This window comes from Pseudomonas asiatica, from assembly GCF_009932335.1.
Taxonomy (GTDB): domain Bacteria; phylum Pseudomonadota; class Gammaproteobacteria; order Pseudomonadales; family Pseudomonadaceae; genus Aquipseudomonas; species Aquipseudomonas asiatica.
This window is the reverse complement of sequence record NZ_BLJF01000001.1, coordinates 169,792-628,980: the sequence shown is the minus strand read 5'-3', so window position 1 is coordinate 628,980 and position 459,189 is coordinate 169,792. Positions and strand designations below refer to the sequence as shown.

The window sequence follows — 459,189 nt, the reverse complement described above, 5'->3', positions numbered from 1 at the left end:
GCGATTATAGCGACCCTCGGGGCCGAGCGCTCGGGTATACTCCGGCGCAATTTTGCGAAGTTTCAGAGGACTGTTCTAATGAGCAACGTCGACCGCGCCGAAATCGCCAAGTTCGAAGCGCTGGCCCACCGCTGGTGGGACCGCGAAAGCGAGTTCAAGCCGCTGCACGAAATCAACCCGCTGCGCGTCAACTGGATCGACGAGCGCGTCAGCCTCGCCGGCAAGAAGGTGCTGGACGTGGGTTGCGGCGGCGGCATCCTCAGCGAGGCGATGGCCCTGCGCGGCGCCACGGTCACCGGCATCGACATGGGCGAGGCGCCACTGGCGGTGGCCCAGCTGCACCAGCTGGAGTCGGGCGTGCAGGTGGAATACCGGCAGATCACCGCCGAAGCCCTGGCCGAGGAAATGCCCGAACAGTTCGACGTGGTCACCTGCCTGGAAATGCTCGAGCACGTGCCCGACCCGTCTTCGGTCATCCGCGCCTGCTACCGCATGGTCAAGCCTGGCGGCCAGGTGTTCTTCTCCACCATCAACCGCAACCCCAAGGCCTACCTGCTGGCCATCGTCGGCGCCGAGTACATCCTGAAGATGCTGCCGCGCGGCACCCACGACTTCAAGAAGTTCATCCGCCCGTCCGAGCTGGGCGCCTGGAGCCGCGTTGCCGGCCTGCAGGTGAAAGACATCATCGGCCTGACCTACAACCCACTGACCAAGCACTACAAGCTCAGCAGCGACGTCGACGTCAACTACATGGTCCAGACCCTGCGCGAGGAATAAACATGAGTTTGCGAGCAGTACTCTTCGACATGGACGGCACCTTGCTCGACACGGCGCCGGACTTCATCGCCATCTGCCAGGCCATGCTCGCCGAGCGCGGCCTGCCGGCCGTCGATGACAAGCTGATCCGCGACGTGATCTCCGGCGGCGCCCGGGCGATGGTCGCCGCAACCTTCGCCATCAGCCCGGAGGCCGAGGGCTTCGAAGCCCTGCGCCTTGAGTTCCTCGAGCGCTACCAGCGTGACTGCGCGGTGCACAGCAAGCTGTTCGACGGCATGGCCGAGCTGTTGGCCGACATCGAGAAAGGCAACCTGCTGTGGGGTGTGGTCACCAACAAGCCGGTGCGCTTCGCCGAGCCGATCATGCAGCAACTGGGCCTGGCCGAGCGTTCGGCGCTGCTCATCTGCCCGGACCACGTCAAGAACAGCAAGCCCGACCCCGAGCCGCTGATCCTCGCCTGCAAGACCCTCGGCCTGGACCCGGCCAGCGTACTGTTCGTCGGCGACGACCTGCGCGACATCGAGTCTGGCCGCGACGCCGGCACTCGCACGGCAGCGGTGCGCTACGGCTATATTCATCCAGAGGACAACCCCAACAACTGGGGCGCCGATGTGGTGGTGGACCACCCGCTGGAACTGCGCAAGGTGATCGACAGCGCGCTGTGCGGCTGCTGAACCCCGTCTAGACCGCGGCACAGCCCCTGTGGGAGCGGGTTCACCCGCTCCCACAGGGGCTGTGCCGCGCCAACGAACTCGAAGGACCTACCATGTTCGACTACACCGCCCGCCCCGACCTGCTGCAAGGCCGGGTCATCCTGGTTACCGGTGCCGGCCGCGGCATCGGCGCCGCTGCCGCCAAGGCCTACGCGGCGCTGGGCGCTACCGTGCTGCTGCTGGGCAAGACCGAGGCCAACCTCAACGAGGTCTACGACCAGATCGAAGCCGCCGGGCACCCGCAACCGGTGGTGATCCCGTTCAATCTGGAAACCGCCCTGCCCCACCAGTACGACGAACTGGCGGTAATGATCGAAGACCAGTTCGGCCGCCTCGACGGCCTGCTGAACAACGCTTCGATCATCGGCCCGCGTACGCCGCTGGAGCAGCTGTCGGGTGACAACTTCATGCGCGTGATGCACATCAACGTCAATGCCACCTTCATGCTCACCAGCACCCTGCTGCCGCTGCTGAAGCTGTCGGAAGACGCTTCGGTGGTGTTCACCAGCAGCAGCGTCGGGCGCAAGGGCCGGGCCTACTGGGGCGCCTATGGCGTGTCCAAGTTCGCCACCGAGGGCCTGATGCAAACCCTGGCCGATGAACTGGAAGGCGTGGCACCAGTGCGCTCCAACAGCATCAACCCCGGTGCCACGCGCACGGCGATGCGGGCACAGGCCTACCCTAGCGAAAACCCGCAGAACAACCCGCTGCCGGAAGAGATCATGCCGGTATACCTGTACCTGATGGGGCCGGACAGCAAAGGGGTGAATGGGCAGGCGTTCAACGCCCAGTAAGGCTTGGAATTGCCGGGGCTGCTTTGCAGCCCATCGCGGCACAAGGCCGCTCCTACATGGGTATGCGATCCCCTGTAGGAGCGGCCTTGTGTCGCGATGGGCCGCATGGCGGCCCCCGGGCCTACCCCGCTGCCAACACCGGGCGCATGCGCCCTTGCTGGCGCCCTTCCAGCTGCATGCACCGTTCCAGGAACAGGTACATGCAGTCGTAGCTCTTGCAAATCGCCTTGCGCAGTTCATTGCGCAGCCCCAGGGTCGGGTTCTCGCCAGCCAGCGTACAGATGATCTCCAGCGCCTCCCACGGGTGCGCGTCGTCATACTGGGCATGCATCTTCAGCCACTTCATCGCCCGCTTGCGCTGGTCCTCCGGGAAGCCCAGCGCATAGGTGTCGGTGGAGCACACCACCGCCGACCATTCACCGGTCGCACCTTCGATGGCGTAGTTGGTCGCCGCCATGGAAATGGCCAGGTTCTCGGTGGCGCACACGCGCCAGCACCAGTCGTTCAGGCCGTTCAGTTCAGGCGGCACTTCCTGGGCCTGCAGCTCGTGCAGGTGCACGCCATGCGCCTGGCACCAGTTCACCCAATAGTCGGCGTGGTTGAGCTCGACACGGATGTTGCGCATCAGCCAGCGCCGCGCCATGTCTTCGCCCTGGTGCCGGCCATAGCGGGTCTTGGTCAGGTTGTGGGCCATGTACAGCGAGAACTGCTCCACCACCGGCCAGCCACCGATCAGGTACTGGCGAATGGTCGATTGCTTCAACTGGCCATCGCGCAGGCGCGCGTAGAACTCATGCTCGACTACCCGGCGCTTGCTCTCGCGGCAGTCTTCAATCAGTTGCTGGGCCCATTGGGGGTAGCTGGCGGGATCCATCAAAGGCCCGATACGAACGAATGCGTCAATCACTTTCAGCTCCTTGATCCTTGTGATTTCTAGCTAGCGAAACGTGCCAGGTGCCCGCTGCAACAGAGGCCGGGCGGCGATCCGTTGGCGCTGCAGACTGTCACAGGTGAACACCTGAGGGCGTTCGATGAGGTAGCCCTGGGCATAATCCACGCCAATTTCCTGCAAGGCCTGCTCGATCAAGGGTGTTTCGACGAATTCGGCAATGGTGCGCTTGCCCATTACGTGACCGATGTGGTTGATGACCTCGACCATGGCCCGGTTGACCGGGTCGTCGAGCATGTCCTTGACGAAACTCCCGTCGATCTTCAGGTAATCCACGGGCAAATGCTTGAGATAGGCGAACGACGACATGCCGGCGCAGAAATCGTCGAGCGAGAAGCGACAACCCAGCCCCTTCAACTCGTTGATGAAACGGATGGCGCTGCCAAGGTTGGCTATGGCGCTGGTTTCGGTGATTTCGAAACAGATCATCCGTGGCGGAATGGCGTATTCGACGAACAGGCGTTGCAAGTATTCGAGGAACTTGTCATCGCCAATGCTCGACCCCGACAGGTTGATCGCGCAGATCGACAGCGGCCCCTCGCGCCCTTCGTCCAGGCACTGGCGGATGACCAGAAACACATTGCGCACCACCCAGCGGTCCAGCGCGGTCATCAGGCCGTAGCGCTCGGCCGCCGGGATGAAACTGCTGGGCAGGATGGTACGCCCGCTTTCGTCGTGCAGGCGCAGCAGGATCTCGATATGGCCGGGGCCTTCGAAGGTTTTCAGCGGGGCGATTTCCTGGGCGTACAGGCAGAAGCGGTTTTCTTCCAGGGCCACGTGCAAGCGCTGGATCCAGGCCATTTCACCAAAGCGCATGGACAGCTCGCTGTCGTCGGCATGGTACACCTGCACGCGGTTGCGGCCCTTTTCCTTGGCCATGTAGCAAGCCATGTCGGCGGCGCGCAGCGGGGTTTCGAGGGTGCCGGGGGACTGGGCCATGTGCACAAGGCCGACACTGACGGTGGTGACGAACGGCCGCCCTTTCCACACGAAATGCAGGCTCTGCACCAGCTGGCGCAGCTGCTCGGCAATGCGCTCGGCCTGGTCGGGCGGGCAGTTTTCCAGCAGCACGCCGAATTCGTCACCACCCAGCCGGGCCAGGGTATCGCCCTCGCGCAGGCCGGACTGCAGCACGGCGCAGATGTGCCGCAGAAGCTCGTCGCCGGCGGCATGCCCGCAGGTATCGTTGACCAGCTTGAACTGGTCGAGGTCCAGGAACATCAGCGAATGCCGCCCGGCCTGGCGCGCCAGGTCATTGAGCGCCTGCTCCAGGCGGTATTCGAACTCGCGGCGGTTGGCCAGGCCGGTCAGGGCGTCATGGGTCGCCTGCCAGGACAGGTTGGCGATGTACTGGCGCTCCTGGGTCATGTCGTGCAGCACCAGCACGATACCGCTGACCTGGCCGTCATTGACGATCGGCGAGCCGACCAGGTTGACCGACACAGTACTGCCGTCCAGGCGCTGGATCAGCCGGGCATGCTCGGCGCCACCCTTGAGGCTGCCGCTGAGCACCTGCTCGACCAGGCTGCGGCCGTCTTCCTCGGCCTGCTCGTCCACCAGGCTGAACAGCGCCGACAACGGCAGGCCCTGGGCTTGGCCGGCCTGCCAGTGGGTCAGTTGTTCGGCGGCCGGGTTCATGTAGCCGATACTGCCCTCCACATCAGTGGTAATCACCGCATCACCAATGGCCTGCAGGGTAATCTGCGCCCGCTCCTTTTCTTCTTGCAGGGCGCTGGCAAAGGCCTGACGCTGGGCCAGCAGCTTGCTGGAGCGGCGCCAGGCAATGGCAATCAGGAACATCGCGGTCAGCAGGTTGGTGATAAGCAGCACCCGCAGCAGCATGCGCGAGCCTTCGCCCAAGGCATCGCTGAACGCCTTGGCGGCCGGGGTTACCCCTTCGTTGATGGTGACGATGCGCGCCTTCCAGTCGCTTATTGTGCGGGCGTCGACCGAGCCAGCGGCGAAGCTGCTGCGCATTTCCACGGCCAGCATATCCAGCTTGCCCAGGTAGTCGTCGCCGATGTCCCAGTAGTCGATGGCCGTCTGCATGTAGCTTACGTTACGAAAGTTACGGTAGAACCAGATGATCCGCTCGACATCGTCGGGGTGGTTACCGCCTTGCAGCACGGCCTGGCGTGCGGCATCCAGGTCGGGGCTGGGCTGGTCCATCACTTCGCGCAGTTGGTGGTCGCCCTGGGGCACGGTGATGGCCTGGCGATAGCGCTGATAGGTGCTGTCGTCGCGGGTTTCGGCGTACAGGTTGAGGTAGTAGATGGCGTCTTTCTGCGCCTTGGACCACAGGCTTTCGCCCGCGACGTAGGCACGCACGGCCGAGAGCGTATAAAGGCTCAGGCTGCCCAAGGCTACCTGGAAGACCACAACGGCGATGAAGGGCCAGGTGATGCCGAGCAACTTTGGCGCTTCTAGAGTGCGATGTCCCTTCATGGAGTCCCTGTCACAGAGCAGATAAGGCGCAAATCAACCCAGACAAAGCACAGCGTAGGCCATTTGCCATCCTCGCGGTTGGGTTTTTTATGACAGGAAACCCGGGGGTTTTCGCACGGCCTTCCCGGCCCTATCGCCGGCAAGCCAGCTCCCACAGGTACCCCACAACGCTCAGGCCTGTGGTAATCCTGTGGGAGCTGGCTTGCCGGCGATAGGGCCCGCACAGGCAGCCACAAATTCAGCTCTGCTGCAGGTGCCCGTAAAGCTTGGCATACAACCCACCCTCGGCAATCAGCTGCTGGTGGTCGCCATCCTCGGCCACATGCCCGCCGTCGAACACCAGCACCCGGTCGGCCTGTTTCACCGCCGACAGGCGGTGGGCGATGATCAGTGTGGTGCGGCCGCTGAGGAAGCGCGCCAGGGCCTGGTGCAGGTTGTATTCGGTGGCGGCATCCAGGGCCGAGGTGGCTTCGTCGAGGATCACCACCTTGGGTTCGGCCAGCACCATGCGGGCAATGGCCAGGCGCTGGCGCTGGCCACCGGACAAGCGCACGCCGGAGCGCCCCACCACACTGTCCAGGCCCTGCGGCAAGGCGGCGATGGTGGCGTCCAGCTGGGCGATGCGCAGTGCCTGCCAGCAGGCCTCGTCGCTGCAGTCACGGCCCATGGTCAGGTTGGCGCGCACGGTGTCGTTGAACAGCGAAGGGTGCTGCAACACCACCGCGACGTTTTCACGCAGGGTTTCCAGGCCGATTTCCTGCAGGCTGGCACCGCCAAAGCGGATGGTGCCGGCCTGGGCGCTGTAAAGCCCCAGCAACAGCTGCACCAGGGTGCTCTTGCCGCCACCGCTGGCGCCGACTATCGCCACCTTCTCGCCCGGGGCGATGGACAGGTCGAGGTGCTCGAGCACCGGCTCGTCGGCATAGGCAAAGCGCAGGTCGCGTACTTCGATACCTACCGTCTCGCGGCCGGCGAACGGGTTGCTGGCCGCCGGGTACTGCGGCTCGTCGGCACGTGCCAGCAGCTCGTTGAGGCGGCTCAATGCGCCGCCGGCGGCGTAGTAGGCGTATTGCAGGTTGAGCAGTTGCTCCACCGGGCCGATCATGAACCACAGGTAGCTGAATACCGCCAGCATCTGGCCGATCGACAGGTCGGAGAACAGCACGGTGAGCATGGCCGCGGCGCGGAAGATATCGATGCCGAACTGGAACAGCAGGCCACTGGCGCGGCCGCTGGCATCGCTTTTCCACTGCGAGTCCACGGCGTAGTCCCGCACTTCGCGGGCGCGCAGGCCAAGGCGACCGAGGAAGTAGCCCTGGCGGTTACCGGCGCGGATTTCCTGAATGGCGTCGAGGGTTTCCGCCAGCGCCTGGGTAAAGCGTGCGGTGCTGTCGTTCTCGAGCTTTTTCAGGTGCTTGACGCGCTTGCCCAACTGCACGGTGAAATAGATCACCAGCGGGTTGAACAGCAATATCAGCATGGCCAGCTGCCAGTGCATCCAGATCAGGATGGCCGCCGTGCCGGTAAGGGTCAGCATGGCAACCAGGAAGCGGCTCAGGGTTTCGCCGACGAACTTGTCGAGGGTGTCCAGGTCGGTGACCAGGTGGGTGGTCACCGTGCCGCTGCCCAGGCTTTCGTACTCCTTCAGCGAGATGCGCTTGAGCCGCTCGATCAGGCGAATGCGTAGGCGGTAGACGATGTCCTTGGCCAGGCCGGCGAACAGCTTGGCCTGGATCACGTTGAACGCCAGGGCGGCCAGGCGCAGGCACAGGGTCAGCAGCAACATCAGGCCGATGTAGCCCGCCGCCACCTGCCAGCTGGACGGCAGCAGGTGGTTCATCCACTTCAACGCGGCATCGCCATGGCCCAGCAGCACTTCATCCACCAGCAGCGGCAACAGCAGCGGGATAGGCACGCTGCAGCAGGCCGCCAATACGGCGATTAGGTTGGCGGACCAGAGGTTTTTCTTGTGATGCAGGGCCAGGCGGCGGATTTCCGCCCAGCTCAATCTATCGGCCACAGTGTGAGGTTTGCCCGGTACCGGGTCGGGTGACCCAGGCACATCAAGCACAGGCGGCCTGCTGCAGCCAGCGGCCGAGCAAGGGTTGCAGGCGCTCCAGCGGCTGATAGCCGTTGGTCAGCAGGGCCAGTTGGCCATTGCGTTCGGCCAGCAAGGTCGGGAAACCGGCGATGCCCAGGTCCTGGGCCCAGCTGAAATCGGCTGCAGTGGCGGCGCGGGTGTCGGCACAGGCGAAGGCCTCGGCGAACACGGTGCGGTCGAAGCCTGCCTGTTCGGCCAGGTCGACCAGATGCGGTGCAATGGTGACGTCCACTCCCTGCTCGTAGAACGAACGCTGGATCAGCGCCAGCAGCGGCCAGACGCGTTCGGCGTCCAGCTCGCGGGCGGTGACCAGGGCACGGCAGGCCGGCTCGGTGTCGTAGACGAAGCCGTCGGGCATGGCCCCCTCGAAGCGGAACGGCTGGCCGGTGGCGTCGGCCACCGCCTGCCAGTGTTCAAGGATGTACTTGCGGGTAGAGCTGTCCAGGGCACTGCCGCCGGTACGCAGCCCGCCTGGCACCAGGCGGGTGGGCACGCCTGCGTCACGCGCCTGGGCGATCAGGGCCGCGGCCACGGGTGCGAAACCCCAGCACCAGGAGCACATCGGGTCCATCACATAGATCAGGCGTGCAGACATGCATCAAGCCTCGGCTTTGTAGTTGTAACCGATCGGGTGCGGCAGGTTGCGGGCCTTGGCCAGCTCGATCTGCTTCTGCCGGTCGATGGCGCTACGCCGGGTCTTCTCGCTCAGGGTGTCCCAGCAGTGCGGGCAGCTGACCCCTGGCGAATAGTGCTCGGACGCGCGCTCCTCTGCGTTGATCGGGTGACGGCAGGCGTGGCACTGGTCGTACTCACCTTCGCTCAGGTCATGGCGCACCGTGACGCGGTTGTCGAAAACGAAGCAGTCGCCGTCCCACAGGCTTTCTTCCTGAGGCACTTCCTCGAAGTATTTCAGGATGCCGCCCTTAAGATGATAGACCTCCTCGAAGCCTTCACCGAGCATGTAGCTGGAGGCTTTTTCGCAACGGATACCGCCGGTACAGAACATGGCAACCTTCTTGTGCTTGCTGGGGTCGAAGTTGGCCTTGATGTAGTCGGGGAACTCGCGGAAGGTTTCGGTCTTCGGGTCGATGGCGCCCTTGAAGGTGCCGATGGCCACTTCGTAGTCGTTGCGGGTGTCGATCAGCAGCACTTCCGGGTCGCTGATCAGCGCGTTCCAGTCCTTGGGCTCGACGTAGGTGCCGACCGCCTGGTTCGGGTCCACGCCCGGTACGCCGAGGGTTACGATCTCTTTCTTGAGCTTGACCTTGGTGCGGTAGAACGGCTGTTCGTCGCAGTACGATTCCTTGTGATCGACATCGGCCAGGCGTGGGTCGTTGCGCAGCCAGGCCAGCAGGCCGTCGATGCCTTCGCGAGTGGCAGAAACGGTGCCGTTGATGCCCTCGTGGGCCAGCAGCAGGGTGCCCTTGACGTTGTTGTCGAGCATGGTCTTGAGCAGCGGCTCGCGTAGCTCGACGTAGTCTTCCAGGGTGACGAACTTGTACAGCGCCGCGACGACGATGGGTTGGGACATGAAGCAGGATCTCCAGTGGTTGCCCTCGTAAGGGGCGGACCGGGTTTGACAGTGTGACAAAAAAGCGGGGGCGCTTTGCGCCCCATTCGCGGCACAAGGCCGCTCCTACTGGGGAATGCACCAGCCGACGGGCTGCGCTATCCCTGTAGGAGCGGCCTTGTGCCGCGAATGGGCCGCAAAGCGGCCCCCGGATTTTGCAGGATTCTACCAGAACAACAGCAAGGTTTCAGTGCCCGCCGCCCGCGCACACCGGCGAGGCCGGTGCAACGCCGACCTTGGCCCACTCTTCGGCGGTGTAGGTGTGGATGGCCAGGGCATGGATCTCGCCCATCAGCTCACCCATGGTGGCGTACACCTTCTGGTGGCGCTTGACGCTGTTCAACCCGGCAAACTGCTCGCTGACGATCACTGCCTTGTAGTGGGTCTCCTGACCACGACTGTGCATGTGGCTTTCATTGAGCACTTGCAGGTGTTGCGGCGCCAGGGCGGCCAACTGCTGTTCGATACGCTGTTGCATGGTCATCGCGGCGTACTCACTTCTTCGCCGGGGCGGCGGCCTTGCCAGCGTTCGGGTCCAGTTCCTTGGTCATGTCGTCCAGCAGCTTGTTCACCACCGGTACCGCTGGCTCCAGGCTCTGCTGGGTCAGCTGGGCCGACTGCTGGGTGACCTTGGGCATTTCACGCAGCACTTTCTTGCCCAGCGGCGATTCGTAGAACTTGACCAGGTCCTTGAGCTCCTGCTCGGTGAAGGTCTGGGTGTACAGGTCGACCATCTTCGGCTTCAGCTTGTTCCAGCCGATGGCGTTGTCCAGCGCGGCGTTGGCCTTGGCCTGGTAGCTTTCCAGCACTGGCTGCTTGGTGGCCGGGGCCTTGGTCTGGGCGAAACGCTGGGCGAACATCTGCTGGACCTGCATGTACACCGGGGTGCCCAGCTTGTCGGCGTTGGCCAGGGTCAGGAATTTCTCGGCAGCAGCGTTGTGGCTGGCGGTGGCAGCGAGTACCTGGCCGCTGGCGCAAGCCAGGGCAACGGCGGCACAAAGGACACGGAGACGGGTCATTGCATTTCCTTCAGAAGAGAGGGAGGCGGGTACCTCAGAGTAGAGCATTCTGCGCCGTGGTGGCGATGTGCTCAAGTGGCACGACGAGCGACTGAACCGCTCGGTCGAATCAGGGCCTAAACTGCGATTTCGAACTACAAGGGAGTGAGTACAGAATGAGCCGTATCGAGACAGACAGCCTGGGCCCGGTCGAAGTTCCTGAGGACGCCTACTGGGGTGCGCAGACCCAGCGTTCGCTGATCAACTTCGCCATTGGCAAGGAACGCATGCCCATCGCGGTGCTGCATGCCCTGGCGCTGATCAAGAAGGCCGCGGCACGCGTCAACGACCGTAACGGCGACTTGCCGGCCGACATCGCCCGGCTGATCGAACAGGCCGCTGACGAAGTGCTGGACGGCGAGCATGACGACCAGTTCCCGCTGGTGGTCTGGCAGACCGGCAGCGGCACCCAGAGCAACATGAACGTGAACGAAGTGATCGCCGGGCGGGCCAATGAGCTGGCCGGCAACGGCCGTGGCGGCAAGGCGCCCGTACACCCCAACGACCACGTCAACCGCTCGCAGAGCTCCAACGACTGCTTCCCCACCGCCATGCATATCGCTGCGGCGCAGGCGGTGCACGACAAGCTGCTGCCGGCCATCGCAGAGCTGTCCTCGGGGCTGGCCGAGCTGTCGGCACGCCACCACAAGCTGGTAAAGACCGGTCGCACGCACATGATGGACGCCACGCCGATCACCTTCGGCCAGGAGGTCTCGGCCTTCGTCGCCCAACTCGACTACGCCCAGCGTGCCATCCGCGCCACCCTGCCGGCAGTGTGCGAGCTGGCTCAGGGCGGCACTGCCGTGGGCACCGGGCTCAACGCCCCGCACGGTTTTGCCGAAGCCATCGCCGCCGAGCTGGCGGCGCTGTCCGGCTTGCCGTTCGTCACTGCGCCGAACAAGTTCGCTGCCCTCGCCGGCCACGAGCCGCTGACCAGCCTGGCCGGCGCCCTGAAGACCCTGGCCGTGGCCCTGATGAAAATCGCCAATGACCTGCGCCTGCTGGGTTCCGGCCCGCGCGCCGGGTTGGCCGAGGTACGCCTGCCGGCCAACGAGCCGGGCAGCTCAATCATGCCAGGCAAGGTCAACCCTACCCAGTGCGAGGCGCTGTCGATGCTGGCCTGTCAGGTGCTGGGCAACGACGCGGCGATCGGCTTTGCCGCCAGCCAGGGGCATTTGCAACTGAACGTGTTCAAGCCGGTGATCATCCACAACTTGCTGCAGTCGATCGAATTGCTGGCTGACGGCTGCCGCAACTTCCAGCAGCACTGCGTGGCGGGCATCGAGCCGGATGCCGAGCAGATGGCGGCGCACCTGGAACGGGGGCTGATGCTGGTGACGGCGTTGAACCCGCATATTGGCTATGACAAGGCAGCGGAAATTGCCAAGAAGGCCTATGGCGAAGGCAAGACCTTGCGCGAGGCGGCACTGGAGTTGAAGTACCTGACCAATGAGCAGTTCGACCAGTGGGTGAGGCCGGAGAACATGCTGGCTCCGGGGGGCAAAGGCTGACAGCTCAGAGACCGCGCTCCCCTGTAGGAGCGGCCTTGTGTCGCGATGGGCTGCGCAGCAGCCCCAGAAATCTCGGCAGCAACATAGATTTCTGGGGCTGCTGCGCAGCCCATCGCGACACAAGGCCGCTCCTACACAGAGCGCGCAACCCTCTTGAACTTGCGGGCGCGCCACCCGGCCACCAGCGAAGGCCCCAGTGCCACCAGCGCCGAGCCCAGCACCACGGTCACCGCCCCCACATAGCCCAGGGCATTGATGTCCTCGGCGTGCACATAATCAGGCCAGACCAACGCCGCCAGTGCCACCGCGACAAAGGTCACCAGCGGGGTCAGCGCCAGCGTGGCACTCACCCGCGACGCCTCCCAGTGCGCCAGCGCCTCGGCGAACGCGCCATAGGCCACCAGGGTGTTCAGGCAACAGGCCAGCAACAGCCAGCCTTGCACCGGGGTCAGCTGCAACGCCTCCAACGGGTGGGCCCAGGGTGTCAGCAGCGCGGCGCAACTGAGGTAGATCACCATCATTACCTGCTGCGAATGCCACACCGTCAGCAACTGCTTCTGGCTGAGCGCATAGAACACCCAGACGCTGGTGGCCAACAGGATGGTCAGCACGCCGGTGGTATAGGTGCCGAGCGAGGTCAGCAGCTCTTCCAGGCGCTGGTTGAAAAACAGCCCGAACCCCGCCAGCAGGATCAGCAGACCCACGCCCTGCCCCAGGCTGAAGCGCTCGCGGAACACGAACACGCTGGCCACCAGCAACAGCACCGGGCCGATCTGCACGACCAGTTGCGCGGTGCCCGGGCTGAGCAGGTTCAGGCCGATCAGGTACAGCACGTAGTTGCCCATCAGGCCAAGCACGGCCACTACCACCAGGCCTTTGCCCTTGGGCGTCAGCTTGCTGAAGGAAGGCAGCCTGCGCTTGGCGGCCAGCCAGGCGCACAGCAGGCCGCCGGAGACCAGCAGGCGGTACCAGGTGACGGTGACCGGGTCGACCACTTGCAGCACCTGCTTGAGCTTGATCGGCAGGATGCCCCAGAGCAACGCCGTCAAAAGTGCCAGGAAAAGGCCATAGCCCCAGCGGCCGGTAATGGTGTGCATAAAATCCTCGATCGAGCCCGTGGTGGGGGTGGTTGAATTCTACGGGCTTGGAGGGCGGGGACGGTGGTGGGTGCCGGGAAAAGAATTCATCAGGTCATTCTTCTGCGGCATGGCTTGGCAGGTGTGCTGCCTGTTCTGGCCCTTTCGCGGGCACGCCCGCTCCCACTGGGACCCCACAAGATTCAGAGTGTGTGCAAATCCTGTGGGAGCGGGCGTGCCCGCGAAGAGGCCAGAACAGGCAACCAACAAGCCTGGCTATTTCTTGTCCCTGGCAAACGCCGCCTCAAGCGCCTGGTTGATGGTGCGCAACACCTTCACCCGCGCCCAGCGCTTGTCGTTGGCCTCCACCAGCGTCCACGGCGCAATCTCGGTGCTGGTGCGGTCGACCATGTCGCCCACCGCCTGGACATAGTCGTCCCACTTGTCGCGGTTGCGCCAGTCATCCTCGGTGATCTTGTAACGCTTGAACGGGATCTGCTCGCGCTCTTCGAAACGCTCCAGCTGGGTCTGCTGGTCGATCGCCAGCCAGAACTTGACCACCACCGTGCCGGCATTCACCAGCTGTTCCTCGAAATCGTTGATCTCGCTGTAGGCACGCATCCAGTCGGCCGGGCTGCAGAAGCCTTCCACACGTTCCACCAGCACCCGGCCATACCAGGAACGGTCGAAGATGGTGAACTTGCCACGCGCCGGAATGTGCCGCCAGAACCGCCACAGGTATGGCTGCGCGCGCTCTTCTTCAGTGGGCGCGGCAATGGGCACGATGCGGTACTGGCGCGGGTCCAGCGCTGCCGCCACGCGGCGGATGGCGCCCCCTTTGCCGGCAGCGTCGTTGCCTTCGAACACCGCCACCAAGGCATGCCGACGCATGTGCTTGTGGCGCAGCAGGCCGGCCAGGCGGGCCTGCTCGGTGACCAGTTGCTCCTGGTAGTCGGACTTGTCCAAGCGCAGGGTCATGTCCAGCGCGCCGAGCAGGCTGCGCTGGTCGATGCTGCGGCCCAGCGGGGCGACGTTGCCCTGGTGCTTGCCTTTGGGATTGTTGTCCAGTGCCGCCTGCAGGCTTTCCAGCAGGATGCGCCCTACCGCCAGGCTGCGGTAGTTCGGATCGACGCCCTCAATGACATGCCATGGCGCGTAGTCGCGGCTGGTGCGGCGCAGCACGCGCTCACCAAAGCGCACGAAACGGTCGTAGGTTTCCGACTGCTGCCAGTCCAGCGGGCTGATCTTCCAGCTGTGCAGCGGGTCGTCCTTGAGCGATTTCAGCCGCGCCTTCATCTGCTTCTTGGACAGGTGGAACCAGAACTTGATGATCAACGCACCTTCGTCGCACAGCATCTCTTCCAGGCGTTCGGCGCCGGTGATGGCCTGGTCGAGCACGGCATCCTTGAACACCCCGTGCACCCGCCCCTGCAGCATCTGGCTGTACCAGTTGCCGAAGAACACGCCCATCCGCCCCTTGGGTGGCAGGGCCCGCCAGTAGCGCCAGGCCGGCGGGCGGGCCAGCTCTTCGTCGGTCTGCTGGTCGAAGGTGAGCACATCGATCATGCGCGGGTCCATCCACTCGTTCAGCAGTTTGACCGTCTCGCCCTTGCCGGCGCCTTCGATACCGTTGATCAGCACGATCACCGGGAAGCGCGCCTGCTGCTTGAGTTCGTACTGGGCTTCGAGCAGGGCCTCGCGCAAAGCGGGTACCTCGGCGTCGTAAGCCTCCTTGTCGATGCTGTGGCCGATTTCTGCGGATTCGAACATGCACTGGCTCCTTCAATGGATAAGCAAGACTAGCGGATTTGAAGGCTTGTGCAGTACTTGTGGGAGCTGGCTTGCCGGCGATAGGGCCGGCACAGCCAGCGCAAAATCCTCAGATGGCATAAAATCCGCCCATCCGCTGCAACCGAGCCAACCATGTCCACCCTCCTCCAGCACGCCCAGATCGACTGGGACGACCAGGGCCGCCCCCATTCGCGGCAATACGACGACGTCTATTTCGCAGTCAACGAAGGCATCGAAGAAACCAGGCACGTGTTTCTCGGGCAAACCCGTCTGGCCGAGCGCTTTGCCAACCTCGCCCCGCACGCCTGCGTGGTGATCGGCGAAACCGGGTTCGGCACCGGCATGAATTTCTACTGCGCCTGGCAACTGTTCGAGCAGCACGCCCATGCCGAGGCCCGCCTGCATTTCGTCAGCGTCGAAAAATACCCCCTCGGCCGCGACGATCTGGCCCGCGCCATACGCCTGTGGCCGGAACTGGCGGCCTACAGCCAGCCCCTGCTGGAGCAGTACGTTGCGGTGCACCCTGGCTTCCAGCAGTTCACCTTCGACAACGGCCGGGTCACCCTCACCCTGCTGATAGGCGACGTACTGGAGCAGCTGCCGCAACTCGATGCGCAGATCGATGTGTGGTTCCTCGACGGCTTCGCGCCGGCCAAGAACCCCGACATGTGGACCCCGGAGCTGTTCGCGCAACTGGCACGGCTGTCACACCCGGGCACGGTGCTAGGCACCTTCACCACCACCGGCTGGGTACGCCGCAGCCTGGTCGATGCCGGCTTCGCCATGAAGAAGGTGCCGGGCATCGGCAAGAAATGGGAAGTGATGAGCGGCGCCTATGTCGGCCCTGTGCCCAGCCCCGGTGCGCCATGGTATGCGCGCCCGGCTGCCGTTGCGGGGCCGCGTGAAGCGCTGGTGATAGGCGCCGGGCTCGCCGGCAGCACCACCGCCGCCAGCCTGGCACGGCGTGGCTGGCAGGTTACCGTGCTGGAACGCCACGACACGCCGGCTCGGGAAGCTTCGGGTAACCCGCAAGGGGTGCTGTACCTCAAGCTGTCCGCCCATGGCACGGCGTTGTCGCAGATGATCCTCGCCGGTTTCGGCTATACCCGGCGCCAGCTGCAGCGCCTGCAACGTGGCCACGACTGGGATGCCTGCGGCGTGCTGCAACTGGCCTTCGACAGCAAGGAAGCCGAACGCCAGGGCAAACTGGCTGGGGCCTTCGAACATGGCCTGCTGCACTCGCTGGAACGTGCAGAAGCCGAAGCCATCGCAGGTGTGGCCTTGCCGGCTGGCGGGCTGTTCTATCCCGAAGGTGGCTGGGTGCACCCGCCGGCGCTGTGCCAGCAGCAGTTGCAGCACCCGGGTATTCGCCTACTGACGCACCAGGAGGTGCTCGAGCTGCGCAAGGTCGACGGGCAGTGGCAAGCCTGGGCTGGCGAACGTTTGCTGGCCAGCGCGCCGGTGGTGGTGCTGGCCGGTGCCGCCGACATACTGCGCTTCGAACCATGCGCGCAGCTGCCGCTCAAGCGCATCCGCGGGCAGATCACCCGCCTGCCGGCCACCCCCAGCAGCCGCGCGCTGCGCACCGTGGTGTGTGCGGAAGGCTATGTAGCGCCGCCGCGCGGCGATGAACACACCTTGGGCGCGAGCTTCGACTTCCACAGCACAGACCTGGCGCCGACGGTAGCCGAGCACCAGGGCAACCTGGCATTGCTGGACGAGATTTCGGTCGACCTTGCCCAGCGCCTGGGCGCCGCCGAACTGGACCCCGGGCAGTTGGAAGGCCGTGCAGCGTTCCGTTGCACCAGCCCGGATTACCTGCCGATCGTCGGGCCGGTGGCGGATGCGCAGGCGTTCGCCCAGGCATATGCAGTGCTGGGCCGGGATGCGCGGCAGGTGCCGGATGTGGCCTGCCCCTGGCTGGATGGGTTGTATGTGAACAGCGGGCACGGCTCGCGCGGGTTGATCACGGCGCCGTTGAGCGGCGAACTGGTGGCGGCGTGGGTATGCGGGGAACCGCTGCCGTTGCCACGGGCGGTGGCGGAGGCGTGCCACCCGAATCGGTTTGCCTTGCGCAGGTTGATTCGTGGGAAGTGATCGGGCCGGGGGCTGCTGCGCAGCCCAATCGCCGGCAAGCCAGCTCCCACAGGGACCGCGTAAGGCCCCAGGCCTGTGGTGAACCTGTGCGGGCGAGCCCGCGAAGGGCTGCGCAGCAGCCCCATATAACAGATCGATCTAAAACTCTCGCAAACCACATGGGTCAGTTCCTTAAGGTGCCCTAATCCGGGGCACCCCCTCCCCAACGGAAAAACCGGTAAGGACCTATGTGCGGATTAGCAGGAGAGTTGCGTTTTACACCCATCGACCAAGCCCCTCGCCCAGCCGACCTGGCTGCGGTAGAGCGCATAACCCACCACCTGGCGCCCCGCGGCCCGGATGCCTGGGGCTTCCATAGCCAAGGCCCGATCGCCCTCGGCCACCGGCGCCTGAAAATCATGGACCTGTCCGACGGCTCTGCCCAGCCGATGGTGGACAACACCCTGGGCCTGTCGCTGGCCTTCAACGGCGCCATCTACAACTTCCCCGAACTGCGCCAGGAGCTGCAAGCCCTGGGCTACAGCTTCTGGTCCGACGGCGACACCGAGGTGTTGCTGAAGGGCTACCACGCCTGGGGCGCGGCCCTGCTGCCCAAGCTCAATGGCATGTTCGCCCTGGCCATCTGGGAACGCGACAACCAGCGCCTGTTCCTCGCCCGCGACCGCCTGGGCGTAAAGCCCTTGTACCTGTCGCGCAACGGCGAGCGCCTGCGCTTCGCCTCGACCCTGCCAGCGCTGCTCAAGGGTGGTGACATCGACCCGATGCTCGACCCGGTGGCACTCAACCACTACCTGAATTTCCACGCCGTGGTGCCGGCGCCACGCACCCTGCTGGCCAACGTGCAAAAGCTGGAACCCGGCACCTGGATGCGCATCGATCGTCATGGCGAAGTGGAACGCCAGACCTGGTGGCAGCTGCACTACGGCGCCAACCCCGATGAACGTGAGCTGGACCTGGAAGGCTGGACCACCCGCGTGCTCGACGCCACCCGCGACGCCGTGGCCATTCGCCAACGGGCAGCAGTGGACGTAGGTGTACTGCTGTCTGGCGGGGTCGATTCCAGCCTGCTGGTCGGCCTGCTGCGCGAAGTGGGCGTGGATGACCTGTCGACCTTCTCCATCGGTTTCGAGGATGCCGGTGGCGAACGCGGCGACGAGTTCCAGTACTCCGACCTGATCGCCAGGCACTACGGCACCCGTCACCACCAGCTGCGCATTGCCGAGCACGAAATCATCGACCAGTTGCCAGCCGCCTTCCGCGCCATGAGCGAACCCATGGTCAGCCATGACTGCATCGCCTTCTACCTGCTGTCGCGGGAAGTGGCCAGGCACTGCAAGGGCGTGCAAAGCGGCCAGGGCGCCGACGAGCTGTTCGCCGGCTACCACTGGTACCCGCAGGTGGACGGCGCAGAGGATGCCTTTACCGCCTACCGCGAAGCCTTCTTCGATCGCAGCCACGCCGAGTACCGCGACACCGTGCAGGCACCCTGGCTGCTGGAAAGCGACGCAGCGGGCGACTTTGTCCGTGAACACTTCGCCCGCCCTGGCGCCCCCGATGCGGTAGACAAGGCGCTACGCCTGGACAGCACGGTGATGCTGGTCGACGACCCGGTCAAACGGGTCGACAACATGACCATGGCCTGGGGCCTGGAGGCGCGCACGCCATTCCTCGACTACCGGCTGGTGGAGCTTTCGGCACGCATTCCGGCACGCTTCAAGCTGCCCGACGGCGGCAAGCAGGTGCTCAAGCAGGCGGCGCGGCGGGTGATCCCGCACGAGGTGATCGACCGCAAGAAGGGCTACTTCCCGGTGCCGGGCCTGAAGCATCTGGAAGGCGCCACCCTCGGCTGGGTACGTGAACTGCTGACCGACCCCAGCCAGGACCGCGGGCTGTTCAACCCGGCCATGCTCGACCGCCTGCTGAGCAACCCGCACGGCCAGCTGACACCGCTACGCGGCTCCAAGCTGTGGCAGCTGGCGGCGCTGAACCTGTGGCTGAGCGAACAAGGAATCTGACCGATGAAAGCCCATGAAATCGCTTACGGTCAGCGCCTGCTGCGCGGCCAGGCGCCGTCCTACGAGCGCCTGCAGGCGCGCCTGGCCGGCGACGGCGGCCAGCCCCACGACCAGCCGCGCGCCGTACATTGCGGCTGGGGCCGGCTGCTGATCGGCCACACCTACCCCAACCCGGCCGACCTGGCCGCCGACCTGCTGGAAGAACGCCCCGGCGAGCGCGATATCGCCCTGTACGTGGCCGCGCCGCAGCAGCTGCTGGCCCAGGCCCCGCAGCAACTGTTCCTCGACCCGTCCGACACCCTGCGCCTGTGGTTCACCGACTACCGCCCGGCGCAGCGGGTGTTCCGCGGCTTTCGCGTGCGCCGGGCGCAGAACCCGGGCGACTGGCAGGCGATCAACACCCTGTACCAGGCGCGCGGCATGTTGCCGGTGGACGCCGAGCTGCTTACGCCTCTGCACTTGGGCGGCCCGGCGTACTGGCTGGCCGAGGACGAAGACAGCGGCGCGGTGATCGGCAGTGTCATGGGCCTGAACCACGCCAAGGCGTTCGACGACCCCGAGCACGGCAGCAGCCTCTGGTGCCTGGCGGTAGACCCGCACTGCACCCGCCCCGGCGTGGGCGAGGTGCTGGTGCGCCATCTGATCGAACACTTCATGAGCCGCGGCCTGGCCTACCTGGACCTGTCGGTACTGCACGACAACCGCCAGGCCAAGCGCCTTTACCAGAAGCTGGGTTTTCGCAACCTGCCGACCTTCGCGGTCAAGCGCAAGAACGGCATCAACGAACAGCTGTTTCTGGGGCCGGGGCCTCAAGCCGACCTCAACCCCTACGCACGCATCATCGTCGACGAAGCGCTGCGTCGAGGCATTGAGGTACAAGTGGACGATGCCGCTGGCGGCCTGTTCACCCTCAGCCTGGGCGGGCGCCGCATTCGCTGCCGTGAGTCGCTCAGCGACCTGACCAGCGCCGTGACCATGACCCTGTGTCAGGACAAGCGCCTTACCCAACATGCCTTGCACAATGCCGGGCTGCAGGTGCCGGCGCAGCAGCTGGCCGGCAATGCCGACGACAACCTGGCGTTTCTCGAAGAGCATGGCGCGGTGGTGGTCAAGCCGGTCGACGGCGAGCAAGGCCAGGGCGTGGCGGTGAACCTCACCTGCATCGACGACATCACCCAAGCCGTGGCGCATGCCCGCCAGTTCGACAGCCGCGTGTTGCTGGAGAGCTTCCATGCCGGGCATGACCTGCGCATCGTGGTGATCGGCTACGAAGTGGTGGCGGCAGCCATCCGTCACCCAGCGCAAGTGCTGGGCGATGGCAAGCACAGCATCCGCGAGCTGATCGATGCCCAGAGCCGTCGGCGCCAGGCCGCAACCGGTGGCGAAAGCCGCATTCCACTGGACGACGAAACCGAGCGCACCCTGCGCGCGGCGGGCTTTGGCTACGACGACGTGTTGCCCGCCGGCCAGCGCCTGGCCGTGCGACGCACCGCCAACCTGCACACCGGCGGCACCCTGGAAGACGTGACCGAACGCCTGCACCCGGTGCTGGCCGAAGCCGCCGTGCGCGCTGCACGGGCGCTGGAGATCCCGGTGGTGGGGCTGGACTTCATGGTGCGTGATGCCGGGCAACCGGAGTACGTGATCATCGAGGCCAACGAGCGTGCAGGGTTGGCCAACCATGAACCGCAACCGACCGCCGAGCGTTTTATCGATCTGCTGTTTCCGCATAGCCGGCCTTTGGCGTAAAGGCTGATGGCCTCTTCGCGGGCTCGCCCGCTCCCACAGGTCCAGCACAGCCCACGAGACTTGTGGGGTTCCTGTAGGAGCGGGCGTGCCCGCGAGGAGGCCGGCACAGGAGTAAAGGAGCCCCCCAACCATGTCCGACCGACATCCCGAACCCGATCTCGACTATCTCAAGCGCGTGCTGCTGGAGATGCTCGCCATCCCCAGCCCCACCGGTTTCACCGACACCATCGTGCGCTACGTGGCCGAGCGCCTGGACGAACTGGGCATCCCTTTCGAGCTGACCCGCCGCGGCACCATCCGCGCCACCCTGAAGGGCCGCCAGACCTCGCCCGACCGCGCCGTGTCCGCTCACCTGGACACCATCGGCGCCAGCGTGCGCCAGTTGCAGGACAACGGCCGCCTGGCCCTGGCGCCAGTCGGTTGCTGGTCCAGCCGCTTCGCCGAAGGCAGCCGGGTCAGCGTATTCACCGACACCGGCGTATACCGGGGCAGCGTGCTGCCGCTGATGGCCAGCGGGCATGCTTTCAACACCGCCATCGACCAGATGCCGGTCAGCTGGGAGCACGTTGAGGTACGCCTGGACGCCTACTGCGCCACCCGCGCCGACTGCGAGGCGCTGGGTGTAAGCATCGGTGATTTCGTTGCCTTCGACCCGCTGCCCGAATTCACCGAAAGCGGCCACATCAGCGCCCGCCACCTGGACGACAAGGCCGGCGTGGCAGCGCTGCTGGCGGCGCTGAAAGCCGTGGTGGAAAGCGGCCGCCAACCGTTGATCGACTGCCACCCGCTGTTCACCATCACCGAAGAGACCGGCTCGGGAGCGGCTGGCGCCCTGCCCTGGGACGTCAGCGAGTTTGTCGGCATCGACATCGCCCCGGTGGCGCCCGGGCAGGCCTCCAGCGAACATGCAGTGAGCGTGGCCATGCAGGACTCGTCGGGGCCTTACGACTACCACCTGTCCCGGCACCTGCTGAAACTGGCCGGCGACCACGACCTGCCGGTGCGGCGCGATCTGTTCCGCTACTACTTCAGCGATGCCCATTCGGCAGTGACGGCGGGGCACGATATTCGTACCGCGCTGGTAGCCTTTGGTTGCGATGCCACCCATGGCTACGAGCGAACACACATCGACAGCCTGGCGGCGTTGAGCCGCTTGTTGTCGGCGTACCTGCTGAGCCCGCCGGTGTTTGCCAGTGATTCGCAGCCGGCCAATGCGTCGTTGGAGCGCTTCAGCCACCAGCTGGAACATGATGCACAGATGGAGAGCGATACGCGGGTGCCGGCGGTGGATAGCCTGGTTGGCAACAAAGGCTGAGGGCCCTGGGGGCTGCTTTGCAGCCCAATCGCCGGCAAGCCAGCTCCCACAGGATAACCACAGGCCCAGGCTTTGTGCTGTCCCTGTGGGAGCTGGCTTGCCGGCGATTGGGCCGCAACGCGGCCCCAAAATCCCGAATGTTTCGCGTAGCATGCCCCCACCAAGACCCTAGGCAACGCCACCATGCTGATCCCCTACGACCAACTGCAAGCCGAAACCCTGACCCGACTGATCGAGGACTTCGTCACCCGCGACGGTACCGACAACGGCGACGACACCCCGCTGGAAACCCGCGTGCTGCGGGTGCGCCAGGCATTGGCCAAGGGCCAGGCGTTCATCCTTTTCGACCCGGAAAGCCAGCAGTGCCAGTTGCTGGCCAAGCATGATGTGCCCCGCGAGCTGCTCGACCAACAGATCTGACCTCTTCGCGGGCGTGCCCGCGAAGAGGCCGGCACAGGCAACATCAAACCCTGCGGGCCTTGGCCTGCTGCCCTTCCTTGATGCGCTTGTACACCTCGGCCCGATGCACCGGCACTTGCCGCGGTGCATCCACGCCAAAGCGCACCATCCCGTCCCGCGTTTCCACGACCATGATCCGAATGTCATCACCAATCACGATGATCTCTCCCACTTCGCGCCCTATTACCAGCATGCTCCGTTCCTCCAGCGAAAGGGAAAACCGGAGCCTGCCTTGACGGCATAGGGCTACTCAATAGTTCTACCGTGATTCAGAAGCACCCTACATCTGCCGGTAACTTTCCTTACAGACGAATCATCGCGACTGAGCCTTGGCCCGCATTTTCACCGCCATCTCAGCCATCTCGTCATACAGCCGCTCAGGTGCCTGACGCTTCAGTTGCCAGGCCTGGCGCCCGGCCTCATGGGGCAGGATCAGGAACTCACCAGCGGCAACCTGCCGGTGGATGTATTCGGCGATGTCCGCCGCATTGATCGGCGAGCCTTCAAGCAGCTTACCAACCTGGGCTTTCATCGCCGGGTTCGGCCCGCGGAACGAGTCCAGCAGGTTGGTCTGGAAGAAAGACGGGCACACCACGTGCACCGCCACTTCCAGTTCGCGTAGCTCGACCAGCAGGCTTTCCGACAGGGCCAGTACGCCGGCCTTGGCCACGTTGTAGTTGCTCATGCCCGGCCCCTGCATCAGCGCAGCCATCGAGGCGATGTTGATGATTCGCCCCTTGCTGCGCTCCAGCAGCGGCAGAAAGGCCTTGCAGCCCTTGACCACACCCATCAGGTTGACCGCGATCTGCCAGTCCCAGTCCTCCAGCGACAGTTCGGCGAAGAACCCGCCCGAAGCGACGCCGGCGTTGTTGACGATCACATCGATACCACCGAACTGCTCGGTGCAGGCCTGGGCCAGGGCGGTGAGCTGGCTGTAGTCGCGCACGTCGCAACGCTGGGCAAAGCCTTCGCCGCCAGCTGCGCGGGCCAGCTCCAGGGTTTTGCGCAGGCCGGCTTCGTTGACATCGGCCAGCGCCAGGCGCCAGCCCTCACGCGCCCAGCGCAGGGCGATCTCGCGACCGAGGCCGGACCCGGCGCCGGTAATCATGATGCGGTTTTGCATGGTGACTGGCCTTGTTCTGATGGGTTGTGCAACCAGTCTAATCAAGGCCTGGTGGGCAGGCAGGGTTCATCAGGGTAGTGAATGGACGGGCATGACTGTGTGGTTAGCCTGCACCGGCTGCTCCTGCAGGGACCGCACACACCTGTAGGAGCAGCCTTGTGCTGCGAAGAGGCCGGTACAAGCCCTACACAAATGGAATCTTTGACACTCACCACCAGTCCTTATTTACAAGAGGCCAGCAGTCCGAGGCCCTTGACCCTCAACCACGCAAGGACTCCGTCATGACAACGATTCTCATCATCATCCTGATCCTTCTGCTGATTGGTGGCTTACCGGTCTTCCCGCACTCGCGCAGCTGGGGCTATGGCCCGTCCGGCATCATCGGCGTGGTGCTGGTAGTTCTGCTGGTTTTGTTGCTGCTAGGCATGATCTAGCGGCGAAAACACAAAAAAACCGCGCCGAAGCGCGGTTTTTCATTGCCGGAAGGATCAGTGCGAAACAGCACCCGAAGCGCCCAGGCCAGTCTGCGAACGCACGAACTGCGGGAAGAACAGCGCACGTTCGTCTTCGGCAGCCTTGGACTTGTCGGTGACCGAGAAGAACCAGATACCGACGAAGGCGATCAGCATCGAGAACAGCGCCGGGTACTCGTACGGGTAGATCGGCTTCTCGTGGCCGAGGATCTGCACCCAGATGGTCGGGCCGAGGATCATCAGCGTCACCGCGCTCACCAGGCCCAGCCAGCCGCCGATCATCGCACCGCGGGTGGTCAGCTTCTTCCAGTACATCGAGAGCAGCAGTACCGGGAAGTTGCAGCTGGCCGCGATGGAGAACGCCAGGCCGACCATGAAGGCGATGTTCTGCTTCTCGAACAGGATACCCAGGCCGATCGCCAGTACGCCCAGGGCGACGGTGGTGATCTTCGACACGCGGATCTCGTCCTTGTCGTTGGCCTTGCCCTTGCGCCATACACTGGCGTACAGGTCGTGGGACACCGCCGAGGCACCGGCCAGGGTCAGGCCGGCGACCACCGCCAGGATGGTGGCGAAGGCAACAGCCGAGATGAAGCCGAGGAACACGCTGCCACCCACGGCGTTGGCCAGGTGCACCGCTGCCATGTTGTTGCCACCCAGCAGGGCGCCAGCGGCGTCCTTGAAGTCCGGGTTGGTGCTGACCAGCAGGATGGCGCCAAAGCCGATAATGAAGGTGAGGATGTAGAAGTAGCCGATGAAGCCGGTGGCGTACAGCACGCTCTTGCGCGCTTCCTTGGCGTCACTGACGGTGAAGAAGCGCATCAGGATGTGCGGCAGGCCGGCGGTACCGAACATCAACGCCAGGCCCAGCGAGAATGCCGAGATCGGGTCCTTGACCAGGCCGCCCGGGCTCATGATCGCCTCGCCCTTGGCGTGCACCTTGATTGCCTCGGAGAACAGGGTGTTGAAGTCGAAGCCAACGTGCTTCATCACCATCAGCGCCATGAAGCTGGCACCGGACAGCAGCAACACGGCCTTGATGATCTGTACCCAGGTAGTGGCCAGCATGCCGCCGAACAGTACATACAGGCACATCAGGATACCCACCAGGATCACCGCCACGTGGTAGTCCAGGCCGAACAGCAGCTCGATCAGCTTGCCGGCACCGACCATCTGCGCGATCAGGTAGAACGCCACCACCACCAGCGAACCGGAGGCCGACAGGGTGCGGATCTCCTTCTGCCCGAGGCGGTACGAGGCCACGTCGGCGAAGGTGTACTTGCCCAGGTTGCGCAGGCGTTCGGCGATCAGGAAGAGGATGATCGGCCAGCCGACCAGGAAGCCGATCGAATAGATCAAGCCATCGTAGCCAGAGGTGAACACAAGTGCAGAAATACCCAGGAACGAGGCGGCCGACATGTAGTCACCGGCAATCGCCAGGCCGTTCTGGAAGCCGGTGATCTTGCCCCCTGCGGCGTAGTAGTCCGACGCCGACTTGTTGCGCTTGGAGGCCCAGTAGGTGATGCCGAGGGTGAAGGCGACGAAGGCCACGAACATGGCGATCGCGGAGACGTTCAGCGGTTGCTTCTGCACCTCGCCGGTCAGGGCATCGGCGGCCCACACGGCGGGTGCGAAGGCTCCGCAGGCCAGTACGGCCAGGGCTTTGGCGTGGCGAATCATTGTTGCGCCTCCTTCAGGATGGCCTTGTTCAGCTCATCGAATTCGCCGTTGGCGCGGCGTACGTAGATGGCGGTCAGGACGAATGCCGAGACGATCAGGCCGACGCCCAGGGGGATGCCCCAGGTAATCGACGACTCAGGGCTGAGCTTGGTGCCCAGGATCTGAGGACCGTAGGCGATCAGGAGGATGAAGGCGCAGTACAGGCCGAGCATGATCGCCGAGAGAATCCAGGCGAACCGTTCGCGTTTGGTGACCAGCTCCTTGAAGCGGGGGCTGTTTTGTATCGAGAGGTAAATGCTGTCGTTCATTGTTTTTGTCCTAGCAGCACAGATAGGGGTGGAACCCACGACCCTTACTTTATGCGGCTATCGGACGCCAACCAGACGACCTTAGTCTTAGATGCAACGGTGTTTTACGGATCACGCAACAAAACAGCTTGCACATATCCCTGTAGGAGCAGCCTTGTGCTGCGAAGAGGCCGGTACAGGCTGCCCGAATCTTCGCAGCTTGCACCGGCCTCTTCGCAGCACAAGGCTGCTCCTACAACGGAACGGGTTGTTACTTGCCAGTCCACTCCTTCACGCGATCAGGGTGCTTGGCCACCCAGTCCTTGGCCGCCGCTTCAGGCTTGGCGCCTTCCTGGATAGCCAGCATCACTTCGCCGATCTCGTCCTTCGACTGCCAGTTGAACTTCTTCAGGAACTCCGCCACTTCCGGGGCCTTGGTGGCCAGTTCCTTGCTGCCGATGCTGTTCACGGTTTCCGCGGCGCCATACACGCCTTTCGGGTCTTCGAGGAACTTCAGCTTCCACTTGGCGAACATCCAGTGCGGTACCCAGCCGGTCACCGCAATCGACTGCTGCTTGGCATAGGCACGGCCCAGTTCTGCTGTCATCGCCGCGCCGGAACTGGCCTGCAGCTTGTAACCGGTCAGGTCGTAGTCCTTGATTGCCTGGTCGGTCTTGAGCATTACGCCGGAGCCGGCGTCGATGCCGACGATCTTCTGCTTGAAGGTGTCATCGGTCTTGAGGTCGGCGATGCTCACCGCCTTGACGTACTCAGGGACGATCAGGCCAATCTTGGCGTCCTTGAAGTTCGGGCCGTAGTCGACCACGTTGTCCTTGTTCTTGGCCCAGTACTCGCCATGGGTCACCGGCAACCAGGCCGACAACATGGCATCGAGCTTGCCGGTGGCCACGCCCTGCCACATGATCCCGGTGGCCACGGCCTGCAACTTCACGTCGTAGCCGAGCTTCTGCTTGATCACTTCGGCAGCCACGTTGGTGGTCGCCACGCTGTCAGCCCAACCATCCACGTAACCAATGCTGACTTCTTTGGCCATTGCCTGTGCCGCACTCATGGCCAGTACCATGGCGGTGCCCACACCCAGGAAACGTCGCATTTTTGTATTAGCAGCCATCAAAGCATCCCCTCGTCAGGTCTCGGAATTTGCATCATCGTCCTGCAACAATAGTCGACCTGCTCCAGCTACGACCTATATCCGCCCCATATGCGACAGCACTATGCCATTAGCGCCATCGGCCTATGCCGCCCTGCGCGATCCTTGCATGCCAAAAGTTTGGCGCCGGGCTACTATCTACCCTTTTGCGCCTGACGATGGACCGCCCGATGCCCAGTTCTACCCGCCTGCTGCTGCCGTTGTACCTGCTTGCCTGCCTGCTCGCCCTGCTCGGGCTCGGAGGGCTCTGGTACGGGCTTGGCAAGCCGGTGCAACTGCCGGATGCGGCCAGCCCGACGCACAAGCTGCAATGCGCCTCGTATACCCCGTTCGACAAGGACCAGTCGCCCTACGACCAGCCGTTGCGCCTGCGCCCGGCCCGCATGGATGCCGACCTGGCGTTGCTGGCCGAGCGTTTCCAGTGCATCCGCACCTATTCCCAGACCGGTCTTGAAGCAATCCCGGCGCTGGCACGCAAGCATGGCCTGAAGGTGATGCTGGGTGCCTGGGTCAACGCCCACCCGGCCGACACCGAGAAAGAAATCGAGCTACTGATCGCCGCCGCCAATGCCAACCCCGACGTGGTCAGCGCGGTGATCGTCGGCAACGAGACGCTGCTACGCAAGGAGGTGACCGGCGCACACCTGGCCACGCTGATCGCCCGGGTGAAAAGCCAGGTCAAGGTGCCGGTAACCTACGCCGATGTGTGGGAATTCTGGTTGCAGCACCCGCAGGTAGCGCCTGCGGTGGACTTCCTGACTATCCACTTGCTGCCTTACTGGGAAGACGACCCGCGGGGCATCGACGAAGCCCTGGCCCACGTCGCCGATGTGCGCCGGGTGTTCGGCACGCGCTTCGCGCCGAAGGACATTCTGATCGGTGAAACCGGCTGGCCCAGCGAAGGCCGCCAGCGCGAAACCGCACAGCCCAGCCGGGTCAACGAGGCGCGCTTCATTCGCGGGTTCGTGGCCATGGCCGAAAGCAACGGCTGGCACTACAACCTGATCGAGGCGTTCGACCAGCCATGGAAGCGCGCCAATGAGGGGGCGGTCGGTGGTTACTGGGGGCTTTACGATGCCGACCGGCAGGACAAGGGCATACTCGAAGGACCGGTGAGCAACCTGCCTTACTGGCCGCAGTGGTTGCTGGCCAGTGCTGTGCTAATGGTGCTGATGCTGATGCTTGCCGGGCGCCCGGCCACCCCGGCGGCGGCCATGCTGCTGCCGTTGCTGGCAGCGTTTGGGGCAGGCTGCCTGGGGCTTTGGGGCGAGCTGATGCGCACCCATGCGCGCTTTGCCGGGGAGTGGCTGTGGGCGGTGCTTCTGGCAGGGCTGAACCTGCTGGTGCTGGCCCATGCCGTGCTGGCCCTGGCACGGCGCGCGGGCTGGCGCGAGCGCCTGTACGCCTGGTTGCAGGCGCGGGCCGGCTGGCTATTGCTGGCGGCGGGTTTTGCCGCGGCGGTGAGCATGCTGGCGATGGTGTTCGACCCACGCTACCGCAGCTTCCCCAGCGCAGCGTTGGCGTTGCCGGCGCTGGTGTTTGCAGTGTGGCCGGTGCGGGCGCGGCGTGCGGAGGTGGCGTTACTGGCGTTCATCGTCGGTGCCGGGGTGGCGCCGCAGTTGTTTGTGGAAGGGTTGGAGAACCAACAGGCCTGGGGATGGGCAGTGGTCAGTGTGCTGATGACCGCGGCCTTGTGGCGGAGCTTGCGGCTGCGCCCGGCCTGATATCCTTGGGACCGCTTCGCGCTCCATCGCAGGCAAGTCAGCTCCCACAGGAGTTATGCTACCTATGGAATCGGCGCGGTCCCTGTGGGAGCTGGCTTGCCTGCGATGGGCCGCAAAGCGGCCCCTTTCAGCCTTGATCCGGCAACCTGACCAACCGCAACCCCGCCAACACCAGCGCGAACACGGCAATGCTGGCGGTATACAGCACCAGTGCCGGCACCGCGAACACCAACGCCACCACCGCCAGCCACCAGCCGCCACGGCCGGCAACGACCTGCGCCAGCAGCGCCAGCCCCAGCCCGCTCCAGGCCATCACCTGATGATGAATGCCCAACCCCAGCAAAGACCGCACCTCACACTGCCAGTACGCCGCCGGCGCCGTGCACAGCCCCACCCACTGCCCGTCCTCCATCATCCCATAGCGCACGCCATAACTGGCAGCAAGCCAGAGCCCCAGAAACAGCACAAGCAGCGCAGCCGGCAGCGAACGAGACATCCAGCTCTCCAATAGCGGTAATCGAAAGCATCCATGATCGCTTATGCCCAGTTGTAAGGCAAAATCACCTCCCTGCAGCTATGTTGCAGATAACAAGCACACCAAAGACCACCGCACCTGGCAACTTTGCCCGGCCCGTTGTGGTCCTAGCCTGCACACTGCTCGACCTTGCGTTCTTTTGGGGGATTACATGCTTCGATCTTTGCGCCTCGCTGCCTTGCTCGGTGGCCTGCTCATGGCTGTGGCCGCTTCGGCGCGGGATATCGACGCCGCGAGCTATGGTTTCCCCTTGACCAACCCGTTCGAGGCAACCATCGCCACCACGCCACCGGACCAGCGCCCCACCCTGCCCGAAGATGATGAAATCAACCAGTCCGACTACAGCCTCAACCTGCGCCCGGACCGTGAATTCACTCTGCCGGACAATTTCTGGGCGGTGAAAAAGCTCAAGTACCGTCTGGCCCGCCAGGACCGCGAGGCGCCGCTGATCTTCATCATCGCCGGCACCGGTGCGCCCTACACCAGCAGCATCAACGAATACCTGAAGAAGCTGTTCTACCAGGCCGGCTTCCACGTGGTGCAGCTGTCGTCGCCAACCAGTTACGACTTCATGAGCGCCGCCTCGCGCTTCGCCACCCCAGGCGTCAGCCAGGAGGATGCCGAAGACATGTACCGGGTGATGCAGGCCGTGCGCGCCCAGCACCCGCGCCTGCCAATCAGCGAGTTCTACCTCACCGGCTACAGCCTGGGCGCACTCGACGCTGCCTTTGTCAGCCACCTGGACGAAACCCGCCGCAGCTTCAACTTCAAGCGCGTACTGCTGCTGAACCCGCCGGTCAACCTGTACACCTCGATCAACAACCTGGACAAGCTGGTGCAGACCCAGGTCAAGGGCATCGACCGCAGCACCACCTTCTACGAGCTGATGTTGGCCAAGCTGACCCGCTACTTCCAGGAAAAGGGCTACATCGACCTCAATGAGGCCTTGCTGTACGACTTCCAGCAGTCGCGCCAGCACCTGTCCAACGAGCAGATGGCCATGCTGATCGGCACCTCGTTCCGCTTCTCGGCGGCCGACATTGCCTTTACCTCCGACCTGATCAACCGCCGCGGCCTGATCATTCCGCCGAAGTTCCCGATCACCGAGGGCAGCAGCCTCACGCCATTCTTCAAGCGTGCCCTGCAGTGCGACTTCGACTGCTACATGACCGAGCAGGTCATCCCCATGTGGCGCGCCCGTACCGACGGCAACAGCATCCTGCAACTGGTCAACCAGGTCAGCCTGTATGCACTTGAAGATTACCTGAGCAGCAGCGACAAGATCGCCGTGATGCACAACGCCGACGACGTCATCCTCGGCCCTGGCGACATCGGCTTCCTGCGCAAGGTGTTCGGTGAGCGTCTGACCCTTTACCCCCATGGCGGCCATTGCGGCAACCTCAATTACCGCGTCAACAGTGACGCCATGCTGGAGTTCTTCCGTGGTTAACAAACTCCTCTTCGCCACTGCCCTGTTCGCCGCCGGCCACGCCCTGGCTGCCGAAACCGCCCCCCGGGCCAGCGTGGTCGAGGCCGACCCGCAAGTCACCGAAGCGCCACTGGCGCCCGAGACCGATGGTTTCCTCGACCCGCTGCGTGAGCTGAAATTCAACCCGGGGCTGGACCAGCGCGAGTTCGAGCGCTCCACCCTGCAAGCGCTGAACGTGTACGACCCGCTGGAGTCGATCAACCGGCGCGTCTATCACTTCAACTACCGTCTGGACCAATGGGTGCTGCTGCCGATGGTAAGCGGCTACCAATACGTCACCCCGCGCTTCGTGCGCACCGGGGTGACCAACTTCTTCAACAACCTGGGCGACGTGCCGAACCTGTTCAACAGCGTGTTGCAGCTCAAGGCCAAGCGCTCGGCCGAGATCACCGCGCGGCTCATGTTCAACACCATCATCGGCGTGGGTGGGCTTTGGGACCCGGCCACCAAGATGGGCCTGCCGCGGCAAAGTGAAGACTTTGGCCAGACCTTGGGCTTCTATGGCGTACCGGACGGGCCGTACCTGATGCTGCCGGTGCTGGGGCCTTCGAACCTGCGCGATACCACCGGGCTGGTGGTGGACTATGCAGGCGAACAGGCGATCAACTACCTGAACGTGGCCGAAGCCAGCAGCGACCACCCGGAAATCTCCGTGCTACGCGTGGTGGACAAGCGCTACAGCACCAAATTCCGCTATGGCCAGCTCAACTCGCCGTTCGAGTACGAGAAGGTGCGGTACGTTTATACCCAGGCGCGCAAGTTGCAGATAGCCGAGTAGGCCGGCCAGGCCTCTTCGCAGCACAAGGCTGCTCCTACAAGGCGACGCGCTACCCTGTAGGAGCAGCCTTGTGCTGCGAAGAGGCCGACACAAGCAATATCAGATCCCGAGGAACTGACAAAGCTCCCGTTTCTTGGCCAAGGCATCCTTTCGCCCCAGCTCTATCAGCTCGCTGCAGTAACTGGCCTCGAACAGCAAATAGCTCAACACCCCCGCCCCGCTCGTACGCGTCGCCCCCGGCCCACGCAGGAACATGCGCAACGCCGCCGGCAACTCGCGCCGATGTCGCGCGGCAATCTCGTCCAGCGGCTGGCTGGGCGCCACCACCAGCACATCGATCGGCGCCAGGCCCAGGCGCCGGGCGTCCAGGTGCGCCGGCAACAGGTGGCTCAGGTGGTTGAGGCGCTGCAGCAGCTCGATGTCGTCTTCCAGGCTGTCAATGAACGTACTGTTGAGCATATGCCCGCCGATCTGCGCCAGGCTCGGCTGCTGCCCGCTGAACACCCGCTGGGTCGGCAGCGGTGGCGCCGGCCGCTGCGGGTTACCGCTGACACCAACCACCAGTACCCGGCTGGCGCCCAGGTGCAGGGCCGGGCTGATCGGTGCCGACTGGCGCACCGCACCATCGCCGAAATATTCATCACCCAGCCGCACCGGGGCGAACAGCAACGGGATGGCCGCGCTGGCCAGCAGATGATCGATGGTCAATGGCGTGGGCATGCCGATACGGCGATGGCGCAACCAGGCTTCGATGGTGCCGCGGCCCTGGTAGAAGGTCACCGCCTGGCCGGACTCGTAGCCAAACGCGGTCACCGCGACGGCGCGCAGTTGCTCGGCGGCCAGGGAGTGGGCGATGCCGTCCAGGTTCAGGTGCGCCTGCAGCAAGCCGCGCAATGGGCTGCTGTCCAGGAGCGCCACTGGCGCCGGGCCACCCACGCCCAGCAGGTTGTGGGCGACGAAGCGGCTGGCCTGGCGGACCACACCGGGCCAGTCGCTGCGGATGACCAGGTGGCTGCGGAAGTTCTGCCAGAAGGCGGTGAGCCGTTGTACGGCGTCGCTGAAATGGGTGGCGCCGCTGGCCAGGGTGACGGCATTGATGGCCCCGGCGGAGGTGCCCACGATGACCGGGAACGGGTTGTGCGCGCCGGCTGGCAGCAACTCGGCAATGCCGGCCAGCACGCCCACCTGGTAAGCGGCGCGGGCGCCGCCGCCAGAAAGGATAAGACCGGTTACCGGGGGTGGGGGCATAGGAGTCCTTCCTGGGGTTGATGTGCTGTCAGTGCCGGCCCTTTCGCGGGTGAACCCGCTCCCACAGGTTCTTCACCGGCCTTGAAGGCTGTGCAATACCTGTGGGAGCGGGTTCACCCGCGAAAGGGCCGGCACAGGCAAAACAAAATTCAGCGCTTCTTCTTGTCATACAGCCGCGGCTCCCCTTCGGGCCGCGACTTGAAACGGCGATGCGCCCACAGGTACTGCTCGGGGCATTCGCGCAACACGCTTTCCACCCACTGGTTGATTCGCAGGCAGTCAGCCTCTTCGCTCTCCCCGGGGAAATCCGCCAGCGGCGGGTGGATCACCAGGCGATAGCCGCTGCCATCCTCCAGGCGCTTCTGGGTGAACGGTATCACTTGCGCCTTGCCCAACCGGGCAAACTTGGTGGTAGCGGTCACCGTCGCCGCCGGGATGCCGAACAGCGGCACGAACAGGCTCTGCTTGGCGCCGTAGTCCTGGTCGGGTGCGTACCAGATCGCCCGGCCCGAACGCAGCAGCTTGAGCATGCCGCGTACGTCCTCGCGCTCCACCGCCAGCGAGTCGAGGTTATGCCGCTCGCGGCCGCTGCGCTGGATGAAGTCGAACAGCGGGTTGCCGTGCTCGCGGTACATGCCATCGATGGTGTGATGCTGGCCCAGCAGTGCGGCGCCGATCTCCAGGGTGGTGAAGTGCACCGCCATCAGAATGGCCCCCTGCCCCGCCTGCTGGGCGGCCTGCAGGTGCTCCAGCCCCTCGACATGGGCCAGGCGCGCCAGCCGGGCCTTGGGCCACCACCAGCTCATGGCCATTTCGAAGAAGGCGATACCGGTGGAGGCGAAGTTGGCCTTGAGCAGGCGCTGCCGTTCGTCGACCGACAGCTCCGGGAAGCACAGCTCCAGGTTGCGCGCGGCAATGCGCCGCCGCTCACCGGCAAAGCGGTACATCACCGCTCCCAGCACGGCACCGACTTTCAACAGGACCCGGTACGGCAACTGGACCAGCAGCCACAGCAGGCCCAGGCCCAGCCACAGGCCCCAGAAACGTGGGTGAAGGAAATAGGGACGAAAACGCGGGCGTTCCATTGAAGCTTCCGGAAAGACAAAGGCCGCGCATTCTACAACGGATCAGCGCATGTTGCGGGCAACCGGTCTTATCGTTATAAGTCAGGGCACTTTTTTCGCAACAAGCCGTCTATGCAGACCATGAGCCCAAACCACACACCCGACACCGCCTCCGTGTTCCAGCTCAAGGGCAGCATGCTCGCCATTACAGTGCTGGAGCTGGCGCGCAATGACCTTGAAGCCCTCGACCGCCAACTGGCGGCCAAAGTCGCCCAGGCACCGAACTTCTTCAGCAACACGCCACTGGTGCTGGCGCTGGACAAGCTGCCGGCCGACGAGGGGGCAATCGACCTGCCCGGCTTGATGCGGATCTGCCGCCACCACGGCCTGCGTACCCTGGCCATCCGTGCCAACCGCATCGAGGACATCGCCGCCGCCATTGCCATCGACCTGCCGGTGCTACCGCCATCCGGCGCGCGCGAGCGGCCGCTGGAGCCCGAACCCGAGGTGAAGAAGCCAGAGCCAGCCCCTGTCCCGCCACCAATCCTCGAACCCGAGGTGCGCCCGACCCGCATCATCACTGCGCCAGTACGTGGCGGCCAGCAGATCTACGCCCAGGGCGGTGACCTGGTGGTGACCGCTTCGGTCAGCCCGGGGGCGGAACTTCTGGCCGATGGCAACATCCATGTGTACGGCGCCATGCGCGGCCGCGCCCTGGCCGGCATCAAAGGCAATACCAAGGCACGTATCTTCTGTCAGCAGATGACCGCCGAAATGGTCTCCATCGCCGGCCAGTACAAGGTCTGCGAGGACCTGCGCCGCGACCCGCTGTGGGGTACCGGCGTGCAAGTCAGCCTGTCTGGCGACGTGTTGAACATCACCCGTCTTTAACGGATACTTGCCAGCATTTTTAGTGCAACTTTTCTTACCGTTGCCATTTATTTGTATTTTTGCAGGGACGTGTGTCCCGATTATTTTAGGGGTGAAACACCTTGGCCAAGATTATCGTGGTTACTTCCGGCAAGGGGGGTGTGGGCAAGACCACTACCAGCGCCGCCATTGGTACCGGCCTCGCACTGCGTGGCCACAAGACCGTCATCGTCGACTTCGACGTGGGCCTGCGTAACCTCGACCTGATCATGGGCTGCGAACGCCGCGTGGTGTACGACTTCGTCAACGTGGTCAACGGCGAAGCCAACCTGCAACAGGCCCTGATCAAGGACAAGCGCCTCGAGAACCTGTACGTGCTGGCCGCCAGCCAGACCCGTGACAAGGACGCGCTGACCCAGGAAGGCGTGGAAAAGGTCCTGATGGAGCTGAAGAAAGACTTCGACTTCGTCATCTGCGACTCGCCGGCCGGTATCGAGAAAGGCGCCCACCTGGCCATGTACTTTGCCGACGAAGCCGTCGTGGTCACCAACCCCGAGGTATCCTCGGTACGAGACTCCGACCGCATGCTGGGCATCCTGTCGAGCAAGTCGCGCCGCTCCGAGAACGGCGAAGAGCCGATCAAGGAACACCTGCTGATCACCCGCTACCACCCGGAGCGCGTGGAAAAGGGCGAAATGCTGAGCATCGCCGACGTCGAAGAGATCCTGGCGATCAAGCTCAAGGGTGTGATCCCCGAGAGCCAGGCAGTGCTCAAGGCTTCCAACCAGGGTATCCCGGTCATCCTCGACGACCAGAGCGATGCCGGCCAGGCCTATAGCGATACCGTCGACCGTCTGCTGGGCAAAGAAAAGCCCCTGCGGTTCATCGAAGTGCCGAAGCAAGGATTCTTCGCGCGCCTGTTTGGAGGCAAGTAAACCATGAACCTTTTTGACTTCTTTCGTGGCAGACAGAAACAGACCAGCGCGTCGGTAGCGAAAGAGCGTCTACAGATCATCGTGGCGCACGAGCGCGGCCAACGCAGCGAACCGGACTACCTGCCAGCGCTGCAGAAAGAACTGCTGGAAGTGATCCGCAAATATGTGAACATCGGCAACGATGATGTGCATATCGAGCTGGAAAACCAGGGTAGCTGCTCGATTCTGGAGCTGAACATCACCTTGCCGGATCGCTGATTTCGCGACCAGGCCTGGATCATTGGGGCTGCTTTGCAGCCCATCGCCGGCAAGCCAGCTCCCACAGGGTTCGCGCTGTACCTGTGGGAGCTGGTTTGCCGGCGATGGGCCGCAAAGCGGCCCCAGTGTTTTCCCCGATATAACCGAGACCAAGCAATGCCGCTGTCCAACATCCAGATCCTGCACGAAGACGCCGCCATCCTGGTGATCAACAAACCGACCCTGCTGCTGTCGGTACCCGGCCGCGCCGAGGACAACAAGGACTGCCTGATCACTCGCCTGCAGGAAAACGGCTACCCCGACGCGCTGATCGTGCACCGCCTGGACTGGGAAACTTCCGGCATCATCCTGCTGGCCCGGGATGCCGACAGCCATCGTGAGCTGTCGCGCCAGTTCCACGACCGCGAAACCGAAAAGGCCTACACCGCGCTGTGCTGGGGCCAGCCGGCGCTGGACAGCGGCAGCATCGACCTGCCGCTGCGCTACGACCCGCCGACCAAGCCACGGCATGTGGTGGACCACGAGCAGGGCAAGCATGCGCTGACCTTCTGGCGCATCGTCGAGCGCTGCGGTGATTACTGCCGGGTAGAGCTGACACCGATTACCGGGCGTTCGCACCAGTTGCGCGTGCACATGCTGTCGATCGGGCACCCGCTGCTGGGCGACCGGCTGTATGCCAACCCCGAAGCACTGGCTGCCCATGAGCGGTTGTGCCTGCATGCCTCGATGCTGAGCTTTACCCACCCGGTGTCCGGGGAGCGGTTGAAGTTCGAGTGCCCTGCGCCTTTCTGATTTGTGAGTGGCTGTACCGGCCTCTTCGCGGCTGAAGCCGCTCCCACAGGGACCGCACAGCTGTCAAGTTTTTTGCGATCCCTGTGGGAGCGGGCGAGCCCGCGAAGAGGCAGACACAATTTGTCGACCTAATACGCTAAACTCGCGCCACTGCTGTCTGGAGTGAGCTATGCGCGACGCACTGAATTCTGGCCTTATCGACTTCCTCAAGGCCTCCCCCACGCCCTTCCATGCCACCGCCAGCCTGGCCCAGCGCCTGGAAGCTGCCGGCTACCAGCGCCTGGACGAGCGCGACAGCTGGGCCACGGTACCTGGCGGCCGCTACTACGTCACCCGTAACGACTCGTCGATCATCGCCATCAAGCTGGGCAAGCAGGCACCGTTGCTGAACGGTATCCGCATGGTCGGCGCCCACACCGACAGCCCGTGCCTGCGGGTCAAGCCGCAGCCCGAGCTGCAGCGCCAGGGCTTCCTGCAGCTGGGCGTCGAAGTGTATGGCGGCGCCCTGCTGGCGCCATGGTTCGACCGCGACCTGTCGCTGGCCGGCCGGGTCACATATCGCCGTGACGGCAAGGTCGAAAGCCAGCTGATCGACTTCAAGCTGCCGATCGCAGTCATCCCCAACCTGGCAATCCATCTCAACCGCACCGCCAACGAAGGCTGGACCATCAACGCGCAGAACGAGCTGCCGCCGATCCTGGCCCAGGTGGCGGGTGACGAGCGCATCGACTTCCGCGCCCTGCTCACCGAGCAACTGGCCCGCGAGCACGAGCTGATCGCCGACGTGGTGCTGGATTACGAGCTGAGCTTCTACGACACCCAAAACGCCGCGCTGGTCGGCCTGAACGGCGACTTCATCGCCGGCGCGCGCCTGGACAACCTGTTGTCGTGCTATGCCGGCCTGCAGGCACTGCTGGCCGCCGACAGCGACGAGACCTGCGTACTGGTGTGCAACGACCATGAAGAAGTCGGCAGCTGCTCGGCCTGTGGCGCCGACGGGCCGATGCTGGAGCAGACCCTGCAACGCCTGCTGCCGGATGGCGACGCCTACGTGCGCACCATCCAGCGCTCGCTGATGGTGTCGGCCGACAACGCCCACGGCGTGCACCCCAACTACGCCGACAAGCACGACGGCAACCACGGGCCCAAGCTCAACGCCGGGCCGGTAATCAAGGTGAACAACAACCAGCGCTACGCTACCAACAGCGAAACCGCCGGGTTCTTCCGTCACCTGTGCATGGCCGAGGAAGTGCCGGTGCAGAGCTTCGTGGTACGCAGCGACATGGGCTGTGGTTCGACCATCGGGCCGATTGCCGCCAGCCACCTGGGCGTGCGTACGGTGGATATCGGCTTGCCGACCTTTGCCATGCATTCGATTCGCGAACTGTGCGGCAGCCATGACCTGGCGCACCTGGTGAAGGTGCTGAGCGCGTTCTACCGTTGCCGCGAGTTGCCTTGATGCTTTGATGTAGCCAGGCCCGGCCTCTTCGCGGGCTCGCCCGCTCCCACAGGATCATCACAGCATTCAAGGACTGTGCAGTACCTGTGGGAGCGGGCATGCCCGCGAAGAGGCCGGGCCTGCTCAAGGTCAATCCCGCTTCGTCTACCACCCGCTATGCTTGTTACATGGCCCCACTGCAAAAGGATTGCTGTCCATGTCCCCGTTCCTGTCCCTGTTCGTGCCGGTGTTTCTGTTCCTGTTGCTGCTGACCATCGGTTTCAGCCTGCGCGAGCGCAATATCGGCGTTGTGATGATGTGGGTCGGCACACTGGGTATCTTCGGCCTCACCTGCTGGAAAATCCTGGAGCAACTGCCGTCGTGAACCTCTACACTCGGTCAATCGTTTGACCTGAGGTAGTTTTGCCAGTGCCTGCTCTCCTGCGTTGCCTGTTCCTGCTGCTGTTCCTGTTTGTCACCCCGTTACAGGCTGCGGGCCTGCCAGGCCTGCTGGGTGGCAGCGCGCCCGCGCAGCCAGAAGCCAGCGAACCGCTGGGCAAGTCGCTGGACGAGGTGATCAAGAACCTGGAAAACGACCAGCAGCGGGCCAAACTCCTGGCCGACCTGAAAAAGCTGCGCGACGCCACCAGGCAATCGCAACCCACCGTCGAACAGGGCGTGCTCGGCCTGATCGGCGGCGCCCTGCATGACTTCGAAAAGCAGTTCAGCGGCGATGCCAGCCCGTTCCATCGCTGGGCCGCGGAAATCGAACAGGCCCAGGCCGAACTGACCGAGTTGATGGTGCCGGTGCACCAGTGGCCGGCCATTCTGTTTGGCTTTGCCGCCGTCATCGCCGTCTGGAGCGTGCTGGCCTACGCCTTCAACTGGGTCGGGCATCGGGTACGCCTGCGTTTTGGCCTGAGCGAGGAACTGCCGCAGCACCCGCGCACCTGGGACCTGGTGCGCTTTGCCCTGCGCAAGCTGGGCCCGTGGCTGGTGGCGCTGGTGTTCACCGTTTACCTGAGCTTCGTGCTGCCGCCGTCGCTGGGCAAGTCACTGGCCATGGTGCTGGCCTACGCACTGGTGGTCGGCACCTGTTTCTCGGCCATCTGCGTGATTGCCTTCTCGCTGCTCGACGGCCCCCACCGCCACCGCGCCCTGTACATCCTGCGCCACCAGGCCTTCCGCCCGCTGTGGCTGATCGGCAGTTTCGCCGCGTTTGGCGAAGCGATGAGCGACCCGCGCCTGATGGTCGCCCTCGGTACCCACCTGGCCCACGCCCTGGCCACCCTGGCCAACGTGATCGCGGCGCTGTGCACCGGGCTGTTCATCCTGCGCTTCCGTCGCCCGATCGCCCACCTGATCCGCAACCAGCCGCTGTCACGGCGCCTGACCCGGCGCACCCTCAGTGACACCATCGAGATCCTCGGCAGCTTCTGGTTCGTGCCGGCACTGATCCTGGTGGCGATTTCGCTGTTCGCTACCTTTATCTCGGCCGGCGACACCAGCACCGCCCTGCGCCAGTCGCTGATGTGCACGGTGCTGGTGGTGGTGTGCATGGTGCTCAACGGCCTGGTGCGCCGCCACGCCGCCAACCCCAAGCGCGCCAGCAAGCGCCAGGCGGTGTACGCCGAACGCCTGCGCAACTTCGGCTACCTGCTGGTGCACCTGTTCATCTGGCTGGTGTTCATCGAACTGGGGCTGCGTGTGTGGGGCCTGTCGATGATCAGCTTCGCCGAAGGCGACGGTCACGACATAAGCGTGCGCCTGCTGGGCCTGGCCGGCACGCTGATCGTCGCCTGGCTGGTGTGGATCCTTGCCGACACCGCCGTGCACCACGCCCTGGTGCGTTCGCGCAGGGGCCTGGCCAACGCCCGTGCGCAAACCATGATGCCGTTGATCCGCAATGTGATGTTCGTGGTCATCTTCATCATCGCGGTGATTGTCGCCCTGGCCAACATGGGCATGAACGTCACCCCGCTGCTGGCTGGTGCCGGTGTGATCGGCCTGGCCATCGGCTTTGGTGCCCAGTCGCTGGTGGCCGACCTGATCACCGGGTTGTTCATCATCATCGAGGACTCGCTGGCCATCGACGACTACGTGGATGTGGGCGGCCACCTGGGCACGGTGGAGGGGCTGACCATCCGTACCGTGCGCCTGCGTGACATCGACGGCATCGTGCATACCATCCCGTTCAGCGAGATCAAGAGCATCAAGAACTACTCGCGCGAGTTCGGCTACGCGATCTTCCGCGTGGCGATCCCGCACAGCATGAACATCGACCAGGCCATCACGCTGATTCGCGAAGTGGGGCAGAAGCTGCGCAACGACCCGCTGATGCGCCGCAACATCTGGTCGCCGCTGGAGCTGCAGGGGGTGGAGAGCTTCGAGTCGGGGTCGGCGATCTTGCGGGCGCGGTTCAAGACTGCGCCTATCAAGCAGTGGGAGGTTTCGCGGGCGTTCAACCTGGCGTTGAAGCGGCAGTTGGATGAGGCGGGGCTGGACCTGGCGACGCCGCGATTGTCGGTGCAGGTGGTCACGGCGGCTGGTGGCACGATGGCAGATGGCAACGCCGTATCGAACTAGGGCCGCTTCGCGCCCCATCGCGACACAAGGCCGCTCCTACAGGAGTACGCGTTTCCCTGTAGGAGCGGCCTTGTGTCGCGATGGGCTGCAAAGCAGCCCCAAAAAACCATGGTCAACCCGCCTGGGCGCGGATGCGGATGGCATCATGCCGCCAATACTCCAGGTCGCAGTCGATCAGGTGCCCATGCTGGTCACTGTTGACCCGGGTGATATGCAACCCGGGGCTTCCCGCCGACACCTTCAAGGCACTGGCCGCCTCCACCGGCAACGCCGTCGGCAAGATCTCGAAGCACACCTGCCCATACTGGATACCGTACACCCGCCCATAAATCTCGGTCAGCGACTGGGCCAGGTCCTGTTCGAGAATCTCCGGGAAGTACCGGGGGTTGAGGTAGTGCTCGGCATACAGCACCGCCCGCCCATCGATCCGCCGCAACCGGCAGATACGTACCACGCTGGACAACGCCGGCAGTTGCATGCGCGCACAGATGGCCGCCGACGCCGGCTGCAGCCGAGCCGACAAGAGTTCGGTACTGGGCACCCGCCCCTGGTCGCGGACCATGGCATGGAAGTGGCTGCGCTCGATCAGGTCGTAGGTCAGCCGCTCGGGCGCGACGAACCAGCCGCGACGCTCTTCGCGGTAGATCAGCCCCTGGGCTTCCAGCTGCACCAGCGCCTCACGCAGGGTAATGCGCGTGGTATCGAACACCTCGCTGAGCTTGCGCTCGGCCGGCAGCTTGCCGCCCGGCGCCAGCAGGCCGTGCTCTATCTGTTCCTGCAGGGCGTGACAGATGGCTGTTACCGCACGCGGTGGCATCGGCTGCATCAAAGGTTACCTATCTGGACTAGTCCAGCCCCAGAACAGGGCACTTGGAGAATAGTGCAAGCCTAGGCAGGGCTGATGAACATCCTGTGACAAGGCTTTGGCCAAACACTGCCAGAAACGCGCCAAGCCAGCAGAACCGGGGCGGTTCCGTGGTCTACGCTGTAGCTTCAGGGCCTTCACCGGCCCTTCCCTACATCAAACTGTCACGCAAGCAGCCTACCTTGGCTCAAGGTTTGCTGACCTAGACCAACGGTCACCAGACAACGGCTTCACTCATAACAACCATCGCTAAAGGCACCCACCAAGGAGCTTCGGATGAAAAAGTTGTTCATGGCGTCACTGCTCGGTTCGGCCATCGCCCTGTGTACCACGGCCATGGCCGCCGATACCGACCTCAAGGCCCTGGAAGACGCCGCCCGCAAGGAAGGCAACGTCAACAGCGTGGGCATGCCCGATGCCTGGGCCAACTGGAAAGGCACCTGGGAAGACCTGGCCAGCAAGTACGGCCTGAAGCACAGCGACACCGACATGAGCTCGGCCCAGGAAATCGCCAAGTTCGAAGCCGAGAAGGACAACGCCAGCGCCGACATCGGCGACGTGGGTGCCGCCTTCGGCCCGATCGCCGTGAGCAAGGGCGTGAGCCAACCGTACAAGCCGAGCACCTGGGACCAGGTGCCGACGTGGGCCAAGGACAAGGACGGCCACTGGGCGCTGGCCTATACCGGCACCATCGCCTTCATCATCAACAAGGACCTGGTCAAGGAAGGCGAGCGGCCAACGACCTGGCACGACCTGGAAAAAGGCAAGTACAAGGTTGCCATCGGTGACGTCGGCACCGCAGCCCAGGCCGCCAACGGCGTGCTGGCAGCGGCTATCGCCTACAAGGGTGACGAGACCAACCTGGCACCGGGCCTGCAACTGTTCACCAAACTGGCCCAGCAGAAGCGCCTGTCGCTGGCCAACCCGACCATCCAGACCCTGGAGAAGGGCGAGGTGGAAGTGGGCGTGGTGTGGGACTTCAACGGCCTGAGCTACCGTGAACAGATCGACCCCAAGCGTTTCGAAGTGCTGATCCCGTCGGATGGCTCGGTGATCTCCGGCTATACCACCATCATCAACAAGTACGCCAAGCACCCGAATGCGGCCAAGCTGACACGTGAATACATCTTCAGCGATGCCGGGCAGATCAACCTGGCCAAAGGGCATGCGCGGCCGATCCGTGCCGAGCACCTGAAGCTGCCGGACGATGTGCAGGCCAAGTTGCTGCCCAACGAACAGTACAGGGCTGCGCAGCCGATCAAGAATGCCGAGGCCTGGGAAGCGAGCTCGAAGAAACTGCCGCAGATGTGGCAGGAGCAGGTGATCATCGAGATGGAATAAGGGGCTATCTTCTGTAGCGCCTGGACTGGCCTCATCGCCGGCAAGCCAGCTCCCACAGGTACCCCACTGGGTTTGAATCCTGTGGTAGACCTGTGGGAGCTGGCTTGCCGGCGATGAAGGCAACGCGGTTTATGACTGGAGCCACCATGCAACACAACGTCATCCTGGTCCTGCTCGACGGCCTCAACTACCAGGTCGCGCATCACGCCATGGGCCACCTGCACGCCTACGTCGAGGCCGACCGTGCCGCGCTGTACCGCGTGGAATGCGAACTGCCGTCGCTGTCGCGGCCGCTGTACGAGTGCATCCTCACCGGTGTACCGCCGATCGACAGCGGCATCGTGCACAACAACGTCAACCGTCTGTCCAACCAGCGCAGCGTGTTCCACTACGCCCGCGAGGCCAACCTGGGCACTGCGGCTGCGGCCTATCACTGGATGAGCGAGCTGTACAACCGCTCGCCATTCGACCCGCAGCGCGACCGCCATACCCACGCACCGAAGCTGCCGATCCAGCACGGGCTGTTCTACTGGGACGACCGTTACCCCGATTCGCACCTGCTGGCCGATGGCGAATACCTGCGCCGCCGCCACGCCCCCAATTTCCTGCTGGTGCACCCGATGAGCATCGACGATGTCGGCCACCACCACGGTCTGGACAGCAGCCAGTACCGCAACGCCGCACGCAGCGCCGACATCCTGCTGGCAGACTACCTGCCAGGCTGGCTCGAAGAGGGCTACCAGGTACTGGTTACCGCCGACCACGGCATGAACAACGACCGCTCGCACAATGGCCTGCTGACCGAGGAGCGCGAAGTGCCGCTGTTCGTCTTCGGCGATGCCTTCAGCCTCGATCCTGCGGCCAAACCGCTGCAGACCGAGTTGTGCGGGACCATCTGCGAGCTGCTCGGCGCGCCGCATGACAAGACCGTCTGCCGGGAGCTGCTGAAGTGACCACACCCAAGAGCAGCAACACCCGTGGCCGCTACCTGGCCCTGCTCTGCCTGCTACCGTTCGCCGTGTTCTTCGTCATCTTTCAGATCGCCCCGCTGGCCTGGGTGGCGATCAACAGCCTGCAATCGGAAGCGGGTTGGGGCGTGGACAACTTCAGCAAGGTATTCGCCTCGAAGTTCTACCTGCAGGCCCTGCAACGCAGCCTGGAAATCAGCTTCTGGTCAAGCCTGTTCGGCATCGTCATCGCCACCCTGGGCGCCTACTCGCTGCGCCATGTGGACTCGAAGCTGCGCGACTTCGTCAGCGCCTTCGCCAACATGACCAGCAACTTCGCCGGGGTGCCGCTGGCCTTCGCCTTCATCATCCTGCTCGGTTTCAACGGCGCGCTGACCCTGCTGCTGAAGCAGGTCGGCCTGCTGGAGGACTTCAGCATCTATTCCAAGAGCGGGCTGATCCTGGTGTACACCTACTTCCAGATCCCGCTTGGCGTGTTGCTGCTGTACCCCGCGTTCGACGCACTGCGCGAAGACTGGCGCGAGTCGGCCGCACTGCTGGGTGCCAGCCACTGGCAATTCTGGCGGCACATCGGCCTGCCGGTGCTGACCCCGGCACTGCTGGGCACTTTCGTCATCCTGTTGGCCAACGCCCTCGGTGCCTACGCCACCGTGTACGCGCTGACAACCGGCAACTTCAACGTACTGCCGATCCGCATCGCCGGCCTGGTGGCAGGTGACATCAGCCTCGATCCCAACCTGGCCAGCGCCCTGGCGATGGTACTGGTGGGGCTGATGACGCTGGTCACGGTGGTGCACCAATGGCTGCTGAAAAGGAGCTACCATGCGCGCTGACGCCCGTTCCGGCGGCTGGTACCACCGCGCCGTGGTCTACCTGCTGTTCCTCATCCTGCTGCTGCCGCTGGCCGGCACCCTGCTCTACTCGCTGGCCACCAGCTGGTCGGCCAGCCTGCTGCCCAGCGGCCTGACCTTCAAGTGGTACATCGCGCTGTGGAGTGAGCCGCGCTTCCTGGCCGCCTTCGGCCAGTCGCTGCTGGTGTGCGTGGGCGCGCTGCTGCTGTCGGTGGTACTGATCCTGCCGCTGCTGTTCGTGGTGCACTACCACTTCCCGAGGCTCGATGCGCTGATGAACATCCTCATCCTGCTGCCGTTCGCGGTGCCGCCGGTGGTGTCGTCGGTGGGGCTGTTGCAGCTGTATGGCAGCGGGCCCATGGCCATGGTCGGTACACCGTGGATTCTGATCGGCTGCTATTTCACCATCGCCTTGCCGTTCATGTACCGGGCCATTACCAACAACCTGCAGGCGATCAACCTGCGCGACCTGATGGACGCCGCCCAGCTGCTGGGCGCCAGCACCTGGCAGGCGGCGCTGCTGGTGGTGCTGCCGAACCTGCGCAAGGGCCTGATGGTGGCACTGCTACTGTCGTTCTCGTTCCTGTTCGGCGAGTTCGTGTTCGCCAACCTGCTGGTCGGTACCCGCTACGAGACCCTGCAGGTGTACCTGAACAACATGCGCAACAGCAGCGGCCACTTCAACAGCGCGCTGGTGATCTCGTACTTCGCCTTCGTGCTGGTACTGACCTGGGTCGCCAACCGCCTGAACAAGGACAAGACCTGACATGAGCTTCGTCAGCGTACAGAAACTGCAAAAAAGCTACGCCGGCAGCCCGGTGTTCGAGAACATCGACTGCCATATCGAACGCGGTGAGTTCGTCACCCTGCTTGGCCCGTCCGGTTGCGGCAAGTCCACGCTGCTGCGCTGCATCGCCGGGCTGACCCCGGTGGACAGCGGGCAGATCCTGCTCGACGGCCATGACATCGTACCGCTGAGCCCGCAAAAGCGTGGCATCGGCATGGTGTTTCAAAGCTATGCGCTATTCCCCAACATGACCGTGGAGCAGAACGTCGCCTTCGGCCTGCGCATGCAGAAGGTCAAGGCCGACGAAAGCCAGGCCCGGGTGCGCGAGGCGCTGGAACTGGTGGAACTGGGCAACTTCGCCGGGCGCTACCCGCACCAGTTGTCCGGCGGCCAGTGCCAGCGCGTTGCCCTGGCCCGCTCGCTGGTCACCCGCCCGCGCCTGCTGCTGCTCGACGAACCGTTGTCAGCGCTGGATGCGCGCATCCGCAAGCACCTGCGCGAGCAGATCCGCGCCATCCAGCGCGAGCTGGGGCTGACCACCATCTTCGTCACCCACGACCAGGAAGAGGCGCTGACCATGTCCGACCGCATCTTCCTGATGAACCAGGGGCGCATCGTCCAGAGCGGCGATGCCGAAACCCTGTACACCGCGCCGGTGGACCTGTTTGCCGCCGGCTTCATCGGCAACTACAACCTGCTCGACGCCGACAGCGCCAGCCGCCTGCTGCAGCGCCCGGTGACCAGCCGCCTGGCGATTCGCCCCGAGTCGATCACCCTGGGCAACAACGGTGAACTGGACGCCGAAGTGCGCAGCCACAGCCTGCTGGGCAACGTGATCCGCTACCGGGTGCGGGTGCGCGAGGTGGAACTGGTGGTCGACGTACTCAACCGCTCACCGTCCGACCTGCACGCGGACGGGCAACGGGTAAGCTTGTCGATCGACCCCACGGCGCTACGGGAAGTGGCCTAAGGAGAATCAACACCATGGCACTGGCAATTTTCGATCTGGACGAAACCCTGATCCACGGCGACTGCGCCTCACTGTGGAGCGAGCAGATGGCCCGGCTGGGCTGGGTCGACGGCAAAGCCTTCCTGCGCCGCGACCATGAGTTGATGGAAGCCTATGGCAAGGGCCACCTGCGGATGGAGGACTACATGGCCTTCAGCCTGGAGCCGATTGCCGGGCGCACCCTGGAAGAGGTCGAGCACCTTGTAGCACCGTGGGTCGAAGAGGTGATCGAGCCAATCATCTACGGCGACGCCTGCCGCTGCATTGCCGAGCACCGCAAGCGCGGGGATCGCATCCTGATCATTTCGGCGTCGGGTACGCACCTGGTCGGGCCGATTGCGGCGCGGCTGGGGGTGGACGAATACCTGGCGATCGAACTGGAGGCGGTGAACGGGGTTTATACCGGCAAGACCCACGGGGTGCTGACCTATCGCGAAGGGAAGATCACGCGGTTGCTGGAATGGCTGGACCAGGAGCAGGAGAACCTGGAAGGGGCGACTTTCTATTCCGACTCGCGCAACGATTTGCCGCTGTTGCTGAAGGTGGATCATCCGCATGTGGTGAACCCGGATGCGGTGTTGCGGGAGCATGCCGAGATCAATGGCTGGCCGATTCTGAGCTGGACTTGAGGGCCATGGGGGCGCTTTGCGCCCCTTTCGCGACACAAGGCCGCTCCTACAGGAAATCGCTTTCCCTTGTAGGAGCGGCCTTGTGTCGCGATGGGCTGCAAAGCAGCCCCGGCAATCTCAAGCCAGGCCTGGGTCAATCACCATCACCAGCTTGCCCGACACCTGGTTGGTCTCAAGCTCGGCATACGCCGCCTGGGCAAACTCCACCGGGTAGGTGTCCACCAACTGCGGCGACAGGCGCCCTTCGGCAAACAGCGGCCACACCTGCTGCTGCAACTCGCGCAGCAGTTCGGCCTTGAAGCCGTCATCGCGGTTACGCAGCGTGGAACCGGTAATCTCCAGGCGCTTGCCCAGTACCTGTGCCAGGTCCAGCTCGAACTTGCGCCCGCCCATCAGGCCGATGATCACCCAGCGCCCGTCACGCGCCAGCAACTTGAGGTTGAGCTCGCCGTAGCTGGCGCCCACCGGGTCGAGAATCACGTCGAACGGGCCGAAACCTTCCAGTGCTTCCAGGTTTTCGTTACGTACCACACCACCGGCGGCGCCCAGCGCCTCGCAGTAGGCCAGGCGGTCCTGGGAACCGACGCTGACCCATACCGGGCTGCCGAACGCCTTGCACAGCTGGATGGCGGCCGAGCCAACGCCACTGGCGCCAGCGTGCACCAGCACCTTCTCGCCAGCTTTCACGCCACCCAGCTGGAAGATGTTCAGCCAAGCAGTGGCATATACCTCCGGCAACGCCGCCGCTTCGTGCAGGCTCAGGCCTTCGGGCACCGGTAGCACGTGGCGGGCATCCACCACCACTTCCTCGGCCATGGCGCCGCTGGCCAGCAGCGCACACACCCGGTCACCCACCCGCCAGTCGGCACCGGCCCCCACTTCCTCGATCACCCCGGCGCACTCCAGGCCCATGTACGGGCTGGCGCCTGGCGGTGGTGGGTACAAACCTTTCATCTGCAGCAGATCGGCGCGGTTCAGCCCCGCAGCAGCCACGCGAATGCGCACTTGACCCGCGTCGCAGGCCGGGCGCTCGGCCTCGACCCAAGCCACATGTCCGTCAACGCCTTGCAATGCCTTCACAGTGCCTCCATAGTTGAATCATATGACCGAGCCTGGGAACGCCAAGTCCCCAGGCTTTTTGCAGTATGCATCCGGTTTTTTGCAACCGGTGAACAGAAAAGACGGCCTACTATGCGTGATCAATTGTCTCCACGTCGAATCAGCATGAAGCATTTCCTCCCAAGCACCGCCCTGGCGCTGATGATCGGCCTGGGCAGCCTCACGCTCGGCGGCAATGCGGCGGCCGCCAACAAATGGGACAGCCTGCAGCCGGACCGCGACGAGATCGTCGCCAGCCTCAACGTGGTGGAATTGCTCAAGCGCCACCACTACAGCAAGCCGCCGCTGGACGACGCCCGTTCGGTCATCATCTATGACAGCTACATCAAGCTGCTGGACCCGGCGCGCAGCTACTTCACCGCTGCCGACATCGCCGAATTCGACAAATGGAAAACGCAATTCGACGATTTCCTCAAGAGCGGCAATCTGGACCCGGGCTTCACCATCTACAAACGCTATCTGGACCGCGTCAAGCAACGTCTGGACTTCGCCCTGGCCGAGCTGAACAAGGGCGTGGACAAGATCGACTTCAACGCCAAGGAAACCTTGCTGATCGACCGCAAGGACGCCCCGTGGATGAAGGACCAGGCCGAGCTCGACGATTTGTGGCGCAAACGCGTCAAGGACGAAGTGCTACGCCAGAAGATCGCCGGCAAGGAACCCAAGCAGATCCAGGAAACCCTGACCAAGCGCTACAAGAACCAACTGTCGCGCCTGGACCAGACCCGTGCCGAGGACATCTTCCAGGCCTACATCAATACTTTCGCCCAGTCCTACGACCCGCACACCAACTACCTGTCGCCGGACAACGCAGAAAACTTCGACATCAACATGAGCCTGTCGCTGGAAGGCATCGGCGCAGTGCTGCAAAGCGACAACGACCAGGTCAAGATCGTGCGCCTGGTGCCGGCAGGCCCGGCGGCCAAGACCAAGCAGGTGGCACCGGCCGACAAGATCATCGGTGTGGCCCAAGGCAACAAGGAGATGGTCGACGTGGTCGGCTGGCGCCTGGACGAAGTGGTCAAGCTGATCCGCGGCCCGAAAGGCTCGGTGGTGCGCCTGGAGATCATCCCCGCCAGTAACGCGCCTAGCGACCAGACCAGCAAGATCGTGTCGATCACCCGCGAGGCGGTAAAGCTCGAGGAGCAGGCAGCGAAGAAGTCGGTGCTCAAGCTCAAGCAGGACGGGCGTGACTACAAGCTGGGCATCATCGAGATCCCGGCCTTCTACCTCGACTTCAAGGCCTATCGCGCCGGTGACCCGGAGTACAAGAGCACCACGCGTGACGTGAAGAAGCTGCTGACCGAGCTGCAGAAAGAAAAAGTCGACGGCGTGGTCATCGACCTGCGCAACAACGGCGGCGGCTCGCTGCAGGAAGCCACCGAGCTGACCAGCCTGTTCATCGAGAAAGGCCCGACCGTGCTGGTGCGCAACAGCGACGGCCGTGTCGACGTGCTGGAAGACGAAAACCCCGGCGCCTTCTACAAGGGCCCATTGGCACTACTGGTCAACCGCCTGTCGGCCTCGGCTTCGGAGATCTTCGCCGGTGCCATGCAGGACTACCACCGTGCGCTGATCATCGGCGGCCAGACCTTCGGCAAAGGCACCGTGCAGACCATCCAGCCACTCAACCATGGCGAGCTGAAGCTTACCCTGGCCAAGTTCTACCGGGTTTCCGGGCAGAGCACCCAGCATCAGGGCGTGCTGCCGGACATCGACTACCCGTCGATCATCGATACCAAAGAGATCGGCGAGAGCGCCCTGCCCGAGGCCATGCCGTGGGACACCATTCGCCCGGTGGTCAAGCCGGCGGCCGACCCGTTCAAGCCGTTCCTGGCCCAACTCAAGGCACAGCATGAAGCGCGCAGCGACAAGGATGCAGAGTTCACCTACATCCGCGACCGCCTGGCCCTGACCCAGAAGCTGATGAACGAAAAGACCGTCAGCCTCAACGAGCAGGACCGTCGTGCACGCCACGATGCAATCGAGGCCAAGCAGCTGGCACTGGAGAACATCCGCCGCAAGGCCAAGGGTGAAGAGCCGCTGAAGGAGCTGAAGAAAGAGGACGAGGACGCGCTGCCGACCGAGGATGAAAACACCAAGCCGGAAGACGATGCCTACCTGTCGGAAACCGGCCGCATCCTTATCGACTACCTGAGTGCAAGCACCAAGGTGGCCAAGAAGTAAGACTGTGGCAATGATGGCAAATTAGCTTTACCTGTCATCAAACAGTCATCGCGCTGTCGTGAAATAGAGGGGCCGGGCGTGGAATCGCCCGGCCCTTTCATTTTCAGGAATACGCCATGACCGTCGCCGAACAGCTCAGTGCCTTGAGTGCCATCCTGGCTCAACGCAGCATCCACAGTCTGTTCCAGCCGATCATGTGCCTGAGCGAGCAACGGGTTTTCGGCCATGAGGCGTTGAGCCGCGGGCCGTCCAACAGCCCGCTGCACGCACCGCTGAACCTGTTTACCATCGCCCGCCAGGCTGGCCGCCTGACCGAACTGGAGGCTGCCTGCCGGGAAAGCGCCTGCCGGCGTTTCAGCGAACAGCAGTTGCAGGGCAAACTGTTTCTCAACATCTCGCCAGAATCGCTGCTCGAGCCGCACTACCCGTCCGGGCAGACCCTGAAACTGCTCGGACAGGTCGGCCTGCCGCCTAGCCGGGTGGTAATCGAGCTGACCGAACACACCCCGACCGACGACTTCCAGCTGCTGTCCAACGCCCTGCACCACTACCGGGACATGGGCTTCTCGATTGCCATCGACGATCTGGGAGCGGGTTATTCGAGCCTGCGCCTGTGGTCGGAGCTGCGCCCCGAATATGTGAAAATCGATCGCCACTTCATCGACGGCATCCACCGCGACCCGCTCAAGCGTGAATTTGTCGGTTCGATATTGCAGATTGCCCGAGCGTCGAAGGCGCAGGTAATTGCCGAAGGCATCGAGATGGCGGAGGAGCTGGCGGTGCTGGTGGAGATGGGGGTGGACCTGGTGCAGGGCTATCTGCTGGGGCGGCCGCAGGAGCTGGGGGTGCGCGAAAGCCGGCCGCTACCGGCGCTGATGAACGTTCCGCAGGCCGAACAGCCGACGGTGCGGCTCAATGCCACGATTGGGCAGTTGCTGGAGTTGTTTGGCCGACACCGGCACCTGGAGGTATTGGAGGTGGTGGATGCCGATGGCAGGGCTTGCGGATTGATTCACAGGGATGCACTGCCTGTTCCGGCCCTATCGCCGGCAAGCCGGCTCCCACAGGCTCACCACACATCTTGAACCTTGTGCAGTACCTTGTAGGAGCGGGTTTACCCGCGAAGAGGCCGGGACAGGCAACGAATCAGGCCGTTTCGGGATAGCTGTACTCGAACACCCTGACCACCTCGGAGGCATGCCATGAGGCTGCTTCCATGCCGTCGACCGGCCCGGAAAATCGGCCCAACCGTTCAACGCACTCAAAAAATCCGGTACGCGGCAAACGGCTGGCACCCTGACTGATCACCAGAGAGCTGCGCAATGGCTGCTCGGCGCGGGCATCCAGCACCGCCAGATACTCCAGCGCGGCCGTCAGCGTCTGCATGGCCGGGCTGGGCAACTGCAAGCGCTCGATCAGCGCTCGATAGGTCAGCAAGTGACGTTGACGACGGGCCAGGTCAAGCTCGCCCAGCAGGTTATCCCAGTGCTGACGGCTGATCCTGACCTGGCTCATGATGGTTCGCTCCAGCCAGCCACCCCCAGATGCCAGGCCAGAGCACGGCGGATAGCAGCATCCGGCTGGCGTTCACCTGATTCGATCATGGCCAGGTATGCCGGGCTTACCCCGACATTGCGCGCCAACTGCTCAGGGGCAATGCCCTTTGCCTGGCGAATCTGTGCCACTTCGCTGAAGGCCGGCAATGGCGCACTGGCTACATCGCCCTGCGCTTCACTGGCAACTACCTCGGCTGGTGCCTGCCCAGCGGCCTTGAGCAGTGCCTGGTACTGTTCCCAGGGAACGACGGCGTACTCGGGTTGACCGTCCCGGCTGATGACCTGAATACCCATTACAAACCCCTTTAAAAAGGATTACAGCATGTAATCCGTAGGCATAACCCTTATGCCAATTATATTACCAACTCTGGGGTCTGTGCAGTTGCGCTGCGGTTGCGGCCAGTTTCACTGCGTGTTGCGTTCCAACCGCAGCGCTTCGGGGGTGGCCGGCAGCCGCTCGACCACGCGCAGCCGTTCGGGCGCCTGGCTGTCGCGCCAGGCCTTGAAGCGCGCCAGTTCGTCAGCCACGGTCTTCAGTACCCAGCCCAGCACCGCGATGTCATCAAGGAAACCCACGCCCAGCAGCCAGTCGGGGATGGCGTCGATGGGGCTGACGAAATACAGCAGCCCGGCGACGATGGTGACCAGCGCCTTGGGGCTGATGGCACGGTACTCGCCGCGCCACCAGGCCAGGCACAGCGACTGCAGCAGCTTCACGTCTTCACGCAGCTGGCCGATGCGCGGACCTTTGCGAGCTACCGCGAACAGCAAGGCGGGCAACCGGCCGCGGCTGAGCAGGCGCTCGGCCAACGGCAGGAAACGGGCAAAATTCCAGGGTGCGCTCATGGAGCCTCCAGAGGAAAAGGTTATCCACATTTATTGTGGATAACCTTGTGAACAGGGCGATGTTTCTGACCCCAGGTGCCTGCCAGGCAAGGGCCTCGGTCAGATCGGGCGTTTTTTACACAGTCGTTTCACACCGTGGGTGCGTACGCCGCAAACGATTTGCGTCAGAAGCATACTGCTTCTTCACGCTGCATTTCCTCGGACAGTATCAGCAGTTGCAGGTTCGTCCAACTACCCGGCACAAACGAAAACGCCCCGTCAGGACGGGGCGTTTTGCGTGAGCCAGCCAGTGTTACTTGGCAGGCGCTTCGGCCGGGGCTTCAGCAGGAGCTTCCGCTTCCGGCTCGGCGCCCTGCAACTGGGCCGGATCCTTGATGGCGATCAGTTCCAGGTCGAACACCAGAACCGAGTTGGCCGGAATCAGCGGGCTTGGGCTTTGTGCGCCGTAAGCCAGTTCAGCCGGGATGAACAGCTTGTACTTCTCGCCGACGTGCATCAGCTGCAGGCCTTCGACCCAACCCGGGATCACGCCGCTGACCGGCAGGTCGATCGGGCTGCCGCGCTCGACGGAGCTGTCGAACACCTTGCCATCGATCAGCTTGCCTTCGTAGTGGACGGTGACCACATCAGTCGCCTTGGGCTGCGGGCCATCGGCCTTCTTGACCACTTCGTACTGCAGGCCCGAGGCAGTGGTGACCACGCCTGGCTTCTTGGCGTTTTCCTCGAGGAATTTCTTGCCGGCGGAGGCGGCTTCTTCGCTGGCCTTGGCCAGGCGCTCTTCGGCACGCTTCTGCAGCGCAGTGAAGGCTTCTACCAGCTCTTCGTCCTTGATGCGCTGTTCCTTCTTGCCAACGGCGTCTTCGATGCCGAGGGCTACTGCTTTCGAATCAAGGTCTTCCATGCCTTCCTGAGCCAGGCTCTTGCCCATGTTCAGGCCGATACCGTAGGAGGCTTTCTGTGCCGGAGTCTTCAGCTCGGGGCTGCTGGTCTGTTGATCACAGCCAGCCAGTACCAGGCCTACCAGGGCAACCGCAGCCGCCAAACGATGCTGTTTCATGCTATTTCCTTGTTCATGCGCCAAAAGGGCAATCAGGGTAAAGCCGCGAGCTTAGCAGGCGGCCATGACCAATGGCTACCGGCATAGGAGCGGGTTTTGGTAAGGAAGTTCAGTAGTTAAACGCTTATTCATCAAAGGATGTGCAGCCACTGGCCAGTATTGACCTGAAAGCAGGTTTTTTCCTCCGTTACGTGCACGAGCCGCTTGAAGTACCTGTCATTTCTGCCAGTGGTGCCTCTCCACTGCACGGAGCCTAATCGAACCCCGGGCGAGATATGCCCATACGTCAAAACCAGTGAGGTTCGATGGACATGAACAGTGAACTCAAAACCAGAATGCCAATGCCAATGCCAATGCCACCTTCAGCAGCACGTATCACCGATGCATTGCAGCCGGCGCCTGTGGATGTGAGTTACGGAGAAGGCGGCTACAGCCACGTAGAGAGCCATGACCCCCTGCACGGTTCGGTTTGCGCCGACATTTGCGCGAGCCATATCAATTCGCGGCTTTACTATGCTGCCACATATAGATACCGGGCGGCTGACGACTACAATGGCAGCTTTATCCGGCAGCTGGACGAAAAAGGAATAGCCGAGTCCCCCTTCGCCAGCTTCAACGACTACCTCTCCAACCAGACTTTCACGCCAACGCAATTGGTCGAGGATCCAGACAACAAAAAGCTTCTTTGCCTTGGCAGGCTGTCCACCGGTAATAGCTTCACCATGCGCCTGTGGCGATTCGATGCTGATGGTAGCCTGGATCAGGGTTTTGCGAGCAAGGGCTACATTGACAGCGAAGAGTTGATGCTCGGTGCTGGCGCTATCTTGCAGTTGACCTCGCATGCGCACGGATACAAGTTGATTGCCACGAAGGACGGCAGGCCTTTCCTCATCGCGCTCGATGATAAGGGGGAGTTGAAACGTGGTTTTGGTAGCGACGGCTTTGTCGATCTCGACGCAGCGTTGAAGTATCCGCTTTCCACGGGAGCCGGATTCGCACTGGCCGCATTTGGCCAAAACGTCCTTGTAACCATAGTCGCGGTCGATTCTGAACACGACTTTTCCCTGCTGGCCAGCTTCAACGATGTCGGGGTACTCGACACCGGGTTCGCAGATCAAGGCGTCTTCAAAGCCCAGGACGGGACGTATCACTACGGTCTGTCCATCCATGAGCCGGCGATGGTAATCACCCTGCCCGGTGGCCATAGCGATGATTACGTAACAATGTACCCCGAGCTTCTGCGCCTGAGTGCCGATGGCAAGCCGCTGGCAGAATTCAACGGCGGCAAACCTGTACGGTTCGACACGCCGGGTGGCTGGCATTACATGCACGAGGTCAACGGTCGTCTCATGGGATACGGTAGTTTCTACAGCCACAACCGAGCGGTGTGCTACGCCCTTGAAGGTAACCTGGACACCCGATTCGTCTTTCCGGATGGCTTTGGAGAGCTGGGTGTAACCCCCTACATGGATGGTTTCCGCCCGACTATCGAGGCCTCTGTTGCATTCGTGCCCGATAGCCAACGGTTGTTGGTCGCCGGACGAATATTCCGAGACAACCAGAAAGGTGCCAACGCTGTGATAGCAGCTATTTCCTACCAAGCCGGTCTTGGTGAACGCCCTCAGGGATAACTCCCCTGCCGATACTGCTCCGCCATCTCACGCAACACCTCGCATACCCACTGACCGGGCAGGCTCTGCGGCAAGGCAGCATTGCGACAGATGCCGACCGAGCCGCCCGGCTCGCGCACACCCAGGTCGAGCTCGACCAGCTCGCCCCGGCGCAGGTCGAGCAGCACCGCATCGCGCGGCGCCACCCACACTGCATCGCTGCCCAACAGGTAGCGCCGGCTCAGCGCCAGCGACAGGGTTTCCAGGCGCTGGGCGGGCATCTGGATGCCACATTGCACGAACAGGCTGTCGGCATGCTGGCGGATGGTGGTGCCGGCTGGCGGCAGCACCAGCGGGTAATGTCCAACCTCCCCGCGCTCTAATGGCTTGCTGGCCAGCAGCGGGTGGCCTGGCCGCACCACCAGGCTCATCGACTCGCTGTACAGGTGCTCGAACGACAGGCCCTGAATCTGCGGGCTGTCGGTCATGCGCCCGACCACCAGTTCCAGTTCGCCGAGGCGCAACTGGCCGAGCAGCTGCGCGCTGACCCCGGTGACCACACTGATCACCAGCGCCTCATGCCGCTGGTGCAGGCGGCACAGCACTTCGGGCATGAGCAGGCCTTCGACCGTGGACAGCACACCGATGCGCACCTGCGACGGCGCCCGCGCCTCGCCACGCAGGCTGCTGACGCCATCGCGCAGGGCCTGCACGCTGGGCCCGGCGTAGCGCATGAAACGCGTGCCGGCCGGGGTCAGCTCGACGCCCTGGCGGCTGCGCGCGAACAGGCGCGTTTCCAGCAGGTCTTCGAGTTCCTTAAGGGTCTTGGAGATGGCTGGCTGGCTGATTGCCAGGATGTCGGCAGCCCTGGCCAGGCTGCCCTGCCGGGCAATCTCCAGGAAGCACAGCAGGTGGCGGTACTTGATGCGGGTGTCGAGGTTCATGGGCTCAAGCTTACCGCATGCAGATAGCCTGTACCGGCCCTTTCGCGGGTGAACCCGCTCCCACAGGGATCTCCACAGTTCTCCAGACCAGTGCAGTACCTGTAGGAGCGGGCGTGCCCGCGAAGAGGCCGGTGCAGGCGGCAGATGACTATCAGGCCACAGCCAACTCCACCGCCTCCCCGTTCAACCGCACCGGCCACACCCGCAGGCGCTGCCCGCTATCCTCCAGGCACTCCCCGCTCTCCAGGCTGAAGTGCTGCTTGTACAACGGCGCCGCCACCACCAGCTCGCCCTGCACACTGCCCACCAGGCCGCGACCGATGATGTTGGCGCCGGACCTCGGGTCGCGGTTGTCCACCGCGTACAGCGGCTGCACCTGCCCCGGCAGGTAGAACAGCGCCACCTGGGCCCCGTCGAGCCAAACCACCACCCCGGAATCAGCCACCAGGTCATCCGCCTGGCACACCGCCTGCCAGTTCTCGTGGGTTTTCACAGCAGCATTGGACAAGTTCATCAGACAGCCTCCTCGACGGTTGGGATCAGGTGCAGTGGCGCAGCAGGCCGGCGCTGTTCGCGTTCGCGCACGAAGTGCACGTCCGGGTCGGCGCGGCGGTCGTTGACGAAAGTACGGAAGCGCTTGAGCTTCTCGGGGTCGTTGAGGGCGTTGGCCCATTCGCATTCATACTGGTCGACCACATGCTGCATCTGCGCCTCCAGCTCGCTGGCCAGGCCCAGGCTGTCGTCGATGATCACCTGCTTCAGGTAGTCCAGCCCACCTTCCAGGTTCTCGCGCCACACCGAGGTGCGCTGCAGTTTGTCAGCGGTGCGGATGTAGAACATCAGCACGCGGTCGATCAGGCGCACCAGGGTTTCGTCGTCGAGGTCGGTGGCGAACAGTTCGGCGTGCCGCGGGCGCATGCCGCCGTTGCCGCATACGTACAGGTTCCAGCCCTTGTCGGTAGCGATCACGCCGATGTCCTTGCTCTGTGCTTCGGCGCATTCGCGGGTGCAGCCGGACACCGCGAACTTGAGCTTGTGCGGGCTGCGCAGGCCTTTGTAGCGGTCTTCCAGGCGCAGGGCCATGCCGACGCTATCCTGCACGCCATAACGGCACCAGGTGCTGCCGACGCACGACTTTACCGTGCGGGTCGACTTGCCGTAGGCGTGGCCGGTTTCGAAGCCGGCCTCGATCAGCTCGCCCCAGATCAGCGGCAGCTCGTGCAACTGGGCGCCGAACAGGTCGATGCGCTGGCCGCCGGTGATCTTGGTGTACAGGTCGTACTTTTTCGCCACCTGGCCGATCACGATGAGCTTGTCGGGGGTGATTTCACCACCGGGGATGCGCGGCACCACCGAGTAGGTGCCATTCTTCTGCATGTTGGCCATGAAGGTGTCGTTGGTGTCCTGCAGCGGCACCAGCGCCGGGTCCATGATCGGCTGGTTCCAGCACGAGGCAAGGATGCTGCCCACCGCCGGCTTGCAGATATCGCAGCCGACATGGCCCTTGCCGTGGCGTTCGAGCAGTTCGTTGAAGGTGCGGATACCCTCTACCCGCACCAGCCCGTACAGCTCCTGACGGGTGTAGGCGAAGTGCTCGCACAGGCTCTTGTCCACCGCCACGCCACGGGCGGTCAGCTCGTGCTCGAACACCTGCTTGAGCAGTGCCGCGCAACCACCACAACCGGTGGCGGCCTTGGTGCAGCCCTTGACTGCGGCAAGGTCGCCGCAGCCGCTGTCTATGGCGGCGCAGACCGCGCCCTTGCTGACGTTGTGGCACGAGCAGATGGTCGCGCTATCGGGCAGCGCATCGGCGCCCAGGGCCGGTGCGCCGCCGCCTTGCGGCAGGATCAGTGCCGCGGGGTCGGCTGGCAGGGCGATGCCGTTCTGGGCGTATTGCAGAAGGGTGTCGTAGTAGCTGTTGTCGCCCACCAGCACCGCACCGAGCACGTGCTTGCCGCTGGCATCCACCACCAGCCGGCGGTAGGCGCTGTTGGCTTCGTCGATGAAGCGGTAGCTGCGTGCGCCCGGGGTGGCGCCATGGGCATCGCCGATGGAGCCGACATCCACGCCCAGCAACTTGAGCTTGGTCGACATGTCGGCACCGGTGAATTCGCCAGCGGCCTCACCCATCAGCAAAGCCGCCAGGTTGCGCGCCATGCTGTAGCCAGGGGCGACCAGGCCGAACACGCTGCCGTTCCACGAGGCGCACTCGCCGATGGCGAAGATGCGTGGGTCGCTGCTGCGGCAATGGTTGTCGATCACCACGCCGCCACGCGCGGCGATGTCCAGGCCACAGGCACGGCCCAGGGCATCCTGCGGGCGGATACCTGCGGAGAACACGATCAGGTCGGTTTCCAGGTGCTCGCCGCCATCGAAGTTCATGCGGTAGCGGTAGTCTTCACCCGCACTGATCGACTGGGTGGCCCGCGACAGATGCACGCCAACACCCAGCGCTTCGATCTGTGCCTTGAGCGCGGCACCGCCCTCGCCGTCCAGCTGCACCGGCATCAGCCGTGGGGCGAACTCCACCACGTGGGCTTCCAGGCCCAGCGACTTGAGGGCGTTGGCTGCTTCCAGGCCAAGCAGGCCACCGCCCACTACCACGCCACGTCGGGCACTGGCTGCGGCAGCGCGGATGGCGTCGAGGTCGTCGAGGGTGCGGTAGACCAGGCGGGCATTGCCGCTGGAACCTTCGATCGGTGGCACGAAGGGATAGGAACCCGTGGCCAGCACCAACTGGTCGTAGCCGTAGCGGCCCTCGGCGGTAACCACTTCGGCGTGCTCACGGTCGATTTCCAGCACCCCTTCACCGAGGTGCAGGTGCACACCGTTGGCGCCGTAGAAGTCCTGCCCGCACAGGGCCAGGGTTTCGGCACAGCTGCCGCCGAAGTACTCGGACAGGTGCACGCGGTCGTAGGCACGCTGGCGCTCTTCGCCGAACACATGCACTTCGAAGCGCTGCAAGCCGCCGCGGCTGACCAGTTGTTCGACGCAATGGTGGCCGACCATGCCGTTGCCGACGATGACCAGTCGCTCTCGTTGCCCGCTGCTCGCTGTTGCCTTCATAAGCCGATCCTCGATCAAAAAAAAAAGCGCCTGGAGCCGAAGCTCCAGGCGCCTTTGCCTGTATTCATCACGGTAGGGGGCCCGGGTTGATCGCCGTTGATCAGTGGGCTTTGTTGTAACTGGGATAAAGCAGGGAGTGTGCCAACCCTGTTTCCTGTACCGGCCTCTTCGCGGGCACGCCCGCTCCTACAGGGTTCTCCACGTTTATTCAGACCTGTGCAGTACCTGTAGGAGCGGGCGTGCCCGCGAAGAGGCAAGTACAGCAAATGCACATTCCAAGTGCATCACTCCCCATCTTGGAGCACATCAATACACATCCCGCCGATACCGCTTGGCCCTGCCCAGCGCTTCGACATAAGCCGCAGCCGCCGCTGCATCCATGCTGCCATGCTCGGCGACGATGACCCGCAACGCCGCATCCACATCCTTGGCCATGCGCTGCGCATCGCCACACACATAGAAGTACGCGCCCGCCTCCAGCCACTGCCACAACTGCGCGCCGTGCTCGAGCATGCGCTGCTGCACGTAGACCTTCTCGGCCTGGTCGCGCGAGAACGCTGTGTCCAGGCGCAAGTGCCCTGCAGCCTGCCAGGCCTGTAGCTGCTCCTGGTAATAGAAATCGGTGGCCGCGTACTGCTCGCCAAAGAACAGCCAGTTAGCCCCTTTCGCCCCACGTGCCTCTCGTTCTTCGAGAAAGGCCCTGAACGGCGCAATGCCGGTGCCGGGGCCGACCATGATCACCGGCACGCTGTCGTCCTCGGGCAGGCGAAAGTGCTTCGACACCTGCGGGAAGATGGCAACCTTCAGCGCCTGCGCACGGTCGGCAAGGAAGCTTGAACACACCCCTTTGCGCGCGCCATAGCGCACCGTGGACACGGTCAGGTGCACCTGCTGCGGGTGCGCCAGCGGGCTGGAGCTGATCGAGTACAGGCGCGGCTGCAAGGGCTTGAGCAGCTCCAGCCAGCTGGCCAGCGGCAGTTGCTGGGGGAAGGCGCGCAGCACATCGACCAGTTGCCGCCCCCACAACCAGTCCTGCAGCTCGGCCTTGCACTCGGGCTGCAGCAGGCGATGCAGGTCCGGGGCATTGCCGGCGAAGGCCTGCAGCTGCTGCGTGGTGACCTTGGCGATTTCCAGGTGCGCTTGCAGGGCTTCGGTCAGCGGCATGGCGGGCTGGCCTTTCAGTTCGACCATGGTCTGGCCATCGAGCTGTATCAGCGCCAGCAGCTCGTCGACCAGGGCGGGACAGTTACGCGGCCACACGCCCAGGGCATCACCGGCGGCATAGGTGAAGCCGCTGCCGCTGAGGTCGAACACCAGTTGACGGGTTTCCTTGGTAGCACCCGGGCCGTTCAGCAGGCGGTTTTCCAGCAAGGTGGCAGCCCAGGGTTGCTGCTTGCCATAGGCCGCCACGGGCGCAGGCTCGGTGACCGGTTGCGGTGCAGCAGCGCTGCTTAGCGTGGGCAGCAGCGCATCCAGCCAGGCGGCGAAGGCGTCGTCGAAGTCCGGCTCGCAGTCCACCCGCTGCAGCAGGCGCCGCCCGCCCAGCTCGGCCAGGCGTTGGTCGAGTTTGCGGCCAAAGCCGCAGAACTGGTCGTAACTGGAGTCGCCCAGGGCCAGCACGGCAAAAGGCAGTTCGGCGCAGTGGGCGCCCTCCTCGCCCTGCAAGGCTTGCCAGAATGCCGCTGCGCTGTCGGGCGCGTCACCATCGCCAAAGGTGCTGGCGATCAGCACCACGCTGGCGGCGCCCTGCAGCTGGCGCGGGCTGACCGCTTCCATGCAGCTGAGCTGCACGTCGAGGCCGGCACCGCGCAGGCGCTCGGCACAGCGTTCGGCCAACAGCTCGCCGTTGCCGGTTTGCGAAGCCCACAGCACCTGGTGCCGTGGTGCCATCAACGCCGCATCGGGCAGCACCGCCGGCTGGGCGAACAGCCCGGCCAGCAAGCCATCGACGAACAACCGGCGGTTGGCGGCCAGCGGCGCACTGGCCGGCAGACAGGGCACGCCCTCGGCGCGAGCCTGGTCCAGGCCCAGCAGAAAGCCTTGCAGGTAATGGCGCTCTTCCTCGGCCAGCACCGGAGCTGGCAGGGTGTCCAGGCCAAGCAGACGGGACAGGGTGGCGGTCGGCATGCGGGCAGGCTCCGGATTGGCAGTGTTCAGATCAAGGGCTTCGATGCGCTCACCGGCAACCCGCTCCAGGGTCACGGCACAATGCTTGAACGCCGGCTGTAGCGACAGCGGGTCGACCGCATCGCAGGTCACGGCATTGATCGCCAGTTGCTCGCCGATCAGGTCGTTCCAGTGGAACGGGGCAAAGCAGTTGCCAGGCATGACCCGGTCGCTGATTCGCGCGGGCAGCACGGCCTGCCCGCGGCGCGAGCGAATGGCCACCTGGTCCTTTTCGGCAATGCCCAGCCGGGCAGCATCGTCGCGGTGGATTTCCACGAAGGGGCCGGGCTCCAGCTTGTTCAGCGCCGCTACCTTGCCGGTCTTGGTCAGGGTGTGCCACTGGTGCTGCACGCGGCCGGTATTCAGCACCATGGGGTAATCGGCATCCGGCAGCTCCGCCGCCGGCAACCAGGGCCGGGCGAAGAAGCGGGCCTTGCCGCTGGCGGTCGGGAAGGCCAACACCGGGCACTCGCCCTGGGCATCGCGCAACAGCGTCTGGCTGCTGCCGTCGTTGCGATAGCGCAGCGGGCTGCGCGGGTTGTCGCGGCCCGGGGCGCAGGGCCACTGGTGCGGCTGCTCGCGCAGTTCGGCATAGCCGATGCCCCGCAGGTCGTAGCCGGTGGTTGGGTTGTGAAAGCGGCGGATCTCCTCGTACACCGCCTCGGCATCGGGGTAGTCAAAGGCGTCGGCATAGCCCATGGCGCAGGCGACCCGGGCGATGATCTGCCAGTCTGGCAGGCTCTGCCCGGGCGGTTCGACGGCACGTGGCATTAGGGTGAGGTTACGCTCGCTGTTGATCATCACGCCCTCGCCTTCGGCCCAAAGTGCAGCCGGTAGCAGGATGTCGGCGTAGCGGTTGGTCTCGGTGTCGAGGAAGGCATCCTGGGTAATTACCAGTTCGGCCTGGCGCAGGCCGTCGATCACCTGCTGGCGGTTGGCGACACTGGCCACCGGGTTGCTGCAGATGACCCAGCAGGCCTTTACCGCGCCGCTTTTCATCTGCTCGAACAGCGCCACCGTGCCCTCGCCGCCTTCGTTGCGCAGGCTGCCCGGGGCCAGTTGCCACTGCTGCTCGACGAAGGCTCGGTCTTGCGCTAGCAGCGCCGAACGCTGACCTGGCAGGCCGGGGCCCATGTAGCCCATCTCGCGGCCGCCCATGGCATTGGGTTGGCCGGTCAGCGAGAACGGACCGCTGCCCGGGCGGCAGATCGCGCCCGTGGCCAGGTGCAGGTTGCAGATCGCATTGGTGTGCCAGGTGCCGTGGATGCTCTGGTTCAGGCCCATGGTCCAGCAGCTCATCCAGTTGCTGGCGCTGCCGATCCATTCGGCGGCCTTGATGATGTCGGCCTCGGCCAGCCCCGTGACGGCTGCCACCCGGTCAGGGGTGTAGTCATCGAGAAAGGCCGGCAGTTCGTCCCAGCCTTCGGTGTGGCGGGCGATGAAGTCGGGGTCGGTGTGGCCGTTACGCAGCAGCAGGTGCAGCAGGCCGTTGAGCAAGGCCATGTCGCTGCCGGGACGCACCTGCAGGAACAGGTCGGCCTTGTCGGCGGTGGCGCTGCGCCGCGGATCGACGACGATCAGCTTGGCCCCCGCCTTGACCCGATCGAGCAGGCGCAGGAACAGGATCGGGTGACAATCGGCCATGTTGGCGCCGATCACCAGGAATACGTCGGCGTGCTCGAAGTCCTGGTAGCTGCCGGGCGGGCCATCGGCACCGAGCGACAGCTTGTAGCCGCTGCCGGCACTGGCCATGCACAGGCGCGAGTTGGACTCGATGTGGCGGGTGCGGATAAAGCCCTTGGCCAGCTTGTTGGCCAGGTACTGCGCCTCCAGCGACATCTGCCCGGACACGTACAGCGCCACGGCGTCGGGGCCGTGCTGGTCGATGATGCCGCGCAGGCGCGCAGCGGCGGCGGCGATGGCCTGGTCGATACCGGTACGCGCTGGCTGCTGGCTGCGCTGCTGGCGCACATAGGCATCCTCCATGCGCCCGGCGGCGGTCAGCGGCAGGTGTGCGGTGAGGCCTTTGGTGCACAGGCGGCCGAAGTTGCTGGGGTGCTGCTTGTCGCCGCTGATCTTGCCGACCTTGCCATCGGCGACGCTCATGACGATGCCGCAACCGACGCCGCAGTAGGGGCAGACGCTGCGCACTTCGCTGTTGGCCATGGGCGGGCTCCTGTAGGGAACGCAAAAAGGCGCCGGCTGCCCCTGCTTGCTGGGCAAGCGGGGCAACACGGCGCCTTTGTCGTGAAGTTTTGTGGGCTGTCGACGTTGATAGCCCTGGATGGAGGTGAAACAGCAATTTATGGGCCAGCTGTGCCGCCCCTTTCGCGGGCATGCCCGCTCCCACAGGGATATCGCAAGGCCTGAGGGCGGTGCTGCACCTGTGGGAGCGGGCGTGCCCGCGAAGAGGCCGGTACAGGCTGTGCACCATGCGATGGCAACCCCGCACCCCATGGCGCTATGCTGGGGCACATTCCAGCATGAGCCACTGCCCTCCCCCCATGTCCCAGGTGATTATCAAGACCCCCGCCCAACTCGACCTGATGCGCCGCGCCGGCCAGCTGCTGGCCCAGGTGTTCGCCGACCTCGACAGCTTCATCCGCCCCGGCGTAACCACCATGCAGATCAACGACCGCGCCGAGGCGTTCATCGTCGGCACGCTCAAGGCCCGCCCGGCGAGCAAGGGCCAGTATGGTTTCCCCTATGCGCTCAACACCTCGGTGGACCATGTGGTGTGCCATGGCATGCCCAAGGTCGATGAAGTGCTGAAAGAAGGCTCGATCATCAACGTCGACATCACCCTGGAACAAGGCGGCTATATCGCCGACTCGTCGAAGATGTACAGCATCGGGCCGATCAGCGATGAGGCGCAGCGCCTGGTCGACACCACCTATGACGCGCTATGGAAAGGCATCGAACAGGTACGCCCCGGGGCTACGCTGGGTGATATCGGCCATGCCATCCAGACCCATGCCGAAGCGGCGGGCTACAGCGTCGTACGTGAGTATTGCGGGCATGGCATTGGCCAGCAGATGCATGAAGGGCCCGAGGTGCTGCACATTGGCCAGCGCGGGATGGGCCTGAAGTTGAAGCCGGGGATGGTGTTTACCATCGAACCGATGATCAACCAGGGCGGACGCGGGACGCGCACGCTGAAGGATGGCTGGACGGTGATTACCCGCGACCACAGCTTGTCAGCGCAGTGGGAGCATACCGTGGCGGTGAACGAGGATGGGGTCGAGGTGCTGACCTTACGGGAAGAAGAGCGTCGCCGCTGAGATTGCCGGGGCTGCTTTGCAGCCCATTCGCCGGCAAGCCAGCTCCCACAGGGATAGCGTATGGCTTGAGATCAATGCGGTCGAGGTGGGAGCTGGCTTGCCGGCGATGAGGCCCTGACAGGCAATACAAGATAGTTTTTTGCTCAATGCAGAAACAAAAAAAGCGACCCTAAGGTCGCTTTCTCTGTTACTTCCGGGTGTTCAGTAGGCCCTGGAAGTGGAATATGGCGCAGCGGACGGGACTCGAACCCGCGACCCCCGGCGTGACAGGCCGGTATTCTAACCGACTGAACTACCGCTGCGCTAAACATCGAGTGGTGGGTGATGACGGGATCGAACCGCCGACCCTCTGCTTGTAAGGCAGATGCTCTCCCGGCTGAGCTAATCACCCATGTCTCTCGGTGTGGCGCGCATTCTACGGGCGACTTGGCGCTCTGGCAAGCACTTATCAAACTTTTTGCAGATTTCGCGAAAACACCAAATCGCAGGCACAAAAAAAGCGACCCTGAGGTCGCTTTCTCTGTTACTTCAGGGTGTTCAGTAGGCCCTGGAAGTGAAATATGGCGCAGCGGACGGGACTCGAACCCGCGACCCCCGGCGTGACAGGCCGGTATTCTAACCGACTGAACTACCGCTGCGCTAAACATCGAGTGGTGGGTGATGACGGGATCGAACCGCCGACCCTCTGCTTGTAAGGCAGATGCTCTCCCGGCTGAGCTAATCACCCTTCGTCTCGGTGTGGCGCGCATTCTACGGACGACCCCGTACCCTGGCAAGCACTTTTTTAACTTTTTTCAAAAAAAACCTCAGGCCTTTCAAAGACCTAGCGTTGCCACGTGCATCTTTACATTCAGCTACAGCTACTGGCACTCCGACAGGGTTGGCCTGAGAGCACCGCTCGGAGAATAATGCCCGCCTTATGCATTAAGAAGAGATTGCCCCTCATGTGGTTCAAGAACCTGCTGACCTACCGTCTGACCCAGGAAGTCCCGTTCGAGCCTGAAGCGCTGGAAGCGGCCCTGGCCAGCAAGCCGGCCCGCCCCTGCGCCAGCCAGGAGCTGACCACCTATGGTTTCGTCGCGCCATTCGGCAAGGGCGAAGACGCTCCCCTGGTGCATGTCAGCGGCGAGTACCTGCTGATTGCCGCGCGCAAGGAGGAACGCATCCTGCCCAGCAGCGTGGTCAACGACGCGGTGAAGGAAAAGGTCGAAGAGATCGAGACCGAGCAGATGCGCAAGGTCTATAAAAAGGAACGCGACCAGATCAAGGACGAGATAATCCAGGCCTTCCTGCCGCGCGCGTTCATCCGCCGCTCGATGATCTTCGCCGCCATCGCCCCGCGCCTGGGCGTGATCCTGGTCAACTCGGCCAGCGCCAAGCGTGCCGAAGACCTGCTGTCGACCTTGCGTGAAGTGATGGGCTCGCTGCCGGTGCGCCCGGCCACCGTGAAAATCGCCCCGGTTGCCACCATGACCGAGTGGGTCAAGTCGCAGGAAGCTGCCGAAGGCTTCTATGTGCTGGACGAGTGCGAACTGCGCGACACTGCCGAAGACGGCGGCATCGTGCGCTGCAAGCGCCAGGACCTGACCGGCGAGGAAATTCAGCTGCACCTGAGCACTGGCAAGGTGGTCACCCAGCTGGCCCTGGCCTGGCAGGACAAGCTGTCGTTCATTCTGGATGACAAGATGGTGATCAAGCGCCTGAAGTTCGAAGAGCTGCTGCAGGAGCAGGCCGAACAGGATGGTGGCGATGAGGCTGCGCAACAGTTCGATGCCAGCTTCCAGTTGATGATGATGACCTTTGCCGAATTCCTGCCGGTGCTGTTCGAGGCGCTGGGTGGAGAAGAGATTCCGCAAGGGGTCTGACTGGTTTTGAAATGCCGGTGCTGGCCTGGGAGATATCCTCAGACCGTACTGGCCCTTTCGCGGGCTTGCCCGCTCCCACAGGTACACCACAGCTTCTGAGTACTGTGGTGTACCTGTGGGAGCGGGCAAGCCCGCGAAGAGGCCAGTGAAATTCTTGAAGCGATAAAACAAAAAGGAATTGCCCCCCATGCGTGCCCTCGCCACCCTCAGCCGCTTCGTCGGCAATACCTTCGCCCTGTGGGTGCTGGTGTTCGCCGTAATGGCCTTCCTGCAACCGCAATGGTTCATCGCCCTGAAGGTGGCCATCGTGCCGCTGCTGGGCCTGGTGATGTTCGGCATGGGCCTCACCCTCAAGCTCGATGACTTCGCCGCCCTCGCCCGCCAGCCCTGGCGGGTGATGCTGGGGGTGGTCGCGCACTTCGTGATCATGCCGGGCATGGCCTGGCTGCTGTGCCAGCTGTTCCACCTGCCACCAGAAATCGCCGTGGGCGTGATCCTGGTTGGCTGCTGCCCGAGCGGCACGGCATCGAACGTGATGGTCTGGCTGTCACGCGGCGACCTGGCGCTGGCGGTGGCCATCGCTGCGGTCACCACCCTGCTCGCCCCGCTGCTGACCCCGGCGCTGATCTGGTTCCTGGCCTCGGCCTGGCTGCCTGTGTCCTTCATGGACATGTTCTGGTCGATCCTGCAGTTGGTGATGCTGCCGATCGTGCTCGGCGTACTGGCCCAGCGGCTGCTTGGCGCGCGGGTGCAGGCGGCGGTGCAGGTACTGCCGCTGGTGTCGGTGGTGAGTATCGTGATGATCGTGTGCGCGGTGGTGGCGGCCAGCCAGGCGAAGATCGCCGAATCAGGGCTGCTGATCATGGCGGTGGTGATATTGCACAACAGCTTCGGCTACTTGCTGGGGTACCTGACCGGCAGGCTGTGCAAGCTGCCACTGGCACAGCGCAAGTCGCTGGCGCTGGAGGTGGGCATGCAGAACTCCGGGCTGGGCGCAGCACTGGCAGCGGCGCATTTTTCGCCGCTGGCTGCGGTGCCGAGTGCGTTGTTCAGCGTTTGGCACAATATTTCCGGGGCGCTGCTGTCTACCTGGTTCCGGCGTATGGGGGACCCTGTGGCAGAAGCCGAAGGTGGGGAGCTGGCCAGGCATTGAAGTTGCCTGAACTGGCCCCTTCGCGGGTAAACCGCTCCCACAGGTACTGCACAGGTCTGAAAATTGTGGAGATCCCTGTAGGAGCGGGTTTACCCGCGAAGAGGCCGGTACAGGCTTGCCCCTAGGGCTGCAGGTGTGCACCATGTATCCACTGTGAGGACGACCTCACGACGCACAGCGTGACCATTCCGGGGACGGCCCCATCATTCACAACGATGGAGACGCACCATGTCCTGGATCATCCTGTTCTTCGCCGGCCTGTTCGAGGTCGGCTGGGCCGTCGGCCTGAAATACACCGACGGCTTCAGCAAACCACTGCCCACCGTCCTCACCGTCGCCGCCATGGCCATCAGCCTAGGCCTGCTGGGCCTGGCCATGAAAGAGTTGCCGCTGGGTACCGCCTATGCCATATGGACCGGCGTCGGCGCCGTCGGCACGGTGATCGCCGGCATCATCCTGTTCGGCGAGTCCATGGCCCTGGTACGCCTGGTCAGCGTGGCGCTGATCATTACCGGCCTGGTCGGCCTGAAAGTCAGCGCCAGCTGACGCCCTCCCCTAGCGCAGGTTGCCGCGCAGGCGGCTGACCTGCTCACGCAAGGCTTCTGGCTGCGCCGCCTCCACCGGGATGGCGGCGCCTGCCACGATGGTCACCCGCGACCACAGGCGCTTGAAAAAGCCCTTGGCCGGGTCACGACTGAAGAAGCTGCCCCACAGCCCCTGCAAGGCCAACGGAATGACCGGCACCGGGGTTTCTTCGAGGATGCGGTTGACGCCGCCCTTGAACACGTCGATTTCGCCATCCCCGGTCAGCTTGCCTTCAGGGAAGATGCATACCAGCTCGCCATCGGCCAGGTACTCGGCAATGCGCGCGAAAGCACGTTCGTAGATGGCCAGGTCTTCGTTGCGCCCGGCAATCGGGATGGCGCCTGCGGTGCGGAACACGAAGTTGAGTACCGGCAGGTTGTAGATCTTGTAGTACATGACGAAGCGGATCGGCCGGCGAATCGCCCCTCCCAGCAGCAGCGCATCGACGAACGACACGTGGTTGCAAACCAGCAGCGCCGCGCCTTCGTCGGGGATGCGTTCGAGGTCGCGGTGCTGCACGCGGTACATCGAATGGCTGAGCAGCCAGATCAGGAAGCGCATGGTGAACTCGGGCACGATCCTGAAGATATAGGCGTTGACCGCGATATTGAGCAGCGACACCACCAGGAACAGTTGCGGGATGGTCAGCTCGGCCAGGCCCAGCAGGATGATGGTGAGCACTGCCGACACCACCATGAACAGGGCATTGAGGATGTTGTTGGCCGCGATCACCCGGGCGCGCTGGTCTTCGGCGGTGCGGGCCTGGATCAGTGCATACAGCGGTACGATATAGAAGCCGCCGAACACCCCAAGGCCGACGATAGACAGCAGGATCCACCAGGCCTGGCCCATGCCCAACAGCGCCAGCCAGTCGTGCGGTGCCGCCGCAGCCGGCACATCGCCGGAGTGCCACCACCAAAGCAGGCCGAACAGGCTCAGCCCGAACGAGCCGAACGGCACCAGGCCGATTTCCACCTTGCGCCCGCTGAGCCGCTCGCACAGCAGCGAACCCAAGGCAATCCCCACCGAGAACAGGGTCAGCACCAGTGTCACCACCGTGCCGTCACCGTGCAGCCAGTCCTTGGCGTAGGCCGGGATCTGCGTGAGGTAGATGGCACCGACGAACCAGAACCACGAGTTGCCGACGATCGAGCGCGACACCGCCGGCGGCTGCCCCAGGCCCATGCGCAGGATCGCCCACGACTGCCTGAAGATGTTCCAGTCCAGCGGCATTTGCGGCGAAGCGGCAGCGGCCCGCGGGATCCAGCGGCTGGCCAGGTAACCGAGCACGGCGGTGCCGACCACGCCACCAGCCACCACGGTGGCATAGCTGTCAGCCGACATCATCACCCCAGCGCCGATGGTGCCGGCGAGGATGGCCAGGAAAGTACCGGTTTCCACCAGCCCGTTGCCGCCGACCAGTTCTTCCTCGCGCAGGGCCTGCGGCAGGATCGAGTACTTCACCGGGCCGAACAGAGCCGAGTGGGTTCCCATGCCGAACAGCGCCACCAGCATCAGTGCCAGGTGGTTGGTGATGAAACCGAGCGCGCCTACCGCCATGATCGCGATCTCGGCCAGCTTGATGGCCCGGATCAGCGCATCCTTGGCGAACTTCTCGCCAAACTGCCCGCCCAGCGCAGAGAACAGGAAGAACGGCAGGATGAACAGCAGGGCGCACAGGTTGACCCAGATCGAACGGTCGCCGTCGCCCAGGCTGAGCTTGAACAGGATCGCCAGGATCAGCGACTGCTTGAACAGGTTGTCGTTGAAGGCACCCAGCGACTGGGTGATGAAAAACGGCAGGAAACGCCGCTTGCCGAGCAAGGTGAATTGCGAGGAGTGACTCATCGTCCTTGGTCCTGAGGGCTTTTCAATTGGAGGCGCGCAGGGCGCGACAAGCCACAAATCTGCATGGGAAATGCACTGACTGGCAAGCGCGGTGATTCTGTAGCAAGCCTGTTCCGGCCTCATCGCCGGCAAGCCGGCTCCCACAGGTACCGCACATGGCTTGAGATCAATGCGGTCGAGGTGGGAGCTGGTTTGCCGGCGATGGGCTGCAGAGCAGCCCCCATTTGTCATATGCTCCGATTCGGCTATTCCACAACAAGGACGTGGCAATGCTCGCCGCCATCAAACGCTACCCGCACACCGTGCGCCTGCTGCTCGGCACTACCTTCACCCTCACCGTCGCCCGTGCCCTTACCCTGCCCTACCTGGTGGTGTACCTGGCTGACAACTTCCAGCTGCCGATCAGCCAGATCGGCCTGCTGATCGGTGGTGCGCTGATCATCGCCTCGCTGCTGAGCCTGTATGGCGGCCACCTTGTGGATACCTTGCGCAACCACACCCTGGTCAGCGCCAGCACCCTGCTGTTTGCCCTGGCTTTCGTCGGCGCGGTCGCCAGCAACTCGGCGCTGCTGTTCTTTATCTGCCTGGTGCTGATCAACCTGGCCCTGGCAGTGGTCGACATCGCTGCCAAGGCGGGCTTCTGCGCATTGCTACCGGTGGAGGCACGGGCCGAAGTGTTCGCCATCAAGTACACCCTCAGCAACGTCGGCTACGCCGCCGGCCCGCTGCTGGGCGTGGCCATGCTGGAGCTGAACGACCATATGCCGTTCATTGCCTCCGCCCTGCTCGGCCTGGGTATGTGCCTGACCTACTGGCGCCTGGGGGACCGCGGCCTGCAGGCCAGTGTGCCGGACAAACCCGGGGTCGGCTTTGGCCAGGTGGCGCTGGGTCTGGCCCGTGACCGACGGCTGATATGCTTCACCCTGGGCGGGGTGCTGAGCGCGGTAGTATTCGGCCAGTTCACTGCCTACCTGTCGCAATACCTGGTGGTAACCAGCAGCCCGGCCGAGGCGGCGCGCCTGATCGGTTACCTGGTGACCACCAACGCGGTGACGGTGATTGCCCTGCAGTACCTGATCGGCCGCCGCATCAGCCGCCAGCGCCTGATGCCCTGGCTGCTGGCCGGCATGGGCCTGTTCATCGCCGGGCTGCTGGGCTTCGCCCTGGCCGGTTCGGCGCTGGCGTGGTGCCTGGCGATGCTGGTGTTCACCCTGGGCGAGATCATCGTGATCCCGGCCGAGTACATGTTCATCGACCTGATCGCGCCGGAGCACTTGCGTGGGGTGTATTACGGCGCGCAGAACCTGTCCAACCTCGGTGCGGCGCTGGGGCCGGTGATGGTGGGGTTTGCCCTGGTACATCTGTGGCCGGGGGCGATCTTCTACCTGCTGGTGTTGTCGGTGATACTGGCGGGGGTGTTTTATTGGCTGGGTACCCGCAGTAACTGATGTTGGCTGTATCGGCCTCTTCGCGAGCAAGCTCGCTCCTACAACCATCGTCTGCGCTGACGAAGCGGCACCTGCGTGCCAGACTGATTGATCGGGACCGCGTTATCTTTTTGCTTCGGAGTCTTCATGTCGTTGTCCAGCGGGCTGATCGCCGTGGTCGCCCTGGCCTATATGGCCATCATGTTCGCCATCGCCTTCTACGGCGACCGCCGCAGCACGCCGTTGCCGCCGAAGCTGCGTGCCTGGGTGTACAGCCTGTCGCTGGCCGTGTACTGCACCAGCTGGACCTTCTTCGGCGCGGTCGGCCAGGCCGCCGAACAGCTCTGGGCATTCCTGCCGATTTACCTGGGCCCGGTGCTGCTGCTGATCTTCGCGCCCTGGGTGCTGCAGAAGATGGTGCTGATCAGCAAGCAACAGAACATCACCTCGATTGCCGACTTCATCGCCGCGCGCTATGGCAAGTCGCAGTCCCTGGCGGTGGTCGTGGCGCTCATCTGCCTGGTCGGCGTGCTGCCGTACATCGCCTTGCAACTCAAGGGCATCGTGCTGGGGGTGAACCTGCTGATCGGCGCCAACGCCGACGCCACCGGCACCCGCGTACAGGACACCGCACTGGTTGTATCCCTGGTGCTGGCACTGTTCGCCATCGTCTTCGGTACCCGCAGCCTGGACGTGACCGAACACCACCGTGGCATGGTCCTGGCGATTGCCTTCGAATCACTGATCAAGCTGCTGGCCTTCCTCGCCGTGGGCATCTTTGTCGTCTTCAACCTGTATGACGGCTTCGACGACCTGTTCAGCCAGGCCCGCCAGTCGATCCACCTTCAGGACTATTGGCAGGAGACCATCAATTGGCCGTCGATGGTGGTGCAGACCGCCGTGGCGATGATGGCGATCATCTGCCTGCCACGGCAATTCCACGTCACCGTGGTGGAGAACATCGAACCCCAGGACATGCGCCTGGCGCGCTGGGTATTCCCGATGTACCTGGCGCTCGCCGCATTGTTTGTGGTGCCGATCGCCCTGGCCGGGCAGATGCTGCTGCCGGGCACGGTGATCTCCGATTCGTTCGTCATCAGCCTTCCTCTGGCCGAGGCACACCCGAGCCTGGCCCTGCTGGCATTCATCGGTGGTGCATCGGCGGCCACGGGCATGGTCATCGTCGAGGCCGTGGCGCTGTCGACCATGGTCTCCAACGACATGCTGCTGCCCTGGCTGCTGCGCCGTACCAACGCCGAGCGGCCGTTCGAGGCATTCCGCCACTGGATGCTCTCTGTACGCCGGGTGACCATCGTGGTGATCCTGCTGCTGGCGTATGTCAGCTACCGCCTGCTGGGCTCCACCGCCAGCCTGGCGACCATCGGCCAGATCGCCTTCGCTGCCGTGACCCAACTGACACCGGCCATGCTTGGTGCGCTGTACTGGAAACAGGCCAACCGCCGCGGTGTGTTCGCCGGCCTGGCCGCAGGTATTTTCCTGTGGTTCTACACCCTGGTGCTGCCGATTGCCGCGCATAGCGTGGGCTGGTCGCTGCAGCTGTTCCCAGGGTTGGCGTGGCTGCACGGCAACCCGCTTGACCTGCCGATCAGCCCACTGACCCAGGGTGTCGTGCTGTCGCTGGCGGGCAACTTCACTCTGTTCGCCTGGGTCTCGGTGCTTTCGCGCACGCGGGTTTCCGAGCATTGGCAGGCCGGCCGCTTCATCGGCCAGCAGACCAGCGCCAGGCCCAGCAGCAAGCCGCTGCTGGCGGTGCAGATCGACGACCTGCTGACCCTGGCCTCGCGCTTCGTTGGTGAAGAACGCGCCCGGCAGAGCTTCATCCGCTTCGCCTACCGCCAGGGCAAGGGCTTCAACCCCAACCAGAACGCCGACGGCGACTGGATCGAACATACCGAACGCCTGCTGGCCGGCGTACTCGGCACCTCGTCGACCCGCGCCGTGGTCAAGGCCGCCATCGAAGGCCGCGACATGCAGCTGGAAGACGTGGTGCGTATCGCCGACGAAGCCAGCGAGGTGCTGCAGTTCAACCGCGCCCTGCTGCAAGGGGCAATCGAGAACATCAACCAGGGCATCAGCGTGGTCGACCAGAACCTGCACCTGGTGGCCTGGAACCGCCGTTACCTGGAACTGTTCAACTACCCCGACGGGCTGATCAGCGTGGGCCGGCCGATCGCCGACATCATCCGCTACAACGCCGAGCGTGGCCTGTGCGGACCGGGCGAGGCGCAGGTGCACGTGGCGCGTCGCCTGCACTGGATGCGTCAGGGCCGTGCGCACTCCTCCGAGCGCTTGTTCCCCAATGGCCGGGTGATCGAGCTGATCGGCAACCCGATGCCGGGCGGCGGTTTCGTCATGAGCTTCACCGACATCACCCCGTTCCGTGAGGCCGAGCAGGCCCTGCGCGATGCCAACGAACGCCTGGAGCAACGGGTGGCGGAACGCACCCAGGAGCTGTCGCAACTGAACCAGGCGTTGTCCGAAGCCAAGAGCCGTGCCGAAGCGGTGAGCCAGTCCAAGACCCGTTTCCTGGCTGCGGTCAGCCATGACCTGATGCAGCCGCTGAACGCGGCCCGGCTGTTCTCCGCCGCCTTGTCGCAACAGGCCGAGGGCATGAATGAAGAGGCCCGGCAGCTGGTGCAGCACATGGACAGTTCGCTGCGCTCGGCCGAAGAGCTGATCAGCGACCTGCTGGACATCTCACGCCTTGAAAACGGCAAGATTACCCCGGATGCCAAACCCTTTGCCCTCAACGAGCTGTTCGACACCCTGGGTGCCGAATTCAAGGTGCTGGCCGCCGAGAAGGGCCTGGAATTTCGCCTGCGCGGCAGCCGCCTGCGGGTGGACAGTGACATGAAGCTGCTGCGCCGGGTGCTGCAGAACTTCCTGACCAACGCCCTGCGCTACGGCAAGAGCCCGATCCTGCTGGGCGCACGGCGCCAGGGTGAACAGTTGTGGCTTGAAGTGTGGGACCGCGGCCCCGGCATCGCCGACGACAAGCTGCAGGTGATCTTCCAGGAGTTCAAGCGCCTGGACAGCCACCAGACCCGCGCCGAGAAGGGCCTGGGCCTGGGCCTGGCGATCGCCGACGGCCTGTGCCGGGTGCTGGGGCACAAGCTGGAAGTGCGCTCGTGGCCGGGCAAGGGCACGGTGTTCCGCGTCAGCGTACCAATTGCCCACCAGGCCGCGCCGGCGCCCGCCGCCCCGGTGGAACAGGGCGGCCAGCCACTGGCCGGGCTGCAGGTACTGTGCGTGGACAACGAAGACAGCATCCTGATTGGCATGAACAGCCTGCTCAGCCGCTGGGGTTGCCAGGTGTGGACCGCGCGCAACCGCGCCGAATGCGAAGCTCTGCTGGCCAAGGGCATGCGCCCGCACCTGGCGCTGGTCGACTACCACCTGGACGACGGCGAAACTGGTACCGGGCTGATGGGCTGGCTACGCGCGCGCCTTGGCGAGCCGGTGCCGGGCGTGGTGATCAGCGCTGACGGCAGCAAGGAAACCATCGCCATGGTGCATGCCTCTGGCCTGGACTACCTGGCCAAGCCGGTCAAGCCGGCGGCCCTGCGTGCCATGCTCAATCGCCATCTGAACCTGGTTCAGTAAGCGCTTCGTCCGGCAACGCCTCATCGGACAGCGCCCGCTCCAGCAGGTCGGCCGGCAGGCTCTTGCTGGCGCGGGCGCCCAGCAGCTTCAGCTGTTCGCTGCGGCTGACCAGGTTGCCGCGCCCTTCACACAGCTTGTTGCGCGCCGCGGCATAGGCCTTGTCCACCTGCTGCAGGCGGCTGCCCAACTCGTCCAGGTCCTGGATGAACAGCACGAACTTGTCGTACAGCCAGCCGGCGCGTTCGGCGATCTCGCGGGCGTTCTGGCCCTGGCGTTCCTGCTTCCACAGGCTGTCGATCACCCGCAAGGTGGCCAGCAAGGTGGTCGGGCTGACGATCACGATCTGCCGGTCGAAGGCTTCCTGGAACAGGTTCGGCTCGGCCTGCAGGGCTGCCGAGAAGGCGGCCTCGATCGGCACGAACAGCAGCACGAAATCCAGGCTGTGCAGGCCTTCGAGGCGGTTGTAGTCCTTGCTCGACAGGCCTTTGACGTGACTGCGCAGCGACTGCACATGCTGCTTGAGCGCAGCCTCGTCGTTGCCGGCGACGAACTGCTGGTAGGCGGTGAGGCTGACCTTGGCATCCACCACTACCTGCTTGTCGCCGGGCAGCATGATCAGAACGTCAGGCTGGAAGCGCTCGCCATCGGCGCTCTTCAAGCTGACCTGGGTCTGGTATTCGCGGCCCTTTTCCAGGCCGGCATGCTCCAACACCCGTTCGAGGATCAACTCACCCCAGTTGCCCTGGGTTTTCTGGCCCTTCAGCGCCTGGGTCAGGTTGGTGGCTTCGTCGGACAGGCGCAGGTTGAGTTGCTGCAGGCGCTCCAGCTCCTTGCCCAGCGAGAAGCGCTCGCGGGCTTCCTGCTGGTAGCTCTCTTCCACGCGTTTTTCGAAAGCCTGGATGCGCTCCTTGAGCGGGTCGAGCAACTGGCCGAGATGCTGCTGGCTGGTCTGGGCGAAGCGCTGCTCGCGCTCGTCGAAGATCTTGGTAGCCATGTCGGCGAACTGGGCGCGCAGGGTGTCGCGGGCTTCCTGCAGGTCTTCCAGGCGCTGCTGGTGGCTTTCCTGCTGCTCGCGCAGTTCGGCGTCCAGGCGTGCGGTCTGGGCCTCCAGGCGACGCAGTTCGGCTTCGCGGTTGGCACGTTCGAGGTTCCAGGCGTGAGCGGCATCACGGGCATTGTCACGGTCGATCTGCAGCAGTTCCAGCTCACGGCCCTGGGCGGCCAGCTGGGTCTGCTTGACGGTGTTGGCTTCGCTGAGATCGCTGATTTCATCGCGGCTGGCGTCCAGTTGCGCCTGCAAGCCGGCCAGGGCCAGCTGGGCAGCATTGAGGCGCTCTTCGAGCAAAGCCTGTTCGCCTTGCCGCGTGCCCTGGCGACGCTGCACCTGCATGACCCAACCCAGGCAAGGTAATGCACCTGCCACCAAGCCCAGCAGAATGCTGGCCAGATCCACTGTCATGCTTACCCCGAATGATCCTGGATGAATGCATCGCAGCTTATCAGCCTGAGCGGTGTGTTGCCTGTTCCGGCCTCTTCGCGGGTAAACCCGCGAAAAGGCCAGTGCTGGCAATACACCTCAGGCATGGAACCACTGCCGCAAAAGCCGCCGTGCTTCCTGCGACCCTTGCCCTGCCGCCAGCTCCAGCCAGTACCGCGCCTGCTCCGGCTCGTTGTGCTGGCACAGCCGTGCATACTCCAGTTGCGCGCGCCGATCACCGGCGCGGGCCGCCTGGCGCAGCAGTTCATGGCCAATACGCCGGTCACGGGCATTGCCGCAATCACGGCACAACATCTGTCCCAGGCGGCTTTGCGCCACTACCACACCCTGACGCGCCGGCTGTTTCAACAGGCGCCCGGCCAAGTGCTTGACCTGCGGCTTGTCACCCAGGCGCGGGTTGTCGAGCAGCCACAAGGCCACTTTGAGGGAGAAACGTTTGGGGGGAGGCGCAGGCGTCGATGCAGCAGGGCTGGCGAGGTGTTTACCGCGAAACTTCATGAGCAACAGGATTGGCAACTCGAAAGGCGCGCCACTCTACCCTTTTTTTTGCGACATGGCCTTCCGATTTCTGCAGGATTGAAAAAATTTTCAATGATCTTTTCTTGACGTTTTCAAGTGGATGACCAACTGGCCTCCTGAAGCATGTAGATTGTCGGACAGTTCACTGTATTGCTGGCACGCCCGTCCTAGAGCAAGCGCCAGGGACAATCCACAGTTCCTGTGGATAACTCGGTGGACAACCCCCTGGCATCCCCCGCAAACCCCTATGAATTGGGGCTTTCGCTCAAACTGACGATTTTTTCACCAGCTAAAAATAGTGTTTTTTTTCATTGACTTAACCGGCCAGTCAAGGCATTGGCGAGGCTGTCATCGCATGCTGCAAGGCAGTTGCAAGCGCTGCTCCAAATGTGAACAAGTGCACCAAAAACCTTCAATTGAATGCACGAAATCGGTACATCAGGCCGGATACGGGGCTTTTGCAGCCCCTTCCCATCAGGGAAAATACGCGCCATACTGCGCGGCTAACCTGTATTAACACAAAGTCCTTGCCAAGCACCTGTATTTTCGCTAAGGTGCGCATCGTTAGTACCAAGCTGAAAGTCAATTCTGGCCTTAAGCGTCCTTGCAGACACACTCCTCCCAAGGGTGACGCTGCTGAAACCAGGACCGGCCCATTCGATGATTCACTCGCCAGCCCTGCGCTGTTCAAGCACGAATCACGTGACAGATTGATCAGGATCCCACCCCGACGGCCTAGAACCTTGGCCCCGGCGTGCTGCCTGTCCTCTGAAGTACCTACCAGTCAGCCCACGCGCCCACCTTTGATTGCGCTCCCTCTGGCTGCCCTGTTCCAGTCAGGTTCGTTCGTCCCTTAATAAAGGCGTCACTGGAACGTTTCTATCATGCACGGATCATAACCCCCGTGTTTAAAGCAGGAACCTCCAACAATATGCAAACTCATCATCAGATTCAGGCTGCCATTGGCACCCTCTCCCAGGCCTTCTCGCCGTTGAAGTGCCTTATCGTTGCCCCTCGCAAAGGCAGCTTCAGCTTCACCCTGGTAGACGAACACGGCGTCGCCTGCCACACCGAACGCCTGTACCCTGAACAGTACAGCCGCAGTGAACCGCTGCAGGCGGTCATCGCTCGAACCCGCCAGTCGCTCACCGCGTGAGCGGCGAATGCTGCGGTATTCAAGCGCTGAATCATCCCATCGCAAGCCTGCCTGAACGTTCGTGGCGTAATTGCCTTAAGGCATATAGCCAAGTACGTCAGGCAGCAATCGATTTAAAAACAGCCCTTTACACCACGATTATCACACTACACTTCAACTCGAGCGGTGCTTGCCGCTTCCGGCGGGCCTGATCACTCACCAGCTGCCAAGCTCCAGCGCCCGTCCGGCCCTTAACTGCTCGAGGGCATCATGGGTATCGCGGCGAATGAATTGTGTCAGTATGTGATCCGACCCACCCTGGTCTACCTGAACCGTCACTGCGCCAGCGCCGAAGCCTTGTTGCTTGGCATCGCCGCCAGCCAGTCGGCCCTGGGGTCGGCCTTGCACGACCGTCGTGGGCACGGTCTGTACCGTATTGGCGAACACCGTCACCAGGCTATCTGGGACGACTATCTTGCCCGTGACCCCGACCTGGCCAGCCTGGTCCGCGGCCTGGCCAGCCAGCACGCCTTCCTCGGCGGCCCGCACCTGGAACTCACCGTCAACCTGCGTTATTCAACCGCGATTGCCTGGATGCTCATCGAAGAGCAGGCCACGCCACTGCCGGCCGCCGATGACCTTCTCGCACTTGCGCGAATCTGGCGACAGATTTTCAACCCCCAAGGTCGCCTGCGCGACTTCACACACGCCTGGCATACCTGCATAGATCAGAGATTGCCGCAGGCATCTTAAGACGCGTCCTACAACGCACCCGGAAAAAAGGGAATTTTGGTCGGATTGTCCTACAAAACCGCTCTATCTCCTGCGATTGAGGCTATAGCGCGGCGCGTGATTTGTTGGTAGCTTTTCGCCCCGGAGATCCCAAGGAGTTTTCTAATAATGAAAAAAGTAATGCTCAAAGCCTCCCTCGGCGTAGCCGTTGCACTTGCTTCCAGCCAACTGCTCGCCGCAGGTTTCGCGCTGAACGAACAAAGCATCAGCGGCATGGGAACCGGGTTTGCGGGACGTTCGTCTTCTGCCGAAGATGCCAGCACGGTGTATGGCAACCCTGCGGGCATGTCTCGCCTCAAGCGCGAACAGGTCACCGTGGGTGGCGCGGCTGTCATTGCCAAAACTGATATTTCGGGTCGTGGTAGCAATTTCGGGGGGGAAACCGATGGCGACATGGTCCCGGTCGTGGGTGTACCCATGGGCTATTACGTCAAACCGATCGATGATCACTGGAGCGTCGGTTTCGGCGTTTACGTGCCATACGGCCTGATCACGGACTACGGCAGCGACGACGCGGCACGCTACTGGGGCAAGAAGAGCAAGGTCGAGGTCGTCACCTTCCAGCCAACCATCAGCTATGCCTTCAACGACAAGGTGTCGATCGGTTTCGGTCCGACCATCAACCGTATCAAGGGTGAACTGGGCTCGAATCTGTCCAGCAAGGCGCTGCTGGGCCCGAACGGGCCGGATGGCGAAATCAAGATCAAGGGCGACGACACCGCGATCGGTTACAACATTGGCGTCCTCGTACAAGCTACAGACCGTACCCGCCTGGGCCTGACCTATCACTCGATGGTCGACTACAAGCTTGAAGGCGACACGCGAGTGTCGTACCCGATTGCAGCCCTCGGCCTGAACGGCAAATTCGACGCCAGCCTGAAAATAAAGACGCCAGAATCGGTGGACTTCTCGATCACCCATGAACTGGATGACCAGTGGACACTCTATGCGGGTAGCACCTGGACTCGCTGGAGCCGCCTGGAGAGCATCGTTGTCAAGAACGAAGCACCGGCGGGCTACCCACTGCAGACCATCACCGAAGAGCAAAACTGGCATGACACCTGGGCACACGCCATTGGTGCTGCCTACAAGGTGAACAAGGAGTGGACCCTGCGTGCAGGCTTCTCCGTCGACCAGTCGCCCACCAACAACCATGATCGCTCGCCACGCATTCCTACCGGCGACCGCAAGGCTGTCAGCTTTGGTGCCGGTTGGAGCCCGAACGACGACATGACCATCGATGTTGCCTACTCGTATCTGTGGGAAGAGGATACCAAGGTGAACAATGTGTCCGGCTCGCCGACACAACAGGCGCTGAAAGGCACCTATCAGGCCAAGTATGAGAACAGTGCTCACGGTATTGGTGCATCCCTTACCTACCGCTTCTGATTCATACGCGTGACATGAAAACCGCCCTCGTGGCGGTTTTTTTACACCTTCACCAGCCAGTCATCGCCCAGGCATTCGCGCAGGTAGTCCATGAACACCTGTACTTTTGCGGTCATGGCAAAGCGGTCGGCCAGGCACAGATAGATATCCATCGGTTCGGTCTGGGCATAGGCCTGGCCGCTATCGCTGTATTCGAACAACGGCACCAGCGCCCCGTTATCCAGATGCGGCCTTACGATGAACTCGGCAAGGCGGGTGATGCCGCCATCGTGCAGCGCCATCTGGGTCAGGGCATCGATGTCGTCGCTGATCAGGACACTACCGAACTCTGCCTCGAACCGCAGCCCGTCGCGCATGAACCCCCAACGCAGGAAGCGCCCATCCACCGGGTAGCGGAACACCAGGCAGCGGTGGTCACGCAAGGCCTCGGGCGTGGCCGGCACGCCGGCGCTTTGCAGGTAACCGGGCGAGGCACAGCATATGAACGGTATACGGGCGATATGCCGGGCCAGCAACTGGTCTTCGAGTTGCGGGGCAATGCGCAGGCTCACGTCCACATCCTCCCGCGCGTGGTTGACCCGGCGATCAGTCGTTACCAACTCTATCGAAAGCAGTGGGTAGCGGGCGCTGAACGCAGGTATCAATGGCGCCAGCACGTGGCGACCGAAGGCGGACGTCGAGGCAATGCACAGCCGCCCTTGGGGCTCACTGTCGGGGGTGGTGACGGCCTGTTCGGCCAAGGCCAGGTCGCGCTCGATGTGCCTGACGCGTTCGTAATACTGGGTACCGGCGGGTGTCAGCGCCATGCTGCGGGTGGTGCGGCTGAGAAGGCGAACCTGTAAGTGACCTTCCAGGCGTGCCAGGTTCTGGCTGACCGCAGCCGGGCTCAGGCCCAGGTTGCGGGCACCGGCGGCGATACTGCCGGCCTCGACAACCTTGATGAAGCTGCGAATGGCGTTGAGCAGGTCCATGCTGAGCCCTTTGATTCGTAAGAATCTCTTTATAAAGAACTCAATACGACTGGTCTACAACTGTTGCCAGGTGCGTTGCTAACCTGCGTCTCTACTTACTTTTCAGGAGTTCGCATGAGCAACTTGTCCCAGGCACGCAGCCGACGCAAATTGCATCCCGCCGCCACGCCTTACGTTTTTGCCTTTTACATGTCGTCGATCATGGCGCTATTGATGTGTTTCGTGATCACGGCAGCGAATGCGGGGGTCAACCCTGAGTACCTTAGCAACGTGCTGAAGGCTTACCAATTGGCAATGCCTGTGGCGTTCGTTTGTGTATTGATGGTCAGGCCGGTGGTGGTGCGGTTGGTGGCGATTACTGTGCATGCAAAGTGAAGTAACCCCAAAGCCCAGGCAAGCCCCCTGCTCTTGCTCTTGCTCTTGCTCTTGCTCTTGCTCTTGCTCTTGCTCTTGCTCTTGCTCTTGCTCTTGCTCTTGCTCTTGCTCTTGCTCTTGCTCTTGCTCTTGCTCTTGCTCTTGCTCTGCTCTTGCTCTTGCTCTTGCTCTTGCTCTTGCTCTTGCTCTTGCTCTTGCTCTTGTCTTGATCTTGATCTTGATCTTGATCTTGATCTTGATCTTGATCTTGATCTTGATCTTGATCTTGATCTTGATCTTGATCTTGATCTTGATCTTGATCTTGATCTTGATCTTGATCTTGATCTTCGCGACTTCAGGAGGCCGAGCAGAGGTCTTGCGGAGGGAGGTGACGGGCATGGATGCCCGTCAAGCGCTGAGGCCCCATGGATGGGGCCTGCAGCGCGTACTCCCGGGAGCAAGACCGGCGCGAGGGAACCCCGGAGCGCAGCGCAGGGGCCGGATGATGGGAGCGCAGCGTTTTTTGGTTACTTTTTGCCGCGTTTGGCAAAAAGTGACTCGCCGTAAGGGCGAAAAGGTGAGTAAGCGTCGCCATCGTAAATGGACTATACGCGAGATCAATACCAGTACTTTTCCGCTCTTCGCTCTTCGCTCTTCGCTTTCAAGCGTGGGCATCAACAACAAGGTCAACATTCATTTTCGAAGGTGGCGCTTAATCACCTTTCCGCCCTTACGGCGGGTCACTTTTTGTCAAACGCGACAAAAAGTAACCAAAAAACGCTGGCTCCCATCATCCGGCCCCTACGCTGCGCTCCGGGGTCCCCTCGCTACGGGCCTGCTCCCGGGAGTACGCGCTGCAGGCCCCATCCATGGGGCCTCAGCGCTTGACGGGCATCCATGCCCGTCACCTCCCTCCGCAGTCCCTTCGCTCGGCCTCCTGAAGTCGCAATCTGCAGCGCCTGCACTATCGCGCACTTAGAAGCAAAAGCCAAAGCAAGAGCAAGAGCAAGAGCAAGAGCTGCTAGGTTATGGCTGGGAGGCAATGGCCTTTTCGATGGCTGCCCGGAATGCTGGATCATCCGGCTTGGTCAGGCTGGAAAAGTTATCAATCACCTTGCCCTTTCGGTCCACCACGTACTTGTAGAAATTCCACTTCGGCGCACTGCTCTGGCTTGCCAGCTCCGCGAACAGCGGTATCGCATCCGCCCCCCGCACCGACTGTGTCTTGGTCATGGTAAAGGTAACGCCATAGTTGGCATAACATACCTTGGCTGTCTTCTCGCTGTCGGCGTCCTCCTGCTTGAAGTCATTGGACGGCACGCCAAGCATTTCCAAGCCTTGCCCGTGATATTCCTTGTAGGTCGCTTCAAGCCCCTCGAACTGCGGCGCGAAACCGCAGTAACTGGCCGTATTCACCACCACCAGGGGCTTGCCGGCAAAGCGCTCGCACAGGTCCACCTGCCCCTTGCCCCGCAACTCTGGCAGGCTGCCCTGCAACAACGCCGGGCAATCAGCAGCCCAGCTCGATGCGCTGGCAAGCAGGGCCAGCACCGGCACCGTCAACCAATGTGCACGCATGACTCTTTTCTCCCGCAAGACAATCCTCGAACTTGCAGGGTAGCGCCTAACAAACACTCATGCCCAGTTGCATCAACGCCATCCCGCCCTTGTGCCAGCCCCACCACACCAGCGCCAGCAACGACAGGGCGGCGAGGGCCAGTAGCCCTCGAGCCAGGTAGCGGTTCATGCGGCCTGGGCCTGCAGGCGGGCAACCGGGCGTTCGCGCACGGGCCAATTGAGGGCGGCAGCCAGCAGGCTGAGCAGGATGGAAATCTGCCAGACCAGGTCGTAGCTGCCGGTGCGGTCATACACCACCCCGCCCAACCAACCGCCCAGGAAGGCACCCAGCTGGTGGAACAGGAAGACGATACCGCCAAGCATGGACAAGTTGCGCACGCCGAATACGGTGGCAACGGTACCGTTGGTCAACGGCACCGTGGACAACCACAGCAGGCCCATGGCGATGCCGAACAGATAAGCACTGAATTCGGTCACCGGCGCCCAGAGGAACAGCACGATCACTACCGCACGCAGCAGGTACAACCCGGTCAGCAGGCGCGGCTTGGACATGCGCCCACCCAGCCAGCCGGCAGTGAAGGTACCGACGATATTGAAAAGGCCTACCAGCGCCAGCACCGTGGTGCCGGTAGTCGCGGCCAGATGCTGGTCGACCAGGTAGGCCGGCAGATGCACGCCAATGAACACCACCTGGAAACCACAAACGAAAAAGCCCAGCGCCAGCAACCAGAAGCCTGAGTGCGAGCAAGCCTCGCGCAAAGCCTGGCTCAGGGTCTGTTCGGCTCCATGAGTGGGCAGAGGCCGGTCGCGCAGCAGGCCGACGAAGGGCACGATCAGCGCCACCATCAGGCCCAGTACCAGCAACGCTGCGGACCAGCCCAGCCACTGGATAAGGCCGAGAGTGCCCGGCAACATTGCGAACTGGCCGAAAGAACCGGCAGCGCTGGCAATGCCCATGGCCATGCTGCGCTTTTCCGCAGGCACGGCACGCCCGACCACGCCGAGGATGACCGAGAACGAGGTGCCGGACAGACCGATACCGATCAGCAAGCCGGCACTCAGCGACAACGACCAGGCCGAGTCGGCCATGCCCATCAACACCAACCCGGCAGCGTAGAGAATACCGCCAATGATCACCACCCGCGCCGCACCCATGCGGTCGGCCAGGGCGCCGGCGAACGGTTGCGCCAGCCCCCAGATCAGGTTCTGCAAGGCAATGGCGAAGGCAAACACCTCACGCCCCCAGCCGAAGTCCGCGCTCATAGGCGCCAGGAACAGGCCGAAGCCGTGCCGCACACCCAGGGATAGCGCCAGGATCAGCGCTGCCCCCACCAATACCCACCCGCTGGTTCGCCACACCGAAGTCATTGTCGTTATCTCCAGCACATCGCAAGGTTTTACGGGTATATACCCGCTTATAGTCGTATCAATTTCAAGCCAGCTGGTTCAGCAAACGGACCAGTTCATCCCGCTGCCCTGCCCCCAGCCGCTCCACCAACTCTGCCTGTGCCTGTTCCCAGGCCGGATGGGCCGCGTGCAGCAACTGGGTACCGGCCTCGGTCAGCAGCACCACGCGGTTGCGTTGGTCGTCACCATCGGCCAAGGCCACCAGCCCTTCAGCCTCCAGCACCCGTAGGTTGCGGCCCAGGGTACTGCGCTCCAGGCCCATGGCCTCCGCCAGGGTGGTGATACTGGGACGATCGAGCCGCTGCAGATGACGCAACAGGGAAAACTGGGCGACATTGACCCCAAAGCTGGCAAGGGCCTCGTCGTAATGCCGGCTCACCCCACGGGCGGCGCGACGCAGATGGGTGCAGATGCATTCACTGGTCAACATGGATACGTGTATATACCCGCATCATGTGTGTTGCAAGAGTTTTCACGACTGTCAGACACCTCAGCCTGGGTTCAGGCGCTTGCGAATCGGCTCGAACTCCACCGTGGCCTTGCGCGCCAGCGGGTCTGGAGCGCCCTGCTCGATTGCCTGCCAATAGCGCCACGGTACCCTGGTCGAGCCCAATTCGTAGTCCATGCCGTCCCAGTTATCTTCACGGAAGCTGTAGAAGGCCCAGTGCAACCGGTGGCGATCCAGCACGCTGAGCACGTCTTCCAGGTATTGCCGGCAGCCCGGCAGCCTGCGCATGCAGCCGAACTCACCCACCACCAGCCGCGAGCGGGGCACGTTCATGGCCGCGGCCCAATCCAGCGGCTGGCGCAGGTATTGCGCCACACGCTGGCCATCCCACTGCTGCGTCTGCCCCGCAAACGGTGCCGGGCCGGGATAGGCGATGGGTTGCTTGCGCGTCATGTTCGGTGCACTGGTCACCAGATAGGGCTCGTACATGTGCACGCTGTACAGCACCCGCTGGTCTTCCAGGGGAGCCGGCCAGTAACCGAAGGCATCAGCGGCGGCGAACCAGCCGGCATCGAGCATGACCGGCGTGTCCGCGTCCTCCTCGCGAATGGCCGCTATCAACTGCCGATACAGAGCCGGCAGATCACGCGCACTGCCCTGCTGCCCTGCATACCACTGCTGCATTTGCCCAGGGTCGGCATGCTCGGCCAGGCCACCGTGCTTCTCCGGGGCGGGCTCGTTGACCAGGTTGTAGGCGGCGATGGCCGGGTGACCTTTCAGCTCATGGGCCAGATCCCGCCAGAAGGCCGCAGCCTGCAACCAGTAGCGTTTGTCCTGCCAGAGGCGGTCGTCGAACTGGCCATGGTTGTTTTGCGACCAGCGCATGCCGGGTAGCGAGAGCGGTGCGATGACCACCTTGAGGCCGGCTTGGTGGGCGCGGTCGAGGGTGGCTCGCAGCGTTGCCAGGTCGGCGGCAGGCAGGCCTTGGTAGGCATCGGCATCGCCGAGGAGGAAATCGCGTTCCGCCGGCTGCCATTTGTCGTAAGACAGCCGCACCCACGTCGCGCCATAACCGCTCAAGGCGTCGAAGTAGGCTTGGTCAGGTGGCAGCCGGTTGAAGCTGTTGCCACCGTGGCGGGGGTAGTTCCAGAAATCCATGAGATCGGCTGCCACGGCGGCAGGCCCCATGGCCAGCAAAAACGCAGCAAGAATGACATGACGCATGGTGCCGACACTCCTCGACAGTTTGCGGGAGGGGCAAGCATACGCCAGTGAAAAGATGCCGGTTCTTGCCGATTTTTTTCACGATTTTACCAGCACGTTAGGCTCAGAAACGCCCTACAGAAACATCCTGCTTGCGCGGTCACTTGTAGGAGCGGCCTTGTGTCGCGAAAGGGCTGCAAAGCAGCCCCATGACTTCAGCGTTAGTGCATAAATTGCCGGGGCTGCTTTGCAGCCCATTCGCGACACAAGGCCGCTCCTACAGGGCCCAGAGCAAGGCTCAGAGGCCCAACGCCAACCCCAGCACCACGGCCAGTTCGAGCAACTCCAGCATTGCACCAGCGGTATCGCCGGTAGTCCCGCCCAGGCGCCGGCACATCAGGTGCCGCAACCAGGCAAACACCGCCAACGCCAGCACCACGATCCACCCGCCCAGGACCAGACAGAAAAGCACACAGCCCAGCAGCACCCAGCCGGCCGCATGCCGGGGCAGGTGCTCGGCCAGCGCCTGCCCCAAACCGCCCTGCCGTACATATGGCGTACTCAGGAACAGCCCGAGCATCGCCGCCCGCCCGATCAACGGTGCCAGTAGCAACTGTGCGCCAATGCCCTGCTCGACCAGCACCCACAAAGCGCAGAACTTCAGCAACAGCACCAGCACCAGGGTGACCACGGCAATCGGCCCGCTACGTGGGTCCTTCATGATCAGCAAGGTGCGTTCGCGGTCACCGAAACCGCCAAGCCAAGCGTCGGCGCTGTCCGCCAGGCCATCCAGGTGCAAGGCGCCACTGAGCAACACCCACAACGTGAGCAGCAGGGCCGCGTGCAGCGACGCAGGCGTGCCCTGCAGCAGGTAGCTGGCCAGCCACAGCAACAGGCCGAACAGCAACCCGACCAGCGGGTAGCAGAGCAGCGAGCGCCCCACCTCGCGCGGCGCCGGCATGCCCGGCAGACTCACCGGCAGGCTGCTGAGAAACTGCAAGGCAATCCACAACGGCAACATGTCAGCGCCCCTCGACCCACTGGCCGTCGTCACCCGGCACCAGTCGCATCAGCGCAGCGTGGCCGACTTCGACCTGCAGCAACTGCGCCCTTGGCAAACCACGGGCACGTGCCAGCAGCAGCCGCATCACACCGCCATGGGTGACCAGCAGCACGCGCTTGCCAGCATGCTGGCGCCCCAGGCGCTCGACAGCAGCCAGCACTCGCTCGGCGAACGCCTCGACTGGCTCGCCATTAGGTGGCGTAAACGCGTAAGGGTCCGCCCAGAAGCGCCCCAGCGCGTCCGCCTGGTCTTCCATGATCTGCGCGGCACTACGGCCCTCCCAGTCGCCAAAATGCAGCTCCTGCAATGCCGCTTCGCGCTGCACAGGCAGGTTCAGCCGCTCGCCCAGTTCCTCGGCAAAACGCGCACAGCGCTGCAGCGGCGAACTGACCAGCACCTCCCACGGGCCGGCTTCGGCCACGGCTTCACGCATCTGCGCCCAGCCCTTGTCGGTCAAGGCATCATCAAGGCTGCCACGCAGGCCGCCCTGTTCCGTTTCGCCATGGCGCAGCAGGTCGAGGATCATGCCGGGCGGTCCGCCACCGCAGCCTCGGCAAAGGTCGCCATCTGCCCGTGCAACGCACAGGCCAGGCGCAACAGCGGCACGGCCAGGGCAGCCCCACTGCCCTCGCCCAGGCGCAGGCCCAGGGCCAGCAACGGCTCGGCCTGCAAGGCGTCGAGCAAGGCTTTGTGCCCAGGCTCTGCGCCTTGGTGGGCAAACACCAGCCAGGCCCGACACTGCGGGTTGAGACGCACCGCCAGCAGCGCGGCGACACTGCAGATGAAGCCGTCCACCAGTACCGCGATACCCGCCTGCGCGCAGCCAATGTAGGCACCGGCCAAGGCCGCGATCTCGAAACCACCGACACAGCCCAGTGCCTGCAATGGATCGTTGGCGCTAAGGCCATGCAGGCTCAACGCACGCTCGATGACCTCGGCCTTGTGCCGCACCCCGGCGTGGTCCAGGCCGGTACCCGGGCCACTCAATTCAGCCGGCGGGCAGCCGAGCAACACGCTGGCCAGGGCAGCGGCAGCCGTGGTGTTGCCAATACCCATCTCGCCCCCGATGAACAGCTGCGCGCCCTGTTCGGCGGCGCGCAGGGCACTATCGCGACCGGCCTGCAGGGCGGCCTGCAGCTGGCCCTCGGTCATCGCCGGCTGGCGGGCGAAGTTGGCGGTACCGGCGCCAAGGCGCAGGTGGCGCACGCCAGGCAGTTCCAGGTGGGGGTCGATGGTGCCCAGGTCGACCACTTCCAGACTCGCCTGCAGCTGGCGCGCCAGCACGCTGATTGCCGCGCCACCACCGACGAAGTTGCGCAGCATCTGCCCGGTCACCGCTTGCGGGTAGGCCGAGATGCCTTCCTCGACCACGCCGTGGTCACCGGCAAAAATGCTGATTGCGGCGTTATCCAAGGTCGGCCGTTCACACCCCTGCAGACCGGCCAGCTGAATGGCCAATCCTTCCAGTTGGCCTAGCGAACCGGCAGGTTTGGTCAGCTGTTGCTGACGGGCGCGGGCCTGGTCCATGGCGGCGTTGTCGAGAGGTTGGCAGGCGTCACGCCACCAGGCTTGGGTCATAGTGCAGGTCCTTTGAGCATTAGGGGCAGGCCGGCCACAGTCAGCACCACGCGCTGACAGCGTTCGGCCACGGCCTGGTGCAGCCAGCCGGCCAGGTCGACATAGCGACGAGTCAGCTCGCCCATGGGCACGACGCCCAGGCCGGTTTCGTTACTGACCAGGATGACCGTGCCCGGCAACTGTTCCAGGCAGGCCAGCAGCGCATCACGCTCCTCGGCCAGGCGCTGGTCGTCTTCGAGCATCAGCAGGTTGGTCAGCCACAGGGTCAGACAATCCACCAGCAGGCAGCGCCCTTCGGCCGCTTCGGCGCGCAGTACCGCGGCCAGGGCCAGGGGTTCCTCGATCAACCCCCAGTCATCAGGGCGACGCTGGCGATGCAGCTGCACGCGTTCGTTCATTTCACCATCCAGCGGCTGGCTGGTGGCGATGTAGGTCACCGGCAGGCCACTGGCGCTGGCCAGCTGTTCGGCCAGGCGGCTCTTGCCCGAGCGGGCGCCGCCGAGGATCAGGTTGAGCATGTCAGGCCACCCCACAGAGCTGGCGCAGGCGCGCGGTGTCCAGGTGCTTTTCCACCAGGTCGGCCAGGCGCTCTATATCGCGTTCGCGCAGGGCCTGGTAATCGACGGCCTGCACATCATCCAGCCCAGCCCAGCGCAGCAGCGCCGCGCACGACTGGCTGCCTTCAAACAGGCCGTGCAGGTAGGTGGCAAGTATCTGGCCATCAGCGCTGACAGCACCATCGCAACGGCCATCGGCAAGTTGCACGGCTGGCTGCTCCAGAGCAGGCCCCGTGGTGACGCCGGCATGAATTTCATAACCGGCAACCGGGACTGCTTCGAGGTTCAGTGTGCCGGCAACGTTGCGCAGTTGCTTCTCGGCTTCGAGCACCGTCGCATAATCGAGCAGGCCAAGCCCCGGGCTGGAGCCGGCGGCCCCTTCGAGACCAAGCGGGTCATGCACTTCGCGGCCCAGCATCTGCAGGCCACCGCAGATCCCGATCAGCTTGCCGCCATAGCGCAGGTGCCGGTCGATGGCCTTGTCCCAACCGCGCTCACGCAGTTGCGCCAGGTCGCCGCGCACACTCTTGGAACCCGGCAGGATGATCAGGTCGGCGGCCGGGATCGGCTGGCCCGCGCCGATGAACTGCAGGTCCACCTGGGGGTGCAGGCGCAGCGGGTCAAAGTCGGTGTGGTTACTGATACGCGGCAGTGCCGGGACGATCACCTTGAGCACGCGCTCGGCCTTTGCCCCCTGGCGTGCGTCGATGCCGTCTTCGGCTTCCAGATGCAGATCGGTGACATACGGCAGCACGCCCAGCACCGGCTTGCCGGTGCGCTGCTCCAGCCAATCCAGCCCCGGCTGCAGCAAGGCGATGTCGCCGCGGAAGCGGTTGATGACAAAGCCCTTTACCCGCGCCTTCTCACTGGGCGACAGCAGTTCCAGCGTGCCGACCAGATGGGCGAACACACCACCACGATTGATGTCGGCAACCAGGATCACCGGGCAGTCCACCGCTTCGGCAAAGCCCATGTTGGCAATGTCACCGGCACGCAGGTTGATCTCCGCCGGCGAGCCCGCGCCTTCGACCATGACCACCGGCCAAGCAGCACTCAGACGCAGGTGCGAAGCCAGCACCGCCTGCATGGCGATGGCCTTGTAGTCGTGGTAGGCCACCGCGTTCATGCTGGTGACGGCACGGCCATGGATGATCACCTGGGCGCCGGTGTCGCTGTTGGGCTTGAGCAGCACCGGGTTCATGTCGGTGTGTGGTTGCAGCCGGCAGGCCTGGGCCTGCACCGCCTGGGCCCGGCCGATTTCACCGCCATCGGCGGTCACCGCGCTGTTCAGCGCCATGTTCTGCGGCTTGAACGGCACCACGCCGACGCCCTGGCGCAACAGCCAGCGGCACAGTGCGGTCACCAGCGTGCTCTTGCCGGCGTCGGAGGTGGTGCCTTGCACCATGAGGGTGGTCATGCCGTTTCCTTCTGATAGGCCGCCAGGGCCTGGGCCAGGCGCTGTTCGTCCGCCGCATGGGCAGGCAGCCCAAGGCGTACCGCCGACGGCTGCTCGAACAGCCGCACCAGGATGCCGCGGCGGGCAAGAAAGTCATGCAGTTGCGCAGCGTGCTCGCTGCGCACGTACTGGAACAGGTCGCAACCGCCGCTGGGCGCCAGGCCGGCGCTGCGCAACAGCATAGCCAGCCGCTGGCTGGCGGCAGCGCAGCGTTCGACCTGCACACGCTGGGCGGCGTGGTCGGCCAGGCTGGCCTGGGCCAGCACCCGGGTCGGGCCATTGACGGTCCACGGCCCAAGCAACTCGGCCAGGCGCAGCAGCAGGCTGCGTTCGGCGGCAACGAACCCCAGGCGCACGCCGGCCAGGCCGAAGAACTTGCCGAACGAGCGCAGCACAATCAGCCCCGGGCGCTCGGCACAATCGACCACGCTTTGCGCAGGGGTGTTGTCCATGAACGCTTCATCGACCAGCAGCCAACCACCGCGGGCGGCCAGGCGCGCATGCCAATCCAGCAGGCGTTCACGCGGCACCCGGCGGCCGGTGGGGTTGTTGGGGTTGACCAGCACCAGTACGTCGAGGCTGTCGAGCGTCGCCTCTACCTGCGCTTCGTCCAGCTCCAGCAACTGGTGCCCCGCCCGTTGCCAGGCGTATGGGTGCTCGGCATAGCAAGGCGTCAACACCCCCACCCGGCCGGCTGCGCGCAACAGCGGCAAGGCCTGGATCGCGGCCTGGGAACCGGCCACCGCCAGCAATTGGCGGGCGCCGTAATACGCACGCGCGGCGTCCTCCAGGCCGTCCTCGGTCTCCGGCAGGCGGGCCCAGGCCTCCATGGGGATCTGTGGAATCGGGAAAGGCCATGGCGCAATGCCGCTGGACAGGTCGAGCCACTGCTCGCGGGCGATGCCGTATTGCCGTACCGCCCGCAGCAGGCGGCCTCCGTGTTCAAGCATTGATATAGGCCCCCAGGCAGATCACCAGCAGCCATAGCCATACGCCGCGCTGGACCAGGCCCCAGCCGCGCTCGATGGCGTCGGCGTCGGCCATTGGCCCGTCACCCAGGCGTGGCCGCTCATGCAGCTCGCCGTGGTACACCGCCGGGCCACCGAGTTCCACCCCTAACGCACCAGCACCGGCGGCCATCACCGGCCCGGCATTGGGGCTGTCCCACAGCGGGCCCTGCTTGCGCCAGCAGGCCAGGGCCAGGCGGGTCTTGCCCAGCAGCGCGTAGGTCAACGCCACCAGCCTGGCGGGAATATAGTTGAGCACATCATCGACACGCGCCGCACACCAGCCGAAGCGTTCGAAGCGCTCGTTGCGGTAGCCCCACATGGCATCCAAGGTGTTGCTCAGGCGGTACAGCACCACGCCAGGCGCGCCGGCGACCACGAACCAGAACAGCGCGGCGAATACCGCATCGCTGCCATTTTCCAGCACCGATTCGGTGGCCGCCCGGGCCACCGCAGGCTCGTCAAGTTCGCGGGTTTCGCGGCTGACCAGGTAGCCCACACGGCGCCGCGCTTCTTGCAGGTCACCCTGGCGCAAGGCACTGGCCACTGGTAACACGTGTTCACCCAGGCTGCGCAGCCCGACGGCGCAGTAGAGCGCCAGCACGTCGACCAGCCAGCCGATGTACGGCAGCCAGGACAGAATCAGTGCCACCAGGGTAAGCGGCACCACAGCCAGGAACCATGCGCTCACCCCGTGACTGCGCCAGCCGCGCCCACCGGCATTGAGGCGGCGCTCCAGGTTACTGGCCATGTTGCCAAAGGCCACCAGCGGGTGGCGCCGCTGCGGCTCGCCTAGCAAGGCATCCAGGGCCACCCCGGCCACGGTCAGCAAGGCCACGCTCATTGGCGCTCTCCCCATTGGTTCTCAAAGAGCATTTCACTCAAGGGCCGTTCCTCGGCCCAGTTTTCCAGCACCAGCATTGGTGCCGGATAGAACTCGGTCACCGGCCCCAGGCACAGCACCGCGACCGGCTTGGCCCCACTCGGCATACCCAGCAGCGCCGCCAGCGCCTGCGGGTCGAACAGCGACACCCAACCCATGCCAAGGCCTTCGCCACGGGCTGCCAGCCAAAGGTTCTGGATGGCGCAGGCCAGCGAGGCCAGGTCCATTTCCGGCAGGGTGCGGCGGCCGAAGATGTGCGGCTCGCGGTTGTCCATCAGGGCGGCCACCAGCAGCTCGGCGCAGTCATTGATGCCTTCCACCTTCAGTTTCATGAAGGCATCGGAGCGTTCGCCCAAGGCTTCGGCGGTACGCACCCGCTCTGCTTCCACCAACGCCTGGATGCGCGCACGCAAATCGCGCCGGGTGATGCGGATGAAACGCCAGGGCTGCATCAGCCCGACGCTCGGCGCCTGATGCGCGGCGGCCAACAGGCGCCCCAGCAGTTCCGGGGCTACCTCGCCTCCGGCGAAATGGCGCATGTCACGGCGTTCACCGATGGCCCGATAGATCGCGGCGCGCTCGGCGTCGCTGTAGGCGTATTCGCTCATGGTCGCAACAGCGCCGCCGCCGCATCAGGGTTGGAGGGAAAGTAGAAGTGCACGTAGGAAGCCGTCAGCCGACCCAGACGGTACACCGCTTCGTTGCCGCGCCCGCCGTTGGGGCTCAGGCCACGTGCGATCGGCTCCAGTACGGTACTGGTCAACGAATGGTGATAGGTGTGACCGCGCAGGGTGCCTTCCGGCAGTTCCACCGCCTGCAGGGCCAAGGCAGCCAGGCGCTTCTGCATGGTCGCTTCGCCCGGCAGCAGGCCGAGCAGCTCGGCACGCTCGCCGGCCACGTCGGTCAGGGCATCGAGCAGGTACAGCATGCCGCCGCACTCTGCCAGCAACGGTTTGCCCTGGGCGTGATGGGCACGGATCGCCTCGCTCATTGGCGCGTTGGCAGCCAGGGCGTGGTGGTGCAGTTCGGGATAACCGCCCGGCAGATACAGGCTGTCCACTGCTGGTAGTTCGCGGTCATGCAGCGGCGAGAAAAACTCCAGCTGCGCGCCCAGGTTGCGCAGCAGGTCGAGGTTGGCGCCATAGGTGAAGGCAAAGGCCTCGTCCCGCGCCACGCCAATGCGCACACCGGTCAACGAGGCGACACTGGCTTGCGGCTCGGGTTCGGCAAAGGTCACTGGCGGCGGCAAGGCGGCATCGCAACTGGCGCCAAGCGCTTCGGCAGCGGCATCCAGACGAGCGTCCAGGTCGTTCAGCTCGCTGGCCTGGACCAGCCCCAGGTGGCGGCTGGGCAGCTCTATACCGCGCTCGCGGGACAAGCCGCCATACCAGCGCAGGCCTTCGGTCAGGCTACCTTCCAGCAGTTGCGCGTGGCGCAGGCTGCCCACCCGGTTGGCCAACACACCGGCAAACGGCAGGTCCGCCTGGTAGCGTGCCAGGCCCAGGGCCAAGGCGCCAAAGGTCTGGGCCATGGCCGTGCCGTCGATCACTGCCAGTACCGGCACGCCGAAGTGACGCGCCAGGTCGGCGCTGGACGGCGTGCCGTCGAACAGCCCCATCACCCCTTCGATCAGGATCAGGTCGGCCTCCCCGGCTGCCTCCCACAGAAGGCGGCGGCTTTCCTCGGCGCCGATCATCCACAGGTCGAGCTGGTACACCGGCGCGCCGCTGGCCCGCTCAAGGATCATCGGGTCGAGAAAGTCGGGGCCGCACTTGAACACCCGCACCTTGCGCCCAAGGTTGCGGTGCAGGCGGGCCAGGGCGGCGGTGACGGTGGTCTTGCCCTGACCAGAGGCCGGTGCCGCGATCAGTACCGCAGGGCAATGGCGCGACTGGCTCACAGTTCCACGCCCTTCTGTGCACGGATACCGGCCTGGAACGCGTGCTTGAGCATGCCCATTTCGGTCACGGTGTCGGCCAGCTCGATCATCTCGGGTTTCGCGGCACGGCCAGTGACGATCACATGCTGCATCGGTGGGCGAGCCTGGATGTCGGACAGCACCTGGTCAAGGTCGAGGTAGCCGTGCTTGAGGGCGATGTTCAGTTCATCGAGCACCACGAACTGCACGCTAGGGTCTTGCAGCAACTGGCGCGACACAGCCCAGGCCGCTTCGGCGGCGGCAATGTCGCGCTGGCGGTCCTGGGTTTCCCAGGTAAAGCCCTCGCCCATCACGTGGTAGCGCACCTGCTCGGGGAAGCGGCGGAAGAACAGCTCTTCGCCGGTGCTGTTGCGGCCCTTGATGAACTGCACCACACCGCACTGCATGCCATGGCCCAGGGCGCGCGCGAGCATACCGAAGGCCGAGCTGCTCTTGCCTTTGCCATTGCCGGTCAGCACCAGCAGCAGGCCGCATTCGTTGGGGGAATTGGCGATGCGTTCGTCGATGATCGCCTTCTTGCGCTGCATGCGCGCCAGGTGGCGTTCGTCGCGTTCGGTGGATTCGCTCATCAGGGTTCTCCGCTGGCTGGCGCCACGGCAACGCGCGGCGACAGGTAAAAGGCGGGCAGACGGAGAACGCGCAGGGGCCGTGGCCGTACGCCACGGTGCACCGCGCATCACCCTCCGTGATGCCGTTGGCAGTATCAGGCCGGTCTCCGGGCTTGTGAGCGGGCCTTGGCCCAGGCCTGCGCGCCTTCCCGGGTGCTGGCACCCAGTGGCCCTGCGCGGCCGCGACTCACCTACCGTTGCGGGGGCAGCGCCGGAATCGCGCCATGCTGGCACCCACCGGCTTCCCAGTTTCACCCTGCCCAGTCGGGGCTGGCAGGGCACCTGAAACACGCGCGAAGGTTAGAGGGTTGGACCGGGAGCGTCAATCGAAGCGGGCCGCTTTGCAACCGAACAGGCACCGCCCGGGTAATGGCCAATTCACCTGGTTGTGCCACACTGAATACAGTGATATCACATAGCCATCACTTTCAGCTGAACGCGATCACAACGATAACAGGAGAGCGCAGCATGCGAGGCCAGATCATCAACAACCCGCGCCTGGAGTTTCTTGCTCCGGTGCTGGAGCGCTGGGGCGACTGTATTGACCGCTTCAACCAGTTTGCTGGCGATGCCGAAGCACCTTACTGGCATGGCGCCGCCGCCAATACGGGGCTGCTTGCCGCAGCGGCCTGGCAAGCCGAACTGGCGGCGCTGCAGCAGTTTGCCGGCAAGAAGCAACGCGACGAAGGTGAACACGAAGGGCGCTGCGACCTGTCGATCAGCAGTGCCGATGAAGCGCTGTACCTCAGTGTCAGTCAGCGCTGGCCAAGAATCGCTCGGCTGGACATGGCCGACGCCCTGCAGCAGACCACTGCCCTGGCGCGCCAGGTGGCCTACCCCAGCCAGTTGAAAGCTGGTGCGCTGTTCATCAGCCCGTGGAAGGCTGGCCAGCATGCCAGCCCCGAGGAACTGCAGGACCTGGTCGACGATCTGCAGAAACATACCGCCTGTGCCATCGCCTGGTACTTCCCGTATGCCTACCGCAAGTTGCACAACGAGCTGGGGCAGTATTTCCCGGGGGTGGCGTTGCTGCTCAAGCAGGCTTGAAGCAACTTCGGCTCGGGCCGGGGCCGGAACTCGTTTCGCAAGCGCGACGTCGCTTCTGTGGGAGCGGGCGTGCCCGCGAAGAATCCAACGCGGTGGCTGGCACCGGCTGCGCCGGTGTTCGCGGGCGCGCCCGCTCCCACAGAGCCCTATTTAAGTCTCCTGTCGTAGTGAAGCGAGCCACCGCAGGTGCCCCACGCCCAGCCTTCATGAGGAGCCAGTTCCGATTACTGGTATTACACGACTGCGGTTTCTGACGATTTTTGCTCTTGCTCTTGCTCTTGCTCTTGCTCTTGCTCTTGCTCTTGCTCTTGCTCTTGCTCTTGCTCTTGCTCTTGCTCTTGCTCTTGATCTTGATCTTGATCTTCGCGACTTCAGGAGGCCGAGCAGAGGGCTTGCGGAGGGAGGTGACGGGCATGGATGCCCGTCAAGCGCTGAGGCCCCATGGATGGGGCCTGCAGCGCGTACTCCCGGGAGCAAGACCGGCGCGAGGGAACCCCGTAGCGTAGCGGAGGGGCCGGATGATGGGAGCGCAGCGTTTTTTGGTTACTTTTTGTCGCGTTTGACAAAAAGTGACTCGCCGTAAGGGCGAAAAGGTGAGTCAGCGTCGCCATCGTAAATGGACTATCCGCGAGATCAAGACCGGTACTTTTCCGCTCTTCGCTCTTCGCTCTTCGCTCTTCGCTCTTCGCTCTTCGCTTTCAAGCGTGGGCATCAACAACAAGGTCAACATTCATTTTCGAAGGTGGCGCTTAATCACCTTTCCGCCCTTACGGCGGGTCACTTTTTGTCAAACGCGACAAAAAGTAACCAAAAAACGCTGGCTCCCATCATCCGGCCCCTACGCTCCGCTCCGGGGTCCCCTCGCTACGGGCCTGCTCCCGGGAGTACGCGCTGCAGGCCCCATCCATGGGGCCTCAGCGCTTGACGGGCATCCATGCCCGTCACCTCCCTCCGCAGTCCCTCCGCTCGGCCTCCTGAAGTCGCAATCGGCGGCGCCTGAACTATTGCGCGCTTAAAAGCAAAAGCAAAAGCAAAAGCAACGGCAACGGCAACGGCAACGGCAACGGCAACGGCAACGGCAACGGCAACGGCAACGGCAACGGCAGTTGGATGGTTCCGGGAACCTGGCGAATGTCACCGACCTCTCAATTCATAGGCCCTGTTAGGAGGACGCCGCCCCATGAAACACCTGACGCCTTGGTTATTGGCCGCCAGCCTGACTGCCTGCGGCGAAACCGCCCTGCTGAATGTACTCGACGGCAGTGGCCCAACCCCCCAGCTGCCTGCTCCGGTCAAGACCACCCTCCCCACCGTGAATATCGCCCCGGCAGTGGGCTGGCCCAAGGACGCCAAGCCCGAAGCAGCACCAGGCACTCAGGTGAAAGCGTTCGCCACCGGGCTCGACCACCCTCGCTGGCTATACCTGCTGCCCAACGGCGACGTGCTGGTAGCTGAAACCAATGCCCCGCCCAAACCCGAAGATGGCAAGGGCCTGCGCGGTTGGGTCATGAAGAAGGTGATGAAGCGGGCAGGTGCAGGCGTGCCCAGCGCCAACCGCATTACCCTGCTACGGGATGCCGACCACGACGGCGTGGCTGAAATCCGCACGACCTTCATCGAAGAGCTCAACTCACCGTTCGGCATGGCCCTGGTCGGCAAGGACCTCTACGTCGCCAACACCGACAGGCTGCTGCGCTTTCACTACGAGCCCGGTGCCATGCAAATTCGCAATGAAGGCCAGCCAGTGGTCGAGTTGCCAGGCGGGCCGCTCAACCACCACTGGACCAAGAACGTAATCGCCAGCCCTGATGGCAAGAAGCTTTTCGTGACGGTCGGCTCCAACAGCAACGTAGGCGAAAACGGCATGGACAAGGAACAGGGGCGCGCCGCGATCTGGGAAGTGGACCCCACCAGCGGCCAGCACCGCCTGTTCGCCACCGGCCTGCGCAACCCTAACGGCCTGGCCTGGGAGCCACACAGCGGTACGTTGTGGACGGCAGTCAACGAGCGTGACGAGATCGGTAGCGATCTGGTACCGGACTACATCACTTCCGTGAAGGACGGCGGTTTCTATGGCTGGCCCTACAGCTACTACGGCCACCACGTGGACGAGCGCGTGCAACCGCCAGCGCCTGAAAAAGTAGCCCAGGCGCTGGTGCCCGACTACGCCGTAGGCCCACACACGGCATCGCTGGGGCTGGCATTCGCCGAACCGAACGGGCTACCACCGCCCTTCGAACAAGGGGCATTCGTGGGCCAGCACGGGTCGTGGAACCGCAAGCCACACAGTGGCTACAAGGTGATTTTCGTGCCGTTCGGCCCATCAGGAAAGCCCTCGGGCAAGCCCGTAGACCTGCTTACCGGTTTTCTGGATGAGCATGGCAAGGCCCAAGGGCGCCCGGTCGGCGTAATCACCGACGGGCGTGGCGGCGTGCTGGTAGCCGATGATGTCGGCAACGTGGTCTGGCGGGTAAGCAAAGCCCCGCCTGTCCTCAGGGGTTCTGCGCCAGATGCCCTTGCGGAATGACGCGCTTGGCCTGCAGGTAAGCCTTGGCCCAGTAGCTGTTGGACAGGTAGTCCAAGCGCACCGTGCCGCCGCTGGAGGGTGCATGCACGAAGCGCCCTTCCCCCACATAAATGCCGGCATGGCTGACCTGCGAGCCGCCACTGGTGGCGAAGAACACCAAGTCGCCGGACTGCAGCGACTTGGCATCCACGGTTGGCGCGCGCATTACGATCATCTCACGCGTCGAACGCGGCAGGCTTATGCCGGCAGCATCACGATAGACGTACTTGATCAGGCCACTGCAATCGAAACCGGAGTCCGGCGTATTGCCACCCCAGCGATAAGGCGTGCCCACCAGGCCGATGGCACGCATCAGCACGTCATCGGCAATCGGCGACGGACTGGGCTGGCTATAGGTTACCTGCGGCTGTACCACAGGGGCCGGCGCAGGCGCACGGCTGGAGCAGGCAGCCAGCAAGGCTGCCAAGGAGAGAAATGCGAAGCGCGCCATCTTTACCATGGCCAGAACATCCTGTCTGAGTCCGCTGGGCCGCAGCCGAAAAGAGTTGAGAAATTAGATTAGACGCTTTCTATAAATGCGCACGGCGGCGAGCTTTTTTCAAAGCATCGCCGCCGCGGCAGGGTACATCATTTTGCTATCAGTTGCGCGCGATATTGGTGGTCGGCGCCATGGCCAAGGCACGCTTGGCTTCGATGAAGGTCTTGCTCCAGTAGCGGTCACCGAGGCTGTCGATGCGCACACCACCGCTGCGGCGGCTGCTGGAGTGAATGAACTGGTTGTCACCCAGGTAGATGCCAGCATGGCTGACGCGGCCGCGACCATTGGTGCTGAAGAACAGCAGGTCACCTGGCTTGAGTTTGTTGCGGGCCACTTTCGGGGCATCGACGTTGATCATTTCACGCGTGGAACGCGGCAGGGTCACACCCGCCTCTTCGCGGAACAGATAGCCGATGAAACCACTGCAGTCGAAGCCGGACTTCTCCGAGGTACCGCCGAAGCGATAGCGAGTGCCGATCAGCGACATGCCGCGCTCGAGAATGCTGTCAGCCAGAGCTGGCAACTGGTAAGGCTTGCTGCTGGAGAAGGTCTCCAGGTCATCTTCGGTAGCCAGCTCTTCCGGCTCGCCGAATACCGACGAGGAGGAGGCTTTGGCCTTGAAGGCCGATTGTGCGGCGATCGGGGAGTGATCCTGGGACTGCAGCTCTGAATGAGAAGCTGGGCCTTGGGCCGCGCAGCCAAAAAGCAGGGTCACGAGTGCGAGTGGCACGAGGGGTGCGAAGCGCTTCAGCATGGGCACGACCGTGTCTGTAATCCTTTAGAAGGGTGAAACTATGCCCTCTATCATGGCCATTTGCAAATTTTATCGAAAAAGATGTGACTTTTTCGTTTTGCCGCTCTGGCCCAGCGTTTTAGGGGTTACCAGCCCAGGGTTTCCTTGAGGAAAGGGATGGTGAGCTTGCGCTGTGCCTGCAACGAGGCCTGATCGAGGCGTTCCAGCAGGTCGAACAACGCGCTCATGCTGCGTGCGCCGCGGGTGAGGATGAAGTGGCCGACTTCGTCGGTAAGGTGCAGGCCACGGCGCGAAGCACGCAGTTGCAGGGCGCGCAGCTTGTCTTCGTCGGACAGGCCGCGCATCTGGAACACCAGGGCCAGGGTCAGCCGCGACTTCAGGTCCGGCAGCTTGATCGGCAGTTCGCGCGGCGACGCCGAGGCAGCCAGCAGCAGGCGCCGGCCGCTGTCACGCAGGCGGTTGAACAGGTGGAACATGGCCTCTTCCCAGTCAGCCTTGCCGGCGATCACGTGCAGGTCGTCGATGCACACCAGTTCGTACTGGGCCAGGTAGTCAAGCAGTTCTACGCCACGATCGAGCAATTGCGCCAGCGGCAGGTAGACGGCTGGTTCGCCGCGTTGCTGAAAGCGGTGGGTGGCGGCCTGTAGCAGGTGGGTCCGGCCAACACCCTGCTTGCCCCACAGGTAGATAAGGCTCTCGGTCCAGCCGGCGTCGGCTTCGCATAGCCGCTCGACGTAGCCCAATGCCGCAGCATTGGCGCCCGGATAGTAGTTGATGAAGGTGGCGTCATCGCGCAGGCGCACACCCAGGGGCAACTGGATCGGTGGTTTCATGCTCGCGGGCGGTCGACAGGACCGCAGGGGGCCTTTGGTGAACAATGTGCAAAGTCTATACCCGCAGCGCGGGGCGCACAATCACGGCAGCGGATAGCACAAGTAAAATCAATGAGTTGCGCTTTTTTTGGCTATTTTGGGGCTGCTTTGCAACCCTTCACGGGCTTGTCCGCTCCCACAGGGGGCGCGTAAATCATGGGCTCAGCGACACATCTGTGGGAGCGGGCAAGCCCGCGAAGGGCCGCAACGCGGCCCCAATTTTCTTAACTGGCCGGCATTAAGGCGGCCCTGGGATCACAACTCCGGGTCGATATCCCCGGCATACATGTCCGATTCCTTGTACAAGTCATGCACATGCCGCAGCAGCACCATGATCACCGCCGCCACCGGCAGCGCCAGCAACACCCCGGTAAAGCCGAACAGCTCACCGCCGGCCAGGATCGCGAAAATCACCGCAACCGGGTGCAGGCCAATGCGGTCACCGACCAGCAGCGGAGTCAGCACCATGCCTTCCAGCGCCTGGCCGACCATGAACACTGCGACGATACCCAGCATCGGGTACAGGTCGCCGCCAAACTGGAACAGGCCAGCCACCAAGGCCGCGCCGATGCCGATGATGAAACCCATGTACGGCACGATGGCAGCCAACCCGGCGAGCATGCCGATCAATAACCCCAGTTCCAGCCCCACCAGCATCAGCCCGGCCGAATAGATGATGCCCAGGGCCACCATCACCATCAATTGCCCGCGCACGAACGCCCCCAGCACCTCATGGCATTCGCCTGCAAGGCCCATCACTTGCGGCTCACGCTGGCGCGGCAGCAGGCCGCGCAGCTTGGCCATCATCAGGTCCCAGTCGCGCAGCAGATAGAAACCCACCACCGGGATCAGCACCATGTTGGCCAGCCAGGCCATCAGCGCCAGGCTCGAGGCAGTGGCATGGGACAGCAGCACACCGACGATATCGGTGGTCTGGCCCATGTGCGTGCCGATGGCGGCCTTGATCTTGTCGAACTTCCAGAAGCCGTCAGCCAGGCCCAGCCGGCTCTGCACCCAGGGCAGCGCCACGTGCTCGAGCCAGTCGAGCATCTGCGGCGCCAGTTCGTACAGGCGCACCAGCTGCTTGGCCAGCAGCGGCACCAGAACCAGCAGCAAGGCCAGCAACAGCAAGGTGAACAGGCCGAACACCACCACCACGCCCCAGGTGCGCGACAGCCCCAGGCGCTCCAGGCGGTCGACCAGCGGGTCGGCCAGATAGGCCAGCAGCACGCCGACCAGGAACGGGGTAAGAATGTTGTGCAGGCTGTAAAGCAGCACGGCGACCAGCAGGGCAACGCCCAGCCAGATCCAACGACGTACGTCGGTCACGGTGTGCTCCCCTTACCAGCGAAAACGCAAACCGTCGAACGGCTTGGGTGCTGGCTGGGCCGGCACTGGTTGCCCGGCCCCGGCAGCGTCTGCCGGAGCTGGAGGGGGCTGCACAGCGGGCGCCTGCTCTACCGGTACTTCCTGCAGCTTGGCCAGGCCAAGCTGGGCACGCAACTGTTCGCGGTTGGCAGTCACGCCGTAGGTCAGGGTGCTGCCTTCGGCCATTTGCAGCCGCGGGCCGTAGGGTTCGAGCACGCGGGCCAGTTCGGCGTAGCGCTGCAGGTTCATCCCCTGCACTTGCACCTGCAACTGGCTGCTGGCCCCCGGGCGGGTGACGTAGCGCGGCGCCAGGCGGCTGCTGAGCGCCAGCATCACGGCGTCGGCCAGCGCTGCCGGGTCGGCACCTTCGGCAGTGCCTTGTTCACGCTGGTCGCCCAGCCAAAGCTGCCATTTGCCCTGCCATTTGCCATCGGCTTCCCGGGCATGCACCGCCAGCAAGGCATCGGCACCGTAGCGCCCTGAGGCTTCGCGCAGCGCCGCAGGGTCACTGCCTTCGATCTGCTCGGCATTGGCCACCAGTTGCTCCTGCAGGTCGGCCAGCGGCAGGCGCAACGGCAGGCCACGGTGCTGGGCGGCACGACGCAGGGGTTGGGCGCTGGCCTGGCCGTCACCTACCAGGTTGCTGCCTTCGACACTGTCGTTCAGCCACCATCCGAGGATCGAGGGGCGGTTGCTGCCCCACAAGGCCAGGCCGGCCTTGCGCAAGGCCCGCTCGGTACTGCCAGGGTCGAACTCGACCAGCACCGATTCGGGTGGCCCGGCTTCGCTGGCGACCTGGTTGATGATTTGCTGCGGGTCCTTGCGCAAAGCGGCCAATGCCGGGCTTTGCGCCGCCTTGGGGTCGCCGGTCAGGCGCGTTACCAGGGTATCGAGAGCCTGGATGGTAGCCGCGGCACGGGCTTCGGCGCCCTGCCCTGTGACCGGCTCGCGCACCTGGTAAAGGCCGGTGACATTTTCAGCCTGGGCACTGGCCGAGATCAGGGCCAGACAACCGGCTGCCAGAATATTGAAGAGACGCATGGAGGATTCCTGTCCATTTACCGCAATGCCTATACCTTATACACGGGGGCGAAAGGTAACCAGTCGCGAGGATGAAAGATTGGTTGCGGAGATTGCCTGGGAAATGTGATGGGTCTGACAGGTGCTCGCCGCAACAGGTTCAGCGCCTGCGCGTGCATGGCGCGGCCCTTGTGGCGCCTGCGAGATCGAGCGCCGCCCGCGCGGCGCTTCGCGGGACAAGCCCGCTCCCACATCTGTTTCGGGCCAGTAACGCCTGTGCCATTGCACACGACCGCCTTGTTTGCCCGACGCAATATCGAGGTGGACGCCAAGGGGCCGCGCGCCTCTGCCTCAGAAATAATTGGCCCGAAACAAATGTGGGAGCGGGCTTGTCCCGCGAAGCGCCGCGCGGGCGGCGCTCGATCTCACAGGCTCCACACCTCTCGTGTCGTACACCCCCAACTTTTTACCTATTTTCATGCCCTGCCCGTCGGCCTGAGGATGGCCGCTGCCCGGCAACCCTGATAAAATCGCGCGCCTTCACAGACCACTGACGTTTCAGGCAGCCGCCGCTTACCAGCCGGCCTTGGCCGTCATGGTCGTTTTTAAGAATCCCTCCCTCCTAAAGGCCTGGATCAATGAGCAAGCAACCCTCCCTGAGCTACAAGGACGCCGGTGTAGACATCGACGCCGGCGAAGCACTGGTCGAACGCATCAAGGGCGTGGCAAAACGCACCGCACGCCCTGAAGTCATGGGTGGCCTGGGCGGCTTCGGCGCCCTCTGCGAGATCCCGGCCGGCTACAAGCAGCCGGTGCTGGTCTCCGGCACCGACGGCGTCGGCACCAAGCTGCGCCTGGCACTGAACCTGAACAAGCACGACAGCATCGGCCAGGACCTGGTCGCCATGTGCGTCAACGACCTGGTCGTGTGCGGCGCCGAGCCGCTGTTCTTCCTCGACTACTATGCCACCGGCAAACTGAACGTCGACGTGGCCGCCACCGTGGTCACCGGCATCGGTGCCGGTTGCGAACTGGCCGGCTGCTCGCTGGTCGGTGGTGAAACCGCCGAAATGCCTGGCATGTACGAAGGCGAAGACTACGACCTGGCCGGCTTCTGCGTCGGCGTGGTGGAAAAGGCCGAGATCATCGACGGCTCCAAGGTTGCCACCGGCGACGCACTGATCGCCCTGCCGTCCTCGGGCCCGCACTCCAACGGCTACTCGCTGATCCGCAAGATCCTCGAAGTGTCCGCCACCGACATCGAGAACACCCAGCTGGACGGCAAGCCGCTGACCGACCTGCTGATGGCGCCGACCCGCATCTACGTCAAGCCGCTGCTGCAACTGATCAAGAACACCGGCGCGGTCAAGGCCATGGCCCACATCACCGGTGGCGGCCTGCTGGACAACATCCCGCGCGTACTGCCGGCCAACGCCCAGGCGGTCATCGACGTGGCCAGCTGGCAGCGCCCGGCGGTGTTCGACTTCCTGCAGGAAAAAGGCAACGTCGACGAGCATGAAATGCACCGCGTGCTGAACTGCGGCGTCGGCATGGTCATCTGCGTGGCCCAGGACCAGGTAGAAGCAGCCCTGAACGAACTGCGCGCCGCTGGCGAGCAGCCATGGGTGATCGGCCACATCGCCGAAGCCGCCGAAGGCGCTGCCCAGGTCGAGCTGCAAAACCTCAAGGCACACTGATGCCAAGCAAGACCTGCAATGTAGTGGTACTGCTGTCGGGCTCCGGCAGCAACCTGCAAGCCCTGATCGACAGCTGCCAAGGCCAGGACAGCCCGGTGCGCATCCGTGCGGTGGTTTCCAACCGCGCCGATGCCTACGGCCTGCAACGCGCCGCGGCGGCCGGCATCGACAGCGTCGTGCTCGAGCACACCCAGTTCGACGGCCGTGAAGCCTTCGATGCCGCGCTCATGGCGCGCATCGACGGTTTCGCCCCGGACCTGGTGGTGCTGGCCGGTTTCATGCGCATCCTCAGTGGCGACTTCGTGCGCCACTACCAGGGCCGCCTGCTCAACATCCACCCGTCGCTGCTGCCCAAATACAAGGGCCTTCATACCCACCGTCGGGCGCTGGAGGCAGGCGACGCCGAGCACGGCTGCAGCGTACACTTCGTGACTGAGGAACTCGATGGCGGCCCACTGGTCGTACAGGCTGTGGTACCGGTGGCGCCTGACGACACCGTCGAAAGCCTGGCCCAGCGGGTACACCGCCAGGAACACCTGATTTACCCGCTGGCGGTGCGCTGGTTCGCCGAAGGGCGCTTGCGCCTTGGCGAACAGGGTGCATTACTGGATGGCCAGCCCCTGGCGGCCAGCGGTCACTTGATTCGATCCTAGGAGAATTTATGCGTCGCGCCCTGCTCTTGGCTCTCGCCGTGCTCGCCCTGCCCCTCCAGGCAGCTGATCTGAAGCCTTTCTCGGCCAGCTATACCGCAGACTGGAAGCAACTGCCCATGAGCGGCACCGCCGAGCGCAGCCTGGTCAAGAATGCCAACGGTACCTGGGACCTTAATTTCAAGGCTTCCATGATGATCGCCAGCCTGACCGAGCAAAGCACCCTCCGCATGGACAACGACACCCTGCTGCCACAGAAGTACCACTTCGAGCGTGGTGGCCTGGGCAAGGCCAAGAAGGTTGACCTGACTTTCGACTGGAACAGCAAAAAGGTCACCGGCAGCGACCGTGGCGATGCCATCAACCTGCCGCTGAACCGTGGCGTGCTGGACAAGTCGTCCTATCAGCTGGCCCTGCAACATGACGTGGCCGCCGGCAAGAAGAGCATGACCTATCAGGTGGTTGACGGTGACGAGATCGACACCTACGACTTCCGCGTGCTGGGCACCGAAAAGGTCACTACCAAGACTGGCCAGGTCGATGCGGTGAAGGTCGAGCGCGTGCGCGACCCAAGCCAGAGCAAGCGCATCACCGAGCTGTGGTTCGCAAAGAACTGGGACTACCTGCTGGTGCAACTGCGCCAGGTCGAGACCGATGGCAAGGAATACGTGATCGTGCTGCAGGACGGCACGGTCGATGGCAAGCCGGTGAAGGGCAACTGAGCCAGCGCTGCCAGCAGCACCCGAAGCCCCGCCTTGTGCGGGGCTTTTTTCTGCCTGCCTTGCAGCGACGCCTGTAGGAGCGGCCTTGTGTCGCTCCTACAAAAGCGCACCTGCCGACCCAAACGCTGATCATGAAACTTGTTTCATGCCGGTTTTATTTACTTAGCCTGCTAACAAACTCTATAAAGAGGCTGTGCGACACAGTGTCGCAGCCAACTGAAGCAGTGGAGTTTAACGATGACAGTCCAAGTAACCGAACGCGACGAATCGAAAATATCCCACGAAGGCCTGGCCGCTGGTGTGCGGATCTGGGATGTGCACCAACAGGGCCAACTGGTGGGGATGTTCCACAACGAACACGAAGCACACCAGTACCGCGCAGAGCTGGAAACTTTGGAGAACCAGCGCGCCACGCAATGACCCATCTTCAAATGAAAAACCCCGCCAAGGCGGGGTTTTTCGTGGTTACCACATCAGATCATCAGGGATCTTGTAGGCCGCGTACGGGTCGTCCTCGTCCGCTTCCTCGACATGGGTGTTCAGCAGCAGGACACGGCCAGGATCGCGTTCCTGGATCTTCAATGCCGCCTCACGAGGGATCACCTCGTAGCCGCCGGCAAACGACACCACGGCCAGCGCACCATTGCTCAGCTTGGTCCGCATCAGGGCATTGACGGCAATGCGCTTGACCTTCTTGTCGTCGACGAAATTGTAGTAGTCCTCGGTGCTCAGCTTCGGCAGGCGAGTCGCTTCGATCAACTGCTTGATCTGCGCGGCGCGGGCCTTCTGCTCGGCTTTTTCCTGCTGCTGGCGGTTCAGTTCCTGGTCACGCTTGGCTTTCTCGGCCATGGCTTCCTTGGCCATGCGCTGCTGGCTGTCGTCCACCTCGACCTGGCCTTTGTGCTCCAGGCGTTTCTGTTTCTTCTCGGCTTTGTTGGCCTGGGAAACCTGTTTCTGGTTGACCAGACCGGCTTTGAGCAGTTGGTCGCGAAGGGAAAGGCTCATGAATGTTCACTCACTTATGCAACAGCTCAGCCGCAGCTGGGCAGGTTCTTTTCCTGACGTTTGGCTTCACCCCAAAGGGCATCCAGTTCATCAAGGTTACAATCTTCGATGGGGCGGCCACTGTCGCGCAATGCCTGTTCGATGAAGCGGAAACGCCGCTCGAACTTGCGATTGGCACGGCGCAGGGCGTGTTCCGGATCATGCTTGAGGTGGCGGGCCAGGTTGACGGCGGCAAACAACAGGTCGCCGATTTCATCCTCGAGCGCATCGGCATCGCCGTCGGCCATGGCCTGCAGTACTTCGTCCAGCTCTTCGCGCACCTTGTCCAGCACCGGCAATGCCGCAGGCCAGTCGAAACCGACCGTGGCCGCGCGCTTTTGCAGTTTGGCTGCCCGCGACAACGCCGGCAATGCCGCTGGTACGTCGTCGAGCAACGACAGCTGTTCGGGCTGGCTCTTTTCCGCGCGCTCTTCAGCCTTGATTTCTTCCCAGCGTGACTTGACCTGGGCCTCGTCCAGGCTGGGGGTGTCCACCGGCGCATACAGCTCGCCGGTGGGGAATACATGCGGGTGACGGCGAATGAGCTTGCGGGTGATGCTGTCGACCACGCCGTCGAACTCGAAACGCCCCTCCTCGCGGGCCAGCTGGCTGTAGTAGACCACCTGGAACAGCAAGTCGCCCAGCTCACCTTGCAGGTGCTCGAAGTCGCCGCGCTCGATGGTGTCGGCAACCTCGTAGGCCTCTTCGATGGTGTGCGGGACGATGCTCGCGTAGTTCTGCTTCAGGTCCCATGGGCAGCCGTACTGCGGGTCGCGCAGGCGGGCCATGAGGTGCAGCAGGTCTTCGAGGGTGTAGGTCATGGTCAGCTATTCCTCGGCGGGGGCTTTGCCCCCGATCGACGGCAAGCAAGCTCCCACCGGTATTGCACAGGACTTGAGGCCTGCGGAGTACCGGTGGGAGCTGGCTTGCCGGCGATGGGCCGCACAGCGGCCCCAATCCAGATTATCAAGGTGTACGATTACGCCGCGTCTCGATGATGTTGGGCAACTGCGAGATCCGCCCCAGCAGGCGCCCCAGCGCATCCAGGCCTGGAATCTCGATGGTCAGCGACATCAGCGCGGTGTTGTCTTCCTTGTTCGAGCGGGTGTTCACCGCCAGCACGTTGATCTTTTCGTTCAGCAGCACTTGCGACACATCGCGCAGCAAGCCCGGGCGGTCGTAGGCACGGATGACGATGTCGACCGGGTAGGTCTGCACCGGGATCGGCCCCCAGCTTACCTGGATCATGCGCTCCGGTTCCTTGCCCGCCAACTGCAGCACCGAAGCGCAGTCCTGGCGGTGGATGCTCACACCGCGGCCCTGAGTGATGTAGCCGACGATGGCGTCGCCCGGCAGCGGCTGGCAGCAGCCGGCCATCTGCGTCAGCAGGTTGCCGACACCCTGGATCTGGATGTCGCCACGCTTGCCGGTACGCGGCCCGGTAGGCTTGCGCGGTACCAGTTCGATCTGCTCGATGCGCTCGGGCTCAAGCAGCTGCTGGGCGGCGTTGACCAGGTGCGCCAGGCGCAGGTCGCCGGCACCGAGCGAGGCGAACATGTCCTCGGCGGTCTTGACGTTGGTCTTCTCGGCCAGGCGCTCGAAATCCACCTGCGGCAGGCCCAGGCGGCTGAGCTCGCGTTCGAGCAAGGTCTTGCCGGCAGCGACGTTCTGGTCGCGTGCCTGCAGCTTGAACCAGTGCACGATCTTGGCCCGCGCCCGCGAGGTAGTGACGTAGCCCAGGTTGGAGTTCAACCAGTCACGGCTAGGATTGCCGTGCTTGCTGGTAATGATCTCGACCTGCTCGCCGGTCTGCAGGCTGTAGTTGAGCGGCACGATGCGCCCGTTGATCTTGGCGCCGCGGCAGTTGTGGCCGATTTCGGTGTGCACGCGGTAGGCGAAGTCCAGCGGCGTGGCACCCTTTGGCAAGTCGATGGCGTGGCCGTCCGGGGTAAACACATAGACCCGGTCCGGCTCGATGTCGACCCGCAGCTGCTCGGCCAGGCCACCGATGTCGCCCAGCTCTTCGTGCCACTCCAGCACCTGGCGCAGCCAGGAGATCTTCTCTTCGTAATGGTTGGAACTGGACTTGACGTCGGTGCCCTTGTAGCGCCAGTGGGCACATACCCCAAGCTCGGCTTCCTCGTGCATGCCGTGGGTACGGATCTGCACTTCCAGCACCTTGCCCTCGGGGCCGATCACCGCGGTGTGCAGCGAGCGATAGCCGTTCTCCTTGGGGTTGGCGATGTAATCGTCGAACTCCTTGGGGATATGCCGCCACAGGGTATGCACGATGCCCAACGCGGTGTAGCAGTCGCGAATTTCCGGCACCAGCACGCGTACCGCGCGCACGTCGTAGATCTGGCTGAATTCCAGGCCTTTGCGCTGCATCTTGCGCCAGATCGAATAGATATGTTTCGCCCGGCCGCTGATGTCGGCCTTGACGCCAGTGGCCAGCAGCTCGTTCTGCAGCTGGTTCATAACCTCGCTGATGAACCGCTCGCGGTCCAACCGGCGCTCGTGCAGCAGCTTGGCGATCTGTTTGTACTGGTCGGGTTCGAGGTAGCGGAAGGAAAGGTCTTCCAACTCCCACTTGATGTGGCCGATACCCAGGCGGTGCGCCAGCGGCGCATAGATATCGAACACCTCGCGCGCGACACGCAGGCGTTTCTCGTCGTCGGCGGCCTTGACCGCACGGATCGCGCAGGTGCGCTCGGCCAGCTTGATGAGCGCCACGCGCACGTCGTCGACCATGGCCACGAGCATCTTGCGCAGGTTCTCGACCTGCGCCTGCGAGCCCAGCACCAGCGATTGGCGCGGGCTGAGGCTGGCGCTGATGGCGGCCATGCGCAGCACACCGTCGATCAGCTTGGACACTACCGGGCCAAAGCGCTGGCTGACCTCGGCCAGGGTCACTTTGCCCTCGCGTACCGAGCGGTAGATGACCGCCGCCACCAGGGAATCCTGGTCGAGCTTGAGGTCGGCTAGGATTTCCGCGATCTCAAGGCCCGCCTGGAAGCTGGACGTACCGTCCGCCCAGGAATGCTTGGCCGGGTTGCCCTTTTTCTCGACTTCATGGGCAAACTCGCAGGCCTCTTTCAGCGCTGCGCGATCCAGTGCCGAATCGACGCTTACCACATGGTCCAACCATGCTTCGAGATTGATACTGCCGTCGGTGTTGACCGGCTGGTGCACTCTCACCTGTACCATCTTTGTTTTACCTTTCCATACAGCACACCACACGGGTGCGCTGGCGATCACCGTGCGGCCACCATTCCATGAAAGCCGCACCAAGGGGCCAGTCAGCTAGCCCGCTTCGAATAACGCCATGGCCTCGACATGCGCCGTCTGAGGAAACATGTCGAGAATCCCGGCCCTTTTTAACCGGTACCCCTGGCCGACCAGCACCTGCGCGTCTCGCGCCAGCGTGGCCGGGTTGCACGATACATAGACCAGCCTTCTGGCCTTGAGGCGGGCGATGCCTTGCACCACCTCGAAAGCACCGTCGCGCGGTGGATCCAAGAGTACCGCAGAAAAGCCCTCGGCGGCCCATCCGGCACCCGCCAAAGGCTGCGATAAATCGGCCTGAAAAAACCGTGCGTTATGCACATTGTTGTTCCGGGCATTGGCCGCGGCCCGATCGACCATGGCCTGCACTCCTTCCACTGCCACTACCTCGCGCGCCTGCCGGGCCAGTGGCAGGGCGAAGTTGCCCAGGCCGCAGAACAGGTCCAGCACACGCTCGTCGGCCTGCGGTGCGAGCCAGGCCAGGGCCTGCTCTATCATCGCCGTGTTGACCTGGGCATTCACCTGCACGAAGTCACCTGGGCGCCAGGCCAGTTCCAGCTGCCAGGGCGCCAAGGCAAAGCCCAACTGCGCGGCCGGGTCCACTGGCGCCGGCTCCCCTTCGCCCTGCAGCCACAACTGGGCATTGGCCTGTTCGCAGAACGCCTGCAGCCTGGCCAGGTCTTCAGCGGGCAACGGCGCGACATGGCGCACCAGCAGCGCCTCGGCAGTACCGCTGAACAGTTCTACATGGCCCAGCGCCTGCGGCTTGCTCAGCGAGCGCAGCACGGTCGGTAAATGGCGCAGAATCGACTGCAAGGGCTGTACCAGCACCGCGCAATCGTCGATGGCAATGACGTCCTGGCTGGCTTCGGCGCGGAAGCCGACCTCCAGTTGCCGCGCCTTTATGTCCCAGCGCACGGCCACGCGGGCGCGACGCCGGTAGCCGAACTCCGGCCCGCTCAGCGGTGCGGCCCATTCCTCGGGCTGCACGCCGGCCACCCGCTGCAGCTGCTCTGCCAGGGTGCGCTGCTTGAGCGCCAACTGCGCTTCGTGCGGCAGGTGCTGCAGGTTGCAGCCTCCGCAACGCTCGTAATACCGGCACGGTGCCTGACGGCGTTCGGTGCTGGCCTGCAGCAGGCGCTCCAGGCGGGCCTCGACCACTTTGCCACGGGCATTGAGCACCCGCGCCTCAACGGCCTCACCGGCCAGGGCGCCGCTGACGAACCAGGTGCGCCCTTCGTGGAAGGCAATGCCCCGGCCGTCACCGGCCAGGCGCTCGATTTCCAGGCGCTGCTTCTTGCCCACCGGGACCTGGGGGCTGCGGTTGCCGCCGGCCGGCTGGAAGCGCAGGCCGCTGTTGCTTTTCTTCTTGGACATTTAGCTCGGGTCGAACAGGCCGGTGGACAGGTAACGGTCGCCGCGGTCGCAGATGATCGCGACCATCGTGGCATTCTCCACCTCGCGGGACAGGCGCAGCATGGCCGCGACTGCACCACCGGAAGACACGCCGCAGAAAATGCCCTCTTCACGGGCAAGGCGGCGGGTGGTTTCCTCTGCTTCCTGCTGCGACATGTCGACCACGCGGTCGACACGGCTGGCGTCGAAGATTTTCGGCAGGTATTCCTCGGGCCAGCGGCGGATGCCCGGAATTGCCGAGCCTTCCATTGGTTGCAGGCCGATGATCTGCACCGCCGGGTTTTGTTCCTTGAGGTACTGCGAGCAGCCCATGATGGTACCGGTGGTACCCATGGAGCTGATGAAATGAGTGATGGTGCCTTGGGTCTGCTGCCAGATCTCGGGGCCGGTGCTGTTGTAGTGGGCGATGGGGTTGTCGCCGTTGGCGAACTGGTCCAGCACCAGGCCGCGGCCTTCGGCCTGCAGCTTCTCGGCCAGGTCACGGGCGCCCTCCATGCCCTCTTCCTTGGTCACCAGGATCAGCTCGGCGCCGTAGGCGGTCATGGCGGCCTTGCGTTCGGCGGTGGAGTTGTCGGGCATGATCAGGATCATCTTGTAGCCCTTGATCGCCGCAGCCATCGCCAGGGCGATGCCGGTGTTGCCGGAGGTGGCTTCGATCAGGGTATCGCCGGGCTTGATCTGGCCGCGCAGTTCGGCGCGGGTGATCATCGACAGTGCCGGGCGGTCCTTCACCGAGCCGGCGGGATTGTTACCTTCGAGCTTGAGCAGGAGGGTGTTGCTGGTTTCGCCAGCAATACGCTGCAGGCGAACCAGGGGCGTATTGCCGACGCAATCGGCGATGGTTGGGTACTGCAAGGTCATGGCGTATTTCACAATCCGGACGGCAGGGGTGCCTATCATACCGGCAAACCCTTCCTGGCCATATCACGCAATCTGTGATGAATATAGCTACAAGCTATATATCGGCGTGTATTGCGTGTACGGCCTTTGTAGGAGCGGCCTTGTGTCGCGATGGGGCGCGCAGCGGCCCCGGCAATATATGCGGCGAAGCTGAAACCTTGGGGCCGCTGCGCGCCCCATCGCGACACAAGGCCGCTCCTACAGGGACCGCGTTAAACTCAAGCGCTGTGGTGAGGCCGGCACATGTAATGGCAAGCGCATCCACAACCGCAGCCCATACTTGCCATTCTGCGCCCACAAGGTGCCACCCTGGCGCTGGATGGCACTGCGGGCGATGCTCAGCCCCAGGCCGAAACCACCATCCCCGGGCCGCGAACCGTCCAGCCGTGAGAACGGTGCAAAGATCCGCTCCAGGTCTTCTTCAGCCACGCCACCGCCTTCGTCTTCCAGCCACAACCGCCAATACCCGCCTTCACGCTGCCCACCGAGGCGCACCACACCCTCGGCCGGCGAGTGACGAATGGCATTGCGCAACATGTTCTCCAGCGCCTGGGCCAGGTAGTTCAGGTTGCCCTGCACCCAGCAGTCCGCCGGCACTTCGCAGCGCAGCCGCGCCGGGGCCCAGCCGCTTTCGTAACTGGCATTCTCGGCCAGCAGCTCCCACAGCGCCTGCACCTCGATCGGCTCAAGGTTCATCGGCGCACGGTCGGCGTCCTGCCAGGCCAGTTGCAGGGTATCCTCGACCAGCTGCTGCATGCAGTCCACCTCCCGTGCCAGGCGTTCACGCAGGCGCTGCAGGTCGGTTTCACCATCGCAGGCCACCCGCAGCCGGCTGAGTGGCGTACGCATTTCGTGAGACAGATCACGCAGCAACTGCTGCTGCATGGCTACCGTGCCCTGCAGCCGCTCGGCCATCTGGTCGAAGGCACGGGCCAGTTCACCCAGCTCGTCATGCCGGGCGATGGTGCGTGAGTCGAGGCGAGCCGACAACTGGTCGGCGCGCCAGGCATTGGCCTGCTCGCGCAATTGGTTCAACGGCACGATCAGCATGCGATAAAGGCCAACGCACAACAGCAGGGTGAACAGACCCGGGATGATGCCGTTGGTGATGATACGCCACAGCATCCGGTACTGGCCGGGGTTGAAGCGCTGCGGCAGTTCGATCACCAACATGCCCTGCTCCGGTGCCCCCGGGAACGGTATGCGCAACCACGGCTGGTCGACACTGCGCCGGCTCATCGGCCAGTCGACACCGCGCAGGCGGGTCAACCGCTGCATGATCTGCGGGTCGAGGCTGGCGCTGTCGAGCGGCCGCAGGTTCAGGTCGAGCACGCCGACCCAGCCGCGTTCGCGCTGGTGCATCGTCGCCACCCAGCGGTCCAGCCCTGCCCGCCCACCACTGCGCCATGCCTGCTCGGCCTCGGCGGCATAGCCACGCAAAGCCTGCCGCGCCGGCTCCGAAAGGAAGGCGTTCTGGGTCTCCATGTGCCGGCCCCAGGTGTAACTGAGGCCGATCATCAGCAGGCAGAAGCCCACCAGCAGGATCGCCAGCTTCCAGAACAGCGAATGGCGGTCGAGCATGGGTTACTCCGCCTCGCTGGCGCTGAGCACGTAGCCCTTGCCCCACACGGTACGGATCTGCCGTTCGTGATAGCCGATGCCCTTGAGCTTGCGGCGTATCTGGCTGACGTGCATGTCCAGGCTGCGGTCATGCCGCGAATAGCCTCGCTGCAGTACTTGCTGGTAAAGGAATGGCTTGCTCAGCACTTCGTCGAGGTTGCGGTTGAGAATGTCGAGCAGGCGGTATTCGCTGGGTGTCAGGCCGGCCAGGCGGCCATCCAGGCGCACGTCGCACAGCGCCTCGTCGTATTGCAACTCGCCACTGCCGTCCTGCACCTGCGGAGTTTGATGGCGCCGCTCGAGGGCCACACGGCGCAGGATAGCCTCGATGCGCACCCGCAGCTCTGCCATGCTGAACGGCTTGGGCAGGTAGTCGTCGGCACCACGCTGGAAGCCGCTGATGCGGTCGGCTTCGGCACCTAGCGCCGACATCAGGATCACCGGCGTGGCGCTGCGCTTGCGCAACTGCGCCAGGGCATCCAGGCCGTTTAGCCCGGGCAGCAGGATGTCCATGAGCACCACGTCGAAAGCATGGCGCCCCGCCGTTTCCAGGCCCTCCAGGCCATTGCGGCACCAGGTCACCTGGAAGCCGCCGCGCTGCAGCTCTTCGTGCAGATAGGCACCGAGGACCGGATCATCCTCGATGGCGAGGATATTGGAGTTGTGAATAGCTACAGGATTCATTGGCAACTGCCATGCATTCTCAATTGCGTGATTATTGAGTATCCAGCGCCTGCCAGGCAACCGCCCTGCGACCAATGCCGCTGCAAGGGCACAAAACACGTACTAAAGAGGTGCAATAGCACGGCAGGCGGAGTAACTTCCCGGCTTGGCCGTCATCGCTTGACGGTGTCCAGGCACATGACAGGAGGCAAGTGTGCTCGATCGCTTGGGAATTCGCAGCCGGGTCCTGCTGCTGGCCCTGCTGCCGGCCGGCCTGATGGCATTGGTGCTGGGTAGCTACTTCACCTGGCTGCAACAGAACGACCTGCGCACCCAGCTGCTGCAACGCGGCAAGATGATCGCCGAGCAACTGGCGCCGTTGGCCGCGCCCGCCATGGCCAAGCTGGCACCGGCACAACTTGAGCGCATTGCCGCACAAACACTGGAGCAGGCCGATGTGCGCGCAGTCGCCTTCCTGGCCCCGGACCGCACGCGCCTGGCCCATGCCGGCCCGAGCATGCTAAACCAGCCGCCCAGCGGCGGCACCGGCACCCAACTGCTGCAACGCAGCGGCAATGACGCCACCCGCTATCTGATGCCAGTGTTCGGCCACCACCGCGACCTGGCCACCGATGCCGTGCCGACCGAAGCCGAACGCCTGCTGGGCTGGGTCGAGATCGAGCTGTCCCACGACGGCACCCTGCTGCGCGGCTACCGCAACCTGTTCACCAGCCTGTTGCTGATTCTCGCCTGCCTGGTGCTCAGCGGCCTGCTGGCACTGCGCATGAGCCGCACCATCAACGACCCGATCAAGCGCATCAAGCATGCGGTCAACCAGCTCAAGGACGGCCACCTCGAGGAGCGCCTGCCGGCCATGGGCAGCCACGAGCTTGACGAGCTGGCGCGCGGCATCAACCGTATGGCCGAAACCTTGCACAACGCCCACGAAGAGCTGCAGCACAGCATCGACCAGGCCACCGAGGACGTACGCCAGAACCTAGAAACCATCGAGATCCAGAACATCGAGCTGGACATGGCGCGCAAGGAAGCCTTGGAGGCCAGCCGCATCAAGTCGGAATTCCTGGCCAACATGAGCCACGAAATCCGCACCCCGCTCAACGGCATCCTCGGTTTCACCCACCTGCTGCAAAAAAGCGAGCTGACACCGCGCCAGCTCGACTACCTGAGCACCATCGAGAAGTCTGCCGACAACCTGCTCGGGATCATCAACGAGATCCTCGACTTCTCCAAGATCGAGGCCGGCAAGCTGGTGCTCGACAGCATCCCCTTCAACCTGCGCGACCTGATCCAGGACACCCTGACCATCCTCGCCCCGGCCGCCCACGCCAAGCAGCTGGAACTGCTCAGCCTGATCTACCGCGATACCCCGTCGTCGCTGATCGGCGACCCGTTGCGGCTCAAGCAGATCCTTACCAACCTGGTCAGCAACGCAATCAAGTTCACCCGCGAGGGCACCATCGTCGTACGCGCCATGCTCGAAGATGAGCACGAGGACAGTGCGCAGCTGCGCATCAGCGTGCAGGACACCGGCATCGGCTTGTCGCCGCAGGATGTGCGTACGCTGTTCCAGGCCTTCAGCCAGGCCGACAACTCGCTGGCCCGCCAGCCTGGCGGCACCGGCCTGGGGCTGGTGATTTCCAAGCGCCTGATCGAACAGATGGGCGGCGAAATCGGCGTCGACAGCACCCCGGGCGAGGGCTCGCAGTTCTGGATCAGCCTCAACCTGCCCAAGGCCCACGATGGTGTCGAGGAGCTGCCGCTGCAACCGCTGCTGGGCCGCCGCGCAGCCATCGTCGATGGCCACGAACTGGCGCGCCAGGCGTTGGAGCACCAGCTGGAAGACTGCGGCCTCAGCGTCAGCCTGTTCGCCTCCTTCGACCAACTGCTGCAGGGCGTGCAAGCCGCCAGCCAGGCCGGCCTGCCGTTCGAGTTCGCCGTGCTCGGGGCCAACCTTGGCAACCTGTCGCCCGAGCAGTTGGGCCATTACCATCAGCAGCTCGAGCGCTACCATTGCCAGTGCGTGGTGCTGTGCCCGACCACCGAGCAGGCGCTGTACCACCCGTACCTGCCCAACGGCCATGGCCAGTTGCTGTCCAAGCCGACCTGCACGCGCAAACTGCGCCGCCTGTTGCTGGAACTGGTACAACCACGCCGCCCGCAGGGCGAGGTGAACAGCATCAACGGCCAGCGTCAGCCGAAGATCCTCTGCGTCGACGACAACCCCGCCAACCTGCTGCTGGTGCAGACCCTGCTCGAAGACCTGGGCGCCGAGGTGCTGGCCGTCGACAACGGCTATGCGGCAGTACAGGCGGTACAGGACGAACCGTTCGACCTGGTGCTGATGGACGTGCAGATGCCCGGCATGGACGGCCGCGCCTGTACCGAGCAGATCCGCCTGTGGGAAAACACCCAAAGTGGCAACCCGTTGCCGATAGTCGCCCTCACCGCCCACGCCATGGCCAACGAGAAACGCGCGTTGCTGCACGGAGGCATGGACGACTACCTGACCAAGCCGATCAGCGAACGGCAGCTGGCCCAGGTGGTAATGAAATGGACCGGCCTGAGCCTGGGTGCGCCAGAGCAGGAACGCCTGGCCGAGCAACTGGCCAACGGTGATGACCTGAAGGTGCTGGACCCTGAGGAAGGCCTGCGCCTGGCCGCCGGCAAAGCGGACCTGGCGGCCGATATGCTGAGCATGCTGCTGAGCTCGCTGGAAGCCGACCGCGAAGCCATACGTGCCGCCCGCGAGGCCGACGACCGCAACCGCCTGATCGAACAGGTGCACCGCCTGAACGGCGCCTCGCGTTATTGCGGCGTACCGCAGTTGCGGGCCGCGTGCCAGCGCAGCGAAACCTTGCTCAAGCAGGAAAACCCGCTGGCACAACTGGCACTGGACGAACTGGATGCGGCGATCAACCGCCTGGCGGCGCAGGCCAGATTGAGCGCCTGACCTCACCGGCCCTATCGCCGGCAAGCCAGCTCCCACAGGAAATCACTGCTCTTGAAGGCTGTGTTGTACCTGTGGGAGCTGGCTTGCCGGCGATAGGGCCGGTCCAGGTCAACACCCCTTTCAACCCGCTGGCTACAATCCCCAGACCACTGCAAAGGAAGCCCCACCATGCGCGCCCTGTTGTTCAGCAGCCAGCACTACGACCAGGAAAGCTTCACCCGTGCCGCCAGCGGCACCACCCTGGACCTGCACTTCCAGCCCGCCCGCCTGACCCTCGACACCGCTGCCCTGGCCGATGGCTACGAGGTGGTCTGCGCCTTCATCAATGACGAGCTCGACGCCCAGGTGCTGCAGCGCCTGGCCGCAGGCGGCACGCGCCTGGTCGCCCTGCGCTCGGCCGGCTACAACCATGTCGACCTGGCCGCCGCCCAGCGCCTGGGCCTGACCGTAGTGCGAGTGCCGGCCTACTCGCCGCACGCCGTGGCCGAACACGCCGTGGCGCTGATCCTGGCCCTGAACCGGCGCCTGCACCGGGCCTACAACCGCACCCGCGAGGGTGACTTCACCCTGCACGGGCTGACCGGCTTCGACCTGCACGGCAAGACCGTCGGCGTGGTCGGTACCGGCCAGATCGGCACAGCCTTTGCTCGCATCATGGCTGGTTTCGGCTGCCAGTTACTGGCTTATGACCCCTACCCCAACCCCGAGTTGCTGGCCTTGGGCGCGCGCTACCTGCCATTGCCCGAGTTGCTGCGCGAATCCCGCGTCATCAGCCTGCACTGCCCGTTGACCGAGCACACCCGGCACCTGATCAATGCACAAAGCCTGGCCCAGTTGCAGCCCGGCACCATGTTGATCAACACCGGCCGCGGGGCGCTGGTCGACACCCCGGCGCTTATTGATGCGCTGAAGAGCGGCCAGCTCGGCTACCTCGGCCTGGACGTATACGAAGAAGAAGCCCAGCTGTTCTTCGAGGACCGCTCCGACCTGCCGCTGCAGGACGACGTGCTGGCCCGTCTGCTGACCTTCCCCAACGTGATCATCACTGCCCACCAGGCGTTCCTTACCCGCGAGGCACTGGATGCCATCGCCGCGACCACGCTGGACAACATCAACCGCTGGGCGGCAGGCAATCCACAGAATCTGGTGATGGGTTAGTGCTAGGATACGCGGCATTTCTGGAGGACCCATGGTCGAGCACGATTTCCGCTACACCCTTTTCAACCCGCAACATACCCTGATCGAGTGCCGCGCCCTGGTGCCGGGCCGCTACCAGGTCACCGGCAACGGCGGCTCGATGCACAAAGGCGACACCCTGCTGGTCACCCTCAAGGGCAGCAAGGACTTGTCCATGCGCCTGACAGTGGAGAGCGTGCGCCACCTGATCAACCCGCGCGGCCAGTGGGTTGCCGTGGCCAGCGGCCCGGTGTTCAACGAGCTGGAAATCCTCACCTGGCAGGTCGCGTGCGACAGCTGCGACGCCGTGCTGGACTTCGAGTTCGCGGTGGACGCCAAGCTGGGCAAGAAAGCCCGCCAGCCTGCCGCCAGCGCGCGCGTTGCCGAGCTGGGCTGGGCCAGCCGTGGCGAAAAACACTTGTGCCCGCGTTGCCAGGAGAGCGCCGAGTGAAAAATCTGCTGACCGGCGTGCTGATTGCCACCGGCCTGCTCGGCTGCGCCGCAGAACCTTCCAAGCTGCAGCAGGAGCGCAGCTATGTGCTGGAGTGGATTGGCGAACGGCCGCTGATCGACTACAGCCACCTGACCCTGACCTTGGCCAGCGATGGCCGTGCCTATGGCAATGGCGGCTGCAACCACTGGTTCGCGCCATACACACTGGACGGCGAGCACCTCAGCTTCGGCAAGGTCGGCAAGACCCGTAAGCTCTGTGCGCCGGCGTTGATGGAACAGGAAAAACGCTTCCTGCAGGCGCTGGAAACAGTGCAGCGCTGGGATGTGTCGCCTATCGAGCAGATGCGTTTCTGGCCGGCCGAAGGCAAGCCGCTGCGCTTCTGGCCTGAGGAAGGCTGAATATTGCCGGGGCCGCTTTGCGGCCCATCGCGGCACAAGGCCGCTCCTACATGGGATGCGATCTCCTCTAGGAGCGGCCTTGTGTCGCGATGGGCTGCAAAGCAGCCCCAAAATGCATCAGGCGCCCTTCAGCGCCTTGATCTTGGCCTGCAGCCCTTCCAGGGTCTGCTCGCCCATAAGTTGCTCCCGCACCTTGCCCTTGTCATCGATGATGTAGGTCACCGGCAATGCCTCGCTACGTGGCAGGTCATAGCGCTCGGCCGGGTCCTGCGCCAATACGGTGAAAGCGATCCCCAGGGTTTCGGCAGCCTGCTTCAGCTCCTGCCCTTGCAAGCCATCGAAGTTCACCCCCACCACCTTGATACCATCGGCCGCCCACTGCTTGGCTGCCGCGTTCAGTTCAGGGATTTCGGTACGGCACGGCCCGCACCATTCGGCCCAGTAGTTGAGCACCAGCCAGTGCCCGTCGATCTGTTCGGCCTTAACCGTATTACCGTGTTGGTCCACGCCATAATCGGCACCGCAACCACCGAGCAACAGGCTCGCGGTGATGGCCAGTACTGCTGCCAGACGCCTTGCCATGGGTCAATCCTTCTCGAGTTTTAAAGCAAATTGGTCAGTCGCTGCGGTTAGAATAGCCGCCACACCCTGCTGGATGCGACCCGACATGACCGACCTCACGCTCTATCATAACCCGCGCTGCTCGAAATCCCGCGGCGCCCTGGAACTGCTCGAAGCTCGCGGCTTGGCGCCGACCATCGTGCGCTACCTCGAGAACCCGCCCGACGCGGCCACCCTGACGGCTCTGCTCGGCAAGCTGGGCATCGCCCCGCGCCAGCTGCTTCGTACCGGCGAGGACGAGTACAAGGAGCTGAACCTGGCCGACCCGTCGCTTACCGACGCGCAACTGATCGACGCCATGGCCCGGCACCCCAAGCTGATCGAGCGGCCGATCTTCATCGCTGGCGACAAGGCCGTGGTCGGCCGACCACCCGAGAAAGTACTGGAGATCCTGCCGTGAGCGAGCCCTACATCCTGGTGCTGTATTACAGCCGCCATGGTTCGACCAGCGAGATGGCCCGGCACATCGCCCGCGGCATCGAGCTGGCCGGCATGGAAGCCCGCCTGCGCACGGTACCGGCGATTTCCACCGAGTGCGAAGCAGTGGCCCCGGACATCCCGGCCAACGGTGCGCTGTACGCCACACTGGACGACCTGCGCCACTGCGCCGGCCTGGTACTGGGCAGCCCGACCCGCTTCGGCAACATGGCGGCGCCGCTCAAGTACTTCCTGGATGGCACCAGCAGCCTGTGGCTGGGCGGTGAACTGGTCGGCAAGCCGGCAGGCGTGTTCACCTCTACCGCCAGCCTGCACGGCGGGCAGGAAACCACTCTGCTGTCGATGATGCTGCCGCTGATGCACCACGGCATGCTGGTGATGGGCCTGCCGTACAGCGAATCGGCATTGCTCGAAACCCGTGGCGGCGGCACCCCGTATGGCGCCAGCCATCATGCTGGTGCCGATGGCAAGCGCGAGCTCGACCAGCACGAGATAGCCCTGTGCCGCGCCCTTGGCCAACGCCTGGCGACCACTGCAAAGGCCCTGGAGGCTGCACGTGGCTAAGAAGCCCAAGGTATTGCCGCCGCTTGAGTGGCTGGCGCCTCGCCTGCGCCTGACGCGGGCGCTGAGCCTGGCATTCTTCTTCGGCCTGATCGCCCTGCTGGTGGCGAACAACCTGTGGTTCGCCAACCTGCACGGGGCGCGGGTCGAGGTGATCCTGGCGATCGAACTGGTGCCGTTGCTGCTGTTGCTGCCGGGCATGCTGACAGGCAGCGCCCGGGCACATGCCTGGACCTGCTTCGTGGTGAATATCTATTTCATCAAGGGCGTGCTGGCGGCGTTCGACCCGGCGCGTGCGGTATTTGGCTGGGTTGAAGTACTGGTGAGCCTGGGGCTGTTCATTGCCGGGCTGCTGTATGTGCGCTGGAAGTTCCAGCACGAGCGGCGCATGGCAGGCGAAGGCAGTTGATATCCGGGGGCCGCTTTGCGGCCCAATCGCCGGCAAGCCAGCTCCCACAGGTACAGCGCAAGGCTTGAGACCTGTGCTGTACCTGTGGGAGCTGGCTTGCCGGCGATTGGGCTGCAAAGCAGCCCCAAAATCTCAATGGTTGACGGTATGCGCCAGCATCACCGACAACTGGCACAGCGGCCGCCCACTCTCGGCATGCCACTGGTTGAACGCCTGCTGCACCAAGGCCAGGTCCCGCTGGCTGGTCGGCGGTTTGTCGATCACCTTCTGCGCAATCAACGCCGCAGCCATGTCATCGGTAGGGATGAACGTGTCCTTGCCGACCATGCGCAGGAAGCGCGGTGCCGACAACCCGCCCAGCTGGTTGCCGTGTTTGGCCAGGTATTTCCACAAACCGACGATGTCGGTCACCGGCCAGTCGGCGATGAAGGCGCCGAAACTGCCCTTCTCCTTGGCCACGTCAAGAACCATCTGCGCATTGCGCGGCACGCTCTTGAGCTTGCCCAGGTGGCGGATGATGCGCTCGTCGTGCATCAGCCGCTCGAGGTGCTCGGCGCCCATCAATACCACCTTCTCCGGGTCGAAGCCGAAGAACACCTGCTCGAACGCCGGCCACTTGGCATCCACCAGGCTGTGCTTGAGCCCGGCGCGGAACACGCGCAGGGCCAAGGTCGACAGGTAGCGGTCGTCACTGATATCACGCAGTTGTGCGGGTGTGCGCGGCTGCGGCAGGAAGGCCTCCAGGGCCTGGGCCGAGCCGAAGCGGTTCAGGCAGTACTCGTGCAACCACTGGTAATCGCGCATGGGCTCAGATGTTCAGCACGTCAAGGAAACGTGGGGTGGCGTTCTCGTCGATCTTCAGGCTGGTGAAGTCGAACAGGTTGCGGTCGGCCAACTGCGACGGTGCCACGTTCTGCAGGGCGCGGAAGATGCTCTCGGTACGCCCCGGGTGCTTGCGCTCCCACTCCACCAGCATGTCCTTGACCACCTGGCGCTGCAGGTTTTCCTGCGAACCGCACAGGTTGCACGGGATGATCGGGAATTCCTTCATGTCCGAGTAGGCCTGGATATCCTTCTCGCTGCAGTAGGCCAGCGGGCGGATCACCACGTTGCGGCCATCGTCGGCACGCAGCTTCGGCGGCATGCCCTTGAGCGCACCGTTGAAGAACATGTTGAGGAAGAAGGTTTCGACGATATCGTCGCGGTGGTGCCCCAGCGCCATCTTGGTCGCGCCGATTTCGTCGGCAAAGGTGTACAGGGTGCCACGGCGCAGGCGCGAACACAGCGAGCAGGTGGTCTTGCCCTCGGGGACAAGCTCCTTGACCACCGAATAGGTGTCCTTCTCGACAATGTGGTACTCGACGCCCACTTCCTTCAGGTAGGCCGGCAGCACATGCTCGGGGAACCCCGGCTGCTTCTGGTCCATGTTCACCGCGACGATCTCGAACTTGATCGGTGCCACCTTCTGCAGGTGCAACAGAACGTCGAGCATGGTGTAGCTGTCCTTGCCGCCGGACAGGCAGACCATGACCTTGTCGCCATCCTCGATCATGTTGTAGTCGGTGATGGCTTCGCCGGCGAGACGACGCAGGCGTTTTTGCAGTTTGTTCTGGTTGACCGAGAGGGTGCCCATAGCGCTTGGATCCGCGAGGTGTGACAAAAGCCGGCTATTTTACGCACAAACGCGGCGGCGCTGTAGGCATTCCGATAAAGACTTCATTGTAATCAACAGCGCGTCTTACAGCGCAATTTGCTCTAAAAAGCACGGTTTATGCGGGTAACGGCTTCCTATACTGCGACATAAGGCCACATTACCGCTTGCTTCGGTGTTCGGGCCTAGGGCCGCTTGCGCTCCATCTGGGGGGCGTTTGGCAACATTGAGAGGAGTGATCGGCATGATTCATCACGTTGTGGGGCTGTTTACCCATCCCGACCAGGAATGGCGGGAAATTCGTGGCGAAGAAGAAACCATCAGCCACATGTACCTGACGCACACCCTGATCCTGGCTGCGATCCCCGCCGTTTCGGCATTCATCGGTACAACCCAGGTCGGCTGGGTGATCGGCGACCGGCCAGCGGTGATGCTGACCATGGAAAGCGCCATCTGGATGAGCATCATGTCGTACCTGGCGATGCTTGCCGGGGTGGCGGTAATGGGGGCGTTCATCCACTGGATGGCCCGTACCTACGATGCCAACCCGTCCATGGCACAGTGCATCGCCTTTGCCACCTACACCGCCACACCGTTGTTCATCGGCGGCCTGGCGGCGCTGTACCCGCACCTGTGGCTGGGCATGCTGATCGGCACGGCCGCCATCTGCTACACGGTGTACCTGTTGTACGTCGGTTTGCCGACGTTCATGAACATACCGTCCGACGAAGGCTTCCTGTTCTCCAGCTCGGTGCTGGCGGTAGGCCTTGTGGTACTGGTGGCGATCATGGCCGCCACGGTGATCATCTGGGGACTGGGCGTGGGGCCCGTCTACACCAACTAGAACAGACTCGACCAACACTGGGGCATCAAACCTGGGGCCGCCGCAAGGCGGCCTCTGGCTGTGCGCTGACCGGTGGCTCGGCAGGTTGCCCGGGGTTGCGGCATAATGTCCGGTCAGGAGAACCACCCCGCCATGCCCGAGCTGCTCAGACAACGCGTCGAAACCTGTTACCAGCAAGCTGAAACCTTCTTCAAACGCCCCTTCCCACGCCCGGAAATCAGCTTCAAGCTGCGCGGGCAAAAAGCCGGCGTCGCCCACCTGCACGAGAACCTGCTGCGCTTCAACCTGCAGCTTTACCGCGAAAACCAGGAAGACTTCCTGCGCCAGACCGTGGCCCATGAGGTGGCGCACCTGGTGGCACACCATCTGTTCGGCGACCGCATCCAGGCCCATGGCGAAGAGTGGCAGCTGATCATGCGCGGGGTGTATGAACTGCCGCCCAACCGTTGCCACAACTACGAAGTGCAAAGGCGCGTGGTGACCCGCTACATCTACCGCTGCCCCTGCCCGCAGAGCGACTTCCCGTTTACCGCGCAGCGGCACAAGCTGGTGCGCCAAGGGCGGCGCTACCTGTGCAAGCGGTGTCGGGAGATATTGGTGTATAGCGGCGAGACGCGCGTGGAATAGATTGGGGTTTGCCTGCACTGGCCTCATCGCCAGCAAGCCAGCTCCCACAGGTTCGGCACAGGTTTCAAATGTTGTGGGACTCCTGTGGGAGCTGGCTTGCCGGCGATAGGGCCGGTACAGGCGATATATGAATCACAGGCACAAGAAAGGCGACCCGGGGGTCGCCTTCTTTTGCATCAGCCTGCGCCTTACTTCTCGACGAAGGCACGCTCGATCAGGTAGTCACCCGGCTCGCGCATGCGCGGGGAGATCTTCAGACCGAAGCTGTCCAGCACTTCGCTGGTTTCGTCGAGCATGCTCGGGCTGCCGCAGATCATCGCGCGGTCGTCCTGCGGGTTGATCGGTGGCAGGCCGATGTCGCTGAACAGCTTGCCGCTGCGCATCAGGTCGGTCAGGCGGCCCTGATTCTCGAACGGTTCACGGGTCACGGTCGGGTAGTAGATCAGCTTGTCGCGAACCGACTCACCGAAGAACTCGTTCTGCGGCAGGTGCTCGGTGATGAACTCGCGGTAGGCCACTTCGTTCACGTAGCGCACGCCGTGCACCAGGATCACTTTCTCGAAGCGCTCGTAGGTTTCCGGGTCCTGGATGACACTCATGAACGGTGCCAGGCCAGTGCCGGTGCTCAGCAGGTACAAGTGCTTGCCCGGGTTCAGGTCGTCGAGTACGAGGGTACCGGTAGGCTTCTTGCTGATGATGATCTCGTCGCCTTCCTTCAGGTGCTGCAGCTGCGAGGTCAGCGGACCGTCCGGCACCTTGATGCTGAAGAACTCCAGATGCTCTTCCCAGTTCGGCGAGGCGATGGAATAGGCGCGCATGAGCGGACGGCCGCTTTCTTGTTGCAGGCCGATCATCACGAACTGACCGTTCTCGAAGCGCAGGCCCGGGTCGCGGGTGCACTTGAAGCTGAACAGGGTGTCGTTCCAGTGGTGCACACTGAGGACACGTTCGTGGTTCATGTTGCTCATTTAATGGGGCTCCTGAAGAAAGACGCGGCGCGCGCAAGACGCGCAGTTGCGCGATAGTTTAGGGGCAGCGACAATATCTGTTAACTGGATTATCAAGATATGTGTTATCGGTTATATCGATATGCGATTTACACTTCGTCAACTGCAAGTCTTCGTTGCCGTGGCCCAGCACCAGAGCGTTTCGCGCGCCGCCAGTGTGCTGGCCTTGTCGCAGTCGGCCGCCAGCACCTCGATCACCGAGCTTGAGCGACAGTCCAGCTGCCAGCTGTTCGACCGCGCCGGCAAGCGCCTGAGCCTCAACGCCCTGGGCCAGCAACTGTTGCCGCAGGCAGTGGCCCTGCTCGACCAGGCCAAGGAAATCGAAGACCTGCTCAACGGCAAGTCCGGTTTCGGCTCGCTGGCAGTCGGCGCCACGCTGACCATCGGCAACTACCTGGCCACCCTGTTGATCGGCAGCTTCATGCAGGTGCACCCGGAAAGCCAGGTGAAGCTGCATGTGCAGAACACTGCGCATATCGTGCAACAGGTGGCGCATTACGAAATTGATCTGGGTCTGATCGAAGGCGATTGCAACCACCCGGACCTGGAAGTGCAGCCCTGGGTCGAGGACGAACTTGTGGTGTTCTGCGCGCCTCAGCATCCGCTGGCCAAACTGGGGCGCGCCGATGTACAGACCTTGTCCCAGGAGGCGTGGATCCTGCGCGAACAGGGCTCAGGCACACGCCTGACCTTCGACCAGGCCATGCGCCACCACCGCACCAACCTCAACATCCGCCTGGAGCTGGAACACACCGAAGCCATCAAGCGCGCGGTGGAGTCGGGCCTGGGCATCGGCTGCATCTCGCGCCTTGCCCTGCGTGACGCCTTCCGCCGCGGCAGCCTGGTAGCGGTGGAAACCCCGGAGCTGGACCTGATGCGCCAGTTCTACTTCATCTGGCACAAACAGAAGTACCAGACCTCGGCCATGCGCGAATTTCTCGAACTGTGCCGCAACTTCACCGCGGGTTTCACACGCAGTGACGAGATCGTGTTGCCACCGATCGCTTAAAGCAGGATCACACCCCACACCAGCGCCACCATGGTCAGTGCCACCAGCTGCGCGGCGCTGCCCATGTCCTTGGCGTTTTTCGACAGCGGGTGGCGCTCCAGCGAAATGCGGTCGATGGCTGCTTCCACCGCCGAATTGAACAGTTCGACGATCAAGCCCAACAGGCACACGGCGATCATGATCGCCCGCTCCGCACGGCTGACCGGCAGCCAGAAGGCGATCGGGACCAACAGCACGTTGAGCAGCACCAGCTGGCGGAACGCGGCCTCGCCCTTGAAGGCGGCGCGCAGGCCGTCCAGCGAATAGCCGGCGGCGTTGAGGATACGTTTGAGGCCGGTCTGGCCCTTGAATGGCGATGTCATGTGAGTCACTTCACAACGGAAAGGCCAGCAGACTAGACCGGCACGGGTCAAAAAAGCGTGAAGCCACGCGCACTCAGCTGCTGGCAACCGATTCAAGTTGTTGCAGCAACAACGCCGCCTGGGTGCGGGTACGCACACCCAGCTTGCGGAAGATCGCGGTCACGTGGGCCTTGATGGTCGCTTCCGACACGTTCAGCTCATAGGCGATCTGCTTGTTCAGCAAGCCTTCGCAGACCATGGTCAGCACGCGGAACTGCTGCGGCGTGAGGCTGGCAAGGCCTTCGCTGGCGGCCTTGGCCTCGGCCGAGACATCGACCTTTTCGAACGCCTGCGGCGGCCACCAGACCTCGCCGTCGAGCACCTTGCGCACCGCATCCTGGATCACTTCCAGGGTGCTGGACTTGGGAATGAAGCCACTGGCGCCAAATTCGCGGGACTTGACCACCACTGCAGCCTCTTCCTGCGCCGATACCATCACCACGGGGATCTGCGGGTATTGCCCGCGCAGCAGCACCAGCCCGGAAAAACCGTAGGCACCCGGCATGTTCAAGTCCAGCAACACCAGGTCCCAGTTGTCTTTTTCGCTCAGACGGGTTTCCAGTTCGGCAATGCTGGCAACTTCTACCAAGCGTACATCCGGGCCCAGGCCGAGGGTAACGGCCTGGCGCAAGGCGCCACGGAACAGCGGGTGGTCATCGGCAATCAGGATTTCGTAAGTGGCCATCGATCTGGGGATCCTGTTCTGTGTCGGGCACTCGGGTAAGGGTCATTATGAACCAAAGCAGGGGTTGTGCCCCTTGGACTATAGGAAGGTATGCAAACGCTGGTGGGTGTCGTCCTGCTCGTCCAGCGGCAGGCGACGCTTGCCGCTCAGGTAATGCAGGCTGAACACATCCAGGTAGGCGTCCAGCGCCTGCGAGGCCTGGGTATCGCCGGCAAGGTCCAGGCACATGGCCGCGACTTCCGCGGTACAGAAGTGATCATCGCGCTTGGAGCGGCGCAAGCGGTAGCGGGACATCTGCTCGGCCTGCAGGCTCAACACCGGGAAGCGATCAAGGTACGGGCTTTTGCGGAACATCTTGCGCGCTTCGGTCCAGGTGGCATCCAGCAGGATGAACAGCGGACGCTTGCCGGGCTCGCGCACTACCTCGCTGACCACTCGCTCCTGGGCAACGAATTCGCCGGGGAAGACGATGTAGGGCTGCCAACGCGGGTCGTCCAGCAACGCCAGCAAGCGTTCGTCGACCGAAGTGCGCAGCCAGCCGAAAGCCGAGGTGTCCTCGATCAGGTCGGCGATCAGCCAGCCGGTATTGGTAGGCTTCAGTGGCTCGGTGTCATGCATCAGCAGGCACACGCCGGACTCGGCCTGCACCCGCGGCTTCCAGGCGCACAGGCAATGAGTGGCGATGACCCGGCAATCGGGGCAGCGTTCGGCACGTGAACCACGGGCGATAAAGGGCTTGTTGCTGCGAGCCAGGCGTTCGGCGCGCAGGCGCGCTACCGCATGGCTCATGCCGGCAGGCCTCTGGACAGGTTGGGAATGGACACAAGGATGACTCGGAGAAAACTAAGGGCGCCAGTCTACCAGAACAGGGGGCAATTGCTGTGCAGGTGGCGACGCGGTCCTTATAATCGCTGCTTTACCGTACCCCAGCGTCGCGCCTGCGCGATTTTCAGGGAACGCCGTCGACCCGCGCATGTCAAAGCGCCAGTCATCGAACCAGGAGAGATTCATGCTGCGCCGTATCGTCCCCGCCCTGAGCCTGTTGCTCGCCCTGCCCCTGGCAGCCCAGGCGGCTTCCAAGCAGGAATACGACCTGAACAACATGCTGCAGAAGGTTGCCAAAGAGAGCAGTGTCGGCACCCCGCGAGCCATCAACGAGGACATCCTCGACCAGGGTTACACGGTGGAAGGCAAGGCACTGGTCAACCACCTGAGCGTGCGCCAGGACCATGCCGCGCGCATGCAGGCCAACCCCGAACAGGTCCGCAGCCAGCTGGGTGATAGCGTCTGCCGCAACAGCGGTTTCCGTAACCTGATGTCCAAAGGCGCGGTGATGGTCTACCGCTTCACGGTATACAAGACCAACCAGCCGATCATGGACCAGGCGTTCGACAATGCCAGCTGCGTGGCCGGCAACAAGAAGAAGTAAACCAGCTCGGATCGCTACGCCTTCTCGTCTTCACGGGCGCACCAGCGCCCCTCAGCGGCATCAGCGCGCATCTCTGCCAGCAGCGCCTGCAGGTAGCGCGACTGGCATTCCAGCCCCGACAGCCTGCGCCGGCACTCGTTCTCCAGGCTCAGGTGATGCATCTGGGCCGCATTCTCCAGCTGCTGGTAAAGCTGCCGGTCAACTTCGATGATCAAGCGATGCATACCGCCACCTCCTGCATCGACACGTTTCGCTTTACCCAGTTAACCAAACCCGCATCCCCCGTGGCTGCATGCCGACGGGCGGCTGTGTCGAACACCCCCGGCAGGATTGAGCGCAAGGGTCTAGATTGAGGTCAGAGGTATAGGTGCAGAAGGAGACGTTGCATGCCTTACCAATCGAGTGAACTGCTGTTCAGCCATTTCCGCGACAACAACATCGACCTGAGCAACATCGACGCACAACTGCAACTGGTGGCACCGAACAGCCCCAACCTGGCGCTGTACCGCGACATGATGCTGACCATCCTGCGCATGGCCCATGACGACACCGACCGCTGGAGCGCCAAGATCACCCTGCAGGCCCTGCGCGAACTGGACCATTCGTTCCGCACCCTGGAACGCTACAAGGACCGCCGCAAGGTGACCGTGTTCGGCTCGGCGCGCACCCCGCTGGAACACCCGATGTACGCCCTGGCCCGCGAACTGGGCGCAACCCTGGCGCGCTCCGACCTGATGGTAATAACCGGTGCCGGCGGCGGCATCATGGCAGCCGCCCACGAAGGCGCCGGCAGCGACCACAGCCTGGGATTCAACATCACCCTACCCTTCGAACAACACGCCAACCCCACGGTAGATGGCACCGACAAGCTGCTGCCGTTCCATTTCTTCTTCATCCGCAAGCTGTTCTTCGTCAAGGAGGCCGATGGCCTGGTGCTGTGCCCGGGTGGTTTCGGCACTTTGGATGAAGCATTGGAGGTGCTGACCCTGATCCAGACCGGCAAGAGCCCGCTGGTACCGGTGGTGCTGCTGGACTCACCAGGTGGCAGCTTCTGGCGCGACTGCCTGGACTTCATCAGCCGCCAACTGGAGGAAAACCGCTACATCTTGCCCAGCGACCTGAAACTGCTGCGCCTGGTGCACAGCGCTGACGAGGCAGTGGAGGAAATCAACCAGTTCTACAGCAACTACCACTCCAGCCGCTGGCTGAAGAGCCAGTTCGTGATCCGCATGCATCACCCGCTCAGCGAAGCGGCGCTGTATGACATCCAGGAAGGCTTTGCCGATTTGCGTTTGAGTGGCAAGTACCACCAGCAACCTGACAGCAGCGCCGAGCACGAAGTGGGCAACTTCAACCACCTGACCCGCTTGTCATTTGCCTTCAATGGCCGGGATCAGGGCAGGCTGCGCGAGCTGGTGGATTTCATCAACCTGCCGGAGAACTGGGCCAAGCCGCAGCCCATGCATACGACGCAGCGGGCCAGGGAGGCGTTGAAGGTCAGTTGATCGTGACACAGGTCCGCTCCCGCAAAGGACTGCAAAACGGCCCCAGCCCTCAGTAATCGTCGCGATCACGCCCACTGAGCAGCCGGCCGATCATGTCCATGGGGAAACCCCTGTAAGCCAGAAACCGGGTCTGCTGGGCACGGCCGCGGGGATCTTGCGGGCGCTGCCCGGCAAACTTGCGCTGCCATACGTCACGCATGCGCTCGCCCCAGTCCACCTCGCTCTCGCGTAGCGCCTGCTCGATATCAGCACGCGCCAAACCGCGCTGGCCTAGCTCTTCGCGAATACGCGCAGGGCCATAGCCGGAGCTTGAACGGTACCGGATGAAACTTTCGAGGTAGCGGGCTTCGCTAAGCAACCCTTCTTCGGCGAGCCGATCGAGTTCAGGCCCAATCAACTCGTCCGAAGCGCCGCGCTGACGCAACTTGCGCGTCAGCTCGACGCGACCGTGCTCACGTCGCGCAAGCAGGTCCATGGCTGTCCGCCGGATGGCGACGGGGGTGTCGAGTACGGCGGACATGTTCGGCTATCTACCGCGCAATCAATAGCCGGCGTCAGCGTCGGCCATGTCATCGGCATCGGCTTCGGCAGCAGCAGCCTTACCAGCAGCCGCAACAGCACCAGAGGTCAGCAGCTTCTCGCGAATCTGCTTCTCGATCTCGGCACCAATAGCCGGGTTCTCAGCCAAGTACTTGGCAGCGTTTGCCTTGCCTTGACCGATCTTGTTGCCCTGGTAGGCGTACCAGGCACCGGACTTCTCGACCAGGCCTTGGGAAACACCCAGGTCAATGATCTCGCCGTTACGGTAGATACCTTTGCCGTAGAGGATCTGGAACTCGGCCTGACGGAAGGGCGGCGAAACCTTGTTCTTGACGATCTTGACGCGGGTTTCGCTACCGACCACCTCGTCGCCTTCCTTGACCGCACCGGTACGGCGAATATCCAGACGCACCGAGGCGTAGAACTTCAGGGCGTTACCACCAGTGGTGGTTTCCGGGCTGCCGAACATCACACCGATCTTCATACGGATCTGGTTGATGAAGATGACCAGGCAGTTGGCGTTCTTGATGTTACCGGTGATCTTGCGCAGCGCCTGGGACATCAGGCGCGCCTGCAGACCCACGTGCATGTCACCCATTTCGCCTTCGATCTCGGCCTTCGGTACCAGGGCAGCAACGGAGTCGACGATGATCACGTCAACAGCGTTGGAACGCACCAGCATGTCGGTGATTTCCAGGGCCTGTTCGCCGGTGTCCGGCTGCGAAACCAGCAGGTCGTCGACGTTGACGCCCAGCTTGCCGGCGTACTCGGGGTCGAGGGCGTGTTCGGCGTCGACGAAGGCGCAGGTGGCGCCGTTTTTCTGGGCTTCGGCGATGACCGACAGGGTCAGCGTGGTCTTACCCGACGATTCCGGGCCGTAGATCTCGACGATACGGCCTTTTGGCAGGCCGCCGATGCCCAGGGCGATGTCCAGACCCAGCGAGCCGGTGGAGATGGCAGGGATAGCCTGGCGCTCGTGGTCGCCCATGCGCATGACGGCGCCCTTGCCGAATTGGCGTTCGATCTGACCCAGGGCCGCAGCCAAGGCGCGCTTCTTGTTGTCGTCCATTGAAATCCTCACGTGTTCGACTTGGCCCTGACGGCCGGAATACCTGTATAAGTAGCCAGTATTATTCCACAGGCAGGCGCTCGCGCAAACCCCTGTCGTCGATTTACTCGGCACCAAGCTGTAACAAGCCGTCTAATGCGGCGATCACCGTCTGTCGGCGCACCGCCTCGCGGTCGCCGTCAAACTGGCGCCGCTCGCTGAACACATGGTTGCCGTCGCCCCAGGCCAGCCACACGGTGCCCACCGGTTTGCCCGGCGAACCACCGTCCGGCCCGGCCACGCCGCTCACCGCCACGGCAAAGCGCGCGCCGCTGGCGGCCTGGGCGCCGCGGACCATCGCTTCGACCACTTCCTGGCTGACCGCGCCAACCTGGCCGAACAACGCCGCGGGCACTCCCAGCTGACGGGTTTTCTGGGTGTTGGAATAGGTCACGTACCCAGCCTCGAACCAGGCCGAGCTGCCGGGCACGCGGGTGATGGCCTCGGCGATGCCGCCACCGGTGCAGGATTCGGCGGTGGTCACCTGCGCGTTGAAGCGGCGCAGGTGTTCACCCAGGCGGGTGGAAAGCGTGGTGATCGGGTCCATGTCGGGCTCCTTGAAGGCTGCCCTCTACCCTAGCATTTTGGGGATGGGGGTGGAGGATGAGCGTCTGGCGGCGTGCTGGGCCCGAGCATGTTCGCCTCTGGATTTTTGGCGCCTGTAAGATCGAGCGCCGCCCGCGCGGCGCTCTATCTCGCAGGCGCCAAACCTCTCAAGGCATGCACGTCAAGCCCACACCAATCAGAAATTCAGCCGAAGCACGGTCCGCCAGATGTTCTTCATCGGTGAACGACGATGCTTGGTCCAGTTGCGCTCCCACCACTCGTCCTCATTGCGCACCACCTGTTCCAGGTCGCTACCGGCCACGGCGGCGGCGTGCTGGCGGAACATCATGGGGAACACGCAGTGCTGGCGGATCCGGTGTTTGACCACCACATCCACCGGGGTGCCATCGTAGGGCGTCTCTGCCAGGATCCGACAGCCCTCGCGCGACAGCACATAGGCATGCAGGGCCACCACCCGCCCGCGGGCGATGAACGGGAACCAGGTCAGCCAGGTTCGCCCCATGGAATAACCCAGGTGCAAGGCCTCGAAGGGCCGTTTCTGCATGAAGCGGTTTACCCAGCGCACCCGCGAAGGCTTGAACTCATACGCCTTGGCATCGTCTTCGAAGATCAGGATTCGATCTAGGCCATTGTCCAGCGCATGACGGGCCAGTTGCTGATGGGACTCGTAGCAACCGCGCTTGGGGTCGCTGTTTTTCTCGACGACATGAAAGTGCACTTCGTTGTCGAGCTGTCGCCCGATGGTTTCGCTGAACAGCGTGCGCCGGTCAGCGCGGGTGTCGAGGGAAATACAAAAAACCGCATCTACATCAAAACGAATTGCGCTCACTGCACTAATCAACCTGTTGCAATAACTTTTTACCGGGCCACGGGCCACCGCGAATGCGTCAGGCAAGCCATCCCTGATGGGCGAAGGCAGGCAATTCTCCATGGAGGCACCATGATGTCAACCTGCCTTCAGCGCATCCCTGTGCACTCGCCGGACTTGCAGGTACAGCCTGCCGGGTAGCCGTGTTAATCTATGCGGCTTGAAAATCCGGTGGGTCTCGGCGTCGTGCATGCAACACAGAACGCCCCAATTTGCCCCACAATATTGAGACCTACTTTCTAAGCCATTGATGAATAAAGCAATTTCCGACTTCTCCGCACACACCCCGATGATGCAGCAGTACTGGAAGCTGAAGAACCAGCACCCGGACCAGCTGATGTTCTACCGCATGGGCGACTTCTACGAGATCTTCTACGAAGATGCGAAAAAAGCCGCAAAACTGCTGGACATCACCCTGACCGCGCGCGGTCAGTCGGCCGGCCAGTCCATCCCCATGTGCGGGATTCCGTTCCATTCGCTGGAAGGCTACCTGGCCAAGCTGGTCAAGCTCGGCGAATCGGTGGTGATCTGCGAGCAGATTGGCGACCCTGCCACCAGCAAGGGCCCGGTGGAACGTCAGGTGGTGCGCATCATCACCCCGGGTACGGTCAGCGACGAGGCCCTGCTCGACGAGCGTCGCGACAACCTGATTGCCGCGCTGCTCGGGGACGAGCGCCTGTTCGGCCTGGCCGTACTGGACATCACCAGTGGCAACTTCAGCGTGCAGGAGATCAAGGGCTGGGAAAACCTGCTGGCCGAGCTCGAGCGCCTCAACCCGGTCGAGCTGTTGATCCCCGACGACTGGCCGCGCGACCTGCCTGCCGAGAAACGACCGGGCGCCCGTCGCCGTGCGCCATGGGACTTCGACCGCGACTCGGCGCGCAAGGCCCTGTGCCAGCAGTTCGCGACCAAGGACCTCAAGGGCTTTGGCTGCGACAAGCTGACCCTGGCCATCGGCGCCGCCGGTTGCCTGCTGATCTACGCCAAGGAAACCCAGCGCACCGCCCTGCCGCACCTGCGCAGCCTGCGCCACGAACGCCTGGACGATACGGTCATTCTCGACGGTGCCAGCCGCCGCAACCTGGAGCTGGACATCAACCTGGCCGGCGGCCGAGACAACACCCTGCAGTCGGTGGTCGACCGCTGCCAGACCGCCATGGCCAGCCGTTTGCTGAGCCGCTGGTTGAACCGCCCGTTGCGCGATCTCAAGGTGCTGCAGGCGCGCCAGGACTCGATCCGTTGCCTGCTCGATGGCTACCGCTTCGAGAAGCTGCAGCCGCAACTCAAGGAAATTGGCGATATCGAGCGGATTCTCGCCCGCATCGGCCTGCGCAACGCCCGCCCACGCGATCTGGCACGCCTGCGCGATGCCCTTGGGGCGCTACCCGAGTTGCAGAATGCCATGGCCGAGCTGGAGGCACCGCACCTGGCGCGCCTGGCCGCCATTACCGGCACCTATCCCGAACTGGCCAGCCTGCTGGAGCGGGCGATCATCGACAACCCGCCGGCGGTGATCCGCGATGGCGGCGTGCTCAAGGCCGGCTATGACAACGAACTGGACGAGCTGCTGGCGATCAGCGAGAACGCCGGCCAGTTCCTGATCGACCTGGAAGCCCGGGAAAAGGCCCGCACCGGCCTGGCCAACCTCAAGGTCGGCTACAACCGGGTGCATGGCTACTTCATCGAACTGCCGACCAAGCAGGCCGAGCAGGCCCCGGGGGACTACATCCGCCGTCAGACCCTAAAGGGCGCCGAGCGCTTCATCACCCCGGAGCTGAAGGCGTTCGAAGACAAGGCGCTGTCGGCCAAGAGCCGCGCCCTGGCCCGCGAAAAGATGCTCTACGATGCCCTGCTGGAAACCCTGATCAGCCACCTGGCACCGCTGCAGGACAGCGCCGCCGCCCTGGCCGAACTGGACGTGCTCAGCAACCTGGCCGAACGTGCACTGAACCTCGACCTGAACTGCCCACGCTTCGTAGACGAGCCGTGCCTGCGCATCGAGCAGGGCCGTCACCCAGTGGTGGAACAGGTACTGACCACACCGTTCGTGGCCAACGACCTGGGCCTGGACAACAGCACGCGCATGCTGATCATCACCGGCCCGAACATGGGCGGTAAGTCCACCTACATGCGCCAGACCGCCCTGATCGTGCTGCTGGCGCATATCGGCAGCTTCGTGCCTGCTGCCAGCTGCGAGCTGTCGCTGGTCGACCGCATCTTCACCCGCATTGGCTCCAGCGACGACCTGGCCGGCGGCCGCTCGACCTTCATGGTCGAGATGAGCGAAACCGCCAACATCTTGCACAATGCCACCGACCGCAGCCTGGTGCTGATGGATGAAGTGGGCCGCGGCACCAGTACTTTCGACGGCCTGTCGCTGGCCTGGGCTGCCGCAGAGCGCCTGGCCCAGCTGCGCGCCTACACGCTGTTCGCCACGCACTACTTCGAACTCACCGTGCTGCCGGAAAGCGAGCCACTGGTGGCCAACGTGCACCTGAACGCCACCGAACACAACGAACGCATCGTATTCCTGCACCACGTGCTGCCTGGTCCTGCCAGCCAGAGCTACGGCCTGGCCGTGGCGCAGCTGGCCGGCGTGCCGACGGCCGTCATCCAGCGTGCCCGTGAACACCTGGCGAGGCTGGAAACCACCAGCCTGCCGCATGAACAACCCCCGGCCCAAAAGGCCAAGGACGTGCCACAGGTCCCGCACCAGAGCGACCTGTTCGCCAGCCTGCCACACCCGGCCATCGAGAAGCTGGGCAAGCTGCAACTGGACGACATGACCCCGCGTCAAGCTATCGAAATGCTATATCAACTAAAGAACCTGTTATAACGGCGCCCACTACAAGCTGGTAGAATCCGCCGCGGTTTGCTGGTGCTGCAGGTTATTAGCCTGGCCTGCAGCCACATACCCGTAAACCGCGCGGCCCTGAGAGGAAGGGCCGCCGCCGTCGCCTGAGGAGAGAATTAGAAATGACCTTCGTCGTCACCGACAACTGCATCAAATGCAAATACACCGACTGCGTGGAAGTCTGTCCGGTGGACTGCTTCTACGAAGGCCCGAACTTCCTGGTCATCCATCCGGACGAGTGCATCGACTGCGCCTTGTGCGAGCCGGAATGCCCAGCGCAAGCCATCTTCTCGGAAGACGAAGTGCCTGCGGGCATGGAAAACTTCATCGAGCTGAACGCCGAACTGGCGGAAATCTGGCCGAACATCACCGAGCGTAAGGACGCCCTGCCGGACGCTGAGGAATGGGATGGCAAGACTGGCAAGATTGCAGATCTGGAGCGCTGATAGCGTCCGGACACTAAAAAGGCCCTTTGGGGCCTTTTTTGTTTTCTGCAGGCAAAAAAAAGGGGCGGTTTGACCCGCCCACATTTTTTCCGTAGTCCCTGCTTGTCCCAAACATCATCCTGATGAAATCGCGTCTTGCGATGTCCCTGGCTTTCCTCCTGAAAGCCTGTGCATGTCCCTGTGCACAGTTCGAATACTAGCGACTTGAGCCTGGCCGGCAACCGCGAAACCTCACAGGGTGTTGCAGGTGACACATTTCCTCACAGCTGAATAAGTCAGGATTTTCAAGAGGTTGGGAAAACGCAGGATCTGGATACGACAATGATTTACTGAAGCGTACATAGAAGGCTTACAGAACAAGTAAGCAAAGGCTTACACGCAATGTTATTGGGGTAGCGCGGTACATAATGTCTTGGGGCTGCTTTGCAGCCCTTTCGCGACACAAGGCCGCTCCCACAGGATAGTGGTACATTCAAAGGCGATGAAATACCTGTGGGAGCGGCCTTGTGTCGCGAAAGGGGCGCAAAGCGCCCCCGCAATTTTGAATGGGACACCTCTGATCGCCACAAACAAAAACGCCCCGAAATCATCGGGGCGTTTTGTGTTACAGGCTTCCGCTACTGGAACAACGACTCACTGGACAGGCCGTTCTTCTCGAGAATCTCACGCAAACGCTTGAGCCCCTCGACCTGGATCTGCCGCACCCGTTCGCGGGTCAGGCCAATCTCCAGTCCGACATCTTCCAGGGTGCTGCTTTCATGCCCGCGCAAGCCAAAGCGGCGCACCACCACTTCACGCTGCTTGTCGGTCAACTCGCCCAGCCACTGGTCGATGCTCTGCGACAGGTCATCATCCTGCAGCAGTTCGCATGGGTCGGTCGGGCGGTCGTCGGTCAGGGTATCGAGCAGGGTCTTGTCCGAGTCCGGGCCGAGCGACACATCCACCGAAGACACCCGCTCGTTCAGGCCGAGCATGCGCTTGACCTCGGCGACCGGTTTCTCCAGCAGCGTGGCGATTTCTTCTGGCGAGGGTTCGTGGTCCAGTTTCTGGGTCAGCTCGCGCGCAGCGCGCAGGTAGACGTTCAGTTCCTTGACCACGTGGATCGGCAGGCGAATGGTGCGGGTCTGATTCATGATCGCCCGCTCGATGGTCTGGCGAATCCACCAGGTCGCATAGGTCGAGAACCGGAAACCACGCTCCGGGTCGAACTTCTCGACCGCACGGATCAGCCCAAGGTTGCCCTCCTCGATCAGGTCGAGCAGCGACAGGCCGCGGTTCACGTAACGACGGGCAATTTTTACAACCAGGCGCAGGTTGCTTTCGATCATGCGCTTGCGGCCGGCAGGGTCGCCCTTTTGCGACAGACGCGCAAAGTGCACTTCCTCTTCCGGCGAAAGCAGAGGCGAGAATCCTATCTCGTTGAGATACAACTGGGTGGCATCGAGCGCCCGGCTGTAATCGATGTACTTGTGTTGCTTGAGCGAAGAGCCCGACTTGGCCCTCGTCCGAACCGAAGATACAGCAGGTTCGTCTGACACCACATCCGTTTCCAAAACGATTCCCGTCTCCATCAGAAGCAGGTCATCGTCGATGTCAAACTCCGGCACTTCTTTACTGAGAGCCATTGTTATAGTCCTTTGCTGAGTTCGAACTCAGACTCGAGCGGCACCTATCTCCCTGGCAGCGCTGGAGCCTGTCCCCTCTACATCACAGGAACAGGCCGGGTACAACGGTCAACGACGTGGCAGGAACTGGAGCGGATCGACGGGTTTGCCCTGGCGGCGAATCTCGAAATGCAGCTTCACCCGATCTGTGCCCGTGGACCCCATTTCAGCAATCGACTGCCCTGCCTTGACCTGCTGCCCCTCCCGAACCAACAGCCTGCGGTTATGGCCGTAGGCACTGACGTAGGTATCGCTGTGCTTGATGATGATCAGTTCGCCGTAGCCCCTCAAGCCACTCCCGGCGTACACCACTGCACCATCAGACGCAGCAAAAACAGGCTGTCCCAAATCACCGGCGATATCAATGCCTTTATTCAAACTACCGTTTGAAGCGAATTTTCCAATCAGCACGCCGTTGGCAGGCCAGGTCCAGCCACCTACCGCGCGCTCCGCGGCAGGCACCGTGGCGACCACCGGGTCGCTGCTGGAGGCTGCCGGCGTGGCCGGTTTGCTGGTGTTGCCAGTAGGTGTGCTGGTGCTTCCCACAGGCCGCCGGATGACCGTGGTCTTGCTCGACGACGACGGGCTGGACACCACCGTGGTGCTGCCGGTAGAGCCGCTGCTGAAACGAATCGCTTGCCCCGGGCGAATGGTGTAAGGCGCCGCGATACCGTTGCGCGCAGCCAGCTCCTTGTAGTCCCAGCCATAACGGAAGGCGATGGAGAACAGCGTATCGCCAGGTTTGACGATGTACTGCCCGGTGGTTACTGCCGGGCGCTTGGGCACGGTGTTGTTGCGGTCGACCACCCGCGCGCTGTTGCTGCTGGTGCTCGAGCAACCCACCAGTAGCGCGCCCATGGCCAGTGCAATCACCAGAAGCGTGAAACCCGACCCGTCCTTGCGCTGCCGAATGACTGTGTGACCCACCCGCGCTCCCCTCATGGTGCCGAAAACGATATGAAGACAAGAAATGCAATATTATTGCAATTATAACCAAGCCCGCCCGCATTGGCAGGGTTGGTGAAAGACTGCTGCAAAGCCTTGCAACACGCTGTGCGCTAGCGCTTCACCCCGCCAGATAGACAGGGCGTTGCAGCAAGAATTCGGTGCTGGCGCAAAAATATCGCGCGACTCGAACCAGCAGTGTTCAGGCCAGCGGGCCGTTGAGCAGCGGTACGAAGCGCACGGCCCCCAGCACGCGGCGGGAGAATCCATGCTCCTCGCGCACGATCAGCATCAGCTGCTGGGTTTCGCCGGCTGGCCCCACCGGGATCACCATACGGCCACCGGGCGCCAGCTGGTCGAGCAATGCCTGCGGCACTTCCGGCGCCACGGCGGTGACGATGATGCCGTTGTACGGCGCCAGCGCCGGCCAGCCTTCGCAACCATCCCCCCAGCGGAACACCACGTTGCGCAGGTTCAGTTCCACCAGGCGCTCCTTGGCCCGGTCCTGCAGCACCTTGATGCGTTCCACCGAGAACACCCGCTCGACCAACTGGGCCAGGATTGCCGTCTGGTAGCCCGAGCCGGTGCCGATCTCCAGCACCTTGTCCAGCGGCCCGGCCTCGAGCAGCAGTTCACTCATGTGGGCAACCATGAACGGCTGCGAGATCGTCTGGTTGTGGCCGATCGGCAGCGCGGTGTCTTCGTAGGCGCGATGCGCCAGCGCCTCGTCGACGAACAGGTGGCGCGGGGTACGACGGATGACGTCGAGCACCTTGGTGTTCGAAACGCCCTCCTCGCACAGGCGCTGGATCAGCCGCTCCCGGGTGCGCTGGGAGGTCATGCCGATGCCACGCCGCAGCATATCGTCCTCGCGCATCAGAGCAGGCCCTCCAGCCAACCGTCGAGCTGCTCGAAGGCATCACTGAAGGTGCGGTCGAGCTGCAGCGGAGTGATCGATACATAGCCTTGCATCACCGCATGGAAGTCGGTCCCCGGGCCACCGTCCTCGGCATCCCCGGCGACAGCGATCCAGTAGCCTTCCTTGCCGCGCGGGTTGACCACCTTGGTCGGCGCCGCCGCCCGCGCCCGGTGACCGAGGCGGGTGAGCTGGATACCACGAATGTGCTCCAGCGGCAGGTTGGGGATATTGACGTTGAGCACGGTACGCGGCGGCAAGGCCAGGCGCGACTGAGCCTCGACCAGGCGGCGGGCGATGTGGGCCGCGGTGGGCAGGTTGTCCGGCTGGCGCGACAACAGCGAAAACGCCAGCGAGGTACCGCCGAGGAAACGGCCTTCCAACGCGGCCGCGACCGTGCCCGAATAGAGCACGTCGTCACCCAGGTTGGCACCGAGGTTGATCCCCGACACAACCATGTCCGGCGCCTGTGGCAACAGCCCATTGAGCCCCAGATGCACGCAGTCGGTCGGCGTGCCGTTGAGGCTGATGAAGCCATTGGCCAAGGTCTGCGGGTGCAGTGGCCGGTCCAGCGTCAGCGAACTGCTGGCGCCGCTCTTGTCTTGATCCGGGGCAATAACCACGCACTCGGCGTAATCCACCAGCGCAGCATGCAGCGCGGCGATGCCGGGTGCGGTAACACCGTCGTCGTTCGAAATCAGAATACGCATGAGCTGTCCGTCTGCCCCGCCGACACCAGATCCACGATTTCGCGCACCACCACGGTGGCGAAACATCCGGCCGGAAGGACGAATTCCAGTTGCAGGATATCAGGCTCGGGATAATGCCACGTAAGACCGCCAATAGGGAGCCGCAGAATGCGTCGTTCGTGATCCATGCCCGCCAGGGCCAGCCACTGGCAAAGTGCCGGCTGCCGTGCGGCGATCGCATCCTCTTGTTGCGCAGTACTCCCCGTAGCCGGCGAATCGCCTGCCCCCCACAGCGGGCCGGTCGGATGCAGGTCAAGAATCGCCAGCCGAGGATCGGAACATTCCGACTCCCCAGCAGGAAAGAAGCTACGACTCGTGGTGAACGCCAACAGGTCGCCCACCTGCGCACGCGCCCAGCTGCCGTCGGCAACACGGGCTGCCAGCACCTGGTTGAACAGGTAGCTGCGCCCGGCCGAGAGCAACCGCGAACGCACGTTGCGCTGTTCGGGCAGGGCATTGCGTGCGGCCCAATCAAGAGCGTCGTGAACGTTGCCGCCACCGTGGCCGAAGCGCTGGGTGCCGAAATAATTCGGCACACCGTAATGCTTGAGCTGTTCCAGGCGCGCATCCACCGCTTGGTGATCGGCAGCCAGGGCAGTCAGGCGCAGCGTGAAGCCGTTGGCCGAATGCGCACCGCGCTGCAGCTTGCGCTGGTGGCGCACCTGCTTGAGCACACGCAGGCTGGCATCCTCGGCACGCGACAGGTCCGGGTCGGCCTTGCCGGGCAGGTGCAGGCTGAACCACTGGCGGGTCAGGGCCTGGCGGTCCTTGAGGCCGGCGTAGCTGATCGTGCGCACCGGCACCCCAGCGGCACGGGCCAGCCGGCGGGCCGCCTCCTCGGTGTTCAGGTCACGCTTTTCGACCCACAGCCACAAGTGCTCGCCCTGTCCCGACAGCGGGATGTCCAGCACTTCGTCGACCTGGAAATCTTCGGCCACTGCCTTGAGAACGGCGGTACCCAGTGGTTCGCCCGACGCACGCGGGCCCAACAGTTCCAGTTCGGTCATGCTGGCAGCAGCAGGGCTACCGAATGCACGGCGATGCCCTCCTCGCGGCCGGTGAAGCCGAGCTTCTCGGTGGTGGTAGCCTTGACGTTGACCTGGTCGAGTTCGACCTGCAGGTCTTCGGCGATCAGCTTGCGCATGGTCTCGATGTGCGGGGCCATCTTCGGCGCCTGGGCGACGATGGTGGCGTCGATGTTGCCGACCTTCCAGCCCTTGGCCTGGACGATGCCGACCACATGACGCAGCAGCACCCGGCTGTCGGCGCCCTTGAACTGCGGATCGGTGTCGGGGAAATGTTTGCCGATGTCACCCAGCGCCGCCGCGCCAAGCAAGGCATCGCTCAGGGCGTGCAGCAGCACGTCGCCATCGGAGTGGGCCAGGAGGCCGTATTTGTGGGGGATACGCACCCCGCCCAGGGTAATGAAATCACCGTCGCAGAAACGGTGCACATCGTAGCCGTGGCCAATACGCATAGAAAAACGCCCTGAATGAGTCAGGGCGTGATTCTACCTGCTTTAACCGGTATTGGGGCCGTCGTTGTAGGAGCAGCCTAGTGCTGCGAATGGGCCGCAAAGCGGCCCCGGCAATATCGGCGATAGCGTTAGACCCAGGGTCTGCTTCGCAGCCCATTCGCAGCACAAGGCTGCTCCTACAGGCGATCGCGCAGCTACGCCTCACACCCGCCCCAAGGCCACCGCATGATGACGCAGATGCTCCTCGATGAAGCTGGCGATGAAGTAGTAGCTGTGGTCATAGCCAGGCTGCAGGCGCAGGGTCAGTTCATGCCCCCCTTTGCGTGCCGCCTGCTCCAGCGCTTCAGGCTTGAGCTGCTTTTCGAGGAAGTCGTCACGGTCGCCCTGGTCCACCAGCAACGGCGGGCATTCGCCGGCCGGAGCCTCGGCCAGCAGCACGCTGGCATCCCACTCGCGCCAGCGCGCACGGTCTTCACCCAGGTAGCGGCTGAAGGCTTTCTCGCCCCACGGGCAATCCATCGGGTTGCTGATCGGCGAGAACGCCGACACCGAGCGGTAGCGCCCCGGGTTGCGCAAGGCGCACACCAGCGCGCCATGCCCACCCATGGAGTGGCCACTGATGCTGCGCTCGCCCGAAGCCGGGAAGTGCGCCTCGATCAACGCGGGCAACTCCTCCACCACATAGTCGTGCATGCGGTAGTGCTGGGCCCAGGGCTGCTGAGTGGCATTGAGGTAGAAGCCAGCACCCAGGCCGAAGTCCCAGGCACCGTCCGGGTCGCCCGGCACCTGCTCGCCACGCGGGCTGGTGTCGGGGGCGACGATGATCAACCCAAACTCCGCGGCTAGGCGCTGGGCGCCGGCCTTCTGCATGAAGTTCTCGTCGGTGCAGGTTAGGCCGCTGAGCCAATACAGCACCGGCAGCTTTTCGCCCTGTTCGGCCTGCGGCGGCAGGTAGACGGCGAACACCATGTCGCAACCCAGCACCTTGGAGTGATGCCGGTAACGCTTGTGCCAGCCGCCGAAGCTCTTCTGGCAGGAGATGTTATCCAGGCTCATGGCAAACCTCAGAAGTGGATGACGCTGCGGATGCTCTTGCCTTCATGCATCAGGTCGAAGGCCTTGTTGATGTCTTCCAGGCCCATGGTGTGGGTAATGAAGGTATCCAGCGGGATCTCGCCCTTCTCGGACATTTCCACGTAGCTCGGCAGCTCGCTGCGACCACGCACGCCACCGAACGCCGAACCACGCCATACGCGACCGGTGACCAGCTGGAACGGACGGGTGGCGATTTCCTGGCCGGCACCGGCCACGCCGATGATCACCGACTCACCCCAGCCCTTGTGGCAGCATTCCAGCGCAGCACGCATCAGCTGCACGTTGCCGATGCACTCGAACGAGAAGTCCACGCCGCCGTCGGTGAGGTCGACGATCACTTCCTGGATCGGGCGGTCGTAGTCTTTCGGGTTGATGCAGTCGGTAGCACCCAGCTGACGGGCGATCTCGAACTTGGCCGGATTGATATCGATGGCAATGATGCGCGACGCCTTGGCCTTGACCGCACCGATCACTGCCGACAGGCCGATGCCGCCCAGACCGAAGATGGCCACGGTGTCACCCGCCTTGACCTTGGCGGTGTTGAGCACCGCGCCGATACCGGTGGTGACGCCGCAACCCAGCAGGCAGACCTTTTCCAGCGGCGCTTCTTTCTGGATCTTGGCCACGGAAATTTCCGGCAGCACGGTGTACTCGGAGAAGGTCGAGGTACCCATGTAGTGGAACAGTTGCTGGCCTTTGTAGGAGAAGCGCGTGGTGCCGTCCGGCATCAGGCCCTTGCCCTGGGTGGCGCGGATGGCCTGGCAAAGGTTGGTCTTGCCCGAGAGGCAGAACTTGCACTTGCCGCATTCCGGGGTGTACAGCGGAATGACGTGGTCACCGACGGCGACCGAGGTGACCCCCTCGCCTACCGCCTCGACGATCGCGCCACCTTCGTGACCGAGGATCGACGGGAAGATGCCCTCCGGGTCGGCGCCCGACAGGGTGTAGGCGTCGGTGTGGCAGACACCGCTGGCGACCACCCGCAGCAGCACTTCACCGGCCTTGGGCATGGCCACGTCGACTTCGACGATTTCCAGGGGTTTCTTGGCTTCGAAAGCTACGGCAGCACGGGACTTGATCATCAAAGGTCTCCAGACAGAGTGTCGATTCAGTCTGGCAGTGTAATTCACCGACTTTTGATGAATAATCAGGCCAAAGACAAAACATTATTGCCATACAGGGATAATCAATGAGCAGCCGCTGGGAAGGCATCGACGAGTTCGTCGCCGTGGCCGAGTCGGGCCAGTTCACCGCGGCCGCAGAGCGCCTGGGGGTTTCCTCGTCGCACATCAGCCGGCAGATCGCCCGGCTGGAGGAACGGCTGCAGACGCGCCTGCTGTACCGCAGCACCCGGCGGGTGACCCTGAGCGAGGCCGGGCAGACATTCCTGCAGCACTGCCAGCGCCTGCAGGATGGCCGCGAGGAAGCTCTACGCGCCATGGGCGATCTGGCCAGCGAGCCCAAGGGGCTGCTGCGCATGACCTGCGCGGTGGCCTACGGCGAGCGTTTCATCGTGCCGCTGGTGACGCGGTTCATGGCGCTTTACCCGCAGCTGCGGGTGGATGTGGAACTGAGCAACCATACCCTCGACCTGGTGCATGAAGGCATGGACCTGGCCATCCGCCTGGGCCGGCTGGCCGACTCACGACTGGTGGCAACCCGCCTGGCACCCCGGCGCATGTACCTGTGCGCTTCGCCGGCCTACCTGGAACGTTATGGTCGGCCGCACAGCCTGTCGGAACTGGCGCGGCACAACTGCCTGGTAGGCAGTTCGGATTTGTGGGCGCTGCAGCAGGACGGCCGCGAGATCAGCCAGCGAGTCCAGGGCAACTGGCGTTGCAACAGCGGGCAGGCGGTGCTGGACGCGGCGCTGCAGGGGATGGGGTTGTGCCAGTTGCCGGATTACTACGTGCTGGAGCACTTGAACAGTGGTGCGCTGGTGTCGTTGCTTGAGGCGCACCAGCCACCGAATACCGCGGTGTGGGCGCTGTATCCGCAGCAGCGGCACCTGTCGCCGAAGGTTCGGCGGCTGGTGGATTACCTGAAAGAAGGGTTGGCGGGGTTGCCGGAGTATCGCTTGAACTGAAACCTTGTGCTGGCTGGTCTGGCCTCTTCGCGGGTAAACCCGCTCCCACAGGTACAGCGCAAACCTGAAGGGATGTGCGATACCTGTGGGAGCGGGTTTACCCGCGAAGAGGCCGGCACAGGGCAAGAAATTCAGCGGCGCCCTGCCCAACGCTGGCGCAACCACTCCAAGTCTTCCGGCCGGGTCACCTTGATGTTGTCGCTGCGCCCTTCGACCAGCCGCGGCGCCTGGCCGGACCACTCGATGGCAGAGGACTCGTCGGTCACCAGCACATCCGACACAAGGCACTCGGCCAGTGCCCGATGCAACGCCCCCAGGCGGAACATCTGCGGCGTATAGGCCTGCCAGATGGTGCTGCGGTCGACGGTAGCGCCCACCCGACCATCGGCATCGGCCCGCTTGAGGGTATCGCGCGCCGGCACCGCCAGCAGGCCACCCACCGGGTCGCCTGCCAGCTCCGACAACAGCTTGTCCAGATCGCTGCGCGCCAGGTTTGGTCGCGCGGCATCATGCACAAGCACCCAGTCGCTGTCCGCCGCCCCTTGAGCATGCAGCATCAGCAATGCATTGAGCACCGAGTCGGCACGCTCGCGGCCACCCGCGGCGCGCTGGATGCGCGGGTCGCTGGCGCAGCGCAGGCGAGGCCAGTACGGGTCATCTTCGGCAATGCTGACCACCACGCCCTTGAGCATCGGGTGGCCAAGAAAACAGTCGAGGCTGTGCTCGAGAATGGTCTGCCCGGCCAGCTCCAGATACTGCTTAGGGCGGTCGGCAGCCATGCGGGCACCTACGCCCGCAGCAGGAATCACAGCCCAGAAGGCCGGTAAGGTTTCGATCATTTCTGTGGCAACTGGAAGAGGGTTTCGCCCTCTTTGACCATCCCCAATTCGTGGCGAGCCCGCTCTTCAACGGTCTCCATGCCTTTTTTCAGCTCCAGCACTTCGGCATCGAGCACGCGGTTGCGCTCGAGCAAGCGCTCGTTTTCGGCATGCTGCTCGGCAATCTGCTGCTTCAGCTCGGTCACTTGCGCCAGGCTGCCATTACCCACCCACAGGCGGTACTGCAGGCCACCCAGCAGCAGGAGCAGGACGAGGAACAACCAATAGGGACTGCGCATCACGTTATCCAGGTTAAAAAGGCTGCCGGGTACTTTTTACTTCGGGGCCTCGAATAGCACGAAGCCTGGCCGAGGCCAGGCTTCGTCGACAGAAACCCGTTGGAATGTAGGAAAGAACAGTACGAACGTTCCTACAACTCCGGCTGCTGTCTTTTTACCATCTCTTGCTTAGCCGCGAAACTCGGCACGACCGCGGTAAACCGCTTTGGCACCCAGTTGCTCTTCGATGCGCAGCAGCTGGTTGTACTTGGAAACGCGGTCGGAACGGCACAGCGAACCAGTCTTGATCTGGCCAGCAGCAGTACCCACGGCCAGGTCGGCAATGGTCGAGTCTTCGGTTTCACCGGAACGGTGCGAAATCACCGCGGTGTAGCCAGCAGCCTTGGCCATCTGGATGGCTTCCAGGGTTTCGGTCAGCGAGCCGATCTGGTTGAACTTGATCAGGATCGAGTTACCGATGCCCTTCTCGATGCCTTCCTTGAGGATCTTGGTGTTGGTCACGAACAGGTCGTCGCCAACCAGCTGCACCTTGGTGCCGATCTTGTCGGTGAGGATCTTCCAGCCAGCCCAGTCGGACTCGTCCAGGCCGTCTTCGATCGAGATGATCGGGAAGCGCTCGGTCAGGCCTTTCAGGTACTCGGCAAAGCCTTCGGCGTCGAACGACTTGCCTTCGCCGGACAGGTTGTACTTGCCGTCTTCGTAGAACTCGGAAGCCGCGCAGTCCAGGGCCAGGGTCACGTCGGTGCCCAGCTTGTAGCCGGCTTTCTCAACGGCTTCGGCGATGGCCCCCAGAGCGTCTTCGTTGGAAGCCAGGTTAGGGGCGAAACCACCTTCGTCACCAACGGCGGTGTTCAGACCACGGGCCTTGAGCACGGCTTTGAGGTGGTGGAAGATTTCGGTACCCATGCGCAGGCCGTCGGAGAAGGTCTTGGCGCCAACCGGCTGTACCATGAACTCCTGGATGTCGACGTTGTTGTCGGCGTGCTCGCCACCGTTGATGATGTTCATCATCGGTACCGGCATCGAGTACTGGCCAGGGGTGCCGTTCAGGTTGGCGATGTGCGCGTACAGCGGCAGGTCCTGGTCCTGGGCAGCGGCCTTGGCGGCAGCCAGGGAAACGGCCAGGATGGCGTTGGCGCCCAGCTTGGCCTTGTTCTCGGTACCGTCCAGCTCGATCATGGCGCGGTCCAGGGCCTTCTGGTCGGCAGGGTCCTTGCCCAGCAGCAGGTCACGGATCGGGCCGTTGATGTTGGCGACGGCCTTCAGCACGCCCTTGCCCAGGTAACGGCTCTTGTCGCCATCACGCAGCTCCAGCGCTTCGCGCGAGCCAGTGGAAGCACCGGACGGCGCGCAAGCGCTGCCGATGATGCCGTTGTCGAGCAGTACATCGGCTTCCACGGTGGGGTTGCCACGCGAATCGAGAACTTCACGACCTTTGATGTCGACGATTTTTGCCATTGTTGTAAGCACTCCAGAATTGACGAAAACAACTTAGCTTAGGAAATTCTTGCCGTTCACCGGGCGGACTTGCAGTGGGCAGGCCGGGTGAAGGGAACCCCTGACCGACTGGTCAGGGGTGGATCGGACGGTACTTTACCCGAGAATTGAGCTTTACGCGGTTTCTACCGTCGGAAAACTTTTCACCAGGTCGTCCAGTTGCTTGAGCTGGGCCAGGAATGGCTCCAGTTTGTCCAGGCGCAGGGCACATGGGCCATCGCACTTGGCGTTGTCCGGATCGGGGTGTGCTTCGAGGAACAGCCCTGCCAGGCCTTGGCTCATGCCGGCCTTGGCCAGGTCGGTGACCTGGGCGCGGCGACCACCGGCGGAATCGGCGCGACCACCCGGCATCTGCAGGGCGTGGGTCACGTCGAAGAACACCGGGTACTCGAACTTCTTCATGATGCCGAAGCCGAGCATGTCCACCACCAGGTTGTTGTAGCCGAAGCTCGAACCACGCTCGCAGAGAATCAACTGGTCGTTACCGGCCTCTTCGCACTTGGTCAGGATGTGTTTCATTTCCTGGGGCGCGAGGAACTGGGCCTTCTTGATGTTGATCACTGCGCCGGTCTTGGCCATGGCCACCACCAGGTCGGTCTGCCGCGACAGGAAGGCCGGCAGCTGGATGATGTCGCACACCTTGGCTACAGGCTCGGCCTGGTAAGGCTCGTGCACGTCGGTGATGACCGGCACGTTGAAGGTGCGCTTGATCTCTTCGAAGATCTTCAGCCCCTCTTCCATGCCCGGGCCACGGTACGAGGTCACCGACGAACGGTTGGCCTTGTCGAAGCTGGCCTTGAACACGTACGGGATACCGAGCTTCTCGGTCACCCGCACGTACTCTTCGCAGACCTTCATTGCCAGGTCACGGGACTCCAGGACGTTCATGCCGCCGAACAGGACGAACGGCTTGTCGTTGGCTATCTCGATGTTACCGACGCGAATGATCTTCTGGGTCATTGATCAGGCCTTGTTCTTCTGAGCCAGGGCTGCCTTGACGAAGCCGCTGAACAGCGGGTGGCCGTCACGCGGGGTCGAGGTGAATTCCGGGTGGAACTGGCAGGCGACGAACCATGGGTGGTCCTTGGACTCCACCACTTCCACCAGCGCGCCGTCTTCAGAGCGGCCGGAAACCACCAGGCCGGCATCGATCAGTTGCGGCAGCAGGTTGTTGTTCACTTCGTAGCGATGGCGGTGACGCTCGGTGATCACGTCCTTGCCGTAGCAATCGTGCACCTTGGAACCGGCCGCCAGCTGGCAGTCCTGTGCGCCCAGACGCATGGTACCGCCCAGGTCGGAGGCTTCGCTGCGGGTTTCGACGGCACCGGTGGCATCGGCCCACTCGGTGATCAGGCCGACTACCGGGTGGCCGCTGTTGCGGTCGAACTCGGTGGAGTTGGCGTCCTTCCAGCCCATCACGTTACGGGCGAATTCGATCACGGCCACCTGCATGCCCAGGCAGATACCCAGGTACGGCACCTTGTTCTCACGGGCGTATTGCACCGCGGTGATCTTGCCTTCCACGCCTCGCAGGCCGAAACCGCCCGGCACCAGGATGGCATCGGCGCCTTCGAGCAGGCTGGTGCCCTGGTTCTCGATGTCTTCCGAGTCGATGTAGCGCAGGTTGACCTTGGTGCGGTTGGTGATGCCGGCGTGGCTCATCGCTTCGATCAGCGACTTGTACGCATCCAGCAGTTCCATGTACTTGCCGACCATGGCGATGGTCACTTCGTGCTCAGGGTTGAGCTTGGCATCGACCACCTTGTCCCACTCGGACAGGTCGGCGCCATTGCACTGCAGGCCGAAACGCTCGACGACGAAATCGTCCAGGCCCTGTGCGTGCAGCACGCCCGGGATCTTGTAGATGGTGTCGACGTCTTCCAGCGAGATCACCGCACGCTCTTCAACGTTGGTGAACAGCGCGATCTTGCGACGCGACGAGGCATCGACCGGGTGGTCGGAGCGGCAGATCAGCACGTCAGGCTGCAGGCCGATGGAGCGCAGCTCCTTGACCGAGTGCTGGGTCGGCTTGGTCTTGGTCTCGCCAGCGGTGGCGATGTACGGGACCAGGGTCAGGTGCATCAGCATGGCGCGCTTGGAGCCCACTTCGACGCGCAGCTGGCGGATGGCTTCGAGGAACGGCTGCGACTCGATGTCACCCACGGTACCGCCGATTTCCACCAGGGCCACGTCGGCATCGCCGGCGCCCTTGATGATGCGACGCTTGATTTCGTCGGTAATGTGCGGGATGACCTGGATGGTCGCGCCCAGGTAGTCACCACGACGTTCCTTGCGCAGTACGTGCTCGTAGATGCGGCCGGTGGTGAAGTTGTTGTTCTGGGTCATGGTGGTGCGGATGAACCGCTCGTAGTGGCCCAGGTCGAGGTCGGTCTCGGCGCCATCGTGGGTGACGAACACTTCACCGTGCTGGAACGGGCTCATGGTGCCCGGATCGACGTTGATGTACGGATCCAGCTTGAGCATGGTGACCTTCAGGCCCCGCGCTTCCAGGATGGCCGCCAGGGAAGCCGAGGCAATGCCTTTCCCCAATGAAGAAACAACACCGCCCGTGACGAATATGTAGCGCGTCATGAAAAACCCTAGAAGTCTGCGTTAAGGCGGCCAGCGCCGCCGGAGAAAGCGAAGGAAGGCCGAAGCCCCCGATCACCTGCGTCAATCACAGTGCATCTCGAAAAACTGCCGCGTCTGTACAGACCAGGGGTATCCCCGGCATGGAGCTCGCTCGTCATTTCCAGAATCAGCCCAGCAAAAAACTGCTTGGTAATCGGCAACTCCTGTGTTTTCGCGGAACCCACAGAAGCTGTATCAAGAAGGGAGGGTAGTCTACCCGAATGTACCCTTCAGCTCAAACCTTGCGCGTTCGTCGGCAACTGCCAGGACAGCTGGCAATCAGCCTGCACCAGCCCGGGCAGGTTGGCCACCGCCAGCAAGCGTTCGCCCTGGTACAGCAGTGGCAGGCGCGGGCGCAGGAAAAGCGGCACCTGCAGTTCGTTTAACAGGCGCTTGAGGTCGCGTCGGCCGCGGCCGGGGACATCCAGCACTTCACCGCCCTGGCGGTAGGCAATGCGCAAGCCGTCCAGCGGCGCTGCGCCAACAAGACGCACCCTGCCGTTACCCGGCAACAGCAAAGGCTTGGCGGTATCAGCCCAGGGCAGTTCGCCGACGGGCAACTGCAGCCAGTCACCACTCAACCACCAGATGCGGCCATGACTGCGCAGCAACTGCCCATCGGCAAGCTGCCAGGCGGGCCGGGCATCGGCGGCGGCATCGCGCAGGTCCGCCCAGCCGGCCCAGTGTCGGGTGTCGGGCAGGCGGGTACGGCGGCTCAGCCAGTACTGCAGGGCATTGCGCTGACGGGCCGGCGACAGTGCCACCAAGGTAGCCAGGTCGAGGGAGTCCAGCCCCGGCCAAGCCAGCGGCGCGCCCTCCCCGGCGAGCACCAGGTCATCCTGGGCCAGCTCGTCCAGCAGGCCTTGGGCTTCGCCCAGGTGCTCGGCGGCGCGGGCCAGGTTCTGGCTGGCCTGCGGCCAACGTTGCTGAAGCAGCGGAAACACTTCGCTGCGCAGGTAATTGCGGGCAAATTGTGTGTCAGCGTTTGAGGGATCTTCGATCCAGGCCAGCCCATTGACCTGGGCGTGGTCCTGCAGTTGCTGGCGGGAACAGCCCAGCAATGGCCTGACCAGGCTGCCCTGCCCTAGAGCCCGCTGCCCCGGCATTGCAGCCATGCCACGCAGGCCTGCGCCGCGCAGCAGGCGGAACAGCAGGGTTTCGGCCTGGTCGTCGCGGTGCTGGCCGGTGAACAGGATGTCGCCTGGGCCGAGCGCTTGCCTGAAGGCAGCATAGCGGGCGTCGCGGGCGGCCTGTTCGAGGCTGGCGCCGGGGGTGACCTGGACATGGATGACCTGGAGTTCGATGCCGAGATTGTCGCAGACGGTTTGGCAGTGGGCGGGCCAGGCATCGGCGGCGGGTTGCAGGCCGTGGTGGACGTGGATGGCGCGCAATGGAGGGGATGCGTGATTGCGGGCGTAGTCGGCCAGCAGGTGCAGGAGGACGGTGGAATCGAGGCCGCCGGAGAAGGCGATGTACCAGGCTGGGGCGTTGAGCCAGGGGGTGAGGTTGATCATTGGGGCCTCACATGGCTTGAGATTGCCGGGGGGCTTTGCACCCCTTTCGCGACACAAGGCCGCTCCTACAGGATTACGCGATCCCCTGTAGGAGCGGCCTTGTGTCGCGAAAGGGCCGCATAGCGGCCCCAGGGTGTCTCAGAGACCGTAGCTCATCAGGCGATCGTAACGGCGGGCCAGCAGCGCGTCATGGTCGAGCTTGCCGAGCATGTCCAGCTGCTGTACCAGGTCGGCACGGATGCTTTCCGACATCTTCGCCGGGTCACGGTGGGCGCCGCCCAGCGGCTCCTGGATGACCTTGTCGACGATGTTCAGGCTCTTCAGGCGCTCGGCGGTGATGCCCATGGCTTCGGCTGCGTCGGCTGCCTTGTCGGCAGTCTTCCACAGGATCGAGGCGCAGCCTTCCGGCGAGATCACCGAGTAGGTGGAGTACTGCAGCATGTTCAACTGGTCGCACACACCGATGGCCAGCGCACCGCCGGAACCACCCTCACCGATCACGGTGGCGATGATCGGGGTTTTCAGGCGCGCCATCACGCGCAGGTTCCAGGCGATGGCCTCGCTCTGGTTGCGCTCTTCGGCGTCGATGCCCGGGTAGGCGCCCGGGGTGTCGATGAAGGTCAGGATCGGCATCTTGAAGCGCTCGGCCATTTCCATCAGGCGGCAGGCCTTGCGGTAGCCTTCAGGGCGCGGCATGCCGAAGTTGCGGCGTACCTTCTCGCGCACTTCGCGGCCCTTCTGGTGACCGATGACCATGACCGGCTTGCCATCCAGGCGCGCGGTACCACCGACGATGGCAGCGTCGTCGGAGAAGTGGCGGTCGCCGTGCAGCTCTTCGAACTCGGTGAAGATGTGCTCCAGGTAGTCCAGGGTGTAAGGACGACGCGGATGACGAGCCAGGCGGGCGATCTGCCAGCTGGTCAGGTTGCCGAAGATGCTTTCGGTCAGGGTGTTGCTCTTGTCTTGCAGACGGGCAATTTCATCGCTGATGTTCAGCGAGTTGTCGTTGCCTACCAGGCGCAGGCCTTCGATCTTGGCTTGCAGGTCGGCAATCGGCTGTTCGAAATCGAGAAAATTCGGGTTCATAGTCATCCGTCTTGGGTCTACGGCCAGGCGGCCGGCCGGTTGATCCGTTTGGCGCCCTACCTTAAGGGATCAGGCGCATTCAGGTCGAGATTAAATTTTTGTCGGTTCAACGATATTGCAGGAAGACGTTCTCACGCCCGAACTGGTCACGCAGCGCCTGAATCAGCCCATCGGCCGGGTCGATAGCCCACTGCTCGCCGAACTGCAGCATGGCCTTGGCGTCGCTGCCGGTGTATTCGAGGGTGATCGGGCAAGCGCCGCGATGGCGGGTAATCAACTCGCCCAGCCACTTCAGCCGGTCGCCCTTGAGCGCTTCGTGTGCCACCTTCAGGCGCAGGCTCTCGGCCAGCTTGGTGCGCGCATCTTCCATGGTCATCACCTGCTTCACCCGCAGGCGCAGGCCACCGGAGAAATCGTCGTTGCTGACCTCGCCTTCGACAACCACCATGGCATCGGTCTGCAGCAAGGACTGTGCCGCCATGAAGGCATCGGCAAACAGCGACGCCTCGATGCGCCCGGAGCGGTCATCCAGGGTGACGAAGCCCATCTTGTCGCCCTTCTTGTTCTTCATCACCCGCAGGGCAATGATCATGCCGGCGATGGTCTGGGTATCGCGTGACGGCTTGAGGTCGATGATGCGCTGGCGGGCGAAGCGGCGGATCTCGGTCTCGTACTCGTCGATCGGGTGGCCGGTGAGGTACAGGCCAAGGGTGTCCTTTTCGCCCTTCAGGCGTTCCTTGAGGGTCAGTTCGCGCACCTTGCGGTGGTTGGCGTAGACGTCGGCATCCGCCTCTTCGAACATGCCGCCGAACAGGTCGACGTGGCCACTGTCAGCTGTGTGGGCGGCCTGCTCGGCAGCCTTGATGGCCTCGCCCAGCGCCGAGAGCAGGGTTGCACGGTTGATATCGATATTGGCGTGGTAGGCCTTGATCTCGTCATGGAAGTGCGGGCCCAGGCGGTCCAGCGCACCACTGCGGATCAGCGCGTCGAGGGTACGCTTGTTGACCCGTTTGAGGTCGATGCGCTCACAGAAGTCGAACAGGTCCTTGAATGGGCCACCCTGGGCGCGGGCCTCGACGATCGCCTCCACCGGGCCCTCGCCGACGCCCTTGATGGCGCCCAGGCCGTAGACGATGCGCCCGTCATTGTTGACGGTGAACTTGAAGTCGGAGAAGTTCACGTCGGGCGCGTCGAGGCGCAGCTTCATGCTGCGCACTTCCTCGACCAGCACCACCACCTTGTCGGTGTTGTGCATATCCGCCGACAACACCGCAGCCATGAACGGCGCCGGGTGGTGGGTTTTCAGCCATGCGGTCTGGTACGAAACCAGGCCATAGGCGGCGGAGTGGGATTTGTTGAAGCCGTAACCGGCGAACTTTTCCACCAGGTCGAAGATGTTACCAGCCAGGTCTGCATCGATATTGTTGTTGGCACAACCTTCAATGAAACCACCGCGCTGTTTGGCCATTTCCTCGGGCTTCTTCTTACCCATCGCACGGCGCAGCATGTCGGCGCCGCCGAGGGTATAGCCAGCCATCACCTGGGCGATCTGCATCACCTGTTCCTGGTACAGGATGATGCCGTAGGTCGGTGCCAGCACCGGCTTCAGGCCTTCGTACTGGTAGTCCGGATGGGGGTAGGCGAGCTCGGCGCGGCCGTGCTTGCGGTTGATGAAGTCGTCCACCATGCCCGACTGCAGCGGGCCTGGGCGGAACAGCGCCACCAGTGCGATAAGGTCTTCCAGGCAGTCGGGCTTGAGCTTCTTGATCAGCTCTTTCATGCCCCGCGATTCAAGCTGGAACACCGCCGTGGTTTCGGCCTTCTGCAACAGCTCGTAGGTCTTGCGGTCGTCCAGTGGGATGAAGTCGATGTTTACATCGGGCAGGTTCTTCTTGGCCTGCTCGCGGTTGATGATCTCCATCGCCCACTTGATGATGGTCAGGGTCCGCAGGCCGAGGAAGTCGAACTTCACCAGGCCGGCGGCCTCGACGTCATCCTTGTCGAACTGGGTTACCAGGCCGCCGCCCTCTTCATCACAGGCGATCGGCGAGAAGTCGGTGAGCTTGGTGGGGGCAATGACCACACCACCGGCGTGCTTGCCGGTACCGCGTGTCACGCCCTCGAGCTTCAGGGCCATGTCCCAGATTTCGCGGGCGTCTTCGTCACCCTTGAGGAAGTCGCGCAGGATCTCTTCCTGCTCGTAGGCCTTTTCCAGGGTCATGCCCACTTCGAACGGGATCATCTTCGACAGGCGGTCGGCCAGGCCGTAGGACTTGCCCTGTACCCGCGCCACGTCTCGCACCACCGCCTTTGCCGCCATGGTACCGAAGGTGATGATCTGGCTGACCGCGTTGCGGCCATAGGCTTCGGCCACATAGTCGATCACCCGGTCACGGCCATCCATGCAGAAGTCGACGTCGAAGTCGGGCATGGAAATACGTTCAGGGTTGAGGAAGCGCTCGAACAGCAGGTCGTAGGCCAGCGGGTCGAGGTCGGTGATCTTCAGTACGTAGGCCACCAGCGAGCCAGCACCCGACCCCCGGCCCGGGCCGACCGGCACACCGTTGTTCTTGGCCCACTTGATGAAGTCCATCACGATCAGGAAGTAACCGGGGAAGCCCATCTGGATGATGATGTCCAGTTCGAACTTCAGGCGGTCCAGGTAAACCTGGCGCTTCTCTTCGTAGTTGGGCGTGGTCTCTTTCGGCCACAGCACTGCCAGGCGCTCTTCCAGGCCTTCGTGGGACACATGCCGCAGGTAGTCATCGATGCCCATGCCATTGGGCGTGGGGAAGTCGGGCAGGAAGTATTTGCCCAGCTGCACCTGGATGTTGCAACGCTTGGCAATCTCGACGGTGTTGGCAATGGCGTCGGGCAGGTCGCTGAACAGTTCGGTCATTTCTTCGGCCGACTTCAGGTACTGCTGGTCGCTGTACATCCTTGGGCGGCGCGGGTCGTCAAGGGTCCAGCCCTCACCGATGCATACGCGGGTTTCGTGAGCATCGAAGTCCGATTGCTTGATGAAACGCACATCGTTGGTTGCCACCAGCGGAGCGCCGAACCTGTCGGCCAAGGCCACGGCGGCGTGCACATATTCCTCGTCGCGGGCGCGGTTGGTGCGCTGCACCTCGACATAGAAGCGCTCGGGGAACATCGCCATCCAGTCCTGCAGCAGGGCCTCGGCTTCATCTTGCCGCCCCGCCAGCAAGGCCATGCCGATGTCACCTTCCTTGCCTGCGGACAGGGCGATCAGGCCCTCGCTGGCCGGGGCGATCCATTCACGCTGAAGGATCACCAGGCCGTTGCGCTGGCCCTCGGTCCAGCCGCGCGAGATCAGCTCGGTGAGGTTGCGGTACCCCTTGGGGTTCATGGCCAGGAAGCAGATACGCGACAGCGGTGCTTCCGGGTCGGCAGCGGCCAGCCACAGGTCGGCGCCGCAGATCGGCTTGATGCCCGCGCCCATGGCAGTCTTGTAGAACTTTACCAGCGAGCACATGTTGCTCTGGTCGGTGATCGCCACTGCCGGCATGTTCATCCCGGCCAGCGCCTTGGCCAGCGGCTTGATCCGCACCAGGCCGTCGACCAGCGAGAATTCGGAGTGGACGCGCAGGTGAACGAAGGGAACCGACATGGAAGATCCTGTAGCAGTGCTGAACGACAAGGGCGGGATTGTAGCGTAAATGGGGATGTTTTTTGGGGCTGCTTCGCAGCCCTTCGCGGGCACGCCCGCTCCCAGAGGAATATCATCGCCCTCGGGAACGGCGCCATACCTGTGGGAGCGGGCGTGCCCGCGAAGGGCCGCAAGGCGGCCCCAGAGGTCAGATCAGGGAGTCGGTGACGCCTTCACGTGCGTCCCACGCAGCCCGCACCGGGGCAAAGGAGCGCCGATGAATGGGCGTAGGCCCCAACCGTGCCAGCGCCTCGAGGTGCACCGGGGTCGGGTACCCCTTGTGCCCACCAATGCCATAACCCGGGTAGATCAGCTCGAATGCGCTCATCTCCCGGTCACGGGTCACCTTGGCCAGGATCGACGCCGCCGCGATGGCCGGCACCTGGCTATCGCCCTTGACTACCGGCGACGCCGGTACGGCCAGTTTCGGGCAGCGGTTACCGTCGATCAGGGCCAGCTTCGGTGTAATGTGCAGGCCTTCCACCGCGCGCTGCATGGCCAGCATGGTCGCATGCAGGATGTTCAGGCGGTCGATTTCCTCGACCTCGGCACGCGCGATGCAGAAGCTCAAGGCCTTTTCGCAGATCTCGTCGAACAGCGCTTCGCGCTTGGCTTCGGTGAGTTTCTTCGAATCGTTCAGGCCGAGGATCGGGCGCGCCGGGTCGAGGATCACCGCCGCGGTCACGACTGCACCGCACAGCGGGCCACGGCCCACTTCGTCGACGCCCGCGACCAGGTCCTCGACCAGGTTGAAGTCCAGTCCAATTTGCATGTCAGCGGTCCTTGAGCAAGGCCAGTACCGCCTCGGCCGCCTGGTTGGAGGCGTCACGGCGAAGGGTGCGGTGAATTTCGTCGAAACTTTCGGTCTGCCGGCTGCCATCGGCTACCAGCGGCGCCAGGGTATTGGCCAGTGCTTCGCTGGTGGCGTCATCCTGCAGCAGCTCGGGTACCAGCGCACGCTGGGCCAGCAGGTTCGGCAACGAAACGTAGGGGCTCTTTACCAGGCGTTTGAGGATCCAGTAGGTCAGGGGCGCCAGGCGATAGGCCACAACCATCGGCCGCTTGTACAGCAGCGCTTCGAGGGTGGCAGTACCCGAGGCGATCAGCACCGCGTCACAGGCCGCCAAAGCCTGGTGCGACTGGCCATCGAGCAGGGTCAGCGGCAGCTTACGCCCTTCGAGCATCTGCTCGACCTGGGCGCGCCGCGCGGCATTGGCACAGGGCAGTACGAAACGCACGCCCGGTACCTGCTGGCGCAGCCTTTGGGCAGCATCCAGGAACAGTGCCCCCAGGCGCCCTACTTCGCCGCCCCGGCTACCCGGCATCAACGCCACTACCGGCCCTTCGCCCAGGCCCAGCGCGGCACGCGCCGCAGGACGGTCGGCTTCTAGCGGGATGGTATCGGCCAACGGGTGGCCAACGAAGCGCACTGGCACGCCCTGCTCTTCATAGAACCGCGCCTCGAATGGCAACAGCGTCAGCATCAGGTCGCAGCCTTCGCGAATCTTCAGCACACGCTTCTGCCGCCAGGCCCATACCGACGGGCTGACGTAGTGCACGGTCTTGATCCCGGCCTGACGCAGTTTCAGTTCGATGTTGAGGGTGAAGTCGGGGGCATCGATGCCGATGAACACATCGGGCTTTTCGCCGATCAGGGTCTCGATCAGCAGCTTGCGCCGCTTGAGCAGCTCGCGCAGGCGCCCCAGCACTTCGACCAGGCCCATGACGGCCAGGCGCTCCATGGGGAAATAGGATTGCAGGCCTTCGGTTTCCATCAAGGGACCACCAACGCCGATGAACCGTACATCGGGGTGGCGTGCCTTGATGGCACGCATCAAGCCTGAACCGAGAATATCGCCGCTGGCCTCACCTGCGACCAAGGCTACGCAAAGCTGGGCCATGTCAGCGGGTGATGCCGCGGGCGGAGTTCACGATCGACTGGCGGAACAGATCGACCTCAGGGTGCTTCGCAGCCAGTTCGTCCAGCTCCTTGAGCGCGTCTTCGACGGTCAGGCCCTGGCGATAGACAATCTTGTAGCAACGGCGCAGCACATGGATCACCTCGTCGCTGAAACCCCGGCGGCGCATGCCTTCGAAGTTCATGCTGCGGGCTTCGGCCGGGCTGCCGAACACGGTGACGAAGGCTGGGACATCCTTGCCGATCGCCGTGCCCATGCCGGAAAACGCGTGGGCACCGATATGGCAGTACTGGTGCACCAGGGTGTAACCGGACAGGATCGCCCAATCCCCCACGTGCACATGGCCGGCCAAGGCCGTGTTGTTGACCAGGATGCAGTGGTTGCCGATAACGCTGTCGTGGCCGATGTGGGCATAGGCCATGATCAGGTTATGGTCACCGACGGTGGTTTCCGAACGGTCCTGGACGGTACCGCGGTGAATGGTCACCCCTTCGCGGATCACATTGTGGTCACCGATCACCAGGCGCGTCGGCTCACCCTTGTACTTGAGGTCCGGGGTGTCTTCGCCGATCGAGGAAAACTGAAAGATACGGTTGTGCTTGCCGATGCGGGTCGGCCCTTTGAGCACAACATGCGGGCCGATAACGGTGCCCTCCCCGATCTCCACATCAGGGCCAATGATCGACCAGGGGCCGACCTCGACACCATCGGCCAGCCTGGCCGAGGGGTCGATAATGGCCCGAGGATCAATCGAATTCATAGGGAGCGTTCCGCACAGGTGATTTCTGCCGAGCAAACCGGCTTGCCGTCGACCAGGGCGCGGCACTCGAATTTCCAGATCATGCTCTTGCGGCTGAGGAACTTCGCCTCCAGCACAAGCTGGTCACCCGGCAGTACCGGCTGACGGAAACGCAGCTTGTCGGAGCCGACGAAGTAGTACAGGGTGCCATCGGCCGGTTTGGCGTCGAGCATCTTGAAACCGAGGATACCCGCGGCCTGTGCCATGGCTTCGATGATCAGGACGCCCGGCATGATCGGGTGCGCCGGGAAATGGCCGTTGAAGAACGGCTCGTTGATGCTGACATTCTTGTAGGCACGAATGCTCTGGGCCTCGTAGTCCAGCTCCGTCACGCGGTCCACCAACAGGAACGGGTAACGGTGAGGCAGGTATTCGCGAATCTCGTTGATGTCCATCATTTCGGGGGGGAAGCCTGTAATAAGAATAGGGAGCGCAGGTGCTGACCACACGCTCCTTTTGCAGTCCAAAGAGGAGCCAGCTAGCGACTGTTCACTCTTGCTCAGGGAATGGTATCAGCCTTCTGATGTCGGCTGGCCACCTGAGGTCACGGTATCGACGCGTTTTTCCAGCTGCTGGAGACGCTTGGCCATGTCGTCCAGGTGGCGGATACGCGCGGCGCTCTTGCGCCATTCAGCCAGTGGCTGCATGGCAGTGCCGGAAGAATAGGCACCCGGTTCGGTGATCGAACGGGTCACCATGGTCATCCCGGACACGAAAACGTTATCACAGACATCGATATGACCCACCATGCCGACACCTCCGGCAATGGTGCAATGCTTGCCGATGCGCGTGCTGCCGGAAATCCCGACGCAGGCAGCCATGGCCGTGTGCTCACCGATCTGCACGTTGTGGGCGATCTGGATCTGGTTGTCGAGCTTGACCCCATCAGCGATGCGCGTATCCGACAGTGCCCCGCGATCGACCGCAGTGTTGACACCGATTTCCACGTCGTCGCCGATGGTAACACCACCGATCTGGGCAATTTTGCGCCACACGCCCTTCTCGTTGGCAAAACCGAAGCCTTCACCGCCAATCACGGCACCTGACTGGATGACCACACGCTTGCCGATGGTCACATCATGGTACAGGGTGACCCTCGGGGCCAGCCAGCCGCCCTCACCGATCACGCAACGGGCACCGACCACACAGTGTGCACCCACACTGACATTAGCCGCGATGCGCGCACCGCTTTCGATGACCGCGAACGGCCCGATGCTGGCACTGGCGTCCACCTGCGCGTCCTCGGCCACCACGGCGCTGGGATGAATACCCGCCACAGCCTTGGGTTTGGGGTCGAACAGGTGGGAGATGCGCGCATAGGCCAGATACGGGTCGGCGACGATCAGCGCATTGCCGGCAAAGCCTTCGGCGTCCGCCGCCTTCAGCAGCACCGCAGCCGCCTGGCTGCTATCCAGGAACTTGCGGTACTGCGGGTTGGCGAGGAAGCTCAACTGACCTGGGCCAGCCTCCTGCAAGGTGGCCAGCCCGGTAATCTGCAGCGCCTCGGGCCCCTTGAGAGTGGCGCCGAGGGCCTCGGCCAACTGGCCTAGCGTCATGGTCACAGTCATATCAACGGGCTTGGTTCATGCGCTCGATGACCTGGCGGGTGATGTCGTACTGAGGCTTGACATCGATGACCGCGCCACGCTCGAGGACCAGGTCGTAACCACCCTTCTTGATCACTTCCTCGACAGCGCCATCCAGCTTCGGCTTCAGTTGCTTGAGCATGTCGCGGTCAGCAACGGCCTTGGCTTCGTTCAGTTCCTTGGACTGGAACTGGAAGTCACGGGCCTTCTGCTTGAACTCGAGTTCCAGGCGCTCGCGCTCCTGCTGCTGCATCTTGTCGCCGCCCTTGATCAGACGGTCCTGGATGCCCTTGGCGCTGCTTTCCAGGCTTTTCAGCTTGGTCAGTTGCGGGCCGAACTTCTTCTCGGCATCCACCGCGTATTTCTTGGCGGCGTCCGACTCCAGCAGGGCCATCTGATAGTTCAGGACGGCAACCTTCATTTCGGCGAAAGCCGGGGTGGCGACAAGCGCCGCGGCCACTACGGCCAGTTGGGTCAACTTACGCACGATGCACTCCTGGATAAACCGTTGTCATTAAGCGAGGGCCGACCTCAGAAGGTCTGGCCCAGAGAGAATTGGAACACCTGGGTGTCGGCATCGTCCGGCTTCTTGACCGGCATTGCCAGGCTGAAGCTCAGCGGGCCCAGTGCGGTGATCCAGGTCACGCCCAGGCCGACCGAGCTGGCCATACCCGAGAAACCGACCTTCTCGCAATCAGGCTGGTTGCCGCAATTGGTGTCGAACACGTTACCCACATCCCAGAACACGGACGTGCGCAGCGAACGCTGATCCTTGACGAATGGCAGCGGGAACAGCAGCTCCACACCACCTTGTACCAGCACGTTGCCACCAAACGGCAACGGATCCTGGTCCGGGTCGGCGATGGTGCCTGGCTTGCCACCGTTGGCCTCGCCGCGGCTTGGGGTACTGCGTGGGCCCAGGCTGCTGTCCTTGAAGCCACGGACGGAGTTGAAGCCACCCGCGAAATAGTTCTCGTAGAACGGCAGGCCGGAGGTGCTGCCGTAACCATCACCATAGCCCAGCTCGGTGTGCAGGCGCAGGGTGTAGTCGTTGGTAATCGGCTTGAACAGCTGGCCGCGATAGTCGAGCTTGAAGAACGACAGGTCGCTGCCCGGAATGGTGGATTCCAGGGTCAGGCTTTGCGAGTGACCACGGGTCGCCAGCACGCCTTTGTTCAGGGTCGACTCCGACCAGCCGATCGAGGCCTTGAAGTTCAGGAAGCTGTCGCCTTCCTCTTCGAGGAAATCGAAGATCTCGTCAACGGTGTACTTGCCGGTCTTGATCTTGTCCTGCTGCACGCTCAGGCCATAGGTCAGGCGCGAGGTCTCGCTGATCGGGTAGCCGAGGCTGACGCCTGCACCGTAGCTGTCCACCGCGTAGCTGGCCACGTCGACGTCGAGGTCGTCGTAGTCGGTGCTGCGGTAGAAGGCGTTGTAACCCAGGCTCACGCCATCGGCAGTGAAGTAGGGGTCAACGAAGCCGAAGTTGTAGCGGGTCTGGTATTCCGAACGGGTCAGGCCGATGGATACCTTGTTACCGGTACCGAGGAAGTTGCTCTGGCTGATCGAACCACCGAGGATCAGGCCGGCGCTCTGGGCGAAACCGACGCTGGCGGTGATCGAGCCGGAGGCCTGTTCCTCGACGCTGTAGTTGACGTCGACCTGGTCGTCGGTGCCCGGCACCGGCGGGGTCTCGACGTTCACTTCCTTGAAGAAGCCCAGGCGTTCCAGGCGGGTCTTGGACTGGTCGATCAGGTAGGTCGAGGCCCAGCCGCCTTCCATCTGGCGCATTTCGCGACGCAGCACTTCGTCTTCGGTCTTGGTGTTGCCGCGGTAGTTGATGCGGTTGACGTAGGCACGCTTGCCCGGGTCGACCACGAACATGATGTCGACGGTGTGGTCTTCATCGTTCGGCTGCGGCACACCGTTGACGTTGGCGAAGGTGTAGCCTTCGTTACCCAGGCGGCGGGTGATCAGCTCGGAGGTGCTGGTCATCACCTTGCGCGAGAACACCTGGCCAGGCTGCACCAGCAGCAGCGACTTGACCTGATCTTCCGGCACCTTCAGGTCACCGGACAGCTTCACGTCACGGACGGTGTACTTCTCGCCTTCGTTGATATTGACGGTGATGTAGACGTGTTTCTTGTCCGGCGTGATGGACACCTGGGTGGAGGCGATGTCCATGTTGATGTAGCCGCGGTCCAGGTAGTAGGAACGCAGGCGCTCCAGGTCACCGGAGAGCTTTTCGCGGGCGTACTTGTCGTCGTTCTTGAAGAACGACAGCCAGTTGGTGGTCTTCAGCTCGAACAGCTGCGCCAGGGTCTCGTCGTCGAACACGTTGTTGCCAACGATGTTGATGTGCTGAATGGCGGCGACGGTGCCTTCGTTGATCTTGATCTTCAGCGCCACGCGGTTGCGCGGCTGCGGCACCACCTCGGCGTCGACCTCGGCCGAATAGCGGCCCTGGGCCACGTATTGGCGCTGCAGTTCGTTACGCACACCTTCGAGGGTGGCACGCTGGAAGATCTCGCCTTCGGCCAGGCCGGATTGCTTCAGGCCTTTCATCAGGTCTTCGGTGCTGATGGCCTTGTTGCCTTCGATCTCGATGCTCGACACCGACGGGCGTTCGACCACGTTGATGATCAGGACATTGCCATCGCGGTTCAGCTGAATGTCCTGGAAGAAGCCGGTCTTGAACAGGGAACGGGTCGACTCCACCAGTCGGCGGTCATCGGCCTGGTCGCCGACGTTCAGCGGCAAGGCACCGAAGACACTGCCGGCGGAAACCCGCTGCAGGCCGTTGACGCGGATATCGGAGATGGTGAAGGACTCGGCGTGAACTTCAGCGATCATCAGTGCGGACATGACCGCAGTTAGCAGCAGACGTTTCATGAAGTCCTTTTATTCCAACTGGCAATAAACAGCCCGCCGCGACAAGACGGCAGGTTTCGCAATTGAGCGAAGCTTTATAGTCGACCCAGATCGTTGATCAGGGCGAGCAACATCACCCCTATGACCAAACTGATACCGATCTGGACCCCCCAACCTTGCACCCGATCCGACAGCGGACGACCGCGCACCCACTCGACCAGGTAAAACAGCAAATGCCCCCCATCCAGAACCGGGATGGGCAGCAGGTTAAGAACCCCCAGGCTTATGCTCAGGTAGGCCAGGAAATTCAGGAAATCCCCCACGCCGGACTGGGCTGAAGCGCCCGCCACTTTAGCAATGGTTATCGGTCCGCTCAAGTTTTTTACCGAGAGCTCCCCGAACAGCATTTTCTTCAGCGATTCAAGGGTCAGGACGCTCATGTTCCAGGTGCGTGACAAGCCCTCACTCACCGCATCCAGCGGGCCGTAGCTGACTTCGCGAAGCATGTTGGCAGGCCATTCGCCACCTTTTACCCCGGCGCCCAGATAGCCGCCGGCCGCCTTGCCCTCGCCCTTGCGCGCCAGGGTGACCGGGACGTCCAGCGCAGCACCATCGCGCTCGACACGCACAAGAACCTTGGCTTGCGGGCGGGCCCGCACGGCATCGACCATCTGCTGCCATTCGCTCACTGCCACGCCATCGAGGGCCAGCAGCTTGTCACCGGTTTTCAGGCCCGCAGCGGCAGCCGGCCCCTTCGGATCGATCTCGGCCAACACCGGCAAGATCGCCGGGCGCCAAGGGTGCAGCCCAAGGGACTGGATCGGGTCCGGCTCGTCGGCGCCCTTGAGCCAGCTGTCCAGCTTCACCTGCAGCTGGCGCTCGGCGCTGGTGCCCTCTTCACGCACGCCAATCTGCAAGGTGCCGCTCTCGCCCAGGCGGCGAACCAGTTGCAGGTTGACCGCAGACCAACCATTGGTCGGCTTGCCGTCGATGGAGACGATTTCCTGACCTGCGGTCAGGCCTGCCGATGCTGCCAGGCTGCCCGCATCGACCGCGCCGATCACCGGGCGGATCTGCTGGGTACCCAGCATCGCCAGCACCCAGAAGAACAGGATGGCCAGCAGGAAGTTGGCAACCGGGCCCGCCGCGACGATCGCGATGCGCTGGCGCACGGACTTGCGGTTGAACGACTGCTCGATCAGCGCCGGCGGCACGTCCCCCTCGCGCTCGTCGAGCATCTTGACGTAGCCACCCAGCGGGATCGCCGCGACCACGAACTCGGTGCCATGGCGGTCATGCCAGCGCAGCAGCGGCGTGCCGAAGCCCACCGAGAAGCGCAGCACCTTGACACCGCAGCGGCGTGCCACCCAGAAGTGGCCGAATTCATGGAAAGTGACCAGTACACCCAAGGCTACGAGGGTGCCGATAATCATGTAGAGCGCTGTCATATCCATCTCCGAATGATGTTCAGCGGGCTGGCATCATGCCCAGCCCCCTCGTGAACCGTGGCGGGCCTGCATCAGCGACCGTGACGCCTCAGCCACTCACGGGAAAGCTCCCGGGCACGCTGGTCGGCGGCGAACACCGCGTCCAACGACGGCAGCGGTACGACGGGCTCCTGATCGAGCACCTGTTCGATCATACCCGCGATCTCCGGGAAGCGGATACGCCGCTGGAGAAATGCCTCGACTGCGACCTCGTTTGCCGCATTGAGCACGGCCGGTGCGCTGTTGCCGGCCTCGGCAGCCTGCCGCGCCAGGCGCAGGCAAGGGAAGCGCTGTTCGTCGGGCGCCTGGAAGTCCAGACGGGCGATGGCGAACAGGTCCAGCGGTGCCACACCGGAATCGATCCGCTCGGGCCAGGCCAGGGCGTTGGCGATGGGTGTGCGCATGTCCGGGTTACCCAACTGCGCCAGCACCGAACCGTCCACATAATCCACCAGGGAGTGGATCACGCTCTGCGGGTGCACTACCACCTCGACCTTGGCCGGTGCGGCATCGAACAACCAGCAGGCCTCGATCAGCTCCAGGCCCTTGTTCATCATGCTGGCCGAATCCACGGAAATCTTGCGCCCCATGGACCAGTTGGGGTGCGCGCAGGCCTGTTCCGGGGTGACGTCCAGCAACGCCTCGACGGGCGTCTCGCGGAACGGGCCACCGGAGGCAGTAAGCAGGATCCGGCGCACGCCGACGGCACTCAGGCCGCGCGCGTAGTCGCCGGGCATGCACTGGAAGATCGCATTATGCTCGCTGTCGATCGGCAGCAGCACGGCACCACTGCGCCGCACCGCCTCCATGAACAGCGCGCCGGACATCACCAGCGCCTCCTTGTTGGCCAGCAACACCTTCTTGCCCGCCTCGACCGCCGCCAGGGTGGGGCGCAGGCCGGCGGCGCCGACGATGGACGCCATCACCGCGTCCACTTCCGACGCAGAAGCCACCTGGCACAACCCGGCCTCGCCTTCCAGCACCTCGGTGGCGCAACCTGCCGCAACCAGGCTTTCGCGCAGTCGCGCGGCCGCCTCGGCATTCGGTACCACGGCGAATGTCGGCCGATGGCGCACGCACAGCGCAAGCAATTCGTCGATACGCGAATAGCCACTCAGGGCGAACACCTGATAACGGTCGGGATGGCGCGCGATGACATCCAGCGTGCTCAGGCCGATGGAGCCGGTGGCCCCGAGCACGGTAATACGCTGCGGACGGCTCACATCACACCCCATTCGGCGGCCCACAGCAGCACGGCGAAAATCGGGATCGCCGCAGTCAGGCTGTCGATGCGATCGAGTACCCCACCATGGCCAGGCAACAGGTTGCTGCTGTCCTTGATGCCGGAACGGCGCTTGAACATGCTTTCGGTCAGGTCACCGACCACCGAAGACATGACCACCAGGGCTGCACTCAGCAGGCCCAGCAGAATCTGGCCGAAGCCCCAGTCGCGACTGATGCCGACCACCAGGGTAATCACCAGGCTGACCGCCAGGCCGCCATACACGCCTTCCCAGCTTTTGCCAGGGCTCACCTGAGGCGCCAGCTTGCGCTTGCCGAAGGCACGGCCGGAGAAGTACGCGCCAATATCGGCAGCCCACACCAGCACCATGACCGACAGGATCAGCCAGTTACCCAGCGGCCAGTGCTTGAGCAGCACCAGACCCTGCCAGGCCGGCAGCAAAACCAGCAGGCCGATCAGCAACCGGCAGGCTGCACTGGCCCACAGCTCGCTACTACGTGGATAGGTAAGCACCAGCCAGGTGGCCAACCCCCACCAGATCACCGCAGCGCCCAGCACCCAGGGCGCCAGCTCCGGAAGGATGTACAGCAGCATCAGCGCTCCGGCGACGACCACGGCATAGGCGATGCGCAGCGGCTGGGCCATGAGCCCGGCCAGGCGCGCCCACTCCCAGGCGCCGAGGGTCACCACGAAGCCGATGAACAGGGCGAAGTCCCCACCGTTGAGCAGGAAGAAGCCACCCAGCGCGATCGGCAGCAGGATCAGCGCGGTAATGATGCGTTGTTTAAGCATTAAGCACGAGCTCCAGCCTCGACCTGCTCGCTGGTCTTACCGAAGCGGCGCTGGCGCGAAGCGAAATCGGCCAGGGCGTTGCGCATGGCCTCGTGTTTGAAGTCCGGCCAGTACAGGTCGGAGAAGTACAGCTCGGCGTAGGCCAGCTGCCACAACAGGAAGTTGCTGATGCGGTGCTCGCCACCGGTGCGGATGCACAGGTCCGGCAGCGGCAACTCGCCGGTTGCCAGGCAGGTCTGCAGCAGGCCCGGGGTGATGTCTTCCGGGCGCAGGTGCCCGGCTTGCACCTCCCGCGCCAGCCGCTGGGCGGCCTGGGCGATGTCCCACTGGCCACCGTAGTTGGCCGCGATCTGCAGGATGAAGCGGTTGTTGCCGGCGGTGAGCGCCTCGGCCTCGCGCATGGCGGCCTGCAGCTCGGGATGGAAGCGCGAACGGTCACCGATGATACGCAGGCTGATGTTGTTCTCGTTGAGGCGCTTGGCCTCGCGGCGCAGGGCCGAGAAGAACAGTTCCATCAGCGCACCGACCTCTTCGGCGGGACGCTGCCAGTTCTCGCTGGAGAAGGCGAACAGGGTCAGCACCTCGACCCCGGATTCGGCACAGACTTCGATGACCGCGCGAACGGCGTCTACACCCGCCTTGTGCCCGGCAACGCCGGGCAACAGGCGCTTTTTCGCCCAGCGGTTGTTGCCATCCATGATGATCGCGACATGACGCGGCACCGAGGACGGCGCCGCTGGCTTGGTCTTTTCCATTAAAAAGCCCCGGCCTTAGACGGCCATCAGGTCCTTTTCCTTGGCTTTGAAGGCTGCATCGACTTCGGCAACGTACTTGTCGGTCAGCTTCTGGATCTCGTCAGCGGCGCGACGCTCTTCGTCTTCGCTGATTTCCTTGTCCTTGGTCAGCTTCTTCAGGTCGGCCAGAGCGTCACGGCGCACGTTGCGCACGGCTACCTTGGCATCCTCGGCAACGCCGCTGGCCTGCTTGGTGTAGCCCTTGCGGGTTTCCTCGGTCAGGGCCGGCATCGGCACACGAATGGTGGTGCCGGCGCTGGACGGGTTCAGGCCCAGGTCGGAGGTGAGGATGGCCTTTTCGATGGCAGCACTGAGGTTCTTGTCGTGGGCGACGATCTTCAGGGTGCGGGCATCTTCGACGGTGATCGCGGCCACCTGGTTCAGTGGCATCTCGCTACCCCAGGCAGTGACCTTGACGCTGTCCAGGATGCTTGGGTGGGCGCGACCGGTGCGGATTGCCGCGAGGTTGCGAGCCAGGGCTTCGATAGACTTGCCCATGCGCTCCTGCGCGTCTTTCTTGATGTCGTTGATCATGCTTGGCCTTCCTCGATCAGAGTACCTTCAGCGCCACCCACCACGATGTTCAGCAGGGCGCCAGGCTTGTTCATGTTGAATACCCGCAATGGCATCTTGTGGTCACGGCACAGGCAGATTGCGGTCAGGTCCATCACACCCAGCTTGCGATCCAGGACCTCGTCGTAGGTCAGGTGATCGAACTTCTCGGCATGCGGGTCCTTGAATGGATCGGCAGTGTACACACCATCGACCTTGGTCGCCTTCAGCACCACGTCGGCATCGATTTCGATGGCGCGCAGGCAGGCGGCGGAGTCGGTGGTGAAGAACGGGTTGCCGGTACCGGCGGAGAAAATTACCACATCCCCGGAGTTGAGGTGGCGAATAGCTTTGCGACGATCGTAATGATCGGTGACACCGACCATGGAAATGGCCGACATGACCAGGGCCGGGATGTTCGAGCGCTCCAGCGCGTCGCGCATGGCCAGGCCGTTCATCACGGTAGCCAGCATGCCCATGTGGTCACCGGTGACGCGATCCATGCCGGCTGCGCTGAGCGCGGCGCCGCGGAACAAGTTGCCACCACCGATCACCAGGCCGACCTGGACACCGATCCCTACCAGCTGGCCAACTTCGAGGGCCATGCGATCCAGCACTTTCGGGTCGATCCCGAAGTCTTCCGAGCCCATCAGGGCCTCGCCGCTAAGTTTGAGCAAAATGCGTTTATAGCGAGGTTGGCGACCACTCACCTGCTGAGCCATTGCGAGTCTCTCCTGCGGCGTACTTTTAGAAAATTCGTGCGGGCTGTTTGCAGCCTGCTAACTGTAGCGTGGCACCGCTTCGGTGCCAGCGACGACGGGCCTTATAAACCCTTCGCCGTTTTGACAAAGAGGCTGCGCGCGTGAGCGGGCAGCCTCTTTGGGGCGACAGACGGGGCTGTCTTACTGCTTGGCAGCAGCGACCTGAGCGGCAACTTCAGCAGCGAAGTCGTCGACTGGCTTCTCGATGCCTTCGCCTACCTTGAAGTAGGTGAAGGAAACGATTTCAGCGCCGGCTTTCTTGGCCAGATCGCCAACCTTGACTTCCGGGTTCATGACGAAGGCTTGCTCGACCAGCGAGGCTTCGGCCAGGAACTTCGAGATACGACCTTTGATCATGTTCTCGACGATGTTTTCCGGCTTGCCGGCGATCTTGTCAGCGTTCAGCTGCAGGAAGACGCCCTTCTCGCGCTCGATGGCTTCGGCCGATACTTCCGACGGCAGCAGGAACTCAGGGTTCGAAGCTGCAACGTGCATGGCGATGTTCTTGGCCAGATCGACGTCGCCGCCTTTCAGGACAACGGCAGCGCCGATCTTGTTGCCGTGCAGGTAGGCACCGACAACGTCACCTTCAACGCGCACCAGGCGACGGATATTGACGTTCTCGCCGCACTTGGCAACCAGGGCTTCACGAGCAGCTTCACGCGAAGCGATCAGCGGAGCAGCGTCGGTCAGCTTCTGGGCGAAGGCTTCTTCGATGCTGTCGGCAACGAAGTTCTTGAAGTCGTCTTGCAGGGCCAGGAAGTCGGTCTGCGAGTTCACTTCCAGCAGGACGGCGGATTTACCGTCGGTCTTGACGGCGATAGCGCCTTCAGCAGCGACGTTGCCAGCCTTTTTGGCGGCCTTGATGGCGCCCGAGGCACGCATGTCGTCAATGGCTTTTTCGATGTCGCCGCCGGCCTTTTCCAGGGCCTTCTTGCAATCCATCATGCCTTCGCCGGTACGCTCGCGCAGTTCTTTGACCAGCGCTGCAGTAATTGCTGCCATTTCAAAATCCTCTTGGAAAGTTTTTCAACCATTCCACCCGTTCGTCACGGGCGTTCAATTCTGCAAATCCACTGTGTTTATCTCAGCGGGCCCATGATGCGGGGCCGATGCTGACAGCAGGATTTCAAGGTGGCAAAAAGGGGGCAGAGCCCCCTTTTTGCGTGCCAAGTCGACGCTAGCGTCTAATTACTCGGCAGCAGGTGCAGCCGCTTCTTCAGCGTAAACTTCGGTGCCGCCGGCAACGTTGTTGCGGCCGCGGATGACTGCGTCAGCCATCGAAGTCATGTACAGCTCGATAGCGCGGATGGCGTCATCGTTACCTGGGATGATGTAGTCAACACCTTCCGGGCTGCTGTTGGTATCGACAACGCCGATTACCGGGATGCCCAGCTTGTTGGCTTCGGTGATCGCGATGCGCTCGTGATCAACGTCGATAACGAACAGAGCGTCTGGCAGACCACCCATGTCCTTGATGCCGCCCAGGCTGCGATCCAGTTTTTCCAGGTCGCGGGAGCGCATCAGGGCTTCTTTCTTGGTCAGCTTGGCGAAAGTGCCGTCTTCGGCCTGGGTTTCCAGGTCGCGCAGGCGCTTGATCGAAGCGCGGATGGTCTTGTAGTTGGTCAGCATGCCGCCCAACCAACGGTGGTCAACGTACGGCGAACCGCAACGAGCAGCTTGCTCGGCGACGATCTTGCCGGCGGAACGCTTGGTGCCGACGAACAGGATCTTGTTCTTGCCCTGGGCCAGGCGCTCTACGAACGACAGAGCGTCGTTGAACATTGGCAGGGTTTTTTCCAGGTTGACGATGTGGATCTTGTTACGCGCGCCGAAAATGTACTTGCCCATTTTCGGGTTCCAGTAACGGGTCTGGTGGCCGAAGTGCACACCGGCCTTCAGCATATCGCGCATGTTGACTTGGGACATGATAGTTCCTTGATAAGTCGGGTTGGGCCTCCACGTATCCCAATGACCAACCCGCGAATTCTGCAACTCGGGGCACCCAGGTCATCGTGTCGACACGTGTGTGGGTTAAGTGCTGACGGGGTCGTCCCCGAAAGCGGCGCATTTTATACCACAGACCGCGACCGAACGGAACCCGGATACCGTTGCGTCCGTCAGCGGTTTTTGCAGCACCCCGGCTTTCGCGCCAGAATGCCAGCTGTAGACAGCAGCATTGCCGCCTTTATCCCGACCGATCGGCGCCCTGCTCTGCTAGAATCCGGCCTTTCCCGTTTGTTCGCGCCGTGCACGGCGCTGTAGAGAGCCTGTAATGACCGTCACCATCAAGACCGCAGAAGACATCGAGAAGATGCGCATCGCCGGCCGACTGGCCGCCGAGGTGCTGGAAATGATCGAGGAACACGTCAAGCCCGGTGTCACCACCGAAGAGCTGGACCGCCTGTGCCACGACTACATCGTCAACGTCCAGCAGGCCATCCCGGCACCGCTCAACTACAAGGGCTACCCGAAGTCGATCTGCACCTCGATCAACCATGTGGTCTGCCACGGCATCCCCAACGACAAGCCGCTCAAGGACGGTGACACGCTGAACATCGACGTCACCGTGATCAAGGACGGCTACCACGGCGATACCAGCCGCATGTTCCACGTCGGCACCGTGCCGGTATGGGCCGAGCGCCTGTCCAAGGTCACCCAGGAGTGCATGTACAAGGCCATCGAACTGGTCAAGCCGGGCTGCCGACTGGGCGACATCGGCGAAGTGATCCAGAAGCACGCTGAAAAGAACGGTTTCTCGGTGGTACGCGAGTTCTGTGGCCATGGCATCGGCAAGGTGTTCCACGAAGAGCCGCAGATCCTGCACTACGGCCGCGCCGGCACCGGCATGGAGCTGAAGGAAGGCATGACCTTCACCATCGAGCCGATGATCAACCAGGGCAAGGCCGACACCAAGGTGCTGGGCGACGGCTGGACCGCCATCACCAAGGACCGCAAACTCTCGGCCCAGTGGGAGCACACCCTGGTGGTGACCGCGACCGGCTACGAGATCTTCACCCTGCGCAAGGACGACACCATCCCGCGCACCTCGGCCTGACCGCACTCCCACAGGCCACCCTACGACAGGAACGTGACGCGATGCCCCAGGTGGACCCCGAGCTGTTCGACCGCGGCCAGTTCCAGGCGGAACTGGCCCTCAAGGCGAGCCCCATCGCCGCCTTCAAGAAAGCCATCCGCCAGGCCGGCGAGGTGCTCGACAAGCGTTTCCGCAGTGGCAGCGAAATCCGCCCACTGATCGAGGCCCGCGCCTGGCTCGTCGACAACATCCTGCAACAGGCCTGGAACCAGTTCGACTGGGGTGACCAGAGCGGCATCGCCCTGGTCGCAGTGGGTGGCTACGGACGCGGCGAGCTGCACCCGCATTCGGACATCGACCTGCTGATCCTGCTGGGTGCTGCCGAACACGAGCAGTACCGCGACGCCATAGAGCGGTTTCTCACCCTGCTTTGGGACATCGGCCTGGAAGTAGGCCAGAGCGTGCGCACCGTCGACGAGTGCGCCGAGCAGGCCCGCGCCGACCTGACGGTCATCACCAACCTGATGGAAAGCCGCACCATCGCCGGCCCCGAGGCGCTGCGCCAACGCATGCTTGAGGTGACCAGCACTGCGCACATGTGGCCGAGCAAGGACTTCTTCCTGGCCAAGCGCGCCGAACTCAAGGCCCGCCATCACAAGTACAACGACACCGAGTACAACCTCGAACCCAACGTGAAAGGTTCACCCGGTGGCCTGCGCGATATCCAGACAGTGCTGTGGGTGGCCCGCCGCCAGTACGGCACCCTCAATCTGCACGCGCTGGCCGGCGAAGGCTTCCTGCTGGAAAGCGAGAACGAACTGCTGGCCTCGTCCCAGGACTTCCTGTGGAGGGTGCGCTACGCCTTGCACATGCTGGCCGGGCGCGCCGAGGATCGCCTGCTGTTCGACCACCAGCGCAGCATCGCAACGCTGCTGGGCTACAGCGACGACAACCCCAAGCGGGCGATCGAGCAGTTCATGCAGCAGTACTACCGGGTGGTGATGAGCATCAGCCAGCTGTGCGACTTGATCATCCAGCACTTCGAGGAGGTCATCCTCGCCGATGACGACAGCGGCACCACCCAGCCGCTGAATGCGCGCTTCCGCCTGCATGATGGCTATATAGAGGCAGTCAGGCCGAACGTGTTCAGGCGCACACCGTTCGCCATGCTGGAAATCTTCGTGCTGATGGCTCAGCACCCCGAGATCAAGGGCGTACGCGCCGATACGGTGCGGCTGCTGCGCGAACACCGGCACCTGATCGACGACACTTTCCGCACCGATATCCGCAACACCAGCCTGTTCATCGAGCTGTTCAAGTGTGAAATCGGCATCCACCGCAACCTGCGGCGGATGAACCGCTACGGCATCCTTGGCCGCTATCTGCCGGAGTTCGGCCTGATCGTCGGGCAGATGCAGCACGACCTGTTCCACATCTATACGGTCGATGCGCACACCCTCAACCTCATCAAGCACCTGCGCAAGCTGCAATACACCCCGGTGTCCGAGAAATTCCCGCTGGCCAGCAAGCTCATGGGCCGCCTGCCCAAGCCCGAGCTGATCTACCTGGCCGGCCTGTACCACGACATCGGCAAGGGCCGCCAGGGCGACCATTCCGAGCTGGGCGCGGTGGATGCGCAGAAGTTCTGCGAGCGCCACCAGTTGCCGGCCTGGGACAGCCGGCTGATCGTCTGGCTGGTGCTGAACCACCTGGTGATGTCGACCACCGCCCAACGCAAGGACCTGTCCGATCCTCAGGTAATCAACGATTTTGCCCTGCACGTGGGCGACGAGACACGCCTGGACTACCTGTACGTGCTGACCGTGGCCGATATCAACGCCACCAACCCCAGCCTGTGGAACTCGTGGCGGGCCAGCCTGCTGCGCCAGCTGTACACCGAGACCAAACGCGCCCTGCGCCGAGGCCTGGAAAACCCGCTGGACCGCGAAGAGCAGATTCGCCAGACCCAATCGGCGGCGCTGGATATCCTGGTGCGCGAAGGCACCGACCCAGACGATGTCGAGCAACTGTGGTCGCAGCTGGGGGATGACTACTTCCTCAAGCACACCGCTGCCGACGTGGCCTGGCACAGTGACGCGATCCTCCAGCAGCCAGCCGATGGCGGGCCGCTGGTGCTGATCAAGGAAACCACCCAGCGCGAGTTCGAGGGTGGCACGCAGATCTTCATCTATGCCCCCGACCAGCACGACTTCTTCGCCGTCACGGTGGCAGCCATGTCGCAGCTGAACCTGAACATTCATGACGCGCGAATCATCACCTCGAGCAGCCAGTTCACCCTCGACACCTACATCGTGCTGGACAACGACGGCGGCTCGATCGGCGACAACCCGCAGCGGGTCAAGCAGATTCGCGACGGCCTGACCGAAGCGCTGCGCAACCCCGAGGACTACCCGACCATCATCCAGCGCCGGGTACCGCGCCAGCTCAAGCACTTCGACTTCCCGCCACAGGTGACCATCCTCAACGATGCCCAGCGGCCGGTGACCATCCTCGAAATCACCGCGCCCGACCGCCCAGGCCTGCTGGCCCGGCTGGGGCGGATCTTCCTGGAGTTCGACCTGTCGCTGCAGAACGCCAAGATCGCCACCCTTGGCGAGCGGGTGGAAGACGTGTTCTTCATCACCGATGCCGACAACCAGCCGCTGTCCGACCCACAGCTGTGCAGCCGACTGCAGGAGGCCATCGTCCAGCAGTTGCAGGCCGGCCAGGCCAGCGATGCCAGCCCCACCCGCGTGACCTTTTAACGACTAGACGATTGACGAGACCTTGCGCCGATGAACCATGCCTTGACCCAGCTTCAGCCCTACCCGTTCGAGAAACTCCGCGCCCTGCTGGGCAGCGTGAAGCCTGCGGCGGACAAGCGCGCCATCGCGCTGTCGATCGGTGAGCCGAAGCACGAATCGCCGGTGTTCGTCGCCCAGGCCATGGCCGACAACCTCGACAAGCTGGCAGTGTACCCAAGCACCATCGGCCTGCCCGCCCTGCGCCAGGCCATTGGCCAGTGGTGCGAGCGGCGCTTCGGCGTACCGGCCGGCTGGCTGGATGCCGACCACCACATCCTGCCGGTCAACGGCACCCGTGAAGCGCTGTTCGCCTTCACCCAGGCCGTGGTCAACCGCGCCGATGACGGCCTGGTGGTCAGCCCCAACCCGTTCTACCAGATCTACGAAGGCGCAGCGCTGCTGGCCGGTGCCACCCCGCACTACCTGCCGTGCCTGGAAAGCAACGGTTTCAACCCCGACTTCGACGCCGTGCCGGCTGAAGTGTGGAAGCGTTGCCAGATCCTGTTCCTGTGCTCGCCGGGCAACCCCACCGGCGCACTGGTGCCGATGGACACCCTGAAGAAGCTGATTGCCCTGGCCGACGAGCACGACTTCGTGATTGCCGCCGACGAGTGCTACAGCGAGTTGTACTTCGACGAGGATGCCCCGCCACCAGGCCTGCTGACCGCCTGTGCGGAACTGGGCCGCAGCGACTTCAAGCGCTGCGTGGTATTCCACAGCCTGTCCAAGCGCTCCAACCTGCCGGGCCTGCGCTCGGGCTTCGTCGCCGGTGACGCCGAGATCATCAAGCCGTTCCTGCTGTACCGTACCTACCACGGCTGCGCCATGCCGGTACAAACCCAGCTGGCCAGTATCGCTGCCTGGCAGGACGAGGCGCATGTGCGTGAAAACCGCGACCAGTACCGCGCCAAGTACGACGCCGTGCTGGATATCCTGCAGCCGGTGCTGGATGTGCAGCGCCCGGATGGCAGCTTCTACCTGTGGGCCAAGGTGCCCGGCAGCGATGCCGAGTTCACCCGCGACCTGTTCGAGGCTCAGCATGTGACGGTGGTACCGGGGTCGTACCTGTCGCGTGAAGTGGATGGCGTGAACCCGGGCGCCGGGCGTGTGCGCATGGCACTGGTTGCACCGCTGGCCGAGTGCATCGAGGCGGCGGAGCGGATTCGCGAATTCCTGCAGAACCGCTGATTCGACAGGGGCCGTACAACTCTCGAGTGTTGTGCAGTACCTGTAGGAGCGGTTTTACCCGCGAACACCGGCACAGCCGGTGCCATGCACCGCGTCGCCTGATTCGCGGGTAAACCCGCTCCCACAGGGCCGCAAAGCGGCCCCTTGGGGTCTACCTGACTGACCCCAGGTTCGCTTCACTCATATCCAGCTCACCCAGCACCTGCCGCACCACTTCATCCCCCACCAGATGCTGGCGATGCAGTTCATACAGCTCCAGCCGCTGGGCCCGCAGCGCCCGCAGGCGCAAACGCCGCTCCAGCAGGTCCATCTGCTCGGCCAGGGCCTTGGCCTCGGCGCTGTTGTTGTAGCTGTCCAGCTCATCGCGGTATTCCGCCATCAAGCGCGCCTTCAACTCGGTCGCCAGGGTCGCCTGCGCGGCATCCTGCGGCGCATTGCTGTCGATCACTTCCTCTGCCTCCAGCGCATGGATCGCCGCCTCGGCCGTGCGTCGCCAGGCCTCCTGCACTTCCTGGTGCAAGCGCTCGTCCGGGCTCTTGGTCACCCCGCGCAGCAACAGCGGCAGCGCGATACAGGCGCTGATCAATGACAACAGGATCACACCGGCCGCAATGAAGATCAGCAGGTCACGCTCCGGGAAGGCCTTGCCTGCTCCCATCAGCAACGGGATCGACATCACGCCGGCCAGGGTGACCGCTCCGCGCACACCGCCCAGGGTCAGCAGCCAGCACGAGCGCGCCGTGGGCACCAGCACCAGCGCCGGCTTGCCGCGCCAGCGGCGTACCACATCGATCAAGCGCCAGATGCTCTGGACCCAGATGAACCGCAGCAAGATCAGCGCCACAAAGATCGCCACCACGTCCAGGCAGCGCCAGGCCAGGGTCGGCCAGACGGTGGGCTCATGGCTGACCACGGCCTTGATGATGTCCGGCAACTGCAGGCCCAGCAGCAGGAAGATCAGGCCGTTGAAAGCGAACTCCAGCAGCGACCATACGCTGCGGTTGAGCAGGCGCGTGCTGGTCTGCCGTGGCAGCAGGTCCAGCCAGCTCTGCATCATGCCGGCGGCCACCGCCGAAAGGATGCCCGATACGCCCAGGCGCTCGGCCAGCACGTAGGCAGCGAAGGGCAGCAGCAACATGAACACCACGTGGGTGGCCGGGTCATCCCAGCCGCGAGCGATCATCCAGGCACGCAGGCGGCCGATCAGCCAGCTCAGGCCCACGCCCACCGCCAGGCCGCCCAAGGCGACCAGCACAAAGCTGAAGCTTGCATCGGTCAGCGAGAACACCCCGGTGATCGCCGCCGCCAGGGCGAACTTGAAGGTCACCAGGCCCGAGGCATCGTTCATCAGGGCCTCGCCCTGGAGCATGTGCATCAGCGGGGTGGGCAGGCGGTCCTGGGTAATGGCCGAAACCGCCACGGCGTCGGTTGGCGACAACACTGCGGCCAGGGCGAAGGCCACGGGCAGCGGGATGCTCGGCAGCAGCCAGTGAATGAAGTAACCGGCCCCAACCACGGTAAACAGCACCAGGCCCACGGCCAGCGCCACCACCGGCCCACGAATGCGCCACAACTCACGCTTGGGAATGCGCCAGCCGTCGGCGAACAGCAACGGTGGCAGGAACAGGAACAGGAACAGCTCGGGGTCCAGTGCCACATGCAGGCCCAGTGTCGGCCAAGCGAGCAAGGCACCAGCGGCGATCTGTACCAGCGGCAAGGGCAGCGGAATCATGCGGCCGACCAGCTTCGACACGCTGACCAGCGTCAGCAGGATGAGGACGGTGTAGGCGGACTGCATCCGGGAAAGCTTCCTTTGTGAACCAGAAACGACAACAGGGCGAAACATCGCCATTGAAACAATATGTTAGCGGCGGTGGGCGATTCGGGGCCGCTGCACAATAGTCGCAAGGGAACCACGAATATGTAACACGATGCGTCTCAAGCGAAAAAATAGACCCGCCGAAGCGGGTCTGGGTAATTCCAAATGTTTACACCGCTTCAAGCCGCTCCAGCATATCCGGGTATTTTTCAACCAACTTGAGCAACATTGCCGCCTGAGGGTTCGGGCTGGCTTTATCCTGCTCCCAGTTCCGGAGCGTTGCTGCCTTCGTCCTGATGCACCTGGCAAATACCTCCTGCGACATACGCAGCCCCTCACGTATGGCGACAATCTCCTGCGGAGTAACCTTGGGTGCATCCAATGCCTTTACATGATGCTGGCGCAGGGTGATCTTCCCCTCGCGCTGCGCTTTCATCTCGTCGATGCCGCTCATCATTTCGGCAAACAAATCACGCTTTTTCATTCATTTGCTCCTCTGCTTGACCGATCGCTTCGTTTTTCGCGCCTCGACTTCCACAGTGATGGCCATAGAGAAAACGTACGCAAGTTGCACATACTTAACAATGGTGCAGGCTTGACCGGGTGTTGCCTTGGAACTGTATGCCTTGAAGTTGAGGTGATGCTGAGATCGAGCGCCGCCCGCGCGGCGCATCGCCGGCAAGCCAGCTCCCACATCTGTTTCGGGCCAGTCTCTTCTGTGAAATTACCGCTGCCCGCCCTGTTTGTTCCCTTCGATATTGAAGGTATCGCTTCTGCTTCTCACCAAAATTCAGTCATGCACTAAGGGTTCGCGCGGCTGAGGTGCAGGAATAACTGGCCCGAAACAGATGTGGGAGCTGGCTTGCCGGCGATGCGCCGCGCGGGCGGCGCTCGGTCTCCGACACACTGCAAGACCCAAGACATGCACACCCGTGGCGCTCACAGGATCGTTCCCGCATAATCCCGCGACTGAAATCGGAAAACGGAGAGATTGGGGCAGCCTGTTATCCCCAATGCACACAATGACCTACACGCTCTACGGCATCAAAGCCTGTGACACCATGAAAAAGGCACGTACCTGGCTCGAAGACCAGGCCATCGCCTACGAATTCCACGACTACAAGGCCCAAGGCATCGACCGTGACAGCCTGAACCGCTGGTGCGAGGAACACGGCTGGGAAGTCATCCTCAACCGTGCCGGCACCACCTTCCGCAAGCTGGACGACGCCAGCAAGGCCGACCTCGACCAGGCCAAGGCCGTCGAGCTGATGCTGGCCCAGCCGTCGATGATCAAGCGCCCGGTGCTCGACCTTGGCGCGCGTACCCTGGTCGGCTTCAAGCCCGACCTGTACGCCGCTGCCCTGGCCTGAGCCCCTACCCTATTTCGCACGAGGTAATCACATGTCCAATACCCTGTTCAGCCTGGCCTTCGGTGTCGGCTCCCAGAACCGCCAGGGCGCCTGGCTGGAAGTGTTCTACGCACAACCACTGCTCAACCCGAGCGCCGAACTGGTCGCTGCAGTAGCCCCTGTTCTCGGTTACCAAGGTGGCAACCAGGCCATCGCCTTCAGCAACGCCCAGGCCGCGCAACTGGCCGAAGCCGTGAAAGGTGTGGATGCCACCCAAGCCGCCCTGCTGACCCGCCTGGCCGAAAGCCACAAGCCGCTGGTCGCCACCCTGCTGGCCGAAGACGCCGCGCTGACCTCGACGCCAGAGGCCTACCTCAAGCTGCACCTGCTGTCGCACCGCCTGGTCAAGCCGCACGGCGTGAGCCTGGCTGGCATCTTCCCGCTGCTGCCGAACGTGGCCTGGACCAACCAGGGCGCGGTCGACCTGGCCGAACTCGCCGAACTGCAACTGGAAGCGCGCCTGAAGGGCGAGCTGCTGGAAGTGTTCTCGGTGGACAAGTTCCCGAAAATGACCGACTACGTGGTCCCGGCAGGCGTGCGTATCGCCGACACTGCCCGAGTGCGCCTGGGCGCCTACATCGGCGAAGGCACCACCATCATGCACGAAGGCTTCGTCAACTTTAACGCTGGCACCGAAGGCCCGGGCATGATCGAGGGCCGCGTTTCCGCTGGCGTATTCGTCGGCAAGGGCTCGGACCTGGGCGGCGGCTGCTCGACCATGGGCACCCTGTCCGGTGGCGGCAACATCGTCATCAAGGTTGGCGAAGGCTGCCTGATCGGCGCCAACGCCGGTATCGGCATTCCGCTGGGCGACCGCAACACCGTCGAAGCCGGCCTGTACATCACCGCCGGTACCAAGGTGAACCTGCTGGACGAGAACAACCAGCTGGTCAAAGTGGTCAAGGCCCGCGACCTGGCCGGCCAGACCGACCTGCTGTTCCGCCGCAACTCGCTGAACGGCGCGGTGGAGTGCAAGACCCACAAGTCGGCCATCGAGCTGAACGAGGCGCTGCACGCGCACAACTGAGAACCTTTCAACCGCTGCCGGAGCGAGCTTGCTCGCGAACAGCGGATTCTCAGCGTTTGAAATGTTAAGATCGGGTCTGGCACCACGCCAGACCCGATTTTCATTCCAGGCCCCGCGACCATGTTCCAGCCCTCCCCCTGGCGTGCCGATTTTCCCGCCATCGCCGCCCTGCAACGGCAGCACCAGACCTACCTGGACAGCGCCGCCACCACCCAGAAGCCGAAAGCCCTGCTCGATGCCCTGAGCCATTACTACGGCCATGGCGCGGCCAACGTGCACCGTGCCCAGCACCTGCCCGGCGCACTGGCCACACAGGCCTTCGAAACCAGCCGCGACAAGGTTGCCGCCTGGCTCAATGCGCCAGACTCGCGGCAGATCATCTTCACCCACGGTGCCACTTCGGCACTGAACCTGCTGGCCTATGGCCTGGAACACCGCTTCGAGGCCGGTGACGAAATTGCCGTCAGCGCCCTGGAGCACCATGCCAACCTGCTGCCCTGGCAACAGCTGGCGCGTCGACGCAACCTGCGCCTGGTGGTGCTGCCGCTGGATGCCCATGGCCGCATCGACCTGGACCAAGCGCTGCAACTGATCGGCCCGCGCACCCGGGTGCTGGCGGTGAGCCAGCTGTCCAACGTGCTGGGTACCTGGCAGCCGCTGCCGGCGCTGCTGGCCCATGCCCGCTCCCAAGGCGCGCTGACCGTGGTCGACGGTGCCCAGGGCGTGGTGCATGGCCGCCATGATGTGCAGCAGCTTGGCTGCGACTTCTATGTGTTCTCCAGTCACAAGCTGTACGGCCCGGAAGGCGTGGGCGTGCTGTACGGCCGCAGCCAGGCGCTGGAGCTGCTGCACCATTGGCAGTTCGGCGGCGAGATGGTGCAACTGGCCGAGTACCACAACGCCAGCTTCCGCCCGGCGCCGCTGGGGTTCGAGGCTGGCACGCCACCGATCGCCGGGGTGATCGGCCTGGGTGCGACCCTGGACTACCTGGCCAGCTTCGATGCCCAGGCACTCGAAGCCCATGAAACCAGCCTGCACCAGCACCTGCTGCGCGGCCTGGCAGACCGCGATGGTGTGCGCATCCTGGGCACGCCACAGGCGGCCCTTGCCAGTTTCGTCATCGAAGGCGTGCACAACGCCGACATCGCCCACCTGCTGACCGAGCAAGGCATTGCCGTGCGTGCCGGGCACCACTGTGCCATGCCGCTGCTGCAGGGCCTGGGCCTGGAGGGCGCGATCCGCGTGTCATTGGGGCTGTATAACGACAGCGATGACTTGCAGCGTTTCTTCGAGGCGTTGGATCAAGGCCTGGAGCTGTTGCGATGACCCTGCCGGATCAGGCGCGCCAGGCGCTGGAAGCTTTCGAGCAGGGCAAGGGCTGGGAGCAGCGTGCACGGCTGCTGATGCAGTGGGGCTACCGGCTGGAACCGCTGGCTGACACTGAAAAGACTGAGGCCAACCGGGTGCATGGCTGCGAAAGCCTGGTATGGCTGGTGGCCGAGCAGGTCGAGGGCTTGTGGCGGTTCAAGGCCAGCAGCGATGCACGCCTGTTGCGCGGGCTGCTGGCGTTGTTGCTGGTGCGGGTGCAGGGGTTGGCCAGTGAAGAACTTGCCGGGCTCGATCTGCGTGAGTGGTTCACTCAGCTGGGCCTGGAGCGCCAGCTTTCGCCGTCGCGCAGCAATGGGCTGCATGCGGTGTTGCAGCGGATGGCGGAGCTGGCGTCCAACCGTTGAATCGGTGCTGACCTCTTCGCGGGCTCGCCCGCTCCCACAGGACCTTCACCTTTCTGGAGAGAGATGCAGTACCTGTGGGAGCGGGCAAGCCCGCGAAGAAGCCCACGCGGTCTATTCAGGCTTGACCCGCTCCGAAGGCCGCCGCGCCCCCGCTACCAGTTTTTCCACCGCCTTGCTCGCCGCCACCATGCCAAAGGTCGCGGTCACCATCATCACCGCGCCAAAGCCACCCGCGCAGTCCAACCGCACGCCCTCGCCCACGAAGCTTTTCTGCAGGCAAACGCTGCCATCGCCCTTGGGGTAGCGCAGCTGTTCACTGGAGAACACGCATGGCACGCCATAGTTGCGGCTGACATTGCGCGAGAAGTTGTAGTCGCGGCGCAGGGTGGAACGCACCCGCGAGGCCAGCGGGTCATTGAAGGTCTTGTTCAGGTCGGCGATCTGGATCTGTGTCGGGTCGATCTGCCCACCGGCGCCCCCCGTGGTGACGATGGCGATCTTGCGCCGCCGGCACCAGGCAATCAGCGCCGCCTTGGCCATGACGCTGTCGATGCAGTCGATCACACAGTCGAGGTTCTCGGTGATGTACTCGACCATGGTGTCGCGGGTGACGAAGTCAGCGACAGCATGCACCGTACACCCCGGGTTGATCGCCCGCAGGCGCTCGGCCATGACCTCGACCTTGGGCCGCCCCACCTGCCCTTCCAAGGCATGGGCCTGGCGGTTGGTGTTGCTGACGCACACATCGTCAAGGTCGAACAGGGTGATCTCGCCCACGCCACTGCGTGCCAGCGCTTCCGCCGCCCACGAGCCTACCCCGCCAATACCGACCACGGCCACATGGGCCTGGCCCAGACGGTGCAACCCCTGGTCGCCATACAGCCGGGCAACGCCGGCGAAGCGTGGATCTTCTGTGCTCATGTTCATACCCCAAAAAACCGGCGCGCATTATATGCCAGCGGGCCCATGGCCTGCATCGTTAGGAAAGAGACTACCAACCCTGCTTTAATGTCGTATCACTTCGACACATATGGACGACAATGTCTTCACGTAAATTCGGCCTGAACCTGGTCGTGGTCCTGGCCATCGCCGCGTTGTTCACCGGGTTCTGGGCCCTGATCAACCGCCCGGTCTCCGCCCCCGCCTGGCCAGAGCAGATCTCTGGCTTCTCGTATTCACCGTTCCGCCTGGGCGAAAGCCCGCAGAAGGGCCAGTACCCCAGTGACGACCAGATGCGCCAGGACCTGGAACAGTTGAGCAAACTGACCGACAGCATCCGGATCTACACCGTGGAGGGCACCCAGGCGGATATCCCGCGCCTGGCCGAGGAATTCGGCCTACGGGTGACGCTGGGCATCTGGATCAGCCCGGACCTGGAGCGCAACGAACGCGAAATCGCCACGGCCATCCAGCTGGCCAACACCTCGCGCAGCGTGGTGCGGGTGGTGGTCGGCAACGAGGCGCTGTTCCGCGAAGAAGTCACCCCGGAAAACCTGATCAAGTACCTGGACCGGGTACGCGCAGCGGTCAAGGTGCCGGTGACCACCAGTGAGCAATGGCACATCTGGAAGGAAAACCCGCAGTTGGCCAAGCACGTCGACCTGATTGCCGCGCACATCCTGCCGTACTGGGAGTTCGTGCCGATGAAGGATTCGGTCGAGTTCGTGCTCGACCGTGCCCGCGAGCTGAAGCACCAGTTCCCGCGCAAACCCCTGCTGCTGTCGGAAGTCGGCTGGCCGAGCAACGGCCGCATGCGCGGCGGCGCCGATGCCACCCAGGCTGACCAGGCCATCTACCTGCGTACCCTGGTCAACACCCTCAACCGCCGTGGTTACAATTACTTCGTCATCGAAGCCTACGACCAGCCGTGGAAGGCCAGCGACGAAGGCTCGGTGGGCGCCTACTGGGGCGTGTACAACGCCGAACGCCAGCAAAAATTCAACTTTGACGGCCCGGTGGTGGCGATACCGCAATGGCGCGCCCTGGCGGTGGCCTCGGTAGTGCTGGCGATGATCGCCCTGATGGTACTTTTCATCGACGGTTCGGCCCTGCGCCAGCGCGGCCGCACCTTCCTGACCTTCATCACCTTCCTGTGCGGGTCGGTGCTGGTATGGATCGCCTACGACTACAGCCAGCAATACAGCACCTGGTTCAGCCTGACCGTAGGCGTGCTGCTTGCCCTCGGCGCGCTGGGCGTGTTCATCGTGCTGCTGACCGAGGCCCACGAACTGGCCGAGGCAGTATGGATACACAAGCGCCGGCGCGAATTCCTGCCGGTGCAGGCCGATAGCGCCTACCGGCCCAAGGTATCGGTGCATGTGCCGTGCTACAACGAGCCGCCGGAGATGGTCAAACAGACCCTCGATGCCCTGGCCGCGCTGGATTACCCAGACTACGAAGTGCTGGTGATCGACAACAACACCAAGGACCCGGCCGTGTGGGAGCCGCTCAAGGCCCATTGCGAGAAGCTCGGCGAGCGCTTCAGGTTCTTCCACGTCGCGCCCCTGGCCGGTTTCAAGGGCGGCGCGCTGAACTACCTGATCCCGCACACCGCCAAAGACGCCGAGGTGATCGCGGTGATCGACTCGGACTACTGCGTCGACCGCAACTGGCTCAAGCACATGGTGCCGCACTTCGCCGACCCGAAGATTGCCGTGGTGCAGTCGCCGCAGGACTACCGCGACCAGCACGAAAGCGCCTTCAAGAAGCTGTGCTACAGCGAGTACAAGGGCTTCTTCCACATCGGCATGGTCACCCGCAACGACCGTGACGCGATCATCCAGCACGGTACCATGACCATGACCCGCCGCAGCGTGCTGGAAGAGCTGGGCTGGGCCGAGTGGTGCATCTGCGAGGACGCCGAACTGGGCTTGCGGGTATTCGAGAAGGGCCTGTCGGCCGCCTATGCCCACAACAGCTACGGCAAGGGCCTGATGCCCGACACCTTCATCGACTTCAAGAAGCAACGCTTCCGCTGGGCCTACGGCGCCATCCAGATCATCAAGCACCACGCCAGCGCCCTGCTGCGCGGCAAGGGCAGCGAGCTGACCCGCGGCCAGCGCTACCACTTCCTGGCCGGCTGGCTGCCGTGGATCGCCGATGGCATGAACATCTTCTTCACCATCGGCGCGCTGCTGTGGTCGGCGGCGATGATCATCGTGCCGCACCGGGTCGACCCGCCGCTGATGATCTTTGCCATTCCGCCGCTGGCACTGTTCTTCTTCAAGGTCGGCAAGATCATCTTCCTCTACCGCCGCGCGGTAGGGGTGAACCTGAAAGATGCCTTTGCTGCGGCGCTGGCCGGGCTGGCACTGTCGCATACCATCGCCAAGGCGGTGCTGTACGGGTTCTTCACCAGCAGCATGCCGTTCTTCCGCACACCGAAAAACGCCGACAGCCACGGGCTGCTGGTGGCGATTTCCGAGGCTCGGGAAGAGCTGTTCATCATGTTGCTGCTGTGGGGCGCCGCGCTGGGCATCTACCTGGTACAGGGGCTGCCGAGTTCGGACATGCGCTTCTGGGTGGCGATGTTGCTGGTGCAATCGTTGCCTTATGTGGCGGCGCTGGTGATGGCGTTCCTGTCTTCGCTGCCCAAGCCTGGGGAAAAGGCCGCCGAGCCGCAGCAGGCCTGAGAATGCCGGGGGCGCTTTGCGCCCCTATCGCGACACAAGGCCGCTCCTACAGGGGATCGCATCCCGTCAGATATGGCGAGATCGCCTGTAGGAGCGGCCTTGTGTCGCGATGGGCCGCAAAGCGGCCCCATTGGCCTGACGGTTTGATATAAGATAACGCCCTCAGATTTCCCCGCCTTGCCTTGCCCCGGAGTTCCCCATGACGGCCCCTGCCGAGCTCTCGCCTACCCTTCAACTGGCCTGCGACCTGATCCGTCGCCCCTCGGTCACCCCCGTCGACGCCGACTGCCAGGCGCAGATGATGAACCGCTTGGGCGCCGTAGGCTTCCAGCTCGAGCCGATGCGCATCGAGGACGTCGACAATTTCTGGGCCACCCACGGCAGCCAGGATGGCCCGGTGCTGTGCTTCGCCGGCCACACCGACGTGGTACCCACCGGCCCGGTGCAGCAATGGCAGCATGAGCCGTTCGAAGCGCTGATCGACGCCGACGGCATGCTCTGCGGTCGTGGCGCCGCCGACATGAAAGGCAGCCTGGCCTCCATGGTGATTGCCAGCGAGCGCTTCGTGCAGGACTACCCGGACCACCGCGGCAAGGTCGCGTTCCTGATCACCAGCGACGAGGAAGGCCCGGCCCACCATGGCACCAAGGCCGTGGTCGAGCGCCTGAAAGCACGCAACGAGCGCCTGGACTGGTGCATCGTCGGCGAACCCTCCAGCACCACCCTGCTGGGTGACGTGGTCAAGAACGGCCGCCGTGGCTCGCTGGGCGCCAAGCTGACCGTGCGCGGCAAGCAGGGCCATGTGGCCTACCCGCACCTGGCGCGCAACCCGATCCACTTGGCCGCTCCGGCCCTGGCGGAACTGGCGGCCGAGCACTGGGACGAAGGCAATGCGTTCTTCCCGCCGACCAGTTTCCAGATCTCCAACCTCAATTCCGGCACCGGCGCCACCAACGTGGTCCCCGGCGAGCTGACCGCCCTGTTCAACTTCCGTTTCTCTACCGAGTCCACCGTCGAAGGCCTGCAGGCGCGGGTGTCGGCGATCCTCGACAAGCATGAGCTGGACTGGTCGATCGACTGGGCGCTGTCGGGCCTGCCGTTCCTTACCGAACCGGGCGAATTGCTGGACGCCGTCTCGGCCAGCATCAAGGGCGTCACCGGCCGCGACACCCAGCCGTCGACCAGCGGCGGTACCTCCGATGGGCGCTTCATCGCCACCATGGGCACCCAGGTGGTCGAGCTCGGCCCGGTCAACGCCACCATCCACCAGGTGGATGAGCGGATCCTGGCCAGCGATCTCGACCTGCTGACCGAAATCTATTACCAGACCCTGGTCCGGTTGCTCGCCTGATGCTCGCCTGCCCTCTTTGCCAGGCGCCGCTGAGCCGGCTCGACAACGGCGTGGTGTGCCCGGCCGGCCACCGCTTCGACCGGGCCCGCCAGGGTTACCTGAACCTGCTGCCGGTGCAGCACAAGAACAGCCGCGACCCGGGTGACAACCAGGCCATGGTCGAAGCCCGCCGCGATTTCCTCGACGCCGGCCACTACGCGCCGGTGGCGCGCCGCCTGGCCGAGCTGGCCGCCGAACGCCAGCCCGAGGCCTGGCTGGACATCGGCTGTGGCGAGGGTTACTACACTGCGCAAATCGCCCAGGCACTGCCGGCTGCCGACGGCTATGCCCTGGACATTTCCCGCGAGGCAGTCAAGCGTGCCTGCCGTCGCGCGCCCGAGGTTACCTGGATGGTCGCCAGCATGGCCCGCGTGCCGCTTGCCGACGCCAGCTGCCAGTTCATCGCCAGCGTATTCAGCCCGCTGGACTGGGACGAGGCCAAGCGCCTGCTCAGCCCGGGCGGCGGCCTGATGCGGGTCGGCCCCACCAGCGGCCACCTGATGGAACTGCGCGAAGTGCTCTACGATGAAGTACGCCCTTACGCCGACGACAAACACTTGGCCCTGGTCCCCGAAGGCATGGCCCATGCCCACAGCGAAACCCTGGAGTTCCGCCTGAGCCTGGCCGCGCCCAAGGCCCGCGCCGACCTGCTGGCCATGACCCCGCACGGCTGGCGTGCCAGTGCCGAAAAGCGTGCCCGGGTGATCGACCAGCCCGAGCCGTTCGAGGTCACGGTTTCCATGCGTTATGACTATTTCGTGCGCCAAGACTGAGCACACCCGGAGCCCTTATGCGCCAACCTGATATCGAGATCTACCTGAAGGACGCCGACGTCGACCACAAGCAGATTGCCGAGTGGCTCGCCCAGGCAATCGGCCCCTGCAGCGAATGGAAGCAGAAAGGCCATACCTTCAAATGCCAGGCCGGTAACATTCCGGTCACCTGGCTACCCAAGGCTGTAGGGAAATGGAACAGCCTGTACCTGGAAAGCGACCAGACGCCGTGGGCCGATGACGTTGCCTGCGCCCGCGCCGCATTTGCCGCACTGGGTGTGGAAGTGCGCTGCGCGCCAGGTGGCTGGGTGGAGGAAGATGGGGAAGAAGATGCCGACCGCTGGGTCCGCATCAGCGCCGACGGTGAAGAGGAAATCACCTGGCGCACCTGAATGCACTGCATTCTTTGTGGGAGCCCGGCTTGCCGGCGATGCAGGCAACACGGTGCCTGGCACCGGCTTCGCCGGTGATCGCCGGCAAGCCAGCTCCCACAGCAAGCCTTACCGCATGAGGCTCAGAGCCCTACTACGTCCTCGGCTTGCAGGCCTTTCTGGCCCTGCACGCAGGCGTACTCCACCCGCTGACCTTCGACCAGGGTACGATGCCCCTCACCGCGGATCGCCCGATAGTGGACGAATACATCCGCACCACCTTCGCGCTGAATGAAGCCATAACCCTTGGCATCGTTGAACCACTTTACATTCCCAGTCTCACGAGACGACATCTGAACTACTCCGGATTTTTATTGTGAAGATCGCCTTGCAGACACAGAGTCCCTCCCTGTGTCGACGCCGCTTGCGCAAATATCTTGCAAGTGGCAGGCCGAGTATATGACACAGAACAAAAAAATTTGATGACCGTCGCGCCGTTCGGCGATTTTTGCTGAACTTGCGCGGATACGGCAGACTAATTGGCTGGATACCCACCTGAAAACCACCCCCAGGGCACACACCCCATGACCCGTTCCCCCCTGCGCCGCCTGATCTTCGGCGCCCTGCGTCGCCTGTTGTACCTGTGGGTGCGCTCCGAGACCATCAACCAGTCTTCCCTCACCCTCAAGCTCGACCGCAGCCGGCCGGTGTTCTATGCCTTGCCCTCGCCCGCGCTCACCGACCTGGTCGTGCTCGACCATGAATGCACCAAGGCGGGCCTGCCGCGCCCGGTGCTGCCGGTGGCGGTTGGCCCGCTGCAGGAACCTGCGGCATTCTTCTACCTCACCCCGGACCCGGACTGGCTCGGCCGCCATGACAAGCGCGGTGCCCCACCCACCCTGGAGCGCCTGGTCGCCGCCGTCAGCCAGCATGCCGAAGAGGATGCGCAGATCATTCCGGTCAGTGTGTTCTGGGGGCAGACCCCGGCAAGTGAATCCAGCCCGTGGAAGTTGCTGTTCGCCGACAGCTGGGCGGTTACCGGGCGCCTGCGCCGGCTGCTGACCGTACTGATCCTCGGGCGCAAGACCCGGGTGCAGTTCTCCGCGCCCATTCACCTGCGCGAACTGGTACAGCACAACAAGGGCCACGAACGCACCGTACGCATGGCCCAGCGCCTGATGCGCGTGCACTTTCGCAACCTGAAGACCGCAGTCATCGGCCCGGACATCTCGCACCGGCGCAACCTGGTCAAAGGCCTGATCCACGCGCCCCAGGTGCGCCAGGCCATCGTCGAAGAGGCGCAGCGCGAAAACCTGCCGCTGGCCAAGGCCGAAGCCCAGGCCCTGCGCTATGGCAACGAGATTGCCTCGGACTACACCTACACCGCGATCCGCTTCCTCGAAGTGGTGCTGAGCTGGTTCTGGAACAAGATCTACGACGGCATCAAGGTCAACCACATCGAGCAGGTGCAAGGCATCGCACCCGGCAACGAAGTGATCTATGTGCCGTGCCACCGCAGCCACATCGACTACCTGCTGCTGTCGTACCTGCTGTTCCGCAACGGCCTGACGCCGCCGCACGTGGCCGCGGGCATCAACCTCAACATGCCGCTGGTGGGTAACCTGCTACGCCGTGGCGGCGCCTTCTTCATGCGCCGCACGTTCAAGGGCAACCCGCTGTACACCGCGGTGTTCAACGAGTACCTGCACACCCTGTACACCAAGGGCTTTCCGGTCGAGTACTTCGTCGAAGGCGGGCGCTCGCGCACCGGGCGCATGCTGCAGCCGCGCACCGGAATGCTGGCCATTACCCTGCGCAGCTTCCTGCGTTCGTCGCGTACGCCGATCGTTTTCGTGCCGGTTTACATCGGCTACGAGCGCGTGCTCGAAGGCCGCACCTACCTGGGCGAGCTGCGCGGTGCCAGCAAGAAGAAAGAGTCGATCTTCGATATCTTCAAGGTGTTCGGCGCGCTCAGGCAGCGCTTTGGCCAGGTGTACGTGAACTTTGGCGAGCCGATCCGCCTGGCCGGTTTCCTCGACCAGCAACAACCCGGCTGGCGTGAACAGGACCACGGCCCGCAGTACCGCCCGGCCTGGCTCAACGCCACCACCACCCGCCTGGGCGAAACCGTTGCCCGCCACCTCAACGAGGCGGCCGCTATCAACCCGGTCAACCTGGTGGCGCTGGCGCTGCTGTCCACCAGCCGCCTGGCCCTGGACGAGCGCGCCCTGACCCGCGTGCTCGACCTGTACCTGGCCTTGCTGCGCCAGGTACCCTACTCGCCGCACACCACCCTGCCCGACGGCGACGGCCAGGCGCTGATCGAGCACGTGCGCGGGATGAACCTGGTGGCCGAGCAGAAGGACGCCCTGGGCCGCATCCTGTACCTGGATGAAGGCAACGCGGTACTGATGACCTATTACCGCAACAACGTGCTGCACATCTTCGCCCTGCCGGCGCTGCTGGCCAGCTTCTTCCTCAGCAGCTCGCGCATGAGCCGCGAACTGCTGGGCCAGTATGTACACGCGCTGTATCCCTACCTGCAGGCCGAACTGTTCCTGCGCTGGACGCCGGAACAACTGGATGCGGTGATCGACCAGTGGCTGGCCGCACTGGTCGAGCAAGGGCTGCTGCGCCAGGACAACGCCATCTACATTCGCCCGGCGCCCAGCTCGCGGCAGTTCGTGTTGCTGACCCTGCTCGCCCGCACTATCACCCAGACCCTGCAGCGTTTCTACATGGCCACCTCGCTGTTGCTCAACAGCGGGCAGAACAGCCTCAGCGCCGAAGAGCTGGAAGACCTGTGCGTGATGATGGCCCAGCGCCTGTCGATCCTGCACGGCCTGAACGCCCCGGAATTCTTCGACAAGACCCTGTTCCGCCACTTCATCCAGACCTTGGTCGAGCAAGGCGTGCTACATGCTGACGCCCAAGGCAAGCTCGGTTATCGCAACAAGCTCGGCGAGCTGGCCGAAGGCGTGGCCAAGCGCGTGCTGTCTGCGGAACTGCGCCTGTCGATCCGCCAGGTGGCATTGCACCGCGATGAGCCTGCGGAGGTTATACAGCGGTAGCTTTTCAGGCTGCTCTCAGCCCTTGGGAGGGATCAGGATCACGGTGCTCTTCAGCACATCCCTCTCAAGGAGCACCAACATGACTCAAATGAAGACGCTGGACGTTGAAATCGTTTCCTCTGGCGATAACACGCTCGCACCGTCCGGCCTGGTTGAATTGAAGCTGATCGATATTTCGAAGGCAGATGCGCGCTCCATCAGCCTTGCCGAGTTGCGTCTGCGCTGTGGCGGCCTGATGCCGATCAATCTGCCGCTGACGTTTGATACCAGCCTTATCGACCCACGCCGCAGCTATGCCCTCGCCGCGCGCATCGAGATAGACGGCCAACTGCGCTACATCACCACCAGCCGTCACTCGATAGAACCAGCCACGGTATCGGGTACACAACGGGTGACTGTCGACCAGATTGCCACCGAAAACGGTCGCCAGTTCAGCGACAACCTCGCTGAGTGACTGGCGCCTGTACCCATGACCGAACCGAGGAAAACCAACATGCTACCCGCCAACTTCATCGAGATCCGCGGGACCGTGCTTGTCCCGTCGTGCATCCATACAGCTGAAGGCGCACCGCACCTTGGCGTACGCGTACAGTTGGGCACGGATGAGAACAAGATCATCCTGGCCGCCTGGGGGTGCCAGACGCTTGGCGTCGCAATGCCTTTCAACTTGCTGCTGGACCGCAATAGCTTGCCGGAAGGTGCCGAACCAACGCTAGTGGCCAGTTATGGTGTTGGCGTCAATGAAGAGCCAAACGGCTTGAGCCTGTCGATGCCACTTGCAATCAACCAGCCTGAGCCAAACCCTCCCATGGTCCTGAGGATACCCGCCCAGCCTGGCGAGCAAAGTCAGCAGCCCCTGTCGCCCGCGATCATCGAGATGAAGAACATCATCGAGATTCCCGAAGAGTTGCTAAGGCCACAGGCGCTCATGACGTTCGGCCTGTATCGGACCCAGGAAGACGGTTACAGCAACAGAAGCTCCAGCTACATTGCCGGTGCCGCCCTGTGGCCGACACACGGACCTGTGACGCTTACCACGTACCTGGATGGCAACACAGTCAATGACGACGAACCCTTGCATCTGCGCGTGGCCTACTACGACCCACACACCATGACCCCGTACGCCGGGAGAACGCTGCGCGGCCTGACCCTTCCAAGCGTTACCGAACTGGAGGCAATCAGCCTGCGACCGCCGCGCCGTAGCTGAATATTGCGCTTCGCCTTGCTCTCCCCCTCTTTGTCTTTGTCGCATCTTCATCAAGGACCCACCAGAAGAAATCCGCTAAAGTCCCTGGGGTTGGCCACAAGCCAACGCCAAGGACTTCGGAGATACCATGAAAAAGCTCTTTATGCTGTGTTGCGCATCCTTGCTAGCAGCCTGTTCCAGCCACACCCCGTCCAACCAGGCCAGCCTGGATGGCGAAGTCTTCTACCTGCAACGCAGTGCCCTGCCACCGGCCGCCACCCTCAGCGTGGAGCTGCAGGACGTCTCGCTGATGGACGCCCCGGCGGTTACCCTGGCCCGCCAGGCTGGCCCGGTCAAAGGCAACGTACCGCTGCCATTCCACCTCATCTACGACCCGGCCCAGGTCAAGCCAGGCCACCGCTATGCGGTAAGCGCGCGCATCGAGCTGGACGGCAAGCTGCTGTTCATAAACACCGAGCACCACGGTGTCATGCTCGACGGCAGTGACCCTCAGCCCGTGCGGATCAAGGTCGATCCGGTCCGCTGAAACCCGTATTCATCTGTTTACAAGGAAAGCTTCATGATCCGCACTTCCCTGCGCTTCACCACCCTGTGTGCCGGCCTGCTGCTGTCGGCCAGTGCCCTGGCCCTGTCGCTTGGCGATCTGACCCAGAAAGATGCCACTGGCGGCCTGAAGGATGCCTTGACCCAAGGCGCACAATTGGCCGTCAAGCAGCTGAGCACCCCGGGCGGCTTCAGCGACAACCCCGACGTGCGCATCGAACTGCCTGGCAACCTGGGCAAGGCCGCCAAGGCGATGAAGATGTTCGGCAAGGGTGAACAGGTCGAGGCCTTGGAAACCAGCATGAACAAGGCCGCCGAGGCTGCCGTGCCGCAGGCCCAGGCGATTCTGGTAGATGCCGTGAAGAACATGAGCGTGACCGATGCCAAGGGCATCCTCGCCGGCGGTGACGACTCGGCCACCCAGTACCTGAACAAGAGCAGCCGCGAGCAGATCCGCGCCAAGTTCCTGCCGATCGTCAAGCAGGCTACCGACAAGGTTGGCCTGGCTCAGCAGTACAACAACTTTGCCGGGCAGGCAGTGGCGTTGGGTGTGGTCGATGCCAAGAGCGCCAGCATCGAGAACTACGTGACTGAAAAGGCACTGGATGGCCTGTTCGAAATGATTGCCAAGCAGGAGCAGAGCATTCGCCAGAACCCGGCTGAAGCGGCTACCAGCCTGGCCAAGAAGGTCTTCGGCGCCCTCTGAATCCCGGTTGTCGCAAATCCTTGTAGGAGCAGCCTTGTGCTGCAAAGAGGCCGGGGCAGCACATGAAAATTCATGTTGCCGTGCCGGCCTCTTCGCAGCACAAGGCTGCTCCTACAGTGCGATGACAGCCGCTAGGCTTTCTTCACCCTGAACCAAGCCGCATACAACGCCGGCAGGAACAGCAGGGTAAGCACGGTGGCCACGATCAACCCGCCCATGATCGCCACCGCCATCGGCCCGTAGAACACACTGCGCGACAACGGGATCATCGCCAGCACCGCCGCCAAAGCAGTCAGCACGATCGGGCGGAAGCGCCTCACCGTGGCTTCGATGATCGCTTGCCAGCGATCCAGCCCCGCCGCGATGTCCTGCTCGATCTGGTCCACCAGGATCACCGAGTTGCGCATGATCATCCCCGCCAGGGCAATGGTGCCAAGCATGGCGACAAAGCCGAACGGCTGGCGGAATACCAGCAAGAACAAGGTCACGCCAATCAGCCCCAGCGGCGCGGTGAGGAACACCATCACCGTGCGCGAGAAGCTGCGCAGCTGGATCATCAGCAAGCTCAGCACCACCACCACGAACAGCGGCATGCCGGCATTCACCGACTTCTGCCCGCGCTCGGAGTCCTCGACCGTGCCGCCCACTTCCAGCAAATATCCATCCGGCAGCTTGGCACGAATGTCACGCAGGGTCGGTTCTATCTGTTTCACCAGCGTCGCCGGCTGCTCCTTGTCGTAGATATCGGCGCGCACGGTCACCGTCGGCAAGCGGTTACGGTGCCAGATGATGCCCTCCTCGAAGCCGTACTCCAGGGTCGCGACCTGCGACAACGCCACGCTCTGGCCATTGTCGGTCGGCAGTGCCAGGCTGCCGAGGTTGCCCAGCTCGCTGCGTTCCTGCCGGGTGCCGCGCAGCAGGATCTCGATCAACTCGTTGTCCTCGCGATACTGGCTGACCGTGGTGCCGGTCAGCGAGCTTTGCAGGAAGCTCGACAGGTGAGCGGTGCTCACGCCCAAGGCGCGGGCGCGGTCCTGGTCGATCTCGAGGAACACCGCCTTGCTCGGCTCTTCCCAGTCCAGGTGCACGTTCACCACATGCGGGTTCTGGCGCACCTTGTCGGCCACTTCACGGGCCAGCGCACGGGCCTTCTCGATGTGCTCGCCAGTCACCCGGAACTGCACCGGGTAACCCACGGGCGGGCCGTTTTCCAGGCGGGTGACCCGGGCACGCAGGTCGGGGAACTGCTGGTCCATGGTGCTGATCAGCCAGCTGCGAAGGCGCTCGCGGTCTTCCATCGACTTGGCCAGTACCACGAACTGGGCGAAGCTGGCCGCCGGCAGCTGCTGGTCCAGTGGCAGGTAGAAACGCGGCGAACCGGTGCCCACGTAGGCCACGTAATTGTCGATACCTTCCTGCTGCTTGAGCAACGCCTCCAGTTGCTTGACCCGCTCGGCAGTGTTGGCCAGCGAGGCACCCTCGGCCAGTTTCAGGTCGACCATCAACTCCGGGCGCCCTGAGGCCGGGAAGAACTGCTGGGGCACGAAACGGAACAGCAGGATACTGCCGACAAAGGCGGCAATGGTCAGCAGGATCACCGTCTTGCGCCGCCGCACACACCACTCCACCACACGCCGTACACGCTGGTAGAACGGTGTGGCGTAAGGGTCTGGCGCGTGGCCGTCCTTGCCATGACGGGAGGCATGCAGCTTGGCCAGGTCCGGCAGCAGGCGCTCGCCCAGGTAAGGCACGAATACCACGGCGGCCACCCAGGAGGTCAGCAAGGCAATGGTCACCACCTGAAAAATCGAACGGGTGTACTCGCCCGTACTGGAGGCCGCCGTGGCAATGGGCAGGAAGCCCGCCGCCGTGATCAGGGTGCCGGTGAGCATCGGGAACGCGGTGCTGCTCCAGGCGTAGCTGGCCGCCTTGAGGCGGTCGTAGCCCTGCTCCATCTTGATCGCCATCATCTCCACGGCAATGATCGCATCATCGACCAACAAGCCCAAGGCCAGCACCAGCGCGCCGAGGGAGATCTTGTGCAGGCCGATACCGAAGTAGTGCATGGCGGCGAAGGTCATGGCCAGCACCAACGGGATGGCCAGCGCCACCACCAGCCCCGTGCGCAGGCCCAACGAGAAGAAACTCACCAGCAGCACGATGACCAACGCCTCGACCAGCACCTGGACAAACTCGCCCACGCCGGCCTTGACCGCCGCCGGCTGGTCCGAGACCTTGCGCAGTTCCATGCCGGCCGGCAGGCTGCGTGCCAGGCGCTCGAACTCGCTTTCCAATGCCTTGCCCAGCACCAGGATGTCGCCGCCGTCCTTCATCGAAACCGCCAGGCCAATGGCATCCTCGCCCATGAAACGCATGCGCGGTGCGGGCGGGTCGTTGAAGCCGCGGTGCACCTCGGCCACATCGCCGATACGGAAGGTGCGTTCAGCTATGCGGATGGGGAACTGGCGGATCTGCTCGACGCTGTCGAAGCGCCCGCTCACCCGCAGTTGCAGGCGCTCGCTGGGCGTTTCGAAGAAACCGGCGGTGCTGACCGCATTCTGCTCCTGCAGGGCCTGCTGCACGGCCTCCAGCGGCACGCCGAGGGTGGCCAGCTTGACGTTGGATAGCTCGATCCAGATTTTCTCGTCCTGCAGCCCGATCAGCTCGACCTTGCCCACGTCCTTGACCCGCTGCAACTGGATCTGGATACGGTCGGCATAGTCCTTGAGCACCGCGTAGTCGAAGCCCTCACCGGTCAGTGCATAGATATTGCCGAAGGTGGTGCCGAACTCGTCATTGAAGAACGGGCCCTGGATCTCCGGCGGCAAGGTGTGGCGGATGTCCGCGACCTTCTTGCGGATCTGGTACCACAGCTCGGGGATGTCCTTGGAATGCAGCGAGTCGCGGGCCATGAAGGTGACCTGCGATTCGCCCGGGCGGGAGAACGAGACGATCCGCTCGTACTCGCCGGTTTCCATCAGCTTTTTTTCGATGCGCTCGGTGACCTGACGCGACACTTCCTCAGCGGTGGCACCGGGCCACAGGGTACGAATGACCATGGCCTTGAAGGTGAACGGCGGGTCCTCACTCTGGCCGAGCTTGGTGTAGGACATGGCGCCAATGGCCGCCAGCAGGATCATCAGGAACAGGACGATCTGGCGGTTGCGCAGCGCCCAGGCAGAAAGGTTGAAACCCATCGGGACTTACTCCTTGGCCGTCAGGTTCACTACGCGGTTGGTACGGTCCACGGGGCGTATCTCCTGGCCCTCGCGCAATACATGGCCACCCGCGGCGACAACCCAGTCGCCGGGGGCGAGGCCTTCGAGCACGGGTACGCTGTCGGCGCCGTAGGGCCCCAGGCGCACCACTGCCCGCTCCAGGCGGCTGTCCTTGTTGACCCGCCAGACGTAGGCCTGGCCGTTTTCCGCTGTGACTGCCGACAGGGGCACCGCCAGCGGGATCAGCCCTTCGTGGGCGATGAACACCCGGGCGCTCTGGCCCAGCTCCGCCGGGGTGGCGGCCGAGGTAAAGGCAATACGGGCAGCGAAAGTGCGCGAACGTGGGTCGGCAGCCGGTGACAGCTCGCGGATACGCCCCTGGAAGCGCTCCTGCGGGTGCGACCATAGCTCCACGCTCACCGGCTGGCCCACGGCAAAGCGGGCGAACTGCTGCTCCGGCAGGCCGATGGCGACTTCCCGCTCGCCATCTGCGGCCAGGGTGAACACGGTCTGCCCTGCGCCGACCACCTGGCCCACTTCCACCTGGCGCTTGGCGATCACCCCGGCCTGCGGGGCGCGCAGCACAGCATATTCAGCCTGGTTACCAGCCACGTCGAACTCGGCCTTGGCCTGTTTCAGCCGGGCCAGGCCGGCACGGTAGAGATTTTCGGCGTTATCGAACTGGGAATGGCTGACCATTTGCCGGTCCAGCAGCTTCTGGTAGCGATCGCGCTCGGCGCGCACCAGCGACAGGTTGGCCTCGGCGGCTGCCAGCTGGGCACGGTTGGCCTCCAGTTGCAGGCGCACATCCTGCGGGTCCAGTTCGGCCAGCGGCTGGTCGGCCTTTACCCGCTGCCCCTCCTCGACCAGGCGCTTGCTGACCTTGCCGCCTATGCGAAAAGCCAGTTCCGGCTCGAAGCGTGCACGCACTTCGCCGGGGTAACTGTCGGCAGCGGCTTCGGCCGGCTGCGGCTGCACCACCAGCGCCGGGCGTGGCGCAGCCGGTGGAGCGGCTTCCTGGCCGCACGCCGCCAGCAACAGCGCGGCAGCGGCAGACAGAGCAATGAACAAGGCATGGCGCAACATGATGAATCCTTTCGCGGAGGGCACATTCAATATTTGTACTGGAGAGTATATTAAGTCAGGCAACGGATGCCGGGAAGAGGTTGCAGCCGAATACGGCAGGCGTGCGTTGAACGGCATGTGACCGTGCGCCTTCGGGCTCCCGGCGCCAGGGCCGTATAGTCCGATACTCCCAGTCCGCCTAGGAGTATCAGCCGATGCGCAGCTCATGGCGCTTCGCCATAGTGGAGGTCTATTACAGAGGCCTGTGGTCAGGCCTCGACAACCGGCAGTGGTGAGGGCCACGGCCTCGTTCACAGACAGCGCGCCGATCATCACCGCGACAGGTGTGAGCGTGACGCTGGACGAAACGACCTCGTTGCAGACAACAACATCGTGCTGGGCCGGGCTGGCGGGCCAACAGGCGCGATCATCTTCGCGGGCTATATCGAAGAAACCGGATCGCCCGTCAGCGGCGGCAAGATCTGGACGGTGGAATACCAACCGCTGAAGCATCCGGACACGAGCAACTCCGACGACGCGCTCAATCTGCTGAACAAGGTGTTCATCGGCACCAGTCAGGACCTGTTATTCAGCCTGGCCAACGCCCCCTCCGGCCAGAACCTGTTCCTGATGTTCACCACCGCGAACCCGACCGTCGTCAATGACGTAAGATCGAGTACACCACCACACAGGATCACAACCGCGTACTCGTCGAGAACGGGGCCGCCGTCGACCTCAAAGGCCAGACCGGTAGCCCCCAGGCCGTCGGCGCCGATCGTACTGTCCCAGAACCCATATTGCGGCAGGATACTTCCGGTTCCGATCAGGTTGCCGAAGGCATAGGACTCGGGGTACCCGACCCGACCGAAGCCTCGCTACAGATGCTGTCTGCGCCAGTGTTGTCGATCGACTGGACGACGGCGTTCGGATCACCATTGGGCACCAGCGTGTCTCGTTGCCCCGCGCCAGCATCGAACCCGCTGACCTGGTAGAGGAGCTGATCGGTCGACAGGTCGACGTTGAAGGCATCGCGCTGGCCAGTCGTGCCAACCAGGGTGAAGTCGAACGGTGCGTTGCCCGATTCGTTGGCGAACAGGTTGGCGTCGAACGTGCTACTCGCCGAGTCGCCATCTTTGTCCGTCAGCGTCGCACTGAACTGCAATTTGACGTCGTAGGCCAGGTCTCGGTTTCCTTGATGAACTCGATCACCGGGATCTCCATTGCCGAATCCGGCGGGCAGACGACGACCATCACCCTGGTCGGGGTCGATATCTTCAACAGCGACATCTTCAACGGCAGCGCCTGAAACACTGCGTACGTGAAACCTGCGAGGGTGCCCTGGAAACCACCCTCGCAGCGCAATGCCAGTCAGTTAAGCGAAGTGGAGCCGCTTTGCGGCCCATCGACGGCAAGCCGGCTCATATAACAAAACATGACTCATTGGTTCGGCGAGGTTCTGTAGGAGCAGCCTTGTGCTGCGAAGAGGCCGGTACTGACAAAGCCTCTCTATTGCTTGTACCGGCCTCTTCGCAGCACAAGGCTGCTCCTACTGTCTCCCATGAAAAACGTTCCATGTCCTCCCCTTGTAAGCCTTTTCCTACAGACCCTTCGGTGGAGTCTAGGCGAACCTTGCCTGCTGCCAGTCCCTCGCGCCGGCAGGCAGCACCTCAAGCCCCCTGTGGATGGGAGCCATGCTCACCCCGTCCCGCCCCTGAAAATCAATGTCTTGGGCTCATCGGGCGCCCCCATGAGGGCACTCCTGCATGCGACGAAAAGTCAACTAATCGACGAATGGCGCGAAGTTACACACGTTAAAATTATCTCGTCAATTTACCGCCACACAGGTTTTCCCCGCAGGCTTTAGCCGGATGGCGCCTGAACCGTTAAGATGGTGTTTCTCCAACCAGATGCAGACCACAATGTCCAACGACGCACCCATCGGCCCGGGCCGGCCCAAGGACCTGGCCAAACGCGAGGCAATTCTCGAAGCAGCCAAAGCCCTTTTCCTCAGCCTCGGTTACGCCAACACCAGCATGGATGCGGTCGCTGCGGCGGCAGGTGTTTCAAAGCTCACCGTATACAGCCACTTCACCGACAAGCAGACGCTTTTCGGCTCGGCGGTCATGGCAACCTGCCAGATCCAGTTGCCCGACCTGCTGTTCGAGTACCCCGACGGTGTGCCGGTAGAAGAGGTACTGCTGACCATTGCCCGTGGTTTCCAGGCGCTGATCAGCAGCGATGAAGCGGTCAAACTGAGCCGCCTGATCATGGCCCAGGGCAGCCTCGACCCGAGCTTTGGCGAGTACTTCTACGAAGCCGGGCCCAAGCGCGTGCTGGCGGGGATGGAAGCTTTGCTGCGCGGGGCGCATGAGCGCGGGCTGCTGCGCATCGAAAACCCGCTGCGAGCTGCCGAACACTTCTTCTGCCTGGTCAAGGGCGCGCCGGATTATCGGTTGCTGCTGGGGTGTGCCGGGCCGCTGGAAGGTGACGAGGCAGAAGCGCATGTGCGCGAGGTGGTGGGGGTATTCTTGCGAGCTTACCTACCCTGAAAGCACCTTCTGGCATACGCGGTCACTTTGTAGAACCCCGTATGCCAGTTACTGCGCCCCAACCGGCGCACTACCTGACATTTTTGCCAGTATCTGACCAGCCCCCCTCCTGACAGACTCTCATGTACTCGTCCGCAATAGAACGCGACCATGTCCATGCAAACACTCAAACTTTTTTACAAGGGCAGCAAACTCTCGACAGTGCACTCAGGCAGTGCTCATTTCACAGTCGTCAGCGCCAACCACCAGAATCTGTGCGAAACGACCAACCAAACCACGCCAACACAGCTTTTGGCCACCGATGCCCAAGCGTCGACAGTTACCGCCCATGCAGGAAGCCAAACGGCCATTGCCTACAGCCCTTATGGCAATGACAGTTTACCGGCCTCTTACCAGGTACTGTCCCGCTTTACCGGGCAAACCTGGCTACCCTCAGCCATCGGTTACCTGCTCGGTAATGGCCATCGCTTGTTCAACGTGGGACTGATGCGCTTTCACAGTGCAGATAGCTTGTCCCCATTCGAAAAAGGGGGAATCAATGCTTACGCTTACTGTACCAATGATCCCATTAACAGATCGGATCCTAGCGGTATGTTTTCGATACTAAAATTCGTGACCGGAGGATACCGCGCAAAAAACATCATTCTTCGCCTGTACGAGAACAACCCCAGTTTGACATCCCGAGAATACAAAATACTTACACGACACTTTGCAGCCCAAAAAGTTAAAGGGATGAAGGAGGCAATATCCCAATCCCCCGAAATAAGAACAATAGGTAAAAATAGAATCCTCAACGCCACTTCCCAAGAATCCATTTTAACGAGCCTTACGCGTGACGAATTCAATGGAAAAGCACAATACGTCAACGCGGCAGCAATCTTTGAAGATGTAACAGAAAGATTTGAAAAACTTAAGGCAAAATACAGTAGCAACGGTGCCTCTACCTCTTCTAATTTCTACAAAAGGCGGGATCAGCCGTCGTCTACGTGGCCCAGAAGAGAGCCACGTTCGGAACAACTCGATAAATGCACAGGTAATTACATCGACAAGGAAGTAGCAAAAATCCGCATGGACTAGCATTGAGGCCAGACTGACAAGATGATCTCGCAGTTGCGATCAGCCTCTCAACGCTTTCTTCGGGTAAATGTCATACCGGCTCGACTTGCCCTCCAGGCTGTGGCTCGGCTTCGGCCCGTCGATGATCGGCGCCTTGCGCGGCCGCTTCACCACCACCCGGTGGCTGGCCAGCGCCAGGGCGGCTTCGAGCAGGGCCGGGGCATCCAGGTCATCACCGACCAACGGGCGGAACACACGCATTTCCTTCTTCACCAGCGCACTCTTGTCCCGGTGCGGGAACATCGGGTCGAGGTAGATCACCTGTGGCGCCTCGCCTTCCCAGGCGCGCATGCGCTCGATGGCGTTGCCGGTCAGCAGGCGCATGCGCCCCACGATCGGTCCCACCTCTTCATCCGCACGGGCCCGCGCCAGGCCGTCCTCCAGCAGCGCGGCAATCAGCGGCTGGCGCTCGATCAGGGTCATCTGGCAGCCCAGGCTGGCCAGCACGAACGCGTCCTTGCCCAGCCCGGCAGTGGCATCCAGTACCTGCGGACGCACGCCTTGGGCAATGCCCACCGCCTTGGCGATCATCTGCCCGTTGCCACCACCGAACATGCGCCGGTGCGCGGCCTGGCCTTCGACAAAGTCCACCCGCACCGGCCCCGGGGCCTGCGGGCCCAATTGCTGGATCTGCAAGCCATCAACGCCCACCTGCACGGCGAACCCGGCAGCATCGTCCTGCAGCGGCAGCTCAAGGCGCTCGGCCCACGCAGCGGCTTGCGCCTCGAATTCAGCCGACAGCGCCTCGACCCGGATACCTGTGCCCTGCTCTTCCATCATTCACACCTAGAAATTGAACCCAGCCGTTAATGTATCGGCTACTTCGGCCGATACAGGCAATATCCCGCTATTCTGCCAGAGCACAACGCGCGCGACTGCCATGTCAGATACTCTTCCCATCGGCTTGACCTACCTGTCGCCTGTCGGCAACTACAGTCAGCACAACACCCAGGCACTCGGGGGCGTCAGCCACCTGTGGCAGGATTTCTTTGCCCGGGCCATGGCCGAGCAGCAGGAAGAGCCCGTAGACAGCGTCAGCCAGTCGTTCGTGCAATACGACCAGAGCAGTGGCGAGCCGATCGGCGGCGCCCGGGCGCTAGCCCTGATCGACGCCCAGCGTGCCTGCCCGGTGCATGACACCATCGTGGCACCGCCCGAGCCACTGTTCCTGCCCAAGGCAGAACTCGAAGCCAACCTGCTGCCGCCCGCCCCCGAGCCGTTCAGCGCAGTCGAGCTGATCGAGCAGCAGCGCCAGCTCGATATCAGCAACAGCTGGCTACGCCCGGTGGTGATGAGCCAAGGTCACCCGATTGCCGAGCCCGGCCCCGGCCCTGCTCCGCGCTCGCTGTTCCTGCCGATCGCCGAGTTCGAGACCCACCTGCTGGACCCGGCGCCCGAACCGTTCGATGACGCCACCCTGGCCAAGCAACAGAACGACCTGGAGTTCGACATCCACTGGGCACGCCCGGTGGTGCTTAACAATGTGCGCGCCCACGCCTGAACGCGCCCACGCTCAGCGACAGATCTGCCAGCGGCCCATGTCCATATGAAAGTGGTTGTGGTGTGCAGCGTTGTAGTCCGGCCCCAGTACCGTGCTGAAGCTGTCACAGGCCGCCCGCTGCACCTGACGAAGGAATTCCGCTTTCTGCCCGCCCGCCTGCCAGTCCCGCGCAAGGACGATGCGCTGGCCGTCCCGCAGGCGAAAGCCACTGATGTCCAGGGCATCGGCCGTGGCGTGCTGGCTCAGCCGGCCCTGCTTGCGGTGGTAGACATTGCGGCAGGCAAAACTGCCCAGGTGGTCGATCTGAACCACCGGCTGCCCCAACACCCGTTGCGCCACAGGCTGCAGCCCATGGTTTTCGAACAGTGCATACGCCACTGCCAACGGACAACTGGCCAGGAAGCTGCCGCCGAGCCGCGCCTGACCACCGTCGATACGCCATACGTTCCGCAATGGGCAGTTGGCAGTAGCCGAACTGTCGGCTTGTGCCCGGTAGCGCAGCTGGCTGGTTTGAAGTGCCAGGCGACACAGCGTCGGGTCATCGCGAAGGCGAGACAACTTGTACGGGGTCAGCAGGTTGGGGGGCTGACGCACGTCGAGCGGCGCCCACGGGTTCCACGCGGCGGGCAGCCGCCAACCCAGGTGCCAGGCCAGCCCCGCAAGCAGCGACAGGCTGGCCAGCAACGCCAGCACGGCCCTCATCAGCGGCGGAACAGGTCGTTGAGTTTGGCGAATGGCAGCGCCTGCTCCCCATAGCCGAAGGTGCCCTCATCGCGAATCTCCAGCGCGGCACGGTGGAAGGCCCCCAACGCGGCACGGGCAAGCGACGAGCCGACGCTGATGCGGCGTACACCCAGGTCCTGCAACTGGTTGACGCTCAGCGGCACGCCCGCCATGCCCATCAGCACATTCACCGGCCGCGGCGCGAGGGCCTGCACCACCGCGCGGATTTCCTCGACAGTCCGCAGCCCTGGCGCGTACAGCACATCAGCACCGGCCTCGGCATAGGCCTGCAGGCGCAGGATGGTGTCGTCCAGGTCCATGCGCCCGTGCAGCAGGTTCTCTGCCCGGGCGCACAGGGTGAACGGGAACGACAGGCTACGCGCTGCCTGCACAGCTGCACGAATGCGCTCCACGGCCAGCCCGGAGTCGTAGATGGGCGCTTCACTGCGGCCACTGGCATCTTCGATGGAACCGCCTACCAGGCCAGCCTCGGCAGCGCGCAGGATGGTCTGGGCACAATCTTCGGGCAGGTCACCAAAGCCGTTCTCCAAGTCGGCAGCCACCGGCAGCGGGGTGGCATCGACGATCTCCCCGGCATTATCAAGGGTATCGTCCAGGCTCAAGGCGCCTTCGGCGTCCGGACGGCCCAGGCTGAAAGCCAGGCCTGCACTGGTGGTGGCCAGCGCCTCGAAGCCCAGGCTGGCCAGCAACTTGGCCGAGCCGGCATCCCACGGGTTGGGGATGACGAAGGCGCTGTCACGCTCGTGCAGGGCCTTGAAGGCTTCGGCTCGCAGGGTTTGCACATCCATGGTTCAACCTCCGGCAGTCAGGGGAAGGTCAGAGTAGCCCCAATTGTTCGACCGCGGGGGTGCGCGGCAATTCCGGCAACGCGGCAAGGCCCGGCAGGCGCTGCATCAGGCGTTGATGAAAGCGCTGGGCCAATGCCGCGGCCAATCGGTTGTCCGAGGTGTGCAGGAAGATGTAGGGGTTGCGGCCTTCCTCGATCCAGGCGGCGACCTTGTCCACCCAGGGGGTAAGAAAGGCCTCGTTGGCCTCCAGCTGCGGGTGGCCGATGAAGCGCACCTGCGGGTGCTGGGTGAAGGCTGCCGGGCGAGGCGGTACTTTGGGCTTCTTCGCCTGCGCATGCAGCACGGCAGGTTCACGAGAGGTGCAGCTGAACAAGGCGCGCGGGTCCAGGCAGATACGCTCCACACCGCGCTCATGCAGCAGGCGGTTGAGCAACCGCTCTTCTTCACCCTTGGCGAAGAAAGCCTGGTTACGCACCTCCACGGCCACCGGCACTCCGACTTCGTCAAGGAAGTGGCAAAGCTCGCCCAGCCGTGCTGGGCTGAACTGGGCCGGCAACTGCAGCCAGTATGGCGCTACGCGCTGGCCCAACGGGGCCATCAGGCGGGTGAAGTCAGAGGCCGGTTCCAGCTGATCACGCAGGTCGCCTTCATGGCTGATGTCCCGGGGGAACTTGGCAGTGAAGCGAAAGTGTTCGGGCATGATCTGCGCCCAGCGCGCAATAGTGCCTGGTGCGGGGCGTGCGTAGAAAGTGGTATTGCCCTCGACGGCGTTGAACACCTGGCTGTAGTAGCCGAGCATTTCACCGCTGTTGGCGTCGGCGGGATACAGGTAGTCGCGCCAGGCGTTTTCGCTCCATGACGGGCAACCGAGAAAATAAGGCAGTGGTGATGGACTCATCCACTAAATGTACAGGTCGAGCCCCAGTACTTCCATGTCCCAGTCGGTAAAACCGGCAGTGCTCAGGTAGCTGGCCAATGCGGTAGCGGTGCGGCGGTCACGGGCGCGGGGGAAGATCATGTCCTGCTGGCGTGCTGGCAGGCCACCACTGCGGCGGCGAGCGGTGGTTTCCTGAGGGGCGGTCTCGACCTCCTCGATCACCTCGGCATCATCGATGGCCTCGTCACGCACAGCTGCCTTGCGCGGCGTGCGCTTGATCGGATAGGACTGTGATGAGAAACCGTCGATACGCATGGCATGAGCACTCAGAACCAATGATGGCAATCTAGCAGCATCAGGGTTCCATCGCTAATGCTCGAGTGATAACTGGACCACAGATCGCGCAAAAGGTTTTAGTGTCATCGGCGATAACCGACGAACAACACTCAGCGCTTCTTGGGTGTCGCTACATTATCGCGCAGGTAGACCGGTTGCGCCTGTTCGGCAACGATCGCCTCGCCGCGTGCCCAGGCAAAGCTGGCCAGGCTGAGGATGTCAAGGGCGTTGGGCAAGGCACTGGCATTGCTGGCGGCCACCTGCACCGCCAGGCGCTCGGCATAGCCCCAACCGGTACCGGCGCCGAACCACTCGCCAGCGCTGCCCACCGGCAGCGCCACCTGCTCGGGCGGCAGCACTGCCTCCTGGCCGACCAGGCGCATTTCACCTTCGGCGGCCTGGTAGCAGCCCCAATACACTTCATCCATGCGCGCATCAATGGCGGCCGCCACTTGCTGTACACCGTGTTCACGCAGCGCGCCCTGGGCCAGTGCGGCCAGGTTGGACACCGGCAAAACCGGGCGCTCCAGTGCGAAGGCCAGGCCCTGGACCACCCCGATGGCAATGCGCACGCCGGTGAAAGCGCCCGGGCCACGGCCAAAGGCGATGGCATCCAGCGCATTCAGCGCCACGCCGGATTCGGCCAGCAGCTGCTTGATCATCGGCAGCAGCTTCTGGGCATGCATGCGCGGGATCACCTCGTAATGGCTGGTTACCTTGCCGTCATGCAGCAGTGCGACGGAACAGGCTTCGGTAGCGGTATCCAGGGCCAGCAGGGTGGTCATCGAACGGGTATCCAGGTACTAGGGGGAAAAGAGCGGCAGTATAGAGCAGCCGCGGCGTTGTGTCCGCAAGGGGCCGCTGTGCGGCCATTGCCCGCTCGGCTGGCGCCGTCCCTGTAGGAGCGGCCTTGTGTCGCGATGGGCCGCAAAGCGGCCCCTGCAATTTTCGCGGCGAAGCTAAGTTTTTTGGGGCCGCTGCGCGCCCCATCGCGACACAAGGCCGCTCCTACAGGGATCGCATGTGGCAACAGGGCCAAAAACGACAACGGCCCGCAAGCGGGCCGTTGTCGAGGTGCGTCAGGCGCTGGATCAGCTCAGGGCTGCCAGGACCTTGGCGGTGATGGCTTCGACCGAGCCGACGCCTTCGATGTGGCTGTACTTCGGCTTGCCGGCATTGGCCGCCGACAGCTTCTGGTAGAAGTCCACCAGCGGCTTGGTCTGGCTGTGGTAAACCGACAGGCGATGGCGAACGGTCTCTTCCTTGTCGTCATCACGCTGGATCAGGTCTTCACCAGTCTCGTCGTCCTTGCCTTCCACTTTCGGCGGGTTGTACTGAATGTGGTAGGTGCGGCCCGAAGCCAGGTGCACGCGGCGGCCAGCCATGCGGCCGACGATTTCCTCGTCGTCCACGGCGATTTCGACCACGGCGTCGATGTCGACACCGGCAGCGACCATGGCTTCGGCTTGCGGGATGGTGCGTGGGAAGCCGTCGAACAGGCAGCCCTTGGCGCAATCAGGCTGGGCGATGCGCTCCTTGACCAGGCTGATGATCAACTCGTCGGAGACCAGCTGGCCGGCATCCATGACTTTCTTCAGTTCCAGGCCCAGCGGGGTACCGGCCTTGACGGCGGCACGCAGCATGTCACCGGTGGAGATCTGGGGGATACCGAACTTTTCGGTGATGAACTTTGCCTGAGTACCTTTACCGGCCCCGGGAGCTCCCAGCAGAATTACGCGCATCTCGTGCTCCTCAAATTTTGTTATGAAATTCAATGGATTCGGCGACCAGGGCCAAGTCCGGAAAATCGGGTATGACCATAAATCGGTCAGAAGGCTGCTCAAGATACACAGCGCCCGGCAGCCAGACAAGCGTCCCAAAGTTGCAGGATTGCGCCACCTACGGCTGGCCTGGCAGGCGGTTGCGCCCGGCGCAACCACCCTCTTCGCCCACTTGCATCCCCCGCACGGCACCTGCCCTGTGCGCCCCGGGCCTACCCTCAGCCGGTGTTGCGCAGGCCGGCTGCAATACCCGCCACAGTCACCAGCAAGGCCTGCTCCAACGGGCTGTCCAGAGCGGCTTCGCGGCTGCGCGAGCGGGCCAGCAACTCGGCCTGCAGGCGGTGCAACGGGTCCAGGTAGGTATTGCGCAGGCTGATGAATTCCAGCGTCTCGGGGCTGTGCGCCAGTAGCACCGGCTGCCCGGTAAGGCCCAGTACCACCTGGCACGACTGCGACAATAGGTCGCGCAGGTGCGCACCCAAAGGCAGCAGGTGCGGTTGCACTAGACGTTCGTCGTAGGCCTCGGCGATCTGCGCATCGGCCTTGGCCAGCACCATCTCGAGCATGTCGATGCGGGTGCGGAAGAACGGCCATTGCTCGCGCATCTGCGCCAGCAGTTCACCCTGGCCACGGGCCAGGGCATTGTTCAATGCCGTTTCCCAACCAAGCCAGGCTGGCAGCATCAGGCGGGTCTGGGTCCAGCCGAAGATCCACGGGATGGCCCGCAGGCTTTCGATGCCACCGGCGCGGCGCTTGGCCGGTCGGCTGCCCAGCGGCAGGCGCCCCAGTTCCTGCTCCGGGGTCGACTGGCGGAAGTACTCGACAAAATCGGGGTTCTCCCGCACCACGCCGCGGTAGGCCTTGACGCCATCGGCGGCAAGCTGGTCCATCACCTCGCGCCAGGCCGGCTGCGGTGGTGGCGGTGGCAACAAGGTGGCTTCCAGCACCGCAGCCAGGTACAGGTTCAGGTTCTGCTCGGCGATACCCGGCAAGCCGAACTTGAAGCGGATCATCTCGCCCTGCTCGGTGGTGCGGAAGCGCCCCGCCACCGAACCCGGTGGCTGCGACAGGATCGCCGCGTGGGCCGGGCCACCGCCGCGGCCCACCGTGCCGCCACGGCCGTGGAACAGCAGCAATTCGACCTGGTGCTCGGCGCAGATGCGCACCAGGTTTTCCTGGGCCCGGTACTGCGCCCAGGCTGCTGCCGTGGTACCAGCGTCCTTGGCCGAGTCGGAATAGCCGATCATCACTTCCTGCGGGCCGCGCAGGTTCGCTCGGTAGCCTGGCAGGCCAAGCAGGCGTTGCATCACCGGGCCAGCATTGTCGAGGTCGGCCAGGGTCTCGAACAGCGGCACCACGCGCATGGGCCGCGTCAGGCCGGCCTCCTTCAACAGCAGCTGCACCGCCAGCACATCCGAGGCGGCACCGGCCATGGAGATCACGTAAGAGCCCAGCGATGCGGCTGGCGCGGCGGCAATTTCCCGGCAGGTGGCAAGCACCTCGGCGGTTTCGGCCTGCGGCTTGAAATGCGCGGGCAGCAGTGGCCGGCGGTTTTTCAGCTCGGCCTGTAGGAACTCAATGCGCTGCTCTTCATCCCAGTCGGCATAACGCCCCAAGCCCAGGTAGTCGGTAATCTCGCTCAACGCATCACGGTGGCGAGCGGCGTCCTGGCGCACGTCCAGGCGGCCCAGGAACAGGCCAAAGGTCACGGCGCGGCGCAGGCAGTCGAGCAACGGGCCTTCGGCGATCACACCCATGCCGCAGGCGTGCAGGGACTGGTAGCACAGCTCCAGCGGCGCGATCAGGTCGCGGTTGTCCACCAGCACCTCGGCGCTGGCCGGCTGGCTGCTGGTCAATGCCGAATGCGCCCACGCGCGCGTTGCTCGCAGGCGATCGCGCAGTTGCTTGAGCAGGGAGCGGTAGGGTTCGGGACTGTCGCCGACCTGCTCGCGCAGCGCATCGTCGGCCTGCTGCATGGACAACTCGGAAGCCAGCGCATCGATGTCGCGCAGGAACAGGTCGGCAGCCATCCAGCGCGCCAGCAGCAGGACTTCGCGGGTGACCGCTGCGGTCACGTTGGGGTTGCCATCACGGTCACCGCCCATCCACGAGGCGAAGCGGATCGGCGCCGCTTCCAGCGGCAGGCGCAGGCCGGTAGCCTCCAGCAGGGCCTTGTCGACCTTGCGCAAGTGGCTGGGGATGGCGTGCCACAGCGAATGCTCGATTACCGCAAAGCCCCACTTGGCTTCGTCCACCGGCGTCGGTCGGGTGCGGCGGATTTCTTCGGTGTGCCAGGCCTCGGCGATCAGCCGGCGCAAGCGCTCGCGCACCTGCTGGCGTTCGCCCGGGGTCAGGTCGCGGTGGTCCTGGGCAGCCAGTTGGCCGGCGATGGCATCGTACTTCTGGATCAGGGTGCGGCGGGCCACTTCGGTGGGGTGCGCAGTGAGCACCAGCTGGATGTCGAGCTTGGCCAATTGCCGGGCCAGGGCATCATTGCTGTGCCCGGCCTGCTTCAGGCGCGCCAGCAGCTCGGGCAGCACCCGGGCCTCGAACGGCTCGGGCTGGTCGGCGTCGCGGCGGCGGATCAACTGGTACTGCTCGGCCATGTTGGCCAGGTTGAGGAACTGATTGAAGGCCCTGGCCACGGGCAGCAAGTCTTCATCGGCCAGGTCCGCTAGGGTCGAGCTCAGTTGCTCGCCGGCGCTACGGCGGTCGGCCTTGGCACTGTGACGGATGTCCTCGATCTTCTGCAGGAACGCCTCGCCATGCTGCAGGCGAATGGTATCGCCAAGCAGTTCACCCAACACATGGACATCTTCACGCAAACGCACATCGATATCGGTCATTGGCCCTCTCTCCGGCGCGGCTCTGGCGCATTGCATCCCTTTTTCAGCCTTTACGCGATCCCCTGTGGGAGCGCGGTATTCGCTCCAAGAGTGCCCACAGCCAGGCGCCGATGGCAAGCCGTGATCGGCCAAAGCAAACTAAAGTGAAAGCACGACACTCCCATGCATTGCAGCCCTTTCAGGCGTCAACAGAGGTCAGCATGAAAATCCGTGAACTCGCCCAGCACTGGGAACAGAATGCCGCCGGTACCCTCAGCCCCACGGGCCATGTCCTGCATCTGGACCTTGAGTCCGAAGCGCGCCTGGCCGCGCTGATCGACATGTACCCCAAGCGCACCGCCGAGGAACTGCTCGGAGAGCTGGTCGCGGCAGCCCTCGAGGAACTGGAGGCCAGCTTCCCCTATGTGCAAGGCCGCCAGGTCATTGCCACCGACGAGGAAGGCGACCCGCTGTACGAGGACATCGGCCCTACTCCGCGCTTTCTGTCACTGTCGCGACAGCATCTGCACGCCCTGAGCAACCCAGCAGCCGACAGCGAATAGCTAATGGGTAGGACGTGGGGTTTGCAGCGCCTGTGATATCAAGCGCCGCCCGCGCGGCGCTTCGCAGCGCAAGGCTGCTCCTACATCTGTCTCGGGCCAGTCACGCCTGTGCCAGTGCACGCGACCGTCTTGTTCGTACAACGCGATATCGAGCCATGCGCCAAAGCGTTCGCGCACAAACCTCACAGGAATAATTGGCCCGAAACAGATGTAGGAGCAGCCTTGCGCTGCGAAGCGCCGCGGGGGCGGCGCTCGATCTCCCAGACGCCACAAACCCCAGACAGGATCAAATTTTTCTGAACTATCCGAAAAATGCGTCAGTCACAGCCGATAGCCATCACGCTAAAACCCTGCACACCTGCCGTTGTGCACCGTTGAGCTGAAGCGCGCGCACGTGTCAGGGAACGAGCGATGGACTGCTACGGACAATGTCGTAAACAGGAGTGATCCAATGGAACTGACCACCAAGAACACCCGCATCTACAAACCCTCATCCACTCATGTGCGCGGGTTCAAGCTGGCAGCGCTGGCCTTGGGCAGCAGCCTGGTCCTGGCTGGCTGTGCCGGCAACCCGCCCACCGAGCAGTATGCAGTCACCCAGTCCGCCGTGAACTCCGCCGTCAGCGCTGGCGGCACCGAGTTCGCCGCCGTTGAAATGAAAGCGGCACAGGACAAGTTCAAGCAGGCCGAGATCGCCATGCATGACAAGAAGTACGACGACGCCAGGCGCCTGGCCGAACAGGCCGAGTGGGACGCCCGCCTCGCCGAACGCAAGGCCCAGGCGGCCAAGGCCCAGAAGGCCGTGCAGGATGCCCGCCAGGGCGTTCAGGACGTACGTGAGGAAGGCCTGCGCAGCGCTCAGTGAGCCCTGCCCTGCCCACCTCGGTCTTCGCACACGATCAAAGGATGAACACTATGCGCAACTACGTCATGATTCCCGCCCTGCTGGCCCTGAGCGTCGGCCTTGCCGCCTGCTCGCACGACCCTAACGCCAACCTCGAATCGGCCCGCACCAACTTCTCCTCGCTGCAGAGCGACCCGCAATCGAGCAAGGTTGCGGCGCTGGAGACCAAGGACGCCCAGGACTGGCTGAACAAGGCCGACAAGGCCTACATGGACCGTGAAGACGAGAAGAAGGTCGACCAATTGGCCTACCTGACCAACCAGCGCGTCGAAGTGGCCAAGCAGACCATCGCCCTGCGCACTGCCGAAAGCGAACTGAAGAACGCTTCGGCCCAGCGCGCCCAGGCCAAGCTTGACGCACGCGACGCACAGATCGCCAAGCTGCAGGACAGCCTCAACGCCAAGCAGACCGACCGCGGCACGCTGGTCACCTTCGGAGACGTGCTGTTCGACTTCAACAAGGCCGAACTCAAGAGCAACGCCTACCCGAACGTCACCAAGCTGGCGCAATTCCTCCAGGAAAACCCGGAACGCAAGGTGATCGTCGAGGGTTACACCGACAGCGTCGGCTCGGCCAACTACAACCAGGGCCTGTCGGAGCGCCGCGCCAACAGCGTACGCATGGCACTGGTACGTGCTGGCGTCGACCCAGCGCGCATCGTCGCCCAGGGCTATGGCAAGGAGTACCCGGTCGCGGACAACTCGAGCAATTCGGGGCGTGCGCAGAACCGCCGGGTGGAGGTGACCATCTCCAACGACAACCAGCCGGTGGCACCTCGCTCTGTGAGCCAGGTACAGCAGTAAGGCTGGCTAGCTGAACTGACAAGCCCCGCGATCGAAGCGGGGCTTTCTTTTGCCTGTGCTGGCCCTTTCGCGGCTGAAGCTGCTCCCACAGGGACTGGTGCGGTCCCTGTAGGAGCGGCTTCAGCCGCGAAAGGGCCAGCACAGGCAGCAGAGATAATGGCTCACTGCACCTGCTGCGGCGTTTCCTCGCCCATGCAACGCACAGCACGCTTGCGGTTGTCCACCAGCACCCCTGTCAGGCCTTTCTGCTGGGTATCGAACAGCACCAACACGCCGTCGACGCACTGGGCCATTTGTGGTGCCGGGTCCAGCGAGACCTTGTAGTCCTCGCCGGGGATGGTCTTGAGCATGGTGAAGTCCTGCAGCAACAGGGCATCTTCGGGCTTGGCGAAATGCAGGTAACCGTAGTACCACAAGGCCCCCACCGTCACGATGATGCTGCCGACACCGGTCAGGATCAGCGGGATGGCGTTGCGTTCTTCACTCATTGCTTGTTCTTCTCGTCAGGGTAATTGGGCACTTCGGCCAGCCGCCGCAGGCCGTTGAAATGGCTGGGGTCGTCAAGAAAACGCAGCATGACCTGGCGCCAGGTCGGGTCGGCGAAGGTCTGCACGTGGCCACCACGGGTCAGTTGCAGCACCCGCGGCGCTGGCGCGTGCTGGTACAGGCGGATGCCGTTGTCCATCGGCACCAGGGTATCGTCGATGCTGTGGAAGAACAGCTTGGGCGGGCTGCTCAGTTGTTTGATCGAGCGGATCGCGCTGTCACCGTCCGGCACCAGCCACGACAGCGGCACCTGCAGCGGCCAGGTCATCCACGAGGTGCTGAGGGCAAAGCGCCCGACCGCACGGTAACTGGCCGGCACACCGTCGAATACCAAAGCACTGAAAAGCTGGCGCTGCTCCGGGTGGGCCGCCAGGTAGTGAATGGCCATGGCCCCGCCAAGGCTCTGCCCCAGCAGCACCAGCGGCTTGCCCTTGACCTCGGGCGCCTGCTCCAGCCAGGCCATGGCCGCGGCGATGTCCTGGTACACCTCGGGCAGGCTCGGCTCGCCCTGGGACAGGCCATAGCCGCGGTAATCGATCATCAACACCTGGTAGCCCTGCTCCGGCAGCCAGTAGCTGCCGCCCAGGTGCCCGGACAGGTTGCCGCCATTGCCGTGCAGGTGCAACACCGTGCCCTTGACCTCGACCCCGGCCTTGGCCGGCAACCACCAGCCGTGCAGGCGGATGCCATCAGCAGTGGTCAGGGTGACATCGCGGTACTCGAGCCTGGCCCGCTCGGGCGTGAACGGCTGGCCGCGCTCGGGATAGAACAGCAGGCTGCTGCAACCGCCCAGGCCCAGCAGGATCAAACCCAGGGCCAGCAGGCGGCAGCACTCAGAGAATGTTCGCGTAATCGGCTTCAATACGGTCCAGGCTCAGGTGGTTGAGGAAGTTGGAGAAGCACATCCAGGCCGACAGCGCATTGAGGTCGCGGAACTGCTCGGGCAGGTACTTGGGCGGCTCGACCAGGCCTTCCTCGACCAGCTGTCGCAGGGTACGCATGTCTTCCAGGGTGGTCTTGCCACAGAACAGCAACGGGATCTGTTCGAGCTTGCCCTTCTTCACGGCCAACTGAATGTAGTTGTAAACCATGATGAAGCCTTTGAGGTAGGACAAGTCCTTGGTAAATGGCAGGCCATTGGGCACCGACCCGCGGAACACACGGCTGGCGTTGCTGTAGCTCTGCGCCATCTCGAACCCCTGCTCGCGGAAGAAGTTGTAGATCTGCATGAAATCGGCACCCTCCTCGACCATGTGGATGGCGCGGGTGCGGTTGGTGAGCTTGCGCAGGCGGCTGGGGTAGGAGGCGAAGGCGATCACCTCCATGAGGATGGCCAGGCCTTCCTGGGTCACCGTCGACGAGGGCGGGCCCTTGGCCAGGAAGGTACAGATCGGCTGGTTCAGGCCGTTGAGCGTGGTGCCGACATGCACCAGCCCTTCGTGCACCTCCAGGGCGCGCACGTCACGGGAGTTGAACATGGCGTCGGCACGCACCTTGATGTAGTCGGCCCCGGCCGCGGCATCGGCGACGATACCGTCGGACTCGAACACACGGATGGTCTCCTCGGCCTCGCCGAATACCTTGTTCAACCGGTGCTGGAGGATTTCCACGGCTTCCTTGGCAGTGAGGTTCTTCGGCTCGTCCTTGAGGTCGCCACGGCCATCGATGTTGTTCAGGTAGTCCGACAGCATCAGGCCGAGGTCGGCCAGGGTCGGATCACCAGCGTGGAAGGCATCCGAGGCAGCGCCGTACAGTTCCTGGGAGATCAGCCCGAAATCCTCGGTGCCACGCGCTTCGAGCATGCGCACCACCATGCGGTATTCGCGGCACATGCGCTTCATGATCTGCCCGACCGGGTTGAACTGGCCGAGCTGGCGAATGATGTCGCGCTCGATGCCCTGGAACTCGGCCTTGACCGCGCTGGAGTCGAACGCCAGCGGGCGCGACTGGTAGTAGGCACGGTCGACGGCCGGCGGCTCCTTGCCCTTGGCCTTGAGGAAACCCTGGCGGATGTTGTCGTCCCACTTCACCGCGTCCAGAACCCGGATCGGGGTCTGTGCCGCAACGATGCGGTCGGACAGGGCACGGATGGTTTGCTGGTATTCGTCCACCGGGGACTCCTTTCTAGTACAAGAAACCTGTACCGGCCTCTTCGCGGGCTCGCCCGCTCCCACAGGAGGGGCGCCACAGTCGAGAGCAGCGTTGTACCTGTGGGAGCGGGCAAGCCCGCGAAGAGGCCGGCACAGGTATTTACTTGCCGGAGCGCTGGAACCGCGCCACTTCAACGAACAGGTCGGAGTTGGCCGGGTCGTCCAGGTACGCCAGCACCCGCGCCGACGGGCTGTCGATCAGCACGCCGTCGCCGTTGTCTTCCGGCACTTCGGTGCTGCGCCCGGTCAGCTCCTTCTTGTCCACCGCCTGCTGCACCTGCTCGACATCCAGGTTGTAGACCACCAGTTCCTTGCCATCGACGATATCGAAACCGCCGATCAGGAAATTGCCACCCAGGCGCTTCGGCACGCCAGCCGACAGGTACCAGCGGTTGCCGTGGCGCGACACGGTGAACACGTATTCCTCAGGGGCCTTGCCTTTGGCCGTGGCCACCGCCTTGTAGGCATCACCGCCGCTACGGCTGATCACCAACTTCAGCGGCTCGCCCCAGGCGTCCTTGCTGCTCCACTTGCCGAGCAGGGCCTTGGGCGCCGCCTGGTTGCTAGGCAAGGGCTCGTGGAAGGTCACCAGACAACCGCCCAGCAGCAGGAATGACAGAGTCAACAACACCACACGCCAGGCTTTCATCAGGTTCTCCTTGAAAAGTCAGTCTCGGCTCAGGCCGATGCAAGCACCAGCTGCAGGTATCGGCTAAGCATAGCGAGCATCTGCCCATCGGCTTGCGCGTTCGCATCCTTGAGCAGGCCCTGATATTCCATCTGCTCGATAATCGCCGTCAACATTTGGGCGTCCTGTTCCGGTTGTTGCGAGCCCACCACCTGCAGCAATTGGCGGGTGCCATGCAGCAGGATCTGTTCATGGGCGCACACCAGTTGAGCCAGGCGCGGGCACAGTAGCGCCTCCTGGCGGAAGGCCTGCTCGGCCATCAGAAAATCACGGCGGTTCAGCAACTGTCGCTGCACGTAGTCGGCAGTCATGCGTGCTACCTCGTCAGCCAGACGTGCCCGCGCCTGCGGGCTGCCGTCACCCTGGGCCAGCAACTGGCGCAACACCACCTCGGTATTGGCCCACAGCTTGGCCATATAGGCGGCGCTGCGTTCGACGTACTGGGCAAAGGTATCGGTGAGCAGGTCCTCGATATCCTTGAAGTAGTAGGTGGTGGCCGACAATGGCACACCGGCCTCGGCGGCGACGGCGCGATGGCGCACACCGCGTACGCCATCGCGCACGACAATGCGCATGGCGGCATCGAGGATCAGTTGGCGACGCTGCTCGCTGCCCTGGCGGGCAGTCTTGCGGCCTTGGTATTGCACGCTTTCGGCGACGGCGGTGGCGATGCCGGCGGCGCCCTGGTGAGGCATTGCGGGTGTCACAGGGGGTACCTCATGGTTCAAGTCATCTGCAGCCTGTACCGGCCCTATCGCCGGCAAGCCAGCTCCCACAGGTACTGCACAAGTCCTGAAGATTGTGGGAACCCTGTGGGAGCTGGCTTGCCGGCGATAGGGCCGGTACTGACAACATAATGCTTCAGGCAAGAAAAAGCCGCCTCGAAAGGCGGCTCATTCAATTCACTCAGGCCTGCGGACGCATGTGCGGGAACAGGATCACGTCGCGGATCGACGGCGAGTTGGTCAACAGCATCACCAGGCGGTCGATACCGATACCTTCACCTGCAGTCGGCGGCATGCCGTACTCCAGTGCGCGAACGAAGTCGGCGTCGTAGTGCATGGCTTCGTCGTCACCGGCGTCCTTCTCGGCCACCTGGGCCAGGAAGCGCTCGGCCTGGTCTTCGGCATCGTTGAGCTCGGAGTAGGCGTTGGCGATCTCGCGGCCACCGATGAACAGCTCGAAACGGTCGGTAACAGCCGGGTTGTCGTCGTTGCGACGGGCCAGCGGCGACACTTCGAACGGGTACTCGGTAATGAAGTGCGGCTGCTCCAGCTTGTGCTCGACCAGCTCTTCGAAAATCATCACCTGCAGCTTGCCCAGGCCTTCGTGGCCCAGCACCTTGGCGCCGGCCTTTTTGGCGATGTCGCGGGCGCGGTCGACGTCCTGCAGGTCGGCAGCGGTCAGCTCCGGGTTGTACTTGAGGATCGAGTCGAATACCGACAGGCGGGCGAACGGCTCGCCGAAGTGGAACACCTTGTCGCCGTACGGCACGTCGGTAGTGCCCAGTACCAGCTGCGCCAGCTCGCGGAACAGTTCCTCGGTGAGGTCCATGTTGTCGCGGTAGTCGGCGTAGGCCTGGTAGAACTCGAGCATGGTGAATTCAGGGTTGTGACGAGTCGAAACGCCTTCGTTACGGAAGTTGCGGTTGATCTCGAATACCTTCTCGAAGCCACCAACCACCAGGCGCTTGAGGTACAGCTCCGGCGCGATACGCAGGAACATGGCCATGTCCAGGGCGTTGTGGTGGGTTTCGAACGGCTTGGCCGCGGCACCGCCCGGGATGGTTTGCAGCATCGGCGTCTCGACTTCGAGGAAGTCGCGCTCGATGAGGAACTTGCGGATGTGCGAGATCACCTGCGAACGCACACGGAAGGTGTGACGGGTTTCTTCATTGACCATCAGGTCGACGTAACGCTGGCGGTAGCGCTGCTCGGTGTCGGTCAGGCCGTGGTGCTTGTCGGGCAGCGGGCGCAGCGACTTGGTCAGCAGGCGCACGTTGGTCATTTCGACGTACAGGTCGCCCTTGCCGGAACGGGCCAGGGTACCTTCGGCGCTGATGATGTCGCCCAGGTCCCAGGTCTTGACCGCAGCCAGGGTCTCTTCCGGCAGGGTCTTGCGGTTGACGTAGACCTGGATACGGCCGGTCATGTCCTGAATGACCATGAACGAGCCGCGGTTGAGCATGATGCGGCCGGCAACCTTGACCGGAATCGCTGCAGCTTCCAGTTCTTCCTTGGTCTTGTCCGCATACTGCTTCTGCAGGTCGTTGCAGTAGCTGTCGCGACGGAAGTCATTGGGGAAGGCATTGCCCTTGGCGCGCTCGGCGGCAAGCTTTTCCTTGCGCAGGGCGATCAGGGCGTTTTCTTCCTGTTGCAGGTCTTGCGCTTCGGTCTTGAGGTCGCTCATTTCGTCATTCTTTCCATCAGGTGTTCGGTGCCCCTTTCGGGCAGGGCACGCGGTACCGGCCCAGGCCAGGTACCGCGGCGGTTGTGTGCGATTTACAGCCCTTGCTTGAGGCTCGCTTCCAGGTACTGGTCGAGGTCGCCGTCCAATACCTTCTGGCAGTCGCTGCGCTCGACACCGGTACGCAGGTCCTTGATACGCGAGTCATCCAGCACGTAGGAGCGGATCTGGTGGCCCCAGCCGATGTCCGACTTGCTGTCTTCCAGCGCCTGCGAGGCGGCGTTGCGCTTCTGCATTTCCAGCTCGTACAACTTGGCCCGCAGCATTTTCATGGCGGTGTCCTTGTTGGCGTGCTGGGAGCGTTCGTTCTGGCAGGCCACCACGGTGTTGGTCGGTACGTGGGTAATACGCACCGCCGAGTCGGTGGTGTTCACGTGCTGACCACCGGCACCGGAGGAACGGTAGGTGTCGATACGCAGGTCGGCCGGGTTGATCTCGATCTCGACCTTGTCGTCGATCTCGGGCGACACGAACACCGCCGAGAACGAGGTGTGGCGACGGGCACCGGAGTCGAACGGGCTCTTGCGCACCAGGCGGTGCACGCCGATCTCGGTGCGCAGCCAGCCGAAGGCGTACTCGCCCTTGATATGCACGGTGGCGCCCTTGATACCGGCGACTTCACCTTCGGAAAGCTCGATGATGGTAGCGTCGAAACCACGCTTGTCGGCCCAGCGCAGGTACATGCGCAGCAGGATGTTGGCCCAGTCCTGCGCCTCGGTACCGCCGGAGCCGGCCTGGATGTCCAGGTAGGCGTTGTTCATGTCCATCTCGCCGCTGAACATGCGACGGAACTCAAGCAGGGCCAGGGACTCTTCCAGGGCTTGCAGCTCGGTCTCGACGTCGCTTACGGCGCCTTCATCCTCTTCCTCGACGGCCATGTCGAGCAGGTCCTTGCAGTCGGACAGGCCATTGGACAGTTTGTCCAGGGTCTCGACGACCTGCGCCAGCATGGCACGCTCGCGGCCCAGGGCCTGGGCGTACTCGGGCTTGTTCCAGACGTTGGGGTCTTCCAGCTCGCGGTTGACTTCGATCAGGCGGTCATGCTTGTGATCGTAGTCAAAGATACCCCCGAATGGACTGGGAACGCTCGGTGAGGTCCTTGATGGTGTTCAGGATCGGTTGGATTTCCATGGGCTGGCTACTCGCACGAATTCGGTGAAAAGCCTGCGAGTATAACCGAGTCCGCCGCAGGGCGGCAGACCCGCCGGGCGCCGAATGGCTGCAATTACCGTGCAGGCCCTGTCAGGCGATGCCAACCTGGTTGCGCCCGCCATTCTTGGCCTGGTACAGGCCTTTGTCCGCAGCCGAGATCAGTTGCCGGCTATGGCTGCCGATGGACGGAGTCTGGGTGGCCAGGCCAATGCTCACGGTCAGATACGAGTCGGGCACCGGCGCGGTGTGCGGGATGCCCAGGCCGAGCACGGTCTGGCGCAGCTTCTCGGCCATCAGGCGTGCCCCACCCGGCGAGGTGTTGGGCAATACCAGGACGAATTCCTCGCCACCATAGCGCGCCGGCAGGTCGGTCGGCCGCGAGCACGAGCCGCGGATCGCTTCGGCCACCTGGCGCAAGGCCTCGTCACCGGCCAGGTGGCCAAAGCTGTCGTTGTAGGCCTTGAAGTAGTCCACGTCGATCATCAGCAGCGACAACTGCTGCTGCTCACGCATGGCCCGGCGCCATTCCAGTTCCAGGTACTCGTCGAAGTGGCGGCGGTTGGACAACCCGGTCAGGCCATCGGAGTTCATCAGCCGCTGCAGCATCAGGTTGGTATCGAGCAGTTGCTGCTGGCTGACACGCAAAGCGCGGTAGGCCTCGTCGCGCTGCAACAAGGTAAGGTAGGAACGCGAGTGATAGCGGATGCGCGCCACCAGCTCGATGGTGTCCGGCAGCTTGACCAGGTAATCGTTGGCCCCGGCAGCAAAGGCTGCGCTCTTGACCAGCGGGTCTTCCTTGGTCGACAGGACGATGATCGGAATGTCCTGGGTCGCCGGGTTGTTGCGGTATTCACGCACCAGGGTCAGCCCGTCCAGGCCAGGCATGATCAGGTCCTGCAGGATCACCGTGGGCTTGATGCGCACGGCCTGGGCCACCGCCTGGTGCGGGTCGGCGCAGAAGTGGAAGTCGATGTTCTCTTCATGGGCCAGGCCACGCCGCACCGCCTCGCCGATCATGGCCTGGTCGTCGACCAGCAGCACCATCGCCGAGTTCTCGTTGGGGGTCGTGAAACCTTCGATCGGTAAATCATTCATACCTGTTCACCCGATCACTGCCGGCCTGGCGGCGTGATTCAATACACTTCGTCATTTTGCGAAAAATTCCATCAAGCGCCCGGCTATGCGTTCCAGCGGGCGGATTTCCACTGCGGCATCGATGGCCGCAGCGGCCTTGGGCATCCCGTACACCGCACTGCTGGCCTGGTCCTGGGCAATGGTCAGGAAACCCTGCTGGCGCATCAGCTTCAGGCCCTGGGCACCATCGCGACCCATGCCGGTAAGCAACACACCCACCGCATCGCCGGTCCAATAGCGCGCCACACTCTCGAAGAACACATCGATCGAGGGCCGGTAAATTTCATTGACAGGTTCGGCAGTGTAGGCCAGTTGGCCGTTCTGTAGCAGGCGGATGTGGTGATTGGTGCCGGCCAGCAATACCTGCCCCGGCTGTGGTGGCTCGCCCTCACGGGCCAGGCGCACCGGCAAGCCGGCGGCGCTGCTGAGCCATTCTGCCATGCCCGCGGCAAATACCTGGTCCACATGCTGGACCAGCACGATGGCCGCCGGAAACGCCGCCGGCAGGCCCTTGAGCAGTACTTCGAGGGCCGCCGGGCCGCCAGCGGACGAACCGATCGCAACCAGCCCGCGGTGCTGTGACGCCGCCCGCACGGGTGCGGCGACCGGGCGTGCGGCCGGTGCGCGCTGCTGACCAATCAACCAGCTTATGTTGAGGATCTTGCGCAGCAGTGGCGCTGCCGCTTCACGCGGATCGCCCGCCCCCAGCGCCGGCGTGTCGACCACGTCGAGGGCGCCGTGGCCCATGGCCTCGAATACCCGGTGCACGTTCTGCTTGCGATCGACCGTGACGATGACGATGGCGCAAGGGGTTTCGGCCATGATCCGCCGGGTGGCCTCGACGCCATCCATGACCGGCATGATCAGGTCCATGAGGATCAGGTCTGGCTGCTGCTCGGTGCAGCGCTGCACCGCCTCGGCGCCATTACTGGCCACCCACACCACCTGATGCGCCGGTTCGAGGGCAACCGCCCGGCGCAGCGCCTCGACGGCCATGGGCATGTCGTTGACGATGGCGATCTTCATCCCTGAGCACCTCCGATCAGCTCAACCACAGCATCCAGCAACGCATCGTCATGGAAACTGGCCTTTGCCAAATAGTAGTCGGCGCCGGCATCCAGGCCCCGCCGTCGGTCTTCCTCACGGTCCTTGTAGGACACCACCATCACCGGCAGCGATTGCAGGCGCTGGTCGCGGCGTACCAGGGTGACCAGCTCGATGCCGTCCATGCGCGGCATGTCGATATCAGTGATCAGCAGGTCGAAGTCCTCGTCACGCAAGGCGTTCCAGCCGTCCATGCCATCCACCGCAACGGCCACGTCGTAGCCACGGTTGCCGAGCAGCTTGCGCTGCAGTTCACGCACGGTCAGCGAATCATCGACCACCAGGATGCGCTGGCGCGCCACGCCACGGGTGCCGCTGCTGCCGCGGTCGATGCGTTCCAGGCTGCCGGTGCTGAGCAGCTTCTCCACCGAACGCAGCAGGTCCTCCACATCGACGATCAGCACCACCGAGCCATCGTCGAGCAGGGCGCCGGAAGAGATGTCCTGCACCTTGCCCAGCCGTGGGTCGAGCGGCATCACCACCAGCACCCGCTCGCCCACCAGTCGCTCCACGGCTACCCCGTACAACTGCTCGCGCTCGCGGATCACCACCACGCGCAGGTTGCTCTCCTGCGTTTGCCCGGCCGGGCGATTGAGCAGTTGGCTGGCCGCGACCAGGCCTATGTGCCGGCCTTCGTGCCAGAAATGCTGGCGCCCCTCGATCTGCACGATCTCTTCGGCACTTACTTCGAGCGTGCGTTCGATATGAGCGAGCGGGAAGGCATAGGCCTCGCCACCCACCTCGACCACCAGGCTGCGCACAACCGACAAGGTCAGTGGCACCTGCAAATGGAAACGGCAGCCCTGCCCGGCCAGCTGGGTCAGCTCTATCGAACCGCGCAGCTCCCGGATCATGTGCTGCACCGCATCCAGGCCGACACCGCGCCCGGACACCTCGGTGACTTTGTCGCGCAGGCTGAAACCGGGCAGGAACAGGAATGTCAGCAACTCTTCCTCGCTCATGCGCGCCACCGTGTCAGCGGGCGAAAGGGCGCGCTCGACAATGCTGCTGCGCAGGCGTTCGAGGTCGATGCCGGCACCGTCGTCGATCAGTTCAAGGCTGAGCATACCGGCCTGGTGCGAGGCCCGCAGGCGGATCACGCCCTCCTCCGCCTTGCCCGCCAGCAGGCGCCGCTCGGGCAGCTCGATGCCGTGGTCGACCGCGTTGCGCAACAGGTGGGTCAACGGTGCCTCGAGCTTTTCCAGCACATCACGGTCGACCTGGGTCTTTTCCCCTTCCACCAACAGCCGCACCGGCTTGCCCAACGAACGACCAAGGTCGCGCACCATGCGGCTCTGGCCGGTCAGCACATCGGCAAACGGCCGCATCCGGCAGGCCAGCGCGGTGTCGTAGAGCAGTTGTGCGCGCTGGCTGGCCTGCCAGCCGAACTCGTCCAGGTCGGCAGCCTGCTGCTGCAGGATCTGCTGGGTTTCCGCCAGCAGGCGCTGGGTCTGTGCCAGGGCTTCGAGCACCTCGCTGCTCTGGCCACTGTCCTCCAGTTGCAAGCGCAGGCCATCAAGCGCCTGCATGCCCTGGCCGTGCATGCGCTTGAGGCGCTGCAGGGTGGCCAGGTAAGGCTTGAGCCGCTGGGTTTCCACCAGCGACTTGCTGGACAGGTCGAGCAGGCTGTTGAGGCGGTCGGCGGTGACCCGCAGCACCCGCTCCGTACCTTCGCCGGTGCGCTTGCCGGCCTTGCGACGCGGGGCCAGCTCGGGCTCGGGCTCAGGCTCCAAGGGTTCGACAGGTAGCGGCAAAGGTTCGGCTTGCACGGTTTGCGCCGGCGCTTCCGGCAGCGCTGGCACGGCTGGCGGCGCGGGGGGCAAGGCTGCCGACCCCGGGTCGAGCAGGTTGGCCATTTGCGCAAGGAACACCGGCAGGGTCGCCTGCGCCCCGACATCGCCAGGCATGGCGATGCGCATCAACAGGTCGGTGCCCTGCAACAGGGCATCGATATGCTCGGCGCTCAGCCGCAGGCGACCCTCCTGGGCGGCCACCAGGCAGTCCTCCATGACATGGGCGACGCTGACGCCAGCGTCCACTCCGACGATCCGCGCCGCGCCCTTCAGCGAGTGGGCCGCGCGCATGCAAGCCTCAAGCTGGTCGGCCTGCGTGGGATTACGCTCCAGCGCCATCAGGCCGGCACTGAGCACCTGGGTCTGCGCCTCGGCCTCCAGGCTGAACAGTTCGAGCAACGATGCGTCGCGCATTTGCTCTGGGGTCATGACAGGCTCCGCTGCACGGCAGACAGTAAATGTTGATCGTCCAGTACCCGCACGCTGCGGCCACGCCATTGCAGGACCGCTGCGGTGAAGTGGGAGGCGTCCTGCCCGCTGTTCAGCAGCAGCGGGTCGAGCCGGTGAATGCCGTCGATTTCCTCGACCGCCATCACCACCGGCCCGCCTTCCGCGGCCAGGATCAGCATGCGTGGCATCGCCCGGCCGCCACGTTGCTCGGCAGCGCTGGCCTGCACACCCAGCAAGTCAGCCAGTGACAGGCACGGCACCAGCGCACCACGTACGTTGGCCACCCCCTGCAGCACCCGCGAGCGCTGGTGCGGCAGCGAATGCACCGCCTGCAGCGGGGCAATTTCGGCCAGGCAGGCGGTGGGCAGCGCCAGCCATTCTTCGCCAAGGCGGAACAGCAGCATGGAGCGGCTAGTGTTTTCCTCCACCGGCGCAGCCACGGCGGCCTGGTGGTCCTGCATAAGTGCGTAGCGGTCGAGCAGGCGTGTGGCCGCTGCGGCATATACCTCGCAGTTGCGACAGTGAACATGACGCTCCAGCAATGGGCACTGCTTGTCGCCGTGCACGCCAATGCGGTTCCAGCAGTCATCGACGTGCGTGTCAGCCTCGGCGAGCAATTGCATCGCGGATTCCTTCATCGTTCAGACTCCCGGCCAACCCGCGCGGCGCGCTCCTGCAGGCGCCGGGCACCGGCCAGGTCACCCTGGGCTGCCAGCAAGGCAGCCAGGTGTACCAGCGCCTCGGAGTGCTGCGGTTCCAGGTACAGGGCTTTGCGATAGTGGGTCAGAGCCTGCTGCGCATCGCCTTCGGTGTCGCTGAGCAGCCCCAGCCAGTAGTAAACCTGCGCCGAAGGCGCGAACTGGCCCAGGTAGCGCTGGCATTCGGCACGGGCCTGCTCGCTGGCACCGGCGTTGGCAAGCCGGGCAATGCTGGCCAGCAACTCAGTTGCATCCTCACGTTTGTGCTCGCGCGCCGGTGCTGGCTTGGCGGCAAAGGGGAGCACCCGCAATGGGCGCGGCAACGCTGCGCTCGGTAACGGAGAGCCTGGCTTGGCAGGTGCTGGCGACGTGCGACGCAAGGGCTGGACCGGGGGCGTAGCCAGCGCAGCGCTACCGCCCTCCTGGCGCACGTAGGCGAACGACTGGGCAATCCCCAGCGGGCGCATGCCCAACCGCGCCAGCAAGCTGCCTTCGGCGGGGCCGATGAACAGTACGCCCTGTGGATGCAGCAAGCGCTTGAGCACTTCGAACACCCGTTGCTGGGTCGGCACGTCGAAATAGATCAGCAGGTTGCGGCAGAACACGAAGTCGTACAGGCCATCGCGGCTGGCCAGGGCCGGGTCGAGTACGTTGCCCACCTGCAGGCTGACTTGGTCACGCACCCGCTCATGCAGGAGGTGGCCTTCGTCGAGCGCATCGAAGTAACGCTCGCGAAAGCCCAGGTTACTGCCACGGAAGGCATTGCGCCCGTACACGGCCTGCCCGGCCTTGGCCACGGAACTGGGGCTGATGTCCATGCCGTCGATCATGAACGCCCCCGGCGCGATACCGGCATCGAGCAAGGCCATGGCCAACGAATAGGGCTCCTCGCCGGTCGAGCAAGGCAGGCTGAGCAAGCGCAGCGGGCGCGCCCCGGCCAGCTCGGCCAGGCGCTTGTGCGCCAGGCTGGCCAAGGCGGTGAAGGATTCGGGGTAACGGAAGAACCAGGTTTCCGGAACGATGACCGCTTCGATCAACGCCTGTTGCTCATCCGTCGACTGCTGCAGGTGCAGCCAGTAATCATCCAGGTCCGCGGCGTCCACGGCCACGCAACGCTGGCGCAGCGCACGCTCGACCATGGGCGCGCCCACCGACTCCACGTCCAGGCCTATGCGCTCGCGCAAGTAGCGGAAGAAATGCTGTTCGTTCATGTCGGCATCCCTGTCGGATCACCCGCATACAGCAACTCGTGCACGGCATCGGGGAGCAGGTCGTTGACTTCGATGCGCTGCAACAAGCCCTGCTCATCCTGACGCACCGGGCCCAGGTACGGGGCCTCGCCGCTGTCCACGCCATACGGCTGGAACTCGTCGGGGTGGCAACGCAGGGTTTCGGTGGCCTGCTCCAGTATCAGACCAAGCTGTAGGCCGACTCGGTAGTGCACCAGAACCAGGCGGGTACTGGTGCGCTGCGCTGCCGGTTGGCCGAAGCTCAATGCCGCCAGGTCGACCACTGGTACCAACAGGCCTCGGTGCGCAAGGATGCCTGCGACCCAGGCAGGTGCCTTGGCGATCGGTTTCAGCGGCTGACGCGGCAGCACCTCGATCACCTCGTGCACGCTCAGGGCAAAGCGTTGCTCCCGAATGCGAAACTGCAGGTACAACGCCCCCTTGGCGTTGCCCGTCCGCGCGGCCCGCGATTGCAAGTCGTTCATCGCGGTCAGACTTTGAAGCGCGACACGCCGCCACGCAGGCCCGCGGCCACCTGGCTCAGCTCATCGATGGCGAAACTGGCCTGGCGCAGCGACTCGACTGTCTGGGTGCTGGCATCGCTGAGCTGGGCCAGCGCCTGGTTGATCTGCTCGGCACCGGTGGCCTGGGCCTGCATGCCTTCGTTGACCATCAGCACACGCGGCGCCAGGGCCTGCACCTGGTGGATGATCTGGCTGAGCTGTTCGCCCACCTGCTGCACCTCGAACATGCCGCGGCGCACTTCTTCGGAAAACTTGTCCATGCCCATGACCCCGGCCGACACCGCCGACTGGATCTCGCGCACCATCTGCTCGATGTCGTAGGTGGCAACGGCGGTCTGGTCGGCCAGGCGGCGCACTTCGGTGGCCACCACGGCAAAGCCCCGGCCGTACTCGCCGGCCTTTTCCGCTTCGATGGCAGCGTTGAGCGACAGCAGGTTGGTCTGGTCGGCAACCTTGACAATGGTCACCACCATCTGGGTGATGTTGCTGGCCTTTTCGTTGAGGATGCCCAGCTTGGCGTTGACCAGGTCGGCGGCACCCATCACCTGGTGCATGGTTTCTTCCATGCGTGCCAGGCCCTGCTGGCCGGAGCCGGCCAGGCTGGAGGCCTGGTCGGCGGCCGAGGTGACTTCGGTCATGGTGCGCACCAGGTCACGCGAAGTGGCGGCGATTTCCCGCGAGGTGGCGCCGATTTCGGTGGTGGTGGCGGCCGTTTCGGTGGCGGTGGCCTGCTGTTGCTTGGAGGTTGCGGCAATTTCGGTCACCGAGGTGGTCACCTGCACCGACGAACGCTGGGCCTGGGCCACCAGGTTGGCCAGGGCCTCGGCCATTTCGTTGAAGCCGCTTTCGATGGCGCCGAACTCGTCCTTGCGGTCCAGGCTCAGGCGCATGCTCAGGTCGCCGGAGCGCAGTTTGTCGAGGGCATGGACAATGCGTTGCATGGGCGCGGTGATGGCGCGCATCAGCAACAGGCCGCAGATACCGGCGGCGATGATCGCCAGCAGCAGCGAAACCATCATGCTGCCCTTGGCGGTGCTCACGGCGCCGACGATCTCGTTGGTGTCGGTGTCGGCGGCGGCCCGGTTGTGCTCGATCACTTCGTTCAGAAGCTTGCGGCCTTCTACCCAGGCCGGGGTCAGCACATCGGTGATCAACCGCTGGGCTTCGGCATAGTCGTGCTTTCGATAGGCTTCCAGCACCTGCTCGATGATCTTGAGGTAGGCAACCTCCATCTGGATGAAGGCGTCGAACCGCGCCTGGTCGTCATCATCCTGAATGGTGCCCTGGTAGCTGGCCATGTGCTCTTTCAGGCGGTCCTGGAAGCTCTTGAACAGTTCCGCATCGGCCGAGGTGAATTCACGCTGGTTGGACAGGCCTACCAACTGCTGGCTAGCCACGTAACCGTCGACCCAGGCACTGCGGATCATCGAGCTGTAGTAGAGGCCGGGAATGCTGTCGGTCCCCACTGCCTGTTCGGCGGATGCGATGGTCACCAACCGCGAGTAGGCGGCCACGATCATCAGCAGCATGATGGCGATGATCACGGCGAAACTTGCCAGGATCCGTTGGCGCAAGGTCCAGTTCTTCACATTCAGCCCTCAGGAATTCACAACGAGCGGGAAAAATCGCCGAAGTATAGCCCAGGCGCCCAGTGCTCATGCGGCTGAAATGTGGGGTGACCAGGTAACCTTGCCGACAGACCGGTCATTTGTGCCCAACGCCATTGGGGCCGCTGTGCGGCCCATCGCCGGCAAGCCAGGCTCCCACCTCGACCGCATGACCTCAGGTCATGTGTGATCCCTGTGGGACCCGGCTTGCCGGCGATGGGCTGCAACGCAGCCCCCATCACTGGCCGGCGGCAAGCCTTGCCTGGCTTTCCAGCTCCTGGCGCAGGGCCGGGTCCAGGCGCAGCTGGCGGGCCAGTTCGTCCAGGTAGGCGCGCTCCATGAAGTTTTCCTGGTCGACCATCATCACGCTGGCCAGGTACATCTCGGCGGCCATTTCCGGCGTTTGCGCGGCACGGGCCACTTCGGCCGGGTCCAGCGGCTTGTTCAGCTCGGCATGCAGCCAGTGCTGCAACTCGCGGTCGTTGTCCAGGCGGGTGAATTCACCCTCGATCAGCGCACGCTCGCGTTCATCGATATGGCCATCTGACTTAGCCGCCGCCACCAGCGCCCGCAGCACCGCCTGGCTGTGCAGTTCGGCCTGGGCCGGCGGCAGGCGGTCGACGGTCTGCGGCTCGGCGGCGGCCACCTGCTGGCGCGCCTGCCAGTTGCCGTAGGCCTTGTAGGCCAGCACACCGAGCGCGGCCAGGCCGCCATAGGTAAGGGCCTTGCCGCCATACTTGCGGGCCTTCTTGTTGCCCAGCAGCAAGCCCATGGCGCCCGCCGCCAGGGCGCCGCCACCGGCACCGGAAAGCAGGCTGCCAAGGCCGCCGGCACTGGCGCCTGGCTTGCCAGAGCTGCCCTTGCCGGCCTGGCTGGCGAGCAAGTCCTGGCCGGACTTGAGCAACTGGTCGAGCAATCCCCGGGTGTTCATCAAACGGTCTCCACGTTGGCCAAGGGAGCCGTCAGGTTAAGCCCTGCCCGCCCGATCGCCATGGGGGGATTTGCTTCCGGATGTTGCATTGGCTGGCAAAAAGCCAACTAGACTCGATATCGCCAATACCGCGCGTAAACCGCACTACGCCTATAACGCTCGCTTCACGGCTTGCTTGATGACTGCCCCGACCAAAATCTCCAAGAAGAGGGAACACCATGTCAGTGCACAAGACCGCATTGCTCGGCGCAACCGCCTGCGCCGTGCTGGCCAGCGCCAGCCTGCAGGCTGCCGAACCGCCCAAGGCCCTGGGGCCCGGCGAGGGCCGCCTGGACATCGTCGCCTGGCCCGGCTACATCGAGCGCGGTGAAAGCGACAAGGCCTACGACTGGGTGACCGGCTTCGAGAAGGAAACCGGCTGCAAGGTCAGCGTCAAGACCGCCGCCACCTCGGACGAGATGGTCAGCCTGATGACCAAGGGCGGCTATGACCTGGTCACCGCCTCGGGCGATGCCTCGCTGCGGCTGATCGCGGGCAAGCGGGTACAGCCGATCAACACCGACTTGATCCCCAACTGGAAGAACATCGACCCACGGCTGCAGAACGGTGGCTGGTACGTGGTCGACAAGCGGGTCTACGGCACCCCGTACCAATGGGGCCCGAACGTGCTGCTGTACAACACCGACGTGTTCAAACAGGCGCCCACCACCTGGGGTGTGCTGTTCGAGCCGCAGAACCTGCCCGACGGCAAGCCGAACAAGGGCCGCGTGCAGGCCTACGATGGGCCGATCTACATCGCCGATGCGGCGTTGTACCTGAAGACGGCCAAACCGGAGCTGGGCATCCAGGACCCGTACGAGCTGAGCGAAGCGCAGTACAAGGCCGTGCTGGAACTGCTGCGCCAGCAGCAACCGCTGATCCACCGCTACTGGCATGACGCCACGGTGCAGATGAGCGACGTGAAAAACGAAGGCGTGGTTGCCTCCAGCTCCTGGGGCTACATGGTCAACGGCCTGAAGGCCGAGAAGCAGCCCGTGGCCTCGACCATTCCCAAAGAAGGCGCGACCGGCTGGGCCGACACCACCATGCTGCACAGCGAGGCCAAGCACCCCAACTGTGCCTACAAATGGATGGACTGGTCGCTGCAGCCGAAAGTACAAGGTGACGTGTCGGCCTGGTTCGGTTCGTTGCCGGCGGTGCCGGCGGCCTGCACCGGCAACGAGCTGCTGGGGGCCGAGGGCTGCAAGACCAACGGTTTCGACAACTTCGACAAGATCGCCTTCTGGAAAACCCCGCAGGCCCAGGGCGGCAAGTTCGTGCCGTATAGCCGCTGGACCCAGGATTACATTGCGATCATGGGCGGGCGCTGAGGGTTTCTTCACCTGTACCGGCCCTATCGCCGGCAAGCCGGCTCCCACAGGGCCCGCATAGGCCTTGAAGCCTGCACAGTACCTGTGGGAGCTGGCTTGCCGGCGATAGGGCCGGCACTGGCAATACAAGAACAACCGAGTACCGCCTATGCCCCTAGCCGTCCAGTTCACCCAGGTTTCCCGCACCTTCGGCGAGGTCAAGGCCGTCGACCAGGTCAGCATCGACATCATCGATGGCGAATTCTTCTCCATGCTCGGCCCCTCTGGCTCGGGCAAGACCACCTGCCTGCGCCTGATCGCAGGCTTCGAGCAACCCACCAGCGGTTCGATCCGCATCCACGGTGTCGAAGCTGCGGGCGTACCGCCCTACCAGCGCGACGTCAACACCGTATTCCAGGACTACGCCCTGTTCCCGCACATGAACGTACTGGACAACATCGCCTACGGCCTGAAGGTAAAAGGCGTGGCCAAGGCCGAACGCCACAGCCGCGCCGAAGAAGCCCTGGCGATGGTGGCCCTGGCCGGCTATGGCGCGCGAAAGCCGGCGCAGTTGTCCGGTGGCCAGCGCCAGCGCGTGGCCCTGGCCCGCGCGCTGGTCAATCGGCCACGGGTACTGCTGCTGGACGAGCCGCTTGGCGCGCTGGACCTGAAGTTGCGCGAACAGATGCAGGGCGAGCTGAAAAAGCTGCAACGCCAGTTGGGTATCACCTTCATCTTCGTCACCCACGATCAGACTGAGGCGCTGTCGATGTCCGATCGCGTCGCAGTATTCAACCGCGGCCGTATCGAGCAGGTCGACACCCCGCGCAACCTGTACATGCAGCCGGCCACCACCTTCGTCGCCGAATTCGTCGGCACCTCCAACGTTGTGCGCGGCGAACTGGCCACGTTGCTCAATGGCAGCCCGGCGCCCTTCTCCATCCGCCCCGAACACATCCGCCTCGGCGACCCGGCCACAGCCAGCCAGCACGTCCAGGTCAGCGGCCTGCTGCGCGATATCCAGTACCAGGGCAGTGCCACCCGCTACGAGCTGCAGCTGGACGGCGGCCAGCTGCTGGCGGTGAGCCAGGCCAACGACCGCTGGCAGGCGCAGGCACAGGCACAGGCATGGCAAACAGGGCAACGGGTACAGGCGCACTGGCCCCGTGAAGCCATGACAGTGCTGCAGGAAACGGAGGGCCGCTGACATGAGCACGCTGCGCGGCCTGTCCAACCTGCTGTACCGGCGCCCCAACCTGTACCTGGCCCTGCTGCTGATCCCACCGCTGACCTGGTTCGGCGCGATCTACCTGGGCTCGCTGCTGAACCTGCTGTGGCAAGGCTTCTATACCTTCGACGACTTCACCATGGCGGTGACCCCGGACCTGACCCTGGGCAATTTCGCCGCGCTGTTCAACCCGTCGAACTTCGACATCATCCTGCGCACCCTGGGAATGGCGCTGGCGGTGTCGCTGGCCAGCGCGGTGCTGGCCTTCCCCATCGCCTACTACATGGCGCGCTACACCAGCGGCAAGACCAAGGCATTTTTCTACATCGCAGTGATGATGCCGATGTGGGCCAGCTACATCGTCAAGACCTACGCCTGGACCCTGCTGCTGGCCAAGGGCGGCGTGGCCCAGTGGTTCGCCCAGCAACTGCACCTGGATGCCCTGCTGCAAATGGTGCTGACGGTGCCGGGCGTGGGCGGCAGCACGCTGTCGACTTCGCACCTGGGGCGCTTCATGGTGTTCGTGTACATCTGGCTGCCGTTCATGATCCTGCCGATCCAGGCCTCGCTGGAACGCTTGCCGCCGTCGCTGCTGCAAGCCTCGGCAGACCTGGGCGCCAGGCCCGGCCAAACCTTCGTGCAGGTGATCCTGCCGCTGTCGATCCCGGGCATCGCCGCCGGCTCGATCTTCACCTTCTCGCTGACCCTGGGCGACTTCATCGTGCCGCAGCTGATCGGCCCGCCCGGCTATTTCATCGGCAGCATGGTCTATGCCCAGCAAGGGGCGATCGGCAACATGCCGATGGCCGCCGCGTTCACCCTGGTGCCGATCGTGCTGATCGCGGTGTACCTGTCCATCGTCAAGCGACTGGGGGCCTTCGATGCACTCTGAAAAAGCCTCGACCGGGCTGCGCCTGGCGGCCTGGGGCGGATTGCTGTTCCTGCACTTCCCGATCCTGATCATCTTCCTGTACGCCTTCAACACCGAAGACGCGGCATTCAGCTTCCCGCCCAAGGGCTTAACCCTGAAGTGGTTCGCCGTGGCCTTTGCCCGGCCCGATGTGCTGGAAGCGATAAAGCTGTCGCTGCAGGTGGCCTGCCTGGCCACGCTGATCGCCCTGGTGCTCGGCACGCTGGCCTCGGCGGCGCTGTACAGGCGCAGCTTTTTCGGCAAGGAGAGCATTTCGCTGATGCTGATATTGCCTATTGCCCTGCCTGGCATCATTACCGGCATCGCCCTGCTCTCGGCGTTCAAGAGCCTGGGGATCGAGCCCGGCGTGTTCACCATCGTGGTCGGCCACGCCACGTTCTGCGTGGTGATCGTCTACAACAACGTGATCGCCCGCCTGCGGCGCACTTCGCAGAGCCTGATCGAAGCTTCGATGGACCTCGGTGCCGACGGTTGGCAAACCTTCCGCTACATCATCCTGCCCAACCTCGGTTCGGCGCTGCTGGCCGGTGGCATGCTGGCCTTTGCCCTGTCGTTCGACGAAATCATCGTCACCACCTTCACTGCCGGCCACGAACGCACCCTGCCGATCTGGCTGCTCAACCAGCTCAGCCGCCCGCGCGACGTGCCGGTGACCAACGTGGTCGCCATGCTGGTGATGCTGGTGACCATGCTGCCGATACTTGGCGCCTATTACCTGACCCGTGGCGGCGAAAGCGTCGCGGGCAGCGGCAAATGACCCTGGAGGAGTCCCCGATGCAAACGCAGATGCTAATCAATGGCCAACTGGTCGCTGGCGAAGGCCCGGCCTGGACCGTGCTCAATCCGGCGCTGGGCAGTGCCCTGGCGCAGATCAACGAAGCCAGCGAGGCCCAGGTGGACAGCGCCGTGCGCGCCGCCGACCAGGCCTTCGACAGCTGGTCGCAAACCAGCCCCAAGGAACGCTCGCAAGCCTTGCTGGCACTGGCCGACGCTATCGAAGCCCATGGCGATGAACTGGCCCGACTGGAATCGCAGAACTGCGGCAAGCCGCTGAGCGCTGCGCTGAATGACGAGATCCCGGCAATTGCCGACGTGTTCCGCTACTTCGCCGGTGCGGCGCGCTGCCTGGGCGGCTCGGCAGCTGGCGAGTACCTGCCGGGCCATACTTCGATGATCCGCCGCGACCCGCTGGGCGTGGTGGCCTCGATCGCGCCGTGGAACTACCCGTTGATGATGCTGGCGTGGAAGATCGCCCCGGCCCTGGCTGCCGGCAACACGGTGGTGATCAAGCCCTCCGAGCTGACCCCGCTGACCGCCCTGCGCCTTGGCGAATTGACCCGGGACCTGCTGCCACCGGGGGTGCTGAACATCCTCTTCGGCCGTGGCCAGACGGTCGGCAACCCGCTGGTCAACCACCCCAAGGTGCGCATGGTGTCGCTGACCGGCTCGATCCCCACCGGTGCTCACATCATCAGCGCCACCGCCGACAGCGTGAAACGCATGCACATGGAACTGGGCGGCAAGGCCCCGGTGCTGGTGTTCGACGATGCCGACATTGATGCCGCCATCGACGGCATCCGTACCTTCGGCTTCTATAACGCCGGCCAGGACTGCACCGCCGCCTGTCGGCTGTACGTGCAGGATGGCATCTACGAGCGTTTCGTCGAACGCCTGGGGGCCGCGGTGGCCAGCCTCAAACCGGGCCTGCAGGAAGCCGAGGACACCGAACTGGGGCCACTGATCAGTGCCCAGCACCGCGACAAGGTCGCAGGGCTGGTGCAACGGGCCATCGCCCAACCGCACATTCGCCTGGTGACCGGTGGCAAGGCGATCGAGGGCGACGGTTTCTTCTTCGAACCGACCGTACTGGCCGACGCCCTGCAGGACGACGAAATCGTGCGTAATGAAGTGTTCGGCCCGGTAGTGTCGGTGACCCGCTTCAACGACGAAGCGCAGGCGCTGGAATGGGCCAACGACTCCAACTACGGCCTGGCCTCATCGGTATGGACCCGCGACACCGGCCGCGCCCACCGCCTGGCGGCGCGCCTGCAGTATGGCTGCACCTGGGTGAACACCCACTTCATGCTGGTCAGCGAAATGCCCCATGGCGGGCAGAAGCATTCGGGGTATGGCAAGGACATGTCGATGTATGGGCTGGAGGACTACACCTGTGTGCGGCATGTGATGATCAAACATTGAGGGTAATGCCTGGGCTGAGACCGGCACCTCAGTCCAGGAGCTTTCCTGCAAAGTAGCCAATAGAACAGGAGTAAGTATCAACGCCTGATTTTGCGCGACCTCTGTGGGAGCGGGTTCACCCGCGAACACCGGCAAAGCCGGTGCCATACACCGAGTCGCCTTCTTCGCGGGCATGCCCCACAGATGCCGCACCGCATTCAAAGGCAGTGCAATACCGTGTAGGAGCGGCCTTGTGTCGCGAAAGGGCCGCAAAGCGGCCCCGGCAATATCAGCGGCGGAGCTGGAAACCTGGGGCCGCTTCGCAGCCCTTTCGCGACACAAGGCCGCTCCTACAACGACCGCGCAATGCTTGGGTCAGGTCAATCCCGCAGGTCCGACTCGTGAATCGGGTTGGCCCGGCTGGTGGCGCGCTGGTATTGCGCCGGCCAGGTAGCTTTGTTGCCGCCCAGGTCGTCGTCGGCGTGCAGCGGCCAGTACGGGTCGCGCAGCAGTTCGCGGGCGAGGAAGATGATGTCGGCCTGGCCAGTGCGCAGAATGTGCTCGGCCTGGGCCGGTTCGGTGATCATGCCCACGGTGCCGGTGGCGATTTCCGATTCCTTGCGCACACGCTCGGCGAAGCGCGTCTGGTAGCCCGGGCCGGTGGGGATTTCGGCGTTGACCGAGGTGCCGCCGGAGGACACGTCGATCAGGTCGACGCCCAAACCACGCAGGCGGCGGGCCAGTTCGACGGTTTCATCCGGGTTCCAGCCGTCCTCGACCCAGTCGGTCGCCGATACCCGCACGAACAGCGGTAACTCGGCAGGCCAGACCTTGCGCACGGCCTCGACCACCTCCAGGGTCAGGCGGATACGGTTTTCGAAGCAACTGCCGTACTCGTCGCGACGCTGGTTGCTCAGCGGCGACAGGAACTGGTGCAACAGGTAGCCATGGGCGGCGTGGATCTCGACCACCTTGAAACCGGCCTTCAGGGCGCGCTCGGTCGAGGCGACAAAGGCGGCGATCACAGCCTGAATCTCATTGTGGTTCAACTCATGCGGCGTCGTGTGTTGCGGGTCGAAGGCGATTTTCGACGGGCCCACCGGTTGCCAGCCGCCCTCCTCGAGCTTGACGCTGCCTTGCTTGCCCAGCCATGGGCGATAGGTGCTGGCCTTGCGCCCGGCGTGAGCCAGCTGGATGCCGGGCACGCTCCCCTGGGCGGTGATGAAACGGGTGATGCGTTGCAGCGGGGCGATCTGAGCGTCGTCCCACAGGCCGAGGTCTTCAGCGGTGATGCGACCATCCGCGGTCACCGCCACGGCTTCAGTGATTACCAGGCCAGCGCCACCCACGGCGCGGCTGCCTAAATGGACAAGGTGCCAATCATTGGCCAGGCCATCGACGGCGGAATACTGGCACATCGGCGAAACGGCGATGCGGTTGGGCAGGGTCAGCTGACGCAGGGTGTAAGGCTCGAGCAGCAGGCTCATGAGGGCACCTCCCAAGGACTCCAATGGTGATCCGGCCCGGACACTCAATTGCACGTCCCTGGCCCAGGTCCGGTCATAACTTCAGACTAGACCAGAATGGTTGGGGGGGAGGTTCCATGGGATTTGGTAGAGGTTGAACGGCTCTGCGTTACCAGCGCCATGTCTGATCAGAGTTTCAGATATCCCTTACGGCCCAGATCTGGTGAAGCCTAGGCTGAGGAAATAACCTACAAGTCCTGTCGACTCGCGTCTGATTGTTACTGGAATCCCGACTCTCTAGCCTTTGCTGGTCGCTGGCATTCAGCGGCCGGGGGTGGAATCCCGATCAATTACCGAGTAGCTGTCGTCATGGCAGTTGTGCGCGGAAGGCCGCAAAGCCTACCGGGTCTACTCGTAGCCTGGATTCCACACCGCGTACAACTGCCACCCTTCGTGTGGAATCGGAGAGGCGGTCAATCAGCCATTCGCCAGCCCACAGGTACAGCGCAAGCCTTGAGCCCGGCTCAGGCCATGTGGGAGCGGGCGTGCCCGCGAAGAAGGCGACTCGGTGGCTGGCACCGGCTCTGCCGGTGTTCGCGGGCATGCCCGCTCCTACAGGTACGGTGCAAGCCTCAAGCGCGGCGCTGACCCTGTGCGAGCGGGCGTGCCCGCGAAGAAGGCGACTCAGTGGATGGCACCGGCTTCGCCGGTGTTCGCGGGCATGCCCGCTCCCACAGGGATCTTCACCTGGCATCAAGGCCTTGTGCCATACCTACAGAGTTGCGGAAGCCGCAGTACTTGCAGTCAGCGCGGCTCCATGTGGGCAATCATCAACTGCACACTTTCGTTGCCACGGAACTCGTTCACATCCAGCTTGTACGCCAACTCGACCCAACGCACCGTCGGGTTCGGCCACACTTCGCGGTCAATGCCAAAGGCAATGCCGTCCAGCCGCACCGAGCCGCACTCGCTCTTGAGCACCACCTTCAGGTGCCGCTCGCCCACCACGCGTTGCTCCACTAGCTGGAACACGCCATGGAACAGCGGCTCGGGGAAGTGCTGCCCCCAGGGCCCGGCATGGCGCAGGGCCTTGGCCAGGTCGAGGTGGAACTCCTCCACCGCCAGGCTGCCGTCGGACAACAGCCGACCGGTCAGGTCCTCTTCGCGCAGCTGGCGTCGCACTTCTTCATCGAACGCCTCGGCAAATGCCGGGAAATTGGCCTCGGGCAAAGACAACCCCGCCGCCATCGCGTGGCCGCCGAACTTGCTGATCAGTTGCGGGTGGCGCGCCGCCACGGCATCCAGCGCATCGCGAATATGGAACCCCGGCACCGAACGCGCCGACCCTTTGAGCATACCCTCGCCAGCGTCGGCGAAAGCGATGGTCGGCCGGTGGTAACGCTCCTTCAGGCGCGAAGCCAGAATACCGATAACCCCCTGGTGCCAGTCGGCATCGAACAGGCACAGGCCATATGGCATCGACTCGACAGGCAGGTCCTTGAGCTGGGCCAGGGCCTCGCGCTGCATGCCCTGTTCGATGGACTTGCGGTCCTGGTTCAGGTCGTCCAGCTGCTGGGCCATGTCCTGGGCCAGGGCCGCGTCTTCACACAGCAGGCATTCGATGCCCAGGCTCATGTCGTCCAGGCGCCCGGCAGCGTTCAGCCGCGGGCCGAGGATGAAGCCGAGGTCGGTCGAGGTGATACGCCGGTGATCGCGACGGGCCACTTCAAGAATGGCCTTCAGCCCCGGTCGGGCGCGGCCGGCACGAATGCGTTCGAGGCCCTGGTGCACCAGGATGCGGTTGTTGGCATCCAATGGCACCACGTCGGCGACGCTGCCCAGGGCAACCAGGTCGAGCAATTCGCCGATGTTCGGCTGCGGCTGCGTTTCGTAGCGCCCCAGGCTGCGCAGGCGCGCACGCAGGGCCATCAGCACGTAGAAGATCACCCCTACCCCGGCCAGCGCCTTGCTCGGGAAACTGCAGCCCGGCTGGTTGGGGTTGATGATGGCGTCGGCGTCGGGCAACTCCGCGCCCGGTAGGTGGTGGTCGGTGACCAGCACCTTGAGCCCGGCGGCTTTGGCAGCAGCCACACCCTCGACGCTGGAAATGCCGTTGTCCACGGTGATCAGCAGCTGCGGCTGGCGTTGCAGCGCCACCTCGACGATTTCCGGGGTCAGGCCGTAGCCGTATTCGAAGCGGTTGGGCACAAGGTAGTCGACATGGGCCGCGCCCAGCAGGCGCAGGCCCAGCACGCCGACAGTACTGGCAGTGGCGCCGTCGGCATCGAAGTCGCCGACGATGAGGATGCGCTGGCGCTGGTCGATAGCCTCGACCAGCAGATCCACGCCGGCCTCGATGCCCTTGAGCTGCTGGTACGGCAGCAGGCGCGCGAGGCTTTTGTCCAGCTCGGCCTCGCTCTGCACGCCGCGCGCGGCGTACAGGCGGGTCAGCAAGGGTGGCAGGTTACCCAGGAATGGCAGGGTCGGCGGCAGCGGGCGAGGTTCGATACGCATGGGGTGCTTCAGCCGCGCTCACCAAGCAGCCAGTCCAGCTGCACTTCGTGCTGGCCACGGTCGTCGGTGACGAACAAGGTGCCTTCACTGATCATCACGTCCCACTTGATGGTGCGGGGCATGTCGGTGGCGAGGGTTTCCAGCACCTCTTGCGGCACCGCGGCGATGTTCAGGTTCTTCAGGCCCTTGACCGCATCTACCACCTTGTTCTGCCATACGCGCAGGCTGCCGTAGGCCAGCAGGCTGGTGCGCTCGGTGCGGCGCGAGCACCAAGTCAGTCGGTCGGCGTCCGGCTGGCCTACCTCGATCCAGTGCAGGATGCGATCGTCCAGGCTCTTTTCCCACAGCGCCGCCTCGTCCACGTCGGACAGGCCACGGCCGAACGACAGGTTTTCGTTGTACCAGAGGGCGTAGGCCAGCAAGCGTACGGCCATGCGTTCTTCGGTTTCCGAAGGGTGGCGGGCAATGGTTTGACGGACGTTTTCGTACACGCCGCGGTCGAGGTCGGTCAGGTTCAGTTCGAATTTGTAGGTGGTGGACGGCTGGGCCATGGTCGACGGGCTTCTTGCGCAGAGAAAAAGTGACACAGTCTAACCGATACTGCCCTTCGTTGCCCCGCAGCAGTATCTGCCGCTTCGGACCTATGATAAAACCACGCATCTGCCCAGCTGCCACGGATGCCCCATGACTACGCCCAGCAAACCCCTCGCCGGTCTTAAGGTTGTCGAACTCGGCACCCTCATCGCTGGCCCGTTCGCCTCGCGTATCTGTGCCGAATTCGGCGCCGAGGTGATCAAGGTCGAATCGCCCGATGGCGGCGACCCGTTGCGCAAATGGCGCAAGCTGTACGAGGGCACCTCGCTGTGGTGGTTCGTGCAGGCCCGCAACAAGCAGTCGCTCACCCTCAACCTCAAGCACCCAGAGGGCCGCGAGATTCTAAAACGCCTGCTGGCCGACGCCGACATCCTGATCGAGAACTTCCGCCCGGGCGTGCTGGAAAAACTCGGCCTGGGCTGGGACGTGCTGCACGCGCTCAACCCGCGCCTGGTAATGGTGCGCCTGTCGGGCTTCGGCCAGACCGGGCCGATGAAGGACCAGCCGGGCTTCGGCGCCGTGGGCGAGTCGATGGGCGGCCTGCGCTACATCACCGGCTTCGACGACCGCCCACCGGTGCGCACGGGTATTTCCATCGGTGACTCGATTGCTGCCCTGTGGGGTGTGATCGGTGCACTGATGGCGCTGCGACACCGGGAAGTCAACGGCGGCCAGGGCCAGGTGGTAGACGTGGCCCTGTACGAAGCGATCTTCGCCATGATGGAAAGCATGGTCCCGGAGTTCGATGTGTTCGGCTTTATCCGCGAACGTACCGGCAACATCATGCCAGGCATCACGCCCTCCTCCATTCACACCAGCGCCGACGGCAAGCATGTACAGATCGGCGCCAACGGCGATGCGATCTTCAAGCGCTTCATGCAAGCCATTGGCCGCACCGACCTGGCCGACGACCCGACCCTGGCCACCAACGATGGCCGCGACCTGCGCCGTGACGAGCTGTACGGGGTAATCGACCGCTGGGCCAACAGCCTGCCGCTGGAGCAACTGATACAGGTGCTGAACGCCGCCGAAGTACCGGCCAGCCGCATCTATTCGGCCGAGGACATGTTCAATGACCCGCAGTACCTGGCACGCGAAATGTTCCTGCAGGCCAAGCTGCCGGACGGCAAGCCATTCCGCATGCCGGGGATCGTGCCCAAGCTGTCGGACACCCCCGGCTCTACCGAGTGGGTAGGCCCGGCGCTGGGCGAACACACCGAGGCACTGCTCGGCACCCTGGGCTACGACGCGGCGGCCATCGCCAGCCTGCGCGCAGCAGGCACGGTCTGACCCTGGCGCGGCCCTGGTCCATGCGCGCTGCCCGTTGCCTATGTCACCTGGTCCTGCTGTGCGGGCTGCTGCCTGCACTGCTGCAGCCAGCCAGCGCCAAGGAGCGCATCTTCTGGCTGGTGCGCGACCTGCCGCCGTTCACCATTCTGGAAGGGCCGGAAAAAGGCCAAGGGGTGATCGACCAGTTGCTGCCCCTGCTGATCAGGCAGATGCCCGAGTACGACCACAGCATCCTGCGGGTCAACCGCGCCCGCGGCATCCAGATGCTGCAGGACCCGAAAAGTTTCACCTGCGACCCGACCCTGCTGTGGACGCCGGAACGCGCCGAATATGTGAGGTTTTCCGTGCCTTCCCTGGGCGTGCTCAGTGGCGGCCTGGTGCTGCGCAAGGAAAGCGAGGCGCTGGTGGCGCCTTACCTCGACGGCCAGGAGGTAGACCTGCTCAACCTGCTGAGCAAGACCCCACTGAAGCTGGGTGTTGTCGCCGAGCGCAGCTATGGCACACAGATCGACGCCATCCTGCGCCAGTTGCCCGACACCGCGTTCAGCCGCCACTACGGCAACGACGCCACCGCCAACCTGCTGCAGATGCAACAGCTCGGGCGCCTGCGCATGGTGCTCGGCTACTGGCCCGAGGTGCGCTACCTGGTCGACCTGCAAGGCGGGGCGCTGGCTGACTACCAGTTTCACCCTGTGAAAGGGGTAAACCGCTACCAGTTTCTGCATGTGGGCTGTTCAAACAGCGAGCTGGGGCGTGAAGCCATTGCGCACATCGACCAGCTGCTGCCTGCCCTGCGTCGGGATGTGTTGCCGGGGTTGTATGCACGCTGGCTGGACCCGGCGTTGCAGGAAGACTACCTGGAAGAGAGCAAGCGCTTCTTCGAAGACCACTAGCTGCCCGATCGGCCCCTGTAGGAGCGGCCTTGTGTCGCGATGGGGCGCGTAGCGGCCCCACATTTTCAGCTTCGCCGCAAAGATTGCCGGGGCCGCTTTGCGGCCCATCGCGACACAAGGCCGCTCCTACAAGGACATGTGCCTGCCCCCCAAGAAAAGAAACCCCGGGCGCTGGGGAAACACGCCCGGGGCCAAGCAAAAGCCCTTGGGGGCTTCCCGTGACAGCCTTGCCAGCGCCGGAGCAAAGCACTGGCCAGGCTGCCCCTACAGTGTCTGATAAACCACTCAGGCAAAGGTTCCATGGGGTTGCTGACGCTGCTGCAATGCCGCGATCACACAGGGCTGCAAACGCCCTTCGGCGATCTGCAGGTCACGGTGAAGGCCATCCACCAGGTCGACCAACAGGCGTTGTTCCTGCAACTGGCGTTCGCTCACCGTGCGCCGCAAGGTGATGCCGGCGAGGCGGTCATGAACGGTCAGTTGGCGATTACCCTGGGCATCGGCGACGCCGAGGTGGGTCTGATAGGGGGTCAGGGCTTCGTTGAGCAGTCTGCAGATTCTTTCCATCCGGATCACTCGCTGCGTGGTGGGATATAGAGGAACTGACCAACAGACGCAGCGGAAAGTTCGTTACACCGCGGCTGCTTCAGTGAGCATGCGGGGCGGGCGTGACAGTTTGAATACGCCGCCACGGGCGCACCTGCAGTGCCTGCAGAGCTCGCTGCAGGCATGGCATCGACAGTGGCCAGGACAGTTCCGCGAGCACCCACAGGCCCCGGTTTCTGGCCTCTTGGGCAAGGTTGCGGCGCTTGGGGGTAGCCTGGCCGACGAACAGCAAAGCACGAGTTCGGTGCTGCTGTTCGAGCAAGGCAAGGCCGGCCCGGGTTGGCATGGCGTGGTCAAGGATCAGCAGATCGGGGCGGTGATCGGCGTTCAGGCAGGCGTCGAGGTCTGCACTGGTTTCGCTGATGCGCACATGGAACATGCCCTGAGCGTTGAGGGCCTGGTGCAGGAGGATCTGATGGGATGGGCGAGCCTGGTGGATCAACACGTAGGGCTGGTGCATGAGCCGCTCCTGATGGGAGGACCGGCTAATTTAGGCGTTGCGCTGGGCGGCCTGAATAGGATGTTTCTGATGGAGCAGTGGGAAGATTCGGATAATTAGGGCTGCTCCGCAGCCCATCGCCGACAAGCCAGCTCCCACAGGGATTGCACATGACCTTGGGTCTATGCGGTCGGGGTGGGAGCTGGCTTGCCAGCGATGGGCCGTAGTGCGGCCCCGATGCTTACAAAGGCTTGCCGCGGTTACCATGCTGGCTGACAAAGCCCTGCACGGCCTTCAGGTCATTGGCCAGCACCGTGCAACGCTCTTCACGGCTGAACAGGTCGCTGAGGTGCGCTGGCAGCTCCAGCGCCTTGCCAACACCGGCCTTCTCCACCGCTTCCGGGAACTTGACCGGGTGCGCGGTGCCCAGCACCACCATCGGCGTGTCCAGGCTGCGGCGGCACTCGCGGGCGGCCTTGACGCCGATAGCGGTGTGCGGGTCGAGCACTTCGCCGGTAGCGGCGAACACTTCGGCGATGGTTTCGCAGGTCTGCTCGTCGCTCACTGCCAGCGAGTCGAACAGCTTGCGCGCTTCGGTCCAGCGGTCTTGCTCGACGCTGAAGCCGCCACCTTGCTTGAAGTTGGCCATCAGCTCGGCAATGGCGCCGCCGTTGCGGCCGTGCAGGTCGAACAGCAGGCGCTCGAAGTTGGACGAGACCATGATGTCCATCGACGGCGACAGGGTCGCGTGCAAAGTTTCCTTGACGTACTGGTTGCCGCTCATGAAGCGGTGCAGGATGTCGTTGCGGTTGGTGGCGACGATCAGCTGGCTGACCGGCAGGCCCATGTTACGTGCCAGGTAGCCGGCGAAGATGTCGCCGAAGTTGCCGGTCGGCACCGAGAACGCCACGGAACGCGCCGGGCCACCCAGCTGCAGGGCAGCGTGGAAGTAGTAGACGATCTGGGCCATGATCCGCGCCCAGTTGATCGAGTTGACCGCAACCAGGCGGGTGCCCTTGAGGAACGACTGGTCGGCGAAGCTGGCCTTGACCATTTCCTGGCAGTCGTCGAAGTTGCCTTCGATGGCGATGTTGTGGATGTTGTCGCCGAAGATGGTGGTCATTTGCCGGCGCTGCACTTCCGACACGCGCTGGTGCGGGTGCAGGATGAAGATGTCGACGTTGTCGCAACGGCGGCAACCTTCGATGGCGGCGGAACCGGTGTCACCACTGGTGGCGCCGATGATCACCACGCGCTCGTTGCGCTTGGCCAGCACGTGGTCCAGCAGGCGGCCGAGCAGTTGCAGGGCGAAGTCCTTGAACGCCAGGGTCGGGCCGTGGAACAGCTCCAGCACCCACTCGTTGCTGTTCAATTGACGCAGCGGGGCAACCGCGGCGTGGGCGAACTCGCCGTAGGTTTCCTCGAGGATCTTCTTGAAGTCGGCGTCGGCGATGCTGCCTTCGACGAACGGGCGCATCACCCGGAAAGCAAGTTCGTGGTACGGCAGGCCAGCCCACGAGGCGATTTCTTCCTGGGTGAAGCGTGGCAGGTTTTCCGGGACGTACAGGCCGCCGTCGCTGGCCAGGCCAGCCAGCAGGACGTCTTCGAAATTGAGGGCCGGAGCCTGGCCGCGGGTACTGATATAGCGCATGGGTGCAAACCTTCGATACTGGGGCCGGGGCCGCGCTGGCGGCCCCACGGCACTATTGTTAGTTGAGCTGCTCGACGCGAATGCGCACGACCTTGCCGATGACGTCCTGCAGGGCTTCCAGGGCGACGATGGCGTCGTTGATGCGCTGCTCGACCACGCGATGGGTCAGCAGGATCATCGGCACCAGGCCGTCCTGTTCCTCGGCTTCCTTCTGCATGATCGACTCGATGTTGATGCCACGCTCCGAGAGGATGCTGGCCACCTGGGCCAGTACGCCAGGGTGATCCTTGGCCTGGATGCGCAGGTAGTAGGCACTTTCGCAGGCTTCGATCGGCAGGATCGGGTGGGCCGACAGCGAATCCGGCTGGAAGGCCAGGTGCGGTACGCGGTTTTCCGGGTCGGAGGTCATGGCACGGACCACATCCACCAGATCACCGACCACCGACGAAGCGGTAGGCTCCATGCCGGCACCGGCGCCGTAGTACAGGGTGGAGCCGGCAGCGTCGCCGTTGACCATGACGGCGTTCATCACGCCGTTGACGTTGGCGATCAGGCGGTCGGCCGGGATCAGCGTCGGGTGTACGCGCAGCTCGATACCTTCGGCAGTGCGGCGGGCCACACCCAGGTGCTTGATGCGGTAGCCCAGGGCCTCGGCATAGTTCACGTCAGCAGTGGTCAGCTGGGTGATGCCTTCGGTGTAGGCCTTGTCGAATTGCAGCGGGATGCCGAAAGCGATCGAGGCCAGGATGGTCAGCTTGTGCGCGGCATCGATGCCTTCAACGTCGAAGGTCGGGTCGGCTTCGGCGTAACCCAGCGCCTGGGCTTCGGCCAGCACGTCCGGGAAGGCGCGGCCCTTCTCACGCATTTCGGTGAGGATGAAGTTGCCGGTGCCGTTAATGATGCCGGCCAGCCAGTTGATGTGGTTGGCCGACAGGCCTTCGCGGATGGCCTTGATCACCGGGATGCCACCGGCCACGGCCGCTTCGAAGGCGACGATCACGCCCTTCTCGCGGGCCTTGGCGAAGATTTCGTTGCCGTGCACGGCAATCAGCGCCTTGTTGGCGGTGACCACGTGCTTGCCGTTTTCGATGGCCTTGAGCACCAGTTCGCGGGCCACGGTGTAGCCACCGATCAGCTCGATGACAATGTCGATCTCCGGGTTGCTCGCAACTTCGAACACATCAGCGGTAATGGGGGTACCGGTAATCTGGCAGTTCGGGTTCTGCGAGCGCATGGCAATCTGTGCCACTTCAATACCGCGCCCGGCACGGCGGGCGATCTCCTCGGCGTTGCGCTGAAGTACATTGAAGGTTCCGCCACCGACGGTCCCCAACCCACAGATGCCTACTTTGACCGGTTTCACTGTGAACTCCCCATTGAACGGCCGGCACCTATGCCGACCGTGAAACATGCCGTCACCCCATGACGACGGCGTACTGAATTGGATTACTTGGCCAATGCCAGCTTGGCGACCTGCGGTGCCGGCTGGTAGCCCGGAATGACCTGGCCGCTTTCAAGGACGATCGCCGGCGTGCCGTTGACGCCGATCGACTGGCCCAGCTGGAACTGCTTGCTGACCGGGTTGGCGCACTTGGCGGCCTTGATTTCCTCACCCTCGACCATCTTGTCCATCGCCGCACGGCGGTCGCTGGAACACCAGACGGCCTGCAACTGCTGGTCACCCGACGAACCGAGGCCCTGACGCGGGAAGGCGACATAGCGCACTTCGATACCGCGGCGGTTGAGCTCGGGCACCTCGGCGTGCAGCTTGTGGCAGTACGGGCAGGTGGTGTCGGTGAACACGGTGATGTGCGACTTGGTCTCGCCTTTGGCAGGATAAACCACCATCTCGGCGGCTGGAATGCCGTTGATGAGCTTGGCAATGCCCAGGCGCTCGGTCTTCTCGGTGAGGTTGACCGGCTTGCCGTCCTGGATCTGGAACAGGTAGCCCTGCATCACGAACTGGCCGTCGCCGCTGGCATACAGCACGCGGCCGCCCTGCAGCTTGACTTCATACAGGCCACTGACCGGGCTGCTGGCCACGCTTTCGACGGGCACTTCCAGCTCGAGGTTCTGCAATGACTTACGGATGGCCTGCTCGGCAGCAGCATTGCTATCGGTTGCCGCGGCAGCGGCAAAGGTACTGGCCAGCGCCAACGCGGCGGCGGCGAAAAACTGGGTCACGCGCATGGGAACTCCTGAAGGCGGACAGGGGCCGGAGGGCGCCACCTGCGGAAAATACGCGGTGACCGTGCGGCCCTTGGTGCAAACCGCTCAAGCCTACCACATCACACCGCCAGTGAAGGGCCTTGCAAGGACCAGTCGGCGGAACATGAAAAACATTCATCCACGCGGGTGGTGCTGGGCATGCAATTGCTGCAGGCGGGCCTTGGCGACATGGGTGTAGATCTGCGTGGTCGAAAGGTCACTATGGCCCAGCAGCATCTGCACCACGCGAAGGTCGGCACCATGGTTGAGCAGATGAGTAGCGAAGGCATGGCGCAGGGTATGCGGCGACAGCGGTTTGTCGATACCGGCGACCCGCGCATGATGCTTGATGCGATGCCAGAAGGTCTGGCGGGTCATCTGCTCGCCACGCTGGCTGGGGAACAAGACATCGCTGGGGCGGCCATTGAGCAGTTCGGCGCGGCCATCGCGCAGGTAGCGTTGCAACCAAAGCACCGCCTCTTCGCCCATGGGCACCAGGCGCTCCTTGCTGCCCTTGCCCATCACCCGCAGCACGCCCTGGCGCAGGTTGACCTGATCGAGGGCCAGGCTGACCAGTTCGGTGACCCGCAGGCCGCAGGCGTAGAGGACTTCGAGCATGGCGCGGTCACGCTGGCCAATGGCTTCGCTCAGGTCCGGGGCCTGCAGCAAGGCTTCGACGTCGGCTTCGGACAACGACTTGGGCAGCGGCTTGCCCAGTTGCGGCATGTCGACTTGCAGGGTCGGGTCGATGGCCACCAGCTTTTCCCGCAGCAGGTAGCGGAAGAAACCGCGCAGGCCGGACAGGAAGCGTGCCGTGGAGCGCGGCTTGTAGCCTTGGTCGAGGCGCCAGGCCAGGTGGTCGAGAATCAGGTCGCGACCGGCATCGGGCAAGCTGACGCCGTGTTCCTGCAACCAGCCGTTGAACAGGGCCAGGTCGCTGCGGTAGGACATGCGGGTGTTGTCGGACAGGCCCTTTTCAAGCCACAGGGCGTCGAGGAACTGGTCGATCAGGGGGTGGTCTAGGGCGGGCATTCGGGGCTGCTGGGTGTTGGAGGTGGGGCTAGTGTTTCACAGCAGCTGACAAGTTGTCGTGCCCAATCAGGGGCTTGGGCAGCTGACGCGGGCCTTGTAGGAGCGGCCTTGTGTCGCGATGGGCTGCACAGCAGCCCCAGGATTCCAAGGGCTGTACCATCTTGGGGCTGCTGTGCAGCCCATCGCGACACAAGGCCGCTCCTACAGGGGCCGCGTCAGGCCCAGGATGGGCTCAGGCCTGGGGCATAACCGGCACCGGCCGCTTGTCCTCGTCGATGGCGACGAAGCTGAACACCCCGTGAATCGCTCGCTCGCGCCCATCCAGGTACATGTTCTCGACGAACACATCCACCTGCACCTGCAAGCTGGTATTACCCACCTTGATGACCGTCCCCACCAGCTCGACGATCGAGCCCGCCGGGATCGGGTGCTTGAAGTCGATGCGGTCAGTGGACACGGTCACCAGTGGCAGGCGGCAGAAGCGCGTGGCAGCAATGAACGACACTTCGTCCATCCAGGCCAGGGCGGTGCCGCCGAACAGGGTGTTGTGGTGGTTGGTGGTGTTGGGGAACACCGCCTTGGTCACGCGGGTCACCGACAGCTCGGTGCGGCGCAGGATTTCCTGCTCTCGGGTAGTCATGGCAATCACATCTTCGGGGGTCAAAACGCAAAAAAGCAGCCCGAAGGCTGCTTTTTTCTCGCTAGGCGGCCTCGGCCACCGGGCAAACTGCACTCAGGACAGTTTTTCCTTGATGCGAGCGGCTTTGCCGGACAGGTCGCGCAGGTAGTACAGTTTGGCTTTACGCACGTCACCACGACGTTTCACGGCCAGGCTGTCGATTTGCGGGCTGTAGGTCTGGAAGGTACGCTCTACGCCAACGCCGCTGGAGATCTTGCGCACGGTGAAGGCGCTGTTCAGACCGCGGTTACGCTTGGCGATAACGACGCCTTCGAACGCCTGCAGACGGGAACGCTCACCTTCCTTCACTTTAACCTGAACGACAACGGTGTCGCCTGGTGCGAAGGTCGGGATTTCCTTGCTCATCTGCTCGGCTTCGAGCTGCTGGATGATCTTGTTGGTCATGCTGTGCTCCTAAGATGGATACGTGATCCACCATCGATACGTTTAACTATCGTCCCGCTCGCGGAGATATTCCTCGAGCAGCTTCTTCTCTTCTCCAGAAAGCGAGCGACTTTCCAGAAGATCGGCGCGTCGTTCGAAGGTCCTACCAAGGGACTGCTTCATTCTCCAACGCCGGATGTGTGCATGGTTGCCACTTAGCAACACGTCGGGAACACGCTGATCCGCATACACCTCAGGTCGGGTGTAGTGCGGGCAATCGAGCAGACCGTCGGTGAAGGAATCTTCTTCCGCCGAGTCCACATGCCCTAAAGCTCCGGGCAGCAGCCGTGTAACCGCATCGATCAGTACCATGGCCGGCAGCTCGCCACCGGAAAGCACATAGTCGCCAATCGACCACTCCTCATCGACATGAGCCTCGATAAAGCGCTCGTCGATGCCTTCATAACGACCGGCGATCAGGATCAACGATTCCTGTTCGGCCAGGCCTTTGACCGCCTGCTGAGTCAGCTTGCGGCCTTGTGGCGAAAGGTAGATCACCTTCGCCGCTGCTCCGGTCGCTTGCCTGGCGCTAACCAGGGCGTCTTCCAGAGGCTTGATTTTCATCACCATGCCCGGACCACCGCCAAACGGCCGATCATCCACCGTGTGGTGACGATCTGTGGTGTAGTCCCGCGGGTTCCAGCAAGTCACCTGAAGCAACCCCTGTTTCACCGCGCGGCTGGTAATGCCGTACTCCGTGATGGCCGAGAACATCTCGGGGAACAACGTGATGACGTCTACGCGAAGGTTACCCATCGTTTAGAAGTCCGCGTCCCATTCAACCCGCATCACGCCTGCTTCCAGGTCGACGTCGAGCACGCATTGCGCCGTATAGGGCAACAGACGCTCGCGATCATCCAGGCTGCCTGCGCAGGGCTTGACCACCATTACATCGTTCGCACCGGTCTCCAACAGGTGATCGACCTTGCCGAACAGTTGTTCGTCCTGGTTGATGACCTTCAGGCCGACCAACTGGTACCAGTAGTACTCGTCAGCAGCCAGGTTGGGCAAAAGGCTCCGCGGAATGCAGATTTCGTAACCGCTCAGAAGACGGGCTTCATCGCGATCATCGAGGCCTTTCAGCTTCACGACCAGGCCCTTCTGGGAGCCACGACCGTTGACCAGCTCGACCTGCTTTACCTTGCCTTCGTGCCGAAGCGTCCAGCGCGGATAATCCAACAGGTTTTCAATCGGATCGGTAAAGGAATACACCTTCACCTCGCCGCGAACGCCGTGAACCGAAAAAATCTTGCCAACGACGATGAGGTCGTCAGCCTTTTCTGGCGTCGCGTTCATACTACTCAGGCAGCAGCCTTGGCAGCGTCCTTCAGCAGCTGAGCAACGCGCTCAGACGGCTGTGCACCCTGGCTCAGCCAGTAGTTGACGCGCTCTTGGTTGACCGACAGCTTGACTTCGGCGCCAGCAGCGATCGGGTTGAAGAAACCTACGCGCTCAACGAAACGGCCGTCACGGGCGTTACGCGAGTTGGTCACGGTCAGGTGGTAGAATGGGCGCTTTTTCGAGCCGCCACGGGCCAGACGAATGGTTACCATGTGAACATCGTTCCTATAGTCGGTGCTGCAGTTGATACAGCAGCTGGTACTGCAAATCTGAATGCCAAATAGGCACACGGGTGCCCAAAAGGCCGCATATTCTCGGGGAATACACGGACATTTGCAAATGACTTTTTCGGCAAGGCCCTGCCCTGCCGTCCAGATCTGCCGGTTGAGCCGCGAAATCCGCGGCCATTGCCCCGCCACGGCGGGGGTTCTGGGCGCCTGCCGGACAAACGGCAGGCCCCCGGAATAGGGGTTACAGCTTCGGCATGCCGCCGCCCGGCAGCATCCCGCCAAGGCCGCGCATCATCTTGGCCATGCCGCCCTTGGCGGAGAATTTCTTCATCATCTTCTGCATTTGCTTGTGCTGCTTGATCAGGCGGCCGACGTCCTGCACCTGGGTGCCGGAACCGATGGCAATGCGGCGCTTGCGCGAGCCGCTGATCAGCTCCGGATCACGGCGCTCGGCCGGGGTCATGGAGTTGATGATCGCTTCCATCTGCTTGAACTGCTTCTCGGCGGCGCCCTGGGCGTTGCCCATCTGCGACAGGTTGACCCCGCCGATGCTCGGTAGCTTGTCCATCAGGCCGCCGAGGCCGCCCATGTTCTTCATCTGCTGCAGCTGGTCACGGAAGTCTTCGAGATCGAAGCCCTTGCCCTTCTTCAGCTTCTTGGCCAGCTTGTCGGCCTTGGCCTTGTCGATGTTCTGCTCGGCCTGCTCGATCAGGCTGAGCACGTCACCCATGCCGAGGATGCGCGAGGCGACGCGGTCGGGGTGGAACGGTTCGAGGGCTTCGGTCTTCTCGCCCATACCGATGAACTTGATCGGCTTGCCGGTGATGGCACGCACCGACAGCGCGGCACCGCCACGGGCGTCACCGTCGACCTTGGTCAGCACCACGCCGGTCAGCGGCAGCGCCTCGCCAAAGGCCTTGGCGGTGTTGGCCGCGTCCTGGCCGGTCATGGCGTCGACCACGAACAGGGTCTCGATCGGCTTGACCGCGGCATGCAGCGCCTTGATCTCGTCCATCATGTCGGCGTCGATGTGCAGACGGCCGGCGGTGTCGACGATGACCACGTCGATGAACTTCAGCTTGGCTTCGCGGATGGCCGCTTCAGCGATGGCCACCGGCTTCTGGCTGATGTCGGACGGGAAGAAGGTTACGCCGATGTCGTTGGCCAGGGTTTCCAGCTGCTTGATCGCCGCCGGGCGGTAGACGTCGGCGGACACCACCATCACGCTCTTTTTCTTGCGCTCCTTGAGGAAGCGCGCCAGCTTGCCGGCGGTGGTGGTCTTACCGGCACCCTGCAAGCCGGCCATCAACACCACGGCTGGCGGAGCGGCGTTCAGTGCGAGGTCTTCGTTGGCCGCGCCCATCAGGCTTTCCAGCTCGGCCTGGACGATCTTCACGAACGCCTGGCCTGGGGTCAGGCTGCGCGACACTTCGGTGCCGACTGCACGGTCCTTGACGCTGTTGACGAAATCCTTGACCACCGGCAGGGCAACGTCGGCCTCGAGCAGGGCCATGCGCACTTCGCGCAGCGTGTCCTTGATGTTGTCTTCGGTCAGCTTGGCCTTGCCGGTGACATGGCGCAGCGTCTGTGACAGGCGGTCGGTCAGGTTTTCGAACATGGTGATCCTTTCAGGCCCAGTAAAAGCCGAGGTTTGTCAGGCGCCCAGGGGGGAATGCATACCCGCCGGACACAGCAAGGCGGCGATTATAGCGAAGTGCGGCGGCGGCGCACACCTTGCTGGCGGCCGGGTAGATATTCGGTGGCTGTGCCGGCCTCTTCGCGGGTGAACCTGCTCCCACAGGAACATCACCATCCTGAAGAGCGGCGCGATCCCTGTGGGAGCGGGCGCGCCCGCGAATGCCGCACCGCAGTCTGCCAGTCTTCCTAGACCAGCGCGATCTATGCCAAACTCCGTCTCTTTAAGGCTCGCCAACCAGGACTTATGTTCTCCTCACCCAGCCTCATCCCCAACCTGATCGCCGCCGGCCTATATATAGCAGCGGCCATCTACCAGGGCTCTTACCTTGCCCAGAACCGCAAGGCCGACAAGCGCCTGCTTGCCCTGCTGGGTACCTTCGCGGTACTCGCCCAGGCCGGTGCGCTGTTCTTCCAGCTGATCACCCCGCTGGGCCTGAGCCTGGACTTCTTCAGTGCCGCCAGCCTGATCGCGGTGGCCGTCATCGCCCTGACCCTGCTGGCCTGCTTGCGCATACCCGTGGAAAACCTGCTGGTGCTGCTGTTCCCGCTGGGCGCGGTGACCGCGCTGCTGGCCCAGTTCGCGCCCCCCGGCACGGTGCCGCTGGTCAACGAAGAGCCGGGCATCCTCGCGCATATCCTGCTGTCGATCCTGGCCTATGGGCTGTTCACCATTGCGGTGTTCCAGGCCCTGCTGTTGCTGCTGCAAGACCGCCAACTGAAGAACAAGCACCCGTCCGGGCTGATCCGCAACTTCCCGCCGCTGCAAACCATGGAAAGCCTGCTGTTCGGCTTCCTCTGGGCTGGCTGGTGCCTGCTGTCGCTGTCGCTGATCTCCGGTTGGCTGTTCCTCGACAACCTGTTCGCCCAGCACCTGGTACACAAGACCCTGCTGGCCTGTATCGCCTGGGTGGTGTTCAGCGTGCTGCTGTGGGGCCGTACCCGCCTGGGCTGGCGTGGCCACAAGGCCATCCGCTGGACGCTGGCCGGTTTCTGCCTGCTGATGCTGGCCTATTTCGGCAGCAAGCTGGTTCGCGAATTCATCCTGCATATCTGACGGCCGCCCATGGATACCCTGCCGTACGCACCGCTATTCGGCACCCTGGCACTGGCCCTGTTGTGGTCGGCGCTGTTCACCGCGGTGGACGCCGCCCGCCTGCAACTCAATGGCACGCTGCGCACCGGCGAGGACGGCCAGCCCGTGCTGCCGGCCCAGGCCCTGGTGCTGTGCGCCAGCCTGGGCAAGCTGCTGGTACTGGGCCTGGCCTGCCTGCTTGGCCAGCGCCATAGCGGCGAGCACGGCTTCTGGCTGGCCGGGTTGGCCGCCACCCTCGTCCTGCTGGTATTTGCCGAATACCTGCCGCGGCGCCTGGCCCGGCGCAACCCGCAGGCGTTCGTCAGCCTCGGCACCAGCCTGCTGAAAGTACCCCTCGCCCTGCTGCAACCGCTAGCCTGCCTGCTGGATGGCATTGCCAAGCTGATCCTGCGTCCGTTCCGCGTGCAACCCACGGCCGTGGCCCTGCACCCGCAGGAAGCCGACGAATTCGACGAGGATGAGGAACACGAAGCACCGCGCCACGGCCTGCTCGACGGCCTGCAGTCACTGGACAAGATGACCGTCAACGACATCCTGGTACCGCGCAACGAAGTGGACGGCATCAGCCTCGACGAGCCGATCGAACGCATCATCGAGCAACTGATCGTCAGCCGCCACACCCGCCTGCCGGTGTACCACAGCGACATCAACCAGGTTGAAGCTATCCTCAATACCAAGCTGATCAGCCACCTGCTGCCCAAGGCCGAGCTGACCCTGGAGATGCTGCTCGGCGCCTGCTACGAGCCCTATTTCGTGCCCGAGAGCACGCCCCTGCAAATGCAGCTGCTGAACTTCCACAAGCAGCAGCGCCGCCTGGGCGTGGTGGTGGACGAGTACGGCGAAGTGCTGGGCATCGTCACCCTGGAAGACATCCTCGAAGAGATCGTTGGCGAGTTCGAGGATGAACACAGCCTGGACAACCCCCACGTGCACCCGCAGCCCGATGGCACTTTCGTCATCGACGGCACTGCTTCGCTGCGCGAGATCAACCGCAGCCTGGGCTGGCACCTGCCCTGCGACGGCGGGCCGAAAACCCTCAACGGGCTGGTCACCGAAGCGCTGGAAAGCATCCCGGAAAGCGCCGTTTGCCTGAAGATCGGCCGCTATCGCCTGGAAATCCTCGAAACAGAGGACAATTGTGCCAGCAAGGTACTGGTGTGGACCGTGACCCGATAGCTATACTCGGGTCACGCTTACCCAGCCCCGCCGTCCCGCCTGCTACCCGCACCCGGCGCTCCACGGCCAGTCCGCTCCACTGACACGCCCCGCGGTCCTGCTTCAACACCCCGAACAGTGCCCGCCCCCGCCCCTATCCCCCTTGGGCTATCGTCAGTCGGGCGCACACAACAACAAAACGCTCCGGCGCCCGCGCCACCGTGCCTGCCCTTTTGCATTGCACACCGCGGGGCTTATCCCAATGGAGCCGGACCAGACTGTCAGGGACCTATTCAATGACAACCAGCAGCACCTATGCCGAAGCGCCTGCCGCGCCGGTCAACTCGCCCGCGCGGGTAGCCACCGCCAGCTTCATCGGCACCGCCATCGAGTTCTACGATTTCTACGTCTACGCCACTGCCGCCGCCCTGGTGATCGGCCCGGTGTTCTTCCCGTCCGGGTCAGGCACCGCGCAGATGCTGGCGGCCTTCCTCACCTTCGGTATCGCCTTCCTGGCGCGCCCGCTGGGCTCGGCACTGTTCGGCCACTTTGGCGACCGTATCGGCCGCAAGTCGACCCTGGTCGCCTCGCTGCTGCTGATGGGCGTGTCCACCACAGCCATCGGCGTGCTGCCGGGCTATGACAGCATTGGTGTATGGGCGCCGATCATCCTCTGCCTGCTGCGCTTTGGCCAAGGCCTGGGCCTGGGTGGCGAATGGGGTGGCGCGGCCTTGCTGGCCACCGAGAACGCGCCCGAAGGCAAGCGCGCCTGGTTCGGCATGTTCCCGCAGCTGGGCCCGTCGATCGGCTTTTTGGCCGCCAACGGCCTGTTCCTGAGCCTGGCCCTGGTACTCAGCGACGAGCAGTTCCGCGAGTGGGGCTGGCGCATTCCGTTCCTGCTCAGCGCCGCGCTGGTACTGGTGGGCCTGTATGTGCGCCTGAAGCTTGAAGAAAGCCCGGTGTTCGCCAAGGCCGTCGCCCGCCACGAGCGGGTGAAAATGCCGGTGGTCGACCTGTTTTCCAGATACTGGCTGCCGACCCTGCTGGGCGCAGCGGCGATGGTGGTGTGCTACGCGCTGTTCTACATCTCCACGGTGTTCTCGCTGAGCTATGGCGTGACCACGCTGGGCTACAGCCGCGAGACGTTCCTTGGCCTGCTGTGCTTCGCGGTAGTGTTCATGGCCCTGGCCACACCACTGTCGGCCTGGCTCAGCGACCGCTACGGGCGCAAACCGGTGCTGATCGTCGGCGGCCTGCTGGCGGTGGCCTCGGGCTTTACCATGGAGCCGCTGCTGACTTCGGGGTCGACCGCAGGCGTGGCGCTGTTCCTGGCCATCGAACTGTTCCTGATGGGCGTGACCTTTGCGCCGATGGGGGCACTGCTGCCTGAACTGTTCCCGACCCACGTGCGTTATACCGGCGCTTCGGCGGCCTATAACCTGGGCGGCATCGTCGGCGCCTCGGCGGCACCGTTCTTTGCCCAGAAGCTGGTGAGCATGGGTGGGTTGAGCTGGGTGGGGGGTTATGTTTCGGTGGCGGCGGTGATCAGCTTGATTGCCGTGCTGTGCCTGAAAGAGACCCGCAATACGCAGCTGTAAGTAAATGGGGCCGCGTTGCGGCCCTTCGCGGGCACGCCCGCTCCCACAGGGGTAGCGCCGAAACCTGTGGGAGCGGGCGTGCCCGCGAAGGGCTGCAACGCAGCCCCAATCGGATCAGAACTCGACCTTGACCGCCTGCGAAGCACGGGTCGCCTTGGCACGCGCCGCTTCGACCGATTCGTCACGCGCCAGACACACGCCCATGCGGCGGGTACCGTTGATTTCCGGCTTGCCGAACAGGCGAATGGCGGTATCCGGCTCGCTCAGCGCCGCACCCAGGTTGGCAAAGCTGGTCTGCTGCGACTGCCCCTCGGGCAAGATCACCGCCGAAGCCGAAGGGCCGAACTGGCGCACAACCGGAATTGGCAGGCCAAGAATGGCGCGGGCATGCAGGGCAAACTGCGACAGGTCCTGGGAAATCAGGGTCACCAGGCCGGTGTCATGCGGGCGCGGCGAGACTTCGCTGAACCACACCTGGTCGCCCTTCACGAACAGTTCCACGCCAAACAGGCCACGACCGCCCAGGGCATCGGTGACCGCCTTGGCCACCCGCTGCGACTCGGCCAGCGCCTTCGGGCTCATGGCCTGCGGCTGCCACGATTCCTGGTAGTCACCCTTCTCCTGGCGGTGGCCGACTGGCTCGAGGAAGGTGGTGCCACCGACGTGGCGCACGGTCAGCAGGGTGATTTCGTATTCGAAGTCGATGAAGCCCTCGACGATGACCCGGCCTTTGCCGGCGCGGCCGCCTTCCTGGGCGTAGGCCCACGACTTCTGCAGGTCGGCATCGCTGCGCAGCAGGCTCTGGCCCTTGCCCGACGAGCTCATCACCGGTTTGACCACGCATGGGTAGCCAACATCGGCCACGGCCTTGGCGTAGTCTTCGTAGGTGTCGGCGAAGTGGTACGGCGAGGTTGGCAGGTCCAGTTCTTCGGCGGCCAGGCGGCGGATGCCTTCACGGTTCATGGTGAGCTGGGTGGCGCGGGCGGTCGGCACCACGTTGAAGCCTTCGTTTTCCAGCTCGACCAAGGTGGCGGTGGCGATGGCTTCGATTTCAGGGACGATGTAGTGCGGCTTCTCGGCCTCGATCACCGCGCGCAGGGCCACGCCATCGAGCATGTTGACCACGTGGCTGCGGTGCGCCACCTGCATCGCCGGGGCATTGGCGTAGCGGTCGACGGCGATCACTTCGACGCCCAGGCGCTGCAGCTCGATCACCACTTCCTTGCCCAGCTCGCCACAGCCGCAGAGCAGTACACGGGTCGCAGTGGGCGACAAGGGGGTTCCGATACGGGTCATTTCAGGTCCTCGAAGGCTTCCGGGGCCGCACCAGGCTTGGCGCCGCCCGCTGAAAAAGGACCGCTATTCTACACCATCAACCCGCCACGGCGGCCCGCCGAGCGCGAAATGCCATGGCCAGCCACACGGCGGTGACACCGGCGAATTTCGAGGCCATGGCGGTGCCGATCACGGCTGGGGTCAGGGCGCCGATCATGCCGAAGAAGATGAAGGTGTCCACCGGGATGCTCAGTGCCGAGCTCAGCCACAGGCGGTCGCGCAGCGGTCGGCGGGTAACGCTGAACACCAGCCAGTCGATCAGTTCGGAAATGAAGAACGCGGTAGCACTGGCCAGGGCGATGGCTGGCTCCGAGGTGACATAGGACAGCACCAGCGCCACCAGCATGGCGACCAGGGCGCCATGGCCGAAGCGGGTCTGCACCATGTCGCGCAGGATGAACACCAGGCCACCCCAGGCGGACCAGATGATGTCCAGGTGCGGCGCGCTGGAGAAGGCGTAGTTGATCAGCACTACGCTGCTGATGTAGGCAATCAGATAGAACATTGGCGGGTGGTCTGTGGGCAAGCCGCACAGATTACCGCTGGCTTGTTCGCGGGTAAACCCGCAGGCACAGGACATGTAGGAGCAGCCTTGCGCTGCGAAGAGGCCACATCTGCAAACGATCACCTTTTGCCTTGCTGGCCTCTTCGCAGCACAAGGCTGCTCCTACAGGGGGGCGCGTCAGCCTACAGGATGAGGCCAGCCTCCACGGCCCTTTCATGGCAACGCTTGAGCACAGCCCGGCGCTCGTCGTTGTCCATCCGCCCCCAGCGGCTGATTTCCGCCACGCTTCGCTGGCAACCGGTGCAGATATCCTGCTCGTCCAGTGCACAGATGCTCACGCACGGCGAGGCCACCGGCCGCTCCACTACATCACTCATCATCAACCACCAACTCCCGTGCATAACGCTGGGCATTGTGCACGTAATGCGCGGCACTGGCTTCAAGCATGCGTTTCTGCTGTTCGGTCAGCTCGCGCACCACCTTGCCCGGCGAACCCATCACCAGCGAACCGTCGGGGATCTCCTTGCCTTCTGCAATCAGCGCATTGGCGCCAATGATGCAATGCTTGCCGATACGCGCGCCATTGAGGATGACCGCGTTGATACCGACCAGGCTGTAGTCGCCCACCGTGCAACCATGCAGCATGGCGTTGTGGCCAACGGTCACGCCCTTGCCCAGGGTCAGCGGCGAGCCCATGTCAGTGTGCATCACCGTGCCATCCTGCACGTTGCTGCCTTCGCCAATGTCGATCAGCTCGTTGTCCCCGCGCAGCACCGCGCCAAACCACACGCTGGCATCGGCCTGCAGGCGCACCTTGCCAATCAGCGTGGCGTTGGGTGCGGCCCAACTGGTGGGGTGGCTCTCGACCCGCAGGTCGCCCAGGCGGTATTTCATGCTTGCTCCTCAGGCTGCAACGCAGACGACGGGGTTGGCCCCGCTCAGTTTTCGATGTAACGCTCCGGGGGCTGGTGCAGGCTGATGCCGGCATCGAACAGCAGGTTGACCAGTTCGACGATCATGATCGCCGACAACCCCCAGATCTTGTATTCGCCATAGCGATAGCTGGGCACATACCAGCTGCGCCCCTGGTAATCGATACGATGGGTATGGTCGCGCGGGTCCTGGCGGAAGAATTCCAGCGGCACGGTGAATACTGCCGCGATCTCGGCATCATTGGCACGGTATTCGACAAAATCGGGGATGAGCCCGACGAATGGCGTCACTTTCAGGCCGTGCAGCGAAATCAGCGGGCTGAGCGGGCCGATCACTTCCACCAGGCCTGGTGGCAGGCCAATTTCTTCTTCGGCTTCACGTAGCGCGGTGAACACCAGGTCCGGGTCTTCCGGGTCGCGGCGGCCACCGGGAAAAGCCACTTCGCCGCCGTGGGTGGACAGGCCCTTGGCGCGCAGGGTCAGGACCAGCTCGGGCGCTTCGCTGCGGGTAATGGGCAAGAGGACCGCCGCTTCGGGGAACCGCCGGTCGGTTTCCAGTGATGCGGGTTGGTGGTTGCTCATTCGGCGAAGTAGCTCGTCCAGCATTGCGCACGCTCATATCCAAGGCCTGCCTTGCATGATGCACCAAAGGCGCGAAGCACCCAAGCCCCGTGCGCTTGCGACGGCACGGCCGGCGCGCCAAGATAGCCCGGAGCAAAAGGAACGACACATGAAATTCTGCAGCGCGTGCGGCCAGCCGGTCACTCAGCGGATCCCCGAGGGCGACAGCCGCCTGCGGTATGTCTGCGAGGTTTGCCAGACCATCCACTACCAGAACCCCAACATCGTCGCCGGCGTGTTGCCGACCTGGGGCAACCAGGTGTTGCTGTGCCGGCGCGCCATCGAGCCACGCCGCGGCTTCTGGACCCTGCCCGCCGGTTTCATGGAAAACGGCGAAACCCTGGACCAGGCCGCCCGTCGCGAAACCGTCGAGGAGGCCTGCGCCCGGGTCGGCAGCATGAGCCTGTACCAACTGTTCGACCTGCCACACATCAACCAGGTGCACGTGTTCTTCCGCGCCGAGCTTGCGGACCTCGATTTCGCTGTCGGTGTCGAAAGCCTGGAGGTGCGGCTGTTCGAGGAACATGAGATTCCGTGGGGCGAGCTGGCTTTCCGCACCGTCACTCGCACACTAGAATGCTACTATCGCGATCGCATCAGGCAGCACTACCCCATAGGCCATGAATACCTGCCGCCGATGAACGTCTCGCCCACCACCTAGAAGCCTTCAGGGATACCGTTACATGCGCTGGTTGCTTGCCCTTTTCTGCCTTTGCGTTACCTCGGTGTCCCAGGCGGCCTTCACCGAGACCATCATCCGCAAGCCCCAGCCGGCAGTGCAAACCCCGTCGCCTTCGCAGCAGGCCATGCAACCGCTGATCGACAAGGTGCTGGTGATCAAGTCCGAGCGCCGTCTGCAACTGATCAGCCGTGGCGAACCGCTGAAAACCTACCGCATCTCGCTGGGCAAGCAGCCAAAAGGCGCCAAGGAGCGCGAAGGCGACAAGAAAACCCCCGAGGGCCTTTACTGGCTGGACTGGCGCAAGCAAAGCGACCGTTTCAACCTGGCCATACACATCAACTACCCGAACATCAACGACGCGGCCCGTGCCACTCGTGAAGGGGTGAGTGCCGGCAGCATGATCATGATCCATGGCACGCCGATCAACGACGAGTATCCGGAGTGGTACTTCCACACCCTGGACTGGACGGATGGGTGTATTGCCATGCGTAACCGCGACATGCAGGAAGTGTGGGACCTGGTGCGGGATGGCACGTTGATCGAAATTCGGCCCTGATAGCGGGCCTTTCAACTGATGCTGTAGGAAGCTTCCCACCATCAGGCAAGAACGCGCCCTACAAGCGCTTAGGCCGGGTACTGCATCCAGGCGAACCCCTTAATTTTTAGCATCCACGCAGACGAGTACGAAATCCGTACGTCATTTGCGGGGTGCTTCAATGCCGTTCCACATTCATCGCGCCACCTGCTGGGCGCTCACCTGCTGCCTGTCCGGTTTGCTGGCCGCGCCCCAGGCGCTGGCCGACGACCCGGCCAGCCAGCAACTGCGCGATCAGCAGCGCGGGCTGCGACAGCTGGAACAGCAACAGCGGCTGGAACGCTGGCAGCGCCAGCCCGCCCCTGCCGAAAGCCACGACGCCACCGCCCCCCTCCCCCACGACCAGCGCTGCTGGGCCATCACCGGCGTACGCGTGGCCGGCAACCGCGAGCTTTCCGACTCGGCGCTAACGCCAACCCTCCGCAGGTTCATTACCCCGTGCATGGGTATCGCGGAAATCAACGGGCTGCTGAAAGCCATCACCCAGCGCTATGTGCAAGCCGGATACCCGACCAGCCGGCCCTACCTGCAGCAACCTCCACAAGACGGCGCACCGCTGAACCTGGTCATCGTCGAGGGGTTCGTCGAGTCCATCGAAATGGCCGGCCCCGAGTTGCCCCTGTCGCTCCCCGGCGCCTTTCCCGGCCTGCTCGGGCAGCCACTGTTCCTGCCAGCCCTGGAGCAAGGCCTCGACCAGCTCAACCGGCTGCGCGCTTATGACCTGTCCGCAGAGTTGCTGCCCGGCGAACTGCAGGGCGGCACCCGGGTTGTCGTGCAGCCGCGCAAGGTGGCCTCGCGCGGGCACCTGGACAGCCGCTTCGACAACCGCGGCAGCGACCTGACCGGGCGTCATCGCCTGAACCTCGGCTTCGGCCTGGACAGCCCACTGGGCCTCAATGATGACCTGCGCCTGTCACTGAACGGCACGGTGCTCGATGCGCCCGGGCAAAGCCAAGGCATCTCGCTGTACTACAGCATCCCCTACGGCGCCTGGACCTTCGCGCTCAGCGCCAGCGAGCTGCGCTACGAGGCGCCGCTCCCCCACAGCCGCCAGGTAGCCGACGGCAGCAGCAGCTACCAGGGCCTGAGCGTCGAGCGGGTGCTGTGGCGCAACCAACAAGGCATGCTCAGCGCCAGCGCCCGGCTGGACCGCAAGCAGATGGTCAACCGCAGCGCGGGCGCGGTGATCGTCCAGCAGAGCCCCACCCTGGTCTCCTTGGAAGCGGGTATCAACCTGCTGTGGCTCCAGGGCGGCCTGTGGAATGGCTACCTCGGTGTCGCCCAGGGCATCGATGCCTTCGGCGCCGACCGCTCACCGCTGGGAGCGGAACGCCTGCGCCCGGATTTTCGCAAGTACCGAGCCAACCTGCTGCACCTGCGCCAAGGCCCGGCCAGCCACCCATGGCGCTGGCAGAGCGAACTGGCTCTGCAGTACAGCAGTGACCCGCTACCCGCCGTCGAGCAGTTGCTGGCCAGCGACGATTCGGCCGTGCGCGGGTTTCGCCTGCGTACCTACTCAGGTGCCAGCAGCGCCGTCTGGCGCAACACCGTCAGTCAGCCGCTGCCGGAGCGCTGGACGGCTCCCCTGCAGGTACGCCCCTACATCGGCCTGGACCTGGGCTGGACCCGCACTGCCGAAGGCAAGCCTTCACAACGCCTCGCCGGGGCCACTGCCGGGGCCGAACTGAGCCTGCCCGGCAGCCACCTGCGCCTGGGCTACCAACGGGCGCTGTATGCCAGCGACCTGCCCCGCCCGCTGCTGGAACCCGGCTTCTGGGTAGTGGAACTGGCCCTGACCATCTGATTCACCCACAACAAAGAGAACGAGAACATGCAAACACTCTCGCAGTCACCGTATTCCCGCCCGGATATCTTGCGCTGGGCCATCTTCCTCGGCCTGCTCGGGCCCGGCGCCGCACTGGCCCAGGGCGGCCTGGCAGCAACCAGCGGCCCCGGCGGTACACCGGTCATCAACGACGGCCACGGCGTCCCGGTCATCGATATTGTCGCGCCAAACGCCAACGGGCTGTCACACAACCAGTTCCTCGACTACAACGTCGACCGTTCAGGGCTGGTGCTGAACAATGCCACCCAGGCCGGGCAGTCGGAACTGGCCGGTGCCCTGGCGGCCAACCCGCAATTCCAGGGCCAGGCCGCCTCGACCATCCTCAACGAGGTGGTCAGCCGCAACGCCTCGCTGATCGAAGGGCCACAGGAAATCTTTGGCCGCCCAGCCGACTACATCCTGGCCAACCCCAATGGCATCACCCTCAACGGCGGCAGTTTCATCAACACCACGCGCGCCGGCTTCGTGGTGGGTACCCCCGAGTTCGAGGGCCAGCAACTGAAGTATCTCGACACGCTGAACGCCAGCGGTACCCTGCAAGTGCTCGAGGGCGGCCAGCGAAACCCCAACGGCGCCCTCGAGCTGATTGCCCCGCGCGTGGACAGCAAAGGGCTGCTGATGGCGCGCAACTCCATCGATATCACAGTGGGTCGCAACCGTATCGACAGCAGCAGCGGCGAAATTGTCGAGCACCTGCCCGGCACCCCTTCCAGCATCGATGCCAGCCTGTTCGGTGCCATGCGCGCCGGGCGCATTCGCGTGGTGAGCACCGCAGAAGGTGCTGGTGTGCGTGTGGGGGCATCGCAGCTGCTTGGCATCGACGGGGTCGACATCCAGTCGGCCGGCGCCCTGCAGGTCAGCGGCAAGGCCGACAGCCCCGTCGAACTGCACAGCGAACAGGGCGATCTGCGGCTGACCGCTGCCGATGACCTGACACTCGAAACCGTCGATGGGCAGGCTCGGCGAATCGAGGCCAAGGCGGGCAAGAAGCTCACGCTGGATGCCACAACCCGCGAGAACATCGAGCGCGACAGCGACAGCTGGAACAAGAAGTTCCTGTTCGTCACCCGCGAAACCTACAACCGCGAAACTACCACCACCCAGCAGCAGCAACAGGGCAGCCGCTTGCAAGGCAAGGACAGCGTGCTGCTGCAATCCGCTGACGACATGCGCCTGGTGGCTGCCAAGGTGGATGCTGGCAATGAGCTGACCCTCGACAGCGGCGCCAACCTGGCCATCGCTGCGGGCATCGACAGCCAACACACCGAAGAGCAGGTTCGCCACCGCAAGGACTTGTGGCGCGGTGACAGTGATACCGACCAGTACAAGGAAACCGCACAAGGCAGTGCGCTCCAGGCCCAGCGTATGACGCTCAAGGCCAAGAATACTGTCGATGTGAAGGGGAGCAGCCTGCACAGCCGCGGCGACATGGCGATCGAAGCCAAGGAGGCAAACATCGCTACCACCGCCCTGCAGCAGCGCGGTACCCGGCGCGACTATCGCGGCGACCTGGTATCCGGCACCTTCTTTGGCGACCGCAAGGGTAACGACAGCGAAGGCCAGGCCGTTGCCGGCAGCAGTGTCACGGCGGATGGCAAGCTTACCGTGACAGCTGACCAGGTAGCCATCAAGGGCAGTACCGTGTTCGGCAAGGAGGACTCGGTGCTCTACAGCACAAAAGGTGCACTGGCCATCGAAGCCGACCATGGTCGAACCACCTCTACCGACCGTACCAGCGACAGCAAGCTGTTCGGCCTGATTGGCAGCGACCGCGAGAACACCGAGCGTACGCAACAGGTGCTTACCAGCGACGTCAGCTCGGCCACCAATTTGCGCCTGGCCAGCGCCGAGGAAATGCGCATCCAGGGCGCCAAGGTCGTAGCGGGCGAGCACCTGCAGGTAGAGGCCAAGGGCGACCTGCTGATTACCAGCGCGCAAGCGGTTGACGAGCGCGAAACCCGTAACCAGCAACGTGGGTTCACTGCCAGCGCCAAGCAGACGCAGGAGGCCGAGGATGGCAAGCCCGAGTCCCGCCAGTATTCGGCCGGCATTGCCTATGACGTCGCCACCACCAGCAGCAGGCAACGCACCACCAGCCAGGTCGCCAGTGAGCTCGAGGGCGCCTCGGTGAGCCTTGGCAGCAGGGCCCACCTGCAAGTCAACGGTTCCACGGTGAAAGCCGCCGCAGGCGACCTCGATGTGCAGGCCCAAAAGGTGACCCTGGGGGCAACCCGCAATGACCACGACACCACCACCAGCACCACCCAGAGTGGCGGCGGCTTGACGGTGACCGGCGGCATCGACCGGCTGGGCAGCTTGTTCGAAGGCCATCACAACCGCCAGGTGCAGACTGAACGCGACAGCAAGGCGCAACGCAGCACATTGCAGGCCAGCGGCGACCTGAAGCTCAAAGGCGATGAACTGGTCACCGAGGCCGCACGCGTCAAGGCTGGCAACACTCTGCAGGTAACGGCCAAACGCATCGACAACCGCGCGGTGCAGGATATCGAGGAACGTGAACAAAGCCGTGACGACTGGTCGGGCAGCCTCGGCGCCAGTGTCGAGTATCGCGACCTTACCCGCCCCATCGAACGCCTGGTGCTGGGCGAAGAAGCCGCACGCTTCCAGCAAGCCTCCCCCGAAGACGCCATGGCGCCACCCAGCGTTGGCGCCGACATGACCGTGGAGCACATCAAGCGCCTGGAAAACCAGCGCCGCGGCTTTGCCCAGGTGAGCGAGTTGTCCGGGGCCGAGGTCGAAGTCAAGGCCGACAACATCACCGACCAGGGCACCGCCTGGCGCGCCAACGCCGGCAAGCTGCAGATCGAGGCCCGACAACACCAGATGCAGGCGGCCGAGAACACCCAGGAAAATACCGTGCAACGCCTGGCCTACGGCGGCGATGTTCGCCTGGACACCAGCACCGGCGAAGACCTCAATGTACGCGCTGCCGGCAAAGGCGGCTCGCTGGACAAAAAGGACAGCGCCAGCAGCGCCGTACCCGGCAGCCTGTATGGGCAACAGGGCATCCAGGTGCAACTGGGCAGCTCAGGGCATTATGAAGGGACGCGCATCGATGGCGGTGAAGGCAGCGTGGTCATGAGCAGTGCCGGTTCGCTGACATTGCCCCAGGCAACCGACCAGGTCGAACAGCAGTCACGCCAGCTCGACGGCAATGCCTGGGCCAAGGTCGGCAACCGCCCGGGCAGCACCGGCGTCGATGGCCGGGGCTACCTCGACCATGGCCAGAACCAGAGCACACAGCGCAAGGCCCAGGTGGCGCAGATCGACGCCAAGGGCCAGGTACAGCTGAGCAGTGGCGGCGACCTGTTGCTCGAAGGCACCCGCATTGGCAGCCGTGAGGCCAAGACTGGCGACATACAACTGCAAAGCGGCGGCCGGCTACAGGTCAAGGCAGCCAGCGATACCCAGAACGCTACCGGCGCCAAGTTGGGCGGGGGCGTGGAGCTGGCGGTCAAGGCTGGCAACACCAAGGGCGGCGCCATCGGCGGCCACTTCAGCCACGGCAAGCAGGACGAAGCGGCACGCCAGGCGGTGAATGCCCTGTTCGCAAGCAACGGCACAGTGACCCTGGGCAGCAGCGCCCGCGAGAATGTCGCCCTGCACCTTGAGGGCCTGCAGGCTTCGGCCGAACAAATAACCCTCGACGCATCAAATGGGGGCATGCTGGTGGAAGCGTCATCCAGCCAGGAGCGACGTGACAACCTCGACATCACCGCCGGTGCCGGCTTCGACATGGCCAAGGGCGCGCTCGATACTCGCGGCCTGCATGGCCGCGTCAAAGTGGAGCTCGACAAGCGCGACAACCTCACCTGGAATGCCAGCGACCTGCGCGCCGAGCGCATCGACTTGCAAAGCCGCGGCGATACCCGCCTCGAAGGCGCCAACGTGGAGGCTGGGCATATCAAGGGAATGATCGATGGCGACCTGCGTATCGCCAGCCGCAAGGACAGCGTCGATACCCTGAGCGTGAAAGGTGATGCCCGCCTGAGCCAGGAGAAAAACCCGCGGGGCTACGTCAACGCGGCCACTTCGGTGGCAGGGCCGCTGGGGAGCAAGGTGAATGAAAAAGCTGGCTCCGCCCTGAGCAAGGCAGACCCGGGGCTCTCGCCCACTTTCAGCCTCGACGTGTCGCACGCGCAGCGCGACAGCGTAGGCCAGCAGGCCACGCTCAAAGGTAGCGACGGCATCGACCTGCAGGTTGGTGGCAACGCTCACCTGGTGGGGGCACGCTTGCAGTCGGCCAAAGGCGATGTGGTACTCGACGCCAACTCGGTTAGCCGGGAAACACTGAGCGGTAACGACTATCGCCGGGATGTGTCGATCGATGCGTCCAACTCACCGGTGGACCTGGGCACGGCGGTGGCCGAGCTGGCCAAGGGCAAGGGTGCGGCGGATGGGGAAAATGCACTGGACCTTGGGTTGTTGAGGACCAGTGGGCACAATCGCAGTGAGCAGTGGGCTTCGAGTGTGCAGGGCAAGAAAAACTGAGGCAGGCGCCGCGCTGGAGGGCACGGGCTTCGCCCGTGTTCGCGGATAAACCCGCTCTCATGGAACTCATTGGTTCAGTGAGTTTTTATAGGAGCAGCCTTGTGCTGCGAAGAGGTTGGTACTGACAAAGCCTGATTATTGCTCGTACCGGCCTCTTCGCAGCACAAGGCTGCTCCTACAAAGGACGGGTCAGAGTCGATTGGATAAGTTGTAGGAGCCGAGCCAGCTTGCCGGCGATAACACCTGTCTACCAGCGCAAATCCCGCTGCCCTGCCAGCGCCTGCGGCCCAAGCCACTGCACGCCACGCAGCAAAGGCGTCAGCGCCGCTTCTGGCTGCAACTCCACCACCACTTGCGCCCGTCGCGCTGGCAGGTCAGCATCCACGGCCAACAGATGCTGCCCCGGCTGCGCCAACTGCCCGCGCAGGTGCCAGCCGCTGCGGCAGTCCATTTCCAGCCAGCCCTGCCCCAGGCCCAGTGACCAGGGCTCGCTCAAGGCAAGGTCGGTTACCGCGATGCGGCCTTCGCTGGCACGGCATTGCCGCCCTGCTCCCTGCACCCGCAACGCGCCTTGCCACTGGCCGGCCAAGCGGAAATCCGTCGTCACCGTCGCCTGGGCGCCCATGGCCGTCGCCCCCAACCGCCAGCGCCATGGCCAGCCTTCGGCGCGCAACTGCCAGGCCTGGCCCTGGAAGCCCAGCTGTGCATCCGCCTGCAAGCGCCAGGGCTGCACCGCCCAACGCAATGGCCCGACCGGCCCCAGTTGCTGCGCCTGGCCTTGCCACAGGCTGCCGCTGACCTCACGCGCTGGCAGGCCTATCCCGCGCACCACCCAGCTGGCCGGCAGTTCCACCAGCAATGTCACGGTGAATACCAACAGCACCCACGCCACACTTCTTCGGCTCATGGCCGCACCACCAGGTCGAAGCGCAATCTCTTTTCATGCTGTTCCAGCCCCCACTGCAATGGCTGTACGCCTTCTGCACGCAGGGTCTGCAACCAGCCTTGCAGCACTCGCTCGTCGGCCACCTGCCCACGCAGTTGCCAGGTCTTGCCCTGCGCATCGACCTCGGCCAGTTCGATCTGCCGCGCCTGGGCCGACTGGTGTAGCCGCTCCAGGCTCAACCCCGGGCCGCCTTGAAGGCTGGCGGCCTGTTCGGCCAGCCCGCGCCACTGGCTGAGCTCGCGCCATTGCGCAAGGCCTGCGCGCAGGGCCAGGAAAGCCAGCAAAACAGCAATCAGTAGCCAGGCGAACTTCAAACGGTGACGCTGTATCCAGTTCCGGTTCATGAGGCGGCTCCCAGGTCGAACATCACTTGGCCGTCCTGCACCTGAACGGAGGCCCCGGCAGCTGTCGCCATGTCGCTCCATGGCGGCGTACTGCCGTCACCCTCCAGCCGCAGGTGCCAACGCTGGCCGTCGAAACGTACCGCTTGCAAGTGCCAGCCGGGATGGTCACGCAGCCATGTCTGCAGCGCCGCCTGCAAGTCTTCAAGCTGTCGTGTACGCAGTTGCTGTTGTAGTTCACTTTCGCGCAGGCGCTTGAGGGCCTGCGCGGCGTGCCGGGGGCTGGCCTGCTCACCGGTCACGGCGATGACCTGGCTGCGCCAGAGTTGCGCCTGGGCCCACTGCTTGTTCAACCACAGCCCGCCCCAGACGGCAGCCAGTACCAGGCAGGCCGCGAGCAGCCGTTGCTGTGGCCGGGAAACCACCGGCAGCGAACGCACCTTGCGGGTACGCTCGAACAGGCCTGGCAATAAATCGAGCGGTGCCAGCGTACTGGGCCAGTCTCCGCTCAGCGAAACCTTTTGCAGCTCCGCCCACGGCTGCCGTGGCACCTCGCCCAGTGCATCCGGCCAGGCCAGCCAGTGCTCCTGCCTGTCTTCGGCCAGCCCTTTGTACAAATACATGCCGGGTGTGCGCTGCCATTGCCAGGCATTTCCCGCCTCGGGGGGCGGCAGCAGCTGTAGTTCTGCCCAGCAACGTGCCACCTGCAAGCCCCATTCGGCGCACTGCCCGCGCCAGTCCTCCAGTTGCTGACGAGCCACTACCAGTAACCGAAGATGGCCGGGCTCGCGGGCCAGGCAGGCGCATGTCACCTCGTCGACTGCCTGCAGCAAGCGGTCTTCGAGCAACAGCGGCCATTCTTCACGCTTGAGCCCCGGCGGTGCCGGCACGCGGAAGTAGCTGCAGGTCTCGGCAGGCAGGATCAACGCCACACGGGCTTGCAGGTTCGCCGGGGGCTCGCCCTGCCCATGGCGTTGCACAAGGCCGCCCTCGGCCAGCGCCCAGTGCCAGACAACGCCCGGTCGCAGCAACAGCCACGACTGGGCCGGGCTGCGCCGCCGCCATTCAAACTTCATGAGCGCCCCCAAGGGAGGGCGAAAGTGCAGACATAGGGTGCTCCGTCACGCTGCAGTTCCAGACGCACGCCACGGCCGGGGTGCGCAGGTTGGTCGGAAGGCCAGGCCAGCCAGCGGCCGCCCTGGTAATAAAGAACATTCATGGCGCTGACCCGGTCGAGCCGCTCGCGCTGGACCCAGCGTGGGGCGGCGGCGGCATAGAGATCGGCCGAGCTTTCCAGCAGCAGGCGCTGCTCACGCGCCTCGAAGCGCAGGCGCTGGCGCTGCAGGCGCGAGCCGCCTTCGGCTTCCGGCATGCCAGTGATGGCGACCCAGAGCAACTGGTTGCTTGCCGGTTGCCAGTCCAGCCAGCGGCTGGCCAAGGGCAGGCGCTGGTCGTAGACACGGCGCATTACCGGGCTGTCGAAGCGACGCTCCAGGGCCAGGCAGAAATCCAATACCGAGGTTTCCTGGTTGGTGACCTGCAGGCGTTCGCGAACCTTGAGCCAGCCGTTGACCAGGGCGGCGAGCATGATGCCGAGCACGGCGGTAAGTGCCAGGGCTACCATCAGCTCGATCAGGGTAAGGCCGGCCTGGCGGTGCCTCGTGGGTAGACATCTGCGCGGGGGGTTGAACTGGGCATCTGTGGGACCGGGTTCACCCGCGAACACCGGCGAAGCCGGTGCCATGCATCGCGGTGCCTGCTTCGCGGGTAAACCCGCTCCTACAGGGACCGCGCACGCTTCAAGATCTCTGTAACTCATGGCCGCTCCAGAAACACGGTGTACTGGCCTAGCGGCAGGCGCTGGTCGCGGTCGGCGAACAACAGCAGCTCGCCACGGCGCAGGTCGCGTACGCCGGTGCGGCGCAGTTGCAGTTGCCAGTGGCAGCGCTGGCCGCCCTGGCTCAGTTCACCGCCAACCTGGTTTTCAGCTGGCCAGTACTGCTCGACGGCAAAGCGGGTTTGCAGTTCCCGCGCGCATAGCAGGCCAAGGCGGTGTTGCTGCAGGTTGTCCTGCACCGCCAGGCGCTGGCGCAAAACCTGGCTGGTGATCACCGCCAGCACCGCGGCAATCGCCAGGGCCACGGTTACCTCCAGCAGGGTGAAGCCACGCTGATGCCGCTTCATGGGGCGACCACCACCTGCATGCGGCCATCGCGGCTCCAGGCCCATTGCTGGCTGCCATCGGCCCAACGCCAGCGCACCTTGCCTGGTTGCGCCCAGCCATGTGGGGTGAACAACAGGCGCGGCTGCGGGCTGGCCGGCCAGTCCGGGCGCAGCCCCTTGGGCCAGTCACCAAGGGCGACTGCCTCGACCACCCAGCCATTACCCTCGCGCCGGACGAACTCCGGACGCTGGCCATTCCAGCGCAGCCCGCGCAGCTGCCCGGCATGCCGGGCCAGCGCGGCCTGCGACCGGGCCTCGCTCGCCAGCCGTTGCAGCGCCTGGTCGACACTGGCCTGGCTGTTGCCGAACCCGGCCACCGCCAATCCGGTCATCAGCCCGGCGATGGCCAGCACCACCAGCAACTCGATCAGGCTGAAGCCCCGCTGACGACGCACCCGTTACAGTTCCCAGTTACCCAGGTCGGCATCCTGGCCTTCGCCGCCCGGCAGCCCGTCGGCACCCAGCGAGTACACGTCGACCCGGCCATGTTCGCCGGGCATGCGGTACTGGTAAGGGGTGCCCCACGGGTCTTCCGGCAGGCGGCGCACGTAGCCGTCGCTGCGCCAGGCCCGTGGCAGCGGCTCCTGGGCCGGCTTTTTCACCAGCGCGGCCAGGCCCTGCTCGCTACTGGGGAAGCGCAGGTTGTCCAGGCGGTACATGTCCAGCGCTTGCTCCAGGGTGGCCAGGTCGGCCATCACCTTCTGCTTCATGGCCTTGTCCTGGTTGCCCAGCACGCTGGGCGCAACCACGGCGATGAGCAGGCCGATGATGAAGATCACCACCATGATTTCCATGAGGGTGAAACCGCGCTGGCGGTTACGTCGATGCTGCATGGCAGTACTCCTTGTCGTCACAGTTGCAGGCCCTGGTTGAGTTGCATGATCGGCAACAGCACCGCCAGCACGATGAACAGCACCACGGCGCCCATCACCAGGATCATCAGGGGTTCGAACAGCGCCATGGCGGTATCGACCTGGCGGGCGAAGCCGCGCTCCTGGTCATCGGCCACGCGCTCGAGCATGTCGGCCAGGGTGCCGCTGGCCTCGCCGCTGCCGACCATGTTCACCAGCAGCGGCGGGAACTGCTGGCAGGCATCCAGCGCGCGATGCAGGCTGGTGCCGCCCTGAACTTGCTGGCGCACCTGCTCCATGGCCAGGCGGATACGGCGGTTGCCGACGGTTTCGGTGGCCACTTGCAGGGCTTCGAGCAGGGCCACGCCACTGCCGCTGAGGATTGCCAGGCTGCGTGCCAGGCGCGCGCTTTCCAGCACCTGCAGCAGGTTGCCTATATGTGGCAGGCGTAGCAGCAGCTGGTCACGGCGCAGGCACCAGTGCGGCTTGCGCAGCAACCAGCCGCCGAGCGCGCCAAGCAACAGGGCCAGCGCCAAAAGCCAGGGCCCGGCCTGCACCAGCCCTTGGCTCAGGCCGATCAGCAACGAGGTAATGAGCGGCAGGCTTTGCCCGGCATGGGCGAATTGTTCGGTGAGCTTGGGTACGACGAAGGTCATCAGGCCTACCACCACGGCAAGCGACACCCCCATCAACACGGTGGGGTAGATCAGCGCGGTACGTGCCTTGTGCTGCTGTCGTTGAACCTGCTCCAGGTGGTCAGCGAGGCGGGTCAGCACCTGGGCCAGGCGACCGGACCGCTCGCCGGCCTCGACCAGCGCGCAGTACAGGCCGGTAAACGGTGCCCCCTGACGTGCCAGGCTGCGAGCCAGGCCCAGGCCTTCGGCCAACGAGCCGCGCAAGGCCACCAGCACACTGTGCAAGGCGGGCTGGCGCAGTTGCCGTTCCAGGGTAGCCAGGGCGTCGACCAGAGGGATACCGGCACCGGTCAGGGTGGCCAGCTGACGAGTCAGTTCGCATAGCTGGGCGCGGCTCAGGCGCTGGCGCCGGGGTTGCCGGGTGCCGGCTTCGTGACGCTGCAAGCGGCGGGCGAACAGGCCCTGCTCACGCAACAACTGGCGGGCATGACGTTCGCTGTCGGCCTGCAAGCTGGCCTTGTGGGTCTTGCCGGCGAGGTCGACGGCCTGGTAGCGATAGGTCGGCATGGCTCAGCCCTGCACCACGCGTAGTACTTCGGCCAGGCTGGTCTCGCCACGGGCCAGGCAGTCACTGGCCATCGCCACCAGGCTCTGCCGGCGCTCGGCCAGGTAGTCCTGCATGGCCAGTTCGCTGGCGCCGTCGTACAACAGGCCGATCAGCCCGGCATCCAGCTCGATGAATTCATACAGGCCCAGGCGCCCGACATACCCGCTGCCCTGGCACTGCTCGCAGCCCACCGCGTGGTAGCTGCTGCCCAGCGCCGCCAGCTCGGGCCACAGGTCGCGTTCCGCCGGCTGCAGCGGGTGCGCCACGGCGCAACTGCACAAGCGCCGCACCAGGCGCTGGGCCAGTACGCCGCGCAGGCACGAGGCAATCAGGAACGGTTCGATGCCCATGTCGCGCAGGCGGGTCACCGCGCCCACCGCACTGTTGGTGTGCAGCGTGGACAACACCAGGTGGCCGGTGAGGCTGGCCTGCACGGCGATCTGCGCGGTCTCCTGGTCACGGATTTCGCCAAGCATGATCACGTCCGGGTCCTGGCGCAGGATGGCGCGCAGGCCGCTGGCAAAGGTCAGCCCGGCACGCGGGTTGATGGCGGTCTGGCCGATGCCTGCGATAGCGTATTCCACCGGGTCCTCGACCGTGAGGATGTTGCGGCTGCCGTCGTTGAGGCTGTTGAGGCTGGCATACAGGGTAGTGGTCTTGCCCGAACCGGTCGGCCCCGTGGACAGCACGATGCCGTTGGGCCGCACCAGGCAACTGCGCAGGCCGTGCAATACCGCTGCCGGCATGCCCAGGTTGCCCAGCGCCAGCAGGCTGGCCTGCTTGTCGAGCACACGCATCACCACCCGTTCACCATGGATGCCGGGCAGGGTCGAGACCCGCACATCCACTTCGCGCCCCGCCGCACGCAGGGTGATACGGCCATCCTGGGGCTGGCGCTTTTCGGCGATGTCCAGACGGGCCATGACCTTGATCCGCGACACCAGCATGGCCGACAACGCACGCGGTGGGCGCAACACTTCGCGCAGGTGGCCATCGACGCGCAAGCGCACCACCAGGCTCTGCTCGAAGGTTTCTATGTGAATGTCCGAGGCACGCAGGCGCAGGGCCTGGCCGAACAGGCCGTTGATCAGGCGGATTACGGGGGCTTCGTCGTCGCTTTCCAGCAGGTCCTCGATGCGCGGCATTTCGCTCATCAGGCTGTCCAGGTCGACCTGGTCGCCGATGCCTTCGATCAGCGCCTCGGTGGCGGCATCGCCGGCCTGGTACAGCTGGCCGAGGCGTTCGTCGAACAGTGCAGGCTCCAGGTATTCGAGCAGGCTGGGCTGGCCGTGCACGCGCAGCAGCTCCTGCAATTGGGCGCTGTCGGCGTCATGCCGCAACCATAGCTGCCAGCCCTGCTCCGCAGGGGCCATGGCCACCCCGCTCTGCCGTGCCTGGCGATAAGGCAGCATCACCAGTCACCGCCTTCCAGCCGTGCGCGGCTGGAGGGGAACACCTGCAACAGCGGCGTAGCGTTTTGGGCATCCGCCAGGTCGGGCAACTGCAGCGGCGTGGTCTGCTGCAAGGTGCGGTACTTGTCTTCGCTGAGCCCGGCCAGGCTCGGCCCGTCACGCAGGATGCGCGGGCGGATGAACACCATCAGGTTCTGCTTGGTGTTCTTCGTGGCGTCGGAGCGGAACAGCCGGCCCAGGTAAGGGATATCGCCAAGCAGCGGCACACGCTGGTCGCTGGTGCTCAGTTCGTCGCTGATCAGGCCGCCGAGGATCACCAGGCCGTTGTCCTCGACCATGACCTTGGTCTTGATCTCGCGCTTGTTGGTGATCACGTCGCTGGCAGCCGTGGTGTCGGCAATCGACGACACTTCCTGGACGATGTCCAGGCGCACGCTGTTGTCGATGTTGATCTGCGGCTTGATGCGCAGCTTCACCCCGACTTCCTTGCGCTCGATGGTCTGGTACGGGTTGGCGTTGTTCTGCGTCACCGATCCGGTGACGAAGGGCACTTCCTGGCCGACCAGGATCGACGCCTCGGCGTTGTCCAGGGTCAGCAGGGTGGGCGTGGACAGCAGGTTGAAGCCGCTCTTGCCCTTCAGCGCGTTGACCAGCATGGCGAAGTTGAAGCCGCCGCCGAAATGGCCGATACCCGCCATGGCGCCGGTGGTGCTGGACAGCAAATCGCCAAGGGCCTCGTTGTCGCCGCTGGCAGCGGCCCCTGCGATGCTGGCGATGTTTACCCCGTTGCTACCGAAGTTGACGATGCCGGCACCGAACTTCTCGTCAGCGAACAGCCACTGCACGCCCAGTTCCTGGGCGCTGCTGTCGGACACCTCGGCGATGATCGCTTCCACCACTACCTGGGCACGGCGGATGTCCAGCTGCTCGACGATGGCGCGGTAAGCGGCCAGCTCGCTGTCGGGGCCGACCATGACCACGGCGTTGGTGCCTTCTTCGTATTCCAGGCGGATGCCCGCCCCCCCGGCGACAGGCACTACGGGCCTTTCCTTGCCCTCTGCTTCGCCCGCACCTTCAGAGGGCGCCATGCCTTCCTGGCTGAGCCCACGCAACACCTTGACCACTTCGCCAGCATTGGCATGGCGCAGGTAGATGACCTGGGTACTGCCGCTGCCTGGTGCGTCCTGGGGGCGGTCGAGCTGGCGCAGCAAGCTGGCGATACGTTCCAGGTTGCTGCGCCAGTCGGTAACTACCAACTGGTGCGCTGCCGGATAAGGTGTGATCACACCGACCCGTGGGTCGATCAGGGGCTTGAGAATGCCCAGCACCTGCTCGCTGGCGGCGTTACGCACATTGAATACCCGCGTAGCCACACTGTCGCTGCCTTCCCCCTGCTGCCCTCCCGCCTCCACCGGCACAGGCTCCAGGCGGGCGGCCTGGTCGGGAACGATCTTCACGCTGCCATTGGGCAGGTCGACAGTGGCGTAGCCCTGGGCGCGCAGCTGGGCCAGAAAGATGTCGTAGATGGCATCGGCGTCGTGCAGGTCGACGGTGCGCACGGTGACCTTGCCCTTGACCCGGGGGTCGACGATGAAGGTGGTGCCGGTGATGCGCGACACGCTGTCGATGAACTCGCCCAGTTCGGTGTCGACGAAGTTCACCTCGTACATCGGCGTACCGTTGTCGTCGAACACCGGCTCTTCAGCACAAGCCATGGACAGGGCCAGGCTCAGTGCGGCCGCCACGCAATATCTAACAGGCATCGTTCATCCTTGCCGCTTGAAGCCGGTCACGGCGGGGCGTGGCGGCCAGGGCAGGCGTTCACGCCGCCCCTGGTTGTTGAAAATCAGGCCATCGCTGTCGATGTCCTGCAGCACGATCCCTGGCGCCAGGCGCTGGCCGCGGGCCAAGGTGCGCACCTGTTCGCCATAGCGCAGCACCACCACGCTGGAGGCCAGCGGCTGGGCCTTGAGGCCACCCAGGTATTGCAACGGCAGGCGGGTGATGGCGATGGCACCGTCGTTGACGGGTACCTGCCAATGGCCGACCATCAAGCCAGGCAGCGGCTTGTCGGGCGCGGCGGGCGCAGTGGCCGGTTGCGGCTGGCGGCCCAGCTGCAGCACGCACTGGGCCGCCAGCCAGCCGACCAGGGTCAGGCCAGCGCCAGTCAGCAGGCGCGAGGCGAGCATCACGAGGCCAGTTGCCTTGGGTGCCAGCCCGGGTGCCCCTGCACGTAGCGCACTTCGGGCAGTTGCAGCGGCGCCAGTTGCCAGTCGCTTGCCTGGCGGGCGAGCCAGGCTTCGACCCGTTGCCACAGCGGCTCGCCGGCCTGGGTTTCGAATTGCAGGCCAAAGGTGCGGCAAAGGCCCTGCACCGGCTCCAGGCCACTGATGCGCTTGCCTTGCGGGCTGTAGCTGACACGCCAGGCCTGGCCCTGCCAGCGCGGCAGGTCCTGGCTGTTGTCCAGCAGCAGCGGGTCGCCGAACAGTTGCTCCGCGGCGTTTTCCAGCACTTGTTCGACCTGCCGGGCCGGAGCTTCGACCACCGGTGCCGGGTAGCCACCGGTGAGGCTGATCAGGTGTTCGCGGGTAATGGCCGCCCCGGCGGGCAGCGGATAGTCGTAACGCAGGCCCGGCAGCAACACCGGCATGCTGCTGTCGTCGGCCAGGGCCTGATGCAGCAGGCGGTCCCAGCTGCCGCCTCGGGTATCGCGGCGCCACAGCGCCTGGGGTGCGCGGGCCAGCGGTTGGTCGAGCCAGGCTGCGTGGCCGGCGCGCTGCTGGCGCAATTCTGCCTGCAATGCCCCGATACGCTGCTGCGCGGCGGGTGCCAGCTGGTGCTCAAAGGCTGGGAAGAAACGCCCGTCGAACTGCCACAGCCCGGCCACGCGCTGGCAGCGCAGGCGGAAGGTGCCGCTGCCCCGGCAACCGGCGAACAGCACCGGCACGCGGCGGCCGCTGGCCTGGCTAACCTCGACCGGCGCCGGCCACAGGTCCTGGCCGCGGGCGCACAGCAACACGTCGATCTGCGGCACCCGCTCGGCCAGCCACAGGCCCGGCCCGGTACCGACATCGGCCATGGCTACCACCAGGTCAGCATCGCGCCGCGCCTGTTCGAACACCGGCTGCAATGATTGGTACCACTGTTTAAGAGAGGCTTTCTGGTCCTGGGCGTAGGGGTCGGTCACGCCGACCACAGCAATACGTGCACCGCCACGTTCGAAGACGCGCAAGGCTTCCAGGCCCAAAGCCCGGCGTTGTGTGTCTGCCAGCCCGGCGCCCAGGGTAACGGTGCCAGCCTGGCGATACAGCGCCGGGCTGCGCTGTGGCCACAGCACGCGCTCGTCACTGCTGACCCGCGCTTCGCTGCCCAGCAGCTGGCTGCCCTGCAGGCCGCTTTCGCCCTGGGTCAGGTAGGCCAGGCCACTGCCATTCCAGCCCTGGCCGTTTTCCAGGGTCAGGCTGTTGCCCGCCCCAGCCTCGCCGCGCAGTTGCTCGAGCAACGCCGCCAGCACCGCATAGCCGCCCAGCTGGGCAGATGCAGCCTGGCTGGCATCGAGCAATGGTGCCAGTTGCGGGTAGGCGATGCTGGCACTGCTGCCGGTCATCCATGGGGCGCGGCCCAGGTGGCTGACCGGCCCAAGGCGGGTGGCCGGCACCACGGCCTGGCCAGGCTGGCGGGCATCGAGGGTGTCGGCCACGTACAGCAGGTCGAAGCTGGCATTGCCGCCCTGCTGCCCAGGAAGGGCGGAGCAGGCGCCGAGCAACGGTGCCAAGGCACCGATACCCATCCAGCTGATCACTTCGCGCCTGTGCACACTGCTTGCCATCGAACCCGCCATCCTTATCCATGTTCATTCAGGGCCCCGGATGTTGCGGCGTTGGCATTACAGTTTGATGGCAGAAATCCGACAGCCATTCCAAATTGATCTGTAGAGCACGCTTCTAAGAGCGAGTTGTTTTAAAACCCCTTTAACATTTCTGCCAATGAATCATCATATTTGCGCACTAAAGTCGCGGTTCCTCCAACTCAGCCAACATAAGGACACCCTGATGAGTCGAGATACCGGCGACAACCTGGACCGGAACCAAAGCGGCAACCTGCCGATGGCCAGCGTTATGGACGCCTACCTGAGCCGCCGCAGCGTGATGCGTGGCAGCCTGGGCGCCGCCATCGCTATGATTGCCGGTACCGGCCTGACAGGCTGCTTCGACGGTGGTGGTTCCGATCACGATGATCCGGTCACCGAGCCACCCGTGACTGAGCCGGAAGTGCCGAAACTGGCACTGGGCTTCCAGTCCATTCCGGGCTCGCGCACCGACGCCTGCGTGGTAGCCGCCGGTTACAGCGCCTATGTGCTGGCGCCCTGGGGCACGCCGATCAACAGCAACGGCAACCCGTGGAAATCCGACGGCAGCAACACCTCGACCGACCAGGCCAACGCCATGGGCATGCACCATGACGGCATGCACTTCTTCCCCATCAACGGCAGCTCCGAAGACGGCCTGCTGGCGATCAACTTCGAGTACATCGACACCGCCGCCCTGCACCCGGCCGGCCCGACCACCGATGTGAACGGCAAGCGCCCGGTCGAGGAAGTGCGCAAGGAAATCAACGCCCATGGTGCCGGCGTGGTGCGCCTGCAGAAAATCGGCGGCCGCTGGCAGGTGGTCGACAACGACCCGCTCAACCGCCGTTTCACTACCGCCTCGCGCATGGAAATAACCGGCCCCCTGCGCGGCACTGATCACGTGAAGACCAAGTATTCGCCGGACGGCACCCACTGCCGCGGCACCAACAACAACTGCGGCAACGGCTACACCCCCTGGGGTACCTACTTGACCTGTGAAGAGAACTGGCCAGGCATCTTCGTCAACAAAGGTACCCGCCCTGAAGACCAGCGCCGCATTGGCGTGGGCACCTCCAGCGGCCAGTACAAGTGGGAAACCGCAGCCGGTGACAGCAGCGAAGTGGCCGACGAATTCGCTCGTTTCGACGTCACCGTCAAAGGCGCCAGCGCCACCGACGACTACCGCAACGAAGCCAGCACCTACGGCTACATCGTCGAGATCGATCCGTACAACAGCGCCACACTGGCCACCAAGCGCACCGCGCTGGGCCGTTTCCGCCACGAAGGTTGCTGCCCGGGCCTGGCGGTCGCGGGCAAACCGCTGGTGTGGTACATGGGCGACGATTCGAACAACGAGTACCTGTACAAGTGGGTGTCCACCGCTGTGTGGGACGCCGCCGACGCCAACCCCGCCGACCGCCTGGCCACCGGCGCCAAGTACCTCGACCAGGGCAAGCTGTACGTGGCACGCTTCAATGCCGACGGCACTGGCGTATGGCTGCTGCTGGACGTGGGCACTGCGACCACTGGCGGCAGCACCTTGGGTGCGCTGTATGGCGACCTGCCGGGCATCATCCTCAACACCCGTGGTGCTGGCGATGCGGTGGGCGCAACGCCGATGGACCGCCCGGAATGGACCACGGTCAACCCGCTGAACGGCGACGTGTACCTGACCCTGACCAACAACAGCGCGCGCACCCCGGAGAAGGTCGATGCAGCCAACCCGCGCGGCCCGAACCGTCACGGCCACATCATCCGCTGGCACGACAGCGACGACCAGCTGAGCTTCACCTGGGACATCTTCGTGTTCGGCGCCAACGCTGCCGGTACGGCCGACATCAACCGCTCCGGCCTGACCGAACTGAACCAGTTCGCCAGCCCGGACGGCATGAGTTTCGATAGCCGTGGCGTGTTGTGGTTCGAGACCGACAACGGCGAGAGCACCGTGACCGACTACACCAACGACCAGCTGCTGGCAGTGATCCCCACCAATCTGGTGGATGCCAGTGGCAAGCAGGTGCCGGTGAACGCGCAGAACCAGGTGGACCTGCGCCGCTTCTTCGTCGGGCCGAATGGCTGCGAGGTGACCGGCATTACCTTTACCCCGGACAACAAGACGCTGTTCGTCAACATCCAGCACCCGGAGAACTGGCCGTATACCGACAAGGCCACCGATGCCACCCCGGCAGGTGCCACGGTAAGGCCGCGGGCTGCGACGGTGGTGATCCAGCGTATCGATGGCGGGGAGATCGGCACCGCCTGATTGATCTGCGCACGGGGGCCGCTTTTGCGGCCCTATCGCGACACAAGGCCGCTCCTACAAGGGATCGCATTCCCCTGTAGGAGCGGCCTTGTGTCGCGATGGGCTGCAAAGCAGCCCCGGAAAAATCATCCGTTACATTTCTACTCGGGACCGCATGCCCAGTAGCAGTGTATTCAAACCACCTGATAAATCTGCCAGTAGACATCCGCAAGCTTGTGAAAAATACTTTTACCACTTGTAACCCTTTGGAACACACACATGCGTTCAGCAACGCCCCAATCAAAACAGAAAAAATTCTTTTTCCAAGATAACCAATTGACTTGTGAAGCAAGTGACAGCCCACGTCGCCTATTGTGGGCCAATGGCATTACACTAGCGGAACTAGACATCTCGAAAAAAGCCAGCCAAATTCTGCAATCCGACAATGCAAACACTGCTTTGCGCAGTATTCCAGAAGGTTTGCCACAAAACTATTCGCCCTATGGATTTCTCCAAACAACTCCATTAGCACATCTTGTCGCATTCAGCGGGCAGCGACTCGATACAATGCTGCAATGTTATGCACTTGGCAATGGACGCCGATTCTATAGTCCCAGATCAAGACGATTTCTCCAGAGTGATAATCAATCTCCGTTCCGTAAAGGTGGACCTAATGGATACAGCTATTGCCAGAACGACCCCATCAATCGGCATGACCCAAATGGACAATGGTGGCAATGGTTGAAGCGGGGAGTAAATTGGCTGGCCGGTAAGCTTCCAACATATTCTGTAGATAGACCACAGTTACGCACCGGAAACCAAACCTTACAAAGCCCCAACGTTAATATAAGAATTCATACCACTGAACAAGCACCATCACCGGATTCATTTCACGTTTCACTAAATATCCGTGACATCGAGTTTGCCGCGAGAATAGGAAACAGAGTCATTAATAGTGCCACAGTACTAGAACCATTGTCTAATGCGGCCGTCAGACAGTTAAACCATGCAGCCGCTGGACTTGCAGTGGCCTATACTACCGACCGTGTAACGAATAGTATTTTTGGCGAACCCAATACGGCTCTCGCTGTAACCGCCGAGCTCGGAACTCTAGCTTATCTCGATAGACGCCTAATCAGTGATACTGCATCAGCCATTCGAAATGTATATTTCCGATAGCACCATAATGCTTCAACCGCCATTGAATTAGCTTTTGCAATCCAAGGGTGCTGTCGAGCAAATTGGAGCAGCGCCGTGGTCTTGTGACGCGCCTCTTCCAAGGATGTATTGCTCAGCGAAAAATAGTTCCGCGACATGGGCCACGGAAAGGCTTCAGGCTGTGACTGTGGTGATCCAGCGTACTGATGGCGGCGAGATTGGGACTGTCTGACCGTTCTGGGCATAGGGGCCGCTTTGCGGCCCTATCGCGACACAAGGCCGCTCCTACAAGGGATCGCATTCCCCTGTAGGAGCGGCCTTGTGTCGCGATGGGCTGCAAAGCAGCCCCGGCAATCTCAAGCCCTACCACACCATCGGCTCGCGGCTGCGCACCCGCACCTGCTGCGCCGGTACCCGGGCATGCCATTGCACCACCCCCAGCGCCTCCACCTGGAACTCACTGCGTATCACCCGCCCCTCCTCCGCGAACGACAGCTGCAACAGGAAATACCCGCTGTTCAGCAGCAGCCCTTCGCTCAAGCGCTCGAAGGTTTCGTCATCCACCGCCCCCAGGGCCTGGCGTAGCGCAGTTGCATCCACATACCCCGACGCCGGCCGGCCGCTGATGATGCGGCTGAGCAACGAGCGTGGATAACGCCCTTCATACAGCGCCTCCAGCAACGGCAGATGCTCCAGCCCCAGGGCATTGGCATTCAGCCGCCAGCCGGTGGTCTGCGGCAAGGCGCACAGCATCGGGTAACGGCCCTGGCGGCTGGCGTCCGGCTCCAGTAGCAGATTCAGCTCGCTGGTATCGAGCATCGGCTGGTTGGCAGCCAGGCGTGGTGGTTGCTGGCGCAGGTACTGGGCGCTCTCGGCGCCCTGCAGGCGGGCATCGCTGTCGGCATCCAGCCAGTCGGCCAGGGCATCGACCAGGCGCTCGGCAGCCATGTCGTCGCCCAGCAGGTAGCGCAACTGGCGCGCAGCACGCTCGCCGTCAGCACCGAGCAGCGCATTGACGTTGAAACAGGTGTGCTGGTCGCGCACCCGCAACTGCGCCTGGCCGGCGCCAAAATCGTAGTTCAACGGCTGCCCGCGCAAGGCCTGCCAGAACAGTGGGCTAAGCCGCCAGCTGGGGTCACGCAGGGCCTGCTCGGCATAGGCCAGGCCGGCCTGCTCCATCGCGCGCGCCTGCACCCGCTGGTGCAACAGACGCACATCATCGACCTGGCGTCGGCCATCTTCCACCAGCCAGGCCATGCCCGCCGCCAGCATCGCCAGCACAACCATCACCATCAGCAGGGCCGCGCCCTGCTGTTGCCTGCCACCCATCCTTGCCTGCCCCTGTCGCCGAATAAAGACGCCAGTCAACACGCCCGGTGTTGCAGGTAGATGGCAGTGACCGTTCGTCATGTGTACGTCATCTGCGCGAGGCAGGATTGTCTTTCCTTTTCATGACCTTACAGGAGTGGTCGCAATGGGTGGCATTGGAATCTGGCAACTGGTGATCGTACTGCTGATCGTATTCCTGCTGTTTGGTACCAAGCGCCTCAAGGGCCTGGGCAGCGATATGGGCGAGGCGATCCAGGGTTTTCGCAAGTCCATGGGCGGTGACACTGACGCCACTCCCCCAGCGCAAACGCAGGTGCAGCAACAGTGCCCGTTGACCGGTCAGGGTACGCAGCAACCGCAAGCAGACCGTCAGCCCTGATGTTCGAGGTAGGCTTCAGCGAGTTGCTGCTGGTCGGCATCGTCGCACTATTGGTTTTAGGCCCGGAGCGCCTGCCGGTGGCTGCACGCACCCTCGGGCGCGGCCTGGGCCAGGCGCGCAGGGCCATGCACGCCTTGCGCAGGCAGGTGGAGCGGGAGATCGAACTGCCCGCTGTCGAGCTACCCACTCTCGACAGTGCGCCTTTGCAGCGCCTGGAACAGGAGATCCGCCAAGGCATCAGCCTGAAAGCGGAGCCGGCCAATGATGCGGCCACGGTCGCTCCCCCCAAGGAAAACCTTTCATGAGCATTGCCATGGACCCGGCGGCGAGCATGCCGCTGACCGAACACCTGCGCGACCTGCGCAAACGCCTGATGCGTTGCCTGGCGCTGGTGGCGCTGGTGTTCGCCGGCCTGTTCCCCTTTGCCCAGACGCTGTATACGCTGATTTCCGAGCCGTTGCGGCGCTTCTTGCCGGAAGGCGCGAGCATGATCGCCACCAGCGTCACTTCGCCGTTCCTGACGCCGTTCAAGCTGACTGCGATGTGCGCAGTGTTTATCGCCATGCCACTACTGCTGCACCAGGCCTGGGGCTTTCTGGCGCCGGGGCTGTACCGCCGTGAACGGCGCATTGCCCTGCCGTTGCTGGTATCGAGCATCGTGCTGTTCTACGCCGGCATGGCCTTCGCCTTCTTCCTGGTGTTCCCGATGATGTTCGGCTTCTTTGCCAGCGTGACACCGGAGGGGGTGGCGATGATGACTGATATCAGCCAGTACCTGGACTTCATCCTTGCGCTGTTTCTGGCGTTCGGGCTGGCGTTCGAGATCCCGGTGGCGACGTTTATCGTGGTCTGGGTGGGGTTGGCCGATGTAGCTACATTGCGGCGCAGCAGGCCCTACGTGATCGTCGGCTGCTTTGTGGTGGGGATGATCCTGACGCCGCCGGATGTGTTTTCACAGACGATGCTGGCGGTGCCGATGTGGGTGCTGTTCGAGGTGGGGTTGCTGGCTTGTGGGTGGTTGAAGCGGCCTGGGCAGGGCAAGGAGATTGTGGCTGGATTGTAGGGCCCTATCGCCGGCAAGCCAGCTCCCACAGAGATATCACAGGTTCTGATGACTGCGATATTCCTGTAGGAGCGGGCTTGCCCGCGAATAGCCTTGATGCGGTCTAGAACTCGGCGAGCCGCCAGACTTCGTAGGCTGGCGTCTCGTACGGGTGGCTCTGCTTGAGTGCAGCGACGACCTGGGCAATCAGGTCGTCAGCCACCACCAGCTCCACCTTCCACTCTTCCACCACCTCGACCTGGCCGGTTTGCCCGAGGAACGGCTGGCTGCCGTCCAGCGGGCGGAACTGGCCCTGGCCCAGCGTCTGCCAGGCGCAGTGGTCATAGTCACCGATGCGCCCGCCACCAGCGGCGAACACAGCGGCCTTGACCACTTCGACGTGGCTGGCGGGGACAAAGAAGGCGAGCTTGTACACGCCTTAGTTCACCCACACCCGTGCGTTACGGAACATACGCATCAGCGCGGCATCTTCCTGCCACTCATCCGGGCGCCAGGAGTTCTGCACGGCACGGAACACACGCTCCGGGTGCGGCATCATGATGGTCACGCGGCCGTCGCGGCTGGTGAGGCCGGTGATACCACGCGGCGAGCCGTTCGGGTTGGCCGGGTAGGCTTCGGTGACCTTGCCATGGTTGTCAACGTAGCGCAGGGCCACGCAACCGGACAGGTCGGCTGCCAGTAGTGCTTCTTCGCTGGCGAACTCCGCATGGCCTTCACCGTGGGCGATGGCGATCGGCATGCGCGAACCGGCCATGCCCTGCAGGAAGATCGAGTTGGACTTCTGCACTTCGACCATGGCCACACGCGCCTCGAACTGCTCCGAGCGGTTGCGCACGAAGTGCGGCCAGTGCTCGGTGCCCGGGATCAGTTCGTGCAGGTTGGACATCATCTGGCAACCGTTGCACACGCCTAGGGCGAAGCTGTCGGTGCGCTCGAAGAAGGCCTGGAAGGCGTCACGGGCGCGGCTGTTGAACAGCGCCGACTTGGCCCAGCCTTCACCGGCACCCAGCACGTCACCGTAGGAGAAGCCACCGCAGGCGACCAGGCCCTTGAAGGCTTCGAAGTCGACACGGCCGGCGAGGATGTCGCTCATGTGCACGTCGATGGCGGCGAAGCCGGCGCGGTCGAAGGCGGCTGCCATCTCGACCTGGCCGTTGACGCCCTGCTCGCGCAGGATGGCCACTTGCGGACGCACGCCCTTCTTGATGTACGGCGCGGCGATGTCGTCGTTGACGTCGAAGCCCAGCTTGACCGACAGGCCCGGGTTGTCTTCCTCGAGCAGCAGGTCGAATTCCTGGTCGGCGCAGTCGGCGTTGTCGCGCAGGCGCTGGATCTGGTAGCTGGTCTCGGCCCACTGGCGCTGCAGCATGCGGCGGTCGTCGTCGAACAGCACTTCGCCGTTCAGGCTGATGGACACTTCACCGTTGTTGACCGGCTTGCCGATCACCGCGACGCAGCCTTCACCCAGGCCAGCGGCGCTGAACTGTGCAAGTACGTCCGGGGTGGCATCCTGGCGAACCTGGATGACCGCGCCCAGTTCTTCGTTGAAGAGGATAGCCGGCACGTCGCCTTTGCTGTCGGTCAGCGGGTCAAGGTGCAGGTCGAGGCCGCAGTGGCCGGCGAAGGCCATTTCCAGCACGGTGGTGACCAGGCCGCCGTCGGAACGGTCATGGTAGGCCAGCAGGTGACCATCTTCGTTCAGGCCCTGGATCACGGCGAAGAACGCCTTCAGGTCTTCGGCATCGTCGAGGTCCGGTGCCTGGGCAGCGATCTTGCCGTAGGTCTGTGCCAGGATCGAAGCGCCCATGCGGTTCTTGCCGCGGCCCAGGTCGATCAGGATCAGGTCGGTCTCGCCCTTGTCCATGCGCAGTTGCGGGGTCAGGGTCTTGCGGATGTCGGTGACCGGGGCGAAGCCGGTGATGATCAGCGACATTGGCGAGGTAACGCTCTTCTCTACGCCCTCGTCGCTCCACTTGGTCTTCATCGACATCGAGTCTTTGCCGACCGGAATGGTAATGCCCAGCTCCGGGCACAGCTCCATGCCGACAGCCTTGACGGTGTCGTACAGGCGGGCGTCTTCACCTGGGTGGCCGGCGGCAGACATCCAGTTGGCCGACAGTTTGATGTCGGACAGCTTCTCGATGCGCGAGGCAGCCAGGTTGGTCAGTGTCTCGCCAATTGCCATGCGGCCGGACGCCGGGGCATCCAGCAGCGCCAGCGGGGTACGCTCGCCCATGGCCATGGCTTCACCGGTGTATACGTCGAAGCTGGTGGCGGTGACGGCGCAGTCGGCCACCGGTACCTGCCACGGGCCGACCATCTGGTCACGAGCTACCAGGCCGGTGATGGTGCGGTCGCCGATGGTGATCAGGAAGCTCTTGCTGGCCACGGCCGGGTGGCTGAGAACGCGCTGAACGGCGTTGTCCAGGTCCAGCTTGCTCGGGTCGAAGTCATCGCCCAGCTCGGCTTCGCGGGTAACCGAACGGTGCATGCGTGGCGGCTTGCCCAGCAGTACGTCGAGCGGCATGTCTACCGGCGTGTTGCCGAAATGGCTGTCGCTTACGGTCAGGTGCTTCTCTTCAGTCGCTTCACCCACTACGGCAAACGGGCAACGCTCACGCTCGCAGATTGCCTTGAAGCGCTCGAAGTCGACGGCGCTGACGGCCAGCACGTAACGCTCTTGCGATTCGTTGCTCCAGATTTCGTGCGGGGCCATGCCCGGCTCGTCGTTGGGCACGTTGCGCAGTTCGAAGCGGCCACCACGGCCACCGTCGTTGACCAGTTCTGGGAAGGCGTTGGAGATACCACCGGCGCCGACGTCGTGGATGAAGGCGATCGGGTTGTTGTCGCCCAGCTGCCAGCAGCGGTCGATGACCTCCTGGCAACGGCGCTCCATTTCCGGGTTTTCGCGCTGTACCGAAGCGAAGTCGAGGTCAGCCGAGCTGGCACCGGTCGCCACCGACGAAGCGGCGCCGCCGCCCAGACCGATCAGCATGGCCGGGCCGCCGAGCACGATCAGCTTGGCGCCGACAGTGATCTCGCCTTTCTGCACGTGGTCTTCACGGATGTTGCCCATGCCACCGGCCAGCATGATCGGCTTGTGGTAGCCGCGCACTTCTTCACCGTGCGGGGTGTTGATGGCCTGCTCGAAGGTACGGAAGTAGCCGGTCAGGGCCGGGCGACCGAATTCGTTGTTGAACGCAGCGCCACCCAGTGGGCCTTCGATCATGATGTCGAGGGCGTCGACGATGCGCTCAGGCTTGCCGTAGGCCTGCTCCCACGGCTGCTCGAAGCCCGGGATACGCAGGTTGGACACGGTGAAGCCGGTCAGGCCAGCCTTGGGCTTGGCGCCACGGCCGGTCGCGCCTTCGTCGCGGATTTCGCCGCCGGAGCCGGTGGAGGCGCCGGAGAACGGGGCGATGGCGGTCGGGTGGTTGTGCGTCTCGACCTTCATCAGGATGTGCACCGGCTCCTGCACCGCGCCGTACTGGCGGGTTTCAGGGTTCGGGAAGAAACGGCCGGCAACGTTGCCGACGATCACCGAGGCGTTGTCCTTGTACGCAGACAGCACACCTTCGTTGTGCATCTGGTAGGTGTTCTTGATCATGCCGAACAGGCTCTTTTCCTGAGCCTGGCCGTCGATGTCCCAACTGGCGTTGAAGATCTTGTGGCGGCAGTGCTCGGAGTTGGCCTGGGCGAACATCATCAGTTCGATGTCGTTCGGGTTGCGCTTGAGGCCCTGGAAGGCGTTGACCAGATAGTCGATCTCGTCTTCGGCCAGGGCCAGGCCCAGGTCGATGTTGGCCTTGGCCAGGGCATCACGGCCGCCGCCGAGGATGTCCACCGAGGTCATCGGCTTGGGCTGGGCATGGCTGAACAGGTCAGCGGCCTGCTCCAGCTGGCCGAGCACGCGCTGGGTCATGCGGTCGTGCAGCTCGGCCGCGATCAGTTCGGCGTCGGCTTCGCTCAGGTTGCCGGCAACGTAGTAGGCGATACCGCGCTCCAGGCGCTGGATCGACTGCAGGCCGCAGTTGTGAGCGATGTCGCTGGCCTTGCTGGCCCACGGCGAAATGGTGCCCAGGCGCGGCACGACCAGGAACAGGCGGCCGCTCGGCTCCTGTACCGGCACGCTCGGGCCGTACTTGAGCAGACGGCCCAGCACCTGCTGCTGGTCGGCGGTCAGCTCGCCGTCGACATCGGCGAAATGGGCAAATTCGGCATACAAACCAGTAACAGCGGGGACTTTCTGGCTCAGTTGCTCGAGTAATTTACCGTGGCGAAAGGCAGAAAGGGCAGGAGCGCCGCGCAGGATCAACATCGTCGGGACAGCCTCAGGAAGGGGTGTGCTTAGAGGCCGTGCATTCTAGCCTAATTCGAAGGGTTTCGGCACCCGCTCTAAGCCACGGCTGCCGGGCGGCGGAACCGGACTTGCGGGTCAGAATCCAGGGGGCCTACCTTTAGAGATTTAGCGCCTGTGAAATCGAGCGCCGCCCACGCGGCGCTTCGCAGCACAAGGCTGCTCCTACATCTGTTTCGGGCCAATTATTCCTGGGGGAGTGGCGCGCGGCCCCTTGGCGTCCACCTCGGCAGCGTGTCGGAAAATCAAGGCAGTCGCGCGCATTGGCGCAGGCGTTACTGGCCCGAAACAGATGTAGGAGCAGCCTTGTGCTGCGAAGCGCCGCGCGGGCGGCGCTCGACCTCCCAGGCGCTGAACCTCCAAAGGCAAGCCCCCAAAGCACAGAACCCGCTACCAGACAAGCTAACAGTTGTCGAGATATGGTTGGGCCAGTCCTTTGCGTATACTGCAACCTATGTTCGCCCACACTGCTTTGCGCCAGCGTTGCGCCAGATGGCTTTTCGCAACCGGACTCTTTCTGCTGCTCGGTGCCTGCGTTGAAAAACCCAGCACCCTCGAGCGCGTGAAGGAGGATGGCGTGCTGCGCGTGATCACCCGCAACAGCCCGGCCACCTACTTCCAGGACCGCAACGGCGAAACCGGCTTCGAATACGAGTTGGTCCAGCATTTCGCCGAAGATCTGGGCGTGAAGCTGCAGATCGAGACCGCCGACAACCTCGACGAGCTGTATGACAGCCTCGGCAAGCCCTCCGGCCCGGTGCTGGCAGCGGCCGGCCTGGTCACCAGCGAACGGCGCAAGGCCCAGGTCAGGTACTCCCACCCTTATCTGGAAGTGACCCCACAGGTCATCTACCGCAACGGTCGCACGCGCCCCACCAACGCCAAGGGCCTGGTCGGAAAGAAGATCATGGTGCTCAAGGGCAGCAGCCATGCCGACCAGCTGGCCGAGCTGAAAAAGCAGTACCCGGGCCTGGAATACGAGGAATCCGACGCCGTCGAGGTGGTCGACCTGCTGCGCATGGTCGATGAAGGCCAGATCGACCTGACCCTGGTCGACTCCAACGAGCTGGCGATGAACCAGGTGTACTTCCCCAACGTGCGGGTTGCCTTCGACCTGGGCGACACCCGCGACCAGCGCTGGGCGGTGGCGGCCGGTGAAGACAACAGCCTGCTCAACGAGGTCAACGAGTTCCTCGACAAGGCGCAGAAGAACGGCACCCTGCAACGCCTGAAGGACCGCTACTACGGCCATGTCGACGTCCTGGGCTATGTGGGTGCCTACACTTTCGCCCAGCACCTGCAGCAGCGCCTGCCCAAGTACGAGAAGCACTTCAAGAGCTACGCCAAGGTCGAGCAGGTGGACTGGCGCCTGCTGGCCGCCATCGGCTACCAGGAATCGATGTGGCAGCCCGAGGTCACCTCCAAGACCGGCGTGCGCGGCCTGATGATGCTGACCCAGCGCACCGCCCAGGCCATGGGCGTGTCCAACCGCCTGGACCCGAAGCAGAGCATCCAGGGCGGCGCCAAGTACTTCATGAAGATCAAGGAAGAGCTCGACGACAGCATCCAGGAACCGGACCGCACCTGGTTCGCCCTGGCTGCCTACAACGTCGGCAGCGGCCACCTGGAAGACGCCCGCACCCTGGCCAAGCGCGAAAAGCTCAACCCGAACAAGTGGCTGGACGTGAAGAAGATGCTGCCGCGGCTGTCGCAGAAGCAGTGGTATCGGCAGACCAAATACGGCTATGCACGTGGCGGCGAGCCGGTGCATTTCGTGGCCAACATCCGTCGCTACTACGACATCCTCACCTGGGTGACCCAGCCGCAGCTCGAAGGCCAGGTGGCCGAGGGCAGCCTGCATGTGCCCGGGGTGAACAAGGACAAGCCGGCGGAGCAGTCGCCGCCGATGTAGCCTGTCAGGGCCCTATCGCCGGCAAGCCAGCTCCCACAGGCTCACCACTGCCCCCAAGGCCTGCAGATATCCTGTGGGAGCTGGCTTGTCGGCGATAGGGCACTGACAGGTTACCCCTTGGCTCGGCGAGCCTTGAAGAAGTCACTGAGGATCTGCCCGCACTCCTCCGCCAGCACCCCCCCCTCCACCATCACCCGGTGGTTCAGGAAACCCTGCCCGAAGAACTGCCCCTGGCTCTGCACGATCCCCGCCTTGGGCTCCAGCGCGCCGAATACCACCCGCATCACCCGCGAATGCACGATCAACCCCGCACACATGCTGCACGGTTCCAGGGTCACATACAGGGTGCTGCCGGGTAGCCGGTAGTTACTGGCGGATTTCGCCGCCGCGCGAATGGCCACCATCTCGGCGTGCGCACTGGGGTCACTGTCGATGATCGGCCGGTTGAAGCCCTGCCCGATCACCTGCCCATGCTGCACCACTACCGCGCCCACCGGCACCTCGCCCATGGCCGCACCTTCGGCGGCCAGGGCCAGGGCCAGACGCATGAATTCCTGATCGCGACTGCGATCGATGATCTGCGGGCGCATCAGACCACCGCGATCGCGGCCATCAGGCCGGTTTCCATGTGGTCGATGACGTGGCAATGGAACATCCAGGTGCCCGGGTTATCCGCCACCAGCGCCACCTGGGCGCGCTCGTTCTTGCCCAGCAGGTAGGTATCGGTGAACCACGGCTCCTTGATGTCATGACGGTTGGAGCCGATCACCTTGAAGCTCATGCCGTGCAGGTGGATCGGGTGCTGGTACTGGGTCATGTTCTTCAGCTCGAAGATGTAGCTCTTGCCCTTCTGCAACGTGGCAATGGGGCGCTCGGCGCAGGTCTTGTCGGTGATGTCCCAGGCCTGGCCGTTGATCTGCCACATGCTCGACGGCTTATCCTGGTCCTTAGTGACCGAGACTTTCGCCGCCCACTCGAAATTGAAGTTGAGCTTTTCGGCATTCTCCAGGTCCGGCTCGGCGATCGGGTTGGGCGGTAGCGCCGGCGGCCAGTCACTTGGCGCGTCGTTGCTGGCAACCGAACGCAGGGTGCCCAGGCGCACGAAACCGTCGCGCAGGGAGATCTCCTCCCCCGCCTCAGGAATACGGATAGCGAGGCAGATACGCATGCCTGGGCCGAGCCAGTAGTCATCGTCCAAGGGGCGCGGGGTTACCGGGTTGCCGTCCAGAGCATAGATTTTTGCCTCGCAGTTACCCTTGAGGTTGATGCGGTAGGTCCAGGTGTTGTCCAGGTTAAGCAGACGCACCCGCACAACCTGGCCGGCTGGCAACTCGGTGACCGAATCGGCCTGGCCATTGATGGTGATCAGGCGCCCGGCGGTGCCGTTGCGCGCCGCCTCACGCGGGATGCTGAACGGCAACCAGGCGCCCTGCTCGTCCACGTGCCAGTTCTTCAGGCTGAGCGTGCGTTCATGCTGGAAGCCGGTCGGCTCGCGCTCCTCGACGATCAGCGGGCCGACCAGGCCACGGCCCAGCTCTTCGGAACTGCTGACATGCGGGTGGTACCAGTAGCTGCCGGCGTCCGGCACACGGAATTTGTAGTCGAAGTACTCGCCCGGCTTGACTGGCAGCTGCGACACATAGGGCACGCCGTCCATTTCCAGCGGCAGGCGGATACCGTGCCAGTGGATGGTGGTTTCGACCGGCAGGTGGTTGATGAAGCGCACCCGCAGCCAGGTGCCCTGGCGCACACGCAACTCGGTGCCTGGCGCCGAAGGGCCGAAGGCCCAGGCCTCGGTCTTGAAGCCCGTCACCAGCTCGACGTCCAGGGGAGCAGCGATCAGCTCGTAGTCATGCCCGGCGTTGTCGTCCTCGACCTTGCCCAGCCAGTAACGTGCCGCGCCACCGGCGCCCAGGCCAACCACAACCAGGCCGGTCAGGCCCTTGAGCATTTGTCGACGGGTGAAGGACATCGGTGCGGGTACCTCGCGTTCTGCGCAATCAAGCTGCCAGCACGGCTGGCGATGAAGGGCGAATACGATACACCTGCAAATGGGAAATATTAAGTGAAGTATCCAGCCATCGTTTGCTTTGGCCACCCTATTGGCCATTCCGCAGACTTAACGGAACTGACCGACAAGCATGAGATCAAATTGACACCATTGCCAGAGGCACCTCAGATGAGAAAATGCCTCGCAATGCAATCGGCAGCTCGATTGGCGACTGGCTTGACCGTCAGCGTGGTGCATGGGAAAGAATCGCCTGCCGCCCGCACACTCACCTGCCTTCTCTAAAGGAATGCAATGGTAAATGGACTTATCAACTCACGTCCCTAGCTGGGGCGACATCGAACGCAACCTGGACCAAAAATTCAGCGCCCTCAATCAAAGCGTCAGCAGCGGCTTGCGCAATGTCCATGACAGCTGGGACGGCTTCACCCGTCGCGTAAGCGATGGCGCCAGCCAGGCTTATGGCGCTGTAGGCGGACACCGGATAGACAATGTCCGGCAGGCGATGGCTTTGTCCTATCCCATGATGCAGTCAAATCTGTCGCGCAAATGGGCGTCCATCAATATCGACCAGATTTTGCCCGTACTGCTCAAGCTCGTGCAGGAAGTGGTGATGATTCTCGGCGGCAGCGTCGCGCTAGGCGGCGCTATCGGCGGCGCCGTGGGTTCTCTAGCCTTTGGCGTCGGTGCGGCACCTGGGGTGGTCGCAGGCAGCGGTATCGGCCTGCAGGTCGGCAACCTGATCCTGATGGCGCTGGGCCTGGCCGCCATCGCGGAGTATTTCTATCAAGGGCTTCCCGCGTGCCTGGCCTCCATGCAAGAGGGGCTTGCTACCGCGTGGACTGCCGAAGACGGCTTGAAACCCTCCGGTCTCGACCCTTCGGGCGGCTCGGCGGCGCTGGTTCAAGAGCGTACCGAACACGCTGCAAGGCAACTGGCCCGTGGGCAAGAGCAGCTGGTGATGCTTTTGCTGATGGCAATTGTGACCTACCTGACCCGCGGGCAGATGAAAGCCGGCGTGATGAGCAGCGTGGAAAGCATCGCCAGCCGTAGTGCCAAGCTTCAAGCCGAAATCTCCAACAAACAGTTGGCCACCTGGCTGGCGAAGAACGAAAGCAGGCTGCTGGCTGAACCTGAGTTGCAGATGAAGGCCGCGACACCGCTGCAGAAAGCAGAGCCAGAGCTGCCGCCAGCAAAGCAAGCCACTGAAAAAAGCATTGCAGCGGCGCCCAAGAAGCTCATGAGCCTGCGAGAGGCAGTGGGCAAGGACATGGCAGAGCGATGGATTGCCGAAGGCCGCGCCCGGGCAGATTTTCGGGCCCCGGAGCTTTCGAAACTGCTCAGCGACGATCAAATAGGCGCACTTTACGGTTACTCTACCAACGATGTGTACAAGGCGTATAACCTGGCGATGCGCCAAGGCACAGCCACGCCTGAAATCATGGCTTTTGCCGAGCATGCAACCGAAGGTCTGGCACGCTTGCCTCGCTACGTTGGCGCTGAAACCTACCGTGGAACGGATCTGCCACTGGATGTGCTCAATCGCATGCAAATGGGCGCAGTGGAGACCGACATGGCATTCTTCAGCTCATCCGCGACAACACCATTCGCGGGCAATACCCAGATGGTCGTACGCGGCGTATCCGGCAAGGACATCAGTTTCCTGACGCAAATTCCCGAGGCGGAAGTACTGTACCCGCCGGGTACTTCTTTCAGGGTACTGAACCGGATTGAGCAAGGCCCCACGACTCATCTCTTATTAGAAGAAGTTCTATGATCGACCTGCACAGCCCTACCCTTGAAGTTACCGAGTATGCCTACCGGTACAACCACTTGCTACCAGCGCCCACCCCACGCGAGTCCGCAGGCCGTGCCTACGTGCACCCGCAATGGCAAGAATCGCGCGTTTGCACATTAACCCCCGAACAATCGCTCGACCGAGCCAAAGGTGCGTTGCTGGGTTTGGCCATTGGCGATGCCGTAGGCACCACCCTGGAGTTCCTGCCTCGCGATAAAGCACACGTCGATGACATGGTCGGCGGCGGGCCGTTCAGGCTCAAGCCAGGTGAGTGGACCGATGATACGAGCATGGCGCTTTGCCTGGCGGACTCGTACCTGGCTTGCATGCGATTCGACCATGCAGATTATCTCGAGCGACTGTGCAGGTGGTACAAGCGAGGGGAAAACAGCGCAAACGGTGTCTGTTTCGACATCGGCAATGCTACACGCCTTGCCTTGGAAGGGTGGCTACGCCATGGCCTGGACTGGATAGGCAACACAGAGCCGAATACGGCCGGCAATGGCTCCATCATCCGGCTCGCCCCCACCGCCATATTCAGGCGCCACATGCTGCCATCCACGTGGCGCGAAGCCCAAAGCCAGAGTCGGGCCACCCATCGGGCGCCCGAAGCAGTGAGTGGCTGCGAACTGCTGGGCGCGCAGCTGCACCTCGCCCTGAACGGCGCCGACAAGGATGAAATGTGCCGCCCGATGGTCCGCCCGCTGCAGCCCCGCGCCACCATCATCAACGCTGGCGAATACAAGGAAAAAAGCCGCGACCAGATCCGCTCCTCAGGGTATGTCATCGACACCTTGGAAGCTGCGCTATGGGCGGTTTGGAATACCGACAATTTCAGAGACGCAGTGCTACTGGCGGCAAACCTGGCAGACGACGCCGACAGCGTGGCAGCCGTGGCTGGGCAGCTGGCCGGAGCGTTGTACGGGGTATCCGGCATGCCCGAGGAATGGGTAAAGACAGTGGCGTGGTCTGAACACATCCAGGACCTCGCCCAAGCGTTGCACGACCAGGCGCCTGAAAACGACCCGTTCTATTCGCTGTGATGATGCGCCCGTCGGGGCAGACAGCTGAATGATAAAGGCCCAGGCCTCGGTCTTGAACCTCGGCACCAGCTCGACGTCAAGCGGCGCGGCGATCAGTTCGTAGTCATGCCCGGCGTTATCGTCCTCGACCTTGCCCAGCCAGTAGCGGGCCGCGCCTCCGGCGCCCAGGCCAACCACAACCAGGCCGGTCGGGCCCTTGAGCATTTATCGACGGGTGAAGGACATCGGTGCGGGTACCTCGCGTTCTGCGCAATCAGTCTGCCAGCAGGGGCTGGCGATGAAGGGCGAATACGATACACCTGCATTTGCGAAAGATTAAGTGAAGTCTTGTCGCGCGACCGGTTATCTGCCCCGACACCTGTGGCAACCTGCTCCCCCCGGTACCCAACTAACGCCCAGAGGCTGACTTGCCCGATTCAGGGTGGGCTGCTTAAGTTCAACAGACGGGGTGCACAGGTGCTGGCCTTCTGCCCGCCTATCGCTTCAGACAAGACGCCTGCTCTGTGAATGCGAAGGTTTGACACCATGTGGCACAGGAATTCATTACTGTATTTTTCGCTGCTGCTCACTTCAGGCCTTCTTCTGGCACCGAAGATCATCCTGATCGAGTTTTTCTCCTATCGATGGGTGGAGACCGGTGTTCTCGATATTGCCCTGTACTTGCTTCAAGACGTGCTGCTGGTGGTCGCCTTCTTTGTGATTGCTACCACCACCATTACCAGAAACAAATTCAATTTTTATCTGTTAAGCATCGCCTCAGGCGCCTTGCTGCTGTTCCTGCTGGTGGATATGCGAGTTCGGGAGCTATGGCTGAAGCCACTGGACTGGCAACTGATACGCTACAGCCTGCAGAACGCAAGCAACCTGACCTCCGGAGCCGAGGTGTTCCTCACCCAAGCCGCCGGGTTCGGGCACACATTCAGGTTCATTGTCTTTGTGCTTTTTCTTGCCTACCTGGTGACCTGGTCTTTCGCTGGGCTGGCAACCTACATCGCTTATAAAGAACAGCGCACGGTCCCAATAAAGAAAAGACAACACCTCTGGGCGTCGCTGCTGGTGATAGGCGCCCTGCTCATCGGCTCCATCCATGCCAAAGACGCACGCTATTACCTGAACGAAAATATTGTCGTCAGCCCGCTGGTCACAACACTCAGAAGCACGACTCCCTTGAATGCAGCTCCGCATAGACCGCCGCTGCCATTCGAACAACCCGCCTACCCGCTAACCAGCGTCAACGACATCCGAAAACTTCAATCTCATGCCACACCAGACTTCAAGAACCTGGTCTTCATCATTCTGGAGTCGGTGCGCTGGAACAGCGTTTTTGCGCCCGACATCAAAACCGCCGAGAGGTATCCCACCTTCGATAAGCTCTCTCGGGAGGGCATGCTCTTCAAAACGTACGTATCAGTGCCTCACTCGTCCAAAGGCTACCACGCGATCCTGACGGGGCTGCACGCCTACCCAGATATTGAAATCAAAGAGGCCATGTACCTGCTACAACCCAGCGTCATCCATGAGCTGAAAAACAGGAAAGACATGGAAGCCGTCGCATTCAGCTCGCTGTACCTGCAATTCGAAAACATGGAGGGTTTCCTGAAGTCCATCGGCGTATCGAATGCCTATGCAGTTTCGGAGATCACCCATGCCGAAAATCGCTCACAACACGCCAGTAGCTTCGGAGAGAGTGATGAACAGCTGTTTTCATCCAGCATCTCTTACCTGGAGAAGATAAAAAAGAATGGCCAGGGTTTCATCGCACTCTACTTCCCAAGCGCAGCCCACTACCCCTACCAATGCAGCCAAGGGCCCCCATTACTGAGCGAGCTGGAAAAGTATGAAGACTGCATAGCCAGAACAGACAGCGTACTGGGTGAAATGCTGACATCATTCGACAAGCAAGGCCTTCTGGACTCGACATTATTCGTGCTCGTGGGTGACCACGGTGAGTCGTTTGGTGAGCACGGTCTCTTCATTCACAACGCTTCCATGCACGAAGAAGAAGTGACCGTACCCCTGATTTTCTGGGCCAAGGAAAAGTCACTGCCCAAACCCGCCACAACGACCAGTCACCAGATCGATGTTGCGCCCACGGTCGCCGACTTCTTTGGCGTGACCGAGTCGCCCCTGTCTGTCCAAGGCATCAGCTTGTTGAGGGAACATGGCAAACGCACATTCTTCATGTCCACGTTCTTTGACCAACTGGCGTCAGCCTTGGTGGAGCACCCTTACAAATACATATACGAATTCAGTTCGGACACCCTGACCAAATACAATATCGAGAATGACCCGCAGGAAAAGCACCCGCAGCGCGTGGAGGGCGATGAGTTCGTCGCGGTGAAGAGCAGGTTGCTTTCCTATAATGTCTACCAGAAAGCGCTATTTGCCAAAAAGCCAAAAGAATAAGCAAATCTGAATGAGCAAGAACCAGAAAGCCCGCAATTATGCAGGCTTTCTGGTGTATCCGTGCCTACGGGTACCAGCCTGAGCTGGCTACCCGATCATTCCCACTCGATAGTCGCTGGCGGCTTGCTCGACACGTCGTAGGTAACGCGCGAGATACCGTCGATTTCGTTGATGATACGGCCGCTGACGGTTTCCAGCAGCTCGTACGGCAGGTGCGCCCAGCGCGCGGTCATGAAGTCCACGGTCTCGACGGCACGCAGGGCCACGACCCAGGCGTAGCGACGGCCGTCGCCGACGACGCCTACCGACTTGACCGGCTGGAACACCACGAATGCCTGGCTGGTCTTGTGGTACCAGTCGGCCTTGCGCAGCTCTTCGATGAAGATGTGGTCGGCGCGACGCAGGATGTCGGCGTATTCCTTCTTCACTTCACCAAGGATACGCACGCCCAGGCCCGGGCCCGGGAACGGGTGGCGGTAGACCATGTCGTACGGCAGGCCCAGCTCCAGGCCGATCTTGCGCACTTCGTCCTTGAACAGTTCACGCAGCGGCTCGACCAGCTTGAGGTTCATTTCCTCCGGCAGGCCACCGACGTTGTGGTGCGACTTGATCACGTGGGCCTTGCCGCTCTTGGCGCCCGCCGACTCGATCACGTCCGGGTAGATGGTGCCTTGGGCGAGGAACTGGATGTTTTCCAGCTTGCTGGCTTCGGCATCGAACACGTCGATGAAGGTGCGGCCGATGATCTTGCGCTTCTTCTCCGGGTCGGCTTCGCCGGCCAGGTTGTCGAGGAACTGCTTTTCAGCGTCGGCGCGGATGACCTTGACGCCCATGTTCTCCTTGAACATGGCCATCACCTGGTCACCTTCGTGCAGGCGCAGCAGGCCGTTGTCCACGAATACGCAGGTCAGCTGGTCGCCGATGGCGCGGTGCAGCAGTGCGGCAACGACGGAGCTGTCGACGCCGCCGGACAGGCCCAGCAGGACGTTGGCCGAACCGACCTGCTCACGCACCTGGGCAATGGCGTCTTCGACGATGTTGGACGGAGTCCACAGGGCTTCACAGCCGCAGATGTCCTGCACGAAGCGGGACAGGATGCGACCGCCCTGCTTGGTGTGGGTCACTTCCGGGTGGAACTGCACGCCGTAGTAGCCGCGCGCGTCGTCGAACATGCCAGCGATCGGGCAGCTCGGGGTGCTGGCCAGCACGTGGAAGTTGCCCGGCATCTGGGTGACCTTGTCGCCGTGGCTCATCCACACGTCCAGGCCCAGCAAGCCGTCGGCGTCGATGTGGTCTTCGATGCCGTCGAGCAGGCGGCTCTTGCCAACCACGTCCACGCGGGCATAACCGAATTCACGCAGGTCGGAACCTTCGACCTTGCCGCCCATCTGCTCGGCCATGGTCTGCATGCCGTAGCAGATGCCCAGCACTGGTACGTTCAGGTCGAACACCGCCTGCGGGGCGCGCGGGCTGTTGGCTTCGTGGACCGACTCGGGGCCGCCGGCGAGGATGATGCCGCGCGGGTTGAATTCGCGGATCGCTTCATCGTCCATGTCGAACGGATGCAGCTCGCAGTACACGCCGATTTCGCGCACGCGGCGGGCGATCAGCTGGGTGTACTGGGAACCGAAATCGAGGATCAGGATGCGGTGAGCGTGAATGTCGAGGGCCATGACTCAATCTCGTCAGTGGAAATCGGAAACGACGCGGGGCTGTCATGACAGCCCCGCTTTCTGTTGTAGCTGGAAGCCTCAGCCTACGCGGTAGTTAGGGGCTTCTTTGGTGATCTGCACGTCATGCACGTGGGACTCGGCCATGCCGGCACCGGTGATGCGCACGAATTCCGGCTTGGTGCGCATCTCTTCGATGGTTGCGCTGCCGGTGTAGCCCATGGACGAACGCAGGCCGCCCATCAGCTGGTGGATGATCGCGGCCAGCGCGCCCTTGTAGGGAACACGGCCTTCGATGCCTTCCGGTACCAGCTTCTCGGCGCCGGCCGAGGAGTCCTGGAAGTAGCGGTCGGACGAGCCTTGCGCCTGTGCCATGGCACCCAGCGAGCCCATGCCGCGGTAGGCCTTGTAGGAACGGCCCTGGAACAGCTCGACTTCACCCGGAGCCTCTTCGGTACCGGCGAACATCGAACCCATCATCACGCAGGAAGCGCCGGCAACGATGGCCTTGGACAGGTCACCCGAGAAGCGGATGCCGCCGTCGGCGATCAGTGGCACGCCAGTGCCTTCCAGTGCAGCGGCAACGTTGGCGATGGCGCTGATTTGCGGCACGCCTACGCCAGCAACGATACGGGTGGTGCAGATCGAGCCTGGGCCGATACCGACCTTGACCGCGTCAGCGCCAGCTTCGGCCAGAGCCTTGGCGGCAGCGCCGGTGGCGATGTTGCCGCCGATCACCTGCACTTGCGGGTAGGTTTCCTTGACCCAGCGAACGCGATCGATCACACCTTTGGAGTGACCGTGGGCGGTATCGACCACAACCACGTCAACGCCAGCAGCCACCAGGGCGGCAACACGCTCGCCGGTGTCCTTGCCGGTGCCGACCGCGGCGCCGACGCGCAGGCGACCCTGGTCGTCCTTGCTGGCCAGCGGGTAGGCCTTGGCCTTTTCGATGTCCTTGACGGTCATCATGCCCTTGAGGTTGAACTTGTCGTCAACGATCAGGACTTTTTCCAGGCGGTGCTTGTGCAGCAGCTCGCGGACTTCGTTCTTGTCGGCGCCTTCGCGGACGGTGACCAGACGCTCTTTCGGGGTCATCACGTCGCGGACCTTGGCGTCCAGGCGGCTTTCGAAGCGCACGTCACGGGAGGTGACGATGCCGACCAGGTCGCCGTTCGCCAGCACCGGAACGCCGGAGATGTTGTTCAGGCGGGTCAGGTCGAACAGGTCGCGCACGGTGGCGTCGGCGTCGATGGTGATCGGGTCCTTGACCACGCCAGCCTCGAACTTCTTGACCTTGCGGACTTCGCTGGCCTGCTGTTCGATGGTCATGTTCTTGTGGATGATGCCGATGCCGCCTTCCTGGGCCATGGCAATGGCCAGGCGCGCTTCGGTCACGGTATCCATGGCAGCGGATACCAGCGGAATGTTCAGCTCGATGCCACGGGTCAAACGGGTCTTGAGACTGACTTCATTAGGCAGTACCTCGGAATAGCCAGGTACAAGGAGGATATCGTCGAAGGTCAGGGCTTCTTGGCTGATACGCAGCATCGCGGGGGCTCCCGGGCGGGAAAAATGGAAGCGCGCCATTATACTCATGCACGGCGCGCCGCTCAATGCAAAATAAGGGCCTTCGGTCAGCCTTGTGGCAGTTTTACCTGTACCACGGCCACCGGCTGGTCGAGCCAGTCGGCGAAGCTGTCGAGGAAGGCCTGGGTGAACCCGGCCTCGCCCCAGTTGTTGAAGATGAACCCCAGGTTGGAAAAGGCACATGGCTGCAGGTAAATGAAGCCATTGATGTCATCTTCGAAGCCGCACAACGGGCAGGTGAAGTTGTCGCTAACTGCCGGCATCCATTCTTCCAGGCTTTCGAACAGCGGCTCACCCACCTCGCGCCGGCACTCGGGGCAACCGGCCTCTTCGAGGAAACCTTCGGTAGGGGTATAGATGCAGCGTTTGAGCATCACCTCCAGGCCGTTGACCTGTTCGCCGAAGGGCAGTTTTTCCGGATGCAGGGCCACTTTGCGGGCACCTTCGGCCAGGGCATGGCCCATGCGGTTGCCGGTGCGGCCACAGGTGGTCAGCTGTTCCTCGACGACTTTCTCGCGCACCAGCCAGCGCAGGATGGCGCGGGCACGGGCTTCGTGCACCGGGACGGTAGAAAGCTTGGGAACGATGATGCTCTGGGTGTTCATGAACGGGGCAAGCCTGAAAAACTGCGGTGATAGCGCAATTCTACCGCCTGCTCAGGCGCTCAGGTAGCGACCGATCAGCGCCAGGCCGCTGGCCAGCACCAGCCAGGTGACCAGGCGCACGAAGGCTTCGCGAGACAGCCGATGGGTAAGCCTGCGCCCTGCCCAGAGGCCGACGAGCATGACCGGCAACAGGCAGGCGGCGAGCAACAGCAGGCTCTGGTCGGCATAGACGCCTGCGATAAGGAACAGCGTCAGCCGCACCACCGTACTGCAACTGATCAGCGCGCTCTGGGTAGCGCGCACCTGCTCCTTCACCTCCAGCCGCGCGCTCAGGTACAGCGCATAAAGGAAGCCGCCGCTGCCGAACAAGGCGCCGAACAGCCCGCCTGCCGTGCCCATCGGCATTGCCCAGAAACCCGACAGACTGGCCGGCCGTACCTTCACCGCCAGCCCGTACAGGGCATACGCCGTGACGAACAGCCCCATCAGCAGCAGCAACAAGTCTGACTTCAGCTGTAGCAGGAATACCACACCCAGCGCGCAGCCAATGGCCATGAACGGCAGCAGCCGCAGCAGTTCGCCGCGCACGACATCGCGGCGCGAGGGCAGCAGGTTGCCGAAGGCGGCGACGAAGTCCAGTAGCACCAGCAGCGGAATGATCCGCGACAGCGGCATGAAGTGGATCAGCACTGGGCCGGCCACCAGCGCGGTGCCGAAACCGGCGATGCCGAAGACGATGTAGGCAGCGCCGACACCAAGCAGGATAGGCAGCCAGTCGAGGCCGGAAAACGACAGTTGGGCGAGCATGGCAGCAGTTCCTGGGAAGACAGGCAAAGGTTAGCCAGCCATGAGCCATGCCGACTAATATGCCTTTGTCGCCACACTCATCTCGAAAAGGCATGACATGACGTCAATCCGCCAACTGCGTTACTTCGTGGAAATCGCCGAATGCGGCAGCTTCAGCGCTGCCGCCGAGCGGCTGTACATCGCCCAGTCGGCGCTGAGCCGGCAGATCAAGGAACTGGAGCAGCAACTGGGCACGCCGCTGTTCGAACGCACCGCGCGCCTGCCGCGCCTGACACTGGCTGGCCAGGCCTTCCTGGAACGGGCGCGGCGCTTGCTGGCCGACCTGGCGCAGGCCGAGCGTGTAACCCGCGACATTGGCGAAGGGCTGCAGGGCAGTCTGCGCCTGAACCACTCCAGTACAGTGCCGCTGACCGGCCCGCTGCTGGCTCGCCTGGGCGGTTACTTGCGCGACAACCCAGGGGTTACGCTGGAAATTGCCCAGCAGTCGTCGGAGGCGCAGTTGGAGGATATCGCTGCCGGGCGGTTGGATATCGGCCTGCTGCGCTTGCCTGTACTGCGCCAGTATGAAGGGGTGGTGCTGCATGAACTGTTCAGCGAACCCCTGCTGCTGGCGGTCGCCGCCGGGCATCTCTTGGCCCGCGCGCCCCAGGTGAGACTGGAACAACTGCGGGAAGAGCGCTTCATTTCGATTCCGCACCGGGACCGTGGCGGGCTGAGCTACCTGTCGGCCTCGATGTGCATGGAGGCAGGCTTTTTCCCGCGCGCAGCGCAGGTGCTGTCGCGCAAGACCACCCAGTTGCAGTTGATTCAGGCGGGGTTTGGGGTGGCGTTGTTGCCGGAATGCATGCGCGAGATTGCGCCAGCCTCAGTCAGCTTCGTGGCACTGGAAGGAGGGTGTGAGAGTACTGTGGCGATGGCTTGCAGGCGTGGCGCAGGTTCGATGGTGCGCCAGTTCGTGACGGCGATGCAGGCCTGAAAGGCCCCATCGCCGGCAAGCCGGCTCCCACAGGGACAGCATGAGGCCCAAGCCAGCGCGATACCTGTGGGAGCCGGCTTGCCGGCGATAGGGCCAGGACAGACAACCGGGGCCGATGTCCTTTATGATGCCCGCCATGATCAGAGACCCTTTCGAACGACTCGGCCTGGACCGCGAGGTCCTTACCGTCAGCCAACTCAACGGCCGCGCCCGCGTGCTGCTGGAAGACGTGTTCCGCAACGTATGGGTGGAAGGCGAGATTTCCAACCTCGCCCGCCCGGCGTCCGGCCACATGTACTTCACCCTCAAGGACAGCGGCGCACAGGTGCGCTGCGCGCTGTTCCGGCAGAACGCCACGCGGGTGCGCCAGGCCCTGCGCGACGGCCTGGCGGTGCGGGTACGCGGCAAGGTTTCGTTGTTCGAAGGGCGTGGCGACTATCAGCTGATTCTCGACACCGTCGAGCCGGCCGGCGATGGCGCCCTGCGCCTGGCCTTCGAGGCATTGAAAGAGAAGCTCGGTGCCGAGGGGCTGTTCAGCGCCGAACGCAAGCAGCCGCTGCCGGCCCACCCGCAGCGCATCGGCATCATTACGTCGCCCACCGGCGCAGTGATCCGCGACATCATCAGTGTGTTCGGTCGCCGCGCCCCGCAAGTGGAACTGAACCTGATCCCCACCGCAGTGCAGGGCCGCGAAGCCATTGCACAGATCGTGCGCGCGATCCGCCTGGCCGATAGCCTGGGGTTCGATGCACTGATCCTGGCCCGGGGCGGCGGCTCGCTTGAAGACTTGTGGTGCTTCAACGAAGAAGCGGTGGCGCGGGCCGTGGCCGCCTGTGTCACGCCGATTGTCAGCGCCGTGGGCCATGAGACCGATGTCTCGATCAGCGACTTCGTCGCCGACGTGCGCGCGCCTACACCGTCTGCCGCCGCCGAGCTGCTGGCCCCCGACAACAGTGGCCTGCAGCAACGCCTGGATGGCCTGCAACGGCGCCTGCTGCTGCGCATGCAGAACCGCCTGACCCACGACCGCCTGCGCCTGGAGTCGCTGACCCGGCGTCTGCGCCACCCGGGCGAGCGCCTGCGCCAGCAGGCCCAGCGCCTGGACGACCTGGACATGCGCTTGCGCCGCGCGTTCATGCTCAACCTCAACCAGCGCCACGAGCGCCTGGCACGCCTGGATACCCGCCTCGCCGCGCAGCACCCGGGGCGTACCCTGAAACTGCTGGGCCAACGCCTGGACAGCCTGGCCGAGCGCCTGCCACGGGCCATGCGCGAGGTGCTCAAGGACCGCCGCCAGCGCTTCCAGGCCCAGTTGCAGACGCTGCAGGTGGTCAGCCCGCTGGCCACCCTCGCCCGCGGCTACAGCATCCTGCTGGACGAACAGGGCCAGGCCATCCGCAGCGCCGAACAGACCCGCAATGGCCAGCGTCTGACCGCCCGCCTGAACGAAGGCGAGCTGTTGGTGCGGGTCGAAGACAACCACCTGACCCCGGTCACCCTCTCACTTCTGGACTGACACATGCCCCGCCTGCTCGCGCCCCTGCTTGCCCTTTCCCTCCTGCTGCTGGCCGGCGGCGCCCAGGCCAGCTACATCACCCGCACGCTGAACAAGCCGGTACCCGGCGGCGTGGCGGTGGTCGACCTCGGCCCCGCCGCCAGCGCGCCCAGCGCCCGCTTCGACGGCAAACCGGTGCTGGTGGTGAAAGAGCAGGACAACTGGCTGGCCATCGTCGGCATCCCGCTGACCCAGAAGCCCGGCACCGCGATGCTGAGCCAGGGCGGCCGCACCCTGCCCTTCACGGTCGGTAGCAAGAAATACCCCGAGCAGCGCATCACCCTGAAGAACACCCGCCAGGTCAACCCGAACCCGGCCGACCTCAAGCGCATCGATCGTGAGCTGGCCGAGCAGATCAAGGCATACCGCAGCTTCAGCCCGACCCTGCCCAGCAACCTGATTCTCGACAAGCCGGTCAGTGGCCCGCTGTCGAGCAAGTTCGGCGTGCGCCGTTTCTTCAATGGCGAAGAACGCAACCCGCATGCCGGGCTGGACTTCGCGGTACCGGCCGGCACGCCGATCAAGACCCCGGCCAATGGCAAGGTGATCCTGGTGGGCGATTACTTCTTCAATGGCCGTACGGTGTTCGTCGACCACGGGCAGGGCTTTATCAGCATGTTCTGCCATATGTCGAAGATCGATGTGCAGGTGGGGCAGCAGCTGCGCCGGGGCGAGGTGGTCGGGCGCGTGGGCTCGACCGGGCGGGCTACCGGGCCACACATGCACTGGAACGTCAGCCTGAACGATGCACGGGTGGATCCGGCGATTTTCATTGGCGCGTTCCAGCCCTGAGATCGCGGCGCCTGCTTCGCGGGCATGCCCGCTCCCACAGGTCCCGTGCAGGATTCGAGGCCTGTGGTAATCCTGTGGGAGCTGGCTTGCCGGCGATGAGGCCAGAGCAGGTAAACTCGCTTCCAAGGTGTTGCGCCATCGAAAAATACTGCGCAAAAATCGAGAAGCACTCAGAAAATTGCAGCGATAAAATCTCGCCTTTCAGCTTTTTTTAAGCATTCCTCTCAATTTTTTCTGAACGCTTGCCATCACCCACCCCACTGGTTAGGGTTGAAGGCATGAAAACCTACAGCACCCTCATCCTGCTCCGACAACATCGCAGCCTCTGCCTGGTCAGCGCCCGACTACCAGGCTGAATCGCGTCGCCTCGCCTTTTATCTCGTTATCGCTCGGCAGGCCCGATCTCGGCCGCACACAAAAGGATTGCTTCCATGACCATGCTCAAAGACCCTTCGAAGAAATACCGCGCTTTCCCGACCATCGACCTGCCTGACCGTACCTGGCCGTCGAAGACCATCACCGCCGCGCCAATCTGGTGCAGTTCCGACCTGCGTGATGGCAACCAGTCGCTGATCGAGCCGATGGATTCGGAGAAGAAACTGCGCTTCTGGAAGACCCTGGTGCAGGTTGGCGTGAAGGAAATCGAAGCCTCGTTCCCGTCCGCCTCGCAGACTGATTTCGACTTCGTGCGCATGCTGATCGAAGACGGCCACATCCCGGACGACACCACCATCCAGGTACTCACCCAGGCCCGTGAAGACCTCATCGCCCGCACCTTCGAATCGCTGCGCGGGGCGAAGAAGGCCATCGTCCACCTGTACAACGCCACCAGCCCGTCGTTCCGCCGTATCGTCTTCAACCAGGACAAGCAAGGCGTGAAGGACATCGCGGTGAACGCGGCCAAGCTGTTCGTCAAGTACGCCGCCCAGCAGCCGGAAACCCAGTGGACCTTCCAGTACTCGCCTGAAACCTTCAGCGCCACCGAGATGGAGTTCGCCAAGGAAGTCTGCGACGCGGTCATCGAGGTGTGGAACCCTACCCCCGAGCACAAGATCATCCTCAACCTGCCGGCCACCGTGGAAGTGTCCACCCCGAACATCTACGCCGACCAGATCGAGTGGTTCTGCCGTAATGTCAGCCGTCGCGACAGCGTGATCATCAGCCTGCACTGCCACAACGACCGTGGTACCGGCATTGCCGCCACCGAACTGGGCCTGATGGCCGGTGCCGATCGTGCCGAAGGCTGCCTGTTCGGCAACGGCGAGCGTACCGGTAACGTCGACCTGGTGACCCTGGCGCTGAACCTCTACACCCAGGGCATCGACCCGCTGCTGGACTTCTCCGACATCGACGGCGTGCGCAAGGTGGTCGAAGAGTGCAACCAGCTGCCGGTGCACCCACGCCACCCGTACGTGGGCGACCTGGTCCACACCGCGTTCTCCGGCTCGCACCAGGACGCCATCCGCAAGGGCTTCGCCAAGCAGCAGGAAGGCGAACTGTGGGAAGTACCTTACTTGCCGATCGACCCGGCCGACATCGGTCGCAGCTACGAGGCGGTGATCCGCGTCAACAGCCAGTCGGGCAAAGGCGGCATCACCTACCTGCTCGAGCAGGAATACGGCATCAGCCTGCCGCGCCGCATGCAGATCGAATTCAGCCAGGTAGTACAGGGCGAAACCGACCGCCTGGGCCTGGAAATGACCGCCCAGCAGATCTACAGCCTGCTGCACAAGGAATACCTGCAGGCCAACTCCCCGTATGCGCTGGTCAGCCACCGTCTGCAGGAAGAGAACGGCCACAGCGCCGTGGAAGTGGAAGTCGCCGGTGAAGGCGAAACCACCCTGCACTGGCGCGGCAAGGGCAACGGTGCACTGGAAGCACTGGTGGCCGGCCTGCCGATTGCCGTGGAGATCATGGACTACAACGAGCATGCCATTGGCGCCGGCACCAATGCCAAGGCCGCGGCCTATATCGAACTGCGCGTGGCCGGTGGCCGCCCGGTGCATGGTGTGGGTATCGATGAAAACATCACCACGGCCAGCTTCAAGGCATTGTTCAGCGCGCTGAACCGCTCGCTGAGCCAGCAGGAAGCCAAGGCGGCCTGAGCCATACCGCATGAATGAGAATTTCAGGCAAAAAAAGGGGCGCCGACCAAGCGCCCCACAAGCCGTAAAGCACACAACAAATTCAGTTGGCGTCCAGCAGCGCCATCGCCTCCGCGCTGCACGCTTCGATCCGCGCCCAGTCGCCGTTCTTGATCCAGCTGCTGTCGAGCATCCAGGTACCACCCACGCACATCACATTGGGCAGCGCCATGTAGTTGCGCACGTTGGCCGGGTTCACACCGCCCGTAGGGCAGAAACGAATATCGCCGAACGGGCCGCCAAAGGCCTTGATCGCCGCTACCCCGCCGCTGATCTCCGCCGGGAACAGCTTGAAGCGGCGGTAGCCCAGGGCGTAGCCCATCATGATTTCGGACGGCGTGCTGATGCCTGGCAGCAGCGGGATCTCGCTGTCCACACCAGCTTCGAGAATGTCTTGGGTAATGCCTGGCGTAACGACGAATTGCGCACCCGCAGCTTCAACCGCGGCGAACATGCCACGATCGAGCACGGTGCCGGCACCGACACAAAGCTCCGGGCGCTGCTCGCGCAACACCTGGATGGCCTTCAGGCCATATTGCGAGCGCAAGGTCACTTCCAGGGTACGGATACCGCCGGCGGCCAGGGCGTCAGCCAACGGCAGGATGTCTTCCTCACGGGCGATGGTGATCACCGGCAGGATGCGCGCCTCTTTGCAAATGGCGTCGATCCGTGCGGCTTTGTCGGCCATCGAGAGCTTGGGCTGTGGGCGTTCGAGGGTGGTCATGACTGTGGATCCTTGGCTCATGGGCACCAGTAGATGTCCAGGGGGGCGTGAAGAAAAGCGCGTATCGGCATTTCGGAAAGGTCGGTGCCAGCCAGCGCGGCGCGCAGGGTAGCGAGTTTGCCCTGCCCTTGTACGGACAGCGCGGTAAAGGCGGAACTGGCCAGCAGCGAGCGGGTCATCGAAAGGCGCTGGCGCGGCACGCTCGGTGCCAGCAAAGGCAGGCAGCGGCGTGGGTTGGCCAGGTCGAGGCCTGCTTCCAGGTTGGGGCTGGCGGGGAACAGCGAAGCTGTATGGCCATCATCCCCCATGCCCAGCACCAGTACGTCAATTGGCGGCAGCTCGGCCAAGGCCTGATCGGCCTTGCCTGCAGCGGCATCAAGGTTCTCCGCCTGCTGGTAAAGACCAACGAAGCGGGCCTTGGCCGCCGCGCCCTTGAACAGGTGGCGCGCCAGCAGGCCGGCGTTGCTGTCGGCATGCTCCACCGGCACCCAGCGCTCATCGGCCAGGCTGACGGTGACCTTGGCCCAGTCGAGGTTTTCGCTGGCCAGCTTCTCGAGGAACGGCACCGGGCTGCGGCCGCCGGATAGCACCACGCAGGCCTGGCCCTTGGCGGCAATGGCTGCGCGCAGGCGCTCGGCCACGTCATGGGCCTGGGCTGCGGCCAGAGCCTTGGCATCCGCCAGCTCATGTACCGTCACAGTCGCTGGCAGTTTCAGTTCAGATATCCCCATACCACGCCCTCCCATCGCGTGTGATCAGTGCAATCGAGCTCATCGGCCCCCAGGAGCCTGCGGCGTACGGTTTGGGCGCATCGCCTGCGTTACGCCAGCCAGCAATCAGCTGGTCGCACCACTTCCAGGCATACTCGATTTCGTCCTTGCGCACGAACAGGTTCTGGTTACCGCGCATCACTTCGAGCAACAGCCGCTCGTAGGCATCCGGGATCCTTGCACTGCGCCAGGTATCGGAGAAATTCAGCTGCAACGGGCCGCTGCGCAGTTGCATGCCTTTATCCAGGCCCTGCTCCTTGGTCATCACCCGTAAAGAAATGCCTTCGTCCGGTTGCAGGCGGATGATCAGCTTGTTACCGATCTGCAAACGCTGTTCCGGAGCGAAGATGTAGTGCGGCGTTTCCTTGAAGTGGATGACGATCTGCGACAGTTTCTGCGGCATGCGCTTGCCGGTACGCAGGTAGAACGGCACCCCCGACCAGCGCCAGTTGCGGATGTCAGCACGCAGGGCGACGAAGGTTTCGGTGTCGCTCTGGGCGTTGGCGTTGTCTTCTTCCAGGTAACCGGGCACCGGCTTGCCATCGCTGTAGCCGGCGATGTACTGGCCGCGCACCACACGGGTGCTCAGCCCTTCACCGGTGATCGGTGCCAGGGCCTTGAGTACCTTGACCTTCTCGTCACGGATGGCGTCGGCCGACAGTTCGCTGGGCGGGTCCATGGCGATCAGGCACAGCAGCTGCAGCAGGTGGTTCTGGATCATGTCGCGCAGCTGGCCGGCCTTGTCGAAGTAGCCCCAGCGGCCTTCGATACCGACCTTCTCGGCGACGGTGATCTCCACATGGGAGATGGAATTCTGGTTCCACTGGGTTTCGAACAGGCTGTTGGCGAAACGCAGGGCGATCAGGTTCTGCACCGTTTCCTTGCCCAAGTAGTGGTCGATGCGGTAGACCCGGCTCTCTGGGAAGAACCGAGCCACAGCATCATTGACCCGGCGCGACGACTCCAGGTCGTGGCCAATGGGCTTCTCCAGCACCACTCGGGTGCGTGCGGCCAGCCCGGCCTTGTCGAGGTTTTCGCAGATGGCCCCGTACACCGCCGCAGCGGTGGCGAAGTAGGCAATCAGCGGCAGCTCGCCCGGCAACTGCTCGGCCAGGGCCTGATAGCCCTCGGGCTGGAGGAAATCCAGGTGCTGGTAGCTCAGCCTGGCGAGGAAACGGCCCAGCGCGGCGGGCTCGATATCGGCCTCGGGCACATGCCGGCGCAGGTGCGCCTCGATGCTGTCCAGGTGGCCCTGCGCGCTACCGGCCTCGCGGGCCAGCGCCAGCAGGCGGGTTTCCGGGTGCAGCAGGTTGGCCCGGTCGAGCTGATAGAGGGCAGGAAACAGCTTGCGCAATGCCAGGTCGCCTAGGGCGCCAAACAGGGCAAAGGTGCAAGGTTCGACACTGATCGCAGCCATGATGTTGGTTCTTTCCTAAAGTTGGTCTAGGAATACCGCTTTCACATACGGTTTTCAAGGGATAATGTAGTAAAAACCACAACATTACACACAAGTGTTACAGACAAGTGGTACGTCAACCGCGCCGACAGTACGATAGACGACCGTGCAAAAAGCCTGCTGCTCCAACAGCCGGCTGTCTTCCCGACCCAAGGACACACCCATGGACCGCGTGCGAAACCTCCTGGAACAGATCCAGGGCCGCCTCGACGAGCTGAACAAGGCCGAACGCAAAGTCGCCGAAGTCATCCTGCTCAATCCGCAACAAGCCACCCGTTTCAGCATCGCTGCGCTGGCCCAGGCGGCCAAGGTCAGCGAACCGACCGTCAACCGCTTCTGCCGCTCGTTCGGCGTCAGCGGCTACCCCGAGCTCAAGCTGCAGCTGGCGCAGAGCCTGGCCAGCGGCGCCGCCTACGTCAGCCGCGCGGTGGAGGCTGACGATGACCCGGCAGCCTACACCCAGAAGATCTTCGCCAGTGCCATCGCCTCGCTCGACAGCGCCTGCCAGCAGCTCGACCCGCAACAGGTCAGCCGTGCCGTGGACATGATGATCCAGGCCCGGCAGATCCACTTCTTCGGCCTGGGCGCCTCGGCCCCGGTGGCGCTGGACGCCCAGCACAAGTTCTTCCGCTTCAACCTGGCAGTATCGGCCCACGCCGACGTGCTGATGCAGCGCATGCTGGCCTCGGTGGCGCACACCGGCGACCTGTTCGTCATCATCTCCTACACCGGGCGCACCCGCGAACTGGTCGAGGTGGCCCGCCTGGCCCGGGAAAACGGCGCCTCGGTACTGGGCCTGACCGCTGCCGGTTCGCCACTGGCCAATGCCTGCAGCCTGAGCCTGCACATTCCGCTGCCGGAAGACACCGACATCTACATGCCGATGACCTCGCGGATCATCCAGCTGACCGTGCTCGATGTGCTGGCCACCGGCATGACCCTGCGGCGCGGCGTGGACTTCCAGCCGCACCTGCGCAAGATCAAGGAAAGCCTCAACGCCAGCCGCTACCCGATCGAGGACGACGAGCTCAACTGAGCCGGTGGGCCTGCAGGCGCAGGTGGGCACGCTGCCCCGGCGCCAGGCTCAGGCCCTCGCCACTGCCGCTGGCGGCCTCGACACAGACGAAGCGCTGGCATTCACGCCCGGTCACGCCCATCAGCGGGCGGTTGCCCGGGTGCCACACCACCGTGTCGTCGCTGTCACCGGTATCGATGCACAGCTCGCGCTGCCAGGCCGGGTCCTGCAATTGCACCCGCGGCGTGCCGGGGTAGACCTTCTGGCAACCGCCCTTGAGCTTCAGCGCGCCATCTTCACGGCAGGCCTGGCGGTTCAGGCGGTCGTAGCCTTCGATATCCTCCAACCCGGACAGCGCTATCTCGGACACGTCACTGATGCGCCAGTAGGCCAGCAAGGCATGGCTCAGCTGACAGGGTTCGCTGTCCTGGTGCTCGGTGCTCAGGCTCAGCTCCATGCGGCTACCCAGCCGGGCATGCAGGTCGACCTGCCAGTCGCACAGGTCCAGCCGCCATTTCAGGGTTACGCCCTCCTCGTCCTCGCGGCTGTCCACCAGCTTCCAGTCGAGCAGGCGCGCCCAGCCATGGGCGGGCCACAAGTCCTCGCTGGGGTGGCGGCCATACCATGGCCAGCACACAGGCACGCCACCGCGGATCGCCCCCACCTGCGGCCACTGCTCGGCGCACCACAGCCAGGGCCGTTCACCCGCTGGTTGAAAATGCAGCAGTTGCGCACCCTGGCGGCTGAACACCGCCTGGCAACGGGGATGGTCGATGATCAGCACATCGCGCTGCTGGTAACGCTCCCACTCGAATGTCGGCCGGGGCCGCTGCGAGGTGAAGAAGCGATGGAGCGGATGTTCGGGCATGGTTCAGAGCTCTTGTTGTTTGAGATAGCGCTGTCTCGGCCTATCCCCGACAACCACTGAAGACCAGTGGTTGCCGGGTACCGAAGTGGATTGGCGTAAATTTACAACAATTGCTCTCAGAATGACGACTGAATCTTCAACCCTGCGACCAGCGCGTTGTCCACCTCATCCACGCCGCCGGGGCTCTTGATGTACTGCAGGTTGGGCCGCACGGTCAGCCAGTTGGTGACGTGGAAGCCGTAGTAGAGCTCGGCGTTGTACTCGGTACGCTGCAGCGGCACGAAGCCTGGGTTGTCGTAATCGCTGATGCCGCTCTGGGCGTTGAGCAGTTCGGCGCGTTTCTTCACGTCGTCATTCACATGAATGCGCGCCACGCCGAAGCCGATATCGTCCTTGGGCCGGGCGTCGAATGCGCCTTTGTAGACCAAGCCCACTTGCTGATAGTTGTCGACGACGTTGGTGGCCTTGTCGTGCACGGTGAAGTTGGCGAACAGGCTCAGGCCACGGTTTACATCGCCGCCATGGGCGGTGACCTGCTGCTGTGCCACCACCCACCAGCCATGCTTGCTGGAGTGCGACTTGAAGGCCTCGCCCGTCAGCGCCTGCGGGTTGCCGTTGACGTCATCGAACACATCGTCGGCCTTGGCCGTGCTGTAGTAGTAACCCAGGCGGTACTCGCCCGGCAGGCCATTGACCTTGGGTGACCACACCGCTTCCACCGGCAGGATCGCGCCTTTGGTGCCGCTGCCACTGAGCTTGAAGCCGTTGCCGGTTTCCAGGTTGGAAGGGTTCTGCTCGAAGGCACCGACCTGAACGAAGAATTCCGGAGTGATGTTGTATTTCACCCGCAGCGCCCACTGGCTGACCGGCCAGTTGTACCAGATGCCGCCAACCCAGTTGCCCACCTGCGAGCCGCAGAAGGCCAGGTTCTGGAAGTCGCAGGGGAAACTGTTGAAGTCCTCGCCCTCGCCGAAGCGGCCGAATTTCACGTCCAGCGCACCGTCGAAGTACTTCTGCTTGACCCACATCTGGGTCAGGCGCCAAGTCTGGCCGCGGCCCCACACTTCCTGCACCGAGCTGAACTGCCCGGCGCGCGGGTCGCTGATGCGGTCGTTGGACAGGTTGCGGCCGCTGCGCTCGGTGATCGCCAGCTTGAACTCGGCGTCGTGCCAGCCAAAGATTTTCTGCAGGTCCAGGTGCGCGCCGAGGGCGAACTGGTCGCTGTAGCGCGCAGTCTTGTCGTCGTTGTATCCACCGTGCAGGTTACCGGCAACCTCGCCGACGTAATCGAGGGTGAAGTCATAGCCCTTTTCCAGCAACTCGGTGCGGGTGCCGCCCCAGTCGCCGGTCATCCACTTCGATTCGCTGGAGAAAGCTTCGGCAGCCTGAACGCTGCTGCCAACAGCCATCGCCAGTGGCGCGAGCAAGGCCAGCGAGCCCAATGTCCTGATGCGTTTGCGCTGTTCCATCCCTTTGCGTCCTCTTTTTCTTATTTGATGGTGTAGACGAGTTATCGGCCCTTGAAGTGCGCCACGTTGTCTTTCATGGTTGCAGCAGTGGTGGCCAGGTGCAGGCGCTCGCCGCTGGCGGCGTCGAACAGCAGCACCCGGGCTGGGTCGAATTGCAGGTTCAGGTTATCGCCGACCCGGCACGCCACATCCGGCGCCAGGCGGCAGCAGACCTTGGTCTGGTTGAGGGTGACGAATACCAGCAGGTCTGGCCCGGTGGGCTCGGTCACCTGCACCTCGGCGCGAATGCCGGGCAGGCCATTGCCCTCGGCTGCCCCCAGGGCAATCTGCTCGGGGCGGATGCCGAGGATGACCTCGCGGCCATCCATCTCGTCCGCGGCCATTCCCAAGGGCAGCTCGCAACGCGCCTGGCCGCTGTCGAGCACGGCCAGCAGGCGCCCGTCCTGTTGCGTGAGGCGCACCGGGATGAAATTCATCGGCGGCGAGCCGATGAAGCTGGCGACGAACTGGTTGGACGGATCGTTGTAGATCTGCTGCGGGGTGCCGAACTGCTGGATGATGCCGTCCTTCATCACCGCCACCTTGTCGCCCAGGGTCATGGCCTCGATCTGGTCATGGGTGACGTACACGGTGGTGGTCTTCAGGCGCTGGTGCATCAGTTTCATTTCGGTGCGCATCTCGACGCGCAACTTGGCATCGAGGTTGGACAGCGGTTCATCGAACAGGTAGATCTTCGGCCGCCGTGCCAGCGCCCGGCCCATGGCCACGCGCTGTTGCTGACCACCGGACAGCTGCGCCGGCTTGCGCGCCAGCAGGTGCTCGATCTGCAACAGCTTGGCCACCCGCGCCACTTCCTCGTCGATTGCAGCTTGCGGCAGCTTGCGGATCTTCAGGCCGAACTCGATGTTCTCGCGCACGCTCATGGTCGGGTACAGCGCGTAGGACTGGAACACCATGGCGATGTCGCGGTCCTTGGGGCTCATGCCGCTGACGTCCTGCTGGTCGATGAGTATCGCGCCGCCGGTGATCTGCTCCAGCCCGGCGATGCAGTTCATCAAGGTCGACTTGCCGCAGCCCGAGGGGCCGACCAGGATCAGGAACTCGCCATCCTTGATCGACAGCTGGATGTCCTTGAGGGTGTCCGGCAAACCGCTGCCGTAGGTCTTGTTCACATTGCGAAGTTCGAGCGTTGCCATGACTTACCCCTTTACCGCGCCAGCAGTCAGCCCGCGGACGAAATATTTGCCTGCCACCACGTAGACCAGCAGGGTTGGCAGGCCGGCGATCATCGCCGCCGCCATGTCGACGTTGTATTCCTTGGCCCCGGTGCTGGTATTGACCAGGTTATTCAGGGCCACGGTAATCGGTTGCGAATCGCCGCTGGAGAACACCACCCCGAACAGGAAGTCGTTCCAGATCTGGGTGAACTGCCAGATCAGGCAGACCATGATGATCGGCGTGGACATCGGCAGGATGATGCGGCGGAAGATGGTGAAGAACCCGGCACCGTCCAGACGCGCGGCCTTGACCAGCGCATCGGGGATGCTTACGTAGAAGTTGCGGAAGAACAGCGTGGTGAAGGCCAGGCCGTAGACCACGTGCACCAGCACCAGGCCGGTCGTGGTGCTGGCCAGGCCGAGCTTGCCGAGGGTGAACGAGGCCGGCAGCAGTACGGTCTGGAACGGCAGGAAGCAGCCGAACAGCAGCAGGCCGAAGAACAGCTGTGAACCGCGGAAGCGCCACATCGACAGCACATAGCCGTTCAGCGCGCCGATGGCGGTGGAGATCAGCACCGCTGGCACGGTGATCATGATCGAATTCCAGAAGTAACCGCTGACCGTGCTCCAGGCCTTGACCCAACCGATGCCGGTAAATACTGCCGGCCAGCTCAGCAGGTTGCCGGTGCTGATGTCTTCCGGGGTCTTGAAGCTGGTCAGCAGCATCACCACCAACGGTACCAGGTACAGCAGCACCGCCAGCAACAGCACCGCGTGGATGGCGATGCGGCTCGGGCTCAGCACCGCTTTGTCGAGAGGGCTATGCATGGCGTTTGCTCCGCAGCTCCGAGTACAGGTAAGGCACGAGGATCGCCAGGATCGCCCCGAGCATCAGGATGGCGCTGGCCGAGCCCATGCCCATCTGGCCGCGGCTGAAGGTGAACGAATACATGAACATCGCCGGCAGGTCGGACGAGTAGCCTGGGCCGCCGGCAGTCATCGCCGCCACCAGGTCGAAGCTCTTGATGGCAATGTGCGCGAGGATCATCAGCGAGCTGAAAAACACCGGGCGCAGGCTGGGCAGTACCACGCGCCAGTAGATGCGCGGCAGGCTGGCGCCGTCGATCTGCGCGGCACGGATGATCGACGGGTCGACGCCACGCAGGCCGGCAAGGAACATTGCCATGATGAAACCCGAGGCCTGCCACACGGCGGCGATCACCAGGCAGTACACCACCCGGTCGGGATCAATCAGCCAGTCCAGTCGAAAGCCCTCCCAGCCCCAGTCACGCAGCAGCTTGTCCAGGCCCATGCCGGGGTTGAGCAGCCACTTCCAGGCGGTACCGGTGACGATCATCGACAGCGCCATGGGGTACAGGTAGATGGTGCGGATGAAACCTTCGCGACGGATGCGCTGGTCCAGCAAGACCGCCAGCACTACGCCGATGACCAGGCTGATGGCGATGAACAGGCCGCCGAACAGCAGCAGGTTCTTGCTTGCCACCCACCAGCGGTCGTTGTCGAACAGCCGGGCGTATTGCGCCAGGCCGGCCCATTTGTAGGTAGGCAGGAAGGTCGAGGTGGTGAAGGACAGAACGAAGGTCCAGAGGATGTAGCCGTAGAAGCCCACCAGGATGATGAACATGCTAGGCGCCAGCACCAGCTTGGGCAGCCAGCGCTGTAGCGCGTCCAGGGGTGAGGCCCGCAGTTGGGCGGTTGCTGTGGTCATGGTTCACCTCAAAGGCGCCGCACTCCCCTGTAGGAGCGGCCTTGTGTCGCGATGGGCTGCGCAGCAGCCCCAAAGGACTCAAGGTCGATTACCTACCTTAAAGATCGAGTGCGCAGGTTATGGGGCTGCTGCGCAGCCCATCGCGACACAAGGCCGCTCCTACAACGGAATCGCGTCAGCTTTACTGGGCAGACTTGATCGCCGCCGCCAGCTTCTTCGCCGCATCGGCCGGGTCGGCCTTGGGGTCGTTGATGTAGTTGGTCACCACATCGAAGAACGCGCCCTGCACGGCCAGCGTGGTGGCCATGTTGTGCGCCATGCTCGGCTGCAGGCCGCCATTTTTGGCATCGGCCAGGAAGTCCTTGGCAGAGGTCTGCGCGCAGGCGTCGAAGCCATACTTGCCCATGTCGGCCAGCATGTCGTTGCGCACCGGGATCGAGCCCTTGTTGCTGCTGAAGACCTTCTGGAAGTCCTCACCCAGCACCTTGCGGGCAATGTCCTGCTGGCCGGCAGACGTGCCGGCGTCGTTCTGCTTGAACACCACCAGCGAGTCGATGTTGTACAGGAAGGCCTTTTCGGTGCCGGGGAACGGCACGCACTGGTAGTCCTTGCCGGCGGTCTTCTTCGCCAGGGTCCATTCGCTCTTGGCCCAGTCGCCCATGATCTGCATGCCGGCCTTGCCGTTGATGACCTTGGCCGCTTCCAGGTTCCAGTCCTGGCCTTTGCCATCCGGGTCCATGTAGGTGGCGACCTTTTTCAGTTCGGTCAGCGCCTTGACCATCTCCGGGCCGGTCAGGGCCGCGCTGTCGAGGTCGACCAGGGCCTTCTTGTAGCCATCGGCCCCCATCACCGCCAGCACCACGCTTTCGAACACGGTGCTGTCCTGCCACGGCTGGCCGCCATGGGCGAGCGGGATGAAGCCGGCGGCCTTGAGCTTGTCGGCGGCGGCATAGAATTCGTCGAGGGTGGCTGGCGCCTTGTCGATCCCGGCCTTCTTGAAGACGTCGGGATTGATCCACAGCCAGTTGATGCGGTGGATGTTCACCGGGACGGCGACATAGTCACCGTCGTACTTGACGGTGTCCGCGACTTTCTTGTCGAGCAGTGAGTCCCACTTTTCTTCCTTGGCCACATCCTTGAGCACATCGGCGTCGAGCAGGCCGGTGGCAGCCCAGTCCTGGATGTCCGGGCCCTTGATCTGCGCGACACCCGGCGGGTTGCCGGCCACGGCGCGGCTCTTGAGCACGGTCATGGCGGTGGCACCACCACCACCGGCGACGGCGCCGTCCTTCCAGGTGAAGCCATCCTTTTCAACCTGGGCCTTGAGCACATCGACCGCCGCTTTTTCACCACCGGAGGTCCACCAGTGCACGACCTCGACACTGCCTTTGGCATCGGCAGCCAAGGCACTCAGCGGGAACAAGGAGGCCAGTGAGATTGCGGCAGCGAGACGGAGCGTGGAATTCATCGAAGCACCTTTCTTGTTGTTATGCCGTGCAAGTCGATCGCTTGCGTTGCATGAAGTCTAAACAGCGTGCTCGCCTCGCCAGGTAACGAAGCGATGCGCGAATGTCATCGTTTGGTTACATTGCCGGCCAGGCTGCTGGCCAGGCTGGGTGCCAGTGGCAAGCCCGGCAGCAGCAGCGCCTGGTAGGCATGGTAGAGGTCGGGTTTGCCTGGCCAGATGGTCGCAGCGGGCTGGTTGTGTGCATCGAGCTCGTGGTGCCAGCTGCCAGCGCCGTGGTCGATGAAATGGTTGGCGATGAAGTCCCAGCAACGGCGGTACCACTGTTCGTAGTGCGCCTCGCCCGTGCGCAGCAACAGGGCCGCGGCGGCGGCGCAGGCTTCGGCATGCACCCAGTGCAGGCGTGCGCGCACCACCGGGCGATCGGCCCAGTCCAGGGTGTAGACGAAACCAGGTGTGCCATCGACGCTCCAGGCCTGCCGGCAGGCTGTGTCGAATAATGCGCGGGCGCAGTCTGGCAGCCACTGCGGGGCTTGCAGGCCGGACCGTTCCAGGCTGGCCTCCAGGTGCAGCAGCAACCGCGCCCACTCCAGGGCATGCCCGGGCGTGGAGCCATAAGGCCGGAAGTGGTCTGCCGGGTGCGCCTGGTTGTAGTGCGGCAGCGGCTGCCAGAGGGCGTCGAAATGCTCGATGACCCGGTAGCCGTTGGCGGCGGCATGGGTATGGATGATGCGTTCGGCGATGCGCAAGGCGCGTTGCAGCCACAGGTTGTCGCCAGTTACGTCTGCCAGGGCCAGGAAGGCCTCGACCGCATGCATGTTGCTGTTGGCGCCACGGTACTGCTCGGGCAACTGCCAGGCGCGGGAGAAGGCTTCCCGCAGGGCACCCTCCTCTTCGCTCCAGAAATGCGCTTCGAGCACCTGCACCGCGTCTGCCAGCAGGGCTGGTGCACCACCAGCACCTGCCATCACAGCCGAGCAGGCGGCCAGGGCGACAAAGGCATGCAGGTAAGCCGCCTTGCCGCTGTCGTCATGGCCACCGGGGTGGGCGAACCAGCCGCCGTAGGTGGCATCCTGCAGCGCACCACGCAGGGCGGCCACACCGTGTTCGGCATAGGCCAGGTAGCCGGGCACCCCCTGCAGGTGGGCCAGGGCAAAGCAGTGGGTCATGCGGGTGGTGATCAGGGTTTCGGCGCGGGCACCGGGGGCAAGCAGGCCTGCGGCGTCGAGGCTACCGAAGCCATCGGGCAGTTTCGAAGCCGTGGCGAAGGCCAGCAGGCGTTGCCCTTCTGCCATGCGCCAGGCGTTGTGGGCCGGGGCATCGAGCCAGCGGGTGGAAGCCAGGTTGGAGGTGCTCATGGGCCAGCTTGATCCTTGCCAGTCGTCTGCGAATTCTAGTGAGCGGGCCTGGATGGGAATGTCACCAAGGAGGGTGGATTTGTCACCAGTCAGTGACATTTGTGTTGCCTGTGCCGGCCTCTTCGTGGGTAAACCCGCTCCTACAGGTTTTTGCGTTAGCCTCGGAGTCTGCATGGACCTGTGAGGTCTTTGTGGGAGCGGGTTTACCCGCGAAGGGGCCGGTAGACGCAATACAACCCTTCAGTCCATGCCCCGCGGCAGATACAAGGTCACCCGCAACCCGCCCTCACGCAGGTTCAGCAAGCTCACCTCCCCGCCATGGCTATGGGCAATGTTGCGCGCAATCCCCAACCCCAGCCCGTACCCCTGTTGCTGCCCGGCCAGACGGAAGTGCGGCTCGAACACCTGCTCCAGCTGCTGCTGCGGCACCCCCGGCCCCTGGTCATCCACCTGCAGGACAAAACCCTCGGCATTGTCGATGATGCGCAACCGTGCCCGCTCGCCGTACTTGATGGCATTGTCGATCAGGTTGCCGATGCAGCGCCGCAACGCCAGCGGCTTGCCCGGGTACGGCGCCAGCGCCCGGCCTTCGAGCGTTATGCGGCCATCGCCCAGGTAAGGCTCGGCCAGGATTTCCAGCACCTGGTTGAGGTCGACCGGCTCGATGTTCTCGTGGATGTCGGTGTCCTTCACGCACTGCAACGCGCCTTTGACCAGCAGTTCCAGCTCGTCCAGATCCTGGCTGAACTTGGCCTGCAGGCGCTCGTCCTCCAGCAGCTCGACGCGCAGGCGCAAGCGGGTGATCGGCGTGCGCAGGTCGTGGGAAATGGCACTGAACAGCTGGCTGCGCTCGGTCAGGTATCGGCTGATGCGCTCGCGCATGCTGTTGAACGCACGCCCCACCTCGACCACCTCGCTGCCACCGCCTTCGGCCACCGGCGCCACATCGGCGCCCAGCGACATTTCCCGTGCAGCCCGCGCCAGGCGCTTGAGCGGCCAGCTTTGCCAGTGCACCAGCAAGCCGATGAACAACAGCAGCAAGGCCGTGGTCAACACGATGAAGCCGATCTGCTGACGCGGCAGGCGCTCGGCCTCCAGGCTGGTGTAGGGCTCGGGCAGCAGCGAGGCGATGTACAGCCACTCACCCTCGCCCAGGCGGATCTGGGTTACCAGCACCGGCGGGTTGAGTGGCTCCAGGGTCAGCGAGTAATGCGCCCAGGAGCGTGGCAGTTCGTCGAGCTTCAGGCCGCTGTTGAAGATACGCAGGTCGTCCGGCCCGACGAACTCCACGGAAATTTCCATCTGCGAACCCAGGCGCTCATGCAGCACTTGCTGGAACACATCGATCACCGCCTGCTTGCGTGGGGTAACGGGCAGTAGCGGCATGTCCAGCGGCTTGGCGTTGAGGGACACGAAAAAGCGCGTGCCGCCCATGCTGCGCAGCTGGTCGAGGACCATCGGCCGGTACGCCACCGGCAACGAGCGGAAGTAGCTGACACTGGCACTCATCGAATGAGCCAGGCTGCTGGCGCTTGCACGCAGGCCCTGCAACTGGCTGGCGCGCAATTGGGCAACCCAGATGATGCTCGACAACCCCTGGGCCAGCAGCACTACCAGCAGGGTCAGCAGCAGCATGCGCCCCAGTAGCGAACGCGGCAGCAGACGCCAGCGCCGCTCAGGGCGCATTGCAGACATGGGCAGCCAACAGGTAACCGCTGCCGCGTACGGTGCGGATCAGCCTGGGTGGTTTGTCGGTATCGCGCAGGCGCTGGCGCAGGCGGCTGACCGCCATGTCGACGATGCGGTCCAGTGGCATCGGCTCGCGACCACGGGTGGCGTTGCCGATGGTGTCGCGGTCGAGGATCTGCTGTGGGTGGTCGAGGAACAGCTTGAGCAGGGCGAAGTCGGCGCCGGAGAGAATCACTTCCTCACCGTCGCGATGGAACAGGCGGTGGCTGACCGTGTCCAGGCGCCAGTCGTCGAAGGCCAGCACCGCACTGCCCGGCGCCGCCTGGCCGAACTCGGCGCGGCGCAGCAGAGCCTTGATCCGCGCTTGCAGTTCGCGGGGGCTGAATGGCTTGCCCAGGTAGTCGTCGGCGCCCAGCTCCAGGCCGATGACCCGGTCGGTTTCGTCGGAGCTGGCGGTGAGCATGATGATCGGTACCCGTGCCTGTCGCGGGTGCTGGCGTACCCAGCGGCACAAGCTGAAGCCGTCTTCGTCGGGCAGCATGACATCGAGGATGACCAGGTCGCAGGGGGTGGTTTCCAGCGCGCGGCGAAAGCCCTTGCCGTCGGCTTCGGCATGCACCTGGAAGCCGGAGCGGCTCAGGTAGGTTTGCAGCAGTTCGCGGATTTCCTGGTCGTCGTCGACCATCAGGATCGATTTGCCGGCAGTGCTCAAGGTGGTCCTTCCTCTTGTTGATTGCAGGTCTTTTTGCCTGCTGTCGGGTGTTGCTTTCTGGGGCTGCCTTGCAGCCCATCGCGACACAAGCCGCTCCTACAGAATGGCGCGGCCCCGTGTAGGAGCGGCCTTGTGTCGCGATGGGCCGCACAGCGGCCCCCTGCTACCTATCGGTTATCCAGCGCCTGCTGCAAAGCCACCCCGGCCCCCAGCAACCCGGAAAACTCCGCCGTCACCAGCCAAACCGGCACACCAGCGAAATAGCCACTCATGCAGCCCTTGTCGGAAAAACTCGCGGCAAACCCGCTGCGCACGAACAGCTCGGCAAAGCGCGGGATCACGCCGCCGACAATATAGACCCCACCCCGTGCGCCCAGCGTCAGAACATTGTTACCAGCGACTCGGCCGAGGAACCGGCAGAACTGCTCGATCACCGCCAGCGCCCGCGGCTCGCCGCCGAGCGCGGCATCGGTGATCTGTGCCGGGGTCTTGTGTCGGGGTGTGTCGCCGTCCAGCGAGCAAATTGCCTGGTACAGGCGCAGCAGGCCACCGCCACTGAGCACGGTCTCGGCGCTGACATGGCCGATCTGCCCGTGAATCTGTTGGTGAATCGCCGCTTCGCGGGCATTGCCCACCGGCAGGTCGACGTGCCCGCCCTCTCCCGGCAAGGCATGCCAGTGCTGTTCGCCCAGGCGCAATAGCGCGCCAACGCCCAGCCCGGTACCCGGGCCAATGACCAATGCCGGCCGAGACAGGTCCGCCTGGCCTGGGCACACTTCGCGGAACTCGCCGGGGCGCAGGCGGGTCATGCCCAGCGCCATGGCGGTAAAATCGTTGATCAGCAGCAGCCGCTCGACCTGCAATGTCTGGCAGAAGGCCACGCGGCTGAGGCGCCAGTGGTTGTTGGTGAAGCGGAACTCATCGCCATCGACCGGACCGGCCACCGCCAGGCAGGCAGCAGTCACGCCGCCGCGGGGAATGCCCAAGCCTTCAAGGTAAGCCTCGATGGCCTGTTCCGGGCTGGTGTAGTCCTCGGTGGCAAAGACCTTCACTTCATCCAGCTGGTTGTCACGCCACAACGCAAAACGGGCATTGGTGCCGCCGATGTCGCCAACCAGCAGGTCCTTCATTTGAGGTTCTCCAGGGCCGAGGTGAACGCACTGGCGCCCTGCTCTGCCGGGCTGAACGCCATGCGCATGAAGCCGAACAGCTCGCGCCCGCAGCCCAGGTCGTTGCCCTGTGGCGCTGGCGGCAGGTCGCGGCTGGCCAATTCTTCAGCCGACACCATTACCCGCAGCGTGCCTTCGACACCATCGACCCGCACCATATCACCATCGCGCACCCGTGCCAGCGGGCCGCCGTCATAAGCCTCGGGGCAAACGTGAATGGCCGCCGGGATCTTGCCCGAGGCACCGGACATGCGACCGTCGGTGACCAGTGCCACCTTGAAGCCACGGTCCTGCAGCACACCGAGGAACGGCGTGAGCTTGTGCAGCTCCGGCATGCCGTTGCAGCGCGGGCCCTGGAAGCGCACCACGGCGACGAAGTCACGCTCCAGCTCGCCGGCCTTGAACGCATCGGCCAGCGACTGCTGGTCGTGAAACACCCGCGCCGGGGCCTCGACCACCTGGTGCTCGGGGGCGACAGCGGACACCTTCATCACGCCGCGGCCAAGGTTGCCCTCCATCACCCGCAGGCCGCCTTCGGCCGAGAACGGCCGCGCCACCGGGCGCAGGATGCTTTCGTCCAGGCTGTGCTGCGGCCCTTCGCGCCACACCAGCTTGCCGTTGTCGAGGAACGGTTCCTGGGTGTAGCGGCGCAGGCCATGGCCGGCCACGGTGTTGACGTCTTCGTGCAGTAGCCCGGCATCGAGCAGCTCGCGGATCAGGAAGGCCATGCCGCCCGCGGCCTGGAAGTGGTTGATGTCGGCCTTGCCGTTGGGGTAGACGTGGGACAGGGTCGGTACCACCTCGGACAGGTCGGCCATGTCCTGCCAGGTCAGCTGGATACCCGCAGCCTGGGCAATCGCCGGGATGTGCAGGGTGTGGTTGGTCGAGCCACCGGTGGCGTGCAGGGCGACGATGGAGTTGACCAGCGCCTTCTCGTCGACGATTTCACCCAGCGGCATGAAGCTGCCGCTGGCCTTGGTCATGCGCGTGACCTGCTGCGCGGCCTCGGCGGTGAGCGCGTCGCGCAGCGGTGTGTACGGGTTGACGAACGAGGCGCCCGGCAGGTGCAGGCCCATCACCTCCATCACCAACTGGTTGGTATTGGCAGTGCCGTAGAAGGTGCAGGTGCCAGGACTGTGGTAGGACTTCATCTCCGACTCCAGCAGCTCTTCGCGGCTGGCCTTGCCTTCGGCGTAGCGCTGGCGCACATCGGCCTTCTGCTTGTTGGAAATGCCGGAGACCATCGGCCCGCCCGGAACGAAGATGGTCGGCAGGTGGCCGAAGCGCAGCGCCCCCATCATCAGGCCGGGAACGATCTTGTCGCAGATGCCCAGCATCAGCGCGGCATCGAACATGTTGTGCGACAGGGCCACGGCAGTGGACATGGCGATCACTTCGCGGCTGGCGATGGCCAGCTCCATGCCCGGCTCGCCCTGAGTCACGCCATCGCACATGGCTGGCACGCCACCGGCGAACTGGCCGACCGAGCCGACTTCACGCAAGGCCTGCTTGATCTGCTCGGGGAAGTGCTGATACGGCTGGTGCGCCGAAAGCATGTCGTTGTAGGCCGAGACGATGGCCACGTTGGCCGCGTTCATCAGGCGCAGGGTCTGCTTGTCGTCGCTGCCGCAACCGGCCACGCCATGGGCGAAGTTGGCGCACTGCAGGCTGGCACGCATGGGGCCGTCACTGGCCGCGCCGCGAATCAGTTGCAGGTAGCGTTCGCGGGTGGCACGGCTACGTTCGACCAGCCGCTGGGTGACCTCAAGGATGCGCGGATGCATGTACTGGACTCCAGGCTAATTGTAAGGGCGGTTTGCCGGGCATTTCCCCTCCAAACGATTGCGGCCTAGGCTCAAGGTAGAGGAGCCCGCTGCATCGGTGGAGGCACGTCGCCCAACCACTCGTTGTATGTTTAAACAAAATACTGCCACTAAAAAGGCTTGTTTTCTATCGGCAGGTGAATAATCTTGTAATTCCAACAACAAAACCGTTTCAGTGAAGCTCCTTTGTGCCACAGCTTTCACTCGGACTGCCAGAGGTACTGCCATGACCCTACGCATCGCCATCAATGGATTCGGCCGCATCGGGCGCAACGTCCTGCGCGCACTGTATACCCAAGGCTACCGCCAGGACCTGCAGGTCGTCGCCATCAACGACCTGGGCGACAGCGCCATGAATGCCCACCTGCTCAAGTACGACAGCGTGCACGGTACCTTCGACGCCAGCGTCGAGGCCGACCACGAAAGCCTCACGGTCAATGGTGACCGTATCGCGGTCAGTGCCATCCGCAACCCGGCCGAACTGCCCTGGAAGGCCGAGGCGATCGACGTGGTGTTCGAATGCACCGGGCTGTTCACCGAGCGTGCCAAGGCCGCCGCCCACCTGGCTGCGGGGGCTGGCAAGGTGATTGTCTCGGCACCGGCCAAAGGCGCCGATGCCACCGTGGTGTACGGGGTCAACCATGACATCCTGCGGGCCTCGCACCAGATCATCTCCAATGCCTCCTGCACTACCAACTGCCTGGCACCGATTGCCCAGGTGCTGCACCGCGAGTTCGGCATCGACCAGGGCCTGATGACTACCATCCATGCCTATACCAACGATCAGGTGCTGACCGATGTGTACCACGGCGATCCGTACCGTGCGCGCTCGGCGACCCAGTCGATGATCCCGAGCAAGACCGGCGCTGCCGAGGCCGTGGGCCTGGTGCTGCCGGAGCTGGCCGGCAAGCTGACCGGCATGGCGGTACGGGTGCCGGTGATCAACGTGTCGCTGGTGGACCTCACGGTCAATCTCAAGCGCGAGGCCACGGCCGAACAGGTCAACCAGCTGTTCCTCGAGGCCAGCAAGCATTCCAGGGTATTGGGCTACAACGCCTTGCCGCTGGTTTCCTGCGATTTCAACCACAACCCGCTGTCGTCGATCTTCGATGCCAACCATACCCGGGCAAACGGGCGCATGCTCAAGGTGCTGGCCTGGTATGACAACGAGTGGGGGTTCTCCAACCGCATGCTGGATAACTGCCTGGCGTTGTGCCGCGCCCGCTGAGCTTCGGCACGCTCCCTGTAGGAGCGGCCTTGTGTCGCGATGGGCTGCGCAGCAGCCCCCTGCAATCTGTGCCAAGGCCAAAATGCTGGGACTGCTGCGCAGCCCATCGCGACACAACGCCGCTCCTACACGGGACCGCGCAAGGCTGGGACTCACAATCTTTACCTTTTCCTAACATTTCCAGGCTTGACCTTCGAGGTGGATGATAAGCATTATCATTAACCTTTCGTCGGCCAGGTCCCCCAGTGAGTCAGTCCCGGTTCAACTCTGTCTTCCTCGTCCAGCGCCTTACCCTGCTGCGCACCCTGCAGCGCATGGTGGGCAACCCCAATACGGCCGAGGACCTGTTGCAGGAAACCTACCTGCGGGTGTCCCGCGCGCTCGGTGAGCGGCCCATCGAACACATCGAGCCGTTCGTGTTCCAGACCGCGCGCAACCTGGCCCTCGACCACCTGCGCGCACGCCGGGTGCAATCGCGCATGCTGGTCGACGACGTGCCCGACGAGGTCCTGCACAGCGTGGCCGCACCGGCCACCAGCAGCGAGGATGCGGCCCATGCCGAGCAGTTGCTCAGGCACCTGAGCATCAGCCTCAACCAGTTGAGCGAACGCCAGCAGCGCATCTTCATCCTCAGCCGCCTGCATGGCGCCACCTACCTGGAAATCGCCGAACAACTGAATGTTTCGCCCAGCACGGTACAGAAGGAACTGAAACTGATCATGGCGATCTGCATGGGTGTCGCCGACCGCCTCAAGTGAGGCAACGCAAAGCCCTTGCCACACCCCGCCTCAGCCTTGATCATTCGCAAAAAACCATTCAAGGATTCACCGTGACCGACAGCCCTGCCCCTCGCCCGTCACCCGCCGGGCCCAGCGCCCGTGCTCGTGCCATGGACGAGGCGCTGGACTGGCTGGTGCGCCTGCAATGCGCCGATGCCGACGACACACAGGCCTTCGAAGCCTGGCTGAGCGCAGCGCCGGAAAATGCCGAGGCCTATGTGGAGGCAGAAGCCCTGTGGAACGGCGCGCCGCTGCACCAGGTGGCCGTGCAGATGCATCGGCAACAGCGCCGCTCGTGGCGCGGGCGCCTGCGCAGCCACTGGAAACCCCTGGCCACGGCAGCGCTGCTGCTGGTCGGGCTGTTCACCCTCGGCAACCTGCCCATGCGCCTGCAGGCCGACCACCTGACAGTGGTGGGAGAACGCCAGCGCCTGCAGCTGGAAGATGGGGCGAAAGTGCTGCTCAACACCAATTCGGCATTTGCCAGCGAGCAGCGTGATGGTCGCCAGGTCGCCCGCCTATTGCAGGGTGAGGCCTATTTTCAGGTCCCCGAGGGCGCGCTGCTACCACTGGAAGTGCAGGCCGGGCCGTTGCGCGCGCAGGTGCGCGACACCGACTTTGCCGTGCGCTACCTCGACGGCGAGGCACAGGTGCGGGTGCAGCGCGGCGATGTCGACCTGCAGGGGGACCGCGACCAGCGCATCCGCCTGAGCGCCGGCGACAGCATCAGCGTCGGCCCCCAGGGATTCGGCAAGCGCCAGCGCCCCGACATGCACAAGGACCTGGCCTGGGTCGACGGCCGCCTGGTGTTCGAGAACTGCCCGCTGAGCCAGGTGCTGGCCGAGGTGCAGCGCTACTACCCGGGCTGGATCATCAACCGCAATGCGCAGCTGGAAGACTTGGCGGTCACCGGCAACTACCGCCTCGACCAGCCGCTGGAAACCCTGCGTGCACTGGCCCACATCACCGCGGCACAGCTGCATGAGTACCCGGCGCTGGTTATCCTGAACTGATCTTTTGCCTGTCTCGGCCTCATCGCCGGCAAGCCAGCTCCCACCCCGACCGCATTGGCCTCAAGCAATGCGATGTCCCTGTGGGAGATTACCCAGCCCTTTTGGGCTGCGCGTCGCGCAGAGAACAAATATCGCTCGTCTGACGCGGCCTTTGTAGGAGCAGCCTTGTGCTGCGAAGAGGCCGGTACAAGCAACAGACAGGCTTTGTCAGTACCGGCCTCTTCGCAGCACAAGGCTGCTCCTACAGAACCTCGCCGAACCAATGAGTCATGTGTTGTTCTATGAGAGCTGGCTTGCCGGCGATGAGGCCCGTGCAGGCAGCACATGATCATGGTCCCCTGAATTTATTTTTACGCAGTCACGCTACCCCGCCCGTCTCGTTATAGCCAATGCAACTGATTCTCGTTTGAAAACGAGGACAGCCATCACCTATAACAGTCCGCGCGTCAGGGAGCGCTTCCGATGTCCACAGGTCCTACCCGCCCCTCCACCCTTCCTCGCCATGGAGGGCAACTGTCCCTCCTGAGCCTTTCCCTACTGAACCTGGCCCTGCTCGCCAGTGGCGCCATCAGCCTGCCGGCGCTGGCCGCCGAGCCGGCACAGGCCAGCAGCCCGCGCATGGGCGACTACCGCTTCAGCATCGGCCAGCAGCCGCTGGTTACGGCCATCAATGCTTTCAGCCAGGTCACCGGCTGGCAGGTCGGCTTCAGCGCCGAACTGGCCGACGGCGTGGCATCGCCAGGGGTGCAGGGTTCGCTACCACCGGAAGCCGCGCTCAAGCGCCTGCTGCACGGCACCGGCCTGGGCTTTCGCAAGATCAGCAACGGCAATGTGGTGCTCGAACGCCAGGCCAGCGCCAATGTGATTGCCCTGCAGCAGGTGACCGTCAGCGCCACCCGCAGCGCCCAGGACGTCAGCCAGGTGCCGAGCACCGTCAGCGTGCAGACCCGCGAGCAACTGGACCGGCAGAACGTGAACAACATCCAGGACCTGGTGCGCTACGAACCGGGTGTGTCGGTAGCCGGCACCGGCCAGCGCAGCGGCCTGAACGGCTACAACATCCGTGGTATCGATGGCGAGCGCATCCTCACCCAGGTGGACGGCGTGTCGATCCCCGACAGTTTCTTCTTCGGCCCCTACGCCCAGACCCAGCGCAACTACGTTGACCCGGAGATCGTCAAGCGTGTGGAAATCCTCCGCGGCCCGGCTTCGGTGCTGTACGGCAGCAACGCCATCGGCGGCGCGGTGAGCTACTTCACCCTCGACCCGGACGACATCATCAAGCCCGGCAAGGACGCAGGTGCCCGCCTGAAGACCGGCTACAGCTCGGCCGACGAAAGCTGGCTGACCTCCGCCACCGTCGCCGGCCGCCAGGGCGACTTCGACGGCCTGTTGCACCTGAGCCAGCGCAACGGCCACGAAACCGAGACCCACGGCGGCCACAGCGGTGACGGCCTGGCCCGTACCGAAGCCAACCCGATGGACGTGCGCACCACAAACGTGCTGGCCAAGCTGGGCTGGAACTACGCCGACGACGCGCGCCTGGGTTTCACCTACGAACGCTACAAGGATGACCGCGACCAGAACATCCTCAGTGCGGTGGGCGGGCCTTTCATTCCTGGCTTTGGTGCCTCGGGGTACTACAAGGCGCGCAATGGCAACGACACCATCACCCGCGAACGCTTTGGCATCAACCATGAGTTCGGCCTGGATTCGCTGGTCGCCGACCATGTGAAGTGGAGCCTGAACTACCAGATCGCCAAGACCGACCAGCACACCGAGGAAGTCTACGCACCGCCTGGCCGTCAGGTACTGCGTACCCGAGACACCCTGTACAAGGACCGCCAGTGGGTATTCGACGCCCAGCTGGACAAGGCCTTCAGCCTCGGCGCCACCGACCACCTGTTGACGTACGGCACCACCCTCAAGCACGAGAAGGTCACCGGTTCCCGCAGCGGCACCGGTACCTGCCTGGCCGTTGGTTCAGGCTGTTCTGCCGCTGGCGCCGAGCGCCCGGCAGACGGCCAGGCCCTGGTCAGCGACTTCCCGGACCCGACGGTGAACACCTACAGCCTGTTCGTGCAGGATGAAATCCGCTGGAACAACTGGACCTTCATGCCTGGTGCCCGTTACGACTACACGCGCATGGAGCCCAGGTTCACCGAGGAATTCCTGCGTGGCCTGGAGTCCAGCGGTACCGCACCTACCTCCCAGGACGACTCGGACAAGAAGTGGCACCGCGTCTCGCCCAAGTTCGGCCTGACCTACGCCTTCAGCGACAACTACACCTGGTATGGCCAGTACGCCGAAGGTTTCCGCACCCCGACCGCCAAATCCATGTACGGGAAGTTTGAGAACATCGAGCAAGGCTACCGCGTCGAAGGCAACCCGGGGCTCGAACCCGAAAAGAGCAAAAGCTATGAAACCGGCCTGCGTGGCAACTTCGACGCCGGTAATTTCGACGTGGCGGTGTTCTACAACAAGTACCGCGACTTCATCGACGAAGATGCCGTACAAAGCGCCAACCTGGAGCAGACCTTCAAGGCCAACAACATCAAGCACGCCACCATCAAGGGTACCGAGGTCAAGGGCCGCCTGAACCTCGACCACTTCGGTGCGCCGCAGGGCCTGTATACCCAGGGCTCGATCGCCTACACCTATGGCCGAAACGATGACACCGGCGAGCCACTGAACAGCGTCAACCCGCTCAAGGGCGTGTTCGGCCTGGGTTACGAACAACAACACTACGGCGGCCTGCTGAGCTGGACATTGGTCAAGCGCAAGACCCGCGTCGACGACAGCACCTTCTACTCGCCCGACGGCTCGAGCTCCAAGTTCCGCACCCCGGGCTACGGGGTGCTGGACCTGACCGGTTACTACAAGGTCACCGACGACGTGACCATCAACGCCGGCCTGTACAACCTCACCGACAAGAAGTACTGGCAGTGGGATTCGGTACGCAGCTACGACGGCCAGGGTGAAGCGGCCGTGACTCAGCCGGCCAACATCGACCGCCTGACCATGCCGGGGCGCAACTTCGGCATCAATGTGGTTTGGGATATCTGACCCCTTGCGTCTGTACCGGCCTCTTCGCGGGCTCGCCCGCTCCCACAGATACTGCGCAAGCCTTGGGCCTGCGATGGACCTGTGGGAGCGGACAAGCCCGCGAAGAGGCCAGTACAGGCAACACGAAAACCCGATTTTTTTACTGTCCCAGCCCCGCTGTTTCGTCTTGTCTCTAGACGCCCCCTTTTCCAAGGACTGCCCCATGACCGACCGCCCAGCCCTGCGCTCCCAGCGCCTCAACCAGATCACCCACGCCCCCCACGCCGAACTGGATGCCCTGGTCAAAGCCCACGCGCCCTTCGACAGCCGCGAAAGCTTCGCCCGCTTCGTGGTCGCCCAGTACCTGTTCCAGGCCGAGCTGCAGGCCCTGTACAACGACCCGCAACTGATCGCCATCATCCCCGACCTGGCCGAGCGCTGCCGTGCCGAACAGGCCCGCCTGGACCTCGCCGACCTCGACACCGAAGTACCGCCAGCCGTACCGGGGGCCCTGCGCAACCCGAGCCTGGGCGAGGCAATGGGCTGGATCTTCGTCTCCGAAGGCTCCAAACTGGGCGCTGCGTTTCTGATCAAGCGTGCCGTGGCCCTGGAACTGTCCGAAACTTTCGGTGCCCGACACCTGGGCGAACCGGCCGGTGGCCGTGCCGAAGGCTGGAAACAGTTCACCCGCATTCTTGATGGCCTGGCCCTGTCGGCCGAAGAGGAAGCCGCTGCCGAACGCGGCGCAGTTGCTGCCTTCGAGCGCTTCACCAAGCTGCTCAAGCATGCCTATGCTGCAGATGCCGCGCTGGTTTGACACGCCATACCCCGGCCACCCTACCGGTGGCCGAACCGCTTCCATGCAGTGAGACCATGACCCGACCCGCCCGTTCGAAACTCGCCCGCCTGCTGTATGCGACCTTGGCTTACGTGAGCCTGGGCGTGGGCCTGGTCGCGATCGTCATTCCCGGCCTGCCGACCACCGAATTCATCCTGCTGGCTGCCTGGGCGGCCACACGCAGTTCGCCGCGCCTGTCTGCCTGGCTGGAAAACCACCGGTTGTTCGGGCCGATCCTGCACAACTGGCGCAATGGCAAGGTGATCCAGCGCCGGGCCAAGGTCAGCGCGACCCTCAGCATGCTGCTGTGCGCGGGCCTGATGCTGACGTTCCTGGAACACCGCTGGCCGGTGTTCCTGGCCATTGCCGGCATGACCCTGGGCAACCTGTGGATCTGGTCCCGCCCCGAGCACGCCCCCTGCCCTGCCCCGTCACAAGCTCAGCAGCCCTGAGTACAGGGCATAGGCCGCCAGCGCGGCACCTGCCAGCACGGCAGCGAAAATCAGCTTTTCCCAAGTGGTGAACAAGGTTTTACCCTGCTCATGCTTGGCCCTGGCGAACAGGATCACGCCCGGCGCGTACAGCAGCGCCGACAGCAGCAGGTACTTCAGCCCGCCGGCGTACAACAGCCACACGGCATATACCAGGGCAACCAGCGCCACCAGCAGGTCCTTGCGGCGCAGGGCCGGCTGCTCGTCGTAGGTTTCTGCACGTACCGCCAGCAGCACGGCGTAGGCCGCCGACCACAGGTAGGGCACAAGAATCATCGACGAGGCCAGGTAGATCAGGCTGGTATAGGTACCGGCGGAAAACAGCGTGATCAGCAGGAAGCCCTGGATCATGCAGTTGGTCAGCCACAGGGCGTTGGCCGGTACATGGTTGGCGTTTTCCTTGGCCAGGAAACGCGGCATGGTCTTGTCCCGCGCCGTGGCGTAGAGGATCTCGGCACACAGCAACGCCCACGACAGCAGCGCGCCAAGCAGCGAAACCGCCAGGCCGATACTGATCAGCAAGGCACCCCATGGCCCGACGATATGCTCCAGCACCGAAGCCAGTGACGGGTTCTGCAGCCCGGCCAGTTGCGGCTGGGTCATCACCCCCAGCGACAGCACGTTGACCAGCACCAGCAGCGCCAATACCCCCAGGAAACCGATCACCGTGGCCTTGCCCACATCCGAGCGGCGCTGGGCGCGCCCGGAATACACGCTGGCGCCCTCGATACCGATGAACACGAACACGGTGACCAGCATCATGTTGCGCACCTGCTCCAGCACGCTGCCGAACTGCGGGTTGCTCAGGCCCCAGATGTCACGTGTGAAGATATCGGCGCGGAAGGCGAACGCCGCGATCACCACGAAAATCAGCAACGGTACCACCTTGGCCACGGTGGTCACCTGGTTGATGAATGCTGCTTCCTTGATGCCGCGCAGCACCAGGAAATGCACCGCCCAGAGCAGCAGCGAAGCGCAGCCGATGGCGATTGGCGTGTTGCCCTCGCCGAACACCGGGAAGTAGAAACCCAGGGTGCTGAACAGCAGCACGAAGTAGCCGACGTTGCCCAGCCAGGCACTGATCCAGTAGCCCCAGGCCGAGGAAAAACCCATGTACTCGCCAAAGCCGGCCTTGGCGTAGGCGTACACTCCCGAGTCCAGCTCCGGCTTGCGGTTGGCCAGGGTCTGAAATACGAAAGCCAGGGCCAACATGCCGACTGCGGTGATACCCCAACCGATCAGCACAGCCCCCACATCGGCACGCGCCGCCATGTTCTGCGGCAACGAGAAGATCCCGCCTCCAATCATCGAGCCGACCACCAATGCGATCAGCGCGCCCAGGCGCAGCTTCTGTCCCGGTTCGCTCATGAGCCTTCCTTTTTTTGCGCACTGTCATGGGCTTGAAACAGCCATGCGGTCCATATAAGTGTTGCTACTTATAATGATCCTGACCAATGAAGCTATAGCACTAATAACTGCTTTGTCTATGCCAGCTTTTGAGTAAAACCTAGCAGCTCCGGAGCAACTAGAAAAGAATCCGATAAAACTCGAAATTCTTGTGAAAAATTTGCGAAAGCGGCAAAAACGGCTAGCGTCAAGCATCGCAGGCTGAACAGAGCGTTTGCTCTAGATGGACATGGAGGTGCCAGCATGCAAGGCCTGCGGCATAAGTTGTCGGCACTCTCCAGGAGCTTCGTGAAGGAATTTTCCTACTTCACGTCGCCATGAACTGACCCAAGTCAGCGAATGGCAGCGGCGTCGGATTTACTCTGTCGTCAACTTTCTCCTGGCAGGAGTTATTAAATGTCTGATTCATCCGGAAAACTAAAGCTCGGCGCGTTAGTTGCACTTGTCGTCGGTTCGATGATTGGTGGCGGGATCTTCTCGCTGCCGCAAAACATGGCTGCCAGCGCAGGGGTTGGTGCTGTACTGATCGGCTGGGCGATCACCGCGGTCGGCATGCTGACCCTGGCGTTCGTGTTCCAGACCCTGGCCAACCGCAAGCCTGACCTGGATGGCGGGGTGTATGCCTACGCCAAGGCCGGTTTTGGCGACTACATGGGCTTCTCCTCGGCCTGGGGCTACTGGATCAGTGCCTGGCTGGGCAACGTCGGCTACTTCGTGCTGCTGTTCAGTACCCTGGGCTACTTCTTCCCGATCTTCGGCGAAGGCAACACCCCGGCCGCCATCATCGGCGCATCAGTGCTGCTGTGGGCCGTGCATTTCCTGGTGCTGCGCGGCATCAAGGAAGCAGCATTCATCAACCTGATCACCACCGTGGCCAAGGTGGTACCGCTGCTGCTGTTCGCCCTGATCTGCCTGTTCGCCTTCAAGCTCGACATCTTCACCGCCGACATCTGGGCGGTAGGTACGCCAGAGCTGGGCAGCGTGATGAACCAGGTGCGCAACATGATGCTGGTCACCGTGTGGGTGTTCATCGGCATCGAGGGTGCGAGCATCTTCTCGTCGCGGGCGGAAAAACGCTCTGACGTGGGCAAGGCCACGGTCATCGGCTTCGTCACCGTGCTGCTGTTCCTGGTGCTGGTCAACGTGCTGTCGCTGGGCATCATGACCCAACCAGAACTGGCCAAGCTGCAGAACCCGTCGATGGCTGCCGTACTGGAGCATGTGGTCGGCCACTGGGGCGCGGTACTGATCAGCGTCGGCCTGATCATCTCGCTGCTCGGGGCCCTGCTGTCGTGGGTGCTGCTGTGCGCCGAGATCATGTTCGCCGCCGCCAAGGACCATACCATGCCGGAGTTCCTGCGCCGCGAGAACGCCAACCAGGTACCGGCCAACGCCCTGTGGCTGACCAACGCCATGGTGCAGATCTTCCTGGTGATCACGCTGTTCTCCAGCAGTACCTACCTGTCGCTGATCTACCTGGCCACCTCGATGATCCTGGTGCCCTACCTGTGGTCGGCCGCCTATGCCTTCCTGCTGGCTCTGCGTAGCGAAACCTACGAGCAGGCCCTGGCCGAACGGCAGAAGGACCTGGTGATCGGTGGTATCGCCCTGTTGTACGCCGTCTGGCTGCTGTACGCCGGTGGCGTGAAATACCTGCTGCTCTCGGCCCTCCTCTACGCACCTGGCGCAATCCTGTTCGCCAAGGCCAAGCGTGAGGTTGGCCAACCTGTCTTCACCAACGTGGAAAAACTGATCTTCGCAGCCGTGGTCATCGGTGCCCTGGTGGCAGCCTTTGGCCTGTACGACGGCTTCCTGACCCTTTGACCCACGTCTTCGTTCAACTGGAGGAATGAAATCATGTCCGCTGAAAAACAGAAGTACGGTGTCCACTCCGAAGCCGGCAAACTGCGCAAAGTGATGGTTTGCTCGCCGGGCCTCGCGCACAAGCGCCTGACGCCGAGCAACTGTGACGAGCTGCTGTTCGACGACGTGATCTGGGTCGACCAGGCCAAGCGTGACCATTTCGACTTTGTCACCAAGATGCGCGAGCGTGGCGTGGATGTGCTGGAGATGCACAACCTGCTGACCGACATCGTCCAGCAACCCGAAGCACTGAAGTGGATCCTCGATCGCAAGATCACCTCCGACACTGTCGGCGTCGGCCTGACCAACGAAGTGAGAAGCTGGCTCGAAGGCCTCGAGCCACGCCATCTGGCCGAGTTCCTGATCGGCGGCGTGGCAGGCCAGGACTTGCCGGAAAGCGAAGGCGCCAGCGTGGTCAAGATGTACAACGACTACCTGGGCCACTCCAGCTTCATCCTGCCACCGTTGCCCAACACCCAGTTCACCCGCGACACCACCTGCTGGATCTATGGCGGCGTCACGCTCAACCCGATGTACTGGCCGGCGCGCCGCCAGGAAACCCTGTTGACCACCGCCATCTACAAGTTCCACAAGGAGTTCACCGGCGCCGACTTCCAGGTGTGGTACGGCGACCCGGACAAGGACCACGGCAACGCTACCCTCGAAGGCGGTGACGTGATGCCGATCGGCAAAGGCATCGTGCTGATCGGCATGGGCGAGCGCACCTCGCGCCAGGCCATCGGCCAGTTGGCGCAAAACCTGTTCGCCAAGGGCGCGGTGGAAAAAGTCATCGTCGCCGGCCTGCCGAAATCCCGTGCTGCCATGCACCTGGACACCGTGTTCAGCTTCTGCGACCGCGACCTGGTCACGGTCTTCCCGGAAGTGGTGAAAGAGATCGTGCCGTTCATCATCCGCCCGGACGAAAGCAAGCCTTACGGCATGGACGTGCGCCGCGAGAACAAGTCGTTCATCGAGGTGGTGGGCGAGCAGCTTGGGGTCAAGCTGCGCGTGGTCGAAACCGGTGGCAACAGCTTTGCCGCCGAGCGCGAACAGTGGGATGACGGCAACAACGTGGTGGCCATGGAACCGGGCGTGGTCATTGGCTACGACCGCAACACCTACACCAATACCCTGCTACGCAAGGCCGGGATCGAGGTCATCACCATCAGTGCCGGCGAACTGGGCCGGGGCCGGGGCGGCGGCCACTGCATGACCTGCCCGATCGTGCGCGACCCGATCGACTACTAACGACCATTACCCCCGGCCGCCCTCATAAAGCGGCGGCCGGTGCGTTCACCAAACTCAAGGAGAAAAGTCATGGCGTTCAATATTCACAACCGCAACCTGCTCAGCCTGGAACACCACACCACCCGTGAGCTGCGCTACCTGCTGGACCTTTCCCGCGACCTCAAGCGCGCCAAGTACACCGGTACCGAGCAGCAGCACCTGAAAGGCAACAACATCGCGCTGATCTTCGAAAAAACCTCTACCCGTACCCGCTGCGCCTTCGAAGTGGCCGCCTATGACCAGGGGGCCAATGTCACCTACATCGACCCGACCTCCTCGCAGATCGGCCACAAGGAAAGCATGAAGGACACTGCCCGCGTGCTCGGGCGCATGTACGACGCCATCGAGTACCGGGGCTTCAAGCAGGAAATCGTCGAAGAGCTGGCCAAGTTCGCCGGCGTTCCGGTGTTCAACGGCCTGACCGACGAATACCACCCAACCCAGATGATTGCCGACGTGCTGACCATGCGCGAGCACAGCGACAAGCCGCTGCACGACATCAGCTACGCCTACCTGGGCGACGCCCGCAACAACATGGGCAACTCGCTGCTGCTGATCGGCGCCAAGCTTGGCATGGACGTACGCATCGCCGCGCCCAAGGCGCTGTGGCCGCATGACGACCTGGTCGAACGTTGCCACAAGTACGCCGAGGAAAGCGGCGCACGCATCACCCTCACCGAAGACCCGGTTGCCGCGGTCAAGGGTGTGGACTTCGTGCACACCGACGTGTGGGTATCGATGGGTGAGCCGATCGAAGCCTGGGGTGAGCGCATCAAGCTGCTCAAGCCGTATCAGGTGAATGCACAGCTGATGAAGTCCACCGGCAACCCGCGGACCAAGTTCATGCACTGCCTGCCGGCGTTCCACAACTCCGAAACCAAGGTAGGCAAGCAGATCGCCGAACAGTACCCGGACCTGGCCAACGGTATCGAAGTGACCGACGACGTCTTCGAGTCGCCGGCCTGCATCGCCTTCGAGCAGGCGGAAAACCGCATGCACACGATCAAGGCGATCCTGGTGTCGACACTGGCTGACCTCTGACAACCACCTCGATCCTGTGGGAGCTGGCTTGCCGGCGATACAGGCAACTCGGTGCATGGCACCGGCTTCGCCGGTGATCGCCGGCAAGCCAGCTCCCACAATGGATCGAGGCGCTCACCCTATATCCGCAAAGGACATTCCCCATGCGTATCGTTGTTGCATTGGGCGGCAACGCCCTGCTGCGTCGCGGCGAGCCCATGACCGCTGACAACCAGCGCGCCAATATTCGCACCGCCACCGAACAGATCGCCAAGATCCACCCAGGCAACGAGCTTGTCATCGCCCACGGCAACGGCCCGCAAGTTGGCCTGCTGTCGCTGCAGGGCCTGTCCTACAAGCCCGACGAGGCCTACCCGCTGGACGTGCTTGGGGCCGAGACCGAGGGCATGATCGGCTACATGATCGAACAGGAACTGGGCAACTTGCTGGCCTTCGAAGTGCCGTTCGCCACCCTGCTGACCCAGGTCGAAGTGGACGCCAACGACCCCGCCTTCAAGGACCCGACCAAGTTCATCGGCCCGGTCTATGGCAAGGAAGAGGCCGAGCGCCTGGCCAAGGAAAAGGGTTGGGTGGTCAAGGCCGACGGCGACAAGTACCGCCGAGTGGTGGCCAGCCCGAAACCCAAACGCATCTTCGAGATCCGCCCGATCAAGTGGCTGCTGGAAAAGAGCAGCATCGTGATTTGCGCCGGCGGCGGCGGCATCCCCACCATGTACGATGAGAACCGCAAGCTCAAGGGCATCGAGGCGGTGATCGACAAGGACCTGTGCTCGGCCCTGCTGGCAGAGCAGCTGGACGCCGACCTACTGATCATTGCCACCGATGTCGATGCGGCCTATGTTGACTGGGGCAAGCCCACACAAAAGGCCATTGCCCAGGCCCACCCCGACGAACTCGAACGCCTTGGCTTCGCCGCCGGCTCCATGGGGCCGAAGGTGCAGGCCGCCTGCGACTTTGCCCGCAACACCGGCAAAGTGGCAGTGATCAGTTCGCTGGAGAACATCGAAGACATCGTCAAAGGCACCGCCGGCACGCGCGTTTCCACCGCGAAGCCGGGGATCAGCTACCGTTGAATGCAGTAGGCGGGCGCCAGCGTCCGCCATTTTCGACCTTCCAAAGGAGCTTGCCATGGCCCAGTACCAACCCGGTCATGTACACATCGAGCGCACCGCGCTGAACCAGAATGACCACAGCTATGACCTGAACATCGAATACGAGGCAGTGTCGGACCCCAAGGAAGGTAGAGGCATCCAGTTCAAGATGCATGGCAGCATCGAAGGCAAGCCAGTGGAAGAAAAGTTCTTCCTGGCCAAGGACCAGGTATTGCCCAGCTTCCTCATGCAGTTGAGCCGAAGGGCGCAGTCGTACCTGAAGCCACCGAAGAAGTTCGAGAGCCTGAGCTCGCCGCACAAGCTTTATGACCATATGTTCGCGGACATTCGCGAAAAGCTGGATGTGAAATCGGGCGACCCGATCAAGCCTGAACATCTGGAGTGATTTCAGGATCCGGGGGCTGCTTTGCAGCCCATCGCGACACAAGGCCGCTCCTACAGGGTGTGGCGCTGTACCTGTAGGAGCGGCCTTGTGTCGCGATGGGCCGCAAAGCGGCCCCGACAATGTTGAGGCATACTACCGCCCTCCCCCAGCCACAACCGCACCCTCCCCATGCGCATCCACGTCAGCTTCATCGACCGCGTCGGCATCACCCAGGAAGTCCTCGCCCTGCTCGGTGCCCGCAACCTCAACCTGGACGCCGTGGAGATGGTCCCGCCGAACGTATACATCGACGCCCCTACCCTCAGCCCCGCCGTGCTCGAAGAACTGCACGACGCGCTGTTCGAGGTACATGGCGTGCAATCGGTGGACGTGGTCGACATCCTCCCTGGCCAACGCCGGCACCTGCAGCTCGATGCCCTGCTGGCTGCGATGAGCGACCCGGTGCTGGCCGTGGACAGTGCCGGCAAGGTGCTGCTGGCCAACCCGGCGCTGATCGAACTGTGCGGCCGCGAATCGGCCGGGCGCTCGGTGGGTGAGCTGTTCGGCGACCCGGCGCTGCTGCAGGCCCTGCTGGACAACAACTTCCACCTGCCCATGCGCGAGATGCAGCTCAACGGCCAGAGCCTGTTGCTGGACGCCATGCCGATCACCAACGCCGGTGGCCTGCTGACGCTGTACCCGCCTACGCGCATGGGCGAACGCCTGTCGGCCCTGCACCACGACCATGCCGAAGGCTTCGATGCCTTGCTCGGCGAGTCACCGGCCATCCGCACCCTCAAGGCCCGCGCCCTGCGCGTGGCGGCGCTCGATGCACCGCTGCTGGTGCATGGCGAAACCGGCACCGGCAAAGAACTGGTAGCCCGCGCCTGCCACGCCATCAGCAGCCGCCACGCGGCACCATTCCTGGCGCTGAACTGTGCTGCGCTGCCCGAGAGCCTGGCCGAAAGCGAACTGTTCGGCTACGCCCCCGGGGCCTTCACCGGCGCACAACGGGGCGGCAAGCCCGGGCTGATGGAGCTGGCCAACCAGGGCACGGTATTCCTCGATGAAATCGGCGAGATGTCGCCATACCTGCAGGCCAAGCTGCTGCGCTTTCTCAGCGATGGCAGCTTCCGCCGGGTGGGTGGTGACCGCGAAGTGAAGGTGGATGTACGCATCATCAGCGCCACCCACCGCGACCTGGAGCGCATGGTCGCCGAAGGCAGCTTCCGCGAAGACCTGTTCTACCGCCTGAACGTGCTCAATCTGCAAGTGCCACCGCTGCGCGACCGTGGCCAGGACATCCTGATGCTGGCGCATTTCTTCATGCAGCAGGCCTGCACGCAGATCCAGCGTCCACCCTGCAGGCTGACCCCGGCCACCCATTCGGCGCTACTGGCCAACCCTTGGCCGGGCAATGTGCGCCAGCTGCAGAACGTGATATTCCGCGCCGCAGCCATCTGCGAGGGCAACCTGGTGGATATTGGTGACCTGGACATCGCCGGCACCTCGGTGGCCCGTGGTCAGGACGGCGAAGTGGCCAGCCTGGAACAGGCCGTGAGTGATTTCGAGCGCGAACTGCTGCAACGCCTGTACGCCAGCTACCCATCCACGCGGCAACTGGCCGGGCGCTTGCAAACTTCACATACCGCCATTGCGCAGCGCCTGCGCAAATATGGAATACCGAGCAAAGCCTGATACCTGTCAGATAGCGTCAACGGGGCTGCTATGCAGCCCATCGCAGGCAAGCCAGCCCTTTTGGGCTGCGCTGTCGCGCAGAGAACAAATATCGCTCGATTGAAGCGTCCTTTGTAGGAGCAGCCTTGTGCTGCGAAGAGGCCGGTACAAGCAATAGACAGGCTTTGTCAGTACCGGCCTCTTCGCAGCACAAGGCTGCTCCTACAGTACCTCGCTGAACCAATGAGTCATGTGTTGTGCCATGTGAGAGCTGGCTTGCCTGCGATGGGCCGCAAAGCGGCCCCTGATAGTTATTGTAATAATCCGGTTGTTATTCAGGCTTTTCCTACGCCAGTGAAAGATACTCTCCCACGTATGCCTCGTAGAATGGTGACAGTGTATTCCCACCTGTCACCCCACTTGTCCGCCCCATAGCGGGAAGTGGTCCGCTACTGGATATAACGAGAGCACCTGATGTTTGAACTCGATTTTTACGGGACGCTTGTAGCCGCCTCTTTGGTACTGTTATTGGGGCGCGGCCTGGTCGCGCGTATTGGTTTCCTGCGCACTTACAATATTCCGGAACCTGTCGCTGGCGGCCTGGTAGTGGCCTTGGCGTTCCTGGCGTTGCGCAGTTTCGATATCCACGTGCAATTCGATACTTCACTGCAAACTCCTCTGATGCTGGCATTCTTCGCCACCATCGGTTTGAGTGCAGACTTCGCCAGCCTGAAAAAAGGTGGCCGCGTGGTTACCGTGTTCCTGCTGGTGGTGACCGGCTTGTTGCTGGTCCAGAACGCCATGGGTATCGGCCTGGCAACGGCGCTGGGCCTCGACCCGCTGATGGGCCTGCTGGCCGGCTCTATTACCTTGTCCGGCGGTCACGGTACAGGCGCCGCGTGGGGGGCCACTTTCACCGAAAAGTTCGGTCTGGCGTCGGCCTCCGAACTGGCAATGGCATCAGCTACCTTCGGCCTGGTACTGGGTGGCCTTATTGGTGGCCCGGTCGCCCGGTTGTTGATCAGACGGGTAACGACACCTGGTATCGAAGAACCAGCACCACAACTGCCCAAGGGTTTCGAACAACCAGACAAAGAACGCTTGATCACGCCGTTTTCATTTATCGAAACATTGGCGCTGATCGCTGTCAGTTTGCTCGCAGGCTCGTTACTTAACGGTATGCTGAAAGGCACTGCGTTTGAACTGCCTACGTTCGTTTGCGTGTTGTTTGTGGGCGTGGTGTTGCGAAACGGCCTTTCGGCGCTCGGCTTTTATCAAGTCTTCGAACGGGAAGTCTCGGTATTGGGCAATGTGAGTTTGTCGTTATTCCTGGCCATTGCCTTGATGTCGCTCAAGTTGTGGGACCTTTCAGCGCTGGCATTACCATTCTTTGCATTGCTCGCCGCACAGACATTGGTCATGGCACTGTTCGCGATATTCGTCACGTTCCGGGTCATGGGCCGCAACTATGATGCAGCGGTACTGGCCGCCGGGCACTGTGGTTTCGGCCTGGGTGCAACGCCAACGGCAATCGCCAACATGCAAGCGGTGACCCAGCGCTACGGAGCCTCGCGCATTGCCTTCCTGGTGGTGCCGATGGTGGGGGCGTTCTTCATCGACATCATCAATGTCATCGTGATCAAGCTGTATCTGGCGTTGCCGTTCTTTTGAGCCAGACGCTGAACGCTCAGCCGGTATGTTGCTGCGCCAGGTCCTGCCCAGAATCCGTAGACAGGGCCTGGTGCAGCATTTCCTCCAGGATCGAGAAAAAGCACTTTATGTGAGGCTGCTTCAATGCCTGTGGCCGGGTCACCATGTAGACCTCCAAATCTGGAAGGGGAAGGTCGACGAACAACTCGATCAAATCCTTGGCCAGAATCCGGGGCAGTACCGCCACCCCCATGCCTCGTCTCACCGATTCGAGCTGTGCGCTGAACGAGGTCACGCGGATCGGCGCACGTTCCAGCCCCCCCGCCTTTGCCGCACGTACTTGCGGCAACACGTCCAGCGGCGGAAGCAGGCCGATATTGACCGCCGTCGCAGGGGTAACCCCCGGAAAACGGTGCAGGTAACCAGCAGCGGCGAACACACCATAGCCAAGCCGGCCTATCGGCCGATAAATCAGTGAGGGCTCACCCAGGTGGGCCGTGCGCACGGCAATGTCCGCCACACCCCGGACGATCTTGTGGAAGTCGGCGGTCACGGTCAACTCCACCGAGCACCCCGGGTGTAGTCCGGTGAAGCGATTGGCCGCCTCCAGTACGCAAGTCGAGAAGCCTTCCCCTGCGCTCACCTGCACAGTGCCAGAGAGTTCGCAAGGCAGCTCGGCTGCGCCAGCAGGCGTCTGGCGCTGTAGCCCAGCTTCTGCTGTCTGGGCCACTTCGACCAGCGATTGACCGCGCGAGGTCAGCCTGCATCCCTCTACGCCCCGCTCGACGAGCGGCTCGCCCAATGCAGCCTCAAGCTGGGTCAGGCGACGCGAAACGGTCGATGGTGCAATACCCAGCAACTCGCCAGCGCGAAGAAAGCTGCCACGCCGCGATACGGCCAATAGCAGCCGAAGATCGTCCCAGTTTTCCTGCAATGCCATATGTGCTGGCCTCTCCCTGGTCTGCAAATTCGCAAACCCACTATGCAGTAGGCGCTGTTTTTCGACAGCAAGCGCGGGAGTATACCTTGGGCCCCTCTGAACAAATGGAATGGATTGCATGATGACTAGCCCCAAGGACTATGCCCAACGCGCCGCCAATGCCTTTAACCAGCGTGATGTGCAAGGGCTGCTGGCACTGGTCGACGAAGACTTCGTGTACCTGGACGGCATGACGACCCAAACCGGGCGCGAAGCCATGCGCGCGCGGGAGATGGCGCTGTTCAGCGCACTCCCTGATGCCCAGGTGGCCCTGACCCCATTCATGGTCTCGGACGATCGGCTGGCAATGACCGCCGTCCTGACCGGCACCTTCACTGCCCCGCTGCTGCTGCCAGCAGGCGTGATCGTTCCGGCCCATGGGCGTCGGATTTGCGTGCACTATGCGGCGCACTTCACCTTCAGAAATGGCCTGGCCATCCGTGAAGCGGTGTTTTTCGACAGTGCCATGTTGAAGCCATCTGCCGAACAGAGCGAGGGTTGAGCCATGCGCAATGTGTTCGTTACCGGAGCAACCGGCTTGCTGGGCAACAACCTGGTCCGTGAACTGGTCGCTCATGGCTACACGGTCAAAGGGCTGGTGCGGTCAAGAGCAAAGGGGGAACAGCAGTTCGCTGATCTGCCCGAAGTAGAGCTGGTCGAAGGCGACATGGCCGATGTCGACGCTTTCGCGGCGTCGCTGCGCGGCTGCGATACGGTGTTCCATACTGCAGCGTTCTTTCGTGACAACTACAAAGGCGGTAGCCACTGGCAAGCACTCGAGCAGATCAACGTGACCGGTACCCGCCACCTGTTGGAGCAAGCCTACCTGGCCGGCATCCGGCGGTTTATCCATACCTCGTCCATTGCAGTGCTCGACGGGGCACCAGGCACGTCGATCGATGAGACATGCCTGCGGGCCGAAGCAGATGCAGATGACTACTACCGCAGCAAGCTCCTCGCCGACCGCGTCGTGACTGAGTTTCTCGATGCCTGCCCCGACATGCACGCCTGCATGGTGCTCCCCGGCTGGATGTGGGGCCCTGGCGACATCGGCCCTACGTCAGCCGGGCAACTGGTCAACGATGTCGTGCGCGGCAAATTGCCTGGCTTGATCCCGGGTAGTTTCTCGGTGGTCGACGCCCGCGATGTAGCGTTGGCGCAGATTGCCGCAGCCACACAAGGACGAAGCGGCGAACGCTACCTGGCGGCCGGGCGACATATGACCATGGCTGAACTGGTACCAATAGTAGGCCGTCTGGCCGGCGTACGAACGCCCGCGCGGCATTTACCGTTGCCGTTGTTATTCTGCCTGGCCGCAGTACAGGAAATGTATTCACGGCTCACCGGCCAGCCCATCCTGCTGAGCTTGGCCACGCTGCGCCTGCTGGTACGCGAAAAGGATCGTACGCGTTTCAACCACAGCAAAAGCGAGCACGCGCTTGGCCTGAGCTTTCGGGCGCTGGAGCTGACAATCGCCGATACGGTGGCGTGGTGTCGTGACCACGGCTGGTTTGAACAACATAGCGCGCCCACCAGGACCAGGACCAGGACCAGGACCAGGAAGTAGTTACACCATGACCGCAAAAATACTCGCACAATGTCGAAACGGTCAGCGGTGCCAGGCTGGCACCCCGCAGGCAATACCGTATCGATTTAAATACACCGTATTCAAATCGATACACACACATTCAGATACGGCAGTGCAAGGGTTTGATCCCCAAACCCTTTTCCATCCCCCTCCCGCTGTAGCGTTTTCATTCCACAAGAATGACAAACTGAATACGTAAAACAATTAACATATTGATTTAAAAGGTTTTTTAACGATTGGCCGCATTTTTGCTAAGGGAATCCCAACCCCAAGAGCGCGGAGCCACCGCGCCTAACGCCCTGCTTCCCGAGGATTCCCCATGAGCGAGTTGCGTTTCACTGAAGATCACGAATGGCTGCGCGTCGAAGCCGATGGCAGCGTTACCGTGGGCATCACCGCCTACGCCCAGAACGCCCTTGGCGATGTGGTCTACGTGCAACTGCCAGAGCTGCAGCAGTACGACAAAGGCGCCGAAGCCTCCACCGTGGAATCGGTGAAAGCCGCCAGCGGCGTGTACATGCCCCTGGCCGGTGAAGTGGTCGCCGTCAACGAAGCCCTCAACGACAGCCCCGAGCTGGTCAACGAAGACCCGCTGGGAGACGGCTGGTTCTTCCGCTTCAACCCGGCCGACATGAGCGAAGTCACCGCCCTGCTCGACCAAGACGCCTACGACCGCCTGATCAAAGCCAACGACGACGCCTGAGGAACCCCGCCATGACCATCAACCTCGGCACCGCCAACGAATTCATCGCCCGCCACATCGGCCCGCGCGCCGCTGACGAGCAGGCCATGCTGGCCGCCCTCGGCTTCGACTCGCTGGAAGCCATGACCGCAGCGGTCATCCCTGACAGCATCAAGGGCACCAGCGTGCTCGGCTCGCACGACGGGCAGAGCGAAGCCGACGCGCTTGCCGCGCTCAAGGCCATCGCCGGCAAGAACCAGCTGTTCAAGAGCTACATCGGCCAGGGCTACTACAACACCCACACCCCGGCGCCGATCCTGCGCAACCTGCTGGAAAACCCGGCCTGGTACACCGCCTATACCCCGTACCAGCCAGAAATTTCCCAGGGCCGCCTGGAAGCGCTGCTGAACTTCCAGACCCTGATCAGCGACCTGACCGGCCTGCCGATCGCCAACGCCTCCCTGCTCGACGAAGCCACAGCTGCGGCCGAGGCCATGACCTTCTGCAAGCGCCTGTCGAAGAACAAGGCCAGCCACGCCTTCTTCGCCTCCGTGCACTGCCACCCGCAAACCCTCGACGTGCTGCGCACCCGTGCCGAGCCGCTGGGTATCGAGATCGTGGTCGGCGACGAACGCGAGCTGGGCGATGTCAGCGCCTTCTTCGGCGCCCTGCTGCAGTACCCGGCCAGCAACGGTGAAGTGTTCGACTACCGCGAAGTGGTCGAGCGCTTCCACGCCGCCAACGCCCTGGTCGCCGTGGCCGCCGACCTGCTGGCCCTGACCCTGCTGACCCCGCCGGGCGAGTTCGGTGCCGACGTGGCCATCGGCAGCGCCCAGCGCTTCGGTGTGCCGCTGGGCTTTGGTGGCCCGCACGCGGCCTACTTCTCCACCCGTGACGCATTCAAGCGCGACATGCCAGGCCGCCTGGTCGGCGTGTCGATCGACCGCTTCGGCAAGACCGCCCTGCGCCTGGCCATGCAGACCCGCGAACAGCACATCCGCCGCGAAAAGGCCACCAGCAACATCTGCACCGCCCAGGTGCTGCTGGCCAACATCGCCAGCATGTTCGCCGTGTACCACGGCCCGGCCGGCCTCAAGCGCATCGCCGAACGTACCCATGCCCTGACCGCGATCCTGGCCGCCGGCCTGAAGACGCTGGGCGTGCAGGTAGTGGGCGCCAGCGCCTTCGACACCCTGACCCTGGCCACCGGCAGCGCCACTGCCAGCCTGCATGACAAGGCCCGCGCCCAGGGCATCAACCTGCGCCAGATCGACGCCGCCCACGTGGGCCTGTCGCTGGACGAAACCACTAGCCAGGCCGATGTCGAGACCCTGTGGCAACTGATCGGTGGCGACCAGGCCCAGCCGGACTTCAACGCGCTGGCCGCCAGCACCGGCTCGCTGCTGCCTGCCGCCCTGCTGCGCCAGTCGGCCATCCTCTCGCACCCGGTATTCAACCGCTACCACAGCGAAACCGAGCTGATGCGCTACCTGCGCCGCCTTGCCGACAAGGACCTGGCGCTGGATCGCAGCATGATCCCGCTGGGCTCGTGCACCATGAAGCTGAACGCCGCCAGCGAAATGATCCCGGTCACCTGGGCCGAGTTCGGCAACCTGCACCCGTTCGCCCCCGCCGAGCAGAGCCAGGGCTACCTGCAGATGACCACCGAGCTGGAAGCCATGCTCTGCGCCGCCACCGGCTACGACGCCGTGTCGCTGCAGCCCAACGCCGGTTCCCAAGGTGAGTATGCAGGCCTGCTGGCCATTCGCGCCTACCACCGCAGCCGTGGCGAAGGCCACCGCGACATCTGCCTGATCCCGTCGTCGGCCCATGGCACCAATCCGGCAACCGCGCACATGGCCGGCATGCGCGTGGTGGTCACCGCCTGTGATGCCCGCGGCAACGTCGATGTCGAGGACCTGCGCGCCAAGGCCATCGAGCACCGCGAGCGCCTGGCCGCGATCATGATCACCTACCCGTCGACCCACGGCGTGTTCGAGGAAGCGATCGGCGAAATCTGCGCGATCATCCACGACAACGGTGGCCAGGTGTACATCGACGGCGCCAACATGAACGCCATGGTCGGCCTGTGCGCCCCAGGCAAGTTCGGCGGCGACGTTTCCCACCTGAACCTGCACAAGACCTTCTGCATCCCGCACGGCGGTGGCGGCCCGGGCGTCGGCCCGATCGGCGTCAAGTCGCACCTGGCGCCGTTCCTGCCCGGCCACGCGCAGCTGGAAAACACCGAGGGCGCGGTTTGTGCCGCGCCGTTCGGCAGCGCCAGCATCCTGCCGATCACCTGGATGTATATTCGCATGATGGGCGGTGCCGGCCTCAAGCGTGCCTCGCAGATGGCAATCCTCAACGCCAACTACATCGCCCGTCGCCTGGAAGAGCACTATCCTGTTCTCTATACCGGCGGCAACGGCCTGGTGGCGCACGAGTGCATCCTCGACCTGCGCCCGCTGAAGGACACCAGCGGTATCAGCGTCGACGACGTGGCCAAGCGCCTGATCGACTTTGGCTTCCACGCCCCGACCATGTCCTTCCCGGTGGCGGGCACGCTGATGATCGAACCGACCGAAAGCGAGTCCAAGGAAGAACTGGACCGCTTCTGCGACGCGATGATCCAGATCCGCGAAGAAATTCGCGCGGTCGAGAACGGTAGCCTGGACAAGGACGACAACCCGCTGAAGAACGCCCCGCACACCGCGGCCGAGCTGGTTGGCGAATGGGCCCATGGCTACAGCCGCGAGCAGGCGGTGTACCCGCTGCCAAGCCTGGTGGAAGGGAAGTACTGGCCGCCGGTCGGCCGGGTCGACAACGTGTTCGGCGACCGCAACCTGGTGTGCGCCTGCCCGTCGATCGAGAGCTATCAGGACGCCTGACCCGGCGCTCTGGCCTCATCGCCGGCAAGCCAGCTCCCACAGGGGCCTCACCGCACCCAAGGCTGGTGCAATACCTGTGAGAGCTGGCTTGCCAGCCCTAAAGGGCTCACCTGTTTTCCAAGGCTGGTGCAGTACCTGTGGGAGCTGGCTTGCCGGCGATCGAGTGCGCAGCACTCGCCTTACCTTTCGGAGGGAATGAGCAATGTCTTTGAGCGTCTTCGACCTGTTCAAGATCGGCATCGGCCCCTCCAGCTCGCACACGGTCGGCCCGATGCGCGCCGCCGCGCGTTTCGCCGAAGGGCTGCGTCGTGATGGCCTGCTCGCCCGCACGGTTAGCGTCAAGGCCGAGCTGTACGGCTCGCTTGGCGCCACCGGCAAAGGCCACGGCAGCGACAAGGCCGTGCTGCTGGGCCTTGAAGGCGAACACCCCGATGTCATCGACACCGACACCATCCCTGCCCGCCTGCAGGCCATCCGCGACAGCGGTCGGCTGAACCTGCTCGGCGAGCACAGCATCGCGTTCATCGAAAAGCAGCACCTGGCGATGATCCGCAAGCCACTGGACTACCACCCCAACGGCATGATCTTCCGCGCCTTCGACGAGGCCGGCTTGCAAATCCGCAGCCGCGAGTACTACTCGGTGGGCGGCGGTTTCGTGGTCGACCAGGACGCTGCCGGCCACGACCGCATCGTCGAGGACAGCACACCGCTGACCTACCCGTTCAAGACCGCCAAGGAGCTGCTCGGCCATTGCACCGGGCAAAACCTGTCGATCAGCCAGGTAATGCTGGCCAACGAGGCGGCTTGGCGCCCCGAGGCGGAAACCCGTGCCGGGCTGCTGCGCATCTGGCAGGTGATGCAGGACTGCGTCGAAGCCGGTTGCCAGCATGAAGGCATCCTGCCGGGCGGGCTCAAGGTCAAGCGCCGGGCGCCGGCGTTGTACCGCCAACTGAGCCGCAATCCCGAGGCCAGCCTGCGCGATGCCCTGTCGGTGCTCGACTGGGTCAACCTCTATGCCCTGGCAGTGAACGAGGAAAACGCCTACGGCGGGCGTGTGGTCACTGCGCCGACCAACGGCGCGGCGGGCATTGTCCCGGCGGTGCTGCATTACTACATGCGCTTCGTACCGGGAGCCAACGAGGACGGGGTGGTGCGGTTTCTGCTCACCGCCGCGGCCATCGGCATCCTGTACAAGGAAAACGCCTCCATTTCCGGTGCCGAAGTAGGCTGCCAGGGCGAGGTTGGCGTGGCCTGTTCGATGGCCGCCGGCGCGCTGTGCGAGGTGATGGGCGGCACCGTGCAACAGGTGGAAAACGCTGCCGAAATCGGCATGGAACACAACCTGGGCCTGACCTGCGACCCGATTGGCGGGCTGGTCCAGGTGCCTTGCATCGAGCGCAACGCCATGGGCTCGGTGAAGGCGATCAACGCGGTGCGCATGGCCTTGCGCGGCGACGGGCAGCACTACGTGTCGCTCGACAAGGTCATCCGCACCATGCGCCAGACCGGCGCCGACATGAAAAGCAAATACAAAGAGACCGCCCGTGGCGGCCTGGCCGTCAACATCATCGAATGTTGACCCGACAACAACAGCAAGGAGTCACCGATGTCCGAAACACTGCTCAAGACCCCACTGCACGCCCTGCACCTGGAACTGGGTGCGCGCATGGTGCCGTTCGCCGGCTATGACATGCCGGTGCAGTACCCGTTGGGCGTGCTCAAGGAACACTTGCACACACGCGAGCAGGCCGGCCTGTTCGATGTCTCGCACATGGGCCAGATCACCCTGCGCGGCAGCGATGCCGCCAAGGCACTGGAAAGCCTGGTGCCGGTGGATATCATCGACCTGCCGGTGGGCATGCAGCGCTATGCCATGTTCACCAATGAGCAAGGCGGCATCCTCGACGACCTGATGGTCGCCAACCTGGGCGACGACACGCTGTTCCTGGTGGTCAACGCCGCCTGCAAGGACCAGGACCTGGCCCACCTGCAAGCGCACATCGGCAGCCGTTGCGAGGTGCAGCCGCTGTTCGAGCAGCGCGCCCTGCTGGCCTTGCAAGGCCCGGCGGCAGTCAAGGTGCTGGAACGCCTGGCCCCGGAAGTGGCCGGCATGACCTTCATGCAGTTCCGCCCGGTGAAACTGCTGGGTGAAGACTGCTTCGTCAGCCGCTCGGGCTACACCGGCGAAGACGGCTACGAAATTTCGGTACCGGTGCATGCCGCCGAAGCCCTGGCCCGCCGCCTGCTGGCAGAGCCCGAAGTACAACCGATCGGCCTGGGTGCGCGTGACTCGCTGCGCCTGGAAGCCGGCCTGTGCCTGTATGGCCACGACATGAACACCGAGACCACGCCGGTGGAAGCCAGCCTGCTGTGGGCCATTTCCAAGGTTCGCCGTGCCGATGGCGCGCGTGCCGCCGGCTTCCCGGGTGCCGAGGCCATATTCGCCCATCAGCGCGAGGGCGTGCCGAGCAAACGTGTGGGCCTGTTGCCGCAGGAACGTACGCCAGTACGCGAAGGCGCGGATATTGTCGATGCAAACGATAAACCTGTAGGCAAAGTTTGCAGCGGCGGCTTTGGCCCGACACTCGGTGCACCTGTAGCAATGGGTTATATCGATAGTGAACATACCGCTATCGACACCCCACTGTTTGCCTTGGTGCGTGGCAAGAAGGTTGCCTTGAAAGTCAGCAAAATGCCTTTCGTGGCACAACGTTACTACCGGGGCTGAAGCCGCTTTGTGAAGGTTGCGGGCAGGTTCGACATATTCGTTTTCGAACCTGTCCAATAACTTTTGAACATGGCGCCAGGCCAGGCGCCATGCCGTTTCCGACAAATCGGTCGGTTATCGGCAAACGGCCGATTTTCCATACGACCAAGGGCTTGTTTTTCGCTCGGGAGTTGGCGTAGAGTCACTGCACTGTGTTTGCATGGGTCGCAACAGTTCGTGACCTGGGCCAGTAGCCGCAATCTGCTACAACCCGTTCGACGTCTCTTACTTTCCTGCAACCCAGCCCAGTAATCTTTTGCTTCCTTTATTGCAAAAGAAACTGTCATCAAAATTCAAGCTTCATAGGAAATAAGACAATGGCTGAGCGTCAGAACGGTACCGTCAAGTGGTTCAATGACGAAAAAGGTTACGGCTTCATCACCCCAGAAAGCGGTCCGGATCTGTTCGTGCACTTCCGCGCTATCGAAGGTAACGGCTTCAAGAGCCTGAAAGAAGGCCAGAAGGTCACCTTCGAAGCAGTCCAGGGCCAGAAAGGCATGCAGGCTGACAAAGTTCAGGTCGCCGGCTAAGCCGAACCCGACTTCGAGAAAAGCCCCTGCCAAGTGCAGGGGCTTTTTTTTGCCCGTAGAATAGCGGCTTCGTCTTCTGGAGCCGTTTTGCATGTCCAAGCCTCTGCTCACACCCCAGGGTGATTTTCCTCCGGTCGGCCTGGGCCGGCGCCTGGCGGCGATGTTCTACGACTTCCTGCTGTGCACGGCGTTGCTGATCGTGACCGCAGGTGCCTACAAGATGATCCAGATGGCGATCATCGGCGAAGCCCGCATGCGTGAATTGACCGAGGCTGGCGCACTGGACGGCGACCCGCTGCTGTCGACGGTGCTGCTGTTCGTCCTGTTCGGTTTCTTTGCCAAGTTCTGGACCCATGGCGGGCAGACCCTGGGCATGCAGGTGTGGGGCGTGCGGGTGCAGAACGCCGATGGCACGGCCATCAGCCTGTGGCAGGCGCTGCTGCGCTTCGTGGTGTCGATTGCTTCGTGGCTGTGCCTGGGGCTGGGTTTTTTCTGGGCGTTGATCGACAAGCGCCAGCGGGGCTGGCATGACATCTATTCGGAAAGCCAGCTGGTGCGGGTGCCTAAGCAGAAGAGATAAGTACAAGCTTCAGGGCAACCAATGTACCTGTAGGAGCAGCCTTGTGCTGCGAAGAGGCCATCACTGGCAACGAGAGTGTTTTGCCAGACCGGCCCTTTCGCAGCAGAAGGCTGCTCCTACAAGTTCGCCGCAAGCCTACAGCTATTGGTCAAGCAGCAAAAAGCCGACCCTGAGGTCGGCTTTTTTTGTACAGCTCAGGCCATCAACCTGCCCGGCGCAACAACCACACGCCGGCCAGCGCACAGATGCCTGCCGGGATCACCACCGCCAGTAGCGGCGGGAAGCCGAACACCTGGCTCGAAGGCCCCAGCAGGTCCTGGGCGATGCGGAACACAAAGCCCACCAGTACACCGGTGAACACGCGCTGGCCAAGGGTTACCGAACGCAGCGGGCCGAAGATGAAGGAAATGGCCATCAGCACCAGCGCCGCGGTCACCATCGGCTGCAATACCTTGGTCCAGAACGCCAGCCAGTAACGGGCATTGTTCAGGCCCTGGTCGGACAGGTAGTGGATGTAGTCCCACAGCCCGGTGATGGACAGCGACTCCGGCGCGAGGATCACAGTATTGAGCAGTTGCGGCGTGAGCGAAACGTCCCAGCGCTCCTGTGGCGCGGTCACCACTTCGGTGTGGTCGCCACGGAAGAAGGTGGTACGCACGTCGCTGAGCATCCAGTGGTCGTCCTGGTACTGTGCACGGCGGGCGAAGCTCGAGGTGACGATCTTGCGCTCGCTGTCGAAGCGGTAACGGGTCACACCCAGCAGCAGGCCGTTAGGCTGCACGGCGTTGATGTGCACGTACTCCTCGCCCTGGCGGTGCCACATGCCGCGCTTGGAGCTTTGCGCCTCACCACCGCCCTGGGCCAGGGAACGGTCGGCCTGGGCCTTGTTCTCGGTCACCGGCGCCACGTACTCGCCGATCAGCAGGCCCACCAGCATCAGTACCAGCATCGGCTTCATCACCGCCCAGACGATGCGCCCGATGGAAACCCCGGCAGCACGCATGATGGTCAGTTCGCTGCTGCTGGCCAGGCTGCCCAGGCCGATCAGGCAGCCGATCAAGGCGGCCATCGGCAGCATTTCGTACAGCCGCCGCGGTGCGGTCAGCAGGACGAAGTTGCCCGCCTCCATCACCGTGTAGGTGTCACTCAGGTCGCTCATCTCGTCGATGAAGGCAAACAGCGAAGCCAGGCCGAGGATGATCCCCAGCACGGCGAGGATGGCCAGCAGCACGCTCTGGCCGATGTAGCGGTCGAGCTTACCCATGGGCCACCTCCGCACGACGGGCGGCGCGCTTGAGGCGCAGCGGCTCCCAGTACATCAGGCCCAGGCCGATCAGCAGGAACAGGCCGTGGACCCACCACATGCCCAGGGCGATCGGCAGTTTGCCCTTCTCGAGGGCGCCGCGTACGGAAATCAGCATTGTCAGGTAGGCCATGTACAGAAGAATTGCCGGCAGCAGCTTGAGGAAGCGGCCCTGGCGCGGGTTGACCCGGGACAGCGGCACCGCCAGCATGGTGACGATGAACACCAGGATCGGCAGCGACAGCCGCCATTGCAGCTCGGCGCGCTCACGCAGGCCCTTCTTGCCGATCAGCTCGGAAGTGGGGATGGCTTCGCGATCGGTCACTTCCTCGGCGACTTCCGGCTTGGGCAGCAGCACGCCGTAGGTGTCGTACTTGATTGCACGGTAATCGGCCTGGCCCGGGTTGCCGTCGTAACGGTAGCCGTTTTCCAGCACCAGGTAGCGGTTGCCGTCGGCCTGGATTTCCTGGTGGCCTTTTTCGGCAACCAGCACCGACGGGGCGCGGTCCTTGGTCTTGTCCTGGTTGAAGCGCTTCTCGGAAATGAACACCCCGGCCAGGTTGATGCGGTCGTCCGACAGCTCTTCGGTGTAAGTCACCCGCGAGCCGTCGCGCAGGGTCTGGAAGCGGCCCGGCACCAGGGTGTCGAACTCGGTCAGGGCATCCTGCTGGGCGATGATCTGCTGCACCTGGGCCACGCCCAGCGGTGCCAGGCTCAGGCTAAGCCAGGCCACCAGCAGGGCGACCAGGGCGGCCGGCGCCATGGTCAGGCCCAGCAGGCGCTGCTGGCTCATGCCGGTGGCCGACAGCACGGTCATCTCGCTTTCCAGGTACAGGCGCCCGTACGCCAGGAGAATGCCGAGGAACAGCCCCAGAGGCAGGATCAGCTGCAGGAAGCCTGGCAGACGGAAGCCCATGATCAGGAACAGCACGCTCGGGTCGAGCACACCCTGGGCAGCCTGGGCCAGGTACTTGATGAAGCGCCCGCTCATGATGATCACCAGCAGCACGGCGCTGACGGCGCTCAAGGTCACCAGGACCTCGCGGGACAGATAACGAAAGACGATCAAACCAGACACTCCTGGGTTGTCAGGGCGGACTGCCAATCAATGGCGCCAGACAATGACTTAGTACAGCCAAGACCAATGCCGGTTCGCCAAAGGCGAACCTCCATGTAAAGTGCGCGCATTATCCTGTGATTGACCGCCCCTGTCACTTCGCCGCGCATGAAGGCGCATAACGGGGTTGTCAGCACGCTTCCCGCAGGCTCAAACTGGCAGCTTTTCCGCTGGCGCGCGACGACGCGGCCAGGCCCGTCCAGAGCGCTGGAATACACAGCGCCGACTGTATCGATCATTCGGGGATCCTGACATGGAACTGGTTGTAAAAAGCGTAGCTGCTGCATCCGTAAAAACCGCCACCCTGGTCCTCCCGGTAGGTGAAAACCGCAAGCTCGGCGCCGTGGCCAAGGCCGTCGACCAGGCCAGCGAAGGCGCCATCAGTGCCGTGCTCAAGCGTGGCGACCTGGCCGGCAAGCCGGGCCAGACCCTGCTCCTGCAGAACCTCGCGGGCCTGAAGGCCGAGCGCGTACTGCTGGTGGGCAGCGGCAAGGACGAAGCCCTGGGCGACCGCGCCTGGCGCAAACTGGTCGCCAGCGTCGCCGGCGTGCTCAAGGGCCTGAACGGCGCTGACGCCGTGCTTGCCCTGGACGACATCGCGGTCAGCAACCGTGACGCCCACTACGGCAAGTACCGCCTGCTGGCCGAAACCCTGCTCGACGGCGAATACGTGTTCGATCGCTTCAAGAGCCAGAAGGCCGAGCCACGCGCACTGAAGAAGGTCACCCTGCTGGCCGACAAGGCCGGCCAGGCCGAGGTCGAACGTGCCGTCAAGCATGCCAGTGCCATCGCCACCGGCATGGCCTTCACGCGCGACCTGGGCAACCTGCCGCCCAACCTGTGCCACCCAAGCTTCCTGGCCGAACAGGCCAAGGACCTGGCCAAGGCGCACAAGGCGCTGAAGGTCGAAGTGCTGGACGAGAAGAAGATCAAGGACCTGGGCATGGGCGCGTTCTACGCCGTCGGCCAGGGCAGCGACCAGCCGCCACGCCTGATCGTGCTCAACTACCAGGGCGGCAAGAAGGCGGACAAGCCGTTCGTGCTGGTGGGCAAGGGCATTACCTTCGACACCGGCGGCATCAGCCTGAAGCCTGGTGCCGGCATGGACGAAATGAAGTACGACATGTGCGGTGCCGCCAGCGTGCTCGGCACCCTGCGTGCGGTGCTCGAGCTGCAGCTGCCGGTCAACCTGGTGTGCCTGCTGGCCTGCGCCGAGAACATGCCGAGCGGCGGCGCCACCCGTCCGGGTGACATCGTCACCACCATGAGCGGGCAGACCGTGGAAATCCTCAACACCGACGCCGAAGGCCGCCTGGTGCTGTGCGACACCCTGACCTACGCCGAGCGCTTCAAACCGCAGGCAGTCATCGACATCGCTACCCTGACCGGTGCCTGCATCGTCGCCCTGGGCAGCCACACCACTGGCCTGATGGGCAACAACGACGACCTGGTCGGCCAGTTGCTCGACGCCGGCAAGCGCGCCGACGACCGTGCCTGGCAGCTGCCGCTGTTCGATGAGTACCAGGAGCAGCTGGACAGCCCGTTCGCCGACATGGGCAACATCGGCGGGCCGAAGGCCGGCACCATCACCGCCGGCTGCTTCCTGTCGCGCTTTGCCAAGGCCTACGACTGGGCGCACATGGACATCGCCGGCACCGCCTGGGTCAGCGGCGGCAAGGACAAGGGCGCCACTGGCCGCCCTGTACCCCTGCTGACCCAGTACCTGCTGGACCGCGCCGGCGCCTGACGCCATTGAGCCGGTGGCGCCCCGCGCTCCACCGGCCGGCGATACCACCATGAGCAAAGTCGATTTCTACATCCTGCCCACCGACTCGCTGTCGGCGCGGCTCGATTTCGCCTGCAAGCTGTGCGAAAAGGCCTGGCGCCTTGGCCACCGGGTCTACCTGCATTGCCAGGACGCCGAGCAGCGCAGCGAGCTGGACCAACGCCTGTGGCGCTTCAAGGGCGAGGCCTTCGTGCCCCACGACCTCGCGGAGGTACATGCCGATGCCAGCGTGGCATTGGGCCTGGCCGCCGACAGTGCGGGCGACCACCACGACCTGTTGATCAACCTGGGCACCGGCGTACCGGCCTTCGTCGGCCAGTTCGAGCGAGTGGCCGAAATCGTCGTTGAAGAGCCTGGCATCCGCCAATCGGCCCGTGAACGATTCCGTTTCTACCGTGAACAGGGCTATGCTCTGCAAGACCACCGCTTACAGCGACTTTGACGACGATGGACAAGCCCTCCCCCCTGCCCGATTCCGCCCATCTGCTCGATGACCTCGAGTCGATACGCCAGCTGCTTGGCGACGCCGACCTGCAACCGCCGCTGCTGACCGAGACGGTGGAGCAGATCCCGTTGCTGCTGGAAGAAGCGCCCGGCAACCATGTGCCTGCGGCCGAACCGATAGCTGCCGAACCCGAAGACGACCCGCAGACCCGCCGCCAGGACACCCTCCTGCACCTGGAAAGCGAACTGCGTGCGGCGGCGCAGATGATCATGCAGGACGTGATCAACGACTTTACCCCCCACATCGAGAACGAGATCAAGCGCCGGCTGGATGCGCGGATCGAGCGGTTGATCAAGCGTTCCGAGTAAAACCGAAATTCGGCGGTGCCTTCTTCGCGGGTTTACCCGCGAATAGGCCGTCCCTGCCTGCCAGATAGCAGCAGCTTGTCGCCTGCGGCCCCTAGCTTGGTTATACTTCCCGGCTTTCCCGAATAAATGCACAGGGTCCCGCCGCGCATGGATAAGACCTACCAGCCGCACGCCATCGAAACTTCCTGGTACAACACCTGGGAGTCCGAGAACTATTTCGCCCCACAAGGTGCAGGCGAGTCCTACACCATCATGATCCCGCCGCCGAACGTGACCGGCAGCCTGCACATGGGCCACGGGTTCAACAACGCGATCATGGACGCCCTGATCCGTTTCCGCCGCATGCAAGGCCGCGACACCCTGTGGCAGCCAGGCACCGACCACGCCGGTATCGCCACCCAGATGCTGGTCGAGCGCCAGCTAGAGGCCAAGGGCCAGAACCGTCATGACCTGGGCCGCGAAAAGTTCCTGGAAAAGGTCTGGGAATGGAAGGACCAGTCCGGTGGCAACATCAGCCGTCAGATCCGCCGCCTGGGCTCGTCGGTCGACTGGAGCCGCGAGCGGTTCACCATGGACGACGGCCTGTCCGAAGCGGTCAAGGAAGCCTTCGTGCGCCTGCATGAAGACGGCCTGATCTACCGTGGCAAGCGCCTGGTCAACTGGGACACCAAGCTGCACACGGCCATCTCCGACCTCGAAGTGGAAAACCACGACGAGAAGGGCCACCTGTGGAACCTGCGCTACCCACTGGCCGATGGCGCCAAGACCGCCGAAGGCAAGGACTACTTGGTCGTCGCCACCACCCGTCCGGAAACCCTGCTGGGTGACGCGGCCGTGGCGGTCAACCCGAACGACGAGCGCTACCAGGCACTGATCGGCAAGTTCGTCGAACTGCCGCTGGTCGGCCGCCGCATCCCGATCATCGCCGACGACTACTGCGACCCAGAGTTCGGTACCGGCTGCGTGAAGATCACCCCGGCCCACGACTTCAACGACTACGAAGTCGGCAAACGCCACAACCTGCCGCTGCTGAACATCTTCGACAAGAATGCCTTCGTGCTGGCCAGCGCGCAGGCCTTCAACCTCGACGGCAGCGTCAACGAGCAGGTGGACACCCGCCTGCCGGCCCAGTACGCCAACCTCGACCGCTTCGTCGCACGCAAGCAGATCGTCGCCGACCTGGATGCCCAGGGCTTGCTGGTCAGCATCGACGACCACGCGCTGAAAGTGCCGAAGGGCGACCGTTCGGGCACGGTCATCGAGCCGTGGCTGACCGACCAGTGGTACGTTTCCACCAAGCCGCTGGCAGAACCTGCCATCGCCGCAGTGGAAGATGGCCGCATCCAGTTCGTGCCCAAGCAGTACGAGAACATGTACTTCTCCTGGATGCGTGACATCCAGGACTGGTGCATCAGCCGCCAGCTGTGGTGGGGCCACCGCATCCCGGCATGGTACGACGAGGCCGGCCAGGTCTATGTCGGCCGCAACGAGGAAGAAGTGCGCGCCAAGCACAACCTGGGCGCCGACGTGGTCCTGCGCCAGGACGACGACGTACTCGACACCTGGTTCAGTTCGGGCCTGTGGACCTTCTCTACCTTGGGCTGGCCGGAACAGACCGAGTTCCTCAAGAAATTCCACTCCACCGACGTGCTGGTGACCGGCTTCGACATCATCTTCTTCTGGGTTGCGCGCATGATCATGCTGACCATGCACCTGATCAAGAACGAGGATGGCACCCCGCAGGTACCGTTCAAGACCGTGTACGTGCACGGCCTGGTACGTGACGGCCAGGGCCAGAAGATGTCCAAGTCCAAGGGCAACGTGCTGGACCCGCTGGACATCGTCGACGGCATCACCCTCGACGCCCTGCTGGAAAAACGCACCAGCGGCATGATGCAGCCCAAGCTTGCCGAGAAGATCGCCAAGCAGACCAAGGCCGAGTTCCCCGAAGGTATCGCCAGCTACGGCACCGACGCCCTGCGCTTCACCTTCTGCTCGTTGGCCTCCACCGGCCGCGACATCAAGTTCGACATGGGCCGCGTCGAAGGCTACCGCAACTTCTGCAACAAGATCTGGAACGCCGCCCGCTACGTGCTGGACAAGGGCGAGGACTGCGGCCAGAACGGTGAGGCCTACGAGCTGTCGCTGGCCGACCGCTGGATCATCTCGCAGCTGCAGCGTACCGAAGCCGAAGTGACCCGCCAGTTGGAGCAATTCCGCTTCGACCTGGCCAGCCAGGCGCTGTACGAGTTCATCTGGAACCAGTACTGCGACTGGTACCTGGAGCTGTCCAAGCCGGTGCTGTGGGACGAGAACGCCCCGGTCGAGCGCGCCCGTGGCACCCGCCGCACCCTGGTGCGCGTGCTGGAAGTGGCGCTGCGCCTGGCGCACCCGTTCATGCCGTTCATCACCGAAGAAATCTGGCAGCGCATCGCGCCGCTGGCCGGCATCGAAGGCAAGACCATCATGCTGCAGCCATGGCCGGTGGCCAATGAAAGCCGCATCGATGCTGCCGCCGAAGGCGACATCGAGTGGCTCAAGGAGCTGATGGTCGGCCTGCGCAACATCCGCGCCGAAATGAACATCGGCCCGGGCAAGCCGCTGCCGCTGTTCCTGAAGAACGCCAACGCCGACGACCAGCGTCGCCTGCAGGAAAACGAAGCCCTGCTGAAGAAGCTGGCCAAGGTCGAATCGTTCACCGTACTGGGCGATGCCGACGAAGCGCCGCTGTCGGCCACCGCCCTGGTCGGTGACCTGCAAGTGCTGGTGCCAATGGCCGGCCTGATCGACAAGGACGCCGAGCTGGCGCGCCTGAACAAGGAAATCCAGCGCCTGCAGGGTGAAGTGGCACGCGTGGGTGGCAAGCTGTCCAACGCCGCCTTCGTCGACAAGGCACCACCTGCCGTGATCGATAAGGAACGCGCCAAGCTGGCCGAGTCCGAACAGGCCCTGGCCAACTTCACCGAGCAGCATGCGCGGATTGCAGCGCTTTAATCACTAGAGAAAAGCTGGGGCCGCTTTGCGGCCCTTTCGCGACACAAGGCCGCTCCTACAGGGACGGCGCCGGTCTGAAGGGCGCCGCTATCCTGTAGGAGCGGCCTTGTGTCGCGAAAGGGCTGCAAAGCAGCCCCAGGCTCTATCAGCCACCGCTCGTATAGGGCTGGACACTGCCATGACCCCGAACAAACCCACCCTGCACCCGCGCAACCGCCACCAGGGCCGCTACGACTTCCCCAGCCTGATCAAGGCCCACCCTGACCTGGCGCGCTTCACCATCACCAACCCCCACGGCAAACCCAGCATCGACTTCGCCAACCCCGAGGCCGTACGGGTGTTCAACCGTGCTCTGCTGAAGGCCCAGTACGGCATCCAGCACTGGGATATCCCCGCCGACTACCTGTGCCCGCCGATTCCTGGCCGCGCCGACTACATCCACGTCGCCGCCGACCTGCTGGCCGATGACAATGCCGGCGAGATTCCCAAGGGCGCCCAGGTGCGTGCGCTGGACATCGGCGTGGGGGCCAACTGCATCTACCCGTTGCTGGGCCACAGCGACTACCGCTGGCGCTTCCTTGGCTCGGACATCGACCCCGTGGCCCTGGCTTCGGCCAAGGCCATCGTCCAGGCCAACGGCCTGGGCAAGGCCATCACCCTGCGCCAACAGGCCAACCGTGCGCACATCCTCAGCGGCCTGCTGCAGGAGGGCGAACGCTTCGACCTGACCCTGTGCAACCCACCCTTCCATGCCTCACGCGACGAAGCCACCCGTGGTAGCCAGCGCAAGTGGAAGAACCTCGGCAAGCAGGACCCCAAGCGCAAGCTGCCGGTGCTCAACTTCGGTGGCCAGAACAACGAACTGTGGTGCGAGGGCGGCGAGATCCGCTTTGTCAGCCAACTGGTCAGTGAAAGCGTGCAGTACGCCGAACGGGTACTGTGGTTCACCAGCCTGGTGTCCAAGGCCAGCAACTTGCCGGGGATCGAGGCTGCGCTCAGGAAAGCGGGCGCCAAGGCCGTGCGCATCAGTGAAATGGGCCAGGGGCAGAAGCAAAGCCGCATGGTCGCCTGGAGCTTCCACGACGACGAGGCGCGCCAGGCCTGGCACGCCGGGCGTAAAACCCAGGCATGAAAAAACCGCGTCCGGGCAAGCCGGGCGCGGTTTCGTCAAAGCTTCAACAATTACTTGTTGATGGCGTCGGTCAGCACTTTGGCCGGAACGAACTTGACGACTTTCTTGGCAGCGATTTCGATGGCAGCGCCAGTCGAAGGGTTGCGGCCGGTACGGGCAGGACGCTCAGCGACTTTCAGTTTGCCGATACCTGGCAGAGTGATTTCAGCGCCGTTTTCCAGCTGGTCGGCAACGATCTGGCCCAGTTGCTCCAGAGCGTTCTTGGCGGTGGCTTTGGGCGCGGCGATCGATTCGGCGATGTCGGCAATCAGTTGGTCTTTGGTCAATGCCATGGTGGTGTTCCTTCCCTATCAAATTCGATGGTTATGCAGCGGACTACGACGTTATCGGGCCAGCCCCTGAAAGTGGAGGGCCGCGCCAATCGCGTATGTAGATACGCAAATCGACGTTTGGTTCGACACGACGACAGCACGCTGCCAGCAATGCGCCACACAAGGGGCGCAAGACCGCGCAAAGCTACCACAGGAGCAGATAAATATCCGCTGCACGCTTCGATTTAATGCAGGTTTTTCGGGGGTTTTAGCCTAAAACGCACAAAATTGAACAAAAAACGAACAACCGGCATTTCTGCCAACATCCGGCCACTGCATCACCTGGTGTCTAGGGTAAACTGGACAACTTTTGCAGCTCGCCGAGAATTCCATGCCAATCCGTCATTGCATCGTTCACCTGATCGACAAAAAGCCCGATGGCAGCCCCGCCGTGCTGCATGCCCGCGATTCCGAACTGGCTGCCTCCGACGCCATCGAAAACCTTCTGGCCGACCTCAATGACAGCTACAACGCCAAGCAAGGCAAGGCCTGGGGCTTTTTCCACGGCGAGTCCGGCGCCTACCCGCTGAGCGGCTGGCTGAAGCAGTACCTGGACGAAGAAAAGGACTTTACCTCCTTCAGCCGTGTGGCCGTGGAGCACCTGCAAAAGCTGATGGAAGAGTCCAACCTGTCCACCGGCGGCCACATCCTGTTTGCCCACTACCAGCAAGGCATGACCGAATACCTGGCGATCGCCCTTCTGCACCACAGCGAAGGTGTGGCAGTGAACGCCGAGCTTGATGTGACGCCTTCGCGGCACCTCGACCTTGGCCAGCTGCACCTGGCGGCGCGCATCAACCTGTCGGAGTGGAAGAACAACCAGAACTCCAAACAGTACATTTCGTTCATCAAGGGCAAGAATGGCAAGAAGGTCTCGGACTACTTCCGTGACTTCATCGGCTGCCAGGAGGGCGTCGACGGCCCGGGCGAAACCCGCACCCTGCTCAAGGCCTTCAGCGACTTCGTCGAGAGCGAAGACCTGCCGGAAGAGTCCGCCCGCGAAAAAACCCAGACCCTGGTCGAGTACGCCACTACCCAGACCAAGCTCGGCGAACCGGTCACGCTGGAGGAGCTGTCCAGCCTGATCGACGAGGATCGGCCCAAGGCGTTCTACGACCACATCCGCAACAAGGACTACGGTCTGTCGCCGGAAATCCCTGCGGACAAGCGCACCCTCAACCAGTTCCGCCGCTTCACCGGCCGTGCCGAGGGGTTGTCGATCAGCTTCGAAGCGCACCTGCTGGGGGACAAGGTCGAGTATGACGAAGCGGCAGGGACCTTGATCATCAAGGGCCTTCCGACCACCTTGGTGGATCAGTTGAAGCGGCGCAAGGACTGATGACCCCGGGGCTGCTGCGCAGCCCATCGCCGGCAAGCCAGCTCCCACAGGTACTGCACAGGCCTGAGGTCTATGCAGTCGAAGTGGGAGCTGGCTTGCCGGCGATGGGGCGCGAAGCGGCCCTAATTAGCAGCCACTACTGCGCCATAGGAGGCCACCAACGCCTCCTTCGCCGACTTGCGCAGCCGCTTCACCAGCCGCTCCTGGCGTAACGCCTCGCCCTTGTCCGGCCATTGCTCCACATACACCAGCGCCTGGGCCGGGCTGGTCTTGAAGTAACGCGCGCCCTGCCCTTTCTGGTGCGCCAGAAAGCGCCGCTGCGGGTCATCGCTGATACCGCAATACAGCGATCCATTGGCAGCCCTTACCAAGTAGACATACCAGGGTTTGCTGGCGGCAATTTCAACGGGCTCACTCACCCTGGGCCTGCTGGAATGCTCGCAATCCTTTGAACGCCTGCTGGCGTACCTTGTTCTGCACCAGCGGCGACCAGCCCAGCAGCATGCCAGGCACACCCAGCGCCTGCCGCGACCAACGCCACAAGTCGAAGTGGTCATCGTGCTGGCAGATCAAACCGTCACGAATCACGAAACGCGCCTGGATATCGTTGACCACGATGCGGCCGGTCTGGCTGAACAGGTAGGTGGCCACCCAATGTGCGGCGCCAGTGCGTTCATCGGCGCGGACGTTGTCGAAGGTCAGGGTGAAGTCCTTGGCCCGGCTGGTAAGCATTCGCCACATGTCGCCTGCATCCTTGCCACGCAAGGTGCCGAAGACCGGGTCGCTGAAGACGATATCGTCGCTGTAGCAGGCGACCATGGCCTCGGCATCCAGGCGCTGGAAGGCTTGGTAGAAGCGGGTGATCAGGTCGCGGTTGGCGTCGCTCATGTGGGCTGGTCCGTCCTGGGAGTCGAAAGCAGCACGATAATCTTCCCCGGTTGGTTATGCCAGTACCGGCCCTTTCGCGGGTAAACCCGCTCCCACAGGTACAACATGACGTCCAGATCTGTGCAATCCCTGTGGGAGCGGGTTTACCCGCGAAGAGGCCGGCAATGCCACATGCCCCTTCAGACTTTCTCGCTGCTCACCTGCACATGCAAAGCCCGACCGGCCCCCAGGCCGAAAACGATGGCACCCCCCCCCAGCACGGCAAAAATCCACCCCACTGCCGCCCAGCCCCCGGTCAGGTCATGTACCAGCCCCACCGCAAACGGCCCCATCGACGCCAGGGTATAACCCACCCCCTGCGCCATGCTCGACAGGTTCGCCGCGACATGGGCATCCTTCGAGCGCAGCACGATCAAGGTCAGCGCCAGGGCAAAGGTACCGCCCTGCCCCAGGCCCAGCACAACCGCCCAGCCCCACAGCCCGGAAAGCGGCGCATACAGGCAACCGAACAGGCCGGTCAGGGTAATCAGCATGACCAGCACGATGGCCAGGCGCTGGTCCTTGCCGCGAGTGGCCAGCCAGGGCGCACTGAGCGAACTGACCAGCTGCACGATTACCGACCCCGACAGCACCAGCCCCGCCTCGGTCGGGCTCAGGCCGCGACCGATCAGGATCGATGGCAACCAGCCAAAGACGATATAGGCCAGTGACGACTGCAGGCCCATGTACAGGGTCACCTGCCAGGCCAGCGGGTCCCGCCATAGCCCACGCACGCGATAAGCCACCTTGTGCAGGCCATGACCCTGGCGGGCCTGCGGCAGCCATACCAGCATGGCCAGCAGGGCCGGCAGCATCCAGAAGCCAAGCCCCAGCGCCCAGCTGTCGTTGAAGTGCTGGGCCAGAGGCACCGTGGCGCCTGCAGCCATGGCGGCGCCCAGGCACAGCGCCATGGTGTATACGCCGGTCAAGGTGCCAGCGTGTTGCGGGAAATCGCGCTTGACGATGCCCGGCAACAGCACGCCAATGATGCCGATACTGGCCCCGGCCATCAGGCTGCCGAGGAACACCCCGGTGGCCCCCAGGCTACTGCGCACGACGATGCCAAGCGCCAGGGTGGCGAGGATGCCGAGGATCACCCGCTCGCTGCCAAAACGCCTCGCCAGCACCGGCGCCAAGGGCGCGAACAGGCCCAGGCACAGCACTGGCAAGGTGGTCAGCAAACCGGCCTGCGAGGCATTCAGCCCCAAGCCTTCGGACACCTGGCCCAGCACCGGCGCCATGCTCGACAATGCCGGGCGCAGGTTCAATGCCACCAGCACCAGGCCGAGCAACAACAGCCAAGGCCGCTGTATCTGTACCGGCTGCTGTTGGACCTGCTCGTCGTCAGCCTCGGCGTCGATCAGCAACTCATCGAAGTCCCGCTCGCTCGGTGGGGTGTTACGGGTGATGGAATCAGCCATGGCCTTCTCGGAGTCAGGATTCGATAAGGGTACGGCTCAGGCGCTTGGCCTGCTCCGCATCGCGTTGCTCGATTGCGGCAAGGATCTGCCCATGCAGGTCGAACGTGGCCTGGCAGCGCGGCACGGTTGCCATGTTGTGCTGCAGCGCGGCAGCCACCACCCCGGAAAAGTATCGGTACAGCTCACTCAAGGCCGGGTTATGGGCGGCATCGACCAGCCGCTGGTGAAACACCAGGTCGCAGGCCACATAGGCATCGATATCACCGTGGAAATGCCCGGCACTGTTGGCCAGGGCATCACGAAGCGCCTGAAGATCGGCGTCGGTTCGGCGCAGCGCGGCCAGGCCGATGGCCTCGGCTTCAAGGATGTGCCGGGTCTCACGGGCCTGCTCGGGCGTGCAGCGTGACATCGCCTGCACCGCCTGTAGCGGGTCCTGGGCCGTGCGCAGGTAGCTGCCATCCCCCTGGCGAATCTCCACCAGGCCACTGAACGCCAGCACACGCATGGCCTCGCGTACGGTGTTGCGGCTTATGCCCAACTGCAGGGCCAGTTCCGGCTCGGTCGGCAAACGCTGGCCAACCTGCCAGTCGCCCAGCAGGATGCGTTCTCGCATGCGCTCGACGGCAAGTTCGACTAGGGAGCGCTTGGTCAATTCGGTACTCATGAAACTCAACCAATCATCCGATGAATTGGCGCAGCATACCGGTGGGCAAAGTGTTTGTCATTGGAGAGAGCAGCGATTAAAAACCTGCCGCGATTTTTTGTAGGAGCGGCCTTGTGTCGCGAAAGGGCCGCAAAGCGGCCCCTGGATTTCAGCGCAGATGCAAAAACTGCTGGGGCCGCTTTGCGGCCCTTTCGCGACACAAGGCCGCTCCTACAAGGACCGCGCAGGGCAGTGGATGGCGTCAAGTCAACGCATCGAGCAGCGCCTGGTTCATCTCTGGCGTACCGATGGTGATGCGCAGGAACTGGGCAATACGCGGCTGCTTGAAGTGGCGCACGATCACCCCCTGCTCGCGCAGGCGTGCAGCCAACTCACCGGCATCGTGCTGCGGGTGGCGGGCGAAGATGAAGTTGGCCGCCGACGGCAGCACTTCGAAGCCCTTGGCCCGCAGTTGCCCGACCAATACCTCGCGGCTGTCGATCACCTTGCGGCAGGTTTCTTCGAAGTACTCGCGGTCCTCGAACGCCACCGCTGCGCCGACGATCGCGGCACGGTCCAGCGGGTAGGAGTTGAAGCTGTTCTTGATCCGCTCCAGCGCTTCGATCAGGTCCGGGTGGCCAACCGCCAGGCCAACCCGCAGCCCCGCCAGCGAGCGCGACTTCGACAGGGTCTGGGTGACCAGCAGATTGTCGTAGCGGTCCACCAGGCTGATCGCCGTTTCGCCACCGAAGTCGATGTAGGCTTCATCCACCACCACCACCGAATCACGGTTGGCTTGCAGCAACTGCTCCACCGCCTGCAGCGGCATCAGGCAGCCGGTCGGCGCATTGGGGTTGGGGAAGATGATGCCGGCGTTGGGCTTGTTGTAGTCCTCGATGCGGATCTGGAACTGCTCGTCCAAAGCCACCTGCTCGAAGGCGATACCGTAAAGACCGCAGTAGACCGGGTAGAAGCTGTAGCTGATGTCCGGGAACAGCAGCGGTGCGTCGTGCTGGAACAGCCCGTGGAAGATGTGCGCCAGTACCTCGTCCGAGCCGTTGCCGACGAACACTTGTGCCGGGGTCACGCCGTAGTACTCGGCCACCGCCTGCTTCAGCCGGTCACCATTCGGGTCCGGGTACAGGCGCAGGTTGTCGTTCAGCTCGCCGCGCATGGCCTCCAGCGCCTTGGGCGACGGGCCGTAGGGGTTTTCGTTGGTGTTCAGCTTGACCAGGCGGGCCAGCTTGGGCTGTTCGCCCGGCACGTAAGGCACCAGGTCCTTGACGAAGGGGCTCCAGAATCGACTCATGCTCAGTTCCCCTTCTCTTGGGTCAGAATGCGGTATTCAGCGCTACGGGCGTGGGCGGTAAGCGACTCGCCACGGGCCAGGACCGAGGCGGTGTGGCCCAGCTCGGACGCGCCCTGCTCGGAGCAGAAAATGATCGACGAACGCTTCTGGAAGTCATACACCCCCAGCGGCGACGAGAAACGCGCGGTACCGGAGGTCGGCAGCACGTGGTTGGGCCCTGCGCAGTAGTCGCCCAGCGCTTCGCTGGTGTGGCGGCCCATGAAGATCGCGCCAGCGTGGCGGATGTGCGGCAGCCAGGCCTGCGGGTCGGCGACCGACAGCTCCAGGTGCTCCGGGGCAATGCGGTTGGCCACTTCCATGGCCTGTTGCATGTCACGCACCTGGATCAGCGCGCCACGGCCATTGATCGACTTCTCGATGATCTCGGCACGTTCCATGGTCGGCAGCAACTTGTCGATGCTGGCGGCAACGCGGTCGAGGAAGGCGGCGTCCGGGCTGACCAGGATGGCCTGGGCATCTTCATCGTGCTCGGCCTGGGAGAACAGGTCCATGGCGATCCAGTCCGGGTCGGTCTGGCCGTCGCATACCACGAGGATTTCCGACGGGCCGGCGATCATGTCGATACCCACCTGGCCAAACACGTGGCGCTTGGCGGTGGCGACGTAGATGTTGCCCGGGCCGACGATCTTGTCCACCTGCGGCACGCTTTCGGTACCGTAGGCCAGCGCGGCAACAGCCTGGGCGCCACCGACGGTGAACACACGGTCGACACCGGCGATGCAGGCAGCCGCCAGCACCAGTTCGTTGACCTCGCCACGCGGGGTCGGCACCACCATCACCACTTCGGCCACGCCGGCGACCTTGGCCGGGATGGCGTTCATCAGCACCGACGACGGGTACGACGCCTTGCCACCCGGCACATACAGGCCGGCGCGGTCCAGCGGGGTGACCTTCTGGCCGAGCACGGTGCCGTCGGCCTCAGTGTACTGCCAGGAGTCCTGCTTCTGCCGCTCGTGGTACATGCGCACACGGTTGGCGGCCTTCTCCAGGGCTTCGCGCTGGGCCGGGGTAATGCGGGTCAGCGCCAGCTCCAGGCGCTCGCGACCGAGAATCAGGTCATCGATGGACTTGGCATCGACACCATCGAAACGCTGGGTGAATTCCACCAGTGCCGCATCGCCGCGCTCGCGCACGGCCTTGATGATGTCGAGCACGCGCTGGTTGACCGCGTCATCGGACACACTTTCCCAGCTCAGCAGATGATCCAGATGTCGGGCGAAATCCGGATCAGCAGCGTTGAGACGGGCAATTGCAGTGGACACGGTCATGGCGAGGGCCTCGATTATTGGCGAATGCTCAGGCGCCCTAGGCTACCAGTCCATCCGCGCGGGCACCCGAGAAAAATGGCTATGACGCGGATAGACGGGCGCGGCAGCGAAGGCCGCGCGCAGTCGGTAGAGAGTCAGCCGCGGTGTCGCGATTCGACCGCTCCGCGCAGCGTGTCGATCAGGCTCTGGATACGGGCGTGCTGCATTTTCATGGAGGCCTTGTTGACCACCAGGCGCGAGCTGATCGTGGCGATCAGTTCCTGGGGCTCCAGGCCGTTGGCACGCAGGGTGTTGCCGGTGTCGACCACGTCGATGATCTTGTCGGCGAGGTTGATCAACGGAGCCAGTTCCATCGAGCCGTACAGCTTGATGATGTCGACCTGGCGGCCCTGTTCGGCGTAGTAGCGCTTGGCTACGTTGACGAACTTGGTAGCCACGCGCAGACGGCCCTTGGGCTCGGGTGCGCCGACCACGCCAGCGGTCATCAGCTTGCAACGGGCAATCTGCAGGTCCAGGGGCTCGTAAAGGCCCTGGCCGCCGTACTCCATCAGCACATCCTTGCCGGCCACACCCAGGTCGGCGGCACCATGCTCGACATAGGTCGGCACGTCGGTCGCACGCACGATCAGCAGGCGCACATCGTCCTGCGTGGTGGGGATGATCAGTTTGCGGCTCTTGTCCGGGTTCTCGGTCGGCACGATACCGGCCTCGGCCAGCAACGGCAGGGTATCGTCGAGAATACGGCCTTTGGAAAGCGCGATGGTCAACATTGGAACGTCGGTCCTTAAGCGGCTACTGCCGGCCGGGCGTCGAGCCCGACCGCATTCAATTCGTTAGGCACATCCTGCGAAAGCGGGCAAATCCCACCCCCACAGGATGCACCAGGCAGACGACTAGCCCGGTACGCGACGGATCTTCGCGCCCAGCATCTGCAGTTTTTCTTCGATGCACTCGTAACCACGGTCGATGTGGTAGATGCGATCGATCAGGGTATCGCCTTCGGCTACCAGCGCCGACAGCACCAGGCTGGCGGAAGCACGCAGGTCGGTGGCCATTACCGGGGCACCCTTCAGCGCCTTGACGCCAGTGACGATGGCAGTGTTGCCTTCGACCTGGATCTGCGCGCCCATGCGGTGCATTTCGTAGACGTGCATGAAGCGGTTTTCGAAGATCGTCTCGATCACTGCACCGGTGCCTTCGGCAATGGCGTTGAGCGAGATGAACTGCGCCTGCATGTCGGTCGGGAACGCCGGGTACGGGGCGGTACGCAGGTTGACGGCTTTCGGCCGTTTGCCGTGCATGTCCAGCTCGATCCAGTCTTCGCCAGTGTTGATGTCGGCGCCGGCTTCCTTGAGTTTTTCCAGTACGGCTTCAAGGATGGTCGGGTCGGTGTCCTTGACCTTGACGCGGCCGCCGGTCACGGCAGCGGCAACCAGGTAGGTACCGGTCTCGATACGGTCCGGCATCACGCGGTAGTTGGCCGAGTGCAGGCGCTCGACGCCATCGATGACGATGGTGTCGGTACCAGCGCCCTGGACCTTGCCGCCCATGGCGTTGATGAAGTTGGCCAGGTCGACCACTTCCGGCTCGCGGGCGGCGTTCTGCAGTACGCTGCGGCCCTTGGCCAGGGCAGCGGCCATCATGATGTTCTCGGTACCGGTCACGCTGACGGTGTCGAAGAAGAAGTGCGCACCGCGCAGGCCACCCTCAGGTGCCTTGGCCTTGATGTAGCCGCCTTCGACTTCGATCTTCGCGCCCATGGCCTCGAGGCCACGGATGTGCAGGTCGACCGGGCGCGAACCAATGGCGCAACCGCCAGGCAGGGCCACTTCGGCCTCGCCGAAACGGGCAACCATCGGGCCCAGCACCAGAATCGAGGCGCGCATGGTCTTGACCAGCTCGTAAGGTGCAACCAGTGTCTTGATGGTGCGAGGGTCAATCTCGACCGCCAGCTTTTCGTCGATCACCGGCTCGATGCCCATGCGGCCGAAGAGCTCGATCATGGTGGTGATGTCGTGCAGGTGCGGCAGGTTGCCCACGGTGACCGGGCCGTCGGCCAGCAGGGTCGCCGCCAGAATTGGCAAGGCTGCGTTCTTCGCGCCCGAAATGCGGATCTCGCCATCAAGGCAAGCGCCGCCAGTAATAATCAGTTTGTCCATTGGAATCTCGCCGCCACGTTGGCTCAGGTGCGCTCAGCCCAGGCTGCGCTGCTGAAAAATTTCATGGTTACCGCATGGATGCTGCCATTGGCGATCCACGGATTCAGGTGAGCATAGATCGCCTGCTGGCGTTTGACCGGGCTCAGGCCAGCCAACTCGTCGCTGATCACGTTCAACTGGAAGTTGCAGCCTTCGCCTTCAACTTCGACCCGGGAACCCGGCAATTTCTCTTCAAGGAAGCTTTTAACTTCTACGGCCTGCATGCTCAACCTCAATCGGCGCCCGATGCGCACGGGTCGGCCATCATACAAAAAAGCCCCTCGCCTGCGAAGCCCAACGAGGGCTTCACTGACCGAGGGGCCATCATCCGTGCCGGGCCATCAGGTTGCCAGCACTTCATCGAGGTCATAGACCTCGGCAATTTCCCGCATGTCGTCCGGCATGCTGCGCACCTGACAACCCTTGCCGGCGGCCTGGGCATCGCGCATGAAGGCCAGCAGCAACGACAGGCCGACACTGGTGGAACGCTGCACTGCCGAACAATCGAGCACCAGCTGCGCCTCGCGGCATGCCGCGATCAGCGCCTTGCCCTGCTTGCGCAGGACCGGCCCGCTGCGGTAGTCCAGCACGCCGGCCAGGCGCAGCACGCCCGGCTCGGCCATGCTTACACCGGCCTCACTCATTTGACGGTCTTCTCCGGCGAGTTGTCGGCGGCCTGCTTGGCCTTCGCCACTTCGCCGGCCCAGCCGTCGATGGTCTTGTCCAGGTCGTTGCCATTGCGCTGCATGGCGTCGGCGAACTGGTCGCGGAACAGCTTGCCGATGTTGATGCCGTTGACGATCACGTTACGCACCTTCCACTCGCCACCGATGTTCTCCAGCGTGTACTGCACGGGATACACGGCACCGTTGTTGCCGGTGACCTTCATGCCAACGCTGGCGCGCTTGCCGTCATCAGCCTTGGCCGGGTCGACGGTGATGCCCTGGTTGTTGTACTCGAGCAGGGCATTGCCATAGAACTGCATCAGGCTGCGCTTGAAGTTTTCCTGGAAGCGCTGCATCTGCTCGGGGGTGGCCTTGCGCGAGTACTTGACGGTCATGATGCTCTTGGAAATACCGTCAGCGTCCACCACCGGGCCGAGGATGCGGTTCAGCGCATCGTAGAAGGCATTGGGGTTGGACTTGTACTGTTCCTTGTTGGCCTTGAGGTCGCCCAGCAGTTCAGTGGTGGTGCCCTGAACCACATCGTGTGGCGTCTGCGCAGCCACGGTCAGCAGGGGGAAGGCTGCCAGCAGGACCAGCAGGCCACGTCGCAGGATGGAAATCATGGAAACTCCTTAATTAGCCGGTTGCGCTTCTTTCGGTTCCTTGCCAACGGAGTTGAGCAGGAACTTGCCAATCAGATCTTCCAGCACCAGTGCCGACTGGGTGTCGTGGATGGTCCCGCCGTCCTTGAGCACCTGGTCCTCACCGCCCACGCTGATGCCGATGTACTTCTCGCCAAGCAACCCGGCGGTCAGGATCGAGGCAGTCGAGTCGGTCGGCAGGTTGTCCACCGACTTGTCCAGCTGCAGCGTCACCCGACCGGTGTAGGAGTCGCGGTCCAGATCGATGGCGGTAACCTTGCCGATGGTCACACCGGCCATGGTCACTTTAGCTCTGACCGTCAAACCGGCGATATTGTCGAAGTAGGCATAAACTTTATAGGTATCGCTGCTCGGGCTGGCCGACAGCCCGCTGACACGCAGGGCCAGCAGCAGCAGCGCCAGGATCCCGGCCAGGAGGAACAGGCCGACACCGATTTCCAGGGTGCGGTTTTGCATCAGAAATCTCCAAACATCAAGGCGGTCAGAATAAAGTCCAGACCCAGCACTGCCAACGAGGCATAGACCACGGTCTTGGTGGTGGCACGGCTGATCCCTTCTGAGGTGGGCTCACAGTCGTACCCCTGGAATACGGCGATCCAGGTCGTGACGAAGGCAAATACCAGGCTCTTGATCAGCCCGTTGAGCACGTCGTCGGTGAACGAAACACTGTTCTGCATGTTGGCCCAGAACGAGCCCTCGTAGACGCCCAGCCAGTCCACCGCCACCCACGATCCACCCCAGATGCCGACCACGCTGAAAATCAGCGCCAGCAACGGCAGCGAGATGAAACCGGCCCACAGGCGCGGCGCGACGATGTACTTGAGCGGGTCGACGCCGATCATTTCAAGGCTCGACAACTGCTCGGTGGACTTCATGTTGCCGATTTCTGCGGTCAGCGCCGAACCGGCACGGCCGGCGAACAGCAACGCCGTTACCACCGGGCCGAGCTCACGCAGCAGGGTCAGGGCGACCATCTGCCCCACCGCCTGCTCCGAGCCGTACTTGGTCAGGATGCTGAAGCCCTGCAGCGCCAGCACCATGCCGATGAACACCCCGGACACAACGATGATCGCCAGCGACAGCACGCCCACCGAGTACAGCTGCTTGGTCAGCAGCTGGAAGCCGCCGCCGATGCCGCCACGGCCGATCAGCGCATGGAACAGGAACAGGCAGGAGCGCCCCAGCACCGCCAATACGTCGATGGCCGAGCGCCCCAGCAGGCGGACACGTTCGAGTAAGGATTTTCTGCGCATCAACGCGCTCCCAGCAGGTCGGCGCGGTAGTCAGGCGCAGGAAAATGGAAAGGCACCGGGCCGTCCGGGTCGCCCTTCATGAACTGGCGAATCCGCGGGTTGTCCGAGCCCATCAGCTCGTCAGGCGTCCCCTGGCCCAGCACCTGGCCATCACCTACGACATAGATGTAGTCGGCGATGCTGGCGGTTTCCGCCAGGTCGTGGGAAACGACGATGCTGGTGATACCCAAGGCATCGTTGAGCAGGCGGATCAGACGCACCAATACACCCATGGCGATCGGGTCCTGGCCGACGAACGGTTCGTCGTACATGAGAATCTGCGGGTCCAGTGCAATCGCACGGGCCAACGCCACACGGCGCTTCATGCCACCGGACAGCTCGTCGGGCATCAGGTCGATGGCACCGCGCAACCCCACGGCCTGCAGCTTCATCAGCACGATATCGCGGATCATCTCGTCCGAAAGCTGGGTGTGCACGCGCAGCGGAAACGCGACGTTCTCGAACACATCGAGATCGGTGAACAGCGCGCCGCTCTGGAACAGCACCCCCATTTGCTTGCGGGCGTCGAACAGGTCGCTGCGCGACAACGTCGGCAGGTTCTGCCCGGCAACCCAGACCTCACCGCTGGAGGGGCGCAACTGCGCGCCCATCAGGCGGAGCAACGTGGTCTTGCCGCAACCCGATGGCCCCATGATACCGGTGACCTTGCCGCGCGGGATGCGAATGTCGACGTTGCTGAAAATGCTGCGCGAACCACGTTTGAAGGTAACCCCCTTCAACTCGACCGCGTAGGCGCTATCCACACTCATCTAGACTCCTTGCTGGTGCAGCCTCGTCCTAATGGACGTCGGCCTCCATCTGGAAGGCACAAGCGCCCCTGGCAGGCCGAATAGCGGCGAACTATAGCACCGCTGACAGCGCCGCCCCAAGGTCGGCTAGCGAGTCGTTCAGCCCTGCGACAGGCTGGCGAGACATTCACCACGGCAATCGAAAGCGTGAGGGTTTCTTTCATTGCAGCTATAATCGCCGCCTTTTCATCAGGCATTGCTTTTTCGACATGAGCCAATCCAGCGAGCTGATCCAATCCGCCCAACGCACCCTGCGCCTGGAACTCGAGGCCGTAGAGGCCCTGCTGGCGCGCATCGACGACAATTTCGTCAAGGCCTGCGAACTGATCCTGGCCAGCAAGGGCCGGGTCGTCGTGGTCGGCATGGGCAAGTCCGGGCACATCGGCAACAAGATCGCCGCCACCCTGGCCAGCACCGGCACACCGGCATTTTTCGTGCACCCGGCCGAAGCCAGCCATGGCGACATGGGCATGATCACCCGCGATGATGTCATCCTTGCCCTGTCGAATTCCGGCAGCACCGCCGAAATCGTCACCCTGCTGCCGCTGATCAAGCGCCTGGGCATCAAGCTGATCAGTCTGACCGGCAACCCGGACTCGCCCCTGGCCCAGGCTGCCGAGGTCAACCTCGACGCCCGCGTCGAACAAGAGGCCTGCCCGCTGAACCTGGCCCCCACCTCCTCCACCACCGCATCGCTGGTGCTGGGCGACGCGCTGGCCATTGCCCTGCTCGAAGCCCGCGGCTTCACCGCCGAGGACTTTGCCTTCTCGCACCCGGGTGGTGCACTGGGCCGCCGCCTGCTGCTCAAGGTGGAGAACGTGATGCACGCCGGCGACGAACTGCCCCAGGTGCCCCGCGGCACCCTGCTCAAGGACGCACTCCTTGAAATGTCCCGCAAAGGCCTGGGCATGACCGTGATCGTCGAAGCCGACGGCAAGCTGGCCGGGATCTTCACCGACGGCGACCTGCGCCGCAGCCTGGACCGCAACATCGACGTCCACACCACCCTGATCGATCAGGTCATGACCGTGCACGGCAAGACGGCCCGCGCCGAAATGCTCGCGGCCGAGGCCCTGAAGATCATGGAAGACCACAAGATCGGCGCTCTGGTGGTGGTGGACCGCGAGGACCGCCCCACCGGCGCCCTGAACATGCACGACCTGCTGCGCGCCGGCGTGATGTAAAGGAGCGATGGAATGAACCAGGACCTCATGCAACGCGGCAAGGAAATCAAGCTGGCAGTGTTCGACGTGGACGGCGTGCTCACCGACGGGCGTCTGTACTTCCTCGAGGACGGCAGCGAGTTCAAGACCTTCAACACCCTCGACGGCCAGGGCATCAAGATGCTCATGGCCTCGGGCGTGACCACCGCGATCATCAGCGGGCGCAAGACCCCGGTGGTCGAGCGCCGGGCGAAGAACCTCGGCATCCCGCACCTGTACCAGGGCCGCGAGGACAAACTGGTGGTGCTGGACGGCCTGCTCGCCGAACTGGGCCTGAGCTATGCTCAAGTGGCCTACCTTGGCGACGACCTGCCCGACCTGCCGGTGATCCGCCGGGTCGCACTGGGCATGGCGGTGGCCAACGCCGCGCCGTTCGTTCGCCAGCACGCCCATGGCGTGACCCAGGCACGTGGCGGCGAAGGTGCGGCCCGTGAATTCTGCGAACTGATCATGCAGGCCCAGGGCACCCTGGACGCTGCCAACGCCAACTACCTGTAAGGCTGCCCATGTTCAGCAAGAAAGCCCGCAACATTGCGCTGCTCGCGGTGATCGCCGCCCTGCTGGTGGCGATCGGCTACTGGAATGTCAGCCCGGAAAGCTTCCTCGACAAGCCTGTGGCCCAGGTCGACGAAAGCGCCATCGACTACTACGCAGTCAACGCCCACAGCGTGCAGTTCCTGCCCGACGGCAAGCTGCAGTACGAAATGACCGCTGACAAGGTCGAACACCTGAAAGCCAGCGAAATCACCCTGCTGACCACGCCGGACCTGCACCTGTACCGCGGTACCGAATACCCGTGGCACGTACAGAGCACCCGCGCCGAGGTCAACCCGGACGGCAGCGAAGTCGAACTGATCGACAACGTACGGGTCGCCCGCACCGACGAAAAGCAGCGTGAAATGATCATTACCAGCTCACGCATGACCGTGTTCCCGCAGAAGCAATATGCGCAGACCGAGCAAGCCGTTAGAATCGACGGCGCCGGTGGCACAACTACGGGCAAAGGAATGAAAGCGTATTTGAAAGAAGGCAAGATGGACTTGCTCTCTAACGTAAGAGGACAGTATGAGGCTCGTTAAAACCCTCCCCCTTTTGCTCAGCCTGAGCGCAGCACTGGGAAGCGCGAGCGCCCTCGCCCTGCCGAATGACCGTGACCAGCCTATCCGCATCCAGGCCGATAACGCCCACCTGGACGACAAGCAGGGCGTGGCCACCTACACCGGCGACGTGATCATCACCCAGGGTTCGATGATGATCAAAGGCAACACCGTGACCATCACCCGTTCCGCCTCCGGCGACATCGACGTGGTGACCTCGGTGGGCAACCTGGCCTACTTCGAGCAGCAGCAGAGCGCAGCCAAGCCAGACAAGATGAAAGGCTGGGCGGTGACCATCCAGTACCAGTCGCAGAAGGACATGGTGATCCTCACCGACCGCGCCAAGGTCGAGAACGAAGGCAACACCACCGAAGGCGAGAAGATCGTCTACAACACCCAGACCCAGGTGGCAACCGCCGGTCGCGGTGGCAACGTGACCTCGCCGCGTCAGCGTATCGACATGGTGATCCAGCCCAAGAAGAAGGCCGAGTAAATGGCAACCCTCAAAGCCCAGCACCTGGCCAAGAGCTACAAGGGGCGGCAGGTCGTACGTGACGTCAGCCTGTCGATCGACAGCGGCCAGATCGTCGGCCTGCTCGGCCCCAACGGCGCCGGCAAGACCACCTGCTTCTACATGATCGTCGGCCTGGTCCAGGCCGATCAGGGGCGCGTGCTGATCGACAACCTCGATGTCAGCCACCAGCCCATGCACGGTCGCGCCCGCGCCGGCATCGGCTACCTGCCGCAGGAAGCCTCGATCTTCCGCAAGCTGTCGGTGGCCGACAACATCATGGCCATCCTCGAGACCCGCAAGGAACTCGACCGCGACGGCCGGCGCAAAGAGCTGGAAAGCCTGCTGCAGGAGTTCCACATCAGCCACATTCGCGACAACCTCGGCATGAGCCTGTCCGGTGGTGAGCGCCGCCGCGTGGAAATTGCCCGCGCGCTGGCGACCGCACCCAAGTTCATCCTGCTGGACGAACCGTTTGCCGGTGTCGACCCGATTTCGGTCGGCGACATCAAGCAGATCATCCATCACCTCAAGGCCAAGGGTATCGGTGTACTGATCACCGACCACAACGTGCGTGAGACCCTGGATATCTGCGAAACCGCCTATATCGTCAACGATGGCCGGCTGATCGCCGAAGGCGACGCCGAAACCATCCTGGCCAACGACCTGGTCAAAGAGGTTTATCTGGGCCACGAGTTCCGGCTCTGAGCCCGGCACGCGCCTGGAGTACTGGCAAATCGCCCTGAAACCCGGGGTAAAGTGTTACGGTGCTCTAGGCAAACGCTACAATTTAAGGCATAAAACTTGCTTGATCTGGCGCCCCGGCGCCCTCGTGTAGTGGATGGCGCATGCGCGCCGGCGAACAAGGTATTAAGCCCCAGCCATGAAACCATCGCTCGTCCTAAAAATGGGCCAGCAACTGACGATGACACCGCAGTTGCAACAGGCCATCCGCCTGCTCCAGCTCTCCACCCTGGACCTCCAACAGGAAATCCAGGAAGCGCTGGAGTCGAACCCGATGCTCGAACGTCAGGAAGACGGCGACGACTTCGACAACAGCGACCCGATGGCGGACAACGCCGAGAACAAGCCGGCCGCCGAAGTCCAGGACAACAGCTTCCAGGAAAGCACTACCAGTGCCGACACCCTGGAAGACGGTGAGTGGAGCGAGCGCATCCCCAATGAACTGCCGGTCGACACCGCCTGGGAAGACATCTACCAAACCAGTGCCAGCAGCCTGCCGAGCAACGACGACGACGAGTGGGACTTCACCACCCGCACATCGGCCGGCGAAAGCCTGCAAAGCCACCTGCTGTGGCAGCTGAACCTGGCTCCGATGTCCGACACCGACCGCCTGATCGCCGTCACCCTGATCGACAGCATCAACGGCCAGGGCTACCTGGAAGATACCCTCGAGGAAATCTGCGCCGGTTTCGACCCGGAGCTGGATATCGAGCTGGACGAGGTCGAAGCGGTGCTGCACCGCATCCAGCAGTTCGAGCCAGCCGGCGTTGCCGCCCGCACCCTGGGCGAATGCCTGTTGCTGCAACTGCGCCAGCTGCCTGCCAGCACCCCGTGGATGGCCGAAGCCAAGCGCCTGGTCACCGACTTCATCGACCTGCTCGGCAGCCGTGACTACAGCCAGCTGATGCGTCGCATGAAAATCAAGGAAGACGAGCTGCGCCAGGTCATCGAGCTGGTACAAAGCCTCAACCCGCGCCCCGGCTCGCAGATCGAGTCCAGCGAACCCGAGTACGTGGTGCCCGACGTCATCGTGCGCAAGGACAGCGACCGCTGGCTGGTGGAGCTGAACCAGGAGGCCATTCCGCGCCTGCGCGTCAACCCGCAGTACGCCGGTTTTGTGCGCCGGGCCGACACCAGCGCCGACAACACCTTCATGCGCAACCAGCTGCAGGAAGCGCGCTGGTTCATCAAGAGCCTGCAAAGCCGCAACGAAACCCTGATGAAGGTGGCCACGCAGATCGTCGAGCACCAGCGCGGCTTCCTCGACCACGGCGACGAAGCGATGAAGCCCTTGGTACTGCATGACATTGCCGAAGCGGTGGGCATGCACGAGTCGACCATTTCGCGGGTAACCACGCAGAAATACATGCACACCCCGCGTGGCATCTACGAACTGAAATACTTTTTCTCCAGCCACGTCAGCACCTCCGAAGGCGGAGAATGCTCGTCTACGGCGATCCGCGCGATCATCAAGAAACTGGTTGCGGCGGAAAATCAGAAAAAGCCATTGAGTGACAGCAAGATCGCTGGTTTACTGGAGGCACAAGGCATCCAGGTAGCCCGTCGCACCGTCGCCAAGTACCGCGAGTCCCTCGGCATCGCACCGTCGAGCGAGCGCAAGCGACTGATGTAGCCCCTGAGATGTGCCACAGCGTTTGTGGGGCAGGTGCAAGACCTGCCTCTTTATGCACGGGCAACAAAGGAGAAGCTGTATGCAAGTCAATATCAGTGGACAGCATGTAGAAGTCACCCAGCCACTGCGCGATTATGTGCTTGAAAAGCTCGCTCGCGTGGAAAGTCACTTCGACAAGATCACCAACGTGCAGGTCATCATGAAAGTCGAGAAGCTGCAGCAAAAGGTCGAGGCGACCTTGCAGATTCCCGGCGGCGAAGTGGTTGCCAACGCCGAACACGAAGACATGTATGCAGCGATCGACGCCTTGGCCGACAAGCTCGACCGCCAACTGAAAAAACACAAGGAAAAACAGCAAAGCCTGCTGCAAGGTGCAGCTGCCCGCTGATCCCCCTCATCCATGATCCGACTTGAAACCATCCTGACCCCCGGCCGTTCCCTCGTGAACGTGCCGGGCGGCAGCAAGAAGCGCGCCCTGGAAAAGGTCGCCACCGTCATCGCCGAACAAGTGCCCGAACTGGAGATGCAAGACGTCTTCGAAAAACTGGTCGCCCGGGAAAAACTCGGTTCGACCGGTTTCGGCAACGGCATCGCCATCCCGCACTGCCGGCTTGAAGGATGTTCCGCTCCGGTCAGCGCCCTGCTGCACCTGGAAGCGCCTATCGACTACGACGCCATCGATGGCGCGCCGGTGGACCTGCTGTTCGTCCTGCTGGTGCCAGAAGCCGCCACCGATGCCCATCTGGAATTGCTGCGCCAGATTGCCAGCATGCTCGATCGCAAGGAGGTCCGTGATCGCCTGCGTGCGGCCACCAGCAGCGAGGCCCTGTTCCAGGTTGTCCTGGACGTACAGAACGAGCACTGAACATGCGCCTGATCATCGTCAGCGGCCGGTCCGGCTCCGGCAAGAGCACCGCCCTCGATGTCCTGGAAGACAACGGTTTCTACTGCATTGACAACCTGCCCGCCGGGCTGCTGCCGCAACTGGCGGAAAATGCGCTGATCAACACCGAGTTGCAGCAACCCAAGGTCGCCGTGTCGATCGACGCGCGCAACTTGCCCAGCCACCTGACGCGTTTCCCCGAGTTGCTCGAAGAAGCCCGCGCCCGGCATATCCAGTGCGACGTGCTGTACCTGGATGCCGACGAAGACGTACTGCTCAAGCGTTTCTCGGAAACCCGCCGACGCCACCCGCTGACCAACGCCAACCGCTCGCTCGCGGAAGCGATCCGGGTGGAAAGCGAATTGCTGGGGCCGATTGCAGACCTGGCCGACCTGAAGATCGACACCACCAGCCTGAACCTGTACCAGCTGCGTGATTCGATCAAGCTGCGCCTGCTCAACCAGCCCGAGCCTGGCACCGCGTTCCTGGTCGAGTCGTTCGGTTTCAAGCGAGGAATGCCGGTCGATGCCGACCTGGTGTTCGATGTGCGCTGCCTGCCCAACCCTTACTGGAAGCCCGAGCTGCGTGAGCACTCCGGCCTCGACCAACCGGTGATCGACTACCTGGCCGCACAGCCGGATGTCGAAGAGATGTTCAACGACATTTCCAGCTACCTGCTCAAGTGGCTGCCCCGCTTCGCTGCCAGCAACCGTGCCTACGTCACCATTGCCATTGGCTGCACCGGCGGCCACCACCGCTCGGTGTACATCACCGAACGCCTTGGCCAGTTGTTGCAGCAATCCCTGAAAAACGTCCAGGTCCGCCACCGCGACCTCTAGCCCAAGGATCCGCCCCACGATGCCCGCCCGTGAAATCACCATCATCAACAAGCTGGGTCTGCATGCCCGGGCGGCAGCCAAGTTCGTCGGCGTTGCCGGCCGCTTCCCCTGCCAGGTCAGGGTTGGCCGTGCGCCGGACAAGCTGGTGGATGGCAAGAGCATCATGGCGGTGATGATGCTGGCGGCCGGCAAAGGCACCCAGGTGCACCTGCATACCGAAGGCGAGCAGGACGACGATGCCATGGCAGCGCTGGTCGAACTGATCAACAATTATTTCGACGAAGGCGAATAAAGTTCGCAGGCCCGCACGGTCCGTGTGGGAACAGCTTTTTTGCACAAAAAAGCCTTTAGGAGATTGCCCAGTCCTTTTGGCTGCGCTGTCGCGTAGAGAACTGAATCCGCAAGCGGTACGCGTACCCTGTGGGAGCGGCTTTAGCCGCGAAGAATCCAACGCGGTGCATGGCACCGGCTGCGCCGATGTTCGCGGCTAAAGCCGCTCTCTCAGCGAAGCCGGTGAACACCCCATCATCCGGCGCAAACCGATGCACAGCCCCAAGCGGGCCAGGCCAGGTCCAACCAGGCGAAGCCGCGCGCCAATAGCAACGCAGTGCCTGCCAGAAACAGCAAAGTCCCGAGCGCCAGGCGAAACAGGCGAAACAGGCGCACGCGGCTGACAGACATCATCTGGGAGCGCATACCGGGGAGACTCACTTCAGGGTTTCGAGGTAGCGGCGCTCCACTTCCGCCCAGTCAATGACGTTGTAGAAGGCACCGATGTATTCCGGACGACGGTTCTGGTACTTCAGGTAGTAGGCATGCTCCCACACGTCCAGGCCGAGGATTGGCGTGTTGCCGTGCATCAGCGGGCTGTCCTGGTTGCCGCTGCTTTCCACTACCAGGGTTTTCTGCGGGGTCACGCTGAGCCAGGCCCAGCCACTGCCGAAGCGGGTCAGCGCAGCCTTGGTGAAGGCCTCCTTGAAGGCATCGAAGCCGCCCAGTTGGGCGTCGATGGCCTGCGCCAGAGCGCCCTGCGGCTCTCCCCCGCCGTGCGGCGACATCACGGTCCAGAACAGGCTGTGGTTGGCGTGCCCGCCGCCATGGTTGGTCACCGCACCACGCAGGTTTTCCGGCAGTTGCCCGACCGCGCCGAGCAGTTTTTCCACCGGCCACTCAGCCCACTCGGTGCCTTCGATGGCGGTGTTGAGGCCAGTGACGTAGGTCTGGTGGTGCTTGGTGTGGTGGATTTCCATGGTCTGCGCGTCGATGTGCGGTTCCAGCGCAGCGTAAGCGTAAGGCAGTGCAGGCAAGGTATGGGGCATATCAGTGAATTCCGTAGGCATGGGTTGGGCGATGACCAACGCGGCCACCGCTGACGCTTGGGCCGTGACTCAGTGTCAGATACCACCGGCGGTGAGTTTTTCCGGGTCCAGTAGCGCTTCCAGCTGGTCACGCGACAGGTCGGTGTGTTCCAGCGCCACGTCGATGATCGGACGGCCTTGCTTGTAAGCGGTCTTGGCGATTTCGGCGGCCTTGAGGTAGCCGATGATCGGGTTCAGCGCCGTGACCAGAATCGGGTTGCGTGCCAGGGCTTCCTTGAGCTTGCTTTCGTTGACCTTGAAACTGGCGATGGCCTTGTCGGCCAGCAGGCGGCTAACGTTGGCCATCAGTTCGATGCTCTCCAGCAGGTTGCGGGCGATCACCGGCAGCATCACGTTCAGCTCGAAGTTGCCGGACTGGCCAGCGATGGCGATGGTGGCGTCATTGCCGATCACTTGGGCGGCGACCATGGCGGTGGCCTCTGGAATCACCGGGTTGACCTTGCCAGGCATGATAGAAGAGCCCGGCTGCAGGCCTTGCAGCTCGATTTCGCCCAGCCCGGCCAGCGGGCCAGAGTTCATCCAGCGCAGGTCGTTGGCAATCTTCATCAACGCCACGGCGGCAGTCTTGAGCTGGCCGGACAGGGCCACTGCGGTGTCCTGCGAGCCGATCAGGGCGAACAGGTTCTGCCCGGGGGTGAACTCGACCTGGGTCAGGCCGCTGAGGTGGCGGGCGAAACCAGCAGCGAATTGCGGGTGGGCGTTGATGCCGGTACCCACGGCCGTGCCACCCTGGGCCAGCGCCTGCAGGCTAGGCAGGGTCGCTTCGATGTGTGCCTTGGCGCCATTGATCTGTGCCGCCCAGCCATCCAGCACCTGGCTCATGCGCACCGGCATGGCGTCCATCAGGTGGGTGCGGCCAGTCTTCACGTACTGATGCACCTGTGCCGACTTGGCCTCGATCACCTGTACCAGGTGCGCCAGGGCGGGCAGTAGCTGCTCGTGCAAGGCCAGGGCGGCGCTGACGTGAATCGTGGTCGGGATGATGTCGTTGCTGCTCTGGCCGCAGTTGACGTGGTCGTTGGCGTTGACGGCCTCACCCAGCACGCGACTGGCCAGTGTGGCGATCACCTCGTTGGCGTTCATGTTCGAGCTGGTTCCGGAGCCTGTCTGGAACACATCCACCGGGAAATGCTGGATGAAGTCACCCGCCAAGAGTTGCTCGACTGCCGTTACGATGGCCTGGCCTTGCGCGGTCGACAACTGTTCCAGTTCGACGTTGGCCTTGGCCGCGGCAGCCTTGGCCAGCAGTAGTGCACGAATGAACTGGGCCGGCATGCGCTGGCCGCTGATCGGGAAATTGTCGACCGCGCGTTGGGTCTGGGCACCGTACAGGGCCTGGGCCGGCACCTGCAGTTCGCCCATGCTGTCACGCTCGATACGGGTATCACTCATCATCAAATCCTTGCATCAGTTCATCGGGAGAAATCGACGGCAGCAGGCGGCAATTGGCCAACTGCAGGGCGTAGGGCTGCCAGCGCTGGCTCTGTGCCTCGCGGTCGAGGTTGCGCAGGTCCAGCAATGGGCGCCAGGCCTGGTCCAGGCACAGGCAGCGCCAATGCCAGGGCAGCATGCGGTCGCAGGCGGTATCCAGCAGCAGGCGGAAGGAGGTCAGCGCCACCGTCCATGGCGAAGTCTCGGTGCAGCACACCAGGTAACGGCCTTCAGCCAGGTAATGCTCGATCAGGCGCGGTTCGTCGGGCTCGAGCGCACAGCGGATGCGTCGGCTGAGCCAGCGCCAGTTTTCCAGGTAGGGCAGTTCGCGGAGGACGGGTTTCATGAACATCATCGCCGGGTTACTGGATAATGATATTAATTATTAAATGATAAATAGAATCACTTCAATAGGAAGCTGATGGAACAAAAAACCCGGCGCGGGGGCCGGGTCTTTGGTTTCATTGAAAATTCTGTAGTGCCTGCACCGGCCTCTTCGCGGGTAAAACCGCTCCCACAGGAATCGCATAAGGCTCAGTCTTGTGCAGTACCTGTAGGAGCGGGTTTACCCGCGAAGAGGGCGGTAAAGGCTGTGGATCAGCTACCAGCCACAGTCATCCGCTCGATCAGCACCGAACCGGTGTGAATGTTGCTGCGGGTCTCAAGATCGCTGCCGATCGCGACAATCTGCTGGAACATGTCCTTCATGTTCCCGGCAATGGTCACTTCCTGCACCGCGTGCTGAATCTCGCCATTCTCGACCCAGAAGCCCGCCGCGCCACGGGAATAATCACCCGTCACCATGTTCAGGCCATGCCCCATCAACTCGGTCACCAGCAGCCCTCGGCCCATGCGCCGGATCAGCGCCGCCTGGTCTTCGACCCCATGGCTGACGAACAGGTTGTGCACGCCGCCGGCATTGGCCGTGCTTGGCAAACCCAGCTTGCGCCCGGAATAGGTACCCAGCAGGTACGACACCAGCTCACCCTTGTCGACGAACGGCTTGGAATAGGTAGCCAGGCCATCGCCGTCGAATGCGGCACTGCCCAGTGCCCGCGGAATGTGCGGGCGCTCGTCGAGGGTCAGCCAGGTGGGGAACAGGCGCTGGCCGATGGTCCCCTCCAGGAATGACGACTTGCGGTACAGGTTGCCGCCGGAGATGGCCGACAGGAAACTGCCGAACAGGCCACCGGCCAGCTCGGCCGAGAACAGCACCGGCACCTCGCAGGTCGGCACCGGCCGCGCCCCCAGACGGCTGGCTGCACGCTGGGCAGCGCGCATGCCGATGCTACGCGGGTCGGCCAGCAGGTTGCCCTGCCGGTTCACGTCGTACCAGTAGTCACGCTGCATCTGGCCGTCGCCTTCGGCGATCATCACACAGCTCAGGCTGTGCCGGGTCGAGGCGTAGCCACCGATGAAACCATGGCTGTTGCCATACACGCGGCAACCCTGGTGGGTATTGAGGGTGGTACCGTCGGCATTGAGGATACGCGGGTCGGCGTCGAACGCCGCCGCTTCGCAGGCCAGGGCCATCTCGATGGCCTTCTCTGGCTCGAGGTTCCAGTCGTGGTACAGGTCCAGGTCCGGGATATCGCGGGCCATCAACGCTGCGTCGGCCAGGCCGGAACATTCGTCCTCGGAGGTATGCCTGGCAATCGCCAAGGCCGCGGCGACGGTTTCGCGGATCGCTTCCGGGCCACTGGCCGAGGTGCTGGCCGAGCCTTTGCGCTGGCCCACATAGAGGGTGATGCCAAAGCCCTGGTCGCGGTTGAACTCGACCGTCTCGACCTCTCGCTGACGTACCGTGGTGGACAGGCCCTGCTCCAGCGACACCGCCACTTCGCAGGCGCTGGCCCCCTGGCGGCGCGCCTCGGCGATGATCGCCTCGACCTGCTCCTGCAATGCTGGCAGGTCCTTCGGACCTACGCTCTGGACTGCACTCATGGTTCTCTCCACTCAAATTCTGCGTTCGGCGAGGGTCATTCTACGACCGGGCCGGACAAGCGGCCCCCGACTGGTTATCATGGCGGCGATTTCTAGCGGACTGCCACCATGGTTGATTCAAACGACGACGCCTTCGACGGCGAAAAAAGCAAAACCCAGATCAAGCGCGAGCTGCATGCGCTGGTCGAACTCGGCGAGCGCCTTACCACGCTCAAGGCCGATACCCTGGCTCGCCTGCCGTTGACCGACGAGCTGCGCAAGGCCCTGGCCGAAGCCAGCAAGCACACCGCTCACGGTGCCCGCAAACGCCACATGTCGTTTGTCGGCAAGCTGATGCGCGTGCAGGACCTGGATGCCATCCACGCTCTGCTCGAACAGATGGACAGCTCGACCCGCCAGTACAATGAGCGCTTCCACAGCCTGGAGCGCTGGCGCGACCGGTTGATCGACGGTAACGACGAAGACCTCGAACGCTTCGTCAACGAATACCCCGACACCGACCGCCAGCAGCTGCGCTCGCTGGTACGCCATGCCCAGCACGAGAAGGCCCGGAACAAGCCGCCTGCCGCCGCGCGCAAGGTGTTCAAGTACATCCGCGATCTCGACGAGCTGCAGCGCGGATTGCGCTGATCGCCATGGGGCCGCTTTGCGGCCCATTCGCAGCACAAGGCGGCTCCTACAGAAATACGCGATCCCTGTAGGAGCAGCCTTGTGCTGCGAATGGACCGCAAAGCGGTCCCTGAAGCCATCACGCCCCTGTACCGCCCACGGTGATCGCATCCAGCTTCAAGGTCGGCTGCCCGACCCCCACCGGCACCGACTGCCCGTCCTTGCCGCAAGTCCCTACCCCGCTGTCCAGCGCCAGGTCGTTACCGACCATCGACACCCGGCTCATCGCCTCCGGCCCGTTGCCGATCAGGGTCGCCCCCTTCACCGGCGCGGTAATCTTGCCGTCTTCGATCAGGTAGGCCTCACTGGTCGAGAACACGAACTTGCCGCTGGTAATGTCCACCTGGCCACCGCCGAGGTTGGCGCAGTAGATACCCTTCTTCACCGAAGCGATGATTTCCTGCGGGTCGCTTTCGCCCGCACGCATGTAGGTGTTGGTCATGCGCGGCATCGGCAGGTGCGCGTAGGATTCGCGGCGGCCGTTGCCGGTCACCGCCATGCCCATCAGGCGCGCATTCAGCTTGTCCTGCATGTAGCCCTTGAGCACACCGTTCTCGATCAATGTGGTGCACTCGGTCGGGGTGCCTTCGTCATCCACGCTCAGCGAGCCACGGCGGCCTTCGAGGGTGCCGTCGTCGACAATGGTGCACAGGCTCGACGCCACCTTCTCGCCAATGCGGCCGCTGAACGCCGAACTGCCCTTGCGGTTGAAGTCACCTTCCAGGCCATGGCCGACAGCCTCGTGCAGCAGCACGCCCGACCAGCCCGAACCCAGCACCACCGGCAGGGTACCAGCCGGTGCCGGGATCGCCTCCAGGTTCACCAGGGCCTGGCGCAGCGCTTCGCGGGCATAGCCCATGACCCGTTCTTCGGTGAAGAAGCGGTAGTCGGTACGCCCGCCACCGCCCTGCCCGCCACGCTCGCGGCGGCCGTTCTGCTCGACGATTACGCTGACGTTGAAGCGCACCAGCGGGCGCACGTCGGCGGCCAGGCTGCCATCGGCCGCAGCGATCAGGATGCGTTCCCATACCCCGGCCATGCTCACACTGACCTGCTGGATACGCGGGTCAAGGGTGCGGGTGGCGGCGTCGACACGCTTGAGCAGTTCGACCTTTTCGGCACGGCTGAGCACATCCAGCGGGTTGTCCGCCGGATAAAGGGCAGTCACGTCCTGGCTGCGGAAGGCCTGCACCTTGCCGTTCTGCCCGGCACGCGAGATCGAACGGGCGGCACGGGCGGCCGAGGTCAGCGCTTCGAGGTTGATTGCGTTGCTGTACGCAAAGCCGGTCTTTTCACCGGACTGGGCACGCACGCCCACGCCCTGGTCGAGGTTGAAACTGCCCTCTTTGACGATGCCGTCTTCCAGCGCCCAGGTTTCCGAGATCTGGCCCTGGAAATACAGGTCGGCGGCATCGATGCCGGGGCCGGCCAACTCACCCAGCACGCTCTGCAGGCTGTCCAGGGTCAAGCCGCCTGGGGCCAGGAGCTGCTCGCTGACGGTGGATAACATCTGGCTCATAGTCACTCCGAGGTATGCGCAGGCCGCAACGCGCCCTGCGAGAAAAAGCGCCGGTGCGATACCACCGGCATGCGCGCCCGGATGGACGCTTGTTCGTCAATGTCGCGCTCGGCGAGCAGCACCGCTTCACCTTGCGCCTGTTCCGCGACGATGCGCCCCCAGGGGTCGACGATCGCCGCATGGCCATGGGTTTCCCGTGGCCCCGGGTGGGTGCCGCCCTGTGCCGCAGCCAGCAGGTAGCACTGGGTCTCGATGGCACGGGCGCGCACAAGCACTTCCCAATGTGCCGCGCCCGTTACCGCAGTGAAGGCGGCCGGCGCAGTGATCAGTTCCGCGCCGGCGGCGCGCAGTGCGCTGTACAGTTCGGGGAAGCGCAGGTCGTAGCACACGCTCAGCCCCAGCCGCCCCACCGGCGTATCAGCCACCACTACCTGGGCGCCGTGGGCATAGTCGTCGGACTCGCGGTAACGGCCACGATTGTCGGCAACGTCCACATCGAACAGGTGCAGCTTGTCATAGCGTGCCGCTACCTCACCGTGTTCGTCGATCAGCAGCGAGCAGGCATGGGCCTTGGCTTCAGGTTGGCCGACCGGTGGCAATGGCAAGGTACCGGCGACAATCCATAACTTGAGGTCGCGGGCGGTGCGTTTCAACCATGGCAGGATCGGCCCTTCGCCCAACGCTTCGGCGCGGCCGATGGCAGCGGCGTCCTTGCGGCCCATGGCAGCGAAGTTTTCCGGCAGCACCGCCAGCCGTGCGCCGCCAGAGGCGGCCTGCTCCAACAGGGCACCGGCGCGCTGCAGGTTGGCCAGCACATCGTCCTGGCTGACCATCTGGATTACAGCTGCCTTCATGGGCACTCCTAGCGGGATTTCTCGAAAGGTTTCACAAATGTGATTCTAGGCTCTTTCACCGGACCTTCGACACGGTAGTGCACGCTGGCGAAGCGTGACACCCGGTCACCGATCAGCCGGTCCACCAGGAACAGCGCCCCGCCCACGGCCGGCGCGCCGACAATCAAGGCCGCCAGCGGCAAGTTGTTGGTCACTGGCAGGTTCACCTGCAGGTTGGCATCGACCCGGTCGCGTACCAGGTCCAGGGTACCGTCCAGCTCGAAGTTGCTCGACGGGCCGGTCACAGCGATTGGCTCGCGGGTCACATAGACACCGTCACTGGCTACCAGCAAACCTTTGACACGGTCGTAGGCCAGGCCCTTGTCGAACAGGTCGGAGAAGTCCAGGCGCAAGCGCCGACCGATGGAGTTGAAGTTCAGCAGGCCGAACACCCGCAGCGCCTGGGCACTGCCTTCGACCTCCACGAACTGGCCGGTGCGCAGTGCTGCGTCCATGCTGCCAGAGAAGCGCTTGAGGCTCACCGAGGCCGGCGAACCCGGCCAGCGGCCATCCACATCCAGGCGGAAGTCGCGGCTGGTCACGGTCGGTGCAAAGCCCCAGGCCTTGAGCACATCCGCCAGGTTCTTGCCGTCCAGGCGCCCTTTGTACCAGCTGCTGGTGCTGCCCGGTTCGCCTTCCCAGCCACCGCCACCATCGATACGCAGGCCTTTGAAGTCGAGGTCTATATCGCTGGCGGTCACGCCACGCGCGGTCGGCCGCAGCTTGAGCGACGCACTGCCGTACAGGTCGTCACCGCGATAGAGCTTGTCAATGCTCAGGTCCAGCGCCGGAACCTTGCGCGGGTCGAACGAAGCCAGCGGGTCCGGGCCCTCCTCGGCCTGTGCCTCTGCCTGCTTTTCCGCCGCGCTGGCGGCGGGCAGGCGCAAGGTCTGCATGCGCACCACCATTGGCGCGCCCTTGGCATCCGGCACCCGGGCGTTGCCGATGACTTCCTTGCTATCGAAGCGCAGATCCCAGGCGGGGCCGCCACGGGCCAGGCGCACCACGGCCTGGTTCAGGTCCAGGCCAAAGGCTTTCAGCTGGCCGATGCTCAGGTCTACGCCTTGCAGGTTCTGCCTCGCGCTACCGCCCGGGTCATCGCCGGCCAGGCGCGCCGCCTGTTCCTGCCAGGGCCCCAGGTCCAGCGTCTCCAGGTGCCCGCGCACTCGCAGGCCCTGGCCGGCAGGTACCTGGGCGTTACCGGTGCCCAGCAGCAACTCGCCACGGCCCTGCCCCAGCTTCTCGGCCGGCGCGGCGTAGGCAAAGCGGGCAAGGTCGGTGTAGGCGACATCGAAGCGCCGCTCCGGCCCCTGGAGGGTCATGCTGAAGCGTGTGTCACGGGTATCGGCCGCTGCCTTGCCGAACGGTGCCGGCAGGTCTATGGCCAAGCCCCTGAGGCTGGAATCGACACTCAGGCGGTTGTCCCGGCTACCCAGGCTGACCTGCAACTGGTAAGGCAGGTCGCCGGACGCCGGCAAGGCCTGCTTGAACTGCAGCCAGTCGGTCAGTGCCTTGAGCGACACCTGGCCGCTGGCGTTGACGCGTGTCTGCATCTGCCCGGGCTGGCCTTCGGCGGTGATTTGCGCCGTCACCGGCTTGCCGAAGGCCTGCAGGCTGATGCCCTTGCCGCTCAGGCCCTTGTCCAAATCGAAACTGAAGTCACCCTTCAGGCGGCTCAACTCCAGGCTCGGCGGCGCAACCTTCAATCGCGCATCGTCGGTGGCAAAGTCTACCTGCACTTTCGGCCGCTGCCCGCGAGCCAGCGGAATGTCGAGCTTGACCTTGCCCTTGAGCGGCCCCTCACCCTCCCAGCCGGCAAATATCTCGCCGGTGCCGATTGGAGCCTCCTTGAGGATCTTCAGGCCATCGCCCAAGCTCCCGTCGAAGTCACCATCGAGGTACAGGTGGCTTTGCTGGCCCTCGTCGACATGCGGGATATCGACGCTCACATTACTGACCTTGGTGTCGAGGAGTACGCCACGCTGGGCCTTGACGCGCACACCACTGTCCTCGATGAACACATCGCCATCCACGTGCTGCACCTGCGGCCAGCCCGGCTGGAAGTCCAGGGCTGCATCACGCACCTTGAAGAACAGGCTGATGCTGCGGGCTTCCGGCGCGACACCATGGTTCAGCGAGCCTTGGTACTGGAAGTAGCCTTCGTCCACCGTGCCTTTGACGATCGCACTGCGCAGCCATTCGTCGAGTGCCGGGCTGAGCACCTCGGGCAGGTACTTGGCGGTGTAGCGGCCATCGCCTTCGGTCAGGCCGACGCGCAGGTCCATGTAGTCTTCACGGCCTTCTTCGAACAACAGGCGAATGAGGAAGTCACCGGCGATCTTGCCCTCCTCGCCCAGTACCTTGAGGTAGGGCGCGACCAGGGTGAAACCCTCCTTGTCCAGGGCCCAGGTCAGGTGCGCATTGGCCTTCTGGTAATGCCAGGGTTTGGCGAAGATCGGGTACAGGTGCAGCATGAACGCATCGGTATCAAGGCGCAGTTCGCCATGACCAAGGTCTCCGCTGATGCTGCCGCTGACGTTACCGGCTGCCGGGGCATTGTGATAGGCATCGAAACCGACCTTCTCCAGGTTGGCTTCGAACTGCAGGCGCTGGTCACCCTCAGCCTTGGGCCGGGCTACCAGACGCACATTGCGCAACGCGCCGGTCACATTCAGGCCATCGACCACGGCCATGACCTTGTCCGGCAGTGGCGCCAGGGCATCGACGAGCGGTGTCAACGGCGTGAGGTCGAGGCGGTCGGCCTGCACGTTCCAGCTTTCCGCGGCAGCGTCCTCGCCTGGACGCTGCTGCAATTGCAGGTGCGACTCCCAACGGGTCTTGCCGACGTCCATGGCCAGGGAGTCGACTACCACATCGAAGCCTTGTTCCTGGCGCAGGAACCAGGCACCCAGCGCCAGGTTGTTCAGCCTGGCCGCCTTGCGCCCGGCATAGGCACCGTGCAGCTCCGGTGCATTGAGGCGTACAACGGCCTGCTGCAACTGCCCCTTGCTCCAGTCGACCCAGAACTCGCCGCCCGCCCGCAGGGCGTCGGCATGCCACTGGCCCAGCAGGCGTGGCGGCAGCCAACGCGCCCAGTCACTCTGTGGCAGGCTCAGGTAGGCTTCGACCTTGCCGTCGCGCCAGGCGCTGGGCGTGGCACGACTGCGCAGGTTCAGCGAAAGCGGTTGGCCATCGGGAAGGGTCGCGCGCAGATCCAGGGCATGGCGCGAAGCTCCGGCCTGCAGGCCAACGCTCACATAAGTGAGGGTCAACGGGTCGCGCTGCCAGGGGTGCAGGGTGACCTGACTGTCGAACACATCGATGCGGCCCAACTGGCGCAGGCGCTGCAACAACTCGGCGGGGTCGAGCGGCGCATCGTCCTTCTTCGGCAGGCCTTCGAGGTTCCAGGCGCCCTGCTCGTTCTCGCGCAGGATCAACTGCAGGCCGCCCAACTGAATGCGTGCCAGGCGTACTTCTCGGGCAGTGAGGCTGGCCCAGACATCGGGGACTACCTTGACGTCGTCCAGGCGCAGGGCCGTCGCCCCATCGCCCAGTTGCAGGTCGCGCACCCGCAGCACCGGTGCCAGGCCGCTCCAGCGGCCTTCCAGGGCACCAACGTGCACGGGCAGGCCCAAAGCCTGCTCGGCCTTGCTTTCCACATCGGCGCGATACTCGGCCACCAACGGCACCAGTTCGCGGCCGAGGCTGACATACAGTGCCACCAGCACCGCCAGCAGGGCGCAAACGCCCAGCCCCCAGCGGGTCAAGGCGACAAGAACGCGGTTCAGACGTCCCATGGCCATGGCCCTCCAGGTCGTTTATCCATGATGGCCCGTAGCCCCGGATTTTCCAGCCCGGACCACCTGCGGCGCGTTTCAGAAGGCCTCAGAGCAGCACCACATCGTATTGTTCCTGCGAATACATCGACTCCACCTGGAAACGAATGGTTCGGCCGATAAAGGCTTCCAGCTCCGCGACGTTACCGGATTCTTCATCCAGCAACCGATCGACCACCTTCTGGTTGGCAAGCACGCGGTAGCCTTCGGCCTGATATGCACGGGCCTCGCGCAGGATCTCGCGGAAGATTTCGTAACAGATGGTCTCGGGGGTTTTCAGCTTGCCACGACCCTGACAGGCCAGGCAGGGCTCGCACAGCACCTGTTCCAGGCTTTCGCGTGTGCGCTTGCGGGTCATCTGCACCAGGCCCAGCTCGGTGATGCCGATGATGTTGGTCTTGGCGTGATCGCGCTCCAGCTGCTTTTCCAGCGTTCGCAGCACCTGGCGCTGGTGCTCCTCGTCTTCCATGTCGATGAAGTCGATGATGATGATGCCGCCGATATTGCGCAGGCGCAGTTGCCGGGCGATGGCGGTGGCGGCCTCGAGGTTGGTCTTGAAGATGGTCTCTTCAAGGTTGCGATGGCCGACGAAGGCGCCGGTGTTCACATCGATGGTGGTCATCGCTTCAGCCGGGTCGACCACCAGGTAGCCACCGGACTTCAGCGGCACCTTGCGCTCCAGTGCACGCTGGATCTCGTCCTCGACGCCGTACAGGTCGAAAATCGGCCGTTCGCCCGGGTAGTGTTCGAGGCGGTCGGCGATTTCCGGCATCAGTTCGCCAACGAACTGCGTGGTCTTCTGGAAGGTTTCCCGCGAGTCGATGCGGATCTTCTCGATCTTCGGGTTGACCAGGTCACGCAAGGTACGCAGGGCCAGGCCCAGGTCCTCGTAGATGACCGTGGGCGCACCGCAGGTCTTGATCTGGGTGCCGATCTGCTCCCACAGGCGGCGCAGGTAGCGAATGTCCTGCAGGATCTCTTCAGCGCGTGCGCCTTCGGCGGCGGTGCGCAGGATGAAGCCACCGGCGTCCTTGATGTTCTCGCTTTCCATGCAGTCGCTGACTACCTGCTTGAGGCGCTCGCGCTCGGCTTCGTCTTCGATCTTCAGGGAAATGCCGACATGGCTGCTGCGCGGCATGTACACCAGGTAGCGTGACGGGATCGACAGCTGGGTGGTCAGGCGCGCGCCCTTGGTGCCGATCGGGTCCTTGGTCACCTGTACCACCAGGGCCTGGCCCTCGTGCACCAGGGCGGTGATGTTCTCTACCGCCGAGCCTTCGCGCTGGGATATTTCCGAGGCATGGATGAATGCCGCGCGCTCAAGGCCGATGTCGACGAAGGCCGCCTGCATGCCCGGCAGCACACGCACCACCTTGCCTTTGTAGATATTGCCGACGATGCCCCGGCGCTGGGTGCGCTCGACATGCACTTCCTGCAGCACCCCGTTTTCCACCACCGCCACGCGCGACTCCATCGGGGTGATGTTGATCAGGATCTCTTCACTCATGGCAGGCTCTCGTCAAAGGTCTTGGGTAATGATGGATGGCGTATGCAGTGCTGGCTACCGCTGGTTTGTTACCTCTGGCGTATGCGCGGGCGATTGCCAGCAGGCAATGCCGAATTGGCCAAGCAGTTCGGCCGTTTCGCTGAGGGGCAAGCCGACCACCGCCGAGTAGCTACCGGAAAGGCCGGTGACGAACACCGCGCCCAAGCCCTGGATGGCATAGCCGCCGGCCTTGTCCGCGGGCTCGCCGCTGGCCCAGTAGCGTTGCGCTTCCTCGGCGCTGATTGCACGGAAGCGCACCTTGCTGGTGACGCACAGGCTGTGCACGCGCTGGCCATCGCTCAGGGCGACCGCGGTCAAAACCTGGTGCTCGCGGCCCGACAGGTCGGCCAGCATGGCCAGGGCATCTTCGCGGTTTTCCGGTTTGCCGAGAATACGACCATCGAGCACCACGGCAGTGTCTGCACCCAGCACCACAGCTGGGCCTTCGAGGCAGGCCAGGCCGGCGGCAGCCTTGGCCCGGGCCAGGCGCTCGACGTAGGCCGGGGCGCTTTCATTGGGCAGCGGGGTTTCATCGATGGGGGCACTGACAACGCTGAACGGCACCCCGATCTGGGCCAGCAGTTCACGACGACGGGGCGAGCCGGAGGCCAGGTATAGCGGGTTCATGCAGACATCTCCCTGTCAGTCGCGGCGGCGCCGTCAGTTGATATGCAAGCGTCGGCGCAGGTCGCGCAGGGCGAAACTGATCCACGGCCAGAGCAAGGCACTGATTACCGCTGACCAGACCAGCGCCAGGGTGGGCAGCCGGTTGCCGGTCAGCGCGCTGAGCCACAGCTGGATCAGCTGGGCAATGCCGAAGATCACCAGAATCACAAGGCTCTGCTGCCACATGGGGAACATGCGCAGGCGCTGCTGCAAGGACAGCACCAGGAAGGTGATGAGGGTGAGGATCAGCGCGTTCTGCCCCAGCAAGGTGCCGTACAGCACATCCTCGGCCAGGCCCAGCACGAACGCGGTGGTCATGCCGACCTTGTTCGGTACGGCGAGGGTCCAGAACGACACCAGCAAGGCCAGCCACATGGGCCGGAACACTTCCATGAACTGCGGCATGGGCGAGACGCTGAGCAGCAGGCCGATGGCGAAAGTCAGCCAGATGACCCAGCCGTTGTTGCGGCGTGATGCAGCCATCATTGCCTCCGGGTGTGAGCGGGTGCGGCAGGCGCGGCAGCCGGCGTGGCAGGTGCGGCCACCGGAGCTGCAGGCTGCGCAGCCGGGGCTGTCGGGGCCGCTGGTGTGGCCGGCGTGGCAGGTGCGCTGCCAGCTGGTGCACCCTGCTCGCCCGTCGTGGCCGGCTGGCCTGGGGCCGAGGTGCCCTTGCGGTCAGCCTCTTCCTGGGCAATGGCGGCATCGGTGGCGCGCTGTTCCGGGCTGCGCCGGTCGCTGAACACCAGCAGCATGTAGCGGCTGCGGTTGAGCGCGGCGGTGGGGATGGCACGAACGATGGCGAACGGCTGGCCGGAATCGTGGATCACTTCGTTGACCGTGGCCACCGGGTAGCCGGCCGGGAACCGTTGCCCCATGCCGGAACTGACCAGCAGGTCGCCTTCCTTGATGTCGGCGGTATCGGCCACATGGCGCAGTTCCAGGCGCTCCGGGTTGCCGGTGCCGCTGGCGATGGCGCGCAGGCCGTTGCGGTTGACCTGCACCGGGATGCTATGGGTGGTATCGGTCAGCAACAGTACGCGCGAGGTGTACGGCATCAGCTCGACCACCTGGCCCATGAGGCCACGGGCATCGAGCACCGGCTGGCCAAGGAACACGCCATCACGTTCGCCCTTGTTGATCAGGATGCGGTGGGTGAACGGGTTGGGATCGACACCGATCAGCTCCGCCACTTCGACCTTTTCGTTTACCAGCGCCGAAGAGTTGAGCAACTCGCGCAGGCGCACGTTCTGCTCGGTCAGGGCCGCCAGTTTCTGCAGGCGCCCCTGCAGCAGCAGGGCTTCGGTCTTGAGCTTTTCGTTTTCGGCGATCAGTTCGGTGCGGCTGCCGAACTGGCCGGCCACACCTTGCCACGCACGCTGCGGCAGGTCGGTGATCCAGTACGACTCCATGAGTACCAGGCCCATCTGGCTGCGCACTGGTTTGAGCACGTCGAAGCGCGCGTCGACAACCATCAACGCGACCGACATCACCACCAGGACGAGCAGGCGAACGCCCAGCGAAGGGCCCTTGGAGAAAAGCGGTTTAATGGGCCGTTCCTCGTGGACGACTCAGGAGGTCATTGGACATGGGACAACGCACCAGCCTGGTTGCGGGTTGACGGATACGGCGCCCCGAACGGGCGCCAGCCCAGCACATACAGGTAGCACTGTGCGTACTACCTGTAAACCGGGCGCTCGTGAACAGCGAGCGGAATCACTCGCTGGAGAGCAGGTCCATCGCGTGCTTGTCCATCATCTCCAGGGCGCGACCGCCGCCACGGGCGACACAGGTCAGCGGGTCTTCGGCGACGATCACCGGCAGGCCGGTTTCCTGGGCCAGCAGCTTGTCGAGGTCACGCAGCAGCGCGCCACCACCGGTCAGCACCAGGCCACGCTCGGCGATGTCCGAGGCCAGCTCGGGCGGCGATTGCTCCAGGGCACTCTTGACCGCCTGGACGATGGTCGCCAGGGATTCCTGCAGTGCTTCAAGCACTTCGTTGGAGTTCAGGGTGAAGGCACGCGGTACGCCCTCGGCCAGGTTGCGGCCGCGCACGTCGACTTCACGTACTTCGCCGCCCGGGTAGGCAGTGCCGATTTCCTGCTTGATGCGCTCGGCGGTGGACTCGCCGATCAGGCTGCCGTAGTTGCGGCGCACGTAGGTGACGATGGCTTCGTCGAAGCGGTCGCCGCCAACGCGGACGGATTCGGCATAGACCACGCCGTTCAGGGAGATGAGCGCGATTTCAGTGGTACCACCACCGATATCGACGACCATCGAACCGCGGGCTTCTTCGACTGGCAGGCCGGCACCGATGGCGGCGGCCATCGGCTCTTCGATCAGGAACACTTCACGGGCACCGGCACCCAGCGCCGATTCGCGGATGGCGCGGCGCTCTACCTGGGTCGACTTGCACGGCACGCAGATCAGCACGCGCGGGCTCGGCTGCAGGAAGCTGTTCTCGTGAACCTTGTTGATAAAATATTGCAACATTTTTTCGCAGACGCTGAAGTCGGCGATGACGCCGTCCTTCATCGGACGAATGGCAGCAATGTTGCCAGGCGTACGGCCCAGCATGCGCTTGGCTTCGGTACCGACGGCGACGACGCTTTTCTGATTGCCATGGGTACGGATGGCAACAACCGAGGGCTCATTCAGGACGATACCGCGCTCACGCACGTAAATAAGGGTGTTGGCAGTACCCAGGTCGATGGACAGATCGCTGGAAAACATGCCACGCAGTTTCTTGAACATGGGAAAGTGACCCTGGGGAAAGCGTGGGTAAAAAAGTGCGGCAAACTCTAACAATGGCAGGGATTTTGGGCAAGGAGCCAATATGTTAAATTGGCTGTTTTTCCGAGCACGCCAGCAGAATTTCGCGGCCGTTAGACCGCCAGAAAGCTGACATGTTCCTCACTGCGGACCCGAATTCCGGTCTTTGTTTCCCCTGGAGATCCCCATGGCGCTTGAACGCTGCGACGTGGAAAAGATCGCCCATCTGGCCCGTCTGGGCCTGAATGATGGCGAACTGCCACGCATTACTGACGCACTGAACAGCATTCTCGGGCTGGTCGACCAGATGCAAGCGGTCGACACTACTGGCATCGAGCCACTGGCCCACCCCCTGGAGGCCAGCCAGCGCCTGCGTCCCGACCAGGTCACCGAAAGCAACCAGCGCGACGCCTACCAGGCCATCGCGCCGTCGACCGAAAGCGGTCTGTACCTGGTTCCCAAAGTCATCGAGTAAGGGATAGTGCCTGCCATGCATCAATTGACCCTGGCCGAGATCGCCCGCGGACTCGCCGACAAGTCGTTTTCCTCCGAAGAGCTGACCGGCGCCCTGCTGGCGCGCATCAAGCAGCTCGACCCGCAGATCAACAGCTTCATCAGCATCACCGAAGACCTGGCCCTGGGCCAGGCGCGTGCCGCCGACGCCCGTCGCGCCGCTGGCGAAACCGGCGCGCTGCTGGGTGCCCCCATCGCCCACAAGGACCTGTTCTGCACCAACGGCGTACGCACCAGCTGCGGCTCGAAGATGCTCGACAACTTCAAGGCGCCGTATGACGCCACCGTGGTTGCCAAGCTGGCCGAAGCCGGCATGGTCACCCTGGGCAAGACCAACATGGACGAATTCGCCATGGGTTCGGCCAACGAATCCAGCCACTACGGCGCGGTGAAGAACCCATGGAACCTCGAGCACGTCCCGGGCGGCTCGTCGGGCGGTTCGGCCGCGGCAGTGGCTGCACGCCTGCTGCCAGCCACCACCGGCACCGACACCGGCGGCTCCATCCGCCAACCGGCGGCACTGACCAACCTCACCGGCCTCAAGCCAACCTACGGCCGCGTGTCGCGCTGGGGCATGATCGCCTACGCCTCCAGCCTCGACCAAGGTGGCCCGCTGGCCCGTACCGCCGAAGACTGCGCCCTGCTGCTGCAGGGCATGGCCGGTTTCGACGCCAAGGACTCCACCAGCATCGAAGAACCGGTGCCGGACTACAGCGCCAACCTGAATGCTTCGCTGCAAGGCCTGCGCATCGGCCTGCCGAAGGAGTACTTCGGTGCCGGCCTCGACCCACGCATCGCCGACCTGGTCCAGGCCAGCGTCAAAGAGCTGGAAAAGCTCGGCGCGGTGGTCAAGGAAATCAGCCTGCCGAACATGCAGCACGCCATCCCGGCCTACTACGTGATCGCCCCCGCTGAAGCCTCGTCGAACCTGTCGCGTTTCGATGGCGTGCGCTTCGGCTACCGCTGCGAGAACCCGAAAGACCTGACCGACCTGTACAAGCGTTCGCGTGGCGAAGGCTTCGGTGTCGAAGTGCAGCGCCGCATCATGGTCGGCACCTACGCCCTGTCGGCCGGCTACTACGACGCCTACTACGTGAAGGCGCAGCAGATCCGCCGCCTGATCAAGAACGACTTCATGGCCGCCTTCAACGACGTCGACCTGATCCTCGGCCCGACCACGCCAAACCCGGCCTGGAAGCTCGGCGCCAAGAGCAGCGACCCGGTCGCCGCCTATCTGGAAGACGTCTACACCATCACCGCCAACCTGGCGGGCCTGCCGGGCCTGTCGATGCCGGCCGGCTTCGTCGATGGCCTGCCGGTTGGCGTGCAGCTGCTGGCGCCATACTTCCAGGAAGGCCGCCTGCTCAACGTCGCGCACCGCTACCAGCAAGTGACCGACTGGCACACCCGCGCCCCCAACGGCTTCTGAGGAATTCACACATGCAATGGGAAGTTGTGATCGGGCTGGAAATCCACACTCAGCTCGCCACCCAGTCGAAGATCTTCTCCGGCAGCGCCACCACCTTCGGTTCCGAGCCGAACACCCAGGCCAGCCTGGTTGACCTGGGCATGCCTGGCGTACTGCCGGTGCTGAACCAGGAAGCCGTGCGCATGGCGTGCATGTTCGGCCTGGCCATCGATGCCGAGATCGGCAAGCGCAACGTGTTCGCGCGCAAGAACTACTTCTACCCGGACCTGCCAAAGGGCTACCAGATCAGCCAGATGGACTTGCCGATCGTCGGCAAGGGCCACCTCGACATCGCCCTGGAAGACGGCACCATCAAGCGCATCGGGGTAACCCGCGCGCACCTGGAAGAAGATGCCGGCAAGAGCCTGCACGAAGACTTCAGCGGCTCCACCGGCATCGACCTGAACCGTGCCGGCACCCCGCTGCTGGAAATCGTCTCCGAGCCCGACATGCGCAGCGCCAAGGAAGCCGTGGCCTACGTCAAGGCAATCCACGCGCTGGTGCGTTATCTGGGCATCTGCGACGGCAACATGGCCGAAGGCTCGCTGCGTTGCGACTGCAACGTGTCGATCCGCCCGAAAGGCCAGGCCGAATTCGGCACCCGCTGCGAGATCAAGAACGTCAACTCGTTCCGCTTCATCGAGCGCGCGATCAACAGCGAGATCCAGCGCCAGATCGACCTGATCGAGGACGGCGGCAAGGTGGTACAGGAAACCCGTCTGTACGACCCGAACAAGGACGAGACCCGCTCCATGCGCAGCAAGGAGGAAGCCAACGACTACCGTTACTTCCCCGACCCGGACCTGCTGCCGGTGGTGATCGAGGACAGCTTCCTCGAAACCGTCCGCGCCGGCTTGCCGGAACTGCCGACGCAGAAGGTCGAGCGCTTCCAGAACCAGTACGGCCTGTCGGCCTACGACGCCAACGTGCTGGCTTCCAGCCGCGAGCAGGCGGACTACTTCGAGGAAGTGGTGAAGATCGGTGGCGATGCCAAGCTGGCTGCCAACTGGGTCATGGTCGAGCTGGGTAGCCTGCTGAACAAGCTGGGCATCGAGATCGACCAGGCGCCGGTCAGCGCCGCACAGCTGGGCGGCATGCTGCTGCGTATCCGTGACAACACCATCAGCGGCAAGATCGCCAAGACCGTGTTCGAGGCCATGGCCGCCGGTGAAGGCGATGCCGACAGCATCATCGAAAGCAAGGGCCTGAAGCAGGTCACCGATACCGGTGCGATCGACAAGATGCTCGACGAAGTGCTGGCGGCCAACGCCGAGCAGGTCGAACAGTACCGCGCAGCCGACGAGGCCAAGCGTGGCAAGATGTTCGGCTTCTTTGTCGGCCAGGCGATGAAAGCCTCCAAGGGCAAGGCCAACCCGGGGCAAGTGAACCAATTGCTCAAGGCCAAGCTCGAAGGGTGATCTGAATATGCTGCGAGGGCTTTGCCCTCGTTCGCGGGCTTGCCCGCTCCCACAGATACTGCACCGCTTTCACAGGCGGTGATATACCTGTGGGAGCGGGCAAGCCCGCGAATGGCTGCACTGGAGACCTCCTGACTTGCTAAAGCGATCCCTGAGCACCCTCGCCCTCTTCTCCCTGCTGGCCGGCTGCGCCAGCCAGGACATCGACCCCAACGGTTACGACAAGACCGGCACCGCCTCCTATTACGGCTCTCGCCACCATGGCAAACGCACCGCCAGCGGCGAACCGTTCAACCAGCACGGCCTCACCGCCGCCCACCGCAGCCTGCCTTTCGGCAGCCGGGTACGGGTGACCAACCTGGCCAACCAGCGCAGCGTCGTGGTGCGCATCAACGACCGTGGCCCACACACCCGCGGCCGCCTGATCGATCTTTCACGTGCCGCCGCAGAAAAAATCGGCATGATCCGTAGCGGAACCGCGCGCGTGCGAGTACAAGGGCTTAGCGACTGACGCGACAGGAGTCCGACCATTTTCGACCTGGCTACCCTTCCCACCTCCAGCCTCCTGCAACTGGGCATCGCCCTGCTGTTGCTGATCGGCGGCGCCGAACTGCTGGTACGCGCAGCCCTGAGCCTGGCCCAGCGCCTGCACGTACGCCCGCTGATCATCGGCCTGAGCCTGGTGGCCTTCGGCAGCACTGCCCCACAAATGACCGTGAGCCTGCAGGCCGCCTACCAGGGCGCGCCGGATGTGGCGGTGGGCAGCGTCATCGGCAGCAACATCTTCAACGTATTGGTCATTCTCGGCCTGGCCGCATTGATCATCCCGCTGCGCGTGTCGCGGCAACTGGTGCGCATGGACATTCCACTGATGATCGTCGCCAGCGGCCTGGTCTACGCGTTATCCGCCAACGGCCACTTGGGCCGGGTCGAAGGGGTGTTGCTGTTGATCGGCCTGGTCGGCTACCTGGCAATGCTCTGGCACCAGTCGCGCCACTACGCCCGCACCTACCCCGCACCGGCAACCGTCATCAGCAGTACCGGGCGCTTCTGGTCGGGCACGCTGCTGCAGGTGCTGGCCGGCCTGGGCCTGCTGAGCCTGGCGGGTCACTTGTTGCTGGAAGCCGCCGTGGAGGTGGCCACCGACCTGGGCCTGTCCGAGCGCATCATCGGCCTGACCGTCGTTGCCATTTGCACCTCCCTGCCGGAACTGGCCGCTGCACTGATCGCCGCCCTGCGCGGTGAACGGGAAATCGCCGTGGGCACAGTGATCGGCAGCAACCTGTTCAACCTGCTGGCCGTGCTGGGACTGACCGCGCTGGTCACTCCCGAGCCGCTGTCGATCTCGCCCAACGCCTTGGCCTTCGATCTGCCGGTAATGCTGGGTGTTGCTGCGCTGAGCCTGCCGGTGTTCTATTCCGGCTACCGCATCACTCGCGCCGAAGGCCTGGTGTTCCTCTGCCTGTACCTGGCCTATGGGCTGCACGTGGCGGCGTTTACCATGGGCATGCCACTGGCCGGCCGCCTGGAGCGGTTGATGCTGTTCTACGTACTGCCGGTGCTCGCCATGGTGTTGCTGTACACCACCGCACGAGCCTGGCGCCGCCAACACTAAGGAAAACAACATGGCTGATAGCAAGAAAACCGGCGAACAGATTCGGCGCCAGGTGATGGGCGATGCATTCGTCGACCGCGCCCTGGGCAATGCCACCGACTTTACCCAGCCGCTGCAGGACTTCGTCAACGAACATGCCTGGGGCAGCGTGTGGGCCCGCGACGGGCTGCCGTTGAAAACCCGCAGCCTGATTACCCTGGCCACGCTCACGGCACTCAAGTGCCCGCAGGAGCTCAAGGGTCATGTGCGCGGGGCGTTGAACAATGGCTGTACGGTGGAGGAGATTCGCGAAGCGCTGCTGCATTGCGCGGTGTATGCGGGGGTGCCGGCGGCGATTGATGCGTTCCGTGCGGCACAGGAAGTGATCGACAGCTATCAAGGCTGACCCAGCCTTTTTCAGGCCCGGCCTCTTCGCGGGTAAACCCGCTCCCACAGGTACTGCACAGGTCTCAGAGCCTGTGGGATCCCTGTGGGGGCGGGTTTACCCGCGAAAAGGCCGGCACTGTGTTACCTACCTGGCCTGGCGAGCCTTCTTCATCTTGAAGGCCACCCACAGCACCAGGATCCACCCCGGAATCAGCATCACCGAGATGCGAATCGGCGGGGTCAGGTACATCACCACCAGGATCAGCACGATGAACGCCAGGCACAGGTAGTTGGTTACCGGGTGCCCCCAGCTTTTGTAGAACGGGGTAATCCCGGCCGCCAGCTTGGCCTTGCGGAACTTCAGGTGGGTGATGCTGATGCTCGCCCAGTTGATCACCAGCGCCGACACCGCCAGGGCCATCAGCAGACCAAAGGCTTCACCCGGCATCAGGTAGTTGATCAGCACGCACAGCCCGGTGGCAAAAGCCGACACACCCAGCGCGGTCAGCGGCACGCCGCTACGGCTTACCTTCAGCAACTGACGCGGAGCGTCGCCCTGGCTGGCCAGGCCGAACAGCATGCGGCTGTTGGCGTACACACAGCTGTTGTACACCGACAGTGCGGCCGTCAGCACCACGATATTGAGGATGGTCGCCACCAGGTCACTGTCCAGTTCATGGAAGATCATCACGAACGGGCTGCCACCCTGCACCACCTTCTGCCATGGGTACAGCGACAGCAGCACCGCCAAGGCACCGATATAGAAAATGAGGATACGGTACACCACCTGGTTGGTGGCCTTTGGGATGCTCTGACGCGGGTTGTCAGCCTCAGCGGCGGTGATGCCCACCAGCTCCAGGCCACCGAACGAGAACATGATCACTGCCAGTGCCATCACCAGGCCGGTGACGCCGTTGGGGAAGAAGCCGCCGTACTGCCAGAGGTTGGCCACGCTGGCGTCCGGGCCGCCATGGCCGCTGGTCAGCAGCCAGGCGCCGAAACCGATCATGCTGACGATGGCCACCACCTTGACCAGGGCGAACCAGAACTCCATCTCGCCGTAGACCTTAACCTGGGTGAGGTTGATCAGGTTGATCACCACGAAAAAGATCGCCGCCGTGGCCCAGGTGGGAAAGCCGGGCCACCAGTACTGCACGTAGATGCCCACCGCTGTAAGCTCGGCCATGCCGACCAGTACGTACACCACCCAGTAGTTCCAACCCGAAACAAACCCGGCAAACTCGCTCCAGTACTGGTGGGCGAAGTGGCTGAAGCTGCCGGCCACGGGCTCTTCAACAACCATTTCACCGAGCTGGCGCATGATCAGGAAGGCCATCAGGCCGGCAATGGCGTAGCCCAGCAGGACGGAGGGGCCAGCCAGCTGGATGGTCTGGGCAATGCCCAGGAACAACCCGGTACCGATGGCCCCGCCCAGCGCGATCAGCTGGATATGGCGATTCTTCAGCCCGCGCTGTAACCGCTCGGGCGTGCTCTGGTCTTGCATGAAGTGTCCTTTAGCTCAGTGAGGCTGTGTTTTTGTGTTGTTTGCAGTCAAGGATCTAGATCCATCCGCCCCACTGCAAGATGAAAATACCAATGTTGGTGGTGATCGCCGCCATTAGCGTGGTAATCACGATGATCGATGCAGCCAGCTCATGGTTGCCGTTCGCCGCCCGCGCCATGACGTAGCTGGCAGCTGCAGTCGGGCTGCCGATGTACAGGAACAGGATGCCCAGCTCGGCGCCGCGGAAGCCGCATAGCCAGGCTCCAAGGGTACCCAGCAGCGGCAGCCAGACCATCTTCACCAGGCTGGCGTCGATGGCCAGCCTGCCACTGTCGCGCAGTGCCGCCATCGACAGCGTGCCACCGATGCAGATCAGCGCCAGCGGCAGGGTCATCTGCGCCAGGTAATCGCCCGAGGTCAGCAGCCAGTTGGGCAGCGGCACCTGGCCGTAGGCCATGGGCGTGGCCACCAGCACACTGATGATCAGCGGGTTGCTGAAGATGCTCTTGCAGATGCTCCACGGGTCGGATTTCAGGTCCGGGCTGTAAACCGCCAGCACCACTGCCGACAACGAGTTGTACATGAGGATGACCAGGCCGGCGAGTACCGCCCCCAGGGAGATGCCGTAGTCGCCGTAGAGACTGGCGGCCAGGGCCAGGCCGATCACGCCGTTGTTCCCACGGAATGCGCCCTGGGTATAGATGCCCCGGTCGGCCAGCGGGCTGCGCCAGATGGCCATGCCCCAGGCAATGGCGAAGCCGGCCAGGGTGGCGACGATGAAATAGAGAAGGACGCCGGGTTTGACCGCCGTGGCCAGGTCGGCGTGATAGATGCCGAGGAACAGCAACGCCGGCATGCACACGTTGAACACCAGTTGCGAGGCTACACGGTTGAAATTGTCGTCGATCAGGCGGATACGTTTGAGCAGCACGCCCATGAACAGCATGGCGAAGACCGGGGCCGTGATGTTCAACGTCTGGATAAGAAGGGCGAGCATGCGCAAGCGATCCTGGAGGGGTTGCCGTTAGGGGGCTAATGATACGCCAACGGCCGGGACTTGCGGGGATCGCGGGGTGATAAAGAGAAGTTTCTGGCAGTTACGGCCCTTTCGCGGGTAAACCCGCTCCTACAGGTACTGCACAGGTCTGGAGGCTTGTGAACACCTGTAGGAGCGGGTTTACCCGCGAAGAGGCCGGCACTGCCAGTACTGAATCAGCGCCGAACCGGGCGCTTCTGCAGTTTGCGCTGCAAGGTCCGCCGGTGCATGCCCAGCGCCCGCGCGGTGGCCGAGATATTGCCCTCGTGCTCGTTCAGTACGCGCTGGATATGCTCCCACTGCAGGCGGTCGACCGACATCGGGTTTTCCGGCACCAGGCTGTCCAGGTCGGTGTGCTCTGACAGCAACGCAGCCAGCACATCATCGGCATCGGCCGGCTTGCACAGGTAGTTGCAGGCACCGCGCTTGACCGCTTCCACCGCAGTGGCAATGCTCGAGTAACCGGTCAGGATCACCACGCGCATTTCCGGGTCCAGCTCCAGCAGCTTGGGCAGCAGCACCAGGCCGGAGTCGCCTTCCATCTTCAGGTCCAGCGTGGCGTAGTCCGGCAGGTCCTGCTGGGCAAGGATCAACCCTTCTTCGGCAGAGCTGGCGGTACTGACGCGGAAACCGCGGCGGCTCATGGCCCGGGCCATGACCCGGGTGAAGGTGGCATCGTCATCCACCAGCAACAGGTGCGGCAGCTCTTCGCCTTCGACCTGGTTTTCTTCGCTCATCATTCATCTCCTCGCTTGCCATAGGGCAGGCGCAGTTCGGTCAGGGTGCCACCCTGTTCATGACTATAGAGTTTCACCGAACCGCCCGCACGGGTCACGCTGGCCTTGCTCAAGAACAGGCCCAGGCCGAAGCCTTTGCCCTTGGTGGTAATGAAGGGTTTGCCGATGGCCTCGGCGATTGCCGGCGGTACGCCGGGGCCGTGGTCACGGATGCTGATGACGATGTCATGGGTGTCCCAGTCCAGGCGCACTTCAAGGTCGTCGGGGCAGGCATCGGCGGCATTGTTCAACAGGTTCAACAGCGCCTGGGTCAGGTCCGGCGGCGGGGTCAGGCGCGGCACCTGGCCGTCGCGCAAGCGCTGGAAGCGGTAGCTGGCTTCCGGGCGCATCAGGTGCCAACGGTTGAGCGCTTCGTCCAGCCAGGCCGTGACATCCTGCTCCACCACGGCCAGGCGGCGGTTGGCTTCGGCGGCGCGTACCAGCTGTTGCAGGGTTTCCTTGCACAGCTTCACCTGGTCCTGAAGGATCTGCAGGTCTTCCTGCAGCAAGGGGTCGGCGTGGTCCTGGCGCATTTCGTTCAGCAGCACGCTCATGGTCGCCAACGGTGTGCCCAGCTCATGGGCGGCACCGGCGGCCTGGGTGGCCACGGCCAGCAGCTGCTCGTCGCGCAGGCTTTCTTCACGCCGCTCGGAACGCAGTTGCTCCTGGCGGCGCAGCTCTTCGGCCATGCGTGCGGCAAAGAAGGTGATCACCGCCGCGGCCAGGGCAATACTCAGCCACATGCCATACACCTGCATCTTGTCCCGCGCCATCGGCAGGCCTTCGAGCGGGTAGAACTGCACCAGCAGCAGGCTGTAGGCGGTCAGGGCAATGCCGGACAGGATCAGCGAATACAGCCACGGCAAGGTAACTGCGGCAATCGCCAGCGGCACCAGGTAATACGAAACGAACGGGTTGGTCGAACCGCCGGAGTAGTACAGCAAGGCACTGTGGATCAGCAGGTCGCAGGCCAGTTGCAGGGCATATTCCAGCTCGGTAACAGGCAACGACAGGCGCAGGCGCAGGGCCGTGAAGGCGCACAGCAGCGAAGACAAGGCCAAGGTGCCGGCCAGCGACAGCCAGGGCAAAGGCAGCAGTTCGGTCCAGTAGGCGACGCCCACGGAGCCGGCCTGGGCAGCCAGGACCAGGACCCGAATGACGGTCAGGCGCCAGAGGTTCTGGCGAGTAGCAGACAGCGGTTGTACGGCGGCGAGCATGAGCTCTCCTGATGAGTGCTCCAGAAAAATCGGCTGGAGTATACCGAAGCCAGGCGCCTCGCTGCAGCGATGCGGCAAAGCGCCACACTTTGTCACAGGTTCATGATGGCACTTTTGAACCCACTACACTGTTGCCGGTCTGATGGGCCATGCGTGGAATGGATGGCCACAACCCACGCCTTATATTGCCAAGGAGTATCACATGCAAATCCCACGTCGCGGCACCGCCCTGATCCTGTCCTGCGGCCTGCTCGCCAGCCTGCCGGCGCTGGCTGCCGATGAGCCGCGCTACAATCAGGTCTCGCTGCGTGCCGAGGTCAGCAAGGAAGTGGCGCGCGACCTGATGGTCGTTACCCTGTACAGCGAAGCGCAGAACACCGACCCGGGCAAGCTCGCCAAGCAGATCACCGAAACCATGAACAAGGCCGTACAGCAGTCGCGCCAGGTCAAGGACGTGAAGATCAGCCAGGGTAGCCGCAACAGCTACCCGGTATATGACAGCAAGGGCCAGAAGATCACCGGCTGGCGCGAGCGCGCCGAGTTGCGCCTGGAAAGCGCCAACTTCCCTGCCCTGTCGCAGCTGACCGCCGACTTGCTGCAAGAGCTGAAGATGGGGGGCATGGACTTCTCCATCGCCCCGGCCACGCGCAAGGCCAGCGAGGATGCACTGCTCAAGGATGCGGTGGATGCCTTCAAGGCACGCGCGCAACTGGCTACCGAGGCACTGGGTGGCAAGGGCTACAAGGTGGTCAGCCTGAACCTCAACAGCAGCGGTTACCCGCGCCCTTACCTGCGCAGTGCGCCGATGGCGATGAAGGCAATGGGGGCTGATGAGTCGGCACCGGCGCCGGATATCGAGGCCGGGACCAGTGAAGTGAGCATGAATGCCGATGGCCTGATCGAAGTGCAGATGCCTTGAGTTCGCCGGGGGCGCATTGCGCCCCTATCGCCGGCAAGCCAGCTCCCACAGATACACCACAGGTTTCAGCCCTTGTGTTGTACCTGTGGGAGCTGGCTTGCCGGCGATGAGGTCAGTCGAAAAAGCGCAGATTCAGACATTTCCTACGCACCAATAAGGTGCTTCCTACGCCAACCCCGCCTCGAAATATCCCGCAAAAAGCCATCATTTTGCCTACGCAAACGTTTAACTTCTTCGAAAGTTATATCAATGCGACATCCATGTACGCTCGTACCACTTTTCTGGCGCCAACTATCCCTCCGCATATTGCATTGGGAACACCCCCTGCATAAGTATCCGCAGGTCGGCTCACGAGGCCACCTCAATCGAAAAATGACAACAATGAGGCCACCATGCTCAAACACGCAGTCATTCCGTTCCTGCTAGGCGCAGGCTTGCTCTCCGGCGCACCGTCGGCCCTCGCAGCGTCCAACCTGGTGTTCTGCTCCGAAGGCAGCCCGGCCGGCTTCGACCCGGGCCAATACACCACAGGGACTGACTTTGACGCCTCGGCCGAGACCGTGTTCAACCGCTTGACCCAGTTCGAACGTGGCGGCACGGCAGTCATCCCGGGGCTGGCGACCAAGTGGGAAGTCTCCGACGACGGAAAGACCTACACCTTCCACCTGCGCGAAGGGGTCAAGTTCCACACCACCGACTACTTCAAGCCCACCCGCAACTTCAACGCCGACGACGTGCTGTTCACCTTCAACCGCATGCTCGACAAGGACCACCCGTTCCGCAAGGCCTACCCCACCGAGTTCCCATACTTCACCGACATGGGCATGGACAAGAACATCGCCAAGCTGGAGAAGCTCGACGAACATACCGTCAGGTTCACCCTCAACGAAGTCGACGCCGCATTCATTCAGAACCTGGCCATGAGCTTCGCCTCGATCCAGTCCGCCGAATACGCCGACCAGTTGCTCAAGGACGGCAAGGCCGCCGACATCAACCAGAAGCCGATCGGCACTGGCCCGTTCGTGTTCAGCAAGTACCAGAAGGACGCGCAGATCCGCTTCAAGGGCAACAAGGACTACTGGCAACCTGATGACGTGAAGATCGACAACCTGATCTTCGCCATCACCACCGACGCCTCTGTGCGCATGCAGAAGCTGAAGAAGAACGAGTGCCAGGTCACCCTGTTCCCGCGCCCTGCCGACATCCAGCCGCTGAAACAGGACCCCAAGCTGCAGATGCCGCAGCAAGCCGGTTTCAACCTCGGCTACATCGCCTACAACGTGATGGACAAGGTCAAGGGCAGCAACGAGCCCAACCCGCTGGCCCAGCTGAAAGTCCGCGAGGCGCTGGACATGGCCGTGGACAAGAAAAAGATCATCGAGTCGGTCTACCAGGGCGCCGGCCAACTGGCGGTCAACGCCATGCCCCCGACCCAGTGGTCCTATGACGACAGCATCAAGGACGCGCCATTCGACCCTGAAAAAGCCAAGCAACTGCTCAAGGAAGCCGGCATCAAGGAAGGCACCGAAATCACCCTGTGGGCGATGCCTGTGCAACGCCCGTACAACCCCAATGCCAAGCTGATGGCCGAGATGCTGCAATCCGACTGGGCCAAGGTCGGCATCAAGGCCAAGATCGTCAGCTATGAATGGGGCGAGTACATCAAGCGCTCCAAAGGCGGCGAACAGGGCGCCATGCTGATCGGCTGGAGCGGTGACAACGGTGACCCGGACAACTGGCTGGGCACCCTGTACGGTTGCGACGCCATGAACGGCAACAACTTCTCCAAATGGTGCTACAAGCCCTACGACGACCTGATCAAGCAGGCCAAGGCCACTTCCGACCAGGCCAAGCGCACCGAGTTGTATCAGCAGGCACAGCACATCCTCAAGGAGCAGGTGCCGATCACCCCGATCGCCCACTCCACCGTGTACCAGCCCATGAGCGCCAAGGTGAAGGACTTCAAGATCAGCCCGTTCGCGCTGAACTCCTTCTACGGCGTCAGCGTGGACAAATAGGCTAGCCAAGGCACCCGCCGAGCGGCGGGTGCCCCGCCATCCTCATACCCGTTCATGTCGTCCCGCTGCCATCCGCAGCGGGGTCGGCGACCTGTTGCCGCCATTCGTACCCCGAGGCGGCGCAAACAGACGTAAAAGGACTTGCCATGCGCCATACCACCCGAGTTTCCGCCCTGCTGGCCCTGGGCCTGATCAGCCAATCGCCGGCCCTGCTGGCCAACAACCTGGTGTTCTGTTCCGAAGGCAGCCCCGCCGGCTTCGACACCGCCCAGTACACCAGCGCCACCGACAACGACGCCGCCGAACCGATCTACAACCGCCTGGTCGAGTTCGAACGCGGCGGCACTGCCGTGCACCCTGCCCTGGCGACCCGCTGGGAGGTGTCCAAAGATGGCCTGCGCTACACCTTTCACCTGCGCGAAGGGGTGAAGTTCCACAGCAACAAGGCCTTTGCACCGAGCCGCGACTTCAACGCCGACGACGTGCTGTTCACCTTCAACCGCATGCTCGACAAGAACCACCCGTTCCGCCAGGCCTACCCGACCGAGTTCCCCTATTTCATCAGCATGGGCCTGGACAAGAACATCGCCCGTGTCGAAAAGACCGGTCCACTGACCGTGGTGTTCACCCTGAACAAGGTCGATGCCGCGTTCATCCAGAACCTGGCCATGAGCTTCGCCTCGATCCTCTCTGCCGAATACGCCGAACAGTTGATGACCAGCGGGCGCCCCAGCGACATCAACCAGCAACCGATCGGCACCGGGCCGTTCGTGTTCCAGCGTTATCAGAAGGATTCGCAGATCCGCTACAAGGGCAACAAGGCCTATTGGTCACCGCAGGACGTGAAGATCGACAACCTGGTGTTCTCGATCAACATCGACCCTTCGGTGCGCATCCAGAAGCTGCGCCGCAACGAATGCCAGGTCACCCTGAACCCGCGCCCCGCAGACCTCCCGGCGCTCAAGGCAGACAGCAAGCTGCAGGTGCTGCAACAGCCTGGCTTCAACCTCGGCTATATCGCCTACAACACTCAGCACCCACCGTTCGACCGCCTGGAAGTGCGCCAGGCAATGGATATGGCAGTGAACAAGCAGGCGATCATCCAGGCTGTGTATCAGGATTCCGGCCAGCTGGCAGTCAACGCCATGCCGCCAACCCAGTGGTCCTATGACGACAGCATCAAGGACGCCCCCTTCGATCCGGAAAAGGCCAAACAGCTACTGCAGCAGGCCGGAGTCAAGCCGGGCACCGAGATCACCCTGTGGGCCATGCCGGTGCAGCGCCCGTACAACCCAAACGCCAAGCTGATGGCGGAAATGCTCCAGGCCGACTGGAGCAAGCTCGGCTTCAAGGTGCGCATTGTCAGCTATGAATGGGGCGAGTACCTCAAGCGCATGAAAAGCGGCGAGCACGATATCGCCCTGATCGGCTGGACCGGGGACAACGGCGACCCGAACAACTGGCTGGGCACCCTCTACAACTGCGATGCCATCGGCAGCAACAACTACTCGCTGTGGTGCGATCCGCAGTACGACAGCCTGGTCAAGCAGGCCAAGCAGGTCACCGACCGCGCGCAGCGCACCGCCCTGTACCAGCAGGCCCAGCAGCGGCTCAAGCAGCAGGTGCCGATTACCCCGGTGGCACATTCAACGGTCAACCAACCGCTGAGCATCAAGGTTTCCGAATTCAAGGTCAGCCCTTTCGGGCGCAACGATTTTTCCGGTGTGAGTGTTGATTGAGCATTAGCCGGTACCGGCCTCTTCGCGGGTAAACCCGCTCCCACAGGGTTCTCCTCAGGTTCACGAAACCTGTGGGAGCGGGCGCGCCCGCGAAGAGGCCGGCACAGCCAACACAACGCCCCGATTCTGCCCGGTGACCCCGGGCAACCCTGGCAACACCGCAGCAAGAAGCCCGGCCCACAAGGCCAGGCAATAACTAGAAGAACAGAAAGGGAGCTTTAACCTTGAGACTATTCACCTTGACCGCACTGGCTTTATCCATCAGTGCCTTATCCACCGTGACCCAGGCAGACCCGCAAAGCCAGGAATACGTGCCCATCACCCTCAAAGGCAGCAGCGAGCAGGAGCAGGCCAGCGGCTTCGTCGACGGCCAGAGCCTGTCCGGCAGCACCCGCAACTGGTATGCCCGCGAGCGCGCCGCACGCGCCCCGCTGTGGAAGTACTACAAGAGCGACGGCACCCGCCACGACACCCACAGCCGCGAGAACTGGGTGCAGGGCACCATCCTCAACTACAGTTCCGGTTTCACCCAGGGCACCGTCGGCTTCGCCGTCGAAGCCGCCGGTTACAATGCCATCGCCCTGCTGCAGAACCGCGAGGACGTCGCCGGCCCCAACAACCGCACCCTGACCCACAGCGACGGCGACCCGGTCGGCCAGTGGAGCAAGATGGGCCTGGCCAACGTCAAGGCGCGGGTGTCCAACACCACCCTCACCGTCGGCCGCCAATCGGTGGACACGCCGATGATCGCCTACATCGGCAACCGCGCCCTGCCCTCGAGTTTCCAGGGCGCGTTCCTGCACAGTGCCGAATTCGACAACCTGAGCTTCGACCTGGGCACCTTCGACCGCGTCTCGCCACGTACCGAACAGAGCCTCAGCAAGTTCCGCACCGAGTACAGTGCCACTGGCGTGGAAACCGACCGCGCCAGCACCGCCGGCATCAACTACCAGCCGTTCAAGAGCCTGAGCACCAGCCTGTACGCCACCAAGGTCGACGACTTCTGGAACCAGTACTACTTCGGCGCCAACCATGTGCTCGGTGATAGTGCAGTGCTAAGCCTGAGCACCGGCCTGAACTACTACAAGACCGTCGACGCCGGCAGCAAGAAGATGGGCGATATCGACAACGACACCTACAGCCTGTCGTTCGGCCTGACCCATCAGGCCCACACCCTCAGCGCCTCCTGGCAGCAGGTCAACGGCAACGAGTACTTCGACTACCTGCACGAAACCAACGGCATCTACCTGGCCAACTCGCTGCTGTCGGACTTCAACGGCCCCAACGAGAAATCGCTGCAGATTTCCTACGTGCTGAACATGGCGCCGTACGGCGTGCCGGGCCTGAAGTTCAACCTGTACAACGCCCGCGGCTGGGGCATCGATGGTACCCATTACCGCGGTACCGCCTACGACGTGAACGGCCTGGATGGCGAAACCCACTACGAGTGGGGCTTCGGCACCAGCTACGCGGTACAGAGCGGGCCATTGAAAGACACCAGCATCCGTGCCACCTACACCGCGCACCGCGCCAGCAAGGCCCAGGGCGATGGCAGCCTGGATGAGTTCCGGGTGGTTACCACCATTCCATTCAACATTCTCTGACCGCCGGCGCCACGGCCTGCTTCGCTGCGGGCCGTGGCGGCTACGCTGGAATCAATGCAAGCAGGGAGTTTCAACCCATGCAGAGAGCTTTCATGAAATCGCGGCCACTGCGCCTGGCCCTGGCCGCACTGCTTCTGGGCGGTGCCACGCAACTGGCGGCCAAACCATTGGTGGTGTGCACCGAAGCCAGCCCGGAAGGGTTCGACATCGTCCAGTACACCACTGCGGTCACCGCCGATGCCTCGGCCGAGACGGTGTTCAATCGCCTGGTCGACTTCAAGCCCGGTACCACCGAAGTCCAGCCGGCCCTGGCCGAGCGTTGGGCCATTTCAGCCGATGGCCTGACCTACACCTTCCATCTGCGCCAGGGCGTGAAGTTCCACACTACCGACTACTTCAAGCCCACCCGCGACTTCAACGCCGATGACGTCCTGTGGAGCCTCAATCGCCAGCTCGATCCGAACCATCCATGGCATGACAAGACCAGCGTCGGATACCCGTACTTCGAGAGCATGGGCTTCAAGGACCTGCTCAAGTCGGTCAGCAAGGCCGACGAGCACACCGTGGTGATTACCCTTACCCGACCGGAAGCGCCGTTCCTGCGCGACATGGCCATGGGCTTCACCTCGATCTACTCCGCCGAATACGGCGACCAGTTGCTCAAGGCTGGCAAGGCTGCCGAGTTGAACAGCAAGCCGATCGGCACCGGCCCGTTCATCTTCCAGCGTTACAACAAGGATGCCCAGGTTCGCTTCAAGCCCAACCCGGACTATTTCCGCGGCAAGCCACCGGCCGATGCGCTGGTCTTCGCCATCGCTACCGACAGCAATGTGCGCCTGCAGAAACTGCGCGCCAACGAGTGCCAGGTAGCACTCTATCCCAAGCCCGATGACGTGCCGTCGATCAAGCAGGACCCGAAACTCAAGGTCGAGGAGATCGAGGCCTTGGTCACCGGTTACATCTCGATGAACACCGAACACAAATACCTGAGCGACGTTCGCGTGCGCAAAGCCATCAACATGGCCTTCGACCGCCAGACCCATGTCGACCAGTTGTTCGGCAAAGGCAACGCATTGGTCGGCGTGAACCCGTACCCGCCGACCATGATCGGCTACAACAACGAGAACAGAAACCCACCCCGCGACCTGGCCAAGGCGCGCGATCTGCTCAAGCAGGCGGGCGTGCCCGAAGGTACGGTAATCACCCTGTTCACGCGCAACGGCGGCGGCCCGACCAACCCCAACCCGCGCTTGTCTGCCGAGATGCTGCAGGCTGACCTCAAGCAGATCGGACTGAAGCTGGACATCCGCGTGATGGAGTGGGCCGAAATGCTGCGCCGGGCCAAGAAGGGCGAGGCCGACCTGGTGTCCACCGGCTGGGCCGGCGACAACGGCGACCCGGACAATTTCCTCAGCCCGCTGCTCAGTTGCGATGCCGCCAAAAGCGGCGAGAACTATGCACGCTGGTGCAACCCCAAGTTCCAGGAGCTGATCAGCCGCGCCCGCGAAGTGATCGACAACGACGAGCGTGCAAGGCTCTATAACGAGGCATTGAAAGTGTACGATGACGAACAACCCTGGATCAGCATGGCCCATCCGAAGATGTTCACCGCCATGCGTGACAACGTGGAGGGCTACGTGATCAACCCTCTGACCAACAACAACTTCGCCACAACCAAGGTGAAGTAGAACAACAACGACCGCCGGCAACCCACACGGGAACCGGCGGCACCACCGTAGCGGGCTGATCGCCCCACGGCCTGATGAGGTAACCCCGACAATGTTGAGCTTTATTGCCCGGCGCCTTGGCCTGCTGATACCGACCTTTTTCGGCATCACCTTGCTGACCTTCGCGCTCATACGCCTGATCCCCGGCGACCCGGTGGAAGTGATGATGGGCGAGCGCAGGGTCGACCCCGAAATGCATGCCCAGGCCATGGAGCGCCTGGGGTTGAACAAGCCGCTGCCGGTCCAGTACCTGGACTACGTCGGCAAGCTGGCCCAGGGTGACCTCGGTGAATCGCTGCGCACCCGCGAGAGCGTTTGGAGCGAGTTCCTCACCCTGTTCCCGGCCACACTCGAACTGGCCTTCGCCGCCCTGTTGTTCGCCGGCATCGTCGGCCTGCTGGCCGGGGTGATCGCCGCGCTCAAGCGCGGTTCGCTGTTCGACCACGGGGTGATGGGCATTTCGCTGGCGGGTTATTCGATGCCGATCTTCTGGTGGGGCCTGATCCTGATCATGTTCTTCTCGGTAAGCCTGGGCTGGACCCCGGTGTCCGGGCGCATCGACCTGCTCTACGACATCGAGCCGAAGACCGGCTTCATGCTCATCGACACCCTGCTCAGCGACGAGGAAGGTGCGTTCAAGGACGCGGTGATGCACCTGATCCTGCCGGCCATCGTGCTCGGCACCATCCCGCTGGCGGTGATTGCCCGCATGACCCGCTCGTCGATGCTCGAAGTGCTGCGCGAGGACTACATCCGCACCGCCCGCGCCAAAGGCCTGTCGCCGGCCCGCGTGGTGTTCGTACACGGCCTGCGCAACGCGCTGATCCCGGTACTGACCGTATTCGGCCTGCAGGTCGGTACGTTGCTGGCCGGTGCGGTGCTGACCGAAACCATCTTTTCCTGGCCGGGCATCGGCAAGTGGCTGATCGAAGCCATCGGTGCCCGTGACTACCCCGTGGTCCAGAACGGCATCCTGTTGATCGCCTGCCTGGTGATCCTGGTCAACTTCGTCGTGGATATCCTCTACGGCCTGGCCAACCCACGCATCCGTCATCAGCGCTGAGGCCTTCGCCATGACTAGCCCGATTCCGAAATCCGTCACGCCGGCCAGCCCGGTGGACCAGAGCCTGCTCTACCCCTCGCCATACAAAGAATTCTGGCAAGCCTTCGCCCGCAACAAAGGCGCGGTGATGGGCCTGGCCTTCATGTGCCTGGTAGTGTTCTGCGCGCTGTTCGCGCCGTGGGTCGCCCCGCACGACCCGAGCGAGCAGTACCGCGAATTCCTGCTGACCCCACCGGTGTGGCTCGAAGGTGGCAGCTGGCAGTTCATCCTCGGCACCGACGAACTGGGCCGCGACCTGCTTTCGCGGCTGATCCAGGGCGCGCGGCTTTCGCTGCTGATCGGCCTGTCGTCGGTGGTGATGTCGCTGATCCCTGGCATCCTGCTGGGCCTGCTGGCCGGTTTCTTCCCGCAACTGCTCGGCCCGTCGATCATGCGCCTGATGGACGTGATGCTGGCCCTGCCCTCGCTGCTGCTGGCGGTGGCCATCGTCGCCATCCTCGGCCCAGGCCTGATCAACACCGTGATCGCCATCGCCATCGTGTCGTTGCCATCCTACGTGCGCCTGACCCGCGCCGCCGTGATGGGCGAGCTGAACCGCGACTACGTCACCGCCGCACGCCTGGCTGGTGCCGGGCTGCCACGGCTGATGTTCGTCACCGTGCTGCCCAACTGCATGGCACCGCTGATCGTGCAGGCCACCCTCAGCTTCTCCTCGGCCATCCTCGACGCCGCCGCCCTGGGCTTCCTTGGCCTTGGCGTACAGCCGCCGACCCCGGAGTGGGGCACCATGCTGGCTTCGGCCCGTGACTACATCGAGCGCGCCTGGTGGGTGGTGAGCCTGCCCGGCCTGACCATTCTGCTCAGTGTGCTGGCAATCAACCTGATGGGCGACGGCCTGCGCGATGCGCTGGACCCGAAACTCAAGAACGCCGCCTGAGGAGAACGCCATGTCACTGTTGCAGATCAACAACCTGAACGTGCGCTTCGGCGACACCAATGCGGTACCGGTAGTCGATGGCCTGGACCTGACGGTGGAAGCCGGCGAGATCCTGGCCATCGTCGGCGAATCCGGCTCGGGCAAGTCCGTGACCATGATGGCCCTGATGGGCCTGATCGACGCCCCCGGGCACATCACCGCCGACTCGCTCACCTTCGACGGCACCGACATGCTCAAGCTCAGCGGTCGCCAGCGACGCAAGGTAGTGGGCAAGGACATCGCCATGGTTTTCCAGGACCCGATGACCGCGCTCAACCCCAGCTACACCGTGGGTTACCAGATCGAGGAAGTGCTGCGCCAGCACCTGGGCCTGAAGGGCAAGGCCGCGCGCCAGCGTGCCCTGGAGCTGCTGAAGAAGGTCGAGATCCCGGCTGCGGAAAGCCGCCTGGACGCCTACCCGCACCAGCTGTCCGGCGGCATGAGCCAGCGCGTGGCGATTGCCATGGCGATTGCCGGCGAACCCAAGCTGCTGATTGCCGACGAACCCACCACTGCGCTGGACGTGACCATCCAGGCGCAGATCATGGAGCTGCTGGTCAACCTGCAGAAGGAGCGCAACATGGCGCTCATCCTGATCACCCACGACCTCGCCGTGGTCGCCGAAACGGCCAGGCGGGTGTGCGTGATGTACGCCGGCCAGGCCGTGGAAGTGGGCCAGGTGCCGGAGCTGTTCGACGTGCCCGCCCACCCCTACAGCGAAGCGTTGCTGGCGGCGATCCCCGAGCACAGCATCGGTGCCGAACGCCTGGCCACCCTGCCTGGCATCGTCCCCGGCCGCTACGACCGCCCCGTGGGTTGCCTGCTGTCACCGCGCTGCCCGTACGTGCAGGACAACTGCCGGCGCCAGCGCCCGCCCCTCGATCCCCAGGCCCATGGCCTGGTGCGTTGCTTCTACCCGCTGAACCAGGAGGTGGCGTGATGGCCGTCGTTCTATCCGCCCGGGAGCTGACCCGGCATTACGAAGTCTCCCGTGGGCTGTTCAAGGGGCACGCCCTGGTCCGCGCGCTGAATGGCGTGTCGTTCGAACTGGAGGCCGGCAAGACCCTGGCCGTGGTCGGCGAATCCGGCTGCGGCAAGTCGACCCTGGCCCGCGCCCTGACCCTGATCGAAGAGCCGTCGTCCGGCTCGCTGCAAATTGCCGGCACCGAAGTGAAAGGCGCCAGCAAGAGCGAGCGCAAGCAATTGCGCCGCGATGTGCAGATGGTGTTCCAGAGCCCCTACGCCTCGCTCAACCCACGGCAGAAGATTGGTGACCAGCTGGCCGAGCCGCTGCTGATCAACACCTCGCTGAGCAAGGCCGAGCGGCGAGAAAAGGTGCAGAAGATGATGGAACAGGTCGGCCTGCGCCCCGAGCATTACCAGCGTTACCCGCACATGTTCTCCGGTGGCCAGCGCCAACGTATTGCCCTGGCCCGGGCAATGATGCTGCAGCCCAAGGTGCTGGTGGCGGACGAGCCGACCTCGGCGCTGGACGTGTCGATCCAGGCCCAGGTGCTGAACCTGTTCATGGACTTGCAGAATGAGTTCAACACCGCCTACGTGTTTATTTCGCACAACCTTGCGGTGGTGCGGCATGTGGCCGATCAGGTGCTGGTGATGTACCTCGGCCGGCCGGCGGAGATGGGGCCGAAAGAAGATATCTACGAAAGGCCGTTGCACCCATATACCCAGGCGCTGCTGTCGGCGACGCCGGCGATTCACCCGGACCCTTTGAAGCCGAAGATCCGCATTGCCGGGGAGTTGCCCAACCCGCTGAACCCGCCGGAGGGGTGTGCGTTTCACAAGCGCTGCCCGTATGCGACCGAGCGGTGTGCCAAGGAGGTGCCGGCGCTCAGGCAGGTGAGTACCCGGCAGGTGGCTTGTCACTATGCCGAGCAGTTTCTTTAGCCTTTAGATAGCCGGGGCTGCTTTGCAGCCCTTTCGCGACACCAGGCCGCTCCCACAAAGGACCACGATCTCCTGTAGGAGCGGCCTTGTGTCGCGATGGGCCGCAAAGCGGCCCCAATAATTTCAATGCATAAAGAACCAGATCAGTATAATCACCGGAATCGGCACCCCAATCATCCAGAGCAGTATCGAGCGCATGGCCTTTCTCCTTGTTCGATGTTGAACAGACCGGTGCACTCGCCATGCCATCCCTGTCAAAAAATCACTCTCAACCAAATCAACGGCTTACGCCCCAAGCCGCTTGGCAAAACCGTGCAATATGCCGGATCCGCCCCCTTGCAGCTGGGTGTTCTGCAATGCACTATCAGGCTCATGACCGCCACCACCCTCCCCGACGGCCCCGAGCAGACCCCGCTCACCGCCGACACCGTGCTGCGCTACCACCTGTGCTGGAAGCACCGCGACCTCGACGGCGTCATGGCGCTCTACCACCCCGACATCCAGTACCACGACTTCTTCCAGAACCGCGTGCTCGGCTACCAGGAACTGCGTGACTATGTGCGCGCCTGCCTGCCCCATGAAGCCGGCGAAGACATCGTGCACAGCGACCGCATCCGCGTCGACGGCTGTACCGCGTTCATCCAGTACCAGGTCACGGTCCAGGGCGGCGACGGCCTGGTGGCGTTCCAGTCCAGCGAGGCGATTACCGTGAAGGACGGCCTGATCTGGCAGGTCAACGAATACGCCACGCTGGTCCGCCGGAGCAGCAGTGGCCATGCCAGCAGCGGCCCGCGCCCGGCCACCAGCCGCCTGGGCCTGTCACCCCGACAGCTGTCGACCATGGCCCAGGACCTGGAACACTACTTCCAGCGCCAGCGCCCCTACCTGGACCCGGAGCTGGACCTGCAGCAGGTGGCCGACGCCAGCGGCTACAGCCGCAACCAGATCTCCTACCTGCTCAACCAGGTGCTCGGGCAAAGCTTCTACCGCTACGTCAACCAGGCCCGCCTGCAGCACCTGATGGCCAGCCTTGATAACGACAGCATCGAGGCCACGATCGACGAGCTGGCGTTCAATGCCGGTTTCAACTCGTTGTCGGCGTTCTACAAGTGTTTCCGCGAACACACCGGGCTTACGCCCAAGGCGTACCTGAAGCAAATTTCCCTGCGTGCACGCACGTAGGACAGCCGCCCGCCGACACCACTAGGATCGCCCACAGACCTTGACGGATGTGGAGCCGAACCCGATGCAACCCCTGCGCACGCTCAGCCTGTGGATGGACCAGCTCGACGAGCCGTTGTGCGCCCGCCCGGCCCTGCGTCAGGACCTGGACGCGGATGTGTGCATCATCGGCGCTGGCTACACCGGCCTGTGGACCGCCTACTACCTCAAGCGCCAGGCGCCACAGTTGAACATCGCGGTAATCGACGCCAACATCGCCGGCTTCGGCGCTTCGGGGCGCAACGGCGGCTGGCTGATGGGCAACCTGCTCGGCGAAGACCGCCTGCTGGCCACCCTTTCACCGCAACAACGCCGCGCCAGCATCGACCTGCTGCATGGCATTCCCGATGAAGTACACCGCGTACTGCATCGCGAGAGCATCGACTGCGACTACCGCAAAGGCGGCGTGCTCTACTGCGCCGCGCGCTACCCGGAACAGGAGCGCAGCCTGCGCGCCTACCTAGACGACCTTTATCGCCAAGGCATGACCGAGGACGACTACCGCTGGCTGCGCCCCGAACAGCTTGACGCTCAGTTGCGGGTCAGCAACGCCTATGGCGCCATCTACAGCCCGCACACCGCAACCATCCAACCCGCCAAGCTGGCGCGTGGCCTGGCCCGGGCGGTAGAAGCGCTGGGCGTTACCATCTACGAAAACACCCCAGCCATCGACTGGCAGCCGGGTGAGGTGCGCACCCCGTTGGCGCGCATCCGTTGCCAATGGACGGTACCCGCCGTGGAGGGCTATGCCGTCAGCCTGCCGCCACTGGGTAAACATCAGCTGCCGGTACAGAGCCTGTTGGTGGCCACCGAACCACTGCCGGAGGCCACCTGGCAACAGATCGGCCTGAACCAGGGCCAGGCGTTCAGCGAGAGCAGCCGCCAGGTCACTTACGGCCAGCGCACCGCCGACAACCGCCTGGTATTCGGCGCCCGTGGCGGCTACCGCTTCGGTGGCCGCCTGCGCGAAAACTTCAACCTCGACGAACAGGAAATCGAGCTGCGCCGCTACCTGTTCAGCGAGTTGTTCCCACAGTTGAAGCACGCACGCATCACCCATTCCTGGGGCGGCAACCTGGGCATGGCGCGGCGCTTCCGCCCGCACATGCTCTGCGACCGTCAACGCGGCATCGCCCTGGCGGGCGGCTACGGCGGCGAAGGCGTCGGCGCCACCAACCTGGGCGGGCGCACCCTGGCCGCGCTGATCCTCAACCAGCACAACGAACTGACCGCGCAACCCTGGGTGCTCGACAACCGCCCGCTTTCAAGCCTGGCCAGCTGGCCACCCGAGCCCTGCCGATGGCTGGGCTACAACGCGATCATCCAGAGCTTCGTCCACGAGGACCGGACCCTCGCCAACCCCGCCAGTGCGCCCTGGAGGCGGCGCCTTGCCAGCAATCTTGCGGACTTCATGGAAGGCTTCATGCGCTGATTTTTCCCCCTCACTGACACAGGATTTACCGGTCATGAGCATCACCCATTTCAAGAACACCGACAGCGCCGTGCTCGACAGCTCCAACCCGGTCACGGTGCCGCTTGGCGACCCCGTTGCAGTGACTTCGGTCACCTGCGTGGAACGCAGCGACGGCGTCGAAACCGGCATCTGGGAGTGCACCCCCGGGCGCTGGCGGCGGCAGATCGTGCAGCAGGAGTTCTGCCATTTCATCAAGGGCCGCTGCACCTTCACTCCCGACGGTGGCGAGCCCCTGCTCATAGAAGCCGGAGACGCACTGATGCTACCGGCCAACAGCACTGGCACCTGGGACATCCAGGAGACCGTGCGCAAAACCTACGTTCTTGTCTTCTGATCCGCTGATCGCCTGCCTTCGATAACAACACACAAAGCAAGGTAACCCCGACATGCGCACGCTCCTTCTCGCCCCCCTGATGCTGGCCGCCAGCGTGGCCGGCGCCGCCGAAACGGTGAAGATCTACAACTGGTCCAGCTACGTTGCCCCCGACACACTGAAGAACTTCCAGCAAGCCAGCGGTATCGTGCCCACCTACGACGTTTACGACAGCAACGAAACCCTCGACGGCAAGCTGATGACCGGCAACTCCGGCTACGACGTGGTGTTTCCGTCCAACCATTTCATGGCCCGGCAAATCCAGGGCAAGGCCCTCAAGCGCCTGGACAAGTCGCAATTGCCCAACTGGCACAACCTCAACCCGGTGCTGCTCAAGGCGCTCGAAGTGAACGACCCGGGTAACCAGTACGGTTTCCCATACCTGTGGGGCAGCACCGGCATCGGTTACAACATCGACAAGGTCAAGGCAGTGCTGGGCGACGATGCCCCGGTGGACTCCTGGGACCTGATCTTCAAGCCCGAGTACATGAGCAAGCTGAAAAGCTGCGGCGTCGCGGTGTTGGACAACGGCCCTGAACTGCTACCGATCGCCCTGCACTACCTGGGCCTGCCGCACCACAGCCAGGACCCGGCGGACTATGACAAGGCCAAGGCGCTGCTGATGCAGGTGCGACCGTATATCAGCTACTTCCACTCCTCGAAGTACACCGGCGACCTGGCCAATGGCGACATCTGCGTGGTGGTGGGCTTCTCAGGGGATGTGCTGCAAGCGAAGAACCGCGCCGAGGAGGCGAAGAACGGGGTGAAAGTGGGCTACTCGATACCCAGGGAAGGCGCACCGATGTGGTTCGACATGGTTGCCATGCCGGCCGATGCACCGGACGAAAAGGCCGGGTATGCCTACATGAACTACCTGCTGCAGCCAGAGGTGATGGCCAACATCAGCAACCATGCGCAATACGCCAACGGCAACCTCAAGGCGGACGGGCTGGTGGATCCGGCGATGAAGGGTAATACGATGATTTACCCGAGCGAGGAAGTAATGGGCAAGCTGTATGCGCTGGAGGCGATGCCGGCCAAGATCGACCGCATTCGGACGAGGATCTGGACCAGTATCAAGGCAGGAAACTGAGTGCGGCCGTAACGCGGTCACTGTGGGAGCGGGTTTACCCGCGAATGCGATGTTGAATTCACCGACGCATTCGCGGGTAAACCCGCTCCCACAGGGGTCAGATGCAAGCTTTCCGAATCAGTGGTGCTCGCGGGTAGCGCGGAACTTGATGTCCGGCCAACGCTCTTCCATCAGCGACAGGTTGACGCGGGTCGGCGCCAGGTAGGTCAGGTGCCCGCCACCGTCGATGGCCAGGTTCTCCATGGCCTTGTTCTGGAATTCCTCGAGCTTCTTCTTGTCGTCACAGCCGATCCAGCGGGCCGACCACACGGTGATCGGCTCGTAGGCGCACTCGACCTTGTACTCTTCCTTCAGGCGGCTGGCGACCACGTCGAACTGCAGCACACCGACTGCACCGAGGATGATGTCGTTGCTGCGCTCAGGGAAGAACACCTGGGTCGCACCTTCTTCGGCCAGCTGTTGCAGGCCTTGGCGCAGCTGCTTGGATTTCAGCGGGTCCTTCAGGCGCACACGGCGGAACAGCTCCGGAGCGAAGTGCGGAATACCGGTGAAGCCCAGCGCCTCGCCTTCGGTGAAGGTGTCGCCGATCTGGATGGTGCCGTGGTTGTGCAGGCCAATGATATCGCCGGCATAGGCCTCTTCCAGCTGCTCACGCTCGGAGGAGAAGAAGGTCAGCGCGTCGCCGATGCGCAGGTCCTTGTTGATGCGCACGTGGCGCATCTTCATGCCCTTCTCGTACTTGCCCGAGCAGATGCGCATGAAGGCGATGCGGTCGCGGTGTTTCGGGTCCATGTTCGCCTGGATCTTGAACACGAAACCGGTGAACTTCTCTTCCACAGGCTCCACGGTGCGCTCGTGAGCCACACGGCCCAGCGGGCGCGGCGCCCAGTCGACGACGGCGTCAAGCACATGGTCGACACCGAAGTTGCCCAGCGCGGTACCGAAGAACACCGGGGTCAGCTGGCCGTTGATGAACTCTTCCTGGTTGAACTCGTGGCAGGCGCCCTGCACCAGCTCCAGCTGTTCGACGAACGAATCGTACTGGTCGCCCAGGTGGGCCCGGGCTTCGTCCGAATCCAGCTTCTGGATGATCTTGGCTTCGGTGCGCTCATGGCCGTGGCCCGGGGTGTACACCACGATGTAGTCACCGGTCAGGTGGTACACGCCTTTGAAGTCGCGGTAGCAACCGATCGGCCAGGTGATCGGCGCGGCCTTGATCTTCAGCACGGCTTCGATCTCGTCGAGCAGTTCGATCGGGTCGCGGATGTCGCGGTCGAGTTTGTTGATGAAGCTGACGATCGGCGTGTCGCGCAGGCGGCACACGTCCATCAGGGCGATGGTACGTGGCTCTACACCTTTACCGCCGTCGAGCACCATCAGCGCCGAGTCCACCGCGGTCAGGGTGCGGTAGGTGTCTTCCGAGAAGTCTTCGTGGCCGGGGGTGTCGAGCAGGTTGATCATGTGCTCGCGGTACGGGAACTGCATCACCGAGGTGGTGATGGAGATGCCGCGCTGCTTCTCCATTTCCATCCAGTCGGAGGTGGCGTGGCGGTCGGACTTGCGCGACTTCACGGTACCGGCGACGGCAATGGCCTTGCCCATCAGCAGCAGCTTCTCGGTGATGGTGGTCTTACCGGCGTCGGGGTGGGAAATGATTGCGAAAGTGCGGCGCTTCGCGACTTCGGCGGCCTGGTTGGTCATGGGAAATCGCCTGACTGGGGGATTAAAAAGGGGCGATATCATACCTGAAGTTGAGCCGGGACCAAAATTTGCTGAACCGGCGGTGCCTGTTCCGGCCCTTTCGCGGGCACGCCCGCTCCCACCGGTACTGCACAGGCCTGCACAGCAGTGGAGATCCCTGTGGGAGCGGGCGTGCCCGCGAAGAGGCCGGCACTGCCATTACAAATTCAACAACCAGCCGCTTTATCACGACAAATGGCCAAAGGGCAGTTATTTCAACGCCTACAGCGCACCAACCCGTTGCTTTCTCTCGTCAATTTTCCAACCAGCCAGTGATTAACGCTGGCCAAATGCCGCCCCAGATGGGAACCTTTACGCCCACGGAGACGTCCACTCCCCTGCAACCCGCTTCGGTTGGGGAGCTTTTTTCATCAGCATTTTCGGGCCCGACGGGGTTCGGCTCATAGCCTGATCGCAGCCTTCGGCGTGCGTCACGCTGCTACTCGCGAACACACCACCCGCCGCCAGGACTGGTCGGCAACCAAGAAGTGTGCTCGCCGACTACACAAGGAGTCCGCCTGTGGCAAAACGCTACGGAAAAGGGCTGTTGGGATGGGCCTCCGTGCTCGTCATCCTGGCCCTGCTGGTCCACTGGATCGGCATCGACACGATCGCGCGGTATCGCGACGATCTTGGGTTCTACCTGCAAGCGCACCTGCTACTGGTGCTGGCTTCGATGGCGGCGGCGCTGGCCGTGGGCATCCCCGCCGGCATTGCGTTAAGTCGACCGCACCGGGTCGACAAAGCCGAGCGCTTCATGCAGTTCTTCAACGTTGGTAACACCATCCCTCCCCTGGCCGTTCTGGCCATCGCCCTGAGTATCCTGGGCATCGGCGCCGGGCCCGCGATCTTCGCGCTGTTCCTCCCCTCCCTCCTGCCTATCGTGCGCAACACCTACGAGGGCCTGAAAAACGTCCCTGCCTCGCTCAAGGAAGCCGCCACCGGCATCGGCATGACTCCGCGCCAGCAACTCTGGCAAGTGGAGCTGCCCAACGCCGTGCCGATCATCGTTGGTGGCGTGCGTGTGGCCCTGGCGCTGAACGTTGGCACCGCACCGCTGGCGTTCCTGATTGGCGCCAACAGCCTGGGCAGCCTGATTTTCCCCGGCATCGCCCTGAACAACCAGCCACAACTGCTGCTGGGGGCTGCCTGCACCGCACTACTGGCGCTGGCGCTGGACGCAGCGGTGAGTTTCTCCAGCAAGCGCTGGCTGGAACGTGGCCTGGCTGGATAACGAGAGGGAACGTATGAACAAGAGAATCGCCTTGTTGTTGGGCGCGACCCTGCTGTTAGCAGGATTTGCCCAGGCAGCGGAAAAACCACTTGTCCGTATCGGCGCGCGGGTGTTCACCGAACAGACCGTACTCGCCGAAATCACCGCGCAATACCTGCGCGCCAACGGCTTTGATGTGCGCGTCACCAGCGGCCTTGGCAGCAACATCGCACGCCAGGCCCAGGAAACCGGCCAGCTCGACCTGATGTGGGAATACACCGGCGTGTCACTGGTGTCGTACAACCATATCGACGAGCGCATGCCCAGTGCCGAGGCCACCTACGCCAAGGTCAAGGCACTGGACGCGAAGAAGGACCTGATCTGGCTGACCCCGTCGAAGTTCAGCAACACCTATGCGCTGGGCCTGCCCAAGCAGGTCGCCGAGGCTTATCCGCAGATCAACTCGATCAGCGACCTCAACCAGGTACTGCGTGACGAAAGCCACCGCAACCACCTGGTGGCGCTGGACACCGAGTTCGCCAACCGCCCGGACGGCCTGGTAGGCCTGAAAGCGATGTACGACCTGCAAGTGGGCCGCGCCAACATCCGCCAGATGGATGCCGGCCTGGTCTACACCGCCATGCACAACAACCAGGTGTTCGCCGGCCTTGTGTACACCACCGATGGTCGCTTGAACGCGTTCAACCTCAAGCTGCTGGAAGACGACAAGCACTACTTCCCCGACTACACCGCCGCCCCGGTGGTGCGCAAACAGGTGCTCGACGCCAACCCGCAACTGGCCGGCCTGCTCAAGCCTCTGGCCGAGCAACTGGATGACGAAACCATGCGCCAGCTCAATGCCAAGGTCGACGTCGAACACCAGAACCCGACCAAGGTGGCCGCCGCCTTCCTGCGTGACCACCCAATGCCTGGCGAGGTACAACCATGAGCCTGCTCGACACGTTCGCCCACCTCGACTGGGCCCAGGTACTGCAGCTGACCTGGCAACACATCATGCTGGTCGGCGTCGCCGTAGGCCTGGCGATCATCGTCGGCGTACCGCTGGGCATCCTCATGACCCGCTTCCCGGCCGTCGCCGGCCCATTGCAGGCCAGTGCCACGGTGTTGCTGACCATTCCCTCGATCGCCCTGTTCGGCCTGCTGCTGCCGTTCTACTCCAGGTTCGGCCAGGGCCTGGGGCCGCTGCCGGCGATCACTGCGGTGTTCCTCTACTCACTGCTGCCGATCATGCGCAACACCTACCTGGCTTTGACCAACGTCGAACCCGGCATCCGTGAAGCCGCGCGTGGCATCGGCATGACCTTCGGCCAGCGCCTGCGCATGGTCGAACTGCCCATCGCAGTGCCGGTGATCCTCGCCGGTGTGCGCACCGCCGTGGTGATGAACATCGGCGTGATGACCATCGCCGCCACCATCGGCGCCGGCGGCCTTGGCGTACTCATCCTCACCTCCATCAGCCGCAGCGACATGTCGATGCTGCTGGTCGGCGCCGTGCTGGTCAGCCTGCTGGCGATCATCGCCGACCTGCTCCTGCAAACCCTGCAACGTGCCCTGACTCCAGAAGGACTGCGCTCATGATCGAACTGAAGAACCTCAGCAAAACCTTCAACGTCAACGGCAAGGACGTCAAAGCCGTCGACTCGGTAAGCCTCACCGTCAACGAAGGGGAAATCTGCGTGTTCCTCGGCCCCTCCGGCTGCGGCAAGAGCACTACCCTGAAAATGATCAACCGCCTGATCACGCCTACTTCCGGCCAGGTGTTCATCAATGGCGAAGACACCACCGGGCTGGACGAAGTCACCCTGCGCCGGCATATCGGCTATGTCATCCAGCAGATCGGCCTGTTCCCCAACATGACCATCGAGGAGAACATCACCGTGGTGCCGCGCCTGCTCGGCTGGGACAAACAGAAGTGCCATGAACGCGCCCGCGAGCTGATGCACATGATCAAGCTGGAGCCCAAGCAGTACCTGCAGCGCTACCCGCGCGAGCTGTCCGGCGGGCAGCAGCAGCGTATCGGCGTGATCCGCGCCTTGGCGGCGGAAGCGCCGGTGCTGCTGATGGACGAGCCGTTCGGCGCGGTCGACCCGATCAACCGCGAGATGATCCAGAACGAGTTCTTCGAGATGCAGCGGGCCTTGAACAAGACCGTGATCATGGTCAGCCACGACATCGACGAAGCGATCAAGCTGGGCGACAAGATCGCCATCTTCCGCGCCGGCAAGCTGTTGCAGCTGGACCACCCGGACACCTTGCTGGCGCACCCGGCGGACGAGTTCGTCAGCAACTTCGTCGGCCAGGACAGCACCCTCAAGCGCCTGCTGCTGGTACGTGCGGAGGATGCGGCGGACAACGCGCCATCGGTGAGCCCGCAGACGCCGGTGAGCGATGCACTCGAGCTGCTGGACGAGCACGACCGCCGTTACGTGGTGGTGACCGATGCGCAGAACAAGGCACTGGGCTACGTGCGCCGGCGTGACATGCATCGCCAGCAAGGGACTTGTGGCGACTTCCTGCAGCCGTTCAATGCCACGGCGTCGCATGATGAGCATTTGCGCATCCTGCTGTCGCGGATGTACGAGTTCAACCGGGCGTGGCTGCCGGTGCTGGATGCCGAACAGGTGTTCCTGGGCGAGGTGACGCAGGAGTCGATTGCGGCTTACCTGAGTTCGGGGCGCTCGCGGGGGGCCAAGACCAGCATTGTCTCGCCGGCCGAGGCGGTGGTTTCGTAATCGCCGGGGGCGCGCTGCGCCCCTTTCGCGACACAAGGCCGCTCCTACAGCAGATCGCGCTCCTCTGTAGGAGCGGCCTTGTGTCGCGATGGGCCGCAAAGCGGCCCCGGCAATCTCGGCTCAAAACCCAAGTAATGGATTGCCTGTGCCGGCCTCTTCGCGGGTAAACCCGCGAAGCAGGCGACGCGGTGTCAGAACCCTACACTGGCCTGCACGTAAAAGGTCCGCGGCTCACCCACATAGATGCCGGCATTGTTGTCGCTGGAGCGGGTGAAGTACTGCTTGTCGAACAGGTTCTTCACCCCCGCCGCCAGCTTCAGGTTGGACATCTGAGGCCCGAACTCATACCCGCCACGGGCATGCCAGGTCACATAACCCGGAATATCGCCAAACTGCCCGTCCGCACTCGGCTCGGTGATGTAGTCGCCGTTGAAGCTGCCATCGGCATTGATCCCGGTACCCGGCGCGCGCTGCTTGGATTGGGCGTAGGCATCCAGGTTCCAGGTCCAGTGATTGACCGCGTAACGCACGCCGGCAGTGGCCACCTGGCGTGAATAGAACGGCAGGTCACGGCCCTCGAAGCCAGGAATGTCCCCTTCATAAGTAGCGCGGGTATAGGTATAGCCACCGTTCACCGACAGCCCTTCCAGGCGCGGGTCCAGCCCGTCCAGGTCATAGCGCACCGAGGCCTCGATACCCTGATGCTTGGTCGCACCGAGGTTGGTCCAGCCCACATCGTTGCTGATGTACTGCAGTTCGTCATCGAAGTCGATGTAGAAAGCCGTCAGCTCACCAGCAAAGCCGCCATTGTCATAGCGGGTACCGATTTCGTAGGTCTTGGCCTTTTCCGGCTCCAGGCCATTGGCCGTACTGTTGCCCGTACCACCCTGGCCCAGCTGGAAGTACTGCAGGCTGCCGAACGAGGTCTCGTAGTTGGCGAACACCTTCCACGCATCGGAGATGTGGTACATCACGCTCAGCGCCGGCAGCGGCTCGTTGCTGGTGATGCTGCGTTTCTTCTCCGGCACCGGCTGGCCGTTGGCACCGAGCACCGGGCGGTCGCGCCAGTCGGTGTTGATATGCTCGAAGCGGATACCTGGGGTGATGGTCCAGTTACCCACGTCGATCTTGTCGTCGATGTAGTAGGCACTGGCCTCGGTACCACCGCTGCGGTCCTGGAACACATGGCCGTCGGAGCCCGGGGCGGGCGTCGGCACGTTGTCGATCAGCGCCAGGCGGGTCGACTGCTCACGCATCGCTTCCTTCAGGTAGCGGTAGCCCACGCTGACTTCCTGGGTGGTCGGGCCCGCGAAAAAGATCCGCGACAGCCGTGGTTCGATGGCAAAGGTGTGGTAGTTGCGCGGGTACGACGACAGGGTCTTCATGTCGCGCGAGGCAATGGAGCTGCCGCGGAAGCTGTCGGTGTAGTAGGTCAGCACTTCGAACTGGGTGGCGTCGTCGAGCTGCCGCTGCCACTTGAACGACACGTCCTTGCGCCGGCCGGCGAAGTAGTCGTAGTCGCGCAGCGACTGGTACGGGTTGCTGTCGTACTGCGCCTGGGTCAGGCCGCCAGGCATGTCGGCACGGCCGTCGTAGTAGTGGAAGTTGAGCCAGAACTCGTCAACGTCGGTCGGTGCCCAGTGGGTCTTGAGGATGACGTCGTCGATGTCGTTGCCATTGTTGCTTTCACGGTAGCCGTTGCCATTCACCCCGGTGTACAGCAGCGCCACGCCCATGCCGTTGTCCGCCGTACCGCCGACGAAGGCCGACTCGGTGTGCTTCCAGCCGCCATGCTGGGAGGTTTCCAGGGTGGTGGACAGCTCGGCCGAGGGCTTCTCGGGGATTGCCCGGGTAACGAAGTTGATCACCCCACCGACGTTCTGCGGGCCATAACGCACGGAACCGGCGCCACGCACCACGTCGATGCTGTCGAGGTTGCCCGAGGAAATCGGCGCCATCGACAGCTGCGGCTGGCCATAGGGCGCGAAAGCGGCCGGAATGCCGTCGATCAGCACCGTGGAGCGTGGCGACAGGCGCGAAGTCAGGCCGCGAACGCCCACGTTCAGCGACAGGTCGCTACCGCCGGTACCGTTGGAGTCCTGCACCTGAACGCCGGGGATGCCGCGCAGCACGTCACGCACGTTCATTGCGCCCTTTTCCACCATCGCCTCGCGGCGCACCACGGTGCGCGCGCCGGGGTGGTTCTGCACCACGCTCTGCTGGGCATCGCCCAGCCAGTCACCCACCACCTTGACGTCGGTGGGTGCCAGCTCCAGGCTACCGGTGGTGAGGGTGCCATCGGCCTGGGCCGGCTTGACCACCACGGTGCCCTGGAACATCTCGTAGGTCAGGCCGCTGCCTTGCAACAACTGCTGCAGCGCCTGCTCGGGCGCCAGCTGGCCGGACACCGCCGGGGCCTGCTTGCCGGCCACCAGGTCGGGGCTGAAGAACAGCTGCAGGTTGGTCTGCTGGCCCAGTTGGTTCAGCGCCGATGCCAAGGATTGGGCCTGAATCTGGATAGTGCTGCCGGCGTCTGCGGCCTGGCTGTTGACGGCCACGGCGCTGACCGCCAAGGCCAGCGCCAGGGCGCGGAAGCGTGGGAAGGGCTTGTTGTTGTTCACGTCGTCGAAACTTCCTGGAATACGGAATAAACGCCAACCGCATGCAAATGGAAATGCTTGGCAGTTGCAGCTGGCGGGGAAGACGAACGAGCGGAAAAAAACCTGAATCTATTTCGCGATTATTTCGCGCGAGCCATCTTCGTTGGCCTTGACGACCACCGGCAGGATGCTCGGCAAGGCACGCAGCAGCGCATCGGTGTCGTCGGTGCTGAAGGTGCTGGACAGCCGCAGCTGGGCGACTTTGCCGGGGGCGACCCGCAGCGGCTGGCTGCGGTAGCGCGAGGCTTCGGCCACCACCTCGGCCAGGGTGGCGTTGTCGAACACCAGCCTGCCTTGGCGCCAGGCAGTCAGGGCGCCGGTATTCACCGCATAGGGCGCAGCCACCTGGCCTTGTTCATCTATATGCGAGCCCTGGCCCGCCGTGAGCTGCGCCAGCGAGGCGCCCTTGCCCTGCACACGCACCGAGCCCTGCTCCACCGCCACGCGGGTGCTGGCCGGGTCCAGGCGGACGTCGAAACGGGTACCGGTGACAGTCACGCTGCCCTGGGCGGTGTCGACCACGAACGGCCTGCCACTGTCGTGGGCGACGGTGAACATCACTTCACCCGCCATCAGCCGGACATGCCGCTGGCCGGCGCTGAAAGCGACCTGCACTTGCGTGCTGCCGTTGAGCTCAAGGTGCGAACCATCCGGCAGTTCGACCTGGCGGCGTTCGTTGAAGTCGGTCTGCAAGCTGCCCTGGTGATTCAGTTGCTGGTAGTGCCAGCCGCCCCAGCCCAGGCCCAACGCCAGTGCGGCCACGCTGGCGGCCAAGGCCTGGCGCACGAAGCGCCGACGTGGCAACTGGCGTACCGGTGCCGGCTGGCACAGCGCTTCCAGGCGCTGGCGCGGGATGAACTCGGCGGCCTGCCACAGGCGGGCGAGCTGCTGGTACTCATCACGGTGCCGCGCATCGCCTTCCAGCCAGGCGTGCAGCTGCGCCTGCAGCCCGGCATCGCGAGGTGCATCCTGCACCCGGGCGAACCACGCGGCCGCCTGCTCGCGGACGGTATCGGTACCGTGCTGTTTCATCGAAAAGGTCTCCTGACTCATCATGCCGACACATCCAGGTGCTCGCGCAGATGCCGGAGCGTGCGGATCATATACTTTTCGACCATGTTCTTGCTCAACCCCATGCGCTCGGCGATCTCGGCCTGGGTCAGCCCTTCGAGCTTCTGCCAGATGAACACCTGTCGGCAATTGAGCGGCAGTTCGGCCAGCGCCCGCTCGACACTGTCGGCCAGCTCCAGCGCATGCACGTAGGCCTCGGGGTCGCCACCGACGGCCATGCCTTCGTCGAAGGCTTCCAGCTCCAGTGCCTGGCGGCGGTCCTCGCGACGGAAGCCATCCACAGCAATATTGCGTGCGGTCTGGTGCAGGTAGGCGCGTGGCTGCTCGACCTGCTCGCGCGGGTTTTCCAGTACCCGGACAAAGGCATCGTGGGTGAGGTCCTCGGCCTGCTGTCGACTGCGCAACTTGCGCGTCCAGGTGCCGATCAGCTCATGGTAGTGGTCGAGGAAGCCTTTGGGTCCGGACACGGTCGGGGTCATCAGGGAGGCAGACAAGGGTGCGAATAGTAATGCTTCTCATCAATGGCGGCAATTCCGCCAGTCGGTAACAAAAAATTTATCGTCTTTTTCATGCACGGCAGTGCCAGGGAAATGTGGCCATAAATATGAACACCTGAGGCCCCTTCGCGGGCACGCCCGCTCCCACAGGAACCGCGAGATGCCTGTGGGAGCGGGCGTGCCCGCGAAGGAGCCAGCGCGTTCCATTCCACTATTTTTTACGCTTGAAACACTCCGGGGAACATCAGCCGGTCACATGGGTCGGTTATTCAAATGGCAGGTCGTCGATCCGCGCCGATCACGCCCGGATTGCCTGTTGATTCTGCATTCTTCACGCCCTAAAGTGCGCGCCGAACGTCCATGCTGGAAACGATCCATCCGGCTCAAGTACTGAGTAGGCGAACCAAAGTGGGGATACGGAGGACGTTCAGTTTGCAGCCACTTAAATTTTCAGTTTGCCCATGGAGTCCCTGAGCATGTCGATCCAGGTCGAAGACTATTTCGCGCGTGACACCTTCCAGAAAATGAAGGCGTTTGCCGACAAGCAGGAAACCCCGTTCGTACTCATCGATACCCAGATGATCAGCCAGGCCTACGACGACCTGCGCGCTGGTTTCGAATTCGCCAAGGTGTACTACGCGGTCAAGGCCAACCCGGCCGTGGAAATCATCGACCTGCTCAAAGAGAAAGGTTCGAGCTTCGACATCGCCTCGATCTACGAGCTGGACAAGGTGCTGGGTCGCGGCGTCAGCGCCGACCGTATCAGCTACGGCAACACCATCAAGAAGTCCAAGGACATCCGCTACTTCTACGAGAAGGGCGTGCGCCTGTATGCCACCGACTCGGAAGCCGACCTGCGCAACATCGCCAAGGCCGCACCGGGTTCGAAGGTGTACGTGCGTATTCTCACCGAAGGCTCGACCACCGCCGACTGGCCGCTGTCGCGTAAATTCGGCTGCCAGACCGACATGGCCATGGACCTGCTGATTCTCGCCCGCGACCTGGGCCTGGTGCCTTACGGCATTTCCTTCCATGTCGGCTCGCAACAGCGCGACATCAGCGTGTGGGACGCCGCCATCGCCAAGGTCAAGGTGATCTTCGAGCGCCTGAAGGAAGAAGACGGCATCGAGCTGAAGCTGATCAACATGGGTGGCGGCTTCCCGGCCAACTACATCACCCGGACCAACAGCCTGGAAACCTACGCCGAAGAGATCATCCGCTTCCTGAAGGAAGACTTCGGTGACGACCTGCCGGAAATCATCCTCGAGCCGGGCCGTTCGCTGATTGCCAACGCCGGTATCCTGGTCAGCGAAGTGGTACTGGTTGCACGCAAGTCGCGCACCGCTGTCGAGCGCTGGATCTACACCGACGTGGGCAAGTTCTCCGGCCTGATCGAAACCATGGACGAGTCCATCAAGTTCCCGATCTGGACCGAGAAGAAAGGCGAGACCGAAGAAGTGGTCATCGCCGGCCCGACCTGCGACAGCGCCGACATCATGTACGAGCACTACAAGTACGGCCTGCCGCTGAACCTGGCCATCGGTGACCGCCTGTACTGGCTGTCGACCGGCGCCTACACCACCAGCTACAGCGCAGTGGAATTCAACGGCTTCCCGCCGCTGAAGGCTTACTACCTGTAAAGCAAAACGGGGCCGAAAGGCCCCGTTTTCATTTGTGCTTTCCGCCCTCAGGCCTGTGCAACTCCCTGTAGGAGCAGCCTTGTGCTGCGAAGAGGCCATAACTGCCAAAGGCCATCTTTTGTCTTGCCGGCCTCTTCGCAGCACAAGGCTGCTCCTACAGGCCTTGAGGGAACCTCAAGCTTCGCGCCGTTCGATCTCCTCGGCATACCGCGCCGCAAAGGCCATCAACACCGGCCCGGCCTCCTGCAAGGTCACCAGCGCACTGCGCAGAAAATTCATGTTTCCCTCGACCCGCGCCCGTTCCAGCCAAGGCCCGGCTTCCGCCACCTGCCCCCGCTCGACAAGCACCAGCGCCAGGCTGAACATGCCACGGAAATCCCCCGCCTCGGCTGAGCGCCGATACCAGCGCACCGCCCGTGTCGGATTGGGCGCCGTGGCGATGCCTTGTTCCAGGTAACGCCCGTACAGGTTCATCGACTTGGCATGCCCCATGTGCGCGGCCTTCTCGTAGCACATCAGCGCCTGTGCCTGGTTGGCCGGTATGCCGCGCCCGGTGGCCAGCAAGTTGCCCAGGTTGTACAGCCCCCAGTCCAGCCCAGCATCGGCCGCACGCGCATAGTGAATGGCCGCCTGCGCCTGGCTTGGCTCACCGCCCCAGCCATGCTCCAGGCAACGGCCCAGCATGTTGTGCGCCATGGCACTGCCACCCTGCGCGGCGATGCCGAACCAGCGCCTGGCGACGGCGGCATCCGCCTGAATGCCGCGCCCGTCGAGCAGGATCTGCCCCAGCAACAACTGTGCCTCGACCGCGCCCTGCCCTGCCGCCGCCAGGATCGCCTGGGCGGCCTTGCCAGGGCTTTCTTCCAGCATGGCCTGCAAACCGGCCACATCCACCACTTCCTCACGTCGCAACTGATAGGACACGGCTCAGACCTCGGCCCAGCGGCGCAGCAGATTGTGGTAGGTGCCGGTCAACTGCAGCAGTGACGGATGGTCCGGCACATCGGCTGTCAGTTGCTGGATGGCATTGTCCATTTCGAAGAGCAACGCCCGCTGGCTGTCCTCGCGCACCAGGCTCTGGGTCCAGAAGAACGCGGCGTAACGCTGGCCACGGGTCACCGGGTTGACCTTGTGCAGGCTGGTGCCGGGGTACAGCACCAGGTCACCGGCAGCCAGCTTGACCTGCTGCTCGCCGTAGGTGTCCTGGATCACCAGCTCGCCGCCGTCGTAGCTGTCCGGATCGCTGAGGAACAGCGTGGAAGACAGGTCGGTACGCACCCGCTCCGGGCTGCCCTTGGGCTGGCGCAGGGCGTTGTCGATGTGAAAGCCGAAACTGCCGCCTTCGCGGTAGCAGTTGATCAGCGGCGGGAACACCTTGTGCGGCAAGGCTGCAGACATGAAGCGCGGGTTCTGCCACAGGCGGTCGATCAGCGCGCTACCGATTTCCTTGGTCAGCGGGTGGCCTTCCGGCAGTTGCAGGTTGTGCTTGGCCTTGGCCGACTGGTAGCCGGCCGTGATCTTGCCGTCGGCCCAATCGGCCTGCTCCAGCGCCTCGCGGATACGGGCCAGTTCATCGGCGTCGAACAGGCCGGGGATATGAAGCAGCATGGCGACAGCACCGTTTGGAAAATGTAAGGCGCCAATGATATTGATTCCCTTTTGCGCTTCACAAGCCCCAATGGCCGCTTAAGACGTTTCAGCTTGATGAAACCGTAAAGGCAAATTGTAAAGATTGTAAATTCTTCACGAATGGTAACGACTCTCAATTGTTACTAACAATTGCTTACATTAAGATCCGCGGCCTTACCACCTTGGGGAAGGTCCTTAGCAATGCGCCAGTACGTACCATCTGCAGTGAGTTCACCACGCCTGATCGTGTCTGCCATCGGCGTAGCCCTCAGCGCTTCGTCGGCCTACGCCGCCGACCCGGTCGCCAGCAGTGCTATCACCCTCGACGCCACCAGCGTCAACGGCAAGGCTGAACAGGCCAGCACCGATTACAAGGTCGACCAGGCATCCTCGCAGAAGTACACCGCGCCGCTGGTGGATACCCCCCGCTCGGTAACCGTGATCCCGCAGCAAGTGATCAAGGACACCAACGCCCTGACCCTGCAGGATGCACTGCGCACTGTGCCGGGCATCACCTTTGGTGCCGGCGAAGGCGGCAACCCACAAGGCGACCGCCCGTTCATCCGCGGCTTCGACGCCCAAGGCGACACCTACCTGGACGGCGTGCGTGACACTGGCGCGCAAACCCGTGAAATCTTCGCCATCGAATCGGTGGAAGTGGCCAAGGGCCCGAACTCGGCCATCGGCGGCCGTGGTGCCGCCGGCGGCACCATCAACCTGGTGAGCAAGCGCGCCCACCTGGGCAACTCGCTCGATGGCGCCTGGACCTGGGGCAGCGACCAGACCCAGCGCTATACCTTCGATGGCAACTACCAGTTCAGCGACTCCGTTGCCGGGCGCCTGAACCTGATGACCCACGAAAGCAACGTCGCCGGCCGCGACAAGGTCAACTACGACCGTTGGGGTATCGCCCCATCGCTGGCCTTCGGCCTGGGTACTCCGACCCGCGTGAACCTCGACTACTACCATCTGGAAAGCGACGACCTGCCGGATTCGGGCATCCCGTACACCATCCCGACCGCTGGTAGTACTGCCCGCACCTCGGCACATCCGAGCAAGCCGTACGACGGCGGTGACAGCGACAACTTCTATGGCCTGACCGGTCGTGACTTCCGCAAAAGCCGCGTGGATATTGCCACCTTTGCCATCGAGCACGACTTGACCGACTCGCTGACCATCAAGAACACCCTGCGCCATGGCAACAGCATGCAGGACTACATCCTGACCCAGCCTGACGACAGCAAGGGTAACGTCAACAACGGCAGCGTCTGGCGCCGCGCCAACACCCGTGTGGGCAACACTGCCACCACCACCAACCAGACCGACCTGTTCGGTGAGTTCTACCTGGGTGGCATGAAGAACAGTTTCTCGACCGGTATCGAGCTGAGCCGAGAAGAGAGCAAGCGCTCGAGCTACACCGTCGATACCGACACCGTCCCAGGCGGCACCGCCAACACCAACTGCACCCCAGGCATGATCGGCGCCACCAGCGGTTACAACTGCACCTCACTGAGCAACCCGAACCCGGACGATCCGTGGAACGGCAGCATCGCACGCAACTACGCGGGCACCGATACCAAGAGCAACACCCGCGCAATTTATGTTTTTGACACACTCGAACTGACGCCCGAGTGGCTGTTGAACATGGGCCTGCGCTACGACCACTTCGACACCCAGTACCGCACCTACGACGCCACAGGCGCCACCGTGGTGAACAGCAAGGGCGTTGTCTCCAAAGGCAAGGATACAAGCGAGTTCGTTACCGGCCAGCTGGGCCTTGTATGGAAGCCGGCCGAGAATGGCAGTATCTACGTTTCCTACGCCACCTCCGCAACGCCACCCGGAGCAATGCTGGGCGAAGGTACTGAAGGCAACCCGTTGGGCAACACCACCGACCGCGCCGGCAACTTGCTGAGCAGCGATCTGGAGCCGGAGGAAACCACCAACTACGAAATCGGCACCAAGTGGGACCTGCTCGACCAGCGCCTGTCCCTGGCCGCTGCGCTGTTCCGCACCGAGAAGGAAAACGCCCGCGTCCAGGTTGACACCACTACCTACGAGAACGTCGGCGAAACTCGCGTACAGGGCATCGAACTGTCTGCCAGCGGCAAGATCACCGAAAAATGGCAGGTATTTGCCGGCTACACCTACATGGAAGCTCGCCAGATAGACGGTGGTGCCGTGAACAAGGCCAACGACGGCAACCAGCTGCCAAACACGCCGAACAACAGCGCCAGCCTGTGGACCACCTACTCCATTACGCCGAAGCTGACCGTGGGTGGCGGTGCCTTCTACGTGGATGACGTGTATGGCAGCGTGGCCAATACCACCATGGTCGACAGCTATGTACGCTACGACGCTATGGCCGCCTACAAGCTGACCAAGAACATCGACCTGCAGCTGAACGTGCAGAACCTGACCAACGAGGTGTACTACGACAAGGCCTTCTCTACCCACTTCGCCAACCAGGCGGCGGGGCGGACGGCTCTGTTGACCACCAGCGTCCACTTCTGATGCCGGGATGGGGTTGATCTGTTGAATGGGCTGCGCCTGTGCCGGCCCTTTCGCGGGTGAACCCGCGAAGAGGCCGGTACAGACAACACAAGCCTGACTGACTAGCCCACCCTGCCCCGTTCATTCCCGTGAGCGGGGCTTTTGCGTATCAAGGCATAATGCACGCCGCGTAGTGTGCGGCAGAAACACAAGGTGATCATGTGGTGAAGAAGACGCTGTTCCAATTGCACTGGTTCTTTGGCATCACCGCTGGCCTGGTGCTGGCCTTGATGGGTATCACCGGGGCCTTGTACTCGTTTCAGGAAGAACTGCTGCGCGCGCTGAATGCCGATGTCCTGAAGGTCCAGGTGCGCCCGGAGGGCGTGCTGCCCCCGGCCGAACTGGTCCAGCGGGTCGAGGCCCAGCAGCACGACAAGGTGGCGATGCTGTGGGTCGATGTACGCGAAGGCAACGCCGCACGCGTCTTCTTTACCCCACCGCCAGGCGAGCGCCGTGGCCAGCTGCGCTATGCCGACCCGTATACCGGCGAACTCAAGGGAGAAGTGGCCGGGCAAGGCTTCTTCAACCTCATGCTCAACCTGCACCGCTTCCTGGCCATGGGAGACAGCGGCCGGCAGATCACCGGTGCCTGCACCCTGATGCTGGTGTTCTTCTGCCTCTCCGGCCTGTACCTGCGCTGGCCGCGCAAGGCGCTGGACTGGCGCACCTGGCTGACCTTCGACTGGGCCAAGAAAGGCCGCGCCTTCAACTGGGACCTGCATGCGGTGGCCGGCACCTGGTGCCTGCTGTTCTACCTGCTGTTCGCCCTGACCGGGCTGTTCTGGTCCTACGAGTGGTACCGCGAGGGCCTGAACAAGCTGCTGGCCGACGCGCCGGCCGCCGGCCAGCAGCAAAAGCGCGGCGAAGGTCGTGGCCGCCACGGGCCGCAGAAAATCGACAAGAACGCCCCGCCGCTGGTGGTCGACTACGACGCAATCTGGGCCAACCTCAAGGACGCTGCCGGCCCGGGCCTGGCCATGTACAACCTGCGCCTGCCACCGGTAGGCGGCCAGCCGGCCAACCTGTTCTACCTGCTGGACAACGCCGACCACCCACGTGCCTTCAACACCCTGGTACTGGACCCGGCCAGCGGCCAGGTGAAAAGACATGACCGCTACACCGACAAGTCCTTCAAGGCCCAGCTGCTCCAGAGCGTCTACGCCCTGCACGTGGGCGAATACTTCGGCCTGCCGGGGCGCATCATCGTCACCATCGCCAGCCTGACCATGCCGCTGTTCTTCGTCACCGGCTGGCTGCTGTACCTCGACCGCCGTCGCAAGAAGCGCCAGGTACGTGCCGCCCGTGGCAACGTCACCAGCAACACTGCCAGCGGCGACAGCTGGCTGATCGGCTTTGCCAGCCAGAGCGGGCTTGCCGAACAACTGGCCTGGCAGAGCGCCGGGCAGCTTCAGGCCGCCGGCCTGCCAGTGCAGGTACGCGCCCTGGCAGAACTGGGTGAAAGCGACCTGCGCCAGGCCCGCCGTGCGCTGTTCGTGGTCAGCACCTTCGGCGACGGCGAAGCCCCCGACAGCGCCCGCGCCTTCGAGCGTAAGGTGCTAGGCCAGCCTTGGGCGCTGGACAACCTCAGCTATGCCCTGCTCGCCCTCGGTGACCGCCAGTATCCGCACTTTTGCGGCTTCGCCCGCCGCCTGCAGGCATGGCTGGGCGAACGCGGGGCCAGCAGCGCATTCAGCCCGGTGGAAGTGGACAACGCCGACCAAGCCGCGCTGCAGCAGTGGCAGCAGGAACTGGCGCAACTGACCGGCGCCCAGCCAGTGGCCGCCTGGCAACCGCCGAGTTTCGGCAACTGGTCGCTGGTGCGCCGCGAACTGCTCAACCCGGGCAGCCAGGGCCAGCCGGTGTACCTGCTGGGCCTGCGACCGGAGCAGCCCGCCAGCTGGGAAGCCGGCGACCTGGTGGAGATCCTGCCGCTCAACGGCCAGCCGAGGATCGACGCCTTCCTCGATGGAATGACGCTGGACGGCGGCGCCAAGGTGCAAGTGAATGGCTTGGCCGAAACCCTCGCCCAGGCCCTGGCCGGCCGCCAGTTGCCGACCCGTCGCGATCACCTGGTCGGTTTGCAGCCGCAGGCGCTGGTCGACGCACTGGTGCCGATCGGCAGCCGCGAATACTCGATTGCCTCGATCGCCAGCGATGGCGTGCTGGAGCTGATCGTGCGCCAGGAACGCCATGCCGATGGCAACCTGGGCCTGGGTTCCGGCTGGCTGACCGAGTACCTGCCGCTTGGCGGTACGTTGAGCCTGCGTTTGCGGCGCAATAGCAGCTTCCACCTGCCGGAAACGGCGGCACCGCTGGTGTTGATTGGCAACGGCACCGGCCTGGCCGGCCTGCGCAGCCTGCTACGCGCGCGGGTGAATGCTGGCGAGCAGCGCAACTGGCTGCTGTTCGGCGAGCGTAACCGGGCGCATGACCTGCTGTGCGGCAACGAGCTGCAAGGCTGGCTGGACAACGGCGACCTGGCACGCCTGGACCTCGCATTTTCGCGGGATCAGGCCGAAAAGGTGTATGTGCAGGATGTGTTGCTGCAACAGGCTGAAGAGCTCAAGCGCTGGGTCGCGGATGGTGCCTGTGTGTATGTCTGCGGCAGCCTTCAAGGCATGGCTGCCGGGGTGGATGCGGCGCTCAACGGCATCCTCGGGGAAGCGGTTGTGCAACAGCTGATCGAGGATGGGCGGTATCGGCGGGATGTTTACTGAAAAACTGGCCTGAGCTAGCAACGCAGTACCTGTAGGAGCGGCCTTGTGTCGCGAAAGGGCTGCGTAGCAGCCCCGGCAATTCATGCATCGCTGCCAGGATCCTGGGGCCGCTCTGCGGCCCTTTCGCGACACAAGGCCGCTCCTACAGCGGGCCAATTCAAGCCATACAGTTCCGGCCTAGTGCAGCTCGAAGGTGTCAGCATCCAGGTTGGCCGGGAACTTGGCCCGGTAGGCCGCCAGTTCCGCCGCACTCAACACCGCGGTGAACACCCCGTCGGCCTCCCCGGCACTGAGCAGGCTCTCGCCCTGGAAGTCCAGCACCTGGCTGTCGCCGGAATAGGCAAAGCCCTTGCCGTCGGTGCCCACCCGGTTCACCGCCGCCACATAGCACAGGTTCTCGATACCCCGCGCCGGCAACAGGCGGTTCCAGTGCTGGCGGCGCGCAGCCGGCCAGTTGGCGGTGTATAGCAACAGGTCGGTGTCCTGGGCATCGCGGCTCCACACCGGGAAGCGCAGGTCGTAGCAGATCAGCGGGCGAATACGCCAGCCCTTGAGCTCGAACTGCACCTGGCGCTCGCCCGGGGTGTAGTGCTTGTGCTCACCGGCCATGCGGAACAGGTGGCGCTTGTCGTAATGCAGGATCTCGCCATCAGGCCGAGCCCACAGCAGGCGGTTGCGGTGGCTGCCATCGGCGGCCTGGATGATCACGCTGCCGGTAATCACCGTGTTGTACTTCTTCGCCTGGGCCTTCAGCCATTTGTAGGTCGGGCCGTTTTCCGGCTCGCACAGGCTTTCCGATTGCATGGAAAAACCGGTAGTGAACATTTCCGGCAGGATCACCAAGTCCACTTCGCCCACCTGCTCCAGCAGCACCTCGAAGTGCGCATAGTTGGCCTCGCGGTCGTGCCAGGCCAGGGTGGTCTGCACCAGGGCGACTTTCAGGTTCGGCAGTGTACTCAGATCGCGCATAGTTTTTCCGCTGCCTGACGCAGCGTCTCCTCTCGTTTGGCAAAGCACAGGCGGACCAGGCGTTGCTCGGGGATGGGTTGCTGGTAGAACACCGACACCGGGATGGTCGCCACGCCGTGCTCACGGGTCAGCCACAGCGACATGTCGACATCGTTCAGGTCCGGGCGGATCTGCGAATAGTCCACCAGCTGGAAATAGGTACCCGCCGTGCGGGTGAAGCGGAACCGCGAGCCCTCCAGCAAGCCGCAGAACAGGTCTCGCTTGGCCTGGTAAAAGGCCGGCAGTTCATCGATATGCTCGGGGTGCTCGGCCATGAAATCGGCCAAGGCGCACTGCAGCGGGGTCACACCGCAGAAGTTGACGTACTGGTGCACCTTGCGCAGCTCGGCACTCAGCGCCGGCGGGGCGACCACGTAGCCGGTCTTCCAGCCGGTGACGTGATAAGTCTTGCCGAACGAACTGACCACGAAGGCGCGCTGGTACAGTTGCTCGTGGGCCAACACGCTGGCATGGCCTACACCGTCATAGACCAGGTGCTCGTAGACCTCGTCGCTGACCAGGTAGATATCGCGGTCAGCGATAAGCCGGGCCAGTTGGCCCAGGTCTTCTTGGGTAATCAGCGCACCGCTGGGGTTGTGCGGCGAATTGAGAATGACCATGCGCGTGCGCGGGCTGAGGGCATCGCTGAACTTCTGCCAGTCGATGCGGAAATCGCCATCGCTCAGCTGTACATGCACGCAGCGCCCACCAGCCAGTTCCACGGACGGCTCGTAGCTGTCGTAGCAAGGATCGAAGACGATTACCTCGTCACCGGCATGCACCACAGCCTGGATGGCGCAGAAGATCGCCTCGGTGGCGCCAGGGGTGATGGTCACTTCCTGGTCGGCATCCACCTGCGCGCCATACAGCCGCGCGACCTTGGCCGCCACCTGCTGGCGCAGGGCCGGCAGGCCGGTCATCGGCGAATACTGGTTATGCCCGTCGGCCACATGCCGGCCGACTGCATCGAGCAGCGCCTGCGGGCCATTGAAGTCGGGGAAGCCTTGCGACAGGTTGAGCGCGCCGGTCTGCACGGCGAGCTGGGACATGGTGGTAAAGATGGTCGTGCCGACATTCGGCAGTTTGCTGCGGATCATGGAGCCCTCTTTCCTGGGGTGTATCCGGCACGGGGTGGAGTCCGAGCATAGCGGATCGAGCGGTCAGGAAAAAGGTTGAATTAATAGGGCCATTGCGCTGGATCAAAAAGTGCCTTTTGCGCAGAGCTGCCCTCGGCCGAGCTAATCATGGCCAACGATTAAAAAGCCTATCAACGCCACAATTTTTAGACCTGGGCATTAACACAATACATGACTCCGCATTATCTACCACACCCATCAACTTCTAATACGCTTCAGATCATCCAGAGCCTCACTGTGATTTACTGCCTCCTTAGCTGCAAGAGCTTCACGCTCAAGCGCTGATTCATTTAGAGCCCACCGAGCTTGACTGACAGCAAACGCTGAATCAAGTGCCTCTTGCAACTTTCGATAATACTTATCCGAGCCATCTAAAACTTGTTCGATCGCATTAACTTTATCCGCATACTTCGGGTTACCCACCTTCCCGACCAACCAGTCCCTGGCAGGTGCAGCATGTACATAGGCTCTTTGAATCCCTTGTTTGGCATTCGACATTAAAACCTCTGCATCCTTCAGTCGCGTCTTACTGCTAAGTTTCTGCACGGTCTCAGCATACGCCACCATTTCTGCCATGCTTTTCTTTACAACTGTAAACCTCGCTTTAAACTTAAGTAAATGAGACTCTCTAATGTGACCACTAGGATCTGCGTTGTTGACCGGATCACTCCCGCAGTAGCTATAAGCATTGAGAACATGAAAGGGTGAAATACTATCAGGCGAGATGAACCGCATAGTGCAAGGACTGTATGCACGATAACCACCACCTAACAAATATATCTCTACCCACGGAAGCAAATACTCCCCATTAAAACTCAACCGAGTTGCTTGCAATGAAGTTTCAAACCTTCGACCGTAAGGTGTGTACGTGAACCCCCACAACTTATTTGAGCTTGCAGCCACATTTACGGTCCCGCTAAGCTCACAGGCGAGCAATGATGCTGGAGAAATTCCATCAGAACGCTCACACAAGATCGCGTCTTTCGTCCGCACATAGCGCGACCCACGCTCACCTGCTACAACACTGATCAAAGTATTTTCTTGATAGAAGAATTTCGCTGCGCCCACAGTCATTAGCTCCAGCACCATAAAGAGTGGTTTCCGAAAGAATTTCCCACACTCATCCGAAAAAGACTACTGGCAGAAATGACAGGTTATCGAGGCAACCAACAGTGGGGATGCACACCATGATACATATACGGCGCATGGCAAAGCCGCGCCTAACGCAAGCGATCAGAAAAGGTTAAAACAATAGGGGAGTTGCGCTGAATCAGTAAGCCATGTGGGAGCGGGCTAGCCCCGCGAACACGGACGAAGCCCGTGCGATGCATCGCATTGCCTACTTCGCGGGGCAAGCCCGCTCCCACAAAGGTTAGTCAGCGCTTGTCGCGGCGCTTCTTCTCGGCCTTCTTGTGGTGCGACATCAGGCGGCGCTTCTTGTTGACCTGGCGATCAGTGAGGGTGTTCTTCTTGCCCTCGTACGGGTTCTCACCGCCCTTGTACTCGATGCGGATCGGCGTACCGACCAGCTTCAGCACACGCCGGTAGGTGTTCTCCAGGTAACGCGAGTACGACTTCGGAATCTTGTCGGTCTGGTTGCCGTGGATCACGATCAGCGGCGGGTTGGCACCACCAAGGTGGGCATAGCGCAGCTTGATGCGGCGGCCGTTGACCAGCGGCGGCTGGTGCTCGCTCACGGCATCTTCGAGGATCTGCGTCAGGCGGCTGGTCGGCCAACGGGTTACCGCCGACTTGAACGCGGCCTGCACCGACTTGTACAGGTGGCCCACGCCGGTGCCGTGCAGGGCGGAGATGAAGTGGATGTCGGCGAAATCGACGAAGAACAGCCGGCGCTCCAGCTCGGTCTTCACGTAGTCACGCTCGCCCGGCTCCATGCCGTCCCACTTGTTCAGGGCGATGACGATGGCACGGCCGGCTTCCAGGGCGAAGCCCAGCAGGTTCAGGTCGTGGTCCACCACGCCTTCGCGGGCGTCCATGACGAAGATCACCACGTTGGCGTCCTTGATCGCCTGCAGCGTCTTCACCACCGAGAACTTCTCGACTTCCTCGTGGATCTTGCCGCGCTTGCGCACGCCGGCGGTGTCGATGAAGGTGTACTTCTCGTCATCGCGCTCGAACGGGATGTAGATACTGTCGCGGGTGGTGCCCGGCTGGTCGTACACCACCACGCGCTCTTCGCCGAGCATGCGGTTGACCAGCGTCGACTTGCCGACGTTGGGGCGGCCGATGATGGCGATCTTGATGCCATCCTTTTCGCTCGGGCCCGGGATACGCACCGCTTCCTCGCCTTCGGCGACTTCGGCGTCCAGCGCTTCCTCGACCTGGTCGCGTGGCAGGTGGCCGAGCACGGCCTCCATCAGCGCATTGATGCCGCGGCCTTGGGAGCCGGCCACCGGGATGGCGTTGCCCATGCCCAGCGGCGAGAACTCGGCGCGAGCCACATCGGCGTCGATGTTGTCGATCTTGTTGGCAACCAGGATCGCTTCCTTGTTCCGCTTGCGCAGGTGCTCGGCGATCATCTGATCGGCAGCGGTCATGCCGGCACGGGCATCGACCAGGAACAGCACATAGTCAGCTTCTTCGATGGCCATGAGCGACTGCTCGGCCATTTTCTCGTCCATGCCCACTTCGTCACCGGTGATACCGCCGGTGTCGATCAGGATGAAGGAACGACCCTGCCAGGTGGCATCACCATACTGGCGGTCACGGGTCAGGCCCGACAGGTCACCGACGATGGCATCGCGGGTCTTGGTCAGGCGGTTGAACATGGTGGATTTGCCGACGTTCGGGCGGCCCACCAGGGCGATTACGGGAACCATTCGGCTCTCCACTCTTGAATTCTTGAAAATGCAAAGGCCGCTGCAAGGCAGCGGCCGGAGTTCGGGCGGCGTGTCCTACGCCGCGGCTTGAAGCCCGCCAAGGCTTCAAGCATAGCTTCAGCGGATGGTCAGTGCCTCGAGCTTGCCGCTGTTGCCGAAGACGTAGATGGTGTCGCCGACCACAAGTGGGCGGGCGCGCAGGCCATCACTGTCGATACGCTCACGGCCGACGAAGCGGCCATCGACCTGGCTCAGCAGGTGCAGGTAACCCTCGAAGTCGCCCACCGCCACGTAGCTGGAGAACACTTCAGGCGCGGTCAGCTGGCGGCGAGCCATGGTGTCGTTGGTCCACAGGGCGCTGGACGAGCGCTCGTCGACGCTTTCGACAGTACCGGAAGCTTCGCTGACATAGACGTTACCGTAACCCTGGGCGACACCCACGTAGCTGGAGGCATCACGCTGCCACAGCACGCGGCCGCTTTCCAGGTCCAGGCCCGCGACGCGGCCCTGGTAGGTGCTGACGTACAGGGTACCACCCGACAGCAGCAGGCCGCCGTCGATATCGACCACGCGGTCCAGCTCGGAACGGCCCTGCGGAATCGCCACACGGCTTTCCCACACCGGTACGCCGTTGTTGATGTCCACCGCCACCACCTTGCCGGTGGACAGGCCGGCGACGGCCAGGCGGTTGGTGGCGATCGGCGCGCCGGTGCCACGCAGGGTCAGCACGGCCGGGGTGTTTTCGTAGATCCAGCGACGGTCGCCAGTGGCGGCATCCAGGCCGATCAGGCGATCGTCCTGGGTCTGCACCACCACCACGTCACCGTTGTTCGCAGGCGGGGCCAGCACTTCGCTGGTCACGCGGGAGCGCCAGCGCTCCTCACCGGTGCTGGAGTCCAGGGCGATGACTTCACCCTTGAGGGTACCGATCATGACCAGGCCGTAGCCCACGCCGACAGCGCCGGAAACCGGCAGCTCGAGGTCCTTCTTCCACACCACGTCGCCGGTGATACGGTCGAGGGCAAAGACTTCGCCGTTGACGTCGGAGGCGTAGATACGGTCGTTCTCGATGGCAGGTACGAGGGTGTTGTAGGTCTCGCCCTGGCCGTCACCGATCGAACGGCTCCACTGCTTTTTCAGCACCACTTCCTCGGTGAACTTGGTCAGCTCGGCCGGAGGCAGTTCCTTCTTGCTGTTGCTGCTGCAACCTGCGGCCAGTACGGCCAGGGTCAGCACTGCTGCATGTTTCCAACCGATCACTTACGCGTCCCCTTTGGCCAAGTCATCCAGCTTCAATTGCAGGCCACCGACCGCCGCCTCATCGGACAACGCAGCCTTGGCTTTCTCGTAAGCGCTGTGCGCGTCGTCGGCGCGACCCAGTTGCACCAGCAGGTCACCTTTCAACTCTTCGCGGCTGGCCAGAAAGGCTTTGTCGGCGTCGCCGTCGAGCAACTTGAGGGCATCCTCGGCCTTGTTCTGGGCGGCCAGCACACGAGCCAGGCGCTGACGCGAAATCTCGCCCAGGGTGGCATCGGCCGGCTTGTCCAGCACGCTCTTCAACTCGGCAGCAGCGTCGTCGAGCTTGCCGGTCTCGACCGCGACCTTGGCCACGAACAGGCTGCCGTACTGGGCGTAGGCGGTACCGCCGAACTCGCTCTTGAGCTTGCCGGCCAGTTCCGCGACCTTGGTCGCGTCAGGCTGGCCAGTCGGCGTCAGGCTGGTCTCCAGCAAGGCCTGGTACAGCTGCGAGGCACCTTGCGACTGATTGTTCTGGTACTTGTGCCAGGTATTCCAGCCCAACACCACCACGCCAGCCAGCAGGGCACCGGTCAGCAGCGGCTTGCCGTTGCGGTTCCACCAGTCCTTGACCCCTGCCAGTTCATCATCGGTACTCGACACCCCAATACTCCTTTTCGCCTATTCGCTTGTTGAACCGCGTTACGCCTGCGCGATCGCGGTTTCCAGGTGCTCAGCCAGAGCATCCCAGGCAATGTTCTGTTGTTCGCCCTGACCACGCAGGGGCTTGAAGCCGATCTCTTGCTTGACCAGTTCGTCGTCACCGAGGATCAGGGCGAACAGCGCGCCGCTCTTGTCGGCTTTCTTGAACTGGCTCTTGAAGCTGCCACCGCCGGCGTTGACTGCCAGGCGCAGGCCCGGTAAGCGGTCGCGCAAGTTTTCGGACAGGCGCAGGCCGGCCAGCTCCGCCTGTTCGCCAAAGGCGCACAGGTAGACGTCGATCTGGCGGCTGATGGACTCGGGCACCTTGCCCAGGGTTTCCAGCAGCAGGATCAGGCGCTCGATGCCCATGGCGAAACCGACGCCCGGGGTCGGCTTGCCGCCCATCTGTTCGACCAGGCCGTCATAACGGCCGCCCGCGCAGACAGTGCCCTGGGCGCCGAGCTTGTCGGTGACCCACTCGAACACGGTCTTGCTGTAGTAGTCCAGGCCACGCACCAGCTTGGTGTTGATCACGAACGGGATGCCGGCAGCGTCCAGGCGGGCCTTGAGGCCCTCGAAGTGCACGCGCGACTCTTCGTCCAGGTAGTCTTCCAGCTTCGGCGCGCCGACCAGCACCGCCTGGGTGTTCTGGTCCTTGCTGTCGAGAATGCGCAGCGGGTTGCTCTTCAGGCGGCGCTGGCTGTCTTCGTCCAGTTGCTCCAGGCGCGCCGAGAGGAACTCGACCAGCGCATCACGGTAGCGTGCACGTGCTTCGCTGGTGCCCAGGCTGTTGAGCTCCAGCTTGACCGCGTCCTGGATGCCCAGCAGGCCCCACAGGCGCCAGGTCAGCATGATCAGCTCGGCGTCGATGTCCGGGCCATCCAGGTTGAACACTTCCACGCCAATCTGGTGGAACTGGCGGTAGCGGCCCTTCTGCGGGCGCTCGTGGCGGAACATCTGGCCGATGTACCACAGTTTCTGCACCTGGCCGTTGCCGGTGATGCCATGCTCGAGTACGGCACGCACGCAGGCGGCAGTACCTTCGGGGCGCAGGGTCAGCGAGTCGCCGTTGCGGTCCTCGAAGGTGTACATCTCTTTTTCGACGATGTCGGTCACTTCACCGATGGAGCGCTTGAACAGCTCGGTGAACTCGACGATCGGCGTGCGGATCTGGCTGTACCCGTAGGTATCCAGCAGGCCGGCGACGGTGCCTTCGAAGTAGCGCCACAGTGGCGACTGTTCTGGCAGGATGTCGTTCATGCCACGGATGGCTTGCAGCGATTTGCTCACGAAAAGTCCTTACGAATTCTGTGTGTCAGCCACGGACGATCAGCGCCGCGTCGGCTTCGGCCTTTTCGGCCGCTTTCTGGCGGATGAGCTTTTCCAGTTCATCGACCAGGTTGTCGTTGGTCAGCTTCTGCGCCGGCTTGCCGTCGATGTAGACCAGGTTCGGCGTGCCGCCGGTCAGCCCCACATGGGCCTCCTTGGCTTCGCCCGGGCCGTTGACCACGCAACCGATCACCGCCACGTCCAGCGGCACCAGCAGGTCTTCCAGGCGCCCTTCCAGCTCGTTCATGGTCTTGACCACATCGAAGTTCTGCCGCGAGCAGCTCGGGCAGGCGATGAAGTTGATGCCACGCGAGCGCAGGTGCAGCGACTTGAGAATGTCGTAGCCGACTTTCACTTCTTCGACCGGGTCGGCCGCCAGCGAGATACGGATGGTATCGCCAATGCCTTCGGCCAGCAGCATACCGAGGCCGACAGCGGATTTCACCGTCCCCGAACGCAGGCCACCGGCTTCGGTGATGCCCAGGTGCAGCGGCTGCACGATCTGCTTGGCCAGCAGGCGGTAGGCTTCGACGGCCATGAACACATCGGAGGCCTTGACGCTGACCTTGAAGTCCTGGAAGTCCAGGCGGTCGAGGTGCTCGACATGGCGCAGGGCCGACTCGACCAGCGCCGCCGGGGTCGGTTCGCCGTACTTCTTCTGCAGGTCCTTTTCCAGGGAGCCGGCGTTGACGCCGATACGGATCGGGATGCCCCGATCGCGGGCGGCATCGACTACCGCGCGTACACGGTCTTCACGGCCGATGTTGCCCGGGTTGATACGCAGGCAGTCGACGCCCAGTTCGGCCACGCGCAGGGCGATCTTGTAGTCGAAGTGGATGTCGGCAACCAGCGGCACGCTGACCTGCTGCTTGATGCGGCCGAACGCCTCTGCAGCGTCCATGTCCGGCACCGAGACGCGCACGATGTCCACGCCGGCATCGACCAGGCGCTGGATTTGCGCCACGGTGGCGGCCACATCGTTGGTGTCGGTGTTGGTCATGCTCTGCACCGCGATGGGGGCATCACCACCCACCGGTACATTGCCGACCCAGATTTTGCGGGATTCGCGACGTTTGATCGGAGATTCGCCGTGCATGATTACTGTCCCAACTTCAGGCGAGCGGTCTCGCCACTGGTGAACGGGGCAACATCGACGGCCTGGCCGTTGTAGCTGACCAGGGCGCCACGGGCAAAGCCCAGGCGTACCGAGAACGGCGGCTTGCCGGTCAGCTCGAGGTTGTCCCCCTTGCGCTTGATGGCGCTGAACAGCACCTTGCCGTTGCCGTCGGTGACCTGGGTCCAGCAATCGGCGACGAACTGGATGGCGACCTTGGCACTGCCAGCCGGCACTGCGGCGGCGGCAGGCTCGGCAGCGGCCACGGCCGCTACAGGTGTAGCAGGTGCAACAGCCGCCGGGGCCGGGGCAACCGGTGCTACCGGCGCAGGCGCGGCAGCAGGTGCGCTGGCGATCGCTGGCACAGGCGCCTGCTGGGCCGGTGTCGGTACTACGGCAGCGGTATCGGCAGGTGCCGGGCTTGCCGGTGCCGGTACGGCGGCAGGCTGATCGGCTGCGCCCTGCTCAAGCGGCAGCGGCGCACTCTCAGGCTGCTGGCCAGCGGAAACAGCCTGGTCTTCAGGCTCATCGAGCGGGTGAATCTGGGTGGTGCCGTCGGCGCTTTCGACTTCGACGTGCTCCAGGGCAATCTTGGCCAGCTCCTTGCCACGCAGGCTGCCCTGGTCCTGCCACCAGACGAAGCCGCCGCCGACCACTGCCACCAGCAGCAGCAGGCTGACGCCACGCAGAATGTTGTGCGACAGGCGCACGGGCTCTTCGATACGGCCCAGCGAGTGCACGTCGCTGCCTTTGGCGTGGGTGCCGGTGTAACGGTCGAAGGCGTCCACCAGGGCAGCCTGGTCCAGGTCCATCAGCTTGGCATAGGCGCGGATATAACCACGGGCGAAGGTATGCCCCGGCAGCTTGTCGAAGGCGCCGGTTTCCACGTGGTTCAACGAACTGACAGTGAGGTTGAGCTTGCGGGCCACCTCGGCTTGTGACCAGTCCCGGTTCTCACGGGCCTGACGCAAAAGCTCACCGGGGTTCTGGCCAGGCGCTACTGCTACTTCGGGATGCGCGGCTTTCATCGTTGCTCCGACAGGTATTGCTGATATTCCGGCGTACCGGGATAAAGTCGTTGTAATTGCTGGCCCAGCTCGGCCAGTGTGCCTTGCTCGTCGAATACCCTGGCAAGGCGGCTGCCCAGCAGCAGGCTACGGGCATCGTGGTCGCTCAACTGGCTGAAACGATCGTAGTAGTCCCGGGCCGGCACATAATGCCTGTTTTCGTAGGACAACTCAGCCATTTCCAGCAAGGCTTTCGGCTGCCGCTGGTTGAGTTGCAGAGCTTTCTGCAGATACGCATGGGCCTGGTCGCGGCGCTCGAGCTTCAGGGCGGTCAGGCCCAGGTTCTCGTAAACGCGTGAGCGCTCAGGATACAGGGTATCGGCGCTGGCAAGGCGAAACATCTGCTCGGCCTCGGCAAATCGGCCTTGAGCATAAAGGAAACTGCCGTAATTGTTGCGAATTCGCGTGTCGCCGGTACGTGCCTTCAGCGCCTTGCGGAAGTGCGTTTCGGCCAGCGCAGGCTCGCCTTCGGCCTGAAAGACCAGCGCCAGGGCGGCGTGCGCATCGGCATCACCACCATCCAGGGCCAGGGCCTTGCCCAGCGGCGCCTTGGCCTGCTCGGTCAAACCCTGTTGCAAATAACCCAGCCCAAGCTGCACATAGGCCCGCCCCGCCTCTGCCCTGCCCTGGCGGCTGGCCAGGGGGTCGCCCGCGCCACCCGACACGCAGCCGGCCAGCAGCGAAAGCGCAAGGATCGACAGCGCGGCGCGCAGGCTCATGGGCAAGGTCCCGGTCAGTGGCTGACGGGGCTGTCTTGCAGCTCGGCGTCCGCGGACAGCTGGCGCACAGCGATGTAGCGCTCGCTGCGGCGGGTGCGGTCGTTGACCTGGCCGACCAGCTGACCACAGGCAGCGTCGATGTCATCACCACGGGTGGTGCGGGTGGTGACGTTGAAGCCACCATGGTGCAACAGATCCTGGAAGCGGCGAATGGCGTTGTTGCTCGGCCGCTCGTAGCCCGAGTGCGGGAACGGGTTGAACGGGATCAGGTTGATCTTGCAGGGTACGTCGCGCAGCAGCTCGATCATTTGCGCAGCATGCTCAGGCTGGTCGTTGACGTCCTTGAGCAGGGTGTACTCGATGGTCAGCACGCGCTTGCCACCCAGGGTGGACATGTAGCCCATGCACGATTCCAGCAGCATCTTCAGCGGGTACTTCTTGTTGATCGGTACCAGCTTGTTGCGCAGTTCGTCGTTCGGTGCGTGCAGCGACAGGGCCAGCGACACGTCGATGTGCTTGGCCAGCTCGTCGATCATCGGCACCACGCCCGAGGTGGACAGGGTGACGCGACGCTTGGAAATGCCATAGCCCAGATCTTCCATCATGATCTTCATGGCGGCGATGACATTGTCGAAATTCAGCAGGGGTTCGCCCATGCCCATCATGACCACGTTGGTAATGGCGCGGTCGATCTTGGCCGGAACGGTCCCGAAGGATTTGTTGGCAAGCCACACCTGGCCGATCACTTCGGCGGCGGTGAGGTTGCTGTTGAAGCCTTGCTTGCCGGTGGAGCAGAAGCTGCAGTCCAGGGCACAGCCGGCTTGCGACGACACGCACAGGGTGCCGCGATCGTCGGTGGGGATGTAGACGGTCTCGACGCAGCTGCCGGAGGCAACGCGGACCACCCACTTGCGGGTACCGTCGGCGGAAATGTCTTCACTGACCACTTCCGGGCCCCGAATCTCGGCAACGGCCTCGAGCTTTTCGCGCAAGGCCTTGCCGACATTGGTCATGGCGGCGAAATCGTCGACGCCATAGTGGTGAATCCATTTCATGACCTGACCGGCACGAAAACGCTTCTCTCCGATCGACTCGAAGAATTTTTCCATTTCCTGCAGGGTCAGGCCCAACAGGTTGATCTTGCCAGTCATGTCACTCATGGAATCACCCAAGACCTGCTTCGCTTAGCGAATGCGGTCGCACAGCTCGGTAGCGGAGAAGAAGTAAGCGATTTCGCGGGCAGCCGAAGCTTCCGAGTCGGAACCGTGAACAGCGTTTTCGTCGATGGAAACGGCGAAGTCAGCACGGATGGTGCCGGCAGCAGCTTCTTTCGGGTTGGTGGCGCCCATCAGCTCGCGGTTGGCCAGAACGGCGTTTTCGCCTTCCAGAACCTGAACGATGACCGGGCCGGAAGTCATGAAGGCAACCAGGTCACCGAAGAAGCCGCGCTCTTTGTGTTCGGCGTAGAAGCCTTCGGCTTCGGCTTTGGACAGTTGCTTCATTTTCGAAGCGACGACGCGCAGGCCGGCTTTCTCGAAACGAGTGGTGATCTCGCCGATGACGTTCTTGGCAACGGCGTCAGGCTTGATGATGGAGAAAGTACGTTGAACAGCCATGGAAAACTCCAGAAAAATGAGTGTTGCGAAAAATTAAACCCGCGAATTATACGCGGGTTCCAGGGGATTGCCTAACCTGCAGGACGCGTTCAGTCGGCTTCTTCGATCCAGGCCGCCTGGATGGCCTCGAGCACTTTCTCACCGCCGCGTGACGGATCGTCGCTGAATTCTGGCAAGGCCAGCACCCAGCGGTGCAGATCGACGAAATTCACATAACGAGGATCGACTTCCGGCTTGCTTTCTGCAAGCTGGATGGCGATCTCAAGTACATCAATCCATTTCAGGCTCATGGGGTAAACCTCAGTGCGGCGCTTCGGCGGCGTGGTTGAGCGAATACTTGGGGATCTCGATGACCAGGTCCTGGTCAGCGACAACCAC

At 63.5% G+C, this 459,189-nt stretch carries 415 protein-coding genes, 4 tRNA genes, 3 pseudogenes and 1 riboswitch (1 of these 423 only partly in view); of the genes and pseudogenes, 175 read left to right on the top strand and 247 right to left on the bottom strand.

What is annotated here, in order from left to right; genetic code table 11:
- The first annotated feature begins 78 nt into the window (after positions 1-78).
- From ubiG to GYA95_RS02860, 3 genes are all read left to right on the top strand, one after another.
- Positions 79-777: a bifunctional 2-polyprenyl-6-hydroxyphenol methylase/3-demethylubiquinol 3-O-methyltransferase UbiG gene (gene ubiG, locus GYA95_RS02870; protein WP_003260863.1), complete on the top strand. Its 699-nt coding sequence runs from the start codon at positions 79-81 to the stop codon at positions 775-777.
- Positions 778-779: 2 nt separating this feature from the next.
- Positions 780-1,451, top strand: coding sequence for an N-acetylmuramic acid 6-phosphate phosphatase MupP (gene mupP / locus GYA95_RS02865; protein ID WP_015269301.1), 672 nt, complete (start codon positions 780-782; stop codon positions 1,449-1,451).
- A 92-nt stretch (positions 1,452-1,543) separates the two neighbouring features.
- Complete coding sequence (locus GYA95_RS02860; RefSeq protein WP_015269300.1) at positions 1,544-2,284, top strand: YciK family oxidoreductase; 741 nt, start codon at positions 1,544-1,546, stop codon at positions 2,282-2,284.
- Between the two features lie 121 nt (positions 2,285-2,405).
- Here the strand turns inward: GYA95_RS02860 and GYA95_RS02855 are convergent, their stop codons facing one another.
- The 7 genes from GYA95_RS02855 to GYA95_RS02825 all read right to left on the bottom strand — a co-directional run bounded on the left by GYA95_RS02855 (position 2,406) and on the right by GYA95_RS02825 (position 10,368).
- Entirely contained in the window at positions 2,406-3,191 is a 786-nt protein-coding gene (locus GYA95_RS02855) for a TenA family transcriptional regulator (protein WP_015269299.1), read from the bottom strand.
- 30 nt (positions 3,192-3,221) lie between these two features.
- Positions 3,222-5,678, bottom strand: coding sequence for an EAL domain-containing protein (locus GYA95_RS02850; protein ID WP_161551234.1), 2,457 nt, complete (start codon positions 5,676-5,678; stop codon positions 3,222-3,224).
- Positions 5,679-5,916: 238 nt separating this feature from the next.
- Positions 5,917-7,749: an ABC transporter ATP-binding protein gene (locus GYA95_RS02845; RefSeq protein WP_015269297.1), complete on the bottom strand. Its 1,833-nt coding sequence runs from the start codon at positions 7,747-7,749 to the stop codon at positions 5,917-5,919.
- On the bottom strand, positions 7,742-8,374 hold the full coding sequence (locus GYA95_RS02840; RefSeq protein ID WP_015269296.1) for a DsbA family protein: 633 nt from the start codon (positions 8,372-8,374) through the stop codon (positions 7,742-7,744). Before GYA95_RS02840 ends, GYA95_RS02845 begins: the two co-directional genes overlap by 8 nt.
- A gap of 3 nt (positions 8,375-8,377) precedes the next feature.
- Positions 8,378-9,310, bottom strand: coding sequence for an oxygen-dependent tRNA uridine(34) hydroxylase TrhO (gene trhO, locus GYA95_RS02835; RefSeq protein WP_013971443.1), 933 nt, complete (start codon positions 9,308-9,310; stop codon positions 8,378-8,380).
- A gap of 226 nt (positions 9,311-9,536) precedes the next feature.
- On the bottom strand, positions 9,537-9,833 hold the full coding sequence (locus GYA95_RS02830) for a BolA family protein (protein ID WP_003252644.1): 297 nt from the start codon (positions 9,831-9,833) through the stop codon (positions 9,537-9,539).
- A gap of 10 nt (positions 9,834-9,843) precedes the next feature.
- On the bottom strand, positions 9,844-10,368 hold the full coding sequence (locus tag GYA95_RS02825) for a DUF2059 domain-containing protein (RefSeq protein WP_003259051.1): 525 nt from the start codon (positions 10,366-10,368) through the stop codon (positions 9,844-9,846).
- 155 nt (positions 10,369-10,523) lie between these two features.
- On the opposite strand from GYA95_RS02825, the gene GYA95_RS02820 reads away from it, so the two are divergent.
- Entirely contained in the window at positions 10,524-11,918 is a 1,395-nt protein-coding gene (locus GYA95_RS02820) for a class II fumarate hydratase (protein WP_015269295.1), read from the top strand.
- A 131-nt stretch (positions 11,919-12,049) separates the two neighbouring features.
- On the opposite strand, the gene GYA95_RS02815 is transcribed toward GYA95_RS02820, so the two are convergent.
- Together GYA95_RS02815 and pap are read right to left on the bottom strand one after the other, a co-directional pair.
- On the bottom strand, positions 12,050-13,015 hold the full coding sequence (locus GYA95_RS02815; RefSeq protein WP_015269294.1) for a DMT family transporter: 966 nt from the start codon (positions 13,013-13,015) through the stop codon (positions 12,050-12,052).
- Positions 13,016-13,270: 255 nt separating this feature from the next.
- Complete coding sequence (gene pap / locus GYA95_RS02810) at positions 13,271-14,764, bottom strand: polyphosphate:AMP phosphotransferase (protein WP_015269293.1); 1,494 nt, start codon at positions 14,762-14,764, stop codon at positions 13,271-13,273.
- A gap of 153 nt (positions 14,765-14,917) precedes the next feature.
- On the opposite strand from pap, the gene mnmC reads away from it, so the two are divergent.
- The 5 genes from mnmC to GYA95_RS02785 all read left to right on the top strand — a co-directional run bounded on the left by mnmC (position 14,918) and on the right by GYA95_RS02785 (position 22,381).
- Positions 14,918-16,882 (top strand): bifunctional tRNA (5-methylaminomethyl-2-thiouridine)(34)-methyltransferase MnmD/FAD-dependent 5-carboxymethylaminomethyl-2-thiouridine(34) oxidoreductase MnmC, encoded by a 1,965-nt coding sequence (gene mnmC, locus GYA95_RS02805; RefSeq protein WP_015269292.1) that lies wholly within the window; start codon positions 14,918-14,920, stop codon positions 16,880-16,882.
- Between the two features lie 227 nt (positions 16,883-17,109).
- The gene (locus GYA95_RS02800; RefSeq protein ID WP_015269291.1) at positions 17,110-18,897 is read left to right on the top strand and encodes an N-acetylglutaminylglutamine amidotransferase; all 1,788 of its coding nucleotides are present in this window, start codon (positions 17,110-17,112) and stop codon (positions 18,895-18,897) included.
- A 3-nt stretch (positions 18,898-18,900) separates the two neighbouring features.
- Entirely contained in the window at positions 18,901-20,646 is a 1,746-nt protein-coding gene (ngg, locus tag GYA95_RS02795; protein WP_015269290.1) for an N-acetylglutaminylglutamine synthetase, read from the top strand.
- 130 nt (positions 20,647-20,776) lie between these two features.
- The gene (locus GYA95_RS02790) at positions 20,777-21,961 is read left to right on the top strand and encodes an osmoprotectant NAGGN system M42 family peptidase (protein WP_085617662.1); all 1,185 of its coding nucleotides are present in this window, start codon (positions 20,777-20,779) and stop codon (positions 21,959-21,961) included.
- Between the two features lie 183 nt (positions 21,962-22,144).
- Positions 22,145-22,381 (top strand): YheU family protein, encoded by a 237-nt coding sequence (locus tag GYA95_RS02785; RefSeq protein ID WP_015269288.1) that lies wholly within the window; start codon positions 22,145-22,147, stop codon positions 22,379-22,381.
- 43 nt (positions 22,382-22,424) lie between these two features.
- Here the strand turns inward: GYA95_RS02785 and csrA are convergent, their stop codons facing one another.
- Both csrA and GYA95_RS02775 read right to left on the bottom strand, forming a co-directional pair.
- Complete coding sequence (gene csrA, locus GYA95_RS02780; protein ID WP_003259056.1) at positions 22,425-22,613, bottom strand: carbon storage regulator CsrA; 189 nt, start codon at positions 22,611-22,613, stop codon at positions 22,425-22,427.
- 120 nt (positions 22,614-22,733) lie between these two features.
- Positions 22,734-23,543 (bottom strand): SDR family oxidoreductase, encoded by an 810-nt coding sequence (locus GYA95_RS02775; RefSeq protein WP_015269287.1) that lies wholly within the window; start codon positions 23,541-23,543, stop codon positions 22,734-22,736.
- 281 nt (positions 23,544-23,824) lie between these two features.
- On the opposite strand from GYA95_RS02775, the gene GYA95_RS02770 reads away from it, so the two are divergent.
- Positions 23,825-23,977, top strand: a complete 153-nt coding sequence (locus GYA95_RS02770) for a DUF3309 family protein (RefSeq protein WP_013971433.1) — start codon at positions 23,825-23,827, stop codon at positions 23,975-23,977.
- A gap of 54 nt (positions 23,978-24,031) precedes the next feature.
- Here the strand turns inward: GYA95_RS02770 and GYA95_RS02765 are convergent, their stop codons facing one another.
- From GYA95_RS02765 to GYA95_RS02755, 3 genes are all read right to left on the bottom strand, one after another.
- Positions 24,032-25,696, bottom strand: coding sequence for a cation acetate symporter (locus GYA95_RS02765; protein WP_013971432.1), 1,665 nt, complete (start codon positions 25,694-25,696; stop codon positions 24,032-24,034).
- Entirely contained in the window at positions 25,693-26,004 is a 312-nt protein-coding gene (locus tag GYA95_RS02760) for a DUF485 domain-containing protein (protein ID WP_003260090.1), read from the bottom strand. The genes GYA95_RS02765 and GYA95_RS02760 overlap by 4 nt, the downstream gene beginning before the upstream one ends.
- A 250-nt stretch (positions 26,005-26,254) precedes the next feature.
- On the bottom strand, positions 26,255-27,115 hold the full coding sequence (locus GYA95_RS02755; RefSeq protein WP_013971431.1) for a glycine betaine ABC transporter substrate-binding protein: 861 nt from the start codon (positions 27,113-27,115) through the stop codon (positions 26,255-26,257).
- A gap of 197 nt (positions 27,116-27,312) precedes the next feature.
- Here GYA95_RS02755 and GYA95_RS02750 point away from each other — a divergent pair, with 197 nt between their 5' ends.
- On the top strand, positions 27,313-28,878 hold the full coding sequence (locus tag GYA95_RS02750; protein ID WP_043935419.1) for a glycoside hydrolase family 17 protein: 1,566 nt from the start codon (positions 27,313-27,315) through the stop codon (positions 28,876-28,878).
- A gap of 127 nt (positions 28,879-29,005) precedes the next feature.
- Here GYA95_RS02750 and GYA95_RS02745 read toward each other — a convergent pair whose 3' ends face one another.
- Positions 29,006-29,374: a hypothetical protein gene (locus GYA95_RS02745; RefSeq protein ID WP_015269284.1), complete on the bottom strand. Its 369-nt coding sequence runs from the start codon at positions 29,372-29,374 to the stop codon at positions 29,006-29,008.
- Positions 29,375-29,564: 190 nt separating this feature from the next.
- Between GYA95_RS02745 and GYA95_RS02740 the strand changes: the two genes are divergently transcribed.
- Entirely contained in the window at positions 29,565-30,863 is a 1,299-nt protein-coding gene (locus GYA95_RS02740; protein WP_003260096.1) for a hypothetical protein, read from the top strand.
- Positions 30,864-30,936: 73 nt separating this feature from the next.
- Positions 30,937-31,680 (top strand): MlaA family lipoprotein, encoded by a 744-nt coding sequence (locus tag GYA95_RS02735; protein WP_043936071.1) that lies wholly within the window; start codon positions 30,937-30,939, stop codon positions 31,678-31,680.
- A 99-nt stretch (positions 31,681-31,779) separates the two neighbouring features.
- Here the strand turns inward: GYA95_RS02735 and GYA95_RS02730 are convergent, their stop codons facing one another.
- Positions 31,780-32,928 (bottom strand): patatin-like phospholipase family protein, encoded by a 1,149-nt coding sequence (locus GYA95_RS02730; protein WP_015269283.1) that lies wholly within the window; start codon positions 32,926-32,928, stop codon positions 31,780-31,782.
- 149 nt (positions 32,929-33,077) lie between these two features.
- Positions 33,078-34,013 carry a lipid A biosynthesis lauroyl acyltransferase gene (locus GYA95_RS02725; protein WP_015269282.1) on the bottom strand — a complete coding sequence of 312 codons (936 nt, stop codon included), beginning with the start codon at positions 34,011-34,013 and terminating at the stop codon, positions 33,078-33,080.
- A 111-nt stretch (positions 34,014-34,124) separates the two neighbouring features.
- Here GYA95_RS02725 and minC point away from each other — a divergent pair, with 111 nt between their 5' ends.
- The 7 genes from minC (at position 34,125) to GYA95_RS02695 (ending at position 40,871) form a co-directional block, all read left to right on the top strand.
- Complete coding sequence (gene minC / locus GYA95_RS02720) at positions 34,125-34,883, top strand: septum site-determining protein MinC (protein ID WP_023660587.1); 759 nt, start codon at positions 34,125-34,127, stop codon at positions 34,881-34,883.
- A gap of 101 nt (positions 34,884-34,984) precedes the next feature.
- Positions 34,985-35,797, top strand: coding sequence for a septum site-determining protein MinD (gene minD / locus GYA95_RS02715; protein WP_013971423.1), 813 nt, complete (start codon positions 34,985-34,987; stop codon positions 35,795-35,797).
- A 3-nt stretch (positions 35,798-35,800) separates the two neighbouring features.
- Positions 35,801-36,055 carry a cell division topological specificity factor MinE gene (minE, locus tag GYA95_RS02710; RefSeq protein WP_003252572.1) on the top strand — a complete coding sequence of 85 codons (255 nt, stop codon included), beginning with the start codon at positions 35,801-35,803 and terminating at the stop codon, positions 36,053-36,055.
- A 156-nt stretch (positions 36,056-36,211) separates the two neighbouring features.
- Positions 36,212-36,847, top strand: coding sequence for an RluA family pseudouridine synthase (locus GYA95_RS02705; protein WP_011532730.1), 636 nt, complete (start codon positions 36,212-36,214; stop codon positions 36,845-36,847).
- Positions 36,848-37,016: 169 nt separating this feature from the next.
- Complete coding sequence (locus GYA95_RS02700; RefSeq protein WP_015269280.1) at positions 37,017-38,306, top strand: M18 family aminopeptidase; 1,290 nt, start codon at positions 37,017-37,019, stop codon at positions 38,304-38,306.
- Positions 38,307-38,502: 196 nt separating this feature from the next.
- Entirely contained in the window at positions 38,503-38,670 is a 168-nt protein-coding gene (locus GYA95_RS27540) for a hypothetical protein (RefSeq protein WP_003260099.1), read from the top strand.
- Positions 38,671-38,714: 44 nt separating this feature from the next.
- Positions 38,715-40,871 carry a mechanosensitive ion channel family protein gene (locus tag GYA95_RS02695; RefSeq protein ID WP_015269279.1) on the top strand — a complete coding sequence of 719 codons (2,157 nt, stop codon included), beginning with the start codon at positions 38,715-38,717 and terminating at the stop codon, positions 40,869-40,871.
- Between the two features lie 112 nt (positions 40,872-40,983).
- Here GYA95_RS02695 and phnR read toward each other — a convergent pair whose 3' ends face one another.
- Positions 40,984-41,697 carry a phosphonate utilization transcriptional regulator PhnR gene (gene phnR, locus GYA95_RS02690; protein WP_015269278.1) on the bottom strand — a complete coding sequence of 238 codons (714 nt, stop codon included), beginning with the start codon at positions 41,695-41,697 and terminating at the stop codon, positions 40,984-40,986.
- Between the two features lie 315 nt (positions 41,698-42,012).
- Here phnR and GYA95_RS02685 point away from each other — a divergent pair, with 315 nt between their 5' ends.
- The 6 genes from GYA95_RS02685 to GYA95_RS02660 all read left to right on the top strand — a co-directional run bounded on the left by GYA95_RS02685 (position 42,013) and on the right by GYA95_RS02660 (position 47,321).
- Entirely contained in the window at positions 42,013-43,077 is a 1,065-nt protein-coding gene (locus tag GYA95_RS02685; RefSeq protein WP_015269277.1) for an ABC transporter substrate-binding protein, read from the top strand.
- A 146-nt stretch (positions 43,078-43,223) separates the two neighbouring features.
- Positions 43,224-44,030 (top strand): alkaline phosphatase family protein, encoded by an 807-nt coding sequence (locus tag GYA95_RS02680; protein WP_013971416.1) that lies wholly within the window; start codon positions 43,224-43,226, stop codon positions 44,028-44,030.
- Entirely contained in the window at positions 44,027-44,878 is an 852-nt protein-coding gene (locus GYA95_RS02675) for an ABC transporter permease (protein ID WP_015269276.1), read from the top strand. Before GYA95_RS02680 ends, GYA95_RS02675 begins: the two co-directional genes overlap by 4 nt.
- Positions 44,868-45,662 (top strand): ABC transporter permease, encoded by a 795-nt coding sequence (locus GYA95_RS02670; protein ID WP_013971414.1) that lies wholly within the window; start codon positions 44,868-44,870, stop codon positions 45,660-45,662. Before GYA95_RS02675 ends, GYA95_RS02670 begins: the two co-directional genes overlap by 11 nt.
- A 1-nt stretch (position 45,663) precedes the next feature.
- Positions 45,664-46,653 carry an ABC transporter ATP-binding protein gene (locus tag GYA95_RS02665; protein WP_015269275.1) on the top strand — a complete coding sequence of 330 codons (990 nt, stop codon included), beginning with the start codon at positions 45,664-45,666 and terminating at the stop codon, positions 46,651-46,653.
- A 14-nt stretch (positions 46,654-46,667) separates the two neighbouring features.
- Positions 46,668-47,321: an HAD family hydrolase gene (locus tag GYA95_RS02660; protein ID WP_015269274.1), complete on the top strand. Its 654-nt coding sequence runs from the start codon at positions 46,668-46,670 to the stop codon at positions 47,319-47,321.
- A 117-nt stretch (positions 47,322-47,438) separates the two neighbouring features.
- On the opposite strand, the gene GYA95_RS02655 is transcribed toward GYA95_RS02660, so the two are convergent.
- Positions 47,439-48,401: an NAD(P)H-quinone oxidoreductase gene (locus tag GYA95_RS02655; protein ID WP_054573874.1), complete on the bottom strand. Its 963-nt coding sequence runs from the start codon at positions 48,399-48,401 to the stop codon at positions 47,439-47,441.
- A 144-nt stretch (positions 48,402-48,545) separates the two neighbouring features.
- On the opposite strand from GYA95_RS02655, the gene GYA95_RS02650 reads away from it, so the two are divergent.
- Together GYA95_RS02650 and GYA95_RS02645 are read left to right on the top strand one after the other, a co-directional pair.
- Positions 48,546-50,627: a carboxy terminal-processing peptidase gene (locus tag GYA95_RS02650; protein ID WP_013971410.1), complete on the top strand. Its 2,082-nt coding sequence runs from the start codon at positions 48,546-48,548 to the stop codon at positions 50,625-50,627.
- Positions 50,628-50,743: 116 nt separating this feature from the next.
- Positions 50,744-51,712 carry an EAL domain-containing protein gene (locus GYA95_RS02645; RefSeq protein ID WP_015269272.1) on the top strand — a complete coding sequence of 323 codons (969 nt, stop codon included), beginning with the start codon at positions 50,744-50,746 and terminating at the stop codon, positions 51,710-51,712.
- Between the two features lie 61 nt (positions 51,713-51,773).
- On the opposite strand, the gene GYA95_RS02640 is transcribed toward GYA95_RS02645, so the two are convergent.
- From GYA95_RS02640 to GYA95_RS02625, 4 genes are all read right to left on the bottom strand, one after another.
- Positions 51,774-52,142, bottom strand: a complete 369-nt coding sequence (locus tag GYA95_RS02640; RefSeq protein ID WP_013971408.1) for a hypothetical protein — start codon at positions 52,140-52,142, stop codon at positions 51,774-51,776.
- Positions 52,139-52,477, bottom strand: coding sequence for a helix-turn-helix domain-containing protein (locus tag GYA95_RS02635; protein ID WP_015269271.1), 339 nt, complete (start codon positions 52,475-52,477; stop codon positions 52,139-52,141). The genes GYA95_RS02640 and GYA95_RS02635 overlap by 4 nt, the downstream gene beginning before the upstream one ends.
- 111 nt (positions 52,478-52,588) lie before the next feature.
- On the bottom strand, positions 52,589-53,029 hold the full coding sequence (locus GYA95_RS02630; protein WP_015269270.1) for a YkvA family protein: 441 nt from the start codon (positions 53,027-53,029) through the stop codon (positions 52,589-52,591).
- Positions 53,030-53,321: 292 nt separating this feature from the next.
- The gene (locus GYA95_RS02625; protein ID WP_003257347.1) at positions 53,322-54,086 is read right to left on the bottom strand and encodes an FKBP-type peptidyl-prolyl cis-trans isomerase; all 765 of its coding nucleotides are present in this window, start codon (positions 54,084-54,086) and stop codon (positions 53,322-53,324) included.
- Between the two features lie 311 nt (positions 54,087-54,397).
- On the opposite strand from GYA95_RS02625, the gene GYA95_RS02620 reads away from it, so the two are divergent.
- The gene (locus tag GYA95_RS02620; RefSeq protein WP_137108969.1) at positions 54,398-55,717 is read left to right on the top strand and encodes a hypothetical protein; all 1,320 of its coding nucleotides are present in this window, start codon (positions 54,398-54,400) and stop codon (positions 55,715-55,717) included.
- On the opposite strand, the gene pcaQ is transcribed toward GYA95_RS02620, so the two are convergent.
- The 4 genes from pcaQ to GYA95_RS02600 all read right to left on the bottom strand — a co-directional run bounded on the left by pcaQ (position 55,708) and on the right by GYA95_RS02600 (position 64,038).
- Positions 55,708-56,640 (bottom strand): pca operon transcription factor PcaQ, encoded by a 933-nt coding sequence (gene pcaQ / locus GYA95_RS02615; RefSeq protein WP_015269268.1) that lies wholly within the window; start codon positions 56,638-56,640, stop codon positions 55,708-55,710. The genes GYA95_RS02620 and pcaQ overlap by 10 nt on opposite strands.
- Positions 56,641-56,791: 151 nt before the next feature.
- Positions 56,792-57,154, bottom strand: coding sequence for a nitrite reductase small subunit NirD (nirD, locus tag GYA95_RS02610; protein ID WP_015269267.1), 363 nt, complete (start codon positions 57,152-57,154; stop codon positions 56,792-56,794).
- Entirely contained in the window at positions 57,154-59,706 is a 2,553-nt protein-coding gene (gene nirB, locus GYA95_RS02605) for a nitrite reductase large subunit NirB (protein WP_015269266.1), read from the bottom strand. Before nirB ends, nirD begins: the two co-directional genes overlap by 1 nt.
- Positions 59,707-60,012: 306 nt before the next feature.
- Complete coding sequence (locus GYA95_RS02600) at positions 60,013-64,038, bottom strand: bifunctional nitrate reductase/sulfite reductase flavoprotein subunit alpha (protein WP_161551233.1); 4,026 nt, start codon at positions 64,036-64,038, stop codon at positions 60,013-60,015.
- A 266-nt stretch (positions 64,039-64,304) separates the two neighbouring features.
- On the opposite strand from GYA95_RS02600, the gene map (GYA95_RS02595) reads away from it, so the two are divergent.
- A complete protein-coding gene (map, locus tag GYA95_RS02595) occupies positions 64,305-65,153 on the top strand; it encodes a type I methionyl aminopeptidase (protein ID WP_080604847.1) in 849 nt (282 codons plus the stop codon).
- Between the two features lie 225 nt (positions 65,154-65,378).
- Here map (GYA95_RS02595) and GYA95_RS02590 read toward each other — a convergent pair.
- The 4 genes from GYA95_RS02590 to GYA95_RS02575 all read right to left on the bottom strand — a co-directional run bounded on the left by GYA95_RS02590 (position 65,379) and on the right by GYA95_RS02575 (position 65,880).
- Positions 65,379-65,455, bottom strand: a tRNA-Asp gene (locus GYA95_RS02590).
- Between the two features lie 13 nt (positions 65,456-65,468).
- Positions 65,469-65,544, bottom strand: a tRNA-Val gene (locus GYA95_RS02585).
- 170 nt (positions 65,545-65,714) lie between these two features.
- Positions 65,715-65,791, bottom strand: a tRNA-Asp gene (locus tag GYA95_RS02580).
- Positions 65,792-65,804: 13 nt separating this feature from the next.
- Positions 65,805-65,880, bottom strand: a tRNA-Val gene (locus tag GYA95_RS02575).
- A 217-nt stretch (positions 65,881-66,097) separates the two neighbouring features.
- Between GYA95_RS02575 and rdgC the strand changes: the two genes are divergently transcribed.
- The 3 genes from rdgC to sugE all read left to right on the top strand — a co-directional run bounded on the left by rdgC (position 66,098) and on the right by sugE (position 68,717).
- Positions 66,098-67,018, top strand: coding sequence for a recombination-associated protein RdgC (gene rdgC, locus GYA95_RS02570; protein WP_013971401.1), 921 nt, complete (start codon positions 66,098-66,100; stop codon positions 67,016-67,018).
- A 187-nt stretch (positions 67,019-67,205) separates the two neighbouring features.
- Positions 67,206-68,171 (top strand): bile acid:sodium symporter family protein, encoded by a 966-nt coding sequence (locus GYA95_RS02565; protein ID WP_015269263.1) that lies wholly within the window; start codon positions 67,206-67,208, stop codon positions 68,169-68,171.
- Positions 68,172-68,399: 228 nt separating this feature from the next.
- A complete protein-coding gene (gene sugE, locus GYA95_RS02560; protein WP_009686221.1) occupies positions 68,400-68,717 on the top strand; it encodes a quaternary ammonium compound efflux SMR transporter SugE in 318 nt (105 codons plus the stop codon).
- Between the two features lie 9 nt (positions 68,718-68,726).
- Here sugE and GYA95_RS02555 read toward each other — a convergent pair whose 3' ends face one another.
- On the bottom strand, positions 68,727-70,604 hold the full coding sequence (locus GYA95_RS02555; RefSeq protein ID WP_015269262.1) for an MFS transporter: 1,878 nt from the start codon (positions 70,602-70,604) through the stop codon (positions 68,727-68,729).
- Between the two features lie 269 nt (positions 70,605-70,873).
- Between GYA95_RS02555 and GYA95_RS02550 the strand changes: the two genes are divergently transcribed.
- Together GYA95_RS02550 and GYA95_RS02545 are read left to right on the top strand one after the other, a co-directional pair.
- Positions 70,874-72,052, top strand: a complete 1,179-nt coding sequence (locus GYA95_RS02550) for an MFS transporter (RefSeq protein ID WP_015269261.1) — start codon at positions 70,874-70,876, stop codon at positions 72,050-72,052.
- 126 nt (positions 72,053-72,178) lie between these two features.
- On the top strand, positions 72,179-75,655 hold the full coding sequence (locus tag GYA95_RS02545) for a hybrid sensor histidine kinase/response regulator (protein WP_054572789.1): 3,477 nt from the start codon (positions 72,179-72,181) through the stop codon (positions 75,653-75,655).
- On the opposite strand, the gene rmuC is transcribed toward GYA95_RS02545, so the two are convergent.
- Together rmuC and GYA95_RS02535 are read right to left on the bottom strand one after the other, a co-directional pair.
- Positions 75,627-77,000 carry a DNA recombination protein RmuC gene (gene rmuC, locus GYA95_RS02540; RefSeq protein ID WP_161551463.1) on the bottom strand — a complete coding sequence of 458 codons (1,374 nt, stop codon included), beginning with the start codon at positions 76,998-77,000 and terminating at the stop codon, positions 75,627-75,629. The genes GYA95_RS02545 and rmuC overlap by 29 nt on opposite strands.
- A gap of 231 nt (positions 77,001-77,231) precedes the next feature.
- The gene (locus GYA95_RS02535; protein ID WP_024086418.1) at positions 77,232-77,651 is read right to left on the bottom strand and encodes a tetratricopeptide repeat protein; all 420 of its coding nucleotides are present in this window, start codon (positions 77,649-77,651) and stop codon (positions 77,232-77,234) included.
- 952 nt (positions 77,652-78,603) lie between these two features.
- Here GYA95_RS02535 and GYA95_RS02530 point away from each other — a divergent pair.
- The 3 genes from GYA95_RS02530 to GYA95_RS02520 all read left to right on the top strand — a co-directional run bounded on the left by GYA95_RS02530 (position 78,604) and on the right by GYA95_RS02520 (position 80,988).
- The gene (locus GYA95_RS02530) at positions 78,604-78,828 is read left to right on the top strand and encodes a hypothetical protein (protein ID WP_003257337.1); all 225 of its coding nucleotides are present in this window, start codon (positions 78,604-78,606) and stop codon (positions 78,826-78,828) included.
- Positions 78,829-79,077: 249 nt separating this feature from the next.
- Positions 79,078-79,560 (top strand): hypothetical protein, encoded by a 483-nt coding sequence (locus GYA95_RS02525; protein WP_003257336.1) that lies wholly within the window; start codon positions 79,078-79,080, stop codon positions 79,558-79,560.
- Between the two features lie 147 nt (positions 79,561-79,707).
- Entirely contained in the window at positions 79,708-80,988 is a 1,281-nt protein-coding gene (locus tag GYA95_RS02520; protein WP_013971392.1) for an OmpP1/FadL family transporter, read from the top strand.
- Positions 80,989-81,029: 41 nt separating this feature from the next.
- Here GYA95_RS02520 and GYA95_RS02515 read toward each other — a convergent pair whose 3' ends face one another.
- Positions 81,030-81,959, bottom strand: coding sequence for a LysR family transcriptional regulator (locus tag GYA95_RS02515; protein WP_015269257.1), 930 nt, complete (start codon positions 81,957-81,959; stop codon positions 81,030-81,032).
- Between the two features lie 114 nt (positions 81,960-82,073).
- On the opposite strand from GYA95_RS02515, the gene GYA95_RS02510 reads away from it, so the two are divergent.
- The gene (locus GYA95_RS02510) at positions 82,074-82,334 is read left to right on the top strand and encodes a DUF2798 domain-containing protein (RefSeq protein ID WP_080604846.1); all 261 of its coding nucleotides are present in this window, start codon (positions 82,074-82,076) and stop codon (positions 82,332-82,334) included.
- A 1,005-nt stretch (positions 82,335-83,339) separates the two neighbouring features.
- On the opposite strand, the gene GYA95_RS02505 is transcribed toward GYA95_RS02510, so the two are convergent.
- The 15 genes from GYA95_RS02505 to cobO form a co-directional block, all read right to left on the bottom strand.
- Positions 83,340-83,891, bottom strand: coding sequence for a glutathione peroxidase (locus GYA95_RS02505; protein ID WP_015269254.1), 552 nt, complete (start codon positions 83,889-83,891; stop codon positions 83,340-83,342).
- Positions 83,892-83,937: 46 nt separating this feature from the next.
- A complete protein-coding gene (locus GYA95_RS28115; protein ID WP_013971388.1) occupies positions 83,938-84,060 on the bottom strand; it encodes a hypothetical protein in 123 nt (40 codons plus the stop codon).
- Positions 84,057-85,259 (bottom strand): MFS transporter, encoded by a 1,203-nt coding sequence (locus GYA95_RS02500; RefSeq protein ID WP_015269253.1) that lies wholly within the window; start codon positions 85,257-85,259, stop codon positions 84,057-84,059. Before GYA95_RS02500 ends, GYA95_RS28115 begins: the two co-directional genes overlap by 4 nt.
- A 64-nt stretch (positions 85,260-85,323) precedes the next feature.
- Positions 85,324-85,728, bottom strand: coding sequence for a MarR family winged helix-turn-helix transcriptional regulator (locus tag GYA95_RS02495; protein ID WP_013971386.1), 405 nt, complete (start codon positions 85,726-85,728; stop codon positions 85,324-85,326).
- Between the two features lie 60 nt (positions 85,729-85,788).
- The gene (locus GYA95_RS02490) at positions 85,789-86,904 is read right to left on the bottom strand and encodes a glycoside hydrolase family 5 protein (protein ID WP_170976290.1); all 1,116 of its coding nucleotides are present in this window, start codon (positions 86,902-86,904) and stop codon (positions 85,789-85,791) included.
- Positions 86,905-87,247: 343 nt separating this feature from the next.
- Positions 87,248-87,970 (bottom strand): adenosylcobinamide-GDP ribazoletransferase, encoded by a 723-nt coding sequence (locus GYA95_RS02485; protein ID WP_015269251.1) that lies wholly within the window; start codon positions 87,968-87,970, stop codon positions 87,248-87,250.
- Position 87,971: 1 nt separating this feature from the next.
- Entirely contained in the window at positions 87,972-88,538 is a 567-nt protein-coding gene (locus tag GYA95_RS02480; protein WP_015269250.1) for a histidine phosphatase family protein, read from the bottom strand.
- Positions 88,535-89,590, bottom strand: a complete 1,056-nt coding sequence (gene cobT, locus GYA95_RS02475; RefSeq protein ID WP_015269249.1) for a nicotinate-nucleotide--dimethylbenzimidazole phosphoribosyltransferase — start codon at positions 89,588-89,590, stop codon at positions 88,535-88,537. The genes GYA95_RS02480 and cobT overlap by 4 nt, the downstream gene beginning before the upstream one ends.
- Entirely contained in the window at positions 89,587-90,108 is a 522-nt protein-coding gene (gene cobU / locus GYA95_RS02470) for a bifunctional adenosylcobinamide kinase/adenosylcobinamide-phosphate guanylyltransferase (protein WP_015269248.1), read from the bottom strand. Before cobU ends, cobT begins: the two co-directional genes overlap by 4 nt.
- Before the next feature lies 1 nt (position 90,109).
- Positions 90,110-91,564: a cobyric acid synthase gene (locus GYA95_RS02465; protein WP_015269247.1), complete on the bottom strand. Its 1,455-nt coding sequence runs from the start codon at positions 91,562-91,564 to the stop codon at positions 90,110-90,112.
- Entirely contained in the window at positions 91,561-92,553 is a 993-nt protein-coding gene (gene cobD / locus GYA95_RS02460) for a threonine-phosphate decarboxylase CobD (protein ID WP_015269246.1), read from the bottom strand. Before cobD ends, GYA95_RS02465 begins: the two co-directional genes overlap by 4 nt.
- On the bottom strand, positions 92,546-93,454 hold the full coding sequence (gene cbiB / locus GYA95_RS02455) for an adenosylcobinamide-phosphate synthase CbiB (RefSeq protein WP_015269245.1): 909 nt from the start codon (positions 93,452-93,454) through the stop codon (positions 92,546-92,548). Before cbiB ends, cobD begins: the two co-directional genes overlap by 8 nt.
- The gene (bluB, locus tag GYA95_RS02450) at positions 93,451-94,101 is read right to left on the bottom strand and encodes a 5,6-dimethylbenzimidazole synthase (protein WP_015269244.1); all 651 of its coding nucleotides are present in this window, start codon (positions 94,099-94,101) and stop codon (positions 93,451-93,453) included. The genes cbiB and bluB overlap by 4 nt, the downstream gene beginning before the upstream one ends.
- Entirely contained in the window at positions 94,098-95,393 is a 1,296-nt protein-coding gene (locus GYA95_RS02445; protein WP_015269243.1) for a cobyrinate a,c-diamide synthase, read from the bottom strand. Before GYA95_RS02445 ends, bluB begins: the two co-directional genes overlap by 4 nt.
- Positions 95,390-96,001 carry a cob(I)yrinic acid a,c-diamide adenosyltransferase gene (cobO, locus tag GYA95_RS02440; protein WP_013971375.1) on the bottom strand — a complete coding sequence of 204 codons (612 nt, stop codon included), beginning with the start codon at positions 95,999-96,001 and terminating at the stop codon, positions 95,390-95,392. The genes GYA95_RS02445 and cobO overlap by 4 nt, the downstream gene beginning before the upstream one ends.
- A 120-nt stretch (positions 96,002-96,121) precedes the next feature.
- Positions 96,122-96,341, bottom strand: a riboswitch (cobalamin riboswitch).
- 167 nt (positions 96,342-96,508) lie between these two features.
- Between cobO and GYA95_RS02435 the strand changes: the two genes are divergently transcribed.
- Both GYA95_RS02435 and GYA95_RS02430 read left to right on the top strand, forming a co-directional pair.
- The gene (locus GYA95_RS02435; RefSeq protein WP_015269242.1) at positions 96,509-97,087 is read left to right on the top strand and encodes a hypothetical protein; all 579 of its coding nucleotides are present in this window, start codon (positions 96,509-96,511) and stop codon (positions 97,085-97,087) included.
- Positions 97,088-98,267: 1,180 nt separating this feature from the next.
- Entirely contained in the window at positions 98,268-99,614 is a 1,347-nt protein-coding gene (locus GYA95_RS02430) for a PQQ-dependent sugar dehydrogenase (RefSeq protein ID WP_015269240.1), read from the top strand.
- Here the strand turns inward: GYA95_RS02430 and GYA95_RS02425 are convergent.
- The 5 genes from GYA95_RS02425 to GYA95_RS02405 all read right to left on the bottom strand — a co-directional run bounded on the left by GYA95_RS02425 (position 99,580) and on the right by GYA95_RS02405 (position 104,187).
- Positions 99,580-100,113, bottom strand: a complete 534-nt coding sequence (locus GYA95_RS02425) for a C40 family peptidase (protein WP_013971371.1) — start codon at positions 100,111-100,113, stop codon at positions 99,580-99,582. The genes GYA95_RS02430 and GYA95_RS02425 overlap by 35 nt on opposite strands.
- Positions 100,114-100,252: 139 nt before the next feature.
- The gene (locus GYA95_RS02420) at positions 100,253-100,906 is read right to left on the bottom strand and encodes a C40 family peptidase (protein WP_015269239.1); all 654 of its coding nucleotides are present in this window, start codon (positions 100,904-100,906) and stop codon (positions 100,253-100,255) included.
- Between the two features lie 125 nt (positions 100,907-101,031).
- Positions 101,032-101,739 carry a DnaA regulatory inactivator Hda gene (gene hda, locus GYA95_RS02415; RefSeq protein WP_015269238.1) on the bottom strand — a complete coding sequence of 236 codons (708 nt, stop codon included), beginning with the start codon at positions 101,737-101,739 and terminating at the stop codon, positions 101,032-101,034.
- 294 nt (positions 101,740-102,033) lie between these two features.
- Positions 102,034-103,107, bottom strand: coding sequence for an AI-2E family transporter (locus tag GYA95_RS02410; RefSeq protein WP_015269237.1), 1,074 nt, complete (start codon positions 103,105-103,107; stop codon positions 102,034-102,036).
- 12 nt (positions 103,108-103,119) lie between these two features.
- Positions 103,120-104,187, bottom strand: a complete 1,068-nt coding sequence (locus tag GYA95_RS02405; RefSeq protein WP_015269236.1) for a DUF2066 domain-containing protein — start codon at positions 104,185-104,187, stop codon at positions 103,120-103,122.
- A 617-nt stretch (positions 104,188-104,804) separates the two neighbouring features.
- Here GYA95_RS02405 and purM point away from each other — a divergent pair.
- The 4 genes from purM (at position 104,805) to GYA95_RS02385 (ending at position 107,655) form a co-directional block, all read left to right on the top strand.
- Entirely contained in the window at positions 104,805-105,863 is a 1,059-nt protein-coding gene (gene purM / locus GYA95_RS02400; RefSeq protein WP_013971366.1) for a phosphoribosylformylglycinamidine cyclo-ligase, read from the top strand.
- Entirely contained in the window at positions 105,863-106,516 is a 654-nt protein-coding gene (gene purN, locus GYA95_RS02395; protein WP_015269235.1) for a phosphoribosylglycinamide formyltransferase, read from the top strand. Before purM ends, purN begins: the two co-directional genes overlap by 1 nt.
- A gap of 8 nt (positions 106,517-106,524) precedes the next feature.
- Positions 106,525-107,235, top strand: coding sequence for a DUF3108 domain-containing protein (locus GYA95_RS02390; RefSeq protein WP_015269234.1), 711 nt, complete (start codon positions 106,525-106,527; stop codon positions 107,233-107,235).
- Positions 107,236-107,472: 237 nt separating this feature from the next.
- On the top strand, positions 107,473-107,655 hold the full coding sequence (locus GYA95_RS02385; protein ID WP_015269233.1) for a hypothetical protein: 183 nt from the start codon (positions 107,473-107,475) through the stop codon (positions 107,653-107,655).
- Between the two features lie 45 nt (positions 107,656-107,700).
- On the opposite strand, the gene GYA95_RS02380 is transcribed toward GYA95_RS02385, so the two are convergent.
- The 7 genes from GYA95_RS02380 to GYA95_RS02350 all read right to left on the bottom strand — a co-directional run bounded on the left by GYA95_RS02380 (position 107,701) and on the right by GYA95_RS02350 (position 116,184).
- Positions 107,701-108,240: a DUF2058 domain-containing protein gene (locus tag GYA95_RS02380; RefSeq protein WP_013971362.1), complete on the bottom strand. Its 540-nt coding sequence runs from the start codon at positions 108,238-108,240 to the stop codon at positions 107,701-107,703.
- Between the two features lie 26 nt (positions 108,241-108,266).
- Positions 108,267-109,100: a nucleoside triphosphate pyrophosphohydrolase gene (mazG, locus tag GYA95_RS02375; RefSeq protein ID WP_015269232.1), complete on the bottom strand. Its 834-nt coding sequence runs from the start codon at positions 109,098-109,100 to the stop codon at positions 108,267-108,269.
- A 145-nt stretch (positions 109,101-109,245) separates the two neighbouring features.
- Positions 109,246-111,486, bottom strand: a complete 2,241-nt coding sequence (relA, locus tag GYA95_RS02370; protein ID WP_015269231.1) for a GTP diphosphokinase — start codon at positions 111,484-111,486, stop codon at positions 109,246-109,248.
- A gap of 96 nt (positions 111,487-111,582) precedes the next feature.
- Positions 111,583-112,941 (bottom strand): 23S rRNA (uracil(1939)-C(5))-methyltransferase RlmD, encoded by a 1,359-nt coding sequence (gene rlmD / locus GYA95_RS02365; protein ID WP_015269230.1) that lies wholly within the window; start codon positions 112,939-112,941, stop codon positions 111,583-111,585.
- The gene (cysM, locus tag GYA95_RS02360) at positions 112,942-113,841 is read right to left on the bottom strand and encodes a cysteine synthase CysM (RefSeq protein ID WP_043936067.1); all 900 of its coding nucleotides are present in this window, start codon (positions 113,839-113,841) and stop codon (positions 112,942-112,944) included.
- 237 nt (positions 113,842-114,078) lie between these two features.
- Entirely contained in the window at positions 114,079-115,461 is a 1,383-nt protein-coding gene (locus tag GYA95_RS02355) for a sensor histidine kinase (protein WP_015269228.1), read from the bottom strand.
- Between the two features lie 3 nt (positions 115,462-115,464).
- Positions 115,465-116,184, bottom strand: a complete 720-nt coding sequence (locus tag GYA95_RS02350) for a response regulator transcription factor (protein WP_015269227.1) — start codon at positions 116,182-116,184, stop codon at positions 115,465-115,467.
- A 193-nt stretch (positions 116,185-116,377) separates the two neighbouring features.
- Between GYA95_RS02350 and GYA95_RS02345 the strand changes: the two genes are divergently transcribed.
- From GYA95_RS02345 to GYA95_RS02330, 4 genes are all read left to right on the top strand, one after another.
- Positions 116,378-119,134, top strand: a complete 2,757-nt coding sequence (locus GYA95_RS02345; protein ID WP_015269226.1) for a response regulator — start codon at positions 116,378-116,380, stop codon at positions 119,132-119,134.
- A gap of 168 nt (positions 119,135-119,302) precedes the next feature.
- Positions 119,303-120,292 carry a 2-hydroxyacid dehydrogenase gene (locus tag GYA95_RS02340; RefSeq protein ID WP_015269225.1) on the top strand — a complete coding sequence of 330 codons (990 nt, stop codon included), beginning with the start codon at positions 119,303-119,305 and terminating at the stop codon, positions 120,290-120,292.
- 31 nt (positions 120,293-120,323) lie between these two features.
- Positions 120,324-120,761 (top strand): hypothetical protein, encoded by a 438-nt coding sequence (locus tag GYA95_RS02335; RefSeq protein WP_004375491.1) that lies wholly within the window; start codon positions 120,324-120,326, stop codon positions 120,759-120,761.
- Entirely contained in the window at positions 120,758-121,162 is a 405-nt protein-coding gene (locus tag GYA95_RS02330; protein ID WP_004375489.1) for an META domain-containing protein, read from the top strand. The genes GYA95_RS02335 and GYA95_RS02330 overlap by 4 nt, the downstream gene beginning before the upstream one ends.
- 117 nt (positions 121,163-121,279) lie before the next feature.
- Here GYA95_RS02330 and GYA95_RS02325 read toward each other — a convergent pair whose 3' ends face one another.
- Positions 121,280-121,744: a TlpA disulfide reductase family protein gene (locus GYA95_RS02325; RefSeq protein ID WP_015269224.1), complete on the bottom strand. Its 465-nt coding sequence runs from the start codon at positions 121,742-121,744 to the stop codon at positions 121,280-121,282.
- 85 nt (positions 121,745-121,829) lie between these two features.
- Here GYA95_RS02325 and arsC point away from each other — a divergent pair, with 85 nt between their 5' ends.
- From arsC to GYA95_RS02310, 3 genes are read left to right on the top strand one after another with little or no spacing between them, the layout of a single operon-like run.
- Positions 121,830-122,183, top strand: coding sequence for an arsenate reductase (glutaredoxin) (arsC, locus tag GYA95_RS02320; RefSeq protein WP_015269223.1), 354 nt, complete (start codon positions 121,830-121,832; stop codon positions 122,181-122,183).
- Complete coding sequence (wrbA, locus tag GYA95_RS02315) at positions 122,180-122,785, top strand: NAD(P)H:quinone oxidoreductase (RefSeq protein ID WP_015269222.1); 606 nt, start codon at positions 122,180-122,182, stop codon at positions 122,783-122,785. Before arsC ends, wrbA begins: the two co-directional genes overlap by 4 nt.
- Positions 122,778-123,191: a DUF2069 domain-containing protein gene (locus tag GYA95_RS02310; RefSeq protein ID WP_015269221.1), complete on the top strand. Its 414-nt coding sequence runs from the start codon at positions 122,778-122,780 to the stop codon at positions 123,189-123,191. The genes wrbA and GYA95_RS02310 overlap by 8 nt, the downstream gene beginning before the upstream one ends.
- A gap of 132 nt (positions 123,192-123,323) precedes the next feature.
- Here the strand turns inward: GYA95_RS02310 and GYA95_RS02305 are convergent, their stop codons facing one another.
- Entirely contained in the window at positions 123,324-123,995 is a 672-nt protein-coding gene (locus GYA95_RS02305; protein WP_054573186.1) for a DNA-3-methyladenine glycosylase I, read from the bottom strand.
- Positions 123,996-123,999: 4 nt separating this feature from the next.
- On the bottom strand, positions 124,000-124,824 hold the full coding sequence (gene ttcA / locus GYA95_RS02300) for a tRNA 2-thiocytidine(32) synthetase TtcA (RefSeq protein WP_015269219.1): 825 nt from the start codon (positions 124,822-124,824) through the stop codon (positions 124,000-124,002).
- A 262-nt stretch (positions 124,825-125,086) separates the two neighbouring features.
- Between ttcA and GYA95_RS02295 the strand changes: the two genes are divergently transcribed.
- Both GYA95_RS02295 and GYA95_RS02290 read left to right on the top strand, forming a co-directional pair.
- Positions 125,087-125,686, top strand: a complete 600-nt coding sequence (locus GYA95_RS02295) for a Yip1 family protein (RefSeq protein WP_003252385.1) — start codon at positions 125,087-125,089, stop codon at positions 125,684-125,686.
- Between the two features lie 132 nt (positions 125,687-125,818).
- Entirely contained in the window at positions 125,819-126,313 is a 495-nt protein-coding gene (locus tag GYA95_RS02290; RefSeq protein WP_013971347.1) for a SprT family zinc-dependent metalloprotease, read from the top strand.
- A gap of 188 nt (positions 126,314-126,501) precedes the next feature.
- Here the strand turns inward: GYA95_RS02290 and fpr are convergent, their stop codons facing one another.
- The gene (fpr, locus tag GYA95_RS02285; RefSeq protein WP_004375483.1) at positions 126,502-127,281 is read right to left on the bottom strand and encodes a ferredoxin-NADP reductase; all 780 of its coding nucleotides are present in this window, start codon (positions 127,279-127,281) and stop codon (positions 126,502-126,504) included.
- 121 nt (positions 127,282-127,402) lie between these two features.
- Between fpr and finR the strand changes: the two genes are divergently transcribed.
- Positions 127,403-128,329: a LysR family transcriptional regulator FinR gene (finR, locus tag GYA95_RS02280; RefSeq protein ID WP_004375481.1), complete on the top strand. Its 927-nt coding sequence runs from the start codon at positions 127,403-127,405 to the stop codon at positions 128,327-128,329.
- On the opposite strand, the gene GYA95_RS02275 is transcribed toward finR, so the two are convergent.
- From GYA95_RS02275 to GYA95_RS02265, 3 genes are all read right to left on the bottom strand, one after another.
- On the bottom strand, positions 128,326-128,691 hold the full coding sequence (locus GYA95_RS02275; protein WP_015269218.1) for a diacylglycerol kinase: 366 nt from the start codon (positions 128,689-128,691) through the stop codon (positions 128,326-128,328). The genes finR and GYA95_RS02275 overlap by 4 nt on opposite strands.
- A 73-nt stretch (positions 128,692-128,764) precedes the next feature.
- Positions 128,765-129,415, bottom strand: coding sequence for a response regulator transcription factor ErdR (gene erdR / locus GYA95_RS02270; protein ID WP_015269217.1), 651 nt, complete (start codon positions 129,413-129,415; stop codon positions 128,765-128,767).
- Positions 129,416-129,493: 78 nt separating this feature from the next.
- A complete protein-coding gene (locus tag GYA95_RS02265; RefSeq protein WP_013971344.1) occupies positions 129,494-130,204 on the bottom strand; it encodes a tRNA-uridine aminocarboxypropyltransferase in 711 nt (236 codons plus the stop codon).
- Positions 130,205-130,424: 220 nt separating this feature from the next.
- Between GYA95_RS02265 and GYA95_RS02260 the strand changes: the two genes are divergently transcribed.
- Positions 130,425-130,844 carry a quorum-sensing-regulated virulence factor family protein gene (locus tag GYA95_RS02260; protein WP_013971343.1) on the top strand — a complete coding sequence of 140 codons (420 nt, stop codon included), beginning with the start codon at positions 130,425-130,427 and terminating at the stop codon, positions 130,842-130,844.
- Positions 130,845-130,858: 14 nt separating this feature from the next.
- Here the strand turns inward: GYA95_RS02260 and GYA95_RS02255 are convergent, their stop codons facing one another.
- Positions 130,859-131,068, bottom strand: a complete 210-nt coding sequence (locus tag GYA95_RS02255) for a hypothetical protein (protein ID WP_004375471.1) — start codon at positions 131,066-131,068, stop codon at positions 130,859-130,861.
- 162 nt (positions 131,069-131,230) lie between these two features.
- Here GYA95_RS02255 and GYA95_RS02250 point away from each other — a divergent pair, with 162 nt between their 5' ends.
- The gene (locus tag GYA95_RS02250) at positions 131,231-132,349 is read left to right on the top strand and encodes an LOG family protein (protein ID WP_015269216.1); all 1,119 of its coding nucleotides are present in this window, start codon (positions 131,231-131,233) and stop codon (positions 132,347-132,349) included.
- 49 nt (positions 132,350-132,398) lie between these two features.
- Here the strand turns inward: GYA95_RS02250 and recX are convergent, their stop codons facing one another.
- The 4 genes from recX to GYA95_RS02230 all read right to left on the bottom strand — a co-directional run bounded on the left by recX (position 132,399) and on the right by GYA95_RS02230 (position 135,393).
- Positions 132,399-132,869: a recombination regulator RecX gene (gene recX / locus GYA95_RS02245; protein ID WP_015269215.1), complete on the bottom strand. Its 471-nt coding sequence runs from the start codon at positions 132,867-132,869 to the stop codon at positions 132,399-132,401.
- 21 nt (positions 132,870-132,890) lie between these two features.
- Positions 132,891-133,958 (bottom strand): recombinase RecA, encoded by a 1,068-nt coding sequence (gene recA, locus GYA95_RS02240; RefSeq protein ID WP_015269214.1) that lies wholly within the window; start codon positions 133,956-133,958, stop codon positions 132,891-132,893.
- A 103-nt stretch (positions 133,959-134,061) separates the two neighbouring features.
- Positions 134,062-134,544 (bottom strand): CinA family protein, encoded by a 483-nt coding sequence (locus tag GYA95_RS02235; protein ID WP_015269213.1) that lies wholly within the window; start codon positions 134,542-134,544, stop codon positions 134,062-134,064.
- A gap of 195 nt (positions 134,545-134,739) precedes the next feature.
- A complete protein-coding gene (locus GYA95_RS02230) occupies positions 134,740-135,393 on the bottom strand; it encodes a glycosyltransferase family 25 protein (protein WP_015269212.1) in 654 nt (217 codons plus the stop codon).
- A gap of 301 nt (positions 135,394-135,694) precedes the next feature.
- On the opposite strand from GYA95_RS02230, the gene mutS reads away from it, so the two are divergent.
- Together mutS and fdxA are read left to right on the top strand one after the other, a co-directional pair.
- Entirely contained in the window at positions 135,695-138,268 is a 2,574-nt protein-coding gene (gene mutS, locus GYA95_RS02225; protein WP_043936065.1) for a DNA mismatch repair protein MutS, read from the top strand.
- A gap of 140 nt (positions 138,269-138,408) precedes the next feature.
- Positions 138,409-138,732: a ferredoxin FdxA gene (gene fdxA / locus GYA95_RS02220; protein ID WP_004375459.1), complete on the top strand. Its 324-nt coding sequence runs from the start codon at positions 138,409-138,411 to the stop codon at positions 138,730-138,732.
- A 617-nt stretch (positions 138,733-139,349) separates the two neighbouring features.
- On the opposite strand, the gene rpoS is transcribed toward fdxA, so the two are convergent.
- From rpoS to GYA95_RS02180, 8 genes are all read right to left on the bottom strand, one after another.
- The gene (gene rpoS, locus GYA95_RS02215; protein ID WP_013971277.1) at positions 139,350-140,357 is read right to left on the bottom strand and encodes an RNA polymerase sigma factor RpoS; all 1,008 of its coding nucleotides are present in this window, start codon (positions 140,355-140,357) and stop codon (positions 139,350-139,352) included.
- 108 nt (positions 140,358-140,465) lie between these two features.
- Positions 140,466-141,323, bottom strand: coding sequence for a peptidoglycan DD-metalloendopeptidase family protein (locus tag GYA95_RS02210; RefSeq protein WP_015269210.1), 858 nt, complete (start codon positions 141,321-141,323; stop codon positions 140,466-140,468).
- Between the two features lie 220 nt (positions 141,324-141,543).
- On the bottom strand, positions 141,544-142,182 hold the full coding sequence (locus GYA95_RS02205; protein ID WP_015269209.1) for a protein-L-isoaspartate(D-aspartate) O-methyltransferase: 639 nt from the start codon (positions 142,180-142,182) through the stop codon (positions 141,544-141,546).
- Between the two features lie 35 nt (positions 142,183-142,217).
- A complete protein-coding gene (surE, locus tag GYA95_RS02200; RefSeq protein ID WP_013971274.1) occupies positions 142,218-142,967 on the bottom strand; it encodes a 5'/3'-nucleotidase SurE in 750 nt (249 codons plus the stop codon).
- Positions 142,955-144,013, bottom strand: a complete 1,059-nt coding sequence (gene truD, locus GYA95_RS02195; RefSeq protein WP_015269208.1) for a tRNA pseudouridine(13) synthase TruD — start codon at positions 144,011-144,013, stop codon at positions 142,955-142,957. Before truD ends, surE begins: the two co-directional genes overlap by 13 nt.
- A complete protein-coding gene (ispF, locus tag GYA95_RS02190) occupies positions 144,010-144,483 on the bottom strand; it encodes a 2-C-methyl-D-erythritol 2,4-cyclodiphosphate synthase (RefSeq protein WP_015269207.1) in 474 nt (157 codons plus the stop codon). Before ispF ends, truD begins: the two co-directional genes overlap by 4 nt.
- 201 nt (positions 144,484-144,684) lie before the next feature.
- Complete coding sequence (gene fghA, locus GYA95_RS02185; protein WP_015269206.1) at positions 144,685-145,539, bottom strand: S-formylglutathione hydrolase; 855 nt, start codon at positions 145,537-145,539, stop codon at positions 144,685-144,687.
- A gap of 8 nt (positions 145,540-145,547) precedes the next feature.
- Positions 145,548-146,660, bottom strand: a complete 1,113-nt coding sequence (locus GYA95_RS02180) for an S-(hydroxymethyl)glutathione dehydrogenase/class III alcohol dehydrogenase (protein ID WP_013971270.1) — start codon at positions 146,658-146,660, stop codon at positions 145,548-145,550.
- Positions 146,661-146,767: 107 nt separating this feature from the next.
- On the opposite strand from GYA95_RS02180, the gene GYA95_RS02175 reads away from it, so the two are divergent.
- Positions 146,768-147,664, top strand: coding sequence for a LysR substrate-binding domain-containing protein (locus GYA95_RS02175; RefSeq protein WP_015269205.1), 897 nt, complete (start codon positions 146,768-146,770; stop codon positions 147,662-147,664).
- A 131-nt stretch (positions 147,665-147,795) separates the two neighbouring features.
- Here the strand turns inward: GYA95_RS02175 and ispD are convergent, their stop codons facing one another.
- From ispD to rpsB, 23 genes are all read right to left on the bottom strand, one after another.
- Entirely contained in the window at positions 147,796-148,503 is a 708-nt protein-coding gene (gene ispD / locus GYA95_RS02170) for a 2-C-methyl-D-erythritol 4-phosphate cytidylyltransferase (protein WP_015269204.1), read from the bottom strand.
- Complete coding sequence (gene ftsB, locus GYA95_RS02165) at positions 148,500-148,781, bottom strand: cell division protein FtsB (protein ID WP_004375443.1); 282 nt, start codon at positions 148,779-148,781, stop codon at positions 148,500-148,502. The genes ispD and ftsB overlap by 4 nt, the downstream gene beginning before the upstream one ends.
- Before the next feature lie 168 nt (positions 148,782-148,949).
- A complete protein-coding gene (eno, locus tag GYA95_RS02160; protein WP_015269203.1) occupies positions 148,950-150,239 on the bottom strand; it encodes a phosphopyruvate hydratase in 1,290 nt (429 codons plus the stop codon).
- Positions 150,240-150,392: 153 nt separating this feature from the next.
- The gene (gene kdsA / locus GYA95_RS02155; protein ID WP_015269202.1) at positions 150,393-151,238 is read right to left on the bottom strand and encodes a 3-deoxy-8-phosphooctulonate synthase; all 846 of its coding nucleotides are present in this window, start codon (positions 151,236-151,238) and stop codon (positions 150,393-150,395) included.
- 3 nt (positions 151,239-151,241) lie between these two features.
- The gene (locus GYA95_RS02150; protein WP_004375437.1) at positions 151,242-152,870 is read right to left on the bottom strand and encodes a CTP synthase; all 1,629 of its coding nucleotides are present in this window, start codon (positions 152,868-152,870) and stop codon (positions 151,242-151,244) included.
- Positions 152,871-153,139: 269 nt separating this feature from the next.
- Entirely contained in the window at positions 153,140-154,423 is a 1,284-nt protein-coding gene (gene tilS / locus GYA95_RS02145) for a tRNA lysidine(34) synthetase TilS (RefSeq protein ID WP_015269201.1), read from the bottom strand.
- A gap of 138 nt (positions 154,424-154,561) precedes the next feature.
- On the bottom strand, positions 154,562-155,509 hold the full coding sequence (accA, locus tag GYA95_RS02140; protein WP_015269200.1) for an acetyl-CoA carboxylase carboxyl transferase subunit alpha: 948 nt from the start codon (positions 155,507-155,509) through the stop codon (positions 154,562-154,564).
- A 106-nt stretch (positions 155,510-155,615) separates the two neighbouring features.
- Entirely contained in the window at positions 155,616-159,140 is a 3,525-nt protein-coding gene (gene dnaE, locus GYA95_RS02135; protein WP_013971262.1) for a DNA polymerase III subunit alpha, read from the bottom strand.
- Positions 159,141-159,327: 187 nt separating this feature from the next.
- On the bottom strand, positions 159,328-159,951 hold the full coding sequence (gene rnhB / locus GYA95_RS02130) for a ribonuclease HII (protein ID WP_013971261.1): 624 nt from the start codon (positions 159,949-159,951) through the stop codon (positions 159,328-159,330).
- Between the two features lies 1 nt (position 159,952).
- Positions 159,953-161,080: a lipid-A-disaccharide synthase gene (gene lpxB, locus GYA95_RS02125; RefSeq protein ID WP_161551232.1), complete on the bottom strand. Its 1,128-nt coding sequence runs from the start codon at positions 161,078-161,080 to the stop codon at positions 159,953-159,955.
- Position 161,081: 1 nt separating this feature from the next.
- Complete coding sequence (lpxA, locus tag GYA95_RS02120) at positions 161,082-161,858, bottom strand: acyl-ACP--UDP-N-acetylglucosamine O-acyltransferase (RefSeq protein WP_015269198.1); 777 nt, start codon at positions 161,856-161,858, stop codon at positions 161,082-161,084.
- On the bottom strand, positions 161,855-162,295 hold the full coding sequence (gene fabZ / locus GYA95_RS02115) for a 3-hydroxyacyl-ACP dehydratase FabZ (RefSeq protein ID WP_004375427.1): 441 nt from the start codon (positions 162,293-162,295) through the stop codon (positions 161,855-161,857). Before fabZ ends, lpxA begins: the two co-directional genes overlap by 4 nt.
- Before the next feature lie 114 nt (positions 162,296-162,409).
- On the bottom strand, positions 162,410-163,465 hold the full coding sequence (gene lpxD / locus GYA95_RS02110) for a UDP-3-O-(3-hydroxymyristoyl)glucosamine N-acyltransferase (RefSeq protein WP_013971258.1): 1,056 nt from the start codon (positions 163,463-163,465) through the stop codon (positions 162,410-162,412).
- Between the two features lies 1 nt (position 163,466).
- Positions 163,467-163,970 (bottom strand): OmpH/Skp family outer membrane protein, encoded by a 504-nt coding sequence (locus tag GYA95_RS02105; protein ID WP_015269197.1) that lies wholly within the window; start codon positions 163,968-163,970, stop codon positions 163,467-163,469.
- A gap of 44 nt (positions 163,971-164,014) precedes the next feature.
- A complete protein-coding gene (gene bamA / locus GYA95_RS02100; protein WP_013971256.1) occupies positions 164,015-166,375 on the bottom strand; it encodes an outer membrane protein assembly factor BamA in 2,361 nt (786 codons plus the stop codon).
- A 74-nt stretch (positions 166,376-166,449) separates the two neighbouring features.
- Positions 166,450-167,802: an RIP metalloprotease RseP gene (gene rseP, locus GYA95_RS02095; protein WP_015269196.1), complete on the bottom strand. Its 1,353-nt coding sequence runs from the start codon at positions 167,800-167,802 to the stop codon at positions 166,450-166,452.
- A 71-nt stretch (positions 167,803-167,873) separates the two neighbouring features.
- Positions 167,874-169,064, bottom strand: coding sequence for a 1-deoxy-D-xylulose-5-phosphate reductoisomerase (gene ispC / locus GYA95_RS02090; protein ID WP_015269195.1), 1,191 nt, complete (start codon positions 169,062-169,064; stop codon positions 167,874-167,876).
- A complete protein-coding gene (locus tag GYA95_RS02085) occupies positions 169,061-169,876 on the bottom strand; it encodes a phosphatidate cytidylyltransferase (RefSeq protein ID WP_013971253.1) in 816 nt (271 codons plus the stop codon). Before GYA95_RS02085 ends, ispC begins: the two co-directional genes overlap by 4 nt.
- Positions 169,876-170,631 (bottom strand): polyprenyl diphosphate synthase, encoded by a 756-nt coding sequence (uppS, locus tag GYA95_RS02080; RefSeq protein WP_015269194.1) that lies wholly within the window; start codon positions 170,629-170,631, stop codon positions 169,876-169,878. The genes GYA95_RS02085 and uppS overlap by 1 nt, the downstream gene beginning before the upstream one ends.
- A 15-nt stretch (positions 170,632-170,646) precedes the next feature.
- A complete protein-coding gene (frr, locus tag GYA95_RS02075) occupies positions 170,647-171,204 on the bottom strand; it encodes a ribosome recycling factor (RefSeq protein WP_004375414.1) in 558 nt (185 codons plus the stop codon).
- Positions 171,201-171,944: a UMP kinase gene (gene pyrH / locus GYA95_RS02070; RefSeq protein WP_003252294.1), complete on the bottom strand. Its 744-nt coding sequence runs from the start codon at positions 171,942-171,944 to the stop codon at positions 171,201-171,203. Before pyrH ends, frr begins: the two co-directional genes overlap by 4 nt.
- Positions 171,945-172,124: 180 nt before the next feature.
- Entirely contained in the window at positions 172,125-172,988 is an 864-nt protein-coding gene (tsf, locus tag GYA95_RS02065) for a translation elongation factor Ts (protein WP_015269193.1), read from the bottom strand.
- A 186-nt stretch (positions 172,989-173,174) separates the two neighbouring features.
- On the bottom strand, positions 173,175-173,912 hold the full coding sequence (rpsB, locus tag GYA95_RS02060) for a 30S ribosomal protein S2 (protein ID WP_003252287.1): 738 nt from the start codon (positions 173,910-173,912) through the stop codon (positions 173,175-173,177).
- 346 nt (positions 173,913-174,258) lie between these two features.
- On the opposite strand from rpsB, the gene map (GYA95_RS02055) reads away from it, so the two are divergent.
- Genes map (GYA95_RS02055) through dapC form a run of 3 tightly spaced genes read left to right on the top strand, consistent with a single transcriptional unit; the run spans position 174,259 to position 179,012 of the window.
- Complete coding sequence (gene map / locus GYA95_RS02055; protein WP_004375406.1) at positions 174,259-175,041, top strand: type I methionyl aminopeptidase; 783 nt, start codon at positions 174,259-174,261, stop codon at positions 175,039-175,041.
- Between the two features lie 41 nt (positions 175,042-175,082).
- Complete coding sequence (locus GYA95_RS02050; protein WP_015269192.1) at positions 175,083-177,785, top strand: [protein-PII] uridylyltransferase; 2,703 nt, start codon at positions 175,083-175,085, stop codon at positions 177,783-177,785.
- A gap of 30 nt (positions 177,786-177,815) precedes the next feature.
- Entirely contained in the window at positions 177,816-179,012 is a 1,197-nt protein-coding gene (gene dapC / locus GYA95_RS02045) for a succinyldiaminopimelate transaminase (RefSeq protein WP_015269191.1), read from the top strand.
- Positions 179,013-179,163: 151 nt separating this feature from the next.
- Here the strand turns inward: dapC and GYA95_RS02040 are convergent, their stop codons facing one another.
- Positions 179,164-180,810 (bottom strand): Na+/H+ antiporter, encoded by a 1,647-nt coding sequence (locus GYA95_RS02040; protein ID WP_015269190.1) that lies wholly within the window; start codon positions 180,808-180,810, stop codon positions 179,164-179,166.
- A 190-nt stretch (positions 180,811-181,000) separates the two neighbouring features.
- A complete protein-coding gene (locus GYA95_RS02035) occupies positions 181,001-181,315 on the bottom strand; it encodes a helix-turn-helix domain-containing protein (RefSeq protein WP_015269189.1) in 315 nt (104 codons plus the stop codon).
- Positions 181,316-181,853: 538 nt separating this feature from the next.
- Between GYA95_RS02035 and GYA95_RS02030 the strand changes: the two genes are divergently transcribed.
- From GYA95_RS02030 to GYA95_RS02015, 4 genes are all read left to right on the top strand, one after another.
- Positions 181,854-182,201 (top strand): ArsC family reductase, encoded by a 348-nt coding sequence (locus GYA95_RS02030; protein ID WP_013971246.1) that lies wholly within the window; start codon positions 181,854-181,856, stop codon positions 182,199-182,201.
- A gap of 31 nt (positions 182,202-182,232) precedes the next feature.
- Entirely contained in the window at positions 182,233-183,267 is a 1,035-nt protein-coding gene (gene dapD, locus GYA95_RS02025) for a 2,3,4,5-tetrahydropyridine-2,6-dicarboxylate N-succinyltransferase (RefSeq protein WP_013971245.1), read from the top strand.
- Positions 183,268-183,387: 120 nt separating this feature from the next.
- The gene (locus GYA95_RS02020; protein WP_015269188.1) at positions 183,388-184,593 is read left to right on the top strand and encodes a cysteine desulfurase; all 1,206 of its coding nucleotides are present in this window, start codon (positions 183,388-183,390) and stop codon (positions 184,591-184,593) included.
- Positions 184,590-185,000 carry a SufE family protein gene (locus tag GYA95_RS02015; RefSeq protein WP_015269187.1) on the top strand — a complete coding sequence of 137 codons (411 nt, stop codon included), beginning with the start codon at positions 184,590-184,592 and terminating at the stop codon, positions 184,998-185,000. The genes GYA95_RS02020 and GYA95_RS02015 overlap by 4 nt, the downstream gene beginning before the upstream one ends.
- A gap of 111 nt (positions 185,001-185,111) precedes the next feature.
- Here GYA95_RS02015 and tcdA read toward each other — a convergent pair whose 3' ends face one another.
- Positions 185,112-185,921, bottom strand: coding sequence for a tRNA cyclic N6-threonylcarbamoyladenosine(37) synthase TcdA (gene tcdA / locus GYA95_RS02010; RefSeq protein WP_161551231.1), 810 nt, complete (start codon positions 185,919-185,921; stop codon positions 185,112-185,114).
- Positions 185,922-186,040: 119 nt separating this feature from the next.
- On the opposite strand from tcdA, the gene GYA95_RS02005 reads away from it, so the two are divergent.
- The 4 genes from GYA95_RS02005 to GYA95_RS01990 all read left to right on the top strand — a co-directional run bounded on the left by GYA95_RS02005 (position 186,041) and on the right by GYA95_RS01990 (position 191,187).
- Complete coding sequence (locus GYA95_RS02005; RefSeq protein WP_015269185.1) at positions 186,041-188,632, top strand: glycosyltransferase; 2,592 nt, start codon at positions 186,041-186,043, stop codon at positions 188,630-188,632.
- 199 nt (positions 188,633-188,831) lie between these two features.
- A complete protein-coding gene (gene dapE, locus GYA95_RS02000) occupies positions 188,832-189,983 on the top strand; it encodes a succinyl-diaminopimelate desuccinylase (protein ID WP_013971240.1) in 1,152 nt (383 codons plus the stop codon).
- Complete coding sequence (locus tag GYA95_RS01995; RefSeq protein WP_015269184.1) at positions 189,983-190,795, top strand: putative RNA methyltransferase; 813 nt, start codon at positions 189,983-189,985, stop codon at positions 190,793-190,795. The genes dapE and GYA95_RS01995 overlap by 1 nt, the downstream gene beginning before the upstream one ends.
- Before the next feature lie 17 nt (positions 190,796-190,812).
- Positions 190,813-191,187 carry a hypothetical protein gene (locus GYA95_RS01990; RefSeq protein ID WP_003257701.1) on the top strand — a complete coding sequence of 125 codons (375 nt, stop codon included), beginning with the start codon at positions 190,813-190,815 and terminating at the stop codon, positions 191,185-191,187.
- Between the two features lie 122 nt (positions 191,188-191,309).
- Here the strand turns inward: GYA95_RS01990 and GYA95_RS01985 are convergent, their stop codons facing one another.
- Entirely contained in the window at positions 191,310-191,519 is a 210-nt protein-coding gene (locus tag GYA95_RS01985; protein WP_003252255.1) for a cold-shock protein, read from the bottom strand.
- A 231-nt stretch (positions 191,520-191,750) separates the two neighbouring features.
- Here GYA95_RS01985 and plsB point away from each other — a divergent pair, with 231 nt between their 5' ends.
- The 5 genes from plsB to GYA95_RS01960 all read left to right on the top strand — a co-directional run bounded on the left by plsB (position 191,751) and on the right by GYA95_RS01960 (position 196,693).
- Positions 191,751-194,237: a glycerol-3-phosphate 1-O-acyltransferase PlsB gene (gene plsB / locus GYA95_RS01980; protein ID WP_015269183.1), complete on the top strand. Its 2,487-nt coding sequence runs from the start codon at positions 191,751-191,753 to the stop codon at positions 194,235-194,237.
- Positions 194,238-194,316: 79 nt separating this feature from the next.
- A complete protein-coding gene (locus tag GYA95_RS01975) occupies positions 194,317-194,691 on the top strand; it encodes a YbaY family lipoprotein (protein ID WP_039614804.1) in 375 nt (124 codons plus the stop codon).
- A gap of 39 nt (positions 194,692-194,730) precedes the next feature.
- Positions 194,731-195,444, top strand: coding sequence for a hypothetical protein (locus GYA95_RS01970; protein WP_015269181.1), 714 nt, complete (start codon positions 194,731-194,733; stop codon positions 195,442-195,444).
- Positions 195,445-195,571: 127 nt separating this feature from the next.
- On the top strand, positions 195,572-195,970 hold the full coding sequence (locus tag GYA95_RS01965) for a YbaY family lipoprotein (RefSeq protein ID WP_015269180.1): 399 nt from the start codon (positions 195,572-195,574) through the stop codon (positions 195,968-195,970).
- A 33-nt stretch (positions 195,971-196,003) separates the two neighbouring features.
- Positions 196,004-196,693: a DUF4197 domain-containing protein gene (locus GYA95_RS01960; protein WP_015269179.1), complete on the top strand. Its 690-nt coding sequence runs from the start codon at positions 196,004-196,006 to the stop codon at positions 196,691-196,693.
- A gap of 131 nt (positions 196,694-196,824) precedes the next feature.
- Here GYA95_RS01960 and GYA95_RS01955 read toward each other — a convergent pair whose 3' ends face one another.
- A complete protein-coding gene (locus GYA95_RS01955) occupies positions 196,825-199,890 on the bottom strand; it encodes an efflux RND transporter permease subunit (RefSeq protein ID WP_015269178.1) in 3,066 nt (1,021 codons plus the stop codon).
- Positions 199,891-199,896: 6 nt separating this feature from the next.
- Positions 199,897-200,997, bottom strand: a complete 1,101-nt coding sequence (locus GYA95_RS01950) for an efflux RND transporter periplasmic adaptor subunit (RefSeq protein WP_015269177.1) — start codon at positions 200,995-200,997, stop codon at positions 199,897-199,899.
- Between the two features lie 360 nt (positions 200,998-201,357).
- On the opposite strand from GYA95_RS01950, the pseudogene GYA95_RS01945 reads away from it, so the two are divergent.
- A pseudogene (locus GYA95_RS01945) lies at positions 201,358-201,642 on the top strand (DUF5801 repeats-in-toxin domain-containing protein); the annotation flags it as partial.
- Between the two features lie 157 nt (positions 201,643-201,799).
- On the opposite strand, the pseudogene GYA95_RS01940 reads toward GYA95_RS01945, so the two are convergent.
- A pseudogene (locus GYA95_RS01940) lies at positions 201,800-202,197 on the bottom strand (hypothetical protein); the annotation flags it as partial.
- 686 nt (positions 202,198-202,883) lie between these two features.
- On the opposite strand from GYA95_RS01940, the gene GYA95_RS01935 reads away from it, so the two are divergent.
- A complete protein-coding gene (locus tag GYA95_RS01935) occupies positions 202,884-203,525 on the top strand; it encodes a TetR/AcrR family transcriptional regulator (protein ID WP_015269174.1) in 642 nt (213 codons plus the stop codon).
- A 150-nt stretch (positions 203,526-203,675) separates the two neighbouring features.
- Positions 203,676-204,602, top strand: a complete 927-nt coding sequence (locus GYA95_RS01930; protein WP_015269173.1) for an RHS repeat-associated core domain-containing protein — start codon at positions 203,676-203,678, stop codon at positions 204,600-204,602.
- Between the two features lie 39 nt (positions 204,603-204,641).
- Here the strand turns inward: GYA95_RS01930 and GYA95_RS01925 are convergent, their stop codons facing one another.
- Positions 204,642-205,418 (bottom strand): class I SAM-dependent methyltransferase, encoded by a 777-nt coding sequence (locus GYA95_RS01925; RefSeq protein WP_015269172.1) that lies wholly within the window; start codon positions 205,416-205,418, stop codon positions 204,642-204,644.
- A 103-nt stretch (positions 205,419-205,521) separates the two neighbouring features.
- On the opposite strand from GYA95_RS01925, the gene GYA95_RS01920 reads away from it, so the two are divergent.
- Positions 205,522-206,142: a hypothetical protein gene (locus GYA95_RS01920; protein ID WP_015269171.1), complete on the top strand. Its 621-nt coding sequence runs from the start codon at positions 205,522-205,524 to the stop codon at positions 206,140-206,142.
- A 12-nt stretch (positions 206,143-206,154) separates the two neighbouring features.
- On the opposite strand, the gene GYA95_RS01915 is transcribed toward GYA95_RS01920, so the two are convergent.
- From GYA95_RS01915 to ppc, 7 genes are all read right to left on the bottom strand, one after another.
- Positions 206,155-206,844: an extensin-like domain-containing protein gene (locus tag GYA95_RS01915; RefSeq protein WP_015269170.1), complete on the bottom strand. Its 690-nt coding sequence runs from the start codon at positions 206,842-206,844 to the stop codon at positions 206,155-206,157.
- Complete coding sequence (locus tag GYA95_RS01910; RefSeq protein WP_015269169.1) at positions 206,844-207,674, bottom strand: isocitrate lyase/PEP mutase family protein; 831 nt, start codon at positions 207,672-207,674, stop codon at positions 206,844-206,846. The genes GYA95_RS01915 and GYA95_RS01910 overlap by 1 nt, the downstream gene beginning before the upstream one ends.
- 28 nt (positions 207,675-207,702) lie before the next feature.
- On the bottom strand, positions 207,703-208,572 hold the full coding sequence (locus tag GYA95_RS01905) for a DUF72 domain-containing protein (RefSeq protein WP_015269168.1): 870 nt from the start codon (positions 208,570-208,572) through the stop codon (positions 207,703-207,705).
- Between the two features lie 3 nt (positions 208,573-208,575).
- Complete coding sequence (locus GYA95_RS01900) at positions 208,576-208,866, bottom strand: hypothetical protein (RefSeq protein ID WP_003259832.1); 291 nt, start codon at positions 208,864-208,866, stop codon at positions 208,576-208,578.
- Positions 208,867-208,997: 131 nt separating this feature from the next.
- Complete coding sequence (tsaB, locus tag GYA95_RS01895; RefSeq protein ID WP_015269167.1) at positions 208,998-209,672, bottom strand: tRNA (adenosine(37)-N6)-threonylcarbamoyltransferase complex dimerization subunit type 1 TsaB; 675 nt, start codon at positions 209,670-209,672, stop codon at positions 208,998-209,000.
- A gap of 306 nt (positions 209,673-209,978) precedes the next feature.
- Positions 209,979-210,629 (bottom strand): adenylate kinase, encoded by a 651-nt coding sequence (adk, locus tag GYA95_RS01890; RefSeq protein WP_003259830.1) that lies wholly within the window; start codon positions 210,627-210,629, stop codon positions 209,979-209,981.
- A 257-nt stretch (positions 210,630-210,886) separates the two neighbouring features.
- Positions 210,887-213,514, bottom strand: coding sequence for a phosphoenolpyruvate carboxylase (gene ppc / locus GYA95_RS01885; protein WP_015269166.1), 2,628 nt, complete (start codon positions 213,512-213,514; stop codon positions 210,887-210,889).
- Positions 213,515-213,714: 200 nt separating this feature from the next.
- Here ppc and GYA95_RS01880 point away from each other — a divergent pair, with 200 nt between their 5' ends.
- The 3 genes from GYA95_RS01880 to GYA95_RS01870 all read left to right on the top strand — a co-directional run bounded on the left by GYA95_RS01880 (position 213,715) and on the right by GYA95_RS01870 (position 215,763).
- Positions 213,715-214,056 carry a hypothetical protein gene (locus GYA95_RS01880; RefSeq protein WP_015269165.1) on the top strand — a complete coding sequence of 114 codons (342 nt, stop codon included), beginning with the start codon at positions 213,715-213,717 and terminating at the stop codon, positions 214,054-214,056.
- Between the two features lie 451 nt (positions 214,057-214,507).
- Complete coding sequence (locus tag GYA95_RS01875; RefSeq protein ID WP_003258911.1) at positions 214,508-214,921, top strand: DUF4398 domain-containing protein; 414 nt, start codon at positions 214,508-214,510, stop codon at positions 214,919-214,921.
- Positions 214,922-214,971: 50 nt separating this feature from the next.
- A complete protein-coding gene (locus GYA95_RS01870; protein WP_015269164.1) occupies positions 214,972-215,763 on the top strand; it encodes an OmpA family protein in 792 nt (263 codons plus the stop codon).
- Between the two features lie 161 nt (positions 215,764-215,924).
- On the opposite strand, the gene GYA95_RS01865 is transcribed toward GYA95_RS01870, so the two are convergent.
- The 15 genes from GYA95_RS01865 to GYA95_RS01795 form a co-directional block, all read right to left on the bottom strand.
- Positions 215,925-216,251 carry a hypothetical protein gene (locus GYA95_RS01865; RefSeq protein WP_013971221.1) on the bottom strand — a complete coding sequence of 109 codons (327 nt, stop codon included), beginning with the start codon at positions 216,249-216,251 and terminating at the stop codon, positions 215,925-215,927.
- On the bottom strand, positions 216,248-217,171 hold the full coding sequence (locus tag GYA95_RS01860; RefSeq protein ID WP_043935390.1) for an alpha/beta hydrolase: 924 nt from the start codon (positions 217,169-217,171) through the stop codon (positions 216,248-216,250). The genes GYA95_RS01865 and GYA95_RS01860 overlap by 4 nt, the downstream gene beginning before the upstream one ends.
- Positions 217,143-218,420 (bottom strand): flavohemoglobin expression-modulating QEGLA motif protein, encoded by a 1,278-nt coding sequence (locus tag GYA95_RS01855; RefSeq protein WP_013971219.1) that lies wholly within the window; start codon positions 218,418-218,420, stop codon positions 217,143-217,145. The genes GYA95_RS01860 and GYA95_RS01855 overlap by 29 nt, the downstream gene beginning before the upstream one ends.
- A 139-nt stretch (positions 218,421-218,559) precedes the next feature.
- On the bottom strand, positions 218,560-219,108 hold the full coding sequence (locus GYA95_RS01850) for a hypothetical protein (RefSeq protein ID WP_003258915.1): 549 nt from the start codon (positions 219,106-219,108) through the stop codon (positions 218,560-218,562).
- A gap of 29 nt (positions 219,109-219,137) precedes the next feature.
- Complete coding sequence (locus tag GYA95_RS01845; protein WP_015269162.1) at positions 219,138-219,842, bottom strand: TetR/AcrR family transcriptional regulator; 705 nt, start codon at positions 219,840-219,842, stop codon at positions 219,138-219,140.
- 211 nt (positions 219,843-220,053) lie between these two features.
- Positions 220,054-221,556, bottom strand: coding sequence for a lysine--tRNA ligase (gene lysS / locus GYA95_RS01840; RefSeq protein ID WP_013971217.1), 1,503 nt, complete (start codon positions 221,554-221,556; stop codon positions 220,054-220,056).
- Positions 221,557-221,648: 92 nt separating this feature from the next.
- Positions 221,649-222,744 (bottom strand): peptide chain release factor 2 gene (prfB, locus tag GYA95_RS01835; RefSeq protein ID WP_096009945.1). Its coding sequence is split into 2 segments (ribosomal slippage): positions 221,649-222,671 and positions 222,673-222,744, totalling 1,095 coding nucleotides; the frame shifts between segments, so codons are not numbered across the junction.
- A gap of 111 nt (positions 222,745-222,855) precedes the next feature.
- Positions 222,856-223,860 (bottom strand): Wsp signal transduction system regulator diguanylate cyclase WspR, encoded by a 1,005-nt coding sequence (gene wspR, locus GYA95_RS01830; protein ID WP_015269160.1) that lies wholly within the window; start codon positions 223,858-223,860, stop codon positions 222,856-222,858.
- A 51-nt stretch (positions 223,861-223,911) separates the two neighbouring features.
- Positions 223,912-224,925 carry a Wsp signal transduction system protein-glutamate methylesterase WspF gene (gene wspF, locus GYA95_RS01825; protein ID WP_013971215.1) on the bottom strand — a complete coding sequence of 338 codons (1,014 nt, stop codon included), beginning with the start codon at positions 224,923-224,925 and terminating at the stop codon, positions 223,912-223,914.
- Positions 224,922-227,225, bottom strand: coding sequence for a hybrid sensor histidine kinase/response regulator (locus GYA95_RS01820; protein WP_015269159.1), 2,304 nt, complete (start codon positions 227,223-227,225; stop codon positions 224,922-224,924). Before GYA95_RS01820 ends, wspF begins: the two co-directional genes overlap by 4 nt.
- Positions 227,222-227,884, bottom strand: coding sequence for a chemotaxis protein CheW (locus GYA95_RS01815; protein WP_043935385.1), 663 nt, complete (start codon positions 227,882-227,884; stop codon positions 227,222-227,224). Before GYA95_RS01815 ends, GYA95_RS01820 begins: the two co-directional genes overlap by 4 nt.
- Positions 227,881-229,155 carry a CheR family methyltransferase gene (locus GYA95_RS01810; RefSeq protein ID WP_015269157.1) on the bottom strand — a complete coding sequence of 425 codons (1,275 nt, stop codon included), beginning with the start codon at positions 229,153-229,155 and terminating at the stop codon, positions 227,881-227,883. Before GYA95_RS01810 ends, GYA95_RS01815 begins: the two co-directional genes overlap by 4 nt.
- Complete coding sequence (locus GYA95_RS01805; RefSeq protein ID WP_015269156.1) at positions 229,152-229,658, bottom strand: chemotaxis protein CheW; 507 nt, start codon at positions 229,656-229,658, stop codon at positions 229,152-229,154. The genes GYA95_RS01810 and GYA95_RS01805 overlap by 4 nt, the downstream gene beginning before the upstream one ends.
- A gap of 5 nt (positions 229,659-229,663) precedes the next feature.
- Positions 229,664-231,286: a methyl-accepting chemotaxis protein gene (locus tag GYA95_RS01800; RefSeq protein WP_015269155.1), complete on the bottom strand. Its 1,623-nt coding sequence runs from the start codon at positions 231,284-231,286 to the stop codon at positions 229,664-229,666.
- A gap of 256 nt (positions 231,287-231,542) precedes the next feature.
- Positions 231,543-232,235, bottom strand: a complete 693-nt coding sequence (locus GYA95_RS01795) for a tellurite resistance TerB family protein (protein ID WP_015269154.1) — start codon at positions 232,233-232,235, stop codon at positions 231,543-231,545.
- Between the two features lie 218 nt (positions 232,236-232,453).
- Between GYA95_RS01795 and ydcS the strand changes: the two genes are divergently transcribed.
- The 5 genes from ydcS to GYA95_RS01770 all read left to right on the top strand — a co-directional run bounded on the left by ydcS (position 232,454) and on the right by GYA95_RS01770 (position 237,942).
- Positions 232,454-233,605 carry a putative ABC transporter substrate-binding protein YdcS gene (gene ydcS / locus GYA95_RS01790; RefSeq protein WP_015269153.1) on the top strand — a complete coding sequence of 384 codons (1,152 nt, stop codon included), beginning with the start codon at positions 232,454-232,456 and terminating at the stop codon, positions 233,603-233,605.
- Positions 233,606-233,753: 148 nt separating this feature from the next.
- On the top strand, positions 233,754-234,791 hold the full coding sequence (locus GYA95_RS01785; protein WP_015269152.1) for an ABC transporter ATP-binding protein: 1,038 nt from the start codon (positions 233,754-233,756) through the stop codon (positions 234,789-234,791).
- A 1-nt stretch (position 234,792) separates the two neighbouring features.
- Complete coding sequence (locus GYA95_RS01780) at positions 234,793-235,704, top strand: ABC transporter permease (RefSeq protein ID WP_015269151.1); 912 nt, start codon at positions 234,793-234,795, stop codon at positions 235,702-235,704.
- Entirely contained in the window at positions 235,694-236,500 is an 807-nt protein-coding gene (locus GYA95_RS01775; RefSeq protein ID WP_015269150.1) for an ABC transporter permease, read from the top strand. Before GYA95_RS01780 ends, GYA95_RS01775 begins: the two co-directional genes overlap by 11 nt.
- Before the next feature lie 17 nt (positions 236,501-236,517).
- Positions 236,518-237,942 carry a gamma-aminobutyraldehyde dehydrogenase gene (locus tag GYA95_RS01770; protein ID WP_015269149.1) on the top strand — a complete coding sequence of 475 codons (1,425 nt, stop codon included), beginning with the start codon at positions 236,518-236,520 and terminating at the stop codon, positions 237,940-237,942.
- Positions 237,943-238,301: 359 nt separating this feature from the next.
- Here the strand turns inward: GYA95_RS01770 and GYA95_RS01765 are convergent, their stop codons facing one another.
- The 3 genes from GYA95_RS01765 to GYA95_RS01755 form a co-directional block, all read right to left on the bottom strand.
- On the bottom strand, positions 238,302-239,408 hold the full coding sequence (locus tag GYA95_RS01765; protein WP_015269148.1) for an NADH:flavin oxidoreductase/NADH oxidase: 1,107 nt from the start codon (positions 239,406-239,408) through the stop codon (positions 238,302-238,304).
- A 783-nt stretch (positions 239,409-240,191) separates the two neighbouring features.
- Complete coding sequence (gene recJ / locus GYA95_RS01760; protein ID WP_015269147.1) at positions 240,192-241,901, bottom strand: single-stranded-DNA-specific exonuclease RecJ; 1,710 nt, start codon at positions 241,899-241,901, stop codon at positions 240,192-240,194.
- Positions 241,902-241,909: 8 nt separating this feature from the next.
- Positions 241,910-242,452 (bottom strand): YaeQ family protein, encoded by a 543-nt coding sequence (locus GYA95_RS01755; RefSeq protein ID WP_015269146.1) that lies wholly within the window; start codon positions 242,450-242,452, stop codon positions 241,910-241,912.
- Between the two features lie 133 nt (positions 242,453-242,585).
- On the opposite strand from GYA95_RS01755, the gene GYA95_RS01750 reads away from it, so the two are divergent.
- On the top strand, positions 242,586-243,785 hold the full coding sequence (locus GYA95_RS01750; protein WP_015269145.1) for a CaiB/BaiF CoA transferase family protein: 1,200 nt from the start codon (positions 242,586-242,588) through the stop codon (positions 243,783-243,785).
- Positions 243,786-243,805: 20 nt separating this feature from the next.
- The gene (locus GYA95_RS01745) at positions 243,806-244,678 is read left to right on the top strand and encodes a TIGR02285 family protein (protein WP_054573210.1); all 873 of its coding nucleotides are present in this window, start codon (positions 243,806-243,808) and stop codon (positions 244,676-244,678) included.
- Between the two features lie 285 nt (positions 244,679-244,963).
- Here GYA95_RS01745 and GYA95_RS01740 read toward each other — a convergent pair whose 3' ends face one another.
- From GYA95_RS01740 to ffh, 12 genes are all read right to left on the bottom strand, one after another.
- Positions 244,964-245,245, bottom strand: coding sequence for a DUF3509 domain-containing protein (locus tag GYA95_RS01740; RefSeq protein ID WP_015269143.1), 282 nt, complete (start codon positions 245,243-245,245; stop codon positions 244,964-244,966).
- Positions 245,246-245,324: 79 nt separating this feature from the next.
- The gene (locus tag GYA95_RS01735; RefSeq protein WP_015269142.1) at positions 245,325-245,744 is read right to left on the bottom strand and encodes a response regulator; all 420 of its coding nucleotides are present in this window, start codon (positions 245,742-245,744) and stop codon (positions 245,325-245,327) included.
- 220 nt (positions 245,745-245,964) lie between these two features.
- Positions 245,965-247,374, bottom strand: a complete 1,410-nt coding sequence (gene thrC, locus GYA95_RS01730; protein WP_010952565.1) for a threonine synthase — start codon at positions 247,372-247,374, stop codon at positions 245,965-245,967.
- A gap of 58 nt (positions 247,375-247,432) precedes the next feature.
- A complete protein-coding gene (locus GYA95_RS01725; RefSeq protein ID WP_003259434.1) occupies positions 247,433-248,737 on the bottom strand; it encodes a homoserine dehydrogenase in 1,305 nt (434 codons plus the stop codon).
- Positions 248,738-248,820: 83 nt separating this feature from the next.
- A complete protein-coding gene (locus GYA95_RS01720) occupies positions 248,821-249,564 on the bottom strand; it encodes a DsbC family protein (RefSeq protein ID WP_003259432.1) in 744 nt (247 codons plus the stop codon).
- Between the two features lie 153 nt (positions 249,565-249,717).
- Positions 249,718-250,614 carry a site-specific tyrosine recombinase XerD gene (gene xerD, locus GYA95_RS01715; protein WP_015269141.1) on the bottom strand — a complete coding sequence of 299 codons (897 nt, stop codon included), beginning with the start codon at positions 250,612-250,614 and terminating at the stop codon, positions 249,718-249,720.
- 232 nt (positions 250,615-250,846) lie between these two features.
- Entirely contained in the window at positions 250,847-251,254 is a 408-nt protein-coding gene (locus GYA95_RS01710) for an acyl-CoA thioesterase (RefSeq protein ID WP_015269140.1), read from the bottom strand.
- Positions 251,255-251,347: 93 nt separating this feature from the next.
- Positions 251,348-251,698 (bottom strand): 50S ribosomal protein L19, encoded by a 351-nt coding sequence (rplS, locus tag GYA95_RS01705; RefSeq protein WP_003252148.1) that lies wholly within the window; start codon positions 251,696-251,698, stop codon positions 251,348-251,350.
- Between the two features lie 42 nt (positions 251,699-251,740).
- Positions 251,741-252,493 (bottom strand): tRNA (guanosine(37)-N1)-methyltransferase TrmD, encoded by a 753-nt coding sequence (gene trmD / locus GYA95_RS01700; protein WP_003252146.1) that lies wholly within the window; start codon positions 252,491-252,493, stop codon positions 251,741-251,743.
- Between the two features lie 3 nt (positions 252,494-252,496).
- Positions 252,497-253,033, bottom strand: a complete 537-nt coding sequence (rimM, locus tag GYA95_RS01695; protein WP_013971190.1) for a ribosome maturation factor RimM — start codon at positions 253,031-253,033, stop codon at positions 252,497-252,499.
- A 5-nt stretch (positions 253,034-253,038) separates the two neighbouring features.
- On the bottom strand, positions 253,039-253,290 hold the full coding sequence (gene rpsP, locus GYA95_RS01690) for a 30S ribosomal protein S16 (RefSeq protein WP_003259424.1): 252 nt from the start codon (positions 253,288-253,290) through the stop codon (positions 253,039-253,041).
- Between the two features lie 259 nt (positions 253,291-253,549).
- The gene (gene ffh, locus GYA95_RS01685; protein WP_013971189.1) at positions 253,550-254,926 is read right to left on the bottom strand and encodes a signal recognition particle protein; all 1,377 of its coding nucleotides are present in this window, start codon (positions 254,924-254,926) and stop codon (positions 253,550-253,552) included.
- A 324-nt stretch (positions 254,927-255,250) separates the two neighbouring features.
- On the opposite strand from ffh, the gene GYA95_RS01680 reads away from it, so the two are divergent.
- From GYA95_RS01680 to GYA95_RS01670, 3 genes are all read left to right on the top strand, one after another.
- Positions 255,251-256,060 carry a cytochrome C assembly family protein gene (locus GYA95_RS01680; RefSeq protein ID WP_015269139.1) on the top strand — a complete coding sequence of 270 codons (810 nt, stop codon included), beginning with the start codon at positions 255,251-255,253 and terminating at the stop codon, positions 256,058-256,060.
- Between the two features lie 9 nt (positions 256,061-256,069).
- Positions 256,070-257,275: a transporter associated domain-containing protein gene (locus GYA95_RS01675; RefSeq protein WP_015269138.1), complete on the top strand. Its 1,206-nt coding sequence runs from the start codon at positions 256,070-256,072 to the stop codon at positions 257,273-257,275.
- 275 nt (positions 257,276-257,550) lie between these two features.
- A complete protein-coding gene (locus tag GYA95_RS01670) occupies positions 257,551-258,852 on the top strand; it encodes an MFS transporter (RefSeq protein WP_015269137.1) in 1,302 nt (433 codons plus the stop codon).
- Positions 258,853-258,966: 114 nt separating this feature from the next.
- Here GYA95_RS01670 and purT read toward each other — a convergent pair whose 3' ends face one another.
- From purT to GYA95_RS01645, 5 genes are all read right to left on the bottom strand, one after another.
- Positions 258,967-260,148 carry a formate-dependent phosphoribosylglycinamide formyltransferase gene (purT, locus tag GYA95_RS01665; protein ID WP_013971185.1) on the bottom strand — a complete coding sequence of 394 codons (1,182 nt, stop codon included), beginning with the start codon at positions 260,146-260,148 and terminating at the stop codon, positions 258,967-258,969.
- A gap of 76 nt (positions 260,149-260,224) precedes the next feature.
- The gene (locus tag GYA95_RS01660; RefSeq protein WP_015269136.1) at positions 260,225-260,692 is read right to left on the bottom strand and encodes a 7-cyano-7-deazaguanine/7-aminomethyl-7-deazaguanine transporter; all 468 of its coding nucleotides are present in this window, start codon (positions 260,690-260,692) and stop codon (positions 260,225-260,227) included.
- A 182-nt stretch (positions 260,693-260,874) separates the two neighbouring features.
- The gene (locus GYA95_RS01655; protein ID WP_043935378.1) at positions 260,875-261,072 is read right to left on the bottom strand and encodes a DUF1289 domain-containing protein; all 198 of its coding nucleotides are present in this window, start codon (positions 261,070-261,072) and stop codon (positions 260,875-260,877) included.
- Positions 261,062-261,586, bottom strand: a complete 525-nt coding sequence (locus GYA95_RS01650; protein WP_015269134.1) for a gamma carbonic anhydrase family protein — start codon at positions 261,584-261,586, stop codon at positions 261,062-261,064. Before GYA95_RS01650 ends, GYA95_RS01655 begins: the two co-directional genes overlap by 11 nt.
- 44 nt (positions 261,587-261,630) lie before the next feature.
- Positions 261,631-262,230, bottom strand: a complete 600-nt coding sequence (locus GYA95_RS01645; RefSeq protein WP_003252125.1) for a CoA pyrophosphatase — start codon at positions 262,228-262,230, stop codon at positions 261,631-261,633.
- A gap of 124 nt (positions 262,231-262,354) precedes the next feature.
- On the opposite strand from GYA95_RS01645, the gene GYA95_RS01640 reads away from it, so the two are divergent.
- From GYA95_RS01640 to GYA95_RS01625, 4 genes are all read left to right on the top strand, one after another.
- Complete coding sequence (locus GYA95_RS01640; protein ID WP_015269133.1) at positions 262,355-262,906, top strand: NUDIX hydrolase; 552 nt, start codon at positions 262,355-262,357, stop codon at positions 262,904-262,906.
- Between the two features lie 22 nt (positions 262,907-262,928).
- A complete protein-coding gene (locus GYA95_RS01635) occupies positions 262,929-263,483 on the top strand; it encodes a L,D-transpeptidase family protein (protein ID WP_013971179.1) in 555 nt (184 codons plus the stop codon).
- A gap of 160 nt (positions 263,484-263,643) precedes the next feature.
- Positions 263,644-265,326: a ShlB/FhaC/HecB family hemolysin secretion/activation protein gene (locus tag GYA95_RS01630; protein WP_015269132.1), complete on the top strand. Its 1,683-nt coding sequence runs from the start codon at positions 263,644-263,646 to the stop codon at positions 265,324-265,326.
- 27 nt (positions 265,327-265,353) lie between these two features.
- The gene (locus GYA95_RS01625; protein WP_015269131.1) at positions 265,354-269,880 is read left to right on the top strand and encodes a hemagglutinin repeat-containing protein; all 4,527 of its coding nucleotides are present in this window, start codon (positions 265,354-265,356) and stop codon (positions 269,878-269,880) included.
- A gap of 247 nt (positions 269,881-270,127) precedes the next feature.
- On the opposite strand, the gene GYA95_RS01620 is transcribed toward GYA95_RS01625, so the two are convergent.
- From GYA95_RS01620 to GYA95_RS01565, 12 genes are all read right to left on the bottom strand, one after another.
- Positions 270,128-270,787 carry a general secretion pathway protein GspN gene (locus GYA95_RS01620; RefSeq protein ID WP_043935376.1) on the bottom strand — a complete coding sequence of 220 codons (660 nt, stop codon included), beginning with the start codon at positions 270,785-270,787 and terminating at the stop codon, positions 270,128-270,130.
- Positions 270,784-271,170, bottom strand: a complete 387-nt coding sequence (gspM, locus tag GYA95_RS01615) for a type II secretion system protein GspM (protein ID WP_015269129.1) — start codon at positions 271,168-271,170, stop codon at positions 270,784-270,786. The genes GYA95_RS01620 and gspM overlap by 4 nt, the downstream gene beginning before the upstream one ends.
- Positions 271,167-272,243, bottom strand: coding sequence for a type II secretion system protein GspL (gene gspL, locus GYA95_RS01610; protein ID WP_015269128.1), 1,077 nt, complete (start codon positions 272,241-272,243; stop codon positions 271,167-271,169). Before gspL ends, gspM begins: the two co-directional genes overlap by 4 nt.
- Positions 272,240-272,911, bottom strand: coding sequence for a prepilin-type N-terminal cleavage/methylation domain-containing protein (locus tag GYA95_RS01605; RefSeq protein ID WP_015269127.1), 672 nt, complete (start codon positions 272,909-272,911; stop codon positions 272,240-272,242). The genes gspL and GYA95_RS01605 overlap by 4 nt, the downstream gene beginning before the upstream one ends.
- Before the next feature lie 71 nt (positions 272,912-272,982).
- Complete coding sequence (locus GYA95_RS01600; RefSeq protein ID WP_015269126.1) at positions 272,983-273,351, bottom strand: type II secretion system protein GspI; 369 nt, start codon at positions 273,349-273,351, stop codon at positions 272,983-272,985.
- Positions 273,348-273,785 (bottom strand): type II secretion system minor pseudopilin GspH, encoded by a 438-nt coding sequence (gspH, locus tag GYA95_RS01595; RefSeq protein WP_015269125.1) that lies wholly within the window; start codon positions 273,783-273,785, stop codon positions 273,348-273,350. The genes GYA95_RS01600 and gspH overlap by 4 nt, the downstream gene beginning before the upstream one ends.
- Before the next feature lie 3 nt (positions 273,786-273,788).
- Positions 273,789-274,223 carry a type II secretion system major pseudopilin GspG gene (gene gspG / locus GYA95_RS01590; protein ID WP_013971171.1) on the bottom strand — a complete coding sequence of 145 codons (435 nt, stop codon included), beginning with the start codon at positions 274,221-274,223 and terminating at the stop codon, positions 273,789-273,791.
- A gap of 17 nt (positions 274,224-274,240) precedes the next feature.
- Entirely contained in the window at positions 274,241-275,443 is a 1,203-nt protein-coding gene (gene gspF / locus GYA95_RS01585) for a type II secretion system inner membrane protein GspF (protein ID WP_015269124.1), read from the bottom strand.
- A 3-nt stretch (positions 275,444-275,446) separates the two neighbouring features.
- Positions 275,447-276,895, bottom strand: a complete 1,449-nt coding sequence (locus tag GYA95_RS01580) for a GspE/PulE family protein (protein WP_015269123.1) — start codon at positions 276,893-276,895, stop codon at positions 275,447-275,449.
- A complete protein-coding gene (gspD, locus tag GYA95_RS01575; protein ID WP_173585793.1) occupies positions 276,895-278,658 on the bottom strand; it encodes a type II secretion system secretin GspD in 1,764 nt (587 codons plus the stop codon). The genes GYA95_RS01580 and gspD overlap by 1 nt, the downstream gene beginning before the upstream one ends.
- Before the next feature lie 3 nt (positions 278,659-278,661).
- Entirely contained in the window at positions 278,662-279,087 is a 426-nt protein-coding gene (locus GYA95_RS01570; protein WP_170976270.1) for a pilus assembly protein PilZ, read from the bottom strand.
- Positions 279,084-280,724, bottom strand: a complete 1,641-nt coding sequence (locus GYA95_RS01565; protein ID WP_015269120.1) for a bifunctional UDP-sugar hydrolase/5'-nucleotidase — start codon at positions 280,722-280,724, stop codon at positions 279,084-279,086. Before GYA95_RS01565 ends, GYA95_RS01570 begins: the two co-directional genes overlap by 4 nt.
- Positions 280,725-280,947: 223 nt before the next feature.
- Here GYA95_RS01565 and GYA95_RS01560 point away from each other — a divergent pair, with 223 nt between their 5' ends.
- Together GYA95_RS01560 and GYA95_RS01555 are read left to right on the top strand one after the other, a co-directional pair.
- Entirely contained in the window at positions 280,948-283,008 is a 2,061-nt protein-coding gene (locus GYA95_RS01560) for a PhoX family protein (protein ID WP_015269119.1), read from the top strand.
- Positions 283,009-283,266: 258 nt separating this feature from the next.
- The gene (locus GYA95_RS01555) at positions 283,267-284,166 is read left to right on the top strand and encodes an RHS repeat-associated core domain-containing protein (protein ID WP_137137969.1); all 900 of its coding nucleotides are present in this window, start codon (positions 283,267-283,269) and stop codon (positions 284,164-284,166) included.
- A 342-nt stretch (positions 284,167-284,508) separates the two neighbouring features.
- Here GYA95_RS01555 and gspK read toward each other — a convergent pair whose 3' ends face one another.
- Entirely contained in the window at positions 284,509-285,474 is a 966-nt protein-coding gene (gene gspK / locus GYA95_RS01550; protein ID WP_015269118.1) for a type II secretion system minor pseudopilin GspK, read from the bottom strand.
- A 145-nt stretch (positions 285,475-285,619) separates the two neighbouring features.
- On the opposite strand from gspK, the gene tatA reads away from it, so the two are divergent.
- Genes tatA through tatC form a run of 3 tightly spaced genes read left to right on the top strand, consistent with a single transcriptional unit; the run spans position 285,620 to position 286,916 of the window.
- On the top strand, positions 285,620-285,853 hold the full coding sequence (tatA, locus tag GYA95_RS01545) for a twin-arginine translocase TatA/TatE family subunit (protein WP_015269117.1): 234 nt from the start codon (positions 285,620-285,622) through the stop codon (positions 285,851-285,853).
- On the top strand, positions 285,853-286,158 hold the full coding sequence (gene tatB, locus GYA95_RS01540; protein ID WP_015269116.1) for a Sec-independent protein translocase protein TatB: 306 nt from the start codon (positions 285,853-285,855) through the stop codon (positions 286,156-286,158). The genes tatA and tatB overlap by 1 nt, the downstream gene beginning before the upstream one ends.
- The gene (tatC, locus tag GYA95_RS01535; protein WP_015269115.1) at positions 286,155-286,916 is read left to right on the top strand and encodes a twin-arginine translocase subunit TatC; all 762 of its coding nucleotides are present in this window, start codon (positions 286,155-286,157) and stop codon (positions 286,914-286,916) included. Before tatB ends, tatC begins: the two co-directional genes overlap by 4 nt.
- A gap of 103 nt (positions 286,917-287,019) precedes the next feature.
- Here the strand turns inward: tatC and GYA95_RS01530 are convergent, their stop codons facing one another.
- Both GYA95_RS01530 and purL read right to left on the bottom strand, forming a co-directional pair.
- The gene (locus GYA95_RS01530) at positions 287,020-287,331 is read right to left on the bottom strand and encodes a YqfO family protein (RefSeq protein WP_015269114.1); all 312 of its coding nucleotides are present in this window, start codon (positions 287,329-287,331) and stop codon (positions 287,020-287,022) included.
- Positions 287,332-287,334: 3 nt separating this feature from the next.
- Positions 287,335-291,234, bottom strand: a complete 3,900-nt coding sequence (gene purL, locus GYA95_RS01525; RefSeq protein WP_161551230.1) for a phosphoribosylformylglycinamidine synthase — start codon at positions 291,232-291,234, stop codon at positions 287,335-287,337.
- Between the two features lie 493 nt (positions 291,235-291,727).
- Here purL and mltF point away from each other — a divergent pair, with 493 nt between their 5' ends.
- The gene (mltF, locus tag GYA95_RS01520; protein ID WP_015269112.1) at positions 291,728-293,185 is read left to right on the top strand and encodes a membrane-bound lytic murein transglycosylase MltF; all 1,458 of its coding nucleotides are present in this window, start codon (positions 291,728-291,730) and stop codon (positions 293,183-293,185) included.
- A 110-nt stretch (positions 293,186-293,295) separates the two neighbouring features.
- Here mltF and tadA read toward each other — a convergent pair whose 3' ends face one another.
- The gene (gene tadA / locus GYA95_RS01515) at positions 293,296-293,775 is read right to left on the bottom strand and encodes a tRNA adenosine(34) deaminase TadA (protein ID WP_015269111.1); all 480 of its coding nucleotides are present in this window, start codon (positions 293,773-293,775) and stop codon (positions 293,296-293,298) included.
- Positions 293,775-295,157, bottom strand: coding sequence for a multicopper oxidase family protein (locus GYA95_RS01510; protein ID WP_015269110.1), 1,383 nt, complete (start codon positions 295,155-295,157; stop codon positions 293,775-293,777). Before GYA95_RS01510 ends, tadA begins: the two co-directional genes overlap by 1 nt.
- 337 nt (positions 295,158-295,494) lie before the next feature.
- Here GYA95_RS01510 and GYA95_RS01505 point away from each other — a divergent pair, with 337 nt between their 5' ends.
- Together GYA95_RS01505 and tri1 are read left to right on the top strand one after the other, a co-directional pair.
- Positions 295,495-296,970, top strand: coding sequence for a DUF6861 domain-containing protein (locus GYA95_RS01505; RefSeq protein WP_015269109.1), 1,476 nt, complete (start codon positions 295,495-295,497; stop codon positions 296,968-296,970).
- Positions 296,967-298,034 (top strand): ADP-ribosylarginine hydrolase Tri1, encoded by a 1,068-nt coding sequence (tri1, locus tag GYA95_RS01500; protein WP_015269108.1) that lies wholly within the window; start codon positions 296,967-296,969, stop codon positions 298,032-298,034. Before GYA95_RS01505 ends, tri1 begins: the two co-directional genes overlap by 4 nt.
- A 33-nt stretch (positions 298,035-298,067) precedes the next feature.
- On the opposite strand, the pseudogene GYA95_RS01495 reads toward tri1, so the two are convergent.
- Positions 298,068-298,238, bottom strand: a pseudogene (locus GYA95_RS01495) (multicopper oxidase family protein); the annotation flags it as partial.
- Positions 298,239-298,559: 321 nt separating this feature from the next.
- On the opposite strand from GYA95_RS01495, the gene GYA95_RS01490 reads away from it, so the two are divergent.
- On the top strand, positions 298,560-300,440 hold the full coding sequence (locus tag GYA95_RS01490; RefSeq protein ID WP_015269107.1) for an LTA synthase family protein: 1,881 nt from the start codon (positions 298,560-298,562) through the stop codon (positions 300,438-300,440).
- 95 nt (positions 300,441-300,535) lie between these two features.
- Here GYA95_RS01490 and guaA read toward each other — a convergent pair whose 3' ends face one another.
- The 4 genes from guaA to GYA95_RS01470 form a co-directional block, all read right to left on the bottom strand.
- On the bottom strand, positions 300,536-302,113 hold the full coding sequence (guaA, locus tag GYA95_RS01485; RefSeq protein ID WP_015269106.1) for a glutamine-hydrolyzing GMP synthase: 1,578 nt from the start codon (positions 302,111-302,113) through the stop codon (positions 300,536-300,538).
- Positions 302,114-302,191: 78 nt separating this feature from the next.
- Positions 302,192-303,661, bottom strand: coding sequence for an IMP dehydrogenase (guaB, locus tag GYA95_RS01480; protein WP_013971138.1), 1,470 nt, complete (start codon positions 303,659-303,661; stop codon positions 302,192-302,194).
- A gap of 86 nt (positions 303,662-303,747) precedes the next feature.
- Positions 303,748-304,305, bottom strand: coding sequence for a hypothetical protein (locus GYA95_RS01475; protein ID WP_003257977.1), 558 nt, complete (start codon positions 304,303-304,305; stop codon positions 303,748-303,750).
- Positions 304,306-304,356: 51 nt separating this feature from the next.
- Positions 304,357-305,112 (bottom strand): sulfite exporter TauE/SafE family protein, encoded by a 756-nt coding sequence (locus GYA95_RS01470; protein ID WP_013971137.1) that lies wholly within the window; start codon positions 305,110-305,112, stop codon positions 304,357-304,359.
- Between the two features lie 97 nt (positions 305,113-305,209).
- Between GYA95_RS01470 and GYA95_RS01465 the strand changes: the two genes are divergently transcribed.
- The 4 genes from GYA95_RS01465 (at position 305,210) to leuA (ending at position 310,540) form a co-directional block, all read left to right on the top strand.
- The gene (locus GYA95_RS01465; protein ID WP_015269105.1) at positions 305,210-306,088 is read left to right on the top strand and encodes a LysR family transcriptional regulator; all 879 of its coding nucleotides are present in this window, start codon (positions 305,210-305,212) and stop codon (positions 306,086-306,088) included.
- A gap of 136 nt (positions 306,089-306,224) precedes the next feature.
- Entirely contained in the window at positions 306,225-307,604 is a 1,380-nt protein-coding gene (gene xseA / locus GYA95_RS01460) for an exodeoxyribonuclease VII large subunit (protein WP_015269104.1), read from the top strand.
- A 3-nt stretch (positions 307,605-307,607) separates the two neighbouring features.
- Positions 307,608-308,435 (top strand): M23 family metallopeptidase, encoded by an 828-nt coding sequence (locus GYA95_RS01455; RefSeq protein WP_015269103.1) that lies wholly within the window; start codon positions 307,608-307,610, stop codon positions 308,433-308,435.
- Between the two features lie 431 nt (positions 308,436-308,866).
- Positions 308,867-310,540 carry a 2-isopropylmalate synthase gene (gene leuA / locus GYA95_RS01450; protein ID WP_013971133.1) on the top strand — a complete coding sequence of 558 codons (1,674 nt, stop codon included), beginning with the start codon at positions 308,867-308,869 and terminating at the stop codon, positions 310,538-310,540.
- 82 nt (positions 310,541-310,622) lie between these two features.
- Here the strand turns inward: leuA and GYA95_RS01445 are convergent, their stop codons facing one another.
- The 3 genes from GYA95_RS01445 to zwf are packed head-to-tail and all read right to left on the bottom strand — an operon-like array spanning position 310,623 to position 313,490.
- Positions 310,623-311,303, bottom strand: coding sequence for a bifunctional 4-hydroxy-2-oxoglutarate aldolase/2-dehydro-3-deoxy-phosphogluconate aldolase (locus GYA95_RS01445; protein ID WP_015269102.1), 681 nt, complete (start codon positions 311,301-311,303; stop codon positions 310,623-310,625).
- A 17-nt stretch (positions 311,304-311,320) separates the two neighbouring features.
- Complete coding sequence (pgl, locus tag GYA95_RS01440; RefSeq protein WP_015269101.1) at positions 311,321-312,034, bottom strand: 6-phosphogluconolactonase; 714 nt, start codon at positions 312,032-312,034, stop codon at positions 311,321-311,323.
- On the bottom strand, positions 312,021-313,490 hold the full coding sequence (zwf, locus tag GYA95_RS01435) for a glucose-6-phosphate dehydrogenase (RefSeq protein ID WP_015269100.1): 1,470 nt from the start codon (positions 313,488-313,490) through the stop codon (positions 312,021-312,023). Before zwf ends, pgl begins: the two co-directional genes overlap by 14 nt.
- Positions 313,491-313,701: 211 nt before the next feature.
- On the opposite strand from zwf, the gene hexR reads away from it, so the two are divergent.
- Positions 313,702-314,565 carry a DNA-binding transcriptional regulator HexR gene (gene hexR / locus GYA95_RS01430; protein ID WP_169774905.1) on the top strand — a complete coding sequence of 288 codons (864 nt, stop codon included), beginning with the start codon at positions 313,702-313,704 and terminating at the stop codon, positions 314,563-314,565.
- Here hexR and GYA95_RS01425 read toward each other — a convergent pair.
- The 11 genes from GYA95_RS01425 to edd form a co-directional block, all read right to left on the bottom strand.
- Positions 314,558-315,412 carry a D-hexose-6-phosphate mutarotase gene (locus tag GYA95_RS01425; protein WP_013971129.1) on the bottom strand — a complete coding sequence of 285 codons (855 nt, stop codon included), beginning with the start codon at positions 315,410-315,412 and terminating at the stop codon, positions 314,558-314,560. The two genes, hexR and GYA95_RS01425, sit on opposite strands and share 8 nt — an antisense overlap.
- A 116-nt stretch (positions 315,413-315,528) precedes the next feature.
- Positions 315,529-316,821, bottom strand: coding sequence for a carbohydrate porin (locus tag GYA95_RS01420; RefSeq protein ID WP_224765936.1), 1,293 nt, complete (start codon positions 316,819-316,821; stop codon positions 315,529-315,531).
- Positions 316,822-316,922: 101 nt separating this feature from the next.
- The gene (locus GYA95_RS01415) at positions 316,923-318,077 is read right to left on the bottom strand and encodes an ABC transporter ATP-binding protein (protein ID WP_015269098.1); all 1,155 of its coding nucleotides are present in this window, start codon (positions 318,075-318,077) and stop codon (positions 316,923-316,925) included.
- Positions 318,078-318,080: 3 nt separating this feature from the next.
- A complete protein-coding gene (locus GYA95_RS01410) occupies positions 318,081-318,926 on the bottom strand; it encodes a carbohydrate ABC transporter permease (RefSeq protein WP_003257967.1) in 846 nt (281 codons plus the stop codon).
- On the bottom strand, positions 318,919-319,827 hold the full coding sequence (locus GYA95_RS01405; RefSeq protein ID WP_013971125.1) for a carbohydrate ABC transporter permease: 909 nt from the start codon (positions 319,825-319,827) through the stop codon (positions 318,919-318,921). Before GYA95_RS01405 ends, GYA95_RS01410 begins: the two co-directional genes overlap by 8 nt.
- Before the next feature lie 181 nt (positions 319,828-320,008).
- The gene (locus tag GYA95_RS01400; protein WP_054573357.1) at positions 320,009-321,295 is read right to left on the bottom strand and encodes an ABC transporter substrate-binding protein; all 1,287 of its coding nucleotides are present in this window, start codon (positions 321,293-321,295) and stop codon (positions 320,009-320,011) included.
- Between the two features lie 104 nt (positions 321,296-321,399).
- Entirely contained in the window at positions 321,400-322,650 is a 1,251-nt protein-coding gene (locus tag GYA95_RS01395; protein ID WP_015269096.1) for a D-mannose isomerase, read from the bottom strand.
- Between the two features lie 240 nt (positions 322,651-322,890).
- A complete protein-coding gene (locus GYA95_RS01390) occupies positions 322,891-324,345 on the bottom strand; it encodes an ATP-binding protein (RefSeq protein WP_043935373.1) in 1,455 nt (484 codons plus the stop codon).
- On the bottom strand, positions 324,326-325,051 hold the full coding sequence (gltR, locus tag GYA95_RS01385; protein ID WP_003257963.1) for a two-component system response regulator GltR: 726 nt from the start codon (positions 325,049-325,051) through the stop codon (positions 324,326-324,328). The genes GYA95_RS01390 and gltR overlap by 20 nt, the downstream gene beginning before the upstream one ends.
- A gap of 167 nt (positions 325,052-325,218) precedes the next feature.
- Positions 325,219-326,181 (bottom strand): glucokinase, encoded by a 963-nt coding sequence (locus GYA95_RS01380; RefSeq protein ID WP_015269094.1) that lies wholly within the window; start codon positions 326,179-326,181, stop codon positions 325,219-325,221.
- Positions 326,178-328,004: a phosphogluconate dehydratase gene (gene edd, locus GYA95_RS01375; protein WP_015269093.1), complete on the bottom strand. Its 1,827-nt coding sequence runs from the start codon at positions 328,002-328,004 to the stop codon at positions 326,178-326,180. The genes GYA95_RS01380 and edd overlap by 4 nt, the downstream gene beginning before the upstream one ends.
- 265 nt (positions 328,005-328,269) lie before the next feature.
- Here edd and gap point away from each other — a divergent pair, with 265 nt between their 5' ends.
- From gap to GYA95_RS01345, 6 genes are all read left to right on the top strand, one after another.
- Entirely contained in the window at positions 328,270-329,271 is a 1,002-nt protein-coding gene (gene gap / locus GYA95_RS01370; protein ID WP_015269092.1) for a type I glyceraldehyde-3-phosphate dehydrogenase, read from the top strand.
- 245 nt (positions 329,272-329,516) lie between these two features.
- Complete coding sequence (locus GYA95_RS01365; protein ID WP_015269091.1) at positions 329,517-330,029, top strand: RNA polymerase sigma factor; 513 nt, start codon at positions 329,517-329,519, stop codon at positions 330,027-330,029.
- 71 nt (positions 330,030-330,100) lie between these two features.
- Positions 330,101-331,063: a FecR family protein gene (locus tag GYA95_RS01360; protein WP_015269090.1), complete on the top strand. Its 963-nt coding sequence runs from the start codon at positions 330,101-330,103 to the stop codon at positions 331,061-331,063.
- Between the two features lie 462 nt (positions 331,064-331,525).
- Positions 331,526-334,129 (top strand): TonB-dependent receptor, encoded by a 2,604-nt coding sequence (locus GYA95_RS01355; protein ID WP_015269089.1) that lies wholly within the window; start codon positions 331,526-331,528, stop codon positions 334,127-334,129.
- A 202-nt stretch (positions 334,130-334,331) separates the two neighbouring features.
- The gene (locus tag GYA95_RS01350) at positions 334,332-334,925 is read left to right on the top strand and encodes a biliverdin-producing heme oxygenase (protein WP_015269088.1); all 594 of its coding nucleotides are present in this window, start codon (positions 334,332-334,334) and stop codon (positions 334,923-334,925) included.
- A 56-nt stretch (positions 334,926-334,981) separates the two neighbouring features.
- Positions 334,982-335,398: a YbaN family protein gene (locus GYA95_RS01345; RefSeq protein WP_013971115.1), complete on the top strand. Its 417-nt coding sequence runs from the start codon at positions 334,982-334,984 to the stop codon at positions 335,396-335,398.
- On the opposite strand, the gene arcD (GYA95_RS01340) is transcribed toward GYA95_RS01345, so the two are convergent.
- Positions 335,378-336,805: an arginine-ornithine antiporter gene (gene arcD, locus GYA95_RS01340; protein ID WP_013971114.1), complete on the bottom strand. Its 1,428-nt coding sequence runs from the start codon at positions 336,803-336,805 to the stop codon at positions 335,378-335,380. The two genes, GYA95_RS01345 and arcD (GYA95_RS01340), sit on opposite strands and share 21 nt — an antisense overlap.
- A 435-nt stretch (positions 336,806-337,240) precedes the next feature.
- Between arcD (GYA95_RS01340) and arcD (GYA95_RS01335) the strand changes: the two genes are divergently transcribed.
- The 7 genes from arcD (GYA95_RS01335) to gltS all read left to right on the top strand — a co-directional run bounded on the left by arcD (GYA95_RS01335) (position 337,241) and on the right by gltS (position 345,859).
- On the top strand, positions 337,241-338,668 hold the full coding sequence (gene arcD, locus GYA95_RS01335) for an arginine-ornithine antiporter (RefSeq protein ID WP_015269087.1): 1,428 nt from the start codon (positions 337,241-337,243) through the stop codon (positions 338,666-338,668).
- A 33-nt stretch (positions 338,669-338,701) separates the two neighbouring features.
- Positions 338,702-339,955: an arginine deiminase gene (gene arcA, locus GYA95_RS01330; protein ID WP_003257954.1), complete on the top strand. Its 1,254-nt coding sequence runs from the start codon at positions 338,702-338,704 to the stop codon at positions 339,953-339,955.
- A gap of 69 nt (positions 339,956-340,024) precedes the next feature.
- Positions 340,025-341,035: an ornithine carbamoyltransferase gene (locus GYA95_RS01325; protein ID WP_013971112.1), complete on the top strand. Its 1,011-nt coding sequence runs from the start codon at positions 340,025-340,027 to the stop codon at positions 341,033-341,035.
- A gap of 143 nt (positions 341,036-341,178) precedes the next feature.
- On the top strand, positions 341,179-342,108 hold the full coding sequence (gene arcC, locus GYA95_RS01320) for a carbamate kinase (RefSeq protein ID WP_003257953.1): 930 nt from the start codon (positions 341,179-341,181) through the stop codon (positions 342,106-342,108).
- A gap of 55 nt (positions 342,109-342,163) precedes the next feature.
- Positions 342,164-342,532, top strand: coding sequence for a DUF5064 family protein (locus GYA95_RS01315; RefSeq protein WP_013971111.1), 369 nt, complete (start codon positions 342,164-342,166; stop codon positions 342,530-342,532).
- 168 nt (positions 342,533-342,700) lie between these two features.
- A complete protein-coding gene (locus GYA95_RS01310; protein WP_015269086.1) occupies positions 342,701-344,209 on the top strand; it encodes a sigma-54-dependent transcriptional regulator in 1,509 nt (502 codons plus the stop codon).
- 453 nt (positions 344,210-344,662) lie between these two features.
- Positions 344,663-345,859: a sodium/glutamate symporter gene (gene gltS, locus GYA95_RS01305; RefSeq protein WP_015269085.1), complete on the top strand. Its 1,197-nt coding sequence runs from the start codon at positions 344,663-344,665 to the stop codon at positions 345,857-345,859.
- 16 nt (positions 345,860-345,875) lie between these two features.
- On the opposite strand, the gene GYA95_RS01300 is transcribed toward gltS, so the two are convergent.
- On the bottom strand, positions 345,876-346,778 hold the full coding sequence (locus GYA95_RS01300; RefSeq protein WP_015269084.1) for a LysR family transcriptional regulator: 903 nt from the start codon (positions 346,776-346,778) through the stop codon (positions 345,876-345,878).
- Between the two features lie 118 nt (positions 346,779-346,896).
- On the opposite strand from GYA95_RS01300, the gene GYA95_RS01295 reads away from it, so the two are divergent.
- From GYA95_RS01295 to GYA95_RS01260, 8 genes are all read left to right on the top strand, one after another.
- Positions 346,897-347,319, top strand: a complete 423-nt coding sequence (locus GYA95_RS01295) for an ester cyclase (RefSeq protein WP_015269083.1) — start codon at positions 346,897-346,899, stop codon at positions 347,317-347,319.
- A 3-nt stretch (positions 347,320-347,322) separates the two neighbouring features.
- Positions 347,323-348,384: an SDR family oxidoreductase gene (locus tag GYA95_RS01290; RefSeq protein ID WP_015269082.1), complete on the top strand. Its 1,062-nt coding sequence runs from the start codon at positions 347,323-347,325 to the stop codon at positions 348,382-348,384.
- Between the two features lie 340 nt (positions 348,385-348,724).
- On the top strand, positions 348,725-349,108 hold the full coding sequence (gene gcvH, locus GYA95_RS01285) for a glycine cleavage system protein GcvH (RefSeq protein ID WP_015269081.1): 384 nt from the start codon (positions 348,725-348,727) through the stop codon (positions 349,106-349,108).
- Positions 349,109-349,119: 11 nt separating this feature from the next.
- Positions 349,120-351,975 (top strand): aminomethyl-transferring glycine dehydrogenase, encoded by a 2,856-nt coding sequence (gene gcvP / locus GYA95_RS01280; RefSeq protein WP_015269080.1) that lies wholly within the window; start codon positions 349,120-349,122, stop codon positions 351,973-351,975.
- Between the two features lie 202 nt (positions 351,976-352,177).
- Positions 352,178-353,554, top strand: a complete 1,377-nt coding sequence (locus GYA95_RS01275) for an L-serine ammonia-lyase (protein ID WP_015269079.1) — start codon at positions 352,178-352,180, stop codon at positions 353,552-353,554.
- Positions 353,555-353,581: 27 nt separating this feature from the next.
- Complete coding sequence (gene gcvT, locus GYA95_RS01270; RefSeq protein ID WP_015269078.1) at positions 353,582-354,703, top strand: glycine cleavage system aminomethyltransferase GcvT; 1,122 nt, start codon at positions 353,582-353,584, stop codon at positions 354,701-354,703.
- A gap of 356 nt (positions 354,704-355,059) precedes the next feature.
- Positions 355,060-355,272 carry a cold-shock protein gene (locus GYA95_RS01265; RefSeq protein ID WP_003257941.1) on the top strand — a complete coding sequence of 71 codons (213 nt, stop codon included), beginning with the start codon at positions 355,060-355,062 and terminating at the stop codon, positions 355,270-355,272.
- A 91-nt stretch (positions 355,273-355,363) separates the two neighbouring features.
- The gene (locus GYA95_RS01260) at positions 355,364-355,852 is read left to right on the top strand and encodes an RDD family protein (RefSeq protein WP_015269077.1); all 489 of its coding nucleotides are present in this window, start codon (positions 355,364-355,366) and stop codon (positions 355,850-355,852) included.
- 202 nt (positions 355,853-356,054) lie between these two features.
- Here GYA95_RS01260 and lptG read toward each other — a convergent pair whose 3' ends face one another.
- The 3 genes from lptG to GYA95_RS01245 are packed head-to-tail and all read right to left on the bottom strand — an operon-like array spanning position 356,055 to position 358,511.
- Positions 356,055-357,116: an LPS export ABC transporter permease LptG gene (gene lptG, locus GYA95_RS01255; RefSeq protein WP_015269076.1), complete on the bottom strand. Its 1,062-nt coding sequence runs from the start codon at positions 357,114-357,116 to the stop codon at positions 356,055-356,057.
- Entirely contained in the window at positions 357,109-358,224 is a 1,116-nt protein-coding gene (gene lptF, locus GYA95_RS01250) for an LPS export ABC transporter permease LptF (RefSeq protein WP_015269075.1), read from the bottom strand. The genes lptG and lptF overlap by 8 nt, the downstream gene beginning before the upstream one ends.
- Positions 358,221-358,511 (bottom strand): hypothetical protein, encoded by a 291-nt coding sequence (locus tag GYA95_RS01245; RefSeq protein ID WP_015269074.1) that lies wholly within the window; start codon positions 358,509-358,511, stop codon positions 358,221-358,223. The genes lptF and GYA95_RS01245 overlap by 4 nt, the downstream gene beginning before the upstream one ends.
- A 14-nt stretch (positions 358,512-358,525) precedes the next feature.
- On the opposite strand from GYA95_RS01245, the gene GYA95_RS01240 reads away from it, so the two are divergent.
- The 5 genes from GYA95_RS01240 to rlmF all read left to right on the top strand — a co-directional run bounded on the left by GYA95_RS01240 (position 358,526) and on the right by rlmF (position 364,997).
- Positions 358,526-360,019, top strand: coding sequence for a leucyl aminopeptidase (locus GYA95_RS01240; protein WP_015269073.1), 1,494 nt, complete (start codon positions 358,526-358,528; stop codon positions 360,017-360,019).
- Between the two features lie 49 nt (positions 360,020-360,068).
- Positions 360,069-360,500, top strand: a complete 432-nt coding sequence (locus GYA95_RS01235; RefSeq protein WP_015269072.1) for a DNA polymerase III subunit chi — start codon at positions 360,069-360,071, stop codon at positions 360,498-360,500.
- 5 nt (positions 360,501-360,505) lie between these two features.
- The gene (locus tag GYA95_RS01230) at positions 360,506-360,871 is read left to right on the top strand and encodes a hypothetical protein (RefSeq protein WP_015269071.1); all 366 of its coding nucleotides are present in this window, start codon (positions 360,506-360,508) and stop codon (positions 360,869-360,871) included.
- A gap of 147 nt (positions 360,872-361,018) precedes the next feature.
- Positions 361,019-363,865, top strand: coding sequence for a valine--tRNA ligase (locus tag GYA95_RS01225; protein ID WP_015269070.1), 2,847 nt, complete (start codon positions 361,019-361,021; stop codon positions 363,863-363,865).
- A 178-nt stretch (positions 363,866-364,043) separates the two neighbouring features.
- A complete protein-coding gene (rlmF, locus tag GYA95_RS01220) occupies positions 364,044-364,997 on the top strand; it encodes a 23S rRNA (adenine(1618)-N(6))-methyltransferase RlmF (protein ID WP_015269069.1) in 954 nt (317 codons plus the stop codon).
- Between the two features lie 50 nt (positions 364,998-365,047).
- On the opposite strand, the gene GYA95_RS01215 is transcribed toward rlmF, so the two are convergent.
- A complete protein-coding gene (locus GYA95_RS01215; RefSeq protein WP_003257928.1) occupies positions 365,048-365,329 on the bottom strand; it encodes an HU family DNA-binding protein in 282 nt (93 codons plus the stop codon).
- A 370-nt stretch (positions 365,330-365,699) separates the two neighbouring features.
- On the opposite strand from GYA95_RS01215, the gene yejK reads away from it, so the two are divergent.
- On the top strand, positions 365,700-366,707 hold the full coding sequence (gene yejK, locus GYA95_RS01210; protein ID WP_013971093.1) for a nucleoid-associated protein YejK: 1,008 nt from the start codon (positions 365,700-365,702) through the stop codon (positions 366,705-366,707).
- Between the two features lie 122 nt (positions 366,708-366,829).
- Here yejK and GYA95_RS01205 read toward each other — a convergent pair whose 3' ends face one another.
- The 14 genes from GYA95_RS01205 to GYA95_RS01140 form a co-directional block, all read right to left on the bottom strand.
- Positions 366,830-367,126, bottom strand: a complete 297-nt coding sequence (locus GYA95_RS01205) for a GIY-YIG nuclease family protein (protein ID WP_013971092.1) — start codon at positions 367,124-367,126, stop codon at positions 366,830-366,832.
- On the bottom strand, positions 367,119-367,595 hold the full coding sequence (locus GYA95_RS01200; protein WP_015269068.1) for a nuclear transport factor 2 family protein: 477 nt from the start codon (positions 367,593-367,595) through the stop codon (positions 367,119-367,121). The genes GYA95_RS01205 and GYA95_RS01200 overlap by 8 nt, the downstream gene beginning before the upstream one ends.
- 179 nt (positions 367,596-367,774) lie before the next feature.
- Positions 367,775-369,055: a CynX/NimT family MFS transporter gene (locus GYA95_RS01195; RefSeq protein ID WP_015269067.1), complete on the bottom strand. Its 1,281-nt coding sequence runs from the start codon at positions 369,053-369,055 to the stop codon at positions 367,775-367,777.
- A 13-nt stretch (positions 369,056-369,068) separates the two neighbouring features.
- Complete coding sequence (locus GYA95_RS01190; RefSeq protein ID WP_013971088.1) at positions 369,069-369,719, bottom strand: FadR/GntR family transcriptional regulator; 651 nt, start codon at positions 369,717-369,719, stop codon at positions 369,069-369,071.
- Positions 369,720-369,960: 241 nt separating this feature from the next.
- On the bottom strand, positions 369,961-371,007 hold the full coding sequence (hisC, locus tag GYA95_RS01185) for a histidinol-phosphate transaminase (RefSeq protein WP_015269066.1): 1,047 nt from the start codon (positions 371,005-371,007) through the stop codon (positions 369,961-369,963).
- 2 nt (positions 371,008-371,009) lie between these two features.
- Entirely contained in the window at positions 371,010-372,335 is a 1,326-nt protein-coding gene (gene hisD / locus GYA95_RS01180; RefSeq protein WP_013971086.1) for a histidinol dehydrogenase, read from the bottom strand.
- A 134-nt stretch (positions 372,336-372,469) separates the two neighbouring features.
- Positions 372,470-373,105: an ATP phosphoribosyltransferase gene (hisG, locus tag GYA95_RS01175; protein ID WP_003257924.1), complete on the bottom strand. Its 636-nt coding sequence runs from the start codon at positions 373,103-373,105 to the stop codon at positions 372,470-372,472.
- Between the two features lie 123 nt (positions 373,106-373,228).
- Positions 373,229-374,494, bottom strand: a complete 1,266-nt coding sequence (murA, locus tag GYA95_RS01170) for a UDP-N-acetylglucosamine 1-carboxyvinyltransferase (RefSeq protein ID WP_013971085.1) — start codon at positions 374,492-374,494, stop codon at positions 373,229-373,231.
- Positions 374,495-374,517: 23 nt separating this feature from the next.
- Entirely contained in the window at positions 374,518-374,757 is a 240-nt protein-coding gene (locus tag GYA95_RS01165; RefSeq protein WP_003255121.1) for a BolA family protein, read from the bottom strand.
- 117 nt (positions 374,758-374,874) lie between these two features.
- Positions 374,875-375,177, bottom strand: coding sequence for an STAS domain-containing protein (locus tag GYA95_RS01160; protein WP_015269065.1), 303 nt, complete (start codon positions 375,175-375,177; stop codon positions 374,875-374,877).
- The gene (locus GYA95_RS01155; RefSeq protein ID WP_003257922.1) at positions 375,174-375,821 is read right to left on the bottom strand and encodes an MlaC/ttg2D family ABC transporter substrate-binding protein; all 648 of its coding nucleotides are present in this window, start codon (positions 375,819-375,821) and stop codon (positions 375,174-375,176) included. Before GYA95_RS01155 ends, GYA95_RS01160 begins: the two co-directional genes overlap by 4 nt.
- Before the next feature lie 9 nt (positions 375,822-375,830).
- Complete coding sequence (mlaD, locus tag GYA95_RS01150; RefSeq protein ID WP_003257921.1) at positions 375,831-376,316, bottom strand: outer membrane lipid asymmetry maintenance protein MlaD; 486 nt, start codon at positions 376,314-376,316, stop codon at positions 375,831-375,833.
- Entirely contained in the window at positions 376,316-377,113 is a 798-nt protein-coding gene (gene mlaE, locus GYA95_RS01145; RefSeq protein ID WP_013971083.1) for a lipid asymmetry maintenance ABC transporter permease subunit MlaE, read from the bottom strand. Before mlaE ends, mlaD begins: the two co-directional genes overlap by 1 nt.
- A complete protein-coding gene (locus GYA95_RS01140) occupies positions 377,113-377,922 on the bottom strand; it encodes an ATP-binding cassette domain-containing protein (RefSeq protein ID WP_012270662.1) in 810 nt (269 codons plus the stop codon). The genes mlaE and GYA95_RS01140 overlap by 1 nt, the downstream gene beginning before the upstream one ends.
- A 248-nt stretch (positions 377,923-378,170) precedes the next feature.
- Here GYA95_RS01140 and GYA95_RS01135 point away from each other — a divergent pair, with 248 nt between their 5' ends.
- The 10 genes from GYA95_RS01135 to GYA95_RS01090 all read left to right on the top strand — a co-directional run bounded on the left by GYA95_RS01135 (position 378,171) and on the right by GYA95_RS01090 (position 385,183).
- Positions 378,171-379,145, top strand: coding sequence for a KpsF/GutQ family sugar-phosphate isomerase (locus GYA95_RS01135; protein WP_003257920.1), 975 nt, complete (start codon positions 378,171-378,173; stop codon positions 379,143-379,145).
- Positions 379,146-379,157: 12 nt separating this feature from the next.
- Positions 379,158-379,682, top strand: coding sequence for a KdsC family phosphatase (locus GYA95_RS01130; protein WP_015269064.1), 525 nt, complete (start codon positions 379,158-379,160; stop codon positions 379,680-379,682).
- An 8-nt stretch (positions 379,683-379,690) separates the two neighbouring features.
- The gene (lptC, locus tag GYA95_RS01125; RefSeq protein WP_003257918.1) at positions 379,691-380,263 is read left to right on the top strand and encodes an LPS export ABC transporter periplasmic protein LptC; all 573 of its coding nucleotides are present in this window, start codon (positions 379,691-379,693) and stop codon (positions 380,261-380,263) included.
- The gene (lptA, locus tag GYA95_RS01120; protein ID WP_015269063.1) at positions 380,250-380,774 is read left to right on the top strand and encodes a lipopolysaccharide transport periplasmic protein LptA; all 525 of its coding nucleotides are present in this window, start codon (positions 380,250-380,252) and stop codon (positions 380,772-380,774) included. The genes lptC and lptA overlap by 14 nt, the downstream gene beginning before the upstream one ends.
- Positions 380,775-381,500 (top strand): LPS export ABC transporter ATP-binding protein, encoded by a 726-nt coding sequence (gene lptB / locus GYA95_RS01115; RefSeq protein WP_015269062.1) that lies wholly within the window; start codon positions 380,775-380,777, stop codon positions 381,498-381,500.
- 175 nt (positions 381,501-381,675) lie between these two features.
- Positions 381,676-383,169 carry an RNA polymerase factor sigma-54 gene (locus GYA95_RS01110; RefSeq protein WP_015269061.1) on the top strand — a complete coding sequence of 498 codons (1,494 nt, stop codon included), beginning with the start codon at positions 381,676-381,678 and terminating at the stop codon, positions 383,167-383,169.
- A 79-nt stretch (positions 383,170-383,248) separates the two neighbouring features.
- Positions 383,249-383,557: a ribosome hibernation-promoting factor, HPF/YfiA family gene (gene hpf / locus GYA95_RS01105; protein ID WP_003255135.1), complete on the top strand. Its 309-nt coding sequence runs from the start codon at positions 383,249-383,251 to the stop codon at positions 383,555-383,557.
- Positions 383,558-383,569: 12 nt separating this feature from the next.
- Positions 383,570-384,034, top strand: a complete 465-nt coding sequence (gene ptsN / locus GYA95_RS01100; RefSeq protein ID WP_015269060.1) for a PTS IIA-like nitrogen regulatory protein PtsN — start codon at positions 383,570-383,572, stop codon at positions 384,032-384,034.
- A 2-nt stretch (positions 384,035-384,036) separates the two neighbouring features.
- Complete coding sequence (gene rapZ / locus GYA95_RS01095; RefSeq protein WP_013971076.1) at positions 384,037-384,891, top strand: RNase adapter RapZ; 855 nt, start codon at positions 384,037-384,039, stop codon at positions 384,889-384,891.
- Between the two features lie 19 nt (positions 384,892-384,910).
- Positions 384,911-385,183 carry an HPr family phosphocarrier protein gene (locus GYA95_RS01090; RefSeq protein WP_013971075.1) on the top strand — a complete coding sequence of 91 codons (273 nt, stop codon included), beginning with the start codon at positions 384,911-384,913 and terminating at the stop codon, positions 385,181-385,183.
- A gap of 415 nt (positions 385,184-385,598) precedes the next feature.
- Here GYA95_RS01090 and GYA95_RS01085 read toward each other — a convergent pair whose 3' ends face one another.
- The 4 genes from GYA95_RS01085 to pmbA all read right to left on the bottom strand — a co-directional run bounded on the left by GYA95_RS01085 (position 385,599) and on the right by pmbA (position 389,645).
- A complete protein-coding gene (locus GYA95_RS01085) occupies positions 385,599-386,210 on the bottom strand; it encodes a superoxide dismutase (RefSeq protein WP_015269059.1) in 612 nt (203 codons plus the stop codon).
- A gap of 75 nt (positions 386,211-386,285) precedes the next feature.
- A complete protein-coding gene (locus GYA95_RS01080) occupies positions 386,286-387,662 on the bottom strand; it encodes a class II fumarate hydratase (protein WP_015269058.1) in 1,377 nt (458 codons plus the stop codon).
- Entirely contained in the window at positions 387,655-388,056 is a 402-nt protein-coding gene (locus GYA95_RS01075) for a FagA protein (RefSeq protein ID WP_080604845.1), read from the bottom strand. The genes GYA95_RS01080 and GYA95_RS01075 overlap by 8 nt, the downstream gene beginning before the upstream one ends.
- Positions 388,057-388,298: 242 nt before the next feature.
- Complete coding sequence (gene pmbA / locus GYA95_RS01070) at positions 388,299-389,645, bottom strand: metalloprotease PmbA (RefSeq protein WP_015269056.1); 1,347 nt, start codon at positions 389,643-389,645, stop codon at positions 388,299-388,301.
- A 108-nt stretch (positions 389,646-389,753) separates the two neighbouring features.
- Here pmbA and yjgA point away from each other — a divergent pair, with 108 nt between their 5' ends.
- A complete protein-coding gene (gene yjgA, locus GYA95_RS01065) occupies positions 389,754-390,275 on the top strand; it encodes a ribosome biogenesis factor YjgA (RefSeq protein ID WP_003255152.1) in 522 nt (173 codons plus the stop codon).
- A 118-nt stretch (positions 390,276-390,393) separates the two neighbouring features.
- Here yjgA and tldD read toward each other — a convergent pair whose 3' ends face one another.
- The 8 genes from tldD to mreB all read right to left on the bottom strand — a co-directional run bounded on the left by tldD (position 390,394) and on the right by mreB (position 401,525).
- Entirely contained in the window at positions 390,394-391,833 is a 1,440-nt protein-coding gene (gene tldD, locus GYA95_RS01060) for a metalloprotease TldD (RefSeq protein ID WP_054573148.1), read from the bottom strand.
- Between the two features lie 2 nt (positions 391,834-391,835).
- Positions 391,836-392,687, bottom strand: a complete 852-nt coding sequence (locus tag GYA95_RS01055; RefSeq protein WP_015269054.1) for a carbon-nitrogen hydrolase family protein — start codon at positions 392,685-392,687, stop codon at positions 391,836-391,838.
- 8 nt (positions 392,688-392,695) lie between these two features.
- A complete protein-coding gene (locus GYA95_RS01050) occupies positions 392,696-396,529 on the bottom strand; it encodes a YhdP family protein (protein WP_161551229.1) in 3,834 nt (1,277 codons plus the stop codon).
- An 82-nt stretch (positions 396,530-396,611) separates the two neighbouring features.
- Complete coding sequence (rng, locus tag GYA95_RS01045; RefSeq protein ID WP_013971067.1) at positions 396,612-398,069, bottom strand: ribonuclease G; 1,458 nt, start codon at positions 398,067-398,069, stop codon at positions 396,612-396,614.
- A gap of 54 nt (positions 398,070-398,123) precedes the next feature.
- On the bottom strand, positions 398,124-398,735 hold the full coding sequence (locus GYA95_RS01040; RefSeq protein WP_015269052.1) for a Maf family protein: 612 nt from the start codon (positions 398,733-398,735) through the stop codon (positions 398,124-398,126).
- Between the two features lie 33 nt (positions 398,736-398,768).
- Entirely contained in the window at positions 398,769-399,257 is a 489-nt protein-coding gene (gene mreD, locus GYA95_RS01035) for a rod shape-determining protein MreD (protein ID WP_015269051.1), read from the bottom strand.
- Positions 399,257-400,291 (bottom strand): rod shape-determining protein MreC, encoded by a 1,035-nt coding sequence (gene mreC, locus GYA95_RS01030; RefSeq protein WP_220467601.1) that lies wholly within the window; start codon positions 400,289-400,291, stop codon positions 399,257-399,259. Before mreC ends, mreD begins: the two co-directional genes overlap by 1 nt.
- Positions 400,292-400,487: 196 nt before the next feature.
- The gene (gene mreB, locus GYA95_RS01025) at positions 400,488-401,525 is read right to left on the bottom strand and encodes a rod shape-determining protein MreB (RefSeq protein ID WP_003255163.1); all 1,038 of its coding nucleotides are present in this window, start codon (positions 401,523-401,525) and stop codon (positions 400,488-400,490) included.
- Between the two features lie 205 nt (positions 401,526-401,730).
- Here mreB and gatC point away from each other — a divergent pair, with 205 nt between their 5' ends.
- The 6 genes from gatC (at position 401,731) to GYA95_RS00995 (ending at position 406,942) form a co-directional block, all read left to right on the top strand.
- Positions 401,731-402,018, top strand: coding sequence for an Asp-tRNA(Asn)/Glu-tRNA(Gln) amidotransferase subunit GatC (gene gatC, locus GYA95_RS01020; protein WP_003255165.1), 288 nt, complete (start codon positions 401,731-401,733; stop codon positions 402,016-402,018).
- 15 nt (positions 402,019-402,033) lie between these two features.
- Positions 402,034-403,485, top strand: a complete 1,452-nt coding sequence (gene gatA, locus GYA95_RS01015; RefSeq protein WP_015269049.1) for an Asp-tRNA(Asn)/Glu-tRNA(Gln) amidotransferase subunit GatA — start codon at positions 402,034-402,036, stop codon at positions 403,483-403,485.
- An 11-nt stretch (positions 403,486-403,496) separates the two neighbouring features.
- Positions 403,497-404,942 (top strand): Asp-tRNA(Asn)/Glu-tRNA(Gln) amidotransferase subunit GatB, encoded by a 1,446-nt coding sequence (gene gatB / locus GYA95_RS01010; protein ID WP_013971062.1) that lies wholly within the window; start codon positions 403,497-403,499, stop codon positions 404,940-404,942.
- 136 nt (positions 404,943-405,078) lie between these two features.
- Positions 405,079-405,453, top strand: coding sequence for a septal ring lytic transglycosylase RlpA family protein (locus tag GYA95_RS01005; protein ID WP_015269048.1), 375 nt, complete (start codon positions 405,079-405,081; stop codon positions 405,451-405,453).
- Positions 405,454-405,513: 60 nt separating this feature from the next.
- The gene (locus GYA95_RS01000; RefSeq protein ID WP_043935364.1) at positions 405,514-406,557 is read left to right on the top strand and encodes a calcium/sodium antiporter; all 1,044 of its coding nucleotides are present in this window, start codon (positions 405,514-405,516) and stop codon (positions 406,555-406,557) included.
- Between the two features lie 10 nt (positions 406,558-406,567).
- On the top strand, positions 406,568-406,942 hold the full coding sequence (locus GYA95_RS00995; protein WP_013971059.1) for a carboxymuconolactone decarboxylase family protein: 375 nt from the start codon (positions 406,568-406,570) through the stop codon (positions 406,940-406,942).
- Positions 406,943-407,068: 126 nt separating this feature from the next.
- On the opposite strand, the gene GYA95_RS00990 is transcribed toward GYA95_RS00995, so the two are convergent.
- From GYA95_RS00990 to GYA95_RS00975, 4 genes are all read right to left on the bottom strand, one after another.
- The gene (locus tag GYA95_RS00990; protein WP_013971058.1) at positions 407,069-408,427 is read right to left on the bottom strand and encodes an amino acid permease; all 1,359 of its coding nucleotides are present in this window, start codon (positions 408,425-408,427) and stop codon (positions 407,069-407,071) included.
- A gap of 55 nt (positions 408,428-408,482) precedes the next feature.
- The gene (locus GYA95_RS00985; protein WP_015269046.1) at positions 408,483-409,424 is read right to left on the bottom strand and encodes an AEC family transporter; all 942 of its coding nucleotides are present in this window, start codon (positions 409,422-409,424) and stop codon (positions 408,483-408,485) included.
- 215 nt (positions 409,425-409,639) lie between these two features.
- Complete coding sequence (locus GYA95_RS00980) at positions 409,640-410,200, bottom strand: response regulator transcription factor (RefSeq protein ID WP_015269045.1); 561 nt, start codon at positions 410,198-410,200, stop codon at positions 409,640-409,642.
- Positions 410,200-411,456, bottom strand: coding sequence for an ATP-binding protein (locus GYA95_RS00975; protein WP_003257889.1), 1,257 nt, complete (start codon positions 411,454-411,456; stop codon positions 410,200-410,202). The genes GYA95_RS00980 and GYA95_RS00975 overlap by 1 nt, the downstream gene beginning before the upstream one ends.
- 202 nt (positions 411,457-411,658) lie before the next feature.
- Here GYA95_RS00975 and GYA95_RS00970 point away from each other — a divergent pair, with 202 nt between their 5' ends.
- The 13 genes from GYA95_RS00970 to GYA95_RS00910 all read left to right on the top strand — a co-directional run bounded on the left by GYA95_RS00970 (position 411,659) and on the right by GYA95_RS00910 (position 427,571).
- On the top strand, positions 411,659-412,375 hold the full coding sequence (locus GYA95_RS00970) for an SIMPL domain-containing protein (RefSeq protein ID WP_015269044.1): 717 nt from the start codon (positions 411,659-411,661) through the stop codon (positions 412,373-412,375).
- A 392-nt stretch (positions 412,376-412,767) separates the two neighbouring features.
- Positions 412,768-414,393 carry an ABC transporter substrate-binding protein gene (locus tag GYA95_RS00965; protein WP_013971054.1) on the top strand — a complete coding sequence of 542 codons (1,626 nt, stop codon included), beginning with the start codon at positions 412,768-412,770 and terminating at the stop codon, positions 414,391-414,393.
- A gap of 146 nt (positions 414,394-414,539) precedes the next feature.
- Positions 414,540-416,132: an ABC transporter substrate-binding protein gene (locus tag GYA95_RS00960; RefSeq protein WP_015269043.1), complete on the top strand. Its 1,593-nt coding sequence runs from the start codon at positions 414,540-414,542 to the stop codon at positions 416,130-416,132.
- Positions 416,133-416,356: 224 nt separating this feature from the next.
- Positions 416,357-417,736 (top strand): OprD family porin, encoded by a 1,380-nt coding sequence (locus GYA95_RS00955; RefSeq protein ID WP_041506249.1) that lies wholly within the window; start codon positions 416,357-416,359, stop codon positions 417,734-417,736.
- 77 nt (positions 417,737-417,813) lie between these two features.
- Entirely contained in the window at positions 417,814-419,424 is a 1,611-nt protein-coding gene (locus GYA95_RS00950) for an ABC transporter substrate-binding protein (RefSeq protein ID WP_170976269.1), read from the top strand.
- Between the two features lie 91 nt (positions 419,425-419,515).
- Positions 419,516-420,526, top strand: coding sequence for an ABC transporter permease subunit (locus GYA95_RS00945; RefSeq protein ID WP_012316108.1), 1,011 nt, complete (start codon positions 419,516-419,518; stop codon positions 420,524-420,526).
- Positions 420,527-420,536: 10 nt separating this feature from the next.
- Complete coding sequence (locus tag GYA95_RS00940) at positions 420,537-421,463, top strand: ABC transporter permease subunit (RefSeq protein WP_015269040.1); 927 nt, start codon at positions 420,537-420,539, stop codon at positions 421,461-421,463.
- 10 nt (positions 421,464-421,473) lie between these two features.
- The gene (locus GYA95_RS00935) at positions 421,474-422,442 is read left to right on the top strand and encodes an ABC transporter ATP-binding protein (protein ID WP_015269039.1); all 969 of its coding nucleotides are present in this window, start codon (positions 421,474-421,476) and stop codon (positions 422,440-422,442) included.
- A complete protein-coding gene (locus tag GYA95_RS00930) occupies positions 422,442-423,410 on the top strand; it encodes a peptide ABC transporter ATP-binding protein (RefSeq protein WP_015269038.1) in 969 nt (322 codons plus the stop codon). Before GYA95_RS00935 ends, GYA95_RS00930 begins: the two co-directional genes overlap by 1 nt.
- A 372-nt stretch (positions 423,411-423,782) precedes the next feature.
- Positions 423,783-424,592: an AraC family transcriptional regulator gene (locus GYA95_RS00925; RefSeq protein ID WP_015269037.1), complete on the top strand. Its 810-nt coding sequence runs from the start codon at positions 423,783-423,785 to the stop codon at positions 424,590-424,592.
- Positions 424,593-424,656: 64 nt separating this feature from the next.
- A complete protein-coding gene (locus GYA95_RS00920) occupies positions 424,657-426,063 on the top strand; it encodes an NAD(P)/FAD-dependent oxidoreductase (protein ID WP_015269036.1) in 1,407 nt (468 codons plus the stop codon).
- A 34-nt stretch (positions 426,064-426,097) separates the two neighbouring features.
- Positions 426,098-426,439 carry a cupin domain-containing protein gene (locus GYA95_RS00915; protein WP_015269035.1) on the top strand — a complete coding sequence of 114 codons (342 nt, stop codon included), beginning with the start codon at positions 426,098-426,100 and terminating at the stop codon, positions 426,437-426,439.
- A gap of 52 nt (positions 426,440-426,491) precedes the next feature.
- Positions 426,492-427,571: a polyamine ABC transporter substrate-binding protein gene (locus GYA95_RS00910; protein WP_161551228.1), complete on the top strand. Its 1,080-nt coding sequence runs from the start codon at positions 426,492-426,494 to the stop codon at positions 427,569-427,571.
- A gap of 117 nt (positions 427,572-427,688) precedes the next feature.
- Here GYA95_RS00910 and GYA95_RS00905 read toward each other — a convergent pair whose 3' ends face one another.
- Complete coding sequence (locus GYA95_RS00905; RefSeq protein ID WP_003257876.1) at positions 427,689-429,272, bottom strand: peptide chain release factor 3; 1,584 nt, start codon at positions 429,270-429,272, stop codon at positions 427,689-427,691.
- A gap of 559 nt (positions 429,273-429,831) precedes the next feature.
- Here GYA95_RS00905 and GYA95_RS00900 point away from each other — a divergent pair.
- From GYA95_RS00900 to GYA95_RS00885, 4 genes are read left to right on the top strand one after another with little or no spacing between them, the layout of a single operon-like run.
- Positions 429,832-430,545 carry an ABC transporter permease gene (locus GYA95_RS00900; protein WP_015269033.1) on the top strand — a complete coding sequence of 238 codons (714 nt, stop codon included), beginning with the start codon at positions 429,832-429,834 and terminating at the stop codon, positions 430,543-430,545.
- A gap of 13 nt (positions 430,546-430,558) precedes the next feature.
- The gene (locus GYA95_RS00895; RefSeq protein WP_015269032.1) at positions 430,559-431,473 is read left to right on the top strand and encodes a glycine betaine ABC transporter substrate-binding protein; all 915 of its coding nucleotides are present in this window, start codon (positions 430,559-430,561) and stop codon (positions 431,471-431,473) included.
- On the top strand, positions 431,470-432,123 hold the full coding sequence (locus GYA95_RS00890; RefSeq protein WP_013971042.1) for an ABC transporter permease: 654 nt from the start codon (positions 431,470-431,472) through the stop codon (positions 432,121-432,123). Before GYA95_RS00895 ends, GYA95_RS00890 begins: the two co-directional genes overlap by 4 nt.
- The gene (locus tag GYA95_RS00885; protein ID WP_015269031.1) at positions 432,120-433,277 is read left to right on the top strand and encodes an osmoprotectant ABC transporter ATP-binding protein OsmV; all 1,158 of its coding nucleotides are present in this window, start codon (positions 432,120-432,122) and stop codon (positions 433,275-433,277) included. Before GYA95_RS00890 ends, GYA95_RS00885 begins: the two co-directional genes overlap by 4 nt.
- A 191-nt stretch (positions 433,278-433,468) precedes the next feature.
- Here the strand turns inward: GYA95_RS00885 and GYA95_RS00880 are convergent, their stop codons facing one another.
- The 3 genes from GYA95_RS00880 to GYA95_RS00870 all read right to left on the bottom strand — a co-directional run bounded on the left by GYA95_RS00880 (position 433,469) and on the right by GYA95_RS00870 (position 437,487).
- Positions 433,469-435,898 (bottom strand): TonB-dependent siderophore receptor, encoded by a 2,430-nt coding sequence (locus GYA95_RS00880; RefSeq protein WP_015269030.1) that lies wholly within the window; start codon positions 435,896-435,898, stop codon positions 433,469-433,471.
- A 108-nt stretch (positions 435,899-436,006) separates the two neighbouring features.
- Positions 436,007-436,969, bottom strand: a complete 963-nt coding sequence (locus GYA95_RS00875; RefSeq protein WP_015269029.1) for a FecR family protein — start codon at positions 436,967-436,969, stop codon at positions 436,007-436,009.
- Between the two features lie 20 nt (positions 436,970-436,989).
- Complete coding sequence (locus GYA95_RS00870; RefSeq protein ID WP_015269028.1) at positions 436,990-437,487, bottom strand: sigma-70 family RNA polymerase sigma factor; 498 nt, start codon at positions 437,485-437,487, stop codon at positions 436,990-436,992.
- Positions 437,488-437,981: 494 nt separating this feature from the next.
- On the opposite strand from GYA95_RS00870, the gene GYA95_RS00865 reads away from it, so the two are divergent.
- Positions 437,982-439,145 (top strand): type III PLP-dependent enzyme, encoded by a 1,164-nt coding sequence (locus GYA95_RS00865; RefSeq protein ID WP_015269027.1) that lies wholly within the window; start codon positions 437,982-437,984, stop codon positions 439,143-439,145.
- 174 nt (positions 439,146-439,319) lie between these two features.
- Here GYA95_RS00865 and GYA95_RS00860 read toward each other — a convergent pair whose 3' ends face one another.
- Positions 439,320-440,069, bottom strand: a complete 750-nt coding sequence (locus tag GYA95_RS00860) for a tetratricopeptide repeat protein (protein WP_043935357.1) — start codon at positions 440,067-440,069, stop codon at positions 439,320-439,322.
- Between the two features lie 3 nt (positions 440,070-440,072).
- Positions 440,073-440,753: a Fe2+-dependent dioxygenase gene (locus tag GYA95_RS00855; RefSeq protein WP_015269025.1), complete on the bottom strand. Its 681-nt coding sequence runs from the start codon at positions 440,751-440,753 to the stop codon at positions 440,073-440,075.
- Between the two features lie 222 nt (positions 440,754-440,975).
- On the opposite strand from GYA95_RS00855, the gene GYA95_RS00850 reads away from it, so the two are divergent.
- On the top strand, positions 440,976-443,288 hold the full coding sequence (locus GYA95_RS00850; protein ID WP_015269024.1) for a TonB-dependent receptor: 2,313 nt from the start codon (positions 440,976-440,978) through the stop codon (positions 443,286-443,288).
- A 200-nt stretch (positions 443,289-443,488) separates the two neighbouring features.
- Positions 443,489-446,044, top strand: a complete 2,556-nt coding sequence (locus tag GYA95_RS00845; protein ID WP_043935355.1) for a PepSY domain-containing protein — start codon at positions 443,489-443,491, stop codon at positions 446,042-446,044.
- 177 nt (positions 446,045-446,221) lie between these two features.
- Here GYA95_RS00845 and GYA95_RS00840 read toward each other — a convergent pair whose 3' ends face one another.
- From GYA95_RS00840 to fdx, 14 genes are all read right to left on the bottom strand, one after another.
- Complete coding sequence (locus GYA95_RS00840; RefSeq protein WP_015269022.1) at positions 446,222-447,013, bottom strand: amidohydrolase; 792 nt, start codon at positions 447,011-447,013, stop codon at positions 446,222-446,224.
- Positions 447,001-448,149, bottom strand: coding sequence for a pyridoxal phosphate-dependent aminotransferase (locus tag GYA95_RS00835; protein ID WP_015269021.1), 1,149 nt, complete (start codon positions 448,147-448,149; stop codon positions 447,001-447,003). Before GYA95_RS00835 ends, GYA95_RS00840 begins: the two co-directional genes overlap by 13 nt.
- Positions 448,150-448,386: 237 nt before the next feature.
- Complete coding sequence (locus GYA95_RS00830; protein ID WP_226989596.1) at positions 448,387-449,262, bottom strand: RHS repeat-associated core domain-containing protein; 876 nt, start codon at positions 449,260-449,262, stop codon at positions 448,387-448,389.
- Positions 449,263-449,564: 302 nt separating this feature from the next.
- Positions 449,565-451,028, bottom strand: coding sequence for a ribosome biogenesis GTPase Der (gene der, locus GYA95_RS00825; protein WP_013971029.1), 1,464 nt, complete (start codon positions 451,026-451,028; stop codon positions 449,565-449,567).
- 117 nt (positions 451,029-451,145) lie between these two features.
- Positions 451,146-452,288 (bottom strand): outer membrane protein assembly factor BamB, encoded by a 1,143-nt coding sequence (gene bamB, locus GYA95_RS00820; RefSeq protein WP_013971028.1) that lies wholly within the window; start codon positions 452,286-452,288, stop codon positions 451,146-451,148.
- On the bottom strand, positions 452,289-452,927 hold the full coding sequence (locus GYA95_RS00815; RefSeq protein ID WP_015269019.1) for a tetratricopeptide repeat protein: 639 nt from the start codon (positions 452,925-452,927) through the stop codon (positions 452,289-452,291).
- A 39-nt stretch (positions 452,928-452,966) separates the two neighbouring features.
- Positions 452,967-454,256 (bottom strand): histidine--tRNA ligase, encoded by a 1,290-nt coding sequence (hisS, locus tag GYA95_RS00810; RefSeq protein WP_015269018.1) that lies wholly within the window; start codon positions 454,254-454,256, stop codon positions 452,967-452,969.
- Between the two features lie 25 nt (positions 454,257-454,281).
- Entirely contained in the window at positions 454,282-455,391 is a 1,110-nt protein-coding gene (gene ispG, locus GYA95_RS00805) for a flavodoxin-dependent (E)-4-hydroxy-3-methylbut-2-enyl-diphosphate synthase (RefSeq protein WP_015269017.1), read from the bottom strand.
- A gap of 2 nt (positions 455,392-455,393) precedes the next feature.
- Positions 455,394-456,437, bottom strand: coding sequence for a RodZ domain-containing protein (locus GYA95_RS00800; RefSeq protein WP_015269016.1), 1,044 nt, complete (start codon positions 456,435-456,437; stop codon positions 455,394-455,396).
- The gene (gene pilW / locus GYA95_RS00795; RefSeq protein WP_015269015.1) at positions 456,434-457,195 is read right to left on the bottom strand and encodes a type IV pilus biogenesis/stability protein PilW; all 762 of its coding nucleotides are present in this window, start codon (positions 457,193-457,195) and stop codon (positions 456,434-456,436) included. The genes GYA95_RS00800 and pilW overlap by 4 nt, the downstream gene beginning before the upstream one ends.
- 14 nt (positions 457,196-457,209) lie before the next feature.
- Entirely contained in the window at positions 457,210-458,355 is a 1,146-nt protein-coding gene (rlmN, locus tag GYA95_RS00790) for a 23S rRNA (adenine(2503)-C(2))-methyltransferase RlmN (protein ID WP_038408723.1), read from the bottom strand.
- Between the two features lie 24 nt (positions 458,356-458,379).
- Positions 458,380-458,811, bottom strand: coding sequence for a nucleoside-diphosphate kinase (gene ndk / locus GYA95_RS00785; protein WP_013971021.1), 432 nt, complete (start codon positions 458,809-458,811; stop codon positions 458,380-458,382).
- Between the two features lie 89 nt (positions 458,812-458,900).
- Positions 458,901-459,101, bottom strand: a complete 201-nt coding sequence (gene iscX, locus GYA95_RS00780; protein WP_003257859.1) for a Fe-S cluster assembly protein IscX — start codon at positions 459,099-459,101, stop codon at positions 458,901-458,903.
- A 10-nt stretch (positions 459,102-459,111) separates the two neighbouring features.
- Positions 459,112-459,189, bottom strand: the final stretch of a protein-coding gene (fdx, locus tag GYA95_RS00775) for an ISC system 2Fe-2S type ferredoxin (RefSeq protein ID WP_013971020.1). Its footprint extends 264 nt past the window's final position; 78 of the gene's 342 nt are visible here — the last part of the coding sequence; its start codon lies beyond the right edge, outside the window; the stop codon is at positions 459,112-459,114.

Excerpts from the sequence above, each read along its gene's own strand:
- ubiG (WP_003260863.1), top strand. The coding sequence starts at position 79 with ATGAGCAACGTCGACCGCGCCGAAATCGCCAAGTTCGAAGCGCTGGCC.
- mupP (WP_015269301.1), top strand. The coding sequence starts at position 780 with ATGAGTTTGCGAGCAGTACTCTTCGACATGGACGGCACCTTGCTCGAC.
- GYA95_RS02860 (WP_015269300.1), top strand. The coding sequence starts at position 1,544 with ATGTTCGACTACACCGCCCGCCCCGACCTGCTGCAAGGCCGGGTCATC.
- GYA95_RS02850 (WP_161551234.1), bottom strand. The coding sequence starts at position 5,678 with ATGAAGGGACATCGCACTCTAGAAGCGCCAAAGTTGCTCGGCATCACC.
- GYA95_RS02840 (WP_015269296.1), bottom strand. The coding sequence starts at position 8,374 with ATGTCTGCACGCCTGATCTATGTGATGGACCCGATGTGCTCCTGGTGC.
- trhO (WP_013971443.1), bottom strand. The coding sequence starts at position 9,310 with ATGTCCCAACCCATCGTCGTCGCGGCGCTGTACAAGTTCGTCACCCTG.
- GYA95_RS02830 (WP_003252644.1), bottom strand. The coding sequence starts at position 9,833 with ATGACCATGCAACAGCGTATCGAACAGCAGTTGGCCGCCCTGGCGCCG.
- GYA95_RS02825 (WP_003259051.1), bottom strand. The coding sequence starts at position 10,368 with ATGACCCGTCTCCGTGTCCTTTGTGCCGCCGTTGCCCTGGCTTGCGCC.
- GYA95_RS02820 (WP_015269295.1), top strand. The coding sequence starts at position 10,524 with ATGAGCCGTATCGAGACAGACAGCCTGGGCCCGGTCGAAGTTCCTGAG.
- GYA95_RS02815 (WP_015269294.1), bottom strand. The coding sequence starts at position 13,015 with ATGCACACCATTACCGGCCGCTGGGGCTATGGCCTTTTCCTGGCACTT.
- pap (WP_015269293.1), bottom strand. The coding sequence starts at position 14,764 with ATGTTCGAATCCGCAGAAATCGGCCACAGCATCGACAAGGAGGCTTAC.
- mnmC (WP_015269292.1), top strand. The coding sequence starts at position 14,918 with ATGTCCACCCTCCTCCAGCACGCCCAGATCGACTGGGACGACCAGGGC.
- GYA95_RS02800 (WP_015269291.1), top strand. The coding sequence starts at position 17,110 with ATGTGCGGATTAGCAGGAGAGTTGCGTTTTACACCCATCGACCAAGCC.
- ngg (WP_015269290.1), top strand. The coding sequence starts at position 18,901 with ATGAAAGCCCATGAAATCGCTTACGGTCAGCGCCTGCTGCGCGGCCAG.
- GYA95_RS02790 (WP_085617662.1), top strand. The coding sequence starts at position 20,777 with ATGTCCGACCGACATCCCGAACCCGATCTCGACTATCTCAAGCGCGTG.
- GYA95_RS02785 (WP_015269288.1), top strand. The coding sequence starts at position 22,145 with ATGCTGATCCCCTACGACCAACTGCAAGCCGAAACCCTGACCCGACTG.
- csrA (WP_003259056.1), bottom strand. The coding sequence starts at position 22,613 with ATGCTGGTAATAGGGCGCGAAGTGGGAGAGATCATCGTGATTGGTGAT.
- GYA95_RS02775 (WP_015269287.1), bottom strand. The coding sequence starts at position 23,543 with ATGCAAAACCGCATCATGATTACCGGCGCCGGGTCCGGCCTCGGTCGC.
- GYA95_RS02770 (WP_013971433.1), top strand. The coding sequence starts at position 23,825 with ATGACAACGATTCTCATCATCATCCTGATCCTTCTGCTGATTGGTGGC.
- GYA95_RS02765 (WP_013971432.1), bottom strand. The coding sequence starts at position 25,696 with ATGATTCGCCACGCCAAAGCCCTGGCCGTACTGGCCTGCGGAGCCTTC.
- GYA95_RS02760 (WP_003260090.1), bottom strand. The coding sequence starts at position 26,004 with ATGAACGACAGCATTTACCTCTCGATACAAAACAGCCCCCGCTTCAAG.
- GYA95_RS02755 (WP_013971431.1), bottom strand. The coding sequence starts at position 27,115 with ATGGCTGCTAATACAAAAATGCGACGTTTCCTGGGTGTGGGCACCGCC.
- GYA95_RS02750 (WP_043935419.1), top strand. The coding sequence starts at position 27,313 with ATGGACCGCCCGATGCCCAGTTCTACCCGCCTGCTGCTGCCGTTGTAC.
- GYA95_RS02745 (WP_015269284.1), bottom strand. The coding sequence starts at position 29,374 with ATGTCTCGTTCGCTGCCGGCTGCGCTGCTTGTGCTGTTTCTGGGGCTC.
- GYA95_RS02740 (WP_003260096.1), top strand. The coding sequence starts at position 29,565 with ATGCTTCGATCTTTGCGCCTCGCTGCCTTGCTCGGTGGCCTGCTCATG.
- GYA95_RS02730 (WP_015269283.1), bottom strand. The coding sequence starts at position 32,928 with ATGCCCCCACCCCCGGTAACCGGTCTTATCCTTTCTGGCGGCGGCGCC.
- GYA95_RS02725 (WP_015269282.1), bottom strand. The coding sequence starts at position 34,013 with ATGGAACGCCCGCGTTTTCGTCCCTATTTCCTTCACCCACGTTTCTGG.
- minC (WP_023660587.1), top strand. The coding sequence starts at position 34,125 with ATGCAGACCATGAGCCCAAACCACACACCCGACACCGCCTCCGTGTTC.
- minE (WP_003252572.1), top strand. The coding sequence starts at position 35,801 with ATGAACCTTTTTGACTTCTTTCGTGGCAGACAGAAACAGACCAGCGCG.
- GYA95_RS02705 (WP_011532730.1), top strand. The coding sequence starts at position 36,212 with ATGCCGCTGTCCAACATCCAGATCCTGCACGAAGACGCCGCCATCCTG.
- GYA95_RS02700 (WP_015269280.1), top strand. The coding sequence starts at position 37,017 with ATGCGCGACGCACTGAATTCTGGCCTTATCGACTTCCTCAAGGCCTCC.
- GYA95_RS27540 (WP_003260099.1), top strand. The coding sequence starts at position 38,503 with ATGTCCCCGTTCCTGTCCCTGTTCGTGCCGGTGTTTCTGTTCCTGTTG.
- phnR (WP_015269278.1), bottom strand. The coding sequence starts at position 41,697 with ATGCAGCCGATGCCACCGCGTGCGGTAACAGCCATCTGTCACGCCCTG.
- GYA95_RS02685 (WP_015269277.1), top strand. The coding sequence starts at position 42,013 with ATGAAAAAGTTGTTCATGGCGTCACTGCTCGGTTCGGCCATCGCCCTG.
- GYA95_RS02680 (WP_013971416.1), top strand. The coding sequence starts at position 43,224 with ATGCAACACAACGTCATCCTGGTCCTGCTCGACGGCCTCAACTACCAG.
- GYA95_RS02670 (WP_013971414.1), top strand. The coding sequence starts at position 44,868 with ATGCGCGCTGACGCCCGTTCCGGCGGCTGGTACCACCGCGCCGTGGTC.
- GYA95_RS02665 (WP_015269275.1), top strand. The coding sequence starts at position 45,664 with ATGAGCTTCGTCAGCGTACAGAAACTGCAAAAAAGCTACGCCGGCAGC.
- GYA95_RS02660 (WP_015269274.1), top strand. The coding sequence starts at position 46,668 with ATGGCACTGGCAATTTTCGATCTGGACGAAACCCTGATCCACGGCGAC.
- GYA95_RS02650 (WP_013971410.1), top strand. The coding sequence starts at position 48,546 with ATGAAGCATTTCCTCCCAAGCACCGCCCTGGCGCTGATGATCGGCCTG.
- GYA95_RS02645 (WP_015269272.1), top strand. The coding sequence starts at position 50,744 with ATGACCGTCGCCGAACAGCTCAGTGCCTTGAGTGCCATCCTGGCTCAA.
- GYA95_RS02640 (WP_013971408.1), bottom strand. The coding sequence starts at position 52,142 with ATGAGCCAGGTCAGGATCAGCCGTCAGCACTGGGATAACCTGCTGGGC.
- GYA95_RS02635 (WP_015269271.1), bottom strand. The coding sequence starts at position 52,477 with ATGGGTATTCAGGTCATCAGCCGGGACGGTCAACCCGAGTACGCCGTC.
- GYA95_RS02630 (WP_015269270.1), bottom strand. The coding sequence starts at position 53,029 with ATGAGCGCACCCTGGAATTTTGCCCGTTTCCTGCCGTTGGCCGAGCGC.
- GYA95_RS02625 (WP_003257347.1), bottom strand. The coding sequence starts at position 54,086 with ATGAAACAGCATCGTTTGGCGGCTGCGGTTGCCCTGGTAGGCCTGGTA.
- GYA95_RS02620 (WP_137108969.1), top strand. The coding sequence starts at position 54,398 with ATGAACAGTGAACTCAAAACCAGAATGCCAATGCCAATGCCAATGCCA.
- pcaQ (WP_015269268.1), bottom strand. The coding sequence starts at position 56,640 with ATGAACCTCGACACCCGCATCAAGTACCGCCACCTGCTGTGCTTCCTG.
- nirD (WP_015269267.1), bottom strand. The coding sequence starts at position 57,154 with ATGAACTTGTCCAATGCTGCTGTGAAAACCCACGAGAACTGGCAGGCG.
- nirB (WP_015269266.1), bottom strand. The coding sequence starts at position 59,706 with ATGAAGGCAACAGCGAGCAGCGGGCAACGAGAGCGACTGGTCATCGTC.
- GYA95_RS02600 (WP_161551233.1), bottom strand. The coding sequence starts at position 64,038 with ATGGCCAACAGCGAAGTGCGCAGCGTCTGCCCCTACTGCGGCGTCGGT.
- map (WP_080604847.1), top strand. The coding sequence starts at position 64,305 with ATGCGATGGCAACCCCGCACCCCATGGCGCTATGCTGGGGCACATTCC.
- rdgC (WP_013971401.1), top strand. The coding sequence starts at position 66,098 with ATGTGGTTCAAGAACCTGCTGACCTACCGTCTGACCCAGGAAGTCCCG.
- GYA95_RS02565 (WP_015269263.1), top strand. The coding sequence starts at position 67,206 with ATGCGTGCCCTCGCCACCCTCAGCCGCTTCGTCGGCAATACCTTCGCC.
- sugE (WP_009686221.1), top strand. The coding sequence starts at position 68,400 with ATGTCCTGGATCATCCTGTTCTTCGCCGGCCTGTTCGAGGTCGGCTGG.
- GYA95_RS02555 (WP_015269262.1), bottom strand. The coding sequence starts at position 70,604 with ATGAGTCACTCCTCGCAATTCACCTTGCTCGGCAAGCGGCGTTTCCTG.
- GYA95_RS02550 (WP_015269261.1), top strand. The coding sequence starts at position 70,874 with ATGCTCGCCGCCATCAAACGCTACCCGCACACCGTGCGCCTGCTGCTC.
- GYA95_RS02545 (WP_054572789.1), top strand. The coding sequence starts at position 72,179 with ATGTCGTTGTCCAGCGGGCTGATCGCCGTGGTCGCCCTGGCCTATATG.
- GYA95_RS02535 (WP_024086418.1), bottom strand. The coding sequence starts at position 77,651 with ATGAAGTTTCGCGGTAAACACCTCGCCAGCCCTGCTGCATCGACGCCT.
- GYA95_RS02530 (WP_003257337.1), top strand. The coding sequence starts at position 78,604 with ATGCAAACTCATCATCAGATTCAGGCTGCCATTGGCACCCTCTCCCAG.
- GYA95_RS02525 (WP_003257336.1), top strand. The coding sequence starts at position 79,078 with ATGGGTATCGCGGCGAATGAATTGTGTCAGTATGTGATCCGACCCACC.
- GYA95_RS02520 (WP_013971392.1), top strand. The coding sequence starts at position 79,708 with ATGAAAAAAGTAATGCTCAAAGCCTCCCTCGGCGTAGCCGTTGCACTT.
- GYA95_RS02515 (WP_015269257.1), bottom strand. The coding sequence starts at position 81,959 with ATGGACCTGCTCAACGCCATTCGCAGCTTCATCAAGGTTGTCGAGGCC.
- GYA95_RS02510 (WP_080604846.1), top strand. The coding sequence starts at position 82,074 with ATGAGCAACTTGTCCCAGGCACGCAGCCGACGCAAATTGCATCCCGCC.
- GYA95_RS02505 (WP_015269254.1), bottom strand. The coding sequence starts at position 83,891 with ATGCGTGCACATTGGTTGACGGTGCCGGTGCTGGCCCTGCTTGCCAGC.
- GYA95_RS28115 (WP_013971388.1), bottom strand. The coding sequence starts at position 84,060 with ATGAACCGCTACCTGGCTCGAGGGCTACTGGCCCTCGCCGCCCTGTCG.
- GYA95_RS02500 (WP_015269253.1), bottom strand. The coding sequence starts at position 85,259 with ATGACTTCGGTGTGGCGAACCAGCGGGTGGGTATTGGTGGGGGCAGCG.
- GYA95_RS02495 (WP_013971386.1), bottom strand. The coding sequence starts at position 85,728 with ATGTTGACCAGTGAATGCATCTGCACCCATCTGCGTCGCGCCGCCCGT.
- GYA95_RS02490 (WP_170976290.1), bottom strand. The coding sequence starts at position 86,904 with ATGGATTTCTGGAACTACCCCCGCCACGGTGGCAACAGCTTCAACCGG.
- GYA95_RS02485 (WP_015269251.1), bottom strand. The coding sequence starts at position 87,970 with ATGTTGCCGTTGTGGATTGCCTTGCAGTTTCTCAGCAGCCTGCCGGTG.
- GYA95_RS02480 (WP_015269250.1), bottom strand. The coding sequence starts at position 88,538 with ATGATCCTCGACCTGCTGCGCCATGGCGAAACGGAACAGGGCGGCCTG.
- cobT (WP_015269249.1), bottom strand. The coding sequence starts at position 89,590 with ATGACCCAAGCCTGGTGGCGTGACGCCTGCCAACCTCTCGACAACGCC.
- cobU (WP_015269248.1), bottom strand. The coding sequence starts at position 90,108 with ATGCTCAACCTGATCCTCGGCGGCGCCCGCTCGGGCAAGAGCCGCCTG.
- GYA95_RS02465 (WP_015269247.1), bottom strand. The coding sequence starts at position 91,564 with ATGACCACCCTCATGGTGCAAGGCACCACCTCCGACGCCGGCAAGAGC.
- cobD (WP_015269246.1), bottom strand. The coding sequence starts at position 92,553 with ATGCTTGAACACGGAGGCCGCCTGCTGCGGGCGGTACGGCAATACGGC.
- cbiB (WP_015269245.1), bottom strand. The coding sequence starts at position 93,454 with ATGAGCGTGGCCTTGCTGACCGTGGCCGGGGTGGCCCTGGATGCCTTG.
- bluB (WP_015269244.1), bottom strand. The coding sequence starts at position 94,101 with ATGAGCGAATACGCCTACAGCGACGCCGAGCGCGCCGCGATCTATCGG.
- cobO (WP_013971375.1), bottom strand. The coding sequence starts at position 96,001 with ATGAGCGAATCCACCGAACGCGACGAACGCCACCTGGCGCGCATGCAG.
- GYA95_RS02435 (WP_015269242.1), top strand. The coding sequence starts at position 96,509 with ATGCGAGGCCAGATCATCAACAACCCGCGCCTGGAGTTTCTTGCTCCG.
- GYA95_RS02430 (WP_015269240.1), top strand. The coding sequence starts at position 98,268 with ATGAAACACCTGACGCCTTGGTTATTGGCCGCCAGCCTGACTGCCTGC.
- GYA95_RS02425 (WP_013971371.1), bottom strand. The coding sequence starts at position 100,113 with ATGGTAAAGATGGCGCGCTTCGCATTTCTCTCCTTGGCAGCCTTGCTG.
- GYA95_RS02420 (WP_015269239.1), bottom strand. The coding sequence starts at position 100,906 with ATGCTGAAGCGCTTCGCACCCCTCGTGCCACTCGCACTCGTGACCCTG.
- hda (WP_015269238.1), bottom strand. The coding sequence starts at position 101,739 with ATGAAACCACCGATCCAGTTGCCCCTGGGTGTGCGCCTGCGCGATGAC.
- GYA95_RS02405 (WP_015269236.1), bottom strand. The coding sequence starts at position 104,187 with ATGCGTCTCTTCAATATTCTGGCAGCCGGTTGTCTGGCCCTGATCTCG.
- purM (WP_013971366.1), top strand. The coding sequence starts at position 104,805 with ATGAGCAAGCAACCCTCCCTGAGCTACAAGGACGCCGGTGTAGACATC.
- purN (WP_015269235.1), top strand. The coding sequence starts at position 105,863 with ATGCCAAGCAAGACCTGCAATGTAGTGGTACTGCTGTCGGGCTCCGGC.
- GYA95_RS02390 (WP_015269234.1), top strand. The coding sequence starts at position 106,525 with ATGCGTCGCGCCCTGCTCTTGGCTCTCGCCGTGCTCGCCCTGCCCCTC.
- GYA95_RS02385 (WP_015269233.1), top strand. The coding sequence starts at position 107,473 with ATGACAGTCCAAGTAACCGAACGCGACGAATCGAAAATATCCCACGAA.
- GYA95_RS02380 (WP_013971362.1), bottom strand. The coding sequence starts at position 108,240 with ATGAGCCTTTCCCTTCGCGACCAACTGCTCAAAGCCGGTCTGGTCAAC.
- mazG (WP_015269232.1), bottom strand. The coding sequence starts at position 109,100 with ATGACCTACACCCTCGAAGACCTGCTGCACCTCATGGCCCGCCTGCGC.
- relA (WP_015269231.1), bottom strand. The coding sequence starts at position 111,486 with ATGGTACAGGTGAGAGTGCACCAGCCGGTCAACACCGACGGCAGTATC.
- rlmD (WP_015269230.1), bottom strand. The coding sequence starts at position 112,941 with ATGTCCAAGAAGAAAAGCAACAGCGGCCTGCGCTTCCAGCCGGCCGGC.
- cysM (WP_043936067.1), bottom strand. The coding sequence starts at position 113,841 with ATGACCTTGCAGTACCCAACCATCGCCGATTGCGTCGGCAATACGCCC.
- GYA95_RS02355 (WP_015269228.1), bottom strand. The coding sequence starts at position 115,461 with ATGCTCGACCGCCATTCGCTGTTCTGGAAGCTGGCGATCCTGCTGGTG.
- GYA95_RS02350 (WP_015269227.1), bottom strand. The coding sequence starts at position 116,184 with ATGAATCCTGTAGCTATTCACAACTCCAATATCCTCGCCATCGAGGAT.
- GYA95_RS02340 (WP_015269225.1), top strand. The coding sequence starts at position 119,303 with ATGCGCGCCCTGTTGTTCAGCAGCCAGCACTACGACCAGGAAAGCTTC.
- GYA95_RS02335 (WP_004375491.1), top strand. The coding sequence starts at position 120,324 with ATGGTCGAGCACGATTTCCGCTACACCCTTTTCAACCCGCAACATACC.
- GYA95_RS02325 (WP_015269224.1), bottom strand. The coding sequence starts at position 121,744 with ATGGCAAGGCGTCTGGCAGCAGTACTGGCCATCACCGCGAGCCTGTTG.
- arsC (WP_015269223.1), top strand. The coding sequence starts at position 121,830 with ATGACCGACCTCACGCTCTATCATAACCCGCGCTGCTCGAAATCCCGC.
- GYA95_RS02305 (WP_054573186.1), bottom strand. The coding sequence starts at position 123,995 with ATGCGCGATTACCAGTGGTTGCACGAGTACTGCCTGAACCGCTTCGGC.
- ttcA (WP_015269219.1), bottom strand. The coding sequence starts at position 124,824 with ATGGGCACCCTCTCGGTCAACCAGAACAAACTGCAAAAACGCCTGCGT.
- GYA95_RS02295 (WP_003252385.1), top strand. The coding sequence starts at position 125,087 with ATGATTCATCACGTTGTGGGGCTGTTTACCCATCCCGACCAGGAATGG.
- GYA95_RS02290 (WP_013971347.1), top strand. The coding sequence starts at position 125,819 with ATGCCCGAGCTGCTCAGACAACGCGTCGAAACCTGTTACCAGCAAGCT.
- fpr (WP_004375483.1), bottom strand. The coding sequence starts at position 127,281 with ATGAGCAACATGAACCACGAACGTGTCCTCAGTGTGCACCACTGGAAC.
- finR (WP_004375481.1), top strand. The coding sequence starts at position 127,403 with ATGCGATTTACACTTCGTCAACTGCAAGTCTTCGTTGCCGTGGCCCAG.
- GYA95_RS02275 (WP_015269218.1), bottom strand. The coding sequence starts at position 128,691 with ATGACATCGCCATTCAAGGGCCAGACCGGCCTCAAACGTATCCTCAAC.
- erdR (WP_015269217.1), bottom strand. The coding sequence starts at position 129,415 with ATGGCCACTTACGAAATCCTGATTGCCGATGACCACCCGCTGTTCCGT.
- GYA95_RS02265 (WP_013971344.1), bottom strand. The coding sequence starts at position 130,204 with ATGAGCCATGCGGTAGCGCGCCTGCGCGCCGAACGCCTGGCTCGCAGC.
- GYA95_RS02260 (WP_013971343.1), top strand. The coding sequence starts at position 130,425 with ATGCTGCGCCGTATCGTCCCCGCCCTGAGCCTGTTGCTCGCCCTGCCC.
- GYA95_RS02255 (WP_004375471.1), bottom strand. The coding sequence starts at position 131,068 with ATGCATCGCTTGATCATCGAAGTTGACCGGCAGCTTTACCAGCAGCTG.
- GYA95_RS02250 (WP_015269216.1), top strand. The coding sequence starts at position 131,231 with ATGCCTTACCAATCGAGTGAACTGCTGTTCAGCCATTTCCGCGACAAC.
- recX (WP_015269215.1), bottom strand. The coding sequence starts at position 132,869 with ATGTCCGCCGTACTCGACACCCCCGTCGCCATCCGGCGGACAGCCATG.
- recA (WP_015269214.1), bottom strand. The coding sequence starts at position 133,958 with ATGGACGACAACAAGAAGCGCGCCTTGGCTGCGGCCCTGGGTCAGATC.
- GYA95_RS02235 (WP_015269213.1), bottom strand. The coding sequence starts at position 134,544 with ATGGACCCGATCACCACGCTTTCCACCCGCCTGGGTGAACACCTGCGC.
- fdxA (WP_004375459.1), top strand. The coding sequence starts at position 138,409 with ATGACCTTCGTCGTCACCGACAACTGCATCAAATGCAAATACACCGAC.
- rpoS (WP_013971277.1), bottom strand. The coding sequence starts at position 140,357 with ATGGCTCTCAGTAAAGAAGTGCCGGAGTTTGACATCGACGATGACCTG.
- GYA95_RS02205 (WP_015269209.1), bottom strand. The coding sequence starts at position 142,182 with ATGACCTCCCAGCGCACCCGGGAGCGGCTGATCCAGCGCCTGTGCGAG.
- surE (WP_013971274.1), bottom strand. The coding sequence starts at position 142,967 with ATGCGTATTCTGATTTCGAACGACGACGGTGTTACCGCACCCGGCATC.
- truD (WP_015269208.1), bottom strand. The coding sequence starts at position 144,013 with ATGACCGAACTGGAACTGTTGGGCCCGCGTGCGTCGGGCGAACCACTG.
- ispF (WP_015269207.1), bottom strand. The coding sequence starts at position 144,483 with ATGCGTATTGGCCACGGCTACGATGTGCACCGTTTCTGCGACGGTGAT.
- fghA (WP_015269206.1), bottom strand. The coding sequence starts at position 145,539 with ATGAGCCTGGATAACATCTCCTGCCAGAAGAGCTTCGGCGGCTGGCAC.
- GYA95_RS02180 (WP_013971270.1), bottom strand. The coding sequence starts at position 146,660 with ATGATCAAGTCCCGTGCTGCCGTAGCTTTCGAAGCCAAGAAACCCCTG.
- GYA95_RS02175 (WP_015269205.1), top strand. The coding sequence starts at position 146,768 with ATGAGCAGCCGCTGGGAAGGCATCGACGAGTTCGTCGCCGTGGCCGAG.
- ispD (WP_015269204.1), bottom strand. The coding sequence starts at position 148,503 with ATGATCGAAACCTTACCGGCCTTCTGGGCTGTGATTCCTGCTGCGGGC.
- ftsB (WP_004375443.1), bottom strand. The coding sequence starts at position 148,781 with ATGCGCAGTCCCTATTGGTTGTTCCTCGTCCTGCTCCTGCTGCTGGGT.
- eno (WP_015269203.1), bottom strand. The coding sequence starts at position 150,239 with ATGGCAAAAATCGTCGACATCAAAGGTCGTGAAGTTCTCGATTCGCGT.
- kdsA (WP_015269202.1), bottom strand. The coding sequence starts at position 151,238 with ATGACCCAGAAGATCATTCGCGTCGGTAACATCGAGATAGCCAACGAC.
- GYA95_RS02150 (WP_004375437.1), bottom strand. The coding sequence starts at position 152,870 with ATGACGCGCTACATATTCGTCACGGGCGGTGTTGTTTCTTCATTGGGG.
- tilS (WP_015269201.1), bottom strand. The coding sequence starts at position 154,423 with ATGATCAACCTCACCCCCTGGCTCAACGCCCCAGCCTGGTACATCGCC.
- accA (WP_015269200.1), bottom strand. The coding sequence starts at position 155,509 with ATGAACCCGAATTTTCTCGATTTCGAACAGCCGATTGCCGACCTGCAA.
- dnaE (WP_013971262.1), bottom strand. The coding sequence starts at position 159,140 with ATGTCGGTTCCCTTCGTTCACCTGCGCGTCCACTCCGAATTCTCGCTG.
- rnhB (WP_013971261.1), bottom strand. The coding sequence starts at position 159,951 with ATGCAAATTGGACTGGACTTCAACCTGGTCGAGGACCTGGTCGCGGGC.
- lpxB (WP_161551232.1), bottom strand. The coding sequence starts at position 161,080 with ATGGCCCAGCTTTGCGTAGCCTTGGTCGCAGGTGAGGCCAGCGGCGAT.
- lpxA (WP_015269198.1), bottom strand. The coding sequence starts at position 161,858 with ATGAATTCGATTGATCCTCGGGCCATTATCGACCCCTCGGCCAGGCTG.
- fabZ (WP_004375427.1), bottom strand. The coding sequence starts at position 162,295 with ATGATGGACATCAACGAGATTCGCGAATACCTGCCTCACCGTTACCCG.
- lpxD (WP_013971258.1), bottom strand. The coding sequence starts at position 163,465 with ATGACTGTGACCATGACGCTAGGCCAGTTGGCCGAGGCCCTCGGCGCC.
- bamA (WP_013971256.1), bottom strand. The coding sequence starts at position 166,375 with ATGAAACGTCTGCTGCTAACTGCGGTCATGTCCGCACTGATGATCGCT.
- rseP (WP_015269196.1), bottom strand. The coding sequence starts at position 167,802 with ATGACAGCGCTCTACATGATTATCGGCACCCTCGTAGCCTTGGGTGTA.
- GYA95_RS02085 (WP_013971253.1), bottom strand. The coding sequence starts at position 169,876 with ATGCTTAAACAACGCATCATTACCGCGCTGATCCTGCTGCCGATCGCG.
- uppS (WP_015269194.1), bottom strand. The coding sequence starts at position 170,631 with ATGGAAAAGACCAAGCCAGCGGCGCCGTCCTCGGTGCCGCGTCATGTC.
- frr (WP_004375414.1), bottom strand. The coding sequence starts at position 171,204 with ATGATCAACGACATCAAGAAAGACGCGCAGGAGCGCATGGGCAAGTCT.
- pyrH (WP_003252294.1), bottom strand. The coding sequence starts at position 171,944 with ATGGCTCAGCAGGTGAGTGGTCGCCAACCTCGCTATAAACGCATTTTG.
- tsf (WP_015269193.1), bottom strand. The coding sequence starts at position 172,988 with ATGGCAGCAATTACTGCAGCGCTGGTCAAAGAACTGCGCGAGCGTACC.
- rpsB (WP_003252287.1), bottom strand. The coding sequence starts at position 173,912 with ATGTCCCAAGTCAACATGCGCGATATGCTGAAGGCCGGTGTGCACTTC.
- map (WP_004375406.1), top strand. The coding sequence starts at position 174,259 with ATGACCGTCACCATCAAGACCGCAGAAGACATCGAGAAGATGCGCATC.
- GYA95_RS02050 (WP_015269192.1), top strand. The coding sequence starts at position 175,083 with ATGCCCCAGGTGGACCCCGAGCTGTTCGACCGCGGCCAGTTCCAGGCG.
- dapC (WP_015269191.1), top strand. The coding sequence starts at position 177,816 with ATGAACCATGCCTTGACCCAGCTTCAGCCCTACCCGTTCGAGAAACTC.
- GYA95_RS02040 (WP_015269190.1), bottom strand. The coding sequence starts at position 180,810 with ATGCAGTCCGCCTACACCGTCCTCATCCTGCTGACGCTGGTCAGCGTG.
- GYA95_RS02035 (WP_015269189.1), bottom strand. The coding sequence starts at position 181,315 with ATGAAAAAGCGTGATTTGTTTGCCGAAATGATGAGCGGCATCGACGAG.
- GYA95_RS02030 (WP_013971246.1), top strand. The coding sequence starts at position 181,854 with ATGACCTACACGCTCTACGGCATCAAAGCCTGTGACACCATGAAAAAG.
- dapD (WP_013971245.1), top strand. The coding sequence starts at position 182,233 with ATGTCCAATACCCTGTTCAGCCTGGCCTTCGGTGTCGGCTCCCAGAAC.
- GYA95_RS02020 (WP_015269188.1), top strand. The coding sequence starts at position 183,388 with ATGTTCCAGCCCTCCCCCTGGCGTGCCGATTTTCCCGCCATCGCCGCC.
- GYA95_RS02015 (WP_015269187.1), top strand. The coding sequence starts at position 184,590 with ATGACCCTGCCGGATCAGGCGCGCCAGGCGCTGGAAGCTTTCGAGCAG.
- tcdA (WP_161551231.1), bottom strand. The coding sequence starts at position 185,921 with ATGAGCACAGAAGATCCACGCTTCGCCGGCGTTGCCCGGCTGTATGGC.
- GYA95_RS02005 (WP_015269185.1), top strand. The coding sequence starts at position 186,041 with ATGTCTTCACGTAAATTCGGCCTGAACCTGGTCGTGGTCCTGGCCATC.
- dapE (WP_013971240.1), top strand. The coding sequence starts at position 188,832 with ATGACGGCCCCTGCCGAGCTCTCGCCTACCCTTCAACTGGCCTGCGAC.
- GYA95_RS01995 (WP_015269184.1), top strand. The coding sequence starts at position 189,983 with ATGCTCGCCTGCCCTCTTTGCCAGGCGCCGCTGAGCCGGCTCGACAAC.
- GYA95_RS01990 (WP_003257701.1), top strand. The coding sequence starts at position 190,813 with ATGCGCCAACCTGATATCGAGATCTACCTGAAGGACGCCGACGTCGAC.
- GYA95_RS01985 (WP_003252255.1), bottom strand. The coding sequence starts at position 191,519 with ATGTCGTCTCGTGAGACTGGGAATGTAAAGTGGTTCAACGATGCCAAG.
- plsB (WP_015269183.1), top strand. The coding sequence starts at position 191,751 with ATGACCCGTTCCCCCCTGCGCCGCCTGATCTTCGGCGCCCTGCGTCGC.
- GYA95_RS01975 (WP_039614804.1), top strand. The coding sequence starts at position 194,317 with ATGACTCAAATGAAGACGCTGGACGTTGAAATCGTTTCCTCTGGCGAT.
- GYA95_RS01970 (WP_015269181.1), top strand. The coding sequence starts at position 194,731 with ATGCTACCCGCCAACTTCATCGAGATCCGCGGGACCGTGCTTGTCCCG.
- GYA95_RS01965 (WP_015269180.1), top strand. The coding sequence starts at position 195,572 with ATGAAAAAGCTCTTTATGCTGTGTTGCGCATCCTTGCTAGCAGCCTGT.
- GYA95_RS01960 (WP_015269179.1), top strand. The coding sequence starts at position 196,004 with ATGATCCGCACTTCCCTGCGCTTCACCACCCTGTGTGCCGGCCTGCTG.
- GYA95_RS01955 (WP_015269178.1), bottom strand. The coding sequence starts at position 199,890 with ATGGGTTTCAACCTTTCTGCCTGGGCGCTGCGCAACCGCCAGATCGTC.
- GYA95_RS01950 (WP_015269177.1), bottom strand. The coding sequence starts at position 200,997 with ATGTTGCGCCATGCCTTGTTCATTGCTCTGTCTGCCGCTGCCGCGCTG.
- GYA95_RS01935 (WP_015269174.1), top strand. The coding sequence starts at position 202,884 with ATGCAGACCACAATGTCCAACGACGCACCCATCGGCCCGGGCCGGCCC.
- GYA95_RS01930 (WP_015269173.1), top strand. The coding sequence starts at position 203,676 with ATGTCCATGCAAACACTCAAACTTTTTTACAAGGGCAGCAAACTCTCG.
- GYA95_RS01925 (WP_015269172.1), bottom strand. The coding sequence starts at position 205,418 with ATGGAAGAGCAGGGCACAGGTATCCGGGTCGAGGCGCTGTCGGCTGAA.
- GYA95_RS01920 (WP_015269171.1), top strand. The coding sequence starts at position 205,522 with ATGTCAGATACTCTTCCCATCGGCTTGACCTACCTGTCGCCTGTCGGC.
- GYA95_RS01915 (WP_015269170.1), bottom strand. The coding sequence starts at position 206,844 with ATGAGGGCCGTGCTGGCGTTGCTGGCCAGCCTGTCGCTGCTTGCGGGG.
- GYA95_RS01910 (WP_015269169.1), bottom strand. The coding sequence starts at position 207,674 with ATGGATGTGCAAACCCTGCGAGCCGAAGCCTTCAAGGCCCTGCACGAG.
- GYA95_RS01905 (WP_015269168.1), bottom strand. The coding sequence starts at position 208,572 with ATGAGTCCATCACCACTGCCTTATTTTCTCGGTTGCCCGTCATGGAGC.
- GYA95_RS01900 (WP_003259832.1), bottom strand. The coding sequence starts at position 208,866 with ATGCGTATCGACGGTTTCTCATCACAGTCCTATCCGATCAAGCGCACG.
- tsaB (WP_015269167.1), bottom strand. The coding sequence starts at position 209,672 with ATGACCACCCTGCTGGCCCTGGATACCGCTACCGAAGCCTGTTCCGTC.
- adk (WP_003259830.1), bottom strand. The coding sequence starts at position 210,629 with ATGCGCGTAATTCTGCTGGGAGCTCCCGGGGCCGGTAAAGGTACTCAG.
- ppc (WP_015269166.1), bottom strand. The coding sequence starts at position 213,514 with ATGACCGATATCGATGTGCGTTTGCGTGAAGATGTCCATGTGTTGGGT.
- GYA95_RS01880 (WP_015269165.1), top strand. The coding sequence starts at position 213,715 with ATGAAAATCCGTGAACTCGCCCAGCACTGGGAACAGAATGCCGCCGGT.
- GYA95_RS01875 (WP_003258911.1), top strand. The coding sequence starts at position 214,508 with ATGGAACTGACCACCAAGAACACCCGCATCTACAAACCCTCATCCACT.
- GYA95_RS01870 (WP_015269164.1), top strand. The coding sequence starts at position 214,972 with ATGCGCAACTACGTCATGATTCCCGCCCTGCTGGCCCTGAGCGTCGGC.
- GYA95_RS01865 (WP_013971221.1), bottom strand. The coding sequence starts at position 216,251 with ATGAGTGAAGAACGCAACGCCATCCCGCTGATCCTGACCGGTGTCGGC.
- GYA95_RS01850 (WP_003258915.1), bottom strand. The coding sequence starts at position 219,108 with ATGAAAGCCTGGCGTGTGGTGTTGTTGACTCTGTCATTCCTGCTGCTG.
- GYA95_RS01845 (WP_015269162.1), bottom strand. The coding sequence starts at position 219,842 with ATGCCTCACCAGGGCGCCGCCGGCATCGCCACCGCCGTCGCCGAAAGC.
- lysS (WP_013971217.1), bottom strand. The coding sequence starts at position 221,556 with ATGAGCGACCTCAAGACCGAAGCGCAAGACCTGCAACAGGAAGAAAAC.
- wspR (WP_015269160.1), bottom strand. The coding sequence starts at position 223,860 with ATGAATGATTTACCGATCGAAGGTTTCACGACCCCCAACGAGAACTCG.
- wspF (WP_013971215.1), bottom strand. The coding sequence starts at position 224,925 with ATGAAGATCGCCATCGTCAACGACATGCCCATGGCCGTCGAGGCGCTG.
- GYA95_RS01820 (WP_015269159.1), bottom strand. The coding sequence starts at position 227,225 with ATGACCCCAGAGCAAATGCGCGACGCATCGTTGCTCGAACTGTTCAGC.
- GYA95_RS01815 (WP_043935385.1), bottom strand. The coding sequence starts at position 227,884 with ATGAAGGAATCCGCGATGCAATTGCTCGCCGAGGCTGACACGCACGTC.
- GYA95_RS01810 (WP_015269157.1), bottom strand. The coding sequence starts at position 229,155 with ATGAACGAACAGCATTTCTTCCGCTACTTGCGCGAGCGCATAGGCCTG.
- GYA95_RS01805 (WP_015269156.1), bottom strand. The coding sequence starts at position 229,658 with ATGAACGACTTGCAATCGCGGGCCGCGCGGACGGGCAACGCCAAGGGG.
- GYA95_RS01795 (WP_015269154.1), bottom strand. The coding sequence starts at position 232,235 with ATGAACACCCGGGGATTGCTCGACCAGTTGCTCAAGTCCGGCCAGGAC.
- ydcS (WP_015269153.1), top strand. The coding sequence starts at position 232,454 with ATGTCAGTGCACAAGACCGCATTGCTCGGCGCAACCGCCTGCGCCGTG.
- GYA95_RS01785 (WP_015269152.1), top strand. The coding sequence starts at position 233,754 with ATGCCCCTAGCCGTCCAGTTCACCCAGGTTTCCCGCACCTTCGGCGAG.
- GYA95_RS01780 (WP_015269151.1), top strand. The coding sequence starts at position 234,793 with ATGAGCACGCTGCGCGGCCTGTCCAACCTGCTGTACCGGCGCCCCAAC.
- GYA95_RS01775 (WP_015269150.1), top strand. The coding sequence starts at position 235,694 with ATGCACTCTGAAAAAGCCTCGACCGGGCTGCGCCTGGCGGCCTGGGGC.
- GYA95_RS01770 (WP_015269149.1), top strand. The coding sequence starts at position 236,518 with ATGCAAACGCAGATGCTAATCAATGGCCAACTGGTCGCTGGCGAAGGC.
- GYA95_RS01765 (WP_015269148.1), bottom strand. The coding sequence starts at position 239,408 with ATGAGCCTGCTGCTCGAGCCTTACACCCTGCGTCAGCTGACCCTGCCC.
- recJ (WP_015269147.1), bottom strand. The coding sequence starts at position 241,901 with ATGCGTATCGAACCTCGCCCGCTGCCGCCGACCCTGCCATTCCTGGGT.
- GYA95_RS01755 (WP_015269146.1), bottom strand. The coding sequence starts at position 242,452 with ATGGCCCAGCCGTCCACCACCTACAAATTCGAACTGAACCTGACCGAC.
- GYA95_RS01750 (WP_015269145.1), top strand. The coding sequence starts at position 242,586 with ATGACTACGCCCAGCAAACCCCTCGCCGGTCTTAAGGTTGTCGAACTC.
- GYA95_RS01745 (WP_054573210.1), top strand. The coding sequence starts at position 243,806 with ATGCGCGCTGCCCGTTGCCTATGTCACCTGGTCCTGCTGTGCGGGCTG.
- GYA95_RS01740 (WP_015269143.1), bottom strand. The coding sequence starts at position 245,245 with ATGGAAAGAATCTGCAGACTGCTCAACGAAGCCCTGACCCCCTATCAG.
- GYA95_RS01735 (WP_015269142.1), bottom strand. The coding sequence starts at position 245,744 with ATGCACCAGCCCTACGTGTTGATCCACCAGGCTCGCCCATCCCATCAG.
- thrC (WP_010952565.1), bottom strand. The coding sequence starts at position 247,374 with ATGCGCTATATCAGTACCCGCGGCCAGGCTCCGGCCCTCAATTTCGAA.
- GYA95_RS01720 (WP_003259432.1), bottom strand. The coding sequence starts at position 249,564 with ATGCGCGTGACCCAGTTTTTCGCCGCCGCCGCGTTGGCGCTGGCCAGT.
- xerD (WP_015269141.1), bottom strand. The coding sequence starts at position 250,614 with ATGCCCGCCCTAGACCACCCCCTGATCGACCAGTTCCTCGACGCCCTG.
- GYA95_RS01710 (WP_015269140.1), bottom strand. The coding sequence starts at position 251,254 with ATGACTACCCGAGAGCAGGAAATCCTGCGCCGCACCGAGCTGTCGGTG.
- rplS (WP_003252148.1), bottom strand. The coding sequence starts at position 251,698 with ATGACCAACAAGATCATCCAGCAGCTCGAAGCCGAGCAGATGAGCAAG.
- trmD (WP_003252146.1), bottom strand. The coding sequence starts at position 252,493 with ATGGGTAACCTTCGCGTAGACGTCATCACGTTGTTCCCCGAGATGTTC.
- rimM (WP_013971190.1), bottom strand. The coding sequence starts at position 253,033 with ATGAACGCGACGCCAGAAAAGGCTGACGACCTCATCGTCGTTGGCAAG.
- rpsP (WP_003259424.1), bottom strand. The coding sequence starts at position 253,290 with ATGGTAACCATTCGTCTGGCCCGTGGCGGCTCGAAAAAGCGCCCATTC.
- ffh (WP_013971189.1), bottom strand. The coding sequence starts at position 254,926 with ATGTTCGAAAACCTGACCGACCGCCTGTCACAGACGCTGCGCCATGTC.
- GYA95_RS01680 (WP_015269139.1), top strand. The coding sequence starts at position 255,251 with ATGTTCTCCTCACCCAGCCTCATCCCCAACCTGATCGCCGCCGGCCTA.
- GYA95_RS01675 (WP_015269138.1), top strand. The coding sequence starts at position 256,070 with ATGGATACCCTGCCGTACGCACCGCTATTCGGCACCCTGGCACTGGCC.
- GYA95_RS01670 (WP_015269137.1), top strand. The coding sequence starts at position 257,551 with ATGACAACCAGCAGCACCTATGCCGAAGCGCCTGCCGCGCCGGTCAAC.
- purT (WP_013971185.1), bottom strand. The coding sequence starts at position 260,148 with ATGACCCGTATCGGAACCCCCTTGTCGCCCACTGCGACCCGTGTACTG.
- GYA95_RS01660 (WP_015269136.1), bottom strand. The coding sequence starts at position 260,692 with ATGTTCTATCTGATTGCCTACATCAGCAGCGTAGTGCTGATCAACTAC.
- GYA95_RS01655 (WP_043935378.1), bottom strand. The coding sequence starts at position 261,072 with ATGATGAGTGATGTAGTGGAGCGGCCGGTGGCCTCGCCGTGCGTGAGC.
- GYA95_RS01650 (WP_015269134.1), bottom strand. The coding sequence starts at position 261,586 with ATGAAATACCGCCTGGGCGACCTGCGGGTCGAGAGCCACCCCACCAGT.
- GYA95_RS01645 (WP_003252125.1), bottom strand. The coding sequence starts at position 262,230 with ATGCTGGACGAGCTACTTCGCCGAATGAGCAACCACCAACCCGCATCA.
- GYA95_RS01640 (WP_015269133.1), top strand. The coding sequence starts at position 262,355 with ATGAAATTCTGCAGCGCGTGCGGCCAGCCGGTCACTCAGCGGATCCCC.
- GYA95_RS01635 (WP_013971179.1), top strand. The coding sequence starts at position 262,929 with ATGCGCTGGTTGCTTGCCCTTTTCTGCCTTTGCGTTACCTCGGTGTCC.
- GYA95_RS01630 (WP_015269132.1), top strand. The coding sequence starts at position 263,644 with ATGCCGTTCCACATTCATCGCGCCACCTGCTGGGCGCTCACCTGCTGC.
- GYA95_RS01625 (WP_015269131.1), top strand. The coding sequence starts at position 265,354 with ATGCAAACACTCTCGCAGTCACCGTATTCCCGCCCGGATATCTTGCGC.
- GYA95_RS01620 (WP_043935376.1), bottom strand. The coding sequence starts at position 270,787 with ATGAGCCGAAGAAGTGTGGCGTGGGTGCTGTTGGTATTCACCGTGACA.
- gspM (WP_015269129.1), bottom strand. The coding sequence starts at position 271,170 with ATGAACCGGAACTGGATACAGCGTCACCGTTTGAAGTTCGCCTGGCTA.
- gspL (WP_015269128.1), bottom strand. The coding sequence starts at position 272,243 with ATGAAGTTTGAATGGCGGCGGCGCAGCCCGGCCCAGTCGTGGCTGTTG.
- GYA95_RS01605 (WP_015269127.1), bottom strand. The coding sequence starts at position 272,911 with ATGGCACCGGCTTCGCCGGTGTTCGCGGGTGAACCCGGTCCCACAGAT.
- GYA95_RS01600 (WP_015269126.1), bottom strand. The coding sequence starts at position 273,351 with ATGAAGCGGCATCAGCGTGGCTTCACCCTGCTGGAGGTAACCGTGGCC.
- gspG (WP_013971171.1), bottom strand. The coding sequence starts at position 274,223 with ATGCAGCATCGACGTAACCGCCAGCGCGGTTTCACCCTCATGGAAATC.
- gspF (WP_015269124.1), bottom strand. The coding sequence starts at position 275,443 with ATGCCGACCTATCGCTACCAGGCCGTCGACCTCGCCGGCAAGACCCAC.
- GYA95_RS01580 (WP_015269123.1), bottom strand. The coding sequence starts at position 276,895 with ATGCTGCCTTATCGCCAGGCACGGCAGAGCGGGGTGGCCATGGCCCCT.
- gspD (WP_173585793.1), bottom strand. The coding sequence starts at position 278,658 with ATGCCTGTTAGATATTGCGTGGCGGCCGCACTGAGCCTGGCCCTGTCC.
- GYA95_RS01565 (WP_015269120.1), bottom strand. The coding sequence starts at position 280,724 with ATGGCAAGCAGTGTGCACAGGCGCGAAGTGATCAGCTGGATGGGTATC.
- GYA95_RS01560 (WP_015269119.1), top strand. The coding sequence starts at position 280,948 with ATGAGTCGAGATACCGGCGACAACCTGGACCGGAACCAAAGCGGCAAC.
- GYA95_RS01555 (WP_137137969.1), top strand. The coding sequence starts at position 283,267 with ATGCGTTCAGCAACGCCCCAATCAAAACAGAAAAAATTCTTTTTCCAA.
- gspK (WP_015269118.1), bottom strand. The coding sequence starts at position 285,474 with ATGGGTGGCAGGCAACAGCAGGGCGCGGCCCTGCTGATGGTGATGGTT.
- tatA (WP_015269117.1), top strand. The coding sequence starts at position 285,620 with ATGGGTGGCATTGGAATCTGGCAACTGGTGATCGTACTGCTGATCGTA.
- tatB (WP_015269116.1), top strand. The coding sequence starts at position 285,853 with ATGTTCGAGGTAGGCTTCAGCGAGTTGCTGCTGGTCGGCATCGTCGCA.
- tatC (WP_015269115.1), top strand. The coding sequence starts at position 286,155 with ATGAGCATTGCCATGGACCCGGCGGCGAGCATGCCGCTGACCGAACAC.
- purL (WP_161551230.1), bottom strand. The coding sequence starts at position 291,234 with ATGTTGATCCTGCGCGGCGCTCCTGCCCTTTCTGCCTTTCGCCACGGT.
- mltF (WP_015269112.1), top strand. The coding sequence starts at position 291,728 with ATGTTCGCCCACACTGCTTTGCGCCAGCGTTGCGCCAGATGGCTTTTC.
- tadA (WP_015269111.1), bottom strand. The coding sequence starts at position 293,775 with ATGCGCCCGCAGATCATCGATCGCAGTCGCGATCAGGAATTCATGCGT.
- GYA95_RS01510 (WP_015269110.1), bottom strand. The coding sequence starts at position 295,157 with ATGTCCTTCACCCGTCGACAAATGCTCAAGGGCCTGACCGGCCTGGTT.
- GYA95_RS01505 (WP_015269109.1), top strand. The coding sequence starts at position 295,495 with ATGGACTTATCAACTCACGTCCCTAGCTGGGGCGACATCGAACGCAAC.
- tri1 (WP_015269108.1), top strand. The coding sequence starts at position 296,967 with ATGATCGACCTGCACAGCCCTACCCTTGAAGTTACCGAGTATGCCTAC.
- GYA95_RS01490 (WP_015269107.1), top strand. The coding sequence starts at position 298,560 with ATGTGGCACAGGAATTCATTACTGTATTTTTCGCTGCTGCTCACTTCA.
- guaA (WP_015269106.1), bottom strand. The coding sequence starts at position 302,113 with ATGGCCCTCGACATTCACGCTCACCGCATCCTGATCCTCGATTTCGGT.
- guaB (WP_013971138.1), bottom strand. The coding sequence starts at position 303,661 with ATGCTGCGTATCAGCCAAGAAGCCCTGACCTTCGACGATATCCTCCTT.
- GYA95_RS01475 (WP_003257977.1), bottom strand. The coding sequence starts at position 304,305 with ATGAACACCCAGAGCATCATCGTTCCCAAGCTTTCTACCGTCCCGGTG.
- GYA95_RS01470 (WP_013971137.1), bottom strand. The coding sequence starts at position 305,112 with ATGCTCGCCCAACTGTCGTTTTCCGGCCTCGACTGGCTGCCTATCCTG.
- GYA95_RS01465 (WP_015269105.1), top strand. The coding sequence starts at position 305,210 with ATGACGTCAATCCGCCAACTGCGTTACTTCGTGGAAATCGCCGAATGC.
- xseA (WP_015269104.1), top strand. The coding sequence starts at position 306,225 with ATGATCAGAGACCCTTTCGAACGACTCGGCCTGGACCGCGAGGTCCTT.
- GYA95_RS01455 (WP_015269103.1), top strand. The coding sequence starts at position 307,608 with ATGCCCCGCCTGCTCGCGCCCCTGCTTGCCCTTTCCCTCCTGCTGCTG.
- leuA (WP_013971133.1), top strand. The coding sequence starts at position 308,867 with ATGACCATGCTCAAAGACCCTTCGAAGAAATACCGCGCTTTCCCGACC.
- GYA95_RS01445 (WP_015269102.1), bottom strand. The coding sequence starts at position 311,303 with ATGACCACCCTCGAACGCCCACAGCCCAAGCTCTCGATGGCCGACAAA.
- pgl (WP_015269101.1), bottom strand. The coding sequence starts at position 312,034 with ATGGGGATATCTGAACTGAAACTGCCAGCGACTGTGACGGTACATGAG.
- zwf (WP_015269100.1), bottom strand. The coding sequence starts at position 313,490 with ATGGCTGCGATCAGTGTCGAACCTTGCACCTTTGCCCTGTTTGGCGCC.
- GYA95_RS01425 (WP_013971129.1), bottom strand. The coding sequence starts at position 315,412 with ATGCCCGAACATCCGCTCCATCGCTTCTTCACCTCGCAGCGGCCCCGG.
- GYA95_RS01420 (WP_224765936.1), bottom strand. The coding sequence starts at position 316,821 with ATGGCTGTTGGCAGCAGCGTTCAGGCTGCCGAAGCTTTCTCCAGCGAA.
- GYA95_RS01415 (WP_015269098.1), bottom strand. The coding sequence starts at position 318,077 with ATGGCAACGCTCGAACTTCGCAATGTGAACAAGACCTACGGCAGCGGT.
- GYA95_RS01410 (WP_003257967.1), bottom strand. The coding sequence starts at position 318,926 with ATGCATAGCCCTCTCGACAAAGCGGTGCTGAGCCCGAGCCGCATCGCC.
- GYA95_RS01405 (WP_013971125.1), bottom strand. The coding sequence starts at position 319,827 with ATGACCACAGCAACCGCCCAACTGCGGGCCTCACCCCTGGACGCGCTA.
- GYA95_RS01400 (WP_054573357.1), bottom strand. The coding sequence starts at position 321,295 with ATGAATTCCACGCTCCGTCTCGCTGCCGCAATCTCACTGGCCTCCTTG.
- GYA95_RS01395 (WP_015269096.1), bottom strand. The coding sequence starts at position 322,650 with ATGAGCACCTCCAACCTGGCTTCCACCCGCTGGCTCGATGCCCCGGCC.
- GYA95_RS01390 (WP_043935373.1), bottom strand. The coding sequence starts at position 324,345 with ATGTCTGCAATGCGCCCTGAGCGGCGCTGGCGTCTGCTGCCGCGTTCG.
- GYA95_RS01380 (WP_015269094.1), bottom strand. The coding sequence starts at position 326,181 with ATGAAGGACCTGCTGGTTGGCGACATCGGCGGCACCAATGCCCGTTTT.
- edd (WP_015269093.1), bottom strand. The coding sequence starts at position 328,004 with ATGCATCCGCGCATCCTTGAGGTCACCCAGCGGCTGGTCGAACGTAGC.
- gap (WP_015269092.1), top strand. The coding sequence starts at position 328,270 with ATGACCCTACGCATCGCCATCAATGGATTCGGCCGCATCGGGCGCAAC.
- GYA95_RS01355 (WP_015269089.1), top strand. The coding sequence starts at position 331,526 with ATGTCCACAGGTCCTACCCGCCCCTCCACCCTTCCTCGCCATGGAGGG.
- GYA95_RS01350 (WP_015269088.1), top strand. The coding sequence starts at position 334,332 with ATGACCGACCGCCCAGCCCTGCGCTCCCAGCGCCTCAACCAGATCACC.
- GYA95_RS01345 (WP_013971115.1), top strand. The coding sequence starts at position 334,982 with ATGACCCGACCCGCCCGTTCGAAACTCGCCCGCCTGCTGTATGCGACC.
- arcD (WP_013971114.1), bottom strand. The coding sequence starts at position 336,805 with ATGAGCGAACCGGGACAGAAGCTGCGCCTGGGCGCGCTGATCGCATTG.
- arcD (WP_015269087.1), top strand. The coding sequence starts at position 337,241 with ATGTCTGATTCATCCGGAAAACTAAAGCTCGGCGCGTTAGTTGCACTT.
- arcA (WP_003257954.1), top strand. The coding sequence starts at position 338,702 with ATGTCCGCTGAAAAACAGAAGTACGGTGTCCACTCCGAAGCCGGCAAA.
- GYA95_RS01325 (WP_013971112.1), top strand. The coding sequence starts at position 340,025 with ATGGCGTTCAATATTCACAACCGCAACCTGCTCAGCCTGGAACACCAC.
- arcC (WP_003257953.1), top strand. The coding sequence starts at position 341,179 with ATGCGTATCGTTGTTGCATTGGGCGGCAACGCCCTGCTGCGTCGCGGC.
- GYA95_RS01315 (WP_013971111.1), top strand. The coding sequence starts at position 342,164 with ATGGCCCAGTACCAACCCGGTCATGTACACATCGAGCGCACCGCGCTG.
- GYA95_RS01310 (WP_015269086.1), top strand. The coding sequence starts at position 342,701 with ATGCGCATCCACGTCAGCTTCATCGACCGCGTCGGCATCACCCAGGAA.
- gltS (WP_015269085.1), top strand. The coding sequence starts at position 344,663 with ATGTTTGAACTCGATTTTTACGGGACGCTTGTAGCCGCCTCTTTGGTA.
- GYA95_RS01300 (WP_015269084.1), bottom strand. The coding sequence starts at position 346,778 with ATGGCATTGCAGGAAAACTGGGACGATCTTCGGCTGCTATTGGCCGTA.
- GYA95_RS01295 (WP_015269083.1), top strand. The coding sequence starts at position 346,897 with ATGATGACTAGCCCCAAGGACTATGCCCAACGCGCCGCCAATGCCTTT.
- GYA95_RS01290 (WP_015269082.1), top strand. The coding sequence starts at position 347,323 with ATGCGCAATGTGTTCGTTACCGGAGCAACCGGCTTGCTGGGCAACAAC.
- gcvH (WP_015269081.1), top strand. The coding sequence starts at position 348,725 with ATGAGCGAGTTGCGTTTCACTGAAGATCACGAATGGCTGCGCGTCGAA.
- gcvP (WP_015269080.1), top strand. The coding sequence starts at position 349,120 with ATGACCATCAACCTCGGCACCGCCAACGAATTCATCGCCCGCCACATC.
- GYA95_RS01275 (WP_015269079.1), top strand. The coding sequence starts at position 352,178 with ATGTCTTTGAGCGTCTTCGACCTGTTCAAGATCGGCATCGGCCCCTCC.
- gcvT (WP_015269078.1), top strand. The coding sequence starts at position 353,582 with ATGTCCGAAACACTGCTCAAGACCCCACTGCACGCCCTGCACCTGGAA.
- GYA95_RS01265 (WP_003257941.1), top strand. The coding sequence starts at position 355,060 with ATGGCTGAGCGTCAGAACGGTACCGTCAAGTGGTTCAATGACGAAAAA.
- GYA95_RS01260 (WP_015269077.1), top strand. The coding sequence starts at position 355,364 with ATGTCCAAGCCTCTGCTCACACCCCAGGGTGATTTTCCTCCGGTCGGC.
- lptG (WP_015269076.1), bottom strand. The coding sequence starts at position 357,116 with ATGGGTAAGCTCGACCGCTACATCGGCCAGAGCGTGCTGCTGGCCATC.
- GYA95_RS01245 (WP_015269074.1), bottom strand. The coding sequence starts at position 358,511 with ATGATCGATACAGTCGGCGCTGTGTATTCCAGCGCTCTGGACGGGCCT.
- GYA95_RS01240 (WP_015269073.1), top strand. The coding sequence starts at position 358,526 with ATGGAACTGGTTGTAAAAAGCGTAGCTGCTGCATCCGTAAAAACCGCC.
- GYA95_RS01235 (WP_015269072.1), top strand. The coding sequence starts at position 360,069 with ATGAGCAAAGTCGATTTCTACATCCTGCCCACCGACTCGCTGTCGGCG.
- GYA95_RS01230 (WP_015269071.1), top strand. The coding sequence starts at position 360,506 with ATGGACAAGCCCTCCCCCCTGCCCGATTCCGCCCATCTGCTCGATGAC.
- GYA95_RS01225 (WP_015269070.1), top strand. The coding sequence starts at position 361,019 with ATGGATAAGACCTACCAGCCGCACGCCATCGAAACTTCCTGGTACAAC.
- rlmF (WP_015269069.1), top strand. The coding sequence starts at position 364,044 with ATGACCCCGAACAAACCCACCCTGCACCCGCGCAACCGCCACCAGGGC.
- GYA95_RS01215 (WP_003257928.1), bottom strand. The coding sequence starts at position 365,329 with ATGGCATTGACCAAAGACCAACTGATTGCCGACATCGCCGAATCGATC.
- yejK (WP_013971093.1), top strand. The coding sequence starts at position 365,700 with ATGCCAATCCGTCATTGCATCGTTCACCTGATCGACAAAAAGCCCGAT.
- GYA95_RS01200 (WP_015269068.1), bottom strand. The coding sequence starts at position 367,595 with ATGAGCGACGCCAACCGCGACCTGATCACCCGCTTCTACCAAGCCTTC.
- GYA95_RS01195 (WP_015269067.1), bottom strand. The coding sequence starts at position 369,055 with ATGGCTGATTCCATCACCCGTAACACCCCACCGAGCGAGCGGGACTTC.
- GYA95_RS01190 (WP_013971088.1), bottom strand. The coding sequence starts at position 369,719 with ATGAGTACCGAATTGACCAAGCGCTCCCTAGTCGAACTTGCCGTCGAG.
- hisC (WP_015269066.1), bottom strand. The coding sequence starts at position 371,007 with ATGAGTCGATTCTGGAGCCCCTTCGTCAAGGACCTGGTGCCTTACGTG.
- hisD (WP_013971086.1), bottom strand. The coding sequence starts at position 372,335 with ATGACCGTGTCCACTGCAATTGCCCGTCTCAACGCTGCTGATCCGGAT.
- hisG (WP_003257924.1), bottom strand. The coding sequence starts at position 373,105 with ATGTTGACCATCGCGCTTTCCAAAGGCCGTATTCTCGACGATACCCTG.
- murA (WP_013971085.1), bottom strand. The coding sequence starts at position 374,494 with ATGGACAAACTGATTATTACTGGCGGCGCTTGCCTTGATGGCGAGATC.
- GYA95_RS01165 (WP_003255121.1), bottom strand. The coding sequence starts at position 374,757 with ATGCAGGCCGTAGAAGTTAAAAGCTTCCTTGAAGAGAAATTGCCGGGT.
- GYA95_RS01160 (WP_015269065.1), bottom strand. The coding sequence starts at position 375,177 with ATGAGTGAGGCCGGTGTAAGCATGGCCGAGCCGGGCGTGCTGCGCCTG.
- GYA95_RS01155 (WP_003257922.1), bottom strand. The coding sequence starts at position 375,821 with ATGATTTCCATCCTGCGACGTGGCCTGCTGGTCCTGCTGGCAGCCTTC.
- mlaD (WP_003257921.1), bottom strand. The coding sequence starts at position 376,316 with ATGCAAAACCGCACCCTGGAAATCGGTGTCGGCCTGTTCCTCCTGGCC.
- mlaE (WP_013971083.1), bottom strand. The coding sequence starts at position 377,113 with ATGCGCAGAAAATCCTTACTCGAACGTGTCCGCCTGCTGGGGCGCTCG.
- GYA95_RS01140 (WP_012270662.1), bottom strand. The coding sequence starts at position 377,922 with ATGAGTGTGGATAGCGCCTACGCGGTCGAGTTGAAGGGGGTTACCTTC.
- GYA95_RS01135 (WP_003257920.1), top strand. The coding sequence starts at position 378,171 with ATGAGCCAATCCAGCGAGCTGATCCAATCCGCCCAACGCACCCTGCGC.
- GYA95_RS01130 (WP_015269064.1), top strand. The coding sequence starts at position 379,158 with ATGAACCAGGACCTCATGCAACGCGGCAAGGAAATCAAGCTGGCAGTG.
- lptC (WP_003257918.1), top strand. The coding sequence starts at position 379,691 with ATGTTCAGCAAGAAAGCCCGCAACATTGCGCTGCTCGCGGTGATCGCC.
- lptA (WP_015269063.1), top strand. The coding sequence starts at position 380,250 with ATGAGGCTCGTTAAAACCCTCCCCCTTTTGCTCAGCCTGAGCGCAGCA.
- lptB (WP_015269062.1), top strand. The coding sequence starts at position 380,775 with ATGGCAACCCTCAAAGCCCAGCACCTGGCCAAGAGCTACAAGGGGCGG.
- GYA95_RS01110 (WP_015269061.1), top strand. The coding sequence starts at position 381,676 with ATGAAACCATCGCTCGTCCTAAAAATGGGCCAGCAACTGACGATGACA.
- hpf (WP_003255135.1), top strand. The coding sequence starts at position 383,249 with ATGCAAGTCAATATCAGTGGACAGCATGTAGAAGTCACCCAGCCACTG.
- ptsN (WP_015269060.1), top strand. The coding sequence starts at position 383,570 with ATGATCCGACTTGAAACCATCCTGACCCCCGGCCGTTCCCTCGTGAAC.
- rapZ (WP_013971076.1), top strand. The coding sequence starts at position 384,037 with ATGCGCCTGATCATCGTCAGCGGCCGGTCCGGCTCCGGCAAGAGCACC.
- GYA95_RS01090 (WP_013971075.1), top strand. The coding sequence starts at position 384,911 with ATGCCCGCCCGTGAAATCACCATCATCAACAAGCTGGGTCTGCATGCC.
- GYA95_RS01085 (WP_015269059.1), bottom strand. The coding sequence starts at position 386,210 with ATGCCCCATACCTTGCCTGCACTGCCTTACGCTTACGCTGCGCTGGAA.
- GYA95_RS01080 (WP_015269058.1), bottom strand. The coding sequence starts at position 387,662 with ATGAGTGATACCCGTATCGAGCGTGACAGCATGGGCGAACTGCAGGTG.
- GYA95_RS01075 (WP_080604845.1), bottom strand. The coding sequence starts at position 388,056 with ATGATGTTCATGAAACCCGTCCTCCGCGAACTGCCCTACCTGGAAAAC.
- pmbA (WP_015269056.1), bottom strand. The coding sequence starts at position 389,645 with ATGAGTGCAGTCCAGAGCGTAGGTCCGAAGGACCTGCCAGCATTGCAG.
- yjgA (WP_003255152.1), top strand. The coding sequence starts at position 389,754 with ATGGTTGATTCAAACGACGACGCCTTCGACGGCGAAAAAAGCAAAACC.
- tldD (WP_054573148.1), bottom strand. The coding sequence starts at position 391,833 with ATGAGCCAGATGTTATCCACCGTCAGCGAGCAGCTCCTGGCCCCAGGC.
- GYA95_RS01055 (WP_015269054.1), bottom strand. The coding sequence starts at position 392,687 with ATGAAGGCAGCTGTAATCCAGATGGTCAGCCAGGACGATGTGCTGGCC.
- GYA95_RS01050 (WP_161551229.1), bottom strand. The coding sequence starts at position 396,529 with ATGGCCATGGGACGTCTGAACCGCGTTCTTGTCGCCTTGACCCGCTGG.
- rng (WP_013971067.1), bottom strand. The coding sequence starts at position 398,069 with ATGAGTGAAGAGATCCTGATCAACATCACCCCGATGGAGTCGCGCGTG.
- GYA95_RS01040 (WP_015269052.1), bottom strand. The coding sequence starts at position 398,735 with ATGAACCCGCTATACCTGGCCTCCGGCTCGCCCCGTCGTCGTGAACTG.
- mreD (WP_015269051.1), bottom strand. The coding sequence starts at position 399,257 with ATGGCTGCATCACGCCGCAACAACGGCTGGGTCATCTGGCTGACTTTC.
- mreB (WP_003255163.1), bottom strand. The coding sequence starts at position 401,525 with ATGTTCAAGAAACTGCGTGGCATGTTTTCCAGCGATCTGTCCATCGAC.
- gatC (WP_003255165.1), top strand. The coding sequence starts at position 401,731 with ATGGCGCTTGAACGCTGCGACGTGGAAAAGATCGCCCATCTGGCCCGT.
- gatA (WP_015269049.1), top strand. The coding sequence starts at position 402,034 with ATGCATCAATTGACCCTGGCCGAGATCGCCCGCGGACTCGCCGACAAG.
- gatB (WP_013971062.1), top strand. The coding sequence starts at position 403,497 with ATGCAATGGGAAGTTGTGATCGGGCTGGAAATCCACACTCAGCTCGCC.
- GYA95_RS00995 (WP_013971059.1), top strand. The coding sequence starts at position 406,568 with ATGGCTGATAGCAAGAAAACCGGCGAACAGATTCGGCGCCAGGTGATG.
- GYA95_RS00990 (WP_013971058.1), bottom strand. The coding sequence starts at position 408,427 with ATGCAAGACCAGAGCACGCCCGAGCGGTTACAGCGCGGGCTGAAGAAT.
- GYA95_RS00985 (WP_015269046.1), bottom strand. The coding sequence starts at position 409,424 with ATGCTCGCCCTTCTTATCCAGACGTTGAACATCACGGCCCCGGTCTTC.
- GYA95_RS00980 (WP_015269045.1), bottom strand. The coding sequence starts at position 410,200 with ATGAGCGAAGAAAACCAGGTCGAAGGCGAAGAGCTGCCGCACCTGTTG.
- GYA95_RS00975 (WP_003257889.1), bottom strand. The coding sequence starts at position 411,456 with ATGCTCGCCGCCGTACAACCGCTGTCTGCTACTCGCCAGAACCTCTGG.
- GYA95_RS00970 (WP_015269044.1), top strand. The coding sequence starts at position 411,659 with ATGCAAATCCCACGTCGCGGCACCGCCCTGATCCTGTCCTGCGGCCTG.
- GYA95_RS00965 (WP_013971054.1), top strand. The coding sequence starts at position 412,768 with ATGCTCAAACACGCAGTCATTCCGTTCCTGCTAGGCGCAGGCTTGCTC.
- GYA95_RS00960 (WP_015269043.1), top strand. The coding sequence starts at position 414,540 with ATGCGCCATACCACCCGAGTTTCCGCCCTGCTGGCCCTGGGCCTGATC.
- GYA95_RS00950 (WP_170976269.1), top strand. The coding sequence starts at position 417,814 with ATGCAGAGAGCTTTCATGAAATCGCGGCCACTGCGCCTGGCCCTGGCC.
- GYA95_RS00945 (WP_012316108.1), top strand. The coding sequence starts at position 419,516 with ATGTTGAGCTTTATTGCCCGGCGCCTTGGCCTGCTGATACCGACCTTT.
- GYA95_RS00940 (WP_015269040.1), top strand. The coding sequence starts at position 420,537 with ATGACTAGCCCGATTCCGAAATCCGTCACGCCGGCCAGCCCGGTGGAC.
- GYA95_RS00935 (WP_015269039.1), top strand. The coding sequence starts at position 421,474 with ATGTCACTGTTGCAGATCAACAACCTGAACGTGCGCTTCGGCGACACC.
- GYA95_RS00930 (WP_015269038.1), top strand. The coding sequence starts at position 422,442 with ATGGCCGTCGTTCTATCCGCCCGGGAGCTGACCCGGCATTACGAAGTC.
- GYA95_RS00925 (WP_015269037.1), top strand. The coding sequence starts at position 423,783 with ATGACCGCCACCACCCTCCCCGACGGCCCCGAGCAGACCCCGCTCACC.
- GYA95_RS00920 (WP_015269036.1), top strand. The coding sequence starts at position 424,657 with ATGCAACCCCTGCGCACGCTCAGCCTGTGGATGGACCAGCTCGACGAG.
- GYA95_RS00915 (WP_015269035.1), top strand. The coding sequence starts at position 426,098 with ATGAGCATCACCCATTTCAAGAACACCGACAGCGCCGTGCTCGACAGC.
- GYA95_RS00910 (WP_161551228.1), top strand. The coding sequence starts at position 426,492 with ATGCGCACGCTCCTTCTCGCCCCCCTGATGCTGGCCGCCAGCGTGGCC.
- GYA95_RS00905 (WP_003257876.1), bottom strand. The coding sequence starts at position 429,272 with ATGACCAACCAGGCCGCCGAAGTCGCGAAGCGCCGCACTTTCGCAATC.
- GYA95_RS00895 (WP_015269032.1), top strand. The coding sequence starts at position 430,559 with ATGAACAAGAGAATCGCCTTGTTGTTGGGCGCGACCCTGCTGTTAGCA.
- GYA95_RS00890 (WP_013971042.1), top strand. The coding sequence starts at position 431,470 with ATGAGCCTGCTCGACACGTTCGCCCACCTCGACTGGGCCCAGGTACTG.
- GYA95_RS00885 (WP_015269031.1), top strand. The coding sequence starts at position 432,120 with ATGATCGAACTGAAGAACCTCAGCAAAACCTTCAACGTCAACGGCAAG.
- GYA95_RS00875 (WP_015269029.1), bottom strand. The coding sequence starts at position 436,969 with ATGAAACAGCACGGTACCGATACCGTCCGCGAGCAGGCGGCCGCGTGG.
- GYA95_RS00870 (WP_015269028.1), bottom strand. The coding sequence starts at position 437,487 with ATGACCCCGACCGTGTCCGGACCCAAAGGCTTCCTCGACCACTACCAT.
- GYA95_RS00865 (WP_015269027.1), top strand. The coding sequence starts at position 437,982 with ATGTCGATCCAGGTCGAAGACTATTTCGCGCGTGACACCTTCCAGAAA.
- GYA95_RS00855 (WP_015269025.1), bottom strand. The coding sequence starts at position 440,753 with ATGCTGCTTCATATCCCCGGCCTGTTCGACGCCGATGAACTGGCCCGT.
- GYA95_RS00850 (WP_015269024.1), top strand. The coding sequence starts at position 440,976 with ATGCGCCAGTACGTACCATCTGCAGTGAGTTCACCACGCCTGATCGTG.
- GYA95_RS00840 (WP_015269022.1), bottom strand. The coding sequence starts at position 447,013 with ATGCGCGATCTGAGTACACTGCCGAACCTGAAAGTCGCCCTGGTGCAG.
- GYA95_RS00835 (WP_015269021.1), bottom strand. The coding sequence starts at position 448,149 with ATGATCCGCAGCAAACTGCCGAATGTCGGCACGACCATCTTTACCACC.
- GYA95_RS00830 (WP_226989596.1), bottom strand. The coding sequence starts at position 449,262 with ATGACTGTGGGCGCAGCGAAATTCTTCTATCAAGAAAATACTTTGATC.
- der (WP_013971029.1), bottom strand. The coding sequence starts at position 451,028 with ATGGTTCCCGTAATCGCCCTGGTGGGCCGCCCGAACGTCGGCAAATCC.
- ispG (WP_015269017.1), bottom strand. The coding sequence starts at position 455,391 with ATGCACGGCGAATCTCCGATCAAACGTCGCGAATCCCGCAAAATCTGG.
- GYA95_RS00800 (WP_015269016.1), bottom strand. The coding sequence starts at position 456,437 with ATGAAAGCCGCGCATCCCGAAGTAGCAGTAGCGCCTGGCCAGAACCCC.
- pilW (WP_015269015.1), bottom strand. The coding sequence starts at position 457,195 with ATGAGCCTGCGCGCCGCGCTGTCGATCCTTGCGCTTTCGCTGCTGGCC.
- rlmN (WP_038408723.1), bottom strand. The coding sequence starts at position 458,355 with ATGAGTGACATGACTGGCAAGATCAACCTGTTGGGCCTGACCCTGCAG.
- ndk (WP_013971021.1), bottom strand. The coding sequence starts at position 458,811 with ATGGCTGTTCAACGTACTTTCTCCATCATCAAGCCTGACGCCGTTGCC.
- iscX (WP_003257859.1), bottom strand. The coding sequence starts at position 459,101 with ATGAGCCTGAAATGGATTGATGTACTTGAGATCGCCATCCAGCTTGCA.